280 protein-coding genes and 3 tRNA genes are annotated in these 329,018 nt (G+C 43.0%); 134 read left to right on the top strand and 149 right to left on the bottom strand.

What is annotated here, in order from left to right; genetic code table 11:
- Nucleotides 1-759 precede the first annotated feature (759 nt).
- The 6 genes from AC1DU2_RS03255 to AC1DU2_RS03230 all read left to right on the top strand — a co-directional run bounded on the left by AC1DU2_RS03255 (nt 760) and on the right by AC1DU2_RS03230 (nt 10,735).
- Nucleotides 760-1,293, top strand: a complete 534-nt coding sequence (locus AC1DU2_RS03255; RefSeq protein ID WP_477382750.1) for a sigma-70 family RNA polymerase sigma factor — start codon at nt 760-762, stop codon at nt 1,291-1,293.
- Between the two features lie 35 nt (nt 1,294-1,328).
- On the top strand, nt 1,329-2,471 hold the full coding sequence (locus AC1DU2_RS03250; RefSeq protein ID WP_477382749.1) for a FecR family protein: 1,143 nt from the start codon (nt 1,329-1,331) through the stop codon (nt 2,469-2,471).
- A gap of 227 nt (nt 2,472-2,698) precedes the next feature.
- Nucleotides 2,699-6,205, top strand: a complete 3,507-nt coding sequence (locus AC1DU2_RS03245; RefSeq protein WP_477382748.1) for a TonB-dependent receptor — start codon at nt 2,699-2,701, stop codon at nt 6,203-6,205.
- A gap of 19 nt (nt 6,206-6,224) precedes the next feature.
- Nucleotides 6,225-8,201: a RagB/SusD family nutrient uptake outer membrane protein gene (locus tag AC1DU2_RS03240; protein WP_477360422.1), complete on the top strand. Its 1,977-nt coding sequence runs from the start codon at nt 6,225-6,227 to the stop codon at nt 8,199-8,201.
- A gap of 48 nt (nt 8,202-8,249) precedes the next feature.
- The gene (locus AC1DU2_RS03235; protein ID WP_477360424.1) at nt 8,250-9,446 is read left to right on the top strand and encodes a DUF5000 domain-containing lipoprotein; all 1,197 of its coding nucleotides are present in this window, start codon (nt 8,250-8,252) and stop codon (nt 9,444-9,446) included.
- A gap of 38 nt (nt 9,447-9,484) precedes the next feature.
- Nucleotides 9,485-10,735, top strand: a complete 1,251-nt coding sequence (locus tag AC1DU2_RS03230; RefSeq protein ID WP_477382747.1) for a DUF4998 domain-containing protein — start codon at nt 9,485-9,487, stop codon at nt 10,733-10,735.
- Nucleotides 10,736-11,131: 396 nt separating this feature from the next.
- On the opposite strand, the gene AC1DU2_RS03225 is transcribed toward AC1DU2_RS03230, so the two are convergent.
- From AC1DU2_RS03225 to AC1DU2_RS03120, 22 genes are all read right to left on the bottom strand, one after another.
- Nucleotides 11,132-12,058, bottom strand: coding sequence for a Dyp-type peroxidase (locus AC1DU2_RS03225; protein WP_477382746.1), 927 nt, complete (start codon nt 12,056-12,058; stop codon nt 11,132-11,134).
- 260 nt (nt 12,059-12,318) lie between these two features.
- Nucleotides 12,319-13,917 carry a hypothetical protein gene (locus AC1DU2_RS03220; RefSeq protein WP_477382745.1) on the bottom strand — a complete coding sequence of 533 codons (1,599 nt, stop codon included), beginning with the start codon at nt 13,915-13,917 and terminating at the stop codon, nt 12,319-12,321.
- A 227-nt stretch (nt 13,918-14,144) separates the two neighbouring features.
- Nucleotides 14,145-17,564, bottom strand: a complete 3,420-nt coding sequence (locus AC1DU2_RS03215) for an FtsX-like permease family protein (RefSeq protein ID WP_477382744.1) — start codon at nt 17,562-17,564, stop codon at nt 14,145-14,147.
- Nucleotides 17,565-17,979: 415 nt separating this feature from the next.
- Nucleotides 17,980-18,597, bottom strand: coding sequence for a hypothetical protein (locus tag AC1DU2_RS03210; RefSeq protein WP_477382743.1), 618 nt, complete (start codon nt 18,595-18,597; stop codon nt 17,980-17,982).
- A 235-nt stretch (nt 18,598-18,832) separates the two neighbouring features.
- On the bottom strand, nt 18,833-19,444 hold the full coding sequence (locus AC1DU2_RS03205) for a hypothetical protein (RefSeq protein WP_477382742.1): 612 nt from the start codon (nt 19,442-19,444) through the stop codon (nt 18,833-18,835).
- Between the two features lie 994 nt (nt 19,445-20,438).
- Nucleotides 20,439-23,066: a glycoside hydrolase family 2 TIM barrel-domain containing protein gene (locus tag AC1DU2_RS03200; protein WP_477382741.1), complete on the bottom strand. Its 2,628-nt coding sequence runs from the start codon at nt 23,064-23,066 to the stop codon at nt 20,439-20,441.
- A gap of 162 nt (nt 23,067-23,228) precedes the next feature.
- Nucleotides 23,229-24,494, bottom strand: a complete 1,266-nt coding sequence (locus AC1DU2_RS03195; protein ID WP_477382740.1) for a glycoside hydrolase family 27 protein — start codon at nt 24,492-24,494, stop codon at nt 23,229-23,231.
- Nucleotides 24,495-24,743: 249 nt separating this feature from the next.
- Nucleotides 24,744-26,321, bottom strand: coding sequence for a glycoside hydrolase family 43 protein (locus AC1DU2_RS03190; RefSeq protein ID WP_477382739.1), 1,578 nt, complete (start codon nt 26,319-26,321; stop codon nt 24,744-24,746).
- A gap of 43 nt (nt 26,322-26,364) precedes the next feature.
- Nucleotides 26,365-28,479 (bottom strand): alpha-L-arabinofuranosidase C-terminal domain-containing protein, encoded by a 2,115-nt coding sequence (locus tag AC1DU2_RS03185; protein WP_477382738.1) that lies wholly within the window; start codon nt 28,477-28,479, stop codon nt 26,365-26,367.
- Between the two features lie 251 nt (nt 28,480-28,730).
- Entirely contained in the window at nt 28,731-30,092 is a 1,362-nt protein-coding gene (locus tag AC1DU2_RS03180; protein WP_477382736.1) for a glycoside hydrolase family 43 protein, read from the bottom strand.
- A gap of 94 nt (nt 30,093-30,186) precedes the next feature.
- Entirely contained in the window at nt 30,187-32,343 is a 2,157-nt protein-coding gene (locus tag AC1DU2_RS03175; protein ID WP_477382735.1) for a glycoside hydrolase family 3 C-terminal domain-containing protein, read from the bottom strand.
- Between the two features lie 30 nt (nt 32,344-32,373).
- Nucleotides 32,374-35,253 (bottom strand): beta-galactosidase GalA, encoded by a 2,880-nt coding sequence (galA, locus tag AC1DU2_RS03170; RefSeq protein ID WP_477382734.1) that lies wholly within the window; start codon nt 35,251-35,253, stop codon nt 32,374-32,376.
- 314 nt (nt 35,254-35,567) lie between these two features.
- On the bottom strand, nt 35,568-35,798 hold the full coding sequence (locus AC1DU2_RS03165) for a hypothetical protein (protein ID WP_477382733.1): 231 nt from the start codon (nt 35,796-35,798) through the stop codon (nt 35,568-35,570).
- 188 nt (nt 35,799-35,986) lie between these two features.
- Nucleotides 35,987-36,280, bottom strand: coding sequence for a hypothetical protein (locus tag AC1DU2_RS03160; protein WP_477382732.1), 294 nt, complete (start codon nt 36,278-36,280; stop codon nt 35,987-35,989).
- Between the two features lie 118 nt (nt 36,281-36,398).
- Nucleotides 36,399-38,177, bottom strand: a complete 1,779-nt coding sequence (locus tag AC1DU2_RS03155; protein WP_477382730.1) for a family 43 glycosylhydrolase — start codon at nt 38,175-38,177, stop codon at nt 36,399-36,401.
- A 137-nt stretch (nt 38,178-38,314) separates the two neighbouring features.
- Entirely contained in the window at nt 38,315-39,793 is a 1,479-nt protein-coding gene (locus AC1DU2_RS03150; RefSeq protein ID WP_477382728.1) for a cellulase family glycosylhydrolase, read from the bottom strand.
- 607 nt (nt 39,794-40,400) lie between these two features.
- Nucleotides 40,401-40,952, bottom strand: a complete 552-nt coding sequence (locus AC1DU2_RS03145) for a hypothetical protein (RefSeq protein ID WP_477382726.1) — start codon at nt 40,950-40,952, stop codon at nt 40,401-40,403.
- A 261-nt stretch (nt 40,953-41,213) separates the two neighbouring features.
- A complete protein-coding gene (locus AC1DU2_RS03140; RefSeq protein ID WP_477382725.1) occupies nt 41,214-42,677 on the bottom strand; it encodes a cellulase family glycosylhydrolase in 1,464 nt (487 codons plus the stop codon).
- A gap of 303 nt (nt 42,678-42,980) precedes the next feature.
- A complete protein-coding gene (locus AC1DU2_RS03135; protein ID WP_477382724.1) occupies nt 42,981-44,522 on the bottom strand; it encodes a glycan-binding surface protein in 1,542 nt (513 codons plus the stop codon).
- Nucleotides 44,523-44,548: 26 nt separating this feature from the next.
- Nucleotides 44,549-46,132 (bottom strand): RagB/SusD family nutrient uptake outer membrane protein, encoded by a 1,584-nt coding sequence (locus tag AC1DU2_RS03130; protein WP_477382723.1) that lies wholly within the window; start codon nt 46,130-46,132, stop codon nt 44,549-44,551.
- Nucleotides 46,133-46,158: 26 nt separating this feature from the next.
- A complete protein-coding gene (locus AC1DU2_RS03125) occupies nt 46,159-49,329 on the bottom strand; it encodes a SusC/RagA family TonB-linked outer membrane protein (RefSeq protein ID WP_477382722.1) in 3,171 nt (1,056 codons plus the stop codon).
- A gap of 775 nt (nt 49,330-50,104) precedes the next feature.
- Complete coding sequence (locus AC1DU2_RS03120) at nt 50,105-54,283, bottom strand: hybrid sensor histidine kinase/response regulator transcription factor (RefSeq protein ID WP_477382721.1); 4,179 nt, start codon at nt 54,281-54,283, stop codon at nt 50,105-50,107.
- A 382-nt stretch (nt 54,284-54,665) separates the two neighbouring features.
- On the opposite strand from AC1DU2_RS03120, the gene AC1DU2_RS03115 reads away from it, so the two are divergent.
- The 5 genes from AC1DU2_RS03115 (at nt 54,666) to AC1DU2_RS03095 (ending at nt 58,490) form a co-directional block, all read left to right on the top strand.
- On the top strand, nt 54,666-55,412 hold the full coding sequence (locus tag AC1DU2_RS03115; RefSeq protein ID WP_477382720.1) for a hypothetical protein: 747 nt from the start codon (nt 54,666-54,668) through the stop codon (nt 55,410-55,412).
- Between the two features lie 266 nt (nt 55,413-55,678).
- Nucleotides 55,679-55,945: a helix-turn-helix domain-containing protein gene (locus AC1DU2_RS03110; protein WP_477382719.1), complete on the top strand. Its 267-nt coding sequence runs from the start codon at nt 55,679-55,681 to the stop codon at nt 55,943-55,945.
- Between the two features lie 551 nt (nt 55,946-56,496).
- Nucleotides 56,497-56,874, top strand: a complete 378-nt coding sequence (locus AC1DU2_RS03105) for a MobC family plasmid mobilization relaxosome protein (protein WP_477382718.1) — start codon at nt 56,497-56,499, stop codon at nt 56,872-56,874.
- Entirely contained in the window at nt 56,864-57,844 is a 981-nt protein-coding gene (locus AC1DU2_RS03100) for a relaxase/mobilization nuclease domain-containing protein (protein WP_477382717.1), read from the top strand. Before AC1DU2_RS03105 ends, AC1DU2_RS03100 begins: the two co-directional genes overlap by 11 nt.
- A gap of 43 nt (nt 57,845-57,887) precedes the next feature.
- Nucleotides 57,888-58,490: a hypothetical protein gene (locus AC1DU2_RS03095; protein ID WP_477382716.1), complete on the top strand. Its 603-nt coding sequence runs from the start codon at nt 57,888-57,890 to the stop codon at nt 58,488-58,490.
- A gap of 420 nt (nt 58,491-58,910) precedes the next feature.
- On the opposite strand, the gene AC1DU2_RS03090 is transcribed toward AC1DU2_RS03095, so the two are convergent.
- From AC1DU2_RS03090 to metG, 4 genes are all read right to left on the bottom strand, one after another.
- Entirely contained in the window at nt 58,911-60,596 is a 1,686-nt protein-coding gene (locus AC1DU2_RS03090) for an RNA-binding domain-containing protein (RefSeq protein ID WP_477382714.1), read from the bottom strand.
- A 531-nt stretch (nt 60,597-61,127) separates the two neighbouring features.
- A complete protein-coding gene (locus AC1DU2_RS03085) occupies nt 61,128-62,393 on the bottom strand; it encodes a site-specific integrase (protein ID WP_477382713.1) in 1,266 nt (421 codons plus the stop codon).
- Between the two features lie 200 nt (nt 62,394-62,593).
- Nucleotides 62,594-62,665 (bottom strand) — tRNA-Arg (locus AC1DU2_RS03080).
- A 170-nt stretch (nt 62,666-62,835) separates the two neighbouring features.
- A complete protein-coding gene (gene metG / locus AC1DU2_RS03075) occupies nt 62,836-64,908 on the bottom strand; it encodes a methionine--tRNA ligase (RefSeq protein WP_477382712.1) in 2,073 nt (690 codons plus the stop codon).
- 118 nt (nt 64,909-65,026) lie between these two features.
- On the opposite strand from metG, the gene AC1DU2_RS03070 reads away from it, so the two are divergent.
- Nucleotides 65,027-65,989, top strand: coding sequence for a S66 peptidase family protein (locus tag AC1DU2_RS03070; RefSeq protein WP_477382711.1), 963 nt, complete (start codon nt 65,027-65,029; stop codon nt 65,987-65,989).
- 181 nt (nt 65,990-66,170) lie between these two features.
- A complete protein-coding gene (locus AC1DU2_RS03065) occupies nt 66,171-66,578 on the top strand; it encodes a DoxX family protein (protein ID WP_477364208.1) in 408 nt (135 codons plus the stop codon).
- A gap of 46 nt (nt 66,579-66,624) precedes the next feature.
- On the opposite strand, the gene AC1DU2_RS03060 is transcribed toward AC1DU2_RS03065, so the two are convergent.
- The 5 genes from AC1DU2_RS03060 to AC1DU2_RS03040 all read right to left on the bottom strand — a co-directional run bounded on the left by AC1DU2_RS03060 (nt 66,625) and on the right by AC1DU2_RS03040 (nt 74,505).
- Nucleotides 66,625-67,329 (bottom strand): hypothetical protein, encoded by a 705-nt coding sequence (locus tag AC1DU2_RS03060; protein ID WP_477382710.1) that lies wholly within the window; start codon nt 67,327-67,329, stop codon nt 66,625-66,627.
- Between the two features lie 95 nt (nt 67,330-67,424).
- A complete protein-coding gene (locus tag AC1DU2_RS03055; protein ID WP_477382709.1) occupies nt 67,425-68,408 on the bottom strand; it encodes a carboxypeptidase-like regulatory domain-containing protein in 984 nt (327 codons plus the stop codon).
- Between the two features lie 326 nt (nt 68,409-68,734).
- The gene (locus AC1DU2_RS03050; protein WP_477364217.1) at nt 68,735-69,655 is read right to left on the bottom strand and encodes a DUF1735 domain-containing protein; all 921 of its coding nucleotides are present in this window, start codon (nt 69,653-69,655) and stop codon (nt 68,735-68,737) included.
- Between the two features lie 42 nt (nt 69,656-69,697).
- Nucleotides 69,698-71,269, bottom strand: a complete 1,572-nt coding sequence (locus tag AC1DU2_RS03045) for a SusD/RagB family nutrient-binding outer membrane lipoprotein (protein WP_477364220.1) — start codon at nt 71,267-71,269, stop codon at nt 69,698-69,700.
- Nucleotides 71,270-71,289: 20 nt separating this feature from the next.
- Entirely contained in the window at nt 71,290-74,505 is a 3,216-nt protein-coding gene (locus AC1DU2_RS03040) for a SusC/RagA family TonB-linked outer membrane protein (protein ID WP_477382708.1), read from the bottom strand.
- A gap of 183 nt (nt 74,506-74,688) precedes the next feature.
- On the opposite strand from AC1DU2_RS03040, the gene AC1DU2_RS03035 reads away from it, so the two are divergent.
- From AC1DU2_RS03035 to AC1DU2_RS03020, 4 genes are all read left to right on the top strand, one after another.
- Nucleotides 74,689-75,021, top strand: coding sequence for a PadR family transcriptional regulator (locus AC1DU2_RS03035; protein WP_090639171.1), 333 nt, complete (start codon nt 74,689-74,691; stop codon nt 75,019-75,021).
- A 24-nt stretch (nt 75,022-75,045) separates the two neighbouring features.
- On the top strand, nt 75,046-76,740 hold the full coding sequence (locus tag AC1DU2_RS03030; protein WP_477382707.1) for a PspC domain-containing protein: 1,695 nt from the start codon (nt 75,046-75,048) through the stop codon (nt 76,738-76,740).
- Nucleotides 76,741-76,757: 17 nt separating this feature from the next.
- Entirely contained in the window at nt 76,758-76,979 is a 222-nt protein-coding gene (locus tag AC1DU2_RS03025; protein ID WP_477364229.1) for a hypothetical protein, read from the top strand.
- A gap of 247 nt (nt 76,980-77,226) precedes the next feature.
- Nucleotides 77,227-79,677 carry a TonB-dependent receptor domain-containing protein gene (locus tag AC1DU2_RS03020; RefSeq protein ID WP_477364232.1) on the top strand — a complete coding sequence of 817 codons (2,451 nt, stop codon included), beginning with the start codon at nt 77,227-77,229 and terminating at the stop codon, nt 79,675-79,677.
- Nucleotides 79,678-79,835: 158 nt separating this feature from the next.
- Here the strand turns inward: AC1DU2_RS03020 and AC1DU2_RS03015 are convergent, their stop codons facing one another.
- Nucleotides 79,836-82,331 (bottom strand): M14 family metallopeptidase, encoded by a 2,496-nt coding sequence (locus AC1DU2_RS03015; protein ID WP_477382705.1) that lies wholly within the window; start codon nt 82,329-82,331, stop codon nt 79,836-79,838.
- Between the two features lie 290 nt (nt 82,332-82,621).
- Between AC1DU2_RS03015 and recQ the strand changes: the two genes are divergently transcribed.
- The 9 genes from recQ (at nt 82,622) to AC1DU2_RS02970 (ending at nt 93,688) form a co-directional block, all read left to right on the top strand.
- Complete coding sequence (recQ, locus tag AC1DU2_RS03010) at nt 82,622-84,796, top strand: DNA helicase RecQ (RefSeq protein ID WP_477382704.1); 2,175 nt, start codon at nt 82,622-82,624, stop codon at nt 84,794-84,796.
- 449 nt (nt 84,797-85,245) lie between these two features.
- On the top strand, nt 85,246-86,598 hold the full coding sequence (locus AC1DU2_RS03005; protein WP_477382703.1) for a UDP-N-acetylmuramoyl-tripeptide--D-alanyl-D-alanine ligase: 1,353 nt from the start codon (nt 85,246-85,248) through the stop codon (nt 86,596-86,598).
- Between the two features lie 359 nt (nt 86,599-86,957).
- The gene (locus AC1DU2_RS03000; protein ID WP_477382702.1) at nt 86,958-87,122 is read left to right on the top strand and encodes a hypothetical protein; all 165 of its coding nucleotides are present in this window, start codon (nt 86,958-86,960) and stop codon (nt 87,120-87,122) included.
- A gap of 91 nt (nt 87,123-87,213) precedes the next feature.
- The gene (locus tag AC1DU2_RS02995) at nt 87,214-87,624 is read left to right on the top strand and encodes a very short patch repair endonuclease (RefSeq protein ID WP_477382701.1); all 411 of its coding nucleotides are present in this window, start codon (nt 87,214-87,216) and stop codon (nt 87,622-87,624) included.
- A gap of 100 nt (nt 87,625-87,724) precedes the next feature.
- Entirely contained in the window at nt 87,725-87,955 is a 231-nt protein-coding gene (locus AC1DU2_RS02990; RefSeq protein ID WP_477382698.1) for a helix-turn-helix domain-containing protein, read from the top strand.
- Complete coding sequence (gene dcm, locus AC1DU2_RS02985; RefSeq protein WP_477382696.1) at nt 87,955-89,166, top strand: DNA (cytosine-5-)-methyltransferase; 1,212 nt, start codon at nt 87,955-87,957, stop codon at nt 89,164-89,166. The genes AC1DU2_RS02990 and dcm overlap by 1 nt, the downstream gene beginning before the upstream one ends.
- Entirely contained in the window at nt 89,159-90,319 is a 1,161-nt protein-coding gene (locus AC1DU2_RS02980; RefSeq protein ID WP_477382694.1) for a type II restriction endonuclease, read from the top strand. The genes dcm and AC1DU2_RS02980 overlap by 8 nt, the downstream gene beginning before the upstream one ends.
- Nucleotides 90,320-90,404: 85 nt before the next feature.
- Nucleotides 90,405-92,576 (top strand): ATP-binding protein, encoded by a 2,172-nt coding sequence (locus tag AC1DU2_RS02975; protein ID WP_477382692.1) that lies wholly within the window; start codon nt 90,405-90,407, stop codon nt 92,574-92,576.
- Nucleotides 92,573-93,688, top strand: a complete 1,116-nt coding sequence (locus AC1DU2_RS02970; protein WP_477382690.1) for a hypothetical protein — start codon at nt 92,573-92,575, stop codon at nt 93,686-93,688. Before AC1DU2_RS02975 ends, AC1DU2_RS02970 begins: the two co-directional genes overlap by 4 nt.
- A gap of 26 nt (nt 93,689-93,714) precedes the next feature.
- Here AC1DU2_RS02970 and AC1DU2_RS02965 read toward each other — a convergent pair whose 3' ends face one another.
- The gene (locus tag AC1DU2_RS02965; protein ID WP_477382688.1) at nt 93,715-94,035 is read right to left on the bottom strand and encodes a hypothetical protein; all 321 of its coding nucleotides are present in this window, start codon (nt 94,033-94,035) and stop codon (nt 93,715-93,717) included.
- A gap of 1,131 nt (nt 94,036-95,166) precedes the next feature.
- Between AC1DU2_RS02965 and AC1DU2_RS02960 the strand changes: the two genes are divergently transcribed.
- Complete coding sequence (locus AC1DU2_RS02960) at nt 95,167-95,997, top strand: N-acetylmuramoyl-L-alanine amidase (protein ID WP_477382686.1); 831 nt, start codon at nt 95,167-95,169, stop codon at nt 95,995-95,997.
- A 154-nt stretch (nt 95,998-96,151) separates the two neighbouring features.
- Here the strand turns inward: AC1DU2_RS02960 and AC1DU2_RS02955 are convergent, their stop codons facing one another.
- Entirely contained in the window at nt 96,152-97,810 is a 1,659-nt protein-coding gene (locus tag AC1DU2_RS02955; protein WP_477382684.1) for a glutamine--tRNA ligase/YqeY domain fusion protein, read from the bottom strand.
- A 146-nt stretch (nt 97,811-97,956) separates the two neighbouring features.
- Between AC1DU2_RS02955 and AC1DU2_RS02950 the strand changes: the two genes are divergently transcribed.
- From AC1DU2_RS02950 to AC1DU2_RS02935, 4 genes are all read left to right on the top strand, one after another.
- Nucleotides 97,957-98,319 carry a TM2 domain-containing protein gene (locus AC1DU2_RS02950; RefSeq protein WP_477364267.1) on the top strand — a complete coding sequence of 121 codons (363 nt, stop codon included), beginning with the start codon at nt 97,957-97,959 and terminating at the stop codon, nt 98,317-98,319.
- A gap of 31 nt (nt 98,320-98,350) precedes the next feature.
- Nucleotides 98,351-99,448, top strand: a complete 1,098-nt coding sequence (locus AC1DU2_RS02945) for a Nif3-like dinuclear metal center hexameric protein (RefSeq protein WP_477382683.1) — start codon at nt 98,351-98,353, stop codon at nt 99,446-99,448.
- On the top strand, nt 99,448-100,191 hold the full coding sequence (locus AC1DU2_RS02940; protein WP_090652193.1) for a zinc ribbon domain-containing protein: 744 nt from the start codon (nt 99,448-99,450) through the stop codon (nt 100,189-100,191). The genes AC1DU2_RS02945 and AC1DU2_RS02940 overlap by 1 nt, the downstream gene beginning before the upstream one ends.
- 67 nt (nt 100,192-100,258) lie before the next feature.
- Entirely contained in the window at nt 100,259-100,633 is a 375-nt protein-coding gene (locus tag AC1DU2_RS02935) for a ribosomal maturation YjgA family protein (protein WP_477382682.1), read from the top strand.
- A gap of 1 nt (nt 100,634) precedes the next feature.
- Here AC1DU2_RS02935 and AC1DU2_RS02930 read toward each other — a convergent pair whose 3' ends face one another.
- The 10 genes from AC1DU2_RS02930 to rsfS form a co-directional block, all read right to left on the bottom strand.
- The gene (locus AC1DU2_RS02930; protein WP_477382680.1) at nt 100,635-101,705 is read right to left on the bottom strand and encodes a PA0069 family radical SAM protein; all 1,071 of its coding nucleotides are present in this window, start codon (nt 101,703-101,705) and stop codon (nt 100,635-100,637) included.
- Nucleotides 101,706-101,734: 29 nt separating this feature from the next.
- Complete coding sequence (locus AC1DU2_RS02925) at nt 101,735-102,379, bottom strand: response regulator (protein ID WP_477364279.1); 645 nt, start codon at nt 102,377-102,379, stop codon at nt 101,735-101,737.
- A complete protein-coding gene (locus tag AC1DU2_RS02920) occupies nt 102,342-103,175 on the bottom strand; it encodes a sensor histidine kinase (RefSeq protein WP_477382679.1) in 834 nt (277 codons plus the stop codon). Before AC1DU2_RS02920 ends, AC1DU2_RS02925 begins: the two co-directional genes overlap by 38 nt.
- Nucleotides 103,176-103,309: 134 nt before the next feature.
- Nucleotides 103,310-103,903, bottom strand: a complete 594-nt coding sequence (locus AC1DU2_RS02915; RefSeq protein ID WP_477382678.1) for a hypothetical protein — start codon at nt 103,901-103,903, stop codon at nt 103,310-103,312.
- Between the two features lie 106 nt (nt 103,904-104,009).
- Complete coding sequence (locus AC1DU2_RS02910; RefSeq protein WP_477382677.1) at nt 104,010-104,387, bottom strand: hypothetical protein; 378 nt, start codon at nt 104,385-104,387, stop codon at nt 104,010-104,012.
- A 1,394-nt stretch (nt 104,388-105,781) separates the two neighbouring features.
- On the bottom strand, nt 105,782-106,306 hold the full coding sequence (locus AC1DU2_RS02905) for a hypothetical protein (RefSeq protein ID WP_477382675.1): 525 nt from the start codon (nt 106,304-106,306) through the stop codon (nt 105,782-105,784).
- A gap of 226 nt (nt 106,307-106,532) precedes the next feature.
- Nucleotides 106,533-106,886, bottom strand: coding sequence for a hypothetical protein (locus AC1DU2_RS02900; RefSeq protein ID WP_477364297.1), 354 nt, complete (start codon nt 106,884-106,886; stop codon nt 106,533-106,535).
- Nucleotides 106,887-107,127: 241 nt separating this feature from the next.
- Complete coding sequence (locus AC1DU2_RS02895) at nt 107,128-107,778, bottom strand: LutC/YkgG family protein (protein WP_477364300.1); 651 nt, start codon at nt 107,776-107,778, stop codon at nt 107,128-107,130.
- 56 nt (nt 107,779-107,834) lie between these two features.
- Nucleotides 107,835-109,931 carry an ATP-dependent zinc metalloprotease FtsH gene (gene ftsH, locus AC1DU2_RS02890; protein ID WP_274211158.1) on the bottom strand — a complete coding sequence of 699 codons (2,097 nt, stop codon included), beginning with the start codon at nt 109,929-109,931 and terminating at the stop codon, nt 107,835-107,837.
- 90 nt (nt 109,932-110,021) lie between these two features.
- Nucleotides 110,022-110,396: a ribosome silencing factor gene (gene rsfS, locus AC1DU2_RS02885; RefSeq protein WP_274211159.1), complete on the bottom strand. Its 375-nt coding sequence runs from the start codon at nt 110,394-110,396 to the stop codon at nt 110,022-110,024.
- Between the two features lie 47 nt (nt 110,397-110,443).
- On the opposite strand from rsfS, the gene AC1DU2_RS02880 reads away from it, so the two are divergent.
- The 4 genes from AC1DU2_RS02880 (at nt 110,444) to pfkA (ending at nt 114,575) form a co-directional block, all read left to right on the top strand.
- Complete coding sequence (locus AC1DU2_RS02880) at nt 110,444-111,217, top strand: biotin--[acetyl-CoA-carboxylase] ligase (RefSeq protein ID WP_477382674.1); 774 nt, start codon at nt 110,444-110,446, stop codon at nt 111,215-111,217.
- Between the two features lie 3 nt (nt 111,218-111,220).
- On the top strand, nt 111,221-111,673 hold the full coding sequence (locus AC1DU2_RS02875) for a protein-disulfide reductase DsbD domain-containing protein (protein WP_477382673.1): 453 nt from the start codon (nt 111,221-111,223) through the stop codon (nt 111,671-111,673).
- Nucleotides 111,674-111,691: 18 nt separating this feature from the next.
- On the top strand, nt 111,692-113,455 hold the full coding sequence (locus tag AC1DU2_RS02870) for a protein-disulfide reductase DsbD family protein (RefSeq protein WP_477382672.1): 1,764 nt from the start codon (nt 111,692-111,694) through the stop codon (nt 113,453-113,455).
- Nucleotides 113,456-113,597: 142 nt separating this feature from the next.
- A complete protein-coding gene (gene pfkA / locus AC1DU2_RS02865; RefSeq protein WP_477364312.1) occupies nt 113,598-114,575 on the top strand; it encodes a 6-phosphofructokinase in 978 nt (325 codons plus the stop codon).
- A gap of 122 nt (nt 114,576-114,697) precedes the next feature.
- On the opposite strand, the gene ku is transcribed toward pfkA, so the two are convergent.
- The gene (gene ku / locus AC1DU2_RS02860; RefSeq protein ID WP_477382671.1) at nt 114,698-115,465 is read right to left on the bottom strand and encodes a non-homologous end joining protein Ku; all 768 of its coding nucleotides are present in this window, start codon (nt 115,463-115,465) and stop codon (nt 114,698-114,700) included.
- A gap of 236 nt (nt 115,466-115,701) precedes the next feature.
- On the opposite strand from ku, the gene AC1DU2_RS02855 reads away from it, so the two are divergent.
- The 3 genes from AC1DU2_RS02855 to ypfJ all read left to right on the top strand — a co-directional run bounded on the left by AC1DU2_RS02855 (nt 115,702) and on the right by ypfJ (nt 118,214).
- Nucleotides 115,702-116,382: an SIMPL domain-containing protein gene (locus AC1DU2_RS02855; RefSeq protein WP_477382669.1), complete on the top strand. Its 681-nt coding sequence runs from the start codon at nt 115,702-115,704 to the stop codon at nt 116,380-116,382.
- A gap of 210 nt (nt 116,383-116,592) precedes the next feature.
- On the top strand, nt 116,593-117,285 hold the full coding sequence (locus AC1DU2_RS02850; protein ID WP_477364323.1) for an SIMPL domain-containing protein: 693 nt from the start codon (nt 116,593-116,595) through the stop codon (nt 117,283-117,285).
- A gap of 62 nt (nt 117,286-117,347) precedes the next feature.
- Complete coding sequence (gene ypfJ, locus AC1DU2_RS02845) at nt 117,348-118,214, top strand: KPN_02809 family neutral zinc metallopeptidase (protein ID WP_477364327.1); 867 nt, start codon at nt 117,348-117,350, stop codon at nt 118,212-118,214.
- A gap of 84 nt (nt 118,215-118,298) precedes the next feature.
- Here the strand turns inward: ypfJ and AC1DU2_RS02840 are convergent, their stop codons facing one another.
- Entirely contained in the window at nt 118,299-119,432 is a 1,134-nt protein-coding gene (locus AC1DU2_RS02840) for an NAD(P)/FAD-dependent oxidoreductase (RefSeq protein ID WP_477382667.1), read from the bottom strand.
- A gap of 247 nt (nt 119,433-119,679) precedes the next feature.
- Here AC1DU2_RS02840 and AC1DU2_RS02835 point away from each other — a divergent pair, with 247 nt between their 5' ends.
- The 5 genes from AC1DU2_RS02835 to AC1DU2_RS02815 all read left to right on the top strand — a co-directional run bounded on the left by AC1DU2_RS02835 (nt 119,680) and on the right by AC1DU2_RS02815 (nt 124,353).
- Nucleotides 119,680-120,408, top strand: coding sequence for a zinc metallopeptidase (locus AC1DU2_RS02835; RefSeq protein WP_477382665.1), 729 nt, complete (start codon nt 119,680-119,682; stop codon nt 120,406-120,408).
- A gap of 195 nt (nt 120,409-120,603) precedes the next feature.
- Entirely contained in the window at nt 120,604-121,185 is a 582-nt protein-coding gene (locus AC1DU2_RS02830; RefSeq protein ID WP_477382663.1) for an RNA polymerase sigma factor, read from the top strand.
- Nucleotides 121,182-121,685 carry an anti-sigma factor gene (locus tag AC1DU2_RS02825; RefSeq protein ID WP_477364339.1) on the top strand — a complete coding sequence of 168 codons (504 nt, stop codon included), beginning with the start codon at nt 121,182-121,184 and terminating at the stop codon, nt 121,683-121,685. The genes AC1DU2_RS02830 and AC1DU2_RS02825 overlap by 4 nt, the downstream gene beginning before the upstream one ends.
- A 405-nt stretch (nt 121,686-122,090) precedes the next feature.
- Nucleotides 122,091-123,179, top strand: a complete 1,089-nt coding sequence (locus AC1DU2_RS02820; RefSeq protein WP_477382661.1) for a sensor histidine kinase — start codon at nt 122,091-122,093, stop codon at nt 123,177-123,179.
- Between the two features lie 286 nt (nt 123,180-123,465).
- Nucleotides 123,466-124,353 carry a PfkB family carbohydrate kinase gene (locus AC1DU2_RS02815; RefSeq protein ID WP_477364345.1) on the top strand — a complete coding sequence of 296 codons (888 nt, stop codon included), beginning with the start codon at nt 123,466-123,468 and terminating at the stop codon, nt 124,351-124,353.
- 71 nt (nt 124,354-124,424) lie between these two features.
- Here AC1DU2_RS02815 and ruvX read toward each other — a convergent pair whose 3' ends face one another.
- Nucleotides 124,425-124,838 (bottom strand): Holliday junction resolvase RuvX, encoded by a 414-nt coding sequence (gene ruvX, locus AC1DU2_RS02810; protein ID WP_477364348.1) that lies wholly within the window; start codon nt 124,836-124,838, stop codon nt 124,425-124,427.
- 121 nt (nt 124,839-124,959) lie between these two features.
- Between ruvX and AC1DU2_RS02805 the strand changes: the two genes are divergently transcribed.
- From AC1DU2_RS02805 to AC1DU2_RS02790, 4 genes are all read left to right on the top strand, one after another.
- Nucleotides 124,960-126,105, top strand: coding sequence for a DNA polymerase III subunit (locus AC1DU2_RS02805; protein ID WP_477382660.1), 1,146 nt, complete (start codon nt 124,960-124,962; stop codon nt 126,103-126,105).
- Nucleotides 126,106-126,107: 2 nt separating this feature from the next.
- Nucleotides 126,108-127,658, top strand: a complete 1,551-nt coding sequence (locus AC1DU2_RS02800) for a PSP1 domain-containing protein (RefSeq protein WP_477366244.1) — start codon at nt 126,108-126,110, stop codon at nt 127,656-127,658.
- A 1-nt stretch (nt 127,659) separates the two neighbouring features.
- Nucleotides 127,660-128,142, top strand: coding sequence for a gliding motility lipoprotein GldH (locus AC1DU2_RS02795; protein ID WP_477366241.1), 483 nt, complete (start codon nt 127,660-127,662; stop codon nt 128,140-128,142).
- 348 nt (nt 128,143-128,490) lie between these two features.
- On the top strand, nt 128,491-128,688 hold the full coding sequence (locus AC1DU2_RS02790) for a hypothetical protein (RefSeq protein WP_477366238.1): 198 nt from the start codon (nt 128,491-128,493) through the stop codon (nt 128,686-128,688).
- A 252-nt stretch (nt 128,689-128,940) separates the two neighbouring features.
- Here the strand turns inward: AC1DU2_RS02790 and AC1DU2_RS02785 are convergent, their stop codons facing one another.
- Nucleotides 128,941-129,327, bottom strand: coding sequence for a hypothetical protein (locus AC1DU2_RS02785; protein ID WP_477382659.1), 387 nt, complete (start codon nt 129,325-129,327; stop codon nt 128,941-128,943).
- Nucleotides 129,328-129,395: 68 nt separating this feature from the next.
- Complete coding sequence (locus AC1DU2_RS02780) at nt 129,396-130,148, bottom strand: UDP-2,3-diacylglucosamine diphosphatase (protein ID WP_477366231.1); 753 nt, start codon at nt 130,146-130,148, stop codon at nt 129,396-129,398.
- A 367-nt stretch (nt 130,149-130,515) separates the two neighbouring features.
- Between AC1DU2_RS02780 and AC1DU2_RS02775 the strand changes: the two genes are divergently transcribed.
- Entirely contained in the window at nt 130,516-131,889 is a 1,374-nt protein-coding gene (locus AC1DU2_RS02775) for a DNA recombination protein RmuC (protein ID WP_477382657.1), read from the top strand.
- A gap of 200 nt (nt 131,890-132,089) precedes the next feature.
- Here AC1DU2_RS02775 and AC1DU2_RS02770 read toward each other — a convergent pair whose 3' ends face one another.
- Both AC1DU2_RS02770 and AC1DU2_RS02765 read right to left on the bottom strand, forming a co-directional pair.
- The gene (locus AC1DU2_RS02770) at nt 132,090-132,452 is read right to left on the bottom strand and encodes a TM2 domain-containing protein (protein WP_225976501.1); all 363 of its coding nucleotides are present in this window, start codon (nt 132,450-132,452) and stop codon (nt 132,090-132,092) included.
- A gap of 129 nt (nt 132,453-132,581) precedes the next feature.
- Nucleotides 132,582-132,773, bottom strand: coding sequence for a DUF2752 domain-containing protein (locus AC1DU2_RS02765; RefSeq protein ID WP_477382755.1), 192 nt, complete (start codon nt 132,771-132,773; stop codon nt 132,582-132,584).
- On the opposite strand from AC1DU2_RS02765, the gene AC1DU2_RS02760 reads away from it, so the two are divergent.
- Nucleotides 132,727-132,870: a hypothetical protein gene (locus AC1DU2_RS02760; protein WP_477366262.1), complete on the top strand. Its 144-nt coding sequence runs from the start codon at nt 132,727-132,729 to the stop codon at nt 132,868-132,870. The genes AC1DU2_RS02765 and AC1DU2_RS02760 overlap by 47 nt on opposite strands.
- A 15-nt stretch (nt 132,871-132,885) precedes the next feature.
- On the opposite strand, the gene AC1DU2_RS02755 is transcribed toward AC1DU2_RS02760, so the two are convergent.
- Nucleotides 132,886-133,293, bottom strand: a complete 408-nt coding sequence (locus AC1DU2_RS02755) for a DUF4199 domain-containing protein (RefSeq protein WP_477382656.1) — start codon at nt 133,291-133,293, stop codon at nt 132,886-132,888.
- A gap of 160 nt (nt 133,294-133,453) precedes the next feature.
- On the opposite strand from AC1DU2_RS02755, the gene mfd reads away from it, so the two are divergent.
- Nucleotides 133,454-136,807: a transcription-repair coupling factor gene (gene mfd, locus AC1DU2_RS02750; protein WP_477382655.1), complete on the top strand. Its 3,354-nt coding sequence runs from the start codon at nt 133,454-133,456 to the stop codon at nt 136,805-136,807.
- Between the two features lie 3 nt (nt 136,808-136,810).
- On the opposite strand, the gene AC1DU2_RS02745 is transcribed toward mfd, so the two are convergent.
- The 4 genes from AC1DU2_RS02745 to hpt form a co-directional block, all read right to left on the bottom strand.
- The gene (locus AC1DU2_RS02745; protein WP_477382654.1) at nt 136,811-137,221 is read right to left on the bottom strand and encodes a type II toxin-antitoxin system VapC family toxin; all 411 of its coding nucleotides are present in this window, start codon (nt 137,219-137,221) and stop codon (nt 136,811-136,813) included.
- Complete coding sequence (locus tag AC1DU2_RS02740) at nt 137,221-137,433, bottom strand: DUF2281 domain-containing protein (protein WP_477382653.1); 213 nt, start codon at nt 137,431-137,433, stop codon at nt 137,221-137,223. The genes AC1DU2_RS02745 and AC1DU2_RS02740 overlap by 1 nt, the downstream gene beginning before the upstream one ends.
- 41 nt (nt 137,434-137,474) lie before the next feature.
- Nucleotides 137,475-137,993 (bottom strand): hypothetical protein, encoded by a 519-nt coding sequence (locus AC1DU2_RS02735; RefSeq protein ID WP_477382652.1) that lies wholly within the window; start codon nt 137,991-137,993, stop codon nt 137,475-137,477.
- Nucleotides 137,994-138,060: 67 nt separating this feature from the next.
- Nucleotides 138,061-138,597, bottom strand: a complete 537-nt coding sequence (hpt, locus tag AC1DU2_RS02730) for a hypoxanthine phosphoribosyltransferase (protein WP_477382650.1) — start codon at nt 138,595-138,597, stop codon at nt 138,061-138,063.
- Between the two features lie 156 nt (nt 138,598-138,753).
- Between hpt and AC1DU2_RS02725 the strand changes: the two genes are divergently transcribed.
- Together AC1DU2_RS02725 and def are read left to right on the top strand one after the other, a co-directional pair.
- Complete coding sequence (locus AC1DU2_RS02725; RefSeq protein WP_477382754.1) at nt 138,754-139,980, top strand: M16 family metallopeptidase; 1,227 nt, start codon at nt 138,754-138,756, stop codon at nt 139,978-139,980.
- A gap of 20 nt (nt 139,981-140,000) precedes the next feature.
- Nucleotides 140,001-140,573 (top strand): peptide deformylase, encoded by a 573-nt coding sequence (gene def / locus AC1DU2_RS02720; protein ID WP_477366212.1) that lies wholly within the window; start codon nt 140,001-140,003, stop codon nt 140,571-140,573.
- Between the two features lie 119 nt (nt 140,574-140,692).
- On the opposite strand, the gene AC1DU2_RS02715 is transcribed toward def, so the two are convergent.
- The 3 genes from AC1DU2_RS02715 to AC1DU2_RS02705 all read right to left on the bottom strand — a co-directional run bounded on the left by AC1DU2_RS02715 (nt 140,693) and on the right by AC1DU2_RS02705 (nt 142,942).
- The gene (locus AC1DU2_RS02715; protein ID WP_477382649.1) at nt 140,693-141,319 is read right to left on the bottom strand and encodes a hypothetical protein; all 627 of its coding nucleotides are present in this window, start codon (nt 141,317-141,319) and stop codon (nt 140,693-140,695) included.
- Nucleotides 141,320-141,433: 114 nt separating this feature from the next.
- The gene (locus tag AC1DU2_RS02710) at nt 141,434-141,712 is read right to left on the bottom strand and encodes a NifU family protein (RefSeq protein WP_090652233.1); all 279 of its coding nucleotides are present in this window, start codon (nt 141,710-141,712) and stop codon (nt 141,434-141,436) included.
- A 141-nt stretch (nt 141,713-141,853) separates the two neighbouring features.
- Entirely contained in the window at nt 141,854-142,942 is a 1,089-nt protein-coding gene (locus AC1DU2_RS02705) for an Mrp/NBP35 family ATP-binding protein (protein WP_477366206.1), read from the bottom strand.
- Between the two features lie 117 nt (nt 142,943-143,059).
- Here AC1DU2_RS02705 and AC1DU2_RS02700 point away from each other — a divergent pair, with 117 nt between their 5' ends.
- A complete protein-coding gene (locus AC1DU2_RS02700; protein ID WP_477382648.1) occupies nt 143,060-145,309 on the top strand; it encodes a transglycosylase domain-containing protein in 2,250 nt (749 codons plus the stop codon).
- Between the two features lie 68 nt (nt 145,310-145,377).
- The gene (locus AC1DU2_RS02695) at nt 145,378-146,007 is read left to right on the top strand and encodes an NAD(P)H-dependent oxidoreductase (protein WP_477382647.1); all 630 of its coding nucleotides are present in this window, start codon (nt 145,378-145,380) and stop codon (nt 146,005-146,007) included.
- 77 nt (nt 146,008-146,084) lie between these two features.
- Here the strand turns inward: AC1DU2_RS02695 and AC1DU2_RS02690 are convergent, their stop codons facing one another.
- Nucleotides 146,085-147,098, bottom strand: coding sequence for a LacI family DNA-binding transcriptional regulator (locus tag AC1DU2_RS02690; RefSeq protein WP_477366197.1), 1,014 nt, complete (start codon nt 147,096-147,098; stop codon nt 146,085-146,087).
- Nucleotides 147,099-147,301: 203 nt separating this feature from the next.
- On the opposite strand from AC1DU2_RS02690, the gene AC1DU2_RS02685 reads away from it, so the two are divergent.
- Together AC1DU2_RS02685 and AC1DU2_RS02680 are read left to right on the top strand one after the other, a co-directional pair.
- Complete coding sequence (locus tag AC1DU2_RS02685) at nt 147,302-147,667, top strand: response regulator (protein WP_477366194.1); 366 nt, start codon at nt 147,302-147,304, stop codon at nt 147,665-147,667.
- Nucleotides 147,668-147,799: 132 nt separating this feature from the next.
- Nucleotides 147,800-148,030, top strand: a complete 231-nt coding sequence (locus tag AC1DU2_RS02680) for a hypothetical protein (protein ID WP_090652238.1) — start codon at nt 147,800-147,802, stop codon at nt 148,028-148,030.
- A gap of 86 nt (nt 148,031-148,116) precedes the next feature.
- On the opposite strand, the gene AC1DU2_RS02675 is transcribed toward AC1DU2_RS02680, so the two are convergent.
- The 3 genes from AC1DU2_RS02675 to AC1DU2_RS02665 all read right to left on the bottom strand — a co-directional run bounded on the left by AC1DU2_RS02675 (nt 148,117) and on the right by AC1DU2_RS02665 (nt 150,545).
- Nucleotides 148,117-148,995: a diguanylate cyclase gene (locus AC1DU2_RS02675; RefSeq protein WP_477382645.1), complete on the bottom strand. Its 879-nt coding sequence runs from the start codon at nt 148,993-148,995 to the stop codon at nt 148,117-148,119.
- Between the two features lie 302 nt (nt 148,996-149,297).
- On the bottom strand, nt 149,298-149,858 hold the full coding sequence (locus tag AC1DU2_RS02670) for a helix-turn-helix domain-containing protein (RefSeq protein WP_477366188.1): 561 nt from the start codon (nt 149,856-149,858) through the stop codon (nt 149,298-149,300).
- A 273-nt stretch (nt 149,859-150,131) separates the two neighbouring features.
- Nucleotides 150,132-150,545, bottom strand: coding sequence for a hypothetical protein (locus tag AC1DU2_RS02665; RefSeq protein WP_477366185.1), 414 nt, complete (start codon nt 150,543-150,545; stop codon nt 150,132-150,134).
- A gap of 499 nt (nt 150,546-151,044) precedes the next feature.
- Between AC1DU2_RS02665 and AC1DU2_RS02660 the strand changes: the two genes are divergently transcribed.
- Nucleotides 151,045-153,837, top strand: a complete 2,793-nt coding sequence (locus AC1DU2_RS02660; RefSeq protein ID WP_477382644.1) for a bifunctional fucokinase/fucose-1-phosphate guanylyltransferase — start codon at nt 151,045-151,047, stop codon at nt 153,835-153,837.
- An 88-nt stretch (nt 153,838-153,925) separates the two neighbouring features.
- Here the strand turns inward: AC1DU2_RS02660 and AC1DU2_RS02655 are convergent, their stop codons facing one another.
- Nucleotides 153,926-155,788, bottom strand: a complete 1,863-nt coding sequence (locus tag AC1DU2_RS02655) for a chloride channel protein (protein WP_477382643.1) — start codon at nt 155,786-155,788, stop codon at nt 153,926-153,928.
- Nucleotides 155,789-155,955: 167 nt separating this feature from the next.
- Here AC1DU2_RS02655 and AC1DU2_RS02650 point away from each other — a divergent pair, with 167 nt between their 5' ends.
- Nucleotides 155,956-156,189: a hypothetical protein gene (locus AC1DU2_RS02650; protein ID WP_477366176.1), complete on the top strand. Its 234-nt coding sequence runs from the start codon at nt 155,956-155,958 to the stop codon at nt 156,187-156,189.
- Between the two features lie 92 nt (nt 156,190-156,281).
- Entirely contained in the window at nt 156,282-156,941 is a 660-nt protein-coding gene (locus AC1DU2_RS02645) for a Crp/Fnr family transcriptional regulator (RefSeq protein WP_477382642.1), read from the top strand.
- Here the strand turns inward: AC1DU2_RS02645 and AC1DU2_RS02640 are convergent.
- From AC1DU2_RS02640 to AC1DU2_RS02615, 6 genes are all read right to left on the bottom strand, one after another.
- Nucleotides 156,938-157,519 (bottom strand): HPP family protein, encoded by a 582-nt coding sequence (locus AC1DU2_RS02640; protein ID WP_477382641.1) that lies wholly within the window; start codon nt 157,517-157,519, stop codon nt 156,938-156,940. The two genes, AC1DU2_RS02645 and AC1DU2_RS02640, sit on opposite strands and share 4 nt — an antisense overlap.
- A gap of 567 nt (nt 157,520-158,086) precedes the next feature.
- Complete coding sequence (locus tag AC1DU2_RS02635) at nt 158,087-159,652, bottom strand: M56 family metallopeptidase (RefSeq protein ID WP_477382639.1); 1,566 nt, start codon at nt 159,650-159,652, stop codon at nt 158,087-158,089.
- Entirely contained in the window at nt 159,649-160,020 is a 372-nt protein-coding gene (locus AC1DU2_RS02630) for a BlaI/MecI/CopY family transcriptional regulator (RefSeq protein WP_477366161.1), read from the bottom strand. The genes AC1DU2_RS02635 and AC1DU2_RS02630 overlap by 4 nt, the downstream gene beginning before the upstream one ends.
- 138 nt (nt 160,021-160,158) lie before the next feature.
- Nucleotides 160,159-160,941 carry a class I SAM-dependent methyltransferase gene (locus AC1DU2_RS02625; RefSeq protein WP_477382637.1) on the bottom strand — a complete coding sequence of 261 codons (783 nt, stop codon included), beginning with the start codon at nt 160,939-160,941 and terminating at the stop codon, nt 160,159-160,161.
- 48 nt (nt 160,942-160,989) lie between these two features.
- Entirely contained in the window at nt 160,990-162,978 is a 1,989-nt protein-coding gene (locus tag AC1DU2_RS02620) for a glycoside hydrolase family 97 protein (protein WP_477382636.1), read from the bottom strand.
- 131 nt (nt 162,979-163,109) lie between these two features.
- Nucleotides 163,110-163,832, bottom strand: coding sequence for a hypothetical protein (locus tag AC1DU2_RS02615; protein WP_477382635.1), 723 nt, complete (start codon nt 163,830-163,832; stop codon nt 163,110-163,112).
- Between the two features lie 550 nt (nt 163,833-164,382).
- On the opposite strand from AC1DU2_RS02615, the gene AC1DU2_RS02610 reads away from it, so the two are divergent.
- The gene (locus tag AC1DU2_RS02610) at nt 164,383-167,286 is read left to right on the top strand and encodes a DEAD/DEAH box helicase (protein WP_477382634.1); all 2,904 of its coding nucleotides are present in this window, start codon (nt 164,383-164,385) and stop codon (nt 167,284-167,286) included.
- A 176-nt stretch (nt 167,287-167,462) separates the two neighbouring features.
- On the opposite strand, the gene AC1DU2_RS02605 is transcribed toward AC1DU2_RS02610, so the two are convergent.
- The 5 genes from AC1DU2_RS02605 to AC1DU2_RS02585 all read right to left on the bottom strand — a co-directional run bounded on the left by AC1DU2_RS02605 (nt 167,463) and on the right by AC1DU2_RS02585 (nt 173,891).
- On the bottom strand, nt 167,463-169,613 hold the full coding sequence (locus AC1DU2_RS02605) for a carboxy terminal-processing peptidase (RefSeq protein ID WP_477382633.1): 2,151 nt from the start codon (nt 169,611-169,613) through the stop codon (nt 167,463-167,465).
- A 185-nt stretch (nt 169,614-169,798) separates the two neighbouring features.
- Complete coding sequence (locus tag AC1DU2_RS02600) at nt 169,799-170,440, bottom strand: tetratricopeptide repeat protein (RefSeq protein ID WP_477382632.1); 642 nt, start codon at nt 170,438-170,440, stop codon at nt 169,799-169,801.
- Between the two features lie 296 nt (nt 170,441-170,736).
- Entirely contained in the window at nt 170,737-171,429 is a 693-nt protein-coding gene (locus tag AC1DU2_RS02595; RefSeq protein WP_477365530.1) for a response regulator transcription factor, read from the bottom strand.
- Nucleotides 171,430-171,517: 88 nt separating this feature from the next.
- A complete protein-coding gene (locus tag AC1DU2_RS02590) occupies nt 171,518-173,338 on the bottom strand; it encodes a sensor histidine kinase (protein ID WP_477365533.1) in 1,821 nt (606 codons plus the stop codon).
- Nucleotides 173,339-173,525: 187 nt separating this feature from the next.
- Nucleotides 173,526-173,891 (bottom strand): DUF3127 domain-containing protein, encoded by a 366-nt coding sequence (locus tag AC1DU2_RS02585; protein ID WP_477365536.1) that lies wholly within the window; start codon nt 173,889-173,891, stop codon nt 173,526-173,528.
- An 83-nt stretch (nt 173,892-173,974) separates the two neighbouring features.
- On the opposite strand from AC1DU2_RS02585, the gene AC1DU2_RS02580 reads away from it, so the two are divergent.
- Nucleotides 173,975-175,159: a THUMP domain-containing class I SAM-dependent RNA methyltransferase gene (locus AC1DU2_RS02580; RefSeq protein WP_477382631.1), complete on the top strand. Its 1,185-nt coding sequence runs from the start codon at nt 173,975-173,977 to the stop codon at nt 175,157-175,159.
- Nucleotides 175,160-175,184: 25 nt separating this feature from the next.
- Nucleotides 175,185-175,682: a hypothetical protein gene (locus AC1DU2_RS02575; protein WP_477382630.1), complete on the top strand. Its 498-nt coding sequence runs from the start codon at nt 175,185-175,187 to the stop codon at nt 175,680-175,682.
- Nucleotides 175,683-175,691: 9 nt separating this feature from the next.
- Here the strand turns inward: AC1DU2_RS02575 and cysM are convergent, their stop codons facing one another.
- The 3 genes from cysM to AC1DU2_RS02560 form a co-directional block, all read right to left on the bottom strand.
- A complete protein-coding gene (gene cysM, locus AC1DU2_RS02570) occupies nt 175,692-176,564 on the bottom strand; it encodes a cysteine synthase CysM (RefSeq protein WP_477365545.1) in 873 nt (290 codons plus the stop codon).
- Nucleotides 176,565-176,606: 42 nt separating this feature from the next.
- Complete coding sequence (epsC, locus tag AC1DU2_RS02565; RefSeq protein WP_477365548.1) at nt 176,607-177,437, bottom strand: serine O-acetyltransferase EpsC; 831 nt, start codon at nt 177,435-177,437, stop codon at nt 176,607-176,609.
- Between the two features lie 571 nt (nt 177,438-178,008).
- Nucleotides 178,009-178,656 carry a hypothetical protein gene (locus tag AC1DU2_RS02560; RefSeq protein WP_477382629.1) on the bottom strand — a complete coding sequence of 216 codons (648 nt, stop codon included), beginning with the start codon at nt 178,654-178,656 and terminating at the stop codon, nt 178,009-178,011.
- 191 nt (nt 178,657-178,847) lie between these two features.
- Here AC1DU2_RS02560 and AC1DU2_RS02555 point away from each other — a divergent pair, with 191 nt between their 5' ends.
- The 11 genes from AC1DU2_RS02555 to AC1DU2_RS02505 all read left to right on the top strand — a co-directional run bounded on the left by AC1DU2_RS02555 (nt 178,848) and on the right by AC1DU2_RS02505 (nt 187,847).
- On the top strand, nt 178,848-179,732 hold the full coding sequence (locus AC1DU2_RS02555; RefSeq protein ID WP_477382628.1) for a sugar phosphate isomerase/epimerase family protein: 885 nt from the start codon (nt 178,848-178,850) through the stop codon (nt 179,730-179,732).
- Between the two features lie 105 nt (nt 179,733-179,837).
- The gene (locus AC1DU2_RS02550) at nt 179,838-180,386 is read left to right on the top strand and encodes a peroxiredoxin (protein ID WP_477382627.1); all 549 of its coding nucleotides are present in this window, start codon (nt 179,838-179,840) and stop codon (nt 180,384-180,386) included.
- Between the two features lie 9 nt (nt 180,387-180,395).
- A complete protein-coding gene (locus AC1DU2_RS02545) occupies nt 180,396-180,731 on the top strand; it encodes a DUF1475 family protein (protein WP_477382626.1) in 336 nt (111 codons plus the stop codon).
- Entirely contained in the window at nt 180,724-181,518 is a 795-nt protein-coding gene (locus AC1DU2_RS02540; RefSeq protein ID WP_477382625.1) for a DUF1295 domain-containing protein, read from the top strand. Before AC1DU2_RS02545 ends, AC1DU2_RS02540 begins: the two co-directional genes overlap by 8 nt.
- Nucleotides 181,519-182,115: 597 nt before the next feature.
- Nucleotides 182,116-182,553 carry a 50S ribosomal protein L13 gene (gene rplM, locus AC1DU2_RS02535; RefSeq protein ID WP_477365581.1) on the top strand — a complete coding sequence of 146 codons (438 nt, stop codon included), beginning with the start codon at nt 182,116-182,118 and terminating at the stop codon, nt 182,551-182,553.
- Nucleotides 182,554-182,579: 26 nt separating this feature from the next.
- Nucleotides 182,580-182,966, top strand: coding sequence for a 30S ribosomal protein S9 (rpsI, locus tag AC1DU2_RS02530; RefSeq protein WP_477365584.1), 387 nt, complete (start codon nt 182,580-182,582; stop codon nt 182,964-182,966).
- An 18-nt stretch (nt 182,967-182,984) separates the two neighbouring features.
- A complete protein-coding gene (rpsB, locus tag AC1DU2_RS02525) occupies nt 182,985-183,848 on the top strand; it encodes a 30S ribosomal protein S2 (RefSeq protein ID WP_477365587.1) in 864 nt (287 codons plus the stop codon).
- A 221-nt stretch (nt 183,849-184,069) separates the two neighbouring features.
- Nucleotides 184,070-184,921, top strand: coding sequence for a translation elongation factor Ts (gene tsf / locus AC1DU2_RS02520; protein WP_274211241.1), 852 nt, complete (start codon nt 184,070-184,072; stop codon nt 184,919-184,921).
- A 255-nt stretch (nt 184,922-185,176) separates the two neighbouring features.
- Nucleotides 185,177-186,298 carry an N-acetylglucosamine-6-phosphate deacetylase gene (gene nagA, locus AC1DU2_RS02515; protein ID WP_477382623.1) on the top strand — a complete coding sequence of 374 codons (1,122 nt, stop codon included), beginning with the start codon at nt 185,177-185,179 and terminating at the stop codon, nt 186,296-186,298.
- Between the two features lie 126 nt (nt 186,299-186,424).
- Nucleotides 186,425-187,129 carry a UMP kinase gene (pyrH, locus tag AC1DU2_RS02510; RefSeq protein WP_477365593.1) on the top strand — a complete coding sequence of 235 codons (705 nt, stop codon included), beginning with the start codon at nt 186,425-186,427 and terminating at the stop codon, nt 187,127-187,129.
- Between the two features lie 205 nt (nt 187,130-187,334).
- Nucleotides 187,335-187,847, top strand: coding sequence for a lipocalin family protein (locus AC1DU2_RS02505; RefSeq protein WP_477382622.1), 513 nt, complete (start codon nt 187,335-187,337; stop codon nt 187,845-187,847).
- A gap of 118 nt (nt 187,848-187,965) precedes the next feature.
- On the opposite strand, the gene AC1DU2_RS02500 is transcribed toward AC1DU2_RS02505, so the two are convergent.
- The 4 genes from AC1DU2_RS02500 to AC1DU2_RS02485 form a co-directional block, all read right to left on the bottom strand.
- Entirely contained in the window at nt 187,966-188,277 is a 312-nt protein-coding gene (locus tag AC1DU2_RS02500) for a hypothetical protein (protein WP_477365599.1), read from the bottom strand.
- A 109-nt stretch (nt 188,278-188,386) separates the two neighbouring features.
- Nucleotides 188,387-189,292 (bottom strand): prohibitin family protein, encoded by a 906-nt coding sequence (locus AC1DU2_RS02495; RefSeq protein WP_147054477.1) that lies wholly within the window; start codon nt 189,290-189,292, stop codon nt 188,387-188,389.
- Nucleotides 189,293-189,301: 9 nt separating this feature from the next.
- Nucleotides 189,302-189,490 carry a DUF6358 family protein gene (locus AC1DU2_RS02490; protein WP_477365608.1) on the bottom strand — a complete coding sequence of 63 codons (189 nt, stop codon included), beginning with the start codon at nt 189,488-189,490 and terminating at the stop codon, nt 189,302-189,304.
- Nucleotides 189,491-189,492: 2 nt separating this feature from the next.
- Nucleotides 189,493-189,807 carry a rhodanese-like domain-containing protein gene (locus tag AC1DU2_RS02485; protein WP_477382619.1) on the bottom strand — a complete coding sequence of 105 codons (315 nt, stop codon included), beginning with the start codon at nt 189,805-189,807 and terminating at the stop codon, nt 189,493-189,495.
- 209 nt (nt 189,808-190,016) lie between these two features.
- Here AC1DU2_RS02485 and AC1DU2_RS02480 point away from each other — a divergent pair, with 209 nt between their 5' ends.
- Together AC1DU2_RS02480 and AC1DU2_RS02475 are read left to right on the top strand one after the other, a co-directional pair.
- Complete coding sequence (locus AC1DU2_RS02480) at nt 190,017-191,117, top strand: DUF4407 domain-containing protein (protein WP_477365614.1); 1,101 nt, start codon at nt 190,017-190,019, stop codon at nt 191,115-191,117.
- 98 nt (nt 191,118-191,215) lie between these two features.
- On the top strand, nt 191,216-191,644 hold the full coding sequence (locus AC1DU2_RS02475) for a PepSY-like domain-containing protein (protein ID WP_477365617.1): 429 nt from the start codon (nt 191,216-191,218) through the stop codon (nt 191,642-191,644).
- Nucleotides 191,645-191,677: 33 nt separating this feature from the next.
- On the opposite strand, the gene AC1DU2_RS02470 is transcribed toward AC1DU2_RS02475, so the two are convergent.
- Entirely contained in the window at nt 191,678-192,274 is a 597-nt protein-coding gene (locus tag AC1DU2_RS02470) for a flavodoxin family protein (RefSeq protein ID WP_477382618.1), read from the bottom strand.
- 467 nt (nt 192,275-192,741) lie between these two features.
- Here AC1DU2_RS02470 and AC1DU2_RS02465 point away from each other — a divergent pair, with 467 nt between their 5' ends.
- From AC1DU2_RS02465 to tnpA, 4 genes are read left to right on the top strand one after another with little or no spacing between them, the layout of a single operon-like run.
- On the top strand, nt 192,742-192,981 hold the full coding sequence (locus AC1DU2_RS02465; RefSeq protein WP_477382617.1) for a helix-turn-helix domain-containing protein: 240 nt from the start codon (nt 192,742-192,744) through the stop codon (nt 192,979-192,981).
- Nucleotides 192,982-193,032: 51 nt separating this feature from the next.
- Nucleotides 193,033-193,680 carry an HD domain-containing protein gene (locus tag AC1DU2_RS02460; RefSeq protein ID WP_477382616.1) on the top strand — a complete coding sequence of 216 codons (648 nt, stop codon included), beginning with the start codon at nt 193,033-193,035 and terminating at the stop codon, nt 193,678-193,680.
- Nucleotides 193,681-193,714: 34 nt separating this feature from the next.
- Nucleotides 193,715-195,025 (top strand): carbohydrate porin, encoded by a 1,311-nt coding sequence (locus AC1DU2_RS02455; protein ID WP_477382615.1) that lies wholly within the window; start codon nt 193,715-193,717, stop codon nt 195,023-195,025.
- A 48-nt stretch (nt 195,026-195,073) separates the two neighbouring features.
- Complete coding sequence (gene tnpA / locus AC1DU2_RS02450) at nt 195,074-195,541, top strand: IS200/IS605 family transposase (RefSeq protein ID WP_477382614.1); 468 nt, start codon at nt 195,074-195,076, stop codon at nt 195,539-195,541.
- Nucleotides 195,542-195,849: 308 nt separating this feature from the next.
- On the opposite strand, the gene AC1DU2_RS02445 is transcribed toward tnpA, so the two are convergent.
- Both AC1DU2_RS02445 and AC1DU2_RS02440 read right to left on the bottom strand, forming a co-directional pair.
- Nucleotides 195,850-196,332, bottom strand: a complete 483-nt coding sequence (locus tag AC1DU2_RS02445) for a hypothetical protein (protein ID WP_477382613.1) — start codon at nt 196,330-196,332, stop codon at nt 195,850-195,852.
- An 11-nt stretch (nt 196,333-196,343) separates the two neighbouring features.
- Nucleotides 196,344-197,228, bottom strand: coding sequence for a UbiA family prenyltransferase (locus tag AC1DU2_RS02440; protein WP_477382611.1), 885 nt, complete (start codon nt 197,226-197,228; stop codon nt 196,344-196,346).
- A gap of 143 nt (nt 197,229-197,371) precedes the next feature.
- On the opposite strand from AC1DU2_RS02440, the gene AC1DU2_RS02435 reads away from it, so the two are divergent.
- From AC1DU2_RS02435 to AC1DU2_RS02400, 8 genes are all read left to right on the top strand, one after another.
- Nucleotides 197,372-197,902, top strand: coding sequence for a YceI family protein (locus AC1DU2_RS02435; protein ID WP_477382609.1), 531 nt, complete (start codon nt 197,372-197,374; stop codon nt 197,900-197,902).
- An 83-nt stretch (nt 197,903-197,985) separates the two neighbouring features.
- Nucleotides 197,986-199,098, top strand: coding sequence for a type III polyketide synthase (locus tag AC1DU2_RS02430; RefSeq protein WP_477382607.1), 1,113 nt, complete (start codon nt 197,986-197,988; stop codon nt 199,096-199,098).
- A gap of 5 nt (nt 199,099-199,103) precedes the next feature.
- A complete protein-coding gene (locus AC1DU2_RS02425; RefSeq protein WP_477382606.1) occupies nt 199,104-200,228 on the top strand; it encodes an NAD(P)/FAD-dependent oxidoreductase in 1,125 nt (374 codons plus the stop codon).
- An 18-nt stretch (nt 200,229-200,246) separates the two neighbouring features.
- Entirely contained in the window at nt 200,247-200,945 is a 699-nt protein-coding gene (locus AC1DU2_RS02420) for a methyltransferase domain-containing protein (protein WP_477382604.1), read from the top strand.
- 9 nt (nt 200,946-200,954) lie between these two features.
- Nucleotides 200,955-202,019 carry a sensor histidine kinase gene (locus tag AC1DU2_RS02415; protein WP_090638707.1) on the top strand — a complete coding sequence of 355 codons (1,065 nt, stop codon included), beginning with the start codon at nt 200,955-200,957 and terminating at the stop codon, nt 202,017-202,019.
- 47 nt (nt 202,020-202,066) lie between these two features.
- Entirely contained in the window at nt 202,067-202,717 is a 651-nt protein-coding gene (locus tag AC1DU2_RS02410; protein ID WP_439695592.1) for a DUF47 domain-containing protein, read from the top strand.
- Nucleotides 202,718-202,737: 20 nt separating this feature from the next.
- Nucleotides 202,738-203,748, top strand: coding sequence for an inorganic phosphate transporter (locus AC1DU2_RS02405; RefSeq protein WP_477365657.1), 1,011 nt, complete (start codon nt 202,738-202,740; stop codon nt 203,746-203,748).
- Nucleotides 203,749-203,790: 42 nt separating this feature from the next.
- Nucleotides 203,791-204,522 carry a DUF4197 domain-containing protein gene (locus AC1DU2_RS02400; protein ID WP_477382603.1) on the top strand — a complete coding sequence of 244 codons (732 nt, stop codon included), beginning with the start codon at nt 203,791-203,793 and terminating at the stop codon, nt 204,520-204,522.
- A gap of 148 nt (nt 204,523-204,670) precedes the next feature.
- Here AC1DU2_RS02400 and porX read toward each other — a convergent pair whose 3' ends face one another.
- Entirely contained in the window at nt 204,671-206,224 is a 1,554-nt protein-coding gene (porX, locus tag AC1DU2_RS02395) for a T9SS response regulator signal transducer PorX (protein ID WP_477382602.1), read from the bottom strand.
- 272 nt (nt 206,225-206,496) lie between these two features.
- On the opposite strand from porX, the gene AC1DU2_RS02390 reads away from it, so the two are divergent.
- The 9 genes from AC1DU2_RS02390 (at nt 206,497) to AC1DU2_RS02350 (ending at nt 215,151) form a co-directional block, all read left to right on the top strand.
- Nucleotides 206,497-207,732, top strand: coding sequence for an HD domain-containing protein (locus AC1DU2_RS02390; protein ID WP_477382601.1), 1,236 nt, complete (start codon nt 206,497-206,499; stop codon nt 207,730-207,732).
- A gap of 145 nt (nt 207,733-207,877) precedes the next feature.
- Nucleotides 207,878-208,921, top strand: coding sequence for a UDP-3-O-(3-hydroxymyristoyl)glucosamine N-acyltransferase (lpxD, locus tag AC1DU2_RS02385; RefSeq protein ID WP_477382600.1), 1,044 nt, complete (start codon nt 207,878-207,880; stop codon nt 208,919-208,921).
- A gap of 127 nt (nt 208,922-209,048) precedes the next feature.
- A complete protein-coding gene (locus AC1DU2_RS02380; RefSeq protein WP_147054530.1) occupies nt 209,049-210,455 on the top strand; it encodes a bifunctional UDP-3-O-[3-hydroxymyristoyl] N-acetylglucosamine deacetylase/3-hydroxyacyl-ACP dehydratase in 1,407 nt (468 codons plus the stop codon).
- Nucleotides 210,452-211,237 (top strand): acyl-ACP--UDP-N-acetylglucosamine O-acyltransferase, encoded by a 786-nt coding sequence (gene lpxA / locus AC1DU2_RS02375; protein ID WP_090638506.1) that lies wholly within the window; start codon nt 210,452-210,454, stop codon nt 211,235-211,237. Before AC1DU2_RS02380 ends, lpxA begins: the two co-directional genes overlap by 4 nt.
- 131 nt (nt 211,238-211,368) lie before the next feature.
- Nucleotides 211,369-211,989 (top strand): ABC transporter ATP-binding protein, encoded by a 621-nt coding sequence (locus AC1DU2_RS02370; RefSeq protein WP_477382599.1) that lies wholly within the window; start codon nt 211,369-211,371, stop codon nt 211,987-211,989.
- 506 nt (nt 211,990-212,495) lie between these two features.
- A complete protein-coding gene (locus AC1DU2_RS02365) occupies nt 212,496-213,539 on the top strand; it encodes an NAD(P)-dependent alcohol dehydrogenase (RefSeq protein ID WP_477382597.1) in 1,044 nt (347 codons plus the stop codon).
- A 263-nt stretch (nt 213,540-213,802) separates the two neighbouring features.
- Nucleotides 213,803-214,366, top strand: coding sequence for an RNA polymerase sigma factor (locus AC1DU2_RS02360; RefSeq protein WP_477382596.1), 564 nt, complete (start codon nt 213,803-213,805; stop codon nt 214,364-214,366).
- Between the two features lie 43 nt (nt 214,367-214,409).
- Nucleotides 214,410-214,901 carry a hypothetical protein gene (locus AC1DU2_RS02355; RefSeq protein WP_477382595.1) on the top strand — a complete coding sequence of 164 codons (492 nt, stop codon included), beginning with the start codon at nt 214,410-214,412 and terminating at the stop codon, nt 214,899-214,901.
- A 4-nt stretch (nt 214,902-214,905) separates the two neighbouring features.
- On the top strand, nt 214,906-215,151 hold the full coding sequence (locus AC1DU2_RS02350; protein WP_477382594.1) for a hypothetical protein: 246 nt from the start codon (nt 214,906-214,908) through the stop codon (nt 215,149-215,151).
- A gap of 20 nt (nt 215,152-215,171) precedes the next feature.
- On the opposite strand, the gene AC1DU2_RS02345 is transcribed toward AC1DU2_RS02350, so the two are convergent.
- Nucleotides 215,172-215,945 carry a MerR family transcriptional regulator gene (locus tag AC1DU2_RS02345; protein ID WP_477382593.1) on the bottom strand — a complete coding sequence of 258 codons (774 nt, stop codon included), beginning with the start codon at nt 215,943-215,945 and terminating at the stop codon, nt 215,172-215,174.
- A gap of 252 nt (nt 215,946-216,197) precedes the next feature.
- On the opposite strand from AC1DU2_RS02345, the gene rplS reads away from it, so the two are divergent.
- Nucleotides 216,198-216,545 carry a 50S ribosomal protein L19 gene (gene rplS, locus AC1DU2_RS02340; RefSeq protein WP_090651474.1) on the top strand — a complete coding sequence of 116 codons (348 nt, stop codon included), beginning with the start codon at nt 216,198-216,200 and terminating at the stop codon, nt 216,543-216,545.
- Nucleotides 216,546-216,965: 420 nt separating this feature from the next.
- Here rplS and AC1DU2_RS02335 read toward each other — a convergent pair whose 3' ends face one another.
- The 4 genes from AC1DU2_RS02335 to AC1DU2_RS02320 are packed head-to-tail and all read right to left on the bottom strand — an operon-like array spanning nt 216,966 to nt 221,710.
- Entirely contained in the window at nt 216,966-217,484 is a 519-nt protein-coding gene (locus AC1DU2_RS02335) for a glutathione peroxidase (protein ID WP_477368665.1), read from the bottom strand.
- Between the two features lie 41 nt (nt 217,485-217,525).
- A complete protein-coding gene (ybeY, locus tag AC1DU2_RS02330; RefSeq protein ID WP_477382592.1) occupies nt 217,526-217,957 on the bottom strand; it encodes an rRNA maturation RNase YbeY in 432 nt (143 codons plus the stop codon).
- Nucleotides 217,957-218,379, bottom strand: coding sequence for an ATP-binding protein (locus AC1DU2_RS02325; RefSeq protein WP_477382591.1), 423 nt, complete (start codon nt 218,377-218,379; stop codon nt 217,957-217,959). Before AC1DU2_RS02325 ends, ybeY begins: the two co-directional genes overlap by 1 nt.
- A 1-nt stretch (nt 218,380) precedes the next feature.
- Nucleotides 218,381-221,710 carry a DUF4175 family protein gene (locus AC1DU2_RS02320; protein ID WP_477382590.1) on the bottom strand — a complete coding sequence of 1,110 codons (3,330 nt, stop codon included), beginning with the start codon at nt 221,708-221,710 and terminating at the stop codon, nt 218,381-218,383.
- A 331-nt stretch (nt 221,711-222,041) separates the two neighbouring features.
- Between AC1DU2_RS02320 and AC1DU2_RS02315 the strand changes: the two genes are divergently transcribed.
- Nucleotides 222,042-222,115: transfer RNA gene (locus tag AC1DU2_RS02315), tRNA-Pro, on the top strand.
- Nucleotides 222,116-222,449: 334 nt separating this feature from the next.
- Here the strand turns inward: AC1DU2_RS02315 and AC1DU2_RS02310 are convergent.
- From AC1DU2_RS02310 to AC1DU2_RS02285, 6 genes are all read right to left on the bottom strand, one after another.
- On the bottom strand, nt 222,450-223,421 hold the full coding sequence (locus tag AC1DU2_RS02310; RefSeq protein WP_477367276.1) for an ROK family protein: 972 nt from the start codon (nt 223,419-223,421) through the stop codon (nt 222,450-222,452).
- Nucleotides 223,422-223,426: 5 nt separating this feature from the next.
- Complete coding sequence (locus tag AC1DU2_RS02305; protein ID WP_477382589.1) at nt 223,427-224,902, bottom strand: family 43 glycosylhydrolase; 1,476 nt, start codon at nt 224,900-224,902, stop codon at nt 223,427-223,429.
- A gap of 24 nt (nt 224,903-224,926) precedes the next feature.
- On the bottom strand, nt 224,927-226,300 hold the full coding sequence (locus AC1DU2_RS02300; RefSeq protein ID WP_477382588.1) for a sugar porter family MFS transporter: 1,374 nt from the start codon (nt 226,298-226,300) through the stop codon (nt 224,927-224,929).
- 10 nt (nt 226,301-226,310) lie between these two features.
- Nucleotides 226,311-228,026, bottom strand: coding sequence for a RagB/SusD family nutrient uptake outer membrane protein (locus tag AC1DU2_RS02295; protein WP_477382587.1), 1,716 nt, complete (start codon nt 228,024-228,026; stop codon nt 226,311-226,313).
- Nucleotides 228,027-228,043: 17 nt separating this feature from the next.
- Nucleotides 228,044-231,121: a SusC/RagA family TonB-linked outer membrane protein gene (locus AC1DU2_RS02290; protein WP_477382584.1), complete on the bottom strand. Its 3,078-nt coding sequence runs from the start codon at nt 231,119-231,121 to the stop codon at nt 228,044-228,046.
- Nucleotides 231,122-231,309: 188 nt separating this feature from the next.
- A complete protein-coding gene (locus AC1DU2_RS02285) occupies nt 231,310-232,326 on the bottom strand; it encodes a LacI family DNA-binding transcriptional regulator (protein WP_477382582.1) in 1,017 nt (338 codons plus the stop codon).
- Between the two features lie 320 nt (nt 232,327-232,646).
- Between AC1DU2_RS02285 and AC1DU2_RS02280 the strand changes: the two genes are divergently transcribed.
- Entirely contained in the window at nt 232,647-232,823 is a 177-nt protein-coding gene (locus tag AC1DU2_RS02280; protein WP_477382580.1) for a hypothetical protein, read from the top strand.
- A 185-nt stretch (nt 232,824-233,008) separates the two neighbouring features.
- On the opposite strand, the gene AC1DU2_RS02275 is transcribed toward AC1DU2_RS02280, so the two are convergent.
- The 6 genes from AC1DU2_RS02275 to AC1DU2_RS02250 form a co-directional block, all read right to left on the bottom strand.
- Nucleotides 233,009-234,058, bottom strand: coding sequence for a DUF4097 family beta strand repeat-containing protein (locus tag AC1DU2_RS02275; RefSeq protein WP_477382578.1), 1,050 nt, complete (start codon nt 234,056-234,058; stop codon nt 233,009-233,011).
- Nucleotides 234,059-234,217: 159 nt separating this feature from the next.
- The gene (locus tag AC1DU2_RS02270; RefSeq protein WP_477382576.1) at nt 234,218-234,544 is read right to left on the bottom strand and encodes a type II toxin-antitoxin system RelE/ParE family toxin; all 327 of its coding nucleotides are present in this window, start codon (nt 234,542-234,544) and stop codon (nt 234,218-234,220) included.
- Nucleotides 234,534-234,749, bottom strand: a complete 216-nt coding sequence (locus AC1DU2_RS02265) for a hypothetical protein (protein WP_477367303.1) — start codon at nt 234,747-234,749, stop codon at nt 234,534-234,536. Before AC1DU2_RS02265 ends, AC1DU2_RS02270 begins: the two co-directional genes overlap by 11 nt.
- A gap of 249 nt (nt 234,750-234,998) precedes the next feature.
- A complete protein-coding gene (locus AC1DU2_RS02260) occupies nt 234,999-236,090 on the bottom strand; it encodes a phosphatidylinositol-specific phospholipase C1-like protein (protein WP_477382574.1) in 1,092 nt (363 codons plus the stop codon).
- Between the two features lie 83 nt (nt 236,091-236,173).
- Nucleotides 236,174-237,802 carry a RagB/SusD family nutrient uptake outer membrane protein gene (locus AC1DU2_RS02255; protein ID WP_477367309.1) on the bottom strand — a complete coding sequence of 543 codons (1,629 nt, stop codon included), beginning with the start codon at nt 237,800-237,802 and terminating at the stop codon, nt 236,174-236,176.
- Between the two features lie 22 nt (nt 237,803-237,824).
- Entirely contained in the window at nt 237,825-240,821 is a 2,997-nt protein-coding gene (locus tag AC1DU2_RS02250; protein ID WP_477382572.1) for a SusC/RagA family TonB-linked outer membrane protein, read from the bottom strand.
- Between the two features lie 468 nt (nt 240,822-241,289).
- Between AC1DU2_RS02250 and AC1DU2_RS02245 the strand changes: the two genes are divergently transcribed.
- The gene (locus AC1DU2_RS02245; protein WP_477382571.1) at nt 241,290-242,780 is read left to right on the top strand and encodes a sensor histidine kinase; all 1,491 of its coding nucleotides are present in this window, start codon (nt 241,290-241,292) and stop codon (nt 242,778-242,780) included.
- 9 nt (nt 242,781-242,789) lie between these two features.
- Nucleotides 242,790-243,479, top strand: coding sequence for a LytR/AlgR family response regulator transcription factor (locus tag AC1DU2_RS02240; protein WP_477382569.1), 690 nt, complete (start codon nt 242,790-242,792; stop codon nt 243,477-243,479).
- A 24-nt stretch (nt 243,480-243,503) separates the two neighbouring features.
- On the opposite strand, the gene AC1DU2_RS02235 is transcribed toward AC1DU2_RS02240, so the two are convergent.
- From AC1DU2_RS02235 to AC1DU2_RS02200, 8 genes are all read right to left on the bottom strand, one after another.
- Nucleotides 243,504-244,712, bottom strand: a complete 1,209-nt coding sequence (locus tag AC1DU2_RS02235) for an acyltransferase family protein (protein WP_477382568.1) — start codon at nt 244,710-244,712, stop codon at nt 243,504-243,506.
- 133 nt (nt 244,713-244,845) lie between these two features.
- The gene (gene trmD / locus AC1DU2_RS02230) at nt 244,846-245,520 is read right to left on the bottom strand and encodes a tRNA (guanosine(37)-N1)-methyltransferase TrmD (RefSeq protein WP_477367326.1); all 675 of its coding nucleotides are present in this window, start codon (nt 245,518-245,520) and stop codon (nt 244,846-244,848) included.
- A 106-nt stretch (nt 245,521-245,626) separates the two neighbouring features.
- Nucleotides 245,627-245,998: a VOC family protein gene (locus AC1DU2_RS02225; RefSeq protein WP_477382566.1), complete on the bottom strand. Its 372-nt coding sequence runs from the start codon at nt 245,996-245,998 to the stop codon at nt 245,627-245,629.
- Between the two features lie 60 nt (nt 245,999-246,058).
- Nucleotides 246,059-246,445: a VOC family protein gene (locus tag AC1DU2_RS02220; protein ID WP_477382565.1), complete on the bottom strand. Its 387-nt coding sequence runs from the start codon at nt 246,443-246,445 to the stop codon at nt 246,059-246,061.
- 15 nt (nt 246,446-246,460) lie between these two features.
- Nucleotides 246,461-246,661, bottom strand: coding sequence for a helix-turn-helix transcriptional regulator (locus AC1DU2_RS02215; RefSeq protein WP_477382564.1), 201 nt, complete (start codon nt 246,659-246,661; stop codon nt 246,461-246,463).
- A gap of 2 nt (nt 246,662-246,663) precedes the next feature.
- Entirely contained in the window at nt 246,664-247,083 is a 420-nt protein-coding gene (locus AC1DU2_RS02210; RefSeq protein WP_477382563.1) for a hypothetical protein, read from the bottom strand.
- A 384-nt stretch (nt 247,084-247,467) separates the two neighbouring features.
- Nucleotides 247,468-247,995, bottom strand: a complete 528-nt coding sequence (gene rimM, locus AC1DU2_RS02205; RefSeq protein ID WP_477382562.1) for a ribosome maturation factor RimM — start codon at nt 247,993-247,995, stop codon at nt 247,468-247,470.
- Nucleotides 247,996-248,122: 127 nt separating this feature from the next.
- Nucleotides 248,123-248,632 (bottom strand): 30S ribosomal protein S16, encoded by a 510-nt coding sequence (locus AC1DU2_RS02200; RefSeq protein WP_477366883.1) that lies wholly within the window; start codon nt 248,630-248,632, stop codon nt 248,123-248,125.
- A gap of 221 nt (nt 248,633-248,853) precedes the next feature.
- On the opposite strand from AC1DU2_RS02200, the gene AC1DU2_RS02195 reads away from it, so the two are divergent.
- Nucleotides 248,854-249,396 carry a 5' nucleotidase, NT5C type gene (locus AC1DU2_RS02195; protein WP_477382561.1) on the top strand — a complete coding sequence of 181 codons (543 nt, stop codon included), beginning with the start codon at nt 248,854-248,856 and terminating at the stop codon, nt 249,394-249,396.
- Between the two features lie 59 nt (nt 249,397-249,455).
- On the top strand, nt 249,456-251,546 hold the full coding sequence (locus tag AC1DU2_RS02190; RefSeq protein WP_477382560.1) for a PAS domain S-box protein: 2,091 nt from the start codon (nt 249,456-249,458) through the stop codon (nt 251,544-251,546).
- Nucleotides 251,547-251,689: 143 nt separating this feature from the next.
- On the opposite strand, the gene AC1DU2_RS02185 is transcribed toward AC1DU2_RS02190, so the two are convergent.
- From AC1DU2_RS02185 to AC1DU2_RS02165, 5 genes are all read right to left on the bottom strand, one after another.
- Entirely contained in the window at nt 251,690-253,960 is a 2,271-nt protein-coding gene (locus tag AC1DU2_RS02185) for a Tex family protein (protein ID WP_477382559.1), read from the bottom strand.
- A gap of 178 nt (nt 253,961-254,138) precedes the next feature.
- Nucleotides 254,139-255,020 carry a hypothetical protein gene (locus AC1DU2_RS02180; RefSeq protein WP_477382557.1) on the bottom strand — a complete coding sequence of 294 codons (882 nt, stop codon included), beginning with the start codon at nt 255,018-255,020 and terminating at the stop codon, nt 254,139-254,141.
- Nucleotides 255,021-255,614, bottom strand: coding sequence for a hypothetical protein (locus tag AC1DU2_RS02175; protein WP_477382556.1), 594 nt, complete (start codon nt 255,612-255,614; stop codon nt 255,021-255,023). It abuts the gene before it with no gap.
- Nucleotides 255,615-255,616: 2 nt separating this feature from the next.
- The gene (locus AC1DU2_RS02170) at nt 255,617-256,393 is read right to left on the bottom strand and encodes a GDSL-type esterase/lipase family protein (RefSeq protein ID WP_477366865.1); all 777 of its coding nucleotides are present in this window, start codon (nt 256,391-256,393) and stop codon (nt 255,617-255,619) included.
- Nucleotides 256,394-256,455: 62 nt separating this feature from the next.
- A complete protein-coding gene (locus AC1DU2_RS02165) occupies nt 256,456-258,576 on the bottom strand; it encodes a prolyl oligopeptidase family serine peptidase (RefSeq protein ID WP_477382555.1) in 2,121 nt (706 codons plus the stop codon).
- A 328-nt stretch (nt 258,577-258,904) separates the two neighbouring features.
- Between AC1DU2_RS02165 and AC1DU2_RS02160 the strand changes: the two genes are divergently transcribed.
- Nucleotides 258,905-259,657 (top strand): hypothetical protein, encoded by a 753-nt coding sequence (locus AC1DU2_RS02160; protein WP_477382554.1) that lies wholly within the window; start codon nt 258,905-258,907, stop codon nt 259,655-259,657.
- A 182-nt stretch (nt 259,658-259,839) separates the two neighbouring features.
- Here the strand turns inward: AC1DU2_RS02160 and AC1DU2_RS02155 are convergent, their stop codons facing one another.
- Nucleotides 259,840-260,205 carry a SnoaL-like domain-containing protein gene (locus AC1DU2_RS02155; RefSeq protein ID WP_477382552.1) on the bottom strand — a complete coding sequence of 122 codons (366 nt, stop codon included), beginning with the start codon at nt 260,203-260,205 and terminating at the stop codon, nt 259,840-259,842.
- 95 nt (nt 260,206-260,300) lie between these two features.
- Between AC1DU2_RS02155 and AC1DU2_RS02150 the strand changes: the two genes are divergently transcribed.
- A complete protein-coding gene (locus AC1DU2_RS02150; protein ID WP_477382551.1) occupies nt 260,301-261,215 on the top strand; it encodes an AraC family transcriptional regulator in 915 nt (304 codons plus the stop codon).
- A gap of 57 nt (nt 261,216-261,272) precedes the next feature.
- On the opposite strand, the gene AC1DU2_RS02145 is transcribed toward AC1DU2_RS02150, so the two are convergent.
- Together AC1DU2_RS02145 and AC1DU2_RS02140 are read right to left on the bottom strand one after the other, a co-directional pair.
- Complete coding sequence (locus tag AC1DU2_RS02145) at nt 261,273-261,617, bottom strand: hypothetical protein (RefSeq protein ID WP_477366850.1); 345 nt, start codon at nt 261,615-261,617, stop codon at nt 261,273-261,275.
- A 197-nt stretch (nt 261,618-261,814) separates the two neighbouring features.
- Entirely contained in the window at nt 261,815-262,039 is a 225-nt protein-coding gene (locus AC1DU2_RS02140; protein WP_477366847.1) for a hypothetical protein, read from the bottom strand.
- 233 nt (nt 262,040-262,272) lie between these two features.
- Between AC1DU2_RS02140 and prfA the strand changes: the two genes are divergently transcribed.
- Both prfA and AC1DU2_RS02130 read left to right on the top strand, forming a co-directional pair.
- Nucleotides 262,273-263,346, top strand: a complete 1,074-nt coding sequence (prfA, locus tag AC1DU2_RS02135) for a peptide chain release factor 1 (protein ID WP_477366844.1) — start codon at nt 262,273-262,275, stop codon at nt 263,344-263,346.
- Between the two features lie 134 nt (nt 263,347-263,480).
- A complete protein-coding gene (locus AC1DU2_RS02130) occupies nt 263,481-264,176 on the top strand; it encodes a molybdopterin-dependent oxidoreductase (protein WP_477382549.1) in 696 nt (231 codons plus the stop codon).
- 59 nt (nt 264,177-264,235) lie between these two features.
- Here the strand turns inward: AC1DU2_RS02130 and AC1DU2_RS02125 are convergent, their stop codons facing one another.
- Complete coding sequence (locus tag AC1DU2_RS02125; RefSeq protein WP_477382548.1) at nt 264,236-264,754, bottom strand: hypothetical protein; 519 nt, start codon at nt 264,752-264,754, stop codon at nt 264,236-264,238.
- 525 nt (nt 264,755-265,279) lie between these two features.
- Between AC1DU2_RS02125 and AC1DU2_RS02120 the strand changes: the two genes are divergently transcribed.
- From AC1DU2_RS02120 to AC1DU2_RS02105, 4 genes are all read left to right on the top strand, one after another.
- Nucleotides 265,280-265,678 (top strand): hypothetical protein, encoded by a 399-nt coding sequence (locus AC1DU2_RS02120; RefSeq protein ID WP_477382547.1) that lies wholly within the window; start codon nt 265,280-265,282, stop codon nt 265,676-265,678.
- A 117-nt stretch (nt 265,679-265,795) separates the two neighbouring features.
- Nucleotides 265,796-266,935 carry an efflux RND transporter periplasmic adaptor subunit gene (locus AC1DU2_RS02115; RefSeq protein ID WP_477382546.1) on the top strand — a complete coding sequence of 380 codons (1,140 nt, stop codon included), beginning with the start codon at nt 265,796-265,798 and terminating at the stop codon, nt 266,933-266,935.
- 145 nt (nt 266,936-267,080) lie between these two features.
- Nucleotides 267,081-270,245 (top strand): efflux RND transporter permease subunit, encoded by a 3,165-nt coding sequence (locus AC1DU2_RS02110; RefSeq protein WP_477382545.1) that lies wholly within the window; start codon nt 267,081-267,083, stop codon nt 270,243-270,245.
- Nucleotides 270,245-271,705 carry a TolC family protein gene (locus tag AC1DU2_RS02105; protein WP_477382544.1) on the top strand — a complete coding sequence of 487 codons (1,461 nt, stop codon included), beginning with the start codon at nt 270,245-270,247 and terminating at the stop codon, nt 271,703-271,705. The genes AC1DU2_RS02110 and AC1DU2_RS02105 overlap by 1 nt, the downstream gene beginning before the upstream one ends.
- Nucleotides 271,706-271,789: 84 nt before the next feature.
- Here AC1DU2_RS02105 and AC1DU2_RS02100 read toward each other — a convergent pair whose 3' ends face one another.
- The 3 genes from AC1DU2_RS02100 to AC1DU2_RS02090 form a co-directional block, all read right to left on the bottom strand.
- Complete coding sequence (locus AC1DU2_RS02100; protein WP_477366823.1) at nt 271,790-271,993, bottom strand: hypothetical protein; 204 nt, start codon at nt 271,991-271,993, stop codon at nt 271,790-271,792.
- Between the two features lie 42 nt (nt 271,994-272,035).
- A complete protein-coding gene (locus AC1DU2_RS02095) occupies nt 272,036-272,254 on the bottom strand; it encodes a zinc ribbon domain-containing protein YjdM (RefSeq protein WP_184550193.1) in 219 nt (72 codons plus the stop codon).
- A gap of 118 nt (nt 272,255-272,372) precedes the next feature.
- On the bottom strand, nt 272,373-273,359 hold the full coding sequence (locus AC1DU2_RS02090) for a pyruvate dehydrogenase complex E1 component subunit beta (RefSeq protein ID WP_477366888.1): 987 nt from the start codon (nt 273,357-273,359) through the stop codon (nt 272,373-272,375).
- Nucleotides 273,360-273,497: 138 nt separating this feature from the next.
- On the opposite strand from AC1DU2_RS02090, the gene AC1DU2_RS02085 reads away from it, so the two are divergent.
- On the top strand, nt 273,498-275,387 hold the full coding sequence (locus tag AC1DU2_RS02085) for a DUF4153 domain-containing protein (RefSeq protein ID WP_477382543.1): 1,890 nt from the start codon (nt 273,498-273,500) through the stop codon (nt 275,385-275,387).
- A 14-nt stretch (nt 275,388-275,401) separates the two neighbouring features.
- On the opposite strand, the gene AC1DU2_RS02080 is transcribed toward AC1DU2_RS02085, so the two are convergent.
- A complete protein-coding gene (locus AC1DU2_RS02080) occupies nt 275,402-275,956 on the bottom strand; it encodes a hypothetical protein (protein WP_477366817.1) in 555 nt (184 codons plus the stop codon).
- A 191-nt stretch (nt 275,957-276,147) separates the two neighbouring features.
- On the opposite strand from AC1DU2_RS02080, the gene AC1DU2_RS02075 reads away from it, so the two are divergent.
- From AC1DU2_RS02075 to AC1DU2_RS02065, 3 genes are all read left to right on the top strand, one after another.
- Nucleotides 276,148-277,077 carry a 2-hydroxyacid dehydrogenase gene (locus tag AC1DU2_RS02075; protein WP_477366814.1) on the top strand — a complete coding sequence of 310 codons (930 nt, stop codon included), beginning with the start codon at nt 276,148-276,150 and terminating at the stop codon, nt 277,075-277,077.
- Nucleotides 277,078-277,418: 341 nt separating this feature from the next.
- The gene (gene greA, locus AC1DU2_RS02070; RefSeq protein ID WP_477382542.1) at nt 277,419-277,892 is read left to right on the top strand and encodes a transcription elongation factor GreA; all 474 of its coding nucleotides are present in this window, start codon (nt 277,419-277,421) and stop codon (nt 277,890-277,892) included.
- A gap of 88 nt (nt 277,893-277,980) precedes the next feature.
- A complete protein-coding gene (locus tag AC1DU2_RS02065; RefSeq protein ID WP_477382541.1) occupies nt 277,981-278,370 on the top strand; it encodes an HIT family protein in 390 nt (129 codons plus the stop codon).
- Nucleotides 278,371-278,479: 109 nt separating this feature from the next.
- Here AC1DU2_RS02065 and AC1DU2_RS02060 read toward each other — a convergent pair whose 3' ends face one another.
- The 10 genes from AC1DU2_RS02060 to AC1DU2_RS02015 form a co-directional block, all read right to left on the bottom strand.
- A complete protein-coding gene (locus AC1DU2_RS02060) occupies nt 278,480-279,304 on the bottom strand; it encodes a hypothetical protein (RefSeq protein WP_477382540.1) in 825 nt (274 codons plus the stop codon).
- Nucleotides 279,305-279,527: 223 nt separating this feature from the next.
- Entirely contained in the window at nt 279,528-279,980 is a 453-nt protein-coding gene (locus tag AC1DU2_RS02055; RefSeq protein WP_477366802.1) for a pyridoxamine 5'-phosphate oxidase family protein, read from the bottom strand.
- Between the two features lie 276 nt (nt 279,981-280,256).
- Nucleotides 280,257-280,330, bottom strand: a tRNA-Asp gene (locus tag AC1DU2_RS02050).
- A 205-nt stretch (nt 280,331-280,535) separates the two neighbouring features.
- Nucleotides 280,536-282,917, bottom strand: coding sequence for a hypothetical protein (locus AC1DU2_RS02045; protein ID WP_477382539.1), 2,382 nt, complete (start codon nt 282,915-282,917; stop codon nt 280,536-280,538).
- Between the two features lie 73 nt (nt 282,918-282,990).
- The gene (locus tag AC1DU2_RS02040; RefSeq protein WP_477382538.1) at nt 282,991-284,178 is read right to left on the bottom strand and encodes a DUF4249 domain-containing protein; all 1,188 of its coding nucleotides are present in this window, start codon (nt 284,176-284,178) and stop codon (nt 282,991-282,993) included.
- 1 nt (nt 284,179) lies between these two features.
- A complete protein-coding gene (locus AC1DU2_RS02035; RefSeq protein WP_477382537.1) occupies nt 284,180-285,349 on the bottom strand; it encodes a DUF4249 domain-containing protein in 1,170 nt (389 codons plus the stop codon).
- Between the two features lie 3 nt (nt 285,350-285,352).
- Complete coding sequence (locus AC1DU2_RS02030) at nt 285,353-286,510, bottom strand: DUF4249 domain-containing protein (protein ID WP_477382536.1); 1,158 nt, start codon at nt 286,508-286,510, stop codon at nt 285,353-285,355.
- A gap of 2 nt (nt 286,511-286,512) precedes the next feature.
- Nucleotides 286,513-287,679, bottom strand: a complete 1,167-nt coding sequence (locus AC1DU2_RS02025; RefSeq protein WP_477382535.1) for a DUF4249 domain-containing protein — start codon at nt 287,677-287,679, stop codon at nt 286,513-286,515.
- Between the two features lie 5 nt (nt 287,680-287,684).
- Entirely contained in the window at nt 287,685-290,462 is a 2,778-nt protein-coding gene (locus AC1DU2_RS02020) for a TonB-dependent receptor (RefSeq protein WP_477382533.1), read from the bottom strand.
- A gap of 88 nt (nt 290,463-290,550) precedes the next feature.
- On the bottom strand, nt 290,551-291,297 hold the full coding sequence (locus AC1DU2_RS02015; protein ID WP_477382532.1) for a hypothetical protein: 747 nt from the start codon (nt 291,295-291,297) through the stop codon (nt 290,551-290,553).
- Between the two features lie 179 nt (nt 291,298-291,476).
- Here AC1DU2_RS02015 and AC1DU2_RS02010 point away from each other — a divergent pair, with 179 nt between their 5' ends.
- Nucleotides 291,477-292,088 carry a hypothetical protein gene (locus tag AC1DU2_RS02010; protein ID WP_477382531.1) on the top strand — a complete coding sequence of 204 codons (612 nt, stop codon included), beginning with the start codon at nt 291,477-291,479 and terminating at the stop codon, nt 292,086-292,088.
- Between the two features lie 137 nt (nt 292,089-292,225).
- Here AC1DU2_RS02010 and infB read toward each other — a convergent pair whose 3' ends face one another.
- The 4 genes from infB to AC1DU2_RS01990 form a co-directional block, all read right to left on the bottom strand.
- Nucleotides 292,226-295,288, bottom strand: coding sequence for a translation initiation factor IF-2 (infB, locus tag AC1DU2_RS02005; protein ID WP_477382530.1), 3,063 nt, complete (start codon nt 295,286-295,288; stop codon nt 292,226-292,228).
- 59 nt (nt 295,289-295,347) lie between these two features.
- Entirely contained in the window at nt 295,348-296,583 is a 1,236-nt protein-coding gene (nusA, locus tag AC1DU2_RS02000; RefSeq protein ID WP_147054170.1) for a transcription termination factor NusA, read from the bottom strand.
- Nucleotides 296,584-296,586: 3 nt separating this feature from the next.
- Nucleotides 296,587-297,051, bottom strand: coding sequence for a ribosome assembly cofactor RimP (gene rimP / locus AC1DU2_RS01995; protein WP_477382529.1), 465 nt, complete (start codon nt 297,049-297,051; stop codon nt 296,587-296,589).
- 125 nt (nt 297,052-297,176) lie between these two features.
- Nucleotides 297,177-297,599, bottom strand: a complete 423-nt coding sequence (locus AC1DU2_RS01990) for a hypothetical protein (protein WP_477355470.1) — start codon at nt 297,597-297,599, stop codon at nt 297,177-297,179.
- Nucleotides 297,600-297,730: 131 nt separating this feature from the next.
- On the opposite strand from AC1DU2_RS01990, the gene AC1DU2_RS01985 reads away from it, so the two are divergent.
- Nucleotides 297,731-298,009 (top strand): DUF2185 domain-containing protein, encoded by a 279-nt coding sequence (locus AC1DU2_RS01985; RefSeq protein ID WP_477382528.1) that lies wholly within the window; start codon nt 297,731-297,733, stop codon nt 298,007-298,009.
- 4 nt (nt 298,010-298,013) lie between these two features.
- On the opposite strand, the gene AC1DU2_RS01980 is transcribed toward AC1DU2_RS01985, so the two are convergent.
- Nucleotides 298,014-300,377, bottom strand: a complete 2,364-nt coding sequence (locus tag AC1DU2_RS01980; protein WP_477382527.1) for a S9 family peptidase — start codon at nt 300,375-300,377, stop codon at nt 298,014-298,016.
- Between the two features lie 89 nt (nt 300,378-300,466).
- Here AC1DU2_RS01980 and AC1DU2_RS01975 point away from each other — a divergent pair, with 89 nt between their 5' ends.
- Nucleotides 300,467-300,988, top strand: a complete 522-nt coding sequence (locus AC1DU2_RS01975) for a GNAT family N-acetyltransferase (RefSeq protein ID WP_477382526.1) — start codon at nt 300,467-300,469, stop codon at nt 300,986-300,988.
- Here the strand turns inward: AC1DU2_RS01975 and AC1DU2_RS01970 are convergent.
- Nucleotides 300,985-302,322: an FAD-dependent oxidoreductase gene (locus AC1DU2_RS01970; protein WP_477382525.1), complete on the bottom strand. Its 1,338-nt coding sequence runs from the start codon at nt 302,320-302,322 to the stop codon at nt 300,985-300,987. The genes AC1DU2_RS01975 and AC1DU2_RS01970 overlap by 4 nt on opposite strands.
- Before the next feature lie 88 nt (nt 302,323-302,410).
- On the opposite strand from AC1DU2_RS01970, the gene AC1DU2_RS01965 reads away from it, so the two are divergent.
- Nucleotides 302,411-302,944 (top strand): YfiT family bacillithiol transferase, encoded by a 534-nt coding sequence (locus AC1DU2_RS01965; RefSeq protein ID WP_477382524.1) that lies wholly within the window; start codon nt 302,411-302,413, stop codon nt 302,942-302,944.
- Between the two features lie 162 nt (nt 302,945-303,106).
- Here the strand turns inward: AC1DU2_RS01965 and AC1DU2_RS01960 are convergent, their stop codons facing one another.
- The 4 genes from AC1DU2_RS01960 to AC1DU2_RS01945 form a co-directional block, all read right to left on the bottom strand.
- A complete protein-coding gene (locus AC1DU2_RS01960) occupies nt 303,107-306,814 on the bottom strand; it encodes a sensor histidine kinase (protein WP_477382523.1) in 3,708 nt (1,235 codons plus the stop codon).
- Nucleotides 306,815-306,905: 91 nt separating this feature from the next.
- Nucleotides 306,906-307,793 carry an ACP S-malonyltransferase gene (gene fabD / locus AC1DU2_RS01955; RefSeq protein ID WP_477382522.1) on the bottom strand — a complete coding sequence of 296 codons (888 nt, stop codon included), beginning with the start codon at nt 307,791-307,793 and terminating at the stop codon, nt 306,906-306,908.
- Nucleotides 307,794-307,878: 85 nt separating this feature from the next.
- Nucleotides 307,879-308,517 carry a GTP cyclohydrolase I FolE gene (gene folE / locus AC1DU2_RS01950; protein WP_147054189.1) on the bottom strand — a complete coding sequence of 213 codons (639 nt, stop codon included), beginning with the start codon at nt 308,515-308,517 and terminating at the stop codon, nt 307,879-307,881.
- A gap of 9 nt (nt 308,518-308,526) precedes the next feature.
- Nucleotides 308,527-308,943 carry a 6-pyruvoyl trahydropterin synthase family protein gene (locus AC1DU2_RS01945; RefSeq protein ID WP_147060976.1) on the bottom strand — a complete coding sequence of 139 codons (417 nt, stop codon included), beginning with the start codon at nt 308,941-308,943 and terminating at the stop codon, nt 308,527-308,529.
- 97 nt (nt 308,944-309,040) lie between these two features.
- Here AC1DU2_RS01945 and mqnB point away from each other — a divergent pair, with 97 nt between their 5' ends.
- Both mqnB and AC1DU2_RS01935 read left to right on the top strand, forming a co-directional pair.
- Nucleotides 309,041-309,661 carry a futalosine hydrolase gene (gene mqnB / locus AC1DU2_RS01940; protein WP_477382521.1) on the top strand — a complete coding sequence of 207 codons (621 nt, stop codon included), beginning with the start codon at nt 309,041-309,043 and terminating at the stop codon, nt 309,659-309,661.
- Between the two features lie 193 nt (nt 309,662-309,854).
- On the top strand, nt 309,855-310,715 hold the full coding sequence (locus tag AC1DU2_RS01935; RefSeq protein ID WP_477382520.1) for a menaquinone biosynthesis family protein: 861 nt from the start codon (nt 309,855-309,857) through the stop codon (nt 310,713-310,715).
- A 114-nt stretch (nt 310,716-310,829) separates the two neighbouring features.
- Here AC1DU2_RS01935 and hflX read toward each other — a convergent pair whose 3' ends face one another.
- On the bottom strand, nt 310,830-312,014 hold the full coding sequence (gene hflX, locus AC1DU2_RS01930; protein ID WP_477355439.1) for a GTPase HflX: 1,185 nt from the start codon (nt 312,012-312,014) through the stop codon (nt 310,830-310,832).
- Nucleotides 312,015-312,392: 378 nt separating this feature from the next.
- Between hflX and AC1DU2_RS01925 the strand changes: the two genes are divergently transcribed.
- The 6 genes from AC1DU2_RS01925 (at nt 312,393) to AC1DU2_RS01900 (ending at nt 318,572) form a co-directional block, all read left to right on the top strand.
- On the top strand, nt 312,393-314,327 hold the full coding sequence (locus AC1DU2_RS01925; RefSeq protein WP_477355436.1) for a DUF3857 domain-containing protein: 1,935 nt from the start codon (nt 312,393-312,395) through the stop codon (nt 314,325-314,327).
- 7 nt (nt 314,328-314,334) lie between these two features.
- On the top strand, nt 314,335-316,272 hold the full coding sequence (locus tag AC1DU2_RS01920; RefSeq protein WP_477382519.1) for a DUF3857 domain-containing transglutaminase family protein: 1,938 nt from the start codon (nt 314,335-314,337) through the stop codon (nt 316,270-316,272).
- A gap of 11 nt (nt 316,273-316,283) precedes the next feature.
- Nucleotides 316,284-316,922: a leucyl/phenylalanyl-tRNA--protein transferase gene (aat, locus tag AC1DU2_RS01915; protein WP_477382518.1), complete on the top strand. Its 639-nt coding sequence runs from the start codon at nt 316,284-316,286 to the stop codon at nt 316,920-316,922.
- A 19-nt stretch (nt 316,923-316,941) separates the two neighbouring features.
- Nucleotides 316,942-317,523, top strand: a complete 582-nt coding sequence (gene ruvC, locus AC1DU2_RS01910; protein WP_477382517.1) for a crossover junction endodeoxyribonuclease RuvC — start codon at nt 316,942-316,944, stop codon at nt 317,521-317,523.
- Between the two features lie 257 nt (nt 317,524-317,780).
- Nucleotides 317,781-318,194 carry a hypothetical protein gene (locus tag AC1DU2_RS01905; protein ID WP_477355425.1) on the top strand — a complete coding sequence of 138 codons (414 nt, stop codon included), beginning with the start codon at nt 317,781-317,783 and terminating at the stop codon, nt 318,192-318,194.
- Nucleotides 318,195-318,365: 171 nt separating this feature from the next.
- Nucleotides 318,366-318,572, top strand: a complete 207-nt coding sequence (locus tag AC1DU2_RS01900; RefSeq protein WP_477382752.1) for a GIY-YIG nuclease family protein — start codon at nt 318,366-318,368, stop codon at nt 318,570-318,572.
- Between the two features lie 202 nt (nt 318,573-318,774).
- Here AC1DU2_RS01900 and serS read toward each other — a convergent pair whose 3' ends face one another.
- Nucleotides 318,775-320,046, bottom strand: a complete 1,272-nt coding sequence (serS, locus tag AC1DU2_RS01895; protein WP_477382516.1) for a serine--tRNA ligase — start codon at nt 320,044-320,046, stop codon at nt 318,775-318,777.
- Nucleotides 320,047-320,178: 132 nt separating this feature from the next.
- On the opposite strand from serS, the gene rsmI reads away from it, so the two are divergent.
- Genes rsmI through lnt form a run of 3 tightly spaced genes read left to right on the top strand, consistent with a single transcriptional unit; the run spans nt 320,179 to nt 323,085 of the window.
- Nucleotides 320,179-320,901: a 16S rRNA (cytidine(1402)-2'-O)-methyltransferase gene (gene rsmI, locus AC1DU2_RS01890; RefSeq protein ID WP_147060977.1), complete on the top strand. Its 723-nt coding sequence runs from the start codon at nt 320,179-320,181 to the stop codon at nt 320,899-320,901.
- Nucleotides 320,902-320,903: 2 nt separating this feature from the next.
- A complete protein-coding gene (locus tag AC1DU2_RS01885; RefSeq protein WP_477355414.1) occupies nt 320,904-321,440 on the top strand; it encodes a DUF1572 domain-containing protein in 537 nt (178 codons plus the stop codon).
- Nucleotides 321,441-321,459: 19 nt separating this feature from the next.
- Nucleotides 321,460-323,085, top strand: coding sequence for an apolipoprotein N-acyltransferase (lnt, locus tag AC1DU2_RS01880; protein WP_477382515.1), 1,626 nt, complete (start codon nt 321,460-321,462; stop codon nt 323,083-323,085).
- A 73-nt stretch (nt 323,086-323,158) separates the two neighbouring features.
- On the opposite strand, the gene AC1DU2_RS01875 is transcribed toward lnt, so the two are convergent.
- On the bottom strand, nt 323,159-323,536 hold the full coding sequence (locus tag AC1DU2_RS01875; RefSeq protein WP_477355408.1) for a DUF6249 domain-containing protein: 378 nt from the start codon (nt 323,534-323,536) through the stop codon (nt 323,159-323,161).
- A gap of 254 nt (nt 323,537-323,790) precedes the next feature.
- Here AC1DU2_RS01875 and AC1DU2_RS01870 point away from each other — a divergent pair, with 254 nt between their 5' ends.
- The 4 genes from AC1DU2_RS01870 to AC1DU2_RS01855 all read left to right on the top strand — a co-directional run bounded on the left by AC1DU2_RS01870 (nt 323,791) and on the right by AC1DU2_RS01855 (nt 327,690).
- Complete coding sequence (locus tag AC1DU2_RS01870) at nt 323,791-324,153, top strand: hypothetical protein (RefSeq protein WP_477382514.1); 363 nt, start codon at nt 323,791-323,793, stop codon at nt 324,151-324,153.
- Between the two features lie 134 nt (nt 324,154-324,287).
- Nucleotides 324,288-324,629 (top strand): hypothetical protein, encoded by a 342-nt coding sequence (locus tag AC1DU2_RS01865; protein ID WP_477382513.1) that lies wholly within the window; start codon nt 324,288-324,290, stop codon nt 324,627-324,629.
- A gap of 281 nt (nt 324,630-324,910) precedes the next feature.
- On the top strand, nt 324,911-325,951 hold the full coding sequence (locus AC1DU2_RS01860; RefSeq protein WP_477382511.1) for a hypothetical protein: 1,041 nt from the start codon (nt 324,911-324,913) through the stop codon (nt 325,949-325,951).
- Nucleotides 325,952-326,070: 119 nt separating this feature from the next.
- Complete coding sequence (locus AC1DU2_RS01855) at nt 326,071-327,690, top strand: hypothetical protein (protein WP_477382510.1); 1,620 nt, start codon at nt 326,071-326,073, stop codon at nt 327,688-327,690.
- Between the two features lie 211 nt (nt 327,691-327,901).
- Here the strand turns inward: AC1DU2_RS01855 and AC1DU2_RS01850 are convergent, their stop codons facing one another.
- Together AC1DU2_RS01850 and AC1DU2_RS01845 are read right to left on the bottom strand one after the other, a co-directional pair.
- Nucleotides 327,902-328,264 carry a putative polyvalent protein kinase domain-containing protein gene (locus tag AC1DU2_RS01850; protein ID WP_477382751.1) on the bottom strand — a complete coding sequence of 121 codons (363 nt, stop codon included), beginning with the start codon at nt 328,262-328,264 and terminating at the stop codon, nt 327,902-327,904.
- Nucleotides 328,260-328,538, bottom strand: coding sequence for a hypothetical protein (locus AC1DU2_RS01845; RefSeq protein ID WP_477382509.1), 279 nt, complete (start codon nt 328,536-328,538; stop codon nt 328,260-328,262). Before AC1DU2_RS01845 ends, AC1DU2_RS01850 begins: the two co-directional genes overlap by 5 nt.
- Between the last annotated feature and the right edge of the window lie 480 nt (nt 328,539-329,018).

Raw genomic sequence — 329,018 nt, 5'->3', positions numbered from 1 at the left:
CTCTAACCGGATGGGATTGCGGGATTAGCTCCTCCAGGGTTGGCGGAATAGCTAATATTTGCTGCTGATCATAGTGTTTGAAAACAGGTTGTCTGATTGCCATATCTCATATATCTATACTTTAAATATATGAAAATCAGATTGTTAAAACAAATAAAACCATAGATAACTAATTGATTTTATAGCAATAAACCATTAATAATAAAAAAGAGGCTGATCATGATTTATGATACAGCCTCTTTTTGTTTTAAACGGTTATCCAACCTCAATTCATACCATCCCATTCTATCATTTAAGCCTGAACTTAATATCGATTTAGCAGGTTAAACTGATTCTTTTGCATCCGCTTGCAACAGGTGAAGAGGTTTCAAATACTATTTTCCTACTCCATTCTTGTTTAAATAACACTTAATTTCTATAGCTTTTTAAATAATTTCGTGTCGTTTTGATTACAATAGCACACCACTTCTTCGGGCCTCCTAATAAAGTTTGATTAGCAAAAGTGCTTGTAAAACACCGCGTTCACAGTCGTATTTACCTTAAAATTCCCGGGAATTTATTGTGCTCATTTTATTGATGTTATTCAGGCCTCCCGATTCAGGTATTTCTTAACACTACCACGCAGGCATTGCCCCAATTAGCAGGCAGCAATAAATTATTTTTAGGATTTTGTTTTTAATTGTGTTTTTGACAATAATATTATATCTTAGCTTTCAATAGACGCCTGTCTGTTGATTTTTAACCAGTTAAAACCATTTCATGAAAATCCTGGATGATACTCAAATTATGGAGTTGTTAATAGTGGGCAACAAGGAGGCCCTGGAACTGCTATTCAAAAAATATTATAAACTCCTTATCGTATCGGCCTTTTATATTTTAAAAGATGAAATGGAAGCAGAGGATATGGTTCAGGCTTTTTTTGTCGACTTTTGGGAGAGGAAATTATTTAACAACATCAATTCATCCTTAAAAGCGTATTTAACTACAGCCATCCGGAACCGTTGCCTGAAGGCAATTGAGAAGGAAACGCAGCGACAAAAAAAATTAGCCGATTATCAATATACCGTTTCGGAAATAGAAGAGGAGCAGGAAGTTACAGGGTGCGAAATTAATGTAGACGAGATAATGGCCGATCTGTCGGTACAACGATTCCAAGCCGTAACTTTGGTGCATTATCAAAATAAAAAGTATAAAGAAGCTGCCTATGAAATGGGAATCAGCATTAATTCGTTGAAAACACACCTGAAGCTTGCCATTAAAACAATGCGGGATGGTATAAAAACCATCAGGTAGTTCACCCTTTTATTCATAATCTGGTCTTATATACAATGACATATAATAAAACATATATTCAGGAGCTAATAATTGACAAAATTGCAGGGGCGATAAGTGAAGAGGATGACCATATGCTTCAGCAGGCAATACTTACAGATCCCGGGGTTGCAAAACTCTGGAACGAAATGCACGAGGAATTGGCTACTGATAAAGCCCAATCCTTTTTTGATAATATTAACGAAAATGCAGCCTGGGATAAAATTGAGCCACAAATTGAGCAGGTAAAATCAATTCAATCTAAACAAAAAGGATTTATAAACTGGCTGTCGATAGCTGCTTTGCTATGCATAACGCTTTCGGCCATTTATTTTTGGCAGGCTAAACCGGTTACTAATACAGTAGCTGTAAAACAAAGAAAAAAGCCCGCGATTGAACTACGGATGGCCAACGGGCAGCAAATTAACTTATCCGATACTGCTAAAAACGTAATCAATACCCCCTTTGCCAATTTAAAAAAAGGTGCCAATGGTTTAAGTTATACAACCGGTGACGACAAAACCCAAAATTGGAATACCCTTACCATTCCGGCAGAATTAGACTACCAGATAACTTTATCAGATGGCACGCTGGTTTGGCTTAATTCGGCCTCAAGCCTGCGTTTCCCATTTTCATTTACTGGTACCAACCGCGAGGTTTACCTAACCGGCGAAGCCTTTTTTAAAGTTGCAAAAAACGCGACCCACCCTTTTATTGTTCATACCGCCCAAACAAACGTGCAGGTGCTTGGCACCGAATTTAACGTAAATAGCTATCAGTCAAATATCACCACCACCTCGCTGGTTGAAGGCAGTGTTGCTACAAGTGGCCAGCATAACGAAAAACTTTTACTTAAGCCCGGGTACCAGGCTATTTACACACCCATAACCGGCTTTTTAAGGCAGCCTTTTGATGCAGCCACAGAATTGGCCTGGATGCACGGCCAGTATTATTTTCATAACCAAAAGCTGCGCGATATAAGCGAGGTACTACAGCGCTGGTTTAATTTGCCGGTTGTTTTTGACGATGCCGCCCGGGCCGACAACTCGCTTAGCGGTGCTATCGAAAAAAATAAACCGGTACAGGTTTTTATCCAGAACCTGAAATCATCTGCCGGTGTAGATGCTGTTATTAAAGACGGGGTTTTACACATAAAATAATAGCGCACAAGGTAATCGCATTGTTTTTGGCCCGGTAGATAATTTACCCATATATTAATTAGCACCAGCCAGGCCTTCTGTTAAGCCCCGTTTTGCTGGCTAATTCAGGCTAATAAATTCCATTTTTCGCCTGAAAGCATTTAGTAAAAATATTTTTTAATTTTTCGTTCACCCGTTTTCCCCGGAACCGGTCTTTAGTACAAACCCAATTTATAAACCGATAAACTATGGAGAAAATTTTATTTTACCGGCGGCTGCTACTGCCTGTTTTTATTTTTTTATGGGGCACCCAACTTTGCCAGGCACAAACGCAAAATACGGGCTCTATAACACTCAAAAAGGCTAATATCAGCTTAGCCGATGTATTTCAATCTGTTAAAAAGCAAACCGGGCTAACCGTTTTTTACAGTAACAATTTATTAAACGACCGTGAACTGGTTACTGTTGATTTTCAGAACGCCAGCGTGCAGGATGTTTTCACTTTTCTTTTAAAAGGCAAAAGCCTGCGCTATGTACTGCGCGACCAGCTTATTGTGATTGAAAAAGCCCCGGTGGAAAAACCAGCCCCCGCGCCGCCCAAAAAAGAGCAGGCACAGGCGCCGTTGCCTGATGTTTTGAGGGGTACCATTACCGACGAGAAGGGCCTTACCCTGCCCGGCGTAAGTGTCAAAATAAAGGGCACCGGCTTTGGTACCCAATCAGATCTTAATGGTAAGTATACGCTTAATTTAAAGGGCACCGATAAAACCATCATCACGTTTTCATTTGTAGGATCTAAAACACAGGAATTTGATTTAAAAAACTACCAGCCATCAAACGGTGCTTATGTATTGGATGTAACTATTGGTACCGATAAAACCGCATTGGAAGAGGTTGCAGTTGTTGCTTATGGTACCCAGAAAAAGTCGAGCTTGGTGAGTTCTATCACCACCATAAGCCCCAAACAACTTAAAGGGCCTTCAAGCAACCTTACCACCATGCTGGCCGGTGTGGTACCGGGGATGATATCGTACCAGCGAAGCGGCGAGCCGGGTGCCGATAATGCCCAGTTTTTTATCAGGGGCGTAGGCACATTTGGCGCCGGTAAAGTTGACCCATTGATTTTGATTGATGGTATCGAATCGACACCAACAGATCTGGCCCGTTTGCAACCGGATGATATTGCCGGTTTTTCGGTACTAAAAGATGCCACCGCCTCATCATTATACGGTGCCCGTGGCGCAAATGGTGTAATCCTGGTGACCACCAAACGGGGCGACATTGGCCCGCTGAGGTTTAACGTACGTGCCGAGAATTCAACATCGTCCAATAACAAAAATATCGACCTGGCCGATAACATAAGTTACATGACACTTGCCAACGAAGCCGTGCTTACCCGTAACCCGCTGGGCGCACTACCTTACTCGCAAAATAAAATTGACCACACGGCCAACGGTGATGACCCATTGCTGTATCCCAGCAATAATTGGATAAAACAGTTGATAAAAACCAAAACCAGCAACCAAAGGTTCAACATGAATGCCAATGGCGGGTCAGAAAAAGCCAAGTACTACCTGGCGATGACCTATAATATTGATAACGGCAACCTGGCCGAAAATAGCCTGAACAGTTTTAGCAATAACATTAAGCTGCAATCGTATTCCATTTTATCAAATACCACCATAAACCTTACCAAAACTACCGAAGCCGTAGTAAGTTTAAAAGGCCAGTTTGATAGCTATCATGGCCCGATAGGCGGGGGCGGTTACACTTTTTTAAATGCGTTATGGAGTAATCCGGTGGCATTTCCGGCTATTTATCCTAGTAATTTATTACCATATGCCAACCACCCGCTTTTTGGTAATGCTATTATACCGGGTGGCGGCTTGTACATGAACCCATACGCGCAATCGCTGTCGGGTTTCCAAAACACAACCACAAGCACCCTAACAGCGCAGTTAAATTTAAACCAGAAGTTTGATTTTCTTACCCAAGGCTTATCGGCAAGGGTAATGGCCTATACAACACGTTATTCATCCTTTGCGGTTTCGCGGCAATACAGCCCTTATTACTATCAATCAAACGTGCTCAACGGTCAATTTAATGGTTTAACATTAATTAATAACGGCCAGGCCGGCAGTATAGGTAATATTCCAACTGAGTATTTAACTTACAGCCCGGGTGGAAGCACAAACAACGCTATTACCTATATCGAAACTGCTGTAAACTATAACCGCACATTTGCCGAAAAGCATGCTATCAGTGGTTTGTTAATCGGTACTATGCGTAATTATCTTACTGCCAACGCAGCAACGTTACAGTTATCGTTACCCTCGCGCAACCAGGGCGTATCTGGCAGGTTTACTTACGGATATGACAATCGCTACCTGCTTGAATTTAACTTTGGTTACAATGGATCTGAGCGATTTGCAAGTAATCACCGGTTCGGCTTCTTCCCATCTGTGGGCGCGGGCTGGGTAGTATCAAACGAAAAGTTTTTTGAACCGATGCTATCTATCATTGATAACCTAAAATTCAGGGCCACTTATGGTTTGGTGGGTAACGACCAGATTGGATCGGCAAATGATAGGTTCTTTTACCTGTCTGATGTTAATTTAAACAATGGCAGCCTCGGCCAGTTTGGTACCAATTATACTTACAGCAGGCCTGGTGTGGTTACCAATCGGTATGAAAACCAAAATATTACCTGGGAGCAATCAAGGCAAACCAATTTAGGTATGGATTTAACGATTGCAAAAACCCTTACTTTAGTTGTAGACGCATATCAAAATAAACGCGATAATATCTTAATGGTAAGGAGTACTATCCCTACCTCCATGGGTTTGCAGGCCGATATCTCATCAAACGCCGGTAAGTCATCCAGCAAGGGCGTTGATATCGCTATGGATTATAAGAAAAACTTCAGCAACTCATTCTGGGTCCAATCGCGCGGTACACTTACTTATGCTAAAAGTAAATTGCTGAAAAACGAAGAACCTGTTTACCCTGCCAACCTGCAATATCTGAGCAAGGTTGGTAATTCATTAAGCCAGATATATGGCCTTGTTGCCGAGCGACTATTTATTGACGATGTAGATGTAGCTAACTCGCCTGTACAAAGTTTTGGCAGTTACAAAGCCGGTGATATTAAATACCGTGATATGAATGGTGACGGCAAAATATCAAACTCCGATATCGTACCCATAGGTTATCCCCAGGTGCCCGAAATAATTTACGGCTTTGGTTTTTCTGTCGGCTACAAAAATTTTGATATCAGTGCGTTCTTCCAGGGATCGGCCCGGTCATCGTTTGTTATCAATTCGGCAGATATTTCGCCTTTTTACCTGGTAAACGGGTACCAGTCAAGTACTGGTCTTAACACTGGTAATCAAAGCGGCCTGCTTAGTTCAATAGCAAATGATCATTGGTCAGAAGATAGCCGTAACCCTTACGCATTTTGGCCCCGTTTAAGTAGCACCATACTGCCGAACAATAGCCAAACATTAACATCGCCAACATCAACATGGTGGTTGCGGAACGGTTCGTTTTTACGTTTAAAATCGGCCGAAATTGGTTACAACTTCACCAAAAAACAGCTTAAAAGTATCCACTTAAACAGTGCCCGCCTTTATCTGAACGGCCTGAACCTGTTAACCGTGACCGGCTTTAAGCTATGGGACCCGGAAATGGGAACATCTGGCCTGGGATACCCAATTCAAAAGGTGTTTAACTTAGGCTTAAGGGTAGAATTTTAAAAGCTTTCAAATCAATTATATGAAAAGTAATTTTATACAAAAAATTAAGCATACAGTATTAAGCCCCGCACCTAAAGGGTATATCGCCCTGCTATCGGTGGCTTTAATGATAATTTTGCCTGTATCATCCTGCAAAAAATCATTCCTGGATGTTGTTCCTGATAACGTATCAACAATAGCCAATGCTTTCGTTTCAAAAACCGAGGCAGAAAAGTACCTGTTTACCTGCTACTCTTACCTGCCTACAGAAACCGACCCTACCTATAATGTAGGCCTTACTGCCGGCGATGAGGTTTGGGTAGAAGATCCGGCCGGACACATCCGCCCAACAAACGTACTACAGTTGCCAAGGGGCTTCCAAAACTCGTCAGACCCAATTGCCAATTATATGAACGGCACCCGGGATGCTGCCGCGAATTACAAGGCCATACGCGATTGTAACGTTTTTATTGAAAACGTAAGCGATGTGACAAAGGTACGCGACCTGGATATTGACACCCGCGAACGCTGGATTGCCGAAGCGCAGTTTCTGAAAGCCTTCTATCATTTTCAAATGTTCAGGGCTTATGGTCCCATCCCTATTATCGACAAAAACCTGGCTATTGACGCATCAATTGACGAGGTGAGGGTAAAACGCCGCCCGGTTGATGAAGTGGTAAATTATATAGCTGGTTTATATGACCTGGCCGCAGCAAAACTGCCCCTAAGCATCAGGAATGAAGGCAGCGAACTGGGTCGTGTTACCAAAGGAGCAGCGCTCAGCATGAAAGCAAAGTTGCTGGTTACCGCTGCAAGCCCGTTGTTTAATGGCAATCCCGATTACAATTCGTTCAAGAATAAAGATGGGGAGCAACTATTTAACACTACCTACAGTGCTCAAAAATGGCAGCTGGCGGCCGATGCCTGTAAAGCGGCAATTGATTTTTGCGAGGCCCAAAACATACAGTTATATACTTTCCCGGCGCCAACCACCCCGCTTAGCCAAACAACCATGACGCAAATGAGCATCAGGAACGCGATGAGCGAAAAATGGAACGACGAACTGATTTGGGGATTAACAGCGAACAACAACATCGGTTATAATTCATTCTTCCAGTCGATGTGCGCGGGTCAGTATGATTTTAATAATGCTGATGCTGCAAAATCGGCAAACCGCCCGTTGATGGGGCCTACTATAAAAATGGCCAAAATGTTTTATACCAAAAACGGGGTGCCTATCAATGAAGATAAAACGCTTGATTTCACCAACATAGCGCAATTGCGTGTGGGCACTCATGATGAGCGTTTCAATATCAAAGAAGGCGAAACCACCGCCCGGTTGAATTTTGACCGTGAGCCACGTTACTATGCCGACCTTGGATTTGACCGCGGTGTATGGTATATGGCCAACAGCCCTACCAAAACCGACGAAAATACCTGGTGGATGAAAGCACGCGGTGCCGAAGTTGGCCAGTCGTCCCCAATACCAATTGCGGGCTTTTATATGAAAAAAGCGCTTAACTGGCACTATGAGTGGGCAACAGTTACCTACATCAATTATCCATGGCCCGAAATGCGCCTTTCTGATTTGTATTTGCTGTATGCCGAAGCGCTGAACGAAGCGCAGGGGCCGGTTGCCGATGTATACACTTACGTAAACCGTATAAGGGCAAGGGCTGGCCTGCCTACCGTTCAGGATTCATGGTCAAACTATAGCATTAATCCAACCAAATACACTACTAAAGACGGAATGCGGTCAATCATTCAGCGCGAACGCGCCGTTGAACTTTGTTTTGAAGGACATCGTTTTTGGGATCTTTTGCGCTGGAAAACCGCAGGTGTTGAACTTAACGGCAACGTAACAGGATGGTCGATAAGCGAAAATTCGCCCGAATTGTATTACCGTGAAAGGTCCATCTATTCAAGGCATTTTGTAATCCCGCGTGATTATTTATGGCCAATACAGGAAAATGACCTGCTGGTTAATCAAAACCTGGTGCAAAACCCTAACTGGTAAATGTATAGCAACAATATGTTTAACAATAAAAACATTAAAATGGAAACAATGAAATTACGAGTTGCCTTCTATATCGGCCTATTAGCAATAATAGTAACCGGCTGTAAGCAGGAAACCCTCAATAAACCTACAGTAACCAATAACAACGCCCCCGGCGTAGTTAGCAACGTACAGGTACAAAACCAAAACGGCGAAGCCAGTTTAACATACACGCTGCCCACCGATGCCGATCTTTTTTATGTAAAGGCTGTTTATGAAACCTCGCCGGGTAAAACACGCGAAGTAATAGCATCGCACTACACAAACACTTTAACGGTGGATGGCTTTGGCGATACCCTTGCACATGTAGTAAAACTATATGCCGTAAATTCAAGTGAGAAGGCCTCGGCACCTGTTACGGTTACGGTTAACCCCTTAACTCCGCCATTCATACTTGCGTTCCGGTCGCTTAAGGTTACGGCTACTTTTGGTGGTTTTAACGTAACCTGCGATAACCCTACCAAAGATAACCTTGCTATTGTACCTATGGTTGATACGGCTAATAACAAACAGTTTGTGCAGCCAAAAGGGATGGATAATATTTACAGTAACAGCATTTTAATTAAGGCTGCAGTTAGAGGCCAGCCCGCTGTTGAACGGAAATACGCATTTTTTGTAAGGGATAGATTTTTAAACCGGTCCGACACCTTGTTTTTAACCCTTACACCATTTTACGAAGAGCAATTTTCAAAGGCTGATTGGTCGCCTTATGTATTGCCCGGCGATGCCACCAACTTGTATTCATACACCGATATTACTAAGATTTGGGACGGCAACTTTACGGGCGGCTGGCCAAATTGTTTGTTTACTGTTGAAAGCGCAGGTAGCCCACAAATGGTAACCTTGGATTTAGGCAAGCAACGGATATTGAGCCGCTTTATACTCAATCCTTTCCTTGAAGTAGGTAACGTATATTATGTAAGGGGTAATTTAAGGGATTTTGAAATATGGGGATCAAATACGCCAAATGTTAACGGTGCATTGGATGCGTCATGGACAAAACTAGTTACCTGTAATGTGGTAAAACCATCTGGTTCGCCATCGGGCACCGAAACTGCTGCCGACTTTAAATATGCCCAGGATGGATGGGGGTATGATTTTCCGGCGAGTCAAACCTCCTATAGGTATATCCGCATCAGGAGCTTGCACAACTGGACAGGATCGTACTTTATGAGTATCAGCGAATTTACCCTGTTTGGAAAGTAGTAAATGTTTACAAACATTTTTTCAATTAAATTTTGATTATGAAACATTATAAAATAACATCATACCTCTTTTTCATGCTAACTGCGTTTGTTATGAGCGCCTGCAGTAAGATGGATGATTACAAAAAAAAATACGAGCCCAACGGCGCTATCATATACCCGGGCAAGCTCGACTCGGTACAGGTTTTTTCGGGTAAAAACCGGGTATTGTTAACCGGGCTTTTTACATCCGACCCCAAAATTGTTAAATACACAGTGTATTGGAACAGCAAACAGGATTCGATAGTTACACCGGTAACGCGCACATCGGGTGTCGATACCGCAAAACTGTATATTCCGGGTTTACCGGAGGGTGTCATGACCTTCGAGATCCGTACGTATGATAATGCCGGGCATATATCCATCCCGGTTACCTTAGCCGGCAACGTATATGGCAGCCTGTACCAAAGCTCGCTTATTAACCGCGGCATAGCCAAGGCCGAATTACAAACAGATGGGTCGGCCTTAATTAACTGGGCCGATGTTAATGCCGATGACGGTTTACTTTCGATGGAGATTAAATATACCGACGCGGCCAGCAAGCAGCACGATACCTTAATAACATCGGTACCAACAGGCTTAAGCACATCGCTGCCTAAGTTTAAGGCAGGAAGCTCTATTAGCTATCGCACAGCTTTTAAGCCCAATAAAACGGCTATTGATACCTTTTATGTAGATTATCAAACCCACAGCGTAAAGGCCGAGGTAACCAGCATATATTTATCAAATACATCAAGTTCTTTTCAAAGGGCTACCTTTGATGGAAGATGGGGAACACTTGCCGCGCCATGGATTACCAATGCAGCTGCCAAAAATAAAGACAATGGTGTTAACGGCGGCTATAGCTCAGATGCCGGCGGTGTTATTAACTGGGAAACCTGGAACAATTCACCTGTTGTAAACGGCATCATTTATCAGCCTACATCTTCGGCATTGCCCGCAGGCGATTACATTGTTACATTTGATGCCTATTCAGAAGTTCAATCCAATTCTTCGGTTTATTGCGTAGCCGCAGCAGGCGGAAATGGCATCCCGGTGCTTGCCAACCTTTCTACCGCCTTAGGGTACGTTGGTATGTACAATAGCGCCAACGTAGGCGGAACGAGCCCAAATTCAAGGGAAGTAAGAAGCTTTACATTTACACTTACTACCCCGCAGGTGGTGTCACTTGGATTTTTAGGAAACATTGTTGGCAATGGCAACCCAGGAAGCTATTTCCAGGTGTTTTACATCAAACTATATAAAAACTAACAACCTAATTTGCCACAACAAAAAAAACCGTCTCGTAAGTAATTACGGGGCGGCTTTTTATTTTATTTAAAGCGCCAAATAGCTGTATGACAACTTGTTGTTGCGTTGGTTACCCCTTTGAGTTGATCAACCCTTTGAAATTTTGTTTCTGATATGCCTTAAATTGACGATTTGCGAAAAACGCTTTTCACGGTAATAAAGTAAGAAAACAAGCTTGTGTTGATCCAGTGGGACAACCGGGTGCGTAATCCTTGTAGCTGTATCCGTTAGAAGTATTACATTAACTAAAGATAATGCTAAAAATCACCTTTTAGGCACAGGGTTTTAAAAACCAGGTTATAAACCGTTGCAATACCCAACCACAATTTGCGTCCTCCAGGCAAAGGCTACAGGGTTTTATTCCGACGAAAAACCATCTATCATGTTAAATGTCGGCACAAAGTACAAACTACCTGTTTTGGCGGTGCTGAAATCTAATATCCTGTCGTAATTTCCGGCGGGCGAGCCAATAAACATGTTATTCAGCATTTTTTGAACGGTGCTGAATGTACTTGCATAAGCTATAAAATAAGTGCCCATCTCATTGGCCGACATATTGCCAAAAGGCATATTATCGCGAACAATTTTAAGTTCATCGCCAACATTGGCCAAAGCTATATGCGAATTTGAAGGTTTTACATCGTCATCCATCTCAATGTCATTTGATTTGGAGCGGCCAATTACCTTTTCCTGTTGCTCGGTCGACAGCCCTTTCCAGGCCGATAAATCGTGGATGTATTTTTGTACAAAAAGGTAGCTTCCTGCTTTATAAACAGGGTCTTCATCCCCTATCATACTAAAAAGTTCCCTATCCGGCCCCTGGGGGTTTTCGGTACCATCAACAAAACCCAAAATGGAACGGCTGTCCCAATACCTGAAACCATGAATTTCGTTGGTACTGATGGCTACCGGGCTTAAAACATCTGTTATAGCCGATGCCATATCATAACATATGCTTGTGGTATCGGCCCTGATATGAAAATGCAAATCTCCTTTGGTAGAAACCGCCGTGTGTTTAGCGCCAACAATGGGAGCAAAAGCAGCCAGTTCTTTAGGTAATGGAACCGGGAGTTGAAGCCGTAGCCAGGCATCATACCCAATACCCATTACACAACTTGCCCTGGAAACCGGGAAACGTACATTGGCAGAATTATTAAGATTGATAAGCAGCTTGCAAAGCTTTTTAAAAGCATCACCAACCGCCAGGTTATCCTTAAACTCCCAAACCATAAATATGGTGTTTTCATTGGTGTAGTCTGTTACATTCTGCGAATCTGGTTTCATCGGCTATAATATATCCTTGTTGTGAGTTACGAAAATAAAAAATCCCAGTTGTATTGATATAGGGTGGCGAATACAATTTTGATAAAAGAGAGGGAATCTTTAACTAATAAACTTGTCTATGCATTAATCTTACCTTGTGCAAATTAAGCACGAGAGCGTAGATCTCAGAAACTCAAAAAACAGCCTGATAACGTCCATTCTTATCCCCCCTCCATAATTTTTTGTCTTTCAGTTATCTTTACGTACAACTAATGCATTTTCTATTTTGGGTTAACTGGAATGCCCTTTTCCTCGCGAATAAGTTGAAAAATGTGATCTGGGCGCACTATTACATAATCTTCATTAAGTGAATTAGCCACATTTTTAAAACTTGTTGGCGTTACACCCTGCCAGGGTTGCGCCTGTATGATCATGAAACGTGGCGAGGTTTTGTCCCAACCGGCAGCGGCCCGGGCGATGTGATCTTTCATAGCCTGTTCATTAGTGCAGTAGTTACAGGTAAGCGCCATTCCCGGCAAGCTGTCGTTATAAATGGTAAGCCCACCTCCCGTGTTCTGGGCAGTTACACCAAGCAACGATTTTGCCTGCCCTTCATAGACATTCCCGACATTAGCATTAATGCCACCGGTAATCGTATTCCAAATGGTAATTACCCTTAAACCGGCACGGGCGTTATAATCTTCCGTTTTAGCAACAAACTGTTTTAACAAGTTTTCATCTGTCCAGGTATTAGGGTAAGTATAACCATAGCCGGAAGGCCCCGAAATCAGGTTATCATTGCTGGTGGAAGTTTGCCAATAATAATTGAGTGCACCGGGCATGGCATCCAGCATAGCAGGCGACACAGTCCATCCCATTGGAACAGCGCCGCGGTCCGGATTATTCCAAAGTTTACGCATCAAGTGCTCTGTAAATTGTAAATTGTCTCCGTCACTCAATATAAATGCAACATAAATTTTGTTTTTAAGCGCTGGCCTGGGAGGGATTGGTTTTATTTTTACATTCCTGGAAGTACCACTGTGTACCGTTAGGTTAGAGCACCAATCACTTGCTACGGTTGCAATACCATACTTTGAGGCCCTTTGTACGCCTGGCCCTTCCTGTGGCCACCAGCCCATAAAAATTGCCCCGGGCGACATTGAGGACAGAAATTTGTTTAGCAATTCACTTTCACCGGCTACGTCAGGATCGAGCCATATCACTGCCGAGCCCAAGGCTACTGCATACTCACGAAGAGCGGCTTTATGTGCATTAGGGTTTAACCCCATCAATAAACGATGATCAAGATGTGGCCAATAGGTATCATATAGCGATTGATAAACTTCCAGCTTGCTACTAAATTTTCCCTGCAAATCAAGTAACACGGGCAAATTATAAGGGGGAGCAGTTAATTTGGCAAGCAACATCGGCGAGGCAATTAGCGCGCCTTTACTTTTTGCAAGTACTGTAGCCAGGTTAATTGTATGTTCCTGGGCGGGATCATAAACAATCACACCTGAAATTTCGCTCCGGTATTTAGTAATCAAGTCCCATTTGTCTCCAGGTTCAGACCATCTCAAACCAAGGGACTGCAACCAGGTATGCGGCCCTTCGGCAAAAGCATCACCCTCGTAGGAGAATATACGTGGCTTAGTTCTGTTTACGATGCCCTTTAACGAAGCAAACAGGTACATTTCTGCCGAAGAGTAAGGAGAGTTTTCGCGGAGTGTAATGAAATCCTGAACCTTTGCAGGCGCTGGGAAAGACGGCAGCAGTTGATTAGCCGGCCATTTGACCTGGCCTATGGATGGCGTATTAAACAAATAAAACAATAGAAAGCATACTACTTTAATTGTAAGCATTTTGATCGGTCTTTTCATTTGGTAGGTATCAAGATAACGTAAATCACGTTTGCCGAAATTAACATATATTAAAGGTATTTACAAGGTTCCTCTATCACGCAAAAAGCCCAGTAATCATGGTTAATTACTGGGCTCTGAGAATGGAGGTTGTGTTATACGTAATACACAACAAACCACTGCCATTACGTTAACCTGCACGCCTCTCTCAAGAGGCCAACAATAAAAAAGTTGACACACATAGCTTGTTATTCTGCCTTCAAACTTTTTACCGGGTTTGCCAATGCGGCTTTTATAGACTGGAAGCTTACCGTTATTAATGTGATGAGTATAGCGCCAATAGCTGTAACGATAAATATCCACCAGGCGACATCGGTATGATACTGATAATTACGCAGCCAATTATGCATGAAATAATAAGCTACCGGCGAGGCTATAATTATTGAAATAAACACCAGTATGGCAAAATCTTTCGATAACAACTGCCACAGGGCGAACACCGAAGCGCCAAGTACCTTACGGATACCTATTTCTTTAACACGCTGTTCGGCCACGAATGATGCCATGCCAAACAGCCCAAGGCAGCTGATAAATATAGCCAACCCGGCAAAAACAGTAGCCAGCTTACCTATGCGTTCTTCATCGCCGAATTCTTTAGCGTATTCCTGGTCAACGAAGTGATATTCAAATGGCTGTTCAGGATTCTCGGTTTTTAACACCGAAGCTATGTTGCTAATCGCTTTACCTGCACTCATTTTCGGGTTTATCTTTAGTAGTAAGCTGCCTCCCGGCCATTTCGCCAAAAAATAAACCATAGGTTGCACCTGTGCATAAGGCGAACGGTTAATAACGTTTTTAGCTACGCCTATGATCTTAAACTGCTGGCCAAAAAAGGTCAGGTAATTTTCTGTCGGTTTTTTCATGGTCATAAAATCGGCTGCTGCCTGATTGATGATCACCGCCGCCGAATCGGAAAGGAATGACGGTGAGAAATCCCGGCCTGCGCTAAACTCCAGGCCAATGGTTTTACCATAACCGTATGAAATATCCTCCTGGCCGAAATCGGCACTCAGATTAGGATCTTTTCCGGGCCATGCGATGCCGCCGGTAGTACCAGGAACTTTGTTAGGCGGAGCATCTGCTTCGGCCATTTCCGTTATTGTACCGTTGTTTGTAAGGGCGTGTTTTATCGCATCAAAATGTTGATGGAGTTCAATAGTCCGGACGGGTATGGCAACCAATCCATCCTGGCTGTAGCCTATAGGGCGTTTTTTGGCAAAAAGTATCTGCCGGATAACTACGATTGTACCGATGATAAGCACAATAGAAACTGTAAACTGAACTACCACGAGTACTTTACGCGGCACCGAAGCCAGCCGCCCTACCCGGAACGCCCCCTTTAATACCTTCACAGGCTTAAATGACGATAGGTAGAGCGCCGGGTAACTGCCGGTAATAATAGCAGTAACCAAACTAAGACCAATGCCGGCGAACCAAAACGCCAGGCTGTTCCATGGAATAACTATCTGTTTACCGGCCAGTTGATTGAAAGCCGGGATACTTAATCTTGCCAGTAGTAAGGCGGCTAAAAATGCGAGTAATACACAAAGCAACGATTCGCCATAAAACTGGTATATCAACTGGCTGCGTGATGAACCTATTGCCTTACGGATACCTACCTCGCGCGCGCGTTTTTCAGACCGGGCTGTACTTAAGTTCATGAAGTTAATACAGGCCAGCAGCAGTACAAACACACCTACAATACCAAAAAGCCACACATATTGTATTTCGCCACCGGTGTTTTTTCCGTCCTTAAACTCGCTGTACAAATGCCATTTACTCATTGGCTGCAGAAACAGCGCCTGTTTTGTTGAAGCTGCGCCTGGTTTTAAATGCCGGAGCATTTCCTCTCGGATCTTTAAAGATACTTTGTCAGGGTTGGCATTATCAGCCAGTTGAACATATAAGTTAACAATACCCGGGCCCCATGGCTCCCTCATGCCGCCCAAACCTGCCTCAAAGTTTCCCCATGAACCAATAAAGGCCATGCCGCCAAGCGTGGTATTTTCGGGCAGATCTGCGTAAACGCCGGCTATTTTAAAATTATCTAAACCGTCCCACCTCAATTTTAACTTCAATACTTTACCCATGGGGTCCTCATTGCCGAAAAACGCCTTCGCTGTAGATGCGGATATTAATATAGATGATGGATCTTTTATAGCATCGCCTCTGCCTTCGAGCATATGTAATGTGAACAGGTCCGGTCCACCGGCATCCATAAAGCAGCCTGACTCAGTCAGTTTTTTGTCGCCTAAAGCCAGTATATAATCTCTCGGGAGTGTAGCCATTGCTACAGACTTAAAATCGCTGCCATAATTTTTACGTAGCTCGGCTGCCAGGGGGTACGGTTGATGGAATGAGGTTTTCACTTCACCGTTAATGGTTACATTTTGCATTACCTGGGCTATCCGGTGGTAATTATTGTGGTACTTATTAAATGACATTTCATCCAAAATCCACAAACTGATGAGCGTTACCACTGCCATACCCACTGCAAGGCCACCTATATTAATAAACGATAATACTTTATTGTTAATAAGGTTGCGCCATGCAATTTTTAAATAATTCCTAATCATATAATTGCGGTTCAATTTTACAGCAGCCCAATTTCGCGGGCTTCTTGAACGCAATATTACCGATGGGAAGTGTGATGGGATAGCCAACTTATCATTTGGCAACTCTTTTTTCAGGCCATTTTTATATTCTGCCGGGGTTTTGCCGGTCATCTCTTTAAAAACACGGTTGAATGTTCTTTGAGAGTTAAATCCCGACTCGTATGCTATCCCCAGCAACGTGAGGTGCCTGTTGGCGGGGTCGCGCATCTTCCGGGCAGTTTCACGAACCCTGAACTCATTTATAAAGTCGTTGAAATTCTTTTCCATCCCCACATTAATAATCCGCGATAAATCGTGTGGGTGGATATTCAGCTTTGCAGCCAGGGTGGTCAATGTCAGTTCGGCATCCTCGTAAAAACGGTTTGCGGCTACAGCTTCCTTTACCCTGCGGCTTTTTTCCTTTGCATCATATCTATCTGTTACCGGCGGTGCGGGTTGTATGCTGCTATCCAATTTTAGCATCACTTCGGCGGCCACGCCAATAAGCACAAAAGCAACGGTAAAACTAAAAGCATCATTAAACAGCCATAACATGCAAAGCAAGGCAAGCAGGTGCAAGGCCTTATCCAACCGGCGGAAAGCAAAGCGCGGCCTGTCCATTAGCACCGGCTGCAAGCGGTTATAAAAATGCTGTATCAACCGGTGCGAAAAGTATAAATAAATGACAACCGAAATGAGCACCAGCCAGCCCGGCATCCAATACGCAACCAGCAAAGGGCTAAAATGCAGTATATCCTTTCGGGCAAATTGCAGGTTTGGCAACGTCATCCGCCGCACATAAAAGTACAACAGCGGCCCCAGCGCCGGTAACAAAATTGGCGAAAGCCCGCCCGTCTTCAGTACAATTACAGCCAAAGCGCCGCTTAAAAACAGGTTAGCTGTTCTCCATTCCCTTTTTGCGAATGCTAAAAGCAGCGCAAGCGTAAACCCCGAAAACAGGGTTGCCGCGGCCGCCACATGGTAAAGGCTAATATGGAATATATCAGGATTCAAGTAATTCAAATAGCCCAAAGGTTGTTCCAAATTTACAATATATTCATATATACAAATTTATGCGACGATTTATATGTTTTGCTGTAACGGAAGCGAACATAGGGCGTTCTGGTTTTGGGAGGGTGGGGTTTCGCCGGTTTGTTGTATTGTTGCGAATAAGTATACTAAACAAAAAACCGCCATACTTCGTAAAGCGGCTTTGTAGCCTTTAGTGGTCCTTAAACTACAAAATCCGAAATCTTTTATGGCTAATTTGTGTTGTGCAGCAGGTTTGGAGGATAATTTATAATTCAAGCAATATATTTATTGAGATTGTGGGTTATATGTTTCCTTCCAATAAAGAAAAAGAGTCATAAACAGAATGGTAACGGAAAGTGCATCCGTGTTAACGGCCCGATACTTTTTCACAACTATTTTATTTGCCCTCCCTGATCGGTTGAAAATCTTCTTTTTTCGTAAAATATGCCAGCCCTAAAATTAGGGCTATTGTAGTGGCAAAATTAATTTTCTGCATTATTGGTAAATACTTAAAACTATTAGAGCCATAAAGGTATAGTGTATAATAAAACACAAGGAGACCAACAATACATAGCCATTTAAATAAATGCAGCCTTGACTTTAAAACAAAAACAGTGATATAAAACATCCCTATAAGAAACATTGTACTAGCTATTGTAATCATGATATCGTGCAATGGGGTTGCTATTAAAAAAGTAAAAAACATACCACCAGCCCCTACATATTTTATTATTTTGGAGGCACCCTTTGCTGGTATTTTCTTTGAAAATTCAACAAAGAATATAGCAAAGCTGGCCGAAAAGAAAATCATTCCTCCTATGGCCCAAAAACGAGCTGAATTGTGTGATCCATTAACAGCATTTTTGCCGAAAAGATTACTTATATAATTATTTTTCCAGTCATACCCAACGGAGTTTTTGTCAACTTGCGACCCACCGGGATAGTACCATGTCGCTATAAATAGCAACAATAACGAAATAATTATTCCCAATAGAATTGAATGTTTTTTTAGCATACAATATTGATTTAGAAATATTAAGCTCTTGTGCAAAAGCATTTCAATATCGCATTAAGATTTATGATTTACAACGGACAAATTACGGAACTGCCCTTTAAGAAAAAAGCCTCCAGATCTACATCTAAAGGCTTTTTAATAATCGTTCCCATGGATGGGTGGAGTGGTCCTTAGACTACAAAACTCGAACTCTTTTATGCGTGATTTGCACAATGCGGCGGGTTTAGAGGATAATTTAGGCTAATGAATGGAAGGTATTTGAAAGTAATCCTTCAACAATTTTCGCTATCTCTTGGCTATTGATGTCGCCGATTTGATTTCTAATCTTCCACCCCGCCCACCACGATCTTGTTGCAATTGAAATCGTTGAATCGGGTATTGCTTTCATAATCTTAGATAGTTCCGAGTCAACTAAGATTTTGTTTCTATTATACAGCGATTTCGGCATGGCAATAACGATACCTTCCTTTACCTTTCCCCGAGCTGGAAAATTATATAGTTGTACAAATATATCAGGGGGCATGTCGTCGTCGCATACCCGATTCCAATCAGGTGCCCATATTTCTGTGTGATAAAAATCGAGGATTTTATCTCCGGTCTTTCCATTCCTATATTTCGTTGTCCATTTTATATTGTTCTCTTCGTTCCATTTCATCCTGCCAAAACCAAGCCAGCGATTTTCAAACTCATAGCATTGAAATGAACGAATAAATGCAGGTTCAGTAGTTAAATTTATAATAATATCCAATGAAGGTAAAAGGAGCTTCCATTTTTCCCATAGGTACAGGTTGGCCATCGTTTGAGTATTAATTACCCAAAGTTTGTATCTTCTATATTTCCACTTCATTTATTGTGTCCAAGATTAAAACTAAAAGTAAGCAAAAGAGCAACAAAAAAGCCTTCAGATTTCCAACTGAAGGCTTTTTCAATTTATTCCCATGCTTGGCATACAGTGGGTGGTTTAGTGGTCCCGACGAGAATCGAACGAAGCCATTAATTACATGAAATTCAGTACTTTATACGATTATTAATTCACTACTCACCGAATTACTCACCGTGTTTTTTAATATAGATTGATCGCAAATCTTGTACTATAAACATAGACATTTACAGATTATTTTCAAAATATTGGCGACTTTTTTAATAATAGGCTCTGACAACTACCTTAAATTCTCACCCTGAAGATATTTAGCGAGGATATACCTTCGCCCCATCTATGTCGTCAGGATAATCCTATTTATCATGGAAGACAGCTTTCTTTATAAGATGTAATTTGAATTAGATTTCTCAGATTATACCTTGGCCGAATTCTATTGCACGGATTTATAACTTGTTATGTTCCAATTTTTTGAAACTCATTGGGTCGAATGTCACGTTCTCTCTTTTGAAATTTTCGGTGGGTACCAAATGATGTAGTTCCTCGGCTAATATTTTTTATTAAATCCTATTGTCCCGGACAAAGAAAAATTAAAACGACATTGATATTCAATAGCTCATATACACTGGATTAGATTATTCACAATATCGTAACTTGCTCTTGAATAACGAGATGACTATCTGCGTGCCTGGCGCCCCATGTCCAATTATAATTGGTACTTTCCGGACAAGTTAAAGTTAAACGCATAAGTACCCTAATCAAGCCGAGGGACTCTAAAAGCTGCTATTCTTTTATTACATGTTGATCATGTCAGACTGTGAGATTATAACGACCGGAAAAACTCTCTGATTTACTCGCCAGACACATGATGATCAACTATAAAAAATCAACTAATAATGCCTCAGGACGCCGGATTAAATTTAATTACAATTCTTTATAAGTTATAAGCCATTAGGCATTAGCGCTAATGCCCAATGGCTTTGATATTTAAAATAGCCCCTGATAGGTTGGGGGAAGTAACCGTCAATTTAATATCGCCCGAACTGTGCGTGCTTCTGATAACAACCAAGGCACATCCGTGCCAGGCCTTACGTGTATCCGCTGCATATGGATCTGTGTCCTTCAAATCGGCATTATCTACTCCCGCAATGGTGGCAGGCCCTTCAATTTTAAAATGCAGGCGATTTATGGCATTCGGTTGAACTATGCCGGCACTGTCTGTTATCTCAATGTTAACATAGGACAAATCTTGCCCATTTGCCAATATCTTTATATGGTCGGCAGTCAATTTTATTTTTGCAGCTCCGGCCGACGTTTGCAAAACAGTTGATTCAACCTCTTTATCGTTATCCACACCGACTGCCTTAAGCTGTCCCGGCGAATAGGGCACGGTGAATTCGACTTTATGTTCCTGCGCTATTGCCGTAGGTTTTTCGCCAATAAGTTTATTGTTGAGATAAAGGCGCACCTTAGGATACTTTGAATAAACTTCCACTTTAATATCCTTTCCAACATAATCCGGCCAGGTCCAGCTTTCCCAGGTTGGCCAAACAGACCACCACGTTGTTTTAATTTCCAAGGGGGTTGGTTCAGGTTCCCGGACAGCCATGAAAAGTTTTTCGGTATTATTGTATAACAAGTTACGATAATGCGAAATCGGCTTTCTCCATCCGATCAGATCGACATCTCCGCAATAAGCACCATGCCAGGGAAAAAAATCATGTTCCCAGTGTTCGCCAGGCATATCGCCCGAATAATACCAACGACCTATTCCTGATTCTCCAAGATAATCTATAGCCGTCCAAACAAAATCACCAAGAACATAATTGTTGTCTTCTACCAGCTTCCAATTGGCAAAAGCATCCTTGGGGTACGACTCTGTTTGAATGATCATTCGTGAAGGTACCCGCTGATGATCGGCAGACGCGCTCTGCAAATGATAATTATAACCACCGATGTCATGCGCCGCCATCAGGGAATCAAGCGTTGCCCAGTCTTTACCATTATCCACAATGGCCGATGTAACCGGACGGACAGCATCTATTTTTTTTATGGCACCTGCAAGCATTCTGGCCGTTTCTACGGCTCCCGGGCTGCCCCTTTCTGCTATCTCATTACCAATGCTCCATATTACGATTGATGGATGATTACGATCCCGCATAACCATGGCTTCCAGATCGCGTTTCCACCACTTGTTAAAATATCCGGCATAATCATGTTTGTTTTTCCCTACTTTCCAACAGTCAAATGCTTCATCAACAACCAATAAGCCTAATCTGTCACAAGCATTTAAAAATGCCGGGGATGGTGGATTGTGAGAAGTTCTTACAGCATTGAACCCCGCCGCTTTGAGCAGTTCAACCTTGCGTTCCTCTGCACGGTCAAAAGCAGCGGCACCCAGGCAGCCATTATCATGATGCACACACCCTCCATTCAGTTTTACTGTTTTTCCGTTAAGCTGAAAACCGTTTTCCGTAGTAAATTTGATGGAACGTATGCCAAACCCGGTCGCTGTTTCATCAACTATTTTTTCATTTTGCAATACCTGTATCCGGGCACTATATAAATGCGGGGTTTCCGGCGCCCATAACATGGGGGCTGATACCGTAATTGTTTGAGCAATTTCCTTTTCGCTGTTAGCAGCCACGTCAACAGTTACTCGTTTATTGCCTACGTTTTTAGCGCTTGGCCCTTTCAACAAGGTACTAAGCACCAGATGTTGAAGAGACCCGGTTTCGTTTTTAATTAATGTTTTAATTTGAACGGTTGCTTTTTTTGCAGACACATCGGGAGTTGCAACTGCAACTCCCGACTCGGCTATATGCACAGCGTCGGTAACATTCATCCACACGTGGCGATAGATCCCGGAACCGCTGTACCACCTGCTGTTCACTTGCTGCGAATTGTCCACCCGTACGGCTATCACATTCTCATGATTAAAATCCAGAAACGGCGAAAGATCATAGCTAAATGACGTATACCCATAAGGATAAACTCCAAGCGGTTTTCCGTTAATGAAAACTTCAGAATTCATATAAACTCCTTCAAAGTAAATGGAAACCTTTTTGCCTTTCCATTCAGCCGGGGCTTTGAAAGCTTTCCGGTACCAGCCTATTCCTGCAGGAAAGTATCCACCGGCTCCGCCCGTCGGGTTTTTGGGGCTTATTTTCCCTTCGATACTCCAATCGTGTGGTAAATCAAGGTTTCGCCAATTTATATCGTTAAAATCCTTTGATTTTGCTGCTGCGGTGTCTCCCAGAAAAAACTTCCAGTTATAATCAAATAGTTGTTTTCGTTCAATACCATTTTGATTTTGAGCGAGACTAAAATTACTGCCGGCCAAAAGCAAAAAGAAGGTCATAAATATCGTTTTCATAAAAATGAGCGTGTTTTTGAATTGTAGAATAATACATTTAGTTGTGAAACCATCCCATATTTCGGCGCGTTGCCGTGGAGCACGTCTTTTTTTTTCCAGCGTCATTTTGCTGATGATGCTGCTGATCTTCGCTTTAAGTGCAGCCTCGCTTTTGTTTTGTGCCCAAACGCCACCGGCCACGAAAAATCCCATAAAACAGGCAATGGTATATTTCATAAATTAGTATTTCTTTTATTTTTTGTCGATGCTATTTATCTGTGGCTGTAGGTTCAACAGCAGATGTGTTTAACCCTGGCGATATTGCTTTGCTGTAAGCATTATCGGTTACAGCGCGAAGGCGCCGAAATTTTTATTTCCCCCTTGTAAGTTAGCCGAACCCTAATTAAGCAACGATAGTTTTAACAAAGCGGCCCCGTGTGTATTGATCGTTTTTTTATATCCTTTTTTAAAGGTACCTACATCTTGTTTTTCCCAAAGGTCCCGAACGGCTACCTTTCCTTCCAGGCCAAGTTGGGCAAAGTTTACATCCACATCCTGCGGCTGTGCCGCCAGGTTGAATAAAGCGACATAAATATCCTTGCTATTGGGCACGTGCGAATACCAAACCATTGCATCATTAGTTTTGTATAACTGGCGCGGTTCGGTCCCATGTTGGTTAACGGCTATCACCTCATCGTTTGTAAACAGTTTCAATTCCTGTTCCCGGTTTTCGGGCAGGTTGCCGCCCAAAATTAACGGGGAGCGGAAGATGGTCCAAAATGTCATGTGTGAATACTCCTCGTCTTTTGTAAATTTGCTATAACGCTCGGGACCTACAGGGCCCCGTTTTGACAACTTGCCTATCTGTATCATATCACAATCGGGCCAATGGCCGGGGCCGCCAAGGCCTTCCCATTGTTTGCCATAATTAAACATTTGCAATACGGCGGGCCATTCGTCCCAAAAGTCATTGGCTACCCGCCACATATTGGCATTGTGTTTTAGGTTATCAGCTTTAAAAACAGGCGTAGCCCCCGGTGATGTGCTGAACACGATGGCCCTGCCGCAACTATCAATTGCCTCGTGGTAGCCCTCAAGCTCCGCAGTGCGATAAGGAGCCGATAAGTCATCAACCTTAATAAAATCAACGTCCCAAGCGGCATATAACTTCAATATTGAATTCAGGTATTCCTGCGCACCGGGTTTAGCCATATTCAGGCCAAACATGTGGTTGTTCCAGGCGCATTTTGAATTAGTATCGGCTATCATATCAGCAGTTATGCCATTAGCGCCCATTACGGGTGATTTTGCCCATACTGCCTGGCGTGGGATGCCACGCATTACATGAATACCAAATTTCAACCCCAGCGAATGGACATACTTAGCCAATGGCTTAAACCCCTTACCGCCCAATACCGACGGAAACTTAATTGTATCAGGTGTTAAACGCCCCCATTGGTCCATTGTCAGCCAGGGGCTATATGAACCATCTTTAAGTCTTTTTTGAAACGGGTCGCCACTTCGGCTATCAAAGGACCATAAAAAATCCACCACTATATATTGCCAGCCATGCGCCTTCAGTTTTTGCGCAACGTAATCAGCATTTGCTTTTACCTCATCCTCATGAACCGTCATACCGTAACAATTGTAACTGTTCCATCCCATGGGGGGGGTTAGCGCAAGACTCGTGTTTTGCGCCTTTACAGATGTACAAAAACTAAATACTATTAAAAAAGTTAAAATTTTCCAAATTGTGGTCATCTATCGGAGATTTATATTGTAAATAATACGTAACTGGTTGCGTCGAACCACTTATTAGTGTTTGTAATAACTGGTTTTACGCTTAAATCATTAATTTCTTGCTTACTGCATCTTGTTAATGTCAGGATGCCTATTTATTTAACTGGTTGAATTTTATTTTTCCGGGGAAATGGAATCTGTTATATGAAAAAAGTCAAAGTCGGCCGCTCCCCCTATATTTTTTGTAGCATAATTAAACAAAGCAAAACGATAGCCCATAAAATGCGGGATGCTATAAGCCATTTTTAATTGTGTACCCAATGGTATCCACGTTTTCCCGTCCAGGCTATAAAAAAAATCTGCCACGTCTTTTCTGTTTGTAAAATTGCATTCCGCCTTAAAGTACACTACCTTTTGATTTAAGGGGATTTTTTGTGCTTCTACAGGTTTTCCGGTGCTTGCATTGATCATTAAGACAGCTTTGCTATTCCCTGTTATTTTGACACCGGCCAATCCGTAATTTTTTTGCAAAAGGCCCAAACCCGCAAAATCACCATCTTTCATTTTAGAAATGTCGAGCGAAACTGTCCCGGAGCATACCGGGCCGATAGTGCGTTGTGTCAATGAGTTTCGTGCCGTCAGGAAATCGGTGTCAATCCTGCCGGTGGTGAGTCGTAAATACCCTTTCCGCGCTGTAACAGACCACAAACTATTATCCGGGTTATGGTTCCATTGCCAAACCAGTGGTAATGCACGTTCGCCTTTTTTACGGGTAAACTCGTCCGAAGCAACAATGCCTGGGATCAAACCTTTACTGGCTGGCAGATCTAATGTATCCGGGGCTTTACCGTTTTCTCCTAATACAGGCCAACCGTCTTCCCACTTTACAGGAACCAGATAGGGAATTCGGCCAACAGAACCAAAATCGCGAAAGAGATAAGAGAACCAGCGTCCGTCTGGCGTCTCAATAAGTCCACCCTGAGCAATTCCTCTATCCTGTAAGCCAACTTTTCCTTCCCAAGGACCGTTGATATCATCTGCCCTATGTATAACTACAGTTCTGTTTTTACCGCGTGGGGCGCAAATATTAAATAGATAATATTTTCCATTTATTTTATATAATTGAGATCCTTCAGCGCCAATGCCCATGTCGTTTCCTGCTGGTGCGTGGGCGTTTTCAATGATAACTTTCACCGGAACGCCTGGTCTAACTCCCGTCAGATCGTCATTTAATTCAACAAGTTTTAGTCTATCTGCATCATAAATTAAATAGGCTTTGCCATCATCATCAAAAAACAGAGAATGGTCATGATACGCTGGTTTAAAGGAAATTCTTTCCCAATTTCCTTTTTCTATATCTTTCGTTTTAAAAATATAAGTTTCACCTGTGGTTTGTGCAAAAGTGGTTACATAATACATACCTTTATGGAAGCGCAGACTGCTCGCCCATGAACCCTTGCCGTATGTGTTTTTACCTTCTGTCAAATTTAGCTCCGGCATATCTGCCAAAGTATCATAGGCATAGTTGATGATTTTCCAATTGACAAGATCTGTAGATTTCATAATAGGCACCCCGGGATTCATGTGCATCGTTGTACAGCTCATATAATAATTTTTACCAACCCTGATCATAGACATATCGGGTACATCAGCATAAATAATAGGATTAGTGGCTTTTTGCGCATATAAACACGGCGCTATAAGCGTGGTAATTAAGGCCGTTGTCCATAACCTGTAAATCGCATTTCTCATATTGACATTTGTTTTTTGTCCTGGTATTCTTACCTGGTTTAAATTATTTATTTAATGTATTTATTTGAAGCACGCTTACTGAATATGGATCGAAAGTTCTTGTAAACTTAGCGCCTGCCACTTTTATCCTTGAGGTAACCGGAACTATTTTTACCGGATCGCTGATCGTGTTCGTATCCTCGGGTTTATCACCTTTTATTACTACCAGGGTACCTTCTGGTGATAACTTTCCGGCACCATTTAAATCGATATCAACCTGCTGCGGCTTTCCTGTCGTATTTACTACTTTAAGAAACAGTTTTCCCGTTTTGGTATCCTTGGTAGCTACATAAAACATGCCTGGTATAGGTTTGGGCATGTTGTTCGCCGCGCTGTCCTGTTTGGTGGCAGGCCTGGTTTGGGTGGGGATATTTGCGCCAGCTACAGGCACCACTTTATTGCCGATATAGCTGTTAAACATTACTTGTACATAATACGATGGCGAACCAAAACTTGTCAATGCATCATAACCTATCAGGTTTGATTCCCATTGCCATGCTTTCGGCACGGTTGCGGTAGCCTTATTTACATTTGCAAATAAAGGCGCGTAGCATGAGCGGATAACCAGGTCTGAGTTACGTTCCATGCCCGTCATCCAGGCGGCATCACCGAGGGCAGCATTCAAAGTGGTGGTGGGCATGCCTTCCGTTGTTGCCCATTCACCTACAAATACTTTATAGCCATTGCGGTCGTAGTTATCATAATGTGCCGCGTCCTCTTCCATCCCCCAGGCATTGCGGTAATAATGTTCATCTACCATTTCGGGCTTGCGGATGGTTAATTTACCCCTGCTCCCAAGCCAGTCCTTACCGCCCATGCTTGCAATACAGTGAAGGTTAGGGTATCTGGCTTTAATGCCATCATAAAACTGGGCGTAACGTCCGTCGTAACTGCCAGACTCGTCAAACCCGTCTTCGTTACCAATCTCCACATAACTGAGTTTAAAAGGTGCCGGGTGCCCGTCGGCCGCACGCTTAGCGCCCCAGTAGGTGTGTACGTCGCCCGTAACATATTCAATTTCATCCAACGCATCATCTACATATGGCTTTAAAAGCGGGCCTGCGTCCACATGGTCGCCGTCGAGTGAATAACCGGCATAAACGGCAAGCAGTGGTTCCATTTTCAGGTCTTCGCACCATTCTAAAAATTCAAGTAAGCCCATTCCGTCACTCGGGCGGTAGCCCCATGAGCCGGTATGGCCGGGACGGTTTTCAAGCGCACCTAAAGTGGTCTTCCATGGGAAGGCATCGTTCAATTTCGGGCCTTCAAGGAAATTACCGCCGGGGAAACGTAAAAAGCGGGGTTTCATATCAGCCAATAATTTCATGATGTCTACCCGGTTTCCATTTGGGCGATTATGGTAAGTTGGCGGAAATAACGAGACGAGGTTAAAATAATAAACCCCGGTACGGTTTGTTGAAATAACAAAACGGGCGTCAGTTGTTGGTTTAACACCGGCGCCTGTTGTTAATTTGAGTTCATATTTTTTCCAAAAGGCACTTTTTATCAAATTAATAGTCCCCGAAGCATATACGGTTTTACCGTCATTACTTTCTATACTTACGGTTATGGGCCCGGCCGTGTTATTAGCAATTACCGGAACAGTAACTGTAGGCTTGGGCTCCCAGGGGCGAGGGGGAAATGGCTTACTGTCCGTGCCCTTCATATAAAAAGAAGCGCTATAAGTTGTATTAGGCAAAACAGGTATGCCCCAATATCCTTCATTTGCAATGCCGGCCCGGCCACCACCGGTATCCACCATGAGTTTTAAACAGGTAGTTAACGCGCCGTTAATGGCGTGGCGCTGCTGATCGTTGGGTACATTGCCGGGGTTTGGGGCAACTAATTGAATGGTGGCTTTCGCGCCACCTTCCCTGATCAGGCTCCATGCTTCCGGCGTATTGGGGTTGTCCTTAAATATCCTGTTCCTGATCAGTTCGGCATACAAACCCCCATCGTACGAATGGTTGATCTCTTCGGTCATCAAACCATACAGTTGCGGACTTACGTTTGCGCCGGGCTTGGTTAAATCAAGCGTAAGCTTAGGGTTTTGCGCTTTCAAGTTTGTTGCAGTGAACAGGAACAGGCACAAAATTGAAATGGGTAATAAGTTTTTCATCGTGAAAGTTTATATTATTAATTATTTTTTTACACTTATTTTACAAGGCCAACGGGCCATTTTCATTATTCAGAATGCACTCAAACATTGGCAGATTGGTTAACTTCGTCTGAAATAAAACGCCTGAAATCCAGTATTTTCTCCGACGCCCCGTTTTTTTTCATAGGTAGCCTAACTTTATCAAATTCACCGAAATTCATCGGCTTTGATTATTCTTTACATTAAGTATATTCGTAAGCCCTTATTTATTTCTAATTGAATTTCCACCAGTTGAAATTAAACAAATGCCCCTGGCTACCTTTAAACACAAAGTATACATCGTGAATACCACTTGCTTTGTTAACCGCAACAGATTGGGTTCCCCATATATCCAAACCGCCTGTGCTTTTTACAGATAACGTGCCCAGTAAGAAACCGGTGGGACTGTCAATGTGTACCTCTATCATACCTCCATCAGTATTTGCTGCAACATCCGCCCCAAATAATTTTGGGCCACTTTTAAAATCGACGCTCCGTACTTTAATAAAATCACCATTATCTATATTTGTTACGTATACTCCATTATTACCTGTTGCGGTACTAACACCCGATTCCCAGGCTATTGTTTCGGCCTCCTGACGAACAAAAGGATCCAGGTTTCTTACTGCTTCGGTTACGCCTTCGGTAGTCGGGGTGATCATAGAGATTGTACCGTCAGGTTGATAAGTAAATTGATCAACACAAACCGACCTTGTAAAGCCCCCTCCGCCTGGTAAAGCTTCGTTATGATAAAAAAAGTAGGATTTACCATGGTAATCTATCATCCCAGGGTGGTTTGTAAATGCGCCGTGTTTTTTAATACTGCGCATAATTGTATCCCGGTACACCCAAGGACCAGTTGGCCCCATACTGGTAGAAAAAGCTATGTGCTCCGGCACACCACCGGCAGGATATACCATATAATACATGTTTTTTCGTTTATAAAACCAGGGCCCTTCCTCGTATTGGCTGAAACGGTTGGGATTTCCGGTACGTTTCCCAAACCCTTGCTCCGTAAGCGGGACTTTTTGTATCTCTCCTGAATAAGAGATCATATCCTGATTTAATTTCACATAAAACAACTGTGGGTTTCCCCAATACAGATAAGCCTGGCCATCGGTATCAATAAATACCGTGGGGTCAATATCGCCAAGGCCAGTATAAGCTAAGGGATGGCCAATGGCATCAATAAATGGCCCTTCGGCTGTTGGGCCAACGGCTACCCCAATAGCCATACCTTTGCCGTCGGCCCGGGTCATCGGCACATACCAGTAAAATTTACCATTACGAAAAATACACTGCCCGGCCCAGGCATCTTTACTTGCCCATGAGAATGTTTTTACCGATAACGGCGCGCCCCTGTCGGTCCAATTCACCATATCTGTGGTTGAAAATAAGTGCCAATCCTTCATAATGAACGGCGTAGCTTTATCCTCGTCGTGGCCTGTGTACAAAAACACGGTGTCGTGGTACACCATAGGTGCCGGATCGGCGGTAAACCTGGTTTGGATAATTGGGTTTTGGGCTTGCAAGCTTGTTGCAGTGAACAGGAGCAGGCACAAACTTGAAATGGGTAATATTTTTTTTATAGTCAAAGTCAATATTATTAATTGTTTTCTTACACTTATTTTACAAGACCAACAGGTCATTTCCATTGAAAATTATTTCTAAGTTTATCGGTATTCGGGTTTATTTAACCAGGATTTTTACTGTTTTTGAAATATCGCGTGATGAATTACCTAATTGAAGGATGTATTCACCGGCTTCGGTATTCCATCCTTTTTTTGTTTCGTCATAAAATGCCAGATCCCCAACCTTTACATCCAGCTCAACTGTTTTAGTTTCGCCGGGTTGCAGAAAAACTTTTTGGAAAGCTTTTAATTCTTTTTCAGGACGCAGAACAGAACTAACCGGATCACTTACATATAACTGCACAACTTCGGCCCCGGATCTGCTGCCTGTATTTTTAATGGTGAATTTTGCGTGGATGATTTCATCCTTTTTATAGTTTGATTTATCTGTAGAAAGTTTGCTGATGGAAAAATCAGTATAGGATAGTCCATAACCAAAAGGGAATTGCGGTTCAATTTTCTTCGTGTCGTACCAGCGGTAGCCAACAAGTATACCTTCTTTATACTCAGCTGTTGCGCCTTTGCCCGGATAGGTATCCAGGTTAAACGCGGGTGAATCATGTAACGATACCGGGAAGGTAAACGGCAATTTGCCTGAGGGGTTTACTTTGCCTGTTAATACATCGGCCAGTGCATTACCGGCTTCTGAACCGTTAAACCACGACCAAACAACCGCGTGGTTGTTTTTTTTGATTTCATCCAGGTTATACGGGGCACCCGCCATGATTACAATAATGGTATTGGCATTAACGGCAGTTACCGCGTTTACCAATGCCTGTTCCCCAAAAGGCAGTTCCAGGCTTTTACGGTCATGGGCTTCACTTTCATATTCACGATTGGAACCGATACATAAAATGGCAACATCGCTGGTTTTTGCAAGCGCTACCGCCTCATCAATCAGCTTTTGATCGGGTTGGTCATAGCCACGGTTTTGTTCATCACTATTACTTGCCAGGTAGTTTGCTTTATAGCCCTGGGCAAAGCTGATATTGGCCGTTTTACCGAATCTCGATTTTATACCTGCTAACGCTGTTATCTCATGTTGCGCTTTTACACCAGCACCATACCCGCCCAAAGCAAATGTGCGGATGGCATTATCGCCGATGACAGCGATGCTTTTAATGTTACCTGCTTTTAAAGGCAACAAATGGTTGTCGTTTTTTAGCAGGACGATGGATTCTGAGGCAATAGCATAAGCGGCTTTGGCATGCGCCGGTGTGGCGATAGATCCTTTGGGATGATTGGTGCTCATGGAGGTATGGTACATTACCCACAAAATCCTGCGCACTTTATCATCAATTGTTTTTACCGAAACTTTGCCTTCCTTAACAGCTTTTAGTAAGGGCTGGGCAAAATACCACTGATCATACGGCCCGCCTGAGCCCATCTCGATATCCAGCCCGTTATTGGCCGCTGCAACGGTATGGTGCGTCCCGGACCAATCTGACATGACCACTCCTTTAAAACCCCACTCGTTTTTCAGTACTTTATTTAATAAAAAATCATTCTCGGAACACCAATAACCATTCAGCTTATTGTAGGCAGACATAACCGTGTAAGCATTCCCCTGCTGTACGGCTGCTTTAAATGCCGGGAAATAAATTTCGCGCAATGCTCTTTCGTCAACTATGATGTTTACGCTATCGCGGTTAAGTTCCTGGTTATTGGCGGCAAAATGTTTTATACAGGCTGCTACATGCTGGCTTTGAATTCCTTTTACAGATTGAACATCCAATTGAGCGTTTAAATATGGATCTTCCGAATAATATTCATAGGTACGGCCGCAAAGGGGCATCCGGCAGATATTGAATGCAGGGGCAAGCATTATATGCTTTTTACGGGCATTGGCTTCCTCGCCTATAACTACGCCATACCGGTTGGCCATTAAGGGATTCCAGGTGGCTGCTATGGCCGAGCCATTTGGTAAAAACGTGGCAGAATCGGTTGTCCAGTTAGCCGATGCCCAATCAAAGCGCTTTATTTCTTCACGTACGCCTAAGGGCCCATCATCGCAGGTTAGCTCCGGGATACCCAAACGGCTTACGCCTGCCGAAGAAAACAGCGCGTTGCCGTGAAGCATGTCTATTTTTTCTTCCAGTGTCATTTTGCTGACGATGCTGTTGATCTTCGCTTTAAGCGCAACCTCGCTTTTACTTTGTGCCGAAACGCCGCCGGCCACGAAAAATGCCATAAAACAGGCAATGGTATATTTCATAAATTATTACTTCTTTTCTTCTTGCCGATGCTATTTATCTACGGCCGTAATTTGAACAACAGTTGCTTTTAAACCTGGCGAGGTTGCTTTTAATATTATCCGGCCTGGCTGCCCGGTCGATTGTATAATAACCTGGGCGTTCCCGTTAAATAGCTTTCTTTTATAAGACGCAGCCGGATAAAGCAGCTGTATTAAACCGGGATCGGTATTAACGGCCGACCAGATATTCGCTTTGAGCAATGGCGTAGCCACAATAGCTATGGTATTAGTGCCCGGGTGCAGTAGTGAGGCATCCAGTTTAAATTCAGGGCTTTCGTCACTCTCCTTAATTTCTTTAGCTATCTGCTTACCATTGATATAAATGGTTTGCACTTTGCCAATATTTTTACTGAAAAATGTAGCGGTAGCACTTGCAGCATCAGCAGGAATGGAAAAGCCAGCCCTGTAAACCAAGGCTTTTACTTTTTGCCCAAAATTATCATCCCGCACATCTTTAAATGCAGTTTGCCAACCGCTATCATCATAATCTGCCGCTACTTCGGCCTTTACATTTAAATCGTCAACAAATTTTTCCTTTAAATTGCCAATACTTACCAGGTTAACCCGCTCTACATATTGATCGGGTTCAAGCGAAGTCTGATTTCCGTTGCCTACGCCTATAATTTTACCAGGTCCCTCAATTGAAAAACCAACCTCATTTTCGGCCGTTGGCACGCCCAAAGCATTTTTATCAGCAGCCTGTACAGCAATTATGGCAATATCCTTTCCATCGGCTTTTATTGCTGCCCTATCGGCCTGTAATTTAATTTGAGCAGGTGCCAAAGTAGTTTTAACAATATCGCTACCTGCTTTTGCACCTTTTTTGTAGCCTATGGCTTCCAACGTTCCTGGTTGATATTTTACCTGCCATTCCAGGTGCCCGTTTGGTTCCATAATTTTTTTACCGAGACTTTTTTTATTCAGAAAAAGTTCAACCTCGTCACAATTACTATAAGCACATACCCTTATTTCCTGGCCTTCTTTACCTTGCCAGTTCCAGTGTGGCAGCAGGTGTACTACGGTTTGATCTGTCCACCATGATTTTAAATAATAGTAATCGTCTTTAGGAAAGCCACAGGCATCAACCATACCAAAATAGGATACTACCGAAGGCCACCCAAATGGTGTAGGCTCGCCGCGGTAATCAAACCCCGTCCATATGAACATACCCGCCAGGTAGGGCCGTGCCGCATAATGTTTCCAGCCTTGCTCCAGGCTATAAAAAAAGTCGTTTTGCTTTCTGTCGTATGCAACAAGTTGTTGCTTACCCATATCATCCTCATAAATTCCTCGTGAGGCCACGGTCGACCCTTCCTCGGTACCCCAGCTAAACTGTTTGGGGAACTTTTTATGTTGTTCGTCGGTATTTTTAGTTGCTACATAATTATAACCCAGCACATCTATTACTGTTGATATGCCATTGCCAATGCCGCCACTTATGGCTGCAGTGATATAACGGCTCGAATCAATAGATTTGGCAAAGGCCTGCATGGTAGCGGCTACACGCGCCCCGGTAATATTACCTTCAATACCCCACTCTTCGTTCCCTATTGACCAACTGATGATACTGGGATGGTTTCGATCTCGCAGGATCATCCTTTTCAGGTCATTTAGTTCTGTAGATGCTACGCCCATTAAGCGATTTTCATCTATAACCAGCATACCCAACTTATCGCAGGCATCCAGCAATTCGGGCGTTGGCGGATGATGTGAACAGCGATAGGCATTGCAACCCATACCTTTTAAAGTACGGATCCGAAACTCCTGTAAAGCATCGGGCATGGCAGCACCTACACCGGCATGATCCTGATGATTATTGGTTCCCTTTATTTTAACGTGTTTGCCATTCAGAAAAAAACCTTCGTTGGCATCAAACCTGATGGTGCGAATTCCAAATGTTGTTGTATAACTGTCGGTAACAGCGCCATTCTCTTCAACGGTGGTAAGCAAGCGGTGCAGGAAGGGGGTTTCTATCGACCATAGCTTAGGATTAGTTACAGGTAAAACGCTTTTAACATCCTGCGATGTAAAAGGCATCAAAGTAAGCGCTGTCGTTTTGCCGGTAGCAAGCGTTTTGCCATCGGCGTCAACAATGGTTTGTGTTACGCTGAAGCTTCTTGCTTTTTTATCGCTATTAATAATCGTGGCCGTTGCATTAACATTAGCAATATTATTTTTTACCTGGGTCGTAACACATGTTCCGTTAGCAGCAATATGCAGCTGGTCGGTTTTATTGAGCCAAACATGCCGGTAAATACCGGCGCCTTCATAAAACCAGCCTTCTTCCATGGTTGCATCAGCCCGTACTGCTATAACATTATTACCGCCATAGTTCAAATATTCAGAAATATCGTACTCAAAGCTATTATAGCCACTGGGCTCGGTACCCAGGTAATGCCCGTTGACCCAAACTACGCTGTTGCGAAAAACACCGTCGAAGGCTAAGGATATATGCTTACCCAGATCGGTAGCCGGAACAGCAAAAGTTTTACGATACCAGCCCACGCTGGCATCAGGAAAGTTCCGGCCTATCGCCTTCGATCCGTGGCTTGTGCTACCCTTAGGACTAAAAGGCTGTTCAACCGCCCAGTCGTGCGGCAGGTTAATTTTACGCCATCCCCTATCATCAAATCCCGGCGATGCAGCGCCGTCGCCAAAGCCGGTTTTAGCGAAATAGGAAAAACCTCCGGTTCCGTTATAAAAATCCTTTGCCGGATCATACGGATGTCCTAATGCAAAGCGCCAGTCATTATCTATACACACGTGTTCGCGTTTTGATGCGGCCACCGAAGGCTGCGCATAGGTGGCTGTTTTTACCGTTACCAGTAACAGGATACAAAGGATCCCTTTTTTTATATATTTATTTTTCATTGTCAATTAACCTGCGCTGGCAAGTCCGATAATCCTAAAATGTTGTATAATCTTTTCTTCTCCACGATACTTTTTATTTGCGGCCGCAATTTTCACAATCCCCTGGTTTAAGGCCAACTCGGGATTCCAGCTCGCGCCAAGGGCTGTTCCCGGAGGAAAGCGCGTTGCCGAATCAAAGGCCCAACCCGAATAACCCCAGTACTGCCTGTTAATTTCAGTACGAACACCATGCGGTCTACATTTTCTTGTTTTAACTTGTTACCTGTTTAACTGCGTGTGCCACGCCCATATCCACATAGCGTATAGTTGAAATCTTACTCTGATAGGTAACGCAACCCATAATGTTCTAAACATTTTTGAGTGAAGTTCTTAATAAGTACCAGGCCCTCGTTAAATATTCTTTCCGATTCAGGCGATATGAGAGGGTTCTTGAAGAAAGCAGGATGCTCCTTCAGTAAAATACCAATCGTTTCAAAATTTTCTATCAAAGCTTCAATTTCACTTTCATCTAATTCCGGCGATTTTGAAATAATTTGATTTTCCATGTTCTCTTTTTTTAACCAGGTGTCATTTGCCACGAATGTCAAATTCGCGGGAGTACACAGAATTAGGTGTTATTTCAATTTGTTGTTTTACCGCAGACGAGCCATTGTTTAACTGCTTGTGGCCTGTCCATATCCACATAGCATGTAGTTAAAATCTTATTTTGGAAGGCAACGCATCCCATAATGTTCTAAATCCCATAATGTTCTAAACATTTTTGAGTGAATTTCTTAATAAGAACCAGGCCCTCGTTACACATTTCTTTCGATTTAGGCGTTAAGATGGGGCTACTGAAGATAGTAAGGTGCTCCTTAAGCAACATCCCAATCGTATCAAAATCCTCTATCAAAGCTTTAATTTCACTTTCATCTAATTCCGGCGCTTTTGAAATCATTTGATCTTCCATGTTCTCCTTTTTTTTACCAGATATCATTCCCCGCGGATATCGCCTGCGTTCAAATAGATTACTGTTGATTTCCTTCATGTTGAAAACAGAATTGTTATAGTTAAAAAATGCCGGGACCTCTCGGTAAAGGCCCCGGACATCCACTTATATTCAACTAAAACTCTCTCTTATTTAATTTTCAAACTCCTGATCGGACTTAATAAAATTTCCATTCATCAAACAAAAAACCCTCCCCATTAAATACAAAATAGATATTCCCTACTCCCTTAGGTATGTTCTGTGCTATTTTCTTTGAGAGCGTAGTCCAGTCCTTCGCATCACATGTAAGGGAAACAAGAGCCGGTCCTTTAAGATTATTTACATAAACATCAATTCTACCTGTCCCTTTCACCCGGGCTTCGAATTTGGCAGGAACCTGTTTGCTAAAATCGGCTCCCCGAACCATGAGACATTGTTTATCTATTGTTCCTATGGCAACCATATTACCCTCATTGCCATCAGCTTCGAACTGGACTTGCCCCGAAGTGCCTGCAGTGGTTTCTGCTTGCTGCACAACAAATGGATTTAATAGGCTAAGTTGTGACGGGCCCTTAAAAGTAGCGCTGACCATGGGGAAAGTCACATCACTCCCTTCATCTACCTGTATTGGTTCGATACCCGCATTACGAAAACCACCCTTGGTGTTAAAATAATCCTGTAAATACATGGCATGGTAGGCAAGATAATATTTGTCTTTAAACTTGAACACGTGAGTGTGATTGTTTGTCAAAGGTCCCACGTTAAGGTCACCAGTATTCTTAAAGTAATTATCACGATACTTCCAACTATCCGGATTTAAGGGTGTTTTACTCGTCATATAAGATATGTTGCATGCGGTTGGTTTAGCAATATTGCTATAAGGCCATTCAGTCCGTTCATCCCAACTCGTACAATAGCTATAAACCCAGGTTCCATTGATAAAGTTAAGGTCGCTGGCCTCATTAAAATAAGGAGCGGGTATCTTAGAAATATTGCTGGCCAAACTGATCATATCTGCTCCTAATTTGACAATCCTGGCATTATCCGGCATATATTTTGTTTTGGGCGTTCCGGCTCCAAAAACCAGCCAGCCTGTACCCTGGCCGTCAATCACAACTCCGGGATCGAATGGAGCACCGACATCCACACCGGGGACAGAACGGTCGACTATATTCTTTCCTAATGGGTCTTTCCAGGGGCCAACGGGAGATGTGGAAGTAAGCACGGCCGAGCCACCACCGCCATTGGAGTAATACAAATAGAAGTGCGTTTTGCCGTCTGCTTCCAGCCTGGATTCAATGGAAGGCGCCCAGGAATTCTGACTCCATGGTGCCAGCTTTGCTGTATTTATGAGGCCATGATAAGTCCAGTTGACCATATCATCGGAAGACATCATAACCAGTGTACGGATATACCCGTAACTATTTTTCCCATCCTTTCCTACATGCTCAAACTGTTGATGATCATTCGTGGCATACACGTAAACTCTTCCATTGTATTCTATAGCGGTTGGGTCGGCCGTAAACATAAAATCTAATAAAGGGTTCGCATTATTGGTGAGAAGTTTCGGCGAAACTTTTGCGAATTTTGCTTCCAGATCTTCATTATCTGGTTGCGTAACTTGAATTTGCCTGGCATCACTATTCGAAGCTGTGATAGTCACTATCGCCTCGCGGCCAGCACCCGTGTTGTTAGCGTTCGCGGTTAATTTAAGCGTAACATTTCCCGGACCTCCCGATGACCGGCTTATCGTTAACCACGGAAGTGAGATGTTGGCTGTCGCTGTCCAATTAACATTGCCGGTGATAGCAACATCGGCACTACCTCCTTCCGACTCAAAAACAACTTGCAAGGAAGAAACAGTGAGTTGAGTCTCAATCTCTTTCTTCTTACAGGAAAAAGCAGGCAATGTGACCAAAAATAGTAAACCTAAAAATATAGCAAGGCCCTTTTTCATATTATTATATTGTTCATTTTTGTTAGTTTAATTTATCTTTTCACACTCAATACCAATCATATACGTCAAGAAAACGGTACTGTCCAATCTGTTCACGGCACCGCTGTTCCGGTAAAAGCTTTAACCCAACATTAATTTTACTTATATCCTAATTTAATGGCATTATACATGCGCTGGTCTATTATCCCATTATTAGCCCTGTCTAACATATTTCCTACCTCCCACCAGAATGGCAGCATACCATTCGCTTTAGCCGTTTTGGTCGTAAAAGTTGCCCAGTAGTCCACAGACCTGTTGTTCATCAACGTATCCTTAGGCATAGGCCTGTTAGGGTCAGTCCTCCTCGGGGCTGCATATTCACCAAGCACCACAGGGATACCTTTATCAACAAAATTCACTTTCATCTTTTGGTATTCAGCAGTGATCGCAGCCTCGTCTCCATTTCCAGGGGTGTTGTTGCGGTCTGGCTCAATAGTAGAAACGTTCCCAGTCCCCCAGTAGTAAACCATTTTGCCCCAGCTTACATCTCCATCCGTTAGTAACGTAAATCCAGCAGGTGTGTAGTCGTGCACCTCGAGCATCAACTTGTTAGGTACCGGGTCGTGAGGCATAGTAGTCATCAAAGTAGCAGTTATAGAAATATTAGTGTGAGGCCCCTGCACAACCAGCACCCGGTAGGCGTTTCTGCCCCCGGTAGAGCGAACTGCCTTAATGAATGTTTCGTGATAACTATTCAATATGGCCATCTGCGCGGCGTTGTCAGCCGCAGGTTCATTTGCGCTGGCAAACAAAAGGTGCTCATCAAAATCACGCAAGGTTGTAGCTATCTGTTCCCAAAGCGCTTTTTGTTTCGCATTAACAGAATCTTTCTTAGCATCGGTAATATTATTTTCCAGCCAGCCGTTGTCCCAGTGAATATTCACTATCACATACACACCATTATTCACACAATATCCAACCACTTGTTTCACCCGCGCAAGCCATGCAGGATCAATTGTTGCCTTTTTCCGGTCGCTTAGATGATTCCAATTCCATGAACAAGGAAGTCGTATCGCACTGAAACCTGTTGCTTTCAAATATTTTATATATGAATCGGTAATTTTATTACCATTCTGCCAATCAGCTTCGTTTGGGGGCTCCATGGTATTGCCAATGTTTGTTCCCATTCCCGTTCCCATTTTTGCAGCCAGTTGCACGGCAGTACTGGTCACTCCAGTCATGTCTGGCGCTATAGGCGAGGTGTTATAACCTGGGTATATGGTGGGAGCCTGGGTAACCGTCACCCTTCTGGCCTGCCCGTTTGACGAACTTATATATACAATTGCAGATTGGCTTGCACCTGTGCCATTTGGCGACGCCACTGTCACATGAATAACGGTACTCCCGCTCTTGCCGGATGTAGTGTTTAATTGCAGCCATGACAAAGCAGGGTTGCTTACGCTCCAATCAGCATTGCTGGTAACGGTAATGTCCTGACTTCCTCCTTCGGGAGCAAAAGTAATCGCCGACACGCTAACCGTGAGTTCCGGCGCGGTAGTTTTCGCCTTTGTGCAGGCGAAAAGCATAATAATCGCGGTAAGAAATATTATAGAATTAAAAAAATATTTTTTTTTCATTTTTGTCTATAACTAAACTTTTTATAAATAATCTCGGCACTAAAAACATCTGATAACATTTTTTATTAATTATTCAGGATAATTTTAGGATTGTTGAATCAGCGTTTATTTGCCTCTGGCCAACATTAAATTTTACTTATATCCAGCAATAATGGCATTTACCATCCGCTGGTCCTTAACCACATTATTTTTTCTGTCAAAACCATTACTCACCTCCCACCAGAATAGTAAAAGACCATTCGCTCTCATAGTTTGGTCGAAAAAGTTAGCCAGTAATCCACATACCTATTGTGCGCCGCCATATCCAAGGGAGTACCGCTTTGCATTCGGGAGTCCGTCTAAAAGTTTCATATTCACCCAGTATCACAGGGATACCTTTATCAACAAACTTCTGTTTAATCTTTTTGGAATTCAGAATCGATCACATCATCTTCTCCAAAAGCGGCGCTGCAGTCTGGCTCAATAGTAATGCGTCTGGCCTTCATATAAAAAATTCAATGATTTATTTTTAACCAACTTAAATGATTGAAGAAGTAATTTGATTTTACTCCTTCAATCTAAACCTTAATTGACTTGTCACATGATTGGTTCGATTCAGTCGCCAGGCTTACTTCGTTCCAGTAATTATAATATTATCAAACATTATAGCATTAGAAGTTTCAGTATTAGGATTCAATCTGAGGCTTATTGTTTTATAATTTCCTGAAGGCAAAGCAACCGATTTTGCATCTTTATTCCACCCTGCACCACTGGCAACTGTAGGTAGAGTTACCCAAGAAGCACCGCCATCAATACTTACTTCAATTTTTGGTTTTACAGCATCTCCTGCTTCTTCAACAGCAAATTCATAAGACAGGTTTAAATTTGTAAAACCAGCCACATTGATATTAGGTATGGTAACAGGAGCACCTTTGAATTCTATTTTCAATACAAATCCGTCACCCCACCCTTGACGCAAATTTATATTGGCATCGCCAGCGGTTTTTAAATCTACTCCACCATTCCATTTTCCTGCCTTTGTAGATGGTGCAAATGTATACGTATAGCGATCACTAACGGCCTTAACATTTGATTCAAAATTTTCGGCATACACAGTTTGCTGTGCTTTGGCGAACATGCCTGTTGTTAGAGCCAAAAATAATAGTGTGATTTTCTTCATTTTACTTGAGTTTTTAATATTAATAATTTATAGTTTAAAAATTGTTCATTATTTGTTTGAAAAAACCTGAAAACCACCTGCTGCGTAGCATTAGGGCTTCTGTCAGGTCTTTGTGCTTTTAAGGCCAGGCTTACCTTACGTAGGCTTGTTATTACCTGTCTATTCATGTTCTTTTTAGTGCTTATTGATGCATTATTTTCATACTTCTCCTTTCTGTTCATAGTACTATTATCCCGGGAAAGCCTTAGTTCAATATTACTTTTACTTATATCCTTCCTTAAGGGCATCAAACATAGGCTGATCCTTTATCACATTATTACTTCTGTCTAGGAGAAACCCTACCTCCCACCAGAATGGCATAAGACCATCCGCCTTAGCCGTTTTGGTCGCAAAAGTTGTCCAGTAATCCACAGACTTGTTGTGCATAGCCATATCCTTAGGAAGATAATTGGGGTTGGTGACGGCGGCAGTCCTCCTCCAGACTGCATATTCACCCAGTATCACAGGGATACCTTTATCAATAAAATTCTGTTTCACCGCCTGGAGTTCAGCAGTGATCGCATCCTCTTCTCCATAGGTGGCATTACGGTCTGGCTCAATAGTAGAATGATTCCCAGCGCCCCAGTAGTAAAGCATCTTGCCCCAGCTTGCATCTCCATCCGCCAGAATGGTAAATGCATAGGGCGTGTAGTCATGTACTTCGAGCATCAATTTGTTAGGTACCGGGTCGTGAGGAAGCGTAGTCATCAAAGTAGTAGTTAAAGTAGGATCAGTGTGAGGCCCCTGCACGACCAGCACCCGGTAACTGTTCCTGCCCCCGGTAGAGCGAACTGCCTTGATGAATGTTTCGTGGTAACCATTAAGTGTGGCCATCTGCGCGGCATTATCAGCCGGAGGTTCATTCAAACCGGCAAAAATAAGGTGCTCATCAAAATCGCGCATGGTTGTAGCAATCTGCTCCCAAATCGCCTTTTGCATCGCATTAACAGAATCTTGCTTGGTTGCATTGACATTGGTATTGGCACTATCATGATCGTTCAGTACCACATACATATCATTAGCCACACACCATCCAACCACTTCTTTCACCCGCGCAAGCCATGCAGGGTCAATTGTTGCCTTTTTCTGATCGCTTAAATGAGTCCAAACCCAGTTACAGGGAATCCGTACAAAATTGAAACCTAATTGTTTGACATATTTGACATACGATAGGGTCATTTTACTACTCTGCCAATCACCTTCGTTTGGGGATTCCATAGTATTGCCAAAATTTATTCCCATTTGAAATTTTGCCGCCAGTTGCACGGCAGTACTGGTCATTCCGGTCATGTCTGGCGCTTTGGGCGAGGTGTTATAACTTGGGTATATGGAGGGACCCCGGGTAACCGTCACCCTTCTGGCCTGCCCGTTTGATGAACTTATGTTTAAAATACCCGACTGGCTTGCCCCGGTTCCATTTGGCGACGTCACCGTCACATGAATAACGGTACTCCCGCTCTTGCCGGCAGTTGCGCTTAATTGCAGCCATGAAAAAGCGGGGTTGCTTACGCTCCAGTCGGCATTGCTGGTAACGGTTATGTCCTGGCTTCCTCCATCGGGCGCAAAAGAAATTGTCGACACGCTAACCGTGAGGGCCGGTGCCGGAGTTTTCACCTTTGTGCAGGCGAAAAGTGCGATAATCGCAGCAAGAAATACTGCGGATTTAAAAAAATACATTTTTTTCATTTTGTTCTATCATTTAATTAAAAAATTGCATAAACATCTCCCGTACTAAAAAATATCAGCATGATATCTTTTTTTTGCCCGCTATGATAGCGGCTTAATTGTACGTTGATCTTTTTACTGTTAATTTCGTTACTCTAACATCTTCTCCGTTTTGGCGAATCCAAAATGATAAATTGGGGGTTGTCATATCAGGATCCCCTAAGTTCTCTTCCCTATTTCCCTCGTTTCGCTTCCCTATCCTTTTTACCAATATTTTCGAGGCAAAAAGCCCCCAAAGCGATATGCTGCCGTGGAGGCTTTAGCTTATTTAATTTTTACAACACGAATATTATCGAATGCAACATAAAAGCCAGTTGTTGTAGTTGCTGCGTCATAATTATGCCTATATAGGTAGGCGCCGGTTTTTCCTGATGAGCCCACCAAATCGGTGATATTAGTTAAGGGAGCTCCCATACCCTCGCCCAATGCATTACTTGCACGAAACGACGACAACGGGATAGTTATAGTAACCCACCCCTTTGTTTTGTACGCTTTTCCGGTTTTCCATGGTTCCCATCTGTATATATAGCCGCCTACATCTGTTTTAATATCCAGTGCACCACCATTCCAGTCGGTCGGTACACTTATTTCCATTTTCAAGGCCCAGTTGTCCGGGGCGTCAGTAAGGTTGGCTGCTGGTACCCATTGATTACTTGCTAAAATAATACCACCATTAGAAGAGCCGCCACTCAAAACACCGGTATTCACAAAAATAAACATGGTATGGTTTGTGCCCATTACGCCATTAAAGGCAGTTGTTTCTGTAAACCAGCCGTACCGGTTATTGTTGTTGGCATCAATACCACCAATACCGTCCCCCCAGCTAGAAGCATTACCACCATAATCCGCATAAAGGACACCAGAACCATCCATATTTTCTATAACACCGTTTTTTAGATATGTTGGAGTATAAACATTGTAAGGAGTAGTACCCGTGCCGTACGATGTGGTAATAGATACCGGTCCGCTTTGCGATAGCGCAGGCGCAACAAAACCAACAGACTTTGTATCTTTTGATGTTGTGAAAGAAGTAACTGCGGTACCCGCAAAGGTTAGCGATTGAATGTCCTTAAAATAAGTGCCATAAATATAAACTGAATCGCCAGGGCTGGGATTTTCGTTGGAAATCCAGGAAGTAACTGGTGTGGCTTTTATTGTCTCCATAGCGGTACCAGACTTAGTAGTTACCGTTACTAGCTTGTTGGATGTCGTTGCCGGCATCAAAAAGCCGAGGGAGTCGCCATAAAGGCTCGAATTAAACTTTGTGATTGGGGTTCCTCCATATACAAACTTTTGAACCAGCACTAAATTGGCACCAAAAAGATAAACCGAGTCGCCGGGGTTAGCAAATACATCAGATATAGCGTAAATAGCAGGTGCCGCAGGCCCCAATTTAAAAGAAAAGGTTGTTGAACCTGCCGGTGTTTTATAGGTTAAGGTATAGAGCTTAGCAGTGTCAATTTTTGAATATATGATGTTTGGTATTTGTACCACCGCGCTTCCCGATGCTAATAAAGCAGGGTTAAAGGATGCAGAAACGCCGTCGAACTCAATTTCTGTTGCATTTTTCAGATTCTTCCCAATTATAACCACATATTTGTATGATCCACCTGACCAGGTAGGATCAGTTTGTGGATCACCAGTACTCAAAAGCGTATCCTTACCTGCCGCATGATACAATCTTACGCTTGTAACAACAGGGGGGATAGAAGAACTCTCGGTATTTTTCTTACAAGCCGGCAGTAAAGCCACCATCATCAAAAATAGCGGCAAAAAATACAAGCGGATGTCTAAATTTCTTTTCATTTTAATATAATTTAGCTGTTAAAAAATTAATAATAAGGTATCGGCGGATTCAGCAATTTGGGGTCGCTGGTCACCTCTGATGCCGGTATTGGCAATGTAAATGAGTCTATTGTCGCCGGATTAACAGTTTGCGGCCCGCCATCATTACCCGCTGCTGTTGGTGTTGCAACCCCACTTTTATAACTGAATGTAACGCGTTGCTGGTTATTGAGGATATTGATAGCCGTTGCGGGGTCGTAATAAGAAAGCCGTACCAGGTCTATCCAATATTGCCCCTCAAAAGCCAATTCAATTCTTCTTTCATTTAGGATGGTTGCAGGGTTCAACACCGAGGCCTGATTCACCCCAGCCCTTGACCGCACCGCGTTAAAATATTTCAGGGCTGTACCATCGGAGGTGGTTGCATTGTTGCCCAAAATGGCTTCGGCATATATCAGGTACACATCGGCCAACCTAAGCATTGCATTATGTTCAGGAGATGACCAAATGTCCATCGTTGGCAAGTTGTTATCTTTCTCGTTACCGATAATGTGTTTTTTCAAACTCACCTGTATTGCCGTATAACCACCACCCGCAGCATTCAATTCAGGATAATGATCTCCGGTGAGCATAATAGTGGCTCTGCGCCTTAGGCTATCTTGCGCTGTATATGCCAGATAAAAGTCGTAGGTGATCTGTATGGTACCCCACGCACCTTCCTTCTGCGCGGTTACAGCGGTGCTTGGCGCAAGGAGTCCGGCCCAGGTGTTGCCACTGCCATAACCCACACCTCCCGCCCATTGAAGGGAGAATAAATCTTCGGGGACATCGTTGTGTTGCACCGTGAAAAGATCATAATAGCTGGGAAGCAAAGACAAGGCGCTGTTATTACACACATTGCCTGCATACTTTTTGGCGCTGTCCAGCAATGCCTGGTCGCGTGAGCCGCTTTTGCCCAAGCCCGCCCAGGTTAAATATACTTTGCCCAGCATCCCTTGCGCCGACCATGTGGTTACCCTGCCAGCTACATCTTTTGCAGGAAGGCTTTGCGCCGCGTAAGTCAGGTCATTGGCAATAAATTTATAAACATCCGAAACCGTATTGCGGTTAAGCAAGGAGTTTTGTATTAGTTTACTGTTATCCTCAATAATAGGCACGGCGCCCCAGTAAACTGCCAAATGATAATAGGCTACGGCACGGATAAATTTAGCTTCGCCAATGGCGGCATTTCTATCAGAAACGGAAATTGAAGATGATGCCTGGCTTTGAATCGCATCGATAACCGTATTACATTGTGCGATAACGTTGTACAAGCCTATCCAGGCTTGCGATACAATGCCATTTTGCGCTGTAATGGTACGCGTAAAAAGCTCATGTAAATCCTGATAATATCCTTTATAGCCATTTCCGCTCAATGCGTCACTAATTGGCAACAAAGAAGCAGAATGAAATTGCCACCAGTCAGAACCGCCATATAGGTTTGCTGTGGCCAGCCTTAAATCGGAAGTAGTTTTGTAAAAATTATTAGAACTTATCTGCGAGTTGGAAGGGCGTTCCAAAAAACTCTTTTTGCATCCGGCAATTGCTGCTGCAAATACCAAAAAAATTATCATTTTACTAATTGGTTTCATAAATATCCTTTTTAATTGGTGATTCCTTATTTGTTAAATGTTATACTGGCGCCAATAGTAAATACTCTTGGCTGAGGATAATAACCACCATCCCAGCCTGCCTGGAGTGGGTTCCATGAACCAATTTCAGGATCCATGCCGGTATATTTTGTAATTGTAAAGGCGTTGGCCACTGTACCATAAACCCGGATTGAGTGCACGTATATTTTCGACAAAATACTTTCTGGCAATCGGTAACCCAAGGTGATGTTTTTGCACTTCAGGAATGACCCATCTTCGATAAACAGACTATTAGAACGGTTATTACCGTTGGTATTGTCGTTTCTCAACCCCACAGTGGTTGTATTCGGATTAGTAACATATACATTGTTAACATCGGATGCCGAGCCGGCTGGGTCAATTAAAGCCAAATGGGCATAATTTAATACTGATGTAAAATAGGTGCTATTATTTTGCGGATTGCTTTGTGCTACAGCCAGTTGATTAAATACTTTATTGCCATAGCTGCCGCTGAAGAAAAAATTCAGGTCGAAATTTTTGTATCTAAATGTATTATTGATGCCATACTGGAATTTTGGGAGCGGGGAACCCAAAAAAGTTTCGTCCCTTGAGTCAATAATACCGTCGCCATTCAAATCTTTAAACTTGCGGTCGCCGTACCAAATACCGCCCCCTACCGCAGAAACCGGATAAGGTACCCCGGCTTGGTTAGCTGGCAAGGCATGTGTTAGAAAATCTTTTGAGGTTGCAAATACGCCATCAAATACATAGCCATAAAATTCGCCGATGGGCTGCCCCACCATCGTTTTTTCCACCACATCGTTAATCACATAAGAGGTTTGGCTCAAGTTAGCATCAGATCCGCCTGAACCTAAATTAAGTACTTTATTGACATTGCGCGATAATGTAAGATCAGTTTTCCAGGAAAAATTTCTGCTGTTAATATTGGTAGAACTGACCCGGAAGTCGAACCCTTTGTTGCTTACAGCACCGATATTGACAAAAGGTGCCTGCATGGATCCAGGCGACCACCCTGATGTAGTACCGCTGTACAATGGCAACGGTACCTTTAATAAAAGTCCGTTTGTTTCGCGGTCGTAAACATCTAATGAAAAACTAATCCGCCCGTTAAAGAACGTACCATCAAGGCCCAAGTTATAATATTTTGTTTTTTCCCAGGTTACAAAAGGGTTTGCCAAATTGTTTTGAAACTGTGCCGTACCCGATAAGCCATTGGCCACTGATGAAAGTTGGGTCACGAAAGTATTGCCGGGTATGCCCTGATTGTTGGTAAGCCCATAACCAAGCCGAAGCTTTAATTCATTTATAGATTTTACGCCTTTTAAAAATGCCTCATTGTTAATTTTCCAGGCGACTGCGCCCGAATAGGTAACAGCCCAATTTCGGTTGACCATAAAATTCGATGAACCATCGTCCCGAATATTACCGGTGATCAGGTATTTATCGTTCCAGGAAAAATTAACACGTCCGAAATAGGATTCCTGTGCCGTGCCGCCATTACCTTTAGGGCCTGAGTTATCGCCACTATTTCTGGCTGTAGTCGCATCGCCGGAATTAAGGGCCGTCACATTGTTTGAAGGGAAATTTGTCCGTGAGCCGCCAACATTTTCGAAAGAGCTCATCTGCGCTTCATGCCCTGCCAAGACATTTACACTATATTTACTAAAATTATGGTTATAAGTAAAAAAACTGCGTATTACCGTATAAAAATTTTGGCTTAGGTTCGAATTAGCTCTGTTAATACCATTAGTAAATAAACCAAATTTATAAGTTGGGTTAAAATTATCTTCAGAACTAAAATCGAAATTACCGGATACTTCATTGCGCAACGACAAATCTTTAGTAAATTGTATTTCGGCATATGCATTGCCAAATATCTGGTTCCTTCTCCTTACGTTTGTGACAATCTTGGCCATTGCCACCGGGTTAGGAACAGGTGCAGTATAACCGTTCGGGTTGGTAACACCGCCGTAGGAGCCATCAGAGTTTTGAACCGGAACATCTGGTGTCATGTTTAACGCCGAATTAATTACGCCCGAGGCAGTAGTATTTTGATTTTCATAAACATGGGCCAATTGAAGGCTGGTTCCTACTTTTAGCCAATTAGTAGTTTTGTTATCTAAATTCAGCCTTACGGAGTATCTTTTAAAATCAGATCCAAGGGCTATCCCTTCCTGGTCAAAATACGAGGTTGATAGTAAATATTGGGTTCTGGAATCGCCACCGCTTATTGTTAGGTTATGGTTGTTCATTGGCGCCCTGCGGAACAGTTCTTTTTGCCAGTCGGTACCTGTACCTAAATATTGAGGATTTTCGAATTCGGGTCTGGCATCGAAGCCCCAAACTTGTGCCCGGTCATTCAAAATAGTAGCGAGCTGTTGCAAGTTAACTACAGGGAGTTTCTTGGGCAACTCCTGATCACCTGTATAAAAATCATAATTTACCGTTGGCGGTCCGACTTTACCCCTTTTTGTAGTGATAACAACTACGCCATTGGTTGCCTGCGAACCGTATATGGCAGTCGCGGAAGCATCCTTTAATACGTCTATTGATTCAATTTCAGCAGGATTGATAGTGTTTAACGGATTTCCACCATTCCCGGGGTCGCCAACCGGGGGAATAATAATACCATCTATCACATACATTGGCGAGTTAGAACCACTTATGGAAGATACCCCCCGTATTTGAATAGAGACACCGCCACCTGGCTGGCCCGACACTTGTTGAACAACAACCCCGGCAACTTTACCTTGCAGGGCCTGGTCAAAAGTAGTGGGTTGAGTTTGGCGCAAATCGTCGCCCCTTATGGAACTGATAGAGCCGGTTATATCCGGTCTTCGTGCTTTAGCATAACCAATAACAACAACCTCGTTCAAATTGCTGGATGTTGAACTGAGCCTGACGTTAATTGAACCGGCCTGCTTAACAGTTATTTCCCGTGGCGCATAGCCTAAAAAGTTAAAAACGAGTACCTTGCCCGGCTCAGCCGCTATATTGTAGCTGCCATCAATGCTGGACACAGTGCCCAGGCCTGTCCCTTTAATTCTAATGCTTACTCCGGGTATTGGCTGGCCATCGTCGGCGCTTGTTATTTTACCCGTAATACTTACGGTTTGTGCATGGGCTGAAAAATAAAGAAACATGCCCGTGATAAATAATGAAATCTGGTGTCTCATTCTTCTTTGTAAATTTTTATCCATCTTTTAAAAGGATTTTAAGGTTTGATAATTGGTTCATTGGTGTTTGGTTAGTAATTAATTGGTTTTTCTCTCATTCATAATTTATTTGGTTATCACATCTTTTAGACAGCCCAAAAGCAACCTTTGAAAACTACTTTACTGTTAGTTTCGTTACATGAAACGGCTGCCCGAACAATCAGTTAAAAAACTTCAGGTGCAGTCAGGCGCATGTTTACTAATTCAAAAAAGTTAACTGTTGGTTCTATTGGTTATTGGTGGGACATGGTTTCAAGGCAACCTTCTTTAAGTAAATTACTTTGGACCCATATTCCGGGGATGAAGCTATGGTAACTTAAAAAATGGGAAGGGGTAGTTTTAGCCAAAAGTATAGACCAAAAATCCAAACTTCATATCTACTTGTAAATAAGCCACTTAAGAACTAAGACTAACTTATTTTACCATAAATACCGAACGGGAGTCGTAATTTAGAGCCGAACGAACCGTTTTAAATGCAAATCACCAATGGTCATTGACCGGTCAAAACAAACGCTGACAACAGCTTCGCCTTTGTTATGACACGTAAATTTGAAATAAACAATAATTGGTGCATCCAAGCCTTTCCGCTTCCTGTATAAATGCTATTCTTTTTTGGGGCTTACCGAACGGTAAAAGGCATATCTATATTTGCAACACCGTTTTGAATATATGTTTTTGCCCGGTGACTTGTCGCTCATTCGTTCGCATTCACAGCAAACAAACAGCATAGAGATCGTTATTCTTTACTTTCAGCTTCGGAATTACTTTTTTTCCGACGAATGGAATTGACATACGCAGAAGGAAGTATGTTATATTCTTCCTTGAACATTTTCGTAAAATGCTTGGGGGTATGAAAGCCTACCTCGTAGCAGATCTGGCTAACGGTCATCTGGCTATTCCCGAGCAAATACGCTGCTTTTTTTAACCTTATCGAACGGATAAATTCACCAGGCGATTTGTTCGTGAGCATCAAAACTTTATTATAAAGCGATCCCCGGCTGATGCCCATCTGACGACCTAATTCATCCACTGAAAGGTTGTCGTTTAAGATATTAAGTTCTATGTACTCAACTATATTCTTTAATAGTATTTCATCTTCGTTTTGTAAAGGTATTTCCTGCAATTGAACGTCCATTTGCTTTTTGTATGTCCGCTTATAGACATCCTTAAGTACGAGGATGTTTTTGATCTTCGAAAGAAGTATCTCAAAATTGAAAGGCTTTGTTATGTAATCATTAGCTCCAATTTCAAGACCTTTCAATTGTTCGCTTTCGCCGGTTAGCGCGGTTAACAAAATAACCGGAATATGCGAAGTGCGGCTGTCATTCTTTAGTTTTTTGCAAAGGTCAATACCTGTCATTGCGGGCATGCTAATATCACTTACAATAAGATCCGGGTGCTGGGATAACGCTTTCTGCCAACCATCTTTTCCATTTACAGCTTCAACTAATTTATATATATCCTTTAAATTATCTTTCAGATAAAAACGAAAGTCATCGTTATCCTCTACCAACAGAACCACCGGCTTTTTATTTGATCGCTGCGGTTTGACGATACTTTTATCTTCAATGTGAGTAATCTCGTTTACGATTTCCTCATCAATGTCATCGTCCGATGGCAGATCTATATCTCCACGGTTATAGATGACAAACGGCAGTTTAACGGTGAAGCAACTGCCATGATCGGGCTCACTCTCAACGGTTAATTCGCCTCCATGCATCTTCACAAACTCATGCGTAATTGCAAGGCCAATGCCGCTGCCCTGATTAATCATCGACTCTGGAATGTCGTGTTGAAAAAACCGTTCGAAGATTTTACTTTGTTTTTCATGCGGAATACCAATACCGGTATCAATCACCTTAATTTCAAGCGGGGCATCGCCGGCTTCGCTATTTACATTAAGCAAAACGCTTACCTGGCCGCCAGGCAGTGTAAATTTAAAGGCATTTGAAAGCAGGTTAAACAATATCCTTTCTATCTTATCATGGTCAAAACTGGTAAACAGCGAATCGATCGAGGTATCAAAAATAAAATTAATCTCTTTTTGTTCAGCGATATCAGTAAATGAAAGGTATATCTCGTTGATGAACTTCACCATATCCCCCGGCTTGCTATGTAGTTTCAATTCCTGAATTTCCATCTTCCTGAAATCAAGCAACTGGTTTACCAGGTTCAATAATCGCCGGGCGTTTTTTCCTATCATGCCCAGCTGTTGTTGCTGTTCCTGATCAGCTCGGGTAAGCATTTTTTCGACCGGTGCCATGATCAGCGAAATCGGTGTTCTGAACTCGTGACTTACGTTGGTCAAAAACTTGGTTTTCAACTGATCAAGATCCTGCATTCGCTTAATCTCCTGCCGCTCCTGTTCAATTATCAATTTTGCTTCCTGTTTTTCTTTCTCTGCTATGAATTGTCTTCTTATTTTCTGTATTCCGCGCCGGCGTATAAAAAAGAGGGTCCCGGTTATCAGCAACAGGTAAATAACATAAGCTAAAGTAGATTTCCAAAAGGGCGGCAATACCTTAATTTTTAAAGAAATACTATGCGGACTCCAAACACCTTCAGCATTGGACACACGTACCTTAAAAGTATAATCTCCCCCATCCAGATTGGTATAACCGGCTTTTCGCGTTTTATTATCTACATTTACCCATGCCTTATTAAAGCCCTCCAGCATATACTGATATTTTACTTTACCCGGATTCATATAATCGAGGGCGGCAAATTCTATCGAAAAGATATTTTCGTCGTGATTAAGGACTATTGAATGTACTACTGATATACTTTTTGGAAGGATAATATGGCCGTTAACCGCCTCATTTGCTGATATGCTCTTATTGAACAACTGAAAGTCGGTAAAAATTAATCGAGGCCTGGCGGTATCGGGTTCAATACTTGCGGGGTCGAACAGATTAAAACCATCTGGGCCCGCAAATATCAATTCACCGGCGCGTGTTTTTAAAGCTGCATTTATGTTGAACTCCCGGCCCTGCAAACCATCTGTATCGTCAAAACTGTCGAAGTGAAAATTGAAAGAATCAGCTGTTGGTGTTAATCTGACGCGGGCTAACCCGTTCGAAGTGCTTAACCACATTACCCCTTTGTTATCCTCCAACGTATTGGTCACTGAATTAGCCGGGAGCCCGCTTTTTTTTGTCAGCGAGATAACAGTGTTTGTTTTGCGATTCAACACACACAATCCGCCCCCGGCCACTATCCATATCAAACCCCGGCTATCCTCATTGATATTGCTTATTTCATTGTCAATTAAACCATCTTTTGCGGTATAGTGGCTTGCCCGCCGGCCGTCCTTCCATATAACATCTACCACCCATCCTCCCCCTATCCAGATATTGCCTTGTTTATCCTCGAAGATTGAGAATATGATAGTAGAGCTGATATCAGCCTGCGTTAATGGATGGTAAAATATTTTTTTTGCACGGTCGAAAATTTCGAGGCCCCCAAAAAGCGTTCCTATCCACAAACGGTGAGACGAGTCTTCCAAAATGCTAAATACCCGGTTATCAGCAATACTGGTGGCCACGTTATCGTTGTGTTTATAATGGCTAAACGTTTTCCCGTCAAAACAATCCAAACCGCCAAAATAGGTACCTATCCATAATTTTTGGTCATGATCTATACAAAGGCTAATAATTACATCGCTCGATAAGCTGTTGCCGTTGTTAGGATTGTTTTTGTATTGGGTGTATACGCCCGTTTTGCGATTAAAATAAATGAGGCCGCCGCCATTGGTGCCGATCCATAAATTCCCCAGTTTATCTTCTACAAATTTATTGATATCGTTAAACTTTAAACTAGCCGGATCAGAATCTAAATGCTTGAAAAGCGGGAACTTGATAATATTTTTATGATAATAACTTATTCCCTTTTTATTAGTACCGGCCCATATAATACCTAAGTTATCCTTATAAAGTGTTGCTGTGTTTTGCCTTAATGATGTAGGGTCATCTCCCTTATTTAGCAGGTAGGTGATTGTCCAATTCTTTTTATCCAGCACATTTACCCCGCCATGGTCAGTCGCGATCCATATTAAGCCATCATTAGCCTGAACAATGTTGGTAATAAAGTTCGTTTTTAACTTTATCCCGGGTGATTCTTTATCAATATGCCTGAAAGTCCTTGTTGAAGGCCGGTAATAAAATAGGCCCAAATCATTGTACGGCAAGTAAAACCATAAATCACCATCGCGGTCGACGAGTAATGCATAACGATCTTTCTTATTATTAGTTACCTTGTTAAATATGTTGGTGCGATAGCTGATCCTGTTAAGTTTAACATCAAGCATCTCCACCATTCCGTCAGTATAAACTATCCAAATATTGCCTTTAACGTCGGCCGTGATATCCGCAATGGAACCTGGGTATAACGAGGGGCCCCCGTTAACACTGTGAAAATAACGCGTCGTCTTTTTGTTTATGGCGTTATATCTGTAAATGCCCGAATCAGCATATAAAAACCAAAAGTCTGCAGCGCTGCTGCGTTCAATTTTTTGAGGATCATTAACGGGCAGCTTCAAAGGACGTGACACTAATGACATATCATTATTAAACCGCTCGGTTTCCGGATCATAGAAACAGAAGCCGGTGGTGGTTGATATCCATAATTTTTTGTCAGGGCCTTCAAAAATACTTCTTATGTAATCGAAATTAATAGAATTTTTATTATTTGCGTCGTGCCTGAATACTTTAAAGTTATAACCGTCATACCTGTTGAGACCTAAAGAAGTACCAAACCACATAAAACCCTCAGAATCCTTAAACATGCTAGTTACCTGATTGTGCGACAGCCCGTTACTTATATCAAGGTGCGAAAACCGGTATTGATTGCTTTGCGCAAAATTGTTCGTGTAAGCAAAAAACAACACTGAAACGACAATATAAAGTTTTAAACGCATTAAAATTTAGTTGAGATCTTCGAAATCGGGAACCTGGCCCTTTAGCAAGCCGGTACTCTAAGATAACATAAAAGTAAGATAAAATCGTAATTAAAGAGATAAAAGTGGCAATTCCTTATCTCATCACCAAAACATAAATAACCAATCTCTGAAGCAAACGAGTTGCCATGCTATGGCACGGACCATGCCTGAACTTACTGCTGTCTTTTCATCGAAAATCTGCTTGAGGGCATAAAAAAAACCCTTTTACCGCTGTAAAAAGGCTTTTTAGAAAAGGGTCCGAGACTGGGCTCGAATCAGTTATTTATGAAAGCAAATTCCATATTCTCGCAGTCATATAAACTAAAACTATGGTAACTCGTTTATCAAGAAATATTGTTGTATGCCTTCAGACACTTATTTCAAATTCCGCGGCCGGTTTGAGTTAAACCCTCATCGTTACGATATCGGCTGGCCGATATTTACAGACAGAGTTTTCGGTTTAAATTTCTTTGTCAATAAGATTTATAAGATCAAAAAAGATGAGTACGCTACGTTTTACAATTACCAGTTAAATCATTACCTTAAGGGTAACGTCGGCCAGGAAGAGGCTTTTTTCGATCATGTTTATGATATTGTAAATACCAGGATTAAATTCTACAAAGGCCTTAAGCCATCTGCTCAGGGATTGAAATTTACGGCCAAACTGGAAGCTTTTTTGGCATATCTGGAAAGTATAGATCAGTGGCACAAAACACAGCCCTTGGAATCAGTCATCGCTGATAAAAATAAACAGATTGACCAGTTAGAAGCAAAAATCAAAGAACTGGAGAACCAGGTTAAAGATTACGTTAAATATGAAGCCGGTGAAAAGATCGTCATCAGCAAGGACGGCCTGCCGGTGTTCATTGACCTGATTGATCAAATAAGGGATTTGAAGTTGCCGAACGATAATAAATTGGTAAACAGCCAAACGGCAAGCCCCTGGTATAAATTGATCGCCAAGAATTTTTTAAACGGAGATAAACCTATTGCAATCGGCACCGCCCAGAATTATTTCCCGGCCGACAAGGATAACCCGCCGCCGAAATACACGATCATCGCCGAAAAAGACAAACTCTTCAAAATTATCCAAAAGCCTAAGAAATAGGCTTTTGCCTTTTCATTCATGACCAAACGCCTCCAATGGTCATTCATTTTGCTGTTTTAGCCCTCACTTTTGATTCATTGTATGCAAGTGGCTGGCATTTTATGGTTCCGCTGAACAGGTTTAATAAGAAAGGAGGGCATCACCGTGCAAAACTAAAGGAGATTTAATAAACAAACATTTGGGGTCACCCTATTAAAATCCCTAAGTAATAAAATAGGGCTTGCTCAAATTTGGGCAAGAATTATTCACGAAAAAAAATATCAACTATGACAGCAATTGAATTGATCACTAAGGAGGATTTAAGGGAGTTTAAAGGGGAGTTATTGAAGGAGATCAAACAACTGATGCAGCCGGGACAGGGGCAATCTAAGAAATGGCTAAAGAGTGCGGAGGTAAGAAAGCTATTGGGCATTTCGCCCGGCACGCTCCAAAACCTGCGGATCAATGGTACACTACGCTTTTCCAAAGTAGGCAGCATCATGTACTACAAACTGGAAGACATCAACAAGATCTTGGAGGGTGAGGACAAATGAAGTTGCAGAAGGAAATTTTTAGAGAATTGGCGGGATACGCAAACCTGGTCAGACGCATGGAAAAGGACGACAGGTTATTGCCTACCCACCTCAGTCTATTCACTGGTCTATTTGTTTGCTGGCAGCGTAATGGTTTTGTAAGCCCGTTCACTGTGACCCGGAAAACGCTCATGGCGTTTTCCAAAGTCGCTTCGATAGCGACATATCATAAGTGCATCCGGGAACTGGATGAGTTTGGTTATATCCGTTATCAACCATCCTATCATCCAAAGCAGGGTAGTCTAGTTTACTGGCCAGAAACCGTAGACAGTTAGCGGCGGTATGGCGGACGAATCCGCGCAAAGCTTCGCTTTGCGAAACCGGGAAACGTCATACCGCCTGCGGTATGCAGCCCATATACAGATAGCTGTATATATCAGGGGACAATTCTACGACCAGAAAGGAGCGAGTTAATGTTTTTGCTACACAAAAACCCGGATCGACCCCGTTGGGGTGATCCGGAACTCGCTCCCGTTGGTCGATTTTGAGGAGGGTTTTAAGGGATTTTTTTTATGACAGGATTAATTGAAAACGATAAAACACAAAAAAGGCGATTGCCCGGCAGACCGAAAAAAACGGTCAGCCGAAGCGATTTCCTGATGGTGCGGCTAACGCCAACCGAGCGGGTTTTAATCGAGGGGCGGGCAAAAAAGGCTGGGCTGAAATCTAGTGAATGGTTTCGTCGTGCTGCCAAAAGTGCCAAGGTTTTCCCGCGATTTACCGTAGAAGAAAGTAGCTTGTTCAGGATGCTGGCCGGCCTTGCCAATAACCTGAACCAGTTGACCCATCTCGCCCATGTGGCGGGATTATTTTCACTGGGATTGAAATGCCAGGCTATGCTTCGGCAGATCGATGAGTTATTAACCAAACTTAATAGCCATGATGGGTAAGCCGATAACCGGGAGAAGTTTTGGCGGCTGTATCCGTTACGTGGTCAATAAGCAGGAGGCAAAAATCCTTTCTGCTGAAGGGGTGCGGATGCAAGATGCCAACGCGCTTACACAAGACTTTAATCTCCAACGAAAGATGCGGCCGGAGTTAGGTAAAGCGGTCGGGCATATCGTACTTAGCTGGAGTAAGGAAGATTTGTCCAAGCTGAGCGATGAGATCATGGCGGAGCGGGCGAAAGAGTATATGGAAAAAGTAGGTATCCTAAATACCCAGTATGTAATCGTTCGCCATAGCGACAGGGAACATCCTCACCTGCATCTGATCTATAACCGGGTAGATAATAACGGAAAGACGATTACTGATAAAAACAACTTCGCAAAGAATGTCAAAGCCTGCAAGGAGATCACCTTAAAGTATGGTTATCATTTGGGAGAGGGAAAAGATTTGGTAAACCGCCAGGCATTGCGGGGTAAGGAAAAGGTCAGGTACGAATTGTATGATGCTATTAAAGCAGCGGTTAAACATTCCGTAAACTGGAAGGAGTTGGAAGCTGCATTGCAAAAGCAGGGTATCACAATAGATTACAAATTCCGTAGCGGTACACAGGATGTACAGGGTATTTCTTTTCAGAAAGGGGATATCAAAATGAAAGGATCGGCAATTGAACGGAGTTTAAGCTATTGCAAATTAGGTGCGGCTTTGAACCGGAATCTGCAAGTTCAACAATACCATGCAGCAAGAGAAGCTAATCAGCCATCATTGGCCAGCCAGTTACGGTATGCTATTCAGCAATGCGTTAAGGCCGAACACAAGAATAGTCCCGATGGCGGTAAAGGGCTATTGGCAACCTTGCTGGAACCTCAATTTACAGCAGCGGCTCCTGACCCGATGGGCGATGCGGATATAGCGCGCAGGAAAAGAAAGAAGCATGAAGCGGAACATTCCCAGTCCCAGGTAATAAGCAGGTAAAATGATTAATTAAGGTGGGTGTTAAACAATTAAATCAGGTGTTATGCAACAGGAAGATTTAGAAGAAAAAGTAACGATGCTGGAAGAGTTGATTCAGGGCTTTATCGGAAGAATAACGATCATAGAAACCGAAATGCCGGGATTTTTAAATACCTTTTTACAGCAATATAAGGAAACATTGGAAAGGATCGCATCCCGGATAGAGCAATCAAATAAGAGATATGACGACCAAAAGATCCAGCAGCAGATAGATGAGGTAAAAAAACTGGTAGCGACTGTTCCCAAAGTCATTGGAGTTAAAACCAGCCATCATTTCGGACGATGGTCGAAAAGCTTGATTATAGGGATAGTAGTTGCTTTTATAGCAATGGCAGGATCTATTGGAACAGCTTTATACCTTAACCACCAAAATGACCGGCTAAACAGCGAAGCCTATAACTTCTGGTTGGTAAGGGCAATATATCCTACAACAGCAGACAGCGTGCTATCCAAATTAAAGAAAGATCCAGATGGCTTTTCGGCAAAGGCAGCGAAGGCAATGGAAAAACAACAGGCTATTGCTGCTGCAAAGGCTATTGCGGAACAGGCTGAGAAAGATCAGCAAGCGGCAAAAGAGAACTTGGATAAGTTGAAGTCGGCCAGGTGATATAAGTGAGCCATGCAGCTGCGGCAGGTGGCTGCATTTCACCACGCGCTGCGCTCCGGGTCCCATTTCGCCATCAGCCTCGCTGCTGCACGTGCCGGAGTGCATTCGTTCCTCATACACACCGGCCTTTCCCGGCGCGGGTTAGCGGTTAGTCACAGCACCGCGGTCACAAAATTAGCTAACGCAGGAAAACGGTAAAGGGTATATAAACGGGGCAGGGTTGTTTGTTTTTGGCTTGCCCCGCCCTTGACCGTTTTCCTGCTTTAAGCTCCGGGTGTTTAAGCGGTGCAATGAATAGGTGTGTTACTAACGAAGCCTCTAATTAACTCTAATTAAATAACCTGCTAATTATACTTAGAATTACTAATATCTCTAATTAAACTCTAATTAAAACCATTAATTAGAACTCTTTTATAACGACTATTCTTTTGATCTTTTTCTTTCCTCCTTCCCTAGCTTCCACTGTGGCTTGGAATCACTTCCTTCATTCCAAATCGATCCTTTCTTTCGCATCTCTGATATCAGATTGTTTATTTTAATTTTTTTCTGATGTTCATTCATCCAATCTGGTAACTTCGTCCACAATAATTCATCTATGTCCTTCCGTTCTAAATGTCCATGTTGATGAATTGATTTCTTGACCAGATCAATATAATAGGCTTTATCTAAAGCCCTGTTTTTAGAATATTCCGCTTTTTGCCCTGTTTGACTGGCAACATCAAGTGAAATATAATAATTAGGTTTTCTTCCTTCTATTAACTTCTTCATCCGGAGATGCTTTTCCTCTACGGACGTAAGTTTCTTCCTTTTTTGAACTTTATCCAACAGGATAATCTCATCTAAAGTGAGGTCTTTATGACGTGCCAATACCCTGGCGAAATCAATATCTAAAACCTTACCAGCCAAAGCCACTTTAACTTTACCACCAGTTAAATCATAATCAGGTAATGGGAACAACCTTTGCCTCTGGAAGTTAAAGATTTTCTTGATACCTCCTCCCGCCGTGTCCACCATCTTCAAATTGAACATAGCGGTTGCTAAAAACTTATTACGGTAATGTTCTTCCGGTGCATCATCCTTTACAACGCGTTCGACAGAACCGGGAATAAAAGAACCATAATTGGTGAATATCAAAGCTTCGTCTTCGATCTCCACTACATTAATTCTTCCACCTAATGTATAATCCTGGTGAGCAATACAATTGTTTAATGCTTCCCGGATACTATAAGGTTCGTAACGTAAAGTTTCTTCGGGAAATAAAGTCGTCTCTGTAATATATCGATATTTGAGGTTCCTTATCTTGGCATATACCTTGTCTACAGCCAGCAATAGCGGACAATTAAATATTTCGTAATCCTTGTCTGTATTGTGGGTGTCTTTCAGCACCCACCTGATCTTGATCTCTGCCGGGCTTAAAAAGTGTTCGGATTCTTCGCGCCCTAAAAGGATGAGCGCTGTCCTGGTAATTTTATCCTTGATCGTTATTTTTGCTTTATTTAGAAAAGTAACATCATTCCAGGTGTCAATTTCTTCAGCTTTATCCGGAAACTTGCTTCTATAGTTTTCCCTTGCAATTTTTATTGCTTCAGGGTCAAGATCTGCAATAGTCGCTTCTTTAATAATACCTGCGCTCCAATCCTCGCTGCTGCGTTGTGTACGGATACGCTCAATCTCTTCTATATTCAAAGGCACTAATTCTTCGCCGTCCCTGCCGTAATAGTGACCGTCGAAACTTACCGGCAACCCTCTGGGCGCTGGTGGGATTTGAAACATTAACACTCTTCCTTCAGGTAAAAAAAGTTCATGGATTTCCATGAAAGTAATCCGGTTACTCGTTTTATTAGCAATCTCCCCTTTAAGACTGTCCAAATCTTTTCGGCTGGGTCGAAAGGCTGTTCCTACAACGGTATGATCATTTTTAACTCCCATGATAAACCAGGCATCAGCCCTGCCGTTAAGATTGGCTTCATTTGAAAGCGCTGAGAAATATTTACCAAGCTTAGTTAGATCATACGTATTCTTTGCTTCTTTAAATTCGACGGTCTCGGTTTCGGCTGGAAGTGCTACTAATTCGTTAAACTTTACTTGAAGCGATTTTTGATCCATTATTCTTATTGTGCTGTATTCAAAGTTACGTTAAAGGTGCTACATTTAAAAAGACCCTTATTTGCTCAAAAATTACTCAAGGACGCAATATAATATCTTAGGTAAGTCAGCAAGGTAAACTCCAGGCATATTGTTGGTCCATTTAAATCGATTACCTCTCGGTGCCTGTCCGCTGATCAACTGACTGATATAAATAAAGCACGTTGTTTAAAAGTTTTCCTCTTTGTGACTCTAAAATAACGCGCTCACCGTCATTTCCGGTACAGATAAAGACGCACTGCCTTCATAAATCGTATCATCGTTATATTCTGTCTTATTATATATAAGGTCAACAATGTCTTTCGTCCCTTGAGCTCACCGTTAAGGAACGCGATCAGTAACACTCGGTGAGGATCTGTGCGAAAATTATCTTAAAACCGAAATCGGTCAATATAAATATAGTTTTTTAGGCATGCTTAAATAATTAAGCCGTTTCTATCCGGGAGAAACAGAAACGGCTTAATAAATAATTGATGTTAATGGAAGTTAAAATCATACGGATTTATACTTTTTTCGCAATATGGCCATATCTGCGCCAACTTTAATATCAAGCACCTTAGCGTAGTGCTGAGTCGTCTTGATATTGGTATGTCCAAGCATTTTGCTTACACTCTCAATAGGCACGCCATTGGCTAATGTAACCGTAGTAGCGAAAGTATGCCGTGCCATGTGAAAGGTCAAAAGTTTGGTTATACCACAAACGTCCGCAATCTCTTTTAGATAACTGTTCATTCTTTGGTTGCTCAATACTGGTAAAACAAGATTTTTATTTACACATTGAGGATTATCGGCATATCTTCCTACGATATCTTCAGCCGCCGCCAATAAAGGTATCCTTGACGCAGTATCTGTTTTCTTTCTGGTCGTAAATATCCATTGTTGACCATCGACTCCTTTAGCAATCTGATGGCGCTGCAATTTTTGCACATCAGCGTAAGCCAAACCCGTGTAGCAGCAGAAAACAAAGGTATCCCGAACCTGGATCAGCCGGTCGATGCTAAGTGGTTTATTCGCTATCATCTCTAGTTCATCCTGAGTTAAAAACTCCTTTTCCTTAGCTTTCACTTTTGAGCGGTAGTTAACAAAAGGATTCTCAACGAGCCACTTGTTGTTTAAGCAGTTGTTAACGATTTTTCTAAGGTGCTTGATGTATTTGGCAGCAGAAACGTCGCTGCATTTGCAGGTGGCCTTTAAATAGAACTCGTAGTTGAGTATAAAAGCATGATTCAGACTTTTAATGTCAACATCAACAACACCATATTTATACTTTACAAATTCAGCCAGGTGCTTAAAAGAGCTACGGTAGCTTTTTAACGTATTCTCTTCAAATCCATTTCCGATCAATGCTTTTACCTGATCGTTGTGCTCACTAAACAATGACACTACGTGGTAGCGCTTTTCAGCCCGTCCTATAAACTGATTACGCAATTTATCCGCAGTGATCGCTTCGCCTGCAATTAGCAATTGCTGATGAGCACTATTTACTTTGGTGTGTAAAATATCCAGATAGCTGTTCAGTGCCCTTATATCTTCTTTAGTACCGATTCCTCGCCCGGCATGGCTATTCCAACGGGACGGATCACACTCCCTTCCTGCAGAAAATTCAGACCTTTTACCGTCAACGGTGATCCGCATATAAATGGCAGCAGCGCCTTCTTTGTAGTTTTTTTGCTTCCTTAAGTAAAAAAGCAGATGGAAATTACTTTTCATAACAACGTACTTTAAATGATCAAAAGTAAGTTTGCGAGCATCTTCCATCAAGATGTTCATCTTTTGAACAGCTTGAATGTCAATCAATTACGGCATATTCGGTGAGTAGTATTTTGTTCTGAAGGTACTCACCGAATTTGACACCTTTTTGTTAAAAATCAGTGCATTTTTTGGTGTTTTGACCATAAAACAAAAGCCTGCAATGATTTGATTTGCAGGCTTTTACATCATTTTGATACTGTTTTCAGTGGTCCCGACGAGAATCGAACTCATATCTAGAGTTTAGGAAACTCCTATTCTATCCGTTGAACTACGGGACCTGTTATACCGATAAAAGGCAGAACCTTTAATCAGCTTGCAAAGGTGCAAATTATACCTGAAAAATCACATGCCTTATTGGCAAATTTTTATCGGCACGGAAATGCTGCTCCATCTGCACATCTGAAACGGCGAAGCCTTCAACGAAGTTAATCTATAATCTGCATCTCTGCTACCTAATCACCGCCCCTGTATGAAAATCTTCCACCGGTGCAACAAAGCTTAATTTGCCTTCGCTGTTTTCGGCCATCAGGATCATCCCCTGCGATACGATGCCTTTTATTTCACGCGGCTCTAAATTTACGAGGATGCTCACCTTTTGCCCGATGATGTTTTCCGGCTCGTAATATTCAGCAATACCCGATACCACTATGCGCTCATCGATACCTGTGTCAATAGTAAGTTTCAGCAGTTTTTTGGTTTTGGCAACTTTTTCGGCAGCAAGGATGGTTCCGGTGCGGATATCCATGGTAGCAAAACTATCGTAATTGATATTTTCTTTGGCTGGTTGTACAACAACCGCTTTTACCGGCACAGCAGCTTCCTTTTTGTCCTGTAGTTTTTTTAGCTGAAACCCGATAACTTCATCTTCTATCTTTTCAAACAATAACGCAGCAGGATTTAATTGATGACCATTATTAAACACGATCTCCTGGTCGTAAGTAATAACCTCGTTGGGCATATTAAGCATGCCAATGATCTTTTTGGCTGTCGCCGGTAAAAACGCCTGGGCAGCAGTTGCCAGGTGACCGATGATAAGCAAACAGTTATGCAGCGTTTCTTTAGCGCCCTCAGGATCGATTTTAATGGCTTTCCAGGGTTCTTTTTCGGTAAGGTAACGATTACCAAGGCGCGCTATGTCCATTACGGCCTGCAGCGCCTGGCGGTAGCGATATGCTTCCAGGTTTTTTTCTATCTCATCATAACAAACACCAATTTCGGTGGCCAGGTATTCGTCGTTAAGTTCAATTTTGCCGGCTGCGCTTTCAATTTTACCATCATAAAATTTATGCATCAGTATCATTACCCGGTTTACAAAGTTGCCCAATATGGCCACCAGCTCGTTATTGATACGTGCCTGGTAATCTTTCCAGGTAAATTCGCTGTCGCTGGTTTCGGGTAGTATCGATGTTAACACGTAGCGCAACTCGTCCTGCTTACCCGGAAATTCTTCCAGGTATTCGTGCAGCCAAACGGCGTGGTTACGGGAGGTGGATAGCTTATCGCCTTCCAGGTTTAAAAATTCGTTGGCAGGTACGTTTTGTGGTAAAATGTATTCGCCATGCGCGTGCAGTATAGATGGGAAAATAATACAGTGAAACACAATATTATCCTTGCCAATAAAATGCAGCAAACACGCATCGTCCTGCTCATCGGCTTGTTTTTTCCAGTATAATTTCCAGTCCTTATCGTTGTCTATTGCCCATTGTTTGGTGGCCGAGATATAGCCTATCGGCGCATCCATCCAAACATATAGTTTTTTGCCTTTAGCTTCTTCCAAAGGCACATCAATACCCCAATCTAAATCGCGGGTCATGGAGCGGGGCTGCAGGCCCGATTTCAGCCATGATTTACATTGGCCAAATACGTTTGTTTTCCACTCGCCTTCTTTGGTATCTATCCATTGCTCCAGCCATGGCTGGTATTTATCCAAAGGCAGGTACCAATGTTTAGTAGGTTTCAATATAGGCGTTTTGCCGCTTAGGGTTGATACCGGGTTAATCAGGTCGGTAGGGTTTAACGATGTGCCGCAACGCTCGCACTGATCGCCATAGGCATTTTCATTGTGGCAGTTTGGGCAGGTGCCTGTGATGTACCTATCTGCTAAAAATTGCTGGTAATCCTCGTCATAATACTGCTCGCTGAATTTTTCGATAAACTCGTCCTTTTCGTAAAGGTTCAGGAAAAACTCCTGCGACAAATCATGATGTATAGGCGACGATGTACGGTGATAAATGTCAAATGCTATCCCAAACTCTTCAAAGCTTTCTTTTATCTGGGTGTGGTACTTATCAATAATAGCCTGGGGGGTAGTGCCTTCTTTTTTTGCCTTAATGGTAATGGCCGCGCCATGCTCGTCAGATCCGCAAACGTATAATACATCCTTTTTTTTGAGCCTCAGGTGCCTTACAAAAATATCGGCAGGCAGGTAAGCGCCCGCCAGGTGGCCAATATGGAGTGGCCCATTAGCATAAGGTAATGCTGATGTAACCGTATATCTTTTATATTTGTTGAGTTGTGACATGAATAAAGCGACGTTATAAATAATTTGCAAAGATAGGTTTTTAGTCGGAAAGTCGGGGGAGGAGTCGGAAAGTCCGAAAGTCCGAAAGACGGGAAGACTGAACATTTTTAGTATATATATGGAATCACCTGCCAATCCCGGGCCTTCGCCCGTCCAAACTTCCCGACTTCCCGACTATCCAACTTCCGGACTACCTCCTTACTTAAAAAAAGGCGATAAAATTGCCATTGTATGCCCGGCAAAAAAACTGCCCAATCCAATGACAGATGCGGTTGCCCTGTTACAATCATGGGGATTGGAAGTTGTATTGGGCCAAACCGTAACAGCATCCTACCATCAATTTGCGGGCGATGATGAATTGCGGGCTAAAGACCTGCAACGTTTTATTGATGACGACAGTGTAAAAGCCATTATAGCCGCGCGCGGCGGTTATGGTACGGTAAGGATGATTGACAAGGTAGATTTTTCCTGTTTTGTTAAAAACCCAAAATGGCTTGTTGGCTTTAGCGATATTACGGTATTGCATACGCATTTGTTTGCCAATTATGGCATGCAAACCATTCACGGGCAAATGCCGGTTAACATTCCCGATGCATCCGCACGGTCGTTAGATACACTGCGAAAGGCGCTATTCGGCGAAGAATTGACTTACGAATTTACATCGCATACCGCCAATCGCGTGGGCGATAGCAGCGGCCTGCTTATCGGTGGCAATTTGTCGTTACTTGTAGCAGTCTCGGGCTCGGTATCTGATATCGACTACACAGGCAAAGTGTTATTCATCGAGGATGTAGGCGAATATCTTTACAGTATAGACCGTATGCTGCGATGCCTGGACAGGGCGTGTAAGCTCAAAAACCTGGCAGGCCTGGTGGTTGGCGGGTTTACCGACATAAAGGACAACGACATTCCCTTTGGCCAAACCGTGCCCGAAATTATTATGGATATTGTACAGCAATATCATTATCCGGTATGTTTTGATTTCCCGGCAGGGCATATACCGGATAACTGCAGCCTTATACTGGGCCGCAATGTAACCCTGAGTGTTGGAGAGCAGCACAGCCTTTTGACATTCATTTAACACCCGGGGATTAAAAACAGAGGCTATTGTAAGTCAACAGTACGAAGTCGTAAGTCTAAAGTTGATTTTTTTCTTTTTTCGCTTAGAACTTAAGACTTTGGGCTAAAGACGATCCGTTAATTTATCATTGACATAACTCTATAGGCAATCAAAATTAAAACATCATTTTACTCATTATTACATGGCATTATTTAGCAATTTAGGCAATTACAAAAACGTTGGTCTTTTAATTATCCGCGTGGGTTTGGGCATTATGTTTATTTACCACGGCTATCCTAAACTGATGGGAGGACCTAAGGAATGGACCGAGCTTGGCGGATCAATGAAATACGTTGGCATTCACTTTTTACCCATGGTGTGGGGCCTGCTTGCTGCGGCCACCGAACTGCTGGGCGGGTTCCTGCTGATTATCGGGCTAGCATTCCGCCCGGTATGTATTTTACTGTTTATCAACCTGGTTATTGCTGCGTTAATGCACTTGCGCACCGGCGGCGGACTGGGCGAAGCAGCACACGCTGTCGAAGATGCTATAGTGTTTGCCGGCTTAATATTTATAGGGCCGGGCAAATATAGTGTAGATAAAAAGTAACCCAAATTAGCAAGCGGGCTGCAAATAATGTGTCCCGATTGCTAATTTATTGATTCAGATAATTGCCGAGGGCAGCTAAAAACGCTTCATTAATGTCGTCGTCTTTGTGATCTGTAAAAAAGGTTTTTACCTTTTCCGCATCTGCAGCAAACACTTGTTTAAGTGCCTTGTTTTTTAAACCAATTTTTTGTAGCGCCTGTGTTTTAGCATCAACTACGTAGTAAGCCGGTTCATCAATATACTCATCATATTTGTTGCCGCTTGATGATATACCATCGTTTTTATAATCGGCTTTGATAAACTTTGTTTTGGTAAGCTTATATATTTTGTACCTACTCCCGGCTGCCAATACTTCGCAATAATGGGTGGCATCAATTGCCGGCACGTATTCAAAAGCCATAGCCTTATCGGCCTTACTGTAAACTACAAAGTTTTTTACATGTTCCTTATCAACAGCAATGGCGGTTTGTTTATCCTGGCTCAATAGCAATGCGCCGCCCATTTTATCATAATTAAATGTATAATTCTCGCTGTTTACGGCATTGCCCTTGGCGTCGGTAACATAGCCTTTAACCCAGGTGTCAAATAAATACCGGCTGCCTTTGGTATCTTCATTATTAACCAGGTTATAGGCCATCCCTGTGCCTGAGGTTATCCCGGTTGATGAAATGCCGTTTGTACCTGTCTGCGCTTTTAAAACACTCCCTGTTATCATGAACAATGCAAGCGTTGCTATATATCTTATTTTCATTTAAAACCGGTAAAATTTTCACTTAAGTTACAATAAAAAAGACCGTTAGGTTTTATGCTAACGGCCTTTTTTTGAATATAGTCTTATCTTCTTTCTTAATTCAATGAATCAGCAAGGTTGCTCAGGAAGATGTCGTTAATATCATCATCAGCGTGATCGTTAAAATACGCCTTTACTTTATCCGCATCGGCAGCAAAAACCTGCTTAATAGCCTTTGCTTTTAACGAGATTTTTTGCAAAGCCGAGGTTTTAACATTAAGCACATAATAAGTTGGCTCGTCAACGTATTCGTCATAATGGTTTCCGGTTGATGTCATACCATCGGTTTTAAAATCCGACTTTACGAATGTTGTTTTGGTAAACTTATAAACTTTGTATTTGCTACCGTCTGATAATACCTGGCTGTAATGTGTTGGATTTATCGCAGCAACCAATTGGTATGTTTCAGGCTGATCGAGTTTATTATAAATCGTAAAGCTTTTTATCTGGTCGCGGTTTACATCAACAGCGGCGCGCTTATCTTGCGTTAATAACAATGATCCATTTATTTTATCATAGTTGTAAGCAAAATTATCGTTCTTAACTGTCGCTCCGGTGTTATCAACCACATAGCCTTTAGCCCAGCCATCGCCAACTAAATAACGGGTACCTTTGGTATCTTCCTTATGGCTTACATTAAATAAACTTCCGCTCGCGCCCGATACGTTAAAAAAGGTTGTACCCTGGTTTTTATTTTCCAAAGCAGCGCCTGCCGCCGGTTTATTAGGATCTTCAGGTGTCAGTTCCTTAGCAGCAGATTTACCGTGCTTAAGCACAACCACCAGGTTGTCCTTTGCATTTACCTTTTCATCACGATAACCCCTGGCACTTACTATCAAAGCAGTATTGCCCGTTAACGGCAAGGTAAAAAAGCCGGTTGAATCGGTATAGGTTGCCGTTTTTGTATTTGCTTCCTGTACCAGGGCCGAAGCAACAGCTTGCCCATTCTCATTTTTAACTGTACCCGAAGCGGTTGTTTGCGCCATTGCAAAATGAGTAGCTGCAACACATAATAAGGTAGGTAAGATTTGTTTTTTCATTTCAATTATAATAAGTATTAAAGTTAACTATAAATATAAACAGATTCAAAATCAAACATTTATTTATTTTTATATAATATCTGCATACCGAAAATTTGCATCCGTTTGTTAAACCCATAAACAATTACAACAATACATTGATTGTTAATCAGATAACGCAATTATCCTTTTGTTTGATACAACAGCGTTTAATTAAATTTTATGATGATAACAACACTGGCCTGTTACAACGCTTGTTTATCAATTTTATTTAAAAACATAAGAAAAATGGCCGGTTCAAATGAATGAACCGGCCATTAAATACTATTGTGTTATTCTTTTAACAATTACTTGGTGTACTCGTCAATAATTCCTCTTGAAGCCGTTGTGAAGAAAAATCTGAATAACTTCAATGATTGTGCGTAAGTATATACACCATTTGGATCAAATGGGGTAGTATGATAATTTGCCGGTAAAAAATACGGACCGGTAGCCAATACTACACCACCAGGTGTAAATAAGTCAGCTATATCAGTACCGTAAAATTTAATTACAAATTTCGAATAGGTTGCTGTAGGGCCATTACCAGTTTTAACAAAGGTTACATCGTAACGTGGCGCGGTGTAATAAGACGTTGTTACCGTAAACTCCGTAGGGCTTATCGGGTTAAAAATCGAAGTACCTTTATTAACACGATTGCTTGAAGGGGCACTTGCTGTTGTATCTGCCTGCTCCCACCTGGTGTAAAAGTGATTGTATGTTCCTGCAAAGTCGTTACCAATAAAGTGGTAATACTTAACCGTGAAGTTACCACTTAACGCTATAGATGAGCTAACTATCTTGATAGGTAACATATAGCTTTTTGATGGATCAAGCTGATTTTTGTAAAAAGTTACCGGGATATTGGCTAACCGTGATCCGGCTTTTATAGTTACAGATGTTGCCCCTATTTTGAATGAACCTGTTGGAGGTGCTTCATAAACAATTGCTGTGTTTGCAGCGTTATAGGCTGTAAGCAAAGTATTATCTACCGCTATAGTTACTGTTACATCTTTTGTTGGCGGGTATTGGCCGGTAATGTTTACCTGCAGCGTTTTTACAATGGTATCAGCAGCGTCGGTAATTGCAGCTTCGTTAAAGTAAGGCGCACCACTGTGTACCAGCTCCGTGAAAGCACCGATATTTGAAAAATCCACGTTTGGCTTATCCTTTAAGCAAGATGTAAGCGAGACGGTAAGGACTCCTAATAGTATGATTAATTTTTTCATTTCTTTCGTTTTTTAATTGTTCTTAAATATAAGCACAGCTGCTTATTTCATCCAAAATATTTTAGATGTGAATAAATCTGTACCTGTACCGCCCGATGGCACGTTAGCCGAGTTCAAGGTAGTTTCATTAATAGTATAAGGGAAACGATAAGGAATGTGTGTTACCGTAACACCTGGATAATGAGAAACCGGAAGGTTGCTTGGGATATTTAATCTTCTCCAGTCGCTATATGACTCTAATGGGTCAACCGAGTTCATTGCAGCCCATTTTTGCGTAATGATGGTGGTTATTTTATCTAACGAAACTGAATAGTTGGTTAAAGCATCTGGCTGACTTGTATAGTCAGCTGCTCCCGATACGCCAAGGAATGCAAAATCAGCCGCTACTGCCGCATTATAAATGGTCCCGGCATTACCTGCAAGATAACCGCGTTGAACAGCTTCGGCTTGTAAAAACAGGCTTTCAAATGCAGTAATAAGCGGTGCCGACTGAGTTGGGCCCTTTTGTTTGCCACCAGATGTAAAACCAGTACCAACAATAGCCGAGATAACAGAGTTTGACTCACCATTACCATTGGTACTGCCGTAATCCCTGCCTTTTACTTTAGCCCTGTTTGTAGCAACTGTACCATCTAATTGGGTAGTATAAGCGATAGCCTCCTGACCTGATGGCGCATAGATTGCATTTATACGTGGATCGTTATTGTCCTGGTAAAATTTCACAGCAAAGCTGTTTGCACGGTAGTAGGTGGTATTTAATCCATTCTGACCGGTTGCGTTGGCAACCAGATCATAATAAAGAGGATTTAACTGTCCGCTTGTTGCATTTGAATAACCAGGATTAACAGACGCATCTACCGTTAAGAAATCGGCAGTTGCCATACCCGATAAAGCAGTTTTAACACCTGCGCTACCTAAACCAGCTTCGGTTTGGCGCATTAAAAGTTTCAATTTTAATGTTTTGGCAAACGCTATCCAGTTTGTCATGTTACCGCCAAATACTACATCGTAGTTGCCCGGATTTATGGCATTGGTTGGTGCAGCTTTTATAATAGTAACCGCCGAATCGCACTTAGCAACCAGGCTTTTGTAAATAGTAGCCGGATCATCATACTTGTATGAGAATGTTGCATTTGTACTAAGTGCCTGAGAATATGGCACGCTGTTGTACAAGTCAACAAGGCGCTGATACATAAAAGCTTCCATTATGGTAGCCATTGCTTTGTAGTATGACTGTGTTGGATCAGTACCGGCATTTTTTAACAACAGGTTGTAATTTGATAAAATGATGTAAGCGTTATCAAAGTTACCGGTATAGTTACTACTGGTTATCTGGTAAATTACGTAAGTGGTGCTTGGTGTAAAACCACCGCTTTGTGTCCAGTAGCCCATCCAGTTATCCAATACGTCGGAGTTACCCCCATGCATTAAAGACGCAGTTGCAGTTAATGACGAGCTTAGCAGATATTGTGACGGTGCAGAAGTTGGCGCGTTAGGGTTAACTTTGTTAACATCAAATGTTCCCTTCTGACATCCTACAATACCCGTTAACAGCAGCGCAGAGAAAAGCAAACCCAGGTTAACTTTTCGCTTAAATATTGTTTTCGTTTTCATTTTTTCTATCAATTTCTTTGTTAAAAAGTTACAGCTAATGTACCGCTGAATATTCTGGTTGGCGGAGCCTGGTTCAGTGTAGTTCTACCAACAGCGTTGCTGGTATCATCGTTAAACTCAGGATCGGTGTATTTGTTGGTCTTAGGACGTATCATGATCAGGTTACGGCCAGAAACTGCAACGTTAACGTTTTTAATAAACTTAACATCGCGTAACCAGGCTTTAGGGAAGTTATAGTTGATAGTAGCTTCGCGCAATTTCCAGGCAGCAGCGCTGGTTACATAATTGGCATCAACACCTAAGTAGGTAGTTGGCCAAAAGTTGTAGTTACCGTCTTGAGTAAGGATGTTGGTATTATCAACATAATTTCCCTGTGCGTTTTTATAAACCGAGTTGGGGAATACAAAACGCTGACGACCGGCAAGGGTTGAGGTGATACTGTTACCAGCGTGATCAAGTGTGTTAGAAATCTGGTTAAAGATTTTGTAACCACCTCTATAATCAACTGTTAAATTCAGCGTGAAGCCCTTGTAGCTTACTGAAGATGTAAAACCTAATATGTCGGTTGGGTTTACGTTACCTAAGGCAGATGTAGCAGATGCTCTTACCGGCAAACCAGTGTTGGCATCAACAATTACTTTACCAGATGCAGGATCCCTTGACCAGTCATATCCCTTTAATTGCGCATATGGCAGGTTCAGGATAGCAAAGGTGTTACCGCCAATACCTAATTCTTTCAGGCTTGCTGCAATGCTGTTAACTTTACTTTGTTGTTTGGTATAGTTAATGCCCACGTTCCAGCTCACCGCTTGCGATTTGATAACTGTACCGTGTAAATCTAACTCCAAACCTTTGTTCTGTGTGTTAGCCGCATTCAATATAGCCGAGGTAAAGCCCGAAGCACGTGAAATCTGTGCCGGCACGATACCGTCTGTAGTTACCGCTTTGTAAGCCGATGCAGTTAATGTTAACCTGTCTTTAAAGAAGCCCAAATCTAAACCAATTTCGTTTTCAGTAACTTTTTCCGGTTTAATGTCGGGGTTGGCAATGGTGCCGTTAAGTGCGTAACCAGATATACCTGATGCACTGTAAGGGAAGTTTGCAGCGGCACCTACAGTAGGGATAGTTTGATAAGCACCGTAAGCAATGTACTGAGAGCCACCAGCCAGCGGAGATGCGTTACCTGTTAATGAATGGGCAAAACGTAGTTTTACAAAGTTAATGTAATCATTTTCGGCTATACTTTTGAAAATTTCGCTCAATACGATGGTACCGTCGATACCATAATAAGGGATGTATTTATTTTTTTCAGATAACCTTGAATCTAAATCTGTACGGTACGAGCCATGGATAAATGCATAGCTTTTGTAACCGATGGTTGCCGTGCCAAAGTAACCTAACTTACGAGCCTGGAACTGTGCCTGGCCAATGCCTGGGGCACCTGTAAAGTTAGATACATTGTATGGCGTGAAGTTCAAAGATGTTTGGCCGATGTTGGTATAGGTAATTTTGTTGTCCTGATAAGCAACACCTAAAGTACCATCGATCTTGAAATCACTTGGAAGCTTAAAGTTAAAGTTGGCTAAGAAATCTGAACTGAACAACAGGTTGGTAAAGTTACCGGTGCCATATGAAGGAAGCAAATTGTTGGCCGAAGCTTTTGTGCCAGCTCCATCATCAGGAACCACATCAAGTTTACCATCGCCATTGGTATCCGGGTAAACCATAGTGTTTGCGCTTTTTGTGAAGGCGCTGTAAGTACGGCCCGAATCTTTGTTCTCATATCTGCTGGTGGTGTTATCCAGAGCAGTACGGTATGATAAGCTTAAAAACTTAGCTACTTTTAAATTTGCTTGTAAGTTACCTTGAATGTGGTTTTCAACATTCAAAAATCTTACTTCGTTTATAATTTGACCAGGGCTTATGTAGTAATCATTATAATATTGATCGATACCACCGTACTTGCTATTAGGATCCTTTAAATCAACAATCGGAATGTTTACAGGCGACTCGATCAAGTCATTGTAAACGGCACCGGTGCTGGTTTGATTGGTAGTTTTGTAAGTGTAAGCCATAGAGTACGAAGTTGAAAAAGCTCCATATTTCCTGTCGCCACCTACGCGGAATATATCACGGCGGCCTTCATCTTTAGGCACGATAGCCTTGCTCTTCAAATCCTGGCCCGACATGAAGAAACTTCCGTTCTCATCACCAGAGTTAAAGCTAAAGTTGTGCTGGGTAGTGATACCGGTGTCAAAGAAATCTTTTTTCTGGTTTTTAACTGCAGCATATGGAACCAGTTCTGAAGAACCATCAGCCAATGGGCGACCGATAGGAGCTAACTGACCGTTAAACTCCGGGCCGTAGCTCTGATTCTCATAAGGGTAGTAGTAGTAGTTACCCTTTCCATCTCCAAATTTAGTAAAGTCAAATACTTCGCCCTCACCACCGTTTGCACCAAAACGGGATTGGTATTCTGGGATGTAAGAAACCTTTTCAATCTGGTAGGTTGACGATACAGTTAACGAAGAAGTGCCTTTTGTACCATGTTTGGTAGTAATTACGATTACACCGTTTGATGCATCAGAACCGTAAACCGCAGATGCACTTGAACCTTTCAGGGTGTTAATGTCAAGGATATCTTCAGGGTTAAGCGTGCTGATATCGCTATAGAAGATAGCTCCGTCAACAACATACAAAGGTTGGTTGTTACCAAGTAACGACCTGTTACCACGTAATGTAACACGTGTAGGGGCAAACAAACCGTTGTTGGTAGTAGTAACCTGCAAACCGGATACTTTACCGGTTAAACCGTTAACAACACTGATTGGTTTTGCCTGGGTAATTTCTTTACCAGAAACTTTAGCAGTAGAGTAACCTACTGAAATAGCTTGCCTTTGGATACCCAGCGCAGTAACTACAACCTCATTCAACTGGCTGTTTGCACTTGCAAGCACAACATCAACCGTGTTTTTTGTTCCAACTGCCACATCCTGGGCATTGTAACCAATAAATGAGAAGGTAAGTACAGCGCCCGGAGACACGCTAAGAGAGAATTTACCGGAAGCATTGGTTTGGGTTCCGTTCGAGGTTCCCTTTACCTTTACTGATACCCCCGGAATCGGAAGGCCATCGCCTTTGTCCGTAACCGTACCCGTTACTGTACGGTTTTGCGCATAAACCTGTGTTAGGCATAACAACAGAAAGCACAAACTTGCTAGTAGAAGTTTTTTCATTTTGTTAATAATAAGATCAGTTAATAGTTAATTAATGTTAAAAGTAATGTTACGTTATCAAAAAGTCAAGTAAAATCTTTAAAAAGATGACTTTTTTTTAAAAAAAGCATCTTTTATAATAAATATTAATAATTCTAGTACTATGTATTGCATAATACAATCTTAAACATATATCTTTGTATTATGATCGTCGAAAACACACAAACCCAAATGAGGAAGGGCATACTGGAGTACTGCATCCTATCCATCATAGCCAAGGGCGAAACATATGCTTCAGACATAATTGCTGAGCTAAAGAAAGCCCAACTGCTTGTAGTTGAGGGTACTCTGTACCCATTATTAACCCGTTTAAAAAACAATGGACTACTCACTTACAACTGGGTCGAGTCGATTTCTGGGCCACCACGAAAGTATTATGTACTATCAGACGAGGGCAGGAATGTGCTGGAACAGCTGGATAAAACCTGGCAGGAATTAGTTTACGCTGTGCAAACGGCCATTGGAGACAGAAAATAAAAAAACCTGAAATTATTACCCATCATGAACAAAACTATCATCATCAACATAAATGGCATCGTTTTTCACATCGAAGAGGATGCTTATGACGTACTTAAACTTTACATGACAGATGTAAAACGTCATTTTTCTACATCTGCCGACAGCCTGGAGATAACAACCGACATTGAAAACCGCCTTGCCGAAATGTTTAACGAAATTTTAGCAAGCCAAAGCAAACAGGTTATTGTGGAGCAGGACGTAAAGCTTGTAATTGAGCAAATGGGCTCGGTTGAGGATTTTGAATCGGCCGAAAGCGATGCAAAAGCGCCCGGAAACAATCCTTACACTTATAACACCGAACGCCGCAGGCTATTTCGCGATCCGGACGATCACCTGGTGAGCGGCGTTGCAGCAGGCATTGCCAATTACTTTGATATCCCGGCTGTTTGGATCAGGCTGGCCTTTGTTATTTTCCTTTGTGTGGCAGGCAGCGGTTTCTTTTTATACGTTATATTGTGGATGGTGATACCCAAAGCCGTTAGCCGTGCCGACAGGATGGCGATGAAAGGCGAGAAACAAGACCTGAAAGGTTTTAAAAAGAGCTTCGAGGACGAACTGAGCTCCGTTAAAGAAAACCTGCACAACTTTCAGCATGAAGCCAGGCCTTTTGTTTACAAAACCCGTGATTTCATCGGCGATTTTTTTGACCACCTTGGTGTGTTTTTAAGAGGCGCCGGTAGCCTGCTTGGTAAAATAATAGCCGGCGGCATATTATTAGGCTGTTTTGGCCTCGCTATTGCGCTTATTGTGATTGTTATTATGTTTTTAGCGTTCGGCAAAACAGATATCTATCATATATTTCCGTTCAATATAGTTAACCATAATACAAACCTTGTGTTTATAGCAGGAGGCTTTTTATTACTGGCTATCCCTTTAACCGCCATCATTCTACTCATTATTGGCTTTCTGTTTCGCAACGCATCATTCAACCGCTCAGTTGGCACAACGTTATTATGTGTATGGCTGGCCGCGCTTGGTGCGGTAGTATACTATGGCGTAAGGGCCTCTGTTGATTTTAGGGAGGGCGCCAGGCTAAACACTACCGTTAACATTAAAGCCCCGGCAAACAATACCTATTACCTGCAGCTTAACGATGCCAAATACCTGAGCAACGAGGATAGTACCCGCCTGCGCATAAAAGAACGTTTTAACGGAATGGTAATTTTAGACGACGACTTTAACGGCAACGACGAGATGGACGGCCCAAGCCGGGTAAGCATTGATATCGAAAAAAGTGATGTACAACAACCTGTATTGGTTGAATCGTTTACCGCCCGTGGCCGCGATTATGAGGATGCACTTACCAATACCAAGAACATTACCTACCGTTTTATACAAAAAGATTCGATACTGAAATTTGACCGGCACCTGGAACGCAATGCCGGTACTTTATGGCGCGGCCAGGATTTGCACCTTACCCTAAAGGTACCATTGAATTCAAAACTGATTATTGACCCTAAACTGGATGTTAATATTGGTTTTAACCCTTATGACTGCCAGCAAAAAAACAAACCGCTTAACCCGCTGGGCGCAAGGTATATCATGAAAGAAAACGGCATCGACTGCGATATCCCACCCGTACCACAAGCCACTATTGACAGCCTGAGAAGGCAGGCGGTAGCGGATAGCCTTAAAAACCGCGACCAAACAGATACTACAAAAAATGAAGGTCAATGAGCAATTACCGCCGCTTAATGAAAACTATTATAAAATACATAAGCCTGCTATTATTTAGCGGGCTTATTGTTCCTTTTTATTACGTTAAGTTTACCCATAGCCAACCCATTGCTATTAAACTAACTCCCTTAATTTCAGCACAAACCCAACCCTACGGGGGCCAGCCGATAGGCCAGGCTGTTATGCTGGATATTGCTAAAAATTTATTCCCTGTGTTAAAAAGTTTAATTTCTCTGTAACCAATGCACCCTATTGTGCATCTTAATATAAAAAGGCACAATAATTACAGATCAGGCACCCGGCGAAGACGCTTGTCGCCCATCGGCCTTAAACTGACATACACTATGAATAAAAAAGCTTATATCAAATAACTACTAAACACACTTAAGGCTACCGCCAAAACAGCTAAAAACTTATTTACAAATTTTAAAAGGAGCTATTTTCCTTGACGGCATTGTATTGCCCAAACTTTTTAATAACACAACAATGAAAACTAAAATCAACTATATATTATACACACTCCTGCTTGTAGCTATCAGCTGGAGTGCATCCTTTGCCCAAACCGGCAAAGCGGGCGCCGTTAAAGTATCCGGATCGTTGGTAAACGACCAGGGTAAACCACTTGACTACGCCAGTGTAAGCATTATAAAAGCAACTGACTCTACCGTAGTTAAAGGGGCATTGAGTAATGATAATGGCGTTTACTCTTTTGATAAAATACCAGCCGGTAAATACCTGGTAAAAGCTACGGTTGTAGGTTACGCAAAAGCCATTAGCAAGCCTTTTACCGTTACCGAAGGCTCGGGCGCTATTGAAGTGCCTGTTATAAATATGCAGGCCGGCAATACCACGTTAAAAACGGTTACCGTAACTGCCAGCAAGCCACTTGTTGAACGCAAAATTGACCGCACGGTAATGAATGTAGAAGGCAGCGTACTTGCCGCCGGCAATACCGCTATGGAAATTTTGGCAAGGGCCCCTGGCGTAACTGTTGATAAAGACGATAACATCAGCCTTAAGGGCAAGCAAGGTGTAACCGTAATGATAAATGATAAGCTTACTTATCTTACCCCTGCGCAACTGGCTACGCTATTACGCTCAACTGATGGCAATACCATTAAATCTATCGAAATTATTACCAACCCATCAGCCAAATACGATGCAGCGGGTAATTCGGGCATCATCAACATTAAATTAAAAAAGAATGCCCAGTCGGGTACCAACGGCAGTATTACAGCCGGCGTGGCAAAAGGCAGGTATTGGAGGGATAACAGCAGCCTTAACCTTAACCACAAAGATGGCAACCTGAATGTGTTTGGCACATTTAGCCGCGGCGATAGCAAACGCGCGCACGATTTGATGCTTGACAGGGTGGTAAGTAACGCCCAGGGTGTTACCAACTATTTTAATCAGCAATCATTTATGCCCGATGCCAATCATTATAATAATTACCGCATTGGTGCCGATTATGACCTTACGCCTAAGCATACCATTGGCTTTGTGGTAAGCGGCTATTCAAATACCGAAAACAACCACAACAGCACATCTACTATAATAGGTACCAAATATGGCGTTGCCGATTCATCATTGCGCACCAATTCGGTTTTTGAGCAAGCTTACAAAAACATAGCTGTAAACCTTAACGACAGGCTTAAAATTGATACCAGCGGCCAGGAGCTAAGCTTCGACCTTGACTACTCTAAATTTAACAACGGCAACAACGCGCAATACACTACCGATTATTTTTTAGCCGATGGCAGCACGCAGCGCCCATCGCAGTTATTGCGCAATCAAAGCCCATCAACCATCACCATATATACTGCCAAGGTTGATTATGCCAAGCCGCTTACCAAAACCATAAAACTGGAAGCCGGCGCCAAATACAGCAACGTTAAAACTGATAATGATTTAAGGGCCCAGATTGACAGCAGCGGCGTATATATCAACGATAAAGGCCGCAGCAACCACTTTATTTACGACGAGAAAATTGAGGCCGGCTACCTTAACCTGAACAAACAGTTCAAAAAAACCTCGATACAGGTGGGCTTGCGTGCCGAGCACACACAATCAAACGGCAACCTTATTGGCAGCACGCCGGTAAATCGCAGCTACCTTAACTTTTTCCCAAGTGCGTTTATCAACCATACCATCAATGATAAAAACGAAGTAAGCCTGTCATACAGCCGCCGTATTGATAGACCGGGTTATGATGCGCTTAACCCCTTTATATTTTATCTTGACCCATATACCTTTCAAAAAGGTAATGCTTTCCTTAACCCGCAATACACCCAAAACTTCGAGTTTAACTATACTTACAATAAAACCGTTAATGTTAGCCTGGGCTACAGCCGCACCACCGATGCTATTACCGAGCTGATTTTAACCGAAGGCGAAAAAACATTTCAAACCAATAAAAACCTGCAAACACAAACAGGTTACAATGCTAATATTAACACTCCCTTCACTGTTACCAAATGGTGGGAAGGTAATGTCAATGTAACCGCATTTTACCTCGGCTTTAAATCCGATTCGCTTGCAGGCTTCAACTTTAACGATGGCCAATGGGCGTACCAGGCACGTACAACCCAAACATTTAAGTTTGCCGGCGCCCGTTTAGAGGTGATGGGCGATTACCAATCAAAGTTAACCTACGGTATTTACAAAATAAGGCCGCGTTACTCTGTTGATTTGGGTATCAGCAAATCCTTCTTCGATAAAAAATTGAATGTTAAGGTGGCCTGCGATGATGTGTTTAACATTCGCCGTAATAACTTAAGCAGCAACGAGCTTGGCAACAACTTTGATATAAGACAACGAAACGATTCAAGAGTAGGCAGGCTGACCCTCACTTATAACTTTGGCAACAACTCAATTAAAGTACGCCAGCACCGCAGCGGCGCCGACGACGAAAAGGGAAGGGTGAAAGGCAACAATTAGTCAGATATGCAGATTTCAGATGTGCAGATATGCAAATGATTTTTAAATGATTTGCAAAAAATATCAGTTCTTAATTAAAAGAGGCCGGTCATACAAACGTACGATCGGCCTCTTTTTCATCTGCACATCTGAAATCTGCACATTTGCACATCAGTGGCTTACTGCCCCACCATAAACACGGCGTTGCTAAACAGCAGTTTACCATTTTCCCAGAAACTGCGGAACAGTGGATCGTCTGCCATATATATAACCGAGCCACGGCCCAGGGATTGTACACCAAGCAACAGGCCGTTATTGATTTTCTGTTTGGCTTTAGCACCGGCAAAGCCCGATACATAGCTGTCTTTTTTAATGGTGCCCACATTCCAGCCATCGCCATCGCCAAACAGCTCGTAGATATCGTCGTTCAGTTTAAGTGAATAGTAATAGTCTGGCAAACCGAAACCAAGCGGATGGGTATTGTCCAGGTTCAGCTTGAAAATAGCACCCGGAATTTGCTCGCGTATGGCATCACGGTCGCGCTCGCCATAAATTTTAACGGTTTTCTCTTTGTCCTTATCGTCCTTTTTATCTTCTTTCTTTTTCAGCAGGATGCCTTTTTTATCAACCAGCGTTGCCACGGCATTATCAATTGCAATTAAACGGCCACCATCGCGCACCCAGTTTTGCAGCCGCTCGGATGGAAAATCATCGTAGCGTCCGTCCGGAAAAATAGCTACATCAAAATCGGCCAGGCGGGTGCGTGGAATATCCTGGTACCTGATCAGCGTAATAGGGTAGCCCAGTTGGGCTTCAAACAGGTGCCATACCTCGCCCATGGCTTCGGAGTTTACGCCATCGCCGGCAACCAGCATTACTTTAGGCTGGCGGATGTATTTAACTGCATCTGACCCCAGGTCCGATCCTTTATCCACAAAGCCCGACGAAAGCGGTGTAACCTCCTGGTTAAGTTCGGCAGCGGTTTGGGTAACCACCTGGTCAAAATCGGCACGATCATTACCCGCCCGGGTTATTAATAATGAGCCCGGCGCAAAGGTTTTGCCGGCAGCATCGAATGATTTTTCGGCGTAGCGCACTTTTATTTTCTTCTTAAATAAAGCCGCCAGGAATTTTACATCCGCCACCGAAGACCATGATGATACATAGGCATAAGCATGGGTATTCACCAGCGGCTTGGGCGCGGTGATACTCCACTCGGCACTCGCCGGCTTTAATGATTCTTTTACCCCATAAGCCTTCAACCCAAATGCATACGGGAGCGACCACGCCGTAATATCATACGTATTTGAATCGGGGATAATAGTTTTTGGCTCCAGCAGTACATGCAGCAATACCGCTTTGGGCTGATAGGCGTTTACCACCAGGTCATTAGGCCCTACAGCGTAAGCTTCGGTTTTACCGTTAATATAATCATACCCAGTTACCGATTTATTGGCCAAACCAAAACCATACTGAATACCGTTGCGGGCAAGCAGTTTGGCCATGGCGTTTATTTTATTGTTGTTATCGTTTTTAATAACATAGGTTTTGTACTCGCCCGGCGGGTTGGCACGGCTGTTATCATAAAACTTCTTAAACTCATCCTTAAATTTTTGCGCATTGGCCGATGCCGTTTCCACCGTGCTTAAACTGGTGGAGTGGTGGTGCGCCACCCGCTGTACCAAAGTAAGCGTATCGCCGCTGCGTGTGGTAACGGCAAGGCCCCCGCTTATACCGCCCTGCTCATAAGTCATCCCTATCGATCCGTTGTATAAAGGATAGGTATCGCCATAAGATGGGTAAAGCAAATCAAATTCGTACTTGGTAAAGTACATCCAGCCATTTTGGTCAAAGTATTTGGCGTTGTTTTTACCAATCATCACCTGCGCGTCGCGCTGCCATTGGGTAAGGTCCTTATGGTAGGGCTCTGCAGCAGGGGCAAAGTAGTATGGGGCGTTGTAACCCTGTTCGTGGTAATCTACGTGTATTTGCGGCAGCCACTGGTTAAACAAGCCAACCCGGGCCTGGGTTTCTTTTTGCTGCTGCCATGCCCAATCGCGGTTAAGGTCAAAGTAATAATGGTTTACCCTGCCGCCCGGCCATGGTTCGGCATGCTCGCGCGATGTTGGGTAGGCCTCGGGGCTAATGCCGTGTACCGAGTTATAAAAATTAACATACCTGTCGCGTCCGTCCGGGTTTAGGCAAGGGTCAATAACCACCAGCGTGTTTTTAAGCCAGGCCTGGGTTTGGGCGTTTGATGGGTCGACTAAATCATATAAAGTCCACATGGCGGCTTCGCTCGATGCCGGCTCGTTACCATGCACGTTATAGCTTAACCAGGTAATTACGGGTACATTGGCAATAACAGGTCCGCTTTCTACCCCGGCTACCCGCAGGTTATTATGGCGAATCTCTTCCAACCTGCCAATATTTTCATCCGATGCAATAAACATGGCCAGCAAGGGCCTGCCCTCGTTAGTACTGCCAAATTGCTGCAGCTTCACATTTTTTGAAGCCTGGGCAACATATTTAAAATACTCCACAATGCGGTAGTGCGGGGTAAACTGGGTGCCCAGCTTATAACCCAGGAATTCATCCGGCGATTGTATTTTTTGGGCGAAGGATACCGTTGCCGAAACAACAGCCAATAAAACAACAAGTAGCTTTTTTATCATAAAATTGATACAGATAGTAGTAAAAGCTAAATATGCGAATTTATTTTAAATGTGCAGATATGCAGATTTCAGATGTGCAGATTGTTACAAAGGCAAAGCCGATTTGAAAATTTGATAATTTGAAGATTTGAAAATGCCAGCCTTCCATAATTCTGGTAATTCTTAAATTCGATAAATTCAGGTTCAGACAAAAAATCTAAAAATTTTAGCAATCTCCCTGATAATTTGTAATTTGCCCCTGAAAAAACAAAATCAATCTGCACATCTGAAATTTGCATATCTGCACATCTATGAATTCTCTCCAGGCCCTGCAAAAATATTTTGGTTATAGCGCTTTCAGGCACCAGCAGGAAGCCATTATCCAGCATATATTAAACGGGCAGGATGTAATGGCGCTAATGCCAACCGGCGGCGGCAAATCATTATGTTACCAGTTGCCCGCGGTATTGCTTAACGGGCTAACCATCGTTATATCGCCGCTTATTGCCTTGATGAAAGACCAGGTAGATAGCCTGAACGTAAGCGGTATCCCGGCGGCTTTCTTAAACTCGGCACAAAACCCCGAGGAGCAGCGCCAACTGGTAGAAAAATTAAGGAACAACCAAATCCGCCTGCTATACCTTGCGCCCGAGCGTTTGTTTGGTGCCGAGAACAAACTGGTTCCGTTTTTAAAAACACTCAATGTAGTACAGATAGCTATCGACGAAGCCCACTGCATCTCGTCATGGGGGCACGATTTCCGCCCCGAATACCTGATGCTGGCCCAGCTGAAAACCGAGTTCCCGAACGTGCCTGTCATCGCGCTTACCGCCACTGCAGATAAGCTTACACAAAAGGATATCCTCGAGAAACTCAATCTTAACAAGCCCAACGTATTTGTATCATCATTTAACCGCGAAAATATTACTTACCGGGTTATCCCCAAAAAAAACAGCTTTCAGCAACTGGTTAACTTTTTAAACGAGCGGAAAGACGAATCGGGCATTATCTACTGCCTCTCCCGTAAATCAACCGAAGACCTGGCCGACGACCTGAAAGCCGCCGGCTTTTCTGCCGAAGCCTACAACGCCGGCCTCAGCAACGAAATCAAGGTACGCAACCAGGAAGCCTTTTTGCGCGATGAAGTGAAGATCATTGTGGCAACCATCGCCTTTGGCATGGGCATCAATAAATCAAACGTCCGCTATGTGGTGCATATCGATCTGCCTAAAAACATCGAGGGCTATTACCAGGAAACCGGCCGTGCCGGGCGCGATGGGCTGGCATCCGAGGCATTGCTATTGTATTCGCCGGGCGATGCGGGTAAGCTGCAGCATTTTGCACGCATAGAGGGCAACGAGGCCCAAAGCCGCATTATGCTGAATAAGCTGAACGATATGGTGCGCTACTGCCAGCTGCAAAGCTGCCGCCGCCAGTACTTGATGAACTATTTCGACGAAGCCTTCCCGCCCAATTGCGGCTCCTGCGATGTTTGCCTTACCGAGTTTAAACGCTTTGACGGTACGCTGATAGCCCAAAAAGCCCTCTCGGCCGTGGCCCGGCTCAACGAGCGTTTCGGCATTAACTATGTGATTGATTTTTTACGAGGATCGAAATCCGAGAAGATCCGCGACGAACATAAACACCTTAAAACCTATGGCATCGGTGCCGATATCAGCAAGCCCGACTGGCAGCGCTACATTCGTGAGCTGCTTACCATGGGCTACCTGCAAATGGGTGGCGACGAATACCCCATTGTAAAACTAACCGACCAAAGTGCCGCCGTGCTCAAAGGCTTGCAAAAGGTTGAGTTTATTGAAAGCGAAACCGTTGAAGAAACCCACACCCACGTACAGGCACCACCGCACGAAGCCGAACTGCTAAGCCGCGTCAAACGCGTACGTAACGATATTGCCCAACATGAAAACGTGCCGGCCTACATCATCGTATCCGATGCTACCCTGGTAGAGATGGCCACCTACCTGCCGCAAAGCCTCGACGAGCTGCGCCTGATCTCGGGTTTTGGCGATGTAAAACTGGCCCGCTACGGCCGCGAGCTGCTGCAGCCCGTGAAAGATTACGCCAAAGAAAAAGGCCTCGTATCAAAAATTGCCTATAAATCGCCCAAGAAGGAGCGCAAGGCAGCGTCCGTCCGTCCGGCACAGCCCGTTAAGGCCCGCAAAACAAACGATACCCGTACCGAGTCGCTAAGGCTTTACCAAACCGGCAAAACCGTGGCCGAAATTGCCACCGAGCGCAGCCTCTCGCCCATGACCATCGAGAGCCACCTCGGCTTTTTTGTACAATCGGGCGAGTTGGAGGTAGAAGCCCTGGTACCCGCCCAAAAAATCCCCGCCATTAAAGATGCCGTTGAAAGCTACGGCTCCCAAATGCTCTCTCCCCTCAAACAAATCCTCGGCGATAATTACAGTTACGGCGAAATTAAAGCGGTGATAAGTTGGATGAACAGGGGGAATGACATTTAAAAATAAACGCCCATCATGGATTCCGAAAGAGAAATGACGTATATCGCATGGCGGCGAAGACTCACCCGGCCCCGATATATCGGGGCCACCCTCTCTTCACCTGCGGTGTAAAGAGAGACTTGAACGCTGTATATCAATATATTAAATAAAAAAACAAATAATAAACTTTCAAGCCCCTCTTTCCGGCGAAGCCGAAGAGAGGGTGGCCAGCGAAGCGTAGCCGGGTGAGTCTTCACCTGCGTTCAAAGCCTATGTTTGTACAAAAAACGAATCCATCATTAGTAACAACGTACCCCAAAAACGACAAGCCGACTGGTAATCCCTCACCCCGTCCACGCAATTCCACCACCCGGTTCGTTCGACATTTTTTATTAACGTATACATTTCGTAACTATCATTCAAAGGGGCTTTTTATTACCTTTACCCCATCAAAGCGTAACGCATCACGTATGATTACTACCCAGCAACTTTACCAGCTATACCTGCAGCACCCTGTTATCAGTACCGATACCCGCAAAATAGCGGCCGGCAGCCTGTTTTTTGCCCTTAAAGGCGATAAGTTTGATGCCAATACCTTTGCCCAACAGGCCATTGCCGCAGGCGCAGCCTACGCCGTAATTGATAACCCCGCGTACCAACTGGGCGACGAGTATTTGCTGGTGGCCGATGTGCTTACCGCCCTGCAGGATCTGGCCCGCCACCACCGCCGCCAGTTAAGCATCCCCGTTATTGGCCTTACTGGCACCAACGGCAAAACCACCACTAAAGAGCTTATCAACGCTGTACTATCCCAACACTTTAAAACCCAGGCCACCCAGGGCAATTTAAACAACCATATAGGCGTACCCCTCAGCATTTTAACCATCGATGCTACGCACCAGATGGCCGTTATCGAAATGGGGGCCAATCACCAAAAAGAAATCGAACTGCTTTGTACCATCGCCCAGCCATCGCACGGTTTAATAACCAACGTAGGCAAAGCGCACCTGGAAGGCTTTGGCGGGGTTGAGGGCGTGAAGAAAGGCAAAGGGGAACTGTATGATTATTTGGCCCCCCGGCCCCCTGAAGGGGGAGTGAGCAGCCCAACGGGCGTTACCTTTATTAATAGCGACGACCAAACATTGCTTGATATGGCTGCCGCCCGTAAGCTGGGCAACGTGGTGTATTACGGCACCAATACTATCGACGATTTGGTGAGCGGCCAACTGGTAGAAAACTCGCCCCTGCTCACGTTGGAGTACACCAACAATAAAACCGGCCAAAGTTACACCGTAAAAACCCAGCTCACCGGTGCCTATAACTTGCATAATATTTTGGCGGCCATAGCCATAGGCAGCTATTTTAATATCCCTGCCGAGCAGATAAACGCCGGAATTGAAGGCTATCAGCCCAAAAACAACCGGTCGCAAATTGTGAAAACGGAAAGCAATACCCTTATTTGCGATTACTACAACGCCAACCCCAGCAGCATGTTTGTAGCCATCGAAAACATCGGCAAACTGCAGGCCCCACGCAAAGTACTCATCCTGGGCGACATGTTCGAGATGGGCCCCGAGTCGGCGGCCGAGCATGCCTCCGTGATCCAAAAAGCGCTGGATACCCCGGTTGACGAACGCATTTTTATCGGGAAAGATTTTTTAAGTCAGCAGTCATTAGTCCAAAGTCAGCAGTCAGCAGCCACATTTTACGCAACTGCCGAAGATGCCATTGCTGCGTTAAAGGCCAGCCCCATCACCCATTCAACCATCCTCATCAAAGGATCGCGGGGGATGGCCCTGGAGCGGCTGGTGGAGTTGTTTTAACGAGGGGGGGATCATCATATTTGAAAGTACAATAACCTTTCAAAAAAAAGGGCTGTCATGGTGAGCCTGTCGAACCATAGCGGGCAAAGGCCTCTCCGCACGACCCTTCGACAGGCTCAGGGTGACAGGCCTACGCACTTCGAAAGTAAAAACAACAGTCATCCTGAGTTGTAAAGTTTCACGAATGACCTCGTAAAAAGGGCTGTCATGGTGAGCCTGTCGAACCATAGCGGGCAAAGGCCTCTCCGCACGACCCTTCGACAGGCTCAGGGTGACAGGCCTACGCACTTCGAAAGTAAAACAACTATCATCCTGAATCTATCCCAACAATGCAATAGCAATCCCCTCCCCCAAAAATCTTGATACTTGATACTAACTACTTACTACTAAAAGAGCGTTCGCCGCTGGTAGAAGCGTCGCCGGGCTTTCCATTCATACGCCTGCAAGGCCTTATTCACAGGCCGGTATCCATTTCAATCCCTAACGCGAAAGCTGCGGTAAACACAACACCTCCCTTACCATAAAACCCAATGATTCCCAATATAAAAGCAGGGGCCCCGTGCGAATAACCAGGATAATTAAAACTATTGTTGCAGATATTTTTTATAATTGAATATGGCCGACGTACACTCCAAAGAAACCCGCAGTTACAATATGTCGCAGATTAAGGGCAAGAATACTAAGCCCGAACTTTGGGTGCGCAAATTCCTGCATAAAAATGGTTTCCGTTATCGCCTGCATGTAAAGGATATGCCCGGCAAGCCGGATATTGTGTTACCCAAATATAAAACCGTAATTTTTATACATGGATGCTTTTGGCATGGGCATGAGGGATGCCGATATTATGTTGTGCCGAAAACGCGCACCGAATGGTGGCTGAATAAAATTAATGGTAATATTTTCAATGACACGAAAGCTGAAACTGCCTTAAAAATAGTTGGTTGGAGAGTTGTTAAAATATGGGAATGTGAATTAAAAAAAGCCATTTCAGAAACCACATTGACTAATTTGATTAAGAGTTTGTAGCGCGAAAAAATTTTCGCAATCTGCTGTTCAATGCGAATAATTTTTCAAAAGTTCACTTATATCCGATTGACTTATAGTCGAATACGCGATAGCTTGCAAGATGGATATTCGTAAGAAAATCGGTCTGCGCATAAAAGAATACCGAACAAATTTAAAGCTCACCCAGGAAGCCTTAGCCTTTAAGGCTGAAATAGATAAGACTTATGTAAACGAGGTTGAAAACGGAAAACGCAATGTTTCCGTGATCAATCTTGAAAAAATTATTGGAGCACTTGATGTAACTATTAGAGATTTCTTTAATAGCGAATCTTTTAATGGAGGAACCAACTAATGGCGGTTAGATCCTCAAAAGCAACATCAAGTATTCTTTCAAACGAACTTGACTCAGCAGTACTTACCCATTTTGTCGTAACTAAAAATAAGGTTTATAAAGAGAAGGCTTACGAAATTGCAGAAAGCAGTCCGAGCGTTTTTAAAGAGCCTGAAGCTTTATATCAGGCTATTCAAACAAACCTTTTTGATGTTACAGATATTCCCTTTCCTGGCCCCAAGCCAGGTAAAGAAAAGTTTACTTTCATTGATCTTTTTGCAGGCATCGGCGGTTTTCGCCTAGCATTGCAAAATGTAGGTGGACTTTGCGTGTATAGTTCAGAGTATGATAAATATGCACAGAAAACATATTTCGCAAACTTCGGGGAAACGCCCTTTGGTGATATAACCAAACCCGAAACAAAAGCATTTATACCCGAAAATTTTGATATCCTGTGTGGTGGCTTTCCCTGCCAGCCATTTTCAATAGCCGGCGTATCGAAGAAAAACAGCTTAGGCAGAAAACATGGTTTTGAAGATGAAAAACAAGGCAATTTGTTTTTCCATGTCGCCGAAATTATAGGGCGACACAGACCAAAAGCATTTTTCTTAGAGAACGTAAAAAATCTCGTGTCGCATGACAAAGGCAATACCTTCAAAGTAATAAAACAAACGCTACTTGATCTGGGCTATTCATTTGACTACAGAGTATTAAATGGTAAACATTTTGTTCCACAAAATCGAGAGAGGACAATAATCGTAGGATTTGATAAAAGTCGGTACGGAGAAGATATGAAATTCGACTTTGATTTAGTTAAACTACCAGATGCAGACAAGCAAATAAAGTCGATTCTTCAGGAAGAAGTCGATCCTAAGTTTACGCTATCCGACAAGCTCTGGAACTTTTTACAAGAGTATTCAAAAAAACATAAACTGAAGGGAAACGGCTTTGGGTTTGGTCTTGTAAACATGGACGGAATTACCAGAACCATGAGCGCAAGATATTACAAAGATGGTTCCGAAATTTTAATACCACAACCAAACTCAAATCCACGTAGGCTGACGCCGGATGAAAGCGCTGCTTTACAGGGCTATCCGGTCAATCAAGGCAAAAAAAGCTTTAGGATACCGGTATCTGACAATCAGGCTTATAAGCAATTTGGCAATTCGGTGGTAACGCCGTTGATACAGGCTGTTGGAAAGGAAATAGTAACATTGCTTCAACATGAATAGTTTAACCGAACAGGCTATCGCTTCAGTGCAAAGCGCTACCAATTCATTTTGTAAGTTTATTTCATCGAACGACGCCGGAGAAACCGGAGGGCATCAAAGTGGGTTCTATATTCCTAAAAACTCCATCCCTTTGATGTTTGATACCCCGGGCGTAAAGGGGACAAATAAAGATCGGTTTATTCGTATAAAATGGCAGGATAGTTTTGAAACAGATAGCAGGTTCATTTATTACGGAGTTGGATCTAGAAACGAGTATAGATTAACACGATTTGGAAAAAATTTTCCTTTTCTTACCGATGACAATGTAGGAGATTTACTGATACTTTCACATATCAATGGCGATTTTTATGAAGGTTATGTTTTAAGTTTAGACGAAGACATAGAAGATTTTTTTACCGCCTTTAATATTTCAGCCAACGAAACAAATAAGCTAATAGAAAAACCGGAGGCTTTTACTGCTGAAAGCAAGTTGCTCGAGTGCTTTAATTTATTACAGATAAAGGATTTCCCTTCGACAATTCGCCTTTCGACGGACGCCAGAAATTGCTACAATTCGTCTTTTAAAATTACAAAAGGTAAAATTTTATCAGAGCCAGATAAGATTTTATTAAAATGGTTAGATTCCGAATACCAGCTGTTTAAAACAATCGAACTTGAGGTTTACTCGGAGACGATTAAAACACCTTTTAAAAGTGTTGAGGAATTAGTAGCCATTGCTAACACAATACTAAACAGAAGAAAGAGCAGAGCAGGCAAATCATTAGAATATCATTTAGAAGAAGTTTTTAAAACTTTTGAACTACAATACGATGCGCAGGCAATAACCGAAGACAGTAAAAAACCGGATTTTATCTTTCCCGGCAAGAAACAATATCACAATGCCAGCTTCGATAATAAAAACTTAGTCTTTCTTGCAGCAAAAACCACTTGTAAAGATCGTTGGAGACAAGTCATTAATGAGGCTGACAGGATAGGAATAAAACATCTGTTTACATTGCAACAAGGTATTTCCAAAAATCAACTCTTTGAAATGTATAAAGAGGGCGTGCGTTTGGTTGTACCAAAACCATACATTGAATCTTTTCCGGAAGACTATCAAAACAAGATTTTAACCCTGGATACTTTTATACAGTTTACAAAAGGCAAGCAATGAGAATACGTTTATGAATTAATTTTTATTATTACTATATATTAAGACGCAAATTAATATATTTATAAACAATCTAAATCTTAAGCAATTGGAAGCTATTACTACTAAGATTCGACCAGCGGCTCGCTTGATTTCCACGATCGGCGAAGATCTAATAGGAGATGTATATTCTGCCATTGTTGAATTAGTAAAAAACTCCTACGATGCCGACGCATCGAAAATCGACATTGTTTTCAATTATATAACAATTGATGATGAGCCTGCATTAAAAATCGAAATTGAAGACGATGGGCATGGAATGACAACAGATACGGTTTTAAACGCATGGCTTGTTCCTGCCACAAAAGATAAGTTGGATCGACATTCAAGTCCTACCGGACGATTGTTTCAAGGAAAGAAAGGTATTGGACGCTATGCGGCTGCTATTCTCGGACAAGAAATGGTTTTAAGAACTGTTTCACAAGACCATGAACAAACTGAAGTATATATAAATTGGTCCCATTTTGAGGTTGCAGAATTCCTGTCAGATGTAGATATTCTCGTAACGAGTGAACCGACTACAAAAAACGCAGGTACCGGATTGTATATATCTGCAAGGCAAGAAAAATTAACTCAATGGGGCATGGCTGAATTGGCGGCTCTTACACAAGAACTCAGAAAACTAAAGTCTCCATTAAAAAACCAAAGTGACGAAAATTTTAAAATCACATTGGCGTTTGTTAATTCCCCTTTTCCTACATATAACGATCTAATATTTGAAATAGATTCATTCCCAATAATTGACTTATATGACTATAGAATATCTGGAAACATAACCGACTCTGGGTTTGTCACAGCCTTATATGAAAATAAAACGACTGAAAATTTACCCAACGACCTCATTTCTGTTGAAATATTATTAGGTCAAAATGCATCTTATTGCGGTCCGATAGACTTCGATATAAGAGTTTTCGATAGGGATTCAGAATCAATCGTAAATCTAATAAACAAAGGCCTTATTGACCCCATATCTAAGCTTGCTGTTGGTAAGAGGGAGGCTCGGCGGCTTTTGGATGATATTTATGGAGTTAACATTTATCGCGAAGGCTTTAGAATCAGACCTTATGGTAACGGCGGAATTGACTGGCTTAATCTTGACAGGGATCGCATACAAAATCCATCGCTGCGAATAAGTAATAATCAAGTTGTTGGTTTTATTAATATAAAACCGGAAAAAATTTCGCACTTAGAAGAAAAGAGCGCCCGCGACGGACTGAAAGAAGACTCCCATTATCAGGGATTGGTTCAGATGATGAAACATGTGATTAATGAAATTGAGTATCGAAGATTTAATCACCGGCAAGTTGGTATTAAGGAAAAGGAGAGAGAGAATATCAATAAGGATTTAGCTAATCTTTTTGACTATACCGCTTTAACTAAACAGATAAGTGAAAGGTTGAAACATTTAAACATTGATGATGAAAAGATCAGTGAGATTGCCGCTCTTATCCTAAAGAGTGCAGAACAAAAAGCTAAACTGTTAGAAAACATACAGAATACAATAGCGATTTATCAAGGACAAGCAACCTTGGGAAAAATTGTTACGGTATTATTACATGAGGGAAGAAAACCCGTACACTATTTCAAGAATCAAGCGACAAATTTAGCTCGCTGGTTAACCCATTATAAAGCGGAAAGAAAATGGGAAAATACGTTGTATGAGGATATTTTAGACCGGCTTCAAAACTTTAAAGTACAGAGTGAAATACTTTCTGGTCTGTTTAAACGTCTTGATCCGCTATCAAAACAAAATCGTGGTGAAATTGCTCAATATAACCTTTGCAAAACGATAGAAAAATCAATAGATATATTTATTAACAGCTTAAAGGACGCAAATATTGAGATAAGTACTAATTGTAATAAATCAATTAGTTATCTGGGTTGGGAAGAAGATCTAATTATTGTATTTACAAATTTAATCGAAAACAGCCTTTATTGGCTTCCGATAGGATCGGCCGTAAGTAAAAAAATAAGTATAGATGTTATAGAAAACGATTTTGAAATACTAATCCACTATAGAGACAATGGGCCAGGAATAGACAAGGCAAGTATAGAAGCAGGATCCATTTTTGAACCAGGGTTTTCGAAAAAAATTAATGGCACAGGATTAGGACTGCCGATAGCTGGCGAATCGATCGAAAGACTAAATGGCTCTATATCTGCACAATATAGTACAGATGGAGCTTATTTTATAATTGAAATAAAAAAACCTAAACAATGAAAGAACTTAACATTTTGATTATTGAAAACGATAAAGACGACATACAAGTTTATCAAGACTCTATTATAACGATAAATCGCGAGTATGAGGGAACCTTTAGAATCGTAGCCACTATTAAGGAAAACAAAGAAGATGGCCTACAAGCAATAAATGAAAACAACTGGGTTGCCGCATTTATTGATTTAAAACTTTCTACTGGTGACATATTAAAAGCTAGCGAAGGGAACGAAATTATCAACGAAATTTATCAGAAATTAAGGTATCCTGTTTTCGTTTTGACAAACACGCCGAATGATGTCGATAAGAAGTTTTCAACCTCCTACTTTTTGCGAATTTCTCCAAAAGATGAGCTGGATCATTTGAACGTATTCAAGGAGGTAATAAATATTTCTAAAACTGGGATAATTGAAATCCTTGGAGGGAAAGGGAAAATTGAGAAGTATATTTCTAAAATATTTTGGCAGCATATCAATCACACATTAAGTTATTGGATAGATCAAGATTTGGATGAGGAAACATTGAAGCAGATTATATTGAGGTTTACGCTGTCGCATTTGCACGAAAACCTTTTCCACGATGAAGCAGGTAATTTTGAAAGACACCATCCTTCTGAGTTTTATATTTATCCACCAATCCATGACTATCTCTTTAGCGGCGATATTATAGCTCTGGAAGAAAATCTTTATGTTGTACTTACTCCATCATGCGATTTAGTTATAAGAAACTACACCGAGTACAAAAAAGGCGAGGCTCCAAAGCGCAATAGTGAAACGGCTCTGTTGGTTAAATTAAAAGAAATAAAAACAATTGAGGGTCTTGCTGAAATTGAAAATGGCGCGGCTTTAACACGAAAACTTACCGAGAAAAAGAAAAAAAATCAATATTATTTTATTCCTCCCTTTTTGGAATTGAAAGGATATATGATTGATTTTCGCGATTGTAAAACCATTGATATTGAAGGGATAAAGAAAAATTCAAAAGCAATTGCAACGATAAGTTCTAGTTATTTAAAAGACATTATTGCTAATTTTTCTTATTATTATTCAAGGCAGGGAGCTCCAGATATTAATGCGGAATATGTTAATGAAGTCTTATTTGAAAAAAATTATTAATTTCTCAAATGCCTATTTTTTAAAAATCAGGGGACGGCGGCAACTATAAAAAATTTGGTTCGGTAGTGTTTGCCAACCCGGGCAATGTGGGCGTTCTGGAACTCGCCGCTCTCATCCAATCCAAACTTATTGACCAAACCTGGTTTTACCACCACCACTGGCACCTGCCCGATTTGCGCCCCCCAGCGTTCGATACCACCATTGACCCCACCTGGCACGAGTTCGAAAATGTGGCCTGCACCAGCCAGTCGCCGGATATGCCTATCACGCTGGCCGGTTTTATGGCTTTGCTGGGGTAGGGTTGTTGGGCCGGTTGGGTACCGTTGCCCAAATGCTATGCCCTTCATTCGCAGCCTGCGCCATAGGCGCTACCCGTTTGTAGCCCCCGAAAACAAAAATGATTTGTGCGCCGTAGGTGTTACCCAGGCCGCCCTGCAGGTTACCCACATGTTGGAAGGTAGCCCGCTACGGGGCAAAAAACGGGTGGTATGTTGTTGCTACAAACGGGTAGCACCGATGATGCATAAAATCGGGGGTGCGGGGTGCCGATCATATTGCCGATACCGGTAAATTGGTGGCGGGAATACAGTTGAATCAACCCCGAGTTGCTCTGAATAGCTAAAACATTTTAGCACGATGCAGGTTGCCCGTATTTTGGAAGGGTAACCCCCTACTGGGCAAAAAACGCGGGGGATGTTGTTGCGGCAAACAGGTAGGCGTGCGGGGTTGCAGGGGCGATTATATTGCCGATACAGGTAAATTGATGGTGGTAATACAGTTGAATCAACCCGGCGTTGCGCCGAGCGCTAAAAGCGTTTAGCAAAAAGCGCCTAACAAAAACCACTGCCCCGGAGAAACACTACCCTCCTGACAGGGCAGGCTTAGGGGAACTGGAAATTTGTGGGCTCGTACCATCAGACGAGTAACCATCATTTTCGTGATGTCACGAAGATGAAAAATACCGCCCCTTCTCCACGGGATTCTTTCTCTCGTAGAGGAGCCTGGGGTCTGCAGCCCATCTGAAAACCAAGTGCATTCGCCTTACCCCCCCCTCTGGATCCATTTTCAAGGAGCCCCCGAGGGTACAGACCAATCGAAAATCAGAGATGCTGAATATTGAAAAATATCGGGCGTGATCATATGACGGCCGGCAACTATAAACAATATGGTTCGGAAACAATTGCCAACCCCGGCGATGTGGGCGTTGAAGAACTCGCCCCTTTCATCTGCGGTTTACATCGCGTTAAACGTAAGTTTTAATGTTAACCATGAAAAATATATAAAATATTGATTATCAATTAATTGAATAGTTCCACATCTGAAATGTGTTAAGTTATGTTAACCCAGTTTAGACGAGTTTGACCCAAGGGAGGGAACTTGAAAATGCCCAATAACCCATCCCCTCCAAACATTTTACCCACACATTTTGAGCTTCGATGCGTTATTTGCTTACTTTAGCTTTTAAGCTTACTTCGCCCATGAAAAACACCGCTTATTATATACTGGCCCTGGCTACACTGTTAACCGTGGCATCGTGCTCGCCCAAGGTGTTGCCCTATGCGGCCACCAACAAGGTATACAACCACCAAACCGATTCGTTGCTGGAAGTGTTTGGGCGCGAGCAGCCCGCCATGTTGGTTGATAGCCTTGGCCTGCCCATTCCCAGCGAGTGGATAGGCACCGTTAACTTTAACGCCCGCAAGCCCAATTATGTAATTATCCACTATACAGCCCAGGATTCGCTGGCGCAAACCATTAAAACCTTTACCTTGGTAAAACCGCAGGTGAGCGCCCATTACGTGGTGGGCAAGGATGGCAAAGTGGTGCACATGCTTAACGATTACCTGCGCGCCTGGCAGGCCGGCATCAGCAAGTGGGGCAGCATTACCGATATGAACAGCTGCTCGGTAGGTATCGAGATTGATAACAACGGCCACGAGCCTTTTACCGACCCTCAGGTACGCAGCCTGCTGGCGCTGCTGGCCCAGCTTAAAAAGGCTTATAACATACCCACGGCCAACTTTATTGGTCACCAGGATATTGCCCCCGCCCGCAAGCCCGATCCGGGCCCGCTATTCCCCTGGAAACTACTGGCCACCAAAGGTTTCGGCTACTGGCCCGACGAACTACTGGAACTACCCCCCGATAACTTCGACTACGCCACCGCCCTGCGCCTCATTGGCTACGATACCAGCAACCTGCCCGCCGCCATAACCGCCTTTAAACGCCATTTTGTACAACTTGAAGACAGCCCCACCATGGGCCAGCTGGATTTGAATGTGCTGTATAATGTGTACCGTAAATATTAGCTGAAAGCCGAAGGCTGAAAGCAAAAAGCCAAAAAAGACCAAGGTGAATGGTATTGAAACCGTTCACCTTGGTCTTTTACAATGTATGCTTTCTGCCTTTTGCTTTAAGCCTTAAGCTTCAAAAGGCTTTTTGCTTTCAGCCTTCGGCTTTCTGCTATTTCTTAACCCACCCATCCTTCAAGGTTACTGTTCTGTTAAAGATCAGCTTATCATTGGTTGAGTATTTATCTAACGTAAAATATCCTTTGCGCATGAACTGTACGGCGGTGCCGGGTGTGGCGTTGGCCAGGTCGGGTTCAATATAGGCTGTTGGGATAATGTGCAGGCTGTTTGGGTTAATGTAATCTTTAAAGTCGCCTTCCTCGCTTTGTGGGTTCTCTACCTGGAAAAGGCGGTCGTAAAGCCTTACTTCGGCAGTTTTGGCGTGTGGTACGCTCACCCAGTGAATGGTGCCCTTCACGTTGATGCCGCTGGTATCGTTACCCGATTTTGATTCGGGCAGGTAGCTGCAATGAATTTCGGTTACGTTGCCATCGGCATCCTTCACAAAATCGTCGCAACGGATGATGTAGGCATTTTTTAGCCTCACCATTAGCCCCACACCCAGGCGAAAGAATTTCTTGGGTGGCACTTCCATAAAGTCCTCCCGCTCAATCCAAAGTTCGCGGCTGAACGGAAACTCGCGGCTGCCGTCGCCATCTTCGGCTTCGGGGTTGTTTTCGCCATGCATAATCTCCACCTCGCCTTCGGGGTAGTTGGTCAGGATACATTTTATGGGGTCGAGCACGGCCATACGGCGCCATGCGGTTTTGTTCAGGTCTTCGCGGATACAGAACTCCAGCAGGCCAACATCAATCATGTTTTCGCGTTTGGCTACGCCGATGCGTTCGCAAAACTCGCGGATACTGGCAGGCGTATACCCCCGGCGGCGCAGGCCGCTAATGGTAGGCATGCGTGGGTCGTCCCAGCCGTCAACATGTTTTTCAACCACCAGTTGCAGCAGCTTGCGCTTGCTCATTACGGTATAGTTGAGGTTAAGGCGGGCAAATTCGTATTGTTTTGACGGGAAGATGCTCAGCCTTTCGATAAACCAATCATACAAAGCCCGGTGGGGGATAAACTCCAGCGTACAAATAGAGTGGGTAATCTGCTCAATAGCATCCGATTGGCCGTGGGCAAAATCGTACATGGGGTATATGCACCAGGCATCGCCGGTACGGTGGTGATGGGCATGTTTAATGCGGTACATCAAAGGGTCGCGCAGGTGCATGTTGGGTGCAGCCAGGTCAACCTTGGCACGCAGTACTTTAGCGCCATCGGGGTATTTGCCGGCTTTCATATCGGCAAACAGCTCCAAATTTTCCTCAACAGAGCGGCTGCGGTACTGGTTGGGTACGCCGGGCTCGGTAGGGGTGCCTTTTTGATGGGCTATCTCTTCGGCTGTGCTATCATCAACATAGGCCAGGTTGGCTTTAATAAGCGTTACCGCAAACTCATATAGCTGGTCGAAATAGTCGGAAGCGTATAGTTCTTCGGCCCAGTTAAAGCCCAGCCATTTAACATCTTCTTTAATGCTGTCAACGTATTCAACATCCTCTTTAACGGGGTTGGTATCATCAAAACGCAGGTTGGTTTTGCCGTTGTATTTTTGGGCCAAACCAAAGTTAAGGCAAATAGATTTGGCGTGGCCAATATGCAGGTAACCATTAGGCTCGGGCGGGAAACGGGTTAATACCCGGCCGCCGTGCTTGCCGTTGGCTATATCTTCTTCAACAATTTCTTCTATAAAGTTCAGTGATCTTTCTTCGCTCATAAACAACAATTAGCAATAAAGGCAAAAGTAACAAAAAAATTGCCCCCTATCGCCAGCATGGCAAACTTGAAGCCGAATTAAGCTATTGTTTTTAGCGGAAAAACATTAAATTTGAAAAACCGCTAACATCAAACCCTCTACCCAACATGAATATGAAGCAAGGCAACTACATGAACTTTACGGATATGACTCCCGAAGAGATGGCCTTTTTACAACAAGCTACGGCAAACCTCAACGAAAGCCAAACCGACTATTTTTATATGGTTTATGGCAGCAAAAGAAAATCGGCACAGGAAATACTGATATTTACCCTGCTTGGTTTTATAGTGGTTGCAGGCGTGCAGCGTTTTGCTTTGGGGCAAATAGGAATGGGTTTACTTTACCTTTTTACCGGTGGCTTTTGCCTCATAGGTACAATTGTTGATTTGGTGAACAATAAATCGCTTGTATTAAAGTATAATAAAGAGATGGCTTATGATAGTCACCGGATGGCGTTAATGACGCCTTAAACCAAGGCCATACTTATTTCTATATTTGCTCATGAAACTATCCGCACTTACTGCTTACCTTGAAAGCCTTGCGCCGCTTGTTTACCAGGAAGATTATGATAATGCGGGCCTTATTGTAGGTCATCCCGAACAGGAAATATCCCAGGCGCTGCTATCTTTAGATTGTACCGAAGCGGTTGTTGACGAAGCCATTGCCACAGGTTGCCAGCTAATTATATCCCATCACCCCATAGTTTTCAGGGGGCTAAAGAAGTTTAACAGCAAAACATATGTGGAGCGCGTTGTTGAAAAAGCCATACGCAAGGGCATAGCCCTGTACGCCATTCATACCAACCTTGATAATGTAATGCATGGGGTTAACAGCCGCATATGCGATACCCTTGGCCTTAAAAACTGCCGTATACTGCTGCCCAAACATAACCTGATCAAAAAGCTGGTTACCTTTGTACCCCACAGCCATGCCGATGCCGTGCGCGAAGCCTTGTTTGCAGCCGGGGCAGGTAATATTGGCAACTACAGCGAAGTTAGCTTTAATGCCGAGGGAACAGGCACTTTTAAAGGAAACGAACTCACCATACCCCATGTAGGCGAGCCGGGCAGGCGTCACCGCGAAAGTGAGGTTTGTATTCAAACCGTTTACCCCGCCAACCTGGAGAGTAAAATAATCATGGCGCTGATATTGGCCCACCCCTACGAAGAGGTGGCTTATGACCTGTACAGCTTAACCAACCAAAACCAACAGGTAGGTTCGGGTATGATTGGCGAGTTGGAAGTACCCACCAACCAGGAGTCGTTTTTGTTTCATGTAAAAGATAAGATGCGCACGCATGTGATAAGGCATACCGCTTTTACCCACAAACCCATCAAAAAAGTGGCTGTTTGCGGAGGCTCGGGGGGCTTTTTACTGAAGCATGCCATAGCCGCCGGAGCCGACATTTTCATCACCTCCGACTACAAGTATCACGAGTTTTTTGATGCCGAAGGAAAGATAGTGATTGCCGATATCGGACACTTTGAGAGTGAACAATTTACGGTGCAATTATTGTATGAAATAATTAGAAAAAAATTCCCTATCTTTGCCGTCCGTTTAACAGAAGTAAATACAAACCCCGTCAAATATTTTATTTAATGGAACAAACCGTAGAACAGAAGCTTAAAGCTTTATACGAACTCCAAACCATCCACACCAAAATTGACAGAATACGCCAGGTACGTGGCGAACTGCCAATGGAAGTTGCCGATCTGGAAGATGATGTTGCAGGCCTTGAAACCCGCATACAGAAAATCAAATATGAGCTGGATGATGTAGAGGATGAGATTGTAACCCGCAAAAACCTGATCAAAGATGCTCAGGCCAACATCAAAAAATACGAAGCGCAACTTAACGAAGTTAAGAACAACCGCGAGTATGATGCCATATCAAAAGAAATTGAGATACAAGGATTAGATATACAGGTAAGTGAGAAGAAGATAAGGGAGTATGGTTTCGAGATAACTTCAAAAACCCAGGTATACGAAAAAGCCCTTGCCGATCTGGAAGCACGCAAGAACGATCTGGATGCAAAAAAAGATGAGTTAGGTGTAATTACTGCCGAAACTGAAAAAGAAGAGAACGACCTTGTTGCCCAGGCAGAAAAAGCTATCCCGAACATCGAAGAGCGTTTATTTACAGCTTATACCCGTTTGCGCCAAAATGCAAAAAATGGTTTAGCAGTAGTAACCATTCAGCGCGATTCATGCTCTGGCTGTTTTAACCAGATCCCGCCTCAACGCCAGTCGGATATCCGTCAACGCAAAAAGATCATCGTTTGCGAGCATTGCGGACGTATCCTGGTTGATGAGCAGATGGCCTTAGAAGCCGAAACTGTATAAGCAAACCACTTATAAAATTAATATAAAAGGCATCTTCAGGGTGCCTTTTTTTGTTGGCTGAGTTTTTATGCGAAGATCAAGGCTCCTTTATTTTATACTCATTACAGCCACCATAATTACAGGCCTGCTTTCCCGGCATTTTAAAAGCATCCCCCTGTTTGTTGGCGATATCCTTTGGGCGCTAATGGTTTATTTTATAGTGAGCTTCCTGCTTATCAATAAGCCTATAAAATTCGTAGTTACTGCAAGTTTATTGTTTTGCTTCGCGATAGAATTTAGCCAGCTCTACAAAGCGCCCTGGATAAATAATTTGAGGCATACCCTGTTTGGAAAGCTTGTTTTAGGCGCAGGCTTTTTATGGAGCGATTTGCTGTGTTATGTGGCTGGTATGGGGATAGGATGTATCATTGACTTTTACATGCTTAAAAAAGATGCAAAATAGCTTAAAACATACTCGTCTGTTTGCCCTTCCTCGGCACAAATAAGCTATAGTCATACTCTGGCATTTCCCTGCCATCCAAAAATCGGTTACAGGCCATCCTGAACATCTGGTGGATAGATTCGGCTACCTTTCCTTCACCGCTCATGCGCCTGCCAAAGTCGCTATCATTCAGGTTGCCGTCGTGGCAGGAGCGAATCATGTTCAACACCTTTTCGGCACGATTGGGGAAAGCTTTATAGATCCAGTCGCTAAATAATTCGGCAATACTCCCGTTAAGGCGCACTATGGTAAATCCGGCAGCCAAAGCGCCCCTATCGGCTGCAGCCTTGATAATGTTAGGCACTTCGTTGCTGTTAAGGCCCGGAATAATAGGCGCCGCCATTACCCGTACCGGAATGCCTTTTTCTGATAGCTTTTGAACAACAGCCAACCTGCCGGTCGCGGTAACCGTTCTTGGTTCCAGTTTTTGGCGAAGTTGTTCATCAAGCGAAGTAATTGATACGTTAACATGTACCAGGTTCATGGCGGCCAACTCGGTCAAAATATCCAGGTCGCGCAGTACCAGGTTGTTTTTGGTGATGATGGCTACCGGATTTTTATATTTCAGGAAAACCTCCAGCAACCGCCGGGTAATTTGCAAATCGCGTTCAATGGGCTGGTAACAATCGGTATTGCCCGATAGCAGGATGCATACCGGTTTATAATTCTTTCTATTAAAATATTGCTCGAGCAACTCCGGGGCATTGCGCTTTACGATAATTTTGCGTTCAAAATCAAGGCCGGCGCTAAAGCCATAGTACTCATGCGTGTTGCGGGCATAGCAGTAAATACAACCATGCTCGCAGCCCTGGTAGGGGTTTATAGAGTACATGTGGCTTAAATCGGGGCTATTTGATTCGCTTACAATTTTTTTAGGGGTTTCTTCAAAAAGCTGCGTGGCGCTGTTTTCAAGCAGGGGCTCGTCAAGCCCTTCCATATGGTCGGCCACATATTTGCTTTTCAAAAATTTGTTGTGGGTGTTAACCTGTGCCCCTCTGCCCTTAAAAAAATCGGGGTTGTCCTGATGCGCCATAGGGCAAATTTGCTAAATTAATTAGCAAATTACAAATCTATCAACTTGTTTTTAATGCTGTATAAAACCAGCCCCACCCGGCTTTTTATCTGTAGTTTTTCAAACAGATGATCGCGGAAACTATCAACTGTACGCACGCTGATATTCATGGTATCGGCAATCTCCTTGTAGGTAAGTTCGGTGCTTGTAAGGCGTAGAAACTCAATTTCGCGGGGGTTTAGCTGCACCTGGGCTTCCTTATCAATATTGAAATTATTTAACAGGTGGCGGGTAACAAAATCCGGGTAAAACAGGTCGCCTTCGCTTACTTTGATCAGCGCACGTTCAAACTCGTCCGGCTCGGCATCCTTCAGCAAATATCCTTTTACGCCAGCCCTTACCATTAATAATACCTTCTCGGCATCTTCAAACATAGACAGGATAATGATGCGGATAGACGGATGGTATTTGCGAAGCCATTGAGCGGTAGATATACCGTCCATCACAGGCATATTAATATCAAGCAAAATAATATCGGGAACAAGGCCAGAATCGATACTTCGTATTAACTCTTGCCCGTGCGCGGCTTCAAATAGTATATTATAGCCGCCAAAGCTATCAATGAGCGCTGCAATGCCACTCCTGAAAAGGCGATGATCATCTACCAGGGCTATTTGAATGGGTTTCGTTAGCATAATTTTCTTCAACCAGGGGATTAAGTGATAACTTAATAGTACAGCCTTGTTTGAGCGAACTGGTTATAACAGCCTCTGCCCCAATCAAGCCCGCCCTATTTTTCATGTTACGCAATCCCGATCCGCTCTTGTCGGTCAGCAATTCGGGTTGGAAACCTGCGCCATCATCTTCGATGGTCAAATTAAACATTTGTGCATTATAATACAAACCGATTTTAATGTTTGCTGCATCCGCATGTTTCAACGCGTTATTAAGCGCCTCCTGGAATATCCTGAACAATACCAGTTCGCGCTGTTCGCCAAGGGTATAAATTTCGCCCTCAACGTTTAAGTCCATATTAATAAGGCCGCTTTTGTTTACCCTTATCGCTTCCAGTTCCAACGTTTTTACCAGGCCTAAGGAGTTGATATGTTCAAAGCTTAAACTTTTTGAAAGGTTACGTAAATCTGTGATGGTTTGCGCTATAAGTTCGCGACTGTCGTTCAACTTTACTTTTTCCTCGCCGCCGAGCTTGTTGGCCAGCAGGCCCATATTGAGTTTTACAAATGATAGTACCTGTGTAATGTTATCATGCATCTCGCGACTAACATAGTTCAGGGTTTCCTCCTGTATCTCTATTCGGGTTTTTAGCAATTCCTGCTTAAATGATGATTTCAATTCGGCCTTTTCCATGGCATTTTTATTTTGCTTTTTTTGAAACATCAATAAAAAACCGACCATAAAGAACCCCAGCAAAAGCAGTAACGCTGTACCAGCGATAATTATAAGGATAACTTCTTCGTCTTTGAAAAGCATAAAAAGGCAGTAGTTAAAGGAGGATTGAGCAATAGTTTCTAATTTCCCGACTGCTCAATTGCAAGGATAAGAAAATAGCGGCTATTTTCATATTATATATAGCTCAAAAGTCCGGCGAAAAAGACTTACGACATTTACGGGTTGGCTTTCATTTCTGACCGTTGTAAAGATAACTTTGTTGCTTTAGAAGAACAGAAAAAGGCATATAATAACAAAGTATAAAGCATCAAATTAGCAAGGCCAAGTATAACGCGGGTTAGTATAAGAAATGAGTAATTGCTTTTGTATGCCATTAGGCTAAAACAAGAATAATAAAATGTTTTTGCAAGAAAATAAAAAAGCAAACCTGTAGCGACTAAAAAAGCAGGATGCCGTAATAGAACAATTTGCCCCTCTTTGTCCAAGAGTTTATAATAATAAATTCCTATCAACAAGAGAACAAATAGCGACTGAATCACCATAGCCAATGTATTTAGCTTCCAAAATCCTTGAATAAAAAGATTATCTATGATGGTTATTACTATAACAATGCATGCGTATTTATACACAGTGCTTTTATAACGTCGGTTTTTTTCGAGCGAAGTAAAAAAATAAGTGTAAATTATAAACTCAAATAGCTCCTCGAAGTTTGCCAGCCAGGCGTTGGTATGATTAAATCTTGTCCAACCAAGCATGTCAGCAGATTCATACAGCACTCCAACGGATAAACAAATTAGAAAAACTTTCAAGGTTTTGTCTATTTGTCTATAGGTATATATACAATACAAAAAAGCTACAACGAGCGATACGCAATAAACATTATATAACATATAGTATTAATACAATCCAGATTGTTTATTGAAGTTCATTTCTAAAGCCTTTACTGTTTTTAGAAGAGCATATAAAAGCATAAATTAAAATAGCGTTTAGCATTAGGTTGGCAATTCCTACTATTGTAGATGCCAAGATAGCAAAGTGATAAGTATTTTTATATAGCATATAGCTAAAAAAGGAATAGTAAAAAGTAAGCGAAAGAAAATAGAAAAGCAATCCGGTAGCCGCTAAAAATGGCGGATGCCTTAACAAAAAAAGATGTTCCGGCGCCTCTACAAGCAAGTTGTAATAATAAATACAAACCAATGTTAAAATAAACAATCCCTGTAATACAATTGCTAAAGTTGCCCGATGCCAAAACCCTTGAATAAAAAAAATATCGATAAAAGATAATAACATTACAACACTTCCTGATATATATGCACTTCTTTTATATAAGAACCTCTTATCCTGCGATATGATAAAATAAGCGAACATCGTAAAATCCAATATATTCGCTAAATTATTGCACCATGCATTGCTATGGTTAATGGTTAGCAGATTAAAAAAGTCTGCGGTTACATATGCTGTTATCAAAGCAAGATATGGCAGAAAAGGCTTAAAACTATCATCGAATGATTTATAAGCGTAAAAGCAGGCTGCAAGTGTTAAAGGGAGAGAAAGAATTAAATAACAGCATTCAATATTGCTTTTAATAGATGCTAAGATAGTAGTATATTAATATCCAGTTTAACCTACCGAAATTGTGCTAAATCAGTTAAAAATAACAATAGCGATTTGAACATCAAAACCCATCTACCCCGCCTCAATCGTGGCAACAATGTTAACGATAACTTTAATTCATTGTTTGATTTCATATATGGTATAAAAGCCATTTGAGATTGGGAGCAAGCGACTTATATGCGTATATACAGAAGAAAAAGGTTATAAATAACGATACAAAATAAATGCGATATAGTATATTTACGTGCTTTGTTGAATGTAGGTCCCACTGCAAAAATGGAGCAAAAATTTGTTAATTAAGGCTGCGGTTTAGACACTTAATAAACGCCATTAGTTTTTGATTTTGAAAAATGCTGATGTAGCCGGGATTGATCCATTTGTCGTTTTTAACTTATTTCTTCGTGCACAGAAAAACGCATACATCAACATGAAATTAAGTAACAGGTTGGATAGGCCAGGAATGGTAGCTGCAAGAATGTAGAAATCATAGTTATTTTTATATGCCATATAACTAAAACATATGTACAAAAAGAATTTCCCAAGAAAGTAAAAGAGCAAACCGGTTACTATTAAAAAGGGAGGATGTTTTATCAGTTCTAAACCCTTTTCTGCTTTATCAAGTGTTCTGTAGTAATAATTGACCACTAAAGTAATTATGAACAACGACTGTAATACCATTGTAATAGTATTCATTTTCCAAAACCCTTGTAAAACGGCCATATTGATAACGCCGAAAAGTAATATTATCCCAAAACACACGTAGGCTTTTCGTATATACAATCGGCGGTCTGAAAGCGACAGCAAAAAGCGGGCATATAATATGAATTCTATTATCTCCTCAAAATTAGTTGCAGAAGCATTAGTGTGGTTAATTACCAGCCAATCGAATTCACTTGCGGTTTCAAACACGATACAAAACAAGATGAATGGCAAAAGCCATTTAAAATTTGCGTCGAGATATTTATAGGCGTATAAGCAGAAAACTGCTGTTACAAATAATGAAGCGTAATACGTATGATACAAAAATAACATGAGGAGCGCTAAGTAATAATATATTTGGCATCGATAAACTAATTCTCATTTGTAGAATCGTTTATAGTGCCCGTATTCCCTTTCGAAGAACATAAGAAAGCGTATGCCAAAAGGCCGTTTAATAACAGGTTTGAAATCCCGGGAATACTCGTCGCAACGATATAAAAATGGTAATTATTCTTATATATCATATAACTAAAGCAAGCATAGAACAACGTATTTGATAGGAAGAAAAAAAGCAGACCTGTTGCAGCTAAAAATGGTGGATGTTTTAAAAGGTTTAAATGCTCATCGGCCTCTTCAAATAGTGAACGATAATAAATACATATTAACACCACGAGAAATAAACCCTGCAGTACTATTGCAATGGTAGCACGTTTGAAAAATCCTTGTATATATATAATATCAATCAAAGAAAGCAACATTGGTATTATCGCCAATTTATAAACAGCCTTTCTATATAGTTCACTGTTTACAAGCGAGGCTAAAAACCATGTAAAAAGCACAAGCTCCAGTAAGCCCTCCAGGTTATTGCACCAGGCATTACTTTTTTCCAGCAGCATTAAACCAAAATAATTAGCCGCTTCGTAAATAATTACAAAAGCAAAGTACGGCAGGAACCATTTAAAGTTCCTATCAAGATTCTTGTAAGCATAAAGGCAAAAAGCAAAAGTTATAGGGAGCGAGACTAAGTAAAAATTATATAGCATTCAATATTTACGTTCATTAAGTTTTAGTTCCTTACAAAAATCTGCATAAATATTGAATGTTAGATTAGTCAATTAAAAATCAGGGACACTCAGGCGGGCAATTCTTCCCTTGATTTACAGGATCTAACCCATCGGCGAGCGCCACCCCTTCTGAAAGAGCATCGGCGTGCACGTCGTCCTTGTTTACCGTCCCTGCAAAAACCACGGTTGTTTGGCCAGGTGAGGTAGGGTGTGTTTCATCATAACTGGCCAAATGTACCCGCACGCCGGTAGCATGTGCCGGTAATTTGTTTACAAAATCTTTAAATGCGCCGATATCAAACCAAACAGATTTGGTATCATTAATACCGTGTGTTTTGTCGATAACGTTTTTACGGGTGGCATGGTAGTGGTCTACCATTTTTTTTGCTTCGGTTAAATCAATTTTCTTCATGTTAATAAGGGGGTTTTTAGTTAGGGTTATACGTGTTTAACACCGCATTGGGTTATTATAAACAATTATAATTTATTTAAATTATAATTTAGCAGCCGGCGATATTTTAATAATATTTTCTAATCTTTTCCGGTTATTCCACAGTCAAGATGTGCAGGAAGAGTTAGCTAATACCCACCAATAAATTCAGGCGACGCAATGGGTATGCGGCCGGAATATAATTCAAAAAATAGCTGAGATATTAACCCTCGTTCGAGTCGTCTAATAAAAAAACAAAAAGCTCTTTGGGGCCGTGTGCGCCAAGTACCAGGGTCTTCTCAATATCGGCAGTGCGGCTGGGGCCGGTTACATTGGTGATCATGGAGGGCAGGCGGTTGCCGTATTTATTTTTTAACAGTTTAAACCCATCCTTAATATCCATTACCATTTGCGATGTATAAGCCAGCACAATGTGTACCGGCGGATAGATACTTAAGCGCCGGCCGGCCATATTGCCGTTAGATAACAATATACTGCCATTACGGGCTATTAAAGCCTCGCACAGGGTAAAACCTACCTCGGCCAGTTCAAAGTCTTTATCGGTTTCGTAAAAGGGGTATTCAAAGCGGGTAAGTACCTCCTGCAGGCCGGGCTCCCAGCAGTATATTTTGTGCCAGTTACGCTCTTCGGCCAGGGTAAGCAGGGTTTCTATAAATTGTACCTCGTCCTCGCAAAAAATAAACTGGCCGTTAACGGCGGTAAATTGTTCGGCAAAAACAACTTCGGGTATTTCATCATCGGTTGCGTAAAGCGGCAGGTCTTCCAGTTGGGGATATGGGTTGTCCCTTTTCTCCAGTAGTGCCTTGCGGATCTTCTTTAGCAGTTTTTCTTTTGATGTGGTAATATCCCTCATAGTATAAAAAAGGAAAGCCACCAGCTAAGCTGATGGCTTTTTTATATAGTATTTAATTAAAACTTCGGATCCGGCTCATCCATCCTTGATAACTCAGGATTGATCACATTCTCGGGTATCGCATTATTATCAGGTACTAACGTTGGTTCGCCGTTTACAAACTTATCATAAGCGGTACGGTGCTCAAAAGGACGTTTGCCCAAAAGCTCTTCCAGGTCGGCCTGGAACAATACTTCTTTCTCCAATAACTTTTTCGCAACTTTTTCTAATCCGTCGCGGTGTTTTATCAGCAACTCTTTTGTTTTGGCGTATACATCCTCAACCAAGCTTCTTACTTCCGAGTCAATGAGGTTTGCGGTAACATCAGAGTATGGTTTGCTAAACTGGTTTTCGCCTTGCGGATCGTAAAACGATACGTTACCAACTTTACCATTCATACCATAAATTTTCACCATGCCATAAGCCAGGCGGGTAATGCGTTCCAAATCGCTCAAGGCACCAGTGGTGATTTTACCGAAAGTAATATCTTCGGCAACACGGCCGCCCATTGATAATATCATATCATCAATCAACTCTTCTTTAGCAACCAGGAACCTTTCGTTTGGCAAGTACTGGGCATATCCTAAAGCCGCAACACCACGCGGCACGATAGAAACTTTAACCAACGGATCGGTATGCTCTAAAAACCATCCGGCTATAGCATGGCCGGCTTCGTGGTAAGCTACCACGCGTTTTTCTTCGGGCGAAATCAGCGTGTTCTTTTTCTCCAAACCACCAATTACACGGTCAACCGCATCCTGAAAATCAGACATGTCAACCGCCTCTTTGTTTTTACGGGCCGCTATAAGGGCAGCCTCGTTACAAACGTTGGCAATTTCGGCACCTGCAAAACCAGGGGTTTGTGCCGATAATTTTTTGGCATCAACATCATCAGATAATTTAAGCGGTTTTAAGTGAACTTTAAAGATCTGCTCACGGCCATTCAAATCAGGTTTATCAATAGATACCTGCCTGTCAAAACGTCCGGGACGTAATAAGGCCGAATCCAATACATCGGGGCGGTTGGTTGCGGCAAGGATAATGATACCCGAATCGGTACCAAAACCATCCATCTCAACCAACAACTGGTTCAATGTATTTTCGCGTTCGTCATTACCACCAACAATATTGTTTTTACCACGGGCACGGCCAATGGCATCAATCTCGTCAATAAATATAATACATGGCGCTTTATCTTTTGCCTGGCGGAACAAGTCGCGCACACGTGATGCACCTACACCCACAAACATCTCCACAAAGTCAGATCCTGAAAGGGAGAAGAAGGGAACATGAGCTTCGCCGGCAACGGCTTTTGCCAATAAAGTTTTACCCGTACCCGGCGAACCTACAAGCAATGCGCCTTTAGGAATTTTACCACCCAGGTTGGTGTATTTTTTAGGATTTTTTAGGAAATCTACAATCTCCATCACCTCTTGCTTGGCTTCTTCTAAACCGGCAACATCATTAAATGTAACGGTTACCTGTGCCTCTTTATCAAACAAGGTTGCTTTTGATTTGCCGATATTGAATATCTGGCCACCCGGGCCACCGCCCGAACCACCACTCATACGGCGCATAATAAATATCCACACTGCTGCAAATAATATCACCATAATTACACCCTGTACAAGCCAGTTTGATAAAAAGCTTTCGCGGCCCTGTTGCAATTCAAGCGAAACATCACTTAAAGATGGGTCGGCAGCTTGTGCTGCAGCAATTGATTTTTTCAGGCTCTCGAAAGAGTCATCGGTAAAAGTATACTGGGGGCCGCTGCTTCCTGCAAACATGTGTTGCTCTTTACCAAGGGCAGTATATTCTGGCTTGGTATCAAGGCTTTGTTTTTTAATATATACTTCCCCAATGATCAAATCGCCGCTTTTATAAGCTATAATTTTTTCAACATCATGCTGTTTAAGCATCTTGGTTTCAAAGTCCTGGTAGGTTATCCGTTTACCCGTATCGTTGCTTAACAAGGTTGTTGCAAGCAGGAACGCTAAAACAATGATGCCATAAATCCACATAATATTAAACTTAGGTGGCTTAGGCGGCGTTTTTTTATTCAGGATCTTCCTGATCGGTTTCGGACTTTCTGATTTATTATCGTTATCTTTCATCTCTTTGTTACGAGCTCAAACTTACTATCTATAATTTAAAAAACAAGGTTATTACCATGACGCTATTGCAAGCCTTTATGTGACTATCGCTTAAGCGCTTTTGTAATATTTTATTTCGGCATCACCCCACAATTCTTCTACGCCATAAAATTCACGCTTGTCTGTCCGGAAAACGTGAATCACAACATCCACATAATCAAGCAGTATCCACTCGCCATATTCCAAACCTTCTTTGCGCCAGGGCTCGGTTTGGGTTGCCTTAAAAATTTCATCTTCAATGCTGTTGGCTATCGCTTTTACCTGCGTGGTCGAGTCGGCATGGCAAACTACAAAGTAATCTGTTACCGAACTATTTAGGTTACGAAGGTCTAACCTTACAATTTCATTACCTTTTTTTTCCTGGATACCATGTATCGCAAGTTCAGAAATATAGGTTGATTGCCCTACCTTTTTATTTTTTACCATCAAAAAGAATTAGTTTTGAACGTTTTTTGGTTAAAAATTATTACACTTTGCAAAATAACATATTTTCGGCATTATTTGTTGGTCAAAATTTAGTAACAATTAAAGAAGTTGATTCAACCAACACTTACCTTAAAACATTACTGTCAAATTCCAAGCCATTGCCCGAAGGTACAGCCATTATGGCAGAAAGCCAATTTGCCGGCCGGGGGCAGCAACAAAACAAATGGCATAGCCAGCCGGGCAAAAACCTAACTTTCAGCATTTTGCTAACCCCCTCATTTTTACCAGTTTTACAACAGTTTGACCTTACGCGGGTGATAAGCCTGGGGGTAATTGAAGCCCTTAATCCGCTGCTGGGCGACCGCTTAAAAATAAAATGGCCAAACGACATTTATTATGACGACCACAAACTTGGCGGTATTTTGATTGAAACACACCTGCATGGCGACAGGATAAAAGATGCCATTATTGGTATAGGCCTTAACATAAACCAGGAGCATTTTGAGGCGGGTGCCGGCAATGCCATATCTGTAAAGCAGATATTACAAAAGGATTATGATTTACGAGCTTTATTATTAGAAATTTGCGGGCATATTGAAGGATACTATCTTAAGCTTAAAGCCGGTAAATTTTTGTTTGTAAGGAACGCTTATTTAAACCGACTATACTGGTTAAACGAAGTAAGGGATTTCCGGTCAGATGGTGAAACGTTTAGGGGAACCATTGTTGGGGTGAAAGATGAAGGGCTACTGGTAGTTGAACATAATAATTTTGGCACCCGCGAGTTTAGCTTAAAACAAATTGAATTTTTAAATAAATAATACATGAAAAAGTTATTGTTAATGATGGTGGCGCTGGTTATTTGCGCCGGGGCCTATGCGCAAATTGAAACACCGGTACGCTGGGCATACGCCGCAAAAAAGCTGAACAGCAAAGAAGCCGTTGTATATTTAAAGGCAACCATACAACCGGGCTGGCACATTTATTCGCTTAATGTTGGCGATGGCGGCCCGATAGCTACTTCGTTTGTGTTTTCAAAATCGAAAGATTTTGCCCCGGTTGGCAAAACCACCGAACCAAAACCACTATCTAAATACGAGGAATCATTCAAAATGAACGTTACTTATTTTGAAAAAGAGGTTGTTTTTTCGCAAAAAGTAAGCTTAAAATCGGCAACAGCAACAGCGATTACAGGAAAACTTACTTATATGACCTGTAACGATAAAAAATGCCTTCCACCAGATGATGTAGATTTCACCATTCCTTTAGGCAAATAATTACCAGGGAATAAAAAGATGAACCTATTTAAAAAGATCAACTGGTTACCAACGTTAATAGCTGTAGTAACCATGCTTATTATATTTGGCTTAAACGCGCCAAAACCGGTTTACGCAGCGCAAAAAAGCGGCAAAGATACAGTAGCGGCTCCCGCCGATATACAATTTACCGATATACCTACCGCAGCCGATAGTATTGCCATACGTAAAAAGGCGGCAATGCAGGATGCAGAAAAACTTTCGCAACAAGCGGCAGCGGCAGCAAAACAATCGGTAGTTGCTGCCAAACAAGCGGCTCATTCAAAACCCGAGGCGCCAAAAACACTTTGGCAAATATTTATAGAGGGTCTTATTGGTGGCTTTACCGCTGTAATACTCCCTTGTATTTATCCGTTATTGCCATTAACCGTTAGCTTTTTTACTAAAAAGAGCGGCAGCCGCAGTAAAGCAATTATGCAATCCTCTATTTACGGGGTATCTATCATTGTAATATACGTAACACTTGGATTATTAATCTCTATAATTTTTGGCTCAAGCGCCCTCAATCAGCTGGCTACAAATGGCATATTCAATATGTTTTTCTTCCTGCTGCTTATTGTTTTTGGTATATCATTCCTGGGCGCATTTGAAATTACATTGCCAAGTTCACTGGCCAACAAGCTCGACGAAAATGCCGACAAGGGTGGCCTTGCAGGCATCTTTTTTATGGCATCTACCCTGGTGGTTGTTTCGTTTTCATGTACCGGGCCTATTATAGGCACACTGCTGGTAGATGCCGCCTCAAAAGGCGACAGGCTTGGGCCGGCAATGGGGATGTTTGGCTTTTCTTTAGCGCTGGCATTGCCGTTTACTATTTTTGCTTTGTTCCCCTCTGCTTTAAAAAGCTTACCGAAATCGGGCGGGTGGCTAAACAGTGTGAAGGTAGTTTTGGGCTTCCTTGAACTCGCTTTCGCCCTAAAGTTCCTATCAAATGTTGACCTGGCCTATCATTGGCATTGGTTTGACAGGGAAGTGTTTTTATCGCTTTGGATAGCCATTGGTATAATGGTAGGGCTATACTTGTTAGGCAAAATTAAATTTTCGCATGATAGCGATGCGCCATACCTCTCTATCCCGAGGGTGTTTTTATCAATAATTGTATTTGCATTCGTTGTTTATATGATCCCGGGTTTATGGGGCGCCCCGCTCAAATCTATCGGGGCCTTTTTACCACCAATAGGCACGCAGGACTTTGATCTGTCGCCAATACCGGGAGGTGCTACTTCCACAACATCAAAACAAGATGGCAAAGAGCGAAAATATGCTGCAAATTATTCGGCGCTTACGATAAGAGGTTTGGCCCCCTGGTTTGATTACGACCAGGCTTTGCAGGTTTCAAAAGAACTGCACAAACCAATACTGATTGATTTTACAGGCTTTGCCTGCGTTAACTGCCGAAACATGGAAGCCAACGTATGGTCGGACCCGGTGGTATTTAGTAAACTGCAGAACGACTTTGTTCTTTTACAACTTGTGGTAGATGATAAAGCGGCCTTAGATATTAAAGATCAGTACACATCAACTTACAGTTTTAAAAAGATAACCAATATTGGCGATAAGTGGAGCGAACTGGAGGCGAGCCGTTTCAACTCAAATTCGCAGCCATTATATGTGATGCTTGATAGCGATGGCAAGGAAATGACCGATAAAAAAGGAACTGTTTTGCCACACTATAATGCCGACTACCATATTGACCGTTACATCAAATTTTTAGATAGTGGTATAGCCGCTTATAAAAAGTGATACAGCGTTAAAAAATTAAGTGTAAATTCGCGGCAACTTTTAAAAGTTTGCCGCGTTTTTTGGTTACGGGGTTGTTTAAAAGCCACTAATTAAATTATTCAATTTTTTAAGGTAGGGCAAACAGGCCATATCAGGATAAAAAATGACGCAGATTAAAAAAATAGGACTTTATACTTCGGGCGGAGATTCGCCGGGCATGAACGCTGCCATCAGGGCGGTTGTACGTACGGCTATATATTATGGTATCGAGGTGATGGGCATTCGCCGTGGTTATGAAGGCATGACCAAGGGCGATTTTGTACCCATGAACCGCAAATCGGTTTCAAACATTATTCAACGCGGCGGTACTATACTAAAAACCGCACGCTGCGATAACTTCCGCACGCCCGAAGGCCGCCAGCAGGCATATGACCATCTTAAAAAGAATAACATTGATGCCCTTGTAGGTATTGGTGGCGATGGTACATTTACCGGGGCCAAGGTTTTTGGTGCCGAATATGATGTGCCCATCATTGGCCTGCCAGGCACTATTGATAACGATTTAATGGGTACCGATTTTACCATAGGTTATGATACTGCCATTAATACGGTTGTTGAGGCTGTAGATAAAATTCGCGACACTGCAGAATCACATGACCGCCTTTTTATAGTTGAGGTAATGGGCCGCGACTCGGGCCTGATTGCTTTACGTACAGGTATTGCCGCAGGAGCGGAAGCTATACTTATCCCCGAACATAAAGGTGGCATGGAAGGCTTATTTAACCGCCTTGAGCACGGCCGTAAAGATAAAACATCGCGTATTGTAATTGTTGCCGAAGGCGAAGAAGCCGGTGGCGCATTTGAAGTAGGGCGCCTGGTACAGGAGCGTTTTCCTAATTATGATACCCGTATATCTATATTGGGACACATCCAACGTGGTGGCGCCCCAAGCTGTATGGATAGGGTATTGGCCAGTCGGGTAGGCGCAGCCGCTGTTGAAGCATTGAGAGACGGCCACCGCAACGAGATGATTGGTATCATCCACAACGAAATTGCCTATACACCGTTTGAGCACGCCATTAAACACCATGTAGAGATTAATCCCAACCTGTTGAAACTGGTTGAGATTTTATCGATGTAATTTCTACTGAGACAGACATATTATATAGAGACACAACAATTTGTGTCTCTATATATCTAAAAACCGCAAAACCTGGTCATTGTACTAAAGCGCGTTTCTGCTTTGTATCCCTTAAAAATTCGTCAGGCTTTCTTTTTCAAACTGCTCATCAACTGATCGTACAGATCATCGCTGCCGGTTTCACGCGGTCTAAGTTTTTTAACCGTAGCCCGTTTACCTTTTGATTTTGCTTTGATAATTTTTAGCAACTCGTCATTGTATTCGTCTTTGAATTTAGATACGTCAAAATCCTCGGCATATTGGTTAATAAGGGCAAGGCCAACGTCAAGTTCTTTTTTACTTACCGTTACATCTTTGGCTATATCCAGGTCTTCGGCACTGCGTATTTCCTGCGCAAAACGAATGCGGGTAACTACCAGCGCATGATCAACCGGGTGTACAATGCACAGGCTTTCGGTACTGCGCAATACAAAGCGCGCCAGCCCCGCTTTTTTTGACTGGATGAGGGCTTTCAGCAAAAGGGCATAGGCCTTGTTACTTTTGGTATCCGGCTCGGTATAGTAGGATGTTTCGTAAAACATAGGGTTTACGTCGGCAATATCCACAAAACTTTCAATCTCAATGATTTTACTTTTTTCGGGGGCGGCATCCTCAAAATCCTGGTCCTCTACAATCACATAATCGTCATTGGCCAGTTTGTAGCCCTTCACAATTTTATCGTAGGGTACTTCCTTATGCGTTTTCTCGTTTACCCGCTGATACCTGATGCGTGAATGATCCCGGCTATCCAGCATATCCAAATCAAGCGAACTTGTTTGCACTGCCGAATACAGCTTAACCGGGATGCTAACCAATCCAAAACCAATTGAACCTTTCCAGATAGATCTCATATCAAAATATTTATCGTTTGCCTGTTATTACCATATGATGTAACCACCATAAACCCAAACGGTTTTTAAATAGTTGCCTTACAGGCATGGGTCGAAAAAAACAAAACAAATCCTCCTGGTTTTTCATTACCCCGGTATTCAAGGCCCAACAATAGTTCATTATACCTGTTACATATTAAACTATCTGCCCGTCATTACAGTCATACAAACAAAAAAATAACCATACACATTACATCATGAAGAAGCTATTCATCATTGCCACCCTGCTAACATTTACTTACGGAGCCTTTGCGCAGGCTGTTGACTTGCGCCGCAAAATAGAAGTTACCGGCACCGCCGAGCAGGAAGTTACCCCCGATATCATCAACGTTACCATATCGCTACAGGAATATATGGATGGTAAAAAACACATCCAGATCTCGGACCTGGAAGACCAGCTTGAAAAAGCTGTTAAAGATGCGGGCATACCTGCCGCTGATTTTACCGTAAACAACGTATCGGCCTGGAACAATACCTTCCAAAAAAAGAAACAGCCCGATTTTTTAGCCGGCAAACAATATGGGCTACGGATAAAAGACCTGAACAAATTTAACCAGATTGTATCTAAAATAGATCCCAAAGGCATACAGTCAACCAATATCGACAGCTACGACTATTCAAAAATAAACGAGCTGAAAAACGAACTGAAACTTAAAGCCCTGCTTTCGGCACGCGATAAGGCTTCATTTTTATTAAGCGGACTTGGCAACAAACTGGGCGATGTGCTTAATATTACCGAAAGCGATAACAGCAGCTTCCCGCAGCCGCGCCAATACAACACCATGATGTATAAAGTTGCCGATGCACCTCAATCCGACATCGACTTTAAAAAGATCAAGATCAGCCTGCAGATAAACGCGGTATTTGAGATAAAGTAGCCCCCATGCCCCCTGAAGGGGGAGCTTTTTGATTGATAAAATAAATAAAAGGCCATCCTAAGTTTTTAGGATGGCCTTTTTCATTTTTCTCCCCATGTAATGGCAACATCATATATTGTTGCCGCTTATATTTCGTCCCCCCGGTTACAAATCTGCCCTATAGTACGTTATCTTAGTATCATTAATTAACAACCATTAAACTTTACACAAATGAAAAAGCTATTTATCCTTGCCCTCCTGCTGCCGTTTACCTGCCAGGTATTTGCCCAGGCAGCCGATGCGCGTCGCACAATTGTAGTTACCGGCATGGCCGAAGCCGAAGTGACGCCCGATATTCTTAATGTGTCTATTTCGTTGCAGGAATATATGGATGGTAAAAAACATGTGTCAATTTCTACGCTCGAGGCCGAACTTGAAAATGCGGTAAAAAACGCCGGCATCCCCAAAGAAGATTTCACCATTGATGATGTTGCAGGATGGAACTATTATTACCAAAAGAAAAAGGCTCCCGATTTTATGGCCGGCAAGCAATATCGCATCCGGGTGCATAACCTGGATAAATACAACCAGATCCTTGCCGCATTAAATCCCAAAGGTGTTTCATCAACCGAGGTACAAAGCTATGAGTATTCGAAAAGGGTTGAATTAAAACGCGAACTCAAGATCAACGCCCTTATCGCCGCGCGGGATAAGGCAACATATATGCTTGATGCTTTAGGCGAGAAATTAGGCCGACCGGTTACTATCGACGAAACAGAACCAATCCCCAGCTATTTTAGCAGCCCCTCATCAATATACGCTAACAGCACTATGCGAACCAACGCTGCACCCGCCGAATCAGACATCAACTATAAAAAGATAAAGTTAAGCTTCCAGGTAAGAGCTGTGTTCGAGATAAAGTAATCTACCAGCCTTCTCAAACATTCTAACCGCTTTTCCTGTTACCCCTAAAAAAGCACAAAATTATGCAATGGTTTGGCAGGGGCGAAAGCGATAATGTAGAAGATCAGCGTGGCAGCGGCGGTGGTCGCGGTATAGCAATTGGCGGCGGAATACTGGGCCTTATTGGGGCCGTAATTTATATGTTTACGGGAATAAACCCATCGCAGCTGCTTAACCAGGGTAGCAGCGACCAGCAACAGCAAACCGAACAACAAAACCCCAATGCACCGGAAGACAACGGCAAAAAATTTGTGCGTGTAGTACTTAAGGATACCGAAGACATTTGGGGCAAACTATTTAGCGATATGGGCCGGCAGTACCAGGATCCTAAGTTGGTTTTATTTACCGATTATGTGCAATCGGCCTGCGGTAACGCCAGCTCGGCTACCGGGCCGTTTTACTGCCCCGGCGATGCCAAAGTATATATCGATTTGAGTTTTTACGACGAACTTAAAACACGTTTTGGCGCCGGCGGCGACTTTGCCAATGCCTACGTGATAGCGCACGAAGTTGGGCACCATGTGCAAAACCTGCTGGGTGTAAGTGCAAAAATGGACCAGGCCCGCAGCCGGATGAGCCAACGCGAATACAACAAACTATCGGTAAAGCTGGAGCTGCAGGCCGATTTTTATGCGGGTGTTTGGGCCCATTATGAGCAAAGCATCAACAAAGTAATTAACGAAAAAGATATAGAAGACGCCCTGAACGCCGCCAACGCCATTGGCGACGACCGTTTGCAAAAACAAAGCCAGGGACATGTGGAACCCGACAGCTTTACCCACGGCACCAGCGCCCAGCGCGTTTACTGGTTTAAAAAAGGTTATGAAACCGGCGATGTAAAACAAGGCAACACGTTTGCCGATGACAGGTACGCTTTTCTGGCTAATTAGTCACTTCGCTGCGCGGTCATTTGCTGCGCGTCATTGGTCATTAGTGTGTCGCTTACAATCTAATTGGATTGGCATTTACTATTGTTAAATATCGCGTAATACCAGTTCTGCCACTTCCTCGCCCACCAGGCTCCCCATTGCTATGCCCATGCCGTTACAGCGTACCGCGCAGAACACATGGGGCTGTATCGCTTTCACTATCGGGCTTAGTTGTTCGCCGAAACCCATGATGCCGCTCCACCAGTAATCAATCTCTGTTTTTTGATCGGGGAGGATAACTTCGGCCAAATAGGATAAGAGTTTTTCCTTAACCTCATCTGTATGCCCAAACTCCCAGGTTTCTTCGGCCTTATAATTCAGGTTGCGGCCGCCGCCAAACAGCACACGGTTATCAATGTTCCTGAAATAATAGTACCCCTCATTAAAATGATAGGTACCCTTTAGTTTTAAACCATCTATAGGTTTTGTTACCAATACCTGGCCCCTGCCGGGTACTACATCCAATTCCGGATACAACTGGCTGGCAAATGCATTTGTTGCCAGTATTACCTTACCTGCCTTAAAGGCACCCTGTGTAGTTTGCAACCTAACGCAAGCGGCCTCGTGCTCAATTGCCGATACCTGCACATTATTTAAAACCAACACCCCCAATTCATACACTTTATACAATAAAGTCCGCATCATTTTACCGGTGTCAATTTGGCCTTCAAAGCGGTTATAAATTATGCCGGCTACATTATTAAAGCCAAAATCTGCAATTTTTTCATTCGCAACTGCATAAATGTCAGTGGTACCGATAATGGGATGCAATAATTTATTCAGATGATCAACCTGATCCAAAGCTATGTCTGCAGCCTGGGCTTCATCAATCATAAACAACTCATGGCCGCCGTGTTGATGGTAATCAATATTCTTATCGCCAAGGTTTTGCCGCAGGCGCTGCAGGCCGCGCCATTTATAATCAACCAAATGCATGGCCTCTGCTTCTGATGATCGGTTTATTACTTCAATTTGCTCGCTAACTGTGCCAAAACAGGCAAAACCAGCGTTTTTAGTACTGGCACCGCTTGGTAAAAAGCCCCGCTCAAGCACCAGTACTTTAAGCAATGGCTGCTGATTTTTTAAATGCAGGGCGGCACTTAAGCCCACCAGGCCGCTGCCAATGATAATTACATCGGCGTTATCAATAAAAGAAGTTCGCTCCCAATAGGAAAACATAGTAAGTCAAAAGTAAAAATTGCGAAGCACTCTTGAACACCATAAAAAAAAATAAACACATTGTGAAAAATTGAAAAGTCAAAAATCAAAACCTATCTCTGAGGGCATTACTTTTGACATGCATGTTTGAGCGGAATGGTTTTTGAATATGTAGTTAGAAATACTTGTGAGCATACGTACACAGATTGAGCGTGTTATTACATGCCAATCATTTTTGAATTTTGACTTTTTAATTTTGACTTAACAAATGAATCACTTATCATTTATAACAGCCTATATTGGATATAACTCTGCCTGGTTCCTGATGATCCTGGTTGCCATTGTTAGCTTTATAGTACAATGGCGTTTTAAGAGTAAATTTAAGCACTACTCAGAAGTTGGGCTGCTATCCGGCCTGTCGGGCCAGGAGGTTGCGGTTAAAATGCTACGCGCTCACGGCATATTTGATGTACAGGTAATATGCGTTGAAGGCCAGCTTACGGATCACTATAACCCCGAAACCAAAACCGTTAACCTGAGCCAGGATGTTTTTTATAGCCGCAGCATTGCCGCGGCGGCAGTTGCCGCCCACGAGTGCGGCCACGCGGTACAACACGCCCAGGCTTATGCATGGCTTAGTTTCCGGTCGGCCATGGTGCCCGTTATTAATATAGCATCAACACTAACACAGTGGACATTGCTTATTGGTGTAATGCTGCTCATTTTTTCGCACAATCCATTTGTATTGGCCGTAGGTGTGGCCGCGCTGGCATTGGTTACCTTTTTTAGTTTTATAACCTTACCGGTTGAGTTTGATGCCAGCCATCGCGCATTGGTTTGGCTCAATAACAACTATAGCATTATGCAAACCACCGAAGAGCACGAACAAGCCAAAGACGCCCTTTGGTGGGCCGCCATGACCTACGTGGTAGCCGCGCTTAGCTCGCTGGCAACCCTGCTTTATTACGCATCGTTTTTGTTTAACAGGCGAAATTGAGGCGAAGCCCCCCAGCCCCCTGAAGGGGGGAGTTTTTTGAATTGCATATTTAAACCCGGCAAAAGCCGGGTTTTCTTTTATATAAACATTGGCTATCTTTATACATTCATGTTCCCCCTTCAGGGGGTTAGGGGGCTTTATTTACATTTCGGTGTAACCTAAGTAAAAGCCCTGTTGTCAGAGAGATTGTAACACATGCAAAGCAAGCTTTCAGATATCGATCTTATTGAACAAACACTGGCGGGCAACCAATCGGCGTATGCCGACCTGGTGAAGCGGCACCAGCGGTTTGTGTTTACACTTGCTTTGCGTTTTTCAAAAAACCGCGAGGATGCCGAAGAGATTGCACAGGACTGTTTTATAAAGGCGTACCGCGCGCTGGCAACATACGGCGGGCAATCGAAATTTAGTACATGGTTGTACACTATTGTGTATAATACAGCCATGACATTTTTACGAAAGAAAAGAATAGCAACCGATTCGATAGATGACGAAGCTACCTTTATACAGGTTGAAAACAACGAGTCGGCTTATGATGCCTATAACGTTGAAAATAAATCGCGGTCGTTTTATCTTAACCAGGCTATTGCGCAGTTACTGCCCGATGATGCTACCATTATAACCTTGTTTTATAAAGGCGAGCAATCACTGGAAGAAATTGCCCAAACTTTGGGGATGGAAGCCAATACGGTTAAGGTAAAACTATTCCGGGCGCGCCAGCGTTTGAAAGATAAGCTGGAGCGTAATTTAAAACACGAGGTTAAAGAACTGATATGAATACCATAGAAGAAGAACTCTGGAACTACATTGACGGCAACTGCACGCCGGCCGAGCAGGATACTATTGCCCTGCTTATTGAGCAGGATGAGGCTTACAGCAAAAAATACCAGGAACTGCTGCAGCTAAACCTGGAATTTACAGCCATGGAGCTTGACGAACCATCAATGGCATTTACCTACAACGTGATGGAAACCATCCGTACCGAAAATGCACGCCAGCCACTTAAAGCGGCCATTGATAAACGTATTATTATAGGCATTGCTGTTTTCTTTGTTTTTACCATACTGGCATTGCTGGTGTTCACTTTTGCCAACACCCATTCGCAACTTTCGGCCTTTGATGTAAATGTTAAACTGCCGGCTACAGTAAAACTGCCCAATGTCGCCAATATTTTTACCAGCCCGGTATTCAAATGGTTTATCATGTTTGATGTTGTATTGGCCTTATTTTTATCAGACAGTTATTTGCGTAGAAAAAAACCGACAAAACAGGCCTAAAGTGTTTACCATGTAGTACGCAAAAGCTTACAATTAACTAACACCGCCTTTTTTTTAATTGATATTTATTTTTTTACCTCCATTTTTAACTCGTATAGGCACATAATACCAACTTGCTAAAAAAATTTACGAAGTTTTAATTTTTGGTATAGTAATTGTATAGGTATGTATGAACTGGTAATCCTTACCGGTTTAATTGTGATAAGGTTTAGGTTGAAAGTCGCCCGACGCAAGGTCTGGGCGGCTTTTATTTTTTACGGGGATTTCGTCATCGTGAAAAATATCAGCCTGAAAACCAAAGCAAATTCTTAATTTTCGCAAGCAAACTATTTCATCAGCCTTACCGTATAACCCGAACACAATAATAGCTACCTCCCTTTGATAGCTATGCCAATTGTATACTACATGATAAATCGTTTTGAAACAAATACCGGGGCCAATTTTAATTTCGAACGTTTTTTCGAGTTATCGGCTGATCTTTTCTGCATTGCCGGCTACGATGGCTACTTTAAAAGAATTAACGCGGCGGTTTCAAAAACTTTGGGATACACCAACGAAGAGCTTTTTTCGAGCCCCATAAACTCTTTTGTACACCCGGACGACCAACTTATAACCGAAAGAAAACGCGACAACATCAGGCACGATGTGCCGCTTTTAAATTTCGAAAACCGCTATATAACCAAAAGCGGAGAAGTGGTTTGGCTGGCCTGGACATCGATGCCTGTTGATAGTGAACAGCTTGTTTTTGCAATTGCCAAAAACATTACCCACAAAAAAAAGCAGGAGGCTGAACGTAACAACCTGATAACCAACCTCACGCAAATAAACGACGACCTGAAACAGCTTACCTATACCACATCGCATGACCTGCGTTCGCCGGTAAGTAACCTGCTGTCGGTTTTTAATTTTATTGATATTTCAAAAATACAGGACCCCGAAACCATTGAGTTTATTGGTATGCTTCGCTCGGCTTCAGAGAGCCTGAAAGAAACGCTTAATAACTATGTAGACGTTTTGAGTCAGAAAGACAGCCTGAATATCCACCGGGAAGACATCAACGTTAACGACACCTTAAATACGGTTCTGCATTCAGTTGGCTCCCTGATACATGAATCCGGTGTTACCATCAACCTTAACTTTGCCGGCGATTGTATTATTAATTTCAACAAATCGTACCTCGAAAGTGTATTTTTAAACCTGATCACCAATTCCATAAAATACGCCCGACCCGAAATTGCCCCGGTTATCGATATCAGCTTTAGGGTTCATAAAGGATTAAAGCAGATATTGTTTGCCGATAACGGTTTAGGCTTTGACATGGACCGCGTGAAGGATAAAATATTCGGATTTCACCAAACGTTCCATCATCATCACGATAGTAAAGGCATCGGACTATATTTGGTTTATAACCATATTACCAGCCTGGGCGGACAGATTGCCATCGAAAGCAAACCTAACCAGGGGGCTACCTTTATCATATCGTTTAAAGATTGATTTAGCCGGGCAGGGAAACGCTGACGCGGTATTAAGTCAATAGTACTAAGCCTTGAGTCGAAAGTTGAATTTATTTTGTTTTGACTTAGAACTTAAGCCCTTCGACTAAAGACTATTCATTACATAATGTAGTTATTGCTGTCAAAACCATTCAAAAAATAAAAACAATCAGCAATTACAGGCATTATATCATGGGTAATAAAAACCTTACATTAATTAAACATTGATATTACATACCTTTGCGGCTCGATCCTGACTGGGGTATTGACTATAATAAAATAACAGCATGTACGATATTTGTTGCGTTGGGCATATAACGTTAGATAAGGTGGTAACACCACGTGTAACTGCCCACATGGCCGGTGGCACCTCTTTTTACTTTTCAAATGCTATCCGCAATATGGATGTTAGCTACACGCTGGTAACAACACTTGCCGAAAGCGAAATGGTTGTTGTTGAAAAACTGCGCGCCAAGGGCATTCACGTAAATGCCTGCGCCTGTGGCCTTTCTGTTTATTTTGAAAATATTTACTCCGAAAACCAGGACCACCGCACCCAGCGTGTGTTGCAAAAAGCCAACCCTTTTACTGTTGAGCAATTACAGGAAATTGACGCTCAAATTTTTCACTTAGGTCCGCTGCTTGCCGATGATATGCCTGTCGAGCTGATTAAGGAACTAAACAGCCGTGGCAAAGTATCGTTGGATGTACAGGGCTACCTGCGCAAGGTTGAAGATAAAAACGTTGTGGCCATAGATTGGGCCGATAAACGCGAAGCCTTGCAATACATCGATATCCTGAAAGCCAACGAACACGAAACCGAAGTACTTACCGGCAGTAAAGACATTCACGAGGGCGCCCGCATTTTGGCCGACTGGGGTGTTAAAGAAGTTGTACTTACCCTGGGCAGTATGGGATCTGTAATTTATACCGGTGGCGTTTTTTACAATATCCCTGCCTACAAACCATCTGCCGTTGTAGATGCTACTGGTTGCGGCGATACTTATATGGCCGGCTACCTTTACCAGCGCATAAAAGGCGCATCTTTTCAGCAGGCTGGTGAGTTTGCCGCAGCAATGGCAAGTTTTAAAATTGAATCATCCGGTCCGTTTACAGGCACCGAGGATGATGTTTTAAACCTGATTACCCGTGGCGAAAAAACTTACGCCTACTAACAATGTGTCTGCAGCGCTATGTTTGCCAAAAACGGTGCAGCGGTCTTGATACTAAATACTTGATACTGTTTCTAATAAGCTTTAGCCATCCAGCTTTGTAACAATATTACGGCCGATATAGTATCTACCAGCTCTTTATTTTGCCGGCCTTTTTTATTCATGCCGCTTTGGGCAATGGTGGCCGATGCCATTTTGGAGGTAAAACGCTCATCCAGCATTTCGATAGGGATGTCGGGGAAAGTTTTTTTAAGCAGCCCCACAAAACCTTTAACATGTATGGCCGATTGCGATGGGGTATTATCCATCTGCTTGGGCTCGCCCACAATAAACCGCTCCACCTGCTCGGTTTTTAAATAAGTTTTCAGGTAATCAACAATATACATCGGGTGCACGGTATCCAGCCCCGTAGCTATAATCTGCAAAGGATCAGTAACCGCTATACCAATGCGCTTGGTACCGTAATCGAAAGCCATTACCCGAGCCATATTAGTTATGAGTATTAAGTTATGAGTTACAAAAGTAAAAGTATCGTTGGGTTTATCACATTAAATTAAAACGTTAACTCAAAACTCACTACTTAAAACTAAAATCACTATTTTGCACCAAATGCAGTTTAAGGAAATAGTTGGACAAGCGGCAACAAAGCAAAGGTTGCTTAACTCGGTGGCAGAGAACCGGGTAAGTCATGCGCAATTGTTTTTAGGCCCCGAAGGCTCGGGCAGCCTGGCGCTTGCCGTGGCCTATGCCCAGTACCTGAGCTGCGAAGATAAGCAGCCCGATGACTCCTGTGGCGTATGCTCATCATGCCGCAAGTACAACAAACTGATGCACCCCGACCTCCATTTTTCGTACCCTTTCTTCGCCAAACATAAGGACGATACCGCTCTTACGTTTATTGAGCAGTGGCGCGAGGCTTTTGGTGCTAACCCATATTTAAACCTGGATGCCTGGCGCGGCTACCTGGACGCCGAAAACAAACAGGCTAATATTAATATAGCCGAGTGCCACCAGATTATTAAAAAGCTCAGCTTTAAACCATTTGAATCTGCCTACAAGATCCTGATTCTTTGGTTACCCGAATATCTGGATAAAGAGGGCAATGCCTTGCTTAAAATCATCGAAGAACCGCAGCCCAATACGTTGTTTATATTGGTGGCCCAAAACCAGGACCAGATACTGAATACCATCCTGAGCCGTACGCAGCTCATTAAAATACCCTGCCTGCATTCGGCAGAAGTAAAGGAATACCTTATAGCCGAGCACCACCAAACCGAAGATGCCGCGGGCGAAATTGCCTACCTTACCAATGGTAACTTAACCGAGGCGCTTACCATGCTGCAACAGGATACCAAAAGCTACCACGAACTTTTTGTGCAATGGCTGCGCCTGTGTTTCAGCAATAGGGGGATGGAGGTTTTAACTTTTGTTGATAGCTTTGCCAAAATGGGGCGCGAAAACCAAAAGAATTTTTTACGCTACGGCATCAGCTTTATCCGCGAGTGCTGCCTGCTGATGGCCGGTGCCGGCAACCTGGTGCACCTGCCTGCAAAAGAGCTGGAAACCGCCCAAAAAATGACCAACGTCCTTGATATTAACAAGGCTCAATATATAAGTACCGAGCTTGAAAAAGCGCATTACCACGTAGAGAGAAATGCAAATCCTAAAATTTTATTTTTAGATGTATCTTTACAGATTATAAAAATATTAAATTTAAAAACCATCCCCTCGGGGAGTCAATATATACCAAGTTAATTATGGGATGTGGAAGTTGCTCAACAGGGGGCGGATGCTCACCTGCGGGCTGCAAAAGTAATGGCTCATGCCTTACCAACGGTTGCAGCAAATTAGATGTTTACGATTGGCTATCCCACATGGATATGCCAACAAATTATAAACCTTTTCATGTTATCGAAGTAAAATTTAAAGGCTCGCGCAAGGAATTTTACCTGAATAACGATAATATTTACCTGGAAGCAGGCGATCTGGTTGCCGTGGAAGCTACCACCGGCGGCTATGATATTGGCCACGTATCTATCACCGGCGAACTGGTGCGCATGCAAATGACCAAGCGCCATGTAAAAGAGGCCGATGTGGTTAAAAAAATCTATCGCCGTGCTACCGTTGCCGATGTGGATAAATGGAAAATGGCCAAGGACCTGGAATGGGAAACCATGCACAAATCGCGCAAGCTGGCCCTTGATTTAAACCTGAACATGAAGCTGAGCGACGTGGATTACCAGGGCGATAAAACCAAAGCAACTTTTTATTACACCGCCGAAGGCCGTGTGGATTTCAGGGAGCTGATCAAAAAAATGGCCGAAACCTTTCGCATCCGTATCGAGATGCGCCAGATAGGTATGCGCCAGGAAGCAAGCCGTTTAGGCGGTATTGGTTCCTGCGGTCGCGAGCTTTGCTGCTCAACCTGGTTAACCGATTTTAAAACAGTATCTACCTCGGCAGCCCGTTACCAAAACCTGTCGTTAAATACCCTGAAGCTGGCAGGCCAGTGTGGTAAGCTTAAGTGCTGTTTAAATTACGAGCTGGATACCTACATGGATGCGCTAAAGCACATCCCCGATAATGTAAACGTGCTTAAAACCGAGAAAGGCGATGCCCGTTTGCAAAAAACCGACATATTTAAAAAGATCATGTGGTTTAGCTACCCGCGCGAAGAAGCGTGGATACCGATGCCCATAGCCAAGGTTAAAGAAATTCAGCAGCAAAACCGTGAAGGTATTATACCTGCCGACCTGGGCGAGCTGGAGATGGAGGAAACCGAGGTAATAAAAGCGCTTGACTACGAAAACGTAGTTGGCCAAGACAGCCTTACCCGTTTAGACGACCGTAACCGCGCCAAAAATCAAAAGAAAAACAACAATAATAAAAACCGTAACCAGCAGCAAAAACCTGGCGGTGCCGAAGGCAGGCCTGCAAACCAGCCCCGCCCGCAAGGTGCAGCCCCGGTAGCCGAGCGCCCCGCCGGTGCCCCTGAAGGTAACCGGCCGCCAAAGAGTAACAGGCCGCAGCAGCAAGGCAACAAGCCGCCTCAAAACCAGGGCAACCGTACACCACAGCAACAGGGGCAAAAACCCCAGCAGCAGCATGGCCCGCAACAAGGGCCAAGGCCACAACAGCAACACGGTCCGCAACAGGGCCCAAAGCCACAGCAACAAGGTAACCGCCCGCCGCAGGAAGGCGGCAGCAGGCCCGAAGGTGGCGGCAACAACAGGCGCCACAGGCCAAACCGCCCCAATAATCAAAACCGGAATAACAATAACCCGCCACAGGATAATACGCCCCAATAAAATGAAACGGTTTATCAAAATACTTTACCCGGCTGTATGTGTACTAATCACCATGCTGTTGGGTAGCTGTACCGATCCTGGCGCAATTGTAGATACCAACACACAAATTGCCGATCATAACTGGTCGTACGTAAACCGGGCTAAGTTTGATTGTAAGATAGATGACGAAAAAGCGGCCTACAACCTGTACTTTAACCTGCGGGTAACCGATGCCTACAAATACTCCAACCTGTTTATACTTATCCATCAAAAAAGCCCCAACGGCTACATTAAAACCACCCGTTACGAATTGAAACTGGCCAGTAAAGATGGCGAGTGGCTGGGCAAAGGATCGGGTAATTTATATAGCTACCAGGTCCCTTTTCAAAGCGGTTTTAAATTCCCGGTTAAGGGCATTTACCATTTTGAGATTGAACAAAACATGCGCGACAATCCCCTGCACGAAGTGAGTGATGTGGGGATACGGGTAGAGAAGGCGAAGTAATTGCCAGCCAGGCTTCCGTTAATTAATGACACAATTGGTAAATATCGAACAATGAAGATATTGGTGTTCAATATCCAACATCAGGAAAGTCGCGTTTAGCCTTTTTCATCTACAAACGGTTAACTTTTACAAAATAATACACTTTTAAGCTAACTTGTAGAGCAATGTCATTAAGTTAACGTGAGTTCGATATAAGCCGCTAACATCAACTGATTAACAAAATATGCTTAGTTATTGATATTCAATTAATTGAATAATTAAATATCGCTCGAGATTTTCTTAATCTTATCCCGAACACACGTTATTTAACGAGATCTTTGCTTTTATTTGTATCAAAACCCTTATCACATGACGTTAGCATTTTTAAATATTGGTGTGCCTGAACTTTTAATAGTTTTAGTTTTTGGTTTCTTTTTGCTTATAGCAATAGGCAACTATGGTCGAAATACTGCCCTGGGTTATTGGGGTTCGGTTTTGCTTGCCATTTTTACTACACCTTTGATAGCGTTCTTGGTGATATTAGTATTGCGGCGCAAAAAGAAATAATTTAAGGATTTTCTCCCCCGGCGGGGAAAGGCTTTGTAGTGAAAAAAATCAAAATGGAGCTCAGTGCCAGAGGTACGGAACGTTAGGCGGCGTACCTCTGGCACGCAAAAACGTTATTTCATTTATGCTACAAAGCTTTTGCTCCTCTGGAGCATCCTGTCAATTACTTGACTTAAAGCAATTCCCTGGATCCACATTCATTATTTTGATGTTACTGGCACCCCTGTTCGCCCTTTCCTTACTTACAATTGACTATGGAACTATATAACCCACGCCAAATACCGTATGCGTATAGGCCTGGCCGTTTGTATCCTGCAGCACTACTTTATCATCGTTGTAAATGGTATAAGAGATGGTGTTGGAAACATCAGACAGCAGGCTAAATGAAAGGAAGCCTGTTGATTGCAATTGCTCGGAATAAGTGTATGTCGTTCCTTTGGCCACAGCCAACGAATTTGCCACTAATTTTTCTGGGGCACCAGCGGTGGCAGAGGTTGTTACCGTTAAATTAAAGTCGGCGCTGCCGCTTATGGTAATTTTAACAGTATGCAGTGCCGGCGTAACAGCATCATTCTTTTTTGAGCAGGAAGCAGTCAAAATGCAAAGGATGGAAATCACTATCAGTTTTAATTGCTTCATCAGTTATTTGCGGGTTTAAAATTAGATGAACCTTGTTGAATATATACTACTCATTAACACCCATCACATCAGGGTTTCTCAAAATACTCCAGCCTTAGTTCCTCCCCGTCAAATACCGCGTAGGTATTAAAATTAACCCATTCGCCCAGGTTAATATAACGGCTTTCGGGCGTCAGTTGTATATCTAAAGGCAGGTGGCGATGGCCGAAGATGAGGTAATTATAAAAATTTGATTGCAACTCTTCCCTGCAAAAAGTAACCAGCCATTCCTGCACGTGAGCTTCGGGGCCTTCCTTTTTTGAACTGGCTATGCGGCTGTTGGTCGACCAGTAATTGGCTATGCCAACACCAAAATTGGGATGTAAACGCGCAAACAGCCATTGGCAAAATCCGCTGCGAAAAAAGTTTTTCAGCAGCTTGTAAAAATTATCACCAGGCCCAAGCCCATCGCCATGATGCAGGAAGAATTTTTTGCCGCCGCGCTCTATTTTTAATTCGTTGCTGATGATGGTGGCACCAAGTTCTTTTTCAAAGTAATCAAACATCCACATATCGTGGTTGCCTTTAAACAGGTAAAGCTTTACGCCGGCATCCGTAAGTTCGGCCAGTTTGCCCAAAAAACGGATGTATCCTTTAGGGATAACGGTTTTGTATTCAAACCAAAAGTCAAACACATCACCCATTAAAAAAAGTTCGGCAGCATCGGCTTTTATGGTATCCAGCCAGCGTATTATCCTCGCCTCACGATCTCGGCTATTGGTGAATGCGCCGGCGCCCAAATGAAAATCAGAAGCAAAATAAAGTTTGTTACGGGGTGGCATAGATGGCAAAAATACAGTTATTGGATGAAAGGAAAAAATGGGGAATTTGGCGAGGGAATGTGGAGTTCCGATGTCGGAATGCTGAAACCGATGGCTCATGCCGAAACCATCGGTTTGAACGCCGGTCACTACTCACCCCGGCTACGCCATGCTGGCCGACCCTCTCTCCGGTTGCGCCGCAAAGAGAGTTAAAATATATTTTTCCTTTTCGTTTTCGAGCCCCCTCAATGCGACGCAGTCGGAGAGAGGGGTGACGCCCCGATATTTATCGGGGTCGTCGGGGTAAGTCGTCGCCGCCGTGCGATTAAGCTAACACCTTTATGATTACTAAAAATATTAACCTAAATTTGCTAATATTTTTATCAAAATGAATTCAGAGATACTGATTATTACCTCGGTTGTTATACTGCTGATAGCCGTTTTGCTGTTTATTAAAAAGCCAAAAGCCGTTGATTTGATATCGGCAGACGATTTAAACCGGCTGCGCTCAGAGAGCGATCAGCTTAAGATTGCTTTGGCCAGGGCCGAAGAAAAAGCCAGCGGCCTGGCTGGCGAAAAAGAAAACATTACCCAGTTTTTAAAGGACGAGAAAAACCGGTTGCTGGATGAGCTATTGTATGAACGTACCCAGTTGGCCGCTGCCAATAAATCGTTGGAGAATGCGCGCGCGTACTATACCTCGCAGCAGGAAAAAATGCAGGAGCAAAAGGTGGAGATAGAACAAATTCGCAAGCAGTTTCAGCAGGAGTTTGAAAACGTGGCCGAAAAACTGCTGAAAGAAAAATCAAAAGAGTTTATTGATGTAAACCGCAACAATCTTGACCAGATTTTAAATCCGCTTAAAGAAAACCTGAAAGCTTTTGAAGATAAGGTAGAGAAAGTTTACAACATGGAAGCCGCCGAGCGCAATACCCTGAAAGGCGTGATAACCCAGCTGATGGACCTGAACAAACAGATAAGCGACGAGGCACAGAATTTGACCCGGGCACTTAAGGGCGACAACAAAAAACAAGGCAACTGGGGCGAGGTGATTCTTGAACGGGTGTTGGAGCGGTCGGGCCTGGTTAAGGACCAGGAATACCGCATACAGGCTGCCATGCAGGCCAACGACGGCACCCGCTATCAGCCCGATGTAATTATCGACCTGCCGGATGAAAAGCACCTGGTTATTGACTCAAAGGTTTCGCTGATAGCTTACGAAAGGCTGATAAGCGCCGAAACCGAAGAAGACCGTAAGTTATTTGCCAAAGCGCATGTAGAATCGATTAAAAACCACATTGGCGGTTTATCTGCCAAAAAATATCACGATCTGTATAAAATAAACTCGCCCGATTTTGTGTTGCTTTTTGTGCCTATAGAATCGTCGTTCAGCATAGCCGTACAGCTGGATGGCGAGCTGTTTAACTACGCCTGGGATAAAAAAGTGGTGATAGTAAGCCCATCTACCCTGCTGGCTACCCTGCGCACCATTGCCAGTATGTGGAAACAGGAGCGCCAAAACCGTAACGTATTGGAGATAGCTCGCCTTAGCGGCGATATGTATGATAAATTTGTTGGCTTTTTAGGCGATATGGATAATATTGGCAAAAACATTACCTATACCCAAAATGCTTATAACAGCGCCGTAAATAAACTATCAGACGGCCGCGGAAACCTGACCACCACAGCAGAAAAAATCAAAAAACTAGGCGCAAAAGCCGATAAACAAATTGACAATAAGTATTTGGGAGAAGAGAGCTGAAGGCCGAAGGCTTAAAGCAGAAAGCAAAAAACTGAAAGCGAAAGGCGTGAAGCTGAAAACTTATAAAAGTATTAGCCTGTTTAGTTAAGATTTTGGGCTTTCTGCTTTGAGCTTTCCGCTTTAAGGTAAAAATCCACCCCGTAACAGAAGGTGGATTTTTTGATGTATATATATTGAAACTTTGCCCGTAACCGGGAAACTTAGTTGGTCATTTTAGCGATATTGAAGCTTTCGAAAGCCATTTTTTGATTGTACTCGTTGGCAATGCCCTTATAATTAATCAGGTCGACGATGGTACCGATAAAGCAAAAGCCTGCGGTAAAAAAGTATACAATGCCCATTCCAATCTGGTCGGTCAGGAAGCGCTGAATACCTGATACACCCAGGAAACCCGCAAGTGTGGCCAGCAAAATATCCTGGGGGTTGCGGCGTTTGCTGGCGTAAACACCCATAAAATAACGTTGTTGATTTTCGGTTAAAGCGGCGGTGGCCTGTTGTACAAAAGAAAATTCTTCGGGAGTCATTCCGTCGAACATCATATATGAATTTGGGTAAGTGCTCATTTTAGTAATGGTTAATTTTGTGTTTGTTTTGATGATATAAAGGTACATCGGCACATAACAAACACCTACGGGATATAGGTTAGCAGGGCTAACAAGTCGGTGAAACCGTGGGTTTTAGCGGTGAAAAGTTTATCGTTGGATAAAGCCTTGATAGCTTGAGCGGAAGAGATTTAGGCGAATTAGTATGTATATTCTGTGAAATATCACCAGCACCGCCGGTATACCTAACCAATGGGCATGAAATGAATTGGGAATTTGCCCGTGAAACAGGTAGATGATGGAGTGCCCCAAACCGCAGCCGGGGCACCAGTTTATGCCCATGAGTTTTAAAGGGCACAATGTAAAATGTGATGTGGCCTGCGGCGAAGTAAACGCCAGGCACAGCATGGCGGTAATCCAGAAAATGAGTTCAAAATAGTTGCGAAATAGCCGTTTAATCAACCTTGTTTGATTTATTGGTAAACAGTAAAGATACTGCAAACGCCAATAAAACGCCAACTAACAAAGCACCGAAAATGCGGCCCGAAAAATCGCGCAACGTATTTGCAGATGATATATAACTAAAATATAATATGCTTGCAAAAACGGTTACAATTCCGCCGGCAATTAAAATTTTAAAGCTTTGTATCAGCGCCTCTAAAAAACCCATCTGCCCCTTGCATTCGTTTTGCCTATAACTGTAAATGCCAATAAGCAACCCTATGGCTGGTATAATAAACGAAAAGTATTCAAGCGTGGCTACTTTGTCGCTGGTGGGTACAATGCCCGAACTGTGCATCACAAACATCCAGATTCCACTTAATACACCAATAATAACGCCCCAAATAATTGCATTCTTCATAATAATAACATTTTGGTTTTTAAAATCAGGTTCAGCTCCGGGGGAAATAATACCCTAATTTATCATTAAAAAGTAAATAAGCCACCATATTGTTTGCATTGTTTTATAGTATTTATAGCTGTTTATTTAAAAAGGCTTTTTTGCGTACATTTGCAGCAGTTTGAACATCCGTGATATATTAGATAGGTATAAAGCTGATGACCGGATTAAAGCATTGGCCCTTGCGCTTAATGCTTCAAAAAATCCAAGGGTACAGCTGCGTGGTTTAGTCGGATCGAGTGATGCGGCCATGGCGGTAGCATTATATTTTTTGCAGCACAAGCACATGGTGTTTGTATTGCCCGAGCGCGAGGAAGCCGGCTATTTCCAGGCCGACCTGGAAAACCTTACAGGCAAAGAAGTATTGCTTTTCCCCTCATCCTACCGCAAGCCCTTTGAATTTACCCAGCCCGATAGCAGCAATGTGCTGGCACGGGCCGAAGTACTCAACGAACTTAACCATGCTTCGGAATTTGGCCAGTTGATAGTTACCTACCCCGAGGCCCTGGCCGAAAAGGTGATTGACCGGGCGTCCCTCGAAAAAAACACGCTCGAAATTGCAGTAAGCAATAAACTCAGCATAGAGTTTATCAACGAATTTTTAATTGAATACGATTTTGAGCGTGTTGAATTTGTGTACGAGCCGGGGCAATTTTCTGTTCGTGGCGGCATTGTAGATATCTTTTCATTCTCGCACAACCTGCCTTACCGGGTGGAGTTTTTTGGCGATTTTATTGAATCTATCCGCACGTTCGAGATCGAGAGCCAATTATCTGTTGAGCAGGTAAAAACCATTACCATTGTGCCCAATGTACAATCTAAATTTTTAACCGAGAGCAATATCTCGCTGTTAGAATATGTAGAGCCTGGTACCCAGGTTTGGATTAAGGACGTACAGTTTACATTGGACATTATTCAAAGTGGCTTTAAAAAAGCCACCAACTTGTGGAAAGCATTATCTGCAGACGAAAAAAACCAAAACCCCGACTGGATTGACCCTAAATTTGGCTTCACCGACGAGAAGCTTATTGCCGACCAGCTGTTTGATTTCCCCGTGGTGGAGTTTGGCAAACAGTTTTTTTATCAGCCAGGCGCATCAATCAACTTTGACATGCGCCCGCAGCCATCTTTCAATAAGGATTTTACGCTACTGATCCACAACTTCAAAAATAACGAGGCGGAAAAGATAGAAAACTTTATCCTCACAGATTCATCGCGCCAGGTGGAGCGTTTGTATGCCATATTGGATGATTTGGATAAAACGGTAAAATTTACCCCGGTAAGTATCTCCATCCGCGAAGGTTTTGTTGACCACGAACAAAAGCTGGCCTGCTACACCGATCACCAGATTTTTGATCGTTATTATAAATACAAGCTTAAAAAAGGTTATCAGCGCTCGCAAGCCATTACCCTAAAAGAACTGCGCGACCTGAAACCAGGTGATTATGTTACCCATATTGACCATGGTATAGGCAAATATGCAGGCCTGGAAAAAGTAGAGGTAAACGGCAAACAGCAGGAAATGATCCGCCTGATTTATGCGGATAACGACTTGCTGTATGTAAACATTAACTCGCTTAACCGCATATCTAAATATAGCGGCAAGGAGGGCACCGTTCCGCGCATGAACAAGCTGGGAACCGATACCTGGGAACGCCTCAAGAAAACAACAAAAAAAAAAGTTAAAGACATAGCCCGCGACCTGATTAAGCTTTATGCCCTGCGCAAAGCCCAGCATGGCAATGCTTTTTCGCCCGATAGCTACCTGCAAACCGAACTGGAAGCGTCCTTTTTGTACGAGGACACGCCCGACCAGGAAAAGGCCACTGCCGACTTTAAAAAAGATATGGAATCGCCGCACCCTATGGACAGGCTTATCTGTGGCGATGTGGGCTTTGGCAAAACCGAAGTAGCCGTTCGCGCTGCCTTTAAGGCCGTTGCCGATAGCAAACAGGTGGCCATATTGGTACCAACCACCATTTTAGCGGCCCAGCACTACAAAACATTTACCGATAGACTGAAGGGCTTCCCCGCCAATATAGATTACATTAACCGCTTTAAAACCAGCAAACAGATAAAGGATACTTTAGAGAAACTGAAGGACGGTAAGGTAGATATCATTATAGGTACCCACCGCCTGGTAAGCAAGGATGTAAAGTTTAAAGACCTGGGGCTGATGATTATTGACGAGGAGCAAAAGTTTGGTGTAAGCACCAAAGAGAAGCTGAAGCAAATGCGTGCCAATGTAGATACACTTACATTAACTGCAACGCCGATACCCCGTACCCTGCATTTTTCGCTAATGGGGGCAAGGGACCTGTCCATCATATCAACGCCGCCACCCAACAGGCAACCGGTAGTTACCGAACTGCATGTATTTAACGATAAACTGATTAAAGAAGCTGTTGAGTTTGAAATTGAGCGCGACGGCCAGGTATTCTTTATCCACAATCGCGTAGCCGATTTGCCACAATTAGGCGGCATGATTCACAAACTGGTACCTAAAGCCCGCATTGGCATTGCCCACGGCCAGTTGGAAGGCGATGCGCTTGAAGATGTAATGCTAAAATTTGTAAACCACGAGTACGATGTGCTGGTGGCTACCACTATTATTGAAGCCGGCCTTGATATCCCGAACGCCAATACCATCATCATCAACTACGCCCACATGTTTGGCCTGAGCGATTTGCACCAGATGCGCGGTCGCGTGGGCAGGAGCAACAAAAAAGCATATTGCTACCTGCTAAGCCCGCCGTTGTCAACACTCACCAACGAGGCCCGCAAGCGCCTTAGCGCAATTGAGGAGTTTAGCGACCTGGGCAGTGGCTTTAACGTAGCCATGCGCGATTTGGACATCCGCGGCAGTGGCAACTTGCTTGGAGCCGAGCAAAGCGGCTTTATTGCCGAAATAGGCTTCGAGATGTACCATAAAATTTTGGACGAAGCCATCCAGGAGCTGAAAGACGATGAATTTAAAGGCGTATTCCCGGATGATAAGCCACGTCCATATATTTCCTTCACCCAGATAGATACCGACCAGGAGATATTGATCCCCGATGAATATGTGACCAATTTATCCGAACGTTATAACTTATACACCGAATTATCCAAACTGGAGCGGGAGATTGAGTTATCGGCCTTCCAACAACAACTGCATGACCGTTTTGGGCCAATACCACCACAGGTCCATGACTTGTTAAACACCATGCGCCTGCAATGGATGGGCAAGGCAATTGGTTTTGAAAAAATATCGTTGAAAAAGAATGTACTACGTGGTTATTTTATAACTAACCAGCAATCATCGTACTTTGAAACCGAGGCATTCCATAATGTGCTTGCTTTTGTGCAGGCCAACCCAAGGCGCACTAACCTAAAGGAAGTGAAAAACACGCTCAGGCTGAGTGTTGAAGGCGTGCATAGTATTGACCAGGCGCTGGTGTTTTTAAATGAGATGGCGGGTTTGGTTGGGGCGTAAGTATTAATCCCAGATCACCTCTACATAATCCTTATAAAGTTTGAATTTCTCATCGACCGAAAGAATTATAGCGTTTTCTTCCATTGCCGTAGCAATTAGCAATCGATCAAACGGGTCGCGGTGATTTTCAAAAAGCGGGATTTGTTGATATTTATAAATATGTTCTTTTTGAATGTTCAGGTAGGTGAAGCTATCAGTAAGGGCTTGGCTATAGATATCTTCTACAGTGGCGTGAAAGGCGGGAAGCTTTCCGATCTTTAATTTAATGGCCAACTCGAATAGGCTTACCTGGCTAAATAAGACAATATTATCCGTTTGCTCCAATATTTCTAATGCACTGGTTGGGATTTTGGGGTTGTCTTCCTGAAACCAAAGTAAGCAATGCGTATCTAACAGATACCTTTTATTGGCCATTACATATAATCTTTAAGATCATCCAGGGGCTCGTTAAAATCATCCGGCAAAGAAACCTTTCCCTTTAATCCGCCCGGAGTCCTTTTAAGCGGTGTCTTTTCTTCTGATTCTGTTAAAAACGTAATTATTACCTCGGTTTTAGATTGTACCGGGGCATCCTCGCTCATGATGATGCGACCTTTTTCGTAATATCCTTTAATTGTAGCGAGCATAGCCATACAAATATACAAAATGAAGCAATGTGTTTATATCTTTAAAAAACAACCACCGGCCAATACACATTTCTAAATTCCCGGCAGGTATTTATCATTGCATTCTTATCAACGGGCACCATTTCGCCATATACCGAATTTTGTAACACCTGGCTATAGGTATCTAAAACTATACCCGATCGAAACACTGTCTTTCCGTTCTTTAATAGGTAAAAAACGCTTTCAACCGTTGCAACATCGCCTTGTGTCATTTTAAACCGCCACTCGCGCTTCATTTTTTGTAAAAGATTCCTGTCGGTTGTTTTCAGGCAAGTGCGATGAGGAATTTGGGAGTTAAGATCGGCAAAGTCTGAAGGCGGTATAACGATATAAGCAACCCAATCATCCTTTGTAAAATCGAATTGAGAAAAAACATTTACGGTATCGCCGCTCTTCAGCTTAAGAACGGGAAGGATATCACCGCTTTTAGCAACGGGAATAACAATATTATACCCTTTTACCGAAACAAAAATTGCCGCGAGGATAATAATTCCACCGGCAATTGTTAATGCTCTTTTCATGGGCATTGTTTGTTATATCTTGCAATATAAATCAATTCGAAATCGATCTCTCAACTCCCAAAGGAAGTTATACCTTCTTATAAATGGCATCAAGGTTGCGGCCCATTTCTTTATAATCCAAACCGTAGCCAACTACAAACTCATTCTCAATTTCAAAACCAACATATTTTAGTTCGTCAATTTTCTTTTGAAGGGCGGCCGGTTTTAGTAACAGCGAACATACTTTAATAGAAGCCGGGCCACGTTGTTTTAATTTATCTATCAGGTAATGCAGCGTATTGCCGGTGTCAACAATATCTTCAATGATCAGCACATCGCGGCCTTTTATATCCACAATTAAATCAATATCGTCGCGGATTTTTAGTTTACTCGCAGTGCCGCCGTAATAGGAGGCCAGTTTGGTAAACGAGATTTCGCAGGGGATAGAGATTTGTTTTATCAGGTCGGCTATAAATAAGAAGCTTCCGTTAAGTACTCCCACAAATACCGGAACACTCTGTTTAAAATCTTCATTTAACTGTAGGCCAATTGCTTTTACACGTTCTTCAATCGTTTCGGCGTTAATAAGGGGCTCAAACTCAAGGTCTGCAATTTTAATTTTCATTGGTGCGTTTTTACAAGGGGTACTACCGGCTATAACTACATCACTATGGGTGCTTTCGCACGGTATGGTATCAATCCACTAAAATAGTAAAATCGCTTGCAAATTACACGTAAAATAATTGTAACATATATAACGTTATCTTTGCACTCTTATATGATCGACTACCAGGCCCATACCTTACCAAATGGCATCCGTATTTTATACAAGCAATCGCCATTTGCCATAACGCACTGCTGCTTTATTGTAAACGCAGGCTCGCGCGATGAAGCCAACCAGCAGGAAGGGCTTGCCCATTTTATTGAGCATCTGCTGTTTAAAGAAACAGAAAGGCGCAATACCAACCAGATCCTGAACCGGCTGGAACTTGTTGGCGCCGATTTAAACGCTTATACTACCAAAGAATATACCTGCATACACGCCTCATTACTTAACCAGCACCTGGAACGCGCTATTGATTTATTTGAGGATATCCTGTTCCACTCCACCTTTCCCGAAGATGAACAGGAAAAGGAACGCGGCGTAATATTGGATGAGATAGCCTCGTACCTTGATCAGCCCGAAGAAGCTATCCAGGATGATTTTGAGGAATTACTGTTTAAGGACGATCCTTTCGGCAAAAATATTTTGGGCACACCCGAAACCGTTGGCCGTATGAACAGCGATGACATGCGCGCCTTTATCAAAGCTAACTACAGCACTTCTGAAATGATATTTGCCGTACATGGCAACTACGAGTTTAAGAAAGTTGTTAAGCTATGCGAAAAATACTTCGGCGGGATAGCAGCTCACCACCCTCAAAAAAACAGGATTGCGCCAAAGGCCAATAGCAGCAGTATTGTAATTGTGAAAAAGCCTATATCGCAAACGCATTGCATAATTGGCGGGCAGGCTTACCCTTCATCACACCAGCATAAATATGGGTTGTTACTGCTTAATAACCTGTTGGGCGGCATGGGGATGAGCAGCCGCTTAAACCTCGAGATCCGCGAAAAGTATGGCATCGCCTATACCATCGAATCAAACTATACCCCGTTTAGCGATACCGGTATTTTCTCGGTTTATTTTGGCACCGATAGCGAAAAGGCCGAAAAGGCATCGCGCCTGGTACACAAAGAACTGAAGAAACTGCGCGATCAAAAACTGGGCACCCTGCAGCTGCACCAGGCCAAGCAAAAGTTTATTGGGCAAATAGCCCTTGCCGAAGAGAACCGGATGAGCCTGATTATATCAATGGCCAAAAGCCTGCTTGATTTTAACCATATTGATACGCTGGAAGACATTTTTGACAAAATAAATGCCGTTACCGCCGAACAATTGCTGGAAATAGGCAACGAAATATTTGATAATGACAGGCTTATTACATTGAAGTTTGAGCCTAAATAATAAACCTGTATTTTTGCAAAATGAAGTACCCTATCATCGCTTACGGAGATCCTGTTTTAAGAAAGAAAGCAACAGCCATTGAGCCGGATGAATATCCACATATCAAAGAATTGGTTAATAACATGTTTGAGACTATGTACGGTGCCCGTGGCGTTGGCCTGGCAGCCCCGCAGGTAGGCATGTCTATGCGTTTATTTGTGGTTGATGCCACCCCGTTTGATGATGATGAACCAGACCTTAAAGACTTTAAAAAAGCATTTATAAACGCAACTATAATAGAAGAAACCGGCGAAGAGTGGGGTTTTAACGAAGGCTGCCTGAGCATCCCGGATATACGTGAAGATGTTTACCGTAAACCGGTTATTAAGATATCGTATTACGACGAAAACTGGAAGCATTACGAAGAAACCTACAGAGGCATGGCCGCCCGCGTTATCCAGCACGAATACGACCACATTGAAGGTAAACTATTTACTGATAAACTGAGCCCGTTGCGCAAGCGCCTGATTGAGAAAAAACTGAACGATATTTCGAAAGGTGCCGTGAATGTGGAGTACAAAATGAAATTCCCGGCTGTAAAAAAGGGGAGATAAGTCTGAAGTTTTAAGTCTTTAGTCAGAAGTTAACATATCTTATAAAACCAAGCCTGCATCAGTAGGCTCTTTTTATTGCACCAAAACAGACTTTTGACTTTATACTCCGGACTTACGACTTACTTACTGTCCGCGTCTGATATCTGCTTAATCAGGCTGCCCCAGGCCAGGGGGTTAAGCAAAGGATTGGGTGTAAGTGAATGCGTGTTCAGGATGGTGTTGTGCATTGATTGCGCGTTTGCCGATTGTATTTCCTGTGCATCTCTGGGCAAGGTATTATACAAGGCTGATAATGATGCCTTGCTGATGTTTTTACGCGCGATTTCGAGATCGTCATCAGCAAGTTTTATAGCCAAAAAATCTTTCTTAAACTCGTCTGTAGTGGCCCACGGAAATACGTGAAATGTAGGCAGGTTAATAATTTGCGGCTTAATGTTTACCTGCAAAGTATAGCTTTTGGTATTTAGGTTTGATGGTATAACTACCAGTATTGGCCCGTAACCAACACAGGTAAAGCGCAGGGTATCCTGCTCATGCGCTACAAACGAAAAATAGCCTTTATAGTTACTTAAATATACCTGGTTATGAAAAGATGTATTGGTAATTGACACATAGGGCACAATAACATCTGTACTATCGGCATTATGCACCACGCCGGTAAATTGCACAAGCGGCCTGTCATCGTGTTTTTGCGCAAATGTCGCAACCGATGCAAATAATAAAAATATAACAACCAAGTACTTCATATACCTAAACACCTATTTGCTGTATGTTACCTTAATAACGCCAAATGGTTTCAAAAAGTTGCTCAAAAATAGCTAATACCGTAAATTATAAACAGGATTTAACAATACTTAACACTATCTTAAATTCTCGGGCAGCACCGCATTCGGATCATCAATGTCGGTAAGGTTTAATGCCTCAACACTGGTAATTTCGGGTACTGCTTTTTTTATGGCTTGCTCAATGCCTGCCTTTAGGGTCATGATACTCATAGGGCATGAACCGCATGAGCCCAATAATTTTAATTTAACAACACCCTCGGGCGTAATCTCTTCAACTGAAACATTCCCGCCATCAGCTTCCAGATACGGGCGAATGGTATCTAAAGCTGCTTCAACCTGACTTAATAAACTCATTTTTACCAATTTATAACTAAAGTAAAGTTATCAATAATTTGCAATATATTTTATACTTAAAGTGGTTAGTCCAAACTCTTAAGTTCTGAGTCAAAAAGGGCCGGTTTAACACTTTTGACTTGAGACTTATGAGTCAAAACTTTAAACTTTTGACTCAAGACTCGCTTCAAAAGCCTTCGCGTTTGATATAGCTACCTGCTGCGCTACGCGCTGGGCCATATCAATAAAAGCTTTGGTCATTACACCATCAGCATCCAAAATTGCCGGAGCGCCGGCGTCGCCCGAGTCACTGATGCTTTTTACAAGCGGAATTTCGCCTAAAAAGGGCACATCCAGCTGCTCGGCCAGTTTCTGGCCTCCGCCTTTCCCAAAAATGTAATATTTATTATCCGGAAGCTCGGCCGGCGTAAAGTACGACATGTTTTCGACCACGCCCAGTATCGGTACATTGATGGCTGGCATCATAAACATACCTACTCCCTTGCGGGCATCGGCCAAAGCTACGTTTTGCGGCGTGGTTACAATAACCGCTCCTGTTACCGGGAAGGTTTGCGTAATAGTAATATGAATATCGCCTGTGCCCGGTGGCAAATCTACAACCAGGTAATCCAGTTCGCCCCAGTCGGCATCATTAAACAGCTGTTTTACGGCTGTTGATACCATTGGACCCCGCCACGGCACGGGCTGGTTTGGATCGGTAAAAAAACCTATCGATAATAACTTGATACCATATTTTTCAATAGGTTCAATGCGGGTTTTGCCATCAACAACGCCTGCCTGGGGGCGTGCGCCTTCAAGCCCGAACATGATGGGTACAGATGGGCCGTAAATATCTGCATCAATCAACCCCACTTTAGCGCCCGATTTTGCCAGCCCTAACGCCAGGTTTGCAGCAACGGTTGATTTACCAACGCCACCTTTACCTGATGCTACCGCGATGATATTTTTAACCCCCGGCACGCCTGTGTTTTTCTGTGTGGTAACGCGCGATGTCATGTTAACATCTACCACAACATCTTTGCTGATAAAATAGCTGATGGCATTGCGGCAGGCGTTTTCAATTAGTGCCTTTAAGGGGCAAGCCGGCGTGGTTAATATTACCGAAAAGCTAAGCTTGTTGCCATCAATATGTATATCCTGTATCATGTTGAGGGTAACCAGGTCTTTTTTCAGGTCTGGCTCTTCAACATTGCCCAGTGCTTGTAAAACTTGTTCTTTAGTGATTATCATAATATTATAGCAAATTTATGAAAACGAGTGGTTGATTTGTGTTTAAGCAGGAAACAAATTACAGAAACAACCGTTTGCAGGGGATAAGAATTAGTTTAGTTTTGGAAAAATTTACTTATGAAGCGCCTTAACCCTAAATATATACGCATAGCCGCATTTGTCCTTATCCCGCTGTTCCTCATATTGTTAATAGGTGGTTATATCGCCTATTCAAAACGCGAGGCCCTGCTTCAAAAAGCTATTGTCAAAGCTACTGCAAAAGCAAAGCGCGATTATAATTTAGATGTAAAAATCGGATCGGCCCATTTTACCGGTGCCTCTACAGTTTCTTTTTCGGACGTCACTATAGTACCCGAGCAACGCGATAGCCTGCTGCGCATCAAAAACTTTGTGGTGAGTGTTAAATTATTGCCGCTTATTGTGGGCAATATTAAATTATCGGATGTTTTATTACAGGATGGGTTTATCAACCTCACAAATATCAAAGGGGTTAAAAACTTTGATTTTTTGTTTAAAAAGAAACGCGATACCACATCAACAACCAAAGCCGATCTATCTGTACTGGCCAACAACCTGGTTAACGAGGTGCTGTATAAAATTCCGGATAACCTTACATTAAGCAATTTTGTGGTAAGTTTTAAGGACGATAGCACTCAGCTAAAACTACTTGCAAAAACCGCGCAGATAAAAGATGGCAACCTTACGTCAAACATAGATGTCGATAACGGCGAATCTACCTGGCATTTTGTGGGGAAAATGCATCCATCTGATAAAAACATCGATGTAAAACTTTATGCCGATGGTAAAAAAATAGAATTGCCTATTATACAGGAAAAGCTTCACCTGAAAATAAATGCCGATACCATATCAACCAAATTAACCAAAGTTGAACATAGTGGCGGAGAAACCCGTATTTACGGATCATGGGGAGTAAGTAACCTGCTCATCAACCACCCTGGCTTGTCGCCTGGTGATATTATTTTCCCCAAGGCATCTATTGATGCCAACCTGTTTGTGGGCAGCAATTATGTATCTATCGATAGTTCATCAACAATTCATATAAAAAACCTGGTAGCCAGGCCATTTATTAAATACACGCTTAATCCAACCAAAATATACGAGCTAAAGATGAACACCGACTGGCTTAACGCCACCGATGTTTTCGACTCCTTTCCGCAAGGAATGTTTGATGCCCTTGATGGCATTAAGGTTGCAGGCAAACTAAAATATAGCATGCATTTTTACATGGATGCAACAAAAATAGATGACCTGCAATTTGATTCGCGCCTGGATAAGGATGGCTTCCGGATAATTAAATACGGTAAAACCGATCTGGGTAAGCTGAACAGTCCGTTTGTTTACACCCCATATGAAAAAGGCAAGCCGCAGGCACCCCACCTTATAGGCCCGGATAATCCTGAATTTACACCACTGGAACAAATAGCGCCTAACCTGCGCAACGCGGTTATGACTGCCGAAGACCCTTCATTTTATAATAATCATGGATTTGTAGAAGAAGCGTTCCGCAAATCATTGGCAACCGATTTTAAAACCAAAAAGTTTAAACGGGGCGCCAGTGGTATATCTATGCAGCTGGTTAAAAACTCGTTTTTAAACCGGGATAAAAACCTGGTCCGTAAAATTGAGGAGATATTGATTGTCTGGATCATCGAAAACAACCGCATCATGACCAAAAACCGGATGCTGGAAGTTTACCTGAATATTATTGAATGGGGCCGCAACATATACGGTATTGACGAGGCATCTCATTTTTACTTTGGTAAATCGCCATCGGAGCTTACCCTGGGCGAGAGTATTTACCTGGCCAGTATAGTTCCGTATCCAAAAGGTGGCTTATACGCGTTTCAGCCCGACGGTAGCCTGAGGCCCGGCCTGCATGGTTATTTTAACCTGATAGGTAAGCTGATGGCCGAAAAAGGACTAACCGCGCGCGATACCAGCGCCTACGGGTTTTATAACGTTAGGTTAAAAGAGAGTTTAAGAGAAAAAATTGCGCCTATTGACACTGCTAAAGCAGATAGCCTGATGAAACAGGGCGGAAGCGATGATAATGAAACATTACCTGTTATTGAGGAGCCTGTAAAAAAACCAAGCTTTTTTCAGCGCCTGTTTGGTAAAAAGGATAGCGTTGAGCAAAAGAAAGAGCAGGTAGAAAAACAAAAAGAAAAAACCGCCAAAGAAAAACTTAAAGAGCAAATTGAGGCGCTTAAGCTGGATTATAAAAACCGGATTGACAATATAGATACGGCAGGCAAAACACGTAAAGACATCCGCCAGGAAAAACGGCGACTTAAAAAAGAAGAAAGCGATAAAGAAGACGAACTGAAAGCCAAAGCCAATTTATAGTTTACGATGGCATGACGTGTTTAAATGTTTAAACATCTATTTTTGTCTCAACAAAATTAGAAATCGTCATGTCACTAATAGATCAATTACAAAAAAGGGCTGCAGTAAAAAAGTTCGACCCTTCGAAAAAAATATCCGCCGAGCAATTAGATCAATTGCTAAGCGCAATACAACTTGCACCATCATCATACGGTTTGCAATCATTCAAAGTGATTGTTGTCCGCGATGCCGATGTAAGAGCAAAACTGCGTGCGGCCGCATATAATCAACCACAAATAACAGACTCATCGGCATTATTCGTTTTTGCCTCGGTAACGTCATTGGACGAGGCGTTTGGCAAAAAATTTATCGACCTGGTTGCCGATGTGCGTAATGTGGAACGTGAAAGCCTTGCCGGATTTGAACAAGTGATTTTAGGCAGATTAAGCAACAATACAGATGAGCAAAAGTTAGCCTGGTCGCATAAACAGACTTACATTGCTTTAGGGGTACTGGTGTCCGAAGCTGCAGAGTTGGGTATTGATGCAGCGCCGATGGAAGGTTTTGATGCCGCCCAATTTGATGAGATATTGGGTTTAAAGGAATTAGGCTTAACCACCTCGGTTATTGCCGCAGTTGGATACCGTGCCGAAGATGATGTTTACAGCAAAATGATTAAAGTACGCAGGCCTAAAAGCGAGTTATTTATACACGTTTAATGTTGGTGAGTGGTTGATTATGTGAGTAGTTGATTGGGCTAAATCCGGCTTAAACCATTCATCCAATCAACCACTCTCTACTCACCAGAGGAGCTCCTCCTGATAAACAATTTAGATTTTAAAACCACGTGCCGCTTATGGTTTGTGGCGGCTTTGTGCTCCAATGCTTCAAATAGCAGGTTGGCGGCCTTAATGCCCATTTCGTAGGCGGGCTGGGTAATGGTTGATAGCGCGGGGCTTAATAAAGGCGCTATCCCCAAACTGGAGAAGCTTACTATTTTTAGTTGCTTCGGGATATCAATCCCCAGGTCATTACAAACATAATAGGTGGCAAACGCCAATCGTTCAACCGAGCTAAAAATCCCATCGGGCTTTATTTCCTGCAACACCTTGGTCAATATCTTGTAGTTTACCTTCTCGTCATTACTGCAATCAATAACCAGTTCGTCGTCAAAAGCTACATTGTGCTTTTTAAGTGCATCCATATAACCCTGCATACGCACCTGCCCAATAGAAATGCTTTTGTTTACCACCAGGTATGCTACCCTGCGGCAACCGGTTTGCAGCAGGTGCTCTGTGGCATCAAAGCTGCTATCATAGTCATTAGTGGTTACCTTGGCTGCATCAATATCTTCATACACCCTGTCGAAAAACACAACCGGAACATTTTTTGACTCCAGCTGGCGCAGGTAATTATGGTCATTAGCTTCGCCGGATACCGACATGATGATACCATCAACCTTGCCGTTATTGAGGTAATTTACAAACGACACTTCTTTTTCAAAAACATCATCTGTGCGGTAAAGTAAAATATAGAAACCCTTTTTTCGAGCCACCTCTTCAATACCGTTTATGGCTTGTGAAAAAAAATCGTTGGCTATTTCGGGGATAATAACGGCCAATGTTTTAGTTTTTTTATCCCTTAAATTACTGGCGTAATGGTTGGGCAAAAAGTTATGCTCTTTGGCAAAGGCCAGTATACGTTCTTTGGTATCCTTATTAATATCGGGGCTGCCGTTAAATGCCCTTGAGATAGTTGACGTAGAAATATTGAGCTCCTTCGCCAGTTTCTTTATATTAACAATATCCATTATTATCTCGTAAATCTTTTATCCAGCCAAATGTAACAAAACTGATTTATTAAGCCCCGAAAAACCGCGTGCAATTATTGTAAAATATGTTAAAATTATATCATAATCTATACACCTTTCACCTGTAGAAAAACAGATTTAACTGCAAGTTAATCAATGGCATGCGCTTTGCACCTGTTAAACCGAAGGGGATTGAAACGAGTATGGCGAAGAAAATATTAATAGTTGATAACGACGAGTTAATGATAGAGGTGATGACCTATATTTTAACTGCAAACGGATATGATGTGGTATCGTTTCACGACGCCGGCAATATCTTTGCCGAAATTAAGACATCCCACCCAGACCTGGTGATACTTGACATATTGGTGCCGGGGTTGGATAGCCTGGAAATTTGCAAGCTGATAAAGCTTAACCGGGATACTAAAAACCTGCCAGTGATCATCTGCCTGCCTGGCGAAGATGTTGGCTCGGCGCTAAACCAAAAAGGTGCACCCGATGATGTGTTATTGAAACCATTTGGTATTAACAACCTGATTGAAAAGGTAGCATATCAGTTGGCAGCGTAGCACGCACCATCCTATTATTGTTTTTTTAATCAACTATCCCTTAGGTACTTACTACAAGAACGAAGCCATAGTTACATCTTTTTGCTTTTTTGGAGTATTGGATTTGTATATTTACCCGGAGAGAAGACACAGATGGGACTGCCACTAAGAATAACGTACAACGATACCGACCTTGTTTACCAGGTTAACACATCGCCAATAAACAAGACTACCAGCGAACTTGAAATTTTGCTGAACGGCGAAACAATCACCCTTCAAAAAGATGAACGAAGTGTATGGATACAGCAAGGCAACGGCCCGCTGATTGATCCTGAACTGGCGCAGGCTTTAGGCAGATCGGTTTCCTTAAGATTTAGGATGTAGTGTAAATTAGCTTGTCCTATGGGCTATTGCATAATAGTAGCTGTCCGTTTAAACAAGATGTTTTAATACGGTATTTGCAAAACAGATCATTCAACCCCGTTGCTTTTTCCCTTCTTTTCCAGCTCACTCACAAAAATGGTTAGCTCTTTTGTAAAATCATCAAGGGCGATTGCTGAAACCTCCATATAGCCAACCATTTTTTTCAATGTAGCGGGCGAACGCAAAAACTGGTTAAGAATTCGGGAGATACCCAAAATATTGGCAACCGGCTGGCGTACTTTATGATGGGTCATAAACATCATTTTTTCTAACCCAAGGATATACTCTTTCAAAAACTCTTCGGCCTTTTTAATTTTGTTATAGGCTATTTCCAGTTCCTCGGCGCGGTTTTGCTTCTCTTCGTTTTGAAATTTAAGCTCGCTATTGGCTATGATCAATTCAGCAGCCCGGCTTTCCTTTTCAGAATTTTGAAAAGCCAGTTCAATATTGGCAATGTTTAACTCATCGGCCCGCTTTTGCTTTTCCAGGTTCTGAAATTTCAGTTCATCATTGGCTATAATCAATTCAGCTGCCCGATTCTCCTTTTCAGAATTTTGGAAAGCCAGTTCAACGTTGGCAACGTTTAACTCATCTGCCCGTTTTTGTTTCTCCTGGTTCTGAAATTTGAGCTCGTTATTGGCTATCACCAATTCAGCAGCCCTTTGCTCTTTCTCGGAGTTTTGGTAGGCCAGCTCCTTATTGGCGACAATCAACTCGTTTGCACGTTTTTCTTTTTCGGCGTTTTGATAGGCTAACTCGTTATTTGCTATAGCAAGTTCGGCCGCGCGTTTCTCTTTTTCAGAATTTTGATAGGCCAATTCGTTGTTTGCCGCCAGTAATTCACCGGCGCGTTTCTCTTTCTCGGTATTTTGGTATACCAGTTCTTTGTTGGCGATGATAAGCTCATCGGTTGTCCCTCTATACATATAGCGGCTAATAAATGAATGATTATTTTAATTATCGCTTAGGCGATTAAAAATGTAGTTATTGTCACCCCGTAAACATGACAACAAAGGTCTGGGTTTTAAATATGCGATAAATGCGTTACCTGGGTAACGGCCAATAAATCGATTGCAAAACGATTTATTAGCGTGAAAATACCATTATTAATATTAAAAACGGCTACTTTTAAACTAATATTAAATAAGCAGGATGTTTTTCTTGAGCAAGCTCTTCTTTTAGTTTGCCCACCAAGCTTTCTATTTATTATAGTTATGTTTTATAATATTTACAGGTCCTCAATATTTTTACGTTTGTTACCCTGCAGGTTTTTAAATGCCGATGGTGTCATCCCGGTAACCTGTTTAAACTGGCTTGATAAATACGCCACGCTGCTATAGCCCAATTGGAAAGCAATTTGCGAAAGGCTAAGCTCGTTATAAACCAACAGCTCTTTAACTTTTTCTATCCTTTGGTTGATGTAATATTTTTCGATCGTTGAACCCTCTACTTCCGAAAAAAGGTTGCTAAGGTATCCATAGTCGTAATTAAGCTTATCTGTTAGTATAGCCGAAAGTTTTAAAGGTGCCGGCGTATCAGTATAATGCACATGCTCAATGATGATGGTTTTAATTTGTTCAATCAGGCGGCTTTTCTGATCGTCAATTAATTCAAACCCCAGTTTGTTTAACGACGATGTCAGTTTCATTTGCTGCTGATTTGTAGGCGGGTTCTTAATTTCTACTTCACCAAGTTCAACACCAAGTACCAGCAAGCCCGCCTTTTCAAGCTCACTTCTTACAACCATTTTGCACCTGCTGCACACCATATTTTTTATATATAGCTTCATGGCGATAAAATTACTGTATTTAAAGATATCAGGACCGGCTTTTAACCAGCGAAATGAAGGCATAAAAAAAGCCTCTTTGCTCTCGCAGCTCAGAGGCCTTTACCTAAACCTTATCACAATAGGGCGTGCGCCCCGATTTGCACTGCTAACATACAACAACCGCCACTAAATAAATACAAGCATCGATGAACAGCCCAAATCTATCGACGGATACTGCTAACGGTCCTTTTATTGCTGTTATTTATGCGGTAATCCAAGCCAGGGCCTACTTTATTAAGTTAATATTTTATCGGTAATGTTGTTGGTTGTTAATAGCAAGTATGCCGGTTTCTTGTGCTTACCAACAATAGGAATAATATCCAGTTGCCACCAGCTTTCAACCATTATGTTTGGGTTGGCCGATGGGATATTATAATTGAAAGGTGGTGTTACAATAGTTTCATTGTTTACCACCGCGCGTGTAAGTGTATCAAGCAAAAATTTATCTCCGTCGCTACCTGCCCGTTTAGGATCAAAGGCCTCCCAAAGGTACCAACCAACTATATTCCTATAATGGGTATACGTTGCTTTCATATAGGCATCGTTATAGGTTAATATGGTAAAGTTTGGCGCATCTGCTTTCAATATTATCCGGGGCGTATCCGTAAAAAACAAAGCCTTGAACAGCGGGTCGGTTAAAAAACTCATCGATAATAAAACACGTTGGATTAAATCACTATGATGGCTCTTTTTTCAAAAACGTTAAAAAAAAGCGCCACTGCTTAGCTTGTACGCAATAACTTGCTCATAGGTTTAGTGTAGCTGCCGTTTTGGTTAAAAGGAGACTATTGTAGTTGGTTAGGAACTCTAATTGCTTTTTTTTTAAAAGGCGTTGAACAATGCAGCCATTAAACCATATAGTTAACAAAAATGCCCAGGCAATATTTGGCACTACCTATCCAACGGGCAAGGGCTGTCTGTTTATTTTAAGGACTTTACCTATCGCAAAGCAGCCCAAGTCCATTTTTCAAGCCGTTGAGGCAAAGTTTTCAGTCTTAAAAACAAACACTTATAGCTGCATCGCCCAACTATATTGAAGCAATAAATAATGAATAATATGCTCAAATAGTTGAATCCATTTAAGCTATTAGTTACGATTTTTACTGATTAGGTGTATCTTCATACATCCCGACTTCAACCAGCATAAATGAGAAAACTGATAAGCATTCCTCCGGCCTTTAAACCATTTGGCGACCACCATTTTGCCAAAGAAAACTATTACTTCAGCTCGGATCCTAAAGAGGGCAAAGTTGGCTCGGGTGGCGGAACCGTTAATTTATTATACGAAGCCAGCAAAGAGGAGAAGGCCGAAGGCCCGATTGGTAATTGGTTGCGTAAAGAGAAGCGGCTGATTATCCATGCGGGGGGCCAAAGCCGGCGTTTGCCGGCATATGCCGCCGTAGGCAAAGTGTTTACCCCCATGCCCATTTTTCGCTGGAAAAGAGGACAGCGCATTGGCCAAACGCTGATTGACCTGCAGTTGCCGCTGTATGAAGAAATATTGAACAAAGCGCCCAAAAACCTTAATCACCTGGTAGCAAGCGGTGATGTGCTTATTCGCGCAGGGGGTATATTGCCCGAAATTCCGGATGCAGATATTGTTTGCTTTGGCCTGTGGGAACGGCCCGAGAAAGCATCTAATTTTGGTGTTTTTTTTGCGCACAAAAGCTCGCCTAAAGAACTGGCCTTTGCGTTGCAAAAACCCACGGCTCAAAAATTGCAGGAGTTGCAACCTAACTACCTGTTTTTTATCGATATCGGCGTTTGGCTGTTTAGTCCTAAGGCCATGGAGCTGATGTTTGAGCGCAGCGGGTGGAATAAAGATAGTAACTCGTTTGCCGGCGGCATTCCTTCGTTTTATGATATGTACACAGAGTTTGGGCAGGCCCTGGGCCAAAATCCAACCCTGAAAGACGATGCCATCAACCAGCTAAAAGTGGCGATTGTGCCGCTCCCTAAAGGAGAATTTTATCATTTTGGCACCAGCGCCGAACTGATAGAATCGACCGATAAACTGCAAAACCTGGTGAAAAACCAGGAAGAGATATGGCATAATAAAATAAAACCCAGTGCCGACCTGTTTACTCAAAACGCGATCACCAGGATTGACTTTACAGGCACAAACAATTCTATTTGGATTGAGAATAGTGATATTGCCCATACCTGGAAATTGAGTAGTAAGCATATCATTACAGGAGCACCTGTAAATGATTGGACGCTTAACCTGCCCGAAGAAACCTGTCTTGATTTTATACCCGTTGGTAATAGCGATGAATGGTGTGTAAGGGTTTATGGCTTTTACAACCCCCAGTTACCCATACGGCGAATAAATGCCAATAAAGGCTATGCCGCTGGCGACTGGTTTAATGAGCCGGTTTACCCGGTATTTGATGCCGCAGACTTGAACAGTGAAGTTATTCAAAGCCTGATTGATAACCCATTTAATTACCAGGAAAAGGGAAAACGGTTAATTGCGGCAGCTGATGTTGCAGACGAAGTTAACCTTTGCCGCCAGTACGCCCAGCGTGAAATTTTTTTAGAAAGTAACCTGCAAAGCATGGCTGCTAACTGGAAACAATCTGTTTTTTACCAGCTTGATTTGAAAAACGCTGCCGGGATATTTAAAAATGCAAAATTAACGTTACCGCCTGCTTTACCCGATGACGCGCCCCTGTTAACGCGCCTGCATGACCAGATGTTCAGGAGTGAGGTGTTGGGTTCAAACAATCCATCGGCTGCTGCTTATGAGGCAAAAGCATTTGGATTGCTTGCCGAAACTATTGTTGATACAGCTAAAACCGAACTTGCATCACCCAAGCTGGATGTAATGTCCGACCAGATAGTTTGGGGCCGCAGCCCCATCAGGCTCGACCTAGCCGGCGGTTGGACAGACACCCCGCCAAACTGCCTCATAAACGGAGGTAAGGTACTTAACCTGGCCGTCGAGCTTAACGGCCAGCCACCACTGCAGGTATTCATAAAACCATCTGCCGGGTATGTTATCACGTTGCGGTCTATCGATTTGGGTGTGCGGGAGGATATAACCACTTACGAGCAATTGAATGATTATAATAATTCCGTAGGTTCGGCATTTTGTATTCCCAAAGCGGCGCTTTGCCTGGCGGGTTTTGTTCCGGAATTTTCGGCAAACAGGTATGGTTCGCTGGTAGAGCAATTGAAAGACTTTGGTATGGGTATTGAGGTAACTTTGCTGGCTGCTATTCCTAAGGGATCGGGCTTAGGCACAAGCTCCATCCTGGCAAGTACTGTATTGGGTACCCTGAGCGATTTTTGCGATTTGAAATGGGATAAATATGCCATCTGCTCGCGAACCTTGGTCCTGGAGCAAATGTTAACAACCGGCGGTGGCTGGCAGGATCAGTATGGTGGTGTTTTTGGTGGTATTAAGCTGTTGGAAAGTAACCCTGGTATTTTTCAAAAGCCGACTGTGCGCTGGGCTCCTGAATTTATATTTACCGATGCTTCTGCAGCATCTGTGTTGTTATATTATACCGGAATTACCCGGGTAGCTAAAAATATCCTGGCCGAAATTGTAAAGGGAATGTTCCTTAACGGCAATGGCTATTTAAGCATCCTTGAAGAAATGAACCACCACGCCCTTAAAACTTACGAGGCTTTCCAATACGGTAACCTGCAGCAAGTAGCCGAGGCTACGGGCATTAGCTGGGAGCTTAACCAGCGTTTGGATGGCGGTACCAACACACCCGAAACTCAGGCTATTATTGATCGCATCAGCGATTTGATAATTAGCTGTAAATTACTGGGCGCAGGTGGCGGTGGTTATATGCTGATATTTGCAAAGGATGTGGCTGCAGCTGCAAAGGTGCGTAGCGCTCTTAGTACCAACCCGCTCAATAACAGGGCGAGGTTTGTTGATTGGTCTATTTCACGGGATGGATTTAAAACATCCAGGAGTTAATGTAAGGTTAGCAGGAGCAAATATCACGCCCCTGCAACCTTTAAATATTGCTAATCCTTTATTTTTCTTTGAGTTAATTGTGAGATGCTCATGCATTGCTATCCTTATTTATCAGCCTACGCCCTTTACTCATTATTTTTAAGCGTTGCCGTTTTAACGATATGGATAATGATGTTTTGTCGGCCTCGTTATTATGCAACCCGTAAGCGGCTATAATTTCTTTGTAGGATAGGCTGCCAATAATATTGTTTTCTGCCGAAGCAACTGGTACCAGTTCGGCGTTATGTTTTGCCATCAATTCGGTAGCCAGGCGTAACGATGTATTACCAGTAACCATTAACGCCGATGGGCGAACGATATCTCCGAGTTTTTGCAGCTGGCCGTTGTTATACAGATCGCCCAGTTTACACGTGCCCATATAATCTCCTTTTTTATCTACCACTATAAAATCGTGTGCGGTTGAGTTGTGGGCAAGTAGCCAGGCTTTTACTTCGTTAACCGGGTTGTCGGCACTTAAAATAATAGCCTCTTTGTTCATAACGTCAAGTACAGATAGTTTACCCAATACGTCGGGTTCAAATGATACGGGAGTGGCTACCCCTCTGCGGGCAATTTTTTCGGTCATGATAGTATTCTCCATTAAAAAGAACGATACCAGGTACGATGCGGTGCAGGCGCCAAGTAAAGGCAATAAAGCGTTTGATTGCATGGTAGATTCAAGCGCGAAGGTAATACTGGTTAAATAGGCCCTTGAAGCCCCCGCAAACATAGATGACATACCCAGCAACGCCGCCATAGGTATGGTTATGCCCGAATTTGGAAAAAGCATTAAAATAACCGCACCGATGATAGCCCCCGCCGCGCCGCCAATAGTTAACAAAGGCGCAAGGGTACCGCCGGAAGTGCCGCTGCCCAATGCAATAGCCCACGACAGAAATTTAAAAAAACATAACCGCAAAATAAGCAGCAAAGGAATGGTGCCCGATAAAATACTGATGATATTATCATATCCTACACCCAAAGTGTGCGGCGCAAAATAACCAATTACCCCAACCGCAAGGCCACCTAAAGCGGGCCACCACATCCAGTGAATGGGGAGTTTATCAAACCAATCTTCAATCAGATATACAATTTTGGTTATTCCTAATGACAGAAAACCAACAAGTAAACCGATGCCACTGTAAATGGCTAATGCCTCGTTAGTTGGCACCGCCAAATTGGGCATAGGAAAAACCGGCCCCGATTCAAACAACAGGTGATGGCCCGCCGCTCCCGTAATACAGGCAAGCGCCACCGGCAAAATAGATTTTGGCGAAAACTCAAACAGAAGCAATTCGATAGCCAACAACACAGCAGCAATGGGGGTGCCAAATATGGCCGACATACCCGCTGTAGCGCCCGCTGCAAGAATAACCTTGCGCTCATTGGCGGTAATTTTTAATAACTGGCCCAGGGTTGATCCTAAGGCTCCGCCGGTTGCAATTATTGGCCCCTCGGCACCAAAGGGCCCCCCGGTACCAATAGCAATTGCCGACGATATGGGCTTTAAAAACGTAATGGAGGGCTTTATTTTGCTTTGATTGGTTAGTATTTGCTCCATGGCTTCGGGGATACCATGTCCCCTGATGGCTTTTGAACCATATAAGGCCATTAGCCCAACAATTACTCCGCCAATGGCCGGCACAACAATAACCCATGTACCCAAATGATTGGCCGCGGGGCTATGGAAATGTACATCCAGCATGCCGTAAAAAGATATGTTGGTTACAATATTAATGAGGTATATAAGCCCCTTGGCTATAATGCTGATGGCTATTGCCACCACAACAGATAGTGCCGATACATATAATAACCTGTTTTTTATACTTCGGGATAAAGTTAATTTATCCTGGTGATTATTGATGGCGTTTAAGGAAGGCGATATGGGAATGCCTGTTTCTTTTTGTTTCATGATGAATATTACACGATCCCGCACTTATAAAACGCGGGCCTATTTTATTGCAAAAGTAATATAAAATAGACTTTTTGAAAAATATTTCACAATAAAATATTGCACATGCAATATTTTATTGCAAGTTTTGCCATCGAAATTATTTAAAACATTGCAAGGATAGTAACATGAAAAAATTCAGTTATGCATTAATGGCGATAGGGGTTATCATCATTATTATTGGTTTTTTAACTTTTACCCATTTAAAAACAGTTAACGCGGTTGATTCACACAACTGGACAATTTATATTAATGGCGCAAAATCATTCCCCTGGCCGGTATTTGGGGGTTCGGTAATTGCCATACTGGGAATTATTTTTAACATGGCTACCTGGGAGCAGCCAAAAGGCCGGTACTTTTAATAATTTCGCAAAGGCGATTGCCAATAATAAAACAGTATTCATACATGGCAAAAAGTAAAAGTGTTTGTGATTTAAAGAGTTGCTTTTTGTGCATGCACTGCTTAACAGACTGGATTCCGGTTATTGATGCGCAGCGGAAAAATTATGCTGTAAAAAAGGGGGAAACAATATTTAAGGAAGGCGACCCGGTTACAGGAATTTATTTTGTTTACGAAGGCAAAATAAAAGTGCATAAAAAATGGGATGCCGAAAAAGAACTGATATTGCGTTTTGCGCAAAAAGGCGATATTGTTGGTCACCTGGGGCTTGGCGATACGGGTTATTATCCGGTATCGGCTACGGCTATTGAGGCCGGCGTAATCTGTTATATCAGCATGGATTTCCTGGAATCGACCCTGAATATTAACAATAACTTTGTAATTAAGCTTATGCGCTTTTTTGCCAACGAGCTGCAGGAGTCTGAAAAGCGAATGCGCAACCTGGCGCATATGCCTGTTAAGGGGCGGGTTGCCCAGGCGCTTATTTCCCTTAAAAATAAGTTTGGTATAAATGCCGGTGGATTTATCGATATCGACCTGAGCAGGCAGGATTTGGCCGCATTTACCGGTGCTGCATACGAATCACTTTTTCGTACTATAAATGACCTGGTTGAAGATAACATCATCGAAATAGCAGGGAAAAGCATACTTATTAAAGCCGAGGATTTATTGCGCAAGTTAACAGATGAAGCTGGTGCACAGCCGGCTGCTTAGCGCTGGTACCTGCGCCATACCATAAACCATTTTTTATTGTTGGGATATTTGCGATGGCCGCTTACGTTGTTTACCAGCAAAGCCACCAACAACAATACTGTTGCGCCGGATAGTACCGGGCTTAATACATATAAATACCCCAATGCCTGTATTTTGGCCGACCCGATATTGGCAATGAGTGCTGTGGCGCCGCCCGGCGGATGCAGCGTTTTGGTAATTTGCATTAATACAATGGCAATTGATACAGCCAGGGCCGATGATAGCCAAACCTCGTGCGGGATAAGCTTATGCATAGTTACCCCAACAATAGCGCAGATTACGTGGCCGCCAATTAAGTTTCGGGGCTGGGCAAGGGGGCTGTTTACGATGCCATAAATTAATACCGATGAGGCGCCGAAAGAGCCGATAAGGAATAAATTATCCGAAGGGCTAAAGTACCTGTTGCTAAAAAACCCGATTAAACCTATACCCAGGAACGAGCCTATAAACGTCCAGAAATGTTCTTTATAATCAACCAGCGTTTCTTTATAAACAATATAACGGGCGGTGCGAACGTGGCGATGTATCCTTCTGATCATAATAATTGGTGGGGGCAAAAATAGGCACTTTAATCATGATTATAAACAATTGGGAACTGATAGTAATGGTTGATTTTGTAGAGGCGCATCACATGCGTCTCCCACATGCAAATCGAAACCGGTATAGTGGGAAACGCATGTGCAAGAATCCAGGCTACAGCAATGTGGTTACTGTCCCGGCCCTGGCTGATGGTTGCTTATAATGACGCGTTGTAAGTTATTGATTGTTAGTATAAAATATCCGTAATCGCGAGTAACTACCAGCTCAGCTGGAAAAAACAGAGATGACATGGGGGCAAATGGAGTTGCTGTAGAGACGCATAATTGCGTCTCCCGCAGGATATTCAGAATTTGCGAGACCGATTTGCATGTGTGATTTGCATGGGGGAGACGCAATTATGCGTCTCTACATTAAAAAAAATACACTCGATGATCAACATGATTATAACATTGGCTAACTAAATCTTGTCTTGCCGGGATTCCTAATTTTAAGTCTACATTAAACCTATATCATATTTGCAGGAAACGAAAAGACCCCGGATTCTTTCAATCCGGGGCCCTTTGTTATTAAAGCATCATTAATCCTGTTTGCTTTGCACCAAAAGGTGTTCGGCAATACATGCGCGCTATTTTTGTTTTTGCCAGCGTTTCTTTGCGGTAGTTAGCGTAATAATCAACTGTCATCAAATCAACCTGGTATTTATAGGTTTTATCTTTGGCAGCGCCTGCATACAGTTTGCTGACAAATACCTGCGCAAAATCGGCCGACGTGTATTTTTCAAGTTCGGCGTTAGCCCCTCTTTTTCCGTTAATCCAGATACCATAGGTGCGTGCATCTGTAAAAACGCTCAGTTGCTTTGCCGTCGGGAAGGCCCGTGGCAGTATAAGCCCGTTGCCCATCATAAAACCAACCATTTGTTGTGCCTGCTGTTCTTTGCTCATCTGGCCATATATTTCTTTAAGCCGGGCTTTATCCTCATCCGAAACTTTCATGATCTTTCCATCCGCCGAGATCATGTTTTTACCGTGGCTACTTAAGGCTGCCGAAAAATAAGGCTCATATTTATCAGCGATGTTTTTATACTCGGCCAATAACTCGGGCGATACACCATTTACAGTATGCTTATAATTGAGCTCGGCAAAAATAAAGTCGCGTTGTACTTTGCCCGGCGGGCTATTTTTCGGCGCTGGTTTGGGTTGAAGCTGGTCGGCTTTTCCTTTAGCTGCCGGCAATGCAAATTTTGGTTGCTGCGCTTCGGTTTTGGTGGTGAATAACAAAAATGCCGCAATGGCGAAGGGCATAACGGCCAGCCGGCTTAGCCAGGCGTTAACGGTGGTTGTGGTTTTAGTCATCATGATCAATCTTTTTTTGGTAATAGCGTAGTTGAATTGGCTGGTTATGCCTAAGCCGTTAAGGCCTGATAAACTGTGAATAAGCAGGTTTTGATAGTTGGCAGTATCGTAGTGCGTATTTAATACCGCGGCATCGGCCAAAAATTCGTGGTTTAGCTTAATGTACCTGCGGTATATTAAGATGAAGGGGTTAAACCAGCAAATGGCTTGTACAAGCTCGGTAAATATGATATCAAAGGAGTGTAACTGGCGGGCGTGTGCAAGTTCATGATATAAAACGCCACCGTCAATTTGTCCGTTTTGATAGTCGTCGCGGTTTAAAAACATGTACTTTAAAAAGGTATGCGGCGTTTGTTTTTGGTCGATTAGCACCAGTTTTGCATTTTCATATGGGGCGCTATAGTTTTTATCTATAGTTTGTTTGATGCTATATAGATTTTTAACAAACCGCAATAAAAGCAAGCCGGTAATTAAAATATAAATGCAGGGCAACAAGTAAAACAGATAGTTGATGCGTTCAGGACTTGCTGTTGTAGCCGCCGGTATTAATGTTGAGGGAGTTGCCGGCGCATCCAGTATTTCTGCCTTAAAATAAGGTTGTTCAACAATCGTTGCAGCACGTTGCTGTATGCAGATTAACGGTACCGAAAGCGAAAATACAATGCCGAACAAAAGGTAAAACCTGTTGAAAGTATACATTGCTTTATTTTTAAGCAATACAACATAAGCAAGCAGCAACAAGGCGCTGCAAAGCGTAAAGTTTAGCAGGTAGGTTGTCATGGTTTTTTTTTGTTTAATTGTTGGTCTATAATCTTCTTGAGGTCTTGTAATTCGGCATCGGTAAGGTGGGTTTCGGTTGCGAAAAACGAAGCAAACTGAATGGCCGAATTGCCAAAAAAGTTTTTGATAAGCCCGTTAACATGGGTTGCAAAGTAATCGGACTTTTTTACCAGCGCGTAATACTGCCGGGAGTTCCCCATCAGGTTATAGGCTACAAAACCTTTATCCTGCATGCGTTTCAATAAAGTGGCAATAGTAGTTACTGCGGGTTTGGGCTCCGGGTAACTATCTATCAGGTCTTTCAGGAAAACTTCCTGGCCTGCCCAAATCAGTTCCATTAATTGCTCTTCGGTATTGGTTAGCTTCATGTTCTACGACATTAGAATTTACTCTACAATTGTAGAGTAAATAAATCGTAAATGCAAACGACTTTCGAAATTATTTCTACAATTGTAGAGCGATTGTAGAAATAGGTTTTTAGATATAAGTATGCGGGCAGTAAGGTTTTAGTTCGCCGTTATAATAATCCTGAATTTATTATGATAAACTACGTGCCCATTGGCTTTAATGTAAGGCTGTATAGCGGTCGATATGGTTTCATAAACCTTGTCAAAGCCGCTGTGATCTACGGCCCTCGCTACAGGGCCTGCTGCAATTAACCCCTTTAGCGCGACCTCGGTGGTGGGGTAATCCCATATCGAATCGATATCTGAACTTTCCAGGATTTTAAAGCCAACGGTCTGCAGGGTGTTTTCTAACAGCTGATTTTCGGACAATGCAAATGGCCCGGGTGCGCCGGGTGGCGGTGGTGGCATTAACGAACCTACAGCTTTTAGGTAACTGGCGGCTTCGCAATCCTCTTTATTGCCCCATATCATGGCAATAAGCATGCCGCCGGGTTTTAAAACACGCTTAGCTTCGGTAAGCGCGTTTTTTACATTGGCTGCGTATTGAAACGAGTTGAAGCCGCAAACTATATCGAAGCTATCATTGGCAAATGGGAGTTCTTCCATTTCGCCGGTTAAAAAGGTGACAGCCCTGTTTCGTTCCCTGGCTAATGCGATGAGCGGTTCGCTGGCATCGATGCCGGTTACCTTCGCCCCGGCGTGATAGGCCAGATCGCTAAACAAGCCCGAGCCGCAGCCTACATCCAACATCGAATAGCGGTTATTTACTTTAAGATAATCTAATACATATAGATAGCCGGCATTGCCCGTTTGCTCCTGGATGTTGGCCCAATCTTTTGGGCGCTTACCCCATAATTGCCCCTGGATACCTTTTGAACCCATAGTTATTTGTAAATGAGTGCCTAAGCTATAAAAATAACGAAATTATACTTAATTCACCTTCTCAAATCTTGCAGCCCAGCCACCGCCAGGTGCAAGTTTTACAGATAGCTTGTCTTTCGCGGTAACGTTAATAACGGTGCGTTTATAATCGGTAGCGTCCTTATCGGCATTTACGCCATCCTCAAATACAATAGCCTTATAATTGCCATCGCCCAAAAATGCTAAATCGATATTTAAATCCCTCGCATCCCAGTTGCTCATGGCGCCGGCATACCAGGTGGTGCCTTTGCGGCGTGCAATGGCTACATATTCGCCCACTTTACCATCAAGGGCAACGGTTTCGTTAAAGGTGGTAGGCACCGCAGCTATAAAATCGGTACTTTCCTGCTCTTTGGTATAAATGGTAGGGTTATCGGCCATCATTTGCAGCGGGGCCTCAAATATGGTATACATGGCCAGTTGATGACAGCGAGTTCCCTGACTCATCGGGTTGCCGTTTACAGGGCGAAAGTTTGCTTTTGTGGCATTGCGCATAGCCCCGGGGGTATAATCCATCGGGCCGGATAGCATGCGGATGAACGGAATACTTACATCATAACCAGGATGGTTGGTTACACCCCATTTTACATTCTCCAGCCCTTTCACCCCCTCAAAATTCACAATATTGGGGAAAGTGCGCTGAATGCCGCCGGGCTTGTACATGCCATGGTAATCAACAATCAGGTGATGGTTGGCAGCCTTTTGGGCTATGTCATATAGCGATGCAACCATTTTCTGATCGTCGCGGTCAATAAAATCTATTTTGAAACCTTTTACACCCATTTTGGCGAATTTGTCAAAAGCTAAATCGGTTTGGCGGGTAAGTGCATACCAGCTGGTCCACAAAATGAGGCCCACGTTTTTTTGTTTAGCATAATCAAGCAGTTCCTGCAGGTTAATCTCGGGCGAAATCTGGGTAAGGTCCACAATGCTCGACCAGCCCTCATCCAGCACCACATATTCTATTTTATTAGCCGATGCAAAATCGATATAGTATTTATAGGTTGGGTTATTGATGCCTGCCTTAAAATCAACGTGGCTGATGTTCCAGTCGTTCCACCAATCCCAGGCTACCTTGCCGGGTTTTATCCACGATAGGTCGGTTAGCCTTGATGGTTCGGCAAGCTTTTGCACCATGTCGCTATTGGCCAGCTGCTTGTCTTCGGTGCTGATAATCACCACGCGCCATGGGAAACTGCGGGTACCGGTGGTTTTGGCAATATAATTGGCCCGGCCATTCACCACGTAGTTCATGTTGGCATAACCGCCGGTTTGCTCCACTGTAGGATATTTGGCAAATGCTCCTTTCAGGTTTTTGCTGCCGCTACCATCGCCGGTTAAATACATACCCGGGTAATTGTTTAGGTCGGCCTCTAAAATGGCTGCCTTTTTCGGAGCGCCAACATCAACCAATACGGGCAAAAAAGCCAGGGTGTCTTTTTTTACGGCAGAGATGTTGATGTTATCGTAAAGTGCTTCAAAAGAGGTTGTCCATTTATCCTTGTTCCTGAAATCGTTCACAAAAGGCAGATAAGCTTTATTATCGTCCTTAAAATTGAAGTTGGCTTCCTCGTCAACAACGGTAATTTCACCCTTTTTTTGCGTGGTGAAGCGGTAGGCCACTCCATCGTCATAGGCACGGAATACAACCGCGTAATCGCCTTTAAAGTTGATGATAACCTGGTTGTATTGGTCATGAACCCTGTCTTTTTTATAAATAGGGGTATTAAACCAGGTATCTGCGGATGATGTTTTGGCCGATTTTACAACCGCGTTTTTGCCTAACACCTCGCCGCCAGCCAATGTCATGGATACAGTTGACGGGGTGATAATCGCTGTCCCTTCATGCTTTGCTTCCCAACTGATTGTGGCACCGGTAGCAATAGCTAAATCGATTTCGCCATTCGGCGATTTTATATGGTAGTTTTTTGCCGATTGGGCAAGGAGTGTGGCAACAGGAAGGCATAGGCAAAGCAGGAGTAAAAGTTTAGTCTTCATCACAAGGGTGTTATGGTTAAAAATGGCGGTTTATGCAATCCGAAACTAAGTATAAATATACTTACGGCATAATGCATTCCCTACAAATTGTAATGAGAAAAAAACAGCGAGAGTTAGTTGGGTTAATGAAGCTACTCGTCGCCCAGGTCGTACTCTTTGTTAATCAGGCTGATCAATAGTTTAGCATGTTGCAGCTGTTGTTCCAGCATATTGTTGTAGCCCAATACCACTCCTTTTAACAAAGCCGCCTTATTGGCCAGTGGTAAAGCGTTTGATGCAAATAAAGGGCTTACATTAGGGCCGGGTGTTTTCCCGTTTTCCACAATATAGCGTACGTCCATTGTTTCACTAAGCTTATCAATACATTCTTTGCTGTAATCGCTATACCCCTTTTTTTGCCCGTCTATTTGAGTGATGTTAGATTCGTAGTTCATGATGCTATCGGTAATAGCATGGTTTTGTATCAGCCTTAATGAGCCGGAATATTTAAGCTGGGTAAGTGTGCCGGTTGAAAATGGCATAACCGAACTTACCAGCATCGCCCAACTTAATTTATGCAGATGTATAATTTCGGGTTTGGAAATATTTGGAGTACTTAAAATGTTAATAACACTATCTAACCCCTTTACCTTCTTGTTGTTTAGGTCAATAATAATCTGTAAATCTTTGGTATCCGATTTAAGATCTCTTACCATGCTGTGCATATATTCCTTGGCATGGCTATGTTCATTGATATGTTCCAGTTCATATTCGGCAACTGAGCCGGCAAAGACAGCCAGGAACAACATGAAAAATTCAAATAGGTAATGCTTTAGCTTACTTCTGTCGGTGTGGGTGTGGTGGTGTACTTCCATTGTAAAATGATGCCCTAAAATAATAAAAATGTTGTTGCGGAATATTAAACAGGATACTTTTCTTGCGCAAAGACGCAAAGAAAAATAAGCAGGTCACTTCGCCACTTAGCATCTTTGTCTTTTGCTAGAAATGATGCCCTCCTGGGATGGTTGCAATGAAAAAGGGTCAACAAAACGAACAGATATTTAGATGCCTTAATTGCGAAAACATCATTTTTATGTTAACCATGCCAAAGTCGCAAACAGCTGATTATTAAATGCTTAATAGGTTTTAATTTCGAAATATGTTAAGTTATGTTAACCATGTTTTGGCGTTTGACCAACACAATCGGCCCTGAGATTCGTGAAATTGAATTAAATTGTAATGCTGCCGGCAAAATATTAGGGCCTAAGTTTTTACCGCCACGCAGGCTGTTAACAAGGGCACAGCCTCGGCCTCCAAATTCGCTTTCTGAATTAAAAAACAAAAAATCCTTTCAATTCCCCCAAATTCTGATTACGTTTGAATTTTTTGTTGATGTAGCTTCTATTAATTTTTTATCAAAAGTTAATGCTACGAGTAGACAGTACAAAACCCTGCCAGATTATTTATGCCATTGCAAAGCATGATTACCTTGGCTATGTAATTGAGCCACACATCGTTCAGCTTAACCCCAACGGCGAATTTTCATTAACCCACCAGCGCTTATTTTCCAATACGGCAAAGGAGTTTATTCATTGTATTGACGAGGTTGATATTAAGCTTATCAAGATTTTGGAGGAGATGGAACAGGGCAATGTGATTAAACGCTTTTATAAAAAGCCTATTCGGCCGTTTGAGTTTTTTGCCAAGATATTTAACGAAACATTATTTGATACCATTCGCCCCAAGCTGGAGAAACGCATGGCCGAAGCACTGAACCTGCTGACGCAAACCGGCAAAAAGGTTTACCAGATGAGTAAGGAGGGCTATCCCGGCGAACGGAAGCTGCAGATAGCAACTGAGCCGGCCAGCGTGCTGTTCCATTTCAGGCGAAATGAGGAGGAGATACGGTATTTCCCGACGATTAAATACCAGGGAATGCGCATCGAATTCATGTTTAAAAATGCCGAGATCATTTGTAACCACCCGGCCTGGATGCTGCTGGACGACACCCTGTATTATTTTGATAAAGAGATAGAGGGTAAAAAACTGGTGCCGTTCCTGAATAAGCGCTATATCGCAATTCCCAGGTCGTCAGAGCAGTCCTACTTTGAAAAGTTTGTTGCGCCGCTGATTGAGAAGCACAATGTATATGCCGAAGGATTCACGATAAATACCGAAAAATACGATGCGCAGCCGGTTATAAAACCTATTTATGTAGAGGGGGGCACATCGCAGCTGCAATTGTATTTTAAATATGCGGGCTATATTTTCCCTTACGGCGATGGGCGTACGGTATCGGTAAGGATGGAGAAAAATGGCGACGATTACCTGTTCCACCGCATTAAACGCTCGGGTACCTGGGAAAAAGGCAAGATGGCGCAGTTGGAACAATTGGGCCTTAAAACCGTATCCAGTTTGTTTCAAAACCTGGAGGTTGATAATAAGCATGATGAGGATGCCGATCATTCTTTCTCGGTATTTGAATGGCTTAATCAGCATCATAACCAGTTAACAGAGCAGGGTTTTGAAATAGAGCAACCTGAAGGACAAAAGCGGTACGTTTTTGGAAACAGCAAAATAGACCTTGAAGTATCTGAAAACAACGATTGGTTTGATATTAACGCCATTGTTTGGTTTGGGCCATACCGTATTCCCTTTATCCAGCTAAAAAACCATATCCTTAACCATAAAAAGGAATTTGTTTTGCCATCGGGCGAGATTGCTGTTATCCCCGAAAAATGGTTTTCGCAATATGGCAACCTGCTTCATTTCACCGAGGGCGGCAATGATTTACGACTGCGCCGCCATCATATAGGCCTGGTTAATGACCTGGCCGAAGGTGAAATGGCCAACGTTACCATGACCCGTAAGCTACAGAAGCTAACCAATTTTGAAGAGCTGGAGGAAATTGAGATGCCGGTAAATTTTGATGGTAACCTGCGCCCTTATCAAAAAGCGGGTTATAACTGGTTTCACTTTTTAAAACAATATCATTTTGGCGGCTGCCTTGCCGATGACATGGGGCTTGGTAAAACCATACAAACATTGGCCTTGCTGCAAAAACATAAAGAGTTTACCGAAGCGGAAGGCAGCAAAAGCACATCGCTGGTTATTATGCCAACATCGTTGATATACAATTGGCTTAACGAGGCAAAAAAATTTACACCGCAGTTGAGGCTGATGGTTCATACCGGCACATTGCGATATCGGTCGGCAGATGTGTTTGCTAACTATGACGTGGTTATTACCACCTATGGCATCAGCCGGATAGATATCGAGATGTTTAAGGAGTACTTTTTTGATTATGTGATACTTGATGAAAGCCAGAACATCAAAAATCCATCGTCAAAATCATTCCAGGCAGTTAAGCAGCTCAAGTCGCGCTTTAAGCTGATATTGAGCGGTACCCCGGTTGAAAATTCGGTTAATGACTTATGGACGCAGATGTCGTTTATAAACCCCGGCCTGTTAGGTAACCAGCAGTTTTTTCAGAACGAGTTTGTAACGCCCATAGAAAAGAAAAAGGACGAGGATAAGGCCCGTAAGCTACAGGCGCTCATTAAACCTTTTGTACTGCGCCGTACCAAAGAGCAGGTAGCTACAGAACTGCCACCAAAAACAGAGACGTTGCTTTACTGCGAGATGAGCGAGGAGCAGGCATCGGTATATGAAAAAATAAAATCAGAATACCGCAACGAATTGCTCAAAAGCCTGGAGGATGGCACCTTTGCCAAAACCCAGATACAGGTTTTGCAGGGGCTTATTAAGCTGAGACAGATAGCCAACCATCCCATCATGATTGATAAGGATTACGAGGGCGATAGCGGGAAATTTGAAAACGTTGTACACACCCTGGCCAGCGTTTTGGATGGCGGGCACAAGGTGTTGATATTCTCGCAGTTTGTGAAGCAGCTTGCCATTTACCGCGAGCACCTGGAGCGCGAGGGGATATCATATGTGTACCTTGACGGCAGCACCCAAAACCGGGGCGATGTGGTTAAACAATTCCAAGAGGATAAGAAAACCAGGGTATTCCTGATATCGATAAAAGCCGGAGGCGTAGGCCTTAACCTTACCGAGGCCGACTACGTATTTATCCTTGACCCTTGGTGGAACCCCGCGGTTGAACAACAAGCCATTGACCGCACCCACCGTATTGGGCAAACCAAAAATGTGTTCATCTACAAATTCATCACCAAAGATTCTGTTGAAGAGAAGATACTTGCCTTGCAGCAGCGCAAATTAAGCCTGAGCCGGGCTTTAATTACCACCGAGGAGAGTTTTATCAAATCGCTTACTGCAGATGATATAAAGGAGATATTGGGGTAGGAACCCCAGATGTGCAGGTGTGCAGATTTCAAATGTGCAGATGGAAGATTTTGAATGTGTATATCTCAGATTATTTGATCTGGATAAAGCATAAAAAAAATGGCCTCTCAATTGTTGAAAGGCCATTCTCTTTTTCATCATCTGCACATTTGCATATCTAAAATTTGCACATCTGACTAAGGTTTCACACTCGTAAACTTCGATCCTAAGCTGATGTAATCAGTCATGATCTGGCCTACCTCGCGTTTTACAAAGTCAAGATCTTCATTTTTAGGCCGTTTGTCGCCTTTTTTAAGTGCGGGAAGGCCTAATGCCACACGGCGCAGGTTGTTGCGTTCAAGCGCTTTTTGCTCGTCGGCATCGCGTTGTTTCTTCAAATCAGCTTCGTTTAAGGTTACGCTACCTTCAGTATCATGTTTCTTAAAGTCGGCAATATCTTCCAGCATATATTTGTAGCTGTCGCTGGTAGCCATGCGTTGGTCGTGCATTTTTTTAAGCTGAGGCAATACCGCGGTAAAATCGCCGGCTTTTGTAAAATCGCTTTTCTCAATCACATCAAAAGGCATCGCCGATGGCTCGGTATCCTCGCCATATTTATCCAAAGGAATTAACGATGGGAACTGGATATCCGGCATAACTCCTTTATGTTGGGTTGAATTGCCACTGATACGGTAAAACTTAGCTATAGTTAAATTTAACTGTCCGTAAGTGCTCTGGCTGCCGGTTGAAACCTTCATGGTGCCTTTTTTTGCACCAGGGGTAACTGTATTGGCTAACTGATTAATCTTATCGCGGATTGGCGAGCCCAAAATCCTATCAAGGTCGATTGCGTTTTGTACCGAACCTTTACCATAGGTTTGAGTGCCAAGAATTAGCCCGCGGCCATAATCCTGTATAGCACCAGAGAAAATTTCAGATGCCGAAGCGCTAAAACGATCAACAAGTACACCCAGCGGACCTGAATAAGTAACCGATGGATCTTCATCTTTCTCTACATCTACCTGGTCTTTAGTATCCCGAACTTGTACTACCGGGCCTGATTTGATGAATAAGCCCGTAAGTTCGATAGCTTCCATTAATGAGCCCCCACCGTTTTCGCGTAAGTCAATCACTACACCATCAACATTTTCCTGTTTCAGGCTATCCAGCAATAATTTAACGTCGTGGGTGGTACTTTTATAGTTGGGGTTGCCCGCCTTGTAATCATTATAATCGATGTAAAATGCAGGGATAGATATCACCCCTATTTTAACTGCTTTGCCATTACTGTTATAGGTACGAATCTCCTTTTTGGCCGATTGATCCTTTAAAATAATTTTTTCGCGCACCATTTCTACAGTTTTTGGTTTGCTGCCCGCACCAGCTCCAGCCGGTAAAATCTCAAGCCTTACCGTTGTGCCTTTTGTGCCGCGAATAAGGGCGATAGCATTTTCAACCCTCCAGCCAACTACGTTCTGGAACTCGCCTTCTTTGCCTTGCRCAACACCAACAATGCGATCGTCGATAGATATTTGCTTACTTTTATCAGCAGGGCCACCCGGTACCACCGATTTGATAGTTACGTATTCATTTTCAACTAACAGGGAAGCACCTATACCTTCTAACTGACGAGACATTTCGATATTGAAATTAGCCGCGTTTGAGGGGTTAAAGTAATTGGTGTGCGGATCGATAGCCTCGGTAAAGGCATCCATAAAATATTGAAAAACATCCTGGTTAGATAGCTTATTGGCTTGCGACAATAAGTTTTCGTAACGTTTTTTAAGTGTTTCTTTATTTTTAGCCATATCCGGGCTGGCTATTTTTAGGTTCAGCAGGTCGTATTTAACGCGCTGTCCCCACATATCATCCATTTCGGCTTGATTGGCAGGCCATGGCAGTTTATCACGATCGTAAACAAATGATTCTTTTTTATCAAAATCAAAGCTTTTATTTAACCGGGCCAACGAGTAATTTACATGCTCAATGTACCTTTTTTGAAACACATTGAAAATATAAAAAGCATCATTAAGGTTACCTGCTTTAATGTCATCATCAAGCACTGTTTTGTATTTTTCAAAGTCTTTAACATCTGACGCTAAAAAATAGCTGTGGTTTTCGTCTAATGATTTGATGTACCGGTTGTATATAATTGTCGATATAGAATCATTCAACTCAACCTTTTTATAATTGTAATTGGTAATCAGTTCGGCAATCTTTTTGCACACAATAACCTGTTGCTCATCTGGCTGCAAATCCGAGGCTGCAACTTTAATTGGTTTTGATGGCGATGCCTTACATGCAAGTGCAGCGGCCAGTAATACTAATAAATATACTTTCTTAAACATATTTTTTACTGTAGTTAAATCGGGAGTGGTGTAAAACATCAATACTTGTGCCTAATAAATTATTGCTAATGTAAAAAAAAGAGACAGTCAAAATGCTGTCTCTTAATAACAATAACAATTATACGATAATGTTTTACTTGTAGTATACAAGCAATGGCATTTTACGCTATTGTTACATAAAAAATTTATTTAATTACCTTTTTAGGCTCCTGTTCGGCGGTCTCCGCATAACGGATCTCGGCTTTAGGGTTATCTTTATTGTCTTGCAGGTAGCGCATTTGTTTGTTAATGCTGGCAACATCGGCCGTAAAGCCGTGGCTATTGGCCATATCGCGGGCTTCATTTAAATCCTGCATGGCCTGGGTAAAATCGCCATAGCCTGCTTTGCAGGTTGCCAATCCCATTAAGCTGGTAATGGTGTGCTTGTCGTCGTTTTGCTGGCGCGATATCTGCAGGCTTTGCAGCCAATACCATTTAGCTTCGGATAAGCGGTTTTGCTTAAGGTACATTTGCGCCAGATCGCTAAAATTATAGCTTGCCGCATTGTACACCCTGAACCTCATATTATGCTGTGCGGTTTTCATTACCGCCATCTCCTGCAGGTAAAGCGAATAGGAGGCGAGATCAAGGTTAACAGTGGTAATTTTATGTTTAGCTAACTGCGCCGCAGGTAGCCGGCCAATGGAGTGGTCTTTTACATCAGCAATCAGCGGAAAGCGCTCGTGTTTTTTAAATACGTTACCTATGCTTTTAGCCGGTTTTACCCACCATTGTGCCGATGCGGATATACTTGCGGAGCATAAGATAATTAGTAAAAGATATCTCATTGAGCCTTTTGTCTGAGTTTAATAAATTAATCAGTAAACAAATATAATTATAAAAGCCAGTTAATCAATACCCTAAAAGGGGGAAATGCCAGCCTTATTCATTTTGTAAGTGGATTTAACGGAGCGTGGGGAGATAATGTTATGCTCGCTTAACCCTACTCCTGCTAATGCATTGACAATAAGGCAGAATAAAATTTCTTTTTGGTTTAAAAATTTACCAGAAAGTACACCGCGGTCAAGAACCGGCTTTTATTAAGGTTTTGCAACCATCCCGGTAAACGCATCCGAAACTCCTGCTAATTGATTAGCAATTTGTAGCCCCGGCCATGTACATTAATGATCTCTACATTGGGGTCATCTTTTAAATACTTCCGGATTTTGCTTAAAAACACATCCATACTACGGCCGTTAAAATAATTATCGTCATGCCAAATATTCAGGAGTGCTTCTTCGCGGGTAAGTACTTCGTTTTTACGCATGCATAGCAGGCGTAAAAGTTCGGCCTCCTTGGTAGATAGCTTTTGAAGTGTTTCGCCTATGGTGATGATTTGCGAGGTATAATCAAAAGTATAGCGGCCAATTTTAAAGCTGGTTTGCTTTTCCTCTTCAGTTTTTTCGGTACCGCTGCTGCGTTTCAGCAAGGCATTTATTCGCAACAGTAGTTCTTCTATACGGAATGGCTTGGTAATATAATCATCACCACCAAGGTTAAAGGCCTGGGTTTTATCCTCAATCATGCCTTTGGCGGTGGCAAAAATAATGGGTACGTTGGGGTTTATTTTCCTGATATCTTTTCCAAGGGTAAAGCCATCTTTTTTGGGCATCATTACATCAAGTATCAGCAAATCAAATACATGTTTGGTAAATGTACGCAGCCCTTCTTCGCCATCTTTGCACAAGATAACATCAAATTTCCCTTTCAACTGCAGGTAGTCCTGTAGCAGTAAACCTAAATTGGCATCATCCTCAACCAGTAGTATTTTCTTCATGTTGTGTTTAGTCCGGAAGTCGGAAAAGTCCGATAAGTCCGAAAGTTTTTTTATTTTTTAGTCCGGAAGTCGGAAAGTCCGAGCTCATCTAAGCAACCGCGAATTTCAATTCAAATTCCGATCCTTTTTCTCTTTCAGATTTTACGCTGATACTGCCGTTCAATCGTTTTACGATGGTATTTACATAGCTTAAGCCCAGTCCAAAACCTTTAACATCGTGCAGGTTACCTGTAGGGATACGGTAAAACTGTTCAAATATTTTTGTTTGCTGATCGCGGCTCATGCCTATCCCTCTATCGGCCACCTTAATTACCACCTGCCCGTTTTTATTAAAAGTGCTGATGGTTATTTCGGGGTTTTCATGGCTATACTTTATTGCGTTATCGATAAGGTTATACAACACGTTTGAAAAATGAAGCTCGTCGGCAATTATTACCGCGTTTTCGGCTTCCAGTTCAAGTGTGGTTTTAGCGTTGCATTTATGCAGCTTAAGCGCCATACTATCCAATACAACCGCAATCATATCGTTTACATCAAGCGGTTTTTTATCAAGCTTAAAATCATTTTTTTCGATGCGGGCTATATTTAATACGCGCTCTATATGGCTACCTAAACGTTCGTTTTCCTCAAAAATTATATTGGCCAGGCGTAATACCCTATTTTGATCGTTTGTAATTTCCCTATCTTTTAAAGCCTCACTGGCAATCATGATGGTTGATACCGGGGTTTTAAACTCGTGGGTCATATTATTGATGAAATCTATTTTCATCTCTGATACTTTTTTCTGCTTCAGGATTGAGAAAATGGTATATCCAAAACAAAATATCAAAACAATAAGCAAACCGCCGGTAGTACCCATAGTAGCGGTCATTTTACTTAAGATGAGTGAGTTTTTTTGCGGAAACGATAGCTTGATCTTTCCCGGATCGTTGATAACATCGCGGCTAAAAATAGCGGTTTGATAGGTATTGGCGGGTATAAACACGGGCTTGTTACCGTCCAGGTCACTGGCGTTGGAAAATATGAGTGAATCACTATTGGCTGTACTTACTTCGTAGCTAAAGGGCAAAGATATTCCCTTGTTATGTAGTTCAAAACGTAAAAGCGTATCTATCCAAAGCAGGTTTAAACGCTTAGTAAGTGGTTGTCCCGATCTGCTGTATTCTTCGGCCAGGTTAGCTATCACATTTGCCTTGCCGGGGTTTGTGTTTACGCTTACGTTTTGGATCGAATCGGTCTCCAGCATTCTTTTGATCTGGGCAACCTGTCTTTCCTTTTGCTTGCGCACTTGTTCGCGCTGCCACAGGGGATTAATGCGTGGTATCAAAATCAGCTGTTTGCCAAATTGCGGGTCGGGGTATTCGTAACGCAACGTATCATATTTGCGCAGTTTGTGAGGTATTTTTGCGGTGTGGGTAATGTGCGTGCCAATTACCTGCTGTTTGTAGCTGGCATGCACTATGCCCGCATCATCGGTAAACTGTGCCATGGTAACTTTAATATCCACTGTGCCTTCCTGCTGTAGTAAATCGCTTAACTCATCATCAAGTTTTTGATGTTTAATCATGCGCTCAAGGCTATCGCGCAGCAGGGCTATTTTTTTTTGCCGCAGGGTTTGCCGCTTGCCTGGCTTAGCAGTAAACAGCTTATTTTCAGCACTTTTTACAACTTTTATTCCCGCGTCATCTATTTCTACTGCTTTAACCTGGGCTTTTGAATTTAAAAAGTTGTTGGCGTCCTGCTTGGTTACTTTTGATACCACGTTGTTAAGAGCCTCATTAACAGAGCGGTCAAAAAGTTCGGATTGCATTTGGTACGATTGCCTTAAAAAATACAATTGCATGGCCATTACACCCAAAAGTGCAAGTCCCATTAAGCCAATAATCAAACCAATACTGCGTTTCTTCATTTGTTAACAAACAAAAATATTTTAAATAAGCCAACAAAGGGGCTATTTAACAAAATTTAACAATTGTAAATTAATAATAACGCTTTGAGATATAACCTATTGCCGGTAGCTGGCAGGTGAAGGAGAGGCAATAAAAAAAGGCCCCAATTGAGGCCTTTTCTTATATTTTATGCAAATGACAAACCAATTAAAATGGCAAATCATCGTCATCGCTTGATGAGCTGATGTCTGCGGCCGGTGCTGCATACTCTGGTGAAGATGCCGCGCCTGCACCTGCAAGAACGTTAATTTTCCATAACTGTAACGAGTTGAAATAGCTTTTTTTGCCTGTTTTATCAGTCCATGGACGGCCACGCAGGTTAAAGAAAACTTCAACGTCATCGCCTATCTTTACATTGTCAATCAAAGCACAGCGATCTTGTATAGCTTCGAACTTCAGATATTCAGGATATTGAGGGTTTTCAATATATTCTAATATCAATTCGCGCTTCTTTAGTGAGTCGGTTACCTGTTGTGTTGGCGACACTTCATGTACTTTACCTTTAACTTCCATAATCTTCAAATAATTTAAAATGTAAAGTTAATAGATAAGAAATTAAAATAGGGCGTTTTTAATGCTTAATTTCGCAAAATATCATGCAAGTTTTCCACAACGAAAGTAAAATAATAATTACCTGCAATAAAAGATTGTCAGGCTATCTTCAACAGGAGGTAGAGGCTTTGGGCTATACACCGGTCCGCGTTTTTCAAACCGGGGTTGAGCTTAAGGGCACAGTTACAGATACCATAGCGCTTAACTTAAATCTGCGCTGCGCAAGCCAGGTGCTTTATTTAATAAAGAGTTTTAAAGCCGCCGACCCTAAAGAACTATACGACGAGTTAGTGACCATTGAATGGGAAAAGCTGATCGATTTCAGCGGGTACTTTTCGGTTACATCAAACGTTAATAACGAGCATATACTTACGCCTTTGTTTGCCAACGTAAAGGTGAAAGATGCTATTGTTGACAGGATTAAGGAGGTTAAAGGCATTCGCCCTAACTCTGGCGCCGAAGCAAATAAAACCCTGGTGCACCTGTACTGGCAGGACGATGAGGCCGATATATTTATGGATACATCGGGCGAAACACTTGCCAAACACAGCTACCGCAAAATACCTGGTAAGGCCCCCATGCTTGAAGCTTTGGCCACATCAACTATTATGGCAACCAACTGGGACAGGAAGAGCACATTTATTAACCCAATGTGTGGATCTGGTACTTTGGCCATTGAGGCGGCTCTGTTGGCTACCGATAAGCATCCCGGTTTATTCAGAATGAACTATGGCTTTATGCATATTATGGGGTACGATGAAAACGTGTTTTTTGTTGAGCGCCGTAAGTTGAAGGATAAAGCTAAGAAGGAGACAGGTTTTAAGATTATAGCTACCGACATATCTGAAGATGCCATTGATATTGCCCAAAAAAATGCTAAAACCGCAGGAGTAGAACATTTAATTGATTTTGCTGTTTGTGACTTTGAAGATACCGAAGTACCCGAAGAACCTGGAGTAGTAATGTTTAATCCGGAATATGGTGAACGCTTAGGTGTACACAGCAAGCTGGAGATTACCTATAAAAGAATGGGCGACTTTTTGAAAAAGAAATGCCTTGGTTACAGGGGATATGTTTTTACAGGAAACCCTGACCTTGCAAAAAAGATAGGCTTACGCCCGTCGCGCAGAATTGAGTTTTACAATGGCAAGCTGGATTGCCGTTTATTTGAGTATGAGTTATATGATGGCAGCAAGCGCGATCCAAGTGAACGCCCACAGCCAAAGTAACCACATTAACATAAGAATACCATTAATGAAAAAGATCATATTATTAGCCGTAGTAGTTTTATCATCATTTTGCGCTATGGCGCAAACACAGCTTGCATTCCCTTTCCAGGGTGGCGCACCTGTGATGAACTCCTTTTTTAAAGACAGCGTTGTTGTATCGCCCGAAATAATTAAGAAAAGGGCTGCCGGTACCGCGGTATTTAAATTTACTGCCGATACAAAGGGCACTATAACAAGAATAGTGATTTATTATGCTGATGACTATGTTTTAACAGTGCCCATTATTGAAGCTTTAAAAAAATCAACCCATAAATGGATTATCCCCGATCATGAAAAGACTCATGATTTTGTATTGCCCTTCTCTGTAGGCTTCATTCCGCCGGCCTTACCGGGTAAGAGTTTAGAGAAGCACATGTTTGATTTTTATGCCCAACGCAAGCCAATAATTACAGATAATCAAATTCCGCTTGATAACGCTACGTTATTGCCAACGGTGGTTATCAGTTACGAGCTGGGGCAATAAGCTAAAATACTATCCAAACAACTCGCTGCTCAGATACCTGTCGCCACGATCGCAGCAAATAAATACGATTAGGCCCTCTTTTAATTCGGAGGCTAATTTTATAGCTGCAGATAAGGCGCCGCCACTGCTCATGCCGGCAAATACGCCCTCAACTTTGGCCAGTTCGCGTGCCCTTTGGGTAGCTTCTTCTTCCGAAATATCCATTACCCTATCAACCCTTGATGCATCAAATATTTTAGGCAGATAAGCCGCGGGCCACCTGCGGATGCCGGGGATAGATGAGCCCTCTGTAGGCTGGCAGCCTACTATCTGGATATCGTCATTTTGCTGTTTAAGGTACATAGAACAGCCCATAATAGTGCCTGTGGTGCCCATCGCGCTCACAAAATGGGTTATTTTGCCTTCCGTATCGCGCCAAATCTCGGGGCCGGTGCTTTTAATATGTGCGCCAAAATTATCCGGGTTGGCAAACTGGTTTACCAGGTAAAATTCGCCGGTTGCGGCCCGTTCTTCGGCGTAATCACGGCAAAGCTCAATGCCTTCTAACAAAGTTACTTTGGCCCCAAAAGCCTCCATGGTAAGCGTGCGTTCGCGGGTGGAGTTTGATGGCATTACCAATTCAATCTCCAAATCAAACAAGCGGGCAATCATAGCCAACGCTATACCTGTATTGCCGCTGGTAGCCTCAATTAATTTGGTGCCGGGTTTAATATCGCCACGCTCGATGGCGCTGCGGATCATGTTAAGTGATGCGCGGTCTTTAACACTGCCGCCGGGGTTGTTGCCTTCCAGCTTGGCAAATATCTGCACGTTGGGATTGGGGTTCAGCTTTTTTATTTCAACCATAGGCGTGTTGCCTATTAAATCAATGAGTGTAGCCATTGTTGTTTTGTTTTGGTAGATGTAAAACAGATGGTATCATTATTATTTTTGCTCGCCAAAAATGCGCCGGGTTAGTTTTTTCAGAATACGGATGCTTGGCGTGTGGTACACCCTTGAATTGGGTGGCAGGCTTTTGGTTAGCCATACATTTCCTCCAACAACGCTGTTGCTGCCTATCACCGTTTCGCCACCAAGTATGGTAGCGCCAGAGTATATAACCACATTGTCTTGTACCGTTGGGTGGCGTTTGGTAAATGCCATACTTTTATCAACACTTAGTGCACCAAGTGTAACGCCCTGGTATAATTTAACATGCGCGCCGATGGTGCAGCTTTCGCCGATGACAATGCCGGTGCCATGGTCAATGTAAAAATAATCACCTATAACGGCTGCCGGGTGAATGTCGATACCTGTTTTTGAGTGGCCATATTCGGTCAGTATCCTGGGGATCAATGGAATATCGCGGGTATATAAGCTGTGCGCCAGCCGGTAAAGCGAAATTGCAAAGAAGCCCGGGTAGGTGCGTATAACCTCGAACTCGCTGCGGGCAGCCGGATCGCCATTAAATATAGCCTGTATATCGGTATTTAAAACCTGGTAAAGCTGCGGTAGGGATTCAAAAAAGCCGGCAGCACGTTTTTTGTTGTCGCAATCGGCACAGGCGCTGGTGGCCTCCATAATTTTGTAAAGTTCAGCCTCCAGCAGCGCAAATTCCGACTTTAGTTCGTCAACAGTTGAAAAGATTTTTGCTGTTTGCTCCGGATATAGCAAATGAATAACGCGCAGCGCCCACCGGGTAATTTCCTTGTTAGACGGCACGTAGTCAAGCTTTTGCTGCTTGGTAAAAATTTGCCCGTAAAATTCTTCACTCATGTTTTATAATACGCTGTTGAGGAGCAACAATCGTTTTGTACTGCAAGTTTAGGGAAAAGAATGTTGTTTATATGTAAAAATGGCTACTTAATTGATAGGCATAATAATTTTCGTATCAAAAAAACACGACCCGTAATGATAGTGTGGCTGGTAAAAACGGATAGGCGCTAAATCACATAAATAAACGAGAATTCCACAAGGTTAATGCTGTGCAAAGCAACATCGAAACCGGTTTTATTTGTGTGAAACAGTACAAATTTACCAGCTTCCTTTTATATCTCAAAATCGCCTTTTTTTTCATGCATTAATGCGTAAAAACAAGCAATTAATTCAAACTTTTGGGCAATAAATGTGCTATTTATTGATACAAAACGTGTATTTATTAATACAAAAATAAAATGACGATATTTTGCTAAAAAAAACAGAAAAAGCAGGCTGAAAAATCGGACATCTTGGATTTAAAAATCCCGGGAGCGCCACTTCTACGCGCTCGTAGTTGAGGGGCGAATTTAACCAGGTGGGTAAAAAATTGCAAATGGCTAATCATACTATCCGTCATAAAACCGATCGGTTAATGGTGCAGCCTGAAAAAAACCCCGAAGAATAAGTAACCCGAATTATATTTTATTGGAGCATAATATTTTGACCTTAACCGGTTGATGCCCGCGCCGTAATTTGAACTATCATAACCCAGCTCCAGCCCAACGCTGGCATGTTCGGTTGGAATGGAAAAAGTTATCATGGGCGAATAAGCAAAGGTATAGCCTGCGTTTGTTGATTTGCCCTCCAGTTTTTCGGTATAATCATCCCGGGGTTCGCTGTAACGGTATACATCGCCATATCCAACATTATAGCCCCCTTTTATGGAGAGGGCAATGGCTATTTGTACATCGCTTTCGGGATTGATACAATAGTGGGGCGTTACAGCGATACCGGTATACAGGGTTGTACCTTCAAAACGCTTGTAATCATCATCAAAATAAAAATTATAACTCATTACATCGGCGAAACCGGTAATATCAAACCCGGAATGGCCGCCGGCGAAAACTTTCCCGTAGCCGATATTAACCCGGAACGAACCTTTGCTTACATTGCTGTCGAGCAGATCTGCCATTGGCTGCATAGTGCCAATCCTGATCAGCAAACCACTTGATTGCGCATGCGTTTTTAATGCGCAGCAAAACAAAAACACTAAAACCAAACCTGCAGGGAGTTTCATATTTGTATTGTGATAGGTGTAAAAGCAAAAGGTGTAAGGCCGTTTGTAACAATATGACTGCTTTTTAATTGCTTAGTTTAATTAAACTATTCAAATAAAATCAAGTCTTTGCTTTTAGTATTGTTTATACAGTATATTTACATCACCAATCATAAACACCACCAATTCTTCACTAATTATAAAATATAATTATGACTACCAGACGTTCATTTATTAAAACTTCGGCTGTGCTTACTGCCGGACTTTTAGCAGCACCAAACTTATTTGCTTACGACAAAAAACAGATAGGCCTGCAATTATATACCGTGCGCGATGCCATGGCGAAAGACCCAGCCGCCGCATTAGCTAAAGTAGCTAAGTTAGGGTACAACACCGTTGAAGGGGCAACTTACACAGGCACCGAGTTGTTTTACGGTATGAATGCCAAAGGATTTGCCAGCTTATTGGCGCAGGAAGGCCTTGCAATGCCAAGCGCGCATTATCGCCTTGGCGAGGAGCAGGTTAATGGCGCATCGCAGATAGGAACCATCCTTAACGACTGGAAAAGGGCCGTTGATGATGCCGCCGCCGTTGGTGCCAAGTACATGGTTTGCGCTTACTTATCACAATCAGAACGGGGCGACGTGGAGCATTATAAAAAAGTAGCGGGCTTACTTGATGTTGCCGGTCAAACATGTAAAAATTCGGGCATCCAGTTATGTTACCATAACCACGATTTTGAATTTATACAGGATAACGGACAATACCCGTACGAGATTCTGTTAACAACCACTGATGCCGACAATGTAAAAATGGAAATGGATTTGTACTGGATGACCAAAGCCGGACAAGACCCTATTGCCTTTTTTAATAAATACCCGGGCCGTTTCCCATTGTTACACATGAAGGATATGGACAGCACTCCCGAAAAGAAATTTACCGAGGTAGGTAATGGTGTTATCGATTTTAAAAAGATCCTGGCCCAATCAAAAAAGGCAGGCGTAAAATATTTCTTTGTTGAACAGGATATATGCCCCGGCGATCCGTTTGATAGTATCGCCAAAAGCATCAGCTATATCAAAAAGAATTTGGTATAAAATCTTTGTTACAAGCATAAAATACAGGCCGTCACTATAAAACAAAGTGATGGCCTTTTTATTTTACGATAATTAAATCGCTTGTACTCAAAAATTTCGTAGGTTATGGAAATGAACACCACCATGCTAAAATATTTGCTTATCATATTAGGGGCCTCGTTTCTGTTTACCTGCGCGGCACAAGCCCAAACCGGTAAAGAATTACTAACCGGCGACGCCATGCCCTCATTTTCGTTGCTCGACCAAAATGGCAAAGAATTTAAAACCGCCGACTACGTGGGCAAAAAGGTTTTGGTTATTTATTTTTATCCAAAAGATGAAAGCATGGTTTGCACCAAAGAAGCCTGCGCCTTTAGGGATAGTTTTGACCAGTTTACTAAGGCCGGCGCTATGGTGATAGGCATAAACGGCGGCACGGTTGCCAGCCACAAAGGCTTTGCCGACCATTACAAACTGCCGTTTACTTTACTGAGCGACCCCGACAACAAGGTTTATAACCAATTTGGCATCCACAAAAAGTTTTTTATGACCGGCCGCGAAACTTTTATCGTGGATTTGAAGGGCAAAATAGTTTACACCCACGAAGCCATGATGCAGGGTAAAGAACACTCGGACGATGCCCTTGCATTTATCAGGGCCGCAAAAACCAAATAAGCGCAGGCCATGATCAATGCCTTAAAAATTCTGTTTAGTGTTGTTTTGGTGTGGATGTGTTATGTGGTGATAACAACCAGCCTGAACAGCAACCTGTTTACCAATTGGGATTACCTGGGTTCCATCCCCTGGATGCGGGCCACGCTATGGGATTTTTACGCCAATGTTTTAGTTATATTTGTTTGGGTATGCTATAAAGAGAAGTATATCATTGTTAAAATTATCTGGCTCATCTTATTATTTGCGCTGGGCAGTATTGCCAGCTGTGCTTTTGTGCTCATCCAGCTTTTCCGGCTTAAACCGGGCGAGGGTTTAAAAGAATTATTTGGGAAGAAAAATGGATAACAGTTCGCTTTTGTGTTTGGTAATTTATTGCCTGTTGGCCTGTTGCGGCATTATGGTGCTGGTATGGCTTTGGGCACATCAAATTAAAAACGCGGGCGTGGTTGATATTTTTTGGTCGTACAACTTCCCGGTTATTGCCATTATCCTGTTTTTTTTAGCCCCCGGTTATCACGACCGCAAGGTGTTGATTTGTGCCATGGTAATAATAGCCGGCGTGCGTTTAGGTACCCATTTGGCTACCCGCATTACCAGGCATTTGGATGAGGAAGAAGGCCGCTACCAGCAATTGCGCAAAGAGTGGGCACCCAATGCCGAAAAGAAGTTTTTCTTTTTCTTCCAGTTCCAGGCCATTTCAAATGTGCTTTTGGCCATTCCCTTTTTTATCTCTTGCCTTAACACCAAAACTGTATTATCTCCGCTGGAGTATGCCGGTTTTATCCTTTGGTTTATCAGTGTAACCGGCGAAACCATTGCCGACAGGCAGCTGGCTACCTTTAAAAGCGATCCGGCCAATAAAGGTAAGATTTGCCAAATAGGCCTTTGGAACTACTCGCGCCACCCCAATTATTTTTTTGAGTGGCTCATGTGGGTTTCCTATTTCGTTTTCGCGTTAGGATCGCCATGGGGCATTTTGGCTATCATTAGCCCGGCTGTAATTTTGTACCTGCTATTAAAAGTTACCGGCATCCCCGCCACCGAAGAACAATCCCTGCGCTCCAAGGGCGAGGCCTTTAAAGAATACCAGGCCAGTACAAGCGTGTTTGTGCCCTGGTTTAAAAAGAAGTAGGCCTATAGTAACGGGCCAATCAAAGATGAAAATTTCGAGCAAAGGCGTTAAGTGACTTGCTCGCGTCGCAGCCTCCAGACTTGTGCGCCCTCCAGCTACCGCAAGCGTTTGTGCTCCGGCTGCCGCAAGGTCTTATCGCTGCCGAAAGCCTCCAGGCTTGTGCGCCAATTGATGGGTAAACGCCATGCTAAGTAATAGATATGCAAATCCCGAAAGTAAGTTTCACCCGGGATTTTATATTTTTAAACGGGTTCTCAATTTGCAAAGCGAAAGAATTGAGTTTGACGAGAAACATAGTTGATTGTCCTAAAGGCACGGCGCATACTTAGCATGCGGCCACCCCGATTAACCATCGGGGCGGCAACGTGATCTGGTCTTTTTGCGTCTTAGCTTCTTTGAGCGACAAATACCAATAAACATTTGCAGTTGCAGCTAACTTGTTAACAAAAGCCTTGGGTTTTAATTGCCTGAACAGCAGGATGAATAACGGCCTAAAAATTAGTGTAAAACTATTTGTTAATAACATAATAAGCTGTATCTTTGCAGTCCCGAAAATGCGGGGTATAATAAACGTTTAAACAATTTAATTTAAAGCAAGTGAATACGTTAAGTTACAAAACTGTCTCAGCCAACAAAAAAACCGTTAACAAACAATGGGTTGTTGTTGACGCACAAGGCGAGATTTTGGGGCGCTTGTCCACTAAGATCGCAATGATCATCCGTGGTAAAACCAAGCCAGATTTCACCCCGAACGTAGACTGCGGTGATAATGTAATAGTTATCAATGCAGACAAGGTAAAGTTGACCGGAAACAAATTCAGCGCAAAGCAGTATGTTTCTTACACTGGTTATCCAGGTGGTCAGCGTTTCATTTCTCCTAAGGAGTTAATGGCAAAACATCCGGAACGCGTAATTGAAAAAGCCGTTCGTGGTATGTTACCTAAAAGTCGTTTGGGTAAAGCATTATTTGGTAACCTGTATGTATATGCAGGTGGCGAGCATCCACATGAGGCCCAAAATCCAACAACCATTTAACTTTTTAATTTCAAAGGAGAAAAAAAATGCCAACAACTAACACTTCAGGCAGAAGAAAAACAGCCGTTGCCCGCATCTACCTTACAGAAGGAAGTGGTGCGATCATCGTTAACGGTAAAGATTACAAAGAGTACTTCCCAACATTGCCATTACAGTACATCGTAACTCAGAGCACTGAGGTTTCTGGTAGCACCGGAAAATTTGATGTTAAAGTAAATGTTGCAGGTGGTGGCGTAAAAGGACAGGCAGAAGCCGTTCGTTTAGCTATCGCTAAAGCCATTGTTGAACTGGATCCTGAAAAGAAACCAGCATTACGCGCTAAAGGTATTATGACTCGCGATGACCGTATGGTTGAGCGTAAGAAACCAGGTCGTAAGAAAGCACGTAAGAGATTCCAATTCAGTAAACGTTAATCACAGGAGGACAACACAATGGCAAGAACAACATATCAGGATTTACTGGATGCAGGTGTACACTTTGGTCACCTTACCCGCAAATGGGATCCGAAAATGTCACAGTACATTTTCATGGAGCGTAACGGTATCCACATTATCGATTTAAATAAAACCTTAACTAAGGTTGAAGAAGCTGCTGCAGCTATCAAACAAATAGTAAAATCAGGCCGTAAGGTATTATTCGTAGCTACAAAGAAACAAGCGAAAGATATCGTTGCTGATTATGCAAAAAGTGTAAACATGCCCTACATCACCGAGCGTTGGTTGGGTGGTATGTTAACCAACTTTGCTACCGTACGTAAGTCGATCAAAAAGATGTCAAACATCGATAAATTGACTAAAGATGGTACTTACAGCAACCTTTCTAAAAAAGAAAGACTGATGATACAACGTGAGCGTATCAAATTAGAAACCCTTTTAGGTGGTATTGCTGATTTGAACCGTTTACCTGCAGCATTATTTTTGATCGACGTTAAGAAAGAACACATCGCTGTATCTGAAGCTTTGAAGTTGAACATCCCTACATTTGCTATGGTTGATACCAACTCTGATCCTTCAAACATCGATTTCCCTATCCCTGCGAATGACGATGCTACCAAATCAATTTCATTGATTACCAGCATTATCATCAAAGCGATTGAAGAAGGTTTGGAAGAACGCAAACGCGATAAAGAAGACGAAGCAGAAAAAGAAGCAGTTGCAGCTAAATCAAAAGCTGATGCTCCTGAAGTAAAAGACCGCAGCGAAAACGAAGGCGGTAAAAGAACCAGGAAAACAGCCGAAGTTGCAGACGTGGTAGCAGAAGCTGACACTGAAGCACCTGCCGAAACAGAAGAGTAATTATATTTTAGTCGTAAGTACTAAGTACTAAGTCTGGAATTACTCTTAGGCTTTAGGCTTAATACTTACGACTTTTTCCATATAGGTTGTAGAATTAAGGTATATATACCGATACTTTACAACCTGTATTTTTTAATACTAAATACAGTTACAGGTTACAGGGGCATATTAAATTTGCCGGTGGCCTATAACTCATAACATACCACTTAAAACAAAAAAAGATGTCTACAGTACAAATATCTGCAGCCGACGTAAATAAACTGCGCCAGCAAACTGGTGCCGGTATGATGGATTGCAAAAAAGCATTAACCGAAACTAACGGTGATTTTGAAGCAGCTATCGATTTTTTAAGAAAAAAAGGTGCTAAAGTTGCAGCAAGCCGTCAGGACAGGGAATCAAATGAAGGTGTTGTTATATCGCGCACCAGCGCCGATGGCAAAACCGGTGTTATCATCGAGCTTAACTGCGAAACTGATTTCGTGGCTAAAAATGCTGAGTTCATCGCTTTCGCTAACGAAATTGCTAACAAAGCAGTTGAAAACCAGCCAAAAAGCATCGAAGAACTTTACGCGCTTTCTATCGATACAGAAAACACCACTACTACTATTGGTGAAGCTGTTATTGACAAAACCGGTAAAATCGGCGAAAAAATTGGTGTTTCTAAATTAGAGATCATCACGGGCGAAAAAGTTATTGCTTATGTACACGGTAACTTCCGTTTAGGTGTATTGGTAGCCTTAAACTCAAACCCTGAAGGTGCTGATGAAGCTGGTAAAGATGTTGCTATGCAAATTGCAGCTATGAACCCAATTGCGGTTGATAAAGATGGCGTTGATGCCACTGTTATTGAGCGTGAACTGGAAATTGCTAAAGACGTGATCCGCGCTGAAGGTAAACCAGAAGAAATGGTTGAAAAAATCAGCTTAGGTAAACTGAACAAGTTCTACAAAGACTCAACCCTGTTAAACCAGGAGTTTGTAAAAGATTCATCTAAAAACGTTGCCCAGTTCCTGGCCACCGTTGAAAAAGGCCTCACAGTAACCGCATTTAAGCGGGTAGCTTTAGGAGCTTAATTATATTATCCCCCTCGTTTAAAACGAGGGGGATTTTTTTTGCAATATTGTTTCGGATTTCGGCGACGACTCACCCGGTCGAGGCTACGCCCGACCACCCTCTCTCCGGCGTCGCGCAAAGAGGGTTGAGGAAGAAAAAAAAACTTTTCCGCCCCTCTATGCGGCGCAGCCGGAGAGAGGGACGAGCGAAGCGATGTCGGGGTGAGTCGTCTCCGTAGTTCATCGCAATGACATGTAGGTAAAACTTCAGGCATCATGATAACAGCACTCCACAATCTCCAACTCATTTCCAATGGGCAAATTACCCAGGGCAAAGCCGTTTTAATCTCAGGCAACACCATTATCGATGTTATTGATGATACAGCCATTCCCGTTGATGCCGGTAAGCATGATTTAAAAGGCTCATACCTTGCCCCCGGCTTTATCGATTTGCAGATTTATGGCAGCGGCGGCTTATTATTCGCGGGCACGCCAACGGTAGCTGCTTTGGAACGCCTGGAAAGCGATTTGCTTAACCAGGGCACCACCGGCGTTTTTGCTACTATAGGCACCAATACCAATGAGATTGTTGAAGCGGGAATTGATGCAGCTAAAGCCTATCGCAAACAAGCGAAGGGCGCTTTTTGGGGATTACACCTGGAGGGGCCTTATTTGAACGCGGCAAAAAAAGGCGCGCATCCCGAAAAGTATATCAAGAAAGCTACCCTCGCCGAGGTAAAAGGCTGGGTAGAACGCGCCGAAGGCGAAATAAAAATGATTACCATAGCGCCCGAACTGCAGGACCAGGAAGTGATTGATTTCCTGCACAACGCGGGCGTTATCATATCATCGGGCCACAGCAATGCTACTTATGCCGAGGGAAAAGCGTTTTTAAACAAACCCATCCCCGCGGTAACCCACCTGTTTAACGCCATGCCGCAAATGCACCATCGCGAACCGGGCTATATCCCCGCTATTTTTGAAGAACGGCCGTATACCAGCATTGTTGCCGATGGTAACCATGTAGATTGGGCTATGATACGCCTGGCCAAACGCGAGCTGGGCGATAAGCTGTTTTTAATTACCGATGCAGTTACCTCAACAACCGAAGGTGCGTACCAGCATCAATTAGTAGGCAATAAATATGTAATGCCCGACGGCACCCTCTCCGGTTCGTCGCTTACGATGTTAAAAGCCGTTGAAAACTGCGTAAAGCAAGTGGGTATTGATTTAGCCGAAGCTGTTAACATGGCTTCATTATACCCGGCCGAATTGGCAAAACACGGTAAAAAAGGCAAAATTGAGAAAAACTTTATTGCCGATATGGTTGTTTTTAATGCTGATTTTGAGGTAGAAGCAACTTACCTTAACGGTCATTTATTAACAAAGACAACATAAAATTTTAACACTAATTTTTATTCGCTACTTTTGCGGAACGACACCTCATATGAACAACGCTTTATCAATTCATGATATCTACAAAAGCAAGTTCCCTTTATTTCTGTTAATAACAAATCACACCAAATGAAGTACAAAAGAATTTTACTGAAGCTTTCGGGCGAATCGCTTATGGGTACCCGGCAATATGGCATTGATAATGCACAGGTTTTGCAATACGCCCAGGATATTAAAAGTGTTTACGACACAGGAATGGAAATTGCGATAGTAGTTGGCGGCGGTAATATTTTCAGGGGTTTGAGCGCCGAAAAATCGGGCATGGAACGCGCCCAGGCCGATTATATGGGCATGCTGGCCACCGTTATTAACTGTATGGCACTGCAAAATGCCTTAGAAAGTATTGGTGTTGAAACCCGCCTGCAGTCGGCTATTAAAATGGAGCAAATTTGCGAACCATACATTCGCCGCCGCGCTATGCACCATTTAGAGGTTGGTAAAATAGTGATTTTTGGCGCCGGTACCGGTAACCCATACTTTACTACCGACACTGCTGCATCATTACGTGCCATTGAAATTAAAGCCGATGTGGTATTAAAAGGCACCCGCGTTGACGGCATTTACACCGCCGACCCGGAGAAAGACCCAACAGCTACCCGTTACGATGAGATCAGCTTCCAGGAAGTGTATGATAAAGGCTTAAACGTAATGGATATGACCGCCATTACCCTTTGCCAGGAAAACAAGCTACCTATCATTGTATTTGATATGAACAAAGAAGGCAACTTCATGAAAATAGCCAGCGGCGAAGCCATTGGCACATTGGTAAAATAAGAGCCCTCCTTACTTTACAAATGAGCTCGTTTTTTATGTCATTGCGAGGCACGAAGCAATCCCGAACTATGTGGGACTTGGCATATAGGGGATTGCTTCGTGCCTCGTAATGACATAGCAGGTTACAACCACCTGCTATACACTAAAAAAATCTTTAAGCCCCGTTTTACCGTAATTGGACTAAAAGGGGCTTAATTTTTTAGTTATGAAAATGATTTGCACAGCATTGATATTATTGATAACCACCTTGGCCGGACCAGCCAATAAGCCGGTTGTAAAGGTTGATTTGAACAAGTTTTCGGGTAAATGGTATTCATTGTCATCAATACCAACTATGTTTGATAAGGATACCAAAGAAACCACTACCCATTATACCCTGAATAAGGATGGCTATTATAATGTAGTAACAATGGCCAAAAAGGGAGAGGATAATGAGCTGAAAACCTATAAATCAAAGCTTTTCCCGGATAAGGATGATAATGCGGCCCAAATGAAAGCCCAGTTTATATGGCCAATTAAGATTGATTACTGGGTTATTGATATTGCCGACGATTACTCCTACGCCGTTGTTGGCCACCCCGATTTTAAATTCCTGTTTATCATGAGCCGCAAGCCAACCATGCCGCAGGGCGAATTCGACAAAATTGTGGCCAAATGTAAAGCAATGGGCTACCCTGTAGATAAGCTGGTATCGCAGCATCATCGGGCAAACGAATAAGTGCACACGAATTTTTTCTAATTGGATCGAATTTCACGAATTATCGATTCGGCTAAACATAACGATATTTATATTACCTTCCTGAGAATGATAAAAGCCGCCCGGATGGGGTGGCTTTTTATTTTGATGATGTTATTGCAGCGTAGATAATAGTAAACATTATAGTCCCGAACCACAGCGTAAATACTACGGCGTGAATTGTTACAGCCATCCGGAAGATTTTGCCTTGTTTTATTAGTTTAAATACCGATCGAAAAAGCAGAACGATGTTACCGATGACGGCTATCAGGATGAAGAGTAAGTCGAGCCCCGCCCCGGCTAAATTGGTGGGCGAAATGAGTGCACCAACGATGATCAGTAAGATGGCAAATCCATAAAACATAACAATTGGTTGCCATTTAGTTTCAAGTTTATCTATTGGATTTATCATATAGCGCATAAAATGGAGACTTCCGAAGTTTTTCAAACTTCGGAAGTCCGTCTATAATTCGTGAAATTCGATCCAATTAGAAAAAATTCGTGTGCAAAATTCGTGTGTATTATTTATCACTCAGCATTATCGGGTTTCCCTTGCCGCCGCCCATGATGATCACTTTGGCGTTTGGCGAAGTGGCTATAGCAATCTGGGCTTTAATAGCCTCATATTGTAGTTGTTTATCCGACAAGCCGGTTGAAAGGATCTTTTGGTAATCGGCAATACCCTGGGCCTCTACACGCTTACGTTCGGCTTCCTGCTTTTCTTTTTGCAATACAAATTGCATTTTTTGGGCATCCTGCTCTGCATTTATTTTTGACTCGATGCTGGCCCTTACAGATGCTGGCAGGGTGATATTACGCACCAGGATCTGTTGCAATTCCAGGCCCCGTTTGGCAAAGTTGGCCGTAATAAACCTGTTTATCCTATCCTGGAACTCCTGCCGTTTGGTTGAATAAAGATCGACAGCCGCATAATTAACAGCATTATCGCGGATAGCAGTCCTGGAAACCGGGCGCACTATTTTTTCCAAGTAGTCTTCGCCAATATTTTGCATAATAAAAGGCGCTTTATCGGCATTTACCTTGTACTGAACAGAAAGATCAATAGCCACCTCAAGACCATCAGACGACAGTACCCGGATTGCATCGTCACCCTCTTTTGAGCCCTCGTCATGAACGGCGCTCATGGTGTAGGTTTGTAAGCGCACATCAAAGGTCGTGATCTCGACAACGGGGTTAACAACATGCAGGCCGCTTTCTAATATATGGTCCTGCACTTTGCCAAAAAGCACTTGTACACCTACCTTTCCCGGCTCAATAACCTTGAAACTGGATAGCAGCAAACCAATAACCACCAATGCCCCGCCAACTATACTTATGGTACTACTAAAGTGGCTGGCCGGTTCGGGCGAGCGTTTGAGTACGATGCCCACCACGAGCACGATAACTCCTAATATTGCTATAAACATGCAATGAAGTTACACCTTTTTTTGCGAGTTCTTTACGTCTTTTAACAGTCTTATTTTCAGGAAAACTACCACCAGGCCCACGGCAATAGCTGCAGCCATAACCGGGTAGCTTTTGGCCATAAAATACCGGTAAGCCACAAAGGCGCATAACACCAAACCAATGGTATACAGCACGTTAAGTATTAATTTAAAAGCCATGATTAATATACACTTAAGTCAGGGTCGATCTCGGCGGCCCAGGCTAAAATGCCACCACGCAGGTTATACAGGTTAGTAAAACCCCTTTGCTCCAGCTGCATAATAGCCGCCGCGCTGCGCTTGCCGCTGCGGCACATTACCACAACCGGTTTATCTTTAGCTACTTTTTCGCTCTCAATTAAAATCCCGCCAAGGGGGATAGATAATCCACCGAGGTTTGATGTTTCATATTCAAAATCTTCCCTAACGTCAATTAGCTGAAAATCTTCGCCTTTTTCCTTTTTCTCTTTTAATTCCTGTACGGTTATCTCGTTCATGATCAATAAAATTATAATCCAAAGGTAGCTTTTTTTCCAATGCAAATAATTACACGCAATTTTTGTAACAATCAATGCCTAAGAGCGTTTATTATATGATTTGCTGCACGATATGCTTTTTTAACCATGTTTGCCCGGCAAATGGCGGATAGCCCGGTTGATAATTTGACACAAATATTAACCGGCATCTATTTAAAAAAACGATATACATGAAAAAAGTTACCCGCTTTTTCTGGTTTTGTTCAGGAGCGCATATAGATACACTTAAAAAATACCCCATCGAGCATAATAAGTATGTGGGCATTGGGGCTACCATTTTTTTCACGGCATTGTTTGCATCTCTCTCGGGAGGCTATGCCATGTACTTTGTTTTTAACGGCGATGCCTTTGCTGTTGGCTTTGCAATACTGTTTGGTTTATTATGGGGAACGGCCATTTTTAATATGGACAGGTACATTGTATCGAGCATTAATAAAGAGGGGACAACCAACCAGCAGATACTCCAGGCATCACCCCGGATATTACTGGCGATAATGATTGGGATAGTAATATCGCGCCCGTTGGAACTGAAGATATTTGACAAAGAGATCCGTCAGAAATTAAAACTGTCTTACCTTAAAGGCCAGCACCGTAAAATTGATACCCTCGAAAAAACGTACAATCAAAAGTATGCCATGGAGATGGGTAAAACCAGCGATCTGAAAAAGGAAAAAGATTCGCTCGAGAAAGATATTAACCGGAGCCGTTTCCTGCTTAACCAGGAGGTTTTTGGCGATAAAACCAATCAAACATCGGGCATCACCGGCTACGGCACCTACGCCAAGCAAAAACAAGCCGTGCTGGAAGAAAAAGAAGCGCGCCTGAAAACGGTTACCGATAACCTGGGTCAGCTTGACGAATACCTGGGACACCGCAAAGATTATGAAGGGCTAAACAGTACCCGGCTATTTACCGATCATCAGCTGGATAGCCTGGCCAATGTGGCCGGTTTCTCTGACCGAAACTGGGCGCTGGGCCAGCTATCATACAATGAAAATGGCACCCGCGATCTGGACACGTATATGGCTATCTCATTTATTGGCTATCTGTTCATTTTATTTGAATGTTTGCCGGTACTTGTTAAACTAATGTCGCCCAAGGGGCCGTACGATGTTGCCGTTGCCAAAACAGCCGAGGCCAATATGTACATGGCCGACAGGGATAAAGACCTGAATATTACCGTGACCGATAACACTTACGACCATAGCCTGGAAACCGATGTGGAACGCCGGAAACGCGTGATTTCCTCCGAGTCGAAATATGAGTTTTAGGGATTAGCTGAACATCATTTCATTATCCAAATTTTCTACAAAAAGCGGCCAGCATTTCTCCAGATTGGTAGTTTATCCTTGTGTAAATTAAATTTATCATGAAGAAGAAACTATCTTTTTTAATGGCGCTCGGCCTTGCTTCGGGCGTTGTTATGGCACAGGACATTAAGTTAAAAGATGTTCCGGCCACAGTAAAATCGGCATTAACCAGCAAATACCCTGCTGCAACCAAGGTAAACTGGGAAAAAGAAAAAGGCAATTACGAGGCCAACTGGGGTGGCAAATCAGGAGAGGATAACTCTGCTGTGTTTACGCCAACCGGTACTTTTGTTGAAATTGTAAACGCCATAAAAATAAGCGCGTTACCTCAAAGCATTGCCCCGTATGTTGCATCACATTATAAAGGTGCAAAAATAAAGGAGGCCGGAAAAGTTACCGATGCTGCCGGCAAAACCTTTTATGAGGCCGAAATAAAGGGAGGCGACCTGATTTTTGACGAAACAGGAAACTTTGTAAAAAAAGACTGATTGATAATCTGCTGACCAGATATACGCCTGTTCCTACGCCGGAATGGGTGTTTTTTTTAATGCCTTAGCCACTGCAATTACATTTGCAGCAACCAATTTGGCAGTTTGTTTCGACCAATCTTTTCTGAATTCCGAATGGAGATAAGCTTTGCCTGGCCCGGGGCCATTGTTCCAGTAAGTATATGATTGTGGGGCTATAGTAAAGCCAACGTCCATTAGTCCGCCCGCTATTTCGGTAACTACATGCCTGGCGCCGTCTTCTTCGCCGGTAACTACAAAGCCCGCTACTTTATTGTAAGTAACAGGCCTGCCCTCATCATCTTTAACCGGGTATAAGCCGTTTATGCGCTCCATAACCCGCATGGCTATACTTGATAACGTGCCCATCCATGTTGGGGTAGCCATAATTAATATATCTGCGGCTAATAATTCTTTCAGTATTGCCGGCCAGCCATCGCCTTCGCCCATGTCTGATTTTGAGCCGGTTTTTACATCATAATCTGCCACGCGGATGATTTTTGTTTTGGCGCCAAGTTTTTCCAGCGCATGTACAACTTCCCTGGCCAACGCTTCGGTATTTGATGGCAAGGGCGATGGTTTCAGTGTGCAGTTTAATACCAATGCTTTCATGTATTGATAACTATGAAAAGCCTGTAATGTTTAATCCGGTATTGCCTAAACCTGATTTCGGGAATTATAACATTAAATGGTATGGCGTTGAGTTGTTGTCTAAAAAAGATTTTTTTAGGCACGACACCCCAATAAAGATCCTGAAAAAACAGTCTAACTATGAGTTAATATATACTGCCGGCCCTGGTGGTATTTTTTGAGGAAAAACTGTCGGACTTCTATTTTTAAGCTGAATTTAAAAGATGATGTTCAAATAGAGCCTCCTTAAACACCATACCCTGTTTCACATAGGTTAAACCCACTTTAAATTATTGGTTAAAAACACATTGGTAATACCTTGTTTCATTTTGTAAAAAACGGGTTTTACACCCTCTTTTTGAGCCCGTTAGAAAAAAAAATTAAAAACAAAAAATCCAAAGATCTATTAATATCGTAAACAATAGTTAGTTAACACATTATTAGTAGTAATGAAAGATACGCTGAATTATAAAGTGAGGGCTATTGCGGCCAACATCAGGAAAACCAGGGAACAGTTATCCTATACGCAGGAGTACCTGGCTGCAAAGCTAAAAATATCGCAAAATGCATATAGTAAAATCGAACTTGGTTATACCAAAATAACAGTGGAAAGGCTTTTCCAGATAGCTGCCATATTGGAGGTTGAAGTGCACGAACTGATAGCCACAGAAAATACAGCCGCCGCGTAATTTGCATTAAATAAGTTCCTTTTTCGCCGGGTAATGTATATTTGCAGCCGGATGGAAACAGGAAAATTGATAGATAATACCGTACAATTTGTACGTGAAACGCTAAAAAATGCCGAAGGTGGCCACGACTGGTGGCATATACACCGTGTTTGGACCAACGCCAAATTGATAGCCCAAACCGAAAAAGCCGATCCGCTTATTGTTGAACTTGCCGCTTTACTTCATGATATTGCCGATAGTAAATTTCATACCGGCGATGAGGAAATTGGGCCGCGCACTGCCGGCAACTACTTGCTGAGCCAGGATGTTGATGCGGCTGTTATTGAACATGTGCAGCAAATTATCCGGCATATGTCGTTCAAATCAAGCTTTGATAAACAAACCTTCCACTCGCCCGAGCTGGCTATTGTACAGGATGCCGACCGCCTTGACGCCATTGGCGCTATTGGCATAGCACGGGCCTTTAACTACGGAGGTTTTAAAGGGCGTGAAATTTACAATCCCGAAATTGAGCCCAATTTAAAAATGAGTAAAGACGAGTATAAAAATTCGCCTGCCCCTTCCATCAACCACTTTTACGAAAAATTATTACTACTGAAAGATAAGATGAACACCCCAACCGGCCGCCAACTGGCCGAACAGCGTCATCAGTTTATGGTAGCGTACTTACAGCAATTTTACCTGGAGTGCAAACCATAAGCCCCGATAATCGTTTCAGCATCAACTTTTACACATGAAAAAATCTTTACTTTTTATAACGCCGCTGTTGTGTACCATACTTACAGCAAAGGCACAGGATACGCTTAAACAGCAACGGTTCAACTTCCATTTCCAGCAAACGGTTATTACCCAGTATAAACCATCCTTCGGGGCCAATTATACCGGCGATAATAGTTTGCTTACCCAATCAGAAACGCAAAGCTCAATCACCACCACGCTTTTTGGCGGGGCCAGGCTTTGGAAAGGCGCGTCGGCTTTTTTTAATCCCGAATTGTCAGGCGGATCGGGCTTGAGTAAAACCCTGGGGGTTGCGGGTTTCCCCAATGGCGAAACTTTTCGTGTTGGCGGCTCAGAGCCTAAAATTTATATCGCCCGCCTGTACTTTACCCAAAATTTTGAATGGGGAAAAGAGAAAGATACCCTGCAGGACGATAATAACCAGCTTGCCGGCTTAAAAAGCAAACGCTATTTTTCGGTAACTGCAGGTAAATTTGGCATGGCCGACTTTTACGACGGTAACGAATTTAGCCACGACCCACGCTCACAGTTCATGAACTGGTCGCTGATGGATAACGGCGCCTGGGATTACCCCGCCAACACCCGGGGCTATGCCATGGGTATCCATACCGAATTAGGTATGCCCAACTGGACGCTGAGATTTGCCTTCACCATGTCGACAACTACCGCCAACGGAGCCATCTGGGATGCCAAAGTTGGCAAAGCCAACACCCAGACAATGGAGTACGAAAGGCGCTATACTATCAATGGCAATAAAGGGACCCTGCGCATTTTAGGATTCCGCAATAACGGCAAAATGGGCAATTACCGCGATGCGCTTGCCATAAGCGCCGTTAACCCGGTAGTTGATACCAATTTAGTTTATGGCAAACACAAATACGGTTTCGGCATCAGCGCCGACCAGTACCTGAGCAAAGATTTTGGCGTATTTGCCAAACTGAGCTATAACGACGGACACACCGAAACATGGTATTTTACCGAGATAGACCGCTCATTAAGCTTTGGTGGCGTGTTAAAAGGCAACTCCTGGAAACGCAGCGACGACGAACTTGGCCTTGCATTTGYGGCAAACGGCCTATCTGCCCCGCACCGCGATTACCTGGCCGCAGGCGGTTATGGTTTTATTATTGGCGATGGCAAGTTAAATTACAGCAACGAGCTGATTGCCGAGTTGTATTACAAGATTAACGCCTATCAAAAAAAATTCTGGCTTTCGCCCGATTACCAGTTTATTGTAAACCCGGCTTATAATAAAGACAGGGGGCCGGTGAATGTGTTTTCGTTAAGGGTGCATGTGGAGTTTTAAATTTGATATTGTATTTGAAAAAAGTCCGATACAACATTAAATTTGACTATGCCTAATACTTACACTCAATTATACATTCACTTCGTCTTCGCTGCAAAATTCAGAATGTCCGTTATTCAGACCGAATGGGAAGATGATTTGCATCGCTACATTACAGGTATCGTCCAAAACAATGGGCACAAGTTATTGGCGATAAATTCGGCGACAGATCATACTCATCTTTTCATTGGTCTTAATCCTAAACAGTCTATATCCGAGATAATGCGCCTTGTAAAAGGTGATAGTTCTGAAATGGTAAATAAGCAGGGATTTACTAACCGGAAATTTCAATGGCAGGAGGGATATGGAGCATTTAGCAACAGTAAATCTCAAATTGATTCGGTGGTCAAGTATATTTTTGCCCAAAAAGAACACCACCAAAAGAAATCGTTTAGGGATGAGTATATTGATATGTTAAAAAAGCACGGCATCGAATACGATGAAAGGTACATATTTCACGATCTGTTAGACGATTAGCACTGTTGGATCAGGTAGCCTCTACGAGGCAAAAATATCTTGTGACGTTTTTCTACAAATAGGTTATCCCTACGGGATAGATTTGCATCGTTTTGTTAGGTTAGCAGGGAATATAAAATTGTATTAACATTGGGTTTAACAACGTTGATACTGATTGTTTCGTAGCTGTTACCTAATATTGGATATTACAAGTCTAATTATCTACGGGGATTGCGCCGTAGGCGCTACCAATTTGTAGAAAAAACAAGGAAATAGTTTTTGCTCTGTAGAAGCTACCTGATTACCAACAATTTCGACAACGTATCAAACTAATCATACCTGTACTTAAAATAATAATCCCGTATCGTGATGCTCATTTGTTCGGCATCGCCGGCAATTAAAATGCCCGCTATCGAAATTCCGCTGGCTATATACCCGTAGTAAATCCTGACTACGGGGTTTTTTATTTGGGGCCAGTTACGCCACGTTTTTCTAAGCGACATTTTTAACCCCTGTACCTTATCTACACTTTCAATATCACGCCAGGCAATGGTATAGCCGTTTTTCCCGATAAAAATAAATTCGCGGGTGATTATTATTGCGGGAGTGCCTCTTAGCACATCATAAATGTGCCGGATAAAAAACATCAGGAAATAATCGACAACCAGCACCAATATTATCGCGCCCTGGTAATCTTTATAAATCAAAAGCTTATTAAAAACCGAATTTACCGGTTGGCTCATTAAAAGCACAAACAGTACCATGGGCAAAATGAAGTATGGATTGTATTTATAAATTCGCATCCCATCCATATCTCAACCTTTTAACTCATCAGCGCCAGGGTGCCAAAGTAAACCAGCATACAACCCGAGCTTAAAAAGTTCATGCGCATGGCGTTTTTAAAATCGGCATTAGCAGTCGATTTTCCTACTTTGTAAAACCAGTAGTTGAAAAATAGAAATATGGGCAGCGCGCATACCAGGAAAAAGTAAAAGTTGGCCATTTTGCCCTCCAGATGCCAATAATAAAATGAGCAGGCTATCCCCAGTGAAAACATAGCGCCCGAAAAAATGAAAGACCCCTTGTAGCCCAATAATAAACTGATGGTTTTGTCGCCACGGCGGCTGTCTTCTTCGTGCTGGTAAACCTGGGTGAGCGGGTAGGATGCGCCTATCAAACACGAGCAAATTGCCCCGGCTATTATAAACCCGGTATCCCAATGCCTGAACAGGCTAAGCCCGCTTAATGCCGAATAGGTGACATAATAAATAAAGCATCCCTGAAAAATAAACACCGTTAAAAAACTGATAATGGCGTACTTTTTTAAGCGTGTAGCCGAATGGCTATACAATTTAGACATGATGCCATAAATAAGCACCGCCACCGCAAACTCCCAGCTAATTAAAAAACCCAGGCCAAAGGCCAGCGCTTCCAACAGGATAGAAAAATAATACAGGCTGATATCAACCTCGGGCGGTTTTTCCAACAGGCCAATGCTATCCTCGTCCTTATCAAAATAACTGTTATACCCGTTACTTGCCGGGAACGCCAGAAAATGCCAGATAAAAAATATAAGCACAGCCTGCCCCGGCTGTACAAATGTAGCCTGGCTAAAAGCAAACAGGTAAACAGGCAACAAAAAAACAGAGAAAACAAAACGCATGTGGGCCCAGGCCGATGGTGTGGGGATTAATTGTTTCAATTTCATGCGGGCATATTTATATCCATAGGTAAAAGCAACCAATACTATTTGTTGAAACGTATTAAACCTGCAGCAGGTTGCTTAATCTTACTAATGTAAAAATTAGTTACAGATAAATTATTATGTTTGAAAATCACCTTAGCAGCAGTATGACCAGGAAACTATTTAGCATTGCAATTTTATTTTTTTTAGCAGCAAACACGTTTGCGCAAAATAAAGTAACCAAATCGGCGGTTACTTTCAAAATCAAAAATCTGGGCTTTAATGTCGAAGGCTCTTTTGGGGGCTTTAACGCCGACATTAATTTTAAGCCAACCAGCCTCGCAGCAAGTTCAATTGAAGCTTCTGTGGCATCAAACACAGTTAATACCGATAATGAAAGCCGCGATAACCACCTGAAGAGCGAAGACTACTTTGATGCGGCTAAATATCCAAAGATCATTTTAAAGTCAGTTTCATTTAAACATAAAAGCGGAAACAACTATACCGGCAGTTTTAACGTAACTATCAGAGACAAAACAAAACTGATAGAAATACCTTTTACGTATGTTGAAGCAGGTAGCAGTGCCACGTTTAAAGGCGGCTTCCAGGTTTTAAGGACAGATTTTGGCGTTGGCGGTAAAAACGTAATTTTATCCAACGAGGCCAATGTTTCGATAGAAACCGAGATCAGCAAGTAAAGTCGTTAAGTCTTAAGTCGAAAGCTCTAAGTCGAAAGAGACTTACGACTTAGAACTTCAGACTTAAATAAAGCTAAATATAAATGGAGAGTTGCATCAGTGCCATCGGGATAGCAAATCCCCATAACCGGATAGCCCAGCAGGATATTTACCATTTTATGGTGAATGCTTTTGGGTTGGATTCAACTAACGCCGCACGTCTAAAAAGCATTTACGATAATTCTGGTATCGATTATCGCTACTCCGTGATCCCGGATTTTGGCGAAACCGATCCATCCAACTATACTTTTTTTGATACATCCGGAAGCTTTACCCCTTTTCCGGATACCCGCAAACGCTTAAAACTTTACCAGGACGAGGCTATAGCTATAGCTGTAAATGCAGTTAAAAACTGCCTCGCCGGTTTTGGGCCCGATGTTATAAAACAGATTACCCATTTGGTTACCATAAGCTGTACCGGCATGCATGCCCCCGGCATTGATATTGAACTGGTAGAAAAACTGGAGCTTAACCGCGATACCGAACGTACCTGTATCAATTTTATGGGTTGCTATGGGGCCATAAACGGCCTTAAAGTGGCAGATTATATTTGCCGTGCCAACCCCGAAGCCAAGGTTTTGGTAGTAAGCGTGGAGTTATGCACCCTCCATTTTCAAAAAGATAATACGCTGGACAACTGGGTGGCCAACTCTTTGTTTTCAGACGGGGCAGCTGCGGTACTGGTAGAGAATACTTCGCAACGCATGGGGACTGGCGCCACCCTCACCTTAAAAAACTTTTACTCGGAATTTGTGACAGAAGCCCGCGACGATATGGGCTGGTATGTAGGCAATACAGGGTTCGAGATGAAACTAACGTCACGGGTGTCAAAGCAAATCAAAAAAAACATTAAGGCTTTAACAGGCCGCTTTTTGCAAAAGGCAAAACTTAATGCAAATGAAATAACCGCCTATGCAGTACACCCGGGCGGCCGTAAAATACTGGAAGCTGTAGAGGAAGCGCTGGAACTGCCGGAAGAGAGCAATGCTTTTGCCTATGAAACGCTGCAGCAGTATGGTAATATGTCATCAGCCACCATCCTGTTTGTACTACAAAAAATGCTTAAGGCCGAAAGTTTGATTGATCAAAAGATCATGAGTTTTGCTTTTGGGCCCGGGCTAACGGTTGAGGGTATGATATTGGAAATGTCTTGCTAAAGCCTATGAACGATGTAATTATAGTTGGCGGCGGCCTTGCGGGATTATTTAACGCAATATTATTAAACCGCGCCGGGCTTAAGGTTACCCTCATCGAAAAAAAAACATACCCCATGCACCGGGTATGTGGCGAATACATCTCTAACGAAGTAATCCCGTTTTTAAATACTTTAGATATCAACCTCGATCAACTGAATGTTGCCCGCATTAACAGGTTGGAGGTTACCGCTGCCTCGGGCGTTAAATTTGCTCAAAAGCTTGATTTGGGCGGCTTCGGGTTAAGCAGATATACCCTCGACAATTTTTTATACCATAAAGCGACAATAGAAGGCGTAAATTTTATGACGGGTACAAGGGTGGAGGATGTACGCTACACCGGCAATCAGTTTGAGGTGGTTACGCCCGGCGAAGTATTAACAGCCCCGCTGGTAATAGGCTCGTTCGGCAAACGGTCAAACCTCGATCAAAAATTGAAGCGGCCCTTCTTTTATAAACGCAGCCCCTACCTGGCCGTAAAATTCCATATAAAAATGGATTTGCCGCAGGATCTTATCCAGCTTAATAACTATAAAGATGGTTATTGCGGCGTGAGCAAAACCGATGGCGACAGATATTGCATGTGCTACATGGCGCACCGCGATGACCTACGCAAATACGGCAGCCTGCAAGGGTTAGAAGAAAACGTTATCCGCAAAAATCCATATCTCGACGATATATTTGCCAATGCCGAGTTTTTACTGGATAAGCCCGAGGTAATTAACGAGATCTCTTTTGAAAAAAAAGCCCCGGTTGATAACCATATTTTAATGAGCGGCGATACCGCCGGGATGATAGCGCCATTATGCGGTAACGGCATGACCATGGCTATTCACTCGGCCAAAATCCTGTCAGAAAAAATTATCAGCCATTACAAAACCGGCAAATTTTATGAAAATAACCGCATAGCTTTAGAGGCCGATTATACCGATGCCTGGAACCGGCAATTTGCGCAGCGGTTATGGGTAGGCCGGCAATTGCAGCGCCTGTTTGGCAATAACAACACAACCGCCCTTACACTTCGCCTGTTAAACGGCTTGCAGCCATTATCCAGGTACCTGATTAGTAAAACTCACGGAAAACCTTTTTCATAAGGTTATTGTATTGATACCATGCCCAATTTAAAACACCGCGCCTTTGATGCCGAAATCATGGACGACCTAAACTTGCCCGACAGCGAGATAGCCCCTGTGTTGGAAGGCCTGGGCAAAGTAAATTCATGGTTTGGCGGGCATAAGGAAGCAATAACCGCTTTAAAAAACTTCCCGGTAAAGCAAGGATATTACATATGCGACTGGGGCTGTGGCGGCGGCGATACGCTGGTTTCCATTGCCAAATGGGCAACGCAACAGCAAATGGCCCTAAAACTTACCGGTATTGATGCTGCCCCTGCGGCTATAAACTATGCGCACAATGCTTCCAAAACGTTTGCCAATATTAGCTATGTGCAGGCCGATGTAATAAACGATACCCATCTTTTAGGCAGGCACGATATCATTATCAGCAACTTGTTTACGCATCATTTTGACGACGAACATTGGATCACGATGATTAAAAATATGTATGCATCGGCCCAAAAGGGAATAATTATTACCGATTTGCACCGCCATTGGGCGCTGTATTATGCGGTTATTTTCATTACACACGTTTTAACCCGCAATAAAATGGTACGCTACGATGGGCCACTATCAGTAAAGAGGGGTTTTAAAAAACAGGAATTATTAACACTGCTAAAAAAAGCACAAATTGATAACTTTAAATTAACATGGAAGTGGCCTTTCCGCTGGGCTTTAGTGATCTATAAATTGTAGCTTTACGCTATGAATTTGCGTGTACTGGTTTTAATTACCGCAACCGGGGTTGCCATAACCCTATCGGCGGTTAACTTTTATTTTCAGCATAAATGGTATGATGTGATGGTTACTTTCACCATTACCATAGCGGTAAGCTACTTTGTATTTTACTACCTGATAGAAAAGTATATTTACTCGCGCATCAAACTTATTTATAAACTCATCCACAATTTAAAACTGGGCCGCGATTTGCGCGATGCCCTGGGCGAACATGTAACCGCCAACCCCATTGACGATGTGGAGCAGGAGGTAAAAGAATGGGCAAAACAAAAAAAATCAGAGATTGACGACCTGCGCAAGCAGGAAAAATTTCGCCGCGATTTTTTATCCAATATCTCGCATGAGTTTAAAACCCCGCTTTTTGCCATACAGGGATACATTGAAGCATTGCAGGATGACGACATGGAAGACCGCGAGATGGCGCGTCAGTTCCTGGAAAAAGCCTCTAAAAATGTGGATAGGTTAAGCTACCTTATTAAGGACCTGGATGAGATCTCGAAGCTGGAATCGGGCGAGATACCCATCAATTACAGCAAGTTCAAGATCAACGACCTGATTAAAGAGGTTTTTGAATCGCTCGAGATAAAAGGCAAGCAATACAAAATTAAGCTGATTTTTAAGCAGAAATATGATGAAGGCATCATTGTATATGCCGACAGGGAAAAAATAAGGCAGGTATTGGTTAACCTGATTGATAACTCATTTAAGTACGGTAAAGAAGAAGGAAGCACATCATTAAGCCTTTTTGTACTTGACGACCAGGTTTTGGTTGAAGTTACCGACGATGGCATTGGCATTGAAGAAAAGTTTTTACCGCGCCTGTTCGAGCGCTTTTACCGCACAGATACCAGCCGGTCGCGCCAAATTGGGGGCTCTGGATTAGGCCTGGCCATTGTAAAACACATTATTGAGGCGCACCAGCAAACCATTAATGTGCGCAGTACCGAGGGGTTGGGATCAACTTTTGGCTTTACTTTGCAAAGAGCGAAACAAACTTTACCTTTCCCCAATATACCAGTGTTAAAAAGTTAACATTAATTTAACATAGCAACCGTACCTTTACACCAATTTTAAGCATCATGTCATTAAACAGCATTTTCCAATACTTTGTACCTAAGGACAAAAAAATATTTTTTCCTTTATTTGAGCAGGCAGCAAACAATGTAGTAGCAATGGCTACTATTTTGGTAGAGGCTGTTAACTCCAATAACTCCACCACCCGCGAAGAGCTGTTTAAACAAATTGACAAGCTTGAAAACAAAGGCGATGAATTTACCCACCAGATATACCTGGAACTGGGCAAAAACTTTATTACCCCTTTTGACCGCGAAGACATCCACGCATTAGCTACAGCTATTGATGATGTTGCCGATTACATCCAAGGCGCTGCCAACCGCATGAGCCTTTACCGGATAGATGATTTTAATGAGCATATCCGTAAACTATCTGACCTGATCCTCCAGGCAAGCATCGACCTGGAAAAAGCAGTACGCGAATTAAAAGACCTGCGCAACGTGCGCAACATTGCCGATTCGTGCATCAGGATAAACAGCGTGGAAAACCAGGCCGATTATGTATTTGACCGCGCCGTGGCCGATTTGTTCCTTTACGAGAAAGACGCTATCCGCCTGATAAAATATAAAGAAATCCTTGCCGCCCTTGAAACCGCAACAGATATGTGCGAAGATGCGGCCAATGTAATGGAATCTATTTTAGTTAAAAACGCTTAAGCATACCTAATCATCACTAAATGGTTACCTCCCTACTTGTTGTTATAGTTTTACTTGCACTCGTTTTTGATTACACCAACGGTTTTCATGATGCTGCCAACTCTATTGCAACCATCGTATCAACAAAAGTACTTACGCCTTTTCAGGCTGTATTGCTTGCCGCTGTATTTAACTTTGCCGCGTACTTTTTTATAAAAGACCATAAGGTGGCCAATACGGTATCAAAAATTGTATTGGAACATTATGTTACCCTGCACGTAATATTGGCCGGTTTAGTAGCCGCTATATCCTGGAATTTAATTACCTGGTGGTTTGGTATCCCTTCAAGTTCATCGCATACGCTAATTGGCGGCTTTGCCGGCGCGGGTATGACCAATGCTATTTACATGGGTGCCAATGCGCTACACGCCATCGAGATGCAGTATGTGCTTAAAATCATCGCTTATATTGTTTTGGCGCCCTTTATAGGTTTACTTATAGCCTATGTGGTAACTATACTGATACTAAACATCTGTAAACGCGCAAAGCCTGCTACTGCCGAGCGTTGGTTTAAAAGACTGCAATTGGTATCGGCAGCGGCTTTAAGCTTTGCACACGGTGGTAATGATGCCCAAAAGGTAATGGGTATATTATATGTAACCTTAATTGCGGGCAAAGTAATTCATGCAGGCGCACCTATGCCAGATTGGATTCCGTTGGCTTGTTATACCGCTATAGCGGCAGGTACCATGAGCGGTGGCTGGAAAATTGTTAAAACCATGGGCTCAAAAATAACCAAGGTAACCCCGCTGGAAGGTGTAAGTGCCGAAACAGCAGGTGCCATTACCCTGTTCATTACCGAAAGGTTTGGTATCCCGGTTTCTACCACGCATACCATCACGGGCTCTATCATTGGGGTTGGTTTAACTAAACGTGTATCTGCTGTACGCTGGGGTGTAACCATTAACCTTATCTGGGCCTGGATTATCACCATTCCAATTTCTGCTTTAATTGCAGCAGGCGTATTTGCCCTGTTAAAAGTGTTGGGATAATTTACTGGTAGTTGGCTCTATTTTTGCTAATTTTAGGCCACTATGAAAAAACAGATATTAATCCTTACAGCACTGCTGTCTTTTATAACTTTAAGCAGCTGCGATACACTGAACCAGGTGGCACAAGCCGCAACAACCAGTACGCAGGGAACACCTACTACGTTTGAGATAGGTAACGGCCTTAAGCAGGCCCTTGAGATAGGTACCGGCAAAAGCTCGGATAAGCTATCGGCAATAGATGGTTTTTTAAAGAACGCCGAAGTTAAAATACTTTTCCCGCCCGAAGCACAAAAAGCAGAAAAAACATTGCGCAGCATAGGTTTGGGCAGCCTTTGCGATAACGTGATAACTTCCCTTAACCATGCTGCCGAAGATGCCGCTGTAAAGGCTAAACCCATATTTATTGGCGCCATAAAGCAAATGACCCTACAGGATGTTACCAACATTTTGTTGGGCAGCCAGGATGCAGCAACCCAATACTTTAAAAAAACTACAACTTTACAATTGGCCGGCCAGTTTAAACCCGTAATTCAGGCAAGCTTAAACAAAGTTGGCGCTACAAAATATTATACCGATGCTGCGCAGGCTTACAACAAAGTTCCTTTTGTATCAAAAATAAACCCGGATATTACCGACTATGTAACCCAGAAAGCTATTGACGGCTTATTTGTAGAGATAGCAAAAGAGGAATTAAACATTCGCCAAAACCTGGGCGCGCGTACAACACCATTACTGCAAAAGGTATTCTCTTTTGCTGATAAGCAAAAGAAATAGCCCCCCAGCCCCCTGAAGGGGGAGTTTTTGATTTGCAAATGGGGGATATGCAAACTTTAAAAAACAAACGGCCTGTCAGATTTCCTGGCAGGCCGTTTGTTTTTAAGTCTCCCCTTCAGGGGAGATTTAGAGGGGATTGGGGGGCTCCCTACTTCGGCCCGTAAGTTACTATCGGTATAATCATTTCCTCCAACGAGATGCCCCCGTGCTGGAAGGTCTCATTATAAAAATTAACAAAATGATTATAATTATTCGGGTATACAAAATAGCTATCCTCCTTGGCAAACACAAAGCTCGAGCTTAAGTGCAATTTGGGCAACATCGCATCGTGCGGGTTGCGGATGTGGAATACCTCCTTAGCGTTATAGTTCAGGTTTTTGCCTTGTTTGTAACGTAAGTTGGTATTGGTATTCCTATCGCCCACAATTTTACTTGGGTTTTTTACGCGGATGGTGCCATGGTCGGTCGTGATTACTACGCGCACCTGTTTCTGAGCCAAAAACTTCAACAGATCAAACAGGGGCGAGTGCTCAAACCACGAGAGTGTTAATGAACGGTAAGCCGCATCATCACTTGCCAGCTCGCGAATCATCTGCATATCGGTACGGGCGTGCGATAGCATATCCACAAAGTTGTAAACAACCACATTCAGTTCGTTGTTCATCAGGTTGCTAACCGACTCATTCAATGCACGGCCTTCATCAATATTCAGAATTTTATGGTACGAGTATTTGCAGTCGCGGCGTAACACACGTTTCAAATGATCGGCAACAAATTCCGATTCGTAAAGGTTTTTACCACCTTCATCCTCGTCATTTTGCCACATTTGCGGGTAACGTTTTTCCATATCCAAAGGCATAAGGCCGCTAAAAATGGAGTTACGGGCGTATTGCGTTGCTGTAGGTAAAATACTGTAGTAAGTATCTTCTTCCTCCATCCTGAAATATTCGGAGATGATAGGGTTGATAATCTTAAACTGATCGTACCGCAGGTTATCTATCAATATAAAAAACAGCGGCCCTTTGCCATCCATTTTAGGGAACACCTTCTTTTTAAACAATTGCGGAGAACTTGTAGGCGCCGAATCGGGATTTTTTATCCAGTTTAAATAGTTGCGTTCAATAAATTTGCAAAACTGCATGTTGGCTTCGGCCTTTTGCATGGTCAAAATTTCGTGCATGCCGGCATCTTCCAGTTTCTCCAGTTCCAACTCCCAATAAATGAGTTTTTTGTACACGTCAACCCATTCCTGGTGGCTCAGGTTATCGTTCAACGTCATCCCCAGTGTACGGAAGTCCATTTGGTAGGCCATGGTAGTTTTTTCGGTTACCAGGCGCTTATTTTCCGTTAGTTTTTTAATGGTAAGCAATATCTGTTTTGGGTGCACCGGCTTTATCAGGTAATCATCTATTTTTGAGCCGATGGCATCCTCCATCAAATATTCTTCTTCGTTTTTGGTTATCAGCACAATAGGTACATCATTATTGATGTTTTTTATTTGCTGCAGTGTTTCTAACCCGGTAAGGCCCGGCATATTCTCATCTAAAAAAACAAGGTCGAAGTAGCCGCCTTTAAAAGCGTCAACGGCATCATTGCCGTTAGTGACAGTCGTAATTTTATAACCTTTTTCACTTAAGAATAATACATGTGGTCGTAACAGGTCAATTTCGTCATCAGCCCATAAAATGGTGGTATCTTGCATAGTATCTGGATTAAAAATATTCTGAATCAGAATTTTCAGGATTTGAGAATTTTCAGAATTGTTGAATTTGGCGAATAAGATTAAGTTAAGTCAAATATCCTGTTTTTAATCAGTTATATTCTGTTAATTCTTAAATTCTGGCAATTCTGATTCAGACAGTAAACCCCAAAGGGACGCTTTTGTTGTTGATTAGTAAAGGTATTAACAAAATTTAACAAACATCACCGGCTTATTTTACCTTTGTTTTACATTTTTGCACTTTACTTAATCCATTGAACAAAAAGAAAATAATAAACGATCCGGTTTACGGTTTTATCAGCATTCCAACCGAACTGATATTTGACCTGATTGAACACCCTTACTTTCAACGGTTAAGGTACATTAAGCAATTAGGGATGACGCACCTGGTTTATCCCGGAGCGCTGCACACCCGTTTCCATCATGCCATTGGCGCCATGTACCTGATGGATACTGCCATTGAAACCCTGCGTAACAAGGGCCACAACATAAGCGACGAAGAGGAAGAGGCCGTTACCATTGCTATATTGCTGCACGATATTGGCCATGGTCCATTCTCGCACGCCCTGGAGCGCACCATTATTGAGGGGATTGACCATGAGGATATTTCATCTATGCTGATGAGCAAACTCAACGAGCAATTTGATGGCCGCTTAGCCATGGCCATAAGTATTTTTAACAATACTTTTCCGCGCAAATTCCTGCATCAGCTGGTATCAAGCCAGTTGGATATGGACAGGCTGGATTACCTCAACCGCGATAGCTTTTTTACAGGCGTATCCGAAGGGGTGATCAGTTCCGAACGGATCATCAAAATGCTGAACGTTAAAGACGATCATATTGTAGTTGACGCTAAAGGCATTTACTCGATAGAGAAATTTTTGATTGCCCGCAGGCTCATGTACTGGCAGGTTTACCTGCATAAAACCGTAATTGCCGGTGAAGAATTGTTGGTTAAGATATTTAAACGCTGCCGCGAGCTTACCCTGAAAGGCGAAGACCTTTTTGCTACACCTGCGTTAAAGCATTTTATAAAAGGAGGCATCAGCAGAGATGCCTTCATGAACCAGGACCATCACCTGGAAACTTTTGCGAGTTTGGATGATACCGATATTATGGCAGCCGTAAAAGTTTGGGCCGGGCATACCGATTTTATACTATCAACGCTATCGCAAAACCTGGTTCAACGTAAGTTGTATCATGTAGATATCAGTAACAAACGCCCTGACAAGGAGTTTGTAAACTCCCTTATAAAAAAGGCGATGAAAAAATACAGTATAAGCGAGCAGGATGCCGGATACTTTGTTTTTACCACATCCATACGTAATAATGCCTATACCGCCGGCGATGGCAACATAGGCATATTGATGAAGGATGGCCATGTACATGACATTACAACGGCCAGCGATAACTCCAATTTGGAGGCATTAGCAAAAACCGTAAAAAAATACATACTTTGCTATAGTAAAAATTTAGTATCAAGTAGTTAGTATCAAGTATCAAGATTTTTGGCTTTCGGAGAATAATTCTGTTGTCGAGTCATGTTTTTTGGCTCTTGATTCTCAACCCGAGTTCCTCGCAGCTATCTTGATACTAATTAATTTGCTGCTTTAATTATAACATTTAAATTTGTCGATGCAATTTACTGCCCAGGATATAAGTTTTCTGCTTAACGGAACGGTGGAAGGTGACCCTTCGGTTACTGTTAACCAGTTAGCTAAAATAGAAGAAGGCGCCGCCGGCAGCCTTTCTTTTTTGGCCAACCCTAAATATGAGCAGTATTTATATACTACCAATGCCTCTGTAGTTATTGTTAATAACGATTTACAGCTTACCGGCCCTCTAACGGCCACACTTATCCGGGTAGAGAATGCCTACAGCGCGTTTTCGGTATTGTTGGAGAAGTACAACACTTTTAAGCTTAACAAAAAAGGTATCGAGCAACCTTGCTTTATACACCCAACAGCCCAAATTGGCTCCGAGCCTTATATAGGGGCATTTGCCTACATCGGCCTTAACGCAAAAATTGGCGATAACTGCAAAATTTATCCCAATGTCAACATATCAGATAATGTAACTATTGGCAACAACGTTACCTTATTTTCGGGCGTTACGGTTTATTTTGATTGTGTGATAGGTGATAATGTTATAGTACACTCTGGCGCCGTTATTGGAAGCGATGGTTTTGGGTTTGCTCCTAATCCTGATGGCAGTTACACTAAAGTAGCCCAGATAGGTAATGTTATCCTGGAAGACAACGTTGAGGTTGGCTCAAATACCACTATCGACAGAGCAACCATGGGATCGACGGTGATACGCAAAGGTGTAAAACTGGATAACCTGATACAGATAGCCCATAATGTGGAGATAGGTGCAAATACTGTAATTGCAGCACAAACCGGCGTTTCGGGTAGTACCAAAATAGGCGAAAATGTGATATTAGGCGGACAGGTAGGGCTGGTGGGGCATATCAGTATTGCAAACCGTACACAGGTACAGGCACAATCGGGCATTAGCCGTAACATAACCGACGAGGGAAAAAAATGGGCGGGCAGCCCGGCTACCCTTTACAGCGCAAACATGCGCTCGAACGTAGTAATAAACCGCCTGCCCGAATTGGAGAAAAGAATAAACGAATTAGAAAAAATAATCGCCGAATTAAAGAAGGACGTTCATTAGTTCAGTAACCGTTCATTGGTTCATTAGTTCAAGGTTCATTGGTCTTTTGCGCAGGCAAATAATGAACTTAACTAATAAACTATTCACCAATGAACAAATGAACCAGTGAACCAATGAACTAAAAGAAATGAATGTAAAACAAAGAACCATTAAATCACCTGTATCGGTTTCGGGTACCGGCCTGCATACCGGCCAAAGGGTAACCATGACCTTTAACCCGGCACCCGAAAACCATGGGTATAAATTCAGGAGGATTGATATACCAGGCTCGCCAATAATTGATGCCGATGTTGATAATGTAACCGATACATCGCGCGGTACCACCATTTCGCAAAATGGGGCTACTGTTAATACTGTTGAGCATGTACTGGCTGCTTTGGTAGGTATGGAGATTGATAATGTACTGATAGATATGGATGGCCCCGAAACGCCGATTATGGATGGCAGTTCTATCCAGTTTGTTGACATTATAACCGAAACAGGGTTTACCGAGCAGGATGCCGACCGCGAATATTACCATATACCTTACAATATCCATTACTCGGAGCCCGACCGTAAGGTAGAAATGGTTGCCATGCCTTTAGACGATTACCGTTTTACCTGTATGGTTGATTACAACTCGCAGGTATTGGGTAGCCAGCATGCCAGTATCTCGAGCATTACCGAGTTTAAAAAGGAAATAGCATCATGCCGTACCTTTTGCTTTTTGCACGAGCTTGAAATGCTGTTAAAGCACGACCTGATAAAAGGCGGCGATTTAAACAACGCCATTGTAGTTGTTGATAAAGAAGTAGACGAAGAAGAACTTGCCCACCTGGCCAAGCTATTTAACCGCAAGGATATCAGTGTAGCCCCGCAGGGTATTTTAAACAATGCCGAACTACGCCACCAAAACGAGCCCGCCAGGCACAAACTGCTGGATATGATTGGCGATTTGGCGCTGGTAGGGGTGCCGCTTAAAGGGCATATTATGGCTGCCCGCCCCGGTCATGCTGCTAACGTGGCCTTTGCCAAAAAAATAAAAACCCTGATTAAAAAGGAAAAAAGCCGTAAACAAGTTAAAGTTTACGATGCCAATGCTAAACCGGTGTATGATACCGTTGAGATTATGGGCCTGCTGCCACACAGGCAACCTTTTTTAATGATTGATAAGATATTGGAGCTAACCAAAAGCCACGTGGTGGGTGCTAAAAACGTAACCATAAACGAGGAGTTTTTTAAAGGACACTTCCCAGGCGCGCCAATATTTCCGGGTGTGTTGCAAATTGAGGGTATGGTACAAACGGGCGGTATATTGGTGTTAAACACTGTACCCGATCCTGAAAATTACCTGACCTTGTTTTTAAAGATCGAAAATGCGCGCTTTAAAAGTAAAGTAGTGCCCGGCGATACAATTATTTACATTTGCGATCTGCTGGCGCCAATTCGCCGTGGTATTGCAACCATGAAGGGTGTTGGTATGGTAGGTAACCGGGTTGTTGTTGAGGCCGAGTTAATGGCACAAATTGTAAAAGTAAAAGGAAACGAAGCATGATCCAGCCTTTAGCATATATACACCCACAGGCAAAAATTGCCGATAACGTGGTGATTGAACCCTTTGTTACCATCCACAAGGACGTTGAAATTGGCGAGGGTACCTGGATCGGTTCCAACTCCGTAATTATGGACGGAGCCCGCATAGGTAAAAACTGTCGTATTTTTCCAGGTGCCGTAGTATCCGCTCCCCCACAGGATTTAAAGTACAAAGGTGAGCAAAGCACGGTTTCCATTGGCGATAATACCACCATCCGCGAATGCGTAACCCTTAACCGCGGTACTGCTTTAGATAAAAACACCACCACTATAGGCAGCAACTGCCTGCTTATGGCCTATGTACACGTAGCGCATGATTGTGTTATTGGCGATAACGTAATTATAGCCAATGCGGTACAATTGGCAGGGCACATTAATGTGTACGATTATGCTTTCATCGGCGGATCATCAGCTGTGCACCAGTTTGTTGAGATTGGTGCGCATAGCATGATCTCGGGAGGTTCATTGGTACGTAAGGATGTACCGCCGTTTACCAAAGCCGGCCGCGAACCGTTATCATACGTGGGTATCAACTCGGTAGGCCTACGCCGCAGGGGCTTTTCAGCTGCGACTATAGCCGAGATACAGGAGATTTACCGAATACTGTTCCTGAAAAAATATAACGTAAGCAAGGCGCTTGATATCATCGAAGCCGAGTTTACCCCAAGCGTTGAACGCGACGAGATCATCAACTTCCTGCAAAACTCGCAAAGAGGTATCATGAAGGGGTTTGGGAATTCTTAATTGGTTCGGGTTGCGGGGTTCGAGTTGTGAGGCAAAGGTTGCGGGTTAGCAATTAACACGAATCCCGCAACTCGAACCCCGCAACGCCAAGCTCACAACACTCAACTCGAACCCCGCAACACCAACCACATATGACCATCACCCTCAACAACATCGGCCGCCGCTTTAACCGCGACTGGATTTTCAGGGGGGTTGATCATACGTTCACTCCCGGCGAATCATACGCTATTCTTGGTCCTAATGGGTCAGGCAAATCTACTTTACTACAGGTTTTAAACGGGAGCCTGTCGCCCTCTATCGGTACAATAAACTATACCTACCAGGATAAACCTATCGAAATTTCGCAGGTATTTAACTACCTGAGCCTGGCCGCACCATATTTAGAGGTAATTGAGGAGTTTACGCTGAGTGAAATGATCGATTTTCATTTCAAATTTAAAAACTACAAACAGGGGCTTGATAAAAAGCAGCTGATTGAGTTGTTGAATCTGCCCAAAAGCGAACATAAGCTTATTCGTTACTTTTCATCGGGCATGAAACAGCGCCTCAAACTTATCCTGGCCTTTTGCTCCGATACGCCCATGCTGATGCTTGATGAGCCCACATCAAACCTCGACACCCAGGGTGTTGATTGGTATTTAAGCCTTGTCGAGCGTTTTGCTACCGGCCGGCTCACCATCATTTGCTCCAACCAGGAGCATGAGTATGGCTTTTGTAAGCATAGGCTAAGTATCTCGGATTATAAGAGTTAGATAAACCCGCTACCCAAAAGTAGCGTCATTGGTTCGTATCTTATAATGACATCATTGTAAATTATTGATTATCAATATTGTTTTTTAATATAGAGACGCATAATTGCGTCTTCCGCATGCAAATCACACATGCAAATCGGCCTTGCAATCGCACCTTGCAAATCCTGAATGTCCTGCGGGAGACGCAATTATGCGTCTCTACAACAACCCCATTTGCAGCAATGTCATTTCTGTTTTTTCCAGCCTAAGCTGATGGTTACCCGCAATGGCGGTGGTTTAGGACTTTCGTTTAACTATATGCGTTGCGCGTCATAACATTTTTTTCAGGTTTTACCTGATAGATACTCGACGGTCAATTTATTGCATGGGTTTTTCAGGGGGAAAGGAGATGGCCCTAAACATATTTTTGTCATAATGCTATAACTACTTTAATAAATCTCAAATCTCCTATCTAACATCTCAAATCTATTCCCGTACCTTTAGGTAATCAAAAATAACAACTACTTATGATACCAGTTAAAGGATACGCGGCGCAATCGCCAACTACCAATCTTGCCCCATGGGATTTTGAGCGTCGCGAGGTTGGGCCTCATGATGTGCAATTTGATATTTTATTTTGCGGTGTTTGCCACAGCGATTTGCACCAGATTAAAAATGATTGGTTCCCGGGTATTTTCCCGATGGTGCCAGGTCATGAAATTGTTGGCCGGGTTGTAAAAGTTGGCGATCATGTAAAAAACTTCAAAGTTGGCGATTTAGCAGGAACAGGCTGCCTGGTTGACTCATGCCGTGTGTGCGAAAACTGCAAACAGGATTTGGAGCAATACTGCCTAAACGGGAGCTCGCAAACATATAACGGCCTGGAGCAAGACCATAAAACACCAACTTACGGCGGTTACTCAAACAGCATTGTGGTTAACGAAGATTTTGTACTGCATATTTCTGACAAACTTGACCTTGCCGCAACTGCGCCCTTGCTGTGCGCCGGTATAACCACTTACTCGCCGTTAAGGCATTGGAAAGTTGGTAAAGGCCACAAACTGGCTGTTTTAGGTTTAGGTGGATTGGGCCATATGGGGGTTAAATTTGGTGTTGCCTTTGGTGCCGAAGTTAGCGTTTTGAGTACATCGCCAGCGAAAGAAGCCGATGCCAGGGCATTAGGAGCACATCACTTTGTTGTAACCAGCGACCCAAAACAAATTGAAGCTGCCAAAAACTCTTTCGATTTTATTTTGGATACAGTATCGGCACCGCATGATTTTAACATGTACCTATCGTTGCTGCGCACCAATGGAGTACATATCTGCGTAGGTGTACCCCCAGAGCCCGCCAGTGTGCAGGCCTTTAGCCTGTTGGGTGGCCGTAAAAGCCTTGCCGGATCGGGTATTGGCGGCTTAGCCGAAACCCAGGAAATGCTTGATTTTTGCGCCGAACACGGAATTGTTTCAGATATTGAAATGATAGACATTAAAGATATTGATACCGCTTATGCCCGCATGGAAAAGGGCGATGTAAGGTATCGTTTCGTGATTGATATAGCTACGCTGTAGGTTCGGGATAAGTTCTTCTGCTGTCGGATGAAGCAGGAGGAGGCTTATACACGTTGCTATGCAAAATGGCCCGCGAAATGAAGTGGGCACGAGGACTTTTAAGGTGGATAAGGACGAGTTTTTGAGTCTGGCCCTTATCCACCTTTCGGAACATCTTAATGACAGTCATATTCATCCACCCAATCAGCCAGCCACTATTACTATTTTCCCTAAATTAGATTGCAACCAAACCATGCCTTTTGCATTACAGGTATGTTGTAATCATGAACCCCAGCCAGGAAGCCCAGCTTATTGAACAATGCCGAACGGACGCGGCTGCTTTTGGGCAGGTGTTTGATGCTTGGTACAAACCTGTGTTTGGCTATATTATGCGCCGCACCGGCGACTATGATTTATCGAAAGACATTGCCGCCGAGACTTTTTTAAAAGCTTTTTTAAAAATCGGGGGCTTTCAATGGCGGGGCATCCGGCTATCGTCATGGCTTTACCGCATAGCAACCAACGAGCTTAACCAATATTACCGCAGCAGTAAGTACAAACCACAATCGTTACAGCAGCTGATGGAAAACCCCCAGATGGAGAAACTGCTGCATGAAAACGCTGCCGACGAACGGGAGATGATGGAGCAGGAGCTTAAAGCCTATGACGATTATAACCGGATACGCCAGAACCTGTTGAAGCTGAATATAAAATACCAGGAGGTAATATCGCTGCGCTATTTTGAGCAAAAAACCAATACCGAAATTGGCGAGATATTGGGCAAAAACGAAGGAACGATTAAGTCGCTGTTGTCGCGCGGATTAGAGAAATTAAGAAACATGTTGTAGCACTGCAACCAAATGGAGTTAACGCATTATAAGGGTAAGTAACATGAAAAATAACGACGAATTTTTAAAGCAAATGGAAAATTTAAAAGTACCGGATGTAAACCCTTCGCAGCATCAAAATACGGTAAAAATGGCCATCATGAATGCCAGCCGTTCGGCCGCCCTTGGGGTGTGGCTTATAGCAGTGCCTTGCTATTTTTTATTATGCGTGTTTATGTTTTATTTCTTCCATGCCCGTATGGGCTGGTTCGCCGCTATGTTTAGCCTGATGTCGGGATTGGCAAAAGTTCCCTTTATTGATTTCCTGGGCCCGGTAGTATTATTTGTACTGCCCATCGTTTGCATCATTATCAATGTGCTTTCCATACTGCACGTAGGTGTAAAAAACATCGATCCCGACAGGCGTAAGGTGAAAGAGGTGAGCATTACCATTAAAGTGAAGCTTTGGAACATAGTGCTCATCCTGATTAGCCTGGCTATTGTATTTGTTTTTATAAGTTATGTAATGACCGAAAGTATCTCCATTAAAAGTTAAGCACATGAAATTAAACTGGTTTACCCGTAAAGGAATTTTTTATTTGCCCGCCGCTGTTGCAGGCTGGCTTATATTCGCCATGGCATTTGCCTATGCTGTTTACACATTTATAGATATCGACAAACGCTCGCACTCGGTAAGCGATACGCTCATCAATTTTGTTTTTAACCTGCTCATCATCGGTCTGTTTTATACGGTGATAGCCTATTTTACCGAGAAAAGGCCGGCAACAGGGGCTCCGGAAGAATGATTCCGGATGCCCCCGCCTTTTTACTTCAATTTATTATCGGCAAAATATAACATGCCCTTGCGCATAAAAGCAGCAAATTCCGGATCGGGCTGGCCGTTGGTTGTGGTATACCTTTCGTCGGAAACATACAGCTCTGCAAGGCTTTTGTAGGTTTCGGCATTTAAATCGGTAGGATCTGTAACGCCCCAAAACGCGCGGATGTTGGCATAATGTCGGGCTATCTGCTCCTGTACCATATCATTTTGCGGGTCGGCGTGCCGCAATAGCTGCAATTGGGTGGCGATATCCTTTTGATCGGTCTTTAAGCGCCCGAGGTTTAGCTTAGGCTGCTCTATGAGGGCCTTTTCCGACCGTAGCACTATGTCTTCGCCCCACTTATCTATGGCTTCCTGGCGCCATGCGGCGGCTTGGTCTTTGGGCAGGCCTTCATAAAGTTCCTCTGCATTACTCATTGTTTTGTTTTTTAAGTTGATTAGTGTTTTGTCGATAGTTTTCAATAATACGTTAAGCCTGTCCCTGCGGCGTTCTAAAGCGATGTGGTGTTCTGCAAGCGCAATGGTTACATCAAAGCCGGGTGCGTTGAGTATAGTTGCAATTTCTTTTAGGGGAAAATCAAGCTCGCGGTAAAACAATATCTGCTGCAGGCGTAATAATTCATCGTCGCTATATTGACGATATCCCGCCTTGCTGCGCAGAGCAGGTTTAAGCAGGCCGATTTGGTCGTATAAATGCAGCGCCCGGATGCTTACCCCAGCCATGCAGGCAATTTGTTTTACTGAATATGGTTGCTTCATTGGTCTTTATTTGTGCGTTAATACAAAGCTATGGTATCACGCAGGGTAAGAGTCAAGAACTATTTTAAAATAATTCCAATATGCTATCCAACCACCCACATAATCAACCAAATCAATCATTATTCCCTGGTAGATTGTTAACAAATTACAAATTGTGGAAATTTTTAAAATAGGTTTTTATTTATCAAAAAAAAGCCCTATAATTGCAATCCGATTTTTACGGGCTAAAAATCGCTTTAAGAGCTAAAAATCATGGATTTAGTAAAATTTGTTGAAGAGCAATCAATAGAAAAAAGACAGTTTCCTTCCTTCAAGGCCGGTGATACTGTAAGTGTGCATTATAAAATCAGAGAAGGAAACAAAGAACGTATCCAGCTTTACCAGGGTGTTGTTATACAACGTAACAGCGCAGGTAACTCGGAAACATTCACTGTTCGTAAAGTTTCTAACGGTATAGGTGTTGAGCGTATCTTCCCTATTAACTCTCCAAACATTGATAAAATAGAGGTGAACAGCGTTGGTAAAGTGCGTCGCTCTAAATTATACTACCTGCGTGCCCTTACCGGTAAGGCAGCTCGTATCAAATCAAAAAGAGTTTAATTACCCTACCTCTTTTTTAAGAGGCATACACCAAAGCTTTCAAAAAAGGCCTTTTCTGATTCGTCGGGAAAGGCCTTTTTTATGGAAAAAATTGAGATTGGCAGGGTTGACCTTTGCACTCCAGTGCTGCCGAACTGTAAAAGTTCGCTAAATCATGAAGGGGAATGACGTCGTGAAAAGGGCTGTCATGGTGGGCCTGTCGAACCATAGTGGGCAAAGGCCTTTCCGCGCGCGCCTTCGACGGGGTCGGGGTGACAGGCTCTGTGCACCTCGAAAATACAACTTGTAATGGGTAGCCTGTCGAGCATAGTGGGCAAATGCCTCTGCAAGCGTTCTTCGGCAGGTTCCGAAAATACGAAAGCGCATAAAAAAGGCCCCGGTAAACCGGAGCCTTCAAAATCATAATACCTATCTCATGTTTTAGTTAAGATATTTGGTAATATCGTCAGATAACGGTGTTGTTGCCGACCTGAAACGGTGTACCAGTTTGCCATTTTCATCTATCAAAAACTTTTCAAAGTTCCATTTAATGTCGCCTGTAAAATCAGGATTTGGCGCTGTTGTAAGATATTGAAATAAAGGATCGATATCTAAACCTAAAACGCTAACTTTTCCGCTCATCGGGAAGGTTACGTTAAAATTGTCATGACAAAAGGTCTTTATGTCCTGATTAGTGCCCGGTTCCTGGCCACCGAAGTTATTAGCAGGAAAGCCCACTACAACCAGTTTGCCTTTGTATTTTTCGGCCAACGCCTCTAAATCTTTGTATTGTTTTGTAAAGCCACATTTTGAAGCCGTGTTTACAATCAACACCTTTTTGCCTTTGTATTTAGCCAGCGAAAAATTGTCGCCATCGATAGTTTTCAGCTTAAACTCATAAACCGAAGATGGGGCGGCCGTCATCAAAACGAAGCCCAATATTAAAGAAAGTAATTTCATGGTTTTAAATAATTGATGGTTAAACAAATATGTAGGTAAAATTAGCCAATAAAACTTCGCTTAGCTAAATACTCATCCTCTTTTTGTGTCATTTTTTTCTTTGTAACAACACTTTTATCTGTGTAGCCTACCAGGTGCAGCGCACCATGAATAATAACACGATGAAGTTCGTCGGTTTCTGAATGTCCAAATTTGATGGCATTTTCGCGGATGCGTTCTATCGATATAAAAATATCGCCCACAATATCGCCTTCAACCTCACTGTTGTCAAAAGTGATGATATCTGTATAGGTATCATGATCAAGGTATTGCTGGTTAAGGGTAAGCAGATAAGCATCGGAGCAAAAAATATAGTTCAGCTCTTTTAATTTAAAACCCTCGGCGCCAATGGTGTCTTTAATCCATTGGCGCACAAGGGCCTTGTTTTTTAGCTTATAGCTTATGTCTTCTTCAAAAAAGCTGATAGCGGGCATTATATTTTAAAATGTAGTTCAATCTCGTTGCCCTTTGCATTGAAAATGCACTGGTCGGCCAGGTGCTTAATAATAAAAACACCACGGCCGGTAAGGCTTTCCAGGTTTTCTGGTGCTGTTGGGTCGGCCAGGTGATTGTAATCAAAGCCTTCACCCTCGTCGGTAACAGTCCATATTACCCGCTTGGGGGCAACATCGGCATTAATAATTACCTTTTTTGCGGCATCAAGTTTATTGCCATGAATAATAGCATTTATAGCGGCCTCGTTTAAGCAGGTCATCATGTTGGCAAAGGTATCATCTGCAACATGGTATTTGTCAGCAATCTCTTCTATCAGCGCTTCAAGCTGCGTTATGCTCTCCGGGTTCGACGGTAGCTGTAACGTGAATAATTCGCCGGTTTGAACATTTGCCTGTTCCATATTATTTGGCATTAAGTTGATCAAAGTAAGATTTAATTTTTTGCTTGTAATACAAATTAAGTGCCGGAGATACTGTCTTTACCTGTTCTGTCTGCTTTGCCCTTTGTTGCTGGTAACCCTGCAACGCTTTTATGTATCCCGGAGGTATATTTTTGCCGGCCTGGCTTTCTCGCTGCTGATCCTGCTCACGCTCCTGTTGCGCTTTTTCAGCTTCCAATAACCGGCTCTGTATTTGTTGTTGCCTCTTTAGCGCCTCGTCTGTAATCTTCCTGTTTACGAGATCACGCTCAGTTTGTTCCATTTCTTGCGAAATTTTATCTAAATTACCTAATTTACCCGTACCATTCTTATTTTCTTCGCGATTTATCTGCTCCAACTGTTGTCTTATCTGCTGTTGCTGGCGTGCCATGCGGGCCAACTGTTCGCTCATGTTACCTTGTCCGGGCTGGCTTTGCCCCGGTTTATTGCCTTGCTGCTGCATTTGCTCCCGCGCTTTTTGCATGTTTTTGTTTAGCTGCTGCTGCATTTTATTTAGCTGCGATATAGATTGCGGTTTGCCTTTACCGCCCTTGCTTTTATTCATCATTTTTTGCAGCTGATCTAATGCTTCGCTCAACATCAGGGCAAGGTTGTTCATGGATGTCATGGCAAGCTGCTGATTGCGGTTGGCTTCGGCCGTGCGCCTATCGCCCAGGTTATCCAGCGCCTGATCTATACGGGAATTTATACTGCCAATTTCGGTATTAACGGTTGATTGAATCTGCGGGATTCGCCTGCTGAGTGCATACAAACTATCTTCGGCCGTTTTAAGGTTATCTTTAATATCTTTTTGGCTTTGCGACAATGTGATGTACGCAGGATCTGTAGGGCTGGTAGTCTTTAGCGTTTGCATCAGCTTTTCCTGGCTAAAGGAACTGTTCACCAGGTTTTTCAACAGCTCACGTAGTTGCTGGGCATCAACCGCGTTTTCTTTGCTTTCGCCCTCCTGGTCTTGTTGCTGTAGCTTGCTTGCCAAATCCTTCATTTCATCTGCTGCCTGCTTTTGCGATTTACTGGCTTTGTTTTTATCGTTCTTTTGTAAATCGCCGGCGCTTTGTTCCATTTTTTGCGCTATGCTTTGTGTTTCTTTTTCCGGACTCTTGAAATCGCTTTTGTGCTCGGCTTGTTCATTTGTTTTTTGCAGATCGTCAAATCCTTTTTTTACATCGTCAAATTCCTTTTTCAGGTTATCCTGCTCCTGCTGCAATTGATTTTTATCGGCGCCTTGTTGCTTTGTTTGTTCAGATAGTTTTTGCTCTTTATCGGCAAGCTTATTTAGCTGATCAATCTGCTGGTTTAGTTTCTGATCAAATTCCAGCTTTTTATATAACTCCAGCATGCGGTCAAGTTCCTTTTTTAGCGACTTGTTGTCCATTTGCATTTTGGAGAGCTCATCGCGGGTAGCGTCCTTTTGTTGCTCGTTTAGTAATTGCTGCAGGTTTTGTAACAGCTCCTTTGTTTTTTGGTCAAGCACGTTGTTAAACAAGTCTTCAATTTGTTTTTGTTTGGCCAGGATCTCTTCATTTTGCTGTTGGTTTTCCTGCCTGTTGTATAGGTTTTTTTTGTTATCGTCTTTTATTTCCTTTACCAAATCTTCCAGGTCTTTTCGTTTTTGCAGCAGGTCTTCTACCTGTTTTTTTTCATCAAACGAAAGAGTGTTTTTGTTCAACAGCAGTTGGTTTAGTTTCTGCGATTCTTTTTCAACCTGCCCCGCAAGTTTAATGGCCGATTGCATTTTTTGTTTGATAGCTTCGGTACCGGCATTCAATTGCTGGTTTACTTCTTTGGCATCGGGCACATGAAGCGTACGTTCAGGAGTGCGGGCTTTTTTGGGCCCGTTTACGCCATCATTATCTGCTACTTCAAAAAAGTAGGTCACCTGGTCGCCCGGGCTAATGCCCATATCTTTTAAGTTCCAGAAATAAAAGAAATCTGCCTGCGTTTGTCCCATATCCGCCTCCACACGCTTTACAAACGTCTTTGTATTAGCCTTATTGCCGGATGATTGTACATTATAATGAAAATTCAAAGCCGAAAAACCGTGGTCGTCCTGGATTTTTCCATTAAAATACAGCGATTTCATGCTTACCGAATCAGGTTTTTCATCAACATTGATCACCGGTGGTTCATCCAAAATTACGTTGATATGGTAGGCGGCCGAGTCGCTGTGGTTTACCTGGTTGTTTACAGGGTTAAGCCTGTAAACCGCGTTTTTGTAAACATTTTCGTTATGTACAAATAAACCGGGCCCATTTGCCACTGCCTGGCGTGGTTCATTATTCATAAAAAACTGCAGCCCGGTTGCATATTGCGTATGTAACAGCCATTTGACTGCTGTTCCGGCTGGTATCACCAAATCGCCCGCATTTGCAAGCGTTTCATTTTTTTTATGCAGATAGGCGGGGTAATTTAATTCTACATCAAAATGAAGTAAAGCCGGTTTCTGGTTCACCTTAATCTCAAACAATGCAGATGTAAAACCATTGCCAATAAGCTTGAATTTGGTGTTTTGCTGCAAATTTGTAAACTGGTAATGAAAGCGGCTGATATTCTCTTTATCAAGCTTAAAAGTATTGTTGGCCGTTTCTACGTACACGTCGGCAGGTAATTTATCGCCATCCAGCTTCAAATCAAGCTTCAGGTCATCGCCTTGAACTACAGAAAGGGTTTTGTTGAGTATATTGAATTTGAATGGGGCAGCAGGCACAAAGAACTCATTATGCCTGATTAACCTTTTTGTGCTTTCCGTTAAAATAGATGGCGCAGCCAAAGCGATGATTAGGATAACTGCAACCGGCACCAGGACATACTTAAGATATTTACTATTCTCGCGGATGTTGATGGCTGATGGAAAACTTACCGGCTTTAACGACTCTATTTTTTGATCGATACTGGCTTCGATGAGTGCGCGGTGTTTTTCGTCATCGGCAGCCAGTTTTTTTAGCTGTAGGGTGTTCAACAATTTGTCGTTTACATCCTGAAAGTGTTTGCCAATAATTGCAGCTGCCTCATCATGCGTTAATGACCTTCCTAATTTAAGCCATGACAACAAGGGGGGTAATATGAGCCAGCACACAAGGGCAGCGTTGAGCAGAATAAAAAAATAAAAGAGAATAGTGCGGAAGAGAATATTAAAATTCCCGAAATATTCGCTCAGCGTAATTATTACATAAGCGGAGAACAAGCCAGCGCCTAAAAATATCAGGCCACGCAAAAAATTATTAAAATAATACTTCCTTATAAAGATATTTATCTTTTCAATGAGTAATTCATAATTTTCGGCAGAGGTCATAGTTCAGTGCTAAAATATCAAATACATAATTAAACGAAAAATATTTGTAAATTATATTTATCAAGGGTGTTAAGATAAAAAATCAAAACACAATAAAGGCCATTGCTATGACATTTAACAATATAATAGCAGAAGCCCCTTACTCAAAACGGTAAAATTAGCTAAAAGTGTCTTTTGAACTAAAAAGGTGGTGATTTGATTTACAGTTTTGAATTAAATCCGCAAATTATATATTTGCATTCCCTACATAGTTCGGGATGTAGCGTAGCCCGGTATCGCGTCCCGACTGGAAGTCGGGAAGATCGGAGTCGTTCATTATTTAAAAACAGTTCGGGATGTAGCGTAGCCCGGTATCGCGCCAGCATGGGGTGCTGGAGGTCGGAAGTTCGAATCTTCTCATCCCGACTTGAAAAAGAGTGATTAAGAGCATATCATAGTTGGTTTTGGCCTTTTATGATATGCTCTTTTTAGTTTGTTTACGGTTCTGTTTACCTTTTTTACCTGCCTACAACTAGTGATCGCTACAGATCATACGGAATTACTCGGTCGGCCCTCCCACAGAATATCCAACCGGTTCAAGTATCGTTATTGCAGCAGGATAAAAATGGACTAAAATGTTAAATTTTATAACCAACTCAACAGCCGTCGCCTACTGCTGTTGAGTTTTAAGAGCAAATACATTAACCAATAACGTAGTATAAAGAACGAGGCGATTGTTTTTTAATGGAGGGGCGATAATTTACACGTCCTTACTTATTAATGCCAATGAAAGGGCAGCCATATCTCCTATATTTTCATGAAGTCCGGCAGGCACTATCCGGCAGGCTTCCACCGATTCGTGATAGGCCTCTTTTTTAATCACTTCCATCATAACCGGTTCAAGCAACTGCTGCACGCGGCCGTAAATGCTGCCCAGGATAATCATTTCGGGATTAAGGATATCCATAAGCAGGGCCAGGCCGCGGCCGAGGTATGTTGCGCAGGTTTGGTAAACGTCAATAGCGGCCTCGTCGCCTTTAAGGGCTGCTTCGGCTATAGTTTTTGCCGTAATGTTTGGCAATTGGTCAATACTGTTACAAAAGCCAACCTTTTGGCCAACCTGGAGTTTCTCGCGGGCTTTGATTTGCCCCAACTGGGCAATACCACCGCCACTACAATAACCTTCAAATGAACCTGCCTTGCCAAAGCCAACCGGCCCCGTTTCTGATAACCGGATATGACCAACCTCGCCAGCCAGGTCGGATGGGCCCGAATAAAGCCGGCCATTCAGAATTAAACCGGCACCCATCCCGGTACCGAAAGTTAAAAAGATGAGGTTATCGATACCTTTTCCCGCCCCATATTTCCACTCGGCAACGGCACAGGCATTGGCATCGTTTTGCAGCAGAGTTTTTACTTTAAACCTTTCTTCGGCCATTTTTACAATAGGGACCCTGTCCCAGCCAATTAAGTTTGGCGGCGATAATATTAACCCCTTTTTGCTGCTTAACGGTCCGCCGCAACTGATGCCTATACCTTTTAAATCACCAGTGTTAAAATGGTGCTCAAACAATAAATACTCTGCTGTTATAAACAACAGGTCTATCATTTCATAAACGGGTTTATTTGTGGGGATAACCCGTTTGTCAACAATGATAAGCTCGTCATTATCGGCAACCTTACCTAATATTACCGCGCACTTTGTACCACCAATATCAAATCCTAATAGCATATATGTTAATCTTGTTTAAGGGCGCTTACGGTAATCGACTTAAAATTTACTTTGCCATGCTTGGCATAAAACCAGGCAAAATTTCCGTTTTGTTCATAAGTGCGGTTAACAATGGTACGTTTATGGTCTACATCTACGTCAATGATCCCATCCTTCATTACAATATCTATTTTGATGGGTTTACTTAAGCCATCAACACCCTCAATAGTGGTATTGCCCAGCTTTACCGTTTTATTAGGGGCCGAAAAATTGAGTCGGTACCCCCCCTCGGTACGCTCGCCCGAGCGCAGGTAAAGCCCAAATTCTTCGCTGGCACCAATTGGCTCAATCTCGAGCGTGATGCGGCAATTAAGCGGTACGTTTTCGATATGTGCTGAACCAACACCGCCCGGCGAATTGATGATTATGCTGTTGTTATCGCCAGATGAAGATTGCTGGTCGCTTATAATTTTAAGATCCATCGGCGTCATAGTTTCGGGGACCATCTCTGCCGGAAAACTGGTGGTGAGGGTACCATCGGATTCCTGTCCAACTTCCCTGAACAAGGAGTTACCGCCAAAAATTTCGCCGTTGTTGTCTTTACCTTCAAACCGGTTGGGTACCCAGGCGGCGGCAATGCGCCTGCCGTTTTTAAATTCGGCCGTTTTAACCACGTTCGACCAATCTTCGTTCAGGGCCTGGTAACGCGGTGCCTCCCAGGGGCCGTACGGATTTTTTGATTTTACGTATGATGTATTACTGTTATCGCTGTAAATCAGGTAATACCAGCCCTTCCAGAAAAAGTAGTCGGGACATTCTGGGGTAGAGGCCTGCCCGGTAAGGATAGGCTCGTGAACGGTCCAGTTTTTCAAATCTTTGGAGGATAAGTGTACCAGGGCACCGCCGTTGTTTTTCATCACCGTGTTTTCCTGCCAGCTGGATACAAACAAATGGAACTCGCCGGTTTTCTCGTCTACAAAAACCTTGGGGTCTCTAAAATCGCGCTTGCTGTAGCCAGGGGCCGATGTATAAAAAGGATTGGGCTTTTGCTTTTCGAAGTTTACGCCATCGTTGCTGATGGCATAGCTTAACTGCTCGTTCACCTTGCCCTCATTAAGCAGGCGGGTTGCGTAAAAGGCGTAGTATTTGCCTTTGTAAAACACCACCGAACCTGTACAAATGGATTTTTCCCAGGGCTCATCTATTTTAAGCACTAAAGGGAATTGCTGCCAGTTTTTTAAATCAGACGATTCGCTGAGCGCCCATTGGTGGCCGCCCAAACCGTTCAGACTTTTATGGTGTGCCGAATCAAGCAGCCARTAATAATAATAAACCCCATCTTTTGAAAAGGGTATGCAATCGCCCACAAACAGGTTGCCCTTGGGCTTAAAGTACTGCATGCTTTTGGTTGATTGAACTGTCGGATCGTACTTAACGCCTAACTGTGCCCTGGATATGAATGCTGTGGTACACAACAAGCACGCGAATAGTATTTTTTTCATATGATGTTTGGATAAATAATCAGGTTAAATTTCTTTCGGGCTATCGCCATTGCGCCAATGATTTTCAATAGCCTCCAACGATTTTCCTTTGGTTTCGGGGATGTAATAATACCCCCATACGGCACCAATAACGCAAATAAGGGCATAGCTCCAAAAGGTATAATCGATACCGAGGTGGTTTACCAGTTTTAAAAATGTAAAGGCTATAACAGCGTTAAAGCCCCAATGTGCCAGCGAGCCTATGCTCATGCCCACGCCGCGCACGCTAAGCGGAAAAACTTCGGAGATAAGCAGCCAGCCAAGCGGCGCCAGGCTTATGGCTATAAAAATGATATAACAAACGATGCTGAGTACTGCGAAAACGGGCAGACTTGCACCCAACGCTTCTTTAAAATGGAAACAAGCGCCCAGCAGCGCAAGTGAAGGGATCATGCCAAAGATGCCGACAAAATACAGTTTGCGCCGGCCGACTTTATCCAGCAAGAATACCGAAAGCAGGCATGCCAGTACATTTACCCCACCTATAATTATAGCCGGGATGATGCTTGCCGTATTGCTTACTATACCCGCTATTTTAAAAATAATGGGCGAGTAATAAATGATGGTATTAACCCCCGAAAACTGCTGAAAAAAGAAAATACCAATGGTGATGATAAGCGGCGCGCGTAACCAGGGCTTTAGTATTTCGCCGGCAGATACTTTAAGTTTGGATGATGTGGTGATCTCATCCTGCAGGTCGGCCAGCGTCTTATCTACCATATCGGCATCCTCCAGTTTCAGGATTATCTTTTTACCCTCGTCCCAGCGGTTTTTACTGATAAGCCAGCGCGGGGTTTCAGGTAAAAAGAACATTCCGAAAAGTAGCACGGCCGCAGGCACAAAACCAACCAGGAACATCCAGCGCCAGCTTTCATTATTACTATCGTTTGATAGCCAGTAATCTGTAATGTATGACAGCAGGATACCCAAGGTTATCATTAGCTGGTTTAACGTAACTAATGCCCCTCTTACCCGCGCGGGTGATATTTCGGAAATGTACATGGGTACCACATACGATGTAATGCCAATGGCAAAGCCGATGATGATGCGCATAACTATCAATACCAACACACTTGGGGCGTAAGCACAGCCCAATGCCCCCACAGTAAAAATGATGGCATTGATGATGATCATTTTTTTACGTCCGATGATGTCGGATAGCTTCCCGCTGGTAATGGCCCCTATAACCGCACCGATGAGCACCGTAGTAGTTATCCATTCAATACTGGCATCACTAAGATGCCAGTATTGTTTTAAAAAAGGTAATGCCCCTGAAATAACCCCGGTATCAAAGCCGAACAACAGACCGCCGGTTGCTGCAACCACCGCTATTAACAGGACATTGGATTTTAGTTTCATATTGTTTTGGTTAGAAGCCTGGATTTTGCTTATATAATCCCTTACTATAATTGATCTGGTTCAGCGGGATTGGTAAATATTCATCCCTGCCTTTGGTAAATTTAGCAGTTTTAAGGTAAGTACGTTTGGTAGATTCGGATGTAAAATAACTATTCAGGTAGGTATCGGCAATGCCCCATCTTACCAGGTCAAAAAATCTGTTACCCTCCATGGCAAACTCCAGGCGACGTTCCTTGCGCAGGGCCTGACGGGCATAATCCTGTGTCCAGGTACAGTTGATGCCAGGCTGATAAGTTGTTACTTTATACCTGGATGTAAATGATCCATCCGCCTGTTTTAACCTGGCCGTGCTGTTGGCAGCACGCTGCCTTATCATATTAATAAGTGGCAAGGCTTCCAACGGGCGGTTCAGTTCTATAAGTGCTTCGGCTTTCCAAAGCAGCACATCTGCAAACCTGATGAGTTCCCAGTTTTTGGAGCTCGACATAAAGGGCGGTATTTTTTGGAATGACGGGTCATTTGCCGCGGCATCATCCTTCATGCTGGTAAAAGGTCCGTAAATGGCTGGTGCACGTGCCCATGAAGTTTGGTATACAAAAGTAGGCACATACTTAAAGGGATGGCCGGGGATACCAACCGTATGGTCAAGCCTTGGATCGAACGTTTGATTTAAAAAGTCGCTCGCTTTGGTGGCATCGGTGTTGTTATAGCCGGTAAACAGGGGCAGCCCGTCGGCATCTGTTTTAAAATTGTTTACCAAGTCCTGGCTTGGTATATGTTGCCAGCAGCAGCCATATTCTGGATTCATGGGATAGGTAAGCGAATGCCCCATATCTATCCGACCAAACGGTGTGCCATCGTTTTTAGAATATTGGATAGCAAAAACCGACTCAGGGCCGTTCTCTGTAGCGGCCAAAAAGTTATCGCCAAAATCGCCGGCCAGGGCGTATCTGCTAAAGCTGATCACGCTATCGCAAAGACCAACTACCTGGTTTAATTTAGCCTGGTCGATGCCGGTTACAGTATGCTTATCATCCTGGGTATAGGCCTGGTACAGCAATGTTTTGGCCAGGTAGGCCAGTGCGGTGTATTTATTGGGCCTGCCCTTGTCTACTTGTGTAGCAGGCAGGGAGTTTGCCGCAAACCTGAAATCGGCAGCTATTTTGTCCCAAAGCTGGGTGCTTGTTAGGGCCGTATTTGATATGGTTATGTAGGTATCGGTTGGCGCGTTTTCATCAATGTAAGGTACCTGGTTCCATAGTATTTTGGCCATAAAGTAATGGTTGCCCCGTAAAAAGCGTAGTTCGCCCTGCCTTGATCTTTTAAGCGGATAATCGGCTTCGCTAATGGTATTTACGCGCAGCAGGGCATTGTTGGCCCGGGCTATATTATTGTATATCTGCGCCCACATCTGGTCGGTAAGGCCATTGGTGTTTTGGTTGGTTACAAAGGTTTCGTAATCGTTCCATTCGCTGTTGTCTCCAACCCCGTCGCCGCCTTTGTAGGCATCGCCGCTGCGCATGCTGCCCCATGGCCACAGGCTGTTTGATGTATGCAGGTTTTCGTTGCCAAGCGCGGCATACGCCGATGTTACCATCTTTTCTACATTCTCCGGTGTGTTTAATTGTTCGCTGGCAATTACGCCCTGTGGCTGTTCGTCAAGCGCCTTTTTACAGGAGGCAAGCGCCCCAAGCAGGCAGGCTATCAGTAATAAATATTTTTTCATGTTGTTGAGTTTTACAGTTAAAATGAAAGATCTAACCCGATGGATGTAATAGCGGGGATAGGGTACGCGCCATATGGATTTTCGGGATCGGTGGCTGTGTACGACTTACTTTTTACGGTAAACAGGTTATTGGCCTGCAGGTAAATCCTTGCCCGCTGTACTTTAAACTTTTTAAGGGCATCCTTCAGGTTATAACCTATCTGTAAATTGCGCAGCTTCATATATGACCCGTTCTCCAGGTAATAGGTAGATGTGCGCGCCTCGTTATTCCTGTCGACCAATGTTAATGCCGGTATAGTTGAGCCGGTATTGGTTGGCGACCATGCCTTTAACACCCTCTGTCCCCAGTTGGTACCTGGCCATATGGAAGTAAAATCTGTATAGTTTTTGTACGAGTTGTAAACCTGGATTCCCTGTACACCCTGGAAAAATAAGGCTACATCAAAGTTTTTATACGAGAGGTTGAAATTTAATCCATAAGTGAAATCGGGATTGCCGCTGGTTATAAAATCACGGTCGTTATTATCAATCACATTATCGCCGTTAAGGTCTTTATACCTGATGCGGCCAATGCCCTTGCCCGGCTGCGCGGCGGAGTTGGTTACCTGGTCCTGGCTGGTAAATAAACCATCGGCCACGTAACCATAAATAGAGTTGATGGAGTGGCCGATAATGGTTTGCGTAGTGCCGTTACCCGGGTAGGCCGTGATCACCTCGGATGGTATATAAGTTACCTTATTGCGGAAGGTTGCTATATTACCGCTGATGGTAAAGTTCAGGTCTTTATTGATCTGACCATCATAAGTTACCAGAGCCTCGATACCCTTATTTTGCATAGATGCGCCATTAAAGGTTTTGGTACCCCCTTCGCCAATTACAGCCAGGTAACCGGGCGTGATCAGGATATCAGATGTCTTTTTCACAAAGTAATCGACCGATCCGGATAGTCTCTGATCGAACAGGCCAAAGTCGATACCAAAGTTGGATTCCTTTGTGCCTTCCCATTTCAGTGAGCTGTTGCCTTCCTGGATCTTGACAAAGCCCGATGGCAATGTTCCGGTGCCTGCGCCGGTAATGTCATAGGCGGTGCCCCTATCGGCGGTAAATGTTGGAACAGTACCGTAAATAGCCGCGTAAAGCGAATTGGTGGCGTAATTGCCTATGGTTTGGTTACCGGTTTGCCCGTAGCCGTAACGCAGTTTTAGATCAGAGATAGCGGGAATCTGTTTGATAAATTCCTCCTGGCTTAAACGCCAGGCCACCGTTGCAGATGGAAATGTACCGTAGCGGTTGTTGGCGCCAAAGCGCGATGAACCATCGCGGCGGATAGTAACAGAGGCCAGGTACTTATCATCAAAAGTATAGTTTACCTTACCAAAGTAGGAGAGGAGTGAATATGCCCCGCCATTACCCCCGTTAAGGATGTTTGACGAACCTGCATCAAGGTATGCGTAATTGATATCCTCTAAAGCATAACCCTGCCTGCTGCCTGTAAAGTTTTGGTTCATGTAGTGGATAGATTCCTGCCCGGCCAACACATTTACGCGGTGTCTTTTAAGGTTGAGATCATAAGTAAATGTATTTTGCCAGATGAGGTTACCATCAAAGTTTTGCGAGTTGGCAACCAGGTTTGAAGGATCGGTAAGGAAACCTGAAACGTAGGATTTACGCAGGGTACGCTGGTACAGCCCATCATAATCAACCCCGTAGGTGGTTTTAAAATGCAGGCCGGGTAGTATGGCCAGATCCGCAAAGGCGTTGCCTGTTATGCGGCCAAAATAGCTTTGGTTTTGTTTGTTGTCCTGTATCAATCTTACCGGGTTTTGCCTGTCGGTCATCCCGGCAGCCGGGCCGCCCCAGCCGCCGGTAATTGTATATACCGGCACAATTGGGTTTTGCACCAGGGCCGTGAACAGCACCCCGTTAACATCAATAAGGCGATCGTTAATAAACGAAAGGTTAAAGTTCTCGCCCACCTTTAAGCGCCCGTTAAAAAAGTTGTAATCGGAATTTAAACGAATGGTGGCTTTTTTAGTATGGGTTTGTTTTACAATCCCCTTATTATCGTAATAACCTACCGAAAAAAAGCTGTTGCCCTTTTCGCCGCCGTTACTAAAGGCTACGTTATAGTTTTGCAGCAGGGATGTTTGTCCAATTTCATCAAACCATTTAGTATCCGCGGGCTTCATGGTTTTGGCTCCGTCAATAAAATCGGGCAGTATTACTTTGTTTAATAACGGGTTAGCAAAATCCTTATTCCAGTCAAACTGGTATATCTGGTTATTATTGGGGTCGGTACCATCGTTAATAGATGCCTTAAAGTAGGCTTCGCCATGCTGCTGTGTGTTCAGCACTTTTAGCTTACTGTTGTAATACTGTAAGGACGATGACGCGTTAACATCAATGCGGCTAACGCCCCTTTTGCCTTTTTTGGTAGTTACAATAATTACGCCGTTGGCCGCCCTTGACCCATAAATAGTTGCCGACGACGCATCCTTCAGCACCTGCATCGATTCAATATCCGCTTGGTTTATCTCTTCCAGGCCGCGGGTTGTAGGTACACCGTCAATTACATATAACGGATCGTTATTATTCAGCGTTCCTATACCACGGATACGCACCGTGGCGCCGCCTTCGGGCGATCCGTTGGTAGTAATGTACACACCTGGCACCCGGCCTTGTAAAGCTTTGGTAGCGCTTCCCTGCGGGATGTCTTTAATGTCGGTCATTTTCACAACCGCCACGGCGCCTGTTAAATCGGCCTTTTTCTGGCTTTGGTAACCGGTTACCACCACCTCGTTCAGGTTGCCCGATTGAGGCTCAAGGGCAACCAAAACCGGATAGTTACCTGCTTTAACGGTGTAAGTAAAAGTTTGCATCCCCACGTATGAGAATGTAATTGTTGAATTTAAAGCAGCCGAAATACTGAATTTCCCATTAACGTCAGTGATGGCGCTTGTGCTGTTTGTTTTTACAGTAACCCCTGCCAGAGGTGCTCCCCTGTCCTTTTCGGTTACGGTGCCTGTTACCACCTTTTGCTGGGCATACACCCCGGTGTAACAAAGCATAAGAATGATGGTTAAAAATTTTTTCATACTAATTTGGGTTTAAATTTTGGTTTCATAATCATCTCATTAAGCTTGGTTTTATTAAGGAGAATTTCACTTTAATCGATTAAAGTAATGGGTAATAGCTATGTTCATATATTAGGTTGTTTTATTTTGGGGTTTATATTTTGGTTTAAAAATTGCTTTAATCGTTTAAGGTGACGGGGCAAAAAAAATTATCGTTCCCGGCATGATTTTCCGGCCACAAACGTGGAGTTAAAACTAAGTCGTTTATGGCTCTTCTTTTTATCAATAAGGCCAACCAGCGTATTAACCGCGGCGTTCCCCATTTCTTCCAGTGGCTGCCGCCCATGGGTAACGGGGCAATAAAACAGGTCGAACGCGTCGGCCTCGTCAAAACTTAATAAGGAAATATCTTCCGGAACCTTTACGCCTAACGTGTTAAACCGTTTTAACGCAGCAATGGATAAAGTATCCGTAGCCAGGAACACCGCGTCGCAGCTATCGGAAGGGTTCGTGATACTTTTTATCACCCCTTCCATATCCTCGTTCAGGAATTTCCCCCTCACTTTCTGCAGCCATTCCGGGCGTTGCTCCAGGTGGTTATCCTTTAGGGCATCCAAGTATCCCCGGTTACGCTCCTGTAAATGAAACAGGTTAGTTTCCAGGTTAATAAAACTTATCTTTTTATGGCCGGTGCGGGCAAGGTAGGTGGTAGCATCGTATGCGGCCTTATAATTATCCAGGGCTACGTAATTGGCATCTATCTCCGGGAAATACCTATCTATCAATACAAACGGGATTCCAGAACGCTGAAGCATCAGGATCTGCTCCTGTGATTGCTCGCCGGGCACCAGTATCAGCCCATCCACCTGCCGGTTAACCAACACATTGGTAAGCTCGACAAATTTATCGGCGTCCTCATTGGTGCTGCCAAAAATTACGGTGTACTTTAGCCGTTTGGCTTCGGCTTCAATGGCGCGGGTAATGCCGGTACTGAACCTGTAATTAATATCGGCCACCACCAGCCCAATAGTGTGTGTTTTTTGCATACGCAGGCTTTTGGCTACCTGGTTGGGCTGATAATTGAGCTCTATAGCTGCAAGCCTTATTTTTTCGGCATTTTCCTTACTTACCTGTTTTTCTACAGCCTGTCCGTTTAAAACATACGAAACCAGTGCGGTGGAAACACCAACATGCTGGGCGATATCTTTCAGGACCACTTTTTTCACAGAAATACAGGTATTATAATTGGGCTAAATTGGAATTGAATTCAAATGTAGCACTTTAAACGATTAAAGCAAATAAAAAAGTTTTTTTTGTTATAAGCCTACATTGAGTGTGGCAGACCTACCGGCTGAAAATTCAGAAGCCCTTGGCGGCCCGGAAGTTCGAATCAAACTACGTCCCGATCCGATAGTAGCAAACTGCGGACATTTCGAATCTTACGCTAACCTGAACACGTCATGCTTGTCTATAAATATCCCTGAAGCGTTTTTTCTCTACCACCTGTTTTTCAGATATTTATACGTCAACTTAGCAAGCATTGACAATGATCAATTCTGAAATATCCCCGGCAAACAGCGCGCGTATCCACTCCATAGATATTTTACACGGAGGCATCATGATCCTGATGGCCGTTGATCATGTTCGCGTTTATTCTGGCATGCCATCCGGCGGCGCCGATCCTTCCATCTTTTTTACCCGATGGGTTACCATCCCGAAATAGAAACTTTATTGAGGCAGTACGGGGCAACTGATATACAAAATACACGTGGGTGAACTTATAACATGCTCCTTTGGAAAACATCTTTTTGAAAACCGGAGCAAAGCTGTTACTTTTCTCTAAACACAAAAAAAGCCCCTGACCTTCCAGCCCGGAGCTTCCACTATATGGTTGATTGGTTTGTTTGCTTAGTTAAACCTTACACTAACGTTACCGCTAGAAGCTCCGGCCGTTACCGGTGCGCCGCCGCCGTTTACAGTGCCTTTGATATGTTCGTTGTCCCACTGCCCGGTAAATCCATTTATTTTTGATGGGTGCTGGTTAATGGCATCGCCACGGATATCAAGGCTGAGGCCCTGGTTTGCAGGCAGCTGCAAATCGATATTGCCCGAGCTTACATCCAGTTTCAGGAACTTACCTACTTTAACCATTTGCGCACGCAAATTGCCGGCGCTTGTTGATGCGTCAAGACTGCAGTTCATACCTTTAAGGTCGATGCCGCCGCCCGATGTACTGGTAACCAGCTCGCCTTCAATATTGCTGCCTTCAACACCGCCGCCGCTGGTATGGGCATTTACTGTACCATTTAAATTTTCGAGGCGCAAGCCACCTCCAGATGTTTCCAGGCTGATTTTACCTGTAAGGTTTTTAGCCTCAATACCGCCACCGCTTGTTTGCAGGTTAATGTTATCGCCGCTGTTGGTAACCCTTATTCCGCCGCCCGATGTGGTGCCTTTGATGGTGCCGTAAAGCCTGTCAACTTCCAAACCGCCGCCGCTGGTGGTAAATGTTTCATTGCCTTTTAAGTTATCCAAACGGATGCCGCCACCGCTTGTTTTCAGATTGGTAGCAACCTGTTGCGGAACAAATATTTTAAACGATATGCTGATTGACTTTTTCCAGCTAAAGCTTTGGTTTTCATGCTTGCTTTTGGCTATGGCACGTACTTCGTGTCCGGTTACGGTTACGCTTAGGTCGTAATCTTCATCAAGGCGTTTTTTTATTTCCTCTTTAGATAGATCGCGGCCGTTATTACCCCTGATGTATACTTCAACCCTTGGTGCCTGCCCGGTGCGCCCGCTTACTTCAATACCACCGGCCGATGTGTTTACCACAACGCTGCTGATGGCATCGCTTGCGAGCGATTTGGTTAGGTATGGGGTTTTGCCGTCATTATCCTGCGCTATAGCCGCTATGGTTTGGCAGGCAAGTAATGCCGAGAGAATATATGTTTTCATGATGCTTTTGTTTGGTTTATGTAGATAAGACAGCGGTAAACAGAAAATCGTTGCAGGGGGTGGATAATTATTTCAGAAAGGCAGTTATACGTCCGTCCAAAGCAACACGGCTATCGTGTTGTAATTCACAACCGTCTCCGAAAATGCGTAAAACGAGAACTAAAGAATATAATCTAATAACTGTAACAACTCCTTATCTGTGATTGTCGATTGCTCAGATTTATCATACATATAAAGCAAGTAAACTTCTTCTTTTTTAACTACAACACACGAAATCACCCTTGCGCCACCAGCCTTGCCTTTGCCCTTAGACGCAATTGCCACCCGGATTTTATAGCAATCATGGCCAATGGCTGTACCAAGTTCAGGGTTTTCTGCCAGTTTGTTAATTAGTATTGTCAGTTCAACTTTAAGCGAAGGGTATTTTTTCAAGTACCGTTTAAACTGTTTGTCAAACGGCTGGATGGTACGAACACTATAGCTCATTCAATAGTTCGGATGCCGGACGGCTTTTGATCTTGCCCGCTTTTACTTTTTCAGCAAGAGCCAACGCTTTTTTAAGATGAGTTAACTCTTCCAGTACCTCAGCATCGGGAGCAGACAGATGCTTGGCTTTTACGTAAGAAAAGCCTTTAAGCAACTCCAGAAAGGCGTCGGCTTTGTTATCAGCTATGTCAATTACCAGTTTCATTTATCTTATCCTTATACTACAAATATATTATTAAAACATTAAAAAGTAAATAGAATATCAGACCCTTTGAGCGTATAACCATGTTGTTCTAATTAGCTATTTACACATCAAAAATATATTTCTCTAACAAAAAAGGATCCTAAGTTATCTAAAGATCCTTTTCCATCTAATACATATTGCTTTCAGTTTTCGATTAGTTACCTCCAGACTCCATTAAACCCTTTGATGTATCACTACTTTAATGGCTTGTTATTTTCCACCAACTGCCGCCGTTGCCTTAAACAACGGATCAACTTTAAAATAGGTGCCATCAGCAAAACTGATCACGTAATCTGATTTAAAGTGAGTGCTTTTTTTGTAATAGTCGGTGCTGATAATTTGGGCGCCCGATTTTTGCGCGGCCACAAATGAGCTTTTATCATTGTTACGGGCTTCCTCGGTGTCCGAATCGGCACGGGTGCGGATGATGTAGCCTTTTTTTACCAGTGCTTTTATTGCAACAAGGTCTTTTTTAGCATTGTTCATGATGTGGATAGCAGCTTCGGGCGTACCGGGCATGGCATCGGCAAATAATACCCTGCCTTTTAACGATGGATGACCGGCAATATAGGCGGCCCGTTTGGCACCTTTTTCATCCAAAATAAAAATGAACTTGCCTTTGGCGGCTTTAAGCGTTGGCCAGTTGTTGTGCAATACGGCGGTTTCCAGCGTTTTGTACTTTCCCCTTACATCGTCGGGGGTTATTACGTATTGTTTGCCCAGGTAATCTAAAATCTCTTTATCTAATGCAGCAAATGTAGCCGCGTTGAATTTTTCGGGGATGGTAAAGCCGGGCTTCTTCATCGGCTCATCCTTAGCGTTCATGGTAATAAAAACAGGGCCATGACCGGGATGGGCGTCACTCCATTTTTTTAACTCCTGCAGGCAAAGTTTAAAGGTTAAACAGTTACTGCGGTAATCAATATCCTGCACGTGAAAAACCTTAAAGCCGGGAGCTTTCATTACGCCTTCGGTATCATAAGCCGGCTGGCCAGGTACCCAGTCCAATCCTTTCGGGTGGGCATATTTGCCACCTTTGGCATCGGCATAAACATCTATCTCCAGAGCGCCAAGGCCCAAATTAAGCTGATCTGACAGACCGATGTGTTCATAATCAATTTTACTCATACCAACAGAATCGCGTTGCTGCAAAAACTTAAACAGTTTGGGATCGATGGCCCGCTTGTAGCTGTTGTGCGATCCGATCACCTGTATTTTGTTGATGGTAATATCATCCGGATCGTTTTTTAAAACGGTTAGGGGGAATAAAAGGCTAAACAGTAAGCCGCTAATGAGTTTCATAGTATTATATTATTTAGCTATCAAATTAAAATGAAATAAGCGCAAAAGACGTGTCCTTTGCGCTTATTATCCATTAACAAATATTAATAACCAGGGTTTTGCACCAGGTTAGGATTTGTTTTTAATTCGGTTGATGGAATTGGGTATAACCTGCGGGTAGGATCGGTGTTCATTTTCAGGTCATCCGTTTTACCACCGGCAACCGGCAGCGGATACTCTTTTTCAAACAAACCATAACGGATCAGGTCATTACGACGCCATGCTTCCCATGAAAGCTCACGTGCGCGCTCATCCAGCAAGCCATCCAAATCAATTGACGAGGCTACCTGCGCGTGGGCACGGGTACGCAGCTTATTTACCAATGTAAGCGGGATTTGCACTTCGCCGTTTATGGTAGTTGGCGTTGCCCCGCGTAATATAGCTTCTGCTTTCATCAGGTAAACATCAGCCAAACGGAATACCGGTACATCATTACTGTTTAACCGGGTTGCCTGAATGATGTTAACATCCGGGTAGTATTTTAGTGAACGTACCCCTTCTGATTGCGAAGTAAGCACATCATTACCCAAATCCATTGGCTTCAATCCTGTTAAGGTTAAAGTGGGAATGATGTTAATTTGTGTGTTTGGCGGAACGCCCGCAGCTCCCACAGGATAGTAAACCGGCTGATTGGTAAAGCCGCCATTACCGTCCGGATAATATTGCGGGCCAGCCAGCCATGTTTTGGTACGGTCGTCGCCCGGAATGTTAAAACGGTTGTAAAACTCGGGCGTAGTGCTCATGGCAATACTTAAACCCACGTTAAAGCCGTATGCATTAACCAGGTAGTAAAAGAAACCAAAACGGGTAAACTGGTTGCCCGGTATTTGCTGATCGTAAGGTACTGCAAATATGGTTTCATTAATTGCAGGGCCATTTGTTGGCAAAAATATGTCCCTGTATTTGGCATCCAGGAAATAGTTGGTGTTGGCCTGTACGCTATCGCACATGGTAACGGTTTCCTGGTAACGGGTGGTACCGGTGTATACGCCCGAATTTAGGTACATTTTTGCAAGGAGGGCGAACACCATGCCTTTTGTTGGGCGGCCATACTGCGATACATTTGTTGGTCCGTTATTACTTTTAGCCGGCAATAAAGGTAAAACGGCTTTAAGTTCGCTTTCAATAAACGCATACACTTTGGCACGCGGTTGGTTGGCGGGCTGTACAGTTACCGGAAAATCGGTTATGATAGGTACGTTGCCGTACAAATCCATCATAAAATAAAGGTACAGGGCGCGCATTGCTTTAACTTCGGCAACAGAGGCCGCTTTTTTTGTAGCCGAAGACGATGAAGCGTTAATTACGCTGATGATACGGTTACAGGTGTTGATACCGCCAAAACCCCATTGCCAAACACCTATTACGTTGGGGTGGTCAAAAGTCCAGGTGTGGTAGTGTAATTGCCTGTATTGGCCGCCGTCGTCAAAGTTACCGTCACGGGCGGGCAAAATGGCCTCATCGGTAGACATATCCTGCATGCGCCAGTAAGGCACCGCGTAGCTTGCAGACAGGTTTGAATAAATTGTACCCAGTAATGCGGTATAATCGGCATCGGTAACCGGGAAATTTGTTTTTACGTATTGTGATTCAACAGGTACATCTAATTTTGTACATGAATATGTGCTCATGATCACGGCAATTGCGGCACATATTATTAATATCTTTTTCATCTTTTTATCTCCTTCTGATTTTTTAGAATTGTGCAGTTATGCCTAAGCTGAACGTGCGTGTTTTAGGATAGAAATCGCGATTATCGATACCCGGGGTCAGGCCGCCAATATTAATTTCGGGATCAACGCCACGGTATTTGGTGATGATAAAAATGTTATTGCCCGATGCATAAAAACGCAGGCTTTTAAAGGCCTGGATATGTGGCTTAATGGTATAACCCAAAGTAGCGTTATCTAAACGCAGGTATGAACCACTTTCCAGGAAACGATCAGAGATCAGGTACGCATTGATATCCTTAAATGATTCGCCTAACGTAAACGTAGGGATATTCTGCAATTTTGAGTCGGCCGGGTTGTTTAGCGAGGCAAGGGTTGCGTTCAATACTTTGTTTCCATATACACCACGTACCAGGAAGTTTACGTCGAAGTTTTTATAGAAGAAACTATTGCTCCAGCCGTAAATCAGTTTAGGTTGCGCATCGTATTTAATAAACTGATCGGAGGTAAGCGGTTGGGTAGCGGTTGTTGATCCGTCGGCCTTTTGATAGGTACTTACGCCGTTAGCGTTTTTACCTAAATAATGCCACAGGTCAAACGTACCAATAGCATAGCCAGGCTGAATGATCTGGCTGTAGTTACCTGACTGACCTTTACCGCCTAACTGGGCTGTTTGAATAAAGTTAAGGCCAAACTGGCTGTTTGATAAACTTTGTACAACGTTTTTGTTATGCGAAACGTTGAATGAAGTACGCCAGGTAAAATCGCGTGTTTTTACCGGCACTGCGTTGATAACAACCTCGATACCACTGTTTTTAATTTTACCTACGTTAGCCGTATAGAATGGATAGAAATACAATGTGGTTGATACCGGGTAAGTGTAGATCAGATCGGATGTTTTCTTGATATAGTAATCAACCGAACCGGTGATACGGTTGTTCAGGATCCCGAAATCCAAACCAATGTTGGTGGTTGCTGTACTTTCCCATTTCAAATCGGGGTTATCATTACGTACAGGGCCAATAGGGTTAACAATATTACCATTGCTTAAAAATTTACCGCCGCCCGGAGGAACACCGTAAATTAACCTCGCGGTAAAGGCGTCGAAGCCTAAACTGTTACCTGATACACCGTAACCAGCCCTTAATTTCAGGTCGCTGATAACCGGAATAGATTTCATGAATTCTTCGTTAGTGATCTTCCATCCTGCAGAAACAGCCGGGAAGTAACCATGGCGCTGGTTAATACCAAATGCCGATGATCCGTCTTCCCTGAGTGAAGCCTGAAACAGGTATTTATTCGAAAATTCATATTGGCCACGTGCGTAAAATGATATGAACCTCAAAGTTGAGATATAGTTAGGATTGAAAACTATTTGCGAAAGCTGGGTGGGATTAGAAAGGGCCAGGAAGTTATAAGTTAAAGCATCATTTGAAAAGCCCTGAGTTTGCACACCAAATCCATCATTATTACGATCTTGCTGATAAGAGTAACCGCCTAATAACTTCAGCGAGTGCTTACCAAAAACACGATCATAGTTAAAATAAGCTTCAACAACGTTGCTTGTATTAGTGTAAGCACTGCGTACAGCTACACCATTTGCGTTAACATATATGCCCGATTGGCTTGTAGAATATGTATTGACGTTGTTTTGTTCTTTTTGCGTTGACCCAGATATGGTAAACTTTAACCCGTTTAATATATCCACAGAGGCAAAACCATTGATGAGCGTTTTGTTATTCTCTGTTTTGGTGAAGTTGTTATTGATTAAGCTCAGCGGGTTTAACGGGCCACTACCAGTACGGGAGTAGTTTTCCTTGTAGGTACCATCGGGGTTAAAGGGGCTAACCGTTGGCAGGTAGAATAAAATACCCGATAACACCTGGCTTTGAAATATATCGTTGTTTTTGGTAACACTGTTGGTAAGGGTGATGCCCAGTTTTAAACGATCATTAAAAAACCGCTGGTTAATATAACCTTTGTAAATAGTACGCTCAAGGCTGGTATTTCTTAGTATACCATTGTTTTTCATATAGTTTACACTTGCGCCATACTCCGAATTGGTGCCAGCGCCGCCATATGAAAGGTTATGGTTTTGAGAATAACCTGTTCTTTCGGCAAGCTTTTGCCAATTGGTATTGGAACCGTCATCATCAGTAGGCTTGGCCAATGCTTTTACACCATTGTCGGCCAGGTATTGGCGCAACTGATCGCCGGTAAGTACGTCAATGTTTTTTGATACATTCTCAACAGCACCATAACCGCTGTAAGTTAGCCTTGTTTGCCCGGCTTTGGCCCTGCGGGTAGTAACTATAATTACACCGTTTGCAGCACGTGAACCGTAAATAGCTGTAGACGACGCATCTTTTAACACATCAATGCTTTCAATATCCGCCGGCGCAAGCAGATCGATAGAAGCACCAGGAACACCGTCGATAACATAAAATGGCTGTTGCGCAGCACCCTCACGCAGGGTTGATGGTCCCCTTAAAATAGTTGCAGGCTGTTTGTTAGGGTCGCCGCTTTTGGTAATGTTTAAGCCAGCTACCTTACCCTGTAATAGTTCGGCGGGAGTAGTTAAAACGCCCGCGTTAAAATCTTCAGCTTTTACCGATGTAATAGCGCCGGTTACATCTTTACGGCTTGCCGTGCCATAACCAATAACCACAACGTCCTTAAGCTGCTTGATATCGGTTACCATAGTAATATTTACAACCGTTTTGCTACCTACGGTTACTTCTTTAGGTACCGAGCCTAAAAACGTAAACTTCAAAACGTCATCGGCGCCGCTTACGGTTACCTGGTAAACACCGTTGCTGTTAGTTGTTGTAGCTTTGCCTGTACTTTTTACAGTTACCACAACACCGGGCAGGGGAGCATTGGTTTCATCGGTAACGGTACCCCTGATTGAGGTGCTTTGCGCAAATGCGCTTGCAGAGGCTATCAGCATAAAAAGCAGCAGCCCGGCTACTTGCCGAGCGTCGTAAAATAGCCTTAAAATGAATCTGTAGTTTTTTTTCATAGTGTTGATTTAATTTTATACCCTTTTGTGTAAGATCATTGCCGGCCCAAAGAATATTAGCCAACGATATTTTTGTGCAAAAAAACGCTTATGTTGTTAGCATGAAATAAAATAGATGTTAACTTATCGGCAAATAGGTGCCGGGTAATAATTGGTTATGAAACCAAATTAAATAAAATTATGCCTGATTTTTAGGGAAATAAAAAAATAAACATCTTTTTCCCAGTTCCAAATGTTAACTAATGATTAACAGCGCTTTAAGAGATTTTACAGGCGTGTAAATATTACACCAAATGGAGCCGGGGATTTAGAATATCATGTGGGCAATAATAAGCGCAGCGGCTCAGAAGCCTCTTCTTGACAGTATCCGTCACATTTTTTGGGTGGTTTATCACATTTTAATTATTCGGACAAATAGCTTTTGTACCATTGTACCTGTAAACACATATACCTTAAATCACACAAGCAATGTTTAAGCAAATAACCTTTAAGTTTAAAAACGATGTAACCCGGATTGAGTTTTGGGTAGTAACCGGCTGCATTATAGCGGCGCTGCTGCTTTCGATATTTGATATTTTGAGGGATAACCAAATAACAGCGAATAACATGCTCCGGGCGGGGCAGCAATTTGTTGCTCCCGCAGCATTAAGTACCACACTTATGCCCGTATTGTTTAGTTACCTGGTAACATTTATCATTTATATGCTGCTTTGCTTTTACCTTGCCCCTGCTTTTGAGGGCGATGGCGGAGATACATTAAAAGGCTCCCTGTTTATTTTTATTTTTATCGTGCTCTGTTATTTAGCGGGTATTATAAGTATATATTTCACGGCTTTACTCGCCCTTAAAATACTGTTCATTTATTTTAACCGCAATCGCCAAAACAGGGATAGCGCTTTATATTTTGAAGCTGCTTTACTTACCGCATCATGGATATTAATTAATGTTGGCTTACTGTATTTATCAACACCGACTACCCTGCGAATTTATGCTTCGTTCGATGCAGCGGCCGCAGTTGTATTATATCTGTATGCTATGTATGTGCTGCTGCCAAACCAGAAGTTAAAGAACAAGAATATCCTCTATTATTTCTTCCGCATGTTCCTGCTTGCTTTACTGTCATCGCTGGTGTTGTATCTCATTTGCCTGGCCTTTGAAGGAGGAAACGGATTAACCAGGCCGGCCGCTATATTTGTACTGGTTATTAATATTGGCGACGCTGAAAACATCGCTACGTTGGTTTTTCTAAATTTTTTAACACAGTTGTTTATTGTAATGCCGCTGGCCCGCAATATTTATAAAAGGCGCAGCGCTAAAAAAGACGAGGAAATTAAAACGCTTAAAACCGAGCTTGGCCAGTCAGATGCCAACCTTAACTTTTTAAAATCGCAAATCAACCCGCACTTTTTATTCAACGCGTTGAATACGCTTTATGGCACCGCCCTGCAGGAAAATGCCGAGCGCACCAGCGAAGGCATTCAAAAACTGGGCGACATGATGCGCTTTATGCTGGAAGAAAACGTGCGCGACAAAATCCTGTTATCGCGTGATATTGATTATCTTAAAAACTATATCCTGCTGCAAAAGCTGCGTACGTCTACCTCCTCGGGCGTTATCATCGAAAGCCATATTGAGGACTACCAGGGCATGCTAACAATTGCCCCTATGCTGCTAATTCCGTTTGTGGAGAATGCTTTTAAACATGGCATAAGCCTGCAAAACCCATCGCATATAAAAGTTACCCTGCAAACCGATAGCAACACGCTTTACTTTGATGTGCACAACAGCATCCACATACGCCATGATAACGACCCCGAGAAAGGGCAAAGCGGAATTGGGCTCGAGAATGTAAAACAAAGGCTTGCGCTGCTTTATCCAAACCGTCACGATTTGGTTATTCATGAGAACGCCAAGGAGTTTTTTATGCACCTAACTATACAGCTGGATATTAATAATTAATTTTAAGGGATGATAGCTATTGCCATTGATGATGAACCCATAGCCCTTGATGTGGTAAAGACGCATGCGGCCAAAGTTTCCTTTATTGACCTGAAGGAAACATTTACCAATGCATTTGATGCGCTAACCTATCTGCAAAAAAACAAAACAGATTTGCTGTTCCTTGATATTAAAATGCCCGACATCAGCGGAATTGATTTTTTAAGCAGTATTGCCAACCCGCCAATGGTTATTTTCACAACGGCTTACTCTGAACATGCTGTAAAAAGCTTTGAGCTGGATGCCGTTGACTACCTGCTGAAACCGTTTTCGTTGCCCCGTTTCTTAAAGGCCTGTAACAAAGCCCATGAGTTGTATGTTTTGCGCAGCAAACCCGGCGGAGGTGAAGAAGAGACAGCAGCTATATTTATAAAAGATGGGTACGAACAAATTAAAGTTAAGCTGAACGACATTTTATTTATTGAAGCGGCCGGCAACTATACCAAAATATACCTGCAGGGCGGCAGCTCATTAAGTAGCAGGATAACCATTACCGATATGTTGCTGATGCTGCCTGCCAAAAAGTTTATCCGTACGCACCGGGCCTTTATAGTAGCCCGCGATAAAATCAGCAAATTTGACAGGGCGCAAATCAATATCAACGAGCACAGCATTCCCATTGGGGCTACTTACGCACAGTGCATGCAGGAGTTTCATTAACACAGACAACCACCAAAATCCTATCTAAATTTTAATGAATATTTTTTTACGATACATCCAAAACAGGATAAGCCATTGTATAGCCAACACAAGCGTGCCTTTAATGAGCGTACTGTAAGCATCGCCAAAAACCATATCGTAGTTACGGCCCAGGTGAATATATAAACTCTCCCTGATAAAGGAGCCAAAACCATCGGCCAGCACGTAGGCCGCTATGGAGTTTGTGCCTATTACCACCAGCAGCAGCGGCCATTTTTTGCGCCCTGCTGCATCAATAACACCGTAGAAAAAGGAAAGCAGCAAAAAGCAGCATCCGCCGCTAAACAACACCCAGCCGGGCGTCCAGATGCGTTTTACAATAGGAGCTATGCCTGTAAAATGTAATAAGGCAGCAATGGCTATTAAACCAATCCCGGTTATCACAAAGCGGCGCACCAAAACAAACGGTGTAGTGCCATTACGCAGTTGGTTGCCAGCCAGTAGGCCAATAATCATGGTGCCAAGGGTTGGTATAAAGCTGAGTGTTGCATAACCGCCATTGTTGTGGGTAAAGAAGGCTTCGCGGGGGAACAGGTTTAAAAACCAGCGATCAAAGGCCCAGGCCAGGTTGGTGTTTTTATTCCAATGTGCGGCAAAACCAGTAAAGTTATGTTCCCAGTTTTGGGGTACACCTGCCGTAGCGTAATCAAAGCCACTGCCTGGCAAAGGATATGCTGCAAAAGCAGCCCAATACCCCACAAGAATTACAATAAGTGCAATAATTTGTATCCGTTGCCCGCAAAAACCAAGTAAAAACAGGAAGGTGTATCCCAGGCCTATCTGGGTCAGGGTGTCTTCGAAAGTAAAATACGTTTGCTTAGACCACATAGAACGTAAAAAAATGCCCAGGGCAATAAGTATCACAGAGCGCAGCAAAGCATGCTTTAACAATGAGGGGAACTTATCACCTTTAGCCATGCGGCCGGCTATGGAAAAAGGCAAAGCAAGGCCAACCAAAAATGAAAACGATGGCTGGATCATATCATGAAGCGAACAGCCGGCCCAGGCAACATGATCCTGGTTAAAGGCCAGGATACTCCAAAACGTACTACCGGGCAGCTTACTATACACCTCCTTAAATGACAGCGCTTCGCCCATCATCAGCATCATCACAAAGCCACGATACGCATCAACCGAGATTAGCCTGCTGCCACCAATTTTCGCAGCTTCTGTTACCGCTGGAGAGTTTTTCATTTGCCGGGGTTCTATTTACATGCAATATCGATAATTGCTTGATTTTTAAGCGCCGGCGCGAAAAAAATAATCTCTGGGCGGAGTGTCCTGTCGGGCGGATAAGCATTAAATGAAATCATGTCATGCAACCTCATCACTCCAGCAAATCCGGTCGCCTCAGCCTGGTGCGTTCCAAAGCTTGCTCAAAGCGCCATTTTTCAATTTCGGGAGTATTGCCGCTTAAAAGGATATCGGGTACTTTGTGGCCATTCCAATCGGCCGGGCGGGTATAAACCGGGGCATCCAGCATATCGTCCTGGAACGAGTCGCTAAGGGCCGAGGTTTCGTCGCTGAGCACACCGGGGATTAGCCGTACAATAGCATCCACCAAAACAGCTGCCGGTAATTCGCCACCTGATAGTACATAATCGCCTATGCTGATTTCGCGGGTAACGTAAATATCGCGGATGCGTTGATCAATTCCTTTATAATGTCCGCATAAAATAATAATGTTGCCTTTAATTGAAAGCTGGTTGGCAATGGCCTGGTTAAGTCGTTCGCCATCTGGCGACATAAATATCACTTCATCATATTCCCTTTCGGCTTTTAGCTTTTCGATACAGGCCGCAAAGGGAGGGATGGTCATTACCATGCCGCTGCCTCCACCGTAGGGATAATCGTCTACACTTTTTTGTTTGCTGGTTGAGTAATCGCGCAGGTTATGCACATGAATTTCGGCAATGCCTTTTTTTTGGGCACGCTGTAAAATAGAATGTGCAAATGGGCTTTCCAGTAAACCCGGTAAAACAGAAATGATATCAAAACGCATGTATTGTCAGAGTCAAGAAGTTAGAATCAAGATGCAAGATTAAGCAAAATTGTTATTACCCAAAAACTCCTGTCTTGATTCCTGACTCTAATTTCTTGATTCTCTCCTACCCTCTATGCTGATAAATGCTCCATAAATTACCGGCCGGATCTGTAAAAAGTGCGGTTATCTCAGGTAAATCTTTACCTATTGGTTGCACTATATTGCCGCCATTGGCTGCAATCGCTTCCACGGTAACTTCGGCATCATCAACCATAATAGAAATAATAAGGCCTGGTTCTGCCTGGGGCTTGCGGCCGGTTATCCACATGCCGCTTACCTGGCCCACACCATCATCAAAAGAGGCATTCCCCTGGTTATCCTGCCGGATATGCCAGCCAAACGTTTTTTGAAAAAAAGCCGCTGATACCGCGACATCATTCGCCGGGATTTCGATATAACAGATCTTGCCGTTACCAAAAGTTGGTTGGTTTGCCATAGCGTTTTTTATTTTAAGATTGTGTTTTTCGTCTTATCTCTTGATTCTAACTTCTTGACTCTATATCGACTTCTGTATCTGCCATCGGTGCCCAAATGGATCTTCAATGCCGCCTTGCCTGTAACCATAATCATAATCCTGCACAGGCGAGGTGGTTTTTGCGCCGGCAGCAACAGCCTGCTCAATAACGGCATGCACATCCGCTACAAATAGCCCAATAACGACAGAATGCCTACCGCCTGCCAGGCTATGTAGGCCCGAGTGTAACGTTTGTTCGTGCAGATGAAAGATGGCTCCGTTGATAGATAATTCCGACACATGTATAGTTCCATCATCGTTACTGAAACGCCGGAGTTCCTCTGCGCCAAAAGCATCAATATAAAAGCTAATGTCTTTTACGCCATTGGGTATGGCCAGTTCGGGGGCAAAAACCGGTTTATCTTTCATCGTTATCAGGTTTAATTAATCTTCATCATCTAATATAAATATAGTCTCTACCGGCTTGCCAAACACCCGGGCAATTTTTAGAGCCAGCACGGTAGACGGTACATAACGGTTGCTTTCGATGGTATTAATGGTTTGCCGCGATACCCCTATAGCCTGGGCCAAATCGGCCTGGGTTATGTTTTTAATGGCCCGCTCAATACGGATGTTGTTTTTCATTGCTATTCTTTAATTAAACGGTTATTCTGGAAAATCTTCCACCTGAAACGGATAATAAAGAATACAAGGGGCACCAGTAAATTTAAAAATAAAATATGTTCGGTATCTGTAGAAAAAATGAGGCTGACGATCAAAAATAAAAAATTAACATATACCGACCACTGTAACGAATCGAGCCGGAGCCGCACAATCTGCTCATCCTCAATTTTTTCTTTTGAGAACGCCGCGATAAATAAACCAATGGCCATTAACAGGGTTGTCGACATAAAAAACAGGTGGCGTCCGTTAAAAATGCCCTCGGCCATATCACCCCCATGCATTCCCATTAGTTGTTTTTTATACAACACAATAGGCACATGTACAACCACCAGGAAGTAGCCCAAATAACGCCCCCAGTATGGAAATAAGAATAAAGGTTTCATTGCTGTAAAGTTTGATTTACCAAATGTAAAATAAACTTTACAAATGTCAAATAAATTTGACATTTTTTAATGCACGACAATTCTGTATATTAGTGTCATAACCGCTCACAATGAACAATTCGAAATGGATTCTGTTATTATTGGGTATGCTCTTCACAGCAATAGCTTTATATTAGACTTCGTTGTCAAGACCATACACGTTATGGCTTTCTTTTATAGTTTGGATGGCTTTGCTTTTGGAACTTCAGTTGTAAAACTCATTAAAAATGAAAAATAAACGTACCTCGGCTGAAACAGGCACTAATAAACCTGGTGTTTTACTTCAATGAAAAAGCCCGCATAAAGCAGGCTTAAAGTTATATTCCTTAGTTTGATACTTCAAACCTATCCCTCCAAATAAACATCCAGCAACCCCTCGGGCAAATCGATGTAAATTTCGCTGGCCTCGATATCAATCCCTTTAATGATCTCGACATTTAGCGGAAAAAGCACCTCTTTTCCTTTAAACATCACCGTAGCTATCAGTTGCTGCGGATATTCCTGCACCTGGGTTATTTCGCCAAGTTCGCCGTGGGTTTCGTCGATAGCCATAAAACCTTCTACATCGTTCAGGGTAAATTCGGCTTTTTTCTTTTTAGGTTTCAGTTTGTTGGGCAGGTACAGGTCGCGTTTTACCAGCAGGCTTGCTTTTTCGATGGTATCCACATCTTCTAAAAACAAGTAGGCATTGCTTTTTTGCAGGTACTTGATAGATTGTACAAAATAAGGGATCATTTTGCCGGCCATATCAATAAAAAGGGCGTCAAATTTAATAGCATCCAGGCTATCAAAATCTACATATATCTGCATTTCGCCCTTAAGGCCCTTGGTTTTCAGTATGCTTCCAACCCTGAAACAATCTTCGGTTTTCATAAAATGTTGTTAAATAACAATGGCGAAGTTTTCGCTTCGCCATTGTTGATCATTGAGTTAAAATCATTAATGAAGCTTTGCAGCTGTCTTGATTCCTGACTCTTAATTCTTGATTTTCGCTTAAAAATTATTCTGCGTCTTCAGCCGGAGCTTCTTCAGCAGCAACTTCTTCGGCAACAGGAGCATTTTTAGCAGCTATTGCAGCAGCTTTTTCTTCCTTCTTTTTAGCCTCAGCAGCCAAAGCCAATTTACGGGCTTCGTCTTTTGCAGTTACCAGGCTGGTTTTTTTGCCGGTGATTTTGCCTTCTTTAGCATCAGTCCAGGCAGCAAATTTCTCTGCAGCTTGTTCTTCAGTTAAAGCGCCTTTTTTAACACCACCTTCTAAGTGTTTTTTGTACAGCACACCTTTGTATGAAAGGATAGCACGACAAGTATCGGTAGGCTGGGCACCAGTGTTAACCCACTCTAAAGTTTTGTCGAAGTTAATGTCGATAGTTGCAGGGTTGGTGTTTGGGTTGTATGAACCTAAACGCTCAATAAAACGACCGTCGCGTGGAGCGCGGGCATCTGCTACTACGATGTAGTAAAAAGGTTTTCCTTTTTTACCGTGTCTTTGCAGTCTGATTTTAGTTGCCATTTCTTTATTTTATGTATTCAACATGTCCCCGGAGTACTTTCTGCGGGGATGCAAAGGTATAAATTATTATGAAGAAAAAAACACGAATTGCACGAATTTTTCCCAATTGCACGAATGAGGGCAAATTACTGCCAATCAGCAACATGCAGCAGCAACATTGGGCTACTGAATATTATTATCGCACATTTGATTTCACACTTTAAATTTTGCAAATTACCGGCATGAGCATCACCCGGAAACCACGCATTGCCATTGACATGGACGAGGTATTGGCAGATACCATTGATAAATTTATTGAACTGTATAAACAGCGCCACAGCCATGAGGTAATATTGGCCGATATGCACGGCATGGAAATTGGGCAGGCCCTGCCGCCGCACCTGAGCAGCACAGTAAGGCCTTATGTTAACGAGCGCGGTTTTTTCAGGGATATTAAAGTAATGCCCGGAAGCCAAGAGGTAGTAAAAGCACTTATGGAACGTTACTATGTATACATAGCATCGGCAGCTATGGAGTTTAAGTATTCGCTGGAGGATAAGCAGGCCTGGCTGGAGGAACACTTCCCCTTTATATCATGGACGAACATTATTTTTTGCGGGCACAAAATACTGGATGTTGATATTATGATTGACGACCGCATTAAAAACTTTGTAACTTTTAACGGGCGCAAACTGTTGTATACATCGCCGCATAACGTGCTGATTGATGGTTTTGAAAGGGTAAACAACTGGCAGGATGTTGCCGATAAATTATTGAATAGATAGTTAATTACTTTAATATAAATACATTAACTTTATACAATAAGCCAGAGGCTATTTCAAGCATGCCGAACCATATCTACGCTGCCACAATCGATTGTATAATTATTTTTGATACCGATGAACAGAGATACCTTTTCATTAGCCCGGCTATAATTAATATTTTAGGCATTACCGCTGCGCAGCTGCTTGGCAACAACAGGCTGTGGCCGGATATGATAAGCGAAACGCAGCGCGTGGACATAGAAACTGCGGTTGCCAGCCTGGGTATAAATGACTCGGTTGAACTTAATTACCTTATTAATACACCGCAAAACACAACCAGGGGCATTGTTGATAAAAAGAGCCTTGTAATTGACGAGACTACCAATCATAAAGTTTTAGTAAGCACCATTAGTGCGCAAACACAGCTTACCGCCAGCGATGCCACAGAGGATAGCCTTTTTAGCGATTTGTTTTACAAAAACGCCAACCCGGTATGGATAGTTGATAAACAAACACTACGTTTTTTAAAAGTTAACCATGCTGCTATAGTGCATTATGGCTACACCGAAGATGAGTTTTTATTATTGACGCTTAGCGACATACGCCCGCCGGAGGAAATTGGGAGCTTAAAAACATATTTAAGCGAAAATGAAAACTTTGAAATAAGCGCCGACGATTTTAACCGGGCAGGTATATGGAAGCATTCAAACAAAAACGGCCAAATTATTTATGCCGACGTTAACTGGTTTGGTATAAAGTATAAAGGGCGCAATTGCATTTTATCAATTGCTACCGATGTTACCCCCAAGCTGCAATACCAGGACGAAGCCAGGCGCCGCGAGCAGTTTTTAAGCTCGCTGATTGATTCGCAAACCAATTTCTTGATAAGGATAGATACTAAGGGGTGCTATAGTTTTGTTAACAAACAGTTTTTAAAAACCTTTGGTTACAATGCAATCGAACTGATAGGACAACATTTTTCAATTACCACTATACCGCAGGAACTGCATTTGTGCGAAGAGGCATTTGTCAATTGTGTAAGCAACCCCGGCAAAATTGTAAAATTGCTGCACAAAAAACCGGATGTATGGGGCGGGCTTCATGATACCGATTGGGAGTTTATATCTATTACCAACGATAGCGGCCAGGTATGCGAGGTACAGGGAATAGGCCAGGATATTACCGCCAAACTTAAAATTGAACAGGAAATAAAAGAGGCCGCCGAAAAGCTGGATGCTTTTATTGAAAGTATAACCGATTCGTTTTTTATTATCGATAATGAATGGCGGTTTGTTAAGGTAAACTCGGCATTCGAAAAAATGACCAACACTCCGCGGGAGGAAATGCTGGGCAATGTGCTTTGGGACGTATACCCCGAAATTATGGATTCGGGCTTTGGCAAGGCATATTATGAGATGATTGAAAAGCGCGAGAGCGTAAAGTTTACCGAATATTTTGAACCGATTGACAAGTGGCTAAGCACATCGGCCTACCCATCTGCCGAAGGCATTACCATATACGTTAAAGATATCAGCGATGAGCGCAGGGCCCAGGAAGAAGCCCATTGGACAAAAACAAGCTTAGAGGCCCTGATAAACAACACGCATGACCATATTTGGTCGGTTGATAGGGAGATGCGGTATGTATATATGAATGATGCTTACATCAGGGAAACAACACATTTAACCGGGGTTGAACCTATGGCCGGGGAGCATTCATACCTGAATAAAGGCTATAGCGACGAGATACACAAACAGTGGATAGCCTATTATTCGCGGGCCTTACTTGGCGAACAATACACCATCACTAATGAAAGCATTGATCGGCAAACAAAAGCCCCATTATATTTTGAGGTAAGCTTCAACCCCATTTATACGCAACGGGGCGATATCATTGGAGTAGGTTGTTTTGCCCGCGATATTACCCGGCGCCTTAAAATTGAACAGGAACTGATTGATCAAAACGAGCGCTTACGAAATATTGCCTCGCTCAGTTCGCATGAAATAAGGCGGCCTGTTGCCAGTATGATGGGATTGATCAGCATCATGGATAAAGAAAACTTTTTTAACCCCGAAAACGAACAAATCATTCAGCACCTGTTCACCGTAAGTGCCGAAATTGATGACGTTATCCGCTTAATTGTAGATAGTACTTTTACCAGCCACGGCTAAGTTCTTAAATTGAATTGCACTAACCTGGTTATCTCAAACGCGACAAATTCCCTAATGGCTACTCGCGGTAGCTCCCTCTCCTGGCTTTTACTTTAAAAGCCCTTTTTGCCGTCGCGAAACAGCAAAAAGGGGGGAAGACTGCTTTACTTAAACTTGTTTTTTAATGCCGCCAGTTTAATGGCGATGTCCGTCTCTGGGGCTTCCTGTGGTTTCCTGTTGAAATTGGGCTTGTTGTTTCCGCCGGCCGGTCTTCTGTCATCATTCCTTCTGGCCGTTGGCTCGCTTTTATCGTTTTCTTTCATCGATAAGGCAATCCGCTTGCGGTTAACGTCAACCTCGGTTACGGTTACTTCAACCTTCTGGTGAACTTTCAACACTTCGTTAGGATCTTTAATAAAGCGGTTGGTAATCTGGCTTAGGTGTACCAATCCGTCCTGGTGAACGCCGATATCAACAAAGGCGCCAAAGTTGGTAATGTTGGTGACGATGCCGGGTAGCTTCATGCCCACTTTAAGGTCGCCAATTGCATTTACACCATCGGTAAAGCTAAAGGCTTCAAACTGTTCGCGCGGGTCGCGACCGGGTTTGGCCAGCTCGGCCATAATATCGTTCAGCGTTGGTAATCCCACTGTTTCCGATGTATATTTTTGCAGCGGAATGCTTCTGCGGATAGCGGCATCGCCCATCAAATCTTTCACTGTGCACTTCATGTCTTTAGCAATTTGCTCCAGCAAGCTATAGCGTTCGGGGTGTACCGCACTTGAATCCAGCGGGTTTTCGGCATGGTGGATGCGCAGGAAACCTGCCGCTTGTTCAAACGCTTTTTCGCCCAGGCGGGGTACTTTTTTAAGCTGATCGCGGCGTTTAAAAGCCCCGTTCTGGTCGCGGTAATCCACAATGTTTTGTGCCAACTGTGGGCCCAGGCCCGATACATAGGCTAAAATTTGTTTTGAAGCGGTGTTCAGTTCTACACCAACCGCATTCACGCAACTCATCACGGTATCATCCAGCGAGGTTTGCAGCTTATTCTGATCCACATCATGCTGGTATTGGCCTACACCGATTGATTTTGGGTCAATCTTCACCAACTCGGCCAACGGATCCATCAAACGGCGGCCTATAGATACGGCGCCCCTTACGGTAATATCTTTATCCGGAAACTCTTCCCTGGCTACATCAGATGCAGAGTAGATAGAAGCTCCACTTTCGTTCACCATTACGATGGCTACGCCGGGCAGGTTAAGGTTACGCACAAAAAGCTCCGTTTCACGACCGGCGGTGCCGTTGCCTATGGCAATGGCCTCAATTTTATACCTATCAAATAAATACTGAACTGTCTTTTCTGCCTCACGCGCCTGCCCGGCCCCGGTATGCGGGTAAATAGCGGTATTCTCCAATAATTTACCCTGTTCATCCAAACAAACCAGCTTACAGCCGGTACGGAAACCAGGGTCAATAGCCATAACCCGTTTTTGGCCAAGCGGAGCACTTAAAAGCAACTGACGTGCATTTTCGGCAAATACACGGATAGCTTCTTCATCGGCTTTCTTTTTGGTAAACAGGCGTACTTCTGTTTCCATCGATGGCTTCAGCAGGCGTTTGTAACCATCGGCAATGGCTTGTTTCACCTGGTCGGCAGATGGGTTGTTAGCCTTTACAAAGCTATCTTCCAGCGCGGCAATGGCTTCTTCTTCCACTGGTTTTATATCCAGCCAAAGAATTTCCTCTTTTTCGCCGCGGCGCATGGCCAATATGCGGTGCGACGGGGCCGACTTTACCGGTTCGGTCCAGTCAAAATAATCTTTATACTTAATACCTTCTACCTCTTTACCATCAATTACTTTGGATTGAAAAGTACCTTTCTCTATAAAAAGCTCGCGAATGCGGGTTCGCACTTCGGCATTTTCGCTAATGGTTTCGGCAATAATGTCCCTTGCGCCGGCCAATGCTTCTTCAATACTGTTAACGCCTTTTTCGGCATCAATAAAAACAGCGGCTTCTGTTTGCAGGTCGGCTTTGCGTTGTTCAAGCAACAAATCGGCCAGGGGTTGTAAACCTTTCTCGCGGGCCGCGGTAGCGCGGGTTTTGCGTTTGGGGCGATAGGGCAGGTAGATATCCTCCAGCGAAACCATGGTTTCGGCTTCGTTTATTTGTTTTTCCAGTTCGGGCGTTAGTTTGCCCATATCGGTAAGCGACTTCAGGATCGCTTCGCGTCGTTTATCCAGGTCGCGCAGTTGCTGGGCGCGGTCACGTATCTCGGCCACCTGCACCTCGTCGAGCGTGCCGGTAACCTCTTTGCGGTAGCGGGAAATAAACGGTACTGTTGCTCCTTCATCAAGTAATGCCATTGTTGCACTTACCTGTTTTTCGGATATGGAAAGCTCGGAAGCTATTTTTTTAGAATGCGATATCATACATCAAATTTCGGACTGCGAAGTTGAGAGAATAGCCTTACAATTCAAAAAAAGATTGTTAACAAATAGGGGAAAGGTTAAGGGTGAAAGGTAAAAGGCGGGATGCAACAACTTCAAAGCATAAACCGGCGAAGAGCCTTGTGTTGAAATAGCGATCGAGCTTGCGAAGTAAAAAAAGTCACCAGCCCGATACCAATAAATTGGTTGCGGCATTCACGCTGCATTTTTGATACTTTACGTAGGCAGATACGGATCTTGTCCTGATTGCTTCATTTGATTCATTTTTAATGTACCCGGCAATGGCATCGTGTAAAGTGTAGGCCTCGGGACACATCAGGCCGGTTGTCCAAACCAGGGGGGTAGTTTTGGCCTGGATAATAAAGCCGCTAAAGTATTTTTTGCTGATGCAGGCCAGTATTATACAATCCCGGGTTTTGCCATCAACGTTTTTAAACTTATTAGGCAGCCCGAAATCCATCAGCCCATCGTGCCCTATATAAGCCAGTAATTGGGCGTTGCCATCAATTCCTATCACTTGTTTTTTATAACGAATGGTATCCTTTAACTGCCCGGCACAACTAAACAAAAAGTCCTCGGTTGTTTTTTCAATGGCTTGCCCGTCCCAGGCATCGGCAACCAGGAAAACGTTTTGGGTGCGGTGTTTAAATATCAGCCGCTCTATGATCATCTTTTTGCCCTTTTGTTTTTTAACCAGCTGCCAATCTTTGCTTCGTTTAAAATAGGTGCGCACGCCGTTATCGCATCCCCAGTACAAATTGGTTTCGGGATCTTGTCCGTTGCCTATTTTGGGCGGTACGGGTACTATCCCCTGGTATTTATTATCGCATAAGGCAACAAAAACATGGATTACTTTAAACGAGGGGTTAGTGTAGAATATGTTTTTAATTTGTGGCCCGACTGGAGGTGTTAATGAAGATATATGATCTGCCGGCTTTGGTTTGCACGCAAAAATAAGGAGGCATATGGCAATAATGTAAATGATGGATTTTCGGCAACTCATGGTACGGTACACTAAAACGATATATTTAAGCCTCAGCATTTATACATAAGTACTAATCCGATGTGGAATTTTATAGCTGATACATCTTTCTTTCTTTAAAAACTTTAGCCCGGTACTTAAAACCGAGGTGTTTAACAATTGGTCGGTTGTTTCATTTAAAGTACTCAGGTGAATATTGCCGTAATGGCATATACTCATGATAACGTTAAATTGCGCGTCACTAAAATGCGGGGAAAATACTACGCCGTTACATCGCACCAACCAAAACAGGTGCTTCAAAAAAACAGAAAAGTTAATTTTATTAACGTTAATAGCCCCGTTAAAGCTTTTACTAATATTCTGTTGAACCAAATAATCCAAACCTTGCTTAACGGGCTTATAATCATGATCACGAAATAGCCATGGCGATGTGGTATCGCCTAAAAAGAACATCTCCTGAAAACCCATGCCTTTGATTAAGGCAGTAGTTCCGGCCGAAACATTGTTGCACAAGCCTATGGTCGACCGGCTTTCGGCATACAGTATATAGCTGTTGTACGTTTCGGGGAAGAAATATTTATTGCGGTACGGGCTCGCCACCGCAAAGTTTGGATAGTTTTTCAAAAAGCGCTTCCGCGAAACCTTTTTTATCATACCTATTCCTCAAAGTTTTTCCTTACTACTTTTTCAATCGCCTTACCCCAAAATTCGCCCAAAGCAATGGCTCCCGCTTTATTGGGATGCAGGTAAAATATACCTTGCTTCCCATTTTCGGGAATCAGCAACGTAAGGTGACGTTTCTTAAAATATTTGAATGCTTTTTTATCGCCGGTAAAAACATGTTTAGGATTAATGGCGCCGTAGCTTTGGGTAAGGCTATCTAATTTAGGCACATAACTTTGTAATCTCGATAGCCCCTCCTGCAGGTACCTGGCTCCGTTTTGGGTGTTGGGGCTGTACCAAGTGGGGTGCTGTAATATGACAACAGCCGCCGGGAAATCCGTAAGCAATTTATCGATAATGGTTTTTACATTTTGGATATAATCGTCTGGAGATACGGGCGCACCATGAGGCCCCTGGATGGCGCTATCATTAGTGCCCAGCTTAACCGAAAATATCAGTAACGCATTTTTATCAGTAAATGCACCGGCCGCTTCCTCTACTTTGGTGAAGGTGTTAGTTCCCGGCAAAAAATCAAGGGTGGTGTAGCCGCTGTGGCCCTGGTTGCTAAACTCAACGGCGCCTAAATCTTTTTGTTGACGCAGATACGCAATAGCCGTAGCCGGCGGGGCATCTTCAGGCGTAGCCAGCTGAACGCCCTGTGTTATACTGTTACCAATAAATACAATGTTAAGGTTGGGCTTTTTATCTTGGGCAAAACAGAACGATCCTCTAAATAGAAAAACGGCGACAAACAAAAAATAACGCTTCATATATTAATTTACCTCAAATGCCACCAGGGCTTCTTCCAACTCTTCACCAATGAACCAATGAACTACCACCTCACGCCTAAGTTCCAAAACATAAAGGCCCATTTATCAACCTGCCCGCTTATTACCTGCGCAGTGGATTGGCCTGCACCATGACCGGCGTTGGTTTCAATGCGAATAAGTACCGGCTCGGGGCCTTTTTGATATTCCTGCAGCCGCGAGCCAAACTTAAAGGAATGGGCCGGTACAACACGGTCGTCATGGTCGGCCGTGGTAACCATTGTTGCCGGGTATTCACGTGGCGTAAGGGCGTGGTAGGGCGAGTATTTGTACAAGTAGTCAAACATTTCCTTCGAGTCTTCTGCTGTGCCATAATCATAGCTCCAGCCCGCTCCGGCTGTAAATTTATTGTAACGCAGCATATCCATAACGCCTACGGCCGGGAAAGCTACCTTAAACAAATCGGGCCGCTGGGTAAGCATAGCCCCGATGAGCAGGCCACCGTTTGAGCCGCCGGACACCGCCAGGTGCTCTTTAGACGTGTATTTGTTTTTGATAAGGTATTCGGCAGCTGCAATAAAATCGTCAAAAACGTTTTGTTTTTTCATTTTGATGCCCTTTTTATGCCAGGTTTCGCCGTACTCGCCACCCCCGCGCAAATTTGGCACCGCGTAAATACCGCCATGCTCTAACAATATAATATTCGACGTGCTGAACGCCGGAGTTAAACTCACGCCGAAACCGCCATAGGCATATAACATTAAAGGATTCTGGCCATTTAGCACCGTACCTTTTTTATAGGTGATGATCATCGGGATTTTGGTTTTATCCTTCGATGCGTAAAACACCTGTTTCGATTCGTACTGTTCGGGATCAAACTGTACGCCCGATTTTTTATAGATACTTGATTGCCCGGTAGCTATATCCAGCTTAAAAATAGTTGGCGGGTATATGTAGCTGGTAAAAGTATAATAGGTTTCCTTGTCCTCTTTTTTGGCTGCAAAGCCACCCGCAGTACCAACCGATGGTAGGGTGATGGTTCGTTCCAGCTTGCCATCCATACTGTATTGTTGTACAAAGGAGGTCGCATCTTTCAGGTATTCGGCAAAAATTTTGCCCCCGGCAGTACTTGTCGTTAAAACATTTTTTGTTTCGGGTATCAAATCCTTCCAATGGGTTACGCCAGGAGTTGCGGCATCAACGGTAACTATTTTAAAATTTGGCGAATAAATATTGGTCAGGATATACAGCTTGCTGCCCACATTGTCCAATACATTATGCTGGTTATCAAAATTATCAACCACGGTAACTATAGGGCTATCGGCCTTGCTCAAATCCTGAATGTACAACTCATTGCCGGTGGTTGATGTGGCAGCGGTTATCACCAAAAAGCGTTCATCCTCGGTAAGGTAAGCGCCAATGTAGCGGCGTTTGGTTTTCTCGCCGCCAAATGTCAGCTTATCGGTACTTTGCGGCGTGCCCAGTTTGTGGTAAAATAACTTGTGGTACTGTGTTAGGCCAGAAAGCTGGCTGCCTGCTTTTGGCTTGTCATAGCTGCTGTAATAAAAACCATCGGTGCCTTTCCAGGCCAGGCCGCTAAATTTTACATCAATAAGGGTATCACCAACTACACTTTTATCGCTGGTTTTTATCACAATAACCTTGCGCCAGTCCGATCCGCCCTCCGAGATCTGGTAGGCTGCCAGCTCGCCGTTTTTGGTAAAATCTATACCCTGTAAAGATGTAGTGCCATCGGCCGAAAATTTATTAGGATCTAAAAATACCTCGGGCTTGCCACTATCGCCAATTTGCCTGTATAAAACCGCCTGGCTTTGCAGTCCGTCGTTTTTATAAAAATAAGTGTACTGCCCCTCTTTAAAAGGAGCGCTGTATTTCTCGTAGTTCCACAATGTTTCCAACTGTTTGCGGATGTCTTCGCGATAGGGTATCTGCTTCAGGTAATCCTGGGTAACTTTGTTTTCTTCTTTTACCCATGCCTTTGTATCTGTCGCCTGGTCGTTTTCCAGCCAGCGATAGGGGTCGGGCACCTGGGTACCAAAGTATGTATCAACGGTATCAACCTTTTTTGTTTTGGGATATGGTAGTGTTTTAATAGTCATTTGTTGCGCGTGGGAATAGCTGTAAAATAAAACAGCTAATGCAAGTAAGCAGGGTGTTCTTTTCATCTCCATTTAAATTACAGGGAACTAAAGATAGTGATTTGCACAACACAGGCACAAATGATTTAGGCCATTAAAGGTTAAAAGTTGTTAATTTTGCCCTTTGCTGCTGTTTAATTGACCGGGGCAAGCTATATTAGCGCCCTGTAACTAAAAGCGGCTGTAGCTGTTGCCTTAACCGCGTTTGCGCGAATATGGCGTGTATATTATCTGCTGATGCCCGTTTTTTAACATAAGTGCCATTGGCTATAATAATGCACTTTTTTAGGCGTTTGCTAAACCAAATAAGCAGGGTTTTGGCAAACCAGATTTATTTTATTAGGACTATTACAACATGAAACAAACTTTTACATTATTGGCTGCAGCTTTTTTTATGCTGATGGCATTTAAATCAAATGCGCAGGATGTGCAGGATGACGAAACGGTTTCCGAAAAATCTAAAAGTTATTTAAGCCTGGGATTTGGCCAGTCAAGGCCTTATGGCGATTTTAAATCAACCGATTACAGCAACAACAAATCGGGTTTTGCCAAAAAAGGCCTGGTATATTCTTTAGATGGTGCACATTACTTTTTTAAGCGCGCAGCATTAGGATATACTGTAACCTACCAGGACCAGGGTAACCTAACTTATGATGATGACCAAAAGATTTCGCAGGGGTATACGGACAGTTATGTAGCCGATGGATCGATAGTTACTGCCAACAAACGCTACCGCAGCCTTAATATATTATTGGGCCCGCAATACACCGTTGTATGGCATGCATTTTCGTTCGACTTCAGAGCTTCTGCCGGCGCAATAAAAAGCTTCGCCACACCTACCGTTGCTGTGCAGATACAGGGGGTTGATGCGCAAACAGGCGAGTTTTTTCAACATAGTTCAACTAAATTTGCTTTTGCTTATGGCGGCAGCGCGGCCATCCGCTTAAATACAGGCGCAGGATGGGGTTTATTCCTGAAAGCTAACTATGTTAACTCTGCCGGACCAAAAATCACTTACACCGACCGTCCCCTTGTATTGGGCCGCACGGTTACTAACCAGGCCATGACCGAGGGACAGGCCATTTTTGGTTTATATAAAGAGTTTTAAAGAAGAATCAAGAGATTAGAGTCAAGAATTAAGACAGAATAAAAAGGGATGTTTCATTAGGTTGAAACGTCCCTTTTTATTTAGCGTGGTATTTACGGCTTTAATACAAAGACACCGGGACGCGAAGTAATTCTTAATTTTTCTTTGCGTCCTGGCGTCTTTATGCGATGAAATTAAGCGATTTAATAAAAAAACGTTTCGGATATTATCTTATCATCCTTTACGCCAAAAACGGCTATTTCTGCCAATTGTAGCCTTTGGCCATTTTTCAGCGTCATGTCCCGGCCCATGGCTACGCTAAAAAAGTTGCCGCCCACCACTGGCTGGCTGCAAAAAAAGCTGTGTACTTCGGCTATAAGTTCCTGCCTGGCTTTTGATTTTGCCAAAACCGCCTCAATACCCTTAGTAACGGTGGGCACGCCCATGGCCAAAGCATGTTCCGGTTCGGTACAAACTATATCGGCACTATACAATTGTTCGTAAATCTCTGTTACTTTCCGTTGTTGAAAAAGTTCATTGTAGCTATCAGCTAATTCCTGTGTTGTCATTTTTTTTCTGATTTTGATAATACAAAATTAACTTGCCATGCAATACTAAAAGCATTAAATAGTGCTATATATTTGCTTAATCGTATCAATTTACAATGGACGCTTTAAGTACAATATTAGATGCAACCAGCCTGCGGAGTGTTGTTTACAGCAAAATCCCGCTTTCGGCCCCATGGGGACTGGATATCATTAAAGACGATAATTCGCAATTCTGGCGGTTGGTGAGCGGCAGTTGCAGCATTGGCACACCCGACGGCCGTATAATAGAAATGAACGAAGGCGACCTTGTATTTGTGCCTCATGGTAGTGCCCATTGGATAGCCGATAACCCAACAAGCCTGCGTATGCCATCGCCGGAATTTGTGAAGGCCCGCAGGGCGGGAATACCTGTTTTTAATAGCGGGGGCGATGTAACCACCCTGATAGCCGGCCATTTTGAATTTGATTACCAGGCCCTACATCCCTTTTTAAAGGATTTGCCGGCAGTTATTCATATCAGGCAATATGTGACCGAAAACCAGCTGCTGGTAAAGCAGGTTGCACAGTTAATGCTGAACGAACTCAATAACGAGAAGCCGGGGAGCAGGATAATGCTGAAGTGCTTATCCGAAATTATGTTCGTGAATATCATCAGGGCGTATTTAGAACAGGATGCACCCCAAAGTGGCTTTCTTTCGGCATTAAACAAACCAAGGATCAGCAAGGCGCTGACACTGATGCAGGACTCGCCCCAAAACAATTGGACGCTGGATTCTCTTGCACTGGAGGTTGGGATGTCGCGGTCTGTTTTCTTTAACCAGTTTAAAAAATTAGTGTACGAAACGCCGTTAAGCTACCTTACCAACTGGCGTATAAGACAAGCTCAAAAGTTGTTACTGATGGATAAGAACAATGTAGCCGAAATTGCGGCAAACGTGGGGTATCAATCAGAGGCAGCCTTCAACCGTGTATTTAAATTAAAAACCGGGCAAACGCCCGCGGCCTACCGGCGAAGTAAGCTTCACCGGTAAATTTTTTCCGCCATGCTTTTTTTCTTAACTCTTGATTCTAATTTCTTGATTCTTGCACTAATGCACTTCAATTTGCTCCGGGCGGCTGGCCACTACTTCGGGCTGCTCTTTAAACATTTCGAAAACGCCGGTAACACAAATCGCCTTGCGCTTAATATTCGGGAGGTCTAACGTTACTTTATTACCCTTTATGGCGATGGTGTATTTTTGATGCGGATAAGTACCTCCCATGTTAAGCAGGGTAAGTGTATCGCTCACTATTTTGAGCGAATAAACGGTATCGCATAACGTGCCGGTTTTGCCCAGGCCGGCCTTAAAGTCAGCAGCGTTGAATTTATTTTGCGCTTTTACCGTGCCTGCTAAAGCAGTTGCCATCAAAGCGGTTAATATCAGTTTTTTCATATAAACACTAATTTCACGAATGTTTCGAAATAGCACGAATACCGGCCTGGCGACTTAAAAATTATAAGGACACTAATTTCACAAACAGCGCCTAATCAAAATTCGTGAAATTCGATACAATTGCTAAACACCCTGCAAGTATTCGTGCTTATTTAAATTCGATCTTACTGGTAAAGCACCTGCGGTAATTCGAATGCTTATTCTTCTTCGTCCTCATCAACGTCCGGCGTCAAGCCATCGTCTACATTTAAGGTAAAAGCCGATTCGGAGGCGCGGGTGGCAGCTTCTAAAGCGGCAATATCTGCAACGTCAGTATCCAGGCGTTCGTTACCTGTGTCCTGGCCTTCGTTTTGTTCGTATTCGTTGCCTGGATCTTTTTCGTCCTGGTTGTCGTCAAGATTGGGATTTTCTGGAAGTGGCATAATGTGGTTGATTTTTATTGAGTAACAGTATTAACACTCATTAGGTTTTAAATTAAAGCTACATAAATAGCTGCCAAAACAACTTACAATCCGCTGAAATAATATATCCCCGAAAATACGTATTTTTGTGCGTTTTTTGAAGCAAGCCTGTAAACCGACCGAAACGTAACGCCTTTTGTAGCCGGACCATCATCAAGCAAAGCTGCTTTGATTAGCTTTTGAATATACCGAGTATGTTAGAGAAATTAGAACTGATATTTCAACGCTGGAAAACCGTTGAAGGCGAATTAAGCAATCCTGAAGTAATGCAGGATATGAAACGCTATGCCCAGCTGAACAAAGAATATAAAGACCTTGCTAAAATTGTTGACGAGTATAACATATACCGTAACATTATGAGCAATATTGATAGCAATAAAGATATCCTGGCTACCGAAAAAGACGAAGAGTTTCGGGAAATGGCCAAAATGGAACTGGATGAATTGCTTGCCAAACAGGAAGAAATTGAGGAAGTTATCCGCCTGATGCTGATCCCTAAAGATCCGGAAGACAGTAAAAACGCGATGGTAGAAATTCGTGGCGGTACCGGTGGAGATGAAGCCGCTTTATTTGCCGGCGACCTTTACCGTATGTACATGCGCTATTGCGAAAAACGCGGCTGGAAAACCGAGCTGGTTGACTATACCGAAGGCACCAGCGGCGGCTATAAGGAAATTGTATTTAACGTAATAGCCGAAGACGCTTACGGTACCTTAAAATATGAATCGGGCGTACATCGGGTTCAACGTGTTCCTGATACTGAAACCCAGGGCCGCGTACACACTTCGGCCGCATCGGTTGTGGTATTACCCGAGGTTGATGAGTTTGATATCGACCTGCAGGTGAGCGATATCCGCAAGGATTTATTCTGCGCGTCGGGCCCGGGCGGTCAATCGGTAAATACCACCTACTCGGCCGTAAGGTTAACCCACTTGCCCACTGGTATTGTGGCGCAGTGCCAGGACCAAAAATCGCAATTAAAAAATTACGATAAAGCATTACAGGTATTACGTTCTCGCGTGTACGAAATGGAGCTGCAAAAGCACCTGGAAGAAACATCCAAAAAGCGCAAAACCATGGTATCAACCGGCGACAGGTCGGCCAAGGTACGTACCTACAACTACCCGCAGGGGCGTTTAACAGAACACCGCATCGGCCTTACCATATACAACCTGCCCGGCGTATTAAATGGCGATTTACAGGAGATAATGGAAGCTTTACAATTTGCAGAAAATGCAGAGAAACTAAAAGAGGGAACCGTAGTTTAAGGTGAAAGGAGAAAGGTCAAAGGCAAAAGGTTTGCCTTAAATAATATCAAAAGGCTTTTAGCAGTATGCTAAAGGCCTTTCTTTTTTTGTTGAACTTTTTGGGCTTTTCGCTATCTTTAGTAAACACTACAACTATGGACGAACCAGAAAAACTCGATCGTATTATTGAAGCCCGCATGAAACTTAAAGCCAGGTTTGAGGAAAAGATGAAGCTTACACCATCAGTAGCCGACGACAAACCCCGCGGTACCGGTGCACCAAACAGGCATGGCATGCCGGCTATACCCATAGGTCAAACAGTTACTGTTAAATGGCCAGTGCTTGATTTGGGGTACCAACCCAATATACCAACCGAAAAATGGAGGCTGACTATTGACGGCGCAGTTGACAACCCGGTTAAGCTTACCTGGAAACAATTTTTAGATTTACCCCAAACCAAAGACACATCAGATTTTCATTGTGTAACCACCTGGTCCAAATTAAATATGCCCTGGAAGGGCGTAAGCCTGTTTAATATTGCAGCACTGGTGCACCCCAAAGAAAATGCCACTCATATTATGTGCTATGGGTATGACACTTATAGCACCAATATATCTTTAGAGGAGGCGTTAAAGCCCGATGTTTTACTGGTGCATACCTTTGAGGGGCAACCCTTGCCGATAGAACACGGCGGCCCTGTGCGCATGATTACACCCCAGCTTTATGCCTGGAAAGGCTCAAAGTGGATAAAACGGATTGAGTTTTTAACCGAAAACAAATTAGGTTTCTGGGAGGATCGTGGTTATTCAAACACGGCCTACCCCTGGCGAAACGATAGGTATAGCGATTAGCAGAAAGCTAACGTTTTGCAAAAAACAGCTTTCCGCCTTAAGCTTTTTGCTTTAAGCACCTACGGTTTCGCTGTAATTTTTGCCGATTGTTCCAGTTCGCTGCTTACCGAATCGTCAAAATACAGGCGGTAAATTACCCATTCGTTTTTGGGCTTGTAAAACATAAATGTAAACCGCAGGGGTTGGTTTTGATGCTTTACAAGATAGCTATATAATATAAGGCTATTGGATGCTTTACGCTGAACGATAAGATCTTTGCCGGTGTAAGCGCCGATGAGGCTTCGGGTAGTATCTATTTTTGAAATAAGCTTAACCAGGCTATTGGAATCAATAAGCGGATTGGTTTTAAATATATCAATCATTGCTTTTGTGGTACTCTCTTTATCGTAACTCCTGAAAAACTTTTCTATAAGGGTTGTAGGCGCTATAATTCCTGCTGCTATTGCCGTTTTCACGGCAGCCTCAGGTTTGGTTGTTGTAGCTGCGGGTTTGGTTTGTGCTGATATATTGTTGCCTAAAGCACCTGCAAACGCAATTAAAACTATAAGCCTTACGGCTTTAAAATGAGAGTTGAGCATACTGTTGGTATTTGTGTGCCTAAAATAGGTATTTTATACAAAAAGCCCCCTATTGGTTTGTTATATAAATACACTTGATGGCAAATTTATCAGCATTTATCAAGGTAGCTGAAATAGGATTTTATAAAAAACTATGCACATTAAGATAGTTACGGTAATATATACAATAAGGGAAATTGCTTTTAAAAACTTGATGCAGAAAGAAAGGTAACCGGGGGTAAGGGATGCATTTGAAGGTTTGTTATACAAATTAGCAGCAATATTTTATCTAAAATTCTTTTATGCCTCGCCTGGGGCTACCTATCTCAGTATTTATTACAATATATAAGGATGCTACGCTATAATGAGGCTACGCTACTATGAATTTATCCGGCGTATTTGCACAATAGTTGTAAAAAGCACAATTCTTTGCCATCAAAAGCTAAAATGCTAACAATCAAGCCAAAAAAATCAAAATAAATTCATTTTATATTCAATAAAATACAAAATCATTTGAAAAAATAATAATTATGTGCTAAATTCGCAATGATGGCACTCACAAAAAAAATATTCTTTGTATTATTTTTTTTCCAGCTTTCTACAGCTGCGGCTACCAATGCGGATACAATTTTAAAACATTATAACCGCTGGGGCTCAACAGCCGACGATATCTCCAGGCTGCACCACAACCTCATTAACATTGCCCAACAACAGGAACTAAGCGACGACTCGCCCGAATCGGGCAACAACTCCAGTAACCATGCGGGTGTTTACGTAAGGTTTGTCCACGTCCGTACAAACTATTCGGCAATTTTGCAGCCGGCCAATCAATCGTTGCCCGGCATTGTTACAAGCTTTATCAAGCAGGCACCCAAGCAAAACATTGTCAGGGAAGCCTTTCTTCCGACATATTATAGCTTCCTGTTCCGGCTAAGTCCCTTCTGATCTTTTTTCTGATACAATGCCCCCGCCGCGGTGCATTATAACCTCTATTTAAAACAATTAATAACATAGCCATTTTGGTACGTGAACGCTACCACTATGCTTAATGCTATCAGGAAAATGAAAACATTTAAAGTACTACTGCCCGTGCTGGCCATTATAACAGCCATATACGTCACGGGTTGCTCCTCCAAAGCACAAACCACACAAGACGAAGCCACCGACACCCTGCAACTACCTGTACTTACATTATCCACGCGCGATACGGTTATCCAAAAGCCATATGTTGCCAATATCCAGGCGTTAAAAAACATTGATATCCGTTCGCGCGTTCGTGGTTTTTTAGAAAAAGTATTTATCGACGAAGGAGCGTCGGTACAAAAAGGCCAGTTGCTTTTTAAACTCAACGACCAGGAGTTTAAAGTAAACCTCACCAAAGCCAAAGCAGCCCTAAGTAACGCTGTTGCCGATGCCAAGGCAACCGCCCTGGAGGTTGATCGCGTTAAAATGCTGGTTGATAAAAAAGTGATCTCCAAATCGGAACTGGAAGTGGCCGAATCAAAGCTGAGCGCGGATAAGGCGACCATTGAAGAGGCCCGCTCCATGGTGCAAAGCGCCGAAGACCAACTGGCCTATACCTACATTCATGCGCCTTTTGATGGCATTGTAGATAGGATCCCCCTTAAATCGGGCAGTTTGATTGATGAGGGCACATTGCTCACCAGCCTGTCTGATATCAGTTCGATGTACGCGTACTTCAGCTTCCCCGAAAATGAATACCTGCAATACGTTCGCAAACGCAAAACCGCTCCCGGCAAAACAAGCGACAAGGTGCGGCTGGTATTGGCCGATGGCCTCGACTTTCCATACGAGGGCGATATTGAAACCGTTGAAGCCGAAATTGAACAAAAAACTGGCTCTATCAATTTCAGGGCACGCTTCCCCAACCCGCAAAAGCTTCTGAGGCATGGCGCCACCGGCAAGCTGTTTATATCAACCAAGGCCGATAACGTGGTTATGGTGCCGCAACAATCAGTATTTGATATCCAGGATAAAAGTTACGTGTATTTAGTTGATAAAAACAACCAACTGCATATGCGCGCTTTTGTACCACAAACCCGTTTTTCTAACTATTACATTGTAAAAGAGGGTTTAAAGCCCGGCGACAAAATATTGCTGGAAGGCACCCAGAATGTACGCGACGGGATGATCATTAAACCAAGAAAACTCAGCAGGGATTCATTACTGGCCATGAAGTAATTTTTTAAATTTTAGTCTGAAGTCGCGAGCCTGAAGTTTTATACGCGAGGTTTTAGGCCTGAAACTATGGCTATGGGCTTTTTGACTCAAAACTTAAGACTTAAAACTCAAGACTTAGTTTATTGTATACAAACCCCAACGCGCTATGTTCGAAACATTTATAAAGCGACCGGTGCTGTCGCTTGTGATATCTTTAATAATAACCCTGCTGGGCGTGCTGGCATTAATTACTTTGCCGGTTACCCAGTTCCCTGATATTGTGCCGCCATCGGTAACCGTTACCGCCAACTATACGGGCGCCAATGCCGAGGTTTGCGCCAAGGCTGTGGCCACCCCGCTTGAACGCGCCATTAACGGTGTGCCTGGCATGACCTATATGACCACCGTTTGCAGCAACGACGGGCTTACGGTGATACAGATTTATTTTAACGTTGGGGTTGACCCCGACCAGGCTGCTGTAAACGTACAGGGCCGTGTTGCCACTATTATTGACGAGATGCCCGAAGAGGTGATTAAAGCCGGGGTAACCACCGAAAAAGAGGTAAACAGTATGCTGATGTACCTGAACATCATCAGCGAAGACCCCGGCATGGACGAGAAATTCATTTATAACTTTACCGACATCAACGTACTGCAGGAATTAAAACGTATTGACGGTGTTGGCCGTGCCGAAATTATGGGCGCCAAAGAATACTCTATGCGGGTTTGGTTAAAGCCCGATAGGATGATGGCTTACAAGGTATCTACCGATGATGTTATTGATGCTATCCGCGCGCAAAACGTGGAAGCAGCGCCGGGTAAAACCGGGCAAAGCTCAGATAAATCACCACAAATGCTGCAATACGTTTTGCGCTATCCGGGCAAATTTTTTGAACCCAAACAATATGAAAACATTGTTATCCGCGCCGAAGAAGGCGGATCTATATTAAAACTGAAAGAAATTGCCGATGTTGAATTTGGCTCGCTTACCTACAGCATGGTATCCAATACCGACGGCAAGCCATCAGCATCTATCATGATAAAACAACGCCCCGGCTCAAATGCCCGGGATGTTATCAACAACATTAAAACCCGCATGGCCGAGCTTAAGAAAAGCTCGTTCCCGGCCGGCATGAGTTTTAATGTAAATTACGATGTGTCGCGTTTTTTGGATGCATCTATCCATGAAGTGTTGCGCACTTTGGTAGAGGCTTTTATACTGGTATTTATTGTAGTGTTCATTTTCCTGCAGGATTTCCGCTCAACATTAATACCTGCTTTGGCTGTACCCGTGGCGCTTATTGGTTCGCTGTTTTTTATGCAGCTGCTGGGCTTCTCCATCAACCTGCTCACACTATTCGCGCTGGTGCTGGCTATTGGTATTGTGGTTGATAACGCCATTGTGGTGGTTGAGGCCGTGCACGTAAAAATGACCGAAGAGCATATGAACGCTATGGATGCCACCATACAGGCCATGAAAGAGATCAGCGGGGCTATTGTGGCCATTACTTTGGTAATGTCGGCAGTATTTGTGCCGGTGGCTTTTATGTCGGGCCCTGTTGGGGTATTTTACCGGCAGTTTTCGCTCACGCTGGCCATATCAATTGTGATATCAGGCGTAAACGCTTTAACACTTACCCCAGCACTTTGCGCCATAATGCTAAAGCATAACCCCGAGTCTAAAAAGAAGAACCTTACCCAACATTTTTTTACAGGCTTTAATAAACGTTATGACGGCCTGCAAAACAAGTACTCGGGCTTCATGACCTTCCTTTCGCCACGCAAAGGAATAACTATTGCCTTACTGATGGGCTTTTTTGTGCTTACCTGGGGCACCAGCGCCATATTACCAACAGGTTTTATCCCCACCGAAGACCAGGGGATGATTTACGTAAACGTAACCACGCCTGCCGGCGCAACAGTTGAACGTACCGAACAGGTTTTAAAAGAGATAGAAAGTAAAACCAAAAGCATCAAGGCAATTGAGTCGGTATCCACTTTATCGGGCTATAGTTTGGTTAACGAAATTGCGGGGGCATCCTACGGCATGGCCATGATTAACCTGAAACCATGGGATGAGCGCAAAGAATCGTTAGAGGAGATTATTGCCACGCTGACAGCGAAAACCAAAAACATAGGCGATGCATCTATCCAGTATTTTCCGCCGCCAACGGTGCCAGGCTTTGGCAACTCCAGCGGTTTCGAGATTAGGGTGCTTGACCGTACCGGCCAGGGCGATTTGCAAAAAGCAGCCAAAGTAACTAAGGATTTTGTGGATGCGCTAAATGCCTCGCCCGAAATTTCCGGCGCGTTTACCAGCTTCGACCCCAATTTTCCGCAGTACATGATCTCTGTAGATCAGCAAACGGCCGCTCAAAAGGGAATTACAGTTGATAAAGCGATGTCGACCCTGCAAACCTTAATGGGTAGTTTTTATGCATCCAACTTTATCCGCTTTGGACAAATGTATAAAGTGATGGTGCAAGCCGCACCGGAGTACCGCGCCCGGCCCGAGGATGTTTTAAACCTACAGGTTAAAAACGATAAGGGCGAAATGGTGCCCTTTTCCACCTTTGTTAAAATGGAAAAGGTTTTTGGCCCCGAGCAACTTACCCGCTACAACATGTACACGTCGGCCATGGTTACCGGCGATGCGGCTAAAGGTTTCAGCAGCGGCGATGCCAACGCCGCTATTGAACGGATAGCCAAACAAAAACTGCCCAAGGGCTACACCTTTGAGTGGTCGGGGATGACGAGGGAACAGATCTTATCGGGCAACCAGGCTATTTACATTTTTATCATCTGCTTAATATTTGTTTACCTGCTGCTGGCCGCGCAGTATGAAAGTTTTTTGCTGCCGCTACCCGTTATCCTATCGTTACCTACAGGTATTTTCGGCGCCTTTTTCTTTTTAAAGATATGTGGGTTGGAAAACAATATTTATGCGCAGGTAGCCTTGGTAATGCTTATTGGCTTGCTGGGCAAAAACGCCATCCTGATAGTAGAATTTGCCATTCAAAGGCAAAAAGAGGGGTTATCGATAGTTAAAGCCGCAATTGAAGGCGCAGTATCTCGCTTACGGCCCATCCTCATGACATCGCTGGCCTTTATTGCCGGTTTAATTCCATTATGTATTGCCGATGGTGCAGGGGCAATGGGCAACCGGTCAATAGGTACCGCGGCGGCAGGCGGAATGCTGATGGGCACCATCTTCGGTGTAATATTAATACCCGGCCTGTATGTAATATTTGCCGGAATAGCAGCGCGTAAACATAAAACGCCCGAAGAGCCGCTTACCGAAGTGCACCATGAAATGGAAATTGTTAACTAATGAAAAAGCTACTCATGCTAAAAAAAGCAAATTTATATATCCTGAATACCGCGTTTTTATTGATTTTAACGGCAGGCTGCAAAACGTACAAGCCTGTTACAGGTTCGGATGCGGCCGCAAATTTACCCGGCACATTTGGCAACAGCACGGATACTGTAACCATAGCAGCCTTACCCATCAGCCAGTTTTTTGCCGATCAAAAACTCATCAGCCTTATTGATACCGCGCTAAAGGCCAGCCCGGATATCCTTACGGCGTTGCAGCGGGTAGAAGCGTCGCGTGCCAATCTTAGGTTCAGCGCGTCGAAGCTATTGCCAACCGTTAACATAGCGGCCAATGCCGGGCTGGAAAAATATGGTGATTATACGCAGAACGGCGTTGGTAATTATGATACCAATTTTTCGCAAAACATTAACAGCAACCAGCATATCCCCAACCCAACGCCCAACTATTTCCTGGGTTTTCAAAGTTCATGGGAGGTTGACCTGTGGGGTAAATTAGGTAACCAAAAAAAGGCTGCCTTTGCCCGTTTCCTGGCCAGCCAAAGCGGGTACCGGTTAATTACAACCCAGCTTACGGCGCAAATAGCCGGGCTGTATTACCAGTTGCTGGCGCTTGATGCCGAGTTGGCTATCATCAAAAAAAACATAGCGCTCCAGGATAATGCATTGGAAATTGTAAAAATTCAAAAACTGGGCGGCCGGGCTACCGAGCTTGCCGTGCAGCAGTTTGAGGCCCAATTGGCGCGGACCAAAGGCCTGCAATACACAACCCTGCAGCAAATAACCGAAACCGAAAACCAGCTTAATTTTTTATCAGGCAGTTTTAGGGGGAAAATTACAAGGGATACCGCTATCATGAAAATTGCTTTACCGGTAATTATCGGGGCGGGCGTTCCGTCGCAGTTATTGCTTAACCGCCCCGATATCCGTGCTGCCGAGCTGGAACTCGCAGCCATGAATGCCGATATTAAAGCGGCCAGGGCCAGCTTTTTCCCTACACTTACCTTAACGCCATACGCGGGCTATAACAGCTTTAACGCGGGTTTACTATTCAACCCCGGCTCATTTACCTATGGATTGATTGATGGGCTTACAGCGCCTATATTTAACCGCAAGGGCATAAAGGCCGAGTATGAACGTACTATTGCCGAAGAAAAGATAGCGGTTTACAATTACCAGAAAACTATCCTATCCGGTTTCCAGGAGGTTAACAACAACCTGAGCGGCATCAGCAATTACAAACAGGCTTTTGAATTTAAACAACAGGAGCTGCAAGCGCTCAATAACGCCCTATCGGTAGCCAATGATCTTTACCTGGTTGGCCGCGCCAATTACCTGGAGATTATTACCGCCCAACGCAGCGTACTGGATGCCGAACTGGAACTAACCAACATTAAGCGAAATATATTTTTAAGTTCGGTAAATTTGTACCAGGCCGTAGGCGGGGGGTGGCGGTAGGCTATTTAACAATTGTGGGTAATATAAAAGCCCTGGTTTGTTATGGAACCTGGGCTTTTGTGTTGAGTGGCTAAAATGCACAAATTATCTTATCAATTGCTGCCTGATCAATACGACTACAGCTGATATTATTAAAAACAGGAACAAAACTGCTGAGATGGACGCAGCAACTACTTTAAAATTATCGTGATTAGCCAGGCCTAAGCTTATGCTGTTTATATTGATGCTGAGCATTACCATAAACAATGGCACAAAAACAGCCACAAACGTGCGTTGTTGTTTTGTCATGATCTAAGATATTGATATCGCGATAAGAAACTAATACCCAGATTACCTTTTCTTCAAAAATTCGGTTTTAAGCACAATGCTCATGCCGTCAATTTTGCAGTCAACTTCTTTGTCATCATCCGTAAGGCGGATTTTTTTTACCAGCGTGCCTTGTTTAAGCGTTACGCCGCCGCCTTTAACTTTTAAACTTTTTATCAGCGTTACCGAATCGCCATCGTTCAGGATGTTGCCGTTGCTGTCTTTTACGTTTGATTCTGCCATTGTGTATTTGTATTAAAGTAAAAAGCCCGATACAAATACCGGGCTTTTTGATGTTATTTAAATTTTAAAAGCTACAAGGAAAATTCCTATCAATCTGTAAAATCCTTAAATCGTGTTATTATTTGGTAACGTACATTACCTCTTTAACGGCTTTAACAACCCTTTCAGGGTTTGGCAGGTATTCCTGTATTAAGGTTGGTGCATAAGGCAATGGCACATCGCCACCCATAATACGCAGGATAGGTGCATCAAGGTAATCAAAAGCATCTTTTTGAACTTTAAAAGCTACCTCGGTAGCAATTGAACCTAAAGGCCAGCTTTCTTCAATAATTACCAAACGGTTTGTTTTTTTAACCGAGTTGATTACTGTTTCGTAGTCAATAGGGCGCACAGTACGTAAATCTATCACTTCGGCGTTGATGCCTTCTTTTGCCAACTCGGCAGCGGCTGCAATAACCACTTTCATGATCTTGCCGAAACCTACCAAAGTTACATCGGTACCTTCTGTTACCACTTTGGCTTTACCCAATGGGATATAGTATGTTTCTTCAGGAACTTCGCCTTTATCGCCATACATCAATTCCGACTCCATAAAAATAACCGGATCGGGATCCAATATTGCAGATTTTAATAGGCCTTTTGCATCGTAAGGGTTTGATGGAACAACAACCTTTAAACCCGGGCAGTTGGCATACCAGTTTTCGAAGCACTGTGAGTGCTGTGAGCTAAGCATACCTGCATTACCGGTTGGGCCGCGGAAAACGATTGGCACAGAAAACTGGCCACCGCTCATTGACATGATTTTGGCCGCACCGTTGATGATCTGATCGATAGCCACTAACGAAAAGTTAAAGGTCATGAATTCGATGATCGGGCGTAAGCCATTCATAGCCGAACCAATGCCGATACCGGCAAAGCCTAATTCAGAGATGGGCGTATCGATAACGCGTTTAGCACCAAATTCATCCAGCATACCCTGGCTTACTTTGTAAGCGCCATTGTATTCGGCAACCTCTTCACCCATCAGGTATATATTTCCGTCGTTGCGCATTTCTTCGACCATGGCCTCACGTAGCGCTTCTCTGAATTGTATTTCTCTCATTATATTGTATAAAATGATGTTTTTTGCGACCGCAAATATAATCACTAATGTGTGAAATGCAATTGCCGCCCACGCAGTTTACATTTTTAGTACAGATATTTTACAAATTGTACTTACATTGCCTGTGTAAACCCTGTCGCAATGAAATTCCCATCCATAAAAACGCTCGCCGAAAGCTTTTTATCTACCTTAAAGCGCTACCCATTTGAATTTTTATTCGCGCTGATTGGCACCATTGCCGGCACCGTTGAAGTTGAACTGCGCCATTTGAACAGGGTACATGAAGGCTGGCTTATGCGCGGGGTGATGACGGCCAACCTGGGTTTGCTTCTTAGTCTTTCGGCAACATTATTTACCCAAAGCCGGGTAATGAGCCGGCCAACAAAACTGTTGGTAAAAATTATAACAGCCTTATTTGCCGCATCGCTTGTTTTTATAATAGATCCCACCTCCCGGGAGGCAGACTATATCCGTTTTTTCCTGCTATCGCTTTCGTTTCATTTGCTGGTTGCCTTTGCGGCATTTACGGATAAGGGGCAGGTTAATGGGTTTTGGCAATTTAATAAAACATTGTTTTTGCGTTTTTTAACCAGTGTATTGTATGGTGTAGTTTTGTTTTTAGGGATAGCTGCCGCCATCGCTGCTACTAACTTTTTATTCAACTTTAAGTTTGAGTGGGATACTTATGCCATACTTTGGGTTTGGATAGTGGGCTTGTTTACCACCACCTTTTTCCTGGCTGGCGTTCCTGCCGATACGCGAGCGCTTAACGACGATTTGAGCTACCCCAAAGCATTGAAAATATTTACCCAGTTTGTATTGATCCCGCTATCAACCATATATGTGCTTATTTTATTAGCATACGAGATTAAGATCATTACACTTTGGAGCCTGCCAAAAGGCCTGGTATCAAATCTTATTTTAAGCTATGCGGTGTTTGGAGTGCTGTCATTATTGCTGATATATCCCATTCGTGAACATGATGGCAATAAATGGATCAAAATTTATTCGCGCAGCTTTTATTTTTTATTGATCCCCCTATTGGGCCTCCTGTTTGTGGCGGTAGGCGCAAGGGTTTTCATGTATGGCATTACCGAATGGCGCTATTTTTTAATCGCGCTTGCCTGCTGGCTGTTGTTTATTTCCGTTTATTTTTTAGCATTTAAAAAGCAGAATATAAAGCTTATCCCGATCTCGTTATGTATAGTAACCATTTTATCTGTGTACGGCCCGCAAAGCGCTTTTACGGTTAGTATGTATTCGCAAAAGCGCATTATAATTAAGTTTTTTGAAAAGCACAATGCGTTGAAAAACGGCAAATTCATCGCGGTTGATAGTACAAAGGTGAGCGAAAAAGACGGCAGTAAAGCTGTGGCATCTTTAAATTATTTCATTTATAAATACGACATCACACCTTTGCAGCCGTATTTTAATAAGGATCTTACCGCACTGTCCGATTCGTTAGGTAGGTTGAAAAGCCGGGACTGGCGTACCACGGGCGATTATGGGCGGAGAGAGTTAAGGGAAAGTAAGTATGAGTGGGCCCGAATTTACCTTGGCCTGCATCATTTTGAAACCTGGTACAACGAGAATGATAACGTTATGACCTATTACTATACATTTAGCAAAAAAGAAAAAATAATGGTTGTAGATGGTTATGATATAACCCTCGCCGCCGATGAGTATGCTGATACCCTGACTAATAATTTTAACGGCATTCAAATTAAGCAAACACAACCGGTGAACGGGTCATTTACCTTAAAACTCAATAGCGAAACTTTTAATTTCAGACCTTTTGATGTTGCCCATAAATTTCTGGCAGATACAGCAACGCTCAATAAATATCACACCCCAACAGATTCTGAGTATTATAAAAACTACGATTTGCCTGCAAGCGAGACTTTACTTGTCAAAGAAACGGCTAAGTATAAAGTTGCCTTCCAGATCAATAGTATAAATTTTAATATTACAGGAAAAGAAAAGCCGACTGATATAAAAATATCAGGCATCTATTTAATTAAGATCAAATAGATGCTCAGTAACCTTTAATTCACGTGTATTACCACTGGCAGCCCTTGCATTTCCTTAACCGATTTGGCCATCCGTTTAATAAACAAGTAATTGGTTGTGCCGCCAATAACGGCGCCAACAACCGGCACCAACCTTTCGGCAGTGCGTACGCCCAGGTTGAGGATTATTTTTTCGGCTACGCTTTCCATCATGGTTTTGCTGAGGGCAATGCCGGTTTCTACTTTAAAAGATATAGCTACCAGTTTCATAAACTCATCGAACCCCATTTGATAGCTGCCCCTGTTATGGTACATAATAGCCATAGTAACCCTGAATTGCTGGGTTATCAGGTTAAGCACATCAACAGGCATACCTATCACCATGGTTAAAACACCGCCGCTCCCCGATATCGCGCCGCTGCCGGCAGCCATAATTGCGCACTGGTTTATAAATTTATCAAGGCCCAGTTTGTCAACACCCTTTTTTACGTTCAATTGGTCGATATGATCAAACACCTGTTTAAACCCATCGTGCGATAATTGTTCGGAATAGTGTTTTATATCGGTGCCTATTTGCTTTAATGATTTCATTTTAATTGATTTATGTAATAAAGGGCAAGCCCTTATATATTGATATGCTATTCCCGTGCCAGTTTATAAAGCCTGTAAAAATGGCGCGGATAGGTAGTTGTTTTGTAATTTAAGTTGCCCCGCAGGTTGTTAAACATATAAGTATCATGGTTGTTTAGTAAATTTGTGGTTCATAAAAATTTTAAGCCCAGTTGAAAAATAACATTCTTATTGTTGATGATGTACACCCCATATTTATGGAGCAGGCCGAAGCCAAGGGTTATACATGCGATTACAGGCCAACCGTAAAAACCGAGGAAGCTTTACAAATTATAGGCGATTACGCGGGCCTGGTTATCCGATCAAAATTCCAGGTAACCAAACAAGTTTTTGATTTGGCCACCAACCTGCAATTTATAGCCCGAGCCGGTGCCGGTATGGACAACATTGACGAGGCTTACGCCGCCGAAAAAGGCATTAAACTGATTAACGCGCCCGAAGGCAATTCCGATGCTGTTGGCGAACATGCCATAGGTTTATTGCTATCACTAATGAATAATTTTAACCGGGGTGATGCCGAGATCAGGAATGGCAAATGGGAGCGGGAAGGCAACCGCGGTTACGAACTGAAAGGGAAAACCGTAGGCATTATTGGCTACGGCCACATGGGGCATAGCTTTGCCCGTAAGCTATCGGGCTTCCAGGTTGATGTAATTGCCTATGATAAATACAAAACCGGCTTTAGCGACCGCTATGCGCGCGAAGTAAGCATGGAGCAAATAGTAAAACTAAGCGATGTACTAAGCATACACGTACCGCTTACATCAGAAACCAATGGGTTGATTGATGACGAATACCTGTTTCACTTTAAAAAACCGGTATTTTTTATTAATACCTCACGGGGCAAAACAGCAAAAGTGAGCAGCGTATTAAAAGCCATTAAAGAAGGTAAAATACTGGGAGCAGGGCTGGATGTGCTTGAAGTTGAAAAATTCCCTACCCTGGCCGAGCAGGCCTGGTACGATGAGTTGCGCCAAAGCGGCAAGGTTATCCTAAGCCCCCACGTTGCCGGCTGGACGTTTGATTCGTACCGGAAGATAAGTGAAGTGATGGCGGAGAAACTCCCGAATTTGAAAATTTGAGGATTTGAAAATTTGAAAATGATTAAATGAGGCCCCGCTTCAGAGCCGGAGATGTTGGTTAGAGTGGTTGATTAGGGTGAGTGGTTGATTAAGTTGACTAAGGCCCTATAAACGATGCAAAAACTTAATCAACCTAATCCAACTTAATCAACCACTCACCCCTCAAATAAATTTGCATATTAAAACTTAAATCACTTATCTTCGTTTAATACTAAACAAGACTATGTAGGCATGGCCCATATAGTCTTGTTTGTTTTTATAGTCGTTGCGTCCTTCTTAAAAAAGGGAGGGCGGTTTTTTTTGGACAACCAATAGGATAAATAATAATTAATTTACGTGTTATGGCAGAGGTATCATACTTTACCAAGGATGGTTTAGAAAAACTAAAAGAAGAGTTACAAAGGTTAAAAACAACCGGCCGGTCGGATATATCAAAACAAATTGCTGAAGCGCGCGATAAAGGTGACTTGTCTGAAAACGCCGAATACGACGCCGCTAAAGAAGCTCAGGGCTTGCATGAAGCTAAAATTTCGCAAATGCAGGAAGTGTTGGCCAACGCCCGCTTGCTGGACGAATCAAAACTGGATACATCAAAGGTATTGGCATTGTCAATAGTAAAAATCAAAAACCTTAAAAACGGCGCCACCATGAGCTACCAGCTGGTAGCCGAAAGCGAAGCGGATATGAAAGCTGGTAAAATATCGGTGGCATCGCCCATAGCCAAAGGCCTTTTAGGAAAAAAAGTAGGCGAAAAAATTGAGATCACGGTACCGGCAGGTAAAATTGAATTTGAAATACTGGAAGTTAGTCGTTAGTTATTGGTTGATTAGGTGAGTGGTTGATTGAGTTAGCCTTCCGTAAACTTAATCAACCACTCACCTAATCAACTTAATCAACCTCAAAATGAGCATCTTTTCAAAAATTATAGCAGGCGAGATTCCGGCGTACGTTGTTGCCGAGAGTAATGAATTTTTAGCTTTTTTAGATATCAATCCGCTAGCCGAAGGACATGTGCTGGTGATTCCGAAAAAAGAAGTTGACTACATTTTCGACCTGGATGACGAAACTTATACCGGCTTGCAAATATTTGCCAAAATTGTGGCTACGGCCATTAAAAAGGCCATACCATGTAAAAAGGTAGGGGTGGCAGTTATCGGCCTCGAAGTGCCGCATGCACATATCCACCTTATCCCCATGAACAGGGTTGATGATCTTAATTTCTCGAGGCCCAAACTATGTTTTAGCGCCGAAGAATTGAGTGTTACAAAAGATAAGATCAAAGCAGCGTTTTAAATACTGGCCTGCATTAGTTTGTAAAAAACATAACGGGGTATTGCATAAAGCAATACCTTTTTTATTTGCCCCCCAAGGCAAAACCCTTCCATGATTCACTTGGCTTTGGTTAATAAGGAAATATCAGCAATGGTATTGTAATATGCCCCGGCAGTGCTTCGGTCAAATAATCCCCAATGATTTCTTTAAAATGATAACGGTGGTTAACAAGCACCAGCACATCGTTATGCATTCCGTTAATTATCACATCAACGGCCTTACTAATATCTTTTTCCTTGATGTTGTTAAAGCCAACCGGGTAACTATGTATGTGGTTTCCAACCTGTTCGGTAAACATTCGCTGACCATAACTTTCCTCAATATCCGGAATTCCTTTGGCCGACAAATGTGCTACAGATACGCTGGCCTGCATCGGTTCGGCCAGTTGAACAAGGTATTTTACAACTGCAGCGCGACAATACCGTAAATCGGCCATATAGGTTATATGCTGTATGTTTTTTAATGTCCACCTTTCGGGCACTATTAGCAGCGGACACTGCACTTTATTTAATACGCTTTGGAGGTTTAGTAAATGTTGTCGCGACCCCTCTTGCAACGTGGTGCCGCTTCCGCTCACCATTAACCAAATATTTTTTTTGATTATCATTGCGGCCAATTGCGTAGTATCAAAATCCACGATATCCTCAGCCGATATTTCGGGCTGGTAAGCCGCCGCGTCATGGCTAAGCTCATTTAGCAATCTTACTATGGGTTCCCTGGCAATCAACAACGATTGTTCAATATGATGCCCGGCCATCACTTTTGCCATTGCGTTAACCTTATAGGTGTTGGCGACTAAAATATTGGCTTGTACCGCCTGGGCAATAGCAAATGCCTGTTTTGATGCGTGAGCCGCAGAAACAGAGCCATCATTAATTACAATAATCGTTTTCATGGTGTCGGGTTTATAATTTTCTGTTGTAAAGTTCATAAATGCTTTTCACAGGAAACATGACGCCGGTCACTCTATAAATTGCTTGTGATCACCTACTAACTTGTCATCGGAGTTGTAATATCCATGGAGGGGAAAACAGTTCTGGTAAAATGCAGCAAGAAGATCATCAGGAGATCGCGTCGACAACACAGATCGGGCCCTGATAAAACGGAATCATCGATTGTCAATTTTTTTCGAACCGGCCTGTTTTTTTATCAAGATTGATCTTGTAAATAATCAGCTCCACTTTTTCACCCACATCGCTGTCGTTTTCGGTTATCCCATGCGAAGGATGATTGGCCGGGTGGCTGGCCATGGGCATTATGCGATGTATAATTCCCTGCATCAGGCGAGCCTTTTCGTCCATATCGGTTACCTCTTCAAAACGCCCCCAGGCCACAACGCTTTTCCAGCTGAATATGCTTTGGATCTCATCTACTTCAAAACACACCTCCGGGTTCTGTCGCATCATTTCAATCTTTTTACCATTTGCCGAATGGCTGTAGATATATGGCGCACTGTAAACGTAATTTATCGGGACAATATAAGTAGTACCGTCGGCATGGCATGCTAAACGACCGGTAACCTGCTGTTTCAGCAAACTTTCAATCTGTATGTCTGTAAGTGCTCCCAACATGATCTTAAATTTTAAACGTTATGGAATGATTAATAACGTCAAAAGTAGGTGCCCGCCGCAGGATAAAAAATGATTGTTTTATTGTTAAAAAGTGATGCATATCACTACCCAACGGCTAAGGGCGAGGTACCGGAGCAAATATGGGATCTAGCAGAATAATTGATTTTACTGATCCCCCCTTTTTCCATATCTGGTTCGCTTTGGAAGGGCTTTAAAACCAAAAAGCCTTTAAATCATATGACTTAAAGGCTTCTGAACATTTTTAAATGTTTTTAGCGGAATGGACGGGACTCGAACCCGCGACCTCCTGCGTGACAGGCAGGCATTCTAACCAGCTGAACTACCACTCCGTTTGGGTCTGCAAATATACGCACCATTTTGGTTTACACAAGTGGTTTTTTAAAAAACATTGGTTTAATCGCTTTTATTGGCTGTTTCATCTATTTCGCAATGTTAATGTCGACTTTTATACACGACATAACTATCTTAATATCAACGCAAAGAGGGATGACTTACTCGGTCATCCCTCTTAAAACTTTCTTAAAATTTATTTTTTTATTTTACTTCAAAGCTAAAATACTGGGCCCCGGCGTCACCTTCTTCACTTATTCCCTGCACCGATACAACGTATTTTCCCCGCTGATCGGAGGTATAAAAGGATACCTGACCCTTTCCAACCGTATTTGTATTTACATCCGGTGACCAAAACAACAGGCTCCTAAAGTCGGGCACACGACTGTTGGCCGCCTTTTCGGTATCATAAACCGGCGAATAAAACTCGCGTTTTAACTGTAAACCTTCGTAGTCTAAAACCACGGCATGGGGGTCTATTTCTACGCCTCCAAGGTCTCCTTTGTATGTGGTGAAGCTGAACACCCCTTCATTTACAGTAGGGCCGTAAAAATACCTGTCTCTTACAACCTCAAGCTTTCTTACCTTCAACGGATCAATTGCCATCACCTTATCAATATTAAATACAGGCACATCATCCAGTAAAACAATAGGGTCGCCGTCTAAAAACCCTTTTTCGTTTAATACTTTAATGTGGTACCGCCCCCTGGAGCGCACTATGTTGTCTTCTCTTACATACTCGCGCAGCACTTCTTCCATTGTGGTAAAACGGGTATAGTTATCCAGCAGGTAGGTTTTATAAGGCTGCGCAAAAAAGCCGGCGCTATCTACACCCGGATCATAAAACCGTTTGATTTTATTGAGGGCATATATATTTTGTATCTGCATGCCCAGGCTATGCTGTTCTAAGGCCTTTTGCAAATCGGCAGACAAGGTTAATTGAGGTATCGTACGTTTGCTGTATTGCTCCGAAAACGGGCTCAAAACATCAATCCGGAAGGTTGAATCTTTCTCGGAATTAGTTTGGGCGACTACTTCGCCCGGACCAAATAGCTGCTTGGTGTTAAACACAAGGTGACCCAATGAATCACTTCTGGATGCATACAATTGTACCCTTTTGCCAGGCACACTCAAATAGGCTACGATATCCTTTGCCGGCGCACCTGTTAGTGTGTTTGTTATTTTCGCGCTTATCAGGTGGTCGTTATACTCAGGTAAAAAGTTAAATGACGACGACCCTCCATTTACAATATTACTCCATTGAAACCTGCGCCAGCCCTGCGACAGCATTAGGTTGTCCATAGCGGCATTAGCTTCGGCATTTTGATTTTTGAAATAATAGCCTGCCGATTCTATATTGCCCCTCAAATCCGATCGAAGCCACAGGTAGCTAAATATATCATCAGCATCCATTTGCTGCAATGAATCGACCCGGTAAACAGAAAGCGATAAATTTGCCAACACAGCCGTTCCTTTTGCCCCTTTGGTACCCACGTTAATATTTACTTTTTTTCGCGTGGCATACTGAGGCTGATCGGCAGCCGCATCTATTTGTAATAGCTGTTTAGGGCGTTTAAAATAAAGCCGCTCACATACCGGCTGTTTGGCGTTGTTAAAAATAGTTATATGCGATACCCCTTCGCCCAATTTGCTTTTATCGATGCTAAACGTAGCCGCTCCGGAGGTAAGCGAAGAGCTTAAAGCCGCTTTAATTAATTGCCTGGTGTGCGCAAAAAGGAATACTTCGCCACCACCTGTGTTGCTGTTTACGGTAACCTGTAAATTAGGTCCGTTATCCTTTAATTGCATTACATAGCCCTGATTACTAACCAAGGGCAATTCCTTAACCAATTTATTACCCTGGCTGGTTTTAACAATGGCCTTATAGCTGTTATTTGCTACCGGCGTAAATATAAAACTGCCCATACCAAACTTTAGGGGCTCAAAACGCGCTACCGTATCGTTATGCTGATCAATAACAGCACCCCGGTATACCGCCACACCATTGCCATTTGGCGCGGTAACTTTAAAGGCCACCTTACTGTTTAAGCCCGCTACCAGGCTACCTCCTTCGGGAAAAAATTGCAGGTCGTAAGCAGCCGTTTCTTTTGCCAGGGCATCCGGCGACTTCAGAGGATTTACAATGGTAATGTTCTTTTCGAAATAATAATCGGGGCTGAAATTTTTCATCCAGCTGGTATATGCCCGCAGCGTATAATTACCATTGCTTACCGATACAGGGATGTATAGCGAGCCACTACCGGTGCCATAATTCGTGGCTATTTTGGCCTGCATAATGGCATTGTGGGCGTTATCTATAACATCAACATAAACTACCTTGCTCAAGTTTAATAATTGATGAAACGAGGCGTCAACACTATAGGTTTTAAACCAAATAATTTCGCCTGGCAGGTACACGCTTTTATCGGTATGTACATATATTTTTTCCTGCACGTTGCGCTGCCGGTATTGGTTAAAGCCGTTTTTTACCTGCTCAATTACCTGTGCAAAACCTACTGTTTGTGCAAGCAATAAAATCAAACCCGACGAGAATATTATTTTAGTAGTTCTGTTGTGTTTTCCCATAGCTAAAAGCTGGTTTGTTTAATAATTATGTATGCGGCTTTGCATTGCCGTTGTTGTTGTTTTTGTTTGTTCGCTATGGCTTCCAAAATGGGGGAGGTAATGACTTACCCCTTATCCGGCAATCGGTACATTCAACCGTTGAATACGTGTAGCCAATTAAGACATTCATATTTACAATTGACGAAACCGGTATTGCACTACCGTCAATTATAATTAGCTGCACTTCGTGCTGCATTGTTTTAGGGTTATAAAAAAGTGCCGTATCTGCCGAGCAGCTATATGGGTAAACAGGGTACCACTCTGCAGGTAATTGATTATTGTTGATGAAAATCCGTTTGCGCTGAATGTTGGTAATGGTTATGAACCCGATAACCGGCTCATTAGGGTTGGTTATACTGTGAATATTGCCCTGTAGCTGGGATGGCTGGGCATCAAAGATACTTCCCAGCTGTTCGGTATTTTTCCGGATATTTTCCCAAAACTCATATCCCTCTTTTGTTAAGCCGTATTGGTTTAATAAAATGGAGTACCGTATCGAAAGTTTTTCGGCGGTAGAAGGTATTTGTATTATCGGGGCTTGGAATATAACATCTGAGCTCAGCTTGGCGGATGATGCTATAACCGTGTTACTTGATGTATCACCTGTATAACAATAATACATCGCTTCATTCTGTCTTCTGGTCCTTATTCCTTTAGTCTCTGGATCCACAATAAAGCCCGATTCGTACCGGGCATGAAACTTCCATGCCTCCGCATAATCCCAACGGTAATAGCGTGTATTATTAGTTGCGTCATGGGTATTAACATAAATATTCAGGTTGCCGGCCTTGGGTGCAAAGCCGATGCTGTCAATAGGAGGAGTCTTTTTCACCACAATATAGTCAGAGGCGTACTCCTTACTGTTGCCCGAAATATGTAGCCGGTATTTCTTCGTTTGGTCAAGAGTTAGCACTGCCGACGAAGCGTATCTTCCGCTTTGGCCGGGCACCTCCTTCAACTCGGCAACATTTACACCGCCTTCAGCCTGAATATTAACAGCATAGCCCGCCAGTCCCGATGTTTTTACATTATCGCCAAGGTTAACGGTTTCGCTCAGCTTAATCACCGTAACACTATCGCCAACGTCAATTACCCCTTCTACCACCAGGTAATGGTTGGGGCTGCTTATAACAGATGGGTTATACGGCTTTTTACAACCCGTAACAACTATACCGGCCCATATCACCAAACACCATATATTCGTTTTTTTTATCTTATTCATATTATTCTTTCCAAAATGGGGGTGCTTCAATTTTACCTCTAACCCGGCAATCAACACAATCAACAGTAGATGCTGTATAACCAAGAACAGTATAGGAACCCTGTAATATGGTTGCTATTGGTATCAGTGGCCCATCAAGTATCAATACTTTAACGTCGTTTTGCCGGCTATTGGGATTTTGAAAAAGGCAGGAGTCAATCTCGCAACTGCCTTTATAATTAGGTTGCCACTCGGCAGGCAAAGCACCGCCTGATATAAAGATCCTTTTGCTTTGCATATTGGTTATACTAATATAGCCAATTACCGCTTCGGTTGGCTGTGTAAGGCTGTGAATATTACCTATCAGCTGCGATGGCTGGGCATCAAATATGCTGCCCAACTGCTCGGTATTTTTTTTCATGTTCTCCCAAAAATCGTAGGCTGCTTTTGTAAGCGCGTACTGTTTTACAAGGATGCTGTAACGGATTCCCAGTTTTTCTGAATTGGGGGCTATTACGATGATCGGGTTTTCAAATATTACATCCTGGGTAAGTTTTGCCGATGAAGCTAAAACAATGTTGGCTGATTTATCTCCCGAATAACAATAGTATATGCTTTCAGCAATACCCCGGGGACCAATTTCGCCGTTTCTGAGTATTAGACCTGAGTTAAATGCCGAATGGAAACGCCAGGCTTCTTCATATGACCAGCGATAATAGCGGGTATTGTTGGCCGGATCATGCGTGTTCGAAAAAATTTGTAATCCTTTGCTGCCTATTTTATAGTTCACACTATCAATAGGAGGGTTAGCCTTTACGCCTTCATAATCAGAAACATATTCATTTCCGGTCATCAGTATATGCAGGCGATATTTTTTTGTTTTATCAAGGTTTAATGCCGCCGCGCCATAACGCCCGGGTTGATACTGCTGTTCCTGTAAAGGTATACTAACGCCACCTTCTGCTTCAACAGATACCTGTGCACCGCTTTGAAACGTTGTTGTATCATGCGCGCCGAGGTTCACGGTTGTGCTTAATGTTATTATTGTCGAATCGCTGCCACTGTCAATATTTCCCTCAACCACCAGGTAGCTTTTATTATTGGTTATCACCGGCGGAGCATACGGTTTCCGGCAGCTGGCAGTACACCAGGCCGTTAATATCAAAATCCATATATGCTTATTTCCTGTCATATTTTAATTTTGCCAAAAAACTGGTGCGTTAATATTTCCTCTCACTCTGCAGTCGGTGCACTCTACAGTTGATGCCCTGTATCCTATTAACTGCCCCAGGCTATCCAATACACTTGATGTTGGTACTAAGCCGCCCTTTAAAATAAAAAGTGCTACATCATCCTGGCGGGTATTGGGATTGGCAAATAAGTAGGCATTATTTTCACACCCTGTCAAATCTATATTCCATTCATCCGGTAAAACATTTTTTGATATAAAAATTCTTCGGCTTTGCATATTGGTTACGCTTACATAGCCAACAACGGGTTCGGCGGGGTTGCTTATGCTATGGATATTGCCAACCAATTGCGATGGTTGCGCATCAAATATACTGCCGAGTTGCTCTGTGTTTTTCCTAAGGTTTTCCCAAAAGGCATAGGCGCCTTTGGTTAAGGCATATTGTTTCAGGCGTATGCTGTATTTTATCTCCAGCTTCTCAGAGTTCCGTGGAATCAATGTAACCGGATTTTGGGAGATTACATCCTGTGATAGCTTCTCTGACGATGCCAAAACAATATTACTTGATTTATCCCCCGCATAGCAATAATAATACATCTCGTTTGCGGCTCTAAAAGTTATCTTTCCGTTTTTAACAATGAGGCCTGAATTAACAGCCGCGTGAAATTTCCAGGCCTCTTCATACGCCCATCTGTAATAGCGTGCGTTATTGGTAACATCATGCGTACTTGAGTTTATTTGCAGCCCCGGGCCCGTTATCTTATAACTAATGCTATCAATAGGGGGCGTTAGCTTTACGGGCTCATAGTCCGATGCATATTCATCCCCCCCGGTTTTAATATGCAAACGATATTTTTTAGCCTTATCCAGGTTTAAACCAATTACCAGGTAACGGCCTTTAAATTTACTCAGAGGGTAGTTGGCCCCATCTTCCCGTTCCACCGCTACTTCGGCGCCTGAATCAATTAAAAGCGATGTATGGTTAGCTATATTTACTGTTCTGCTCAATGCTATCAGGGTGGAATCGCTACCGCTATCAATTACACCCTCAACTACCAGGTAGCTGGCCCGGGCCAATACCGCTGGTGGCGCATACGGCTTTCTGCACCCCGCCACCATTGTTGCGGTGGTTATAAAATACCATATGTAGTTATTTTTTACCATTGTTAAAATTCCCAATAAGGTGGCGCGGTTGTTTTTCCCTTTAATGTACAATCCGAACATTCAACTGATGCAGCTTTATAGCCAATTATCTGCCCGGTAAACGGATTCAGTATAGCTTCTAGGGGGTTCAGATGAAGCTTAATAATAAAAAGTTCAACGTCATTCTCTCCGCCATTATTTAACAAATAACCCAGCTTTTCACACAAACCATCGTCCGGAACGTACCAGGTATAAGGCACCCTGTCGTTATCAACAAAAATGCGTTTGCGCTGTGTTGTGCTTATGCTTACAAACCCAATAACCGGCTCATCGGGGTTTGTTACGTTATGCATATTTCCCTTTAACTGCGAGGGCAGCGCATCAAATATACTGCCCAACTGTTCGGTGTTCCGCCGGATGTTTTCCCAAAATTGATATGCTTCTTTTGTAAGCGCATACTGTTTTACCAGGATACTGTATTTTATAGTGAGTTTTTCTGACGCTGGCGGTACCACAGTAATTTGAGTATTAGCAATTACGTCCCGCGTCAGTTTTTCTGATGATGCCAAAATGGTATTGGACGATTTATCGCCCCGATAACAATAATAAATCATCTCTTCTTCCTGGCGCGGCACTATTTCACCGTTTTTTACAATCAATCCCGAGTTAAACCGGGCGTGAAACTTCCAGGCCTCTTCATAGGCCATCCGGTAATACCGGGTACTATTTGTAGCATCATGGGTATTTGAATTAATTTGTAACCCTTTCGGCGTTACTTTATAAGTTACACTATCAATAGGAGGGGTTGGTTTAACAGGCACATAATCTGATGCATACTCCTTCCCGCCGCTTGTTCTGATATGCAGGCGATATTTTTTCGCTTTATCAAGGTTTAACCCGATAGCAAGGTAGCGCCCTGCCTTAAACTCGTTTAACGAATAGCCTGTGCCTGCCTCACTTTCAACTGTTAAACGGGCATTGGTTTCGGTTGCCAATAAGGTGGTATCTGAAAGGCGTACAGTGTTACTCACAGTAATAATTGTCGAATCGGCGCCGGGATCAATAACGCCCTCAACTACCAGGTAACTACCGGGGGCCGATACCGGGTTTGGCGTATAAGGTTTACGACAGGCCGGAGTGGTTGCGGTAAGTAATATCAAATAAACCATATAGTTGCCCCCCTTGCACATTGTGTTTAAAACCTGATGTTATAGTTGATAAACGGAATTGGCCGGGCAAAAATAGACAGCTTGTACCCGCTTATTATACCTCCCTGTTCGGTAAAATAGGTAGAGTATGCATTTTGTCTGCCGGTTAAATTATACACCCCTATGGTGAACGAGTTGTGTGTAAGCTGATGTACTTTGTGATTACCCTCAATGTTCATCGAAAAATCGGAACGGAAGTAATCAGGGATGCGGTACTGGTTCCTGTCTGAATAATATACCCGCTCCGATCCGCCGTACTCATATTTTGCCACCGGTAATGTAATAGGCCTGCCTGTGCTGTAAGTAACGTTTAACGATACGCTAAACCTGTGCGAAAAGCGGTAATTGCCTATGAAGTTAAAAGCATGCGGCTTATCAAAATTGGCCGGATAGTATGAGCCGCCATTAATCAGCTCGCCCTCGTTAGGATTGGTTTGTCTTAAAAAAGTGCGCGAGTAGGTATAAGTTATCCATCCATTGGCCTTGCCTGTGGTTTTCTTCAGCAAAAACTCAATACCGTAAGCCTTGCCTTCGGTACCCAATACATCGTTTTCAATATGGTGGTTTAATACAAGGTTGGCGCCGCTACGGTAATCCAGGTAGTCCCTTAGTCTTTTGTAATAAATTTCGACAGACGTTTCGATGGTGTTTGCCTTCATGTTGTGGTAAAGGCCAAGCGATACCTGGTCGCCGTATTGTGGCTTGATATTAGGATCGCTTAGTTGCCAAACATCGGTAGGGGCAATGGCAGTTGTATTTGATAATAAATGGATGTATTGCCTTAACGTGTTGTAACCGCCCTTTAAAGAAGTATTATCGCCCAGCTGGTAACGTGCCGACAAGCGAATTTCGGGCCCCGAATACGTTTTAATGAACTTCCCGCTGCTGTAATTGGTACTATCCAGCAGGTTTGACGTTGTTTTTGGCAAATTAGGTGCGTAGTTGTAAACCAATTGCGGTCCCAGGAAATTGTATATAGAATACCTGATACCTCCGCTTACCGAAAAATCTTCGGTAAAATCATACTTATCGCCCAGGTACAAAGCGCTCTCCAAAGCCTGCTGCGCCGGGATAACATCAGGCGCTACCAATGACTTGGGGCTATTGGGCTGAAAGTTGCCGGGATGGAGCTTATAAAAAATAGAGCTTAAGCCAAAGTCAATGGTGTTTTTACGGTTAAGGTAGTAGGTAAAATCCGCTTTAAAATTGGTTTGGTTAATATCGAAATTAAGCTTGTATGCATTTACCGGGTTATCATAGCTGGCAATATCATATTGATACCTGTCTATCCCGGCGCCTATTACGCTAAACAGCTTATCGTTAAAGTTATGCTTCCATTTAATATTGGCGTTGCGGTTGCTGTAGCCGTAAGATGTATCGCTGTTTAACTTAAATTTATCTTTGCTCAGGTAGGTTGTTACATAAATATTGTTCTTCTCGTTTATCTGGTGACTGATATCCAGGTTTAAATCGTAAAAGGATGCCTGGCTGTGCTTATAAGCATCGGGCAGCAACTTCAACAACCAATCGGAGTAAGTGGTACGGCCACCAAAAGAAAACGAGGTTTTATCTTTAATAATAGGCCCTTCTATATTAAGCCGGCTGGTTATTAAACCAATGCCTGCCGAGCCGGTAAATTTCTTTTTATTGCCTTCGCGATTGGTAACATCCAATACCGACGACAGGCGCCCGCCAAATTTTTCAGGAATGCTGCTTTTATAAAGTTCAATGTCTTTAACGATGTCGGGGTTAAATGATGAGAAAAAACCAAAAAAATGCGAGGGGTTATAAATGGTGGCATCATTCATTAAAATAAGGTTCTGATCGGCCGACCCGCCGCGTACGTTAAACCCGGTTGTAGCCTCGCCTACTGATTGTACGCCTGGAAGCGTTAGTACAACCCTCAACACGTCGGCTTCGCCAAATACGGTCGGCACCTGTTTAATGCTCTTGATGTCGAGCCTGTTTACTCCCAATTGTACGTTACGTACGTTGGCAACTTTCTCGGCCGATATTTTTACTTCCTTCAGGCTGGTAACCTGTTCCTTCATTTCTATAATCAGCTTCCCATCAGAGTAAAGTACAATTTGCCTGCGGGTATCACGCATGCCAAGGCCACGGATGCTCAAAATCTGGCGACCTTTCGGTAGGCTAATAGTAAAATAACCAAATTGATCTGTTGCTACCCCTGTTTTAGTATTGGTAACAAAAATGCTGCCCCCAATTACCGCCTCGCCAGATTTGCTATCACGAACATAGCCCGATAGCGTTGCATTGCCTGCACCAATTGTGTTAGTTTTATTACCTATCTCATATAACTTATTTTCTGTAGTCGCCTCCGGAATGATCTTTTCTTTCTGATCGGTAAATTCGGCTACGGTTGTAGTAACGTTGTTCTTTACGGTTTCCGGGCCAGGTTTAATTCCAAAAAAGCCCGCGGCAAGCGATGGTTGTATCTCGCGACCTTTGGTTAAAAAAACCTGGCCATCAGCGGTTATCGCGTAACGAAACACGGTATTTTTGAATGCGGCATCAAGCACAACGTTAACCGGTTTATTATCTACCTTAACGGTTACCTTTAAACTATCAAATAAGGCGGGTTCATAATAAATGTGATAGCCGGTTTTGGCTTCAATTTCGGTAACAAACTGCTCAATAGTGGCTTGTTGCACGTTTACGCTAATTGTTTTAACCGCCGTTTGTTGGGCATTGCCAACTTTCATCAGGATCAAAAAACAAAAAGTAAAAAAGTAAATTTTTTTCATTCGCATATTTATTTCTCGCAATATCCTGAACTGGGTGACGGTTTTAACTACTATCTATTAGTTGAATACTACAGGTATGAAAGCTTTCTTATTTTGATAATTGATCGTATTGGGCGGCTATTAAATACATCGCTTTTTCCGGGTTATCCTTAAACTTAATTTTATTGGCCTTTATATACTGCTGCAATTCTTTTTTCTTGTCCTTTAATGCATTCAGGAAAGCGCCTTGTCCGCCTGTACTATAGTAATTATTGCCTTTTTTTAAATAGTAATGCTTTTTAGCCTCTGTAAAAAAGGTTTCGAGCGTAGTTTGGGTTGATATACTCTGTATACTTTTTGTCCACTTAACTAAAACCTGCAGGTTGCCGCCGTATATCTCTTCATATACCCCTGCGCTTATAGACGATGCCAGGTTTGTCGAATCGGCCGCAACGTACACAAAATGATGGCTAAGCAAATCAAAACTTTGTATCCTGGAGTTTATTAATGAATATTTGGAAAAGCCGTTATACAGTAGTGTTACAACAAGGTCTTTGTTGATATCGTACATCATCGGCACGTTTGCGTAAAATATACCATCGTAATTAACCGAACCGGTTTTGAATGCGTTTATGTCTAAAAAGCAAGCATTTCCTTTAATTAAAGGATCATAAAACTCATATTCGGGGCCGTTATAAAGGCGCGACATTTGACCAATAGACATATTGTAAACATCAACTACATGGCCAATGGCAATTTTTTGCATTGTACTGTCATCCGCTACTGTTTGTCCAAAGGCTCGGCCACTTATATAAGTGAAGACGATAAAAAAGCACAGGAATGGTTTATTTATCATTTAGGTTTTATAAAAAGGAAATGTACATTACTTTTAATTAATAATCAAACCCCGCACCCGAAAAGATAATCCAATGCGTATGATGTAGTGATTATGTTACAATTGTAAATACAACAATATATTACGCAATGACGAAACCGTTTGTAACAGTGACTGTTAAATGTTTATAATTTACAGTTATGAATAATGGTTATCATAATATCCCGGAGCAAACAGAAGGCGGAATGACCGACTTTATCCACTTTGCAGATCTTGATACACGCCAGGCGGCGCATGCCCTTTTCCTGCTGGCTAAAAACAGGTTAAAAGACGTTTCTAACTGGCACCAATTTGCCGGGCCTGCCTCCTCAAAGTTTTCGCTTACAGATGCGCAGGGAAATGAGCTATACCGCATGGCCGAAAAAGGAGATCATTTTTACGTAGACCTGCCTGCTCCCGGCTCGATAGCAGGAGGGGGGCTGGACTGGGTAATGATTGAAAGCATCCAGGAATTTGAAAACGCGAATTCGGAAAGCGAATTTATAGCTATTACGGTAAGGCCGGTGGCAAATCCCCGGAATCCGGGTGAAGCCATTGCCAATTTCTACGATCATAGCGCTACCAATACTTTTATTGTTGAGCGGTACTTAAACCACGTTAGCGCAGCAGTACATGGGCGAAATGAAGTGATCAATAACTCCGATACCAATTTATACGATAGCATCCGTAATACCATTATTGCGCTTACTGCGCGTCAGGGCCTATCGGGGCCACAGTGGAAAGCGCTGGTAGAGGGCTTGCTAAAGGAGTGAATTGGACAGGCATCGCCCGGAATGAAAAGGCTAGGGGAATTAAACTCCCGGCGAGCAACTTTATTTAATATATTGATATAAAGAAAAAGGGCTAATCTGTTAAAGATTAGCCCTTCAAATTATCAATGCTTTGCTTATTACAACTTGCGTTTTACTTCTACATTTTCGTAAGCTTCAACAATGTCGCCTACTTCAATATTGTTGAAGTTTTGGATGTTCAAACCGCACTCGTAGCCAGTCAATACTTCCTTCACATCGTCTTTAAAGCGTTTCAGTGAAGCCAGTTCGCCTGTGTATATAACTACACCGTCACGAACTATGCGGATTTTGCTGTTACGGTTAATTTTACCATCAAGTACCATACAACCTGCAATGGTACCCACCTTGCTGATCTTGAAGGTTTCGCGGATCTCCACGTTCGCAACAATCTTCTCTTCAAAGGTTGGTGCAAGCATCCCTTCCATCGCCGCCTTAATTTCGTTAATGGCATCGTAGATGATAGAGTATAACCTGATATCGATCTGCTCAGCTTCGGCAAGTTTACGGGCACTTCCCGAAGGACGAACCTGGAAACCAATGATGATCGCATCTGATGCAGAAGCCAACAACACGTCTGATTCGGAAATCTGACCTACCGCTTTAGATATAATATTAACCTGTATCTGCTCGGTAGATAGTTTCAGTAATGAATCTGATAACGCCTCGATAGATCCATCCACGTCACCCTTAACAATAATGTTAAGTTCCTTAAAGTTACCAACTGCCAAACGACGGCCGATTTCATCAAGTGTAATGTGTTTCTGCGTGCGTAAACCTTGCTCGCGTTGTAGTTGTAAACGCTTGTTGGCAATTTCACGTGCTTCAACTTCGCTTTCCAATACGTTGAATTTATCACCCGCGGTTGGCGCACCCTGCATACCCAACACCTGTACCGGTGTTGAAGGGCCTGCAGAATCAACTCTTTGGCCACGCTCGTTGGTTAATGCCTTAACACGACCGCTGTAGCATCCGGCCAAAATAGGATCTCCTACTTTTAAACGGCCTGCCTGTACCAATATAGTGGTTACAATACCACGGCCTTTATCTAAAGCAGCCTCAATAACGGTACCTACGGCACGTTTATTAGGGTTGGCTGTAAGTTCAAGTAACTCGGCTTCAAGCAATACTTTCTCTAACAGCAGTTCGATATTTAAGCCGGTTTTGGCTGATATCTCTTGTGTTTGGTATTTACCGCCCCACTCTTCAACCAAAATATTCATGGCCGATAGTTGCTCGCGAATCTTATCCGAGTTAGCACCAGGCCTGTCAATTTTATTGAAAGCGAAGATGATTGGTGCTCCTGCAGCCTGGGCGTGGTTTATGGCCTCGCGGGTTTGCGGCATCACGCTATCATCAGCAGCAATTACAATAATTACAATATCTGTTACCTGTGCACCCCTTGCACGCATGGCGGTAAATGCCTCGTGACCCGGTGTATCCAGGAATGTGATCTTTCCTTTATTATCCGGCAAAGTAACTTCATAGGCACCAATGTGCTGGGTAATCCCCCCGGCTTCGCCACCAATTACGTTTGTTTTGCGGATAAAATCAAGCAATGATGTTTTACCGTGATCCACGTGACCCATGATCGTTACAATTGGCGCACGGGGAACTAAATCTGCCGGATCATCTGGCTGGTCAAGGTTGGCCTCTTCATCCTGTGGCTTCACAAATTCAACCTGGTAGCCAAATTCGTCGGCCACAATGGTTAATGTTTCTGCATCAAGCCTTTGGTTGATAGATACGAACATACCCAGGCTCATACAGGTAGATATAATCTGGGTTACAGATACATCCATCATCAATGCAAGCTCATTAGCAGTTACAAACTCGGTAACCTTTAATACTTTCGATTGCAACTCCTGCTCCATTGCCAATTCATCGGCACTGGCGGCAACGTCATCGCGTTTTTGACGGCGGAATTTGGCCCGCTGTGCAAATTTGCCCGACTTACCAGCACCACTTAAACGTGCAAGCGTTGCTTTAATCTGGTCTTGTATATCTTTTTCTGACGGTTCTTCCTTAGGGCCGGTATTTTGCGGCGCATTGTTACGGTTACCCCTGAAATCAGGGCGGTTTCCACCTCCTCCTCCTTGCTGAGGGCCTCCGTTTCCTGGCGCACCATTACCGCGGTTCCTGAAATCCGGACGGTTAGGGTTAATAGTACCGCCACCCGATGGGGTATGCGGAGGATGAGTACCACCACCTTGCTGGTTTTGCGGATGGTTACCGCCACCTTGCTGCGGATTGCCCTGGCTATCTTTACGTTTCCTTTTGCGCTTATGATCGGCGCTGTTTGAATTTGATGAAGATGCTATAGGATTGCGTTTAGGCGCATTAACCGGCAATTGTATTTTACCAATAATATTAGGGCCTGTAAGGCGCTCTGCCTTGGCCCGTATTACGTCATCATCGCCATCTGCAGGTGTTTCGGCCGGGGCTTCAACAACCGGTGCCTGTACAACAGGCGGTTTTGGCGCCTCTGCTTTGGGTTCTTCTACCTTTGGTACTTCAACAACAGTTGGTTTTGGTGCTTCAACTTTAGGGGTCTCGGCAACAACCGGTTTTGGTATTTCAACAACAGGCTCTGGTTTTGGTGCTTCTACTACGACTGGCTTCTCAGCAACAACCGGCTTAGGCGCTTCCACAACCGGCTCTGGTTTTGGAGCTTCTACTACAGCAGACTTTTCGGCAACAGGCTGTGGTTTCGCATTCAGGTTATTAAGGTCAATTTTCCCAATTACCTTAACTCCAGGCAATACATCACCGCGCTCCTCGGTTTTCACCGCGGCAGCAGGGGCAACAGACTCAACCGGTTTCGGTTTCTCGGCCTGCGGTGCGGTATATTGGCCGGCATTTTTGATCAGTATCTCTTCGTTCTCAAAATCGCGTGAACGGCGATTTTCGATCGGCTTTTCAGGCAGCGGCGCAGTTTCCTCTTTCCTTATCTTACCGATACTGATCTGCTTGGCTTCCTCTTTAATACTTTTATCAAAGGCAAATTCCTTCAACAATGCGCCGTACATGTCGCCATTTAGCTGGGCCATGGGGTGCTTGTCAACCTTATAGCCTTTAGTCGCCAAAAAATCGACAATGGTACCCATACCAATGTTGAGCTCTTTTACCGCCTTAATTAATTTTATTGATTTGTCTTCTGACATTTATTATATTTTCTCTGCTAATTATCGCAAAAATACGATTTTAATTTTGGTTATTATGCTTATTCAAACTCAGCATTCAATATTGATAGCACTTCTTTTACCGTTTCTTCTTCCAGATCGGTACGTTTTACCAACTCGCCAACAGTTAAAGCCAATACCGATTTTGCTGTATCTAGGCCAATACGCTTAAATTCATCAATAATCCAGCTATCAATTTCATCTGTAAATTCTTCAATATCCACATCCTCATCATGCTCATCAGCCTCGCGGTAAACATCTATCTCATAGCCGGTTAATTTACCTGCCAGTTTAATATTGTGACCACCACGGCCGATAGCTAACGATACCTGGTCGGGTTTTAAGTACACTGCTGCTGTTTTTTTCTCATCATCTAATTTAATAGATGTGATTTTGGCCGGCGACAATGCACGTTGAATATAGAGTTGAATATTGTTGGTGAAGTTAATCACATCAATATTTTCATTTTTTAATTCGCGAACGATACCATGTATACGTGAACCCTTCATACCTACGCAGGCACCAACCGGGTCAATACGGTCATCGTATGATTCTACGGCAACCTTGGCCCTTTCGCCAGGCTCGCGTACAATTTTTTTAATAGTGATCAACCCGTCGAAAATTTCGGGAACTTCCAGTTCAAACAAACGCTGTAAAAACTCGGGTGCAGTACGCGAAATGATAATTTTAGGATTACTGTTCAGCATATCTACCTTATGTACAACAGCTTTTACGCTATCTCCTTTTTTAAAGTAGTCGGCCGGTATCTGCTCTGTTTTTGGCAGCAACAATTCGTTGCCTTCATCATCAAGCACCAGTGTTTCTTTTTTCCAAACCTGGTAAACCTCGCCGGTAACAATTTCGCCAACGCGATCTTTATATTTTTTAAAGATCTCGTCTTTTTCCAGTTCCAGAATTTTTGAAACCAGTGTTTGGCGTGCCGCTAAAATAGCACGGCGACCAAAGCTTTCCAGGGTGATTTGCTCAATTTGCTCATCGCCTACTTCCAAATCCGGATCAAACAATTTTGCTTCCGCCAGCTCAACCTCCAGGTCATCATCTTCGCTAAACCCATCTTCCATAACCTTACGGGTGCGCCAAATTTCTAAGTCACCGTTGTCGGTATTAACAATCACGTCGCAATTTTCATCTGTGCCGTATTTTTTCCTGATCATGCTTCTGAAAACGTCTTCCAAAACGCTCATCATGGTTGGGCGGTCAATGTTCTTGAAATCTTTAAATTCCTGAAAAGAATCAATTAAATTAATATTGCTCATTTTCTACTTGAATGATATTAAAACTTTTGTTTCTGTTATTTTATCTAATGGGATAACGCTCTCAACAGTTTCGGCCTTTTTCCCTTTTTCTTTTATTTTTTCTTCAATTACAATGGCATCCTCGGTTAATGCCGATAAAACACCTTCTCGTTTTACGCCATCGGCCATTTTGATACCCAATGTGCGCCCAACATTCTTGGCATATTGCCTTGGCGACGAAAGCGGGAAATCAATCCCCGGCGACGATACTTCCAGGTTATAGGCGGTTTCAATTACATTTTCTTCCTCTAAATGGAAGCCCACATGCCTGCTTACCGCCACGCAATCGCCAATACCTACACCGTCATCACCATCAAGCAAAACGATAAGTTTTCCGTTTGAGTGCATTTTAACATCCACCAAAAACAAATTCGGCTTATCGGCTATCTTCTCTTCTACCAGTTCCCTTACTCTTTTTTCAATGTTCATTACCCGCCCGTTTTTGATTGATAATTTTTAATTGATAAAATAAAAGAGGGGGCTATTTGCCCCCTCTTTTATTAATTGACTGCAAATATAATCAAATTTATTAATTTTTCAACTATCAAATAGGGTTATTGCTTAAAAATCAAATCTGTATAATGTAAGCTGCCCAGTTTATTTTTTCCTAATATAAAATCGGAGGCTTTACTGTTGGCATCATATTTATAATAGCGAACAAAATAAGTTTGGGCCGCTGCAAAAGGGGTATCGGGCGTAAATGTAACCACGCTATCAGCTACCGCGTATTTGCCCGGCTGAATAGGCTGATAGTTTTTCAGATCTGTATCGGCTGGCATTTTGTACACCGGCACCAGGCTCTGCCAGTTCCCGGCTGATGAATCGCGGTTAATATCCTGAACAATCAGCGGGTCGAGGCCGGTTATTTTGAGGGAATGTTTATCGGAGGTAAGGTTTATTTTGACTAAAGGTGCGTTTGCTGTGTTAGTATTACATGCACAACATATAATTACAAAAAGCATAATTAATTTATTCATGGAGAGGGATGCGCAATTTGGTTATGCACAAAATTAAACAGAAATTAGGGTGAATATTTCGGATTGGCAATTTAAAATGCTAAAAAAACTTTAAGCTGAAAGCAGAACAGATCAGTAAACTTATTCCATCTATGGGTGGATGTATGGCGACGGATAAAATCACAGTTGATGGACTGCAAGTAATATACATGTACCGGGAAGAGTCTGATTTTCACTTAGATAGTGGCTGGCGTTTCTTTTCGGGTACAGAAACTCAGGAGTATGTTGACGATCCAAATAACACGATGATTTATGATGTAAACACGATTGCAAACTACGATAAAGCAATAATCCCATACCTGAATCTCCCTCTTGGTGTTGAACTAGAAAGAATTCCCGGAACCAACGAATTTCAGATGATCCCGGGATAAAAAATTATTTCTTCAACGTCTCCTCAAATAATTTATAAATCCGTTTATACTCATCCGTCCAGCTGCTGGGTTGTTCAAAGGCATGGTCTTCTACGGGGTACGATGCCAGTTCCCAGTTTTCTTTGTGCAACTCAATTAGTTTCTGCGTCAGGCGGATAATATCCTGGTAGTTAACGTTCTGATCTATCATGCCGTGCAGCATCAATAAATTGCCTTTTAAGCCATTGGCAAAGTAAATTGGTGAGCTTTTGCGATAGGCTGTTTCATCTGTAAAAGGCTCGTTCAAAATATTGGAGGTATACTCGTGGTTATAATGTGCCCAATCGGTAACCGAACGAATGGCGCCGCCAGCAGCAAAAACATCAGGTTCGGTGAACATACCCATCAGCGTAATAAACCCGCCATATGAGCCGCCATATAAACCAACATGTTTGGGGTTTACGCCATATTTATCAACCAGGTATTTTACGCCATCAACCTGGTCTGTCAAATCTTTGCCGCCCATATGCCGGTAAATGCCGGTGCGCCAGTCGCGGCCGTAGCCTGCGCTTGCGGTGTAATCAACATCCAACACTGTATAGCCGTTATCGGCCAGCATATTGTTAAACATAAATTCGCGGAAGTAATAGCTCCAGGAATACGTTACGTTTTGCAGGTAGCCTGCACCATGCACAAATACCACAGCCGGTTTCGCGGGGTCTGCATTTTTGGGCAGGTACAAACGGGCGTAAACATCGCTGCCATACCTGTTTTTAAAGGTGATAATTTCCGGCGCGCGCCACGGGTACGATTCGTATTCGGCGCTGATGGATTTGGTAACCTGTACCGCTTTGGCTCCAGGTTTATTGGCCTGCACATATAGTTCCCATGGTTTGTTGGAGTAGGAGTAACGGATAGCCAGCCATTTTTCGTCGGGCGATAGTGTTACATCGTTGCCGCCCTTTAAGCCTGTTATTTTTGTTGGCGTACCACCATCAACGGGCAGGCTGTAAAAATCGGTTAATCCGGGATGGTCGATATTGGCGGTGAAGTAGAACCTTTTTTTATCATTGGATAGCTGCAGAGTTTGTACTTCCCATTTACCGCTGGTAATTTGCTTTTTTACACCGCTAATAATATCTACTATATAAATGTGCGAGTAGCCGCTGGCCTCGCTCTGAAAATAGAAATGATCGTTATCAATAAAACCGACGTTCCCCGCCGCCGAGTTTTCAATTCCGGGACCACCTATCCAGGCTTCATCGCGCTGCCGGTCAAGCAAGCTAAGTTTGCCGGTAAGGGCGTCTAATCGCATAATCCAGCGGTCTTTATTATCCTGGGCTGATATTACGACTACGGCATTTGCCGAGTTTTCGCTCCAGAATACGCCTTCGATAACCACATGCCTGTCGGCATTAGCCTTTTTATAAGCCTCCTGCTCCTTTGGGTAATCTTTTAAATAATCGGGCGCGTCTTTAATGCCCGGCAGGTCTGATGTTTTTATCCGGTAAACGCTATCGCGCTGCCTGTCGTAAATAAACGTTTCGGATGTTGATGATGGGCGGCCTACTTTTGAGCGGTTCGGAATATCCTCTGTGAAGCCCGATTCGGTTACATAATTAGGAACGATGGCGTTTTTAACGTCGTCGGCCGGTTTTGTGAGCCGGTAAGTAACAAAGCGCTCATCGGGGCTTATTTTAATCCGTCCAACACGTTTAGTTCCAAAAACCAGTTCCCTTAATCCCTTCGGCGCTAAATCTGCTCTTTCGGCCGAGTCTTGTTTTTCCTCTTTCTTCTCCACCTTAACAATATCAAACAACTCCAGCTGCTGCTTTTTAAGCCATTTTTCTTCTTCGTTAAGTTCGTCGTTGCCCTTTTTACTTTTTGATTTAACAAAATTAGTTAGCTGCTCCAACCCATTTCCGTTAAGTTTCATGGAGAACAGGTTACTGCCTTGCGAAAATATGATGTGGCTTTCATCGCCATTAAAAACCGGCGAACTTTCCCGCTCCTCAGTATGGGTAAACTGGGTTATTTTGCCCGATTTAAGGTCTTCTAAAAACAAGTCGCCATTTTTTTCAAAAACTTTTTGGGTGCGTTTTTTATTCCAACTACCGTTTTCGGCCGGTAAGCCGCGTCTATCGGCAATGCTTACTTTTTGCGGCGTTGTACCGCCGGGCGTAGCGGCAAACAATTCATCGGGGCCGGTTTTATCCGGATTCCAGCTAAAAAGAATTTTTTTGCTATCATCGCTCCAGTGAATATTTGATGGGGATACACCTATCCACTTTGGATCGCGCATAATTTTTTCAATGGTAAGGGTATCCAGTTTTTGGGCAAAAGCACCGGCAGTATTGGCCAGCAATAGCAGCGTAAATATTTTTTTCATGAGTCAGTCTTGTGTCGCGCAACTAATACGCGGATGCAATTTAACAGTTTGGCTTTGCTTTGCTAATTTTAGACGTTTTATTGTTACAAATGGAAATTAAAGGCGACGGTTTTATTTTACGGAAGTTGCGGTTGGCTGATGCTGAATCGTTGCAAAAACATGCCGATAACCCAAGGATTTTTGATGCCCTTCTTGATCGCTTTCCATCGCCATACACGCTTGCAGATGCCATTGATTTTATCGGGCTTGCAATGGCCGAAGAAGTGCAAACCAAATTCGCGATAGCTATTAACGGCGAAGTAGCCGGCGTAATAGGCATTGATTTAAAGGGTGATATTTACCGAAAATCGGCATTGATCGGCTACTGGCTGGGCGAGGTGCATTGGGGAAAAGGCATTATGCCCAAGGCGGTGAAACTGATTGTAGATTATGGATTTGCCAACCTGGATATTGTACGGCTTCAGGCTGGTGTATTAGGCAACAATCCAAAATCGATGCGGGTATTGGAAAAAGCAGGGTTTGTAAAAGAAGCTGTTTGTAAAAATGCGATTATTAAAAACGGTTTTATTTTAGATGAGCATTTATACGCCATACTTAAGCCTTCTGTCTAATTAACAAACCTGCCCGATAAATCCACCGTTCGGGCAAAAGGATTTAAAAACTGATTAATCAATATAGCAAACTCCCGCCGGGTTATTGGCCGGTTAACATCAAAGTCCGATTGGAATTTATATTGATTTTTCCAGGCTTTGGCTATGGAGATGTGCAGCGTTTTAGGATCGGTTAATGTTATTTCACTTATAAGCGATAGTGTGTTTTCTACTGTAAATTTCGGCTTGGGTTTTTCCCTGTTAAACCATAAAAATGTACGGGTATAAATATCATTTAATACCGGTTCAATCTCGGCGGTGTTAACTGCAGAATCGGGCATAAACAGCATACCTGGTGTATTGCTATCCAATTTTTGCACCCCTTTTATTAACCCCGTAGCCGCAACCTGCTGCACCGACCTAAAATAACGATCGTTTTGATTTACATCAGCAAATGGAAGCAGGTAGCTTTTAAAATCCAGCAGCTCGCCCTGCACGGTGCGTGCATTTAATTTGTGGGTTGTAGTTTTAAAAAATGCGCAAAATGCCGCGGCAGCACCTGCACCCTGGCCCAGCATAAGCTGGTTGGGCAGGTATTGGATGTCATCATCCGGAAAAAGCTTGCCTGTAACTAACAGGTTCCCGACGTCCGGCGCCACAATGGAGCTCAGCGGAATACAATATGACGGCAATTGCGGATAGTTGTCGGAAGGGCTTTTTTTGTCCCCATTTTGCCCCGGATAACCATCGCCTGTTGCAATGCTGGTACGGTATGTGGCCGATTGATGGTTATCGGCCATCAAATCAACCGGTTTAAAATTGATATTCAATTTTTCGGCTATCGAAGCATTTGGTGTGGCATCGATAATCAGCTTTGCTTTTATTTGTTGCGATTTTGAATCCTGGCTAACAGTTACCACCCAACCGTCCCCATCTTTTTTTACCGTACTAACAACTGTATTTAATTTTATAGTGAGGTTTTTAACCGTATCGGCCATTTTTTTGATAATGGCTGCACCCGTGTATGGCTCTAAGCTCAGCGGGGCATTATAAGCGGTATCGCGGCCCGGCGTATTTTTATAAAAAGTTATTACCCATTTTCGGAATTCCCCCCAAATACCCGATTGAAGGTTTCTCCCGTTACCGATAGTTGTCATTGTTTGAGCCTGCATTGATGGGCATAATTGCGCACCTGCTTCAACCAGTACTGTTTTAATTTTGCTGCGGGCTCCCTGTATGGCTGCCGAGGCACCGGCAGGGCCGCCGCCAATTACAAGGATATCGGTTTTAATGGTTTGGGCATATGTAAAGGAGCATTTTAACAGCAGCAGTACTAAACACAGTTTTTTTATCATCGTTTTAACTAACACGTACAGAACGCTAATTTAGGTTAAAGCTTGCTGTAGTATAAAATTATCCCTAATTTAATTTTTTTAAACATTTATGACAGACGAACAAATGAGGTTCCCGATTGGGAAATTTGCACCACCGGCATCTTATACCGACGAAAACATCCGCGAATGGATAGATGATCTGCGCACATTGCCGGGTAAATTGCGTAATGCTATAGCTGGTTTAAACTACCAGGAACTGGATACCCCATACCGAACCGGCGGATGGACATTGAGGCAAGTAATCCATCACCTGGCCGACAGCCACATGAACTCGATTACCCGTTTTAAGCTGGCACTCACCGAAAATAACCCTGTTATAAAGCCATACGAAGAAGCAGATTGGGCTTTACTACCCGATTATCGCCTCCCTGTAGAATCGTCATTAAAAATATTGGAAGGCATCCATATACACATGGTTGCCTTATTTGAAAGTTTTACCGAAAACGAATGGGAACGCACCTTTGTACATCCCGCATCCGGTGATACCGTTTCGCTTAAAATGGGGCTGGCATTATACTCCTGGCATAGCAAACATCATTTGGCACATATTACGGAAACGGTGAAGAAATTCGCGCGGGATTAGGGGAAAGGTTAAAGGCGAAAGGTTTTTTGGGACAAATGCCATTATCTATTAAATCGGGGCTGTTTTTTATCTTTTCCGCAGTTGCCTTTAACCTTTCGCCCCATATTACATACCTTTTCCGCAGCTACCTTTCGCCTTTGACCATTTGCCTTTCACCTCAAATTACGCGGATGGAAAACTCAGGTAAAAAGTGGTGCCGATGCCAATGGTTGTCTCAAACCAAATTTTACCGTTGGCATTTTCAATTGAGTTTTTCACAAAGGCAAGCCCAAGTCCCGTACCAGAACTTTTGGTAGTAAAATTGGGCTCGAATATTTTTTCGCGCATATTTTCCGGAATTCCGTTACCATTATCTTTAATGGTAAGCAACACATTTTTGCTGGTTATAAGGTAGTTGATGTTTATCAGCCCATTTCTATCTGCTGGTGTGGCTTCTATGGCGTTCTTCAATAAATTGTTAAAGCATCTCAATAGCTGATCTTTATCAGCATTTATCATAAAAGGAGCATCGGGCAGCTGGTACACTATTTGCATATTATCCATCTGCTTAAATATGGTTACCGCCTGGTTAAGCATTTCAAAAACATTCAATAGCTCAATACGGGTATCGGGCATTTTCGCAAAAGCCGAAAACTCAGACGCGATGGACGATAAGCTTTCTATCTGTTCAACAAACGATTTGCTAAAACGTTCAAATTTCTGATCAAACTTAGGGTCCTTATCCCGCCACGATTTATCAAGTAGTTGCAACCCTAGTTTCAATGGCGTTAATGGGTTTTTAATTTCATGGGCTACTTGTTTGGCCATTTCGCGCCAGGCGCTTTCGCGTTCAGATTGCGCCAACCTGGTTGCGCTATTCTCAAGGGCCGAGATCATTTTATTATATTCCTTAACCAAGGCCCCAATCTCATCATTTCGTTGCCATTTTATCGGCTCGTTCTTTTTGCCGTATATGGTTTTGCTCAGCGTTTCCTGTATAAAACTAAGCGGTGCGGTTATTTGCCTGGCAATAATAATGGCCAATAAGCCAATGGCTAAAAACACCAATGCGTAAACATTTATCATCACATTCAACAACGAGCTTATGCGTTGTTTATAATCTGCCTCATTTGAAAAATAGGGCAGCTGGATGTAAGCGATAATCTTTTGGCCAGAGCTTACTATGGGTGCATAAGCGGCCTTGTAGTTCAATTCTCCTATTTTTTCATCATTCACAAATTCTGTTTTTTGCAGCCTGCTCAGGTAAATAAAAGCTCGGGAGTTCATTTTTTTTGCCACCAGGCCAGCCTCATACATTTTTGGCTGGGTTGTAACCAGTGGCACCCCGTTGGTATCAAACAGGATAAGGTCGGTAGAATATGTTTCGGCCAGTACGTTAAAATCAACCTGGTTTTTTTCGTTTACATTGTATATGTATCGGTTTAATGCGCCGGTTTGAAAAGTCTCGGCAATCCTGCTTATTTTATCGCGAATCTGTTTATCCTGCTGTTCATGGTATTGGCGCCCTATTGATACAAAGGTGATAAAGCCTACTACAATCAGTGTAACAACAACCGCAAATATCATTACAAACTGGATGCGGGTTCTATAAAGTACCTTATCAAAATTGATCTTGAATTTCCAGCGGATTTTATCATCCTTAATACTCAAAATCCTTACGCGTACCCATACGCCCCTGGCTATAATAATAACTGCACTAAATACCAATAGCGCCATAAAAAAGAAAGTGATAGAGGCCACCCCGTTATATAGTGGGTTTGTTTCCTTACTTACTACTATGATATTGCGTTTGTTGGGTTTATAAATCAGGTGGTCGTATTTTGTAAAAGCATTGTACCATTCGGGATTATTGAACCGGGTGGTTTTTATAATATAGCTTTTTAATACCCCTTTAAAATCTGGGTTATTAAGGGTGTAAACATAACTTCCCCGTTGACTTTGCAAGCGATTATCATAGTAATAAGCATACGAGTAATCTTTAAATTCGTCTTCGGATTGTAACGACCCTTCGATCAATAGATCCGGGAAAGCCCCAAGCACCTGAACAGGTTTTGATGTAAACTCAATGGCCAATGTTCCTAATTGCTTATTCCCGTTTTTTATGGGCAGTATCGCAAAATAACTCTGACGCCCAAACGATGCTGTGCCCCGGTAAAAATAAGATGTTGGTACAACCTTATATGAATTATATACAACCTGGTCTTTAAACCCGGTTATCGGGATGTCGTCGTTAGCCAGGGGCTGGTCATTGGCATCATACTCGTGTATTTTAATAACATATTTTGACAGGTACCCATCAAAATACAGTTTCTGAAAACGGGTTAACAAGTACTCGTTGTTATGTATATTTTCCTTAAAGTAGCGCACAATAGTTGTGTCAACAAGAATCCGCTTCTCAATCTTTATAAATGCGTTTTCGGCATAATGGTCAATTGGGTCGCCTAGCCGTTGCAGTAACTTTTTTCGTACCGACTCCTCTTTAATGCCTTCAAAGTGGTTTAACTTAATAGCCGAAATTACCGAGCAGATTAAAAGCACACCCAAAAAGGCACTTGTTGTAAGTTTACCGCCCTGGTAAATAAACCCAAATGCCCTCATCACCACCAGCAGCATCCACAACAGGTAAAACAAGCTAAAATCGTAATTCCGGGCAAAAACAATTGTACTTATAACAACGCCTACTACCAGCAGTAATAACTGGTGCAATTTTGGCACATCCAGCTTGAGGCATATAAAAAGAACCACCTCATCAACAAGATAAAAAATGAGAAAACTAAAGCACAACATTAAAACACCCAGAATGCTGAATGATGATAAACCAAGTACATTGTTTACGTTAAAGTTGATGCCCGCATGAATAACCAAGTCATAAAACAGCCTTAAAAGCGATGTGGATAACCCTATAAGCAAAAGAATACAGCCAACTACAATAAAATAGCCAACTGAGTTTTTGTAAACCGCTGTAAACAATCTTCGCCGTTGCAGGTAAATGAATGCAACAAACCAAAAAACACAAAGCAGGTTAATACACAGGTCGCCAAAAGACGGATACAAAACTCCGGAATGGTAAATGGCGGGGTCAAACAATTTAAGCATCCCCCGAAAATCAGGCAGGTGATAATATAAATTAACAAAGCGGAGCAGGATTATGTACAAACCCAGGAAAACCACTGACAACCAGCCATAACCCTTTGCCGCCATATGGCAGCAAATATTATGAATTAATATACAAAGCGTTATGATGGTTAAAATCCAAAAAATAGCCTGGTAATATATAAATGCATAATTGACGCTGCTGGCTTTTTGTTTTACCGAGAAAAGATAATCGTTGTTGATGCTGTGTACATCGTAAGCATTTTTATCGCCCAGATCGGTAAGCTCAATATTATCTGTCGTTATTAAATCTTTAGCAAACGTGTTTTGAAGATACTGGTTGGTAAAGCTGTAATTGATTTTTACCGGGATAAAAAATATTACAGAAAAAGCCCCCTCCGTTTTCTTAATCGCTTCATAATACCCATTCGGCTGCCTGATAAAGGAATTGCCCTCGCGGATATTGCCTATGCTATCCGGCAAAACTTTAATACCGCTCCAAAAACTTAAATGGTTATTGTACGCTGTTATAAACCAGGTGTTCCTTTGAGTAGTAAATTCCTCTATCCTGTTAATGGCCTCCTGGTCATTATCGCCCAGGGTTTTAAATTTGTTAAGCTGTTCTTTATCTTTTAGCAGCTTATCAATATAAGCTTCCTTTTTGTGCAGGTTAGCCTCAAGAGCCAGGGCCGATTGATCGAGGTTATTTACCGGCGTATATGTTTTTTGGATAAAAATAGCGGTAAACAACAGCCCTATACCAATTAGGGTTAGCAACAAACGTATTTTTCCCGAGGTTGTCAAATTGCTATCAGATATTACTGGTTTAAAAACGAAAGGCACTACTAAATAGTGCCTTTTTTAAATATTATTGAGGTATAGCCGCGCTTTGGGTAACTATTGCCCTATCAACTTTTTTAACAAGCCCCTGCAATACATTACCCGGCCCAACCTCGGTAAATGAGGTAGCACCATCCTCCAACATATGCTTCACGGTTTGTGTCCACCTTACGGCGCCGGTAAGCTGGGCTATTAAATTTTGTTTAATAACAGCAGGATCGGTATAAGGTTTGGCATCAATGTTTTGATAAATAGGACAAACCGGGGCTTTAATTTCGGTGGCAACAATTGCCGCCTCTAATTCAACCCGGGCCGATTCCATTAACGGCGAGTGGAAAGCACCGCCAACTTTGAGTTTTAAAGCCCGCTTGGCACCAGCGGCCAGCAATTTTTCGCAGGCTTCGTCAATGCCTTCAATACTGCCGGATATAACCAACTGGCCGGGGCAGTTATAGTTTGCTGTTACAACCACGCCGGTAGCGCGCTGGCAAACATCTTCTACAGTAAAATCATCAAGCCCTAAAATGGCGGCCATTGTTGAGGGTTGCAGTTCGCAAGCTTTTTGCATAGCATTGGCACGTGCGGCAACCAGGCGTAAACCATCTTCAAATGATAAGGCTCCTGCAGCAACCAGGGCCGAAAATTCGCCAAGGGAGTGGCCGGCAACCATATCCGGTTTAAATTCATCGCCCAACACGGTAGCTAAAATAACCGAATGCAAAAATATAGCCGGCTGGGTAACGTTTGTTTGAACCAAATCTTCGGCTGTGCCATCAAACATTACATCGGTAATCCGGAAGCCTAATATTTCATTTGCTTTTTCAAATAACTCACGGGCCTTATCAGATTGCTCGTACAAATCTTTACCCATACCCGGGAATTGGGCGCCCTGCCCTGGAAAAATATATGCTTTCATTGCTTTGGTTTATTGGTTGATTGAGTTGATTAAGTGAGTGGTTTTTATTTTCTTAAACCACTCACCTAGTTAACCATTCACTTAATCAACTTAATTTAGAACTTATTAAATTTAAAAATTCGGTACGGGTTTTTTCTTTTAAAAACTCGCCGGTAAAAGCCGATGTGGTGGTTACCGAGTTTTGCTTTTGCACACCGCGCATGCTCATGCACAGGTGGCGGCATTCAATTACTATGCCTACACCAACCGGGTTTAAGGTTTCCTGTATACAATCGCGAATTTCGTTGGTTAAGCGCTCCTGCACCTGCAGCCTGCGGGCAAAAGCATCAACTACGCGTGGTATTTTGCTTAGCCCAACCACATAGCCATTAGGAATATAGGCTATGTGCGCCTTTCCGAAAAATGGCAGCATGTGGTGCTCGCACATCGAGTATACTTCTATGTCTTTTACAATTACCATCTGGCTGTATTCCTCTTTAAACATGGCCGAATTCAAAATGCTTTTAGCATCCAGGTCATAACCATGAGTTAAAAACAGCATCGCTTTGGCTATCCGTTCCGGCGTTTTTAATAGCCCTTCTCTTTGAGGATTTTCACCAATTTGTTTTAAAACGTCAAGATAATGAGCCGATAGGTTTTCAATCAGTTGCGGGTTATACCTGTCTATTTTGGTGTAACCGTCAATATCATCGTCGCGGTCGGGGATGTGGTTTTTATCAATCATTTTATCCGGTTATCCGCCAAAATATTCCGCGGAATTATTTTCAGTTTCATATAGTTTTACCGAGTGTAAAAACACCCCCTCATAAGCCTCAATTGGCGCCTTAAGCTGATTAAAAATCTCGATGCAAAGCAACTCCGTAGATGCCATTTTACCAGCCATGAATTCAACATCCAAATTGATGTTTTTATGATCAAGCTTTTCAATAACGTGCTCGTTAATAATAACCTTAAGCTCTTTCAAGTCCATCAGATAGCCGGTAGCGTGGGTAACTTCGCCCTTAACCGTTACAAATAAATTGTAATTATGACCATGCCAGTTAGGATTGGCACATTTGCCAAATACCTCATTGTTTTTTTCAGCGCTCCATTCCTCACGGTACATCCGGTGAGCGGCATTAAAATGTTCCTTGCGCGTTATATGTATCATCATAATAATAAGTGGGTGCAAATATACAAAACAAAAACAGGCCAGTTGTTTTATATTCGTGGTCAAAAATCTGTAAATAAAACGTACAAAAAGCAATATGCTTATATTAATTGTTGCCGCAACAGCACCCGAAGTTGAACCCTTAGCCAAATACTTTGGTACCAAGATAGATGTTTTAATAACCGGCGCAGGCATGGTTCCCACAGCCTTTGCCCTGGGGCGTCATTTTGCTCAAAACAAGTATGACCTGGTAATAAATTTAGGTATTGCAGGCAGCTTCGACAGAAGCATTGAACCCGGCTTTGTAGTAGAAGTAACCGACGATACCTTTGCTGAAACCGGTGCGGAAGACGACGAACAGTTTATCCCCATGAACGTTTTGGGCTTTGGCGAGGTTACCTATAAACCAACAACTACATTAGATGAGGTTGAAAGTAACTTTTATTTGAAAAAAGCCCGCGCCATTACAGTAAATACTGTTCATGGGAATGATGCCTCTATAAAAAAGGTTCAAGATCGCTTAAACCCGCAACTGGAGAGTATGGAGGGTGCGGCTTTCTTTTATGCCTGCCAACAGGTTAACGTGCGTTGCATCCAAATCAGGGCTGTGTCAAATTATGTTGAAAAACGTAATCGGGATAGCTGGCAGATAGGACTGGCTATAAAAAATCTGAATACCTTTGCCATCGACCTGATTGACGCAATCATTCGGCTTTAATTACGGTTGAGGTTTTACGTTTGACGTGGTACGTTATGCGTGGAGCTTCAAAACGTAAGCCGAGGTTTTACGTTTGATGTGGTACGTTATACGTGGAGCTTCAAAAACGCAAGCCGAGGTTTTACGTTTGATGTGGTACGTTATACGTGGAGCTGTAAAATGTACAACTTAAAACGTAACACGTACAACCTATATGAAATTAACTCTCGGCTTTTCGCCCTGCCCCAACGATACTTTTATTTTTGATGCCCTTATTCACCATAAAATTGACACCGAAGGCCTGGAGTTTGAGGTTTTTTATGATGATGTAGAAACCCTGAACCAAAAAGCATTTCGCGGCGAATTGGATGTGACTAAACTTAGCTACCATGCCTTTGCTTACGTGGCCGATAAATATGTACTGCTTGATTCGGGCAGTGCCCTGGGCTTCGGCGTAGGCCCGATGCTGATATGCAAATCAGATCCGGAAAAACTACTCTCGCAACTCGAAACCGGCAACCCGAACCTCAGAATAGGAATCCCCGGCAAGTACACTACCGCCAATTTTTTATTAGGCAACGCTTTCCCCAAGGCCACAAACAAGGCTGAACTTGTTTTTTCGGATATTGAAAACGCGGTATTGGAAGGCCGGGTTGACGTAGGATTGATTATCCACGAAAACCGCTTCACCTACCAGGATAGAGGCCTAAAAAAGATCATCGATCTGGGCGATCATTGGGAAAAGCAAACCGGCTGCGCTATTCCGCTTGGCGGCATTGTGGCCAACCGTAACCTGCCGGCAGATGTTCAGCATAAACTAAACAGGGTATTACGTAAATCGGTTGAGTTTGCTTTTGCCAACCCAAAATCGGGCCTCGAGTTTATCCGCTCGCACGCCCAGGAAATGAGTGAAGAGGTGATGTACAAGCACATTGATTTATATGTAAATAAATATTCTGTTGAATTGGGAGAGGAGGGAAGGAAGGCGATAAAGTTGCTTTTTGATACGGCCCAGGAAAAACACATTATCCCGCAAATAAACCAGGAAATATTTCTAAGCCCCCTAACCCCCTGAAGGGGGAACAGTCGTTTAAAATAAAACGGCGCTTCTTTCATCAGAGGGGCCGTTTTATTTATGGACATAGTGAATCAAAAATCCCCCCTTCAGGGGGTTAGGGGGCTTCGCCGTTTAATACAACAAATGATCATACGGATACCTTTCGGTATGTATCGCTTTCACTTCCTCATAAAGTAAATTCCTGAACTCATCTACGTTTTCCCTTTTGGTAGCAGATATAAATATGGCCGGGCTATTGTTTTTGGCCATCCAGCTGTGTTTAAAATCATCCAGCGTTAGCGGCTCTTCCTGCTGCTCTATCTGGTGATCTTCCGGTTTAAAGGCATCTATTTTATTAAATACCGTTATCATCCGTTTATCAATAGCGCCAATATCTTTCAGGGTTTCGTTAACGGTACGTATCTGATCCTCAAAATTAGGGTGCGAAATATCTACCACGTGAACCAGAATATCTGCTTCGCGCACTTCATCCAGGGTCGATTTAAAACACTCTACCAGTTGGTGAGGTAGCTTGCGAATAAAACCAACCGTGTCTGATAACAGGAAGGGGACATTCTCCAGCACCACTTTCCTTACTGTTGTATCTAATGTGGCAAACAGTTTGTTTTCGGCAAACACTTCCGATTTGGATACCATGTTCATAATGGTCGATTTGCCAACGTTGGTATAACCTACCAACGCAGCACGCACCATCTGGCTGCGGTTTTTGCGCTGGGTCTCATTTTGCTTGTCTATTTGCTTTAATCTCTCTTTCAGTAAGGCTATTTTATTCAAAATCAAACGCCTGTCGGTTTCAATCTGCGATTCACCCGGTCCGCGCATACCGATACCACCCTTCTGGCGCTCAAGGTGAGTCCACAAACGGGTAAGGCGTGGCAGTAGGTATTGTAGCTGGGCCAGCTCTACCTGGGTTTTGGCCTGGGCGGTTTGCGCGCGATTGGCAAAAATATCCAGGATAAGGTTATTCCTGTCAAGAATCTTTACCTGTAGTTCGTTTTCAATATTACGCAATTGCGATGGTGATAGTTCATCGTCAAACACCACCATATCAATCTCTTCTTCAATAACAAAAGCCTTAATATCTTCCAGCTTGCCGCTGCCCACAAAGGTAGCCCTATCGGGCCTTTGTAGCTTTTGGGTAAAATGAGTTATTGTTTCGCCGCCTGCCGTAGCAACCAGAAACTCCAATTCCTCTAAATATTCTTTCTCCTGCTCATCGGTTACGTGGGGTGTCATCACGCCAACCAAAACAGCTTTTTCCTGCTTCACAGCAGTATCATAAAATTTTTGCTTCATTAACTATGGTATATCAATCGCGGTGCCAATTTACTAATATAGCACAAACGGGCCTATTTAACGCCAAAATAGCACATACAAAGGTAATTGACTGTCATTACTAATAAAATATGTTTTACAAAAAACGTAGGGCAAACGCATCTAATTGGGTTAACATAACTTAACACATTTCAGACATTTTTTTTATAAGTATTTCACAATCAATATTTTGCATTTTTAACATGGTTAACACTAAACTGATCGCCGTTAACTATTTAAATGCGTTTGCCCAGCCAAAAACACGTTGCCCAATTACAAACAAATAAATAAATTGTTTTATTTATTTTAACAAGAATCATTTTCCTATTATTATATTCGTACTGATTAAACCTTATTGACATGAACAAAATCTTTTCCCTGCTATTGCTGGGATCTTTAGCAATTACCGCAAACGCACAAACTACTGCCCCCTTGCCAACCGCCCAATCTTTCGGTAAAGTTGATAAGGCCGACCTGGAAATGACCAAATGCGATTTTGAGCCCGATGCCAACGCCGAAATTCTATTCGATAAAGGCGATACGTATTTTGATACGCAATACAATATCAATACCGACAGGCACAAGCGCATCAAAATTTTTAACGATAATGGTAAGGATGAGGCCAACATCCGCATAAAATATTATAGCGCCAATCGCTCCCAATATATAACCGGCCTGCAGGCTCAAACTATTAATTTAACCAATGGCGCCGTTGAAATTATTAAGGTAGATAAAAAGCAGATCTTTACTGAAGCAGTAGATAAGTACTACTCGGCGCTGGTTTTTTCATTTCCAAATGTAAAACCCGGTTGTATCATCGAATATAAATACCGCTTAACCAGTGCCTCTGTGAGCGATTTTCCCGACTGGTATTTTCAAAGCGATCTCCCCACCAGATACAGCGAATTAGATACTAATATCCCGGATATTTTAACTTATAAAAGGTTGCAAAATCTGCACTCGCCTTACGTAATTGATAAAACCAGTTCGTCAAATACCCATACCGAGGCTATGGCCAATATTCCATCGTTAAAAGATGAGCCCTATATGGACGCCCGCAATGATAATTCTGAACGTATCCTTTTCCAGTTGTTAAGTATTCGCATTCCCGGTTATTTCTATCCCAACTTCCAGGATTCGTGGAAAAAAGTTGGCGAAAACAGGATAAATAACGAGGATTTTGGCGGGCAGCTAAACAGGAAACTTACCGGCGAAGAGTTAATCATCAACAAGGCAAAAGCCCTTAAAACTGATGATGAAAAAATTGCCTATGTTTTTAACGAGGTTAAAAACACGATGAAGTGGAATGATATTTACGACATTAACAGTACAGACGGAACGCCGAAAGCATGGGAGAAAAAAGTGGGTAACTCTACCGAAATAAATGTTGTGCTTTACCACTTGTTAAAAAAAGCGGGATTAAAAGTTTACCCCATGATGGTAAGCACACGTGCAAACGGCCGCATAAACCCAAGCTACCCGAGCGTTTATCAATTTAACAGCATGATTGCCTATATCCCGGTTGATAGTGCTAAATATTACGCCCTTGATGCAACCAGCAAATACAACCTTTACAACAGAGTGCCCGATAACTTTTTAAACTCCTTTGGCTTTTATATTGATGACGCCAACAAGGTATATGAACTTTCGTTTTTACAGGAACCGGAGCCCGTACGCCAGGTTGTTTTATTGAATGCCGAAATTAAGCCCGATGGCAAAATGAGCGGCAGCGCCGATATCAGTAGCTTTAGCTACAACAAAATAAAATACACCAAAAAGTATAAAACCGACGGCGAAAAAAAATATAACGACTATTTACGCGAGGAAAATAACAACCTTAAAATATCGGCGCTTACGTTTGAGAATATGGATATTGACACGTTGCCGTTGCGTCAAAAACTCAACTTTAACCTCGACCTTACCGGCAGCGATGATAATTACATCTACTTTAATTCAAATCTGTTTACCGGCCTTAAAACAAACCCGTTTTTGGCCGAAAACCGCTTTACCGATATTGATTTTGGCTACCGCGATAACTACGCAATAACCGGCATTTTTAAAATTCCGACAGGATATAAAATTGATGCAATGCCCAAAAGCATCAGCATGGCCATACCCGATGGAACTGTAGTTTTTAAACGCATGGTTGCCGAGCAGGATGGATCAATAATGGTTCGTTTTAGCATCGATCATAAGAAGTCGATGTATTTTAAGGAGAACTACCCCGAATTCCGTGAGTTTTGTAAAAAAATGTATGATATGCTTAACGAGCAAATTGTACTTAAAAAAGGCTAATAAGATTATGTTTATTAAACATTACACCAGGCTGCTGCTTACCACAGCAGCCTTATGTGCGCTATATACCACGGGTTATAGCCAGGATAAAAACATCCCTAAAAACCTGTATGTCGCGGCAACAATACCCGATTCGTTGAAGGAGGATGCAAATGCTGTTGTACGTTATTCAAGCGACGAAGTGATTGTAAAGAGCCTAGGGCATATGGTAAAAAAGCATCATAGTATTATTGCTGTTTTAAATGAAAAGGGCGACGGCAACGCCGCCCTGGTGTTAGGTTACGACAAAAAATTTACCAGCATAGATAATGTTCAAATGATGATATATAATGCTGCGGGCGTACAGATAAAAAAATATCGGAAAAGCGACTTTTATGACCATGCAGCCGTTGATGGAATATCAATCGTTACAGATGATCGTGTCTTGATACAGGAACATTCCATTGCGAGCTACCCCGCAACAATTGAGATAACCTATGAAAAAGACATGAACAGCTATCTTGATTTAAGCGAGTGGAATATTGAAGGCTCTGAAAAATCTGTTCAATTTGCCGAATACAAGATAAGCGTTAACCCATCATTGGGCTTTAGATATATGAACAAGCATATCCAAATTAAGCCCGAAAAAACCAAAGATGGAGAATTGGACACGTATACCTGGCAGGTAAGCAACTTAAAGGCTATTAAACCCGAAGACGATGCGTTAGCATGGCAGGTACTTCCCAAAATCTTGTTTGCTACTAACTCTTTTCAGTTTGCTGGCCTGCCGGGGGATATAAGCAGTTGGGAAAGCTACGGTAAATGGCAGCTTGCATTAAATGCCGATGTATGTACGCTAAGTCCGGAAAGAGCTGATGCGATTAGGAAAATGACGGCCGATATAAAAACCGACAAAGAAAAAGTCAGATTTTTATACGAATATATGCAGCAGAATATGCGTTATGTAAGTATACAGTTAGGCATCGGAGGCCTAAAGCCATTTCCGGCAGCTTTTGTAGATCAAAAAAAATACGGCGACTGTAAGGCGCTTTCAAATTACATGTATGCACTGTTAAAGGCCGTTAATATTCCGTCCTATTATACGATAATAAATGCCGGCACAAATGAAGAGCCAGCAGAACCTTCGTTCCCAAGCGACCCATTTAACCATGTAATTTTGTGTGTGCCGCTTAAAAGCGATACAACATGGCTGGAATGTACAAGCATGACTCAGCCATTTGGCAAATTAGGGTCGTTTACCGAAAACCGGAATGCCTTGTTAGTAACAGAAACGGGAGGTAAATTGGTTTGTACCCCCAAAAGTAAGGATACCGATAACCAGTTTAATAGCGAAGCGCACTTAATATTAGATGCAGATGGCGGAGCCAAGGCGCAGATAAAGATTTCGAGCACTGGCGATTACAGGGACGGGTATATTGCCCTTGCGTCGTTAAAAACCGACGACCAAAAACAAAGAATGATACGACGGCTCAATATGAAACAACCTTCCGTTTTTGAATTCAAACCTTCAACAGATAAGGACGGCGTTAAAGAGATAAATATCGAATTGGAATACGATAAATTTGTTGACGTTGCGTCTGGAGATAAGCAGTTTTACCGTCCACGTGTTTTTGATTTATGGCAGTTAACTATTCCGGTTGTCGACAAACGCAAGTATGATTATTACTTTGATAACCCGATGTTAAAAACGTGCGTTACCACTATCGACCTTCCCCAGGGCTTCGAGGTTGAAACCTTGCCAGCCAGCCAAAGCCTCAAATTTGGTTACGGTACCTATGAGGTTAAGTACACATACGACGCTGCTAAAAACCAGGTAATTAATAGCACCAAATTCAATTTAACCAACCATGTAATCCCTGCAACCAAATACAACGAAATGCAAACCTATTTTGACGCCATTGCCAAAGCGCAAAATAAAAAACTGGTGATACGCCGCAAAGCTTAAATTTGCGCCTGATGATATTCAGGCTTGATGAACGTTTACTTTTTCCTGAGCCCGATCTGGCCGAACCAGACGGGCTTTTGGCTGTAGGCGGCGACCTATCAACCCAAAGGCTGTTGTTAGCTTATCAAAATGGCATTTTCCCCTGGTATAGCGACGATTCGCCCATCCTGTGGTATTCGCCCCATGAGCGTTTTGTGCTGTATCCTGATGAGTTAAAAATCTCCAAATCAATGGGGCAGATACTCCGTTCCAACCGGTTCAGGGTTACAACCAATACCTGTTTCGCCGATGTTATAAAAGCCTGCTCAACTGCGCCACGTGAAGGGCAGGACGACACCTGGATTACCGATGACATGCAGGCGGCGTACATCAGTATGAATGCCGAGGGGTACGCCCATTCTGTTGAAGTATGGGAGCAGGGCCAGTTGGTTGGGGGGCTTTACGGCGTTTGGGTTGGCGATGTTTTTTGTGGCGAAAGTATGTTTAGCAAAGTAAGTAACGCGTCAAAAACAGCGTTAATTTACCTGTGCCAAACCAATAAATTTAAACTTGTTGATTGCCAGGTGCATACCAATCACCTGGAATCAATGGGTGCGCGCATGATACCCCGGGAGCAATATATAGCCGTTTTGCACAATAGTTTGCTTTGATTGGTTACCTTTGAGGGGTATGCAGCAGCCCAGCACAAAAGAGCGTATTATTTTAGGAATCGACCCCGGAACCGCAGTTATGGGCTACGGACTGGTGAAAGAAACCGGCCCCAGGATAGAGCTTATTGCCCTTGGTGTGGTGAAGATGGAAAAGCTTGACGACCATATGCTGAAGCTACAGCGCATATTTGAAAAAACCGTTGCCCTTATTGACAATTACCATCCCGATTGCCTGGCCATCGAAGCTCCTTTTTATGGCAAAAACATCCAGGTAATGCTCAAACTGGGGCGTGCGCAGGGTGTGGCTATCGCGGCGGCGCTGTCGCGCAATTTAGATATTACAGAATACGCTCCCCGCAAAATAAAGCAATCCATAACCGGCAACGGAAATGCCACTAAAGAGCAGGTTGCCGCCATGCTGCAAAACTTGTTAAAGTTTAAAGAAACGCCCGATTTTTTAGATGCTACCGATGGCCTGGCTGTTGCCGTTTGCCATTCCTTTCAAAGGATGGGCACAAGCACAAAATCTGCTTCGGGCAGTAAAAAATCATACTCGGGCTGGGATACATTTGTGAAGGATAATGCAAAACGGATAGTTTAAATTTAGGCTGCCGTTATTATCATAAAAACCTGTCGAACCTCGCTAACATTTTGTGTTTTTTTTCCGTATAAGTCGCCGTGACCGATGTGGATTAATTTTGAGGTAAAACAAATTAATCTAAAAGAAACCCCATGTCTGTCAACCTATTAAATTCGCAACAAACTATACTTTTTTGCATTATTTTATTACAAAAAGTAATAATTTGTTGACAAAGTGCACTTTAACAATTACTTTTAAGTCCCCTTAATTGATTGATCATGATCCGAGTACGGTCTAAGAATGTGCTATTGGTTGCTCCCGATACTTTTTCGGTTGAGTTGTTGCCGAATAATAAACAATTTAAGCATATTTCGACGACGAGTCATATTTTCCCATCCATTCACGAGCAGAAACCCAACCTGGTAATTTTTGACTACGATCATTTAAACGCCGACATAGAAAAGATATTGCGTCGCTTACAATCAAACCCAGCCTACAATAAAATAAAGGTTTGCTGTTACAAGCAAAAAGAGCATACCAGGGTTGATAGCCTTTTAAAAGTGCTGGGGGTTGATTACATTTTTTATCCCGAAGATTTTAAAAACGCCGAAAAGGGCAACAGCTTTGTAAATGCCTTCGCCAATATTTTCGACGCCCCGGTTATGGCTTTGATGGCAAAGGCATCAAGTTAGCAAATAAATTTACCCCCTTGTCATTGCGAGCGATAGCGTGGCAACCTCGTCGCCAACCTTGGCCGCCATGCACGTCAATCATGAAGGTTCACGAATACTATATATCTACATCTTATCAAATAAAGCCAACACGGTCTTCTACATTGCGTAACTAACGATTTACAAAGCCGCATTGCACAACATAAGCAAAAAGTTAATAATGGCTTCACTGCTCAATATAAATGCAATAAATTAGTTTATTACGAAGAGTTTCAATGGATACAGGATGCTATTGCGCGGGAGAAACAATTAAAAGCGGGCTCCCGGCAAAAGAAGATCGATTTGATTGTGAGCTTTAACCCATCGTGGAGTGACTTGAGCAATGGGTGGTATGATTAGCTGTTTGACCTGCATATTCACCTGGTTTGGCGACGAGATTGCCACGCTATCGCTCGCAATGACAAAAGGGCGTAAGTGCTATTGCAGTAATTAAGAGTGCTATGGATAAATGTCATTGCAAGCGCTTTAAATTTGTTGGCGATGAGGTTGCCGCGCTGCGCCCGCAATGACATTATTTAATTTATGATACTGTTGCAAAAAGTTAATCAATCCACTCAAACTTAGTATAAGGCACCAATACCTCTGGTATTTTAATCCCCTTTTCAGTCTGGTTGTTTTCCAATAACGTAGCAACAATGCGTGGCAATGCCAGTGCGCTACCATTTAAAGTGTGCGCCAATTGTGTTTTGCCTTCGGCATTGCGGAAACGCAGTTTGAGCCTGTTGCTCTGGAATGTCTCGAAGTTTGATACGGATGATACTTCCAGCCAACGTTGTTGCGCCGCGCTCCAGGTTTCCATATCATAAGTTAAAGCCGATGCAAAGCCCATATCGCCGCCACATAAGCGTAGCACACGGTATGGCAAGCCAAGATTTTGCAGCAAACCCTGTACATGGGTACTCATTAGCTCCAATGTTTCGTATGATTTATCCGGGTGTACCACCTGTACAATCTCTACCTTATCAAACTGGTGCAGGCGGTTTAGCCCGCGCACATGGGCACCATAAGAACCTGCCTCGCGGCGGAAACATGGCGTGTGCCCGCAATGTTTAACTGGCAAATCACCCCCCTTTAAAATTACATCCCTAAAGATATTGGTGATAGGCACCTCGGCGGTAGGGATCAGGTATAGCTCATCCTCATTTACAAAATACATTTGCCCTTCTTTATCAGGCAGCTGGCCGGTGCCAAAACCAGAATCTTTATTAACCATCAGCGGAACGCTTACTTCGCCGTAACCCGCTTTTTCAGCCTCGTCAATAAAATAATTGATGAGCGCCCTTTGCAGTTTGGCCCCTTTATTTTTATAAACGGGGAAACCAGCGCCGGTTATTTTAACGCCCAGTTCAAAATCAATCAGGTTATATTTTGCAGCCAGTTCCCAGTGTGGCTGGGCGTTGGCTGGTAATTCCGGCTTTGCACCATTCTCCAAAACAACTTCGTTTTCTTCGGGCGTTAAGCCTTTGGGAACCGAGCTATGTGGCAGGTTGGGTAGCAACACCAGTTTTTGGTAAAGTTCTTCTTCGGTAGCAGCCAGTTGATCGCCAAATTTTTTGATGTCTTCTTTCCAGGCACCGGTTTTGGCTTTAATCTCTTCTGCCTCGGCTTTTTTACCGGCACGCATCAGGTCGCCAATTTGTTTTGATGCTGCATTGGCCTCGGCCGAAACGTTATCCATGCTGGTTTGGGTGGAGCGACGTTTGTCATCTAACCCTATTAACTCATCAACCAGTTCGGGCTGTTTAAAATTTTTTACAGCCAAACGTTCCAAAACCTGTTCCCGGTTATCCCGGATATAACTAACTTGCAGCATTATTTTATTTTTTAGGCAAAGATATAACGAGTTATCAGTTTGGAGTACTGAGTTATGAGTTTTTTGTAAATAGTTAATTTGCCCGAAACCCATCACTCAACTCAAAACCCAAAACTCAAAACTTACAACTACATGCCAGGCAAATTATATTTAGTTCCAACACCAATAGGTAATTTAGAAGATATCACCCTTCGGGCGCTTCGCGTGTTGAAAGAGGTAGACCTGATTTTGGCCGAGGATACGCGTACATCGGCACCACTGTTAAAACACTTTGACATTCACCAGAAAGTATTTGCCCATCATCAGCATAATGAGCACCAGTCGTCAAACGAGATCATTAAATTTTTGCTGCAGGGTAAAAACATAGCGCTGATATCCGATGCTGGTACACCAGCGATATCCGATCCGGGCTTTTTCCTGGTGCGCGAAGCTTTGAAATTCAATTTGGATGTGGAATGCCTCCCTGGCGCTACTGCATTTGTGCCGGCACTGGTAAATTCGGGGTTCCCTACGGATAAATTTTGTTTTGAGGGTTTTTTACCGTTGAAAAAAGGACGCCAAACCCGCTATAAGTTTTTGGCTACAGAAGAGCGCACGATCATACTATATGAGTCGCCGCACCGTTTATTGAAAACGCTGGACGAAATGGCCTTGTATTTTGGTGCCGACAGGCTCATTTCGGTATCGCGCGAGCTCACTAAAATGTTCGAAGAAACCGTGCGGGGAACTGTTGCCGAAGTAAAATTATATTTTGAAACACATCCGCTAAAAGGCGAGTTTGTAATGTGTGTGGCCGGTGCCGAACCGAAGCCGACAAAGAACAAGTACAAAGACGACGATAACGACGACGAATAGCCATGGATATTTATTTGAAGAGTGCCATCACACAGTTTGCCTATTACAAAAAGTTAGGCGAAAAAACATTTGCGCAATTAAATGATGCCGACCTGTTTTGGCAGTTTAACGCCGAAAGCAACAGCATTGCCGTTATTATCAAGCACCTATCGGGCAACATGCTCTCGCGATGGACCAATTTTTTAATCACCGATGGCGAGAAAGAATGGCGAAACCGCGACACAGAATTTGAAGAAACAACTAATACCCGCGAACAGATCATGGCTGCCTGGGAGCAGGGTTGGGATTGTTTGTTTAACGCCCTAAACTCGTTAACCGCCGAAGACTGGGAAAAAACAGTGAAAATTCGCAACGAGCCGCACCGTATCGAGGATGCTATAAACCGACAGCTGGCCCATTATCCCTATCATATCGGCCAGATTGTTTTTATCGGCAAAATGATAACAGGATCAAAATGGCATTCGCTATCTATCCCAAAAGGAAATTCCGACAAGTACAACGCCGATAAATTTGCAAACCCCGGCGATACCTTTAAATAGATCCCTCTTACTCTTATTAATGAAAAAAAATCTTCCCTTAGCCATACTTTCCGGTTTATTGTTGTGGATAGCCTGGCCGCCAACACCTTATACAACGTTCCTTCTTTTTATCGGCTTTGTGCCCATGCTGCTGGCGATGGAGAACATCATCCAATCTACATCTGCCAAAAAAGGAAAACTGGTTTTCAATACTGCATTCATAGGCTTTTTTGTATGGAATGTAGGATCTGTATACTGGGTTTACAACGCCTTGAAACAGGTTGGCAACGTGGCAGCCATCCCTGTTACACTAATCCCTTATTCATTAGGACCATTGCTAATGGCTACTGCCTGCTGGCTATATTATCGCTTTAGGTTGTTAACCACCCGCAGCTGGGGCTTGGCCGGCCTGGTTTGCCTATGGGTAGGGTACGAATACCTGCACCAAAGCTGGGATTTAAACTTCCCTTGGATGACGCTGGGCAATGGCTTTGCTGTTAGTCACCAATGGATTCAATGGTACGAGTATACCGGCGTTTATGGTGGCACCATTTGGATTTGGGTAGTAAACATCCTGGCCTTTTTAATTTACGTTGGCCTGCGCGAGGCACAAACCAAACAATTGAGGTTAAAGCTTATCAGCGGGTTTGTGGTGGCCATTGTTTTGCCACTCGGCTTCTCGTTATATACCTATTATAACTACACAGAGCAAAGCAATCCATCAAATATTGTTGCTGTTCAGCCAAATATCGATCCGTATGAAAAGGAGGGGACCATTCCCACGGCCACCCAGATTGATATTATGGTCAGCCTTTCAAAGGGCATAGCGCAGCCCAATACGGAGTTTATTTTATGGCCCGAAACGGCCATCCCCGATTATATAGATGAGGACCGGATACAGCAAAACCCTTACTACAGGCAGGCGCACGCCTTTTTGCATAACTATAAAAACGGCAACCTGGTAACCGGGGCCGAAACCTACAAACTATACAATACCCGCAAAACAGTTACCGCAAGCCCAACGCAGCAACCCGGCGTTTATGCAGATAGTTTTAGTACTGCGTTAAATATCGAAAACGGCGACAAAGTTCAATTTTACCATAAATCGCGGCTGGTGCCGGGGGCCGAATCATTGCCTTTTGGCAAGGCCTTATCGTTTTTAAAGCCTGTTTTTGAGCACCTTGGGGGCGCAACCGGGGCCTATGGCAGCCAGGCGGATGCCGATGTTTTTTATTCGCAAAGCGGTATCGGTGTCGATCCGGTTATTTGTTATGAATCTATTTTTGGGGGATATATTGCACGCTCGGTAAAAAAGGGGGCGCAATTTATAGCCATTATTACCAACGATGGCTGGTGGGAAAACACATCGGGCAAAGACCAGCACCTGGATTATGCCAAACTGCGCGCCATCGAAACACGCAGGTGGGTAGCCCAATCGGCTAACACGGGGATTTCGGCATTTATTAACCAGCGGGGCGATGTTGTGCAGCAAACCAAATGGTGGACCAAAACCGCCATCAAACAAGATATCAACCTGAATTCCGACCTTACTTTTTACGTGATGCACGGCGATTACCTGCCTATAGCCGGCAGCGGCATAGCCGTTTTACTCATCCTGTTTATCATCATAAAACCCTGGATTAAAAAGAAGCCTGTCGTCGCTTAATTCATTCCCGGCACAAACAAAAAAGGCCTTCCCGGTGATCAGAAAGGCCTTTTTTGTTAATTGGCTCAGTCAATTATTTCCCGGCCCTTGCGTCTTCTTTATCCAGCACTTCCTTTTTTTCTATCCGGTATGATAGGAACAAGCCGCCACCGCCAAATATGGCTATAAGTGAAAAGTAAAGTGCCGGAATATCATCGTTATCTATACTATGGAAAATCGTATGGCCCAAAACAAAAGCTAAAAACAATCCTATGCCGGCCCCAATAAGTAACAGGCCCCATTTTAAGTTTTGATAAGGTGCCGATTGAGGCTTGTAACTGCGTGGGTCCATACCCCGCTCTATCATTGCCAGCTTTTCGCGTTTGTTAAGATATACTATTCCAAATATCATTACAAACAGACCAAGTGAAACAATGATTACCATTAATACTGCTAAATTCCCGGTGTCCATTTTATTTAAGTTTTAATAAGTTAATAAAGTTCTTTTTTCAATCACCCAAACTGGTGTATTTGTAAGCTTTGACAACATGGTTTTGAAGGAGGTTACAGGCGGTATCAAAAAAGTTTAAATAAGTGTTAGCTTAGAGACAAGAATAGGAGAAAGGTATTCGGGAGACCGCACGTAATTCACTCATTATTGTTTACATCACCGGGCTTCGTGCGGACACGCGAACCCCAATCCATACAATCAATTGTAACAGAACAATGCGCTATTTAACCGAAGAACAATTGAAATCCAATTTAAAACTTGGAAAATCTGTTGAGCAGTGGATAAATCATGAAAAACACGATGATTACACTGTTTTGAGATGGCTAAGGATTGATAAAGAAAGAAACTCGACATATAGTGTATGCTATATTGAATGTTTTGATGATGGCAATGAGCACTTTACAGATATTTACGATTTTGCTTCGTTAGACCCTGATGAACCTTATATCATCAATAATTTCGAATCCATAGATGAGGCCCTGGCGTTTGCAATAAATAGTTATGCAGCTACAGAAACCCGGTTTGTTTCGGCCGGAATGATTCAGGAAGAATACAAGGATTTTCTTAATTCAAAATAAAGCTCCAAAGCCGTTGTTGGAGTTGCCGGGTAAACACCTTGTTAAGTAATGAATAAGCAAACCCTGTGTGCCCGTTTCATCCGGGATTTTGTACTTTAAACGGAGCAAAAGAACATCAAGCCAAATAATAAACAATGGGCACATTCAACACCCTAATTATCGATTTTAAGTGTGAGCACTGCGGGCAATTATTTACCCACAGGATTCAGTTTAAATTTGCAGAAACCTGGCAATACGAATATAAAGTAAACGATAAGCTGGCCCGCGGGAATCACCGCTATGATATTGGCGCTCCCGGCCTGGATAGGGTTAGGGCTTACGGTATCCTGGAAAATGAGCTTTGCCCGCATTGCAACGAGTTAAATTCAGAATACTGCGATGTTATCATTGAAAAAGACGTTATCAAAACCATTGCCCCGATGGCAGACGCGAAAAGGTATGACGATGATGATTACAATTATTATATCGATGAGTAACATTTCGGCGATAAATATATTTTCGGCGGCCATTTTTGGAGTTGTCTTTATAAACAAACAATCTATTACAAAGGCCGCTCGCCCGTTGCCCAATTAATTTATACTGAAAATATTTTTAAGATATCTCTTTGTAGTAAATTAATGATTAGCTAAGTTTGACTTAGTAAGACTCCCTGAATTACTTGATTTACAATACCTAAGCAAAATATTTAAACCTGGTTAAAATCATTAAAAAACATTAACGCGGTATCTTATTAATTAACCTAAATTTTTTTTTCACGATGAGCGGGTTCCCAATACTTGACCTTGTAATAGGTTTGTTTTTTATCTTTTTTCTTTTAAGTATAATTTCAAGTTCGATAGTCGAAATAGTTTTAACCGTCACCATGGTGAGGGCAAAAATATTGGGCGAATGGTTGCTGCGTATTTTCGATACCGAAATAACAGACGCTAAGGGAATTAAAACGCCGCTGGGGCAGGTGATCATGAACCACTGTGCTTTAACAGCATTGTCGCCTACAAACAAGGCCCCCTCATATATTGATGCTAAGAATTTTGTTTCTGCTTTGTTGGATAAGATTTTCACCTTTTCTACCATTTCCGGCCCTAAATCTATCGACGAGATTATTTCTTCCATCAGCAGTTCCACTGCTCTTTCTGATGAACTACGGCGCACCTTCCTCATCTACGCCACCGAAGCAAAAGATACCTTTAAAGCCATGACCGTTAAAACCACCGGAGCAATTGAACTATTCCGGTCAAAAATGGAAAACTGGTACGATAGCAATATGAACAGCCTTACCGGTACGCTAAAACAACAGTATACCCGCAGGTTTACCCTGCTTACCGGGGTTATTGTATGTATTGCATTAAATGCCGATACCATAGAAATTGCCAAATACCTGTACAATAACCCCCAGGCAAGGGCCAGCCTTGCAATTAAAGCTGATGCTGCCATTAAGGATAGTACTTATATAAAACAGGTTGCCAATATTAACAAACTTGCCACAACAGTTAAAGATACCGCGACAAAACAAAAACTGGAGGTATCTGCCCAACAACTGGTAAAAACCCTGAATGAAAAGGTTGCCGATATTAGTGCAACCAAAGCAGTTTTGCAAGATTCGCTGCCCCTGGGCTGGAATGCCAGCGAATTCAATTTACAGGGATGGGATATTATCTTTTTTGTGCTTTCTAAACTTGTAGGACTGTCTGTTACCGTTGCGGCAATTATGATGGGCGCACCATTTTGGTTTGATGTACTCAATAAAATTTCGAACGTGCGCGGCGCCGGTACTAGGCCTAAACAAAGTGACAAATAAGAAAGTACCATGCTGCCGATAGCCGGACTTTAGCACTCCTGTTGTATTAGCCGCTATCAGCAAACACATTGGCTACGCAGTTAGTAAATCACGTTACAACGCTTATCTTCATAGCTACTATGAAACGTTGCCTTATCATCCTCGTCCTTTTTTGCGGCTTATTCAACAAGGTTTGCGCCCAGTCGCCATCGGCTGCTGTTGACAGCCTTGTCAAATTCCGGGTAATATCGGCAAAACAGGTGCCGGCGCTGAAAACAGACCTTAAGAGGTATAAAAATGATGTTTCGTACCGTATTGCCATTCTTGCGGGCCTGCACGGCATTATGCTGCAAAAAGTATTTCATGTAAACCCTCGTAAAACGGGTATTTCTTTTTCTTATAGCGATAGCTATATAAAACATATAAAAAACAAGGACAGTATTAATATATCCCTGCGCGTTTTATTAAATAAAATTAATAAAGCCGGATTGCTCACCGATAGGGTTTATTCGCACACGCTTAAAGATATCGATAGCGGCCTTTACGTAGCCGAAGTACAATTGACAGGTAGTTTGGTAGAAATGAGTTCGCGGCTGGAGTGGCTGGCTCCGGGCAAATTGATGCCGGTTGCAGAACAATTACACAAAAGCGGCATAGTAAATGATTCGTCGTTCGTGCGGCTGCAGAACGATATCCGGACTGGCAAAATAGAATCGGCATTTGAGCTGAACGACTATTGCACGCTGGACCGAACACTCAACCTTAAAAAATATCCTGATGACCCGCACCTTTGGCTGGAGCAGATGCACCGGGATATTGCATCGATACTGCCTGGGCTTAATTTTACCAACTTTAGTTACACTACAGCCCGTGATTCGGCTTCATCAATACCCGGTATGCCGGAAATTAAATATAAGGTGAGTTTAACCTGCAACGGGCGTGTTTATAAGCACACCAGCACTACTTTCGAATATGGAAACAAGAAAGGGATTCAACCCACCTATGCATTTACCGGTTTCCTTTACCGCATTTTCAATAAGGTTTTGGCAGATCAGCAATCACCATTCCGGCTGCATAATATCATGTTCAGTATGGGTGCCCGCCAGGACGGTATTTACCGGCATATCGCCCTTATTGCACTGCAGGCAGAGCAAGCCGAAATATTTATGAAAGATACAAGCATGTCCTACATGCTTGTAAGTATGGATAGCTATGACAATACGCTAACTTCGGGCAGAATTGATAGTACCATAGCCGGCTGGAGAAAGATTGGCCTTTTTTCGCATCTTACGGGAAATGAAATAGTAAAAGCCATTGATGATGCCGAAGCGGATAACCGATACTCGATCAATAAATTGTTATCAAATTTTCCTGGGGTAACCTATTCTTTACGTTCGGAGATGATGAGCCCGCAGGCTCCCTATAGTGAGGTTTTAAAGAATCTTGCCGGGATTGCCCATGGTGCATTTAATCCAACCAAAATCACCCAGAAAAAAATAAAAGGCGGCATAAAATTGCAATATTTATTTAATGGAAGGTTGCACGCTCACACATTCTATACAGCGAACGGATGGCTGGGTGATGCGTTTGCCTCATTCATTAAACACTTAGGCCAGGAAAATAATTTGGCGGGAAGTTTCTACATACTTCCGTACGAGGACGAGGTTGTTTATCTGACGGATGAACAGCATGCCGACGCTTTAAAGAATAAATTGTTGAATTTTGGTAGGTGGGAGGGAAGAGCGGAAGAGTTCCGATAACTGATGCTGCCTCAATCAAACACCATACGCTGGCGCGGTTTTATGCAAAAACCCGCTGGTTTCGCTCAATGTGACTACTCAACGATATGTATCTCAAGTAGAAACACGGGCCCGCCATTGCTTAAAATACGCCAAAGACTAAGTTAAAACGAGAGATTATTTCAAAACGTGAATAATCTTGTCCGTTAAAGCCGTCAAATAATCCAGGCGCTCACGAGGTATAAAAATCTCTGGTTAAGTAAAAAATTGTGTCAATAAAGAAAAGGACACCATTGAAAGAGAGCACATTTTCATCATGCAGGTCTTCAAAGGTCACGCCCAGCTTTGTGTTGATGTAGTCATTGTTCCGGTTATTACGAAAATGATTAAATTCTAAAAAGTCTTTAACAGCATTAAGGTCCGTTGGCTCAGACGCAACTATAAACTCTTGCATAACAACGGCATTAAGTTCGCCGTCAATCATTTTGAAGCCGAGGAACGTATATGCAGTGGCCGGGAAAAAGTAATTGTGAATAATTAAACTATTGAAATAATCGAACCAGTTTTCATAAAAGACCCTGCTATTGGTTTTAATGACGTGGGCCCGTTAAGCCGGTACACTCTTTGCTCGGCACCTTCGCTGATAAATCACTTTGCAGGATTACGGATGTGTAGAAAAGATTCTCCCGTTCGGCGAAAGCTAAGAGTATTGCTGTTTCTTTATTTTTGTCGTGCTGGTGTTTTTTAGCTGCGAGGCTTGTTGCCGCATCTGATCTAAGGAAACATTGGATTTTTTTGAGTTTATTTGCCTGGCCAGTAGGTTCATCTCCGAGAATGATATTTTGTAGTTCATCTTTGATGTTTTTCATTAACGATCAAAAATAGGTTTTTTTTAATCAATTTGAAATAGGCTGGATGCCCGGTTTTTGGGACTCGCAGTTAACAAACGCAGTTTTTAGCTTATTAAAATCCTTTACTATTTAACGTATCAAATAGCTTCTGCTTAGTAAGATCCGGTTGATTACAATAGTTAATTGCTTTTCTGACGTTGTCAGATAGATCAAGGTATTCCTGCATAAGATCGTCTTTATATTCACCTTTCGCTGCCGCAAGGTACTGTCATTAAAAACAAGTTTATTTCGATAATATTTTCATTTAACTTTGCCTTTGCGAAAGAAGGCATACGGCGATCATTCGACGGATGACTATCTTGTGTAGCCTGGCTTTTGCCGGGCTACTTATTTTAGCCCTTTGGGCTAAGCGAAAGAAGGCTCCGTCTCCTTTTCTCCAGATATATTTTGTGTTGTAGCTTTATCAATTTTGAAAGCTTCATTTTTCTTCCATAATGT

Source organism: Mucilaginibacter sp. P4_C11, assembly GCF_056402115.1.
This window is presented reverse-complemented; position numbering and strand designations above follow the sequence as displayed.

What these genes read in the sequence shown, in the direction of transcription:
- AC1DU2_RS02380 (WP_147054530.1), top strand. Translation starts at nt 209,049, where the DNA reads ATGAATGTAAAACAAAGAACCATTAAATCACCTGTATCGGTTTCGGGT.
- AC1DU2_RS02250 (WP_477382572.1), bottom strand. Translation starts at nt 240,821, where the DNA reads ATGAAAAAAAACTACAGATTCATTTTAAGGCTATTTTACGACGCTCGG.
- AC1DU2_RS02190 (WP_477382560.1), top strand. Translation starts at nt 249,456, where the DNA reads ATGCCGAACCATATCTACGCTGCCACAATCGATTGTATAATTATTTTT.
- AC1DU2_RS02020 (WP_477382533.1), bottom strand. Translation starts at nt 290,462, where the DNA reads ATGAAAAAAATTTACTTTTTTACTTTTTGTTTTTTGATCCTGATGAAA.
- AC1DU2_RS02215 (WP_477382564.1), bottom strand. Translation starts at nt 246,661, where the DNA reads ATGAAAAACAACATCCGTATTGAGCGGGCCATTAAAAACATAACCCAG.
- AC1DU2_RS02480 (WP_477365614.1), top strand. Translation starts at nt 190,017, where the DNA reads ATGAAAAAAGTTACCCGCTTTTTCTGGTTTTGTTCAGGAGCGCATATA.
- AC1DU2_RS02940 (WP_090652193.1), top strand. Translation starts at nt 99,448, where the DNA reads ATGGAACAAACCGTAGAACAGAAGCTTAAAGCTTTATACGAACTCCAA.
- AC1DU2_RS02920 (WP_477382679.1), bottom strand. Translation starts at nt 103,175, where the DNA reads ATGCTTTTCAAAGACGAAGAAGTTATCCTTATAATTATCGCTGGTACA.
- AC1DU2_RS02270 (WP_477382576.1), bottom strand. Translation starts at nt 234,544, where the DNA reads ATGAGCTATAGTGTTCGTACCATCCAGCCGTTTGACAAACAGTTTAAA.
- AC1DU2_RS03175 (WP_477382735.1), bottom strand. Translation starts at nt 32,343, where the DNA reads ATGAAATATACCATTGCCTGTTTTATGGCATTTTTCGTGGCCGGCGGC.
- AC1DU2_RS03105 (WP_477382718.1), top strand. Translation starts at nt 56,497, where the DNA reads ATGACAGGATTAATTGAAAACGATAAAACACAAAAAAGGCGATTGCCC.
- AC1DU2_RS02445 (WP_477382613.1), bottom strand. Translation starts at nt 196,332, where the DNA reads ATGGATGGGATGCGAATTTATAAATACAATCCATACTTCATTTTGCCC.
- AC1DU2_RS02980 (WP_477382694.1), top strand. Translation starts at nt 89,159, where the DNA reads ATGAATAGTTTAACCGAACAGGCTATCGCTTCAGTGCAAAGCGCTACC.
- ruvX (WP_477364348.1), bottom strand. Translation starts at nt 124,838, where the DNA reads ATGGCTCGGGTAATGGCTTTCGATTACGGTACCAAGCGCATTGGTATA.
- AC1DU2_RS02910 (WP_477382677.1), bottom strand. Translation starts at nt 104,387, where the DNA reads ATGTTATTATCTTTTATCGATATTTTTTTTATTCAAGGGTTTTGGCAT.
- AC1DU2_RS02180 (WP_477382557.1), bottom strand. Translation starts at nt 255,020, where the DNA reads ATGCTGAGGCTTAAATATATCGTTTTAGTGTACCGTACCATGAGTTGC.
- AC1DU2_RS02025 (WP_477382535.1), bottom strand. Translation starts at nt 287,679, where the DNA reads ATGTGCAAGGGGGGCAACTATATGGTTTATTTGATATTACTTACCGCA.
- AC1DU2_RS02485 (WP_477382619.1), bottom strand. Translation starts at nt 189,807, where the DNA reads ATGAACGAGATAACCGTACAGGAATTAAAAGAGAAAAAGGAAAAAGGC.
- AC1DU2_RS02470 (WP_477382618.1), bottom strand. Translation starts at nt 192,274, where the DNA reads ATGAAAGCATTGGTATTAAACTGCACACTGAAACCATCGCCCTTGCCA.
- AC1DU2_RS02875 (WP_477382673.1), top strand. Translation starts at nt 111,221, where the DNA reads ATGAAAAAGTTATTGTTAATGATGGTGGCGCTGGTTATTTGCGCCGGG.
- AC1DU2_RS02745 (WP_477382654.1), bottom strand. Translation starts at nt 137,221, where the DNA reads ATGGCCAATAAAAGGTATCTGTTAGATACGCATTGCTTACTTTGGTTT.
- fabD (WP_477382522.1), bottom strand. Translation starts at nt 307,793, where the DNA reads ATGAAAGCATATATTTTTCCAGGGCAGGGCGCCCAATTCCCGGGTATG.
- AC1DU2_RS02030 (WP_477382536.1), bottom strand. Translation starts at nt 286,510, where the DNA reads ATGGTAAAAAATAACTACATATGGTATTTTATAACCACCGCAACAATG.
- AC1DU2_RS02060 (WP_477382540.1), bottom strand. Translation starts at nt 279,304, where the DNA reads ATGAAAACGATTATTGTAATTAATGATGGCTCTGTTTCTGCGGCTCAC.
- rpsI (WP_477365584.1), top strand. Translation starts at nt 182,580, where the DNA reads ATGCCAACAACTAACACTTCAGGCAGAAGAAAAACAGCCGTTGCCCGC.
- ypfJ (WP_477364327.1), top strand. Translation starts at nt 117,348, where the DNA reads ATGCAATGGTTTGGCAGGGGCGAAAGCGATAATGTAGAAGATCAGCGT.
- AC1DU2_RS03085 (WP_477382713.1), bottom strand. Translation starts at nt 62,393, where the DNA reads ATGGAAGATGCTCGCAAACTTACTTTTGATCATTTAAAGTACGTTGTT.
- AC1DU2_RS03045 (WP_477364220.1), bottom strand. Translation starts at nt 71,269, where the DNA reads ATGAAAACGAAAACAATATTTAAGCGAAAAGTTAACCTGGGTTTGCTT.
- AC1DU2_RS02620 (WP_477382636.1), bottom strand. Translation starts at nt 162,978, where the DNA reads ATGAAGACTAAACTTTTACTCCTGCTTTGCCTATGCCTTCCTGTTGCC.
- rsmI (WP_147060977.1), top strand. Translation starts at nt 320,179, where the DNA reads ATGCCAGGCAAATTATATTTAGTTCCAACACCAATAGGTAATTTAGAA.
- AC1DU2_RS02545 (WP_477382626.1), top strand. Translation starts at nt 180,396, where the DNA reads ATGATCAATGCCTTAAAAATTCTGTTTAGTGTTGTTTTGGTGTGGATG.
- AC1DU2_RS02370 (WP_477382599.1), top strand. Translation starts at nt 211,369, where the DNA reads ATGACCATCACCCTCAACAACATCGGCCGCCGCTTTAACCGCGACTGG.
- AC1DU2_RS03015 (WP_477382705.1), bottom strand. Translation starts at nt 82,331, where the DNA reads ATGATAAAAAAGCTACTTGTTGTTTTATTGGCTGTTGTTTCGGCAACG.
- AC1DU2_RS02150 (WP_477382551.1), top strand. Translation starts at nt 260,301, where the DNA reads ATGGACGCTTTAAGTACAATATTAGATGCAACCAGCCTGCGGAGTGTT.
- AC1DU2_RS02600 (WP_477382632.1), bottom strand. Translation starts at nt 170,440, where the DNA reads ATGAGATATCTTTTACTAATTATCTTATGCTCCGCAAGTATATCCGCA.
- AC1DU2_RS02960 (WP_477382686.1), top strand. Translation starts at nt 95,167, where the DNA reads ATGAAAAACACCGCTTATTATATACTGGCCCTGGCTACACTGTTAACC.
- AC1DU2_RS02300 (WP_477382588.1), bottom strand. Translation starts at nt 226,300, where the DNA reads ATGAAACTAAAATCCAATGTCCTGTTAATAGCGGTGGTTGCAGCAACC.
- AC1DU2_RS02105 (WP_477382544.1), top strand. Translation starts at nt 270,245, where the DNA reads ATGAAAAAGCTACTCATGCTAAAAAAAGCAAATTTATATATCCTGAAT.
- AC1DU2_RS02320 (WP_477382590.1), bottom strand. Translation starts at nt 221,710, where the DNA reads ATGACCTCTGCCGAAAATTATGAATTACTCATTGAAAAGATAAATATC.
- AC1DU2_RS02645 (WP_477382642.1), top strand. Translation starts at nt 156,282, where the DNA reads ATGCACTGCTTAACAGACTGGATTCCGGTTATTGATGCGCAGCGGAAA.
- AC1DU2_RS02800 (WP_477366244.1), top strand. Translation starts at nt 126,108, where the DNA reads ATGGGATGTGGAAGTTGCTCAACAGGGGGCGGATGCTCACCTGCGGGC.
- AC1DU2_RS03185 (WP_477382738.1), bottom strand. Translation starts at nt 28,479, where the DNA reads ATGAAAAACTTATTACCCATTTCAATTTTGTGCCTGTTCCTGTTCACT.
- AC1DU2_RS02440 (WP_477382611.1), bottom strand. Translation starts at nt 197,228, where the DNA reads ATGAAATTGAAACAATTAATCCCCACACCATCGGCCTGGGCCCACATG.
- AC1DU2_RS03200 (WP_477382741.1), bottom strand. Translation starts at nt 23,066, where the DNA reads ATGAAATATACCATTGCCTGTTTTATGGGATTTTTCGTGGCCGGTGGC.
- AC1DU2_RS02615 (WP_477382635.1), bottom strand. Translation starts at nt 163,832, where the DNA reads ATGGAAGTACACCACCACACCCACACCGACAGAAGTAAGCTAAAGCAT.
- AC1DU2_RS01845 (WP_477382509.1), bottom strand. Translation starts at nt 328,538, where the DNA reads ATGAAAAACATCAAAGATGAACTACAAAATATCATTCTCGGAGATGAA.
- AC1DU2_RS02990 (WP_477382698.1), top strand. Translation starts at nt 87,725, where the DNA reads ATGGATATTCGTAAGAAAATCGGTCTGCGCATAAAAGAATACCGAACA.
- tsf (WP_274211241.1), top strand. Translation starts at nt 184,070, where the DNA reads ATGTCTACAGTACAAATATCTGCAGCCGACGTAAATAAACTGCGCCAG.
- galA (WP_477382734.1), bottom strand. Translation starts at nt 35,253, where the DNA reads ATGAAAAATAAATATATAAAAAAAGGGATCCTTTGTATCCTGTTACTG.
- AC1DU2_RS02130 (WP_477382549.1), top strand. Translation starts at nt 263,481, where the DNA reads ATGGACGAACCAGAAAAACTCGATCGTATTATTGAAGCCCGCATGAAA.
- AC1DU2_RS02255 (WP_477367309.1), bottom strand. Translation starts at nt 237,802, where the DNA reads ATGAAAAAGATATTAATAATATGTGCCGCAATTGCCGTGATCATGAGC.
- AC1DU2_RS01920 (WP_477382519.1), top strand. Translation starts at nt 314,335, where the DNA reads ATGTTTATTAAACATTACACCAGGCTGCTGCTTACCACAGCAGCCTTA.
- AC1DU2_RS02900 (WP_477364297.1), bottom strand. Translation starts at nt 106,886, where the DNA reads ATGAAGAAAATTGATTTAACCGAAGCAAAAAAAATGGTAGACCACTAC.
- AC1DU2_RS02095 (WP_184550193.1), bottom strand. Translation starts at nt 272,254, where the DNA reads ATGGCAGAATCAAACGTAAAAGACAGCAACGGCAACATCCTGAACGAT.
- ftsH (WP_274211158.1), bottom strand. Translation starts at nt 109,931, where the DNA reads ATGAAAGATAACGATAATAAATCAGAAAGTCCGAAACCGATCAGGAAG.
- AC1DU2_RS02685 (WP_477366194.1), top strand. Translation starts at nt 147,302, where the DNA reads ATGGCGAAGAAAATATTAATAGTTGATAACGACGAGTTAATGATAGAG.
- AC1DU2_RS02275 (WP_477382578.1), bottom strand. Translation starts at nt 234,058, where the DNA reads ATGAAAACATATATTCTCTCGGCATTACTTGCCTGCCAAACCATAGCG.
- AC1DU2_RS02260 (WP_477382574.1), bottom strand. Translation starts at nt 236,090, where the DNA reads ATGAAACTCATTAGCGGCTTACTGTTTAGCCTTTTATTCCCCCTAACC.
- AC1DU2_RS02655 (WP_477382643.1), bottom strand. Translation starts at nt 155,788, where the DNA reads ATGAAACAAAAAGAAACAGGCATTCCCATATCGCCTTCCTTAAACGCC.
- AC1DU2_RS02045 (WP_477382539.1), bottom strand. Translation starts at nt 282,917, where the DNA reads ATGGGAAAACACAACAGAACTACTAAAATAATATTCTCGTCGGGTTTG.
- mqnB (WP_477382521.1), top strand. Translation starts at nt 309,041, where the DNA reads ATGCTTATATTAATTGTTGCCGCAACAGCACCCGAAGTTGAACCCTTA.
- AC1DU2_RS02770 (WP_225976501.1), bottom strand. Translation starts at nt 132,452, where the DNA reads ATGAGCACTTACCCAAATTCATATATGATGTTCGACGGAATGACTCCC.
- AC1DU2_RS02345 (WP_477382593.1), bottom strand. Translation starts at nt 215,945, where the DNA reads ATGAAGCAACCATATTCAGTAAAACAAATTGCCTGCATGGCTGGGGTA.
- AC1DU2_RS02550 (WP_477382627.1), top strand. Translation starts at nt 179,838, where the DNA reads ATGGAAATGAACACCACCATGCTAAAATATTTGCTTATCATATTAGGG.
- AC1DU2_RS03255 (WP_477382750.1), top strand. Translation starts at nt 760, where the DNA reads ATGAAAATCCTGGATGATACTCAAATTATGGAGTTGTTAATAGTGGGC.
- AC1DU2_RS02415 (WP_090638707.1), top strand. Translation starts at nt 200,955, where the DNA reads ATGAATTTGCGTGTACTGGTTTTAATTACCGCAACCGGGGTTGCCATA.
- AC1DU2_RS02120 (WP_477382547.1), top strand. Translation starts at nt 265,280, where the DNA reads ATGATGGCACTCACAAAAAAAATATTCTTTGTATTATTTTTTTTCCAG.
- AC1DU2_RS02575 (WP_477382630.1), top strand. Translation starts at nt 175,185, where the DNA reads ATGAAAAAGATCATATTATTAGCCGTAGTAGTTTTATCATCATTTTGC.
- AC1DU2_RS03025 (WP_477364229.1), top strand. Translation starts at nt 76,758, where the DNA reads ATGAAAACTATTATAAAATACATAAGCCTGCTATTATTTAGCGGGCTT.
- AC1DU2_RS02840 (WP_477382667.1), bottom strand. Translation starts at nt 119,432, where the DNA reads ATGTTTTCCTATTGGGAGCGAACTTCTTTTATTGATAACGCCGATGTA.
- AC1DU2_RS03115 (WP_477382720.1), top strand. Translation starts at nt 54,666, where the DNA reads ATGCCTTCAGACACTTATTTCAAATTCCGCGGCCGGTTTGAGTTAAAC.
- AC1DU2_RS03225 (WP_477382746.1), bottom strand. Translation starts at nt 12,058, where the DNA reads ATGAAACCAGATTCGCAGAATGTAACAGACTACACCAATGAAAACACC.
- AC1DU2_RS02420 (WP_477382604.1), top strand. Translation starts at nt 200,247, where the DNA reads ATGCCCAATTTAAAACACCGCGCCTTTGATGCCGAAATCATGGACGAC.
- AC1DU2_RS02755 (WP_477382656.1), bottom strand. Translation starts at nt 133,293, where the DNA reads ATGAAGAATGCAATTATTTGGGGCGTTATTATTGGTGTATTAAGTGGA.
- AC1DU2_RS03250 (WP_477382749.1), top strand. Translation starts at nt 1,329, where the DNA reads ATGACATATAATAAAACATATATTCAGGAGCTAATAATTGACAAAATT.
- recQ (WP_477382704.1), top strand. Translation starts at nt 82,622, where the DNA reads ATGAATTCTCTCCAGGCCCTGCAAAAATATTTTGGTTATAGCGCTTTC.
- AC1DU2_RS02100 (WP_477366823.1), bottom strand. Translation starts at nt 271,993, where the DNA reads ATGACAAAACAACAACGCACGTTTGTGGCTGTTTTTGTGCCATTGTTT.
- AC1DU2_RS02265 (WP_477367303.1), bottom strand. Translation starts at nt 234,749, where the DNA reads ATGAAACTGGTAATTGACATAGCTGATAACAAAGCCGACGCCTTTCTG.
- hpt (WP_477382650.1), bottom strand. Translation starts at nt 138,597, where the DNA reads ATGAAAATTAAAATTGCAGACCTTGAGTTTGAGCCCCTTATTAACGCC.
- AC1DU2_RS03220 (WP_477382745.1), bottom strand. Translation starts at nt 13,917, where the DNA reads ATGAAAAGACCGATCAAAATGCTTACAATTAAAGTAGTATGCTTTCTA.
- AC1DU2_RS03155 (WP_477382730.1), bottom strand. Translation starts at nt 38,177, where the DNA reads ATGAAAAAGGGCCTTGCTATATTTTTAGGTTTACTATTTTTGGTCACA.
- AC1DU2_RS02790 (WP_477366238.1), top strand. Translation starts at nt 128,491, where the DNA reads ATGACGTTAGCATTTTTAAATATTGGTGTGCCTGAACTTTTAATAGTT.
- AC1DU2_RS02995 (WP_477382701.1), top strand. Translation starts at nt 87,214, where the DNA reads ATGGCCGACGTACACTCCAAAGAAACCCGCAGTTACAATATGTCGCAG.
- AC1DU2_RS02210 (WP_477382563.1), bottom strand. Translation starts at nt 247,083, where the DNA reads ATGAAACCTTTATTCTTATTTCCATACTGGGGGCGTTATTTGGGCTAC.
- AC1DU2_RS02115 (WP_477382546.1), top strand. Translation starts at nt 265,796, where the DNA reads ATGAAAACATTTAAAGTACTACTGCCCGTGCTGGCCATTATAACAGCC.
- AC1DU2_RS02240 (WP_477382569.1), top strand. Translation starts at nt 242,790, where the DNA reads ATGATAGCTATTGCCATTGATGATGAACCCATAGCCCTTGATGTGGTA.
- AC1DU2_RS02035 (WP_477382537.1), bottom strand. Translation starts at nt 285,349, where the DNA reads ATGACAGGAAATAAGCATATATGGATTTTGATATTAACGGCCTGGTGT.
- lpxD (WP_477382600.1), top strand. Translation starts at nt 207,878, where the DNA reads ATGCAATTTACTGCCCAGGATATAAGTTTTCTGCTTAACGGAACGGTG.
- AC1DU2_RS02080 (WP_477366817.1), bottom strand. Translation starts at nt 275,956, where the DNA reads ATGAAATCATTAAAGCAAATAGGCACCGATATAAAACACTATTCCGAA.
- AC1DU2_RS02785 (WP_477382659.1), bottom strand. Translation starts at nt 129,327, where the DNA reads ATGAAGCAATTAAAACTGATAGTGATTTCCATCCTTTGCATTTTGACT.
- AC1DU2_RS02705 (WP_477366206.1), bottom strand. Translation starts at nt 142,942, where the DNA reads ATGATAATCACTAAAGAACAAGTTTTACAAGCACTGGGCAATGTTGAA.
- AC1DU2_RS02145 (WP_477366850.1), bottom strand. Translation starts at nt 261,617, where the DNA reads ATGAAAAAACTGATATTAACCGCTTTGATGGCAACTGCTTTAGCAGGC.
- AC1DU2_RS02680 (WP_090652238.1), top strand. Translation starts at nt 147,800, where the DNA reads ATGGGACTGCCACTAAGAATAACGTACAACGATACCGACCTTGTTTAC.
- AC1DU2_RS02630 (WP_477366161.1), bottom strand. Translation starts at nt 160,020, where the DNA reads ATGAAGCTAACCAATACCGAAGAGCAATTAATGGAACTGATTTGGGCA.
- metG (WP_477382712.1), bottom strand. Translation starts at nt 64,908, where the DNA reads ATGTCACAACTCAACAAATATAAAAGATATACGGTTACATCAGCATTA.
- nusA (WP_147054170.1), bottom strand. Translation starts at nt 296,583, where the DNA reads ATGAGCAATATTAATTTAATTGATTCTTTTCAGGAATTTAAAGATTTC.
- tnpA (WP_477382614.1), top strand. Translation starts at nt 195,074, where the DNA reads ATGCCTAATACTTACACTCAATTATACATTCACTTCGTCTTCGCTGCA.
- AC1DU2_RS02475 (WP_477365617.1), top strand. Translation starts at nt 191,216, where the DNA reads ATGAAGAAGAAACTATCTTTTTTAATGGCGCTCGGCCTTGCTTCGGGC.
- AC1DU2_RS02425 (WP_477382606.1), top strand. Translation starts at nt 199,104, where the DNA reads ATGAACGATGTAATTATAGTTGGCGGCGGCCTTGCGGGATTATTTAAC.
- AC1DU2_RS02065 (WP_477382541.1), top strand. Translation starts at nt 277,981, where the DNA reads ATGAGCATCTTTTCAAAAATTATAGCAGGCGAGATTCCGGCGTACGTT.
- AC1DU2_RS02895 (WP_477364300.1), bottom strand. Translation starts at nt 107,778, where the DNA reads ATGAGGGATATTACCACATCAAAAGAAAAACTGCTAAAGAAGATCCGC.
- AC1DU2_RS02245 (WP_477382571.1), top strand. Translation starts at nt 241,290, where the DNA reads ATGTTTAAGCAAATAACCTTTAAGTTTAAAAACGATGTAACCCGGATT.
- AC1DU2_RS03020 (WP_477364232.1), top strand. Translation starts at nt 77,227, where the DNA reads ATGAAAACTAAAATCAACTATATATTATACACACTCCTGCTTGTAGCT.
- AC1DU2_RS03095 (WP_477382716.1), top strand. Translation starts at nt 57,888, where the DNA reads ATGCAACAGGAAGATTTAGAAGAAAAAGTAACGATGCTGGAAGAGTTG.
- AC1DU2_RS03190 (WP_477382739.1), bottom strand. Translation starts at nt 26,321, where the DNA reads ATGAGAAATGCGATTTACAGGTTATGGACAACGGCCTTAATTACCACG.
- AC1DU2_RS02640 (WP_477382641.1), bottom strand. Translation starts at nt 157,519, where the DNA reads ATGATCAGAAGGATACATCGCCACGTTCGCACCGCCCGTTATATTGTT.
- AC1DU2_RS02085 (WP_477382543.1), top strand. Translation starts at nt 273,498, where the DNA reads ATGAAATTCCCATCCATAAAAACGCTCGCCGAAAGCTTTTTATCTACC.
- AC1DU2_RS02740 (WP_477382653.1), bottom strand. Translation starts at nt 137,433, where the DNA reads ATGCTCGCTACAATTAAAGGATATTACGAAAAAGGTCGCATCATCATG.
- AC1DU2_RS02825 (WP_477364339.1), top strand. Translation starts at nt 121,182, where the DNA reads ATGAATACCATAGAAGAAGAACTCTGGAACTACATTGACGGCAACTGC.
- lpxA (WP_090638506.1), top strand. Translation starts at nt 210,452, where the DNA reads ATGATCCAGCCTTTAGCATATATACACCCACAGGCAAAAATTGCCGAT.
- rplS (WP_090651474.1), top strand. Translation starts at nt 216,198, where the DNA reads ATGGATTTAGTAAAATTTGTTGAAGAGCAATCAATAGAAAAAAGACAG.
- AC1DU2_RS02505 (WP_477382622.1), top strand. Translation starts at nt 187,335, where the DNA reads ATGAAAATGATTTGCACAGCATTGATATTATTGATAACCACCTTGGCC.
- AC1DU2_RS01985 (WP_477382528.1), top strand. Translation starts at nt 297,731, where the DNA reads ATGGGTGGATGTATGGCGACGGATAAAATCACAGTTGATGGACTGCAA.
- AC1DU2_RS02850 (WP_477364323.1), top strand. Translation starts at nt 116,593, where the DNA reads ATGAAAAAGCTATTTATCCTTGCCCTCCTGCTGCCGTTTACCTGCCAG.
- AC1DU2_RS03125 (WP_477382722.1), bottom strand. Translation starts at nt 49,329, where the DNA reads ATGAGACACCAGATTTCATTATTTATCACGGGCATGTTTCTTTATTTT.
- AC1DU2_RS03110 (WP_477382719.1), top strand. Translation starts at nt 55,679, where the DNA reads ATGACAGCAATTGAATTGATCACTAAGGAGGATTTAAGGGAGTTTAAA.
- AC1DU2_RS02540 (WP_477382625.1), top strand. Translation starts at nt 180,724, where the DNA reads ATGGATAACAGTTCGCTTTTGTGTTTGGTAATTTATTGCCTGTTGGCC.
- AC1DU2_RS02495 (WP_147054477.1), bottom strand. Translation starts at nt 189,292, where the DNA reads ATGTTTATAGCAATATTAGGAGTTATCGTGCTCGTGGTGGGCATCGTA.
- AC1DU2_RS02010 (WP_477382531.1), top strand. Translation starts at nt 291,477, where the DNA reads ATGAATAATGGTTATCATAATATCCCGGAGCAAACAGAAGGCGGAATG.
- AC1DU2_RS02970 (WP_477382690.1), top strand. Translation starts at nt 92,573, where the DNA reads ATGAAAGAACTTAACATTTTGATTATTGAAAACGATAAAGACGACATA.
- AC1DU2_RS02835 (WP_477382665.1), top strand. Translation starts at nt 119,680, where the DNA reads ATGAATCACTTATCATTTATAACAGCCTATATTGGATATAACTCTGCC.
- AC1DU2_RS02140 (WP_477366847.1), bottom strand. Translation starts at nt 262,039, where the DNA reads ATGCCACTTCCAGAAAATCCCAATCTTGACGACAACCAGGACGAAAAA.
- AC1DU2_RS02465 (WP_477382617.1), top strand. Translation starts at nt 192,742, where the DNA reads ATGAAAGATACGCTGAATTATAAAGTGAGGGCTATTGCGGCCAACATC.
- AC1DU2_RS03160 (WP_477382732.1), bottom strand. Translation starts at nt 36,280, where the DNA reads ATGAAGGAAATCAACAGTAATCTATTTGAACGCAGGCGATATCCGCGG.
- serS (WP_477382516.1), bottom strand. Translation starts at nt 320,046, where the DNA reads ATGCTGCAAGTTAGTTATATCCGGGATAACCGGGAACAGGTTTTGGAA.
- AC1DU2_RS02700 (WP_477382648.1), top strand. Translation starts at nt 143,060, where the DNA reads ATGAAGCGCCTTAACCCTAAATATATACGCATAGCCGCATTTGTCCTT.
- AC1DU2_RS02590 (WP_477365533.1), bottom strand. Translation starts at nt 173,338, where the DNA reads ATGAAGAAACGCAGTATTGGTTTGATTATTGGCTTAATGGGACTTGCA.
- dcm (WP_477382696.1), top strand. Translation starts at nt 87,955, where the DNA reads ATGGCGGTTAGATCCTCAAAAGCAACATCAAGTATTCTTTCAAACGAA.
- ku (WP_477382671.1), bottom strand. Translation starts at nt 115,465, where the DNA reads ATGAGATCTATCTGGAAAGGTTCAATTGGTTTTGGATTGGTTAGCATC.
- AC1DU2_RS03035 (WP_090639171.1), top strand. Translation starts at nt 74,689, where the DNA reads ATGATCGTCGAAAACACACAAACCCAAATGAGGAAGGGCATACTGGAG.
- AC1DU2_RS02760 (WP_477366262.1), top strand. Translation starts at nt 132,727, where the DNA reads ATGATGGAGTGCCCCAAACCGCAGCCGGGGCACCAGTTTATGCCCATG.
- AC1DU2_RS02410 (WP_439695592.1), top strand. Translation starts at nt 202,067, where the DNA reads ATGTCATTAAACAGCATTTTCCAATACTTTGTACCTAAGGACAAAAAA.
- AC1DU2_RS03050 (WP_477364217.1), bottom strand. Translation starts at nt 69,655, where the DNA reads ATGAAAAAATTAATCATACTATTAGGAGTCCTTACCGTCTCGCTTACA.
- AC1DU2_RS02935 (WP_477382682.1), top strand. Translation starts at nt 100,259, where the DNA reads ATGCGAAGATCAAGGCTCCTTTATTTTATACTCATTACAGCCACCATA.
- AC1DU2_RS03090 (WP_477382714.1), bottom strand. Translation starts at nt 60,596, where the DNA reads ATGGATCAAAAATCGCTTCAAGTAAAGTTTAACGAATTAGTAGCACTT.
- prfA (WP_477366844.1), top strand. Translation starts at nt 262,273, where the DNA reads ATGTTAGAGAAATTAGAACTGATATTTCAACGCTGGAAAACCGTTGAA.
- AC1DU2_RS01965 (WP_477382524.1), top strand. Translation starts at nt 302,411, where the DNA reads ATGACAGACGAACAAATGAGGTTCCCGATTGGGAAATTTGCACCACCG.
- AC1DU2_RS02735 (WP_477382652.1), bottom strand. Translation starts at nt 137,993, where the DNA reads ATGAAAAGAGCATTAACAATTGCCGGTGGAATTATTATCCTCGCGGCA.
- AC1DU2_RS02945 (WP_477382683.1), top strand. Translation starts at nt 98,351, where the DNA reads ATGAAACTATCCGCACTTACTGCTTACCTTGAAAGCCTTGCGCCGCTT.
- AC1DU2_RS02925 (WP_477364279.1), bottom strand. Translation starts at nt 102,379, where the DNA reads ATGCTAACGAAACCCATTCAAATAGCCCTGGTAGATGATCATCGCCTT.
- AC1DU2_RS03055 (WP_477382709.1), bottom strand. Translation starts at nt 68,408, where the DNA reads ATGAAAAAACAAATCTTACCTACCTTATTATGTGTTGCAGCTACTCAT.
- cysM (WP_477365545.1), bottom strand. Translation starts at nt 176,564, where the DNA reads ATGGCTACACTCATTGATTTAATAGGCAACACGCCTATGGTTGAAATA.
- epsC (WP_477365548.1), bottom strand. Translation starts at nt 177,437, where the DNA reads ATGAGTGAAGAATTTTACGGGCAAATTTTTACCAAGCAGCAAAAGCTT.
- AC1DU2_RS01975 (WP_477382526.1), top strand. Translation starts at nt 300,467, where the DNA reads ATGGAAATTAAAGGCGACGGTTTTATTTTACGGAAGTTGCGGTTGGCT.
- AC1DU2_RS02355 (WP_477382595.1), top strand. Translation starts at nt 214,410, where the DNA reads ATGAAAAATAACGACGAATTTTTAAAGCAAATGGAAAATTTAAAAGTA.
- AC1DU2_RS02170 (WP_477366865.1), bottom strand. Translation starts at nt 256,393, where the DNA reads ATGAAGCGTTATTTTTTGTTTGTCGCCGTTTTTCTATTTAGAGGATCG.
- AC1DU2_RS03070 (WP_477382711.1), top strand. Translation starts at nt 65,027, where the DNA reads ATGGAATCACCTGCCAATCCCGGGCCTTCGCCCGTCCAAACTTCCCGA.
- AC1DU2_RS02165 (WP_477382555.1), bottom strand. Translation starts at nt 258,576, where the DNA reads ATGAAAAGAACACCCTGCTTACTTGCATTAGCTGTTTTATTTTACAGC.
- rsfS (WP_274211159.1), bottom strand. Translation starts at nt 110,396, where the DNA reads ATGGTAAAAAATAAAAAGGTAGGGCAATCAACCTATATTTCTGAACTT.
- AC1DU2_RS02855 (WP_477382669.1), top strand. Translation starts at nt 115,702, where the DNA reads ATGAAGAAGCTATTCATCATTGCCACCCTGCTAACATTTACTTACGGA.
- hflX (WP_477355439.1), bottom strand. Translation starts at nt 312,014, where the DNA reads ATGAAGCAAAAATTTTATGATACTGCTGTGAAGCAGGAAAAAGCTGTT.
- AC1DU2_RS02220 (WP_477382565.1), bottom strand. Translation starts at nt 246,445, where the DNA reads ATGAAAGATAAACCGGTTTTTGCCCCCGAACTGGCCATACCCAATGGC.
- AC1DU2_RS02830 (WP_477382663.1), top strand. Translation starts at nt 120,604, where the DNA reads ATGCAAAGCAAGCTTTCAGATATCGATCTTATTGAACAAACACTGGCG.
- AC1DU2_RS02780 (WP_477366231.1), bottom strand. Translation starts at nt 130,148, where the DNA reads ATGCCACCCCGTAACAAACTTTATTTTGCTTCTGATTTTCATTTGGGC.
- AC1DU2_RS02625 (WP_477382637.1), bottom strand. Translation starts at nt 160,941, where the DNA reads ATGGGTTCAAAAGGTATCCAGGGGCAATTATGGGGTAAGCGCCCAAAA.
- AC1DU2_RS03195 (WP_477382740.1), bottom strand. Translation starts at nt 24,494, where the DNA reads ATGGGATGGAACAGTTACAATTGTTACGGTATGACGGTTCATGAGGAT.
- trmD (WP_477367326.1), bottom strand. Translation starts at nt 245,520, where the DNA reads ATGCGTTTTGATATCATTTCTGTTTTACCGGGTTTACTGGAAAGCCCA.
- AC1DU2_RS02195 (WP_477382561.1), top strand. Translation starts at nt 248,854, where the DNA reads ATGAGCATCACCCGGAAACCACGCATTGCCATTGACATGGACGAGGTA.
- AC1DU2_RS02765 (WP_477382755.1), bottom strand. Translation starts at nt 132,773, where the DNA reads ATGGGCATAAACTGGTGCCCCGGCTGCGGTTTGGGGCACTCCATCATC.
- AC1DU2_RS02040 (WP_477382538.1), bottom strand. Translation starts at nt 284,178, where the DNA reads ATGAATAAGATAAAAAAAACGAATATATGGTGTTTGGTGATATGGGCC.
- AC1DU2_RS02585 (WP_477365536.1), bottom strand. Translation starts at nt 173,891, where the DNA reads ATGGAAGTTAAAGGTAAAGTACATGAAGTGTCGCCAACACAACAGGTA.
- AC1DU2_RS01865 (WP_477382513.1), top strand. Translation starts at nt 324,288, where the DNA reads ATGGGCACATTCAACACCCTAATTATCGATTTTAAGTGTGAGCACTGC.
- AC1DU2_RS03205 (WP_477382742.1), bottom strand. Translation starts at nt 19,444, where the DNA reads ATGAAGTGGAAATATAGAAGATACAAACTTTGGGTAATTAATACTCAA.
- AC1DU2_RS02175 (WP_477382556.1), bottom strand. Translation starts at nt 255,614, where the DNA reads ATGATAAAAAAGGTTTCGCGGAAGCGCTTTTTGAAAAACTATCCAAAC.
- AC1DU2_RS03040 (WP_477382708.1), bottom strand. Translation starts at nt 74,505, where the DNA reads ATGAAAAAACTTCTACTAGCAAGTTTGTGCTTTCTGTTGTTATGCCTA.
- AC1DU2_RS01885 (WP_477355414.1), top strand. Translation starts at nt 320,904, where the DNA reads ATGGATATTTATTTGAAGAGTGCCATCACACAGTTTGCCTATTACAAA.
- AC1DU2_RS03065 (WP_477364208.1), top strand. Translation starts at nt 66,171, where the DNA reads ATGGCATTATTTAGCAATTTAGGCAATTACAAAAACGTTGGTCTTTTA.
- AC1DU2_RS03060 (WP_477382710.1), bottom strand. Translation starts at nt 67,329, where the DNA reads ATGAAAATAAGATATATAGCAACGCTTGCATTGTTCATGATAACAGGG.
- AC1DU2_RS02350 (WP_477382594.1), top strand. Translation starts at nt 214,906, where the DNA reads ATGAAATTAAACTGGTTTACCCGTAAAGGAATTTTTTATTTGCCCGCC.
- AC1DU2_RS01935 (WP_477382520.1), top strand. Translation starts at nt 309,855, where the DNA reads ATGAAATTAACTCTCGGCTTTTCGCCCTGCCCCAACGATACTTTTATT.
- AC1DU2_RS02405 (WP_477365657.1), top strand. Translation starts at nt 202,738, where the DNA reads ATGGTTACCTCCCTACTTGTTGTTATAGTTTTACTTGCACTCGTTTTT.
- AC1DU2_RS02055 (WP_477366802.1), bottom strand. Translation starts at nt 279,980, where the DNA reads ATGTTGGGAGCACTTACAGACATACAGATTGAAAGTTTGCTGAAACAG.
- AC1DU2_RS02965 (WP_477382688.1), bottom strand. Translation starts at nt 94,035, where the DNA reads ATGAAGGGCATAGCATTTGGGCAACGGTACCCAACCGGCCCAACAACC.
- AC1DU2_RS02820 (WP_477382661.1), top strand. Translation starts at nt 122,091, where the DNA reads ATGATAAATCGTTTTGAAACAAATACCGGGGCCAATTTTAATTTCGAA.
- AC1DU2_RS02775 (WP_477382657.1), top strand. Translation starts at nt 130,516, where the DNA reads ATGAATTCAGAGATACTGATTATTACCTCGGTTGTTATACTGCTGATA.
- AC1DU2_RS02715 (WP_477382649.1), bottom strand. Translation starts at nt 141,319, where the DNA reads ATGAAGTACTTGGTTGTTATATTTTTATTATTTGCATCGGTTGCGACA.
- AC1DU2_RS02225 (WP_477382566.1), bottom strand. Translation starts at nt 245,998, where the DNA reads ATGGCAAACCAACCAACTTTTGGTAACGGCAAGATCTGTTATATCGAA.
- AC1DU2_RS02335 (WP_477368665.1), bottom strand. Translation starts at nt 217,484, where the DNA reads ATGAAATTACTTTCTTTAATATTGGGCTTCGTTTTGATGACGGCCGCC.
- AC1DU2_RS01980 (WP_477382527.1), bottom strand. Translation starts at nt 300,377, where the DNA reads ATGAAAAAAATATTTACGCTGCTATTGCTGGCCAATACTGCCGGTGCT.
- AC1DU2_RS02500 (WP_477365599.1), bottom strand. Translation starts at nt 188,277, where the DNA reads ATGATAAATCCAATAGATAAACTTGAAACTAAATGGCAACCAATTGTT.
- AC1DU2_RS02580 (WP_477382631.1), top strand. Translation starts at nt 173,975, where the DNA reads ATGCAAGTTTTCCACAACGAAAGTAAAATAATAATTACCTGCAATAAA.
- AC1DU2_RS02280 (WP_477382580.1), top strand. Translation starts at nt 232,647, where the DNA reads ATGATCAATTCTGAAATATCCCCGGCAAACAGCGCGCGTATCCACTCC.
- AC1DU2_RS03145 (WP_477382726.1), bottom strand. Translation starts at nt 40,952, where the DNA reads ATGAAGAAAATCACACTATTATTTTTGGCTCTAACAACAGGCATGTTC.
- AC1DU2_RS02805 (WP_477382660.1), top strand. Translation starts at nt 124,960, where the DNA reads ATGCAGTTTAAGGAAATAGTTGGACAAGCGGCAACAAAGCAAAGGTTG.
- aat (WP_477382518.1), top strand. Translation starts at nt 316,284, where the DNA reads ATGATATTCAGGCTTGATGAACGTTTACTTTTTCCTGAGCCCGATCTG.
- AC1DU2_RS02610 (WP_477382634.1), top strand. Translation starts at nt 164,383, where the DNA reads ATGCTACGAGTAGACAGTACAAAACCCTGCCAGATTATTTATGCCATT.
- AC1DU2_RS01855 (WP_477382510.1), top strand. Translation starts at nt 326,071, where the DNA reads ATGAAACGTTGCCTTATCATCCTCGTCCTTTTTTGCGGCTTATTCAAC.
- AC1DU2_RS02650 (WP_477366176.1), top strand. Translation starts at nt 155,956, where the DNA reads ATGAAAAAATTCAGTTATGCATTAATGGCGATAGGGGTTATCATCATT.
- AC1DU2_RS02815 (WP_477364345.1), top strand. Translation starts at nt 123,466, where the DNA reads ATGTACGATATTTGTTGCGTTGGGCATATAACGTTAGATAAGGTGGTA.
- AC1DU2_RS02185 (WP_477382559.1), bottom strand. Translation starts at nt 253,960, where the DNA reads ATGATATCGCATTCTAAAAAAATAGCTTCCGAGCTTTCCATATCCGAA.
- AC1DU2_RS03210 (WP_477382743.1), bottom strand. Translation starts at nt 18,597, where the DNA reads ATGCTAAAAAAACATTCAATTCTATTGGGAATAATTATTTCGTTATTG.
- AC1DU2_RS02930 (WP_477382680.1), bottom strand. Translation starts at nt 101,705, where the DNA reads ATGGCGCATCAGGACAACCCCGATTTTTTTAAGGGCAGAGGGGCACAG.
- greA (WP_477382542.1), top strand. Translation starts at nt 277,419, where the DNA reads ATGGCAGAGGTATCATACTTTACCAAGGATGGTTTAGAAAAACTAAAA.
- porX (WP_477382602.1), bottom strand. Translation starts at nt 206,224, where the DNA reads ATGCAAGATACCACCATTTTATGGGCTGATGACGAAATTGACCTGTTA.
- AC1DU2_RS02460 (WP_477382616.1), top strand. Translation starts at nt 193,033, where the DNA reads ATGGAAACAGGAAAATTGATAGATAATACCGTACAATTTGTACGTGAA.
- def (WP_477366212.1), top strand. Translation starts at nt 140,001, where the DNA reads ATGAAGTACCCTATCATCGCTTACGGAGATCCTGTTTTAAGAAAGAAA.
- AC1DU2_RS03005 (WP_477382703.1), top strand. Translation starts at nt 85,246, where the DNA reads ATGATTACTACCCAGCAACTTTACCAGCTATACCTGCAGCACCCTGTT.
- AC1DU2_RS01990 (WP_477355470.1), bottom strand. Translation starts at nt 297,599, where the DNA reads ATGAATAAATTAATTATGCTTTTTGTAATTATATGTTGTGCATGTAAT.
- AC1DU2_RS02665 (WP_477366185.1), bottom strand. Translation starts at nt 150,545, where the DNA reads ATGAGTTTTTTAACCGACCCGCTGTTCAAGGCTTTGTTTTTTACGGAT.
- AC1DU2_RS01970 (WP_477382525.1), bottom strand. Translation starts at nt 302,322, where the DNA reads ATGATAAAAAAACTGTGTTTAGTACTGCTGCTGTTAAAATGCTCCTTT.
- AC1DU2_RS02435 (WP_477382609.1), top strand. Translation starts at nt 197,372, where the DNA reads ATGACCAGGAAACTATTTAGCATTGCAATTTTATTTTTTTTAGCAGCA.
- infB (WP_477382530.1), bottom strand. Translation starts at nt 295,288, where the DNA reads ATGTCAGAAGACAAATCAATAAAATTAATTAAGGCGGTAAAAGAGCTC.
- AC1DU2_RS02430 (WP_477382607.1), top strand. Translation starts at nt 197,986, where the DNA reads ATGGAGAGTTGCATCAGTGCCATCGGGATAGCAAATCCCCATAACCGG.
- AC1DU2_RS02555 (WP_477382628.1), top strand. Translation starts at nt 178,848, where the DNA reads ATGACTACCAGACGTTCATTTATTAAAACTTCGGCTGTGCTTACTGCC.
- nagA (WP_477382623.1), top strand. Translation starts at nt 185,177, where the DNA reads ATGATAACAGCACTCCACAATCTCCAACTCATTTCCAATGGGCAAATT.
- AC1DU2_RS03150 (WP_477382728.1), bottom strand. Translation starts at nt 39,793, where the DNA reads ATGAAAAAAAAATATTTTTTTAATTCTATAATATTTCTTACCGCGATT.
- AC1DU2_RS01945 (WP_147060976.1), bottom strand. Translation starts at nt 308,943, where the DNA reads ATGATACATATAACGCGCAAGGAACATTTTAATGCCGCTCACCGGATG.
- AC1DU2_RS02795 (WP_477366241.1), top strand. Translation starts at nt 127,660, where the DNA reads ATGAAACGGTTTATCAAAATACTTTACCCGGCTGTATGTGTACTAATC.
- AC1DU2_RS03130 (WP_477382723.1), bottom strand. Translation starts at nt 46,132, where the DNA reads ATGAAACCAATTAGTAAAATGATAATTTTTTTGGTATTTGCAGCAGCA.
- AC1DU2_RS02490 (WP_477365608.1), bottom strand. Translation starts at nt 189,490, where the DNA reads ATGGCTTTTAAATTAATACTTAACGTGCTGTATACCATTGGTTTGGTG.
- AC1DU2_RS02595 (WP_477365530.1), bottom strand. Translation starts at nt 171,429, where the DNA reads ATGAAGAAAATACTACTGGTTGAGGATGATGCCAATTTAGGTTTACTG.
- AC1DU2_RS02870 (WP_477382672.1), top strand. Translation starts at nt 111,692, where the DNA reads ATGAACCTATTTAAAAAGATCAACTGGTTACCAACGTTAATAGCTGTA.
- AC1DU2_RS02690 (WP_477366197.1), bottom strand. Translation starts at nt 147,098, where the DNA reads ATGGATATTGTTAATATAAAGAAACTGGCGAAGGAGCTCAATATTTCT.
- rimP (WP_477382529.1), bottom strand. Translation starts at nt 297,051, where the DNA reads ATGAACATTGAAAAAAGAGTAAGGGAACTGGTAGAAGAGAAGATAGCC.
- ybeY (WP_477382592.1), bottom strand. Translation starts at nt 217,957, where the DNA reads ATGCCCGCTATCAGCTTTTTTGAAGAAGACATAAGCTATAAGCTAAAA.
- AC1DU2_RS02675 (WP_477382645.1), bottom strand. Translation starts at nt 148,995, where the DNA reads ATGTATAGAGGGACAACCGATGAGCTTATCATCGCCAACAAAGAACTG.
- AC1DU2_RS02560 (WP_477382629.1), bottom strand. Translation starts at nt 178,656, where the DNA reads ATGAAACTCCCTGCAGGTTTGGTTTTAGTGTTTTTGTTTTGCTGCGCA.
- lnt (WP_477382515.1), top strand. Translation starts at nt 321,460, where the DNA reads ATGAAAAAAAATCTTCCCTTAGCCATACTTTCCGGTTTATTGTTGTGG.
- AC1DU2_RS02905 (WP_477382675.1), bottom strand. Translation starts at nt 106,306, where the DNA reads ATGCTGCTGGAAAAAAGTAATGCCTGGTGCAATAACCTGGAGGGCTTA.
- AC1DU2_RS02635 (WP_477382639.1), bottom strand. Translation starts at nt 159,652, where the DNA reads ATGACAACCTACCTGCTAAACTTTACGCTTTGCAGCGCCTTGTTGCTG.
- AC1DU2_RS02950 (WP_477364267.1), top strand. Translation starts at nt 97,957, where the DNA reads ATGAATATGAAGCAAGGCAACTACATGAACTTTACGGATATGACTCCC.
- AC1DU2_RS01860 (WP_477382511.1), top strand. Translation starts at nt 324,911, where the DNA reads ATGAGCGGGTTCCCAATACTTGACCTTGTAATAGGTTTGTTTTTTATC.
- AC1DU2_RS02695 (WP_477382647.1), top strand. Translation starts at nt 145,378, where the DNA reads ATGTCACTAATAGATCAATTACAAAAAAGGGCTGCAGTAAAAAAGTTC.
- AC1DU2_RS02660 (WP_477382644.1), top strand. Translation starts at nt 151,045, where the DNA reads ATGAGAAAACTGATAAGCATTCCTCCGGCCTTTAAACCATTTGGCGAC.
- AC1DU2_RS03245 (WP_477382748.1), top strand. Translation starts at nt 2,699, where the DNA reads ATGGAGAAAATTTTATTTTACCGGCGGCTGCTACTGCCTGTTTTTATT.
- AC1DU2_RS01870 (WP_477382514.1), top strand. Translation starts at nt 323,791, where the DNA reads ATGCGCTATTTAACCGAAGAACAATTGAAATCCAATTTAAAACTTGGA.
- AC1DU2_RS02110 (WP_477382545.1), top strand. Translation starts at nt 267,081, where the DNA reads ATGTTCGAAACATTTATAAAGCGACCGGTGCTGTCGCTTGTGATATCT.
- AC1DU2_RS02290 (WP_477382584.1), bottom strand. Translation starts at nt 231,121, where the DNA reads ATGAAAAAATTTTTAACCATCATTCTTATGCTTTGTTACACCGGGGTG.
- AC1DU2_RS02365 (WP_477382597.1), top strand. Translation starts at nt 212,496, where the DNA reads ATGATACCAGTTAAAGGATACGCGGCGCAATCGCCAACTACCAATCTT.
- AC1DU2_RS03100 (WP_477382717.1), top strand. Translation starts at nt 56,864, where the DNA reads ATGATGGGTAAGCCGATAACCGGGAGAAGTTTTGGCGGCTGTATCCGT.
- AC1DU2_RS02160 (WP_477382554.1), top strand. Translation starts at nt 258,905, where the DNA reads ATGAAACAAACTTTTACATTATTGGCTGCAGCTTTTTTTATGCTGATG.
- AC1DU2_RS02325 (WP_477382591.1), bottom strand. Translation starts at nt 218,379, where the DNA reads ATGGAACAGGCAAATGTTCAAACCGGCGAATTATTCACGTTACAGCTA.
- rimM (WP_477382562.1), bottom strand. Translation starts at nt 247,995, where the DNA reads ATGAAAACCGAAGATTGTTTCAGGGTTGGAAGCATACTGAAAACCAAG.
- AC1DU2_RS02955 (WP_477382684.1), bottom strand. Translation starts at nt 97,810, where the DNA reads ATGAGCGAAGAAAGATCACTGAACTTTATAGAAGAAATTGTTGAAGAA.
- AC1DU2_RS03240 (WP_477360422.1), top strand. Translation starts at nt 6,225, where the DNA reads ATGAAAAGTAATTTTATACAAAAAATTAAGCATACAGTATTAAGCCCC.
- AC1DU2_RS02155 (WP_477382552.1), bottom strand. Translation starts at nt 260,205, where the DNA reads ATGACAACACAGGAATTAGCTGATAGCTACAATGAACTTTTTCAACAA.
- AC1DU2_RS03030 (WP_477382707.1), top strand. Translation starts at nt 75,046, where the DNA reads ATGAACAAAACTATCATCATCAACATAAATGGCATCGTTTTTCACATC.
- pfkA (WP_477364312.1), top strand. Translation starts at nt 113,598, where the DNA reads ATGACGCAGATTAAAAAAATAGGACTTTATACTTCGGGCGGAGATTCG.
- AC1DU2_RS01905 (WP_477355425.1), top strand. Translation starts at nt 317,781, where the DNA reads ATGATCCGAGTACGGTCTAAGAATGTGCTATTGGTTGCTCCCGATACT.
- AC1DU2_RS02200 (WP_477366883.1), bottom strand. Translation starts at nt 248,632, where the DNA reads ATGGCAACTAAAATCAGACTGCAAAGACACGGTAAAAAAGGAAAACCT.
- AC1DU2_RS02670 (WP_477366188.1), bottom strand. Translation starts at nt 149,858, where the DNA reads ATGAAGCTATATATAAAAAATATGGTGTGCAGCAGGTGCAAAATGGTT.
- pyrH (WP_477365593.1), top strand. Translation starts at nt 186,425, where the DNA reads ATGAAGTACAAAAGAATTTTACTGAAGCTTTCGGGCGAATCGCTTATG.
- AC1DU2_RS02295 (WP_477382587.1), bottom strand. Translation starts at nt 228,026, where the DNA reads ATGAAAAAATATTTATTACTGATAGCCTGCCTGCTTGGGGCGCTTGCC.
- AC1DU2_RS02235 (WP_477382568.1), bottom strand. Translation starts at nt 244,712, where the DNA reads ATGAAAAACTCTCCAGCGGTAACAGAAGCTGCGAAAATTGGTGGCAGC.
- AC1DU2_RS03140 (WP_477382725.1), bottom strand. Translation starts at nt 42,677, where the DNA reads ATGAAAAAAATGTATTTTTTTAAATCCGCAGTATTTCTTGCTGCGATT.
- AC1DU2_RS02015 (WP_477382532.1), bottom strand. Translation starts at nt 291,297, where the DNA reads ATGATAAATAAACCATTCCTGTGCTTTTTTATCGTCTTCACTTATATA.
- AC1DU2_RS03165 (WP_477382733.1), bottom strand. Translation starts at nt 35,798, where the DNA reads ATGGAAAATCAAATTATTTCAAAATCGCCGGAATTAGATGAAAGTGAA.
- AC1DU2_RS03235 (WP_477360424.1), top strand. Translation starts at nt 8,250, where the DNA reads ATGAAATTACGAGTTGCCTTCTATATCGGCCTATTAGCAATAATAGTA.
- AC1DU2_RS01875 (WP_477355408.1), bottom strand. Translation starts at nt 323,536, where the DNA reads ATGGACACCGGGAATTTAGCAGTATTAATGGTAATCATTGTTTCACTT.
- AC1DU2_RS02400 (WP_477382603.1), top strand. Translation starts at nt 203,791, where the DNA reads ATGAAAAAACAGATATTAATCCTTACAGCACTGCTGTCTTTTATAACT.
- AC1DU2_RS02310 (WP_477367276.1), bottom strand. Translation starts at nt 223,421, where the DNA reads ATGCTATTAGGATTTGATATTGGTGGTACAAAGTGCGCGGTAATATTA.
- rpsB (WP_477365587.1), top strand. Translation starts at nt 182,985, where the DNA reads ATGGCAAGAACAACATATCAGGATTTACTGGATGCAGGTGTACACTTT.
- AC1DU2_RS01925 (WP_477355436.1), top strand. Translation starts at nt 312,393, where the DNA reads ATGAACAAAATCTTTTCCCTGCTATTGCTGGGATCTTTAGCAATTACC.
- AC1DU2_RS03135 (WP_477382724.1), bottom strand. Translation starts at nt 44,522, where the DNA reads ATGAAAAGAAATTTAGACATCCGCTTGTATTTTTTGCCGCTATTTTTG.
- folE (WP_147054189.1), bottom strand. Translation starts at nt 308,517, where the DNA reads ATGATTGATAAAAACCACATCCCCGACCGCGACGATGATATTGACGGT.
- AC1DU2_RS02125 (WP_477382548.1), bottom strand. Translation starts at nt 264,754, where the DNA reads ATGCTCAACTCTCATTTTAAAGCCGTAAGGCTTATAGTTTTAATTGCG.
- AC1DU2_RS02360 (WP_477382596.1), top strand. Translation starts at nt 213,803, where the DNA reads ATGAACCCCAGCCAGGAAGCCCAGCTTATTGAACAATGCCGAACGGAC.
- AC1DU2_RS03120 (WP_477382721.1), bottom strand. Translation starts at nt 54,283, where the DNA reads ATGCGTTTAAAACTTTATATTGTCGTTTCAGTGTTGTTTTTTGCTTAC.
- AC1DU2_RS03230 (WP_477382747.1), top strand. Translation starts at nt 9,485, where the DNA reads ATGAAACATTATAAAATAACATCATACCTCTTTTTCATGCTAACTGCG.
- AC1DU2_RS02710 (WP_090652233.1), bottom strand. Translation starts at nt 141,712, where the DNA reads ATGAGTTTATTAAGTCAGGTTGAAGCAGCTTTAGATACCATTCGCCCG.
- ruvC (WP_477382517.1), top strand. Translation starts at nt 316,942, where the DNA reads ATGCAGCAGCCCAGCACAAAAGAGCGTATTATTTTAGGAATCGACCCC.